Origin of the sequence: Kitasatospora sp. NPDC101176 (assembly GCF_044768035.1) — a bacterium.
Lineage (GTDB): Bacteria > Actinomycetota > Actinomycetes > Streptomycetales > Streptomycetaceae > Kitasatospora.
This window is the reverse complement of the sequence record NZ_JBIWPA010000006.1, coordinates 1-328,271: the sequence shown is the minus strand read 5'-3', so window position 1 is coordinate 328,271 and position 328,271 is coordinate 1. Positions and strand designations below refer to the sequence as shown.

Sequence of the window (328,271 nt, the reverse complement as noted above, 5' to 3'; positions counted from 1 at the left end):
TCCGCCGCGAACGGAGCGATCTTCGCCTCGGCCAGCGAACGCACCGCCTCACGGAGCATCCCGTGCTCCTCGGAGATACGGAAGAGATCGAAGTCAGCCGCGCCTGCGCCGCCCGCCATGTTGCCCGCCTCGCCAGTGATCGAAGTCAATTCGGGTTAACTACCGTTCAGTAGAGATCCTAGGGCTCCGACCTGCGGCTGCCTAGCGTTCCCCGTGACCGGGCGATCCCTGCCGACTCCGGCGGGCGGATAGCATCAGGTGCACCCGTACAGGTCGAGTCCGCACAAAGGGGAACCCGTGACCCTCCGCATCTCCGTGATCGGCACCGGCTACCTCGGCGCCACGCACGCCGCCGCGATGGCCGAGTTCGGCTTCGAGGTGCTGGGCCTGGACATCGACCCCGACAAGATCGCCACGCTGACCGCCGGCCGGGTGCCGATGTACGAGCCGGGCCTGTCCGAGCTGTTGCTCAAGCACGTGGCCGGGCACGAGGGCTCGACCGGCCGGCTGCGCTTCACCAGCTCCGTCCAGGAGGCCGCCGAGTTCGGCGACGTGCAGTTCATCTGCGTCAACACCCCCCAGCGCAAGGGCGAGTTCGCGGCCGACATGTCCTACGTGGACACCGCCATCGACGACCTCGCGCCGTACCTGACCCGCCCGGTCCTGGTGGTCGGCAAGTCCACCGTGCCGGTCGGCTCGGCGAGCCGGCTGGCCGAGCGGCTGGCCGCCCTGGCCCCGGTCGGCGCGGGCGCCGAACTCGCCTGGAACCCGGAGTTCCTGCGCGAGGGCTTCGCCGTCCGGGACACCCTGCGGCCGGACCGGATCGTCGTCGGCGCCCACAGCGAGAACGCCGAGCGGCTGCTGCGCGAGGTGTACGCCGAGCCGATCGCGGCCGGGGTGCCGTTCATGGTCACCGACTACGCGACCGCCGAACTGGTCAAGGCCGCCGCCAACTCCTTCCTGGCCACCAAGATCTCCTTCATCAACGCGATGGCCGAGGTCTGCGAGGCGGCCGGCGCGGACGTCACCCAGCTCAGCAAGGCCCTCGCCCACGACGAGCGGATCGGCGGCAAGTTCCTCAACTCCGGCCTCGGCTTCGGCGGCGGCTGCCTGCCCAAGGACATCCGCGCCTTCATGGCCCGGGCCGGCGAGCTCGGCGCCGACCAGGCGCTGACCTTCCTGCGCGAGGTCGACTCGATCAACATGCGCCGCCGCTCCCGGATGGTCGAACTGGCCCGCGAGCAGTGCGACGGCGGCTTCCTGGGCCGCCGGGTGGCCGTCCTGGGCGCCGCGTTCAAGCCCAACTCGGACGACATCCGGGACTCCCCCGCGCTCAACGTCGCCGCCCAGATCCAGCTCCAGGGCGCCCAGGTCACCGTCTACGACCCCAAGGCCGTGGACAACGCCCGCAAGATGTTCCCGTCGCTCGCCTACGCCTCCTCGGCCCTGGAGGCCGCCGAGGGCGCCCACGTCGTCCTGCACCTGACCGAGTGGAGCGAGTTCCGCGAGCTGGACCCGGCGGCGCTGGGCGCCGTCGTCGCCGAGCGGCGACTGCTCGACGGCCGCAACGTGCTGGACGCCGAGGCCTGGCGCGCCGCGGGCTGGACGTACCGCGCCCTCGGCCGCCCCAGCTGACGGCGGCCCCACCGCCGGACGGGCGCTAGCCGAACCGGCCGGCCAGGCCGAGGCGGGGGATCTCGATGGCGGGGCACTTGTCCATCACCATCGCGAGCCCCGCGGCCCGCGTCCGCTCGTACGCGGCCTCGTCGACCACGCCGAGCTGGAACCAGACGGCCGCGGCGCCGATCGCGGCCGCCTCGTCCGCGACCCCGCCGGCGAGGTCCGAGCGGACGAAGACGTCCACCACGTCGACCTCGAACGGGACGTCCGCCAGCGAGGCGTACCCCTGCTCGCCGTGCACCGTCTCCGCCTTCGGGTGCACCGGCACGATCCGCTTGCCGAAGCGCTGCAGCACCTCGGCGACGCCGTACGCCGCTCGCCGCCGGTTGGACGAGAGGCCCACGACGGCCCAGGTGTCACCCAGCTCGGTAAGGATCCTCCGGACCGTCTCCGGGTCGCCGTACATGTCCTGCCTCCTCGCAGCCGGGAACTCACCGGAGCCAGCGCCACCGCGGCCCCGGCCATTCCCGGCCGCCGTCAGCACGGGTCGGTGCGGGTCGGCACCGTCGAGCCGGACGGTCGGGTCAGACCTCCCCGTCCCCGGCGCCGTCCAGCTGCGCGATGGTGGCGATGGACGGGCGGCGGCGCGCCCGCAGCCCGGCGGCGGCCGACTCGGCGTCGCGCAGCACGCGGACGGCGTTGTGCCAGGTGAGCTTGGCGAGGTCGCCCTCGGACCAGCGGCGGCGCAGCAGCTCGGCGACCAGGTTGGGGTAGCCGGCCACCGAGTCCAGGCCCTCGGGCAGGAAGGCGGTGCCGTCGAAGTCCCCGCCGATGCCGATGTGGTCGATACCGGCGACCTCGCGCATGTGGTCGAGGTGGTCGGCGACGGTGGCCGGGGTGGCGGCCGGCCGCGGGTTGTCGGCCTCGAAGGCGCGCTGGCGGTCCATCGCGGCCGGCGTGGTGTCGAGCGGGTGGAAGCCGTGGGCACGCATGTTGGCGTCGGCGGCGAGGGTCCACTCGATGGCGGCGGGCAGGATGAACTTGGGCACGAAGGTGGCCATCGCCACGCCGCCGTTGGCGGGCAGCTGGGCGAGCACGTCGTCGGGGACGTTGCGCGGGTGGTCGCAGACCGCGCGGGCGGAGGAGTGCGAGAACACCACCGGCGCCTCGGTGACCCGCAGGGCGTCGCGCATGGTGTCGGCGGAGACGTGCGAGAGGTCGACGAGCATGCCGAGCCGGTTCATCTCCCGGACGACCTCCTCGCCGAAGCGGGTCAGGCCGCCGGCCGCCGGCTCGTCGGTCGCGGAGTCCGCCCACGGGGTGTTGTCGTTGTGGGTGAGCGTCAGGTAGCGCACGCCGAGCTCGTACAGGGCCCGCAGGGTGGCGAGCGAGCAGTCGATGGAGTGGCCGCCCTCGGCGCCCATCAGGGAGGCGATCCGGCCCTCGGCGCGGGCGGCCTCCATGTCGTCGGCGGTGCGGGCGAGCCGGAGCCGGTCGGGGTAGCGCTCGACCAGGGCGTGGACGAAGTCGATCTGCTCCAGGGTGGCGCTCACCGCGTGGTCGCCGGCCAGCCGGGTGGGCACGTAGACGGACCAGAACTGCGCGCCGACCCCGCCCTCCGCGAGGCGGGCGAGGTCGGTGTGCAGGCGGTCGCTCTGGTCGGCGGCGAGGTCGAGCGCGCCGAGGTCGTACCCGGCCTGTTCGCGCATGGCCCACGGGAGGTCGTTGTGGCCGTCCACCACGGGGGCGGTGCGCAGCAGGGCCCGGGCGCGGTCCAGCGGGGCGGGGGAGTCCGGCTCAGAAGTCATGTGAGCCGTTCTACCCCACCCGCCCCGGCGGTCGGCCTACTTGCCGAAGCCGAAGGAGGAGGATCCGGCCACCTTGGCCCGGAGCTTCTTGCCCTTCTCGGTGGCCTGGTTGTTCAGCTCGGCCTGGAACTCGGTCATCCGCTCGGTCAGCTCGGGGTCGAAGGCGGCGAGCATGCGCACGGCGAGCAGGCCGGCATTGCGCGCGCCGGCCACCGAGACGGTCGCGACCGGCACGCCGGCCGGCATCTGGACGATGGAGAGCAGGCTGTCCATGCCGTCGAGGTAGCGCAGCGGCACCGGCACGCCGATGACCGGCAGCGGGGTGACGGAGGCGAGCATGCCGGGCAGGTGGGCCGCGCCGCCGGCGCCCGCGATGATCGCCTTCAGGCCGCGTCGGTGGGCGTTCTCGCCGTAGGCGACCATCTCGCGCGGCATCCGGTGCGCCGAGACGACGTCGACCTCGTAGGGGATCTCGAACTCGTCGAGGGCCTGGGCGGCGGCCTCCATGACGGGCCAGTCGGAGTCCGAGCCCATGACGATGCCAACAACCGGGGATGTCATTCGGTGATCGTTCCTCGCAGGTAGGCGGCCGCGTGGCGGGCTCGCTCGCGGACGTCGTCGAGGTCGTCCCCGAAGACGTTGACGTGGCCGACCTTGCGGCCGGGCTTCACGTCCTTCCCGTACATGTGGATCTTCAGCCCGGGGTCGCGGGCCATGCAGTGCAGGAAGGCGTGGTACATGTCCGGGTAGTCGCCGCCCAGGACGTTGACCATGACGGTCCACCGGGCGCGCGGCCTCGGGTCGCCGAGCGGGAGGTCGAGGACGGCCCGCAGGTGGTTCTCGAACTGCGAGGTGACCGCGCCGTCCTGGGTCCAGTGCCCGGAGTTGTGCGGGCGCATGGCGAGCTCGTTGACCAGGATCCGGCCGTCCCGGGTCTGGAACAGCTCGACGGCGAGGTGGCCGACGATGCCGAGTTCGCCAGCGATCCGCAGGGCGAGCTGCTGGGCCTCGTCGGAGAGGGCGGGGTCGAGGTCGGGCGCGGGGGCGGTGACCTCGGCGCAGACGCCGTTCTCCTGGACGCTCTCCACCACCGGGTAGGCGACGGCCTGGCCGCTGGGCGAGCGCACGACGTTGGCGGCGAGCTCGCGGACGAAGTCGACCTTCTCCTCGGCCAGCACGGCGACGCCGGCGAGGAACGGCGCGGCCGCCTCCTCCTCGCCGTCGACGACCCAGACGCCCTTGCCGTCGTAGCCGCCGCGGACGGTCTTCAGCACGACGGGGTAGCCGTCGCCCTCCGCGGCGAACGCGGTGACGTCGGCCGGGTCGGCGACGATCCGGTGCCGGGGGCAGGGCACGCCGATGGAGTCGAGCCTGGCCCGCATGACGCCCTTGTCCTGGGCGTTGACGAGCGCGTCCGGGCCGGGGCGGACGGCGATGCCGTCGGCCTCCAGGGCCCGCAGGTGCTCGGTGGGGACGTGCTCGTGGTCGAAGGTCACCACGTCGCAGCCGGCCGCGAAGCGGCGCAGCGTGTCGAGGTCGCGGTAGTCACCGAGGACGACGTCGGAGACCACCTGCGCGGCGGAGTCCTGGGGCGTGTCGGCGAGGAGTTTGAACCTGACTCCGAGCGGGATGCCCGCCTGGTGTGCCATGCGGGCCAGTTGCCCGCCGCCGATCATGCCCACCACTGGAAAATTCACATTGCCCGGGGAAGTCACGCCGCCAGGATATCCGGGCCGGTCGGGGGTGGTGGAGCCGCTGGTGGGCGGCATGGAGCGGACGCGCGTAGATGTCAACCCGGCGCCCTCGCGGCTGAGCCGTTCGGCGGAAGCGGGTAGCCTGGACGGCTAGGTCCTGGTCTACGCGGTCCGATCATGTGCGTGCACGCAGGGCTCAAGGGACGACCGCGATGCCGCGGTCCGCCCTCTCGACCCGCACGCACATGGAGGCAGTCCGGTATGGCGACGACCGCAGCTTCGAGCACCTCGCTCGCGCAGAAACTGCGCGGGCTCTCGGGCGAAGTGGTGAAGTTCGGCCTGGTCGGCCTGAGTGGCGTGGTGGTCAACTTCGCCGTCTTCTGGATCTGCATCAACGGCCTGCACCTGGCCTCGCTGCGGTCCAACATCGCGGCCACCCTGGTCGCCATCGCCAGCAACTACCTCGGCTACCGCTACTGGCTGTACCGCGACCGCGACGCCGCCTCGCGCAAGCGCGAGATCACCCTCTTCCTGGTCTACAGCGGCATCGGCATGCTGATCGAGACCGGCGTGCTCGGCTTCTCGGTGTACGTGCTGGGCCTGGACTCGCACTACGAGCAGCTGGGCGCCAAGGTCGCCGGCCTCGCGGTGGCCACCGTCTTCCGCTTCGTCTCCTACCGGACCTGGGTGTTCAAGGAGCTGCCCGGGACGGGGCAGCCGGCGGACGCCGCCAGCGGGCAGGAGCTCGCCGAGCAGGCCGAGATGATGCTGGCCGCCGAGCAGATCCGGTACGCCAAGGCCGAGTAGGCCCCCCGCTTGCCGGACCGCCGCCCGCCGGAGGACAGTGGTGACCGAGGGCGAGCGCGGCAGGCGGACGATCGAGGCCGAGGGGGGTCCCCGGGAGGATCGCCATGGCGTTCGTCCAGATCATCGACTGCAGGACCGACAGGCTCGACGACCTCAACCGGCTGATGGACAGCTGGGCCGAGCAGACCAGGGGCCGGCGGACGGCCGGCCACGCGGTGGTCGCCACCGACCGCGCCGACAGCAAGCACGTCGTGGAGATCGTCGAGTTCGCCTCGTACGAGGAGGCGATGAGGAACTCGGGCCTGCCCGAGACCGACCGGATCTTCCGCGAGATGGTCGCGCTCTGCGACGCACCGCCGACCTTCACCGACCTCGACGTGGTCCGTGACGCGGCGTTCAACAAGGCCACCGCGGGCCGGGTGCTCGACGGGCTGGCCGCGGGCGACCTCGGCGTGATCGACGAGTGCATGACCGCCGGCTACCGCGACCACGACTACGCCAGCGAGGGCGACGCCGTCGGCCGGGCGGCCTTCAAGGAGCGCTGCAGCGGCTACCTCGCCGCCTTCGACTTCACCTTCGACGTGGAGAGCCAGATCGCCGAGGGCGACGAGGTCGCCACCCGGTGGACCTGGCGCGCCACCCAGAAGGCCGACTTCATGGGCACCGCGAACACCGGCCGGTCCGTCACCGGCCGCGGCACGACGACCTTCCGCTTCGAGCAGGGGATGATCTGCGAGGGCTGGTGGCAGTGGGACGTCATGGGCCTGATGCGCCAGCTCGGCATGATGCCCGGCTGACGGCCGCGGCTCCCGGCCCGGGGATCAGTCCGCCTGGCTGCGGCCGAGGAAGATCGCGAACACCGGCGGCCGCAGCGAGAGCAGTTCGAGCCGGCCGCCGTCCGCCTCCGCGAGGTCGCGGGCGACGGCGAGGCCGATGCCGGTCGAGTTGCGGCCGCTGACCGCGCGTTCGAACACCCGGTTGCCGAGGTCCGGCGGCACGCCGGCGCCCTGGTCCTGCACCTCGACCACCACCGAGGTGCCGGAGGGCCGCACCCGCAGGGTGATCGTCCCGGCGCCGTGCATCAGCGAGTTCTCGATCAGGGTGGCCAGCACCTGGGCGACAGTCCCCGGGGTGCCGACCGCGGTGACCCCGTGCAGGCCCTCCAGGGACAGCACCCGGCCGGTCTCGCGCAGCGACGGGCCCCACTCCTCCACCTGCTGCTTGATCACCTCGTCCAGGTCGAAGGCGACGGCGGTGGGGCTGCGCGGGTCGCGCTGGGTGGTGAGCAGCCGCTGGACGACGTCGGTGAGCCGCTCGACCTGCTGGAGGGCGATGGTCGCCTCCTCCTTGACGGTCTCCGGCTCCTCGGCGAGGGCGGTGATCTCCTCCAGCCGCATGGAGAGCGCGGTGAGCGGGGTGCGCAGCTGGTGCGAGGCGTCGGCGGCGAGCCGGCGTTCGGCGGTGAGCATCCGGGCGATCCGTTCGGCGCTGGTGTCCAGCACCTCGGCGACCCGGTCGAGCTCGGGCACCCCGTAGCGGCGGTCGCGCGGTCGTGGGTCCCCCGAGCCGAGCCGTTCCGCGGTCTCGGCGAGGTCGGTGAGCGGGCGGGCGAGCCGCTTGGCCTGCCAGACGGCGAGCGCCACCGCGGCCTGGACGGCCAGCAGGGCGACCACGCCGAGCAGCAGCAGCATGTTGGCGATCTGGTGGTCGACGTCCTCGCGGGACTGCTCGACGGTGACGACCTCGCCGCTGTTGCCGCGCTCGACGGCCTTCAGCAGGTGGTCCCCGGCCGGCCGCTCACCGGTGGAGACGACCTCCTGGCCGGGGATCTGCACCTCGACGTAGCTGCCCTCGGTGACCTGGTTGTCGAAGGCCCGGCCGGTGACCGGTTCGCCGGCGTTCAGCCGGTTCTCGACGAGCGCGAGCACCCGGACGGCGGCCGCGTCCACCCGGTCCTGGGCCGAGTTGACGATGGTGCGCTTCTCGACGAGGGCGAGCGGGACGCAGAACACCACGACCACCACCAGGACGACGCCCAGCAGCGAGTTGATCATCCGGCGTTTCACGCTGCCGCTCCCCGAGGTGTGCTGCTCCACCGGCCGGTACCCGGCCGCGATCTCCGTACGGGGCTAATTCTTCTCGAACCGGAAGCCCACCCCGCGCACGGTGGCGATGTAGCGCGGGTTCGCCGCGTCGTCGCCGAGCTTCTTGCGGAGCCAGGAGATGTGCATGTCGAGGGTCTTGGTGGAGGTCCACCAGGTGGTGTCCCAGACCTGCCGCATGATCTCCTCCCGGGTGACCACCCGGCCGGCGTCCCGGACGAGCACGCGCAGCAGCTCGAACTCCTTGGCGGAGAGGGTGAGCTCCTCCTCGCCGAGCCAGGCCCGGTGGGACTCGATGTCGATCTTGACGCCGTGCGCGCCGGTGGTGAGCTGGTCGACGTTGCCGCGCCGGAGCAGGGCCCGGACCCGGGCGAGCAGTTCGGCCAGCCGGAAGGGCTTGGTGACGTAGTCGTCGGCGCCGGCGTCCAGGCCGACCACGGTGTCGACCTCGTCCGCACGGGCGGTGAGCACCAGAACGGGGCAGCTCTTGCCGTCGGCGCGCAGGCGGCGGCAGACCTCCAGGCCGTCCATCTCGGGCAGCCCGAGGTCGAGGACGACGAGGTCGACCTCCTCGGTGAGGCCGGCGGCGAGTGCGGTCGGACCGTCCTCGCGGACGAGCACCTCGTAGCCCTCACGTCGCAGGGCCCGGGCGAGCGGTTCGGAGATCGCCGGATCGTCCTCGGCGAGCAGCACACAGGTCATGTGGTGATGGTAGTCCGCCGGGGTATGCCCGACCGCCTTGTGAGGTAGTTCACAGAGTGTGATCGTTATACAAGGACTTCCTAGCACTCAACAGACCGTTGCCAACCGCCCGTTCGGCGAAGAATTCACCTTTGGATCTTGAAACCGAAGGAAGAGGTGCCCGTCTACCATGGATAGACCGGGCAGATCTTCTGCAGGCTTTACCATTCCCATACCTAATTCGTGGCTTTTGTCATCCGATAACTCCAAATATGGCCACGTAGAGTGGTTCCGTCCACGTCCGCCGCCACCCCCCTTGGCGGACGCTGTCAGGCAAGGAACCCCTACACATGGCGTCTACGACCCTGGACGCCGACCTCGCGTCGGCCTCTCCCAGCGGCAAGACCTTCCTCGGCCACCCCCGAGGTCTCGCCACTCTCTTCATGAGCGAGATGTGGGAGCGCTTCAGCTACTACGGCATGCGCGCCCTGCTGGTGCTCTACATGACCGCCTCCATCGCGGACGGCGGCCTCGGCATGAAGATGGCCGTCGCCACCGCCATCTACAGCGTCTACACGGCGATGGTCTACCTGCTCGCCCTCCCCGGCGGCTGGATCGCGGACCGCTTCCTCGGCGCCCGCAAGACCGTGGCGGTCGGCGGCACGATCATCATGATCGGCCACTTCCTGCTGGCCGTGCCGTTCAGTGGCTCGTTCTTCGCCGGCCTCGCCCTGATCGCGATCGGCTCCGGCCTGCTCAAGGCCAACATCTCCACGATGGTCGGCCACCTGTACGACGGCCCGAACGACCCGCGCCGTGACGGTGGCTTCACCGTCTTCTACATGGGCATCAACCTCGGCGCCTTCGCGGCCCCGCTGGTCATCGGCACCATCGGCCAGAACGTCAGCTGGCACCTCGGCTTCGCCCTGGCCGGCGTCGGCATGGCCCTCGGCCTCGGCCAGTTCCTGCTCGGCACCCGCCACCTGAGCCCCAAGAGCGACGTCGTCGCCTCGCCGATCTCCGCGGCCGAGAAGCGCGCGATCTTCACGAAGGCCGGCATCTGGCTGGGCATCGCCGCGGTCATCTACGGCGCGCTCGTCGCGAGCGGCTCCTTCACCATCGACTGGGTGCTCTGGCCGCTGTCCATCGCGGGCATCGCGATCCCGGTCTTCGTCTTCGCCAAGGTGAAGCGCGACAAGGACCTCGACGCCACCGAGCAGTCCCGGATGAGCGGCTACATCTGGTTCTTCGTCGCCGCCGCCGTGTTCTGGATGATCTACGACCAGTCCGGCTCGACGCTGAGCATCTTCGCGGACGACCACACCGCGTCCACGCTGTTCGGGTTCGACTTCCCGTCCAGCTGGTTCCAGTCGCTCAACCCGCTGTACATCATGGCGCTGGCCCCGGTCTTCGCCTGGTTCTGGGTCGCCCTGGCCCGCCGGTCGAAGAACCCCAGCACCACCACGAAGTTCGCCTTCGGCCTGCTGATGATCGGCGCCTCCTTCATCGTCATGATGCTGGCGATGGCCGCCGCCACCGGCGGCACCAAGGTCACCCCGCTCTGGCTGGCCATGGTCTACCTGGTCCAGACCGTCGGTGAGCTCACGCTCTCCCCCGTCGGCCTGTCCGTCACCACCAAGCTGGCGCCCACCAAGTACGCCAGCCAGATGATGGGCGTCTGGTTCCTCGCCGTCACCGCGGGTGACTGCGTCGCCGCCATCTTCCAGCTCGTGCTGGGCGACGACGTGGTCGGCAGCACCTCGTACTTCGCGGTGCAGGGCGCCATGGCGATACTCGCCGGTGTCGCGCTGTGGCTGTACCGCAAGAGGGTCGTCAAGCTCATGGGCGACGTCCACTGACGTCCTGACGACCGGGCACACGCTCCGGGGCCGGTGCGGATTCCTGAGATCCGCGCCGGCCCCGGCCGTTTTCCCCCGCCTCCCGCGGCCCGCCCGCACGGCCCGACCGGCGGGTCCGGAAATCCACTCGACCGCGGCGGGCCCGGTCTGCCTATGGTGCCCGCCATGCCGACCGACTCCCTCCCCCGCCAGCTCGCCCGCACCCGGCGCCTCACCCTGGGCGCGCCCACCCAGCCCCTGATCACCGCCGACGGCACCACCGTCCTGTTCCTGCGAAGCCGGGCGGGCACCGACCCGGTCGCCCGGCTCTGGGCGCTCGACACCGCCACCGGCGCGGAACGCCTGGTCGCCGACCCGGCCGCGCTCGGCGAGGGCGGCGGCGGGCTCCCCGAGGCCGAACGGATCCGCCGCGAACGCGCCCGGGTCGCGGGCTCCGGCATCACCGCCTTCAGCACCGACGCCACCGGCCGGCTCGCCGCCTTCACCCTCGGCGGCTCCCTCTGGCTCGCCGACGCCGCCGCGGGCACCGTCCGCGCCGTGCCGACCGCCCCCGGGGTGTACGACCCGCGGATCGACCCGACCGGCCGCCGGATCGCCTACTCCTGCGACGGCGCCCTGCGGGTGGCCGACCTCGACGGCGGACCCGATCGGGCGCTCGCCGAACCGGAGGCCGAGGAGGTGACGTACGGCGTCGCCGAGCACGTCGCCGCCGAGTCGATGCACCGCGACCGCGGCCACTGGTGGTCCCCGGACGGCACCGCGCTGCTGGTCGCCCGCGTCGACCCGCGCCCGGTCGGCCGGCTCTTCCTCGCCGACCCGGCCGAGCCGCAGCGGCCGCCGCGCGCGATCCGCTACCCGCTGGCCGGCACCGCCAACGCGGAGGTCTCGCTCTGGCTGCTCGGCGTCGACGGCGGCCGCACCGAGGTCCGCTGGGACCGCGAGGCCCACGAGTACCTCACCGCCGCCGGCTGGGACGCGCACGGCCCGTACGCCGCCGTCCAGAGCCGTGACCAGCGCACCCTGCGCACCCTCGCCGTCGAACCGGACGGCACCACCCGGCTGCTCGCCGAACGGCGCGACGAGCACTGGGTCGAACTCGTCCCCGGCCTGCCGGTGCGCACCGCCTCCGGAGCACTCGTCGACGCCGCCGACCTCGACGGCACCCGGCACCTCACCGTCGACGGCGTGCCCGTCACCCCGCCCGGGCTGCAGCTGGCCCGGGTGCTCGGGACGGACGGCGAGCAGGTGCTCTTCACCGCCCAGGACGATCCCGTCGAGACCCACCTCTGGAGCCACCACCCGGCCGAGGGCGTCCGGCGGCTCAGCGAGGGCCCGGGGCTGCACACCGGCACCCGGCGCGCCGGCACCCTGGTGCTCACCACCCGCCGGGCGGGCCACCCCTCCGGCCTCGGCACCGTCCACCGCGACGGCCGGGCCTTCCCGCTCACCTCGTACGCGCAGCCGCCGGTGCTCACCGCCCGGCCCGAACTGCTCCGCCTCGGCCCGCGCGACCTGCGCGCCGCGCTGTACCTGCCCACCGGCCACCGGGCCGGCGCGGGGCCGCTGCCCGTCCTGCTCGCCCCGTACGGCGGGCCCGCCCAGCAGATCGTCGACACCGGCGGCCAGTGGTACGACCTGCTGGCGCAGTGGTACGCCGACCAGGGCTTCGCGGTGCTGGTCGTCGACGGCCGCGGCACCCCGGGGCGCGGCCCGCACTGGGAGAAGAGCGTCCGGGGCGACAAGGCCGGCCCCGCCCTGGAGGACCAGGTCGACGGCCTGCGGCAGACCGCCCGGCTGCGGCCCGGCCTGCTCGACCTCGACCGGGTCGGCATCCGCGGCTGGTCCTACGGCGGCTACCTCGCGGCGCTCGCCGTGCTGCGCCGCCCGGACGTCTTCCACGCGGCCGTCGCCGGCGCGCCGCCCACCGACCAGCGGCTGTACGACACCCACTGGCAGGAGCGCTTCCTCGGCCACCCCGCCGAGCACCCCGAGCACTACGACGCCTGCTCGCTGATCGCCGACGCGCCGCGGCTGGTCCGCCCGCTGCTGCTGGTGCAGGGCCTCGCCGACGACAACGTCCTGCCCGTCCACGCCCTGCGGCTGTCCGCGGCCCTGCTCGCCGCCGGCCGCCCGCACGAGGTCCTCCCGCTCTGCGCCACCACCCACACCCCGAGCGACGAGTCGGTGGCGGAGAACATCCACCACCACCAGGTGGAGTTCCTGAGGCGCTCGCTGGGGCTCGCCCGCGGCTGACCGGCCCCGGGCGTGACGGAGCCCCCGCGCCGGCCACCCCGGCGACGCGGGGACTCCCCCGTGCGGTGCTCAGACCTCCCGCACGCCCGACCGCCAGACCGCCGCCGTCAGCGGCACGCCCGGCCGGTAGGCCAGGTGGACGTGCGAGGGGGCGTCCAGCAGCAGCAGGTCGGCGCGCGCACCGACGGTGACCGACCCGACGTCGGTGCGCCGCAGCGCGTGCGCACCGCCGGCCGTGGCCGCCCAGACCGCCTCGTCCGGCGTCATGCCCATCTCGCGCACCGCGACCGCGATGCAGAACGCCATCGAACTCGTGAAGCTGGAGCCCGGGTTGCAGTCCGTGGAGAGCGCCACCACGGCGCCCGCGTCGAGCAGCCGCCGGCCGCTCGGGTACTCGGCGCGGGTGGAGAACTCGGCGCCCGGAAGCAGCGTCGCCACCGTCCCCGAGCCGGCCAGGGCCGCCACGTCCTCGTCCGTCAGGTGGGTGCAGTGGTCCGCCGAGGCGGCACCCAGCTCGACGGCGAGCTGCACGCCGGGGCCGTGGGAGAGCTGGTTGGCGTGCACCCGGGGGGTGAGGCCGCGCTCGATGCCCGCGGTCAGCACGGCCCGTGCCTGGTCGCCGTCGAAGGCGCCCTTCTCGCAGAACACGTCCACCCAGCGTGCGTGCGGCGCACAGGCGTCCAGCATCTCGCCGGTGACCAGGTCGACGTACCCGGCCGGGTCGTCGGCGTACTCGGGCGCGACCACGTGCGCGCCCAGGTAGGTGGTCTCCGGGGTGTACTGCGCGGCGATCCGCAGCGCCCGGGCCTCGTCCGCGACGGTCAGCCCGTAGCCGGACTTGCACTCGATGGTCGTGGTGCCCTGCCGCAGCGCCTCCCGGACGAACCGGGCCAGGTTGGCGTCGAGTTCGGCGTCGCTCGCGGCCCGGGTGGCCGCCACCGTGGTGCGGATGCCGCCCGCGCTGTACGACTGCCCGGACATCCGGGCGTTGAACTCGGCGGTGCGGTCGCCCGCGAACACCAGGTGCGCGTGCGAGTCGACGAAGCCGGGCAGCAGCGCCCGCCCGGCCGCGTCGAACCGCTCGTCGGCGGCCGGTGCCTGGGCCGCCGGGCCGACCCAGGCGACGGTGGCGCCGTCCAGCACCACGGCCGCGTCGGTGAGCAGGCCGAGCGGCCCGGTGCCGGACCCTGGGTCGTTGGTGACCAGGCTGCCGATGCCGGTGATCAAGGTGCTCAAGACAACGCCTTCCGAACGGGGTTGGGGATACGGATCAGCAGCTCAGCGCGCCGATGGCGGCGCCCAGGGCGCCCGGCACGTCCGCGACCAGCTGGTGCACGCCGTCCCGGACGACCTGCCGGCCGCCGACCACCACGTGCCGCACGTCGGCGGCGGAGGCCGCGAAGACGGCCGTCTCGGCGCCCAGCCGGGGCGGCGGCCCCGCGGTGCGCACCGAGTCCAGCGCGATCACGGTGAAGTCGGCCAGGGCGCCGGCCTCGACCCGGCCGGCCTCCGGCCAGCCGAGCGAGGCGTGCCCGTCCTCGGTGCCGGCCCGCAGCAGGGCGGCGGCCGTCCAGTGCCCGCGGGTGCGGGTGCGCAGCCGCTCGTCCAGCTCCAGGGCGCGGGCCTCCTCGAACGGGTCGATGACGGCGTGGCTGTCACTGCCCAGGGTGACCGGGCAGCCCGCGGAGGCCAGCCGGCGGGCCGGGCCGATGCCGTCCGCGAGGTCCCGCTCGGTGGTGGGGCACATGCAGATGGTGGTGGACGTGTCGGTGAGGAGCCGGACGTCCTCGTCGGTGAGGTGGGTGGCGTGCACCGCCGAGGTCCGCGGGCCGAGCGCGCCGTGGTCCGCCAGCAGCCGGGTCGGGGTGACGCCGTGCGCGGCGAGGCAGGCCTCGTTCTCGGCGGTCTGCTCGGACAGGTGGACGTGCAGCGGCGCCTTGCGCGCCGCCGCCCACTGCGCGACGGTGCCCAGCTGCTCGGCCGGCACGGCCCGCACCGAGTGGATGGCGGCGCCGATCCGGGCGTGCTCGCGGGGCTTGAGCGCGTCCGCCCGCTCGGCCCAGGCGTCGGCGTCGCCGTCGCTGAACCGCTGCTGGGGCTTGGTCGGCTCGGCGCCGAAGCCCGCGGACAGATAGCAGGTGTCGAGCAGGGTGATCCGGATGCCGGCCCGCGCGGCGGCCTCGATCAGCGCCTCGCCCATCGCGTTGGGGTCGTCGTACCGGGCGCCGCCGGGCGCGTGGTGCAGGTAGTGGAACTCGCCGACGGCGGTGATCCCGGCCAGCGCCATCTCGGCGTAGACGGCGGTGGCGAGCGCCAGGTAGCGGTCCGGGTCGAGCGCCCCGGCGAACCGGTACATGGTGTCGCGCCAGGTCCAGAACGTGCCGGAGCCGACCTGGACGTGGCCGCGCAGCGCCCGGTGGAAGGCGTGCGAGTGGGCGTTCGCCTGGCCGGGCAGCAGCAGCCCGTCGAGGCGGACGGCGCCGGGCGGGCAGGGCCCGCTCTCCGGCGTCACCGCGGTGGTCCGGCCGTCGGGGCCGACGGCGATCAGCACGTCCCGCTCGACCACCGGACCGTTCGGGTGGGGCAGCCAGGCGTACTGCGCCCAGTAGGTCACTGACACGCCAGGTCCTCCAGTACGTCGGCGAGGGCGGTGACGCCGGCCAGGCAGTCCGCCTCCTCGGCGTGCTCGGCCGGGGAGTGCGACACCCCGGTGGGGTTGCGCACGAACAGCATGGCGGTCGGGATCGCCGACGCCAGGATCCCGGCGTCGTGTCCCGCCCCGGTGGGCAGCACCGGGGCGTCCAGCAGCTTGGCGAGCCGGTCGCGCAGCGGGCCGTCGAAGTCCACCACCGGGGTGTAGGACTCCCGGGTCAGCTCGACCCGGACGCCGTCGCGCTCGCCGCGCTCGGCGGCGGCCTGCTCGATCTCGTCGACCAGCGCGGCCAGGGTGCGCTCGTCGGCGGCCCGGGAGTCCAGCCAGCCGCGCACCAGCGAGGCGATCGCGTTGGTGCCGTTGGGCTCGACCGCGACCTTGCCGAAGGTGGCCAGGGCACCCGCCAGCCGCGCCTTCTTGCGGGCGGAGAGCACGGTGTTGGCGTACGTCAGCATCGGGTCGCGGCGGTCCTCGATCCGGGTGGTGCCGGCGTGGTTGGCCTCGCCGTGGAAGTCGAACCGCCAGCGGCCGTGCGGCCAGATCGCGCTGGCCACGCCGACCGGCTGCTCCTCGGTGAGGAGGCGGCCCTGCTCGACGTGGAGTTCGACGAAGGCGCCGATCCGGGCCAGCCGGTCGTCGTCCGCGCCGAGCGCGGTCGGGTCGTAGCCGGCCCGCTCCATCGCGTCGGGCAGCCGGACGCCGTCGGCGTCGCGCAGCTCGTACGCCTGCTCACGGGAGAGCACGCCGGCGGAGAGCCGGGAGCCGATGCAGGCCACGCCGAACCGGGCGCCCTCCTCGTCACCGAAGTTGACGATCGCCAGCGGACGGTCGAGCTCCGCTCCCCGGCCGCGCAGCTCGTCCAGCGCGGCGAAGGAGGAGACCACGCCGAGCGGGCCGTCGAAGGCGCCGCCGTCCGGGACGGAGTCCAGGTGCGAGCCGGTGACGACCGCCCCGCCCGCGGCCGGATCGCCCAGCCAGGCCCACTGGTTGCCGTTGCGGTCCAGCTCGTAGGTCAGGCCGCGGTCACGGGCCTGCTGTTCGAACCAGGCGCGGCACTCGGCGTCGGCGAAGTTCCAGGCGAAGCGGCGGTAGCCGCCGGAGGCGGCGGAGCGGCCCACGGGGAGCAGCTCCGCCCACATCTCTTCGAAGGAGGACGTCACGCGACCGCCTCGCCGCGCCCGGCACCCGCGTCGCGCACCGCGCGGCCCTTCAGGCTCCGCTCGCTCACAGCTCGCCCATCGGGACGCGCACGCCGCGCTCGTCGGCGACCTCGACGGCCCGGTCGTAGCCGGCGTCGACGTGCCGGATGACGCCCATGCCCGGGTCGTTGGTGAGCACCCGGCGGATCTTCTCGCCGGCCAGCGCGGTGCCGTCGGCGACGGTGACCTGACCGGCGTGGATCGAGCGGCCGATGCCGACGCCGCCGCCGTGGTGGATGGAGACCCAGGACGCGCCGGAGGCCACGTTGACCATGGCGTTGAGCAGCGGCCAGTCGGCGATGGCGTCGGAGCCGTCCAGCATCGCCTCGGTCTCGCGGTACGGGGAGGCGACCGAGCCGCAGTCCAGGTGGTCGCGGCCGATCACGAGCGGTGCGGACAGCTCGCCGGAGGCGACCATGTCGTTGAAGCGCTCGCCGGCCTTGTCGCGCTCGCCGTAGCCGAGCCAGCAGATGCGCGCCGGCAGGCCCTGGAAGTGCACCTTCTCCTGGGCCATCTTGATCCAGCGGGCGAGCGACTCGTTCTCCGGGAAGAGGTCGAGGACGGCCTTGTCGGTCTTGTGGATGTCCTGCGGGTCACCGGACAGCGCCGCCCAGCGGAACGGGCCCTTGCCCTCGCAGAACAGCGGGCGGATGTACGCGGGGACGAAGCCGGGGAAGGCGAACGCCCGGTCGTAGCCGGCCAGCTGGGCCTCGCCGCGGATCGAGTTGCCGTAGTCGAAGACCTCGGCGCCGCGGTCCTGGAAGCCGACCATGGCCTCGACGTGCCTGGCCATCGACTCGCGCGAGCGGGTGGTGAACTCGGCGGGCTTCTCGGCCGCGTAGGTCGCCATGTCGTCGAAGTCGACGCCCACCGGCAGGTAGCTCAGCGGGTCGTGCGCGCTGGTCTGGTCGGTGACGATGTCGATCGGCGCGTCCATCGCGAGCAGCTGCGGGAACAGCTCGGCGGCGTTGCCCAGCAGGCCGATGGAAAGCGGCTGGCGCTTGTCGCGGGCGGCGGTGGCGAGCTCCAGCGCGTGGGAGAGGTTCTTGGCCTCGACGTCCAGGTAGCGGTGCTCGATCCGGCGGGAGATCCGGGACGGGTCGCAGTCGATGCAGATCGCCACGCCGCCGTTCATGGTGACGGCCAGCGGCTGGGCGCCGCCCATGCCGCCGAGGCCGGCGGTGAGGGTGATCGTGCCCTCGAGGGTGCCGTCGAAGCGCTTGTTGGCGACGGCCGCGAAGGTCTCGTAGGTGCCCTGCAGGATGCCCTGGGTGCCGATGTAGATCCAGGAGCCGGCGGTCATCTGGCCGTACATGGTGAGCCCGAGGCTCTCCAGGCGGCGGAACTCCTCCCAGTTGGCCCAGTCGCCGACCAGGTTGGAGTTGGCGATGAGCACCCGCGGCGCCCACTCGTGGGTCTGCATGACGCCGACCGGGCGGCCGGACTGGACCAGCATGGTCTCGTCCTGCTTGAGGGTCTCCAGGGTCCGGACCATGGCGTCGAAGGAGCGCCAGTCCCGGGCCGCCTTGCCGGTGCCGCCGTACACCACCAGCTTGGAGGGGTGCTCGGCGACCTCGGGGTCGAGGTTGTTCATCAGCATCCGCAGGGCAGCCTCCTGCTGCCACCCCTGCGCCGTCAGCCCCGTACCGCGTGCCGCACGCACCTCGCGCGGACCGCTCACCTGCTGCTGCACCATGTCCTGGCCTCCCTGCGGATGATTTCATTCAGACTTGGCTCGACTGAATATATCCAAACATTCAGTCCTCGACCAGACCCCTGGGCAATCCGATCAGCCCCGGCCCGCACCGGCCCCCAGGCACGCCGAAGCGCCCGTCCCGACACGTCGGAACGGGCCTGCCGGGCGGGCCTCAGGCGGCCGCGCCGCCGTCCCAGTCGATGCCGATCTCGGCGAGCCAGCGGCGGTCGTCGGCGTCGGGCGCGGGCGGGGACGGCGGGCGGGGGATGTTCTGCACCGGGCCCAGGCCGTACTTCTCGACCGCCTCCGCGGCGGCCCGGGCGTCCGGCTCGATGACGCCGACGTGGACGGCGGAGTCGTCTCCCGGATCGAGGACGGTCAGTTCGGGATCGGGCAGGCGCCGCAGGGTGACGCGGCGTCCGCAGGTGGGGCAGGACCATTCGTCGGCCCCCGAGGCCAGGCGGGCGACGAACTTCATCTCGTGGATCACGCGCATGGGCGGCACCCCCTGCAGTAGGGGATGCCCGGGTTCGTGACGACTACTCACGATCCGGCCCACTGCGGGCGCGCCCACCGGGCGGGGCCGGCGCCCGGGCAGGGCCCCCGCCCGGGCGGGGCCGCGCCTACTCCAGGAACAGGCCGCGCGCCGCCGCCGACTGCTCGATGGCCTCCAGCCTGGCCTCCGCGCCCGGGATCTCGTCGCACATGCTCTGCAGCAGCACCCGGCCGAGCATCATCGGCGCGCACGCCGTGTCGAAGACCAGCCCGGTGCCGACGGCGGCCGGCAGCATCAGGTCGGAGAGCTTGGCGACCGGCGCGAAGGCGCTGTCCGCGACGGTCAGCACCGTCAGACCGCACTCGCGGGCCACCGCCAGCGCGTCCATCAGCTCCCGCGGGTAGCGCGGCAGGGCGAAGCAGAGCAGCGCGGTGGCGCCGGCGGCGCTCGCCTGCTCCAGCCGGTCGGCGAGCATGCTGCCGCCCTCGTCGAGCAGCCGGATGTCGGGGTGCACCTTGGCGGCGAAGTAGGCGAAGCCGCGCGCCTGCGCGGAGGCCGCCCGCAGTCCGAGCACCGGCAGCGGCCGGGAGGCGGCGAGCAGCCGGGCGGCCCGGATGATCGGCTCGGGGTCGGCGAGCAGCTCGGCGAGGTGGCGCAGGTGGGCGATCTCGGCGAGCACCGCCTGCTGGTGCTCGTTGCGCACCGCGTCGTCCGGGGTCTCCGGGGCGACGGCCTCGCCCGCGCCGAGTTCGCGCAGCTGCCGGCGCAGCGCCGGGTAGCCGTCGTAGCCGAGGGCGACCGCGAAGCGGGTGACGGAGGGCTGGCTGACCCCGGCCAGCTCGGCGACCTCGACGCTGGAGAGGAACGGCGCCTCGGTGGCGTGCCGGACCAGGGAGTGCGCGATGCGCCGCTGGGTCGGGGTGAGCCGGTGGCCCTCGAACAGCTGGAGCAGCCGGGAGGAGGGGCCGACCGAGCCGGCCTCGTCGATGGCGGTCATCAGCGGTACCTCCGGGTGCGAGCGGTTCGGACGACGACTGTGCAGCAGCGCGTCGCGCCTGGCAAAGACGTCTCGTACGGCGGAACGCCGCGTGGGACGTCCCGAGGGGCGGACGGCGGCTCGGGGTAACCCTGATTTCCCCCTGAGCCCGCCCGGATTCCCCGGCGAACGGATGGACCCGGCTCCGCCGCGGATTGCAGGCTTGCCCGTATGAACACTCGCCAGGACGAACTGCGCCGCGACCTCGACGCCACCCTGCAGGCCCGCAAGGAACTCGGCAAGGAGTACGAGTCGGAGCTGGTCGACTCGTTCCTGAGCCGGATGGAGTCCCGGATGGACGCCCGTCTGGACCGCCGGGTGGACGAGCGGATGGACGAGTACGGGCCCGCCCACCGCCACCACCCCCGCCGGCAGGGCCGGGGGCCCGGCCGCCCGGGGACCAGGCTCGCGGTGATCTCGCTGGTCCTCGGCATCCCGCTGACCGGGATCGCGAGCAGCCCGTCGGGCGGCGGCTTCGTCGGGATCCTGGTCAGCTGGGCGGGCATCGTCGGGGTCAACTTCGCCGCCGCCTTCGCCGACCGCCGGGAGCACCGCGACGAGGCGCGGCGCTCCCCGCGGAGCGACTGGGACTGACGGGGCGGGGCCGGTCGGCCTGTTCAGCGCCCCGGCGGGTGGTCAGGCCAGCGGCCCGGTGACCCCCTCCACCGCCCGGACCAGCCCGCCGGAGGCGACCAGCGCGGCGGCGGCCTCCAGGTCCGGCGAGAGGAAGCGGTCGCGGCCGGCGCCGCCGACGCCCGCCTCCCGGGCGGCGGCCATGGCGGCCGCGGTGGCCGGGGCGACGCGGCCCGACTCGTCGGCCTGCTGACGGATCTCCAGCGCCCGGGCGGCCGCGGTGAGTTCCACGGCGAGGATCCGGCCGAGGTTGTCGACGGCCTGGCGCAGCTTGCGGGCGGCCGACCAGCCCATCGACACGTGGTCCTCCTGCATCGCGGAGGACGGGATCGAGTCGACCGAGGCCGGGACGGCGAGCCGCTTGTTCTCGCTGACCAGTGCCGCCTGGGTGTACTGCGCGATCATCAGGCCGGAGTCCACGCCCGGGTCGTCGGCCAGGAAGGCCGGCAGGCCGTGCGAGCGGGCCTTGTCGAGCAGTCGGTCGGTGCGGCGCTCGGAGATCGACCCGAGGTCGGCGGCGGCGATGGCCAGGAAGTCCAGCACGTACGCCACCGGGGCGCCGTGGAAGTTGCCGTTGGACTCGACCCGGCCGTCCGGCAGCACCACCGGGTTGTCGACCGAGGCGGCCAGTTCGCGGGAGGCGACGAGCTGGGCGTGCGCCAGGGTGTCGCGGCCGGCGCCGGCCACCTGCGGGGCGCAGCGGATCGAGTAGGCGTCCTGGACGCGCGGCGCGTCGTCCTGGTGGTGGCCGGTGAGGCCGGAGTCCTTGAGGACGGCCAGCATGTTGGCGGCGCTCAGCGCCTGGCCCGGGTGCGGGCGGATCGGCGCGTGCAGCTCGGGGGCGAGCACCTTGTCGGAGCCGAGCAGCGCCTCCAGGGTCATCGCGGCGGTGATGTCGGCGGTGGTGAACAGGCGCTGGAGGTCGGCGATCGCCATCACGAGCATGCCGAGCATGCCGTCGGTGCCGTTGATGAGGGCCAGGCCCTCCTTCTCCAGCAGCTCGACCGGCTCGATGCCGGCGGCGGCGAGCAGCTCGCCGGCGGGCTTCTCCACGCCGTCCGGGCCGGCGGCCACGCCCTCGCCCATCAGGGCCAGCGCGCAGTGCGACAGCGGCGCGAGGTCACCGGAGCAGCCGAGCGAGCCGAACTCCCGGACCACCGGGGTGATGCCCGCGTTGAGCAGGGCGGCCATGGTCTGCGCGACCAGCGGGCGGACCCCGGTGCGGCCGGAGGCCAGCGTCTTCATCCGCAGGAACATCAGCGCCCGGACGACCTCGCGCTCGACCGCGGGGCCCATGCCGGCGGCGTGCGAGCGCACCAGCGAGCGCTGCAGCTGCGCACGCAGCTCGGGGCTGATGTGCCGGACGGCGAGCGCGCCGAATCCGGTCGACACGCCGTAGACGGGGCGCGGCTCGGCCGCGAGGGCGTCGATCCGGGCCCGGGCGGTCGCCATCTCGGCCAGGGCATCGGGGCCGATCTCGACCCGGGCGTTGCCCCGGGCGACGGCCAGCACGTCCTCCGCGCTGACGTCGGCCTTGCCGACCTGGACCAGCGGAGCGTCGGGGGCCACAGCACTGTGCATATCCATATACACCATCACATCAGGTGAATGGGAATATGACAACAGCTGCTCGCCATTCGGATTTTCCGCCGCCCCGTCCCGCGCCGCACGCCGGGCCGGGACGGGGCGGTTGGCCGGCGGCCGCCGCCATGCCGCAGGCTGGTGGTCACGGGACACGTACGGAGGTGGCGGGGCGATGACGCGGGCGACGGCGAGGCGGCGCGTGGTGCGGCTGCGGGGGGACGGGCGCGGAGTGCGGCCGGACGCCCTGGCGGCGGAGGAACCGCTGGAGATCAGGCTCGGCGGCGAACCGCTGACCGTCACCATGCGCACCCCCGGGCAGGACTTCGACCTGGTGGCCGGGTTCCTGGTCGGCGAGGGGCTGGTGCACACCGCGGAGGAGCTCGCCGCGCTGCGCTACTGCGCCGGGACGGACGAGGCCGGCGCCAACACGTACAACGTCGTCGACGCCACCCTGCGCGGCGCGGCCCGCCCCCTGCCGCTCTCCGCGCACCGCAACCTGCTCACCACCAGCGCCTGCGGCCTCTGCGGCCGGGACACCGTGGACGCGGTGCGCACCCACGTCCGCCACCCCGTCGGCGAGGACCCGCTGACCGTCCCGCCGTCCCTGCTGTACGGCCTGCCGGACCGGCTGCGGGCCGCCCAGCGCACCTTCGAGTCCACCGGCGGCCTGCACGCGGCCGGTCTGTTCGACGCCGTCACCGGGGAGCTGCTCTGCGCCCGCGAGGACGTCGGACGGCACAACGCGGTGGACAAGGTGGTCGGCTGGGCCCTGCGCGAGGGCCGGCTGCCGCTGACCGGGCACGTCCTGCTGGTCAGCGGCCGGGCCTCGTTCGAACTGACCCAGAAGGCCGCGCTGGCGGGCGTGCCGCTGCTGGCGGCCGTCTCGGCCCCGTCCTCGCTCGCGGTGGACCTGGCCGAGGAGCTGGGCCTCACGCTGGTCGGCTTCCTGCGCGGGGAGAGCGCGAACGTGTACACCCGGCCGGACCGGATCAGCGAGCCCGCGGCCGCCCCGCCCGTCCCGGCCTGAGTCCGGACGGGGCCCCGGGGGGGGCGCCGGCCCGGGGAGGCCCTAGGACCGGCCGTCCCGGCGCCTGAGCCGCACCACCAGGACCACCAGCACGGCGACCAGCAGGAGCACCACGAGGAAGCCGATGACCTTGCCGATCACCCCGGCGAAGAAGCCCTTCTTCTTCTTGCTCTTCGACTTGGACTTGGAGCCGGCCAGGTCCGAGATCCGGTGCGCCCCGGCCACCACCCGCACCTGCCGGGCGCCCTCCGCCGGCGTACCCGCCGCGCTGCCCGCACCCGCACCCGCCGCCGGCGCGTCCGCCGTCCGCACCACCGGCACCGCCGAGGCGGGCGCGGCCAGCGCCACCCCGCCACCGAGCACCAGCGCCCCGGCCACCGCCACGCCCACCAGTCGTCTGCCCACGGCCCGCACCCCGTCCCCGGCGCGCCCGCCGCGCCGATCCAGCGGACACCGTCCCACCACCGGGCGGCCCCCACCACCCCCCGGGCGCGGACCGCGACCCACCCGCAACACGGCGGTCACCGAACCGGCACAGAACCGCCGGGGGCCGGCTCCCGCGGCCCGCCGTCAGCCCGCCGGCGGCGAGGTCGGCCCGGACAGCGCCACGGCCACGAGGGCCCGCATGGCGCAGGCGGCCTGACCGAGCGGAAGGGTGGCGTCGTCGGCGAAGAGCTCGACCAGCCAGCCGCCCGCCGGGTTCTGGCCGCCCGCCGCGACCATCCCGCGGTAGCCGGAGACGACGAGCATGGCCTCCTCGGCCGGGTCGTTGCCGGCCGCGCCCGCCCGCAGGGCGAAGGCGCCGCCGCGGACGGCCCGCCGGGTCATCGGGTAGTGACGCAGGTCGAAGACGGCGTCGGGGGCCTCGATCTGGGCGCGCTGGGTCTCGGCCCGGACGCTGCTGGGGCCGCTGGTCATCCGGTAGACGGCGTGCTGGGCGGTGCGCATGAGCTGGGAGCCGGGCGGGACGTAGGAGATCCACCAGCCGACCGCGTCGAGCAGCCGGGCGGAGGACTCGGCGACGACCACGAGCTTGGCGAGGGTGTCGGCGGGGTGGACGGCCCTGGCGCCGGCGGCCCGGTCCAGGCCGGCGAGGACGGCGGTGAGCAGCTGGCCGGGGTCGGCGCTGTGGGCGGCGCCGCGGAACCGCCGCCGGTCGCCCGCGCCCGCCCGGCCGCCGCCGCGGGGCCGCCCGTCGGCCCGGTGGTGCGGGTCGGCGGCGTCGGCCAGCAGCACGGTCGGGTCCGGGGCGAAGCCGGGGCCGTGGCTGCGCCCGGCGACGACGGGGTGGGCGGCGCGGGCGGCCTTGGCCCGGTACTGGGCGGCGTCGGCGAGCCGGAAGAGCCGGTCGGGGGTGGTGACGGGGCCGATGGAGTCGCCGGTGGAGGCGACGCCGCAGGCGACCCCCTCCCCTTCGGACAGGGCGAGGGCCCGGGCGCACAGCTCCTCGGCGACGACGACCACCTCGTCGGCCTTCTGCCCCTCCGCCAGCAGGCAGAACTCGTCGCCGCCGAGCCGGGCGGCGAGGCTGCCGGGCAGCTTGGCGGCGGCCAGCGACAGCTGGTGGGCGAACCGTTCCAGCAGCCGGTCGCCCATCTCGTGGCCGAGCTGGTCGTTGACCCGCTTGAGCCCGTTGACGTCGCAGACCACGAGCGAGACCACGGTGTTGTCGCGGTTGTGGGCGGCGAGGGCGCTCTCCAGCCGGGCGTCGACGGCGCGCCGGTTGGCGAGGCCGGTGAGCGGGTCGGAGAAGGCGAGCTTGCGCAGGTCGGCGAGGCGTTCGGTCTGGGCCAGACCGGCCGACACCTGGGCGGCCAGCAGGGTGGCGTAGTCGGCGTCGGCCTCGGTGAACTCGGGCATCCCGACGCTGCGGGCGAGGTAGAGCTCGCCCCAGGCCTGCCCGTGCAGGACGATCGGCGCGACCACGCAGCAGGCCCGGCCGCGCCGGCGCAGCGCCGCGGCGCGCTCCTGGCAGTACGCGCCGGCGGTGGGGTGCGCGTGCCCGGTGTGCGGTTCGGTGTTCTCGGCGGTCTGCAACCAGGCGCGCGGAAGGCGCCCGGTGGTCCAGCGCTCCTCCAGGTAGGTGACGATCTCGGGGAAGTCGGCGACCGGGTAGGACTCGTCCTCGGGCAGTTCCTCCTCGCCCGGCGCGAGCTCCCCGTGGTTGACGAGGACCCTCAGCCGGCCCGATTCGCGGTCCCAGACGGAGACCGCCGTCATGGTGGCGCCGAGCGCCTCGGTGGCCCGGACGGCGGCGGCCCGGACGGCCTCCAGCGGGGTGAGCGCTCCGGCCATGTCCTGGGCGAGCTCGACCACCGACTGCAGCCGCAGGTCGGGGAGCGGGTCGGGGTGCCGCGAGCCACCGCAGTCGCAGCCGCGGTCCGTCATGATCGCCTCGCCGCCCACCGGTTCGCCTCGCTCCCTGTGTCCGGTCCTGCCAGACCCCCGTCACGACCGCACCCGTCCGGCCGCTTGCAACCAAGACTATGGCGGTTTCGTTCGGTTATGCCCCGTTTGCGGGGACGAACCCGCACCAGGCCGTACGGGTTTCAACCATTCGGCACCGGGAGCACGGAACCCCGGGCCTACTCCGGCTTGAGCCGCCGCGACAGCAGCCACGGCTCGACCAGCCCGAGCCCGCGCACCGGCCGGCGCCACATCGGCTGGAGGTGGAAGCGGTGCCCGGCGTCCGGGCCCGGCACCGGCAGGCCGGAGGCGGGCATCCCGGCCGCCGCGGACAGCGCCTCCGCCAGGCCGGGCCCGTCCACGTCGGCCGGGGCGACGCTGCCGTTCTGCTCCAGCGCGGCGGCGAACTCGCCGTCGATCAGCACCGCGTCCTTGGGCGCGATCGAGGTGAGTCGGCTCGCCAGGTTGACGGTGGTGCCGAAGACGTCGCCCATCCGGGAGGTGACCGTGCCGAAGGCCATGCCGACCCGCAGCGCGGGGATGGTGTCGTCCTCGGCGAGCGCCTCGATCAGGCTGAGCGCGATCTCGGCGGCGGTCACCGGGTCCTCGGAGACGTAGAGGATCTCGTCGCCGAGCGTCTTGATGACCCGGCCGCCCTGACCGGCGATCAGGTCGGAGCAGGTGTTCTCGAAGGTCTCGACGAGCTCGCCGAGCTCCTCCTCCTCCAGCCGGCGCGACAGCCGGGTGAAGCCGACCAGGTCGGCGAAGCCGACCGCCAGCCGGCCGCTGGTGATCTCGTGGTCCTCGGCGGCCTGGACGACCCGGCCGGTGACGGCGGCGAGCTGCCGGCGCCAGACGTAGACCAGGAACTGCTCCAGCTCCGGCAGCAGCAGCTCGACCAGTGGGTACGCCACGTCGGCCCGGGTCAGCCCGGGTTCGACGGACTGGGTGAGGTTCTCCAGGAAGGTGTCCATCTGCCAGCCGGCCAGCCGCGCGGTGGTCTGCCCGGTGGACCGGGCCACCTGGATCGCCATCGACTCGCTGAGCAGACCGGACTCGACCAGGCCGGCCAGGCGGCGCAGCGCGATCACGTCGCCGTCGGTCAGCGCCCGGGACTGCCCGATGTCGGGGAAGCCCATCGCCCGCCAGAACCGGGTGGCCAGCTCCATCGGGACGTCGGCGGCGCGCGCGGCCTGGTACGGGGTGTAGCGGCGTGGCGCGTCCAGGATCAGACGTTCCAGTTCGAGCGCGACCGTGGGGTCGTGGGTGCCCGCCGTTCCGCCGCTGCTGCCGTCCTCTGCCACCGGTCCGTCCCCGTGCGGTCGCCGCACTCGCCTCGTGTCCTGCCTGTCCGGGCGCGCCCGCCACCCGGCGGGCAGTGGCGCGCCTCACACCGCTGCCAGGTGGAATGTTCGCACGGAATCACGTGATCCGGGGCATCAGCCCGGGTCAAGGGGAGGTGAAGAGTGCCGTTCAGCGGGGCTCGGGGCGCACGTGGACGACGTCCCCCGCGCCGACCGCCTGCCGTGCGCCGTCGGGGGTGCGGACCACCAGCCGTCCGTCGCCGTCGATCGCCACCGCCTCGCCGGTCAGCTCGCGGTCCCCCGGCAGGTGCACCCTCACCTGCCGGCCGAGCGTGGTGCAGCGGTCCGCGTAGGCCCGGAGCAGTTCGCTGGCGTGCGGGTCCCCGGCGGCCGCCGTCCAGTCGCGGTACAGCTCGGCGAACTCGCGCAGCAGCGCCCGCAGCAGGACGGACCGGTCGGTGACCGCGGCGCCGGCCAGCGCCAGCGAGGCCGCCGTGGGGACGGGCAGCTCCGCCTCGCGCAGCGAGACGTTGAGGCCGAGGCCGGCGACCACGGCGCCGCCGCCCAGCTCGGTGAGGATGCCGCCGAGCTTGCGCTCCCGGCCGTCGATCTCCGCCTGGAGGTCGTTGGGCCACTTCAGCCCGACCTCCACCCCGGCCACCCGGCTCAGCGTGCTGGCCGCGGCCACCCCGACCAGGATCGGCAGCCAGCCGTACCGCTCGACCGGCACCTCCTCGGGGCGCAGCAGCACCGACAGGAACAGCCCGGAGCGGGCCGGGGCGGTCCACTGCCGCTCCAGCCGGCCGCGCCCGGCGAGCTGCTCCTCGGCGACCAGCACCGCGCCCTGCGGGGCCCCGGCCCGGGCGCGGGCGGCGAGGTCGCTGTTGGTGGAGCCGGTCTCGGGGACGACGTCCAGCGAGGTCCAGAGCCCGCCCGGCAGCAGCAGGTCGCGGCGCAGCGCCGCCTCGTCCAGCGGCGGGCGGTCCAGGTCGGTCCAGGGCGACGGCCCGGTGCGGCCGAAACCGCGCAGTCCACTGCGGCGGGGGGTGTCGGGTGCGGTCATGGGGGCCACCCTAGGACCTGGCCGCGGGCCGGGGGCGTAGGCCGCCCCATCGTCCCTCAGAACGGCCGTTGACACACTGTGTCGATGGCCATAACGCCAGGACGTGCCCTACCGCCCCGCGTGCTGGCTACGCTACTCAACGGTAGTTCGCAGCGCCGCCCTGCCCTCATGCCCGGGACCCACTCCGGCCCGCGCGCACTCGAACAGGTCGCGGCCCATGGATCAGGGAGAGCCACCGGATGACCGAGGCGCCGTACGACCCCCACACCACCGCCGGCAAGCTCGCCGACCTGCGGCGCAGGCTCGACGAGGCGGTGCACTCCGGCTCCGCCAAGGCCGTGGAGAAGCAGCACGCCAAGGGCAAGCTGACGGCCCGCGAGCGGGTGGTCGAGCTGCTGGACGAGGACTCCTTCGTCGAGTTCGACGAGTTCGCCCGGCACCGCTCGACCAACTTCGGGCTGGACCGGACCCGCCCGTACGGCGACGGCGTGGTGACCGGCTACGGCACCGTGGACGGCCGCCAGGTCGCCGTGTTCGCGCAGGACTTCACCGTCTTCGGCGGCTCCCTCGGCGAGGTGTTCGGCGAGAAGATCGTCAAGGTGATGGACTTCGCGCTGAAGACCGGCTGCCCGGTCATCGGCATCAACGACTCGGGCGGCGCCCGGATCCAGGAGGGCGTGGTCTCGCTCGGCCTGTACGGCGAGATCTTCCGCCGCAACGTGCACGCCTCGGGCGTGATCCCGCAGATCTCGCTGATCATGGGCCCCTGCGCCGGCGGCGCGGTGTACTCCCCCGCGATCACCGACTTCGTGGTGATGGCCGACCAGACCTCGCACATGTTCATCACCGGCCCGGACGTCATCAAGACCGTCACCGGCGAGGACGTCGGCATGGAGGAGCTGGGCGGGGCGCGCACCCACAACACCAAGTCGGGCAACGCGCACTACCTCGCCACCGACGAGAAGGAGGCCGTCGAGTACGTCAAGAGCCTGCTCTCGTACCTGCCCTCCAACAACCTCTCGGACCCGCCGTCCTACCCGGAGCAGGCGGACCTCACGGTCACCGACGAGGACCTCGAACTCGACACCATCGTCCCGGACTCGGCGAACCAGCCGTACGACATGCGCAAGGTGATCGAGCACGTCGTCGACGACGGCGAGTTCCTGGAGACCCAGCCGCTGTACGCGGGCAACATCATCACCGGCTTCGGCCGGGTCGAGGGCCACCCCGTCGGCATCGTCGGCAACCAGCCCATGGACCTGGCCGGCTGCCTGGACATCGCCGCCAGCGAGAAGGCCGCCCGCTTCGTGCGGACCTGCGACAGCTTCAACATCCCGGTGCTGACCTTCGTCGACGTGCCCGGCTTCCTGCCCGGCACCGGCCAGGAGTGGGACGGCATCATCCGCCGCGGCGCCAAGCTCATCTACGCCTACGCCGAGGCGACCGTCCCGCTGATCACCGTGATCACCCGCAAGGCCTTCGGCGGCGCGTACGACGTCATGGGGTCCAAGCACCTGGGCGCCGACCTCAACCTGGCCTGGCCGACCGCGCAGATCGCGGTGATGGGCGCGCAGGGCGCGGTGAACATCCTGCACCGGCGCGAGATCGCCGAGGCCGAGGCCGCCGGGAACGCCGAGGAGCGCCGGGCCGAGCTGCTCGCCTCGTACGAGGACACCCTGCTCAACCCGTACCTGGCGGCCGAGCGCGGCTACGTGGACGCGGTGATCGCACCGAGCGAGACCCGCCGGCACATCGTCCGGGGCCTGCGGGCGCTGCGCGGCAAGCGCGAGGTGCTGCCGCCGAAGAAGCACGGCAACATCCCCCTCTAGGCCCCGTCGGGAGAGAATCTAGCCATGGCCCCGATCCACGTGCTGCACGGGCAGCCGACCCCCGAGGAGCTGGCCACCGTCCTGGCGGTGGTCCAGGCCCGGGCCGCCGCCGCGCAGGCCGCCGCGGAGGCGGCGCGCCTGGCCGGTGTCGGCCCGGCCTCCCCCTGGAACGACCGCTCCCGCCTGCTCCGACCCGCCGTCCACCCGGGCGTCAACGCTTGGCGGACGTCCGGGTGGGCGGGCTGATCCGAGCCGAGGTGTGCGGAGTGGGAAGTCGACCCGGTCGACTTCCCACTCCGTACGCGTTCCACCGCCGCCCTGACCGCCGGAAACTGAGTACGGATACTCAGGCGCCCGGGCCCCGGCGCGGCGCACTCTGGACGGGTGCTCTGGTCAGACCCTCGCGACGAGCCCTCCCCGGAGGCCCGCCGGATGCTGGAGCGGCTGCACCGGGCCGGCCGGGTGCTCGCCGCACTGTTGCTGGTGGGCGCCGTGCTGCTCATGATCTTCCCCTCGTTCACCTGACCGGCGGACACCCGCACCCCCTACCCTGGTGGGCATGACCGACCAGCGCCCCCTCGTCCTCGCCTCCGCCTCCCCCGCCCGCCTCGGGCTGCTGCGCCAGGCGGGCCTCGACCCGCGCGTGGTGGTCAGCGGCGTCGACGAGGACGCGATCAGCGCCGCCACCCCGGCCGAACTCGCGCTGGTCCTGGCCGAGGCCAAGGCCAAGGCGGTCGCCGCCGCACTGACCGGCGGCGAGCTGGTGATCGGCTGCGACTCCGTCCTGGAGCTGGACGGCCTGGCGCTCGGCAAGCCCGCCGACGCCACCGAGGCGCTGGCCCGCTGGCAGTCGATGCGCGGCCGGGCCGGGGTGCTGCGCACCGGCCACTGCGTGATCGACACCGCGACCGGCCGGCAGTCCTCGGCCACCGCCTCCACCACCGTCCGCTTCGGGACCCCGGACGACGCCGAGATCGCCGCCTACGTGGCCTCCGGCGAGCCGCTGCACGTCGCCGGGGCGTTCACCCTGGACGGGCGCTCCGCGCCCTTCGTCGAGGGCATCGACGGCGACCCGGGCAACGTCATCGGTCTCTCGCTGCCGCTGCTGCGCACCCTGCTCGCCGACCTCGGCGTCCGGATCACCGACCTCTGGAGCCGGTAGCCCGCCCGGCGGCCCGCCCGGGCCGGTGAGCCACCCGGGCCGGCAGCTCACCCGGCGGGGGCGTTCCTCGCCAGGAAGGCCAGCACGTCCGGCAGGGCGCCGTCCGCGAGCAGGTCGGCGCCGTGGTCGCCGCCCGGGTAGATCTTGAGCTCGTTCACGGGGGACCTCCCGAAGTCGTGCATCTGCCGGGCGTTCCCGGCGAACGGGGAGTCGTCCTCTTCGGCCGCGAAGAACTCCGGGGCCCGGAGGGCCTTCAGGGCCTCGTGCGCGTCCTCGCCGTCCCAGGACCACGGGCCGCTGAGCGAGACCACCGCCGCCACCGGCAGCGGGGTCGGCGCGCCCGCCGCGACCAGCGAGCCGGTGGCCCCCTTGGAGGCCCCCACCAGCACCACCGCGGTGACCCCCTTGGTGCCCAGCCAGCTCAGCGCGGCCGGGATGTCCCTGGACGGGCTGCCCCCGACGGTGGCGGCCAGCACCGCGTAGCCCGCCCGGGTGAACGCGGGCAGGTAGGGCAGCCAGTCACAGAGCGAGCCCTCCGCCTGGTGCGAGAACACCACGGCGACCTTCGCCGCCCCGCCGTCCGCCTGCTGGAAGTACGCCGGCCGGACGCCCGAGGCGCCCTGCAGGTCGATGCTGCCGGTCCTGGCCCGGTCCTCGCCGAGGCAGCCGTCCGTCCGGTCCGGCCGCGGGGTCGCCCCGCCCTGCACCGCCCCGGCCGCCGTCGTGCCGCCCCGGGCCGACGCGGTCGCCGCCGCGTCCCCTCCCGGCCCGGGACCGCCGCACCCCGCCAGGGCGAGCAGTGCCAGCAGTGCCACCGCCTTCGCCGACTTCCCCGTTGTGTAGGTCATGTGACGAACGCTAGGGAGACCGTCACGCACGGTCAATGGTCGTGCGGGGCGGGCGCCGCTAGGGTGATGGCCGTTCGAACGGGGAGGGGACGCGGCGATGACCGACGGCGTGCTCAACGTGCTGCTGGGGCTGGTGGCCAGTGCCATCAGTGCCGCGCTCGGCTGGCTGGGGCAGGCGCTGCGGCGCCGCCGCCGGGTCGAACGGGTCCGGGAGTTCCTCGGGCTGCCGGCGGGCGGCGAGTGCCTGATCGTGGTGCCGCGCAGTGTCGGGACGGGCTCGCACGCCAACACCGTGACCCGCCGGGACGCCTACGCGCTGATGTGGCTGGCCGGGCTGGTCGAGGAGTGCGGGGCGCGCCCGGAGCTGGTCGCGCACGACGCGGCGCACCGGGGGCTGGGCGTCAAGACCGAGCTGTGCCTGGGCGGCCCGGTCAGCAACGACCGGATGGCCGCGCACCTCGCCTGGGGCCTGCCGGGGGTGCTGGTGACCTCCGGTCCCGGGCCGGGGAGCAACGTCATCGTGGTGGGCGAGCGCGAGTTCGCCGCCGACCGCGACCAGGTGCACACCCTGCTGGCCCGGATCGCCACCCCGGAGGGCGGGCGCCCGGTGTTCCTGATCTCCGGCCAGACCGGCACCGCCAACCAGGCGGGCGTCCGGTACCTCGTCGCCCACCACCGCGAACTCGCCCGGAAGTACGGCCGCAACGGAAGCTTCGCGATCGTCCTGCGGGCGCTCAACCCGGAGGCGTACGGGCCGGACATGGTGGAGGTCGCCGCGGACGTCACGGCCGAGGCCCTGCAGCGCCCGGCCGCCCGCACGACCGCCGCTTGAGCCCGCCGGGCGAGAGTGTGTCCGATGCCACCGGGGCGCCACGCCGCCGCACCGTCACCCGCAGCGAACCGGGCCTCCCCGGCGGCACCGGCCGCGACCTGCGACGTCACTCGGAGGGCGGCCGCGGAGGCCGCGAAATCCATCACCGTCCGTGTGGGATAGTTCACAACCTGGGGCTACTCGCCGGTACCGCCCAGGAATCCATAAACTCGACCAGGTTCAAGAAGGGAGCCACAGTGCGCAAGGTGCTCATCGCCAACCGCGGGGAAATCGCCGTCCGCGTCGCCCGGGCCTGCTCGGACGCCGGTATCGCCAGCGTCGCCGTCTACGCCGAGCCGGACCGGGACGCGCTGCACGTCCGCGCGGCCGACGAGGCTTATGCGCTGGGAGGCGACACCCCCGCTACCAGTTACCTGGACATCAGCAAGGTCCTGAAGGCCGCCGAGGACTCCGGTGCCGACGCGGTCCACCCCGGCTACGGGTTCCTGTCGGAGAACGCCGAGTTCGCCCAGGCCGTGCTCGACGCCGGTCTCACCTGGATCGGCCCGCCCCCGCAGGCCATCCGCGACCTCGGCGACAAGGTGACGGCCCGGCACGTGGCGCAGCGCGCCGGCGCGCCGCTGGTCGCCGGCACGCCGGACCCGGTCTCGGGTGCCGACGAGGTCGTCGTGTTCGCCCGCGAGCACGGCCTCCCGGTCGCCATCAAGGCGGCCTTCGGCGGCGGCGGCCGCGGCCTCAAGGTCGCCCGCACGCTCGAGGAGATCCCGGAGCTGTACGAGTCCGCGGTGCGCGAGGCGGTCGCCGCCTTCGGTCGCGGCGAGTGCTTCGTCGAGCGCTACCTGGACAACCCGCGGCACGTGGAGACCCAGTGCCTCGCGGACAAGCACGGCAACGTGGTGGTCGTGTCCACCCGTGACTGCTCGCTGCAGCGCCGGCACCAGAAGCTCGTCGAGGAGGCGCCCGCGCCGTTCCTGACCGCCGAGCAGAACGCCGAGCTCTACCGGGCGTCCAAGGCCATCCTCAAGGAGGCCGGCTACGAGGGCGCCGGGACCTGCGAGTTCCTGGTGGCGCTGGACGGCACGATCTCCTTCCTGGAGGTCAACACCCGTCTGCAGGTCGAGCACCCGGTCACCGAGGAGGTCACCGGGATCGACCTGGTCCGCGAGATGTTCCGGATCGCCGACGGCGAGGAGCTCGGCTACGGCGACCCGGAGGTGCGGGGTCACTCCTTCGAGTTCCGCATCAACGGCGAGGACCCGGGCCGCAACTTCCTCCCCGCGCCCGGCACCGTGACGCTGTTCGCCCCGCCGTCCGGCCCGGGCGTCCGGCTGGACTCCGGCGTGGAGAGCGGCTCGGTCATCGGCCCGGCCTGGGACTCCCTGCTGGCCAAGCTGATCGTCTCCGGCCGCGACCGCAAGCAGGCCCTGGAGCGGGCCCGCCGCGCGCTGAACGAGTTCAAGGTCGAGGGCATGGCCACCGCCATCCCGTTCCACCAGGCGGTCGTCACCGACCCGGCGTTCGCGCCCGAGGTGCACGGCGACGAGGGCCCGTTCAAGGTCTTCACCCGGTGGATCGAGACCGAGTTCGACAACACCATCCCGCCGTTCGCGGGTGCGGCCGGCGACGGCGAGGAGGCCGAGGGCCGCGAGACCGTCGTGGTCGAGGTCGGCGGCAAGCGGATCGAGGTCTCGCTGCCGTCCTCGCTGGGCGTCGCGGCGGCGCCGGCGGCCGGTGCCACGGGTGCCGCGAAGGCCAAGCGCCGGGTGGGTGCCAAGAAGGCCGGTTCGGCGGTCAGCGGTGACACCCTGGCCTCGCCGATGCAGGGCACCATCGTCAAGGTCGCCGTGGAGGAGGGCCAGGTCGTCGCCGAGGGCGAGCTGATCGTGGTCCTGGAGGCGATGAAGATGGAGCAGCCACTGAACGCGCACAAGGCGGGCACGATCGTCGGCCTCAAGGCCGAGGTGGGTGCCAGCGTCAGCAGCGGTGCCGCGCTCTGCGAGATCAAGGACTGACGCCCGCGGGCTTCACCCGGCCGGTCCGTACGCCCCTCGGGGTGTGCGGACCGGCCGCGTTCCCGGGCCCGTCCGGCCGGGTCGCGGGCCCGTCCGAGCTATTTCCCGGGCCCGTCCGGCCGTGGCTCAGCGCCCGCGCGGCAGGCCCATCTCGGCCAGCCGGACGGGCATGCCGCCGCCCGGTCCGGCCGGGCCCCCGTGCGCTCCGGGCCGCCGCTGGCCGGGCAGCGGGGCCCCGCCGGGGGGCGGGCCGGCCCGCCGGGGCAGCGGCCCGGGCTGGGTCTGGTGGACGGGACCGCTGCCGGTGCCGTGCACCGGGGCGTCGCCGGTGGGGGCGGCGCCGAGCGGCGCCAGGTCGATCTGCACCCCGCAGTCGGCGAGCGCGTCCAGTTCGCGGGCGGTGGCGTCGTCCGCGGTGGCGTGCTCGTCGGTGACCAGCCGGGTGATGGTCTCGGTGGGCACGGTCTGGAACATGGTGTCCGCGCCGAGCTTGGTGTGGTCGGCGAGGACGATGACCTCGGAGGCCGACTGCACCAGTGCCCGGTCCACGCTCGCGGACAGCATGTTGGTGGTGGACAGGCCCCGCTCGGCGGTCAGCCCGCTGCCGGAGATGAAGGCCTTGGACACCCGCAGGCCGTGCAGGGACTGCTCGGCACCGCTGCCGACCAGTGCGTAGTTGGAGCCCCGCAGGGTGCCGCCGGTCATCACCACCTCCACCCGGTTGGCGTGCGCCAGCGCCTGGGCGACCAGCAGCGAGTTGGTGACGACGGTGAGGCCGGGCACCCGCGCGAGCCGGCGGGCCAGCTCCTGGGTGGTGGTGCCGGCGCCGACCACCACCGCGTCGCCCTCCTCCACCAGGCCGGCGGCGAGGTCCGCGATGGCGCTCTTCTCGGCGGCGGAGAGGTGGGTCTTCTGCGGGTAGCCGGGTTCGCGGCTGAAGCCGCCGGGGAGCACCGCGCCGCCGTGCCGGCGGTCGAGGAGCCCTTCTGCCTCCAGTGCCCGTACGTCGCGGCGCACGGTCACTTCGGACGTCTGGACGACGCGGGCCAACTCCCGGAGCGAGACCGCTCCGTTGGCGCGCACCATTTCGAGGATCAACTGGCGACGTTCTGCTGCAAACACAGAACCGACGGTAACCTGCGTGACCGTCTGCTTTCAGGCGTTTGCAGCTAGTAGCGGGAATTGCTCGCGTCCGAGCGGCGCGTGACCGTACAATACGCGCCGTCAGCAACCCGGCACTGCGCCCGCCGTCCGGGTGACGATCACTCCTGCGCGAAGGGCGGCCGCCGGTCGGCAGCCGCCCTCAACTGTGCGCCGGAGGCTCAGGATTCGCCGCCGGCCCGCTTGCGGATGTGCAGCTGCCGGGCGGCCTCGGCGGTCGAGCCGGAGACGGACGGGTAGACCGTGAAGGCGCTGGCCACCTGTTCGACCGTCAGATTGGCGTCCACCGCGAGCGAGATCGGGTGGATCAGTTCGCTGGCGCGCGGGGCGACGACCACGCCGCCGACCACGATGCCGGTGCCCGGGCGGCAGAACAGCTTCACGAAGCCGTCCCGGATGCCCTGCATCTTGGCCCGCGGGTTGCCGCGCAGCGGCAGCTTGACCACGACCGCGTCCATCTTGCCGCACTGCACGTCCGCCGCGGTGTAGCCGACGGTGGCGATCTCCGGGTCGGTGAAGACGTTGGAGGCGACGGTCTTCAGGTTCAGCGGCTGCACCGCGTCGCCCAGCGCGTGGTACATCGCGATCCGGCCCTGCATGGCCGCCACCGAGGCGAGCATGAAGACGCCGGTGCAGTCGCCGGCCGCGTACACGCCCGGGGCGCTGGTGCGGGAGACCCGGTCGACCTGGATCTGGCCCCAGTCGTTGAGCTTGACCCCGGCCTCCTCCAGGCCCATCTCGGCCGTGTTGGGGATCGAGCCGACCGCCATCAGGCAGTGCGTGCCCTCGATCACCGTGCCGTCGGAGAGGGTCACCTCGACCTTGTCGCCGATCCGCTTGGCGCTCTCGGCGCGGGAGCGGCTCATCACGTTCATGCCGCGGCGGCGGAAGACGTCCTCCAGCACCTCGGCGGCGTCCGGGTCCTCGCCGGGCAGCACCCGGTCGCGCGAGGAGACCAGGGTGACCTTCGAGCCGAGCGCCTGGTAGGCGCCGGCGAACTCGGCACCGGTGACACCGGAGCCGACGACGATCAGCTCGCGCGGCAGCTCCTCCAGGTCGTACACCTGGGTCCAGGTCAGGATCCGCTCGCCGTCCGGCTGGGCGTCCGGCAGCTCGCGCGGGTGGGCGCCGGTGGCGATCAGCACCGCGTCGGCGCGCAGCGACTGCACGGTGCCGTCGGGAGCGTCCACCAGCACCTCGCGGGAGCCGTCCACGGCCTGCCCGCCGGAGCCGAGCCGGCCGCGGCCGCGCAGCACGGTGACGCCCGCGCGGGTGACCGACTGGGTGATGTCGTGGGACTGCGCGATCGCCAGTCGCTTCACACGGCGGTTGACCTTGCCCAGGTCCACGCCGATGACCCGCGCCGCCTGCTCGGCCGGCGGGGTGTCGTCCGCGACGATGATGCCCAGCTCCTCGAACGAGCTGTCGAAGGTGGTCATCACCTCCGCGGTCGCGATCAGGGTCTTCGACGGCACGCAGTCGGTGAGCACCGCCGATCCGCCAAGACCGTCGCGGTCGACGACGGTCACCTCCGCGCCGAGCTGAGCGGCCACCAGGGCCGCCTCGTAGCCGCCGGGTCCGCCACCGATGATCACGATCCGAGTCACGCTCACCATTGTCCCGCACGCCGGGAGCGCCGCCACGCCGGGGTCGGGGCTCCGGTGCGATCGTCCAGGAGCCCCGGAGCGTCCGCCGACCGGGCTACTCTTCCCCCCATGCCCCTTTACGCCGCGTATGCCACCAACCTCGATGCCCGGCAGATGACCCGCCGCGCCCCGCACTCCCCGCTGCGCGGCACCGGGTGGCTGGACGGCTGGCGGCTCACCTTCGGCGGTGAACACCTCGGGTGGGAGGGCTCGCTGGCCACCGTCGTGGAGGACGAGAAGGAGCGGGTCTTCGTCTCGCTGTACGACGTCTCGCCGATGGACGAGGAGGGCCTGGACCGCTGGGAGGGCGTCCAGCTCGGCATCTACCGCAAGACCAAGCTGCGCGCCCAGACCCTGGACGGCGACATCCAGGTCTGGACGTACGTACTCAACGACTACGAGGGCGGCCTGCCCGCGGCCCGCTACCTCGGTCTGATCGCGGACGCCGCGGAGAGCGCCGGCGCCCCGCACGACTACGTCATGGACCTGCGCCGCCGCCCCTGCTAGCCGGCGCCACCGCGGCCCGCCCCGGCTAGGGCGCAGCCCAGCCGCGCGCCGTCCGCGCCAGCACCCCGGCCACCTCCGCGCGGCGGGCCGGCTCGGTGCGCAGCGCGTTGCCCAGCTCGACGTGCAGCCACGGCACCGCCAGCCCGGCGGCGAACCGGCCCTCCACGTTGGTGGTGCCCCCGAGCTGCCCGCACTTCTCCCGCCAGGCCCGGCAGACCGCGAAGCCCGCCCGGTCCAGCCCGGCCGCCGTCGTGTCGGCGGCCGGCCCCGGCTGCCCGGCGCCGCTGGAGACCACCGCGTCCTGCCCGGGCAGGCTGCCCTCGTCGAAGCCGTGCACCTGGATGCCGGGCAGCCCGCGCCCGGTGAGCGCCTCCACCACCGCCGCGAAGACGGTGTCGGCCCGGTGGGCGACGTCCGAGGCGCCGTCCGGCCCGGCCCTGCGGTGCGCCCCGGCCAGCACCAGCACCCCGCCGGGCGCGGCCCGGAAGAGGTCCACCCCGAGCGCCTCGGTGCGCGCGTCCGACACCGGGTGCGGCACCTGCACCGACCAGCCGGCCCGGACCGAGAGGTCCAGGTAGACCCGGCCCCAGCCACGGCCGTCCGCCGCGGTGGCGTCGGCGATCTCGGCCACCCGCCGGCCGGTCGCCGCCTCGGTGAACTCGGTCAGCCGGTAGCCCGCCCGCGCCAGCGCCCGGCCCGCCTGGTCGGGGTGGCCGTCCAGCGCGCCGAGCACGCCGTCGGCGATCGCCCGGCGCTGCCCGGCGTCCGGCACGGCGTACGGGCCGGACGGGCCGAAGCCCGCGGTGTACGCGTCCACCAGGGCCGCCAGGTCCACCGGGCCGGGCCCGGTCGGGCCGGTCGGGCCCGCGGGGGCGTCCCGCACCGCCGCGGGCGGGCCGGCCGGCCCGCGCGCGGCGAGGGTCAGCACGGCCGCGAGCGCCGCGAGCACCAGCAGCACCGCCACCGGCAGCAGTGGCGTGCGTCGCGAACCCCGAGTCTCCATGGCCGTCGAACCTACCCTGCCGGCCACCGCGTCCATGATCCACACCGGGTGGACGAAAAGAGATCCCGAAGCGACATCCGACCGCAACCGAGACGTGACAACTTTTGCGATTCCTCTTCGTACGCTGATTCGGCTTGACCCATTCTTGATCAGCGCTTGACCGAGGAGGCCGGCAGAGCTTCCCGCGGGGCGGGCCGCGCCGGGCCGCCGGAGGAGAACGAGGCCCCCGTGAGCACGGCACCCAACCCGCCGCGACAGCACCGCTATCGCCGCCGGGCCGACATGCCGCTGCTCGGAGGCATCCGGCCGCCCATCGTGCTGCTGCTGGTGCTGCTGCTCGCGGTCGCCGCGATCACCGCGCTCGCCGTCGGCGGACTGCGCGTCGACGACACCCCGCAGGCCGTCCGGGAGTCCCACCAGTACGCCGCCGAGGACACCGCGGCCTCGCTGCGCGCCGGACTCCACGAGAGCGCCACCGACCTGCGCCGCGCCGCGGCCCGGTACGACGCCGCGCCCGCCGAGCCCTCCGCCGTGCTGACCGCGCTCGGCCAGGCGTACCACAAGTGGCGCGGCACCGTCGTGGTCCGCCCCGACACCGGCCGGCTGCTCGCCGCCCGCGGCGAGACCGTGCCGCTGGCCGGCCTGGACCTCGGCAGGGTCACCGACACCGCGCCCGCACCCGTGCTGGTGCCCTCGACGGCCGGCACCCGGCTGCTCACCTTCGCGCTCGTCACCACCAAGGCCGACGGCCGGGCCCTGCTGGTCGCCTCCGACAACCTGCGGCTGCCCGGCCTCGCGACCCGCAAGGAGCAGACCATCCAGGTCCTGGACGCCGCCGGCGCCGTCCTGGACACCACCGGCGCCGAGCTCGGCGCCGAGGCCGACCGCAGGCTGGTATCCGGCGCCCGGGAGCGCGCCGCCCGCGAGCGCCCCCTCCCCGGCGGGACGGCCTCCGGCAGCCTGGCCGGCAACCCGGACGCCAAGGGCGTGCGCCGGGTGGCCGGCTACGCCGCCGTCGGCACCGCGGGCGGGCACGACCTCGCCACCCCGCTCGGCCTGACCGTGGTCTCCACCAGCACCGTCGACGGCAGGCCCGGCAGCCTGCGGCACCCCCTGCTCGGCCTGGCCGCCGCCGGCGCCCTGACCGCCCTGGCCCTGCTGCTCGCCTGGTACCTCGTCCGCAGCCTCCAGCGCCCGCTGCTGCGGCTGTTCCTGGAGTCCCGCCGGCTCACCCGCGGGGACCGCCTCGACCAGCCCGTCCACGGCCCCGCCCGCGGCGAGGCCGGCCGGATCACCCGCGCCCTGGAGGAGCTGCGCCTGCAGCTGCTCGACCCGGCCCGCCCGCCGGCCCCCGTCCGGCCCGCCCGCCGCCGACCGGGCACCGCGCTGCCGCTGGCGCTGTGCGCCGTCCTGGTGCTCGGCTGGTCCGGCCCGCTGCTGCTGCTCGGCGGCAACGACCCGACCGTCCGGGTCCCCACCCAGGTGGTGGCCGGCCAGCGCGACCGCACCGACACCGCCGCCGACCGGGTCCGCCAGGCGCTCAACGAGGGCTACGCGGACCTGCGCTCGCTCGCCCCGGAACTCGCCGGCGCCTCCGTCGGCCAGGCCGACGCCCTGCTGCGCGCGACCCTGGCCGAGCACGACCGCTACCGCGCGCTGTACGTCCTCGGCGCGGGCGGCGAGCTCCTGGCCCACGTCGGCGAGCCGCCGCACCGCACCGGCCCGGAGGCGCTCGGCGCGAGCGGCGTGCTGCTGCTCAACAGCTCCGGGAAGGAGCCGCGGATCGCCGCCCGCGCCGCACTCGCCGCGGCGCCCGCGGACGCCGAGGCGGAGGGCGCCGCCGAGCCGGCGGGGCCGGTGCTGGTCGGCGAGTTCAAGACGGACTTCCTCAGCGCGCTGCTGGTCCGCCCGGGACTGGGCCGGGTCTGGCTGGTCGACGACCGGCAGCGGGTGCTGGCCGCCAACGCGGGCTACAGCTCCTTCGGCGACCTGCCCGAGGGCCGCGCCAAGGCCCTGCTGGCGGGCGCAGGGAAGTCGGCCGCCGCCGACGTGCTGCGCGGCGGCGGCGACCCGGCCCTGCTCGCCGCCGCCCCGCTCGGCGGCAACGGCAGCGTGGCCAAGCTCGGCTGGTCGGTGGTCACCGCCCACCCGGTGGCCTGGCTGCACCTGGACCAGAACCGGGCCGACCGGCGGGCCGTACTGGCCGGCATGCTCGGCCTGGCCGCGGCCGCGCTCTGCCTCGGCTGGCTGTTCATCGCCGTCGGCCTGCCGCTGCGCCGGCTGGCGGCGAGCGCCGAGGCGCTGGCCGCCGGTGACCGACGGACGGTGCTCTACCCCGTCCACCACGACGAGGTGGGTGCCGTCGCCCGGAGCCTGGAGCTGATCCGCCAGGAGCTGGCCCGCCCCCGCCGTACCGCCACCGCTCCCGCCCCCGCGCCCGCGCCCGCCCGCTGAGCCCCGCCCGAAGGACCTCCCGTGCTCTTCCTCTACGTCGTGCTGCTGGTCTGCTGCGCCGTGCTGCTGGTGGCCGGCATCGTCGAGCAGCGCCGGCACTTCGCCGCGCTGGAGCAGATCCCCACCCGGGTGCTGGTCAACGGCATCCGCGGCAAGAGCTCGATCACCCGGCTCTGCGCGGGTGCGCTGCGCGGCGGCGGGCTGGTGACGGTCGCCAAGACCACCGGCACCGCCGCCCGGTTCATCCACCCGGACGCCACCGAGGAGCCGGTCTACCGCAAGTTCGGCATCGCCAACGTGGTGGAGCAGATCGGCATCGTCCGCCGCGCCGCCACCTACCGGCCGGACGCCCTGGTCATCGAGTGCATGGCCGTCATGCCGGCGCTCCAGGAGGTCAACCAGACCAAGCTGATCCGTTCCACCATCGGCGTGCTGTGCAACGTCCGCGAGGACCACCTCGCCGAGATGGGCCCGACCCTGGACGACGTCGCCCGCTCGTTGTCCCGCTCGATGCCGGTCGGCGGCGTCTGCGTCACCGCCGAGCAGGAGCGCGCGCACATCCTTCGCGAGGAGGCGGCCCGCCGGGACTGCCGGCTGATCGTGGTGGACCCGGAGTCGGTCACCGACGAGGAGCTGCGCGGCTTCAGCTGGTTCACCTTCAAGGAGAACGTCGCGATCGCCCTGGCCGTCGCCGAACTCCTCGGCGTGGAGCGGCGGACCGCGCTGCAGGGCATGTGGGCGGCCCCGCCGGACCCGGGCGTGCTCTCCGTCGAGCGCTACCGCACCGAGGACGGCAAGCGGCTGCGGTTCGCCAACGTCTTCGCCGCGAACGACCCCGAGTCGACGCTGATGAACGTCCGCCAGCTGGAGGACCTGGGCGCGATCCACCGCCCGCTGAACGTGGTGGTGAACTGCCGCCCGGACCGGGTCGAGCGCAACGGGCAGATGGGCCAGATCGTGCCCGACCTCGACCCGGACACGGTGTTCCTGATCGGCCACCCCACCAAGAGCGCCCGCGACGGCATCCCGGCCGGCTGGTCCGGCCGGGTGGTCGACCTCGGCGGCGACCGGCGCGACCCGGCGCAGCTCACCGCCGAGCTGCTGGCCGAACTCGGCCAGGACTCCTCGCTGGTGGCCGTCGGCAACATCCACGGCCAGGGCGAACTGTTCCTGGAGGAGCTGGCCCGGCTCGCCCCCGACGAGGACCCGGACGCCCCGGACGCACCCGAGTCCGCCTACCGGGAGCCCGAGCCGCTCTACCCCGAGCCGGACTACGGCGACCCGGGCTACCACCGGCCCTGGCCGTACGAGGCCGGCGCGTACGAGGCCGGCGCGTACGAGCCGGTCGCGTACGAGCCCCGGCCCTACGAGGCCCAGCCGTACGAGGCGGGCGCGTACCGGTCCGGGCCGCAGGCGTACCGCCCGCACCCGTACGAGCCCGGCCCCGCGGTGCCCGTCCACGTCCCCGAGCCGATCCCCGACTCCTGGTACGACCCCCTCCCCCGCACCACCGACCACGGAGACCAGCAGTGATCCCCACCGAGCTCACCCCCGAGATCGCCGCCATCGGCATCGCGCTCGGCCTGGTCTTCTCGCTCGTCTGCTACCTGACCACCAACCTGTCCCCCGGCGGCATGATCACCCCCGGCTGGCTGGCCCTCACCCTGGTCGAGGACCTCCAGCGGGTGGCCATCGTGATCGGCGTGACGGTGCTGACCTACCTCGCCACCCGGCTGGTCCAGAAGCTGGTGATCCTCTACGGCAAGCGGCTGTTCGCCGCCGTGGTGCTGATCGGCGTGCTGCTGCAGGCGACGGTGATGCTGGTGCTCCAGCGCGAGCTGCCGACCCTGTACGCCAACCAGACGCTCGGCTTCATCGTCCCCGGCCTGATCGCCTACCAGCTGGTCCGCCAGCCCCGGGCGGCCACCCTGATGGCCACCAGCACGGTGACCCTGGCCAACTACGTGGTGCTCACCGCCGGCGTCCTGCTCGGCGCCCTGCCCGGCACCTGATCCCGCACGCGCCGGACACGCCGGAACCACCCGGAAGCCCGGCCCCCGGACCACCAGGACCCCAGGACCCCAGGAAGGAAGCGAGCGAGCCCCCGATGCCCGTCACCCGCAAGTCCCTGCTCAGCGGCGGCCTCGCCGTCACCCTGCTCGCCGCCAGCGGCTACCTCACCGTCCAGCTGCGCGACCGCGACCGGCAGCCGGCCGCGGGCGGCACCGCGCCGCTGATCACCACCACCGCCACCCCGGGCCCGGTCGGGGACACCGCCGCGGCGGCCGCCGGGTACCGCTACGAGCGCCTGACGGGGCCCGACCGGACCGTCGTCCGGGACGCCCGCGGCGGCGTGGTCGCCACCCTGACCGACAACGCCCGCACCGCCGTCCTGGCCGGCCCCAGCCGGACCTTCGCCGAACCGGGCACCACCGCGGCCACCGTGCTCTCCGACAACTGGGTGCGGCTGATGCCGCAGCCGTGGCGGCCTGGCGCGGAGCAGGAGGCCTGGTTCCGCACCTGGTTCCGGCAGTCGCTCGGCTCCACGGCGGACGACGTGCTGGCGGTGGCCGTCCAGTACCTGGCCGGCGCGGCGCCCGAGAAGGACGGCAAGGGCGTGCGGTTCAAGGGCGACGCCTCCTTCGGCCCGCTCAACCCCAACGGTTCGGTCGGCAACGACCTGCGCCTGGAACAGACCGACTTCCTCGACTACCTGGGTGTTCCGTACACGTTCGCGGACAAGGTCGCCAAGCAGCCCGACCGAGCCCGTTACGGCGCCTTCGACTGCTCCGGGTACGTCCGGATGGTCTACGGCTACCGGTCGGGTTATCCGCTGCTCTCCAAGGACGCGGCCGGCCCCGGCCTGCCCCGCACCGCCAACGGCCTGGCCCGGCTCGGCCCCGGCGTCCCGGTGCTGCCGCTGACCACCGCGCCGGGCTCCGACACCACCGTGCGGCCGGCCTCGATCGACCCGCTCCAGCCCGGTGACCTGGTCTTCTTCGAGATCGACGCCCGCACCGGCGCCCGGCTCGACCACACCGGCATCTACCTGGGCCTGGACACCGACGGCCACCCCCGGTACGTCTCCAGCCGGGAGGAGGCGGACGGCCCGACCTTCGGCGACAAGGGCGGCACGGCGCGGCTGGACGACAACGGCCTGTACGCGAAGGGACTGCGCAGCGCGAAACGGCTCTGACGAGCGGCCCGGCCCCCTGGAGGTACCGACGAGTGACATCACCCGAAAGGCCTCATCCAGCTGTGCTTTCGGGTCAACCGGGTAACGATCCGGCACGCCGCGCCCGATTTTCTACGCGCGTAGCCGATTCCCGTCTATCCTCGGACCCGTGAACGCAACCCCTCAGTCGGTCGTCTCCGCCGACCCCTACGCCGCCGCCCAGGCCGCCGCCGAGCGCCTCCGCGAGCTGACCGGTGCCGAGCGGCACGACGTCGCCCTGGTGATGGGCTCCGGCTGGGTGCCGGCCGCCGACGCCCTGGGCGAGACCGTGGCCGAGTTCCCGGTCACCGAGCTCCCGGGCTTCCCCGCCCCCGCCGTCGCCGGCCACGCCGGCAAGATCCGCTCGGTGAAGATCGGCGACAAGCGCGCCCTGATCTTCCTCGGCCGCAACCACTACTACGAGGGCCACGGCGTGGCCACCGTCGTCCACGGCGTGCGCACCGCCGCCGCGGCCGGCTGCGGCATCATCGTGCTGACCAACGGCTGCGGCGGCCTGCGCCAGGGCTGGGTGCCCGGCCAGCCGGTCCTGATCAGCGACCACATCAACCTGACGGCGGACTCCCCGATCGTCGGCGCCAACTTCGTCGACCTCACCGACCTCTACTCCAAGCGCCTGCGCGAGCTGTGCCACGAGGTCGACCCGACCCTCGACGAGGCCGTCTACGTGCAGTTCCGCGGCCCGCACTACGAGACCCCGGCCGAGGTCAACATGGCCCGGGTGATCGGCGGCGAGCTCGTCGGCATGTCCACCACCCTGGAGGCCATCGCCGCCCGCGAGGCCGGCTCCGAGGTGCTCGGCATCTCCCTGGTCACCAACCTGGCCGCCGGCATCACCGGCGAGCCGCTCAACCACGAAGAGGTGCTCGAGGCCGGCAAGGCCTCCGCCGAGCGCATGGGTGAGCTGCTGGCGAAGGTCCTCGAGCGGATCTGACGCCCACCGGGCGCACGACGCACGAGCGACGGGGCCCGTGGGCGGGCGTGATCCGCCGATCACACCCGCCTGCGGGCCCCGTCCGCATGCGCACCCCCTGATTGCGGAACCCTCCGGCAGACAACCGACGAACTCCCCGATGGAGAACGCAGCGATGACGCAGGCACCCACCACCGACCTCCTCGCCCGGGCCCGGACCTGGCTGGCCGAGGACCCCGACCCGCAGACCCGCGAGGAACTGACCGCCCTGCTGGCCCGGGCCGAGGGCCCGGACGCGGAGTCGGACAGCAAGACCGCCTGGGCCGAGCTCGCCGAGCGCTTCTCCGACCGGCTCCAGTTCGGCACCGCCGGCCTGCGCGGTGAACTCGGCGCCGGCCCCATGCGGATGAACCGCGCCGTGGTGATCCGGGCCGCCGCCGGCCTGGTCGCCCACGTCCGCAAGCAGGAGCTCGGCGACCTCGTCGTCATCGGCTACGACGCCCGCCACAAGTCCTACGACTTCGCCCGCGACACCGCCGCCGTCGTGGTCGGCGCCGGCCTGCGCGCCGCCCTGCTGCCCCACCCGCTGCCCACCCCGGTGCTCGCCTTCGCCATCCGCCACCTGGGCGCGGCCGCCGGCGTCACCGTCACCGCCAGCCACAACCCGCCGCAGGACAACGGCTACAAGGTCTACCTGGGCGACGGCTCCCAGATCGTCCCGCCGGCCGACGCCGGGATCGCCGCCGAGATCGACGCCATCGGCTCGCTCGCCGAGGTCCCGCTGGCCGAGGACGGCTGGGAGGTGCTCGGCGACGAGATCGTCGACGCCTACCTGGACCGGGCCGTCACCATCGTCGACCGGCACAGCCCGCGCGACCTCGACGTCGTCTACACCCCGATGCACGGCGTCGGCCGCGACACCCTGGTGGCCGCCTTCCGCCGGGCCGGCTTCCCGGCGCCCACCGTGGTCGCCGAGCAGGCCGAGCCCGACCCGGACTTCCCGACCGTGGCCTTCCCCAACCCGGAGGAGCCGGGGGCGATGGACCTCGCCTTCCGCACCGCCGCCTCGGTCGGCCCCGACATCGTGATCGCCAACGACCCGGACGCCGACCGCTGCGCGGTGGCCGTCCCGGTCAACGCCAACGCGGCCGGCAGCGGCAACGGCACCTCCGGCTGGCGGATGCTGCGCGGCGACGAGGTCGGCGCCCTGCTCGGCGCGGCCCTGGTCGCCAAGAAGGCCGAGGGCACCTTCGCCACCACCATCGTCTCGGCCACCCTGCTCGGCCGGATCGCCGAGGCCGCGGGCCTGGGCTACGCGGAGACCCTCACCGGCTTCAAGTGGATCTCCCGCGCCGAAGGCCTGCGCTACGGCTACGAGGAGGCCCTCGGCTACTGCGTCGACCCGCAGGGCGTCCGGGACAAGGACGGCATCACCGCCGCCCTGCTCGTCGCCGAGCTCGCCGCCACCCTCAAGCAGTCCGGCCGCACCCTGAGCGACCTGCTGGACGACCTGGCGCTGGAGCACGGCCTGCACGCCACCGACCAGCTGTCCGTCCGCGTCCAGGACCTCTCCCTGATCGCCGACGCCATGGGCCGCCTGCGCGAGCAGCCCCCGACCGTCCTGGCCGGGCTGACCGTCACCCGCGCCGACGACCTCAGCGCGGGCTCCGCCGAACTGCCGCCCACCGACGGCCTGCGCTACTACCTGGCCGGCGAGGGCGTCCGCTCCGCCCGCATCGTGGTCCGCCCCTCGGGCACCGAGCCCAAGCTCAAGTGCTACCTGGAGGTCGTCCTCCCGGTCGCCACCGCGGCCGACCTCGCGACCGCCCGCGCCCGCGCCGCCGAGCTCCTCGACGCGATCAAGCGCGACCTGGCCGAGGCCGCCGGCATCACCGCCTGACGCCCGGCCCCGCCGCGCACGAGTGCCTCCCGCCCCACCCGGGCCGGGAGGCACTCCCGCACCCGGCCCTCCCGGGGCACCCGGCCCGGAACGCGCGAGGGGCCCGCCGAGCGATCGGCGGGCCCCTCGTGGCGCGTCGTCGTCAGGCGGCGATCACCGCGATCAGCGCGACCAGGCCGACCACGGTGGGGGCGATGATCCACCAGCACCAGCGGACGCTGATCCCGCCGGCGGCCTCCGGGCGGGCGGCGTTGCGCTCGGCCATCTCCTGGAGGACGTTGGTGACCTGGTCGGACCAGGCCCGGGTCGGGTCCGGGGCGCCCTGCACGCCGGGGCCGGTGGTGGCCGGGCGGCCGAAGGCCAGGCCCATCCGGGAGACGTGCTCGGCGCCGCCGTTCTCCCGGGCCCGGTTGGCGCGCTTGCGCTGGCGCAGCGACACCGGCACCGCCCAGATCTGGAACTTCCGGCCCTCGGCCAGCAGCTCGACCGAGTACCCGGCGCGCAGTGCGTCGACCGAGGCCCACGGCGCGGTGATCGTCCGCCACGGGTTGCGCACGACCAGTCGCCGGTCGTTGGCGAGCACGGCCGGGCGCAGCGTGTAGGCGGCCACCGGGAACGCGAAGACCAGCGCCGCGGCGAGCGAGACGTACGGCGTCTTCCCGGTCCCGTTCAGCGCCGCGTCGCCGATCAGCCAGGCGGCCACGCCCAGCAGCAGCACGCCGGAGATCACACCGGGGACTGAGCGGTACACGCGGTCCGCGTACACGGTCTCCCCGTCGGGGGCGGCCGAGCCCTGGTGGGGCTTGCCGTCGGAATCGGTCATGCCGTCGATTCTGCCCCATGCCCCCCACGGTGAGGTCTCGGTCCGGCCACGAAAGGTGTGCCCCCTAGCGGTCGGCTACGCGCGTAGATATGCTGGTCTGGTGACTATGTCCACTGTTGCAGCCAATGCCCCCGGCGTTGCGGGCAGCGGCCTTCAGGACGTTGCGGCGTCCGAGGCCTCGCTCCGCCGCTTCCTGCACGGCCTGCCCGGCGTCGACCAGGTCGGCCTGGAGGCGCGTGCCGCCACCCTCGGTACCCGCTCGATCAAGACCACGGCGAAGGCGTACGCCATCGACCTCGCGATCTCGATGATCGACCTGACCACGCTGGAAGGCGCGGACACGGTCGGCAAGGTGCGCGCTCTGTGCGCCAAGGGCAGGACCCCCGACCCGACCGACCCGACCACCCCCCGCGTGGCCGCCATCTGTGTCTACCCGGACATGGTCGCCACCGCCAAGGACGCCCTCCGGGGCACCGACATCCAGGTCGCCTCGGTGGCCACCGCCTTCCCCGCCGGCCGCGCCGCCCTCCCGGTGAAGCTCGCCGACACCGCCGACGCGGTCGCCGCGGGCGCCGACGAGATCGACATGGTGATCGACCGCGGCGCCTTCCTCTCCGGCCGCTACCTCGACGTCTTCAACGAGATCGTCGCCGTCAAGGAGGCGTGCAAGCGCGCCGACGGCAGCTACGCCCACCTCAAGGTGATCTTCGAGACCGGCGAGCTGCAGACCTACGACAACGTGCGGCGCGTCTCCTGGCTGGCGATGCTGGCCGGCGCCGACTTCATCAAGACCTCCACCGGCAAGGTCGCCGTCAACGCGACCCCGCCGGTCACCCTGCTGATGCTGGAGGCGGTCCGCGACTTCCGCGCGCAGACCGGCGTCCAGGTCGGTGTGAAGCCCGCCGGTGGGATCAAGACCACCAAGGACGCCATGAAGTACCTGGTGATGGTCAACGAGACCCTCGGCGACGACTGGCTCTCCCCGCACTGGTTCCGCTTCGGCGCCTCCAGCCTGCTCAACGACCTGCTGATGCAGCGCCAGAAGCTCACCACCGGACGCTACTCCGGCCCCGACTACGTGACGGTGGACTGATCACCATGGCCAAGAAGAAGATCATCGAGGAGCCCGCGGCCAAGCCCGCCGGCGGCCTCTTCGCCTACGCCCCGGCGCCCGAGTCCCCCGCCGCCGCGGGCGACATCGCCACCTCGTACGGCCACTTCATCGGCGGCGAGTTCGTCGACTCCTCCGGCAGCGAGGCCCTGAAGACGGTCAACCCGGCGACGGAGCAGGTGCTCGCCGAGTTCGCCCAGGGCACCGACGAGGACGTCGACCGCGCCGTCGCCGCCGCCCGCGCGGCCTTCGCCGACTGGTCGGCGCTGCCGGGCAGCGAGCGCGCCAAGTACCTGTTCCGGATCGCCCGGATCATCCAGGAGCGCAGCCGCGAGCTGGCCGTGCTCGAGTCCATCGACAACGGCAAGCCGATCCGCGAGACCCGCGACGTCGACCTGCCGCTGGTCGCCGCGCACTTCTTCTACTACGCGGGCTGGGCCGACAAGCTGGACTTCGCCGGCTTCGGCGCGGCCCCGAAGCCGCTCGGCGTGGCCGGCCAGGTCATCCCGTGGAACTTCCCGCTGCTGATGCTGGCGTGGAAGATCGCGCCCGCCCTGGCGACCGGCAACACCGTCGTCCTGAAGCCGGCCGAGACCACGCCGCTGACGGCCCTGCGCTTCGCCGAGATCTGCCGCCAGGCCGGTCTGCCGAAGGGCGTCGTCAACATCGTGACCGGCGACGGCCGCACCGGTGCCGCGCTCACCTCGCACCCGGACGTCAACAAGGTCGCGTTCACCGGCTCCACCCCGGTCGGCCGGGCGATCGCCAAGCAGCTGGCCGGCACCCGCAAGAAGCTGTCGCTGGAGCTGGGCGGCAAGGCCGCCAACATCGTCTTCGACGACGCGCCGCTCGACCAGGCGGTCGAGGGCATCGTCAACGGCATCTTCTTCAACCAGGGCCACGTCTGCTGCGCGGGCTCACGCCTGCTGGTCCAGGAGTCGGTCCAGGACGAGCTGCTGGACGCCCTGAAGCGCCGGATGGCGACCCTGCGGGTCGGCGACCCGCTGGACAAGAACACCGACATCGGCGCCATCAACTCGGCCGAGCAGCTGGCCCGGATCACCGCGCTGACCGACGCCGGCGAGGCCGAGGGCGCCGAGCGCTGGTCGCCGGCCTGCGAGCTGCCGGGCACCGGCTTCTGGTTCAAGCCGACCCTGTTCACCGGCGTCAGCCAGGCCCACCGGATCGCCCAGGAGGAGATCTTCGGCCCGGTCCTGTCGGTGCTGACCTTCCGCACCCCCGAGGAGGCGGTCGCGAAGGCCAACAACACCCCGTACGGCCTCTCCGCCGGCATCTGGACGGAGAAGGGCTCGCGCATCCTCTGGATGGCGAACAGGCTCAAGGCCGGCGTGGTCTGGGCCAACACCTTCAACAAGTTCGACCCGACCTCGCCGTTCGGCGGCTACAAGGAGTCGGGCTACGGCCGCGAGGGTGGCCGCCACGGTCTGGAGGCCTACCTCGATGTCTGATGTCGCGACGCGTCTTGACGTCTTCAAGACCTACAAGCTGTACGTCGGCGGGAAGTTCCCGCGCTCCGAGAGCGGGCGGGTGTACGAGGTGACGGACTCGAAGGGCGAGTGGCTCGCCAACGCCCCGCTGGGCACCCGCAAGGACACCCGGGACGCCGTCCTGGCCGCCCGCGCGGCGGTCAAGGGCTGGGCCGGCACCACCGCGTACAACCGCGGCCAGGTGCTGTACCGGGTCGCCGAGATGCTGCAGGGCCGGCGCGAGCAGTTCGCCGCCGAGGTGGCGCTCGCCGAGGGCGTCGGCCCGAAGAAGGCCGCCGCCCTGGTGGACGCCGCGATCGACCGCTGGGTCTGGTACGCGGGCTGGACGGACAAGGTCGCCCAGATCGCGGGCGGCGCCAACCCCGTCGCCGGGCCGTTCTTCAACCTGTCGACCCCGGAGCCGACCGGCGTGGTCGGGATCGTCGCCCCGCAGGCCGGCTACGGGCACTCGCTGCTCGGCCTGGTGTCGGTGATCGCCCCGGCGATCGCCACCGGCAACACGGTCGTGGTCGCGGCCGCCGCGGACGCCCCGCTGCCGGCTCTGTCGCTGGGCGAGGTGCTCGCCACCTCGGACGTCCCGGGCGGCGTGGTCAACATCATCTCGGGCCGGACGGCGGACATCGCGCCCACCCTGGCCTCGCACCAGGACGTCAACGCGGTGGACCTCACCGGCGCGATCGCCGCCGACGGGCCCGGCGCGGCGAAGGCCCTGGAGGAGGCCGCCGCGGATACCCTGAAGCGGGTGGTCCGTCCGGAGCTGGACCCGTTCGCCCAGGACTGGACCAATGTGCCCGGTACGGACCGGCTACTCTCCTTCCTGGAGACGAAGACGGTCTGGCACCCGATGGGGATCTGACCCTCCCCGTCTCCACCGGGTGAACAACTCCACAAGCTGGCCGTCCCCCGTGCCCTCTCCCCCCCAGGGCCCGGACGGTCATTGGACGGACCCGCGCCTCTCCCCCCCTGGCGCGGGTCCGTCGACTTTCGTCGCCGCGACGTCCGCCTTTCGGCGCTCCCCCGGGAGCCCGCCGCCGGGCGAGGATCGTGGCGGAGGAAGACGATCGAGGGGGGACGCCGTGGGAGAGTTCGTCGGCGAGCTGATGGCGCTGTTCGCGGACGGTTTCGTCCGCCGCCTGCACGTGGCCCGCACCCGGCGCCGGCTGGCCGCCGGCCGGACGGTACGGGTGCCCTGCTCGGCGCGGTCCGACCGCCCCGGCTGGCAGCCCGCCTACGTCAACGGCCGGCTGCGCATCACGCCCGGGGCCGCCACCGTGACCTTCGACACCCGCCCGGGCCGGATCGAGCTCCCCGCCGGCGGCACCTTCCACGACCCCGAGCCCGACGTGTGGCACGACCAGGACTGGGCCGCCACCGCCTACCGGCCGCCCGGCGACGGCGCCCCGGTCTTCCTCCAGGTCGACAGCCGCTACCTGCCGATGGTCCACGCCGCCCTCGCCGACCCGAACTCGCAGCAGCCGCAACAGAAGGTGTGACCCGACCGGTTTCGGCATCGGGCCCCGATGCGTCAGACTGGTGTCCCGTGAGTGACGCCCCGCTGAACCCTGTGCCGATGACCCGCGCCCGGGTCGTCCTGTTGTCCGGTCCCTCCGGTTCCGGGAAGTCCTCGCTCGCCGAGCGCAGCGGACTGCCGGTGCTCCAGCTGGACGACTTCTACAAGGACGGGGACGACCCCACCCTGCCGCTGCTGCCGGACGGCGCGGTCGACTGGGACTCCCCGCTCGCCTGGCACCGCGACCAGGCCGTCGCCGCGATCCGCAGCCTCCACGAGACCGGCCGGGTCGACGTCCCGGTGTACTCGATCCCGGACAACGGCCGGATCGGCACCCGCCCCCTGGACCTCGCCGGTGCCCCCGCGTTCATCGCCGAGGGCATCTTCGCCGCCGAGATCACCGCCGAGTGCGCCGCCGAGGGGCTCCTCGGGGACGCCCTGTGCCTGCGCAACGGCGCGCTCACCACGGCCTGGCGCCGGCTTCGCCGGGACGTCCGGGAGGGCCGCAAGTCGCTGCCGGTGCTGGTGCGCCGCGGCTGGCGGCTGATGCGCGCCGAGCGGTCCATCGTCGGACGGCAGGTCACCCTCGGCTCCTACCCGTGCGCGGGCCCGGAGGCCGAACGCCGGATCCGCGCGGCCGCGGGGCGGCGGGAGCTGTCCGCCGTCTGAACACCCGGGCGGGCCCGCCGCCCTGCGGCCCGGGCAGCGGAACGGCCCGGCGGCCCGGCAACGCGAACAGCAGAACGACGGGCCCGGTGCGTCTCCCCCGCACCGGGCCCGTCGCCTTCCCCGGACGGTCCGGGCCGCGTGGTCACCGCTCCCCCGAGCCGGCGTTCACGCACCTCGACCGTCCGCTACCCGTCCCCCGACGGGAGTCCCTCTCCTCGCGCGCCCCGCGTCAGGCGACCAGCTCGCCGAACGCCCGGACGGTGTCGCCCGACTTGTTCAGGTGCTCGTCCTCGCGCAGGCGGCGCAGCGCGCGCCAGATGCTGCTCTTGACGGTGCCGACGCTGATCGCCAGCACGTCGGCGATCTCCGGGTCGGTCTTGCCCTCGTAGTACCGCAGCACCAGCATGGTCCGCTGGTTCTCCGGCAGCTTCGCCAGCGCCTGCCAGAGCACGGTGCGCAGTTCGGTGCCGCCCATCGCGTCGGTGTCGCCGGCCGTCTCCGGCAGCTCCTCGGTCGGGTACTCGTTGACCTTGCGGCGCCGCCAGGCGGAGATGTGCAGGTTGGTCATGGTGCGGCGGAGGTAGCCCCCGACCGCGGCCTTGTCGGTGATCCGGCCCCAGGCCCGGTAGGTGCTGAAGAGCGCGCTCTGCAGCAGGTCCTCGGCCTCGTAGCGGTCACCGGTCAGGTGGTACGCCGTGGCGTACAGGGAGGCGCGGCGCTCGCGCACATACGCGGTGAACTCCGTGATGTGGTCCTCCGCGACGGCCGGGTGCTCCCCCTGCGCGTCTCCCTGTCCCGCCTCGTCGGCGCGGGCCGGTGCGGGGTTCAGCCGCAGCAGCGTCGCACCGGCGGCCGCGCGTCCGGCCGACTCCCCCGAGCCGACCGTCCGCAGGCCGTTCCCCCCGGTACCCCGGTTCCCCCCGGTACCCCCCAGGGCGTCCTTGCCCTCGACGCGGACGGGGAGGATCCCCCGCAGCGTGAGGGTGTTGGCGGAGTCGGCCGCGTTCCCCACCCGGCCGATCCCGTACAGCTCCCCCGTCCTGCCGCCGCCGCTCACCCGGCGGGCGACAGGGTTTCCACCGGTGCTGTGCGCGCACCCCCGTACGGTCACGGCACCGGAGTTCTCGTCGGTCCTGACCTCGTACCGGGTCCGGTGGGTGGCCACTGACGAACGCGCGGTGCGGACAGCCGGGTTGGTCCGGGTCTGAAGCATGGCGTTCATGGTGCGCCCCCTGGGTCGGTACGAGCGGTTCCTGTTGCCGCCTTCCAGCCGGCCGGGTTGGCCCGCTGTCCTGCGGCGACATGGAAAATCCTGCCCGGCGGTTGTGATGGCGCTGTCCGCCGACTGTCACAGGGGTGTCACAGGGGCGGGCCTTTCGTCCCGGTCCGCCTCCCTCCGTACCGGACGCCGGTGGCGGTCGTTCCGGTTCCCGCGTGCCCGGGGGCCCGTCCGGGGGGTGATTCGACGCTTCCGGTGGGCCAAAATGGGGCCGTGCCTTTCCTCCTACTGATCGAGGACGACGACGCCATCCGGACCGGCCTCGAACTCGCCCTCACCCGCCAGGGCCACCGCGTGGCCACCGCCGCCTCCGGCGAGGACGGTCTGAGGCTCTTCAAGGAGCAGCGGCCCGACCTGATCGTGCTGGACGTGATGCTGCCCGGGATCGACGGCTTCGAGGTCTGCCGCCGGATCCGGCGCAGCGACCAGCTGCCGATCATCCTGCTGACCGCACGCTCGGACGACATCGACGTGGTGGTCGGCCTGGAGTCCGGCGCAGACGACTACGTGGTCAAGCCGGTGCAGCCGCGGGTGCTGGACGCCCGGATCCGGGCGGTGCTGCGCCGCGGTGAGCGGGAGAGTTCCGACTCCTCCGCGTACGGCACCGTGGTGATCGACCGCGCGGCGATGACCGTCACCAAGGACGGCCAGGACCTCCAGCTCACTCCGACCGAACTGCGCCTGCTGCTGGAACTCAGCCGCCGGCCCGGCCAGGCGCTCTCCCGCCAGCAGCTGCTGCGGCTGGTCTGGGAGCACGACTACCTGGGCGACTCCCGGCTGGTGGACGCCTGCGTCCAGCGGCTCCGGGCGAAGGTCGAGGACGTGCCGTCCGCGCCGACGCTGATCCGCACCGTGCGCGGGGTGGGCTACCGGCTCGACCCGCCGGCCTGAGCGCCCGGTGCGGCCTCCCGCGCCCTCCCCGCACCACCCCGGCACCACCCGGCACCCCGGCATGAACTCCCGTACGACGACAGGCTCCCGTGACTGACCAACAGACGACGACCCGGCGCTTCGCCACCGGCCGGTGGCGCCGGCTGCGCTCCCTGCGGGTGCGGCTGATCGCGGTGTTCGCCGCGGTCGCGCTGCTCGCCGCCGTGTCGGCCTCCGGCATCGCCTACTGGCTGAACCGCGACGCGGTGCTCAAGCGCGCCCAGGACACCGCACTCAACGACTTCCGCGTCTCGCTCAGCCGCAACGTCTCCGAGCTGCCGCTGAACGCGAGCTGCCCGGACCTCGTCTCGCTCGCGACCAGCGTCGCCAGCTCCGGGCTGAGTTACGACGTCGTGGTGGTCGATCCGGCCCACCCGGAGTGCAGCGCCTCCTCCGACCCGGGGCGCTTCACGCTGGCCGACGTCCCGACCCCGCTGCAGTCCACCGTCGCCAAGCCCCGCGAGATCACCGACACCAACCCGTACCCGTACCACCTGTACTGGCAGCGGCAGAACCTGGACGGCCGGCCGTTCGTGATCGGCGGCACCAAGGTGGTGCCGACCGGCCCGACGGCGTACATGTTCAAGTCGTTGGAGAACGAGCGGGCCGACCTCAACACGCTGGGCTGGTCCCTGGCCATCGCCACCCTGCTGGCGCTGATCGGCTCGGCGCTGCTCGCCCAGGCCGCCTCGTCCACCGTGCTGCGGCCGGTCAAGCGGCTCGGGGACGCCGCCCGGCGGCTCGGCGAGGGCCACCTGGACACCCGGCTGGAGGTCGAGGGCTCCGACGAACTAGCCGACCTGGCGCGGACGTTCAACCGGGCCGCGGAGTCGCTGCACGAGCAGGTCGAGGAGCTGAGCGCGCGCGAGGCGCAGAGCCGGCGGTTCGTCGCCGACATGTCACACGAGCTGCGCACCCCGCTCACCGCGATGACCGCCGTCACCGACATCCTGGAGGACGAGGCCGAGTCGCTGGACCCGATGATCGAGCCGGCCGTCCGGCTCGTGGTGAGCGAGACCCGCCGGCTGTCCGACCTGGTCGAGAACCTGATGGAGGTGACCCGCTTCGACGCGGGCACCGCCAAGCTGGTCGCCGACGAGGTGGACATCGCCGACCTCATCATGTCCTGCATCGACGGCCGGGCCTGGTACGACGCCGTCGAACTGGACGCCCCGCGCGGCATCCTGGCCGTGGTCGACCCGCGACGGCTCGACGTGGTCTTCGCCAACCTGATCGGCAACGCCCTCAAGCACGGCGGCTCGCCGGTGCGGGTCAAGGTCCGCGAGAGCGGCGGCTCCGTCCGGGTCGAGGTCTCCGACAGCGGCCCGGGCATCCCGGAGGACGTGCTGCCGCACGTCTTCGACCGGTTCTACAAGGCGGACCGGGGACGGGCCCGCTCGGAGGGCAGTGGCCTGGGGCTGTCGATCGCGATGGCCAACGCGCAGATACACGGGGGGACGATCACCGCGGCGAACGGGGAGGTCGGGGCGGTGTTCACGCTGACGCTGCCGCTGGCTCCGCCGCCTCCGCCGTCCGCGGACGGCGCCGTCGACGGCCCCGTCGGCGACGCAGCCCAGAACAAGGACGCCTCGTGACCTCCCCCACCTCCCCGACCGGCACCACCCCGACCGGCAGCACCCTGCGCCGCGCCTGCGGCGCCCTCCTCCTGCTCGCGCTGGCCACCGGCTGCGGCATCCGGCCGACCGCCGTCCCGGTGGACGCGGGCGCCCCGGCCAGCCGGACGGCCTGCCCGACCGCCACCCCGCACGTGCCCACCGCCCTGGCCACGCCGTCCCCCGCCTCGCCCACCCCGACCGCGGCGCGCGGCGCGGCCAAGTCCGGTGCCTCCCCGAGCCCGTCGCCGGTGGTGGTGACCCCGGGCAGCCCTCCGCCGGACAACGTGTTCAGCGCCGTCCCGACGGCCGCGCCCTGCCGCTAGGGCGGGTCCGGGGACCGCGCCGGGCGCGGTCCGGGCTCGGTTCCGGGAGCGGTCCGGGCTCGGTTCCGGGCGCCGGGGGCGCGTCCTGGAATGTTCACGCCCGGGGTGGAACCACCGCGCCACCGGTCCACGTCCTTCCCCCCGTGCAGCGAGATGGCACCAGGACACGCGACCAGCGTTCCGGCGCGCGGACCGAGACCCGGCCGGCGGCGGCCGTCCACCGATCCCTCCGCTCGGCGGGTCTGGCGGGCCTGGCCTGCCACCTGGCGCTGGTGCTCTGGCTGGTGGTGCTGCGGCCGCTCCCGGTGGCCTGGGTGTACGACGCCAACCTGACGCCGCTGGCCTCGTTGCGCTCCTCCACCGCCTGGCAGGTGGCCGGCGAGTTCGTCCTGCTGGCCCCGCTCGGCGTGCTGCTGCCGCTGGCCGGCGGCCGGCTGCGGGCCCCCTGGCTGCCGTCCTTCCTGCGCACCACCGGTGTCTCCGCCCTGCTGGCGACCGGCCTGGAGTTCCTCTCCTCCTGGACGCCCGGGCACGTCCTCAACGTCGACCACATACTCTTCGCCGTGATCGGCGTGGCCGCCACCCACCTGACGCTCGTCCCCGGTCTGCGGCGGCTGCTGCGCGAGCGGCGGCCGCGGGTGCGCGCACCCCAGGTGACCACCCTGGTCGGCCCGCCGGTGCCCGCCGTCACCGCCCCCGTCGCCCCGGTGCGGGCCCGGCCCCGCGCCTACGCCGAGCCGACCCCGCCAGCCCGCTGAGCCCCGCCCGCCGCCACCCGGCAGACCCGACCGCCGACCTCGACCAGGCCGTCCGGACGCGGGCCGGTCAGCAGCTGCGAACCCCGGCCCTGGGTGACGGTCAGCGCCCGCCCGAGGCGCGCGGTGAGCAGCAGGGCCGCGGCACCGGTCGCCTCGTCCTCGTCGATCCCGTCGTCCCGCCCCGGGAAGGCCCTCGCACGGACGGTGCCGGCCGCCTCGTCCTGCCAGGCCCAGGCGTAGATCCACTCCCCCGGCGGCGGCACCTCCAGCGCCTCCACCTCGGCCGCCGAGCGGTACCGGCGCAGGGTCCGCGGCGGGGCCCACTCGGGGCGCGCCGCGATCCTGGTCAGCCCGCCGTCGTGCCGGGCCGCGACCTCCCCGGCCGGGGTGACCAGCCGGTCCGCGCCGAGCAGCCAGGCGGCGCCCACGCAGGGGTGGCCGGCGAACGGCAGGCGCAGGGTCGGGGTGTAGATGTCGACCTCCCCGCGCTCCGGGTCGTCGACGAACACCGTCTCGCTGAAGCCGAGCTGCCGCGCGAACGCCTGCCGCTCCGCCCGGCCCGGCAGCGCGGCGCCGTCCCGCACCACGCCGAGCTCGTTGCCGTGCCCGCCGTCGGGACCGCAAAAGACCCGCAGCACCTCATACGCAGTCATTTCCCACCTCGTCAATTGCCGTTCCGGAGCAGCGCAACTACTCCGTGACGAAAACACGGCGACGGATGTCGGCCGCCTCCAGTACTGTGCGCTGTCGTCCCCAACGGCTCCGCCGTTTTCTCCGCTTCCCCGGGAATCCTTCTTGAACAACCTCGACTTCAGCGCCGAGCCGCTTTTCTCCTGGTACGTCGTCGCGCTGGCCTTCAGCGGCGTCGCCATGCTCGTCCTCGGAGCGCTCAACCTCGGCGGCGGCCTGAAAATCGGCTGGCGGATCCTCAACGTCCTCGTCGGTCTCGGATTCCTGGGGTACGCCTACTACCTCGCGTTCGTCTTCGAGGGCGGCCGGTACGAGATCTTCTTCAAGGCGTTCATCCTGCCGATCGCCCTGATCGTCCACTCGGTGAAGGCCATCGTCGAGCGCGGCAACGCCAAGGCCCAGCAGCCCGTCCCGCCGGGCGCGCCGTACGGCCCGCCGGCCGGCTTCGACCCGAACGCGCCCGCGCAGGCCCCGTACAACCCGAACGCCCCGCAGCCGGCGTACGCCCCGCAGCCCGGCCAGGGCGTCCCGCCGCAGGCCGCAGCGCCGTACGCCCCGCAGCCGGGCGCACCGGCTCCGCAGGCCGCGGCGTACGCCCCGCCGGCCCAGCCGGTGGCGGACAACCCGTACGCGCAGCCCGCTCCCCCGGCGCAGCCGCCGCACCCGGCCGGCTGATCCGCCGTCCCGAACGGCCGAAGGCCCGTCGGTCACCGCTGATCAGCGGTGGCCGACGGGCCTTCGGCCGTTCCGGGTCACTTCCCCGCGCGGTGCGCACCCTTGCGGCGGTGCGCCACCAGGGTGCCCAGGCCGAGGACGATCGCGGTGGCACCGGTGATGGCCATCGGGGCGGAGGAGGGGCCGCCACCGGTGGAGGCCAGCCGGTCGTCCGTCGCCACGATCGGGGCGGGCGCGGCCGGGGCCGCGGCGACGACCCGCGGGGCGTCGTCGGCGACCGGGCTGGGCACCGCGGTGGTGGCCTGCACGACCGGGAGGACCGGCACGGCGGCCTGGGCGGCCGGGACGCTCGGCGGTACGGCCGGCAGGGTCGGGGCGGGCGCCGCGCCGGCGGGGCTGGTGGCGGGGGCCGGAGTCCCGGTGCCGCCCGCCGGAGCCTCGATCGCGAAGTCGATCCGGGGGCTGGTGGTCCCGTTCTGGGTCTCGCCGGGGCCGGGCAGGCTGCCGCCGTTGACCGTGACCGACTCGGCGCCGGCCGGGGTGTCCCGGGTGAAGGCCAGCCGGACGTTGACCGTCCGGGTCTCGCCCTTGGGGACGGTGACGGCGTCGGCGTCCTGGTTCCCGGTCCGCAGCCACACGGCCAGCTGGGTGCCGGGGATCTCCCACTCCTCGGGCGTGCCGGGCAGCCACCGGCCGTCCTGGGTCTGGAACTCCAGCCGGACCGAGGAGGCCCGGACGACGTTCTGCCCCTGCAGCACGATCCACGGGAGCACCCGCAGGTCCGTGCCGGTGCGGTTGGCGAGGACCAGCCGGAACGGCTTGGCCGGGCCGCCCGCGGTGAAGGTGGCCGGCACGCCCTCGACGGCGAGGTCGGCCAGCCCGGCCGGGGTCGGCCGCGTGGTCGGGTTGGCGTCCACCACGGTGAAGTTGGGGGTGCCGCCGTTGGCGAAGGTGGTGCGCTGGTCCACCGGCAGGGTCGGGTCGGTCACCTTCGCGCCGAGGCCGCCCGCGGCACGGCCCGGGTGGGCGTCGGCGCCGAGGGTGAGCCGCAGCCGGTAGTCGGCCGAGGCGCCGGCCGCCAGGTGCAGCGGCGCGGCGGTGCCGTCCAGCTCCCACGAGGCGCCGGGGGCCTGGCCGCCGGTCGGCCGGGCGTCCTGCCACGACGATCCGCCGGGGCGCTGGAACTCCAGCTTGAGCTGGGACTGCTGGAGGCCGCCGTCGACGCCGGAGAAGCTGACGGCGGTCTCGGCGTCGACCGCGTGGTCGGCGGTGTTCCTGAGAGTGGCGGTGAACTCGACGGCGGTCCCGGTCCGGACGGTCTCGGGGAAGCCGTTCACCGTGACCTGGACCGGGGAGGCCTTGCCGTGCGGGCCCGGGTCGGCCGTGGGGGTCGCGGTGGCGACGGGCGCCGCGGACGCGGCGGGTGCCGAGGCCAGCGCCAGACCGGAGACCAGGGTGGCAGCGGCGGCGGCGGCGAGGAGTCTGCGGGGCTGGTTGCGCAATGGAACCTCACGGAGGAATTCGGGCTGATCCCGACAAGCGTGTGAAATCACAGGAAGGGAGGGGCCGTTTCCACGCCGTGAAGGCGCCGCCGGTCCTGCCCCCCAACCACCAGCGTCGGCGGAATCATATCGGGGTGGTCCGACCACTCCGCCACAGGGTTTCGACCGGCCGGTGTCGGGTGGGGGAACAGTGTTTCCGCCCGCACTCGGCCCGGTGGGGGCACCGGTCGGGCCGGTGGCCCGACCGGTGCCGTCAGGGTGTCGGGGTGTCTGGGCGCGCGGCCGTCAGGGTGTCAGGCGGTGCACGTCGCGCGGGAAGAGCGCGGTGCGGCGGACGTTGTCCGCCCCGGTGAGCCGGGCCGTCCAGCGCTCCAGGCCGAGCGCGAACCCGCCGTGCGGCGGCATGCCGTGCGCGAAGGACCGCAGGTAGCCCGCGTACGGTCCGACCGGCTCGCCCCGCGCCGCCAGCGCCGCCAGGTAGTCCTCGTACCGGTGCAGCCGCTGCCCGCCGGTGACCAGTTCGAGCCCGCGGAAGAGCAGGTCGAAGCTGTTGGAGTACTCCGGGCGGCCCGGCTCCGGGTGGGTGTAGAACGGCCGCTTGCGCATCGGGTAGCCGACCACGAACAGGAACTCGCTGCCGTGCTCGCGCAGCGCCCACGCGCTCAGCCACCGCTCGTGCGCCGGGGAGAGGTCCGGCTCGTCGACGCCCAGCATCCGCATCGCCTCGGCGAAGTGCAGCTGCGGGATCTCCCTCGGGACCTCGGGCAGGCGTACCCCCAGCAGCTCGACGGAGGAGGCGGCCCGGGCGGCGACGGAGGCGACCATCCCGGCCAGCACCTCGCGCAGCACCGCCATCACCTCGCGGTGGTCGGCGATGAAGCCTAGTTCGGCGTCGAGGCTGGTGTACTGCGCCAAGTGGCGGGCCGTGTCGTGCGGTTCGGCCCGGAACACCGGCCCGGTCTCGTAGACCCGCTCGAACACCCCGACCATCGCCTGCTTGAAGAACTGCGGCGACTGCGCCAGGTAGGCGGAACGGCCGAACCAGTCGAGTGCGAAGACCTCCGCGCCGGACTCGGTGGCCGAGGACACCACCTTGGGCGTGTGGATCTCGGTGAAGCCCAGGCCGTCGAGGGTGGCGCGGAACCCGGCGACGGACGCCGCCGAGATCCGGTGCGGCGCGGACAGCCGGGGGTGGCGCAGGGTGACCGGGGCGCCGTCCAGGACGACCGGCAGCGCGGCCTCCACGGTGGGCCGGAAGAGGCTGAACGGCGGCGCCTCGGCGAGGCTGGAGAGCACCTCGACCACCGGGGAGGTCAGCTCGACGCCGTTCGGCGCCTGGGGGTTGGCCGTGACCGTGCCGCGGATCCGCAGCACGGTCTCCTCCGGCAGGTTCGCGGTGGGGCCCGCGGCGACCACCTGGGCCAGGCCGGAGCGGTCCCGGAGGACGAGGAAGGTGACGGACTTCAGGGCCCGGCGGCGGTGCAGCCAGCCGGAGAGTTCAACGGTCTCGCCGATGTGGCCGGGTAGTTCGGCGGCCAGGACACGGGCGGTCATCGGGTGGATCATCGCGGCCCTCCACGGGGCGTCGTGGTGATCCCTTGGGAGTGCGGGCGAGAAGGGGACTCGCGGTGCCACCGCACTTTCGCCGCCGCCGCGGGGGGCGGCGGCCTCGTCGTGGCCTGGTGACGGGGGCCGGCCGGCGGGGCATTTCCTCCCCGCGCTCAGGAGTGTCTTCCCTCCGGGGCGTGAGGCCGCCTTCACAGCGATCGGCGGCTCTCTCGGCTCACGGTTCCCGGAGGTACTCGGCTCCCTCGAAGCGTTGGAGAGGAGGCTAGGTCGGGGAGGCGGGCCCCGCAAGCGAGTTAGATCAGGTGGTCGAACTCGCCGGCCTTGACCCCGAGGACGAGGGCCCGGAGCTTGGCGGCATCGGTCGTGATCACGATGCCCGGGTCATCCGACTCACGGAGATGGCGCAGGCCTCCGGTGCCAGACGCGACTTCGAGGCAGTTGTCGGCACCGTCCGCGTCACTGAATGACGACTTCTGCCAAGAGAGGTGGGACATCGGATCCCTTTCAGGTCTGGAGCATGTAGAGAAGATGCTGGATGATTCCCCACGAGTCACGGGAGTGGAGCTTACGCAAGGACGCACCGCCATCCACGGCGGGGAGCGCAAGGTCGCGCAACTGCTGGAACTTCTCATGGTAGGCCGCGATGTCGGACGGATCACCAAAGTGTTCAGCGCGCTTGGGCCCAGAGATCACGATCGTGGCCAGATCCATGCAGCCCGGGTCACAGAACAGGAACGAGGATGAGAGCGGCGCATGCCTTGGGGCTGTGAACGGCAGCACCTGGATGGTGACGTTGGGGAGCTGCGCCATCTCGACCAGGTGCAGTAGCTGGGCCCTCAGAACGGCATCACCGGAGAACCGCATCCGCAGCGCGGCCTCGTGGATCACGAAGCGGAACGTTCGCCGCTTGCCGCCAGTAAGAATCTGCTGCCGTTCCATGCGGAACCGGACTGCGGTATCCACGTCCCAGCGGGCGTTTCGATAGGAATCCTGGTAGATGGCCTCCGTATAGGCCGGCAACTGGAGGAGCCCCGGAATGTACAGCGTGTCGTAGCTGTCCAGATGGACAGTCCGATCCTCCAGCTCCGCCAGATCGAGGGCAAGGTCCGGCACCTGCCCCTCGAACTGCGTCCACCAGCCCTTGCCAGTGCTGCGGCCCATCTCCGCAAGCGTCGCGCGATAGGCGGGATCAGTACATCCGTACGCATCGAGCCAGGTTTCCAGGCGCTCGGGATTGAGCGTGATCCGACCGGCTTCGGTGTGACTCACCGCCGGTCCCTTCATGCCGACCAGCGCGCCGGCCTCCGGCGCGGACAATCCCGCCGCCGCACGCAAACGTTGCAGCTCTTCACCAAAGCGGCGCTGTCGCTGGCTGATCGGGCCCTTGTACCCCACGGCTGTCCTTTCCTGTCCACCTGTGCGACGCCACACACCAACGAGTGACGGCAGTCTAGGAGGTCTCGCGGATCGGCTTGCAACATTGCCAACCGTCCCCCTACTCTCAGTGTTGCACCGATCACATGACGGAGCGTCAGTAATGCCGTTCCAGGCGCCGCAGAGCAGCCTCGCCCGGCCTGGCTCACGGTCACGCTTCGCCTGAACTCCCTCTCCTCTCCCGGAGGTTCTCCGTGCGTGCCTTCACCTCGCCCGAACCCCCCGACTGGTCCGCCGCCCGCGAGGAGCTGCGCGACCTGCTCTCCTCCTCCGGCTGGCCGCCGGACGTCATCTTCGACGCCGAACTCGCCCTCCACGAGCTCTTCGTGAACGCCTGGAAGCACGGCGGCAGCCCGGCTCCCCTGGTCGTCCTCGCCCTGCTCGACAAGCGTCTGCGCGTCTCGGTCTGCGACGGCAGCCCGGATCTCCCCGAGCAGCGCGACTCCGCCGATCCGTACGAACTCTCCGGCCGGGGGCTCCAGTTGGTCCGCTCCCTGACCCACCGCTTCGGCGCCGACGTCCGCACCCGGGGCAAGTCCATCTGGTTCGAGCTGGAGGCCGCCTGATGCCCGTCCACCGCCGCCCGATGAAGCCGACCGATCCGCGCGTCCGCTTCTACACCGAGGCCCACGCGAGGGCCCTCATCGCCGAACTCGACGAGCGCGGCCGCCGGTTCGGCCTGGTCTGGCCGTCCGCCACCACCGACCGCACCCTCGACGGCCGTGTGCTCGTCCGCTTCGGCACCGCGCCCGTGACCACGCTGCTCAACCTCCTGACCCTCCTGCTCGACGCCGAGCGCACCGGCGACGACCCGTGCGCTTCCTGATCGCCACGGCCTTCGCCGTCCTCCTCGCCCTCGCGATCGCCACGGTCGCCCTCGGCGTCGTCACGGCCCTCAACGTCGCCAGGCCAAGCGACGAGGACGAGTCCGCCTGACCGCCCCATCCCCCGCCTCTCCCCGGGCGGCCGCCGCCCCGGCCGCCTCTCCCCCTCTCCGAAGGGCCCCGTCATGCCCGAACCCCAGCCGTGCCCGCTCCGCAACGCCCTCGCCGCGACGCACTACGCGGTCGCCGCCGCCTTCCGCGACTACGCCCCGACCGCGGGCGTCCCCGCCGTGCCGGACGACTTCGACTGGCCGCGGCTCGAAGCCTTCCTGCACCGCCTCGGATTCGAGGCGGACCACTCCGTCGTCGCCCTCGACCTCTACCGCCTGCTCACGGCCGTCCAGCGGATCGCCTACCGCGAGGCCGCCGGCCGCAACACGGCCTGGCCCGCCACCCGCCTCAACCCCGCTCCCGGACCGGCCCCCGGACCGCCCACCCCGTGACCCCCGCAGGGCGGGTGCGAGCTCAGCGCGGAAAGTCGGCCCGTCCGACGTCCTGCTCCACCCGCTCTCCGATTGCACCCTTGTCACCCCACCCCGGTGGGCGGACCCCGCCCTCCCGACGCGCGGGAAGTCGGCCGGACCGACTTTCCACGCCACCCCCGCCCGACCCGGCCGCCCCACCTCCGGGTGGACCCTGAGGTAAACCCCGATGTCCGGCTACGCCTCCCCGGTGATCCGGCGGGGTACCGAATCGACTGCCAGGTGGACGCGATCGGGCCTGCGGGCAAGGAGAGTTGGAGTACGCCCGCCGGACCGCCCGGACCGGACGCCACCTCACGGAGCACACCATGAGCGCCCGCCTCGCCCGCCCCCGCCACAACCGCGTCATCGCCGGCGTCTGCGCCGGGATCGCCGAGCGCTTCGGCGTGACGCCGTGGACCGTCCGGCTGATCTTCCTGATCTCGATCATCCTGCCGGGGCTGCAGTGCCTGGTCTACCTGGCCCTCTGGATCCTGCTCCCCCAGGAGCCGTGACACCGGGGCCGCGACGCACGGAACCCGTGAAACCGGGGCCGTGACCCCCGGGAGCCGCGCCGGCGGCCCCGGACGGCGACGGGCCGCCCGCCCCGGGATCACCGGGGGGGCGGCCCGTCGCCGTACCGGCGGTTCGGTCAGCCGGTCAGGCCCGGCAGCGGCAGGGTGTTGGTCAGCCCGCCGATGGGGGTCTTGTCGACGCCCGGGATGGTCGGGACCGCGCCGCGGTTGGTCACGCCCGCGACGGGCGCCTCGGCGGCCGGGGCGGCCCGGCCCGCGGTCGGGGCGAGGGTGCCGAGCGTGCCGGTGACCTTGTCGCCGCCGGGCAGCTTGGACGCCGTGTCGGCGACCGCGCCGGTCACCGCGGGGTTCGTCAGGGTGCTGGTGGGCAGCCCGACACCGCCGGGCGCGGGTGCGTCGGCGGACGCGGTGCCGGCGCCCACCGCCGCGATCGCGATGCCGAGCGCCGCGGTGCCGGCGGCCTTCAGAGCCTGCTTCATGGTTCTACCCCTTGGGTCCTCGTCGGTGGCCGACGGCGCGCACGATCGCCGGAGGGCGACCGCCACCACGGCTCGTCAGCAATGACTGGCACACCGTAGTGAGCGGGTCGCGTCAGGACCAAAGGGCGTTCACTCAGCCGAGTGAGTCGTCGGATGAACACCAACTCCCGTTCGAAGCGCTGGTGTTCACCCGACGACCGGGTCCGTCCGGACCGTTCAGCCGGCGACGCCGGCGCTGAACAGCCACTCGGCCTTGAGCTCGGCGTACCCCGGCTTGATCACGTCGTTGATCATCGCCAGGCGCTCGTCGAACGGCAGGAACGCCGACTTCATCGCGTTCACCGTGAACCACTCCATGTCCCCCAGCGTGTAGCCGAAGGCCTCGACCAGGTGGCCGAACTCCCGGCTCATGCTGGTGCCGCTCATCAGGCGGTTGTCGGTGTTCACGGTGACCCGGAACTTCAGCCGGCTGAGCAGACCGATCGGGTGCTCGGCGTACGAGGTCGCGGCCGCGGTCTGCAGGTTGGAGGTGGGGCACATCTCCAGCGGGATGCGCTTGTCGCGCACGTACGCGGCCAGCCGACCGAGCTGGACGCTGCCGTCCTCGCCCACCGTGATGTCGTCGACGATCCGCACGCCGTGGCCGAGCCGGTCGGCGCCGCAGCACTGCAGGGCCTCCCAGATCGACGGCAGGCCGAAGGCCTCACCCGCGTGGATGGTGAAGTGGTTGTTCTCGCCCTTGAGGTAGTCGAAGGCGGCCTGGTGGCGGGTCGGCGGGTGGCCCGCCTCGGCGCCGGCGATGTCGAAGCCGACGACGCCCTGGTCGCGGTGGCGGTTGGCCAGCTCGGCGATCTCGGTGGAGCGGGCGGCGTGCCGCATCGCGGTCAGCAGGGTGCCGACGCGGATCCGGTGGCCGGCTGCGCGGGCGTTGGCCTCGCCGAGCCGGAAGCCCTCGTTGACGGCCTCGACGACCTCGTCCAGGGAGAGGCCGGCCTCCAGGTGCTGCTCGGGGGCGTAGCGGACCTCGGCGTAGACGACGCCGTCGGCGGCCAGGTCCTCGGCGCAGTCGGCGGCGACCTTGATCAGGGCCTCACGGGTCTGCATCACGGCGCAGGTGTGCGCGAAGGTCTCCAGGTAGCGGACCAGCGAGCCGGAGTCGGCCGCCTCGCGGAACCACTCGCCGAGCTCCTTGGGGTCGGTGGTGGGGAGTCCTTCGTAGCCGACCGCGGCGGCCAGCTCGACGACCGTCTCCGGGCGCAGCCCGCCGTCGAGGTGGTCGTGCAGCAGCACCTTCGGCGCGCGGCGGATCTGGTCGGGGGTGGGGATGCGCGGGCCGGTGCCCGCGGCGGTGACAGGGATCTGCTTCTCCATTGCGGAAATATAGCCCCTACGCGCGTAGACCCACCACCGCCAACACGGCCGGTTCGGCGAAAGTCCACCCGGAATTCCACCGCACGGGCCAGCCCGACACCTCCGGGCCAGCCCCCCCCTGACCTGAGACCCGGCCGGAGACCCGCCGGCGACCCGCCCCGGCCGCCGGTCAGTCGTGCTGCAGCAGGCGGCCCCGCCGTGACAGCACGAAGTCCCGGAACGCCGCCGCCGGCGGGGTCAGCGGCCGCCCCGTCGCCCAGGCCAGCCCGATCGCCCGCCGGGTGCGCGGCGCCGTCACCTCCAGCTCCACCACCCCCGGCCGCGGCACCAGCGCCGGCGGCAGCAGCGCCACCCCCAGCCCGGCCGCCACCAGCCCGCGCAGCGTCTCGGTCTCCTCGCCCTCGAAGGCCAGCCGCGGCACGAACCCGGCCTCGGCGCAGAACCCGTCCGTGATCGCGCGCATCCCGTAGCCCGGCTCCAGCCCGACGAAGGTCTCGTCGGCCACCTCGGCCAGCCGGATCCGGCGCCGCCCGGCCAGCCGGTGGTCCACCGAGACGACCAGGTACAGCCGCTGCTCGTCCAGCCCGCGGGCCGTGAAGGCCGGGTCCTCCGGGAGCGGCGCGACCAGGCAGAGGTCCAGCTCCCCGGCCCGCAGCCGTTCCAGCATCGCCGCGCCGTAGTCCTGCACCAGCTGGAACCGGACCTGCGGGTGCGCCGCCCGGAACCCGCCCAGCAGCGCCGGCACCGTGTCCGCCCCCATCGTGTGCAGGAACCCGAACGCGACCCGCCCGACCTCCGGATCCGCCTCCGCCCGCGCGGCCTCCGCCCCGCGCTCCACCTCCGCCAGAGCCCGCTCCACCGAGGCCAGCAGCAGCCGGCCGGCCCTGGTCAGCCGGACCGTCCGCCCCTGCCGGGCGAGCAGACCGACCCCCAGCTCCTCCTCCAACCGGGCCACCGCCCGCGACAGCGTCGGCTGCGGCACCCCGAGCAGCGCGGCGGCCTGCGTCACGTGCTCCAGCCGGGCCACCGCGGCGAACTGCGCCAGCCGGGGCGCCAGCAGCACCGCCGGCTCGTCAGGCCCCAACTCCGCCGCCCGGTACCGCGCCTCCGTGCCGTCCGGCAGCTCCGCCCCGGCCATCCCGCCACCACCTCGACTCATACGACAGTGCATCAATGATCCCCTGTTGATGCATTGGACGCATCAGCGCCGGCGCGCCTAACGTCGACGACATGCAGCCCGCCGATACCAAGGCGTCCGTGGCCGTCCCGGATGCCCCCACCGCCGCCCCCGACCCCACCGCCGCGCCGGACGCCCCCACCGCCGCCCCGGACTCCCCCGGCACCGCCCCCGCGCACGACGACCGCCACCGCCCCGGCCAGCGCTCCTTCCGCCGCGCCAACCTCGCCCTGTTCGCCGCCGGGATCGCGACCTTCGTCCTGCTCTACTCCACCCAGGGCCTGCTGCCGGTCCTCTCGGCCGACCTCGACCTCACCCCCGGCCAGGCCAGCTGGACGGCCTCCGCCGCCACCCTCGGACTCGCCCTCGCCCTGCTCCCCGCCAGCGCCCTGTCCGACCGGTACGGCCGCACCGCCGTGATGACGGCCTCCACCCTCGCCGCCGCCGCCCTCGCCCTCGCCCTCCCGTTCGCGCCCGACCTCACCACCCTCGTCGTGCTGCGCGTCCTCCAGGGCGCCGCCCTCGCCGGCCTGCCCGCCACCGCGATGGCCTACCTCGCCGAGGAGGTCCACCCCAGCGCCCTGGCCTCCGCGATGGGCCTGTACGTGGCCGGCAACAGCATCGGCGGCATGGGCGGCCGACTGCTCTCCGGCTGGACGGCCGCCGCCCTCGGCTGGCGCTGGGGCCTCGCCGCCTCCGCCGCACTGGCCCTGCTCGCCGTGCTCGCCTTCCGGCTGCTGATCCCCGCCGCCCGCCACTTCACCCCGGCCCCGGTGGACGCCCGCGCCCTCGCCCGCACCGTCGGCGGGCACCTGCGCAACCCGCTGCTGGTCCGGCTGTACCTGCTCGGACTGCTCTTCATGGCCGTGTTCGGCGCGGTCTACAACACCGTCGGCTACCGGCTGATCGGCGCGCCGTTCCACCTGCCGGAGTCCGTCGCCGCCTCGATCTTCGTCGTCTACCTGGTCGGCACCGGCACCTCCGCCGCCGCCGGCCGCCTCTGCGGCCGGCTCGGCCGCCGCGGCGCGCTCTACGTCTCGATCGGCGTGACGGCCGCCGGGCTGCTGCTCTCGCTCGCCGGGTCCCTGCTCTGCGCGCTGCTGGGCCTGGTGCTGATCACCGCCGGCTTCTTCGCCGGCCACGCCACCGCCTCCTCGGCGGTCGGCCGCACCGCCACCCGGGGCCGCGCCCAGGCCTCCGCGCTCTACCTGATCGCCTACTACCTGGGGAACAGCCTCGGCGGCACCGTCGGCGCCGACGCCTACCACGCCACCGGCTGGACCGGCGCCGCCGTCGTCGGCCTCGTCGCCATGACCCTCGCCACCGGCGTCACCCTCCACGGCACCCGGCAGGCCCACACCGCCCGCCGAGCGGTCGCGAACGCCTGACGGCCACCGCGGATACGCTCCGGACCATGAGCACCGACCCCGCCGGGTACGCCCGGCTGCGTGAGATCGCGCGTCAGCTGCCGCAGGTGCCGGGAACGGGGAAGGTCGAGATCGCCGGCGGCGGGATCGTCGTGACGACGTCACCGGTGAAGCGTCCCCCGCAAGGGCACCGGCGTCATCCACGACGAGCCCGGCTACACCCTCCGCAAGGAGTTCGCCTTCGGCGACACGATCACCGTCGGACCGTGGACCGTCGACACCAGCGTCCTGCGGACCTACCTGAAGCAGCCCGTCCGGCCTCCGGCGGAGTGAGAGCGGACGGCCGCCCCGATCTCGGTGGAGAAGCGGTCGACTCCCGTGTGCGGCAGCGTGGAGCACACCACCGCACACGGGGTGATCGCGCCGACTACGCGATGCGGTCCAGCACGATCGGGTTCGGGGTGAACGCGGTGCCGGCCGGGGAGACCTCGATGCCGCCCTCCAGGGCCTCGACGGCGTAGGCGAAGCGCTCCGGGGTGTCGGTGTGCAGGGTCAGCAGGGGCTGACCGGCCACCACGGTGTCACCGGGCTTGGCGTGCATCTCGACGCCGGCGCCGGCCTGCACCGGGTCCTCCTTGCGGGCGCGGCCGGCGCCGAGGCGCCAGGCGCAGACGCCGACGGCGTAGGCGTCGAGGGTGGTGAGCACGCCGGAGGCGGGCGCGGGGATGACGTGCTGCTCGCGGGCGACCGGGAGCGGGGCGTCGACGTCGCCGCCCTGGGCGGCGATCATGCGGCGCCAGTGGTCCATCGCGGAACCGTCGCGCAGCGCGTCGGCCGGGTCCTTGCCGTGCACGCCGGCCGCGGCGAGCATCTCGCGGGCGAGGGCGAGGGTGAGCTCGACGACGTCGGCCGGGCCGCCGCCGGCCAGCACCTCGACCGACTCGCGGACCTCCAGCGCGTTGCCGGCGGTGAGGCCGAGCGGGGTGGACATGTCGGTGAGCAGGGCGACGGTGTTGACGCCGGCGGTGGTGCCGAGGCCGACCATGGTGCGGGCCAGCTCGCGGGCGTCGTCCAGGTTCTTCATGAAGGCGCCGGAGCCGACCTTGACGTCCAGGACCAGCGCGCCGGTGCCCTCGGCGATCTTCTTGGACATGATGGAGGAGGCGATCAGCGGGATGGCCTCGACGGTGCCGGTGACGTCGCGCAGCGCGTAGAGCTTCTTGTCGGCGGGCGCCAGGCCGTCGCCGGCGGCGCAGATGACGGCGCCGGTGCCGCGCAGCACGTCGAGCATCTCCTCGTTGGAGAGCAGGGCGCGCCAGCCGGGGATGGACTCCAGCTTGTCGAGGGTGCCGCCGGTGTGGCCGAGGCCGCGGCCGGAGAGCTGCGGGACGGCGGCGCCGCAGGCGGCGACGAGCGGGGCCAGCGGGAGGGTGATCTTGTCGCCGACGCCGCCGGTGGAGTGCTTGTCGCTGGTGGGCTGCGCCAGCGAGGAGAAGTCCATCCGGACGCCGGAGCGGATCATGGCGTCGGTCCAGCGGCTGATCTCGCGCGACTTCATGCCGTTCAGCAGGATGGCCATGGCGAGCGCGGACATCTGCTCGTCGGCGACCTCGCCACGGGTGTAGGCGTCGATGACCCAGTCGATCTGAGCGTCGCTCAGCTCTCCGCGGTCGCGCTTGGTCCTGATGACGGAGATGGCGTCCATGCGTGCTCCAAGAGGGGGTTCAAAAGCGAAGAGTGTCGCGAGATGACCGGGTTACGGCCCACTCGCGACACTCTACGCGCGTAACAAATGCAGATGCTAGAGCCGCTCCGGCTTACAGGCGCTCCGGTCCGAACGCGTCGGGGAGGACCTCGCTCATCGGGCGCACGCCCGAGGGGAGCTCGATCAGCAGCTCCGGTCCGCCGTGCTCGTACAGCAGCTGGCGGCAGCGCCCGCACGGCATCAGCAGCTCGCCCGCGCCGTCGACGCAGGTGAAGGCCGTCAGCCGGCCGCCGCCCGAGGCGTGCAGCGCGGACACCAGCCCGCACTCGGCGCACAGCCCGAGCCCGTACGAGGCGTTCTCGACGTTGCAGCCGGTGACCAGCCGCCCGTCGTCCACCAGCGCGGCCGCGCCGACCGGGAACTTGCTGTACGGGGCGTACGCGTGGCCCATGGCCTCGCGCGCGGCCGCGCGCAGCCGCTCCCAGTCGACCGCGGGGCTCACCGGAGCCGCCGTCACTTGCCCTGGCCCTTGCGGTAGATCTGGCCGTCCGCCTTGGGCATCCGCAGGCGCTGCGAGGCCAGTGAGAGCACCACCAGGGTGATCACGTACGGCGTGGCGACGATCAGCGGGCGCTGGACCTCGTCGGTGAGCGCGTACCAGGCACCGAGGCCGCCCGCGATCACGATCGAGACCGCGGCCGAGGTGAACTTGCGCCGGTACAGCTGCCAGAGCGCGAGCAGGGCCATCGCGATGGAGACGGTCAGGATCAGGACGTGCACCGACTCCGGGTCGCGCAGCTGGAGGCTGTCGGTGAAGCCGAACAGGCCGGCGCCCATGGCGAGGCCGCCCGGCATCCAGTTGCCGAAGATCATCGCCGCGAGGCCGATGAAGCCGCGGCCGAGGGTCTGGCCGTCCTTGTAGAAGTGCGCCGCGACCAGCGAGAGGTACGCACCGCCGAGACCGGCGAAGGCACCGGAGGCGATGACCGCGAGGTACTTGTACTTGTAGACGTTGACGCCCAGCGACTCGGCGGCGGTCGGGTTCTCACCGCAGGAGCGCAGCCGAAGGCCGAACACCGTGCGCCAGAGCGCGAAGTAGCTGATCACGATCAGCGCGGCCGCCAGCACCACGACCACCGAGATGTTGGTGACCAGGCCGCCGAGCACCCCGGCGACGTCCGAGACGAAGAACCAGTGGTGGCTCTCGATGTCCTTCAGCCAGGAGGACAGGCCCGGGACGGTGATGTACGGCAGCGGATCCGCCGGCGGCGACTGGTTCGCACCGGCGCCGACCGAGATGTAGTCCTTGTAGTAGATCCGGTTGACGTACGCGCAGATGCCGGGGATCAGCAGGTTGATGCCGACGCCGGAGACGATGTGGTCGACGCCGAAGCTGACGGTGATCACCGCGTGCAGCAGACCGCCCAGCGCACCGCCGAGCATGCCGGCCAGCAGACCGACCCACGGGTTGTACAGGTAGCCCGCCCAGGCACCGCAGAAGGTGCCGGCGACCATCATGCCCTCGAGGCCGATGTTGACCACGCCGGCCCGCTCGGACCAGAGACCGCCCAGACCGGCCATGCCGATCGGCACGGCGGCGCTGAGCGCCGCGGTGACCTGCCCGGAGGAGGTCAGCGAGTGGTTGCCGGTGGCCATGCCCACGGCGGAGAACAGCACCAGGGCGCCCGCGATCAGCAGCAGCACGACCGGCCAGGAGAGCTTGCGCTTCTTGGCGGGGGCGCCGGGCGCCTTCGGACGAGCAGCGGTAGCCGTGCTCATGCGGACACCTCCTTCTTCTCAGTGGCCGCGAGCTGGGCGGCGAGCTGGGCGCCGACCTTCTGCTGCTGGCGCTTCAGGCTGTAGCGGCGCACCAGCTCGTACGCGACGACGACGCAGATGACGATGGTGCCCTGCATGACCTGGACGATCTCGAACGGGAAGGCCCCGTTCTTCGGCAGCGGCAGCTGGTTGCCGGTGGCGTCCAGGAAGGCGAACAGCAGGGCCGCGAAGGCCATGCCGATCGGGCTGTTCCGGCCGAGCAGGGCGACCGAGATGCCGAGGAAGCCGAGGCCCGGCTGGAAGGTCTGGCCGTAGAAGTACGAGTTCTGCAGCAGCTCGGGCATGCCGATCAGACCGGCCAGGCCGCCGGAGACCGCCATCGAGATGATGACCATGCGCTTGACGTTCACGCCGGACGCGGTGGCCGCCGACTCCGAGCGGCCGGTGGCGCGCAGGTCGAAGCCGAAGCGGGTGCGGGTCAGGGTGAACTGGAAGGCCACGCCGACCAGGACGGCGATGAAGAGGAAGCCCCAGAGCGGGCCGCCGGCCGTGTCGAACGAGAAGAAGTGGCTCGACTGCGAGATCGGCGCGGTCTGGATCGAGTTGCTGGTGCCGCTCTGCTCCGGGGCGAAGATGCCCGGGACGAGCAGCAGACCGACGATCGCGACGGCGATCGAGTTCAGCATGATGGTCGAGATGACCTCGCTGACGCCGCGGTAGACCTTCAGCAGACCGGCGATGCTGGCGTACAGACCGCCGACCAGCATGGCGGTGACCAGCAGCAGCGGGATCTGGATGATCGCCGGCAGGTCGACCTGGGCGCCGATGAAGGCCGCGAACAGCGCCGCGACCTTGTACTGGCCCTCGACACCGATGTTGAACAGGTTCATCCGGAACCCGAACGCGGCGGCCGCGGCGGCCAGGTAGTAGGTGGTGGACCGGTTGAGGATCGCCACCTGGCCGTCCGACTTGGTGGCGTACGTGAGCATCACGTTCCACGCCTCGAACGGGTTCTTGCCCGAGGTCGCCAGCAGGACGGAACAGATCACCACGGAGAGCACGACCGCGAGCACCGGCGCCGCCAGTGCGAGCACGATCCGCTCACCGCTGATCCGCTGCGTCAGGCTGCGCTTGGCGGCAGGGGGGTTGGGACTGGTCATGTGGCTACTCCCCCGCCTCGGCGTCGCCGGCGGTGTCGGTGTGCGAGTGCTCGGCCTCGGTGCCCTCCGCCGCGGCGGCGTGCGCCTCGGCGACGGCGTCCGCGTCGGACTCGATGTGGCCGCTGGCGGCACCGGTCATCGCGGTGCCGAGGTCCTCGGCGGTGACGGTGGCCGGGTCGGCGTCGGCGACCAGGCGCCCGCGGTAGATGACCCGGATGGTGTCGGAGAGGCCGATCAGCTCGTCCAGGTCGGCGGAGATCAGCAGGACCGCCAGGCCCGCGCGCTGCGCGACCCGGATGTGCTCCCAGATCTGCGCCTGGGCGCCGACGTCCACACCGCGGGTGGGGTGCGCCGCGATCAGCAGCTTGGGCTGGTGGCTCATCTCACGGCCGATGATCAGCTTCTGCTGGTTGCCGCCGGAGAGGGAGGCCGCGGTGACCTCGATGCCGGGGGTGCGGACGTCGTACTGCTCGACGATCCGCCAGGTGTCCTGCCGGGCGCCGGAGGGGTCGAGCAGGACGCCCTTGGAGTTGGGCTCCTCGGTGACGTGACCGAGGATCCGGTTCTCCCAGAGCGGGGCCTCCAGCAGCAGGCCGTGCCGGTGGCGGTCCTCGGGGATGTACCCGATGCCGGCCTCGCGGCGGGCGCGGGTGAGCGAACCCGAGAGGTCCTTGCCGTCCAGGGCGACGGTGCCGCCGTCCAGCGGCAGCATGCCCATGATGGCCTCGACCAGTTCGGCCTGGCCGTTGCCCTCGACACCGGCGATGCCGAGGATCTCGCCCTTGTGGATGCGCAGCGAGATGTCGTCGAGGACGACGCGCTCGATGCCCTCGGCGTCGGTCTTGGCGATCCGCAGGTCCTCGACGGCGAGCATCACGTCGGTGGTCACGGTCGACGCGCGGCTCTCCGGGGAGGGCAGCTCGGCGCCGACCATCAGCTCGGCGAGCTGGCGGGCGGTGACGGCCTTCGGGTCGGCGTCGCCGACGGTGGTGCCGCGCCGGATGACGCTGATCGCGTCGGCCACCGCCAGCACCTCGTGCAGCTTGTGCGAGATGAAGATGACGGTGACGCCCTCGGACTTCAGGTCACGCAGGTTGTCGAACAGCGCGTCGACCTCCTGCGGGACCAGCACGGCCGTGGGCTCGTCGAGGATCAGGATCTTGGCACCGCGGTACAGCACCTTGAGGATCTCGACGCGCTGGCGGTCCGCGACGCCGAGGTCCTCGACCAGGGCGTCCGGGCGCACGCCCAGGCCGTACTGGTCGGAGATCTCCCGGATCTTCGCCTTCGCCTTGGCGCCGATGCCGTGGATGTTCTCGCCGCCGAGGACGACGTTCTCCCACACGGTGAGGTTGTCGGCCAGCATGAAGTGCTGGTGCACCATGCCGATGCCGCGGGAGATGGCGTCGCCCGGGGTGTTGAACTCGCACTGCTCGCCGTTGATCGCGATGGTGCCCTCGTCCGGCTTCTGCATGCCGTAGAGGATCTTCATCAGCGTCGACTTGCCGGCGCCGTTCTCACCCATCAGGGCGTGCACGGTGCCGCTGCGGACGGTGAGGTTGATGTCGTGGTTGGCCACGACGCCGGGGAAGCGCTTGGTGATGCCGCGCAGTTCGACGGCCGGTGTCGCCGTCCCCGCGCTGGGGGTTCCGTCCTTGCGCAGGGGGACGGGGTCGGATGCGGTGATGGCGATCTCCTGGTGGTCTGGAGGCGCGTCGTTGCGCTGGGAGGGCCAAGGGTGAGGACGTGGGGACGGGACGGGGCCCGGGGGTACGCGTTCAGCGCACCCTGCCGGGCCCCTCCCGTTGTGCCGTGTCAATCATCGCGCTGCCGGGCAGGCGGCAGTCGCTACGTCGTCCGGGACGCGCGGGCCTTACTGGGCCGGGGCGGTCGGGACGGTGGTGGCGCCGGAGGTGATCGCCGTGGTGGCGGCCTTCAGCTTGTCCTGGATGTCGTCGATCTTGCCACCGGTGGTGGCCAGCGAGACACCGTTGGCCTTCAGGTCGAACAGCTTGACGCCGGTGAACGGCGCGCCCTTCTTGACCGACTCGATGTAGGAGAACACCGCGTTGTCGACGTTCTTGACCATCGAGGTCAGGATGCTGTTCTTGTACTTCGCCAGGGCCGGCTGGTTGGCCTGGTCGGAGTCGACACCGATGGCCAGGGCGCCCTGCTTGTTGGCGACGGCCTCGATGGCGCCGTTGCCGGAGGAGCCGGCGGCGGAGTAGATGACGTCCGCGCCCTTGTCGAGCTGGCCCTGCGCGGCCTCCTTGCCCTTGTCGGGCGAGTTGAAGCCGGAGAAGTCCGGGGGGGTGGTCAGGTAGGTGGTCTCGACCTGGATGTTCGGGTCGACGGACTTCACACCCGCCTTGTAACCGGCCTCGAACTTCTTGATCAGCTCGGACTGCACACCGCCGATGAAGCCGACGTGCTTGCTCTTCGTCTTGTTCGCGGCGGCGACGCCGGCGAGGTAGGAACCCTCCTGCTCGGCGAAGACCAGCGACGTGACGTTGGACGGCTGGTCCTTGTCGTTCGAGTCGATGATCGCGAACTTGACGTCCGGGTTGTCCTTGGCGACCTTGTCGACCGCCTGCTGGTAGACGAAGCCGACCGCGATGATGGTCTTGTAGCCACCGTCGATCAGGTTCTTGAGGCGGGTCTCCTTGTCGGCCTCGGCCTCGCCGGTCTTGGCGTCGGCCTCGGTGACGGAGACGCCGAGCTCGGACTTGGCCTTGTCGAGACCGCGGGCGGCGGAGTCGTTGAAGGACTGGTCGCCACGGCCGCCGATGTCGTAGGCCATACCGACCTTGAGCGAGCCGTCGGAGGAACCGGAGGAGGCGTTGTCAGTGCTCTTTGCGCCGCAAGCGGCGAGCGAGGCCATGCCCAGGGAACCCGAGAGCACAACCGCGGCGAGCTTCATTGAACGGCGCAAGGGAGTATCTCCTTCTCACACGCACCTGATTAGCGTGGTCGGACGCCACCGTAACGCGCGTAGAACACGGTTGTGTTACGGGCTGCCGGAGCATTCGGGTTGTTATCAAACCGTGGTCTCACGGTCGTCCCGAGGCCCTCTTCCCGTGCGCGGACGGTGATCCGGAACTGGTTTCAGACCAGTCTACGGAACTGTTCGAAAAGCCCGGATCAGCGCGGACCGGCCGGCGCCCTGCTGGGCACCGGCCGGTCCGGGGGGTCGTTCGCACACGTCACGGGGACCTGCCGCACGGGCGGCGGTCCGCCGGCTCAGAGCTGCGGCTCGTCCAGGGCCAGCGCCGCGAAGAGCTCCACGCCGATCCCGATCGCCCGCTCGTCGACGTCGAAGCGGCCCTGGTGCAGGTCCCGGACGGCGGTGTCGCCGGGGGCGCGGACGCCGAGCCGGGCCAGCGCGCCCGGGGCGTGCTCCAGGTACCAGGAGAAGTCCTCGCCGCCCAGGCTCTGCTCGGTGCCCTCCACCACCTGCACGCCGTCCGCCCCGCCGGCCGTGCCGAACCGGGCCGTCATCGCCGCGTCCAGCAGCGCGACCGAGACCGCCTCGTTCACCACCGGCGGCACCCCGCGGTGGTAGTCCAGCGTCCACTTCGCCCGGTAGGTCTCGGCGAGCTTGGCGATCAGCTCGTGCAGCAGGTCCGGCGCCTCGCGCCAGCCGTCCAGCTCCAGGCAGCGGACGGTGCCCTCCAGCTCGGCGTGCTGCGGGATGACGTTGGGCGCGGAGCCCGCGGCGATCCGGCCCCAGACCAGGCTGACGCCCCAGCGCGGGTCCATCCGGCGGGCCAGCGCACCCGGCAGGTCGGCGGCCATCCGGGCGATCGCGGTCACCAGGTCGGTGGTCAGGTGCGGGCGGGCGGTGTGGCCGCCGGGGCCGTCCAGGTGGAGCACCAGGCGGTCGCAGGCCGAGGTGATGGCGCCGGTGCGCAGCGCGATCCGGCCCACCTCCACCTTGGGGTCGCAGTGCACGGCGAAGATCCGGCCGACGCCGTCCATCCCGCCGGCCTTGATGACGTCCAGCGCGCCGCCCGGCATGACCTCCTCGGCCGGCTGGAAGACCAGCCGCACCGGGCGGCCCAGCTCGCCGGTGCGGGCGGCCTCCGCCAGCACCAGGGCGGTGCCGAGCACCACCGAGGTGTGCACGTCGTGCCCGCAGGCGTGGGCCCGCCCGGGGACGGTCGAGCGGTACGGCACGTCGCTCTTGGCGTCGTCGATGGGCAGCGCGTCGATGTCGGCGCGGAAGGCCAGGAACTCGGCGTCCGGGGCGGTGCCGGCCGGGACGACGTCGACGATCAGCCCGGTGCCGCCGGGCAGCACCCGCGGGCTCAGGCCCGCCGCCACCAGCCGGTCGCGGATCAGACCGGTGGTGCGGAACTCCTGTCGGCCGAGCTCCGGATGCCGGTGCAGATCACGGCGGAAGGCGATCAGCTCGGGCTCCAGCCTCCTGACCCTGGCGCGCAGATCGGCGGCGGGGCGTGCGGCGGCGAGAGTGGCGCCCGGCTGAGCGGGCTCAGGACGGTTCATCTCAACAAGAGTAGGCCTGTTGGGGGGATTTGGCCCGACTTCCGGAAAACTAGTCCCCGGATGGGCGCATACCGGCCGAACAGGTGGGTATGACATCTCGTTTCAGCCGCCTTCCCCGGGTTGCTTGCCCTGTGCAACGATCACCCGGGCCGGTGGACACGGGCGCGGTGCCTTGACGGCGGCTCAGAAGCGGTCCACCGGGGAGTACCCGCCCCACACCCCGCGCAGCGCGTCGCAGACCTCGCCGACGGTGGCCCGGGCGGCCAGCGCCTCCTTCATCGGGTACAGCACGTTGTCCGCCCCCTCCGCGGCGCGGCGCAGCGCGTCCAGGGCCCGGGTGACGGCCGCGGAGTCGCGGTCGGCGCGCAGCCGGGCCAGCCGTTCGGCCTGCCGCCGCTCGATCGCCGGATCCACCCGCAGCGGGTGGTAGGGCTCCTCGGTCTCCAGCCGGAAGCGGTTGACGCCCACCACCGTCCGCTCGCCCGAGTCGGTCTCCTGCTGGATCCGGTAGGCGGTGCGCTCGATCGCGGCCTTCTGGAAGCCCTGCTCGATCGCGGCCACCGCGCCGCCCAGCTCCTCGACCCGGGCCATCAGCGCCAGTGCGGCGGCCTCCACCTCGTCGGTCATCGACTCCACGGCGTAGGAGCCGGCGAACGGGTCCACGGTGGCGGTCACGTCCGTCTCGTGGGCGATCACCTGCTGCGTCCGCAGGGCGAGCCGGGCCGCCTTCTCGGTGGGCAGCGCGATCGCCTCGTCGAAGGCGTTGGTGTGCAGCGACTGGGTGCCGCCGAACACCGCGGCGAGCGCCTGCACCGAGACCCGGACCAGGTTCACCTCGGGCTGTTGGGCGGTCAGCTGCACCCCGGCGGTCTGGGTGTGGAAGCGCAGCATCCGCGAGCGGGGGTCCCGCGCGCCGAACTCCTCGCGCATCACCCGGGCCCAGATCCGCCGGGCGGCGCGGAACTTGGCGACCTCCTCCAGCAGCGTGGTGCGGGCCACGAAGAAGAAGGAGAGCCGCGGCGCGAAGTCGTCCACGGCCATCCCGGCGGCCAGCGCCGTGCGGACGTAGGCGATGCCGTTGGCCAGCGTGAAGGCGATCTCCTGCGCCGGGTCCGCCCCGGCCTCGGCCATGTGGTACCCGGAGATCGAGACGGTGTTCCAGCGCGGGATCTCGGCCCGGCAGTAGCGCATGAGGTCCGCGACCAGCCGGAGCGAGGGCTGCGGCGGGAAGATGTAGGTGCCCCGGGCGATGTACTCCTTCAGCACGTCGTTCTGGACGGTGCCGGTGAGCCGGGCCGGCGCCACCCCCCGGGCCTCGCCGACCAGCTGGTAGAGCAGCAGGAGCAGCGCGGCGGGCGCGTTGATGGTCATCGAGGTGGACACCGCGTCCAGCGGGATCCCGTCGAACAGCGTCGCCATGTCCTCGACCCCGTCGACGGCCACGCCCACCTTGCCGACCTCCCCGGCGGCCTGCGGCGCGTCCGAGTCGTAGCCCATCTGGGTGGGCAGGTCGAAGGCCACCGAGAGTCCGGTGCCGCCGCCCGCGATCAGCTGCCGGTAGCGGGCGTTGGACTCGGCGGCGGTGCCGAAGCCCGCGTACTGCCGCATCGTCCACGGCCGCCCGGTGTACATCGTCGGGTGGACGCCCCGGGTGTACGGGTACTCCCCCGGGCGTCCGAGCCGGCTCGCCGGGTCCCAGCCGGCCAGCGCCTCCGGGCCGTACAGCGGCTCGATCTCGAATCCTGACTCGGAGCGGCGCGGTTCCGCGGCCATGGGCCCTCCTGGGGGCGGGAGCGGTGGTCCTCGCAATGTAGGGCGCGTCCGGCGGTTCCCGGCGGCCCGGCGCGCGGCGTCCGGGTGCCGGCCGCGCAGGGGCGTGACCGGGCGGCGGGCGCGCGGACGGGGTTGAGATGATCGGGTGAACGACCGAATGTGCGTACCCCCCCCACACCGAGCCCCCAGGGAGTGGCAATGACCGAGCAGAAGGTGGCCGTGGTCACCGGTGCCAGTAGCGGAATCGGCGCGGCGACCGCCCGCCGGCTGGCGGCCGAGGGCTTCGACGTGGTGCTGACCGCCCGGCGGACCGAGCGGATCGAGGCGCTGGCCAAGGAGATCGGCGGCCGGGCCCACACCGTGGACGTCACCGACCGGGCCGCCGTGGACGCCTTCGCGGCCGAGGTCGGCCGGGTGGACGTGCTGGTGAACAACGCCGGCGGGGCGATCGGCGCCGAGAGCGTCGAGCACGGCGACCCGGCCGACTGGCGGGCGATGTACGAGGTGAACGTGCTCGGCGTGCTGCACATGACGCAGGCGCTGCTGCCGGCCCTGCGGGCCAGTGGCGACGGCACGGTGCTGGTGCTCTCCTCGACCGCCGCACTCACCGCGTACGAGGGCGGCGGCGGGTACGTCGCCGCCAAGCACGCCGCGCACACCATCGCGGCCACGCTGCGGCTGGAGCTGTGCGGGGAGCCGATCCGGGTGATCGAGATCGCCCCCGGCATGGTGCGCTCCGAGGGCTTCGCGGTCACCCGCTTCCGCGGCGACGAGGAGAAGGCCGCCGCCGTGTACGCCGGCGTGGCCGAGCCACTGACCTCCGAGGACGTCGCGGACACCGTGGCCTGGGCGGTCACCCGCCCCCCGCACGTCAACATCGACCTGCTGGTGGTCCGGCCGCGCGCCCAGGCGGCCAACCACAAGGTGCATCGCGCCTGATCAGCGCCGGTCCGGGCGGCCCGGGGCCCGGTGATCATGCGCACCGTGCCGAGTGATACACACGTGCGATGAGAACCTTCCGGGCCGCCCGCCCAAGGGTGCTGCTGACCGCCCTCGCGGCCGGCACCCTGCTGCTCGCCACCGCATGCGACGACACCGCCGGACCCGCCCGGGGCCAGGCCGCCGGCACCACCGCGCCCGCCGCCGCGAGTCCGACCGCCACGCCGACGCCCACCCCCAAGCCCACCGGGGAGGCCGACCCGGCCCTCAAGCCCTTCTACGGCCAGCAGATCACCTGGGCGGACTGCCCCGCGGACCCGAAGGCCGAGCAGGCCAAGGTCGACCTCTCCACGCTGAAGTGCGGCAAGCTGCACGTCCCGCTCGACTACGCGAACCCCGCCGGCGACGCCCTCGACCTCGCCCTGGTGAAGTACCCCGCCGCCAAGCCGGACCAGCGCCTGGGCTCGCTCATGGTCAACCCCGGCGGCCCGGGCGGCTCCGGCGTCGAGATGGTCACCTTCGGCACCAAGGACTTCGCCGGCAGCCTGCACAACCGCTACGACGTGATCGGCTTCGACCCGCGCGGCACCGGCGCCAGCTCGCCGATCCACTGCCTCGACGACAAGCAGCGCGACGCCGAGTCCCAGCAGGACGCCCCGCTCGACCCGGTGGCCCGCAAGGCCCAGTCGGACCGGCAGGACGCCGAGTTCACCGCCGCCTGCCAGGCGAAGTCCGGCAAGCTGCTGCCCTTCGTCGGCACCCGCAACACGGCGCGCGACCTGGACGTGCTGCGCGCCGCCGCCGGGGACCGCAAGCTCAACTACCTGGGCATCTCCTACGGCACCTACCTGGGCTCGCTCTACGCGGAGGAGTTCCCCGGCAACACCGGACGGCTCGTCCTGGACGGCGCCGTGGACCCGGCCGCCGACGACCTCGACGCCTCCGTGAAGCAGATCGTCGGCTTCGAGACGGCCTTCGACCGCTTCGCCGCCGACTGCGTCGAGAACCACGCGGACGAGTGCGCGCTCGGCAAGGACCCGGCCGGCGCCGCCAAGAAGGCCGCCGACTTCCTGGACGGCCTGCGCGACCACCCGCTGCCGACCAAGGACGGACGCAAGGTCGGCAGCGACCTGGCCTGGACCGCCGTCCGCTCGGCGCTCTACGGCGACGAGAACCAGACCTGGAACTACCTGCGGGTCGGCCTCACCGTGGCGATCAAGGCCGGCAAGGGCGACGTCCTGCTGGCCTTCTCCGACGACTACAACGAGCGCGACGAGAACGGCCACTACACGCCGCTCCACGAGGCGCACGCCGCGATCGGCTGCGCCGACGGTGCGGCCCCGGCACCGACGCCCGAGCGCGCCCAGCAGGCCGTGCAGCAGCTCCAGCAGCAGGCCCCGCTGATGACCAAGGGCGTGAGCGTCGAGGACTTCACCGAGGACTCCTGCCACGGATGGCCCTACAAGTCCCCCGAGAAGCCGCACGCCATACGGGCCGAGGGCGCCGCCCCGATCCTGGTGGTCGGCTCGACCGGCGACCCGGCCACCCCGTACGCCTCGGCCGAGGCGCTCGCCAAGGGCTTCGCCAAGGCCACCCTGCTCACCCGGGTCGGCGAGGGCCACGGCGCCTTCGGCAAGGGCAACGCCTGCATCGACCAGGCCCTGGAGACCTACCTGATCGACGGCACCATGCCGGCCGAGGGGACCCGCTGCTCCTGACCCCGACCGGGCCGGACCTAGCAGACGACGGCGGGGAGGGCGCTGACACGAAGGTGTCAACGTCACAACTTGATAGCTCGTCCGGATGAATTCCGCGCGCGCCCTCCCCAACTGATGACCGCTCAACTACCTTTGAGGAGTTGTCGACGGGCGCTCGAAGCCGCTCGCGGCCCCCCATACTTCAGCTGCTCCACCCCACCCCACTCCACCGGCACCTTCCCGCCCTCACGAGGAGGACCCGCTGGCCAGCGACATCCCGCCACAGCGGCCCGAACCCAGCTCGGAGCCGACCCTCCTCGGGCTGCACCGCTTCAACGAGGCCGACGCAGGCGCCGCCGAGGAGGCCCTCCTGGCCTGCTGCGGCAGCCGCCGGTGGGCCCTGCGGCTCACCGCCCACCGGCCCTACCCCGACATAGGGTCCCTGCTGGCCGCCGCCAGCGAGGCCTCCTACGACCTCCGCCCGGCCGACCTCGCCGAGGCGCTCGCCGACGAGAGCTGGATGCCGCAGCCGCTGCTCGGCATGCGGGCGCCGGGCAGCCAGGCCGCGCACACCGCACTGCGGGCCGCCCACGCGGCGTACGAGGCCAGGTTCGGCCACGTGTTCGTGGTCTGCCTGGAGGGCGTCGCCCCGGAGGAGATGCTCGACACCGTGCTCTCCTCGATCCGCACCCGACTCGCCAACGACCCGGACGAGGAGCGGCTGATCGCGGCGGACGAACTCCGCCGGATCGCCCTCACCCGGCTGGAGCACCTGGTCGCCACCCACTCGGAGGCCGGGGCGCGCTGAGCCGGCCGCCGCCCCGACCCACCCGCCCTACCCACCCGTCGGTCCGCCCGCCTGCGCGGCCCGGAGCTTGGCCACCTGTCGCCGGACGACCAGCTCGTCCGGCGCGGCGGCCGGCTCGGTGGCGACGCCGAAGGTGGTGAACACCGCGAGCACCGGCCCGACCCGGGCCAGCACCGCGCGCTGGGAGAGCACCGCGCTCCCCGATTCATTCGTGAGGGTGAATCCGAGGGCCGCGTCCGCTCCCCCGGGAGTGGGCGTGTCCACCCGGCTCAGCCGGTGCCCGGTCCGGATCGGCGCCTTCCTCCCCTGCTTCTCGGCGGGCGGGGCCGGCGCCGCCGAGGTGAACGCGGCGCACGGGCCGAACAGCTTCTCCAGCTCCGCCTGCAGCGCGGCGGCCCGCCCCGTCCGGTAGCCGAGCAGCCCGCCGTACAGCCCGCGCTCGGGGTCGGCCGCCCGCGTCACGCCGAGGTCCGTCTCCGCGTACGGGTAGCCCGGCCCCGGCGAGGCGGTGGCGGCGCCCGACGCGGCCGGGGTCACCGCGTCCAGCAGCGGCTGGCAGGCCGGCACGTCCGCCACCTCCCGCCCGGCCCCGGCCCCGGTGTCCCCGTGACCGGGCGTCATCACCGTCACCGCGTAGCCCGCCCCGAGGTCCGCGTCGGCCACCGCGGCGGCGCGCAGCTCGGCCGCGGACAGCTCCCGGGCGGGCGCCGCCCGGTCCGCGGAGGGGCCGCCGACGGTGGTGCAGCCCGCGGCGAGCAGCAGCAGACCTGCGAGGGCGGCGGCGGGCGGTCGGGCGGGGCGGAACGGCACGGGGGCCTCGGCAGGGTGTCGGCGGCGGATCCGGCGCGGTGGGTCCGGCGACGGGGCGGGCCGCCACCGTAGCGCAGCCGAACCGTCACCCAGAGCGACGGAACAGGCTCCGGTTCCCGTCCAACTAGGCCAGTCGTGCCTGATTGATCACACCTGAGGCCCCCGGAGGCGGTTCACCAGACGGCGTCGATAGGATGCTGGCGGCCGGTGGACCGTACCCGGCCGGGCTGACCGACACCGAAGCCGGCCGAGCCCCCAATCGCTTCCGGAGGGTTTTTCCGTGCCGGCTGGAACGCTGTACCGCGGCCGGGAAGGCATGTGGAGCTGGGTGGCTCATCGAGTCACCGGCGTCCTCATCTTCTTCTTCCTGTTCGCCCATGTCCTGGACACCGCGCTGGTGCGGGTGTCGCCCGAGGCCTACGACACCGTCATTCAGACGTACAAGACGCCTCTCGTGAACCTGATGGAGTACGGCCTGGTGGCCGCCATCCTGTTCCACGCCCTCAACGGCCTGCGGGTCGTCGCGGTCGACTTCTGGGCCAAGGGCCCGAAGTACCAGAAGCAGATGCTCTGGACCGTCGTCGGCGTCTGGGTCGTCCTGATGGCCGGCTCCTTCTACGGGATCCTGCAGCACACGCTGATCTCCTGGTTCGGGAAGTGAGCCGACACATGTCCACGGAAATCTCCGACGCGCTGGTGGTCCCCTCCGCCCAGGCGCACACCGGCAAGGGCCTCGGCACCGGGAACCCGGCCGACGAGTTCGTCATCGAGCCTCCGCGCAAGCGGACCGCGAAGACCCCGCGCCGCACCCGCACCAACTTCGAGATGCTGGCCTGGCTCTTCATGCGCCTGTCCGGTGTCGTCCTGGTCGTGCTGATCCTCGGCCACCTGCTGATCATGCTGGTGCTCGACGGCGGCGTCTCCAAGATCGGCTTCGCCTTCGTGGCCGGCCGCTGGGCCTCGCCGTTCTGGCAGGTCTGGGACCTCGCGATGCTGTGGCTCGCCATGCTGCACGGCGCCAACGGCATGCGTCAGGTCATCAACGACTACGCCGAGAAGGACTCGACCCGGCTCTGGCTCAAGGGGCTCATGGGTACCGCCACGGTCTTCACCGTGCTGCTCGGCACCCTGGTGATCTTCACCTTCGACCCCAACATCTGAGCCGCGAGCAACATCGGACATCGGCAGAGGCCAGAGGCGAGTTAACCCCCCATGCAGATTCACCAGTACGACACCGTCATCGTCGGCGCCGGCGGCGCCGGCATGCGCGCGGCCATCGAGTCGACGCAGCGCAGCCGCACCGCGGTCCTGACCAAGCTCTACCCCACCCGGTCCCACACCGGCGCGGCCCAGGGCGGCATGTGCGCCGCCCTCGCCAACGTCGAGGAGGACAACTGGGAGTGGCACACCTTCGACACGGTCAAGGGTGGTGACTACCTGGTCGACCAGGACGCCGCCGAGATCATGTGCAAGGAGGCCATCGACGCCGTCCTCGACCTGGAGAAGATGGGTCTGCCCTTCTCCCGCACCGAGCAGGGCCGCATCGACCAGCGCCGCTTCGGCGGGCACTCCCGCAACCACGGCGAGGCCCCGGTCCGCCGCTCGTGCTACGCGGCCGACCGCACCGGCCACATGATCCTCCAGACGCTGTTCCAGAACTGCGTCAAGCACGGCGTCGAGTTCTTCAACGAGTTCTACGTCCTCGACCTGCTGCTCAACGAGGGCAGGACGGCCGGCGTCGTCGCCTACGAGCTGGCCACCGGCGAGATCCACGTCTTCCAGGCCAAGTCGGTCGTGTTCGCCTCCGGCGGCACCGGCAAGTTCTTCAAGGTCTCCTCCAACGCCCACACCCTCACCGGTGACGGCCAGGCCCTGGTCTACCGCCGCGGCCTGCCGCTGGAGGACATGGAGTTCTTCCAGTTCCACCCGACGGGCATCTGGCGCATGGGCATCCTGCTCACCGAGGGCGCCCGCGGCGAGGGCGGCATCCTGCGCAACAAGGACGGCGAGCGCTTCATGGAGCGCTACGCCCCCGTCATGAAGGACCTCGCGTCCCGTGACGTCTGCTCCCGCGCGATCTACACCGAGATCCGCGAAGGCCGCGGCTGCGGTCCGGACGGCGACCACGTCTACCTGGACCTCACCCACCTGCCGCCGGAGCAGCTGGACGCCAAGCTCCCGGACATCACCGAGTTCGCCCGCACCTACCTCGGCATCGAGCCCTACACGGACCCGATCCCGATCCAGCCCACCGCGCACTACGCCATGGGCGGCATCCCGACCAACGTCGAGGGTGAGGTGCTGCGCAACAACACCGAGGTCGTCCCGGGCCTGTACGCGGCCGGCGAGGTCGCCTGCGTGTCCGTGCACGGCGCCAACCGCCTGGGCACCAACTCGCTGCTGGACATCAACGTGTTCGGCAAGCGCGCGGGCGTCGCCGCCGCCGACTACGCGCAGACGGTGGACTACACCGAGCTGCCCGAGAACCCGGCCGAGAAGGTCCAGGCCCTGGTCGACGGCCTGCGCGAGTCCACCGGCACCGAGTCCGTGGCGCAGATCCGCAAGGAGCTGCAGGAGACCATGGACGCCAACGCCATGGTCTACCGCACCGGCGCCACCCTGAAGCAGGCCGTCGAGGACATCGCCGCGCTGCGCGAGCGCTACAAGCACGTCTCCATCCAGGACAAGGGCTTCCGCTACAACACGGACCTGCTGGAGGCCGTCGAGCTGGGCAACCTGCTCGACCTGGCCGAGGTGCTGGCCGTGTCCGCGCTGGCCCGCGAGGAGTCCCGCGGCGGCCACTACCGCGAGGACTTCCCGACCCGTGACGACGTGAAGTTCATGCAGCACACCATGGCGTACCAGGAGGTTGCCGCCGACGGCACCACCTCCATCCGCCTCGACTACAAGCCGGTCGTCACGACCCGCTACCAGCCGATGGAGCGTAAGTACTGATGAGCACTCCGACCGTGGAGAAGCACTCGGCCGCTCTGGACGCGGCCGAGAGCGGTGCCACCCAGCTGATCACCGTCACCTTCCGGATCCGCCGGTTCAACCCGGAGGAGCACCCGGACCCGGTGTGGGTCGACTACCAGCTCGAGATGGACCCGAAGGAGCGCGTCCTGGACGCGCTCAACAAGATCAAGTGGGAGCAGGACGGCACCCTCACCTACCGCCGTTCCTGCGCGCACGGCATCTGCGGCTCCGACGCCATGCGGATCAACGGCCGCAACCGGCTGGCGTGCAAGACCCTGATCAAGGACGTCAACCCGGAGAAGCCGATCACGATCGAGGCCATCAAGGGCCTCACGGTCCTCAAGGACCTGGTCGTGGACATGGACCCGTTCTTCCAGGCGTACAAGGACGTCATGCCGTTCCTCATCACCAAGGGGAACGACCCGACGCGCGAGCGCCTGCAGTCCGCCGAGGACCGCGAGCGCTTCGACGACACCACCAAGTGCATCCTGTGCGCCGCGTGCACGTCGTCCTGCCCGGTGTTCTGGAACGACGGCCAGTACTTCGGCCCGGCCGCCATCGTCAACGCGCACCGCTTCATCTTCGACTCGCGTGACGAGGGCGCCGAGCAGCGCCTGGAGATCCTCAACGACCGTGAGGGCGTGTGGCGCTGCCGCACCACCTTCAACTGCTCCGAGGCCTGCCCCCGTGGCATCGAGGTCACCAAGGCGATCCAGGAAGTGAAGCGGGCCCTGGTCACCCGCCGCTTCTGAGCCACCCGGCCCCGCCCGACGAAGGCCCCCGTCCGCACCGCGGACGGGGGCCTTCGCGCGTACCGGCGGCGCGGTCGCCGGCCTCAGTCCGCGGCCGGGGCGGCGCGGCGGGCGGCGCGCAGGCCGCGGACCCCGACGGAGCCGACGGCGATGCCGAGGAGGAAGGAGGTGACGGCGAGGAGGAGGTGCACCCAGAAGAAGGCGGTCGGCTGGGAGTGGTCGCCGCCGGTGAAGGCCTGGCCGCCGGAGTCCTTCCACAGGTTCTTGACGAAGGTCGTCCAGATGATCATCGACCAGACGCCGAAGGCGGTCAGGAACCAGGAGGTGCGGCGGCTGAGCTTCATGGGATCCTCGGCGGGGGTGTGAAGGCGGTGTGCGTCCCCAGTATGCGCGGACGGCCGATCGGCGTACGGCGGGGCCCTCCTGCGGAGGACCGGCCCGGTGCGGCGGACGGCCGGCGCCCGGAGTGGGTACGGTCAGCTGGTGCCCACAGCCCGTCACACGTTCGCCCACCTGTGCGCCGCGGTCACCGCGGCCCTCCCCGTCCTGCTCGTCGCCCAGGCGGCGGCCGCCGCCCCGTACGAGCCGCCCCCGCCCACCGCGGTCGGCGGCGGCCGGCTCGGGCTCCCCGGGGTCCAGGTCGACCCGCTGGCCGGCGCCCCGGCGCTGCCCGGGGACCTCACCGGCCAGTCCTGGATAGTCTCCGACGCCACGTCGGGAGAGGTGCTGGCGGCGAACAACCCGCACCTGAAGCTGCCCCCGGCGAGCACCCTGAAGATCCTCTTCGCGGACACCGTGCTGCCCAAGTTCGACCGCAACCTGGTGCACCGGGTCGCGGACGAGGAGATCCTGGGGATCGGCGCCGGCAGCAGCCTGGTCGGCATCAAGGAGAACCTCGACTACCGGGTCGAGGACCTGTGGCGCGGGGTGTTCCTGAGCTCGGGCAACGACGCCGTGCACGTCCTCGCGCACATGAACGGCGGCGTGCAGCAGACCGTCGGCGAGATGCAGGCCCGCGCCGACGCCCTGCAGGCCCGGGACACCCGGGTGATCTCGCCGGACGGGTACGACATGGACGGCCAGGTCTCCTCGGCCTACGACCTCACCCTGTTCGCCCGGGCCGGCCTGCGCAATCCCGACTTCCGGATGTACTGCGCCACCCGGGACGCGATGTTCCCCGGCGCGGTGGACAAGAACACCGGCCAGCGCGGCAGCTTCGGGATCGCCAACACCGACCGGCTGCTGGGCAAGTACCCCGGCCTGATCGGGGTGAAGAACGGCACCACCACCAACGCGGGCTCCACCTTCGTCGGCGCCGCCGAGCGCAACGGCCGGACCCTGCTGGTGACGGTGATGCACCCGGCCAGCTACCAGAAGGTCTACGACGAGACGGCCGCGCTGCTGGACTGGGGCTTCGCGGCGGCCGACAAGGTGCGACCGGTCGGCCGGCTGGTCGACGAGCTGCCGCCCGGCGGCGAGCCGACCGGCCAGGCCGGCGGCGCCGCCGGCGTTCCGGCGCCCCCGCCGCACCCGTCCCCCACCGCCACGGCACCCGCCACCCCGGCGGCGGCCCCCGTCGCGGCCTCCCGGGGCACCGGCCCCGGCCTCGGCGGCTGGCTGGCCGTCGCGCTGGCCGTGGCCGCGGGCGGCTACGGGGCGCTGGTCGTGCACCGCCGCCGCAGGGCCGCGGGCTGATCCGCCGACGGGCCCGGGCTCAGGGCTCAGGGCTCAGGGGCCGGCTCCCAGGACGCTCAGGACTGGGCCGGGCCCTGGGCCCTGGCCGTCGGCTCCGCCGCGGCCCCCGCCTCGTCGGCCGCCTCGATGACGGCCCGGCCGTGGGCCCTGGCCCGCTCCCGGGCGGCCTCCGGGTCGGCGAGGGCCGTCCAGGCCACGCAGTACATCAGCAGCCGGCTGACGAAGTTGATCCAGAGCAGCAGCGCCACCGGTACGCCGAAGGCGCCGTAGAGGCTCTTCCCGGCGACCGAGCCGAGGTAGGAGGCGAGCAGGATCTTCAGCGCCTCGAAGCCGACCGCGCCGATCAGCGCCCCCTGCAGCACGTCCCGCCGGCGCTGGCCGCCGATGCCGGGGAAGGGCGCCAGCAGGTAGGCGAAGAGCAGGGTGTCGCACCCTATGGCGATGAGGATGCCGATCCCGGTGAGCAGGTAGCCGTTGTGCAGGCCGAGCTGGTCGGCGATCCGCCCGGCCAGCGTCGTCCCCGCGGCGGAGGCGCCCAGCGAGACCAGCGAGACCAGGCCGAGGCCGCCGAGCACCACGCAGTCCCACGCCTTGCGCAGCACCGGGTTGCCGTCCTCCTCGGGCAGCTGCCACACGTCCCGGATCGAGGTGCGCATGGTGTCCACCCAGCCCAGGCCGGAGATCAGCAGCAGTGCCCCGCTGACGAGTCCGACGGCGCCCGCGTTGGCCACCAGCGACGGCAGGTTGAGTGCGTCGGAGATGCCCGGCAGCTGGTCGGAGATGCGTTTCTGAATGTCCGCCACACGGCTGTCGCTGAACGTCGCCACGGCGATCGCCAGGGCGACGGTGAGCAGCGGGAACAGGGCGAGGAAGCCGAAGAAGGTGACCGCGCCGGCCAGTCTGTTCCCGCGGGCCGCGGTGAAGTGCTCGTACACCCGGTACGGGCGGCTGCGCAGCAGTCGCGTCACGAGCGGGCCGATGACCGGAAGGCGGGTCAGGAAGTCCACCCGACCGGTTATACCGGCCCGTCCCCCGAACGGCCGTCAGGCTCGACGCACGGCCGGGGCCGCGTCGTGGCCGCCGGGGCCCGCCGCGGCTAGCCGCGGACCAGCCGGCGGGCCCGGGCGAGCGCCCTGACGGCCTGGTAGGCGCCGTAGCGGCCGTGGCTCAGCAGTTCGGTGCGCACGCCGTCGACGCCCGCCGGGGGGCGGTAGCCGGCCGGGCGCAGCCGGGCGCAGTGGGCGGCCGCGCGGCGGAAGTACTCGCGGCGGTCGCCGGGCGGGACCCGGCCGGGCTTGGAGACGACCGTGTTGAGGTGGTGCAGCATCCGGCCGTAGACGACGGGGCGCCAGTGGTCCAGGTCGGGGCGGCCGTCCAGGAAGCCGAAGACCAGGTCGTACTGGTCGAAGACGTCGAAGTGCTTGCGGCTGGCGGTGGCCAGGATGTTGCCGCCCTCCTGGCGCTGGCGGTAGTGCACGCCGACCTCGTCGAGCAGGGTGATCCGGGCGGCGGCGAGCAGCGCCGGGTACGTCCAGGGGGTGTCCTCGTAGTAGCCGGCCGGGAAGACCAGCCGCTGCGCGGTGACGAAGTCGCGGCGGTAGGCCTTGTTCCAGACGACCTGCAGCAGGTCGAGCAGATCCGGGCGGGCGGCGAGGTCGAAGACCTCGGGGGAGGCGGCGCCGAAGACGTGGGCCGAGGCGGCGCGGGTGATCCGGCCGTCGACGTAGGTGCGGGCGTAGTCGTAGACCAGGACGTCCGGGTCGCCGGTGGCGGTGAGCCGGTCGTCGACGCTCTTGAGCAGGTTCGGGGTGAGCGTGTCGTCGCTGTCGAGGAAGACCACGTAGTCGCCGGTGGCGACCTCCAGGCCGGCGTTGCGGGCCCGGCCGAGTCCGACGTTCTCCGGCAGGTGCAGCACCCGGATCCGCGGGTCCGCGGCGGCGGCCTCGTCGAGCATCGCGCCGCAGCGGTCCGGGGAGCGGTCGTCGACCGCGATCAGTTCCAGGTCGGGGCCGCCCTGGCCGAGGACCGAGTCGAGGCACTCGGCGAGGTAGTCCTGGACCTTGAACACGGGGACGATCACGCTGAAGCGGGGCACGGGCCCCAGAGTAGTGGCCCGGAGGGGCCGCGGAGCCCGGAGGTAGGATCGGGGCGCACGTACGCACCGATCAAATGCGGTCACGCCCCCCACGGGCTGCCACGCTCCTTCCCGAGAAAGGCCTGCGTAGCCGATGGCTCCCCGCCTCTCCATCGTCGTTCCGATCTACAACGTCGAGCGTTACCTGGTCGAATGCCTCGACTCGATCGCCGCCCAGACCTTCACGGACTTCGAGTGCGTCATGGTCGACGACGGTTCGAAGGACGACAGCGCGGCCCTCGCCGAGGCTTACGCGGCCAAGGACTCCCGGTTCCGGCTGGTCCGCCAGGTGAACAAGGGCCTCGGCGCCGCCCGCAACACGGGCATCCGGCACATCGACCCGGACTCCGAGTTCCTGTGCTTCGTCGACAGCGACGACTCGATGCCGCCGAGCGCGTACGAGCTGATGATCAGCACGCTCGACGAGACCGGCTCGGACTTCGCCACCGGCAACGTGCTGCGCTTCCGCGCCGTGGGCTACTACCAGTCCGGCGGGCACTCCAGGCCGTTCCGGGAGACCAAGCTCAAGACGCACATCACCGAGATCCCGGCGCTGGTCACCGACCGCACCGCGTGGAACAAGGTGTACCGCCGCTCCTTCTTCGACGCGGCCGGCATCCTCTACCCCGAGGGCATCCTGTACGAGGACGCCCCGGTCAGCGTGCCGCACCACTACCTCGCCAAGAGCGTGGACGTCCTCTCCGAGCCGATCTACCACTGGCGCGAGCGCGAGGTCGGCGAGATGTCGATCACGCAGATGCGGACCAACCCCAAGGGCCTGATCGACCGCGTCACCTCGGTCGAGCTGGTCCGCGGCTGGCTGAAGAAGCAGACCGAGCCGCGCTTCGCCCAGTACCTGCGCTCCTACGACGAGAACACCCTCGTCGAGGAGATCCCGATGTTCTTCTGGTCCGTCGTGGACGGCGACAAGGAGTACCGGGACGCCTACCTCAAGAACGTCAGCCGGCTGCTCCGGGCGATCGGCCCCGAGCAGGTCCGCAAGCTGCGGGCGCCGCTGCGGCTGAAGTACCACCTGACCCTGCAGGGCCGCATCGACGAGTTCGTCGAGCAGATCAAGTACGAGGGCGAGAGCAACGGCGGCGTCCAGGCCCGCGGCCTGCTGCGGCCGTACGCCGACTACCCGTTCCTGCGCGGCGGGCGCAAGAGCGTGCCGTCCGGCGTGCTCAAGCTCGACAACTCGCTGGTCATGCGCAGCCGGCTGTACGAGACCGGCTGGGTCGGCGGGCGGCTGGAGCTGTCCGGCCACGCGTACCCGGAGCAGATGGGCGCGGCCGGAAAGCACGACATGGTCCGCACCCTGGTGCTGCGCGAGGCCAAGGGCCGCCGGGTGATCGCGGTGCCGATGAAGACCACGTACAGCCCCGAGGCCACCGCCAGCTGCCACCACGACCTGTACAACTGCGACTGGGCCGGCTTCAACGTCTCCATCGACCCGAAGAAGCTCCGGCACCGCGGCCAGTGGAAGGACGGCAACTGGCGCGTCCTGGTGGCCGGCGCCGGCAAGGGCGGCGTCTACAAGGGCCGGATCTGGGCCGGCTGGAGCGACACCGCCCAGTACATCCCGGCGCACTGGGTCGAGCCGGACGTGCGGATCGTGCCGTGGGTCCGGGACGGCAGCGTCTACCTGCGGGTGGAGACCGTCAAGGCCCGGGTGACCGGCCTGGCCGCGCACGGCGGCCGGGTGGAGGTCTCGGGTGCGGCCCGCTCCGGCGCGAGCTTCGCCGGGGCCAAGCTGCGGCTCCTGCACGTCGAGTCGGACCGCGAGCTGGCCTACCCGGTGGAGCTGGGCACGCCGGTCGGCAGCCTGCAGCCGTTCACGGTCTCCTTCCCGGTGGCCGAGCTGACCGCCCTGCGCGAGTCCTGGGCCGAGCTGGACCCGGTGGCGGCCGACCGCGCCCGCGACCGCTGGGACACCTCGCTGGTGCTCGCCGACGGCAGCACCGTCGCGATCGCCTGGGACGACCGCAACGCCCCCTCGCAGCTGCACCTGGCGCTGAACCCGGAGGCCCCCTCGGACCGGCGCCGGGCCCTCTACTCCAAGCCCTCCCCCAGCGGCTACCTGCAGTTCTCCGACCAGCTGCTGCAGCCGGTGGTGGACGAGGTCTCCTCCCGCGGCGCCGACGGCTTCCTGCTCAGCGGCTCGTTCCCGCTGCCCGGCACGCACCGCTGGGAGCTCGTCGTCCGGCACAACTGGCGCGAGGAGGAGCACGTCTACCCCGTGGAGATCGCGGACGGCCGGTTCCGGACCGCGATGCCGGCCGTGCCGACGGCCTCCTTCGCCGGCCGGGTCCCGCTCGCCCAGGGCACCTGGGGCGTCTTCTTCCGCCCGCTCGGCGCCCCCGTCGAGGAGATGCCGAGCTCGTACGCGCTGATCGCGCCGGAGTGCTTCGGCGCGCTGCCGCTGGAGGTGGAGTCGCGCGGCAAGCGCGTCGTGCTGGAGCGCCGCCACCACGACGGGATCTCGCTTGAGTCGCACTCGGCGCTGCTGCCCGAGGAGCGCAGCGGCTACCGCCAGCGCCAGCTGCGCAACGTCGACTACCCGGGCGCCCGCCGGCACCCGCTGCGCGACGCCGTGCTGTACAACGTCGGCCTCGGCGGCCTGTACGCCGACTCGCCGCGGGCGATCCACGAGGAGCTGGTCCGCCGCGGCCTGCCGCTGGAGCACCTCTGGGGCAGCGACGACCTGCAGGCCGAGCTGCCGCAGACCGCGGGCGCGCTGCGGCTCTGGAGCCCGGAGTGGTTCGAGGCGCTGGCGACGGCCAAGTACATCGTCACCAGCACCCACCTGCCCGACTTCTTCGTCCGCCGCCCCGGCCAGGTCGTCGTGCAGACCTGGCTCGGCAGCCCGCTGAAGCAGATCGGCCTCGATTTCGAAAAGGTCTGGTTCACCGATTCGAACTACCTGAAGGGCCTCGCCAAGGAGGTTCCGAACTGGAGCCTGCTGGTCGCCGGGAACAGCTGGTCGGCTCCGGTGCTGCGACGCGCGTTCGACTACAAGGGCGAGATCCTGGAGAGCGGTTCGCCCCGGAACGACCTCCTCTTCGCGGTCGACCGGGAGAAGACCGCCGAGCAGGTCCGGGAACGGCTCGGCCTGCCCGAGGGCAAGAAGGTCGTGCTCTACGCGCCGACCTGGCGCGAGGACCGGCGCCGGCCGGACGGCGGCTACCAGCTGGACCTGCGGATCGACCTGGAGGCGGCCAAGGCCGCGCTCGGCGACGACCAGGTGCTGCTGGTGCGCCGGCACAGCATGATGTGCGGCCAGATCCCGGACGCCGGCAACGGCTTCGTCTGGGACGTCGGCAGCTACCCCGACATGGCGGAGCTGCTGCTGATCGCGGACGTGCTGGTCACCGACTACTCGGCGAGCGTCTTCGACTTCGCCGCGACCGGCAAGCCGGTGCTGTTCTTCACCTACGACCTGGAGCACTACCGCGACAACCTGCGCGGTTTCAGCCTGAACTTCGAGGCGGAGGCGCCCGGCCCGCTGCTGGCCACCTCCGAGCAGCTGGTCGACGCGCTCGGCCGGGTGGACGAGGTCGCGGCCGAGCACGCGGACCGGGCCGCCGCGTTCCGCGAGAAGTACTGCGACCTGGACGACGGCAAGGCCGCCGCCCGGGTGGTCGACGCGATGCTCCGAAAGGAGTAACCGCCCCCCGCCCCGCCGAGGCGCCCGACGCGATCCGCGTCGGGCGCCTCGGCGCATTCTGGACGTTTCCTGGACACTTCCCCGTCCTTTACGTCCGCATTGCACTCGAACTCGTGTTTCGTTGACGAATTTCGCGGGAAATTCGCCGGACCGTACAGTTGACCCCGGGTGTCGTCCCGGTATGGGATGTCAATTCGGATCCGGCCCGGTGGATATCGGCCCGGAGCCCCGGTCCACCGCCATGGCCCGGCCGCCGTCCCGAAGGGCCCACCCCCGATGTCTGTGCTCACGCGGTTCGTCCTCCCCCACGCGGGCCCGCGGGTCGGCACCGACCGGCCCGCCGAGGACGAGGACGTCGTCTTCGGCCTGCTGCGCGCCCGCTGGACCGGCCGCGGGCTGGAGCTCACCGGCTTCGCCCGGCCGGACGACCTCGACACCGGCCGCCCCGGCTCCGCCTGGACCTGGCTGACCCTGCGCCACCCCGACCCGGACCTCCCGCCCGTCCACCTCCGCTCCCGGCCGCGCCGGCTGCCCGAGGTCACCGACGACAGCGCCCAGCCCGACCTCAACCACGACTGGTCCGGCTTCACCGCCCTGGTCGACCCGGCCCGGCTGCGCCGCGGCCCCGACTGGCCGCTCGGCGACTGGCAGGTCGAGGCCACCCTGTTCACCCGCCCGCGCCCGGCCCGGGTGCGGCGCCAGTACGGCTCCCTCGCCCCGCACTGGTGCGGCTCCGGCGAGTACCCGCCGGCCCGCTGGCTGGACCGGGACGTCCGCCTCCAGCCGGAGTTCTCCGACGGGCGGCTGCGGCTGCGGCTCGAACGCCCCGGCGTCCGGCTCACCCACGCCTCCCCCACCGCCGACGGCCTCGACCTGGGCGGCACCGCGCACGACCAGCCCGACGGCACCGTGCTGCGGCTGCGCCACCGGCAGAGCCCGGCCGTGATCGAACGTCCGGTCGCCCGCACCGGCGACCGCTTCGCCGTCCACGTCCCGTACCGGCCGTTCACCGCCGACGGCCGCGGCGCCGACGACCTCGAACACTGGGACGCCGAGTTGCAGCGCCCCGACGGCACCACCGAGCAGCTCTGCCTGGACGAGCGCCACGGCCGGGTGGCCGGCCAGCACCGGCTGCCCGGCGCCCCGGACCGCGCGCTCTACCTCAAGCACCTCGCCGACGGGCGGCTCCAGCTGTGCGTCCAGCCGGCGGCCGGCCTGGTCGAGCGGATCGCCGTCCGGGCCGGCGGCTTCGAGCTCACCGGCCACTGCCCGGGGGGCTCCGCCGACCGGCTGGAGCTCGTCCTGCGGCACACCGGCGTGGCCGGCGAGGTCCGCAGCCCCGTCGAGACCGGCCCCGGCGGCCGGTTCCTGGTCCGGGTGCCGGCGACCCGCACCGGCTCTGACGGCGCCGGCCTGCCGCTGCGCAAGGGCGTCTGGGAGGCGTCGCTGGAGCCCGTCGGGCACTCCGGCCCGAGCCGCCCGCTGCTCGCCGCGCCCGCCGCGCTCCCCGCCCTGCCCGCCGCCACCTCCGTCGGCGGCAAGCGGGTCCTGCTGCAGCGCCGCTGGCACGACACCCTGCTGGTGGACTCCACCCCGGTGCTCACCGCCACCGAGCGCAGTGCCTGGACGCAGGCCCGGCTGCGCACCCGCGCGTACCCCGCCGCCCGCCGCGAGCCGCTGCGCGAGGCCGTGCTGTACGACGTGTTCGGCGGCCGCGGCTACGCCGACTCGCCGCGCGCGGTGCACGCCGAACTCGACCGCCGCAGCGCGCCGTTGGAGCACCTCTGGGTGGTCGACGACGCCCAGGCCGAACTCCCGCCCGGAGTGCGCGCCGTCCGGATCTGGAGCCCCGAGTGGTACCGGGCCCTGGCCACCTGCCGCTACCTCGTCGGCAACACCCACTTCCCGGACTTCCTGGAACGCCGCCCCGGCCAGGTGGTGGTGCAGACCTGGCACGGCTCACTGCTGAAGCGGATCGCCCACGACGTCGACAACCCCTGGCTGGCCGACCACGGCTACCTGGACGCGCTCGACCGGGAGACCCCGCAGTGGAGCCTGCTGCTCTCCCCCAGCCCGTTCGCCACCCCGATCCTGCGCCGCGCCTTCCGCTACCACGGCGAGATCCTGGAGGCCGGCTACCCCCGCAACGACGTGCTCGCCAGACCCGACCGGCGCACCGCCGCGGCCGTCCGCCGCAGGCTCGGCGTCCCGGACGGCAAGCGGATCGTGCTGTACGCGCCGACCTGGCGGGAGGACCAGCAGCGCGGCGACGGCGACGGCTTCCGCTTCGACCTGCGCCTCGACCTCGACCACGCCCGGCGCCTGCTCGGCCCGGACCACGTGCTGCTGGTCCGCCCGCACGCGCACGTCCGCGAACCGCTGCCCGGCGCCGGGGACGGCTTCCTGTACGACTGCGGGGACTACCCGGACCCGCAGGAGCTGCTGCTGGTCGCGGACGTGCTGGTGACCGACTACTCGTCGATCATGTTCGACTTCGCCGTCACGGGCCGCCCGGTGCTCTTCTTCACCTACGACCTGGAGCACTACCGGGACACCCTGCGCGGCTTCTACTTCGACTTCGAGCCGCAGGCCCCCGGCCCGCTCGTCCCCACCTCCGCCGGACTGCTCCGCGCGCTGCGCGAACTCGCCGACGGCGGCCCCGGGCTGCCGCCCGGCTACGCCGAGCGCCACCGCCGCTTCCGGGCCGAGCACTGCGCCCTGGACGACGGCGGGGCGTCCCGCCGGGTGGTGGACCGGATGCTGGAGCTGGGGGCGGGTCAGGAGAACCGGTAGCCGCGCCAGGGCCGCCAGACCTCGTCCGCGTCGAAGCGGGAGAGGCTGAAGCCCGGCACGTCGAAGGCCGCCCGGAAACCGCGGGCCTGCGCGTACGCCTGGTCGAGCGCGTCCTCGGACAGGCCGTGCGCCACCGTCACGTGCGGGTGGTAGGGGAAGGCCAGCTCGCGGGCCAGCGGGCCGGAGCGGACGTCCGCCTCCAGCAGGCGGCACTCCTGCGCGCCCTCCTCGACCCGGACGAACACCACCGGGGAGACCGGGCGGAAGGTCCCGGCGCCGCTCAGCAGCATCCGGAACGGCCGGTGCGCGGCGGCCACCGCGGCCAGGTGCTCCTCGATCTTCGGCAGCGCCCCGGCCGGCACCTCGGTCGGCGGCAGCAGGGTCACGTGCGTCGGTATCGACCGGGCCTGCGGATCGCCGTGCCCGGCGCGGGCGTCCTGGATCTCCGTCCCGTACGGGTCCGGGACGCTCACGGACACGCCGATGGTGAGGACCTCCGGGAGGTCCTCACCATCGGGCAGTCGCGGCAGCGCAGTCACCGCTTGGCGGCCGGGAGGAAGCCGATCCGGTCGTACACCGTCGCCAGCGTCTGCGCGGCCACCTCGCGGGCCTTCTCGCCGCCGATCGCCAGCACCCGGTCCAGCTCGGCCGGGTCGTCCAGGTAGACGCGGGTGCGCTCCTGGAACGGGGTGACCCACTCGGTGAACAGCTCGGCCAGCTCGGTCTTCAGGGCGCCGTACATCTTGCCCTCGAAGTGCGCGACCAGCTGCTCGACCGACTGGCCGCTGAGCGCCGAGTGGATGCGCAGCAGGTTGGAGACGCCGGCCTTCTCCTCCTCGTCGTAGGAGACCACGGTGCCGGTGTCGGTGACGGCGCTCTTGAACTTCTTGGCGCTCGTCTTCGCGTCGTCCAGCAGGCTGACCAGGCCCTTGGCCGAGGAGGCCGACTTGCTCATCTTGATCGCCGGGTCCTGGAGGTCCTGGATCTTGGCCGTCTCCTTGAGGATGTACGGCTTCGGGACCGTGAAGGTCGGGCTGTAGCGGGTGTTGAAGCGCTCCGCGAGGTCGCGGGTGAGCTCCACGTGCTGGCGCTGGTCCTCGCCGACCGGGACGGCGTCCGCCTGGTAGAGCAGGATGTCGGCGACCTGGAGGATCGGATAGGTGAACAGGCCCACGGAGGTGCCGGCGGCGCCCTGCTTGGCCGACTTGTCCTTGAACTGGGTCATCCGGGAGGCCTCGCCGAAGCCGGTGAGGCAGTTCATCACCCAGCCGAGCTGCGCGTGCTCGGGCACGTGCGACTGGACGAACAGGGTGCAGTGCTCAGGGTCCAGGCCGGCCCCGAGCAGCTGTGCGGCGGAGATCCGGGTGTTCTGGCGCAGCGTCGCCGGGTCCTGCTCGACGGTGATCGCGTGCAGGTCGACGACCATGTAGAAGGCGTCGTTCTCCTTCTGCAGGTCGACCCACTGGCGCACCGCGCCCAGGTAGTTGCCGAGGTGGAACGAGCCGGAGGTGGGCTGGATGCCGGAGAGCACCCGGGGACGGTCCTTGACCGGACCGGTGACCGCTGCGTTGACCATGCGCGCCATTGTTCCAGTTCCACCGGTCGCTCAGGAAACGTCTGCCCCTGGAGGTTCCGCCAGTGTGACCGCACTCACCCTCACCCTGGCGATCCGCCGGCCCTCCATCTTGGCCACCGTCAGCAGCACGCCGCCCCCGCCGTCGACCGGGACGCGCACCTGGTCGCCGTCCCGGGGGAGCCGGCCGAGCGAGGCGACCAGGCAGCCCGCCACCGTCTCGTACGGGCCCTCGGGCAGGGTGGCGCCGGTCTCCTCGGTGAAGTCGCCGAGGTTGAGCAGGCCGTCGAGCTCCATGCCGCCGCCGACCAGCCGACGGGTGGCGGCGGTCTCCGGCCGGTCGTACTCGTCCCGGATCTCGCCGATCACCTCCTCGACCAGGTCCTCCAGGGTGACGATCCCGGCGGTGCCGCCGTACTCGTCCACCACGATCGCCAGGTGGTGGCCCTCCCGACGCATCTCGCCCATCGCCTCCAGCACCAGCTTGGTGCCGGGCAGCAGCTTGACCGGGCGGGCCAGGTCGCGGGCCTTGACGGCCTGCTCGCCGCGCGCGCCGTACAGGTCGCGGACGTGGACGAAGCCGACCACCGCGTCGGCGCTGCCCTCGACCACCGGGTAGCGCGAGTGCGGCGAGGTGTCCGCCTGGTGCCGGACGGCGGCCAGCGGGCGCTCGGCGTCCAGGAAGGTCACCTCCGTCCTCGGGACCATCACCTCGCGCAGCTGGCGCTCCCCGGCGGAGAACACGTCCGCGATCAACGCGCGCTCGTCGCTGCCGAGTTCGGTGTTGGCGGCGACCAGGCCGCGGAGCTCCTCGGAGCTCATCGACCCGCGGCCGGCGGCCGGGTCGCCGCCGAGCAGGCGGACCATCAGGTTGGTGGAGTGGCCGAGCAGCCAGATCACCGGGCGCAGCACCACCGACATCACGTCGACCACCGGCGCCGCGAGCACCGCGATGGACTCGGCGCGCTGCAGGCCGATGCGCTTGGGGGTGAGCTCCCCGAGCACCAGCGAGGCGTAGCTGATCACCAGGGTGAGGCCGACCAGGGCGATCGCGTCGGCGACGCCCTCGGTCAGCCCGGCCCGCACGAACAGCGGGGCGACCTTGCCGGACAGGGTGTCCGCGCCGAAGGCCGCGGACAGGAAGCCCATGCAGGTCACGCCGACCTGGACGGCGGCCAGGAAGCGGTTGGGGTCGGCGGCCAGGTGGGCGGCCCGGGCGGAGCGGCGGGTGCCGTGCGCCTCCAGGGTCCGGATCTGGCCCTCGCGCAGCGAGATCAGCGAGATCTCGGCGACGTTGAACAGTCCGCCCAGCAGGATGAAGACGAGGACGAGCGCGGCGTCCCCGAGGGTTTCGTTCACAGCGGGCCAGTGTAGGGCGACGGCCCGCCGCCCCTCGGGAGGGGCGGCGGGCCGTCGGGAGGCGTCGCGCGGGGCTCAGATGAGGCCGAGCTCCTGGACCGCGTCGCGCTCCTCGGTCAGCTCCTTGACCGAGGCGTCGATGCGGGCGCGCGAGAAGTCGGAGATCTCCAGGCCCTGGACGATCTCGAACTTGCCGGCCTTGGTGGTGACCGGGAAGGAGGAGATCAGACCGGCCGGGACGCCGTAGGAGCCGTCGGAGACGACGCCCATGGAGGTCCAGTCGCCCTCGGCGGTGCCGTTGACCCAGGTGTGCACGTGGTCGATGGCGGCGTTGGCGGCCGAGGCGGCCGAGGAGGCGCCGCGGGCGTCGATGATGGCCGCGCCGCGCTTGGCGACGGTCGGGATGAAGTCGTTCTCCAGCCAGGCCTGGTCGCTGCCGACGGCCTCGAAGGCCGGCTTGCCGGCGATCTCGGCCTGGAAGACGTCCGGGTACTGGGTGGCGGAGTGGTTGCCCCAGATGGTGACGCGCTTGATCTCGGAGACCGGCGCACCGGTCTTCAGGGACAGCTGGCCGACGGCCCGGTTGTGGTCCAGGCGGGTCATCGCGGTGAAGCGCTCGGCCGGGACGTCCGGGGCGTTGCGCTGGGCGATCAGGGCGTTGGTGTTGGCCGGGTTGCCGACCACCAGGACCTTGATGTCGTCCGCGGCGTGGTCGTTGATCGCCTTGCCCTGCGGGCCGAAGATGCCGCCGTTGGCCTGCAGCAGGTCGCCGCGCTCCATGCCCGCGGTGCGCGGACGGGCGCCGACCAGCAGCGCCACGTTGGCGCCGTCGAAGGCCTCGTTCGCGTTGTCGGTGATGGTGATGTCGCGCAGCAGCGGGAAGGCGCAGTCGACGAGCTCCATGGCGGTGCCCTCGGCGGCCTTGAGGCCCTGCGGGATCTCCAGGAGGCGCAGGTTCACCGGCACGTCGGCACCGAGCAGGTGGCCCGAGGCGATGCGGAACAGCAGCGCGTAGCCGATCTGGCCGGCCGCTCCGGTGATGGTGACGTTGACGGGGGTGCGGGTCATTTCTACCTTCTCCAGCAAATCGCCAGGTGCCCCAGGCACACCGGCGCACTGGAGCCGAGGATGGTCTCTCGACATCGAGAGACCGGCGTCAGGTTATCGCAAAGCGAAGCGTACGCCGCGGGTACCGGACTGGCTGATACGTCACAACGACGGCGGCCCCCGCCCGGAGGGTCCGGGCGGGGGCCGTCACGGGGGCCCGGCTCAGTGCTTGGGCCGGCCGATCAGCTGGCCGATGTTGTCGAGCAGCGGGATCTCCAGCCACGGGTTCGGCTGTGCCACCAGGGTCAGCAGCACGATCGACGCGCCCAGGAAGGTCAGCACGATCACGTCAGTGAAGCGGCTGCGCACCGCCAGCATCCCGACCTCGGGCATCACCAGCCGCAGCACGGCGCCGAGCAGCACCCCGCCGCCGAGGATCAGCAGCCCGTACTTGAAGCCGTCCTTGAAGTCGGCGAACCAGGTGACCGCGAGACCGGCGCCGACCACCAGCAGGACCAGGGTTATCGGCCACTGCCGGACGGGCAGCGCGTGGTCACGCCCGAGGGCCGCGGCCGAGCCCTCGGGCGGCAGGGTGCCGGTGGTCTTGACCGGCCTGCGCCGGGTCCGCGCCGGTCGCGGTTCCGTCATGCTCGCCGTCCCTCGTCGTGGTGTCGGTCGGGTGTCAGACGCCGGCGCGGCGCTCGGCCGCCACGACGATGTTGTTGAGCAGCATGGCCCGGGTCATCGGGCCCACGCCGCCGGGGTTGGGGGAGATCCACCCGGCCACCTCGGCCACGCCGGGGTGCACGTCGCCGACGATCTTGCCCTCGCTGCGGCTGACGCCCACGTCCAGCACCGCCGCGCCCGGCTTGACGTCCTCCGGCTTGACCAGGTGCGGCACACCGGCGGCGGCCACCACGATGTCGGCCTTGCGCAGGTGGTAGGCGAGGTCCCGGGTGCCGGTGTGGCACAGGGTCACGGTGGCGTTCTCGCTGCGGCGGGTGAGCAGCAGGCCGATCGAACGGCCGACGGTGACACCGCGGCCGATCACGACCACCTCGGCGCCGTCGATCCCGACGCCGTGGCGGCGCAGCAGCTCGACGATGCCCAGCGGGGTGCAGGGCAGCGGGCCCTCGATGCCCAGGGCGAGGCGGCCGAGCGAGGTCGGGTGCAGGCCGTCCGCGTCCTTGTCCGGGTCCATCAGCTCCAGGACCGGGTTCTGGTCCAGGCCCTTGGGCAGCGGCAGCTGGACGATGTAGCCGGTGCACGCGGGGTCGGCGTTGAGCTCGCGGACGACGTTCTCGACGTCCTCCTGCGTGGCGGTGGCGGGCAGCTCGCGCTGGATCGAGGCGATGCCGACCTCGGCGCAGTCGCGGTGCTTGCCGTTCACGTACCAGCGGCTGCCCGGGTCGTCGCCGACCAGGACGGTGCCGAGGCCGGGCGTGACGCCCTTCGCCTTGAGGGCCGCCACGCGGGCGGCGAGTTCGGACTTGATCGCGGCGGCGGTGGCCTTGCCATCGAGAATCTGGGCAGTCATGACCCCATTCTCCCGGATCGCGGCGCGCCGCCGTACCAGGGCCCGCCAGCCGACCGGACGGACACGGAACGTCCTGGCCACGTTGCGGTTGCGCCACAGTCCGGCCCGCGTGCGGGGAACCGGCTGGACACGGCCAGGCCGTCCGTTCGACGATATGCGGGCATTCCCTGCCGCGAACCGGCCCGGTGACGGGCCGACGGACTCCCGGCGGGGCGTACCCGGGGGAAAGAGCACGTGAGCCGACCACTTCAGATCGAGCAGCCCGACCAGCGAGGCGTCGTCCCGCCCGCGGCGTGCCCGTCGACGACTCCGCTCGCGCCGCCGCCACCGCGCTCACCACGCGGCTGAGCCGACCGCGCCGCCCGGCCCCGTGCCGGGCCTCCGCCCTGCCCGCGCCCCGTTCCGTCGACGACCCGACCCGCCGACCGGAACCGGGACCTCCGCACCGTCCCCACGTCCCCGTAACTGCCCGGAGGCATCGATGAGTTACCCGCCCGACCCGAACAACCCCTACGGCCAGCCGCCGCAGGCCCCCGGCTACGGCTACCCCCAGCAGGCCCCGCCGGCCGCCGCGTACGGCTACCCGCAGGCCGCTCCGGGCTACGGCGCCCCGGGCTACGGCTACCCGCCGGCCGTCCCGCAGAGCATGCCGGGCCTGGTCGTCACCACCCGGGTGCTGCTGTTCGTCATCGGCGCCGTGCAGATCATCGGCGCGGGTGCGTACCTGATCATCGCCGCGGCGGCCAAGGAGGTCACCAACCGGGCGCAGGAGATCGACGGCAACGACCCGTTCAACGGCTTCGGCAACGCGGCGGCCGGTGTGCTGGTGGTGATCGGCGTCGTGTGCGCGCTGTTCGCGGCGTTCTCGATCACGCTGGGCGCGAAGTTCGGCAAGGGCGGACCGGCCGTGCGCGTCACCACCCTGGTGTACGGCGCGCTCGGCGCGCTGCTGGGCCTGCTCGGGCTGCTCGGCACCTTCGCCAACAAGGCCAACCCGGTCGGCCTGGTCTTCGTGCTGATGTGGCTCGCGGTGTCGATCATCATGATCGTCTCGATGAGCGTGAAGGACGGCGTCGCCTGGTTCTCCCGGCCGCGCTACTGAGCACCGGGCCCGGCGGGCGGCGCCCGCACCGGGCCACCGGCCGCCGGGCCGGAACGACGAGCGGCCCGGCCCCCTCCCGCGGGAGGGGGCCGGGCCGCTCCGTCACACCGTCAGCCGGTGACGGTCGGGCGACCGGACGGGTCGGGCGACCGGGCGATCAGTGGAAGAAGTGCCGGGCGCCGGTGAAGTACATCGTCACGCCCGCCTCGGCGGCCGCCGCGACGACCTCCTCGTCCCGGATCGAACCACCCGGCTGCACGATGGCCCGCACACCGGCCGCGATCAGGATCGCCGCACCGTCCGCGAACGGGAAGAACGCGTCCGAGGCCGCGTAGGCGCCCTTGGCGCGCTCGCCGGCCCGCTCGACCGCGAGCTTGCACGAGTCGACCCGGTTGACCTGGCCCATGCCGACGCCCACCGAGGCACCGTCCTTGGCCAGCAGGATCGCGTTGGACTTGACGGCCCGGCAGGCCCGCCAGGCGAAGGCCAGCTCGGCCAGCTCCGCGCCGGACAGCGCCTCGCCGGTGGCCAGCGTCCAGTTCGCCGGGTCGTCGCCCTCGGCGTGCACCCGGTCGGTGTCCTGCAGCAGCACGCCGCCGGAGACCGGGCGCACCTCCTGCCGGCCGGTCGGCGCCTCGGGGGCCAGCAGCACCCGCAGGTTCTTCTTCCGGGCCAGCACCTCGACGGCGCCGTCCTCGTAACCCGGGGCCACCACGACCTCGGTGAAGATCGGGGCGATCTGCTCGGCCAGCTCGACGGTGACCGGGCGGTTGACCGCGATCACGCCGCCGTACGCCGACACCGGGTCGCACTCGTGCGCCTTGCGGTGCGCCTCGGCGACGTCCGCGCCGGTCGCGATGCCGCAGGGGTTGGCGTGCTTGATGATCGCGACGGCCGGCTCGGCGTGGTCGTACGCGGCACGGCGCGCGGCGTCGGTGTCGACGTAGTTGTTGTACGACATCTCCTTGCCGTGCAGCTGCTGCGCGCCGGCCAGGCCGCCCGTGCCGTCGCTGTACAGCGCGGCGCCCTGGTGCGGGTTCTCGCCGTAGCGCAGCACGTTCTGCCGCTCCCAGGTCGCGCCCAGGAACTCCGGGAAGCGCTCGTCGCTCGGCGCGTAGCCGGCCTCGAACCACGAGGCGACCGCGACGTCGTAGGCGGCGGTGTGCGCGAACGCGGCACCGGCCAGGCGCTTGCGGGTGGCCAGGTCGAAGCCGCCGCCGGCGACGGCCTCCAGCACGTCGCCGTAGCGGGCCGGGTCGACCACGACGGCCACCGACGGGTGGTTCTTGGCGGCGGCGCGGACCATGCTCGGGCCGCCGATGTCGATCTGCTCGACGCACTCGTCCGGGGTGGCGCCCGAGGCGACGGTGGCCTTGAACGGGTAGAGGTTCACCACGACCAGGTCGAAGGGCTCGACGCCCAGCTCGGCCAGCTGCGCGCGGTGCGACTCCAGCCGCAGGTCGGCGAGCACGCCGGCGTGCACGCGCGGGTGCAGGGTCTTCACGCGCCCGTCCAGGCACTCCGGGAAGCCGGTCAGCTCGGAGACCTCGGTCACCGGGACGCCGGCGGCGGCGATCCGGCCGGCGGTCGAGCCGGTGGAGACGATGGCGACCCCGGCGGCGTGCAGGCCCTGGGCCAGCTCCTCCAGACCGGTCTTGTCGTACACGCTGATCAGCGCGCGACGGATCGGACGGACGTCCTCGGAGACAGGAGGGGTGGTGGAGCTTGCGCTCATGCCGGAATCCATACCTTTCGGTCCTCGATGCGGTGACCTTCGCGGGCCAGCCGGCCCACGACGTCGACGAGCAGCTTGCGCTCGACAGTCTTGATGCGCTCGTGCAGCGCGTCGCCGCCATCGGCGTGGTCGGCGTCGACGACCTCGACGACGCCCTGCGCGATGATCGGCCCGGTGTCCACCCCGGCGTCGACCAGGTGGACGGTGCAGCCGGTGACCCGGACCCCGTAGGCGAGGGCGTCGGCCACGCCGTGGGCGCCGGGGAAGGACGGCAGCAGCGCGGGGTGGGTGTTCACGATCCGCCCGGCGAAGGCCGCGATGAACTCGGGGCCGAGGATCTTCATGAACCCGGCCGTGACCACCAGGTCCGGTTCGTGGGCGGCGACGGAGGCGGTCAGCGCGCGGTCCCAGTCGGCCCGGTCCGGGTGGTCCTTCACCCGGTGCACGAAGACCGGCAGTCCGGCCCTCCCGGCGCGCTCCAGACCGGCGATCCCGTCGCGGTCCGCGCCCACGGCGACGATCTCGGCCCCGAAGGCCGGATCGGCGGCGGCGTCGATCAGCGCCTGCAGATTGGTGCCGGAACCGGAGACCAGCACCACCAGTCGGGCCGGTCCGGGCGTACGGGGCGGGAAGAGCTGGGCGGGGGCGGCCACTGCGCGATTCTCCGTAGGTCGGGCGCCGCCCGCTGGTACGTCCACCGGCGGTGGGGCCACTACGAACGGCAGGTCGAGCGAGGGGGAACACCAGGAGAACCCGCCGTGACGCGGGCCCCCGGGAACCTATGTGAGCTGCTGACCGTCACCACGATAACGGCTGGTCGGACGCCCCTCGAACCCTCCTGTCGGCGCTACGCGCGTAGTTGAGACGGGGATCTCCTCCCGCCCCCCGCAGCGCAGTTGCCGCGGCGGGGCGCGTCCGGAACCCGGGCGGCCGTCCCGCGCCGGACGGCCACGGCGGGCCCCTCCCGGCCCGGGCAGCGGGCGGGCCGCCGGAGCCCCGGCGAACGACTGCGGGATCATAGGGGGCGCGGGAGACCGCCCCTCCGACCGAGAAGGAATGGCTGAACCATGAGCAGCGGTGACGACACCGGCGAGCGCAACCCCTTCGCGCCGCCGCCGGCGGATGCCCCGGACCAGCCGTGGCAGCCGCGCAACCCCTGGCCCGGCGAGCACCCCCGGGGCGACGGCGGCCAGGGGCCCGACGGCCAGGGCACCGGCGAGCGCCCGCAGTTCCCGCCGCCGCACCCCTGGGGCCCCGTCCAGCACGGTGACGGCCGGGGGCCGCGGCCCCCCGCCCCGCAGCCGCCGAAGCTCGACCCCACCGACCCGGCCCAGCGCCGCGCCCGCAACGCCGCCCTCGCCGGACCGGCCGCGCTGGTCTGCCTGTTCATCGGCCTCCAGTGGGCGGCCCTGTTCTTCGGCGTGCTCGGCATCGTCCTGGGCGTCAGCGCGATGCGCACCCCGCGGCGCGCGGCCGCGGGCCCCGGCGCCGCGCCCCGGCCCGCCGCCCCGAACCCGCTCACCCCGGCCGCGCTCGCGGGCATCCTCACCGGCGCGATGACCGTCGTGGTCGCCTCCTCGGTGATCGCCCTCGGGGTGTACTACGACGACTACGTCACCTGCGTCCGGGACTCGCTGACCTCCGTCGGCGCCGAGAACTGCAACCGCCTGGCGCCCAAGTGGTACGTGGACTTCACCGGGAACGCCGGGTAGGTCCCGGACCTCACCCCTCCCGAGGTCCGCTCAGGCGCACCACGGCGGCGTACGCGCGGGCGCGCACCAGCAGCGCACCCCGGTGCGCCTGCGCCGCGAGCCGGGCGCGGGCGGTGAGCGGAGCGCCCCCCACACCGCCGTCCCCGACACCGCCGTCCCCGGGGGCGGCGACCCCAGGGACGGCGACCGCGGGACGCAGCGCCCGGTGACGGGTCAGCAGCGCCCCCGGCACGGCCACCAGCACCAGCCAGCCCGCCGCCGCCAGGCCCGTCCACCACGGCACCGGGCCGATCCACGCCATCCGCCCGCCCGCGAGCGCGCCGCCCGACAGCCAGCCCAGGGCGGCCGCCCCGGCACCCGTCAGCAGCGCCGCCGCCAGCACCGCCGCCGCCGTGGCGACCGGCGACCAGGGCGCCGCACCGGGCTCCCCGGCGGGCTCCGCCGGGCGGCCGCGACCGGCCGCCGCCCGGCCCAGCAGCACCGCCGGCACCACGGCCGCGAGCACCGGCAGCAGCAGTGCCGCCCACCGCCAGCCGCCCGGCCCCTCGGCCGGGAGCAGCGCGAACAGCGGGAACTCCGGCACCGGGCCGAGCGCCGTACCGGCCGGGGCCACCGCCGTCCCGGCGCCCACCGCGAAGCCCGGCCCCAGCGCGTACGCGGCCCCCCAGAGCACGGCGTTCGGCAGCAGCGCGACCCCGAGCAGCAGCAAGCCGGCCAGGGCCGCCGGACCGCCCCCGAGCACCGCCGCCCCGCGGCCGCCCCCGACCACCGCGGCCAGCACCGCCGCGACCGCCACCAGCAGCCCGCCCGCCGCCGCCAGCCCCGCGCCGGCGGCCAGCGCGGCCCCGCGCACCGCCGCCTCGCCACCGGACGGGCGCAGCGACGGCGGCAGCCGGTCCAGCAGCGGCCGGACCGGACCGGAGGCCCGCGCCGAGCGGGCGCCCGCCGCCGTCGCCAGCCCGGTCACCAGGCCCACCACCAGCACGTCCGGCAGCACCCTGGTCCGGAAGAGCCCGTCGCCCGTGCAGTGCAGGACCACCGCGACCGCCACCGCGCAGTAGCCCGCCCACACCGCGACCGGGCCGCCCCACCGCGGCCGGGGCCCGCGCCGGGCGGCCACGCCGGCGGCGGCCCGGTAGAGCTGAACCACCGCCAGCACGCCCAGGAGCAGCGGAGTGACGGTCAGCGGGGCGCCCGCGGCCCCCCGCACCAGCGGCGCGCCGTGCCCGAGCAGCCACAGCGCACCCGCCAACCGGGTGGCACCGGCCGCGCCGTTGTCCGCGTACGGCGTGGCCACCCAGAGCCCCAGCACCGGCACCCCGACCGCCGCCAGGCCGACCAGCGCCGTCCGCACCCCCGCCAACAGGTCGGCCGGCAGCGGGCGTCCACCCAGCTCGCCCGGCACTTCGAGGATCGGACGGCCCATCAGCTGCGTCATGCGCCTCATGGTGCCAAGGCGACTCGCCATGCTCGGTGAAGCGGCAAACCGCCGCCGTGTCCCAGATTATTGGCTTATGCGCATTTTCAGACCCTGCCCCCAAGCCGCCGGCGCCCCGGCCCGGAGCGTCTGATGACCACGCCACCCACCGCCGAACACCCCGCCGGGGCCGACTCCCCCACCCCCGGCCGCCGACCCCGCAAACCCCGGGCCGCCCGCGCCGACCAGGACACCGCCCGCCTCCTGCGCAAGCTGACCCCCCGTGAGGCCCAGGCCCTCGGCCACCTCGCCACCGGCCGCGACCTCCCGCAGACCGCGGCCGCCCTCGGCGTCACCCCGGCCACCGCCCGCAGCTACGTCCAGCGGGCCATGCGCAAGCTCGGCGCCGCCACGGAGGCCGAGGCCGTCGCCCTCACCGCCGGCCTCCGCGCGCCCCAGACCTCGCCCCAGACCTCGCCCCCGGCCACGTCGGCGGCACCGGCTCCGGCTCCGGCCGGGTCCCCGGGCCCGGCCGTTCCCCCGGCCGATGGCGCCGGCCGGGCCCCGGTCCTCGGCACCGGCGGACGGCCGAAGGAGAACCGCGCACCCGCCCCGGACGGCCACCGCCCGCAGCCGTCCCCCGGCGAGCGGCCCGGCGGCGCACCCCCCGGCACCGGCCGCCGCCGCACGCCCCCACGCTCCGCGAGCTCCCCGGCCGCCCCGGCCCCCGCCGCCCCGTCAGCCGCCCCCGCCCCCGCGGAGCCCGGCAACCCGCCCACCAGCACCGGAAAGCCCGCGCCCGTGAAAACAGCGACCCCCACCGCGCCGACCACGGCACCGACCGAGGCACCGGCCACGGCCGGGCGGCAGACCACCGCCCCCACCGGCACCGCTCCCACCGGCACCGGGCCCGCTCGCGCCGGCCGGCGCCCCCGAGCGGTCGCGGGAGCGACCGGCCCCGGCGCACCGGCCCGGGCGGGTGAACCGGCCCCGGCGGGCCCGGCCGACCGGGGCGGCCGCGGCGAGCCCGCCCCCGGCCGGGCGGCGGAGCAGCCGGTCGACGCCCCCACGCCCGCCCCGGCCGGCTCCGCGACGGCCGCCGCCCCCCGGAACTTCGAGGAGCTGTACGAGGCGGCCCACACCCGTCTGGTGCAGCAGGTGTTCCTGCTGACCACCTGCAGGCACCGGGCGGTGCACTGCGTCCGGCTGGCGTTCGGACAGGCGCGGCGGGAGTGGGAGGCGGTGGCCGCTTCGGGGAATCCGGAGGGATGGGTACGGGTGCGGGCCTGCGAGCTGGGGCTGTCGCCGTGGCATCGCGGGGGCCCGCGGCGCTCGCACCTCTGGAGCCTGCCGCACCGCCGGATCACCGTCCGACCGGCCGACGAGGCGCAGGCCGTCCTGCCGGACCACGACCGGCTGACCGACCGGGACCGCGCGCTGCTGAAGGCCCTGCGCCGGCTGTCGCGGCCGCAGCGGCGGGCGCTGGTGCTGCACGACGGCCTGGGGCTGCCGGCCGCGGCGGTCTCGGTCGAGGTGGAGTCCACGCTGGCGGCCGCCGAGGGCCGGGTGTGGGCGGCCCGGGCGGCGCTGGCCCAGTCGGTGCCGGACCTGGTGGGCCCGGACCCGACGGCGCCCGGGTTCGCGGACCGGCTCAGCGGCCTGCTGCACCGGGCGGCGGTGCGGGGCTGCCCGGAGCCCCACCGGGCCCCGGTGCCGGTGCTGCGGGCGCGGCACCGCCTGTGGAGCGCGAGCCGGACCGGGGCGGCGGCGGCCCTGACGGTGGCGGTGGGCGGAGCGGTGCTGGCGACCCTGGTGGGGATCCGGCCGGCGGCGCTCTTCCGGGAGCCGGAGCCGCCGGAGCCGGCCGTGTGCGTGCCCGCCCCGGACGCCGACGAGCCGGGCGTGCCGGTGCTGCCGGGCGGCCCGCCGAACGGCGTGCGCAGCCTGTGGTGCAGTCCGACGCCGGGGATCGAGGCGGTGGTGGTGGAGCCGCGGACGGAGGCCCTCGCCCGGTGGGAGCTGCCCGCGGCGGCCCGGGGGGCCGGGGCGCCCCCGCCGCAGGGGCCGGCGGCCTGTCCGCTGTGGTCGCCGCTGCCCTGCACCACCGGGCCGGCACCGCGCTGAACGGCCCGGGAACGGGCGAGCGCCCCCGCCCGGGAGGGCGGGGGCGCTCGTCGCGCCGCTGACCGAGGTCAGCCGGCGATGATCTCGCGCGCCAGGCGGGCGGTCTCGGACGGCGTCTTGCCGACCTTGACACCGGCGGCCTCGAGGGCCTCCTTCTTCGCCTGGGCGGTGCCCGAGGAGCCGGAGACGATGGCGCCGGCGTGGCCCATGGTCTTGCCCTCGGGGGCGGTGAAGCCCGCGACGTAGCCGACGACCGGCTTGGTGACGTGCTCGGCGATGTAGGCCGCGGCACGCTCCTCGGCGTCGCCGCCGATCTCACCGATCATGACGATGAGCTCGGTCTCCGGGTCCTCCTGGAACGCCTTGAGGGCGTCGATGTGGGTGGTGCCGATGACCGGGTCACCGCCGATGCCCACGGCCGAGGAGAAGCCGATGTCGCGCAGCTCGTACATGAGCTGGTAGGTCAGGGTGCCCGACTTGGAGACCAGACCGATCTTGCCGGAGGTGGTGATGTCGGCCGGGATGATGCCGGCGTTCGACTGTCCGGGGCTGATCAGGCCGGGGCAGTTCGGGCCGATGATCCGGGTCTTGTTGCCCTTCGAGCCGGCGTAGGCCCAGAAGGCGGCGGTGTCGTGCACCGGGACGCCCTCGGTGATGACGACGGCCAGGCCGATCTCGGCGTCGATGGCCTCGATGACGGCGGCCTTGGTGAAGGCCGGCGGCACGAAGAGGACGGAGACGTCGGCGCCGGTCTTCTCCATGGCCTCGGCGACGGAGCCGAAGACCGGGATCTCGGTGCCGTCGACGTCGACCGTGGTCCCGGCCTTGCGCGGGTTGACGCCGCCGACGATCTGGGTGCCCGAGGCGAGCATGCGGCGGGTGTGCTTCATGCCCTCGGCGCCGGTCATGCCCTGGACGATGACCTTGCTGTCCTTGGTAAGGAAGATAGCCATGGTGTTAAGTCCCCTTCCTTACTTGTTGGCCAGCTCGGCGGCGCGGTCCGCGGCGCCGTCCATGGTGTCCACGCGCTGGACCAGCGGGTGGTTGGCGTCGTCGAGGATCTTGCGACCCAGCTCCGCGTTGTTGCCGTCCAGGCGGACGACCAGCGGCTTGGTGACGCTCTCGCCCTTGCTCACGAGGAGCTCCAGGGCCTGCACGATGCCGTTGGCGACCGCGTCACAGGCGGTGATGCCGCCGAAGACGTTGACGAACACCGACTTGACGTCGGGGTCGCCCAGGATGATCTCCAGGCCGTTGGCCATGACCTCGGCGGAGGCGCCGCCACCGATGTCGAGGAAGTTGGCGGGCTTGACGCCGCCGTGGTTCTCACCGGCGTAGGCGACCACGTCGAGGGTGCTCATGACGAGGCCCGCGCCGTTGCCGATGATGCCGACCTGGCCGTCGAGCTTGACGTAGTTGAGACCCTTGGCCTTGGCCGCCGCCTCGAGCGGGTTGGCCGCGGCCTTGTCCTCGAGCGCCTCGTGCTCGGGCTGGCGGAACTCGGCGTTCTCGTCCAGGGAGACCTTGCCGTCGAGCGCGATGATCTTGCCCTCACCGGACTTGATCAGCGGGTTGACCTCGACGAGGAGGGCGTCCTCCTTGATGAAGACGGTCCACAGCTTCTGCAGGACCTCGGCGACCTGGTCGGCGACCTCGGCCGGGAACTTCGCCGCGGCGACGATCTCGGCGGCCTTCTCCGGGGTGCAGCCCTCGTTGGCGTCGACCGGGATCTTGGCGAGCGCGTCGGGGTTCTGCTCGGCGACGACCTCGATCTCCACGCCGCCCTCGACGCTGGCCATGGCCAGGAAGGTGCGGTTGGTGCGGTCCAGCAGGAACGAGACGTAGTACTCGTCCTTGATGTCCGCGGTCTGGGCCAGCATCACCTTGTGAACGGTGTGGCCCTTGATGTCCATGCCGAGGATCTGCTCGGCCTTGGCGACGGCGTCCGCCGGGTCGGAGGCGAGCTTCACGCCACCGGCCTTGCCTCGGCCACCCACCTTCACCTGAGCCTTGACGACGGCGCGGCCGCCGAAGCGCTCCGCGATGGCGGCAGCGTCTGCGGCGGTCTCGATGACATCGCCGTCAAGCACGGGCACGCCGTGCTTGGCGAAGAGGTCCCTCGCCTGGTACTCGAACAGGTCCACGTGTTTGTCCTTGTTCGTGGTCGCGGATTGTGTCTCTACGAGCGTGCCACGGCAGGATCTTCGCTGCGGGTCGTCGGGGCGGTGCGGGTACGCAGAGGTACGGCCTTGCGGCCCACACAGCCACGGGCGCACACGTCAATCAACACGCGCGTCACGTCCGTCTGGCAGGTTATCCCCGTACGACGGGACTGTTTCGCCCGGGGCCTTCCCGTCTTGGGTGAGAACCGTCACAGACAGCCTAGAGCGGTGCGGCGCGGGCCCCGCCCACCGGCGGGCGGGTTTAGCGCGTCCGGGTGAATCCTCACACTCCCTGGTCAGGCACCGGGACGGGGCGCTTCTCGATCGCCGCGGCCATGATCTCCGGGAAGGCGTCGGGGGTGCAGGCGAAGGCCGGTGCGCCGAGCTCGGCCAGGGCGGCCGCATGGGCGTGGTCGTACGCGGGCGCACCTTCGTCGGAGAGCGCCAGCAGGGCGATGAACTGCACGCCGGCCGCCTTCATCGCGGCGACCCGCCGCAGCATGCCGTCCCGGACCCCGCCCTCGTAGAGGTCGCTGATCAGCACCACGACCGTCTCGGCGGGCCGGGTGATCCTCGACTGGCAGTAGGCGAGCGCGCGGTTGATGTCGGTGCCGCCGCCCAGCCGGGTGGCGAACAGGACGTCGACCGGATCGGTGAGCTGCTCGGTGAGGTCGACCACCGAGGTGTCGAAGACGACCAGGCGGGTGTCCAGGCTCCGCATCGAGGCGAGCACCGCGCCGAACACCGCCGAGTGCACCACGGACGGCGCCATCGAACCGGACTGGTCGATGCAGAGGATGACGTCCTTGCGCACCGCGTGCCGGGCGCGGGCGTGGCCGACCAGCCGCTCGGGGACGACGGTGCCGTGCTCGGGCAGGTAGTTGCCCAGGTTGGCCCGGACGGTGCGGTCCCAGTCGATGTCGCGGTGGCGGGGCCGGTTCACCCTGGCGCTGCGGTCGAGGGCGCCGCCCACGGTGGCCCTGGTGCGGTCGGCGAGCCGCCGCTCCAGGTCGGCGACCACCTTGCCGACCACAGCCCGGGCGGTCTCCCGGGTGGTCTCGGGCAGCGCGTGCCGGAGCGAGAGCAGGGTGCCGACCAGGTGCACGTCCGGTTCGACGGCCTCCAGCATCTCCGGCTCCAGCAGCAGCCGGTCGAGGCCGAGCCGGGAGATCGCGTCCTGCTGCATCAGCTGGACGACGGTCGACGGGAAGTACTCGCGGATGTCGCCCAGCCAGCGGGCCACCTGCGGGGCCGAGCCGCCGAGCCCGGCACCGCGCCGGCCGCCGCGGGCCGGACGGCCGCCCTCCTCGGGTGCGCCCCGGTAGAGCGCGGCGAGGGCGCCGTCCATCGCGGCGTCCCGGCCGCGCAGGGTGCAGCCGGTGCCGTCGGCCTCGCCGCCGAGCACCAGGCGCCAGCGGCGCAGCCGGTCGTCGGTCGTGGTCGCAGCCATCTCGTCCTCCTTCGACGGGGACAACGGGGGTAAGAGGGGTGACGGGGACACCGGGGGTGACCGGGGGCGGCCCGGGGAGGCCTCGTCAGGTGGTGCGCCCGGCAGCCTGCCGGGGGATCCGCGGCCGGACCCCGAGCAGCAGCGCCACCACCGGCACCGCCGCGTCGGCCCGGCCCCGGTCGAGCTCGCCCGGCTGGTCGGCACCGGCCGGGGCCTCGCCCAGCGGGCCGGCCGCCACCCGGCCGCCGATCGTGGTCCGCACGCCCGCCTCCAGCCCGGCGAAGGTGCGGCGCAGCAGCGGCAGGACGTCGGTGAACACCCCGGCGGGGACGCCGCTCACCCACGCGTCGAGCAGGGCGAGCAGCCGCGGGTCGTGCAGCAGCAGGGCCCCGCCGCCGGTGAGGAAGCCCTCGATCCAGCCGGCCGCGTCCAGCGGGGCGCTGGCGGCGGACAGCACCAGGCGCAGCCGCCGGCCGGCCTCGTCGGAGTCGAGCCGGCCGTCGTCCAGCAGCAGCCGGACGGCGCGGCCGCGGAGCAGCCCGGGAACGCCGGTGGCCGGTCCGGCGCTCGGCTCCCGGCGGGCCAGGCCCCGCAGGGTGGCGGCCCAGCGCCCGGCCAGGCCGTCCGGGCTCCGGCCGTCGGGGCCCGGGCCGCCGGGCCCGTCCGCGGCGTCCGGGTCGGCCGGTCCGCCCGGCCCGAGCAGGCCGATCGCACCGTGCACCTCGTCGATCCTGACGCGCATGGCCGCCGCGCTCTCGGCGTCCAGCCCCACGCAGGCGGGCGGCAGCCCGACGCAGATCCGGTCGGCGAGCCCTGCGGCCACCGCGCCGAGCGCACCGTGGTCGGTGCCGCGGACGTCGCCGTAGCGCAGCGCCCGCACCAGCGCGGGCAGCGCCCCGGCCAGGTGGGCGACGTCGGTGTCCAGGGCCGCGCAGTCCGCGAGCACCCGCATCACCGCGGGCAGCGCGCCGGGCAGCCCGGCCAGCAGGCAGGTCTCCACCAGGCCGGTCAGCTCGGCGAGTTCGGCCGCCGCGCGGGCGGTGCCGACGGCCTTGCCGGTGGCCGCCTCCTCCACCGTGGTGCCCCACTGGGCGGCCTCGGCGATCCGGACCGCGAACTCGGGCTGCCAGCAGAGCCGCCAGCTCTCCCGGAACGTCCCGGTGGAGTTCACGGCGGACCGGGCGGGCACGCCCCAGTCGACGCCCAGCAGCCGCAGCCGGTGCAGCAGCCGGGAACGGGCCGCGTCGGTGTCCTTGCGCAGGTCGAGGTCCAGGTCCTTGGGCTCGGCCGCGGGCTTGAGCCGTAGCGAGCGCTGCAGCCTGGTGAGGTCCCGCTGGAGCGGCACCGCCGGGGCGGTGTCCGGGACCTCGCCGAGCGCGTCGCCGACGACCAGGCGGTCCCGGACGAGCTCCAGGGCGACGTCCGAGCCCTCGCACAGCACGGCCCGGACGGCGTCCAGGGTCTCGGTCAGCCCGGCCAGCGGGCGGCCGCGCATCACCGCGAGGGCCTCGGCGAGCCGGACCGCCTCGATCACGTGGGCGGAGGAGACCGGGTGGTCCTCGGCGCGCAGCAGTTCGGCGGCCCGGGTCAGCCAGCGCGGCACCGGGTCACCCTCGGTGGTGAACAGGTGGTGGTACCAGCCGGGCGACCGCACACCCGCGCCGTAGCCGGCGGCCTGGGAGAGCCTGCGGTGCGTCCACGGCACCCAGGTGACCTCCGTCCGCACCTTCCGGGGCAGTCCGGCGAGCAGCGCCCGGTCGTGCGCGACGCTCGGCGCGGCCGCCAGCGCGGGCACGTGGAACGCCCCGCAGACCACGGCGATCCGGCCGTGCCCGGCCCGGCGGGCGGCGCGGACCTGCTGGCGCATGTACGCCTCGCGCAGGGCGTCCCGCCGGGACTCGCCGAGGCCCTCCGCCCGCAGCGCCGCCATCGCCTCGGCGACGGCCGCGAACGGGGCCAGCGCGTCCGCACCGGGCGCGCGGTGCTCGACCACGTCCTCCCACCAGCGCTCCGGGTCGTCGTGCCCGGCGGCCTCGGCGAGCAGCGCCAGCGGATCGGCCGCCGGCTCCTCCGGCTCGCCGTCCGCCTCCCCGTCGGCCGGACCGAAACCGTGGCCCGCGGGGAGGTCGATGAAGCGGACCGGCAGCTCCCGCTCGACGGCGTGACGGATCGCCACCCACTCCGGGGAGAACTCGGCGTACGGCCAGAAGGCGGCCTTCGCCGGGTCGTCCACGGCGTGGGCGAGCAGCGCGACCGGCGGCACCAGGCCCGTCCCGGCGGCGAGGTGGAGCAGGCCGTCGGCCTCGGGCGGGCCCTCGATCAGCACCGCGTCGGGCCGCCACTGCTCCAGGGCGGCGGCGACCGCCCGGGCCGAGCCCGGGCCGTGGTGCCGGATGCCGAGCAGCGCGACGTCGGCCGTCATCGCACCTCCTCGCGGGCGGCCCGGTAGAAGTCCTTCCAGCCGTCGCGCTCCCGCACCACGCCCTCCACGTACTCGCGCCAGACCGCGCGATCCGCGACCGGGTCGCGGACCACGGCGCCGAGGATGCCGGCCGTCACGTCCCCGGCGCGCAGCACGCCGTCACCGAAGTGGGTGGCCAGGGCGAGCCCGTTGGTCACCACCGAGATCGCCTCGGCGGTGGAGAGGGTGCCGCTCGGGGTCTTGACCTTCGTCCGGCCGTCCGCCGTGATCCCGGCCCGCAGCTCGCGGAAGACCGTCACCACCCGCCTGATCTCCGCGGCGCCGCCGGGCAGTTCGGGCAGCTCCAGGGAGCGGCCGAGCTGGTTCACCCGGCGGGTGACGATGTCGACCTCCTCCTCCAGCGAACCCGGCAGCGGCAGCACCACGGTGTTGAACCGGCGGCGCAGCGCGCTGGACAGCTCGTTGACGCCGCGGTCGCGGTCGTTGGCGGTGGCGATCAGGTTGAAGCCGCGCACGGCCTGCGTCTCGGAGCCCAACTCCGGCACCGGCAGCGTCTTCTCGGACAGCACGGTGATCAGGGCGTCCTGCACGTCGGCCGGGATCCGGGTCAGCTCCTCGACCCGGGCGATCTTCCCGTCGGCCATCGCCCGCATCAGCGGCGAGGGGACCAGGGCGTCCCGGCTCGGGCCGTGGGTGAGCAGCCGGGCGTAGTTCCAGCCGTACCGGACGGCCTCCTCCGGGGTGCCCGCGGTGCCCTGCACCAGCAGGGTGGAGTCGCCGCTGATCGCCGCGGCCAGGTGCTCGGAGACCCAGGTCTTGGCGGTGCCGGGCACACCGAGCAGCAGCAGCGCGCGGTCCGTCGCCAGGGTGGTGACGGCGACCTCCACCACCCGGCGCGGACCGATGTACTTGGGGGTGACCCGGGTGCCGTCGGGCAGCTCGCCGCCGAGCAGGTACGTCGCCACCGCCCACGGCGAGAGCTTCCAGCGCTCCGGGCGCGGACGGTCGTCCTGCGCGGCCAGGGCGGCCAGTTCGCCGGCGAAGGCGTCCTCGGCGTGCTGCCGCAGAACGTCGGTCATCGGGGGCTCCTTCGGGTCGGCCGCCGGGTGCACGGGTGCCCCGGCGGCGGGGTGATCGGGGGGAGCCAGGTCGGCGTCCCGGCCTGCGGAACCACCTTGCACCGGGCCACTGACATCACCTGACGGACCGGCGGGCGCCCTCGCGCGCGGGCCTGACGGGCACCCGGGCGATGTCAGTGCCGCCGCCTACCGTCGGTCGCATGGAGGAACGCTGGAGCACCGAACACGTCCTGTCCCTGGCACCTGACGCCGCGTCGCAGAAGGCGGCCGGCAAGCTCTCCTCGCCCGCGCCGTGGTCCCGGGCGGGCACCGACGGCACCGCGGTCTGGGGCGAGTGCCGGGGCAGCGGCAGCACGCCGTACCGCACCGTGGTCGAGCTCGCCACGCCCGCCTACCAGTGCAGCTGCCCCAGCCGGAAGTTCCCGTGCAAGCACGCGCTCGGGCTCCTCCTGCTCTGGACGGGCGCCCCGCAGGCCGTCCCGGCCGCCGAGCCGGCCGACTGGGCAGCCGACTGGCTCCGGGCCCGCGGGGAGCGCGCCGAGAAGCGCGCCGCCGCCCCGGCCGACCCTGCCGCCGCCCGCCGCCGGGCCGAGAAGCGGGGCGCCCGGGTGGCCGCCGGCGCCGCCGAGCTCCGGCTGCGGCTGGCCGACCGGGTCCGGCACGGCCTGGCCGACCAGTCCGCCGCCGGCCCCTGGGAGGCGGTCGCCGCCCGGATGGTCGACGCGCAGGCACCCGGCCTGGCCACCCGGGTCCGCACGCTCGACACCGTCCCCTCCGACCTCCTCCTGGAGGAGTACGCGATGCTCCACCTGCTCGCCACCGCCGCCACCCGCCTCGACGAACTGCCGGCCGACCTCGCCGCGACCGTCCGCACCCGGGTCGGCTACCCCGCCGACACCGCCGAGGTCCTGGCCGGGCCCACCGTCCGCGACCGCTGGCAGGTGCTCGGCAGCCGGACGGTGCAGATGGAAGGGGGCTCCGACGACCGGCTGACCACCCGCCGGGTCTGGCTGCGCGGCGCCAAGACCGGCCGGCCCGCCCTGCTGCTGGCCTTCGGCCGGCCTGGCCAGGCCCCCGACCTCGCCCTGCCCACCGGCCACCTGCTGGAGGCCGACCTCGCCTTCCACCCCGGTGCCCGCCCGCTGCGCGCCGCCCTCGGCACCCGCTACGGCGCCCCCGCCCCCGGCCCGGCCGACCCGCCCGACGGCCTCGCCGTCGCCGAGGCGGTGGCCGGCTACGGCACCGCCGTCGCCGACGACCCGTGGCTGGAGAGCTGGCCGACCGTCCTCGCCGGGGTCGTGCCGGTCCGCACCCCCGACGGCTGGCACCTGACGGACGGCCACCACACCGTGCCCGTGCACGGCCCGGCCGTCCCCGAGGCGGCGCTGTGGCGGCTGGCCGCGGTCTCCACCGGCCGCCCGCTGACCGTCTTCGGCGAGTACGGCCACCAGGGCTTCGCCCCGGTTACGGCCTGGTCCGGCCAGGACCGCCCGATCGGCCTCACCACTGCGTAGGAGCAACGGACATGACGACCACCCAGGACCCGTGGGAGACCCTGCACACCACCGCGCTGCTCGGCACCGACCGCCGCCCGCTCCCGGCCGCCGCGCTGCCGCTCGCGGACGAGGTCGACCGGTCCGACCCGGCCACCGCCCTGCTGGAGCTGGCCGCGCTCGCCACCGTCCGCCGCCGGGCCGGCGCCCTGCCCGTGCCGGCCGCTGGCCCGCCCGGCCCGCCCGCGCCGGAGGACCGGCGCCCGGTGCTGCCCGAGCCGGCCGCCCGCCGGCTCGCCGTGCTGCTGGCCGGCCGCTCCGGCGGCACCGGCGGCAGCACCCTGGCCAACCTGGCCGAACTGCTCCCGCAGTGGCTCGCCACCGCGCGCGCCCGGGGCCTGCGGCCGCCCGGCGCCCTGATACCCGGCCTGCTCGACGCCGCCCGGGCCCGCAGCGAACTGCGCCCCGACGCGGTCGCGTTGGCCGGCCCGCTGGGCCGCTGGCTGGCCGAGCAGAACCCTGACTGGCGGTTCGTGCTGCGCACCGCGGGCGATCCGGCCGGACGGCCCGGGCAGCCCGTCGACCACCACCTGTGGCACGAGGGCCTGTTCGCCGAACGGGTCACCCACCTCACCCTGCTGCGCCGCCGGGACCCGGCGGCCGGTCTGGAACTGCTGAGCGGCACCTGGCCCACCGAGCGCGCCGAGGACCGCCTGCTCTTCCTGGACGCCCTGCAGGACGGCCTCTCCGCCGCCGACGAACCGTTCCTGGAGGCCGCCCTCGGGGACCGCAGCAAGAACGTCCGCGCCACGGCCGCCGAGCTGCTCTCCACCCTGCCCGGCTCGGCCCTGGCCCACCGGATGGCCGAGCGCGCGCTGGCCGCCGTCCGCCTCGCCGACGCCGGCACGCACCTGCTGGTCACCCCGCCCGCCGAGTGCGACGCGGCCATGCAGCGCGACGGCATCGCGCCCGCCTCCCCCACCGGGCGCGGCGAGCGGGCCTGGTGGTTCGGCGAGGTGGTCGCCGCCGCGCCGCTCGCCACCTGGCCCCGCAGCACCGGCCTGACCCCGGAGCAGCTGCTGGCCCTGCGGGTCGGCGACAGCATCGACGAGACCAGCAGCAGCTGGGCCGACGACCTGCGGGAGGCCTGGGCGCGGGCCGCCGTCCGCCAGCACGACGCCGACTGGGCCCGGGCGCTGCTCGGCCCCGCCCCCGCCCCGCCCGTCCGCGGCTCCGGACGGCCCCGTGCGCCGCGCGCCACCGGCGCCCCGGCCAAGCTGCTGGCCGTCCTCCCGCCCGGGGAGCGGGCCGCCTGGACGGCCGCGTTCATCGAGGTGCACGGCCTCGGCGAGGCCTTCCAGTTGCTGGGCGCCTGCGCCACCCCGTGGACGCCGCCGCTGTCCACCGCCGTGGTGACGGCCCTGGCCCGGGCCGCCGGCTCGGGCGCGTACCCGTGGAGCCACAGCGGGGTGCTCGGGATGACGGAGCGGGCGCTCGCCCCGGAGACGGCGGCCGCCGTGGAGGAGCTGGCCGCCGGGGCCGCCCCGGACTCCGCGTGGTCGGAGACCTTCGCCCGGCTGGCCGGGACGCTGCGCTTCCGGGCGGCGATGCTCGCCGAACTCGGCGGCTGACGCGGCGGAGCGGGCCGCCCCCTCCGGAGGGGGCGGCCCGCTCCGCCGTGCGCGCTACCGCTTCGTGGGAGGGGCGGGCCTCAGCCGGCCGCCCGCAGGTTGGCCTCGACCCAGGCGACGACGTCTCGGGTGGGCGTGCCCGGGGTGAAGATGTCGGCGACGCCCATGGCCTTGAGCTCGGCGATGTCCTCGTCCGGGATGATGCCGCCGCAGAACACCTTGATGTCCTCGGCGTCGCGCTCCTTCAGCAGCTCCAGCACCCGCGCGCACAGCGTCATGTGGGCGCCGGACAGGATCGACAGCCCGATGCCGTCCGCGTCCTCCTGGATCGCGGTGTCGACGACCTGCTCGGGCGTCTGGTGCAGCCCGGTGTAGATGACCTCCATACCGGCGTCGCGCAGGGCGCGCGCAATGACCTTGGCGCCACGGTCGTGACCGTCGAGCCCCGGCTTGGCGACCACCACACGGATCGGCCCCGACACACTCATGACTGCCTCCTGGACCTCGTCGTCCACCGTCCGACCGGACCTCGTGGGCCGCGGGCTCGGTTAACGGTCAATAACCAACCTGAGGGGAGGTTAGCGCCACCCGGCCCCGTTGGTCGTGCCACCCCCCAAGAGGAGGGCAAAGTCACAAGCCACCGGCCTTGCTACCAGTGGGTATACCCGTCCACCGCCGTCCGCACGGACCCCCGGCCGACCCCTTGACAAGCGCTGGTTTTTCGGGGGCGTCGGCCTTGCGACTACAGTCTCGGCTGTTTTCCCCCGGTTTTCCCCCACGCCCGACGACGCGCCCGAGGCCCACCGAGGAGGCAGCCCCCGATGGCTCCCGAAGCAGCCCGCCCGACCCGTGCGGAGCTGCGCCTCGCGGCCCGCGAGCAGTCCCGCGCCCAGCGCCGCGGCGCCGCCCGGGCCGCCACCCGGACGGCGTTGCTGCGGGTCGCGCTGCCGTCGGTGGCCGCGCTCGGGGTCGCCGCCGCCGCGGCGGTCACCGTGCAGGGCGAGGCCGACCAGCGCGCGCAGGCGGCCGGCCGGGTCCCCCCGCAGTCGACGGCGGCCGACGCCCCGGACGGCACGGCCGCCACGGCCGCGAAGGCGTCCGCGCAGCAGGCGCTCGCCGTCGGCGACCAGGCCCAGGCCTCCCGCGGCGACGCCCGGCAGCCGCTGTCCGGCGCCCAGCCCGCCGACGCCACGGCCCCCGGCGCCGCCCCGACCGCCCAGCCGACCGCCGAACCCGCCCAGCCCAAGGTGGTCATGCCGGTCGCCCAGCACGGCCTCGGCGAGCTGTTCGGCGAGGCGGGCACCCACTGGGCGAACCGCCACACCGGCATCGACTTCCCGGTGGACGGCGGCACCCAGGTCGTGGCCGTCACGGACGGCACCATCCGCACGCAGTGGAACCCGTCGTACGGCTACATGTCGATACTGAAGATGCCCGACGGCACCGAGGCCTGGTACTGCCACCTGCGGGCGTACAAGGTCCGCAAGGGCCCGGTGAAGCAGGGCGACGTGATCGCCTTCGTCGGCAGCAGCGGCAACAGCACCGGGCCGCACCTGCACTTCGAGATCCGCCCGGCCGGCAGCGGGCCGGTCGACCCGCTGCCGTGGTTCCTCTCGAACGGACTGGACCCCCGCTAGGACCGGCCCCCCGCCAGGCCGGACTCCCGCTGGGACCGGCCCCCGCCAGGCCCTGCCCGGCACCCGGCCCGGGGGGTCAGAGCTTCTCCACCGGTGCGTACCGCAGCAGCAGCTGCTTGCGCCCCTCCGTGCCGAAGTCGACGGTGGCCTGGGCCCGGTCGCCGACACCGGTGACGCCCACCACCGTGCCCAGTCCGAAGGTGTCGTGGGTGACGCGGTCCCCGACCGCCAGCGAGACGACGTCCCGCTCGACGACCTTGCCGCCGCGCCGCGCCGACTGCCCCCAGCCCGCCTTCGGGGCGGCCGAGGCGGACGCGGAGGAGCGCTGCCCCCCGCCCCCGGACGAGGACCTGCCCCAGGACGAGCCCGAGGAGAAGCCGCGCGCCGCCGGTGCCTGCGCCGCGCCCGTCCGCTTCCACTCCACCAGGGTGTCCGGGATCTCCTCCAGGAACCGCGAGGCCGGGTTGTAGGCGGGCTGCCCCCAGGCGCTGCGCAGCACCGAGCGGGTCAGGTAGAGCCGCTCCCGCGCGCGGGTGAGCCCCACGTAGGCGAGCCGCCGCTCCTCCTCCAGCTCCTTGACCTGGTTGAGCGCCCGCATGTGCGGGAAGATGCCGTCCTCCATGCCGGTCAGGAAGACCACCGGGAACTCCAGGCCCTTGGCGGTGTGCAGGGTCATCATCGTGATGACGCCCCGGCCCTCCTCGTCCTCGTCCGGGATCTGGTCGGAGTCGGCGACCAGCGCGACCCGCTCCAGGAAGTCGGCGAGCGAGCCGACCGGCGGCGCGCCGTCCTCGCCGGCGTCCGGCCGCTCGCCCGGGTCCTGCTCGTACTCCAGCGCCACCGAGGCGAGCTCCTGGAGGTTCTCCACCCTGGTCTCGTCCTGCGGGTCGGTGGAGGCCTGGAGCTCGGCGAGGTAGCCGGTCTCCTCCAGGACGGCCTCCAGCACCGCGGCCGGGCCGGCGCCCGACTCGACGACCTGCCGCAGACCGGCCAGCAGCACGTTGAACTTCTTCACCGCGTTGGCCGAGCGCGCGGCCATCCCGTACGCCTCGTCGACCCGCAGCAGCGCCTGGGCGAAGGAGATCCGCTCCCGCGCGGCCAGCGCGTCGATCATCGCCTCGGCCCGCTCGCCGATGCCGCGCTTGGGCACGTTGAGGATCCGGCGCAGCGGCACGGTGTCCTCCGGGTTGGAGAGCACCCGCAGGTACGCCAGGACGTCCCGGACCTCCTTGCGCTCGTAGAAGCGCACCCCGCCGACCACCTTGTACGGCAGGCCGACCCGGATGAACACCTCCTCGAACACGCGGGACTGGGCGTTGGTCCGGTAGAAGATCGCGACGTCGCCGGGCTTGGCGTCGCCCGCGTCGGTGAGCCGGTCGATCTCGTCGGCGATGAACTGGGCCTCGCCGTGCTCGTCGTCCGCGACGTAGCCGACGACCTTCTCGCCGTGCTCGCCGGCCGTCCAGAGCTTCTTCTCGCGCCGGTTGGCGTTGCGCTCGATGACGGAGTTGGCGGCGCTCAGGATGGTCTGCGTGGAGCGGTAGTTCTGCTCCAGCAGGATCGTGGTCGCGTTCGGGTAGTCCTCCTCGAACTGGAGGATGTTGCGGATCGTCGCGCCGCGGAAGGCGTAGATCGACTGGTCCGCGTCACCGACCACGCACAGCTCGGCGGGCGGCACCTCGGCGAGGTGGGCGGCGGCCGGGTTCACGAAGTCCCCGTCGACGGTGCGCCTGGGCGCGGCGGCGACGGAGCCCCCGCTCAGCTCCCGGACCAGCATGTACTGGGCGTGGTTGGTGTCCTGGTACTCGTCGACGAGGATGTGCCGGAACCGCCGCCGGTAGTGCTCCGCGACGTCGGGGAAGGCCTGCAGCAGGTTCACCGTCGTCATGATGATGTCGTCGAAGTCCAGCGCGTTGGCCTCGCGCAGCCGCCGCTGGTAGAGGGCGTACGCCTCGGCGAGCTTCTTCTCCATCGGGTTGGCGGCCTGGTCGGCGAAGGTCTCCTCGTCGATCAGCTCGTTCTTGAGGTTGCTGACCTTCGCCGTGAAGGACTTCGGCGGGAACTGCTTCGGGTCCAGGTCGAGGTCGCGGCAGACCAGCGACATCAGGCGCTGCGAGTCGGCCGAGTCGTAGATCGAGAAGCTGGAGGTGAAGCCCAGCAGCTTGGACTCGCGGCGCAGGATCCGCACGCACGCGCTGTGGAAGGTGGAGACCCACATCGCCCGGGCCCGCGGGCCGACCAGGGCCTCGACGCGCTCGCGCATCTCGCCGGCGGCCTTGTTGGTGAAGGTGATGGCCAGGATCTCGCCGGGCTGCACGCCGCGGGCGCCGAGCAGGTGGGCGATCCGGTGGGTCAGCACCCGGGTCTTGCCGGAGCCGGCGCCGGCCACGATGAGCAGTGGCGAACCCGCGTGCAGCACCGCCTCGCGCTGCGGGTCGTTCATGCCCTCCAGCAGCTGGGCCGGGTCCACCACCGGGCGGGCGGCGCCGTTGCGGTACCAGGCGTCCCGCTCGGCCTCGGCGGCGTGGTCGGTGTGGAACAAGCCGTCCGGGATCGCCTCCTCGTAGGCGTCGTACGGGACGTCGCCCTCGTACGGCGGAGGCTCCTCGTCGATGGGTGCGGCGGGCTGCTTCGACCCGGCGGCGGGGGCCTCGAAACCGGGGAGCGGGAGGTCGTCAAAGAGGCTACTCATGGCACTCCGAGTCTATGGCCACCCACCGACAAGCCCGCCCGGCCCGTACGGAACGGGCCGGGCGGGCTCGACGGGGCCCGGGTGCGGGCTCAGACCAGGCGGCGGGCGGTGGCCCAGCGGGTCAGCTCGTGCCGGTTGCTGAGCTGCAGCTTCCGCAGCACGGCGGAGACGTGGCTCTCCACCGTCTTCACCGAGATGAACAGCTGCTTGGCGATCTCCTTGTAGGCGTACCCGCGCGCGATCAGGCGCAGGACCTCGCGCTCGCGCTGGGTGAGCCGGTCCAGGTCCTCGTCGACCGGCGGGGTGTCCGTCGCGGCGAAGGCGTCCAGCACGAAGCCGGCCAGCCGCGGCGAGAACACCGCGTCGCCGTCCGCGATCCGGAAGACCGCGTTGACCAGGTCGGTCCCGGTGATCGTCTTGGTGACGTAGCCGCGGGCACCGCCGCGGATGACGCCGATGACGTCCTCGGCGGCGTCCGACACCGACAGCGCCAGGAACTTGACCGCTCCCCCCGCCTCGCCCATCAGCCCGGCCGAGCGGCGCAGCACCTCGACGCCGCCGCCGCCGGGCAGGTGGACGTCGAGCAGCACCACGTCCGGCCTGGTCTCGGCGACGACCCGGACCGCCGACTCCACGTCGTCGGCCTCGCCGACCACGTCGATGCCGGTCACGTCGGTGCGGCCGATCTCGGCCCTGACCCCCGTCCGGAACATCCGGTGGTCGTCCACCAGGACGACCCTCGCCGTGCGCTCCGGAGCTGCCTCAGTCATTCGTTCTCTCCATCTCCAGCTCGACCTCGGTCCCGCCGTCCGGCGCGGGCCGCACCCGTGCGGTGCCGCCGTTGCGCTTCATCCGGCCGATGATCGACTCCCGTACGCCCATCCGGTCCTCCGGCACCGTGTCGGGGTCGAAGCCGGGGCCGTGGTCGCGGACGAACACCATCACGGTCCTCCCCTCGACCTCGGCGTAGACCTGGACCGGTCCCCCGCCACCGTACTTGGCCGCGTTGACGGTCGCCTCCCTCGCGGCCTGCATCTGTGCCGCGATCCGCTCGTCCATCGGGCAGTCGCCGACGATCACCAGCTCGACCGGGACGCCGTGCCGGTCCTCCACCTCCGCCACGACGGCCCGCAGGCTCTCCGCCATGGTGTCCGGGGCGGCCTCCGCGGCGGCCTCCGGGCGGTACAGCCAGAGCCGCAGCTCGCGCTCCTGGGCGCGGGCCAGCCGCAGCACCTCCTTGGGGTCCTCGGCCCGACGCTGGATCAGGGTCAGGGTGTGCAGCACCGAGTCGTGCACGTGCGCGGCGATCTCGGCCCGCTCCTGAGCCCGGATGCGGGCGGTGCGCTCGGCGCCGAGGTCCTGCCACAGGCGCAGCCCGTACGGGCCGAGCAGGACCAGCACCCCTGCGAGCACCGCGAGCGAGGCCTCGACGACCGACCCGAGGGTCGAGCCGCTGCCCTGCACGGCGAGGAAGGCGATGGTGCCGCCCACCACGAGCAGCACGCCGACGCCGACCCGGGTGTAGGCGCCGCGGCGCCGGTCGCCCTCCTCCAGGCCGAACCAGCGCTGCCAGCGCGAGTCGTCGGCCTGCCGCCAGACCAGCGCGACGCCGACGCCGATCGCGAGCAGCGGCCAGGTGTACGGCTTGGCGGTCTGCACGCCCAGCACGTTCAGCAGCGCGATCAGGCCGATCACCGTGATCACCAGGGCGGCGAGCTGGCCGAGCCCGCCCTGACCGGGGCGGCCGCCGGGCGCGGCGCCCTCCCCCTCCGCGGCCGGCGCGGCCGGTTCGCCCTGCAGCGCGTGCTGCAGCAGCTCGCGCAGCCGGCCGAGCCAGCCGCCGCGGCCGCCCTTGGTCAGCGCCCCGCCCTGCTGCTGCCCCTGGCCGGTCGGGACGAAGCCGCCGTTGACGTACACCCAGTGCGCGCCGCCGCGCTGCGCCGGCTCGCCGATGCCGATCGGCACCACGAACCAGAACGCCGCGTACAGCAGGGCGCCGATGCCCTGCGCGAAGAACAGCAGCACGAACGCCAGCCGGACCCACCGCACCGGCAGCCCGAGGTGCACCGCGAGGCCGTGCGCCACACCGCCGAGCATCCGTCCCTGCGGGCTGCGGTAGAGCCGTCGGTAGGGCGGCCGCCCGCCGTCGGGCACGCTCGGGTCGGTGCCCGCCGACGCGGTGTCGGGGGCGAGGGGTCGGGGATCGGTACCGGGTGCTGCCACGGCACCGATGGTTCCACGCTCGCGCACGCGGGCGCATCAGGGTGTGTCCCTAAGCCCTTCTCAGGGACGGGTCAGGGTACGGACAGGGCTCCCACCGGTTGGGCGGGCCGGGCCCAGCCGGGAGGATGGTGCCCATGACCGAGGACCACCGCATCGAGGAGGCCGGGCCCGCCGCCCCGCCGGAACCGGACCGCCCGCCGCTGACCAGGGCACGGCACCACCGCGTGGTGGCCGGTGTCTGCGGCGGTCTCGGACGGCACCTGGACATCGACCCGGTGGTCTTCCGGGTCGTCATCGTGGTGCTCTGCCTCTCCGGCGGCCTCGGGCTCTTCCTGTACGGCCTGGCCTGGCTGGTCGTCCCGACCGAGCCGGTGCCGGACGGCAGGGGCGAGGACCGGCAGGGGCGCACCGAACTCCAGCGGGTGCTCACCGGCCGGGTGGACGGCCAGTCGGTCGGCGCGGTGCTGCTGACCGTGATCGGCACCGGGGTGTTCTTCTCCTCGATGGGCGACGAAGGCCAGCTCTTCCCGCTGCTGCTGCTCGCCGGCCTGGTCTTCCTGGCGGTGCGCTACGACCCCGAGCGGCGCCGCGGCCGGGTGCGCGGACGCCGCCGTGGCGGCCCGTACGACCGGCACTTCCCCGAGGACGACCAGGGCGGCCACCCCTGGTCCCGGCCGGAGGAGGACGCGGCCGCCCGCGCCCGGCACGCCGCAGCGCAGGCCGCCGGCACGGTGCCCGCCGACTCCCCGGCCCCCGGCCCGAGCGGCTACCTGTGGGACCCGCGCCACCCCGACCGCAACCCCTACGGCGGCACCGGCACCCCGCCGTACGGCACCCCGGTGCCGCCCGCCGGCGGCCCGGCCCAGCCCTGGTGGCAGCGCGCCGACCTGCCCGAGGGCGATCCGCTGCGCAAGGACGGCCCGCCCCGCCAGCCGCGGCCCGCCGCCGTCCGGCACCCGCGGGAGCGCTCCGCGCTGGGGTTCTTCGGCCTGCTGCTGGCGATCGGCGCGGGCGCCGCGGTCTGGTCCGCCTCGGTCGGCCACACCGATCTCGGGGTGCTGAGCACGACGGTGCTGGCCACCGCGCTGCTGGTGGTCGGTCTGACCCTGCTGCTCGGCGCGAAGTTCGGCCGGGCCCGCAAGCTCGCGGCGATCGGCCTGCTGATCACCCTGGCGCTGACCTTCGTCGGCCACTCCCCGGACTCCGTGCGCGACGCGGTCGGGCGGCGCGACTTCACCGTCACCGCGACGACCGACCTGGCGCCCAAGTACACCCTCGGCGCCGGCGAGCTCCACCTCGACCTGAGCGCGCTGGACACCACCGGCGCGACCCTCACCAGCCGCGCCGAGCTGGGCGTCGGCGAACTGACCGTGGTACTGCCGCCGGACGCGACGGTGAACCTGGTGACCCGGACGGGCCTCGGCAACGTCTCCGTCCCGGGCGGCCGCGACGACGGCACCGGTCGCCACACCTACCTGCTGCAACCCGTCGGCGGTCAGACGTCCAAGGGCACGATCGACCTGGAACTCTCGGTCGGCCTCGGCAACATCAAGGTGGAGGTCCAGCAGTGAGGAAGCACCGGCTCGACCCGTTCTCGCTGATCGCGGGCGGACTGTTCACCACGATCGCCGTGCTCTACCTGGTCGCGGCGCTCAACGACCAGACCGTGAACGGCCGGATCGTCATCCCGGTCACCTTCATCGTGCTCGGCCTCGGCGGCCTGGTCGGCGCCGTCGCCGCGGTCGCCCGGCGCAACCGCGGCGACGGCGGCGAACGCGACGGCGGGTGACCGCGGCGACGTGCGGAGCGGTCAGCTCTGCAGCGGACCGAGCTTCAGCTGGTCGCCGTCCTTGGTCACGCCGTACCTCGGCAGCGGCTTCACCGCCGGGCCGTTGACCACCGCGCCGGTGGCGGCGTCGAACCGGGAGCCGTGGCAGGGGCAGTACAGCTGGCCGTTCTTCGGGGCGTCGACCGCGCAGCCGGAATGGGTGCACACCGAGGAGAGGCCGCAGTACTGGCCGGCCTTGGGCTGCACGATGTAGACGGCGTCACCGGTGGCCGGGTCCTTGACCTGGGCCGAGCCGCCGACCGGCACGCTCGCGGCGGGCACCGAGGGGGCCGGCCCGGCGGGGGCCGGGGCGGAGCTGACCGGGGCCGCGGACTGCTTGGCCGCGGACTTCCCGCCCCGGCCGAAGGTCCGGGTGAGCGAGCCGGTGAGCAGCCCGGCGCCGCCGATCGCGACGGCGGCGATCCCGCCGTCCACCAGGGCCCGGCGCTTGACCCGGTCCTCGGCGAGGCCGCGCGCCCGGTCCCGGCCGGCCCGGGCGGCCAGGTAGCCGTCCACCGACAGGTACGGGGTGCCGGCCAGCAGCAGCGGGGTCCAGGCCATCAGGTAGGCGAGGTCGTTGCCCAGGTAGTACGGCGAGACGCTCCAGCTGACGGTCAGCCAGAGGCTCAGGTTGATCAGCGCGCCGCCGAGCGCCGCCACCCGGCCCCAGAGGCCGAGCAGGGTGCCGAGGCCGACCGCCAGCTCGCCGAAGGCGATGGCGAGCGCGAACAGGGTCGGGGCGTCCAGGGCGGGGCCGAGCAGGAAGGAGATCGGGCTGCCGGCCCTGACGGCCTGGGTCTGCGAGACGAACGAGGCCGGGTCGCCGGCGCCGGCCAGGTAGTGCCCGTCGGAGAGCTTGTCGAGGGCGGCGTACACGAACGTGACGCCGAGGAAGAGGCGCAGCGGCAGCAGCGCGTACCGGGACGCGAACGCCCGCCGCTGCGCCGCCCGGTCGGCCCGACCGGCCGCTCCCCCGTCGACCGCCACGGAGTTGCTGGCCTCCGACATCCGTCACACCTTCCCTCGCGGCCTGCCACGTCCTGACAGGTCCGGTCCGCATTCTGCCCGGTCCCGATCGCTTTCGGTGGGAGGGCCCACCCGGTGGGCGGAAGCCCCACCGCGAACGGCCGCGCCGCCGCTCCCCTGTATACGGGAACGACGGCGCGGCCGTTCAGCACCGGCTCAGCGTCCGGCGGGAGTGGCTACTCCCACTCGATGGTGCCCGGCGGCTTGCTGGTGACGTCGACGACGACGCGGTTCACGTCGCGGACCTCGTTGGTGATCCGGGTGGAGATCCGGGCCAGCACGTCGTACGGCAGGCGCGACCAGTCGGCGGTCATGGCGTCCTCGGACGAGACCGGGCGCAGCACGATCGGGTGACCGTAGGTGCGGCCGTCGCCCTGCACGCCGACGCTGCGCACGTCGGCCAGCAGCACGACCGGGCACTGCCAGATCTCCCGGTCCAGACCGGCCGCGGTCAGCTCCTCGCGGGCGATCGCGTCGGCCTCGCGGAGCAGGTCGAGCCGCTCCTGGGTGACCTCGCCGACGATCCGGATGCCCAGACCCGGGCCCGGGAACGGCTGGCGCTGGACGATCTCCTCCGGCAGGCCCAGCTCCTGGCCGACCATCCGGACCTCGTCCTTGAACAGCTTGCGCAGCGGCTCGACCAGCTGGAACTGCAGGTCCTCGGGCAGGCCGCCGACGTTGTGGTGGGACTTGATGTTGGCGGTGCCGGTGCCGCCACCGGACTCCACCACGTCCGGGTACAGGGTGCCCTGGACCAGGAAGTCGACCGACTCACCCTGCTCGCCGGCCTCGGCGATGATCTCGGCCTGGGCCTGCTCGAAGACCCGGATGAACTCCCGGCCGATGATCTTGCGCTTCTCCTCGGGGTCGGTGACCCCCTTCAGCGCGGTCAGGAAGCGCTCGGCGGCGTCGACCACCTTCAGCTGCACGCCGGTGGCCGCCACGAAGTCCTTCTCGACCTGCTCGGTCTCGCCCTTGCGCATCAGACCGTGGTCGACGTACACGCAGGTCAGCTGGTCGCCGACGGCCTTGTTGACCAGGGCGGCCGCGACCGCGGAGTCCACGCCGCCGGAGAGGCCGCAGATCGCGCGCTTGGTGCCGACCTGGGCACGGATCAGCGCCACCTGCTCCTCGACCACGCTGCCGGTGGTCCAGGTCGGGGCGATGCCCGCGCCGCGGTAGAGGAAGTGCTCGAGGATCTGCTGGCCGTGGTCGGAGTGCAGCACCTCGGGGTGGTACTGGACGCCGTACAGGCGGGCCTCGTCGTTCTCGAAGGCCGCGACCGGGACCACCTCGGTGGAGGCGGTGACGGTGAAGCCCTCGGGGGCGGCGGAGCAGGCGTCGCCGTGCGACATCCACACCGAGTGCCGGGCCGGGACGCCCTCGAAGAGGGTGGAGCCGGTGCGGCTGACGACCAGCGGGGTGCGGCCGTACTCGCGGGCACCGGTGTTGTCGACGGTGCCGCCGAGGGTCTTGGCCATCAGCTGGAAGCCGTAGCACATGCCGAAGACCGGGACACCGGCCTCGAAGATCGCGCGGTCGATCTGCGGCGCGCCCTCTTCGTAGACCGACGACGGACCGCCGGAGAGGATGATCGCCTTGGGGTTCTTGGCGAGCATCTCGGCGACCGGCATGCTGCTCGGCACGATCTCGCTGTAGACCCGCGCCTCACGCACCCGACGGGCGATGAGCTGGGCGTACTGGGCACCGAAGTCGACCACCAGGACGGGGTCGTTGTCCGGCGCGGACTGGACGGGGATTGCAGAGGACACAGACGGCCTTCCGGCAGCGGTACGAGAGGTGTCACACCGAACCGCTTCCCCGGCGGGGGCCGCGGCGGCGACGGGTGGGGGTGTCTGGACACCGATTCTACCGGGCTGTCCGGTTTCACTCGTCTGCCCGTCCAAAGAACCGTGACCGGGCGGGGCCGCGCTTCGTTGCTTCTGACGACCGTACGACCGCGCCGCGCCCGCCAGGCGCGCCGCCTTCGCCCCGGCCAGGGGCGCCGCCGTACGGGCTGCAGGACCACGCGTGGAGCTTCATCCCAGTCCACCGGCGCGCGTGGCGCCACCGCCCCGGCCCCGCCGGGAGCGCGGCGCCGTGGGACCGTGCGCGGGTGCCGCGGCCGGACAGCAGGGGACAGCGACCCCGGCCGCGACTGGACCGAGAGGTGGGACGGCCGGGCCCGGGGACGCCCGGGGCCGGCCGTCGCACCCCCGGCACGAGCCGGACACACCCGGGCGCACAACCCCCGCCGTCCCGCGCCGCTACGCGCGTCCCCGTGCGCCGCAACGCCCACACCACTACACACCGTGATCATCGACGGCCTGGTGCCGTCACTCCGACCGGAGCCGCGGAACCGGTCGGAACGGCGTCCGCAGGTCGGTACCCGCACTTTGTGGATTGCACCCAACTGTGCCGAATCGGTTGCAGAGCAAGCCCTTCGTCCAGCACGATGCTGCGTGGAAGAGGTTCTCCCGGCCGCCGGAAGGCGCACCGCGGAGGGCCGACCGGGGTCGCCGCGCGCTGCGGCAACCCCGGAGGAGATCTCACGCTCCGTGAGCGAAGGTCCGGCGCAGACCTGCGCCGACCCGCCGCCCCGGGCACCCGTGCGCCCCGCACGACCGGTCACCCACGCCGGGCCGCGGCGGCGCACCCCCGAGCCGACCGACCGGATGGCGCTCCTCCCCCGGCGCCGTCCACCCAGCACCGGCGCAGCCCTGACGCCGCGTGCTGAACGACAAAGGGCCCCGTACCCCCGCGGGGCCCTTTGCCCTGTCCGGGCCGCCGGGCCCACCCCGACCGTCCGGGTGGGCCCGGCGGCAGGTCGCCCCGGCGGGGCTCAGTCCTGCTTGCGCCAGACGCTCGGGTCGACCGACTCGCCGGCCGCCGCCGGCGGGGCGTGGCCGGCCGGCGGGGCGTCGGACGAGCCGATCACCTCGCGCACCTCCGCCGCGGGGGCGGACGGCTGCGCGGCCTGGTGCGGCACCCCCGGCGAGGCCCCGGCGAACGGCGCGCCCTCGTGCGGAGCGCCCTCATGCGGAGCACCCTCGTGCGGTCCGGCCCCGTGCGGGGCGGCTCCGTACCGGGCCGCCGCGCCCCGGCCGCGGGCGGCCGCCAGCAGCGGCGGCACCAGCAGCGCGCCGACGGCCGCCCAGACCAGGCTCGCCAGCAGCACGCTCACGAACACCAGACCGACCGAGGTCTCCCGGGCCGTGTCCAGCTGCCGGCCGGCGGTGCCCCAGCCCCCGGTCGCGGAGGAGGAGGTGGTCGTCGTCAGCGCGCCGGCCGCCGCCGACAGCGCGACGAGCAGCACGGCGTACACGCCCGCCAGCCGGAGCCGGTCGGCCGCGTCCAGCTGCCGCCGGTACGCCGACCAGCCGAGGATCCCGGCGGCGGCGAGCGCCAGCAGGCCGGTCCAGCGCCAGTCGGCGCTCTGGGCGGGCAGGTCGAAGAAGGACAGCTCCGTCCGGTCCGGGCTGCCCCCGTAGTCGCCGTAGTCACCGCCGCCGGAGGCGACGCCGTCCACCCCGTTGAAGAACCGCAGCGTCGCCCCCGAGCCGAGGCCGAGCAGGCCCAGGCCCAGGTTCGGCAGGAAGGCCAGCGAGACGGCGGTCTGCCAGCCCTTGTCGCTGTTCGCGGCGACCAGCACGAATCCGGTCAGCGAGGCCAGTCCCAGGGTCAGGGCCAGCGCCTGGCCGGCGGTCAGCGCGGCCACCGCCCAGCCGCGCACCGCCCGGCTCCGCCAGGCGGCCCAGCGCAGCGCGTCGGTGCCGTGGACGGCGAAGGCCAGCAGGCCGGCCAGCAGCGCGGTCCAGCCGACCGCCTCCGGCCAGCCGGAGTCCATGGTGTACGTCGCCCCGAGAGCACGGCCGACGATGCCGCCGGGGTAGCCGGCACCACCGCGCTCCGGCTGCCAGCTCGTCCCGCCGAGGAGCCCGAGCAGCGCCGTCACGGCCGACAGGACCACGGCGGTGCGCAGCGCCTCGCCGGCCGCCTGGCCCTTGGTCAGCTGGATCCCGGCGGACCGGCGGCGCCGGGCCCCGGCCCGCAGGCCGAGCCAGAGCGCCACCGCCCACAGCACCGTGACCGTCATCGGGACGACCCGGAGCAGGACGTCCGTCCCTCCGGCGTCGCCGCGCGTGAACGTGGTGTGGTAGCCCACCTGGAACGGCGCGCCGAGCGCGTTCAGCGCCATCGCCAGGGCGGCGCCGTAGCGCTCGCCGAACTCGGGCGTCCGGAACAGGAAGGCGTACTGGTAGTCGCTCGGGACGGCCGCGACCAGCGCCGCCAGGAGCAGCACCAGGGTCGGCGCGACGGCCGCCACGAGTGCCGGGCGCCAGTCCGCGCCGAGCAGTCCGCGCAGCGCGGCCGACTGACCGGCCCTCGGGTCGTACGGCCGACCGGCGCCCCAACTGGCCAGCGTGGGCGGGCCGGTGGGCGGGCCGGTGGGCGGGCCGGCGGGCGGCGGGTAGCCCGGCTGCGGGCCGGGCGGCGGGGGCGGGTACCCCGGCCCGGCGGGCGGCGGTCCGTACACCTGCCGGGGCGGCGTCGCGGGCGGCACCCCCGGGGGCGCGGCCGGCGGCCCGGCGGGAGGCGTGGCCGCCGCCGGGGGCGCCGCGGGTGGCGGGGGCGGCGGTGCCGCCGGCCGCCCGCACAAGGCGCACGCGGGCGCCCCCTCCACCGATGCCGCGCCGCACGCTGCGCAGTTGGCCATGGGCCGGTTTCCCCCCGCTCGACGAGTTCCTGGTCGCCCAGAAAGCCCGTTTATCCCATCGGATCCGAACGGATGTCAACCGGGTACCCGGGCCTGCCGGTTGGCCCGTCCGGCGTGCTCAGACCTGCTTCTTCGGGACCTCCGGGACGGGCAGCAGCGGCAGCCGCAGCGCGCCGAACGCCCCCTCCGGGACGGCCGGCCGGGTCGGCGCCACCGGGGTGACCCGCAGGTAGGCCTCGCCCTGGGCGGGGCGGCGGTCCGTCTCGCCCTTGTTGGGCCACATCGACATGGCGCGCTCGGCCTGCGCGGTGATGGTCAGCGAGGGGTTCACCCCGAGGTTGGCGGAGACGGCCGAGCCGTCCACCACGCTGATCCCGGGGTAGCCGTACAGCCGGTGGTACGGGTCGACCACGCCGGTCTCGGGGGCGTCGCCGATCGGGCAGCCGCCGAGGAAGTGGGCGGTCATCGGGATGTCGAAGATCTCGCCCACGGTGCTGCCCGCGAAGCCGTTGATCTGTGCGGCCAGCGCCTGCGCGCCCTGCTCGGCGGCGGGGATCCAGGTCGGGTTGGGCGCGCCGTGGCCCTGGGTGGAGGTGAGCCGGCTCTTGCCGAGCAGGTCCTTCTTCAGCGAGACGGTGATCGAGTTGTCCAGCGACTGCATCACCAGCCCGATGATCGTCTTCTCGGACCAGCGGCGCTGGTTCATCGAGCGGGCGAAGGTCACCGGGTGCAGCGCCGAGTTCCCCAGGTAGCGCAGCCAGCGCGGGCCCCGACCGCCGCCCTTGACCTGGGCGATCGACAGCGCGCCCATCGCGTTCGAGCCCTTGCCGTACCGGACCGGCTCGATGTGGGTGTTGGCGTCCGGGTGGATCGACGAGGTGATCGCCACGCCCTTGGTGAAGTCCGCCCGGGCACCGTAGCGCCGGTCGGTGGTCTGCGCGCCCACCAGCGCCTCGGAATTGGTGCGGGTCAGCTCGCCGAGCCGGCTCGAGATCCGGGGCAGGTGCCCGGCGTCGCGCATCCGGTGCAGCAGCGACTGGGTGCCGTACGTGCCGGCCGCCACCACCACCCGGGCGGCGGTGATGGTCCGCGCACCCGCCTTCACCCGGTCGGTGCGGGAGCGCGAGTCCGTGCGGCGCACGTCCACCGCGTAGCCGCCGGACCCGTCCTCGCCGCCCAGCGCGCGGATCCGGGCCACCGTGGTCAGCGGGTGGATCTCGGCGCCGCCGCGCTCGGCCAGGTGGAGGTAGTTCTCGGTGAGCATGTTCTTGGCCCCGTGCCGGCAGCCGGTCATGCACTCGCCGCACTCGACGCAGGCCTTGCGGGCCGGCCCGGCACCGCCGAAGTACGGGTCGGCGACCTCGTCACCGGGCGCCGCCTTGGCCGCGCCCCCGGCGTCCTCGCCGTCACCGAAGAAGACGCCGACCGGTGCCATGTGGAAGGTGTCGCCGACGCCCATCTCCTCGGCGGCCGCCCTGAGGTGGACGTCCGAGGGGGTGACGGTCGGGTTGAGCCGGACCCCGAGCATCCGCTGCGCCTGGTCGTAGAACGGCGCCAGCTCCTGCTGCCAGTCGGTGATGTGGCTCCACTGGCGGTCCTCGAAGAAGGCCTTCGGCGGCACGTACAGGGTGTTCGCGTAGTTCAGCGAGCCGCCGCCGACCCCGGCGCCGGCCAGGATGAGCACGTTGGCCAGCAGGTGGATCCGCTGGATGCCGTAGAGGCCGAGCTGCGGCGCCCACAGGTAGTTCGACAGGTCCCAGGAGTTCCTGGGCAGCTCGTCCCGCTCGAAGCGCCGCCCCGCCTCCAGGACGGCGACCCGGTAGCCCTTCTCGGTCAGCCGCAACGCGGCGACCGAGCCGCCGAACCCGGACCCGACCACGACCACGTCGTAGTCGAACTCCGCCGCACCGCCGGACTCCACCATCTGCCACTGCTCCTTCGGGACACGAACCTGACCACGGGCGCGGACGAGCCGCACCCCCGAACCCATGACGGCGGGGCCGCCCGCCCGCACCGCGGCGCCCGCGGCCGGTCGGACCGCGGAGCCGGCGGCTACTTGAACCGCAGCGCCTTCAACGCCCGCAGCCCGCCGGTCATCACCGCGGCGAACTGCCGGTCGTCCAGGCCGAACGAGGGCGCGATCGGCATCAGCCGCTGGGTCGCGATGGTCTGCGCCTCGGTGAACCGCAGCAGGCCCTCGGCCCCGTGCCTGCGGCCGAGCCCGGAGTCCCCCATGCCGCCCATCGGCGAGGCGACCGAGCCGTACGCCGCCGCGTAGGCCTCGTTGACGTTGACCGTGCCGGTCCGCAACCGGGCCGCGACCGCCCGGCCGCGCCGCTGGTCCCCGCTCCAGACGCTGGAGTTCAGTCCGTACGGCGTGGAGTTGGCCGCGGCCACCGCCTCGTCGTCGGTGTCGAAGCGGTAGACGGAGACGACCGGGCCGAAGGTCTCCTCGCCGCAGACCGCCATCTCGGGGGTCACGCCGTCGAGGATGGTCGGCTCGAAGAAGAAGGGGCCGAGGTCGGGCCGGGCGCGGCCGCCGGCCAGCACGGTGGCGCCCGCCTTGACTGCTTCCTCGACGTGCCGGGTGGTGGTCTCCAACTGGCGGACCGAGACCAGCGAGCCCATGTCCGCGCCGTACGCGAGGCCGCCGCCCAGGCGCAGCGCCCGGGTGCGGGCGGCGAAGCGCTCCAGGAACCCGTCGGCCACCGACCGGTGCACCAGCAGCCGCTCGATCGAGATGCACAGCTGCCCGGCGGAGGAGAAGCAGGCCCGGACGGCGCCGGCGGCGGCCCGGTCGAGGTCGGCGTCGGCGAGCACCAGCATGGCGTTCTTGCCGCCGAGCTCGAGCGAGGCGCCGACCAGGCGGGCGGCGGCGCGCTGGGCGACGTCGCGGCCGGTGCGGGTGGAGCCGGTGAACGAGACGTAGTCGGCGTGCTCCACGACGGCGGGGCCGATCACCGGCCCGTCGCCGATCACGACCTGCCAGAGGTCGGCCGGCAGCCCGGCCTCGACGAGCAGCTCCCGGGCCCACAGCGCGGTGAGCGCGGTCTGCGTGTCCGGCTTGTTGACCACCGCGTTGCCGGCCACGAAGGCGGGCAGGGCGTCGCCGACGGACAGCTCCAGCGGGTAGTTCCAGGGCGAGATGTGGCCGATCACGCCCTTGGGGCGACGGGCCTCGACGGCGTGGGTGAGCACCGGCAGGGCACCACCCCGCCGCTTGTCCCGCAGGTGGGCGTGCGCCGTCCGCCCGTAGTACCGGGCGGCCATGGCGACGGCCAGCACCTCCTCGAAGGCGTGCAGCCGGGCCTTGCCGGTCTCCGCCTGGACGAGGTCCAGCACCTCCTCCTGCCGCCGCAGCAACAGGTCGTGGAAGCGCAGCAGGACGGCAGCGCGGCGGCGCACCGGCAGGGCGGCCCAGGCCGTCTGCGCGCGGCGGGCCAGCTGGAAGGCGACCTCGACGTCGGCCGGGGTGGACTGCGGCAGGCTGGCCAGCCGCTCACCGGTCAGCGGGGCGACGGTGTCCACCAGGCTGGGCTCGCCGGTGGCGGTGACCCCGGCGGCCAGCCGGGCGACCAGGGACGGCGGGACGGCCGCCGCGACGGTCCGGCCACCGCCGGGGGCGGGCGGGTTCCCGGTCGCGGAGTGTTCGGTGGCCACTGCGTCTGCTGTGAGGTCCGACATACGGCGCAGCCTAGGCGTTCGGGGGCCGGATCGGTACCCGTCGGTAACAAGAATCTGCCGCAGGCCGGCCCCGGCGGATCGCGGCGGGCCTCAGCCGGCCTCAGCGGGCTTCAGCGGGTCGGCGTGAAGTAGTGGAGCACCGCGTTGAACCGCTGTTCGGCCTCGTTCCACTCGTTGCCCCGCTCCGGGCTGGAGGAGTAGATCGCGTAGCTGGTGCCGTCGTCGTCGATGAACTCGGCCTCGACCGCCCGGCGCCGGCCGCCCTCCTTGGCGGCGTAGCTGAACTCCCACACGGCCGCCTCGTGGCCGTTCACCGCGACGCCGGTCATCTTGTGCTGCTTGTAGTCCTTCAGCGTCCTGGAGACGGAGGTCTCCATCTGCCGCATGTGGTCCAGCGGCTTGACCGACTGCCCGACGGTGACGGCGAACTGCAGGTAGTGCACCTTGTTGTCGGGGCTGTAGTAGATCTGGTTGTCGGTCGTGGCGGAGCGCTGCCACACCGGATTGCCCGAGGGCAGCGGGAAGCGGAAGCCGGCCGGGTCGTCGACCCAGTGGTAGCCGCTGGGCGCCGCCGGTTCGGGGCTGGCGTCGCCGGTCGGCGTGGGGCTGGTGGTCGCGGTGGGGTCGGCGGTCGGCGTGCCCGGCTCCTGCCGGGTGGCGAAGAAGGTCGCCCCGGCGGCCACCAGGCCGACGGCGAGGGCGACGGTGGCGACCCTCAGCAGGTTGCGGCGCCTGGCCGGGCCGCGCGCGGGCGCGACGGGGTGTGCCACCGGCGTGACGCCGGTGGTCTGCGCCGGCGTGCCGACGGCCGCGCTCCCCACCGCCTCCGGCAGGACGGCCGGCCCGCGCGGTTCGGTCGGCTCCTCGCCGTCCTTCCCCAGCGTGCCCTCCTCGGTGCCCGCCTCGGGGGCCGTCCGCTCGCTGCGGTCCACCACCGGCACCGACTGGGTAGGGGTGCGCACCGACGCCACCGACTTCAGGCCGATCGTGTGCCCGGCCTGCACCTCGGCGAGCATCCGGGCCGCCTCGTCCGCACTCGGGCGGTCCGCCGGGTCCTTGGCCATCAGTGCGGCCAGCACCGGCCCCAGCGGCCCGGCCCGGAGCGACTCCGGCAGCGGCTCGTCGACCACGGCCGCCAGGGTGGTGATCGGCGAGTCCCGGCGGAACGGCGACTGGCCCTCGACCGCCGCGTACAGCGTCGCCCCGAGGCCCCACAGGTCGGAGGCCGGGCCGGGCCGCTCGCCCTGGGCCCGCTCGGGCGCCAGGTAGTCCGGCGAGCCGACCAGGTCGCCCGGCCGGGTCAGCTCGGTCGAGCCCTCGTACTTGGCGATGCCGAAGTCCAGCAGCACCACCCGCCCGGTGCCCCGCTCCAGCAGCACGTTGGCCGGCTTGACGTCCCGGTGCAGCACGCCGAGCTGGTGGCCGCGGTGCAGCGCGGCGAGCACCTGGCTGCCGACCTCGGCGGCGGCGCGCGGCGGCAGGGTGCCGTCCTGGCTGATCACGTCGGCCAGCGAACGGCCGTCGACCAGCTCCATCACGATCCACGGCCGGCCGTCCTGCTCCAGCACGTCGTGCACGGTGATCACGCCCGGGTGCTTGATCCGGGCGGCCGCACTGGCCTCCCGCTTCATCCGGGCGTGCAGGATCTGCAGGTCCTCCTCGGGCAGGTGGTTGACGGTCAGCTCCTTGACCGCGACCTCGCGGTCCAGCATCCGGTCCCAGGCCCGCCAGACGGTGCCCATCCCGCCCCGGCCGAGCCGGTCGCCCAGCTCGTACCGCCCGGCCAGCAGCCGCTCCGCGTCGGCCGCATCCGGCCGGTCCTGCACGCCCATCGGCGACCGCTCCCCCTCACATCCGCCTGCCGTCACCGCGACGGAGGGCCTGGTGCAGACCACTGTTCGAACAAATCCCACGCACACCCTAGGCGTACCGTGCCGCCCCCGGTAATCACGCCCACCCGCCGGAACGACGCGGCCGGACGCTCCCGGGCCGTCAGCCTGCGAACAGCACCACCGCGGCGACCCCCAGCACCAGCACCAGGAAAACGCCCCCCACCAGCAACGGCCCCAGCAGGGCCGGGGGTATCCGCGGCGGCTTCGACCGCCCCGCCCGCGCGGTGCCCCCGTCGCCGCCCGCCGCCCCTGCGACGGGGGCGGCCGACGCGCCGGCCGTGCCCCGCCCGCGGCGGCGCGGCCGCAGCGGGACCAGCGGCCCCTCCGGCCGCAGCACCACCGCCCGCGCGGCCGACTCCTCGTCGACCGGCTCCGGCGCGCCCGCCAGCAGCACCGCCAGGTCCGACCGGACGCCCTCCGCGGTCGGTCTCAGCGCCGGATCGGGCTGCAGCAGCCGCTCGGCCACCGGCGCCAGCGGCCCGCAGACGTCCACCGGCGCGCGCCGCCCGTCCCGGACGGCCGTGACCAGCTCGGGGACGCTGCCGTCCGGGAACGGCGAGCGGCCGCCGACCATCCGCTGCACCAGCACGCCGAGCGCCCAGCAGTCGCCCGCCGGGCCGCCGTCCAGCGGCCAGCGCTCGGCCACCGGGCCGACCAGGGCGGCCCGCACCTCGTACCGGCGGCGGCCGCCGGGGCCGCCGAGGTCCTCGGCCAGCGCCTCCTCCGCCACCCCGGACAGCAGCCCGCCGAGCATCGCCGCGCCGTCCTCGCAGACCAGCACCGCGTCGGCGGTGAGGTTCCCGTGGACGAGCCCGGCCTCGTGCAGGGCCCGCAGCGCGCCGGCCAGGTCCGCGGCGAGTTCGGCCGCGCGGTACGGCGGCACGGGTCCGGCGGTGAGGAGCTCGGCCAGGGAGAGGCCGGCCGGGCGTTCCTCGACCGTCCACAGCAGGTCGCCCTCGACGAACGCGCCGACCCCTCGCAGCAGCCGCGGGTGCCGGGTCGGCGCGGCCGACCCGACCGCCGCCACCCGGCGCACCAGCCGGTCGGCCTGCTCGGGCACCTCGTCCTCGGGGTCCTGACCGGCGGTCAGCAGCGCGGGCAGTTCGAGGCCGCGCAGCAGCACCGACTCCCCGGTCCGCTCGTCCACCGCCACCGCACGCAGGGGTCGCGGACGGTCCGTCAGCCGGTACCGCCCGCCCAGCAACTGTCCGGGACCGCCTCGCATGCCAGTTCCTCTCGCTCACCGATCAGCCTACTGAGCGACACGCCCTAGGCTCGGAGCCATGGACTGGACCGATCTGATCGACACCGCCTTCACGGTGGCGGGCAACAGCGACCGAGCCGACCGGGCCGAGGCCGTACGGACGGTCGAGGCGGCGGTCATCGGCGGCGAGAACCCGGTCGCCTCCACGGCCGGGCGCCATCCCGACCACTTCCGCAAGGGCGTGCTCGTCCTCACCACGCACCGGCTGCTCTTCCTCAAGGACGGCAAACCGCCGGTCCCGGTTCCGCTTTCGGCGGTCACCGACGCGACCGTGGCCCGGACGAAGCTGAACGGCGACGTGCTCACGGTGGTCGCGCTGACCGGCTCGCACCGCTTCGAGGACGTGGTGAAGGCCGACGTCTTCGCCGAGCAGCTCCGGGCGGCCGCCGGGCGCGCCCGCACCGTACCGGCCGCGGCCTCCGCGCCGGCCCCGGCGGAGGCCGACGCCGGCGGGCCCGACGCCGGCGGGCAACTCGTCGACCAGCTGGAACGGTTGGCCGCCCTGCACCGCTCCGGGGCGCTCACCGACGAGGAGTTCACCCGGGCCAAGGCCCGCCTCATCGGCTAGCGCGTGTCGTCACACCCGCGGCTGCGGGGCTCCGAAGACGAAACCTAGGCCCTGCCGCCGGCCTGCCGGTGCCGACGCGGCGGGCGGCGGCGGCCGGATCCGACTACGGCGCCGGCTGGAAGGTGGCGAAGGCCGTGTCCCGGGCCTGGGCGTTGGCCGGCGCGGCCCAGTCCGCGTCCGGGGTGATCCAGTAGATGGCGTACCCGTACTTGGCCGGGTTCCCGGTCACGAAGCCGCGGTTGAGCGAGTGGGTCCGCGGCGAGCCGCTGATCCACTCCCAGTCCGCGGCGTTGGTCCACTGCCGGTAGGTGATCGCCGCCAGGTTGACCCGCTGGTAGTTGGTGACCTTGCCGCGCAGCCCCGGCTCGGATTCCTGCCAGTCCGCGACGGCGCTGGGGCCGGGGGTGGTGGTCCACTCGATGGTCAGGGTGCTGCCGTTGCCCTTGAAGATCCGGCGGACGCCGTCCGAGCCGGCCGGCTGCAGCCAGTCCGGCAGGACGACCGAGAAGCCGGTCGAGTCCTTGTACTCGTGGTAACCGGCCGGCACGGCGGCCCCGGACGGGGTCGGCGTGGGGGTCGGAGTAGGCGTCGACGCCGCGGTGGCGCCCGGCGGCGTGGTGGCCGGCGCGGCGCCCGTGGCGCCCGTGGCGGGCGGCGGCGTCTCCCCGGCCGGCGTGCCGGGCGCCGGAGTGCCGGGGGCGGGGCTGCCCGGGGCCTGGGTGCCGCCGGCCGGCGCGGGTTCGGCGGGCGCCGTCCCGGTGCCGGACGCGCCGGTGCCCGGCCCGTCCGACGTGGTGGCCACGACCGGCGAGGTGGCGCCCGCGCCGTGCGCGGACTCGCCCTTGCCGCCGCCGACGGCCTGGACCACCGCGATCACCCCGGCGATCAGCAGCAGCACCAGCACCACCGTGACGACGGCCAGCCGCCGCCGGCCGTTGCGCGGGTCGGCGCCTGCCGCCTGGGTCGCGCCCAGGGTCCACTCGCTGGTCACCGGCCGGATCGGGTCGGTCTCCGGCGTCGTGGCGGGCGGCGCGGCGGGCGTCGGCGCGGGTTCCGCGGCCGGCTCGGCGACGGGCGCCGGCAGGACCGCCGCGGGCTTCTCCTCCTTGGCCCGGCTGCCGACCCGGACGGTCCCCAGCAGCCCGCCGACGGGCCGCTTGCGGACCTCCTCGACCTTCACCGCGGGCTCCTCGGCCCGCTCGGGCTCCGCGGCCGCGGCGGCCGGCTCCTCCGCCGGCGCCTTGACGGGCACCGCGTGCTCGGTGGTCGACTCGGCCTTCGCGGTGGACTCGGCGACCACCCGCTTCAGCATCGACCGGGTCTGCGAGGCGTCCAGCCGCTCGGCCGGGTCCTTGGCCAGCAGGCCCTCGATCACCGGCCGCAGCGCCCCGGCGTTGACGGGGGCCGCCAGCTCCTCGGTCATCACCGCGGTCAGGGTGGCCAGGGCCGAACCCCGGTCGTACGGCGGGCGGCCCTCCAGCATCGCGTAGAGCGTTCCGCCCAGCGACCACAGGTCGGCCGGCGGGCCGGGCTTCTGCCCGCGGGCCCGCTCGGGGGATATGTAGGAGGGCGCGCCGACGAGCATGCCGGTGGAGGTCACGGAGGCGTCGCCCTCGACGCTGGCGATGCCGAAGTCGGTGAGCACGACCCGGCCGTCCTCACCGATCAGCACGTTGGACGGCTTGACGTCGCGGTGCAGGATGCCGAGCGCGTGGGCGGCGCTCAGCACGCCCAGCACGTCGAGCGCGATCTCGGCGGCGCGGGCGGGCTCGAGCGGCCCGTCCTCGCGGATGACGTCGGCCAGCGAGCGGGACTCGACCAGCTCCATGACGATCCACGGCCGGTCGTCCTCCTCCACCACGTCGAAGACGGTGACGGCGGAGTTGTGCCGGATCCGGGCGGTCGCCTTGGCCTCGCGCAGCGTCCGGACGATCAGCCGGTGCTTCTCCTCCTCGTCGACGCTGGCGTTCATCCGCAGTTCCTTGACCGCGACGGTCCTGCCCAGCATCTCGTCCTCGGCGCGCCAGACGGTGCCCATGCCACCGCGCCCGAGCACGCCGTTCAGCCGGTAGCGGCCGGCCAGGAGGCGGCCGGTGGAACCCTGCGCCTGGGTCATTCGGAACGTTCCCCCATGTGCTGCTGGCGGTCGTGGTGACGGCGTGTCGGCCCGCCTCAGGCCGAACGCCGAAGCCTCCATCATCCCCTGTCCCCGGGGCCCGCGACCACCCGGCCCCCGTCCCAAGCCGGGACATAGCGGAAGCGGTGCGGCGCTCCGTGCCCGATCTGTGATCGAAAACTCGCCAAGATCTGTTCGAGACACTGCTACCGTTCGGCAGCTCGTAGTCTTCCGGGGGGATCCGACGTCCATGACCGCACCCGCTCCGGGCGCTGACGGCCAGTCGGGACGGCCGCGCACCGCCCAGCACTACTCGGTCGCGCCGGCCATGGAGGCCCCGGAGGGCTACGTCGCGCCCGGGATGCCCGGTGCGCCGGTGGCCGGATACGACCCGGCCCCCCGGGTCCGGCACGCCCGCCCGCGCCGCCGCACCGCCCTGGCGGTCGCCCTGGCCGCGCTCGCCGGGCTGATCGGCGGTCTGGCCTACGGCTGCGCGCCGCTGCGGGCCGCGGACAGCCTCGGCTGGCTGGCCATCGCGCTCGCCGCCTTGGTCTCCCTGCCGCTGGGCCTGCTCGGCGGCCGCAGCCGGGTGCTTCCGCTGCTCGGGTCGCTGCTCTCGGCCGGTTCGCTGCTGATCGGCCAGCTGACGGTCCAGCTCCGCCGGGTGCACGCGGCCGGCCCGGGCCCGCGCGGGCTGCCGCACGAGGCGCTGGCGCACTGGCGCGCCGAACTGCGCACCCTCGACCTGGCCTTCTACGGCATCGCGGTGGTCGGCGGCTTCCTGCTCACCCGCCGCACCGCCAACCGGGGCTGACCGCGGGTCGGGCCCCGGACGCGCCGGAGCCCCCGCCGGCGTGCCGGCGGGGGCCCGGGAGCGGACCGGGGGCGGTGCTCAGCGGTGGTGGAGCGCCGGGTTGACGGTCACCTCGACCCGCTGGAACTCCTTGAGCTCGGTGTAGCCGGTGGTGGCCATCGCGCGGCGCAGCGCGCCGAACAGGTTCATGGTGCCGTCGGGGGTGTGCGAGGGGCCGGTCAGGATCTCCTCGGTGGTGCCGACCGTGCCGAGGTCGACGCGCTTGCCGCGCGGCAGCTCCTCGTGGACGGCCTCCATGCCCCAGTGGAAGCCCTTGCCGGGCGCGTCGGTGGCCCGGGCCAGCGCGGCACCGATCATCACCGCGTCGGCGCCGCAGGCGACGGCCTTCGGGATGTCCCCGCTGTAGCCGACGCCGCCGTCCGCGATCACGTGCACGTAGCGGCCGCCGGACTCGTCCATGTAGTCGCGGCGGGCCGCGGCCACGTCGGCGACGGCGGTGGCCATCGGCACCTGGATGCCGAGCACGTTGCGGGTGGTGTGGGCGGCGCCGCCGCCGAAGCCGACCAGCACGCCGGCCGCGCCGGTGCGCATCAGGTGCAGGGCCGCGGTGTAGGTGGCGCAGCCGCCGACGATCACCGGGACGTCCAGCTCGTAGATGAACTGCTTGAGGTTGAGCGGCTCGGCGCCGCTGGAGACGTGCTCGGCCGAGACGGTGGTGCCGCGGATGACGAAGACGTCGACGCCGGCGTCCACGACGGCCTTGGAGAACTCGGCGGTGCGCTGCGGCGAGAGGGCGGCGGCGGTGACCACGCCGGAGTCGCGGACCTCCTGGATCCGCTGCTTGATCAGCTCGGCGCGGATCGGCGCGGAGTAGATCTCCTGCAGGCGGCGGGTCGCGGCGGCCTCGTCGGTGATCGTGGCGATCTCGTCGAGCAGCGGCTGCGGGTCCTCGTAGCGGGTCCAGAGGCCTTCCAGGTTCAGCACGCCGAGACCACCGAGGCGGCCGATGGCGATGGCCTGCTGCGGCGAGACCACGCTGTCCATGGGGGCGGCCAGGAACGGCAGCTCGAAGCGGTAGGCGTCGATCTGCCAGGCGATCGAGACCTCCTTCGGGTCCCGGGTACGGCGGCTGGGGACGACGGCGATGTCGTCGAAGGAGTACGCCCGTCGGCCGCGCTTGCCTCGCCCGATCTCGATCTCAGTCACTTCGAGCCCTTCTGGTTTGTTGCTCATGCCCGCCGGGTCACCCCGGCCGCACCCAGTATCCCGCACCGGGGGTGCCCGCGCCCCGAGGGCCCGGACCCCGGACAGGCCGGAGGGCCCGCCGTACGGCGGGCCCTCCGGTTCTCAGCGGTCCAGCGACTCAGCGCGCCGAGTAGTTCGGCGCCTCGACGGTCATCTGGATGTCGTGCGGGTGGCTCTCCTTGAGGCCCGCCGAGGTGATCCGGACGAACCGGCCCTTGCTCTCCATCTCGGCGATGGTGGCGGCGCCGACGTAGCCCATGGTCTGGCGCAGGCCGCCGACCAGCTGGTGCAGCACGGCCGACAGCGGGCCGCGGTACTGCACCTGGCCCTCGATGCCCTCGGGGACGAGCTTGTCGTCCGAGGCCACCTCGGCCTGGAAGTAGCGGTCCTTGGAGTACGAGCGGCCCTGGCCGCGGGACTGCATGGCGCCCAGCGAGCCCATGCCGCGGTAGGACTTGAACTGCTTGCCGTTGATGAACAGCAGCTCGCCCGGGGACTCCTCGCAGCCGGCCAGCAGCGAGCCCAGCATCACGGTGTCGGCACCGGCGGCCAGGGCCTTGCCGATGTCGCCGGAGTACTGCAGGCCGCCGTCGCCGATGACCGGCACGCCGGCCGCCCGGCAGGCCACCGCGGCCTCGTAGATGGCGGTGATCTGCGGGACGCCGATGCCGGCGACCACGCGGGTGGTGCAGATGGAGCCGGGGCCGACGCCGACCTTGACGCCGTCCACGCCGGCGTCGATCAGCGCCTGGGCGCCGTCCCGGGTGGCGACGTTGCCGCCGACCACGTCGACGCCGACGGCCGACTTGATCTTCTCGATCCAGGCCAGCGCGTTGTGGCTGTGCCCGTGCGAGGTGTCCACCACGAGGAAGTCCACGCCCGCCTCGACCAGGGCCTGGGCCCGGTCGAACGCCTCGGCGCTGGCGCCCACCGCGGCACCGACCAGCAGACGGCCCTCGGCGTCCTTGGCGGCGTTCGGGTACTTCTCGGCCTTGACGAAGTCCTTGACGGTGATCAGGCCCTTGATCCGGCCCTCGTCGTCGACCAGCGGCAGCTTCTCGATCTTGTGGCGGCGCAGCAGCGCCATCGCGTCCTCGCCGGAGATGCCGACCTTGCCGGTGATCAGCGGCATCGGGGTCATGATCTCGCGGACCTGGCGGGTGCGGTCCGACTCGAAGGCCATGTCGCGGTTGGTGACGATGCCGAGCAGCTTGCCGGCCTCGTCGGCGATCGGCACGCCGGAGATGCGGAACTTGGCGCACAGCGCGTCGGCCTCGGCCAGCGTGGTGTCCGGGCCGACGGTGATCGGGTCGGTGACCATGCCGGACTCGGAGCGCTTCACCAGGTCGACCTGGTTGGCCTGGTCCTCGACGGACAGGTTGCGGTGCAGCACGCCGACACCGCCCTGGCGGGCCATCGCGATGGCCATCCGGGCCTCGGTGACCTTGTCCATCGCCGCGGAGAGCAGCGGGATGTTGACGCGGACGTTCCGGGAGATCCGCGAGGAGGTGTCCACCTCGTTCGGCAGCACCGCGGAGGCCCCGGGCAGCAGCAGGACGTCGTCGAACGTGAGCCCGAGCATGGCGAACTTCTCGGGTACGCCTGCGGCGTTGTAAGACATTTCGGGGGTACCTTCCGTGGCCGGCCTAATCCGCTCACGCCCTGAGGGTGGGGGCGCGTTCATCGCTCACTCGCGCAGACCGCCGAAAGCCGGGTGGTTTTGGAGGAACCTCCAGGAGAACCGCACACTCACCCGCGAAACTTTGGCAACCCGCCCAGGCGCCGATACCCCATGGTACTGGCACCGGGAATGTGTCCTCGTGTGCCCTTGACAACACCGGGCGCCGCCGTCCCATTCCGGCGGGCCCGACGGCTCAGGAGGACTCCTCCGCGAGCGCCCGCAGCCTGCTGAGCGCGCGGTGCTGCGCCACCCGGACGGCGCCGGGCGACATCCCCAGCACCTCGCCGGTCTCCTCCGCCGACAGCCCGGCGGCCACCCGCAGCAGCACCAGCTCGCGCTGACGGGCCGGCAGGTTGGAGAGCAGCTCCTTGGCCCAGGCCGCGTCGCTGCTCAGCAGCGCCTGCTCCTCCGGGCCGAGCGCCTCGTCCGGCACCTCCGGCAGGTCGTCCTGCGGCATCACGGTCGAGCCGGGCCCGCGCATCGCGGCCCGCTGCAGGTCGGCGATCTTGTGTGCGGCGATGCCGTAGACGAAGGCCTCGAACGGCCTCCCCTGGTCCTTGTAGCGGGGCAGCGCGCACAGGACCGCGACGCAGACCTCCTGCGCGACGTCGTCCACGTGGTGCCGGGCCCCGCCCGGCAGCCGGACGAGCCGGCCGCGGCAGTAGCGCAGCGCGAGCGGGTGGACGTAGGCGAGCAGGGCGTCGATGGCCGGGCCCTCACCGCGGACGGCGGCCGCGACGAGCTCGCCCACCAGCGGCGAACTCCCCGTGCCGAGCACCGGGGGCCGGTCGGGGCCCGGGTCCGAGCCCGGACCGCCGGGGTCGGCGTACGACGGACCGCCACCCGGGGCGGAAGGCTCGGCCTCCACCGGGTCCGCCTGGCCGGCCGCGCCGGCGACGTCGTCGCGCATCGGTCCATGGTGCCTGGTCGATCGGGAAAACGCGGCACCGCGTCCGGAGTTGTGCACCGGAACGTTATGCGCTGCGGCGCCGTACGGCGTGCCGCCGCGCACCACCGGCCCCTCCTGCACCGTGCCGCCTCCCGCCCCGCCGAGGTCGGCGGTCCCGTCCGTCGCGCCGTCCGCCGAGTGTCCTGCGGCTGCGTGGTTCGCCGCAGTGCCTGTCCGCTGGTCCCCGAGGTGCTCCACTCCTCCATGGTGCAACCTCGGGACCGTAACGTCACACGCCCGGACGGCGTCCGCCCCGGGAACCACCGGCGGCGCGCCGCACCCGGCGGCGCCGGCGGTGGTCAGCGGACCAGGCCCCAGCGGAAGCCCAGCGCCACCGCGTGCGCGCGGTCGGAGGCCCCGAGCTTCTTGAACAGCCGCCGGGCGTGGGTCTTGACGGTGTCCTCGGACAGGAAGAGCTCGCGGCCGATCTCGGCGTTGCTGCGCCCGTGGCTCATGCCCTCCAGCACCTGGATCTCACGCGCCGTCAGGGTGGGGGCGGCGCCCATGTCGGGGCTGCGCAGCCGGCGCGGCGCGAGGCGCCAGGTCGGGTCGGCGAGCGCCTGGGTGACGGTGGCCCGCAGCTCGGCGCGCGAGGCGTCCTTGTGCAGGTACCCGCGGGCGCCCGCGGCGACCGCGAGCGCGACGCCGTCGAGGTCCTCGGCGACGGTGAGCATGATGATCCGCGCGCCCGGATCGGCGGACAGCAGCCGCCGGACCGTCTCGACCCCGCCGAGGCCGGGCATCCGGACGTCCATCAGGACGAGATCGGAGCGGTCGGCCACCCAGCGGCGGAGGACCTCCTCCCCGTTCGTCGCGGTGGTGACCCGGTCCACCCCGGGTACGGTCGCGACGGCGCGGCGAAGCGCCTCGCGGGCGAGCGGGGAATCGTCGCAAACGAGAACGGAAGTCATGACCGTCGTCCTCCGCAGCTGATCCGCGTCACGTTGAGCCTCCTGGCTGGTACGAACCTCTCCGACACGGCCGATCGGCGACAGAGTCCGTGCTGATCGCCTCAACTTCCCCGCGATCGTTCCCGACGTCCGGCGCCCGCTAACCGCCTCCGCACTTCCAACGACCGTCACTCGAATGAGTTACGGCCTTCAGGGCCATCTCCACCACTGTACGTGGCCAACTCATTACCGATCAGCCGCATCGCGGTGCACACGCCGCACTTTTGCGCAGCTCGCGCGCGGTGGGCGTACGACCCGCACACCGGTGCGGAGCCTCGCGCGCCCGTCGGCCACCCGATTGCCACGTCCGCGCCCGTCGAAGTCATTGCCCACTTTGCCCGTTTTTATAGCTTTCGTATGGTCATTGACTGTTGTGCCACTCTGTGGGTGACTTGTCCATGGAGTTGCCGTAAGTCATATTTCCAGGTGTCCACACCAGTGCATCGACGCCCCGCCGCGCACCCGGCAGCAGCCGGCCGAGCGCCGGCCCACGGGGGGCGAGCCTCTGAAGGGAATGAGCCATGGCAGATTTCTCCCGCCTCCCCGGCCCCAACGCGGACCTGTGGGACTGGCAGCTCTCCGCAGCCTGCCGTGGCGTGGACAGCTCGCTCTTCTTCCACCCCGAGGGCGAACGCGGAGCCGCGCGGAGTTCGCGCGAGGCCAGCGCCAAGGAGGTCTGCATGCGCTGCCCGGTGATCACCGAGTGCGCGGCGCACGCGCTCGCCGTCCGCGAGCCGTACGGCGTCTGGGGCGGGATGACCGAGGACGAGCGCGAGGAGATGCTGGGCCGCTCCCGGCACCGGCTGGTCGAGGTCCCGCTGACCCCGCCGGCCATCGCGCAGCGCTAGGCCCGCCTCGACGGCCTGCCGTGAAGAAACGTTTCTTCGCGGCGCCTCAGGCTGCTCCACCCCGCTCCCGGGGCACCCGGGGCCGCCGCGGGGCCGCCGGGCCTCAGCGGCCGGCCGCCCCCGCCAGGCGCTCCAGCATCAACGCCACGGCCGGCACCTCGGCCAGGTCCGGCAGGGTCAGCGCGACCACCTGCCGCACCGCCGGCGCCCCCGCGGCCGTCCGCACCGGCACCGTCGACACCCCGTCGGGGCGCACCGACTCCAGCGCCAGCCGGGGCAGCACCGCCACCCCCAGCCCGGCCGCCACCAGGCCGACCACCGCCGGGTAGTCGTCGGTCGCGAAGTCGATCCGCGGCTCGAAGCCCGCCCCCGCGCACAGCTCCACCAGGTGCCCCCGGCACTGCGGGCAGCCCGCGATCCACTGCTCCTCCGCCAGCTCGGCCAGCCCCACCGGCCCGCCGCGGCCCGCCAGCGGGTGCGCGGCGGGCAGCAGCCCCACCAGCGGGTCGTCGAGCAGCGGGGTGACCACCAGATCGGACCAGTCGGAGCCGGCGCTCAGCTGCTGCGCCTCCAGGTTGGCCTCGGCCCGCGCCTCGCGCGGCGTCCCGTGGGCGGGCGCCGGCAGCGCCGCGGCACCGTTCGACTGCGGGTACCGGAAGGCCAGCGCGATCTCGCACTCACCGCCGCGCAGCATCGCCAGCGACTCCGGCGGCTCCGCCTCGACCAGCGACACGCGCACCCCCGGATGGCCGTCCCGCAGCCGGGCGACAGCGGGCGGCACCAGGGTGGAACTCGCGGTCGGGAACGAGACCAGCCGCACCCGCCCGGCCCGCAGCCCGGCGATCGCGGCCACCTCCTCCTCGGCCGCGGAGAGCCCGGCCAGGATCCCGGTGGCGTGCTTGAGCAGCACCCGCCCGGCCTCGCTGAGCTGCATGCCGCGGCCCGAACGGACCACCAGCGGAGTGTCCACCGACTTCTCCAGGGCCTTCATCTGCTGGCTGATGGCGGGCTGCGTGCACCCCAGCTCGCGGGCGGCGGCGGAGAAGGAGCCGGTGCGGGCGACGGCACGCAGGACGCGCAGGTGGCGGGCCTCGATCATGCCTCAGTTATAAGGCAATCTTTGCTGTGCGCAAAATTCTACTGATAGTTGAAGGATGGAACACAGCCGGAAGGCCAACGGCCGACGGCCCCGCCCCGAGCCCCTTCTCCCGCGAGCGGGCGAGAACACAGCCGGAAGGCCCGGCCGTGCCCCCGTGAGGGGTGCGGCCGGGCCTCCGGTCAGACGGTTCAGGCGTCAGTGCGAGTGGCCGTGGCCGCCGTGGGAGTGACCGTTGTCGGCCTCCTCCTCCTTCTTCTCCACCACGAGGGTCTCGGTGGTGAGCAGCAGGGAGGCGATCGAGGCGGCGTTCTCCAGGGCGGAGCGGGTGACCTTGACCGGGTCGATGACGCCGGCCTTCAGCAGGTCGCCGTACTCGCCGGTGGCCGCGTTGTAGCCGTGGCCGGTCTCCAGCTCGGCGACCTTGTGGGTGATGACGTAGCCCTCGAGGCCGGCGTTCTGGGCGATCCAGCGCAGCGGCTCGTGCAGCGCCTTGCGGACGACCGCGACACCGGTCGCCTCGTCGCCCGACAGGCCCAGGCCGTCCTCCAGCACCTTGGCGGCGTGGACGAGGGAGGCGCCACCACCGGCGACGATGCCCTCCTCGACCGCGGCGCGGGTCGCCGAGATGGCGTCCTCGAGGCGGTGCTTGCGCTCCTTCAGCTCCACCTCGGTGGCGGCGCCGACCTTGATGACGCAGACGCCGCCGGCCAGCTTGGCCAGGCGCTCCTGCAGCTTCTCGCGGTCCCAGTCGGAGTCGGTCGCGGCGATCTCGCCCTTGATCTGGGCGACGCGGCCGGCGACGGCCTCGGCGTCACCGGCGCCGTCGACGACGGTGGTCTCGTCCTTGGTGATGGTCACGCGGCGGGCGGTGCCCAGCACGTCCAGGCCGACCTGGTCGAGCTTGAGGCCGACCTCCTCGGAGATGACCGTGCCGCCGGTCAGGGTGGCCAGGTCGCCGAGGATCGCCTTGCGGCGGTCGCCGAAGCCCGGGGCCTTGACGGCGACGGCGTTGAAGGTGCCGCGGATCTTGTTCACCACGAGGGTGGACAGCGCCTCGCCGTCGACGTCCTCGGCGATGATCAGCAGCGGCTTGGAGGCCCCGCCCTGCAGGATCTTCTCCAGCAGCGGCAGCAGCTCCTGGATGGAGGAGATCTTGCCCTGGTTGATCAGGATGTACGGGTCCTCGAGGACCGCCTCCTGACGCTCCGCGTCGGTGACGAAGTACGGCGACAGGTAGCCCTTGTCGAACTGCATGCCCTCGGTGAAGTCCAGCTCCACGCCGAAGGTGTTCGACTCCTCGACGGTGATGACACCGTCCTTGCCGACCTTGTCGATCGCCTCGGCGATCAGCTCGCCGACCTGGGTGTCCTGCGCGGAGAGGGACGCGACGGCGGCGACGTCGTCCTTGCCCTCGATCTCGCGGGCGACGGACAGCAGGTGCTCGGAGACGGCGGCGACGGCCTTGTCGATGCCCTTCTTCAGGGCGGCCGGGCCGGCACCGGCGGCGACGTTGCGCAGGCCCTCGTTGACCAGGGCCTGGGCCAGCACGGTGGCGGTGGTGGTGCCGTCACCCGCGACGTCGTTCGTCTTGGTGGCGACCTCCTTGACGAGCTGCGCGCCGAGGTTCTCGTACGGGTCGTCCAGCTCGACCTCACGGGCGATGGTGACACCGTCGTTGGTGATGGTCGGGGCGCCGAACTTCTTGTCGATGACGACGTTGCGGCCCTTGGGGCCGATGGTCACCTTGACGGTGTCGGCCAGCTTGTTGACACCGCGCTCCAGCGAGCGGCGGGCGTCCTCGTCGAACTGCAGGATCTTCGCCATGTTCCCTATTCCTTCGGGGCTGCGACCGGCCCACCGGTCGCCGGATTACGTGAACCAACGACCACGCCCCGGGCCACTGTCACGAAGTGACGCGGATCCGGGGCGGGTCGGGACGACTTACTTCTCGATGATGGCGAGAACGTCGCGGGCGGAGAGGACGAGGTACTCCTCGCCCTGGTACTTCACCTCGGTGCCGCCGTACTTCGAGTACAGGACGATGTCACCGACGGCGACGTCGAGCGGCAGACGCTGGCCATCCTCGAAGCGGCCCGGGCCGACGGCCAGGACGACGCCCTCCTGGGGCTTCTCCTTGGCGGTGTCCGGGATAACCAGGCCGGAGGCCGTGGTGGTCTCGGCGTCGAGCGGCTGGACCACGATGCGGTCCTCAAGCGGCTTGATGGCAACCTTGCTGCTGGTGGTCACGTCCGAGCTCCCCTTCGGAGATTACGGGGTTTCTAACGGGTAGGAGCGAACCTGCGGGCCTGCCGTCGCGGGGGTCAGGCACGCGTCTTCGCGTTAGCACTCCCCCAGTGGGGAGTGCCAAGGACGACCATAGGCCCGTGTTAGCACTCAGTCAACCAGAGTGCCAACGGCGCGCCCGCGGATCCCGGCAACGGACGGGTGGTCGTACACATGTGCGGCCGGGGAGGCCGGGGAGGCGTCGCCCGGCCCGCTGCCCGGCGCCGTGCCGGTCACCGCCTTCCTGCTCCGCGGCGGCCGGTCCGAAACCGCCGGGCGCCGGCCGGGATCCGAGTCGGCGCCGGCGCCCGGGCTCCGCCCCGCCCTCCCGCTCCGCCGCGGCCGGCCGGGATCCGCGGGGTTCCTCCGGAACCGGTCAGAATGGGCCCGTGGACACCGAGAACCTCCAGCCCCTGCTGACCGCCGAAGGCCAGGCCCTGCTCGCCGAGCTGCGCGAGTTCGCGCCCGAGGAGGAGCTGGCGCTGGCCACCCGGCTGCGGCGGGGGCACCCGGCGGAGCTGGTGTCGGCGGCGTTCGGACAGGCCCGGCTGCGGCAGCGGGCGCGGGCGAAGTTCGGGGCGGACGCCGACCTCATGTACTTCACGCCCAACGGCGTCGAGCAGTCCACCCGGCGCAGCGTGGCCGAGTGGCGGGCGCGCCGCTTCGCCGACCTGGGCGTCCGGCGCCTGGCCGACCTGTGCTGCGGCATCGGCGGGGACGTCCTGGCGCTGGCCCGGGCCGGCATCGAGGTGCTGGCCGTCGACCGGGACCCGGCGGCCTGCGCGGCCACCGCCGCCAACGCGGCCGCGCTGGGCCTGTCCGACCTGGTCCGGGTGGAGTGCGCGGACGTCGCCGACGTGGACGTGACCGGCTACGACGCGGTGTTCACCGACCCCGCCCGGCGGACCGCCCGCGGCCGGGTCTTCGACCCCGAGGCGTACGCCCCGCCGCTGTCCTGGGCGATCGAGGCCGGGCGCCGGACCCCGATCGGCGCGCTGAAGGTCGCCCCGGGCATTCCGCACGAGGCCGTCCCGGCCGACGCCGAGGCGGAGTGGGTCTCCGACCACGGCGACGTCAAGGAGGCGGTGCTCTGGTTCGGCACCGGGGCCTCCCGACCGCACCGCGCCACCCTGCTGCCGCAGGCCGCCAGCCTGACCGGCGGAGACCTGCCCGACCCGCCGGCCGGCCCGGTCGGGCGCTACCTGTACGAGCCGGACGGCGCGGTGATCCGGGCCCACCTGGTGGCCGAGGTGGCCGAGCAGGTGGGCGGCCGGCTGATCGACCCGAAGATCGCCTACCTCACCTCGGACCGCCTGGTCCCCACCCCGTACGCGCACGCCTTCGAGCTCACCGACGTGCTGCCGTTCCACATCAAGAAGCTGAAGGCGCTGCTGCGCGAGCGCGGGGTCGGCACGGTGGTGATCAAGAAGCGCGGGATGGCGATCACCCCGGAGGAGCTGCGCCGCCAGCTCAAGCCCTCGGGCCCGAACTCCGTCACGGTGATCCTCAGCCGCACCGACCACGGCCCGCTGATGATGCTCGGCCACCCGGCCTGACGGGCCGCCGGGCGGCTCCCGGACGGCTCCTAGGAGGCCGGGGGCTGGATGTAGTCCTCCAGCCGGGCCACCGAGAAGCCCTGCTCCTGGATCCGGGCCAGCAGGTCGGCGAACATCTGGGTCATCGTGGCGCCCTTGAGCTCCTTGGGGCCGCGGAAGTGCGCCAGGATGATGTCACCGGACTTCAGCTTCTTGTCGGCCGCCTGGTACTGCATGTCGTGGATCTGCATCGACTCGCGCCACAGCACGATCGCGCGCGGGCCGCACTGCTGCACCGAGGTGTTCAGGGTCGGTGTGTTGGCGCCGTCGCCGAAGGGCGGGCGGAACAGCAGCGGGGCGGTGCCGTACTGCTGGGTGAGCGCGGCCTGGTCGTCGCAGATCTCGGACTTCTGCTTCTCCGGTGGGATCTTGCTCATCACCGGGTGGCTGACGGTGTGGTTCTGGATGTGGTTGCCCAGGGCCTGCAGCGGCTTGAAGTAGCCGTAGTCGTTCTTGACGATGTCCTTGGTCAGGAACATCGAGATCGGCACCTTCAGCTCGGTCAGCATCTCGACGAACTTCGGGTCCTTCTCGGCGCCGTCGTCGATGGTGATGAAGACGACCTTGTCGCTCGTCTTGATGTCGCTGAACACCGGTACGGTGCCCGTCCGTTCGAGCTTGACGGGCTTGTCGGCGGGCGGTGCGGGGGCCGGCGCCAGCGGCTTGAGGTTCCACTTCGCCCAGGCCGCCGCGTCACCGGCCGCCGGGGCGGGGGCGGGCGTGCCGGCCGGGCCGGTCGACGCGGCGCCGCCGGTGGGCTGCGCCACGCCCGCCGAGGTCCCGGCAGGGGCCGGGGCGGCGGTGCCGCCGCCGTTGTCCCCGCATCCGGTGGCCAGGGCCAGCAGGGCCAGCGCCCCCACCGCGTACGTCCTGGTCCTGCTCCGCCCGTCCCTGCTCACCGCACCGCGCTCCCCGGATCCGTCCAGCTTCTTATCAGCTATGCACGGTAACGGGCCGGGTCGCGGTTCCCGGTGAGGCCCTACTCGACGTGTTGACTGGTGAAGGACCAGCGGTGCACCGGGCGGCCGAGCAGTTCGGCCGGCGGCTCGGCGACCGGCACGGCCTCGCCGGCCCACCAGGTGATCAGCAGCACCCGCTCACCGGGCGCGCCGAACAGCTCGGTGCGCTCCAGCCCGGCCGAGCCGCGCAGCGCCGGCAGCGCCACCTCCCGCACCCAGGCGGTGAGTTCGGCCCCGCGGCCGTCGGCGGCCCGGGCCTCCCACATGGCGGCGACGGTCATGCCGCGCCACCGCCGAGGGCGTCGTAGGCCTGGCCGTGCAGGTCCGTGTGCGGGACGTGCACCTCGGTCACCGGCAGCGAGGAGTCGGCGGACAGGTCGAAGGCTGACGGCGTGCGACCGCGCCAGACCATCTCGGAGCCGAGCGCCGCCACCATCGCGCCGTTGTCGGTGCACAGGCCCGGCCGGGGCACCCGCAGCCGGATCCCGGCCCGGTCGCAGCGCTGCTGGGCCATCTCGCGCAGCCGCGAGTTGGCGGCCACCCCGCCGCCGATCATCAGGTGGTCGACGCCGTTCTCCTTGCACGCCTTGACGGCCTTGCGGGTGAGCACGTCGGTGACGGCCTCCTGGAAGGACGCCGCCACGTCGGCGATCGGCACCTCCTCGCCGGCCCGGCGCTTGGCCTCCACCCAGCGGGCGACGGCGGTCTTCAGGCCGGAGAAGGAGAAGTCGTACGCCGGGTCGTTCTTCCCGCTCAGACCCCGCGGGAAGGCGATCGCCTTGCGGTCGCCCTCGCGGGCGGTGCGGTCGACCACCGGGCCGCCCGGGAAGCCCAGGCCGAGCACCCGGGCCACCTTGTCGAAGGCCTCGCCGGCCGCGTCGTCGATGGTCGCGCCGAGCGGCCGGACGTCGGTGGTGATGTCCTCGCTGAGCAGCAGCGAGGAGTGCCCGCCGGAGACCAGCAGCGCCATCGTCGGCGAGGGCAGCCGGCCGTGCTCCAGCTGGTCGACGCAGATGTGCGAGGCGAGGTGGTTGACCCCGTACAGCGGCTTGTCGAGCGCCCAGGCGTACGCCTTGGCGGCGCTGACGCCGACCAGCAGCGCGCCGGCCAGGCCGGGGCCGGCGGTGACCGCGATGCCGTCCAGGTCGCTCGCCTTGACCCCGGCGGTGTCCAGGGCGCGCTGGATGGTGGGGACCATCGCCTCCAGGTGGGCGCGGCTGGCGATCTCCGGGACGACGCCGCCGAAGCGGGCGTGGTCGTTGACGCTGGACGCGACCGCGTCGGCGAGCAGCGTGGTGCCGCGCACGATGCCGACGCCGGTCTCGTCGCAGGAGGTCTCGATGCCGAGGACGAGCGGTTCGTCAGCCATGGCGGGTGTCCTCAATGTCCTTCGGGTCGGTGCTGTCAGTGCTCGGGAGGTCGAGGCGCATCACCAGCGCGTCGACGTTGGCGGGCTGGTAGTAGCCGCGCCGGATGCCCACCGGTTCGAAGCCGTGGCGCTCGTACAGCCGCTGGGCGCGCGGGTTGTCCACCCGCACCTCCAGCAGCAGTTCGGCGCAGCCGCGCCGGGCGGCCTCCCGGATCAGGTCGGTGAGCAGCGCCGTGCCGAGGCCGGCGCCTTGGTGGCGACCGTCGACGGCGATGGTCTGGACGTCGCCCTCGCCGGCGACGGCCATCAGTCCGGCGTAACCGACGATCCTGCCGTCCGCGGCGGTGGCGACGGTGTAGTGGCGGGTGCCGCCGGGGTGGGTCTCGGCCAGTTCGGACCAGTACATCCCGTGGGACCACGCGTCCTCGGGGAAGAGCTCCAGCTCCAGCTCCATCACCGGATCGATGTCCCACCAGCGCATCGGGCGCAGGGTGGTGCCGTGGTTCACGCCGGGAGCACCGCCTTGTAGCCGGCCGGGACCTGGGCGTCCGGGCGGCGCAGGTACAGCGGGACGTTCGGCAGCAGCTCGCGCCCGGCGGCCAGCTCGGCGGCGGCGAAGCCGGCCAGGGCGCCGGCCGACACGTGCTCGGGGCCGTGTGCGCCGGGGAAGGCGTCGGGATAGAGCAGCGCACCGGCCCCGACCGCGCGCGGGCCCGGGGTCAGCTCGGCCGGGCGGTCCACGGCGGGGCCCTCCGTGCGCCGGCCGTCGGCGTCGTACGAGGCCCAGTAGACCTCCTTGCGGCGCGCGTCGGTGGCGACGGTGAACGGCTCCCCGGCCAGGCCCTCGGCGCGCGCCTGGAAGGCGATCGCGTCCAGGGTGCAGACGCCGTGCACCGGCAGTCCGAGCGCGTGGCCGAGCGCGGCGGCGGTCACCAGGCCGACCCGCAGGCCGGTGTAGGGGCCGGGGCCGACGCCCACCGCGATGCCGGTGAGCTGCTGCTTGTCGACGCCGGCCGACCGGAGCACGCCGTCGATCGCGGGCAGGAGCAGTTCGCCGTGGCGCCGGGCGTCGACCTGTTGGGTCTCGGCGAGGACGGCCGTGCCGTCGTGGACGGCGGCGGTGACGGCGGGGGTGGCGGTGTCGAACGCGAGCAGCAGCACGGGTCAAGGTTAGACCGAGGCTGCTCCGACCGGACGATCGGCCGATCGTGAGGGCGTGCCACCGAGGAACACACATCCGATCCGCTGCGACCCGGCCGGGCGGACCTGGCACGATGGGGCCCGTACGTAAAGGGACGGCGGCGGGAGCGCGACGTGGCGAAGATGGGTCCTGGAGTGGTGGTCACGGGGCTGACCCTGGGGGCCCTGGCGGTGGTGAGCCTGCTGGCCTTCCAGGCCAACGGCGCACAGGACCGGGCGGGCGGCGCGAAGCCCGCCGCCAGCACCACGACGTCCAGCGGGCCGGCCGTCTCCGCGACGCCGACCGCGTCGGCGACCCCGACGGTCCCGGCGCTCCCGACGACCTCCGGCAGCGGCACCCGGGTGGTCTACTCGGTCGGCAGCCACTACGTCTGGCTGGTCGACCCGAAGAAGAACCCGCAGGTCGCGGCCGCCTTCCAGGTCACCCCGGGCTCGGTCGAGCCCGCCCCGGGCAGCTACGCGGTCTACAGCCGCACGCCCAACACCACCGGCACGGACGGCCGGCCGATCGAGCACGTGGTGCGCTTCGCGCAGCAGAACGGCGTGGTGTTCGGCTTCAGCGCCGCCATGGACGGCGCGACGGTGACCGCCGACCCGAAGGCCAAGACCGGCGGCATCCGCAGCGGCCGACCGGACGGTCAGCTGCTCTGGGACTTCGCACCGAACGGCACCAAGGTGGTCGTGGTCGCCTGACGGCGGGTCGCGGTGGCCCGGCGCCGGATCACGCGGCCCGGGGAGCTCCGCTCTCCGGCTCCACGGCCGGGCGGGGTTCCGGCTCGGGCGGGGTGGACACCGCCTCGGCGGCCGCGCAGGCGGCCAGCAGGGCCCGCATCGGCGCCCCCTGGGCGCGACGGGCGGACTCTCCGGCCCCGGTGCCGCGCACGGCGCGCTCCGGGGCGGGGGTGGTGCTCGACATGGCGCCTCCCTAGTTAGGCAGACCTAACCGCAGCAACCATCCCACCACGCCCGGCACCCCGCCCGCAACACTTCCCGACAGCCTGTCGGCAAAACGGCGCACGCCCGGGGTGGGCGCCCCGTCACGCGCCGATCGCCCCGGAGCCCCCGGAGCCCGGGCATCCCCCGGACGCCCGCACGCCCGGACGGCTCAGGCGAGCGCCTCCAGGGCGACACCCGTCCAACGCGGGCCGACGCCCGTCAGCAGCACCCGGCGGGGGTCCAGGTCGTCCCCGTCGGCGCCGTCGCCCAGGGCGCGCTCGATCCGCACCTCCAGACGGTCGTCGGACAGCCGCTCGACCTTGCCCTCGCCCCACTCGACCACGACCACGGACTCGGGCAGCGAGACGTCCAGGTCGAGGTCCTCCATCTCGTCCAGGTCCCCGCCGAGCCGGTACGCGTCCACGTGGACCAGCGCCGGGCCGCCGACCAGCGACGGGTGCACCCGGGCGATCACGAAGGTCGGCGAGGTCACCGCGCCGCGGACCTGCAGCCCCTCCCCCAGGCCGCGGGTCAGCGTGGTCTTCCCCGCCCCCAGCTCACCGGAGAGCAGCACCAGGTCGCCCGGCCGCAGCAGGGCGGCCAGCTCCCGGCCGAGCCGGCCCATCCGCTCCGGGGTGGGGACGGTCAGAGTGGCGTGCGTGCCCATGCGCGTGTCGTGCCCTTCGGTCCGTGCGGCGCGCCGACCACCGGCCGCCCCCGCTACCGTGCCACATCACCGGCCCGGCGTGCGCCGCGCGGGGGCCCGCGGCGGCGGGCCGGGGCTCAGGACGGATCGAGGACGGCACCGGGCGGCGGTGCGGCCCCCGGCGGCGGCGCGGCGCCGGCGAAGTCCGCGGCCCGGCGCAGCAGCGCCGTCAGCTCCTGGTCGACCAGCTCCGGGCACTCCAGCATCACCAGGTGTCCGGCCCCCTCCGCGAGGACGAGCTCGGCGCCCGGCAGCCGCTCGGCCATCGCCTCGCTGTGCGCCGAGGGCGTCAGCAGGTCCTTCGTGCCGGCCAGCACCAGCGCCGGCAGGCCGCGCAGGGCGGCCAGCGCCCCGTACTTCTCGTGCGCCCCGAAGACCGGGTAGAACTCGGCGACCACGTCGATCGGGGTGGCGTCCAGCAGCTGCTCGGCGAAGCGCACCACGCCGGGGTCGACGTCCCGGCCGCCGAAGGAGAACCGCCGGTAGAAGACGGCGGCGACGTCCGCGCCCAGCCGCCTGGTCGCCTCCACCAGCTCGACCTGGCGGCCGAGCGCCCGCATCACCCCGGGGGCGACCCGCTTGAACAGCTTCGCGCCGGCCGACGGCAGGCCGAGGCTGACCTCGTTCCAGTCCCCCGCCAGGGTGCCGATCAGGGCCACCCCGGCGACGCGCTCCCGGAACAGCTCCGGGAACTGGTCGGCCAGCGCCATCACCGTCATGCCGCCCATCGAGTGGCCGACCAGCACCAGCGGCCCGGTCGGGGCGACGGCGTCGATCACGGCCTTGAGGTCGCCGCCCAGCTGGTCGATGCTGGCCGGCTCACCGGCCAGGAAGGAGCGGGAGCGCTCGGAGCGGCCGTGGCTGCGCTGGTCCCAGAAGACCAGCCGGGCGCTCTCGCGCAGTGCGGCCCGCTGGAAGTGCCAGCTGTCCTGGTTGAGGCAGTAGCCGTGGCAGAACACCACCGTCAGCGGCTCGGCGCCGGTGCCGGCGGCTCCGGACGGCTCGGCGGCGAGGCCGTCCAGCTCGACGTACAGCTCGGTGCCGTCCGGTGCGGCCACCCGGCGCGGGCGCCCGCGCAGCGAACCGTAGGGAGCCTCGGCGTCCAGCTGGGCGCGGGCCCGGCGGCGGGTCGCCCGGGCGCCGGTCAGCCGCTCGATCGCCACGCCCGCGGCCGCACCGGCTGCCAGCACGCCGACCGAGATCCCGATCACGCCCGCCCGGCTCACCCCGGAGGCCGCACCGGCCGCCTTGGCCACCGCCGCGACCGGGCTGCTCCCGTCCGGTCCCTCCGTCATGCCGTCAGGCCCGCGAGGTGGCTGCCGCCCAGGTAGCGGCGCGGCACCCGGGCGCCGATCCGGGTGACGATCTCGTACGAGATGGTGCCGCAGGCCCGGCCCCAGTCCTCGGCGGTCGGCTCCCCGCGCTCGCCGCTGCCGAACAGCAGCACCTCGTCGCCGACCTCGGGGACGTCCCCGCCCAGGTCCACGACGAACTGGTCCATCGCCACCCGGCCGGCCACGGTGCGCCACTTGCCGCCGATCTGCACCGGTCCGGTGCCGCTGGCGTGCCGCGGGACGCCGTCTCCGTAGCCGACCGGGACCAGGCCCAGCGTGGTCGGGCCCGGCGTCACGTAGTGGTGGCCGTAGCTGACGCCGTGCCCGCCCGGGACGTGCTTGACCAGCGCCAGCCGCGCGGTCAGCGCCATCACCGGGCGCAGCCCGAAGTCCGCCGGCGAGCCCACCTCGGGCACCGGCGACAGCCCGTACGCGGCCAGGCCGGTGCGGACCATGTCGAAGTGCGAGCCCGGCAGCAGCAGGGTGGCCGGCGAGTTCGCCAGGTGCCGCACCTCGGGTCGCAGCCCGGCCGCCTCGGCCTGCTCCAGCGCAACCTGGAAGGAGTCCAGCTGGGCCTGGATCGACGGGTGCCCCGGTTCGTCGGCGGCGGCGAAGTGCGACCAGACGCCGACCACGGTCAGCAGCCCCTCGGCCTCGGCGTGGCGGGCCGCCGCCACCAGCCGCGGCCAGTCGTGCGGCTGGCAGCCGTTGCGGCCCAGGCCGGTGTCCGCCTTCAGGTGCACCCGGGCCGGGACGCCGGTCTCCCGGACGGCGGGCAGCAGCTCGTCCAGCGCCCACTGGCCGCTGACCGAGATGTCGAGGTCCGCACGCAGCGCCTCCCGCCACGGCCCGCCCGGCGTCCACAGCCAGCACAGGATCCGGGCCTGCTCCGGGCGGATGCCCGCGGCCCGCAGCGCCAGCGCCTCCTCGGGCGTGGCGCAACCGAGCCAGCCGACCCCGTTCGCGACCGCCTCGCGGGCGCACTCGACCGCGCCGTGGCCATAGGCGTCCGCCTTGACCGCGAGCATCACCGCCGCGCTGCCGACGCGTTCGCGCAGCGCGGCGAGGTTGCCGCGCAGGGCGGCCAGATCGATGGTCGCCTCGGCCCGTACGCCGTCGGTGAGGGTGGCCGTGCCGGTCGTGTTCGCAGTTGTCATCAGGGTCAGTCTCCCAGACGTCCCGGAGTCCTCGCCGAACGGCCCGTCGGCGCGGCGGCCGGCGCCCGGCCTCCCCGCACCGCGCCGACCTGCGCAGGACCGCTCGTCACCCTGTTCCGGACGCCCGGGACGGACGGGTCGGTTCCGCTCCCCCGCCGCCCGTTCAGCCCCGCCGGACGGACCGCCAGGCTCCGGGCAGCGCCTCCGCGACCCCGAGCGCCGTCACCGGCGCGCCCGGCTCGCCCGCCGCCTCCCGGCCCGCCAGGCCGTGCAGGTAGGCCGCCACCGAGGCGGCGTCCAGCGGAGCCAGACCGGCCGCCAGCAGGGAGCCCGCCAGGCCCGCCAGGACGTCCCCGCTGCCTGCGGTGGCCAGCCAGGAGCTGCCGGTCGGGTTGACCCGGACGGCGCCGCCCGGGTCGGCGACCACCGTGGTGGAGCCCTTCAGCAGGACCGTCGCCCGGTAGGCGGCCGCCAGCCGGCGGGCGGTGGCCAGTCGGGTGGCCGCCAGCGCGTCGGCGCTCGGCGGCGCGGCGCCGTCGGCGCCGGCGAGGAGGCGGGCGGCCTCGCCGGTGTGCGGGGTGAGCAGGGTCGGGGCCGTCCGACCGGCCAGCGCGTCCGGGCCGAGCCGGGCCAGTTCGGTCAGCCCGTCCGCGTCCACCAGCACCGGGACGTCGGCCGCCAGCGCCTCGGCCAGCGCCTGCCGCGCGCCGTCGCCGCCGCCCGGGCCGACCACCCACGCCTGAACCCGGCCCGCGCCGGCCGGTCCGCCCTCGGTGACCAGCGCCTCCGGGAACCGCCGCACCACCTCCTCGGCCGCCGTGCCGACGTACCGGACGGCGCCGGCGCCCCCGCGCAGCGCCCCGGCGACCGCCAGCACGGCCGCGCCCGGGTACGTCGCCGAGCCGGCCGCCACCCCCACGACGCCGCGCCGGTACTTGTCGCTCTCCGCGCCCGGCCGCGGCAGCAGCGCCGCCACGTCCGCGTGCTGCAGGGCCGTCACCTCGGGCTCGGGCGGCTCCAGTCCGATCCCGACCAGCTGGACGGCGCCCGCGTAGGAGGCCCCCGGGTCCACCAGCAGGCCGGGCTTGTAGGTTCCGAAGCAGACCGTGACGTCCGCCCGCAGCGCCACGCCGGGCACCTCGCCGGTGTCGGCGTCCACGCCGCTGGGCAGGTCGACGGCCACCACCGTCCCGCGCCGCCCGGCACGGGCGTAGGGCACGGCCCCGGGGCGCAGCCCGCCACGGCCCCCGATGCCGACGATGCCGTCCAGCACGAGGTCCGCGCACGAGAAGTCGGCCAGGCCGACTTCCTGATCCACCACCACCCGCCCGCCGGCGGCCCGCACCGCGGCCAGCCCGCCCGCGTGCACCCGCTCCGGCGCGAGCAGCACCGCCGTCACCCGCGCCCCGCGCCGGGCCAGTGCCGCCCCGGCGTACAGGGCGTCACCCCCGTTGCCCCCGCCGCCCGCCAGCACCACCACCCGGCTGCCGTACACCCGCCCGCGGACCCGGGTCAGCAGCCGGGCGCAGGTCGCGGCCAGCCCGGCCGCCGCGCGCTGCATCAGCGTCCCCTCCGGCAGCCGGGCGATCAGCTCGCCCTCGGCGGCCCGGACGACTTCGACGCGATGGGCGTGGCGCATGCGAGGGCTCCTTCAGCGGTCGGCTCCCACCGACGCTAGCCCGCGCCCCCGCCCCGCGGGAGCCCGCCCTGCGGCACACTTTCGAGTGACACCCACGTCGATCCCCCGCCCGCGCCGGTTCGTACCCCTGGTTTGTCGCCCGGCACGGACCCACAGGAGGGAGAAGGGCCATGGTCGCCATGCCGGCAATCGAGCACCCGATGGGCGAGGACAACCTCCTCCAGGCGTTCCTGGAGCTGGACACCCCGATGGGCAGCAAGGCCGAGTTCATCGAAGGGGAGATCATCGTGACGCCACCGCCGGACGGAGCCCACGAAACGGCGTTCTCACTGCTCGCCAGGCAGTTCTTCCGCAAGGCGGCGATCGATCTGGACCTCTCGGGGAACAAGGGTCTGATCGTGTCGCCCAAGAACCGTTTCATTCCCGACGGCACGGTGAGCCCGGTCGGCCACTTCGAGAACGCGGACTCCTGGGCCCCGGCCGGGGGTGTCCTGCTCGTCTTCGAGATCACCTCGACCAACCCGCACAAGGACCGCGAATCCAAGCGCAGGGGCTACGCCACCGCTGAGATCCCCTGCTACCTGCTGATCGACCGCGGCCAGGGCATGGTCACGCTGTTCACCCACCCTCAGGACGGCGACTATGTCACTCGCACCCAGGTCGAGTTCGGCAAGTCGATCGACCTGCCCGCCCCGTTCTCGTTCGCGCTCGACACGGCGCCCCTGCGGTAGGACGCAGCCACCGCAGGGGCGCCGTTGCCGACGAGCGCGTGCTACTCGACGGTGACCGACTTCGCCAGGTTGCGCGGCTGGTCGACCTCGTGGCCCTTGGCCGTGGCCAGCTCGCAGGCGAAGACCTGCAGCGGGACGGTGGAGACCAGCGGCTGCAGCAGCGTCGGGGTGGCCGGGATGCGGATCAGGTGGTCCGCGTACGGGACGACCGCCTCGTCGCCCTCCTCGGCGATGACGATGGTGCGGGCGCCGCGGGCCCGGATCTCCTGGATGTTGGAGACGATCTTGTCGTGCAGGATCGAGCGGCCGCGCGGCGAGGGCACGACCACGACGACCGGCAGGCCCTCCTCGATCAGCGCGATCGGACCGTGCTTGAGCTCGCCCGCCGCGAAGCCCTCGGCGTGCATGTACGCCAGCTCCTTGAGCTTGAGCGCGCCCTCCAGGGCCACCGGGAAGCCGACGTGGCGGCCGAGGAACAGCACCGAGCGGGCGTCGGCCAGGGAGCGGGCCAGCTCGCGCACCGGCTCCATGGTCTCCAGCACCTGCTCCACCTGCTTCGGCGCGTCGCCGAGCTCGCGGATGATGGTGAAGATCTCGTCGCCCCACTTGGTGCCGCGGACCTGGCCCAGGTACAGGGCGACCAGGTAGCAGGCCACCAGCTGGGTCAGGAACGCCTTGGTGGAGGCGACGGCGACCTCGGGGCCGGCGTGCGTGTAGAGCACGGCGTCCGACTCGCGCGGGATGGTGGAGCCGTTGGTGTTGCAGATCGCCAGCACCTTGGCGCCCTGCTCGCGGGCGTGCCGCAGCGCCATCAGCGTGTCCATGGTCTCGCCGGACTGCGAGATGGCGATGACCAGCGTGCCCGGGCCCATGATCGGGTCGCGGTAGCGGAACTCGGACGCGACCTCGACCTCGCAGGGGATGCGGGTCCAGTGCTCGATCGCGTACTTGGCGATCATGCCGGCGTGGAACGCGGTGCCGCAGGCGACGATGACGACCTTGTCGACCGAACGCAGGTCGGCGTCCGAGATGCGCAGCTCGTCGAGGGTGAGCCGGCCGTCGGTGCCGATCCGGCCGAGGAGGGTGTCGGCGACGGCCTTCGGCTGCTCGGCGATCTCCTTGAGCATGAAGTAGTCGTAGCCGCCCTTCTCGGCGGCCGAGGCGTCCCAGTCCACGTGGTACTCGCGCACGTCGGCCGGGGTGCCGTCGAAGTTGGTGACGGTCACGCCCTCCCGGCGCAGCTCGACGACCTGGTCCTGGCCCAGCTCGATCGCCTCGCGGGTGTGCGCGATGAACGCGGCGACGTCGGAGGCGAGGAAGTTCTCGCCCTCGCCGCGCCCGACCACCAGCGGCGAGTTGCGACGGGCGCCGACGACGACGTCCGGCGCGTCCGCGTGCACGGCCACCAGGGTGAACGCGCCGTCCAGGCGGCGGCAGACCACCCGCATGGCCTCGGCGAGGTCGCCCTGGTAGGCCTCGCCCAGCAGGTGGGCGACGACCTCGGTGTCGGTCTCGGAGCGGAGGGTGTGGCCGCGCTCGGCGATCTCGGCGCGCAGCTGCGCGAAGTTCTCGATGATGCCGTTGTGGACGACGGCGACCCGCAGGTCGTCGTCCAGGTGGGGGTGGGCGTTGGCGTCCGTCGGGCCGCCGTGGGTGGCCCAGCGGGTGTGGCCGATGCCGGTGGTGCCGCCGGGCAGAGGGGTCTCGGCGAGCGACTTCTCCAGGTTGGCGAGCTTGCCGGCCCGCTTGTCGGTGACCAGACTCCACTGCCCGTCGGAGTCCTGCGCCTGCACCGCGACACCGGCCGAGTCGTAGCCCCGGTACTCCAGTCGCTGCAGGCCTGCGATTACTACGTCGAGGGCGGACTGCGCGCCCACGTATCCAACAATTCCGCACATGCGTGCCAGCATAAGGGCGGTTCTGGGGCCCTTTTCCCGCCTTGGGGGAACAGTGCGTGACCGACACCACAACCACCGTGAACGCCGCTACGGCTCACAATGGAGCATGTGCTGACCGAACTCTGTACGCGGGGCGCCACCTCGGCCGGCCCGTCGCCGTCCCCCTACGTGGACCTCAGCCGGGCCGAGTGGAGCGCGCTGCGCGAGCGCACGCCGCTGCCGCTGACCGCCGAGGAGGTGGAGCGGCTGCGCGGACTCGGCACGGCCCTCGACCTGGACGAGGTGCGCGACGTCTACCTGCCGCTGTCCCGGCTGCTCAACCTGTACATCCACGCCACGCACGACCTGCGCGGCGCGCTGGGCACCTTCCTGGACACGCCGGACACCGAGCGCACCCGCACGCCGTTCATCATCGGCGTGGCCGGCTCGGTCGCGGTCGGCAAGTCGACCACCGCCCGTCTGCTGCAGGCCCTGCTCGCCCGCTGGCCCGAGCACCCGCGGGTCGAACTGGTCACCACCGACGGCTTCCTGCTCCCCAACGCCGAGCTGCGCCGCCGCGGCCTGATGGCCCGCAAGGGCTTCCCCGAGTCGTACGACCGCCGGGCGCTGATGCGCTTCGTCGCGGACGTGAAGGCGGGCAAGGACCGCGTCACCGCCCCGGTGTACTCGCACCTGGTGTACGACATCGTGCCGGACGAGCGGCTCACCGTGGAGCGCCCGGACATCCTGATCGTCGAGGGCCTGAACGTCCTGCAGCCGGCGCTGCCCGGCACCGACGGGCGGACCCGGCTGGCGGTGGCCGACTACTTCGACTTCTCGATCTACGTCGACGCCCGCACCGACGACATCGAGCACTGGTACCTGGACCGGTTCCGCAAGCTCCGTCAGACCGCCTTCCAGGACCCGAACTCCTACTTCCGCCGCTTCACCGAGGTGCCGGAGGAGGAGGCGATGGAGTACGGCCGGCAGGTCTGGCGCACCATCAACCGGCCCAACCTGCTGGAGAACGTGCTGCCCACCAGGGGCCGGGCCACCCTGATCCTGCAGAAGGGCTCGGACCACAAGGTCCGCCGGGCGCTGCTGCGCAAGCTCTGACGGCCCGCGCCGAGGAGCGCCCGCACCGCTACCCGCCCGAAGGGGCCCCCGCCGACTCGGCGGGGGCCCCTTCGACGCGGGGTGGGACGGGCTCAGCCCAGGTGGGTCCGCACGGCCTCGGCCAGTCGCTGGGCGACGGCCTCCGCCTGCACCGCGTCGGCGGCCTCGACCATGACCCGGACCAGCGGCTCGGTGCCGGACGGGCGCAGCAGCACCCGGCCGGTGGAGCCCAGCTCGGTCTCGGCCTCGGCGACGGCGGCGGCCAGCCCGGTGCTGGTCGCCACCCGGGCCTTGTCGACGCCCTTGACGTTGATCAGCTGCTGCGGCAGCCGGGTCATCACGGCGGCGAGGTCGGCCAGCGGCTGCTTGGTGGCGGCCAGTCGGGCGCCCAGCATGAGGCCGGTCAGGGTGCCGTCGCCGGTGGTGGCGTGGTCGAGCAGGATGACGTGGCCGGACTGCTCGCCGCCCAGCGCGAAGCCGTGCTCCTTCATGGCCTCCAGCACGTAGCGGTCGCCGACGGCGGTCTCCACCAGCTCGATGCCCTCGCGCTGCATCGCCAGCTTGAAGCCCAGGTTGGACATCACGGTGGCGACGGCGGTGTTGCCGCGCAGGGTGCCGGCCTCCTTCATGGCGACGGCCAGGATCGCGATGATCTGGTCGCCGTCCACCTCGTCGCCGTCCGCGTCGGCGGCCAGGCAGCGGTCGGCGTCGCCGTCCAGCGCGATGCCGAGGTCGGCGCGGTGCTCCTTCATGGCGGCGCGCAGCCGGTCCAGGTGGGTGGAGCCGACGCCGTCGTTGATGTTGAGGCCGGTGGGCTCGGCCCCCAGGGTGTGGACGACCTCGGCGCCGGCCCGGGCGAAGGCCTCGGGGGCGACGTAGGCGGCCGCGCCATGGGCGCCGTCGATGACGACCTTGATGCCGTCGAGGCGGTTGGGCAGCACGCCGATCAGGTGGGCGACGTACTTGTCGAAGCCCTCGGTGTACTCGCGGACCCGGCCGACGGCCGCGCCGGTCGGGCGCTGCCACTCGTCACTGCCGACGGAGTACGTCCGGTAGTGGTTCTCGATCGCGTCCTCGATGCGGTCGTCCAGCTTGTGGCCGCCGCGGGCGAGGAACTTGATGCCGTTGTCGGGCATCGCGTTGTGGCTGGCGGACAGCATCACGCCGAAGTCGGCGCCGAGCGCGCCGGTGAGGTACGCCACGGCCGGGGTGGGCAGGACGCCGACCCGGAGCACGTCGACGCCGGCGCTCGCCAGGCCGGCGATGACGGCGGCCTCCAGGAACTCGCCCGAGGCGCGCGGGTCACGGCCGACCACCGCGACCGGGCGGTGCCCCTCGAAGGCACCGGCCTCGCCCAGCACGTGTGCCGCCGCGACCGACAGCCCGAGCGCCAGCTCGGCCGTCAGGCCCTCGTTCGCCACCCCGCGTACGCCGTCCGTACCGAAGAGTCGTCCCACTGTCCCGTCCTCCATCACCACTGCTCGGAACCCAACCGACCGTCCCCGGCCACCGCACGCCGGCCGGGGAACACGTCGCCCCGGAGTACACGTGGTACTCCGGGGCGACGGTACGCGCAACCAGGGGGTGCGCCGCCAGGGCGGACCGCACCCCCTGGGACGCGATTAGCGCTTGCTGTACTGCGGCGCCTTGCGGGCCTTCTTGAGACCGGCCTTCTTGCGCTCGACGGCGCGGGCGTCACGGGTCAGGAAGCCGGCCTTCTTCAGCGCGCCGCGGTTGTTGTCCACGTCGGCCTCGTTCAGGGCACGGGCCACGCCGAGGCGCAGCGCGTAGGCCTGGCCGGAGACGCCGCCACCGGTGATGCGGGCGACGACGTCGTAACGGCCGTCAAGCTCGAGGAGCTTGAAGGGCTCGTTCACGGTCTGCTGGTGCACCTTGTTGGGGAAGTAGTTCTCCAGGGTGCGACCGTTGATCTTCCACTGGCCGGTGCCGGGGACGATGCGCACGCGGGCGATCGCCTCCTTGCGACGGCCGAGGCCGGCGCCCGGGGTGGCCTCGCCGAAGCGGCCGGCCAGCGACTCGGAGGTGTAGCTCTCCTCGGAGGTGTACTCGCCCTCGACGTTCTCGTCGAAGTCGACCTCAAGGGTTTCAGTGGTCTCGGCCACGGTGTTCCTCAGCTCTTTTCAGTGTTGGGGGGCTTGGTGGCCGAATTACTGCGCGACCTGGGTGATCTCGAACGGCACCGGCTGCTGGGCAGCGTGGGGGTGCTGGTCGCCCGAGTAGACCTTCAGCTTCGAGAGCATCTGACGGCCCAGGCTGTTCTTGGGGATCATGCCCTTGATGGCCTTCTCGACGGCCTTCTCCGGGTTGTTCGCCAGCAGGTCGTCGTAGCGCACCGAGCGCAGACCGCCCGGGAAGCCCGAGTGGCGGTAGGCCAGCTTCTGGGTCTTCTTGTTACCGGACAGGTGCACCTTGTCGGCGTTGATGATGATGACGAAGTCACCAGTGTCAACGTGCGGCGCGTAGATCGCCTTGTGCTTGCCCCGGAGGAGGTTGGCGGCCTGGGAGGCCAGGCGGCCCAGCACGACGTCGGTCGCGTCGATGACGTGCCACTGACGCTGGACGTCGCCGGGCTTGGGGCTGTACGTACGCACGGTCGTAGCCTTCGCTTTTCAGTGAGTGAGTCCTGACAGGAGCACCTGGTCGGAAGAGCAGCCTGATCACCCTTGGACGCAATTCAAGGGGGACCGCTGGTCGACGACCTGATGTCTCCGGCGTACCGACCTCTCACGTGAGATAGAGCGAGCCAATACGCACATCAAGCGTCCAGGTTACCGGGCGGGCGGGGAGGGGTCAAAAATCGCCGGACCGCGACCGCCCGGAGGCCCTGTCGTCACTCAGCGTTCGCGCTGCACCCGGTTGACGTCCCAGACCGGCTCGGCCGACTCGAAGACCCGGCCGTCCGCCCCGAACACCAGGAAGCGGTCGAAGGTCCTGGCGAACCAGCGGTCGTGGGTGACGCACAGCACGGTGCCCTCGAAGGCCTCCAGCCCGGCCTGCAGCGCCTCGGCGCTCTCCAGGTCCAGGTTGTCGGTCGGCTCGTCGAGCAACAGGGCCGTCACGCCGGAGAGTTCGAGCTTGAGGATCATCAGCCGGGCCTGCTGCCCGCCGGACAGCGACTCGAACTTCTGCTCCTCCTGGCGGTCCAGCTCGTAGCGGCGCAGCGCGCCCATCGCGGCGCCGCGGCTGAGCGCGTGCTCCTCCTCGACGATCGAGCGCACCGTCCGCCCGAACAGCTCGGGGTGGGCGTGGGTCTGCCGGAAGTGGCCGGGGACGACCCGGGCGCCCAGTTTCCAGTCCCCGGTGTGGGCGACCGTGGTGTCGCCGGCCAGCAGCCGCAGCAGGTGCGACTTGCCGGCGCCGTTGGCGCCCAGCACCCCGATCCGCTCGCCGTAGAAGACCTCCAGGTCGAAGGGCTGCATCAGGCCGGTGAGCTCCAGCCGCTCCATGGTGAAAGCGCGCACGCCGGTGCGCCCGCCCTTGAGCCGCATGGTGATGGACTGCTCGCGCGGCGGCGCCTCCGGCGGGCCGGCGTCCTCGAACTTCTTCAGCCGCGTCTGGGCCGCGGAGTAGCGGGAGGCCATCTCGTGGCTGACCGCGGCGGCCTGACGCAGGGTGACGACCAGCTTCTTGAGCTTGGCGTGCTCCTCGTCCCAGCGGCGGCGCAGCTCCTCGAAGCGCTCGAAGCGGGCCTTGCGGGCCTCGTGGAAGGTGTCGAAGCCGCCACCGTGCACCCAGACACTGCTTCCGGCGGCACCGGACTCGACACTGATGATCTTGTCGGCGGTGCGGGAGAGCAGCTCGCGGTCGTGTGAGATGTACAACACGGTCTTCGAGGTGGCCTTGATGGCCTCCTCCAGCCAGCGCTTGCCGGGGACGTCCAGGTAGTTGTCGGGCTCGTCGAGGAGCAGCACCTCCTCGGGCCCGCGCAGCAGCGTCTCCAGGACGAGCCGCTTCTGCTCACCGCCCGAGAGGGTGTTCAGGCCGCGCCACTGCGCCTTGTCGAAGGGCATGCCGAGGGCCGCCATGGTGCAGACGTCCCAGTCGGTCTCGTAGTCGTAGCCGCCGACGTCGGCCCAGTCGGAGAGCGCCTGGGCGTAGGCCATCTGGGTCTTCTCGTCGTCCTGGGCGATCATCGCCAGCTCGGCGGCGTCCACCGCGCGGGCGGCGACGGCGATCCGCTCGGGGGCGACGGACACCAGCAGGTCGCGGACGGAGGCGTCGGCGGGCAGCGCGCCCGGGGTGGCCTGCTGGTCCTCGCGGCCGGTGGTGCCGACGAACTGGCGCATCACGCCGAGCCCGCCGCTGATCGTCACCGAGCCGCCGTGCGGCTGGATGTCCCCCGCGATCATCCGCAGCAGGGTGGTCTTGCCGGCGCCGTTGGCGCCGACCAGCGCGACGGCCGCGCCCTCGCCGACCCGGAAGGACGCGTCGTCGAACAGCACTCGCCCGTCCGGCAGGTAGTACTCAAGGTGCGAAATCTCGACGTGTCCCATGCGGACGATTGTCCCAAGCCGACGCGCAGGGCCCAAACGGATTACCCGGCGGCGGGCTGTCCGGGCAGCGTGCGCATCCGCCGGGCCTGCCGGTTCCGCTCGGCGAGCAGGTCGTCCGGCGGGTAGCCGACCTCCTCGAGGGTGAGCCCGTACGGCCGGATCACGTTGACCGCGGAGTGGCGCACCCCGCCGGCCAGCACCTCGCCGGGGAACTCCACCGGCCGGTGTCCGTCGCCGACCAGCAGCATCGCGCCGACCAACGCCCGGACCATGTTGTGGCAGAACGCGTCGGCGCGGACGGTGGCGACCGCGAGGGAGCCCTCCTGGGCGGCGTAGGAGTCCACCGGGACGCGGTCCCAGTGCAGCTCCAGCAGGGTGCGGATGGTGGTGGCGCCCTCGCGCTTCTTGCAGTACGCGGCGAAGTCGTGCTCGCCGAGCAGCAGCTTCGCGGCCTCGTTCATCCGGTCCACGTCCAGCGGCCGGTCGTGCCAGAGCACGTGTCCGCGCAGCAGCGGGTCGACCCCGCCGGGGTGGTCGGCGACCCGGTAGGCGTAGCGGCGCCAGATCGCCGAGAAGCGGGCGTCGAACCCGGCCGGCGCCTCGCCGACCCGGTAGATCCGGACGTCCCCGGGCAGCCGGCCGGCGAGCCGGCGCAGCAGCTTCTCCCGGTGGGCCTCCCAGAGCTCGGCCGGGAGGTCCACGTGGGCGACCTGGCCGCGGGCGTGCACCCCGGCGTCGGTGCGGCCGGCCACGGTGAGCGGGAACAGCTCGGGGCTGCGGGTGACGATCTGCAGCGCGGTCTCGATCTCCTCCTGGACCGTCCGCCGGCCGCCCTTCTGGCGGGCCCAGCCGGAGAACTCGGCGCCCTGGTAGGCCAGGTCGAGCCGGACCCGGACGTACCCGTCGGCCGGACCGTCCTTCACCGGCGGCTGCTCGGCGCAATCGTTGACCACTGCTTCTCACGTCTCCCGGGGGATGAGGAACGGGCCCGCTCCCCCACTGCTGGGGAAACGGGCCCGCGGAACACCTGGAGGTGTCAGGCCTGCTCGGCGGCCTCGGCCTCGTCGGCCTTGGTCTCGACGGCGGCGGCCTCGTCGGCCTCCTTGACGGCACGCTTGGTGGCGGCCTCGGCCTCGCCGACCGCGTTCTGCGCGACGGTCAGCGCCTCGACCAGCTCGATCACGGCCATCGGGGCGTTGTCGCCACGACGGGGACCGATCTTGGTGATGCGGGTGTAGCCACCCGGGCGGTTCTCGTAGCGCGGCGCGATCTCGGTGAAGAGGGTGTGCAGCACCGAGATGTCGGTGATCGTCTTGCGCACCAGGCGACGGTTGTGGATGTCGCCCTTCTTCGCCTTGGTGATCAGCTTCTCCGCCAGCGGGCGCATCCGACGGGCCTTGGCCTCGGTCGTGGTGATGCGGCCGTACTGGAACAGCTCCCGGCACAGACCGGCGAGCAGCAGCGGCTCGTGGTGCGGGCCGCCGCCGAGGCGGGCACCCTTGGTGGGACGCGGCATGGAATTACTCCTCGAATCTCCGACTGCGGCCGTACCAGGTACCGCAGCGGGCGTACGGGCACGGTGCCCGCACGACTTTCACGACGACGGAGGCGGTTCCGGCAGGAACCGCCCCCGCGGTCAAGTCTTTCAGTACTGCTCGGTCTCCGCGTAACCCGCGTCGTCCAGGTCGTCGGCGCCGAAGGCGTCGGCGGCGGCGGTCGGGTCGAACCCGGGCGGGCTGTCCTTGAGGGCCAGGCCCATGCCGGCCAGCTTCGCCTTGACCTCGTCGATCGACTTCGCACCGAAGTTGCGGATGTCGAGCAGGTCGGCCTCGGAGCGGGCGACGAGCTCACCCACGGTGTGGATGCCCTCGCGCTTGAGGCAGTTGTAGGAGCGGACGGTGAGTTCCAGCTCCTCGATCGGCAGCGCCAGGTCGGCGGCCAGGGCGGCGTCCGTCGGGGACGGGCCCATGTCGATGCCCTCGGCGTCGATGTTCAGCTCGCGGGCGAGGCCGAACAGCTCCACCAGGGTCTTGCCGGCCGAGGCCATGGCGTCGCGCGGACGCATGGCGGGCTTGGTCTCGACGTCGACGATCAGCTTGTCGAAGTCGGTCCGCTGCTCGACACGGGTGGCCTCGACCTTGTAGGTGACCTTCAGCACGGGGCTGTAGATCGAGTCGACCGGGATGCGGCCGATCTCCTGGCCGGAGGCCTTGTTCTGGACGGCGGAGACGTAGCCGCGACCGCGCTCGACGGTCAGCTCCATCTCCAGCTTGCCCTTGCCGTTGAGGGTCGCGAGGACCAGCTCCGGGTTGTGCACCTCGACACCCGCCGGCGGGGCGATGTCGGCGGCGGTGACGACACCCGGGCCCTGCTTGCGCAGGTACATCACGACCGGCTCGTCGTGCTCCGAGGAGACGACCAGCTGCTTGATGTTGAGGATGAGGTCGGTCACGTCCTCCTTGACGCCCGGCACGGTGGTGAACTCGTGCAGGACGCCGTCGATGCGGATGCTGGTGACAGCGGCACCCGGGATCGACGACAGGAGCGTGCGGCGCAGGGAGTTGCCGAGGGTGTAGCCGAAGCCCGGCTCCAGCGGCTCGATCACGAACCGCGAGCGGAACTCGTCGACGACCTCTTCGGTCAGCGACGGACGCTGAGCGATAAGCATGGGGGATGTTCCTCCAGTTGTCTTCGGCACCCACTATTTGATGCCGACAGGACCAAGCGTACGGGCTCCCGCGGAGAACGGGAGCCCGTACGAGGTTTCAAAGCAAACCCAGCGTGCCCGAAGGCGCTGCGTCAGACGCGGCGGCGCTTCGGCGGACGGCAGCCGTTGTGCGGGGTGGGGGTGACGTCCTGGATCGAGCCGACCTCGAGGCCGGTGGCCTGGAGCGAACGGATCGCGGTCTCACGGCCGGAGCCCGGACCCTTGACGAAGACGTCGACCTTGCGCATGCCGTGCTCCTGCGCGCGACGGGCAGCGGCCTCGGCGGCCATCTGCGCGGCGAACGGGGTGGACTTGCGCGAGCCCTTGAAGCCGACGTGGCCGGCGGAGGCCCAGGAGATCACGTTGCCCGCGGGGTCGGTGATCGAAACGATGGTGTTGTTGAACGTGCTCTTGATGTGCGCGTGGCCGTGAGCGACGTTCTTCTTTTCCTTGCGGCGGATCTTCTTCGCGCCGGCAGCCTGACGACCCTTGGGGGGCATAAGTCTGTTCTCCTACTGAGGTGGTCGGTCCGCTGACCCGCGGGCCGGAGGGATGTCCGGTTACGGGACGGACTACTTCTTGCCCGGCTTCTTCTTACCGGCGATCGCGCGACGCGGGCCCTTGCGGGTACGCGCGTTGGTGTGGGTGCGCTGGCCGCGGACCGGCAGGCCACGGCGGTGACGCAGACCCTCGTAGCAGCCGATCTCGACCTTGCGGCGGATGTCGGCGGCCACCTCACGGCGGAGGTCACCCTCGACCGTGTAGTTGGCGTCGATGTACTGGCTCAGCTTGACCAGGTCTTCCTCGGAGATGTCGCGAACGCGGACATCCGGGTTGACGCCGGTCTCGGCGAGGGTCTGCTGGGCGCGGGTACGGCCGATGCCGTACACGTAGGTGAGGGCGATCTCGATCCGCTTCTCACGGGGGAGATCAACGCCGGCGAGGCGTGCCATTCAAGGCTCCTGTGGTTCTTCAGAGGTCTTGCGTGCTACCTACTCCTTCATCTCTCGATGAGGGAGCCCCGGCCTCTGACCGGGGGCGGCAGTCCGTCCTTTCCCAAGGTCGGATCGGGTAGCCCGCTTATGACGTTTTCGCGTCGCGCGAAGTACTACGAGAAATGCTGGGGAGAGATCAGCCCTGGCGCTGCTTGTGGCGCAGGTTGTCGCAGATCACCATGACCCGACCGTGACGGCGGATCACCTTGCACTTGTCGCAGATCTTCTTGACGCTCGGCTTGACCTTCATGTTTCAGGTTCTCCGGGTCTAGATCTGACGTTCTTACTTGTAGCGGTAGACGATCCGTCCGCGCGTGAGGTCGTAGGGGCTGAGCTCCACGACGACCCGGTCGTCCGGCAGGATGCGGATGTAGTGCATGCGCATCTTGCCACTGATGTGCGCGAGGACCTTGTGACCGTTCTGCAGCTCGACCTTGAACATCGCGTTCGGAAGAGACTCGATCACGGTGCCCTCGATCTCAATGGCGCCTTGCTTCTTAGCCATGAACTGCGAGATCCACCTTCCGGGACCGGCTACCGTATGCGGAACGCTCGTGCGAACCTGGGTTCACCCCGCCCCCGAGGGGAAGAGGGCGTGCTGAAGCACGCTACGAGTGAGCCGACGGTCCATCCTACGCCAGCGCGTCCGGTGGGCCAAAACGGAGGCCCCGGAAGGCGGTGACCGTCACACCCCGGTCGGAACGGCCAGCGGCTCGACGTGCGCGGTGCAGGCCGAGCAGCGGCGGGCGGCCTGCGGGATCTCGGTCAGGCACTCCGGGCACGGGCGCTTCGGAGCCTTCGGCTTCTTCGGCAGGTAGCGCGCGGTGGCCTTGGTGACCGGCAGGACGACGCAGAAGTAGAGCACCGCGGCGGTCATCACGAAGGCGATCAGCACGTTGAGGAACTGGCCGTAGGGGAAGGTCACCCCGGCCACGGTCGCCTTGTAGGAGCTGAAGTCGCCGGCCGCGCCGACCACGACGCCGACCAGCGGGGTGAGGAACGCGGAGACGAAGCCGGTCACCACCCCCGTGAACGCGGCGCCGATGACCACACCGACGGCCATGTCGACGACGTTGCCGCGCATCATGAAGTCGCGGAATCCCTTGAGCACTGCTGTCTCCTGCTCGATCGATGCTGCTGAAGCAACTGCCAGCCGATAAAAATAGGACAAAAGCCCTGGAGGTCCAAACCTCCAGGGCTCCGCTCCCCCGTCAGCGACGGGAACCGGCCGCCGGCCCGCGACCGGGCGGCCGGGACGCGCCTCAGCCGAGCGGGTCCGGCGCGGCGGTGACGCCCAGCTTCGCGAGCTCGGCCCGGCCGCCGTCGAAGGCGGTCAGGACCAGCGGGCCCTGCTCGGTGACGGCCACCGAGTGCTCCCAGTGCGAGGCCCAGGTGCCGTCGTTGGTGACGACCGTCCACTCGTCGTCCAGCACCGCGGTGTGCGGGGTGCCCAGCGAGACCATCGGCTCGATCGCCAGCACCGTGCCGGGGACGAGCTTCGGGCCCTTGCCGCGACCGCGCTCCACGTAGTTCAGCACGTGCGGCTCCATGTGCATCGCGGTGCCGATGCCGTGGCCGCCGTAGCCCTCGGTGATGCCCCACTTGCCCTTCGGCGGCAGCGGCTGGCGCCGGATGAAGCCCTCGATCGCCTTGGAGACGTCGACCAGGCGGTTGGTCTTCTTCATCTGCGCGATGCCGGCCCACATCGAGCCCTCGGTCACCCGGCTCAGCATCTCGACCTCGGGGCGGACCTCGCCGACCGCGACGGTGATCGCCGCGTCGCCGTGCCAGCCGTCCAGGATGGCCCCGCAGTCGATCGAGATGAGGTCGCCCTCCTGGAGCACCCGCTCACCGGGGATGCCGTGCACGACCTCGTTGTTCACCGAGGCGCAGATCACCCCGGGGAACCAGAGGCCGCCGTGGTGGGCGCGGAAGTTCGAGGTGGCGCCGTGGTCGGTGATGACCTTGTCCGCGACGTCGTTGAGCTCCTGGGTGGTCACCCCCGGAGCGACCGCCTCGCGGCAGGCCTTGAGGGCCTCGGCGACGACCAGCCCGGCCGCTCGCATCTTCGCGATCTGCTCGGGGGTCTTGATCTCCACCATCTGGTCACGCCTTCCAAGTCCGGATTACCACTGCTACCACCGTACGACGCCGAAAACGGCCGGGCCGCCCGCTCAAGGGGCGACCCGGCCGTACGTACGTCGCTGAGAGAACTCAGCCCTGCTGCTTCAGCGCCTCGATCGCGCGCTGGGTGACCTCGTCCACCTTGCCGAGGGCCGGGATCGTCGCGACCAGGCCCTGCTGGGCGTAGTAGTCGATGATCGGCTCGGTCTCCGTGTGGTAGACCTCCAGGCGGGTGCGCACCTTGTCCTCGGTGTCGTCCGAGCGCTGGTACAGCTCGCCGCCGCACTCGTCGCAGACGCCGTCGGCCTTCGGCGGGTTGTAGTCCACGTGGAAGACGTGGCCGCCGTCGTTGCGGCACAGCCGGCGACCGGCGATCCGGCGGACGACCTCGTCCTCGGGGACCTCCAGGTCCAGCACGCCGTCCAGGACGATGCCCTGCTCGGCGAGGAACTCGTCCAGCGCCTTGGCCTGGCCCAGGTTGCGGGGGAAGCCGTCGAGCAGGAAGCCGTTGGCGGCGTCCTCCTGGAGCATGCGGTCCTTGGCCATCCCGATGGTGACCTCGTCCGGAACCAGCCGGCCCGCGTCCATGTAGCTCTTGGCCTCGAGCCCCAGCGGGGTGCCCTGGCCGATGTTGGCGCGGAAGAGGTCGCCGGTGGAGATGTGGGGAATGGACAGGGTCTTGGCGAGCAGGTGCGCCTGAGTACCCTTCCCGGCCCCGGGAGGACCAACGAGGACGATACGCATCAGCGGAGGAACCCTTCGTAATTGCGCTGCTGGAGCTGGCTCTCGATCTGCTTCACAGTTTCGAGTCCGACGCCGACGACGATGAGCACGCTGGTGCCGCCGAACGGGAAGTTGGTCTGCTGTCCGAAGGCGACCAGGGCGATCATCGGGATCAACGCGATCAGGCCCAGGTAGAGCGAACCCGGCCACGTGATTCGGGTCAGCACGTAGTTCAGGTACTCGGCCGTCGGTCGGCCGGCCCGGATGCCCGGGATGAACCCACCATACTTCTTCATATTGTCGGCAACTTCTTCGGGGTTGAAGGAGATGGCGACGTAGAAGAAGGCGAAGAAGACGATCAGCAGGAAGTAGGTGGCCATGTAGATCGGGTGGTCACCCTTGACGAAGTTCGTCCGGATCCACGTGGCCCAGCCGGCCTGGCTGTTGGTCAGCTGGACGACCAGGGCGGGGATGTACAGCAGCGACGAGGCGAAGATGACCGGGATGACACCGGCCTGGTTCACCTTGAGCGGGATGTACGTCGAGGTGCCGCCGAACGCCCGGCGGCCGATCATCCGCTTCGCGTACTGCACCGGGATCCGGCGCTGGGCCTGCTCGACGAAGATGACCAGGCTCACAACGATGATGCCGACCGCGACCACGGACAGGAACTCGACCCAGCCGCCGCCGATGGTGCCGGACTGCTTGATCGCCCACATCGAGGACGGGAACTGCGCCGCGATCGAGGTGAAGATCAGCAGCGACATGCCGTTGCCGATGCCGCGGTCGGTGATCAGCTCGCCCAGCCACATGATGACCGTGGTGCCGGCCGTCATCGTGATCACCATGACCGCGATCCGGAACACGCTGGTGTCCGGGACGATCTGGTTGTTCACGGGGCAGCCGGAGAAGAGCGCGCCGCTGGAGGCCGTCGCCACGATGCCGGTGCCCTGGAGCACGGCGAGCGCGATGGTCAGGTAGCGGGTGTACTGGGTGATCTTCGCCTGGCCGGCCTGGCCCTCCTTCTTCAGCGCCTCGAGCCGCGGGATCACGACGGTGAGGAGCTGGAGGATGATGCTCGCGGTGATGTACGGCATGATGCCGAGCGCGAAGATCGTCAGCTGGAGGAGCGCGCCGCCGCTGAACAGGTTGACGAGTCCGAAGAGGCCGGTGTTCTTGGCTTCCTTCACACACTCGTTCACGGCCGTGAAGCTCACGCCGGGGATCGGGATGTGCGAGCCCAGCCGGAACAGCACCATGATGCCCAGCGTGAACAGCAGCTTCTTGCGCAGGTCGGGCGTCTGGAACGCCCGCGCGAACGCACTGAGCACGGTGCCTCCTGCGCCTCCCGCACGTCGTCGGCGGGAGGGTCGGTCCTGAATGGGGAGTTTGCGGGTCGGGCTCCCGTACAGACGGCACAGGCGAGCCTACGCGCAGCCTACAAGGGAACTCCACGGACTCTAACAGTGCGCAGCCACTCGAAAGAAGCGCGTACCGCCCCTCCCCCACTCACGGGGTACGGGATGCCCGGTTTTGCCACACAAAAGAACGAGGGCCCCGGAAGAAGGAATCCCCGGGAAAAAGAACGAGCCCCGCACCTCCCGAAGGAGATGCGGGGCTCGCATCAGGTCAGCGCGCTCAGACGAGCTCGGTGACGGTACCGCCGGCGGCGGTGATCTTCTCGGCGGCGGAGCCGGAGACGGCGTCGACCGTCACCTGCAGCGCGACCGAGATCTCGCCGGTGCCGAGCACCTTGACGAGGGAGTTCTTGCGAACCGCGCCCTTGGCGACCAGGTCCTCGACGGTGACCTCTCCACCCTGCGGGTAGAGCTCGGCCAGCTTGTCGAGGTTGACGACCTGGAACGTGATCTTGAACGGGTTCTTGAAGCCCTTCAGCTTCGGCAGGCGCATGTGGAGGGGCATCTGGCCACCCTCGAAGCGCTGCGGAACCTGGTAGCGGGCCTTGGTGCCCTTGGTGCCACGACCGGCGGTCTTACCCTTGGAGCCCTCACCACGACCCACGCGGATCTTCTCGGTCTTGGCACCCGGGGCGGGACGCAGGTTGTGGATCTTGATCGGGTTGTCGCCCATGATCAGTCCACCTCCTCAACCGTCACCAGGTGACGGACCGTCTGGGCCATCCCGCGGATCTCGGGACGGTCCTCCTTCACCACGACGTCGTGCATGCGCTTGAGACCAAGCGAACGCAGGGTGTCACGGTGATTCTGCTTGCTGCCGATGTACGACTTGGTCTGCGTGATCTTCAGGCGAGCCATCAGGCGCTCACCCCTGCAGCGCGAGCCCGCAGCAGCGCGGCCGGGGCCACGTCCTCCAGCGGGAGGCCACGACGGGCGGCGATCTCCTCGGGGCGCACGAGGCCCTTCAGAGCGGCCACCGTGGCGTGCACGATGTTGATCGCGTTGTCCGAGCCGAGCGACTTCGACAGGATGTCGTGGATGCCGGCGCACTCCAGGACGGCGCGCACCGGACCACCGGCGATAACACCGGTACCGGGGGCGGCGGGCTTCAGCAGCACGACGCCGGCGGCCTTCTCACCCTGGATGGGGTGCGGGATGGTGCCCTGGATACGGGGGACCTTGAAGAAGTTCTTCTTGGCCTCCTCAACACCCTTGGCGATGGCGGCCGGAACCTCCTTCGCCTTCCCGTAACCAACACCCACGGTGCCCTCGCCATCGCCCACCACGACCAGCGCGGTGAAGGAGAAGCGACGACCACCCTTGACAACCTTGGCGACACGGTTGATCGCGACGACGCGCTCGACGTAAGCGGTCTTCTCGACGGCGGGGGCGTTGCCCCGGTCGTCACGCTTACGGTCGCGCCGCTCGCCACCGGTGCCGCCGCCGGCGCCGCTACCGCGGCGCTGGGGTCCAGCCATTGGAATTACCTCTCTCGATTACGTCCGCCGACAGAGTCGACGAGCGGCTTAGAAGTCGAGCCCGGCCTCACGGGCCGCGTCCGCCAGGGCGGCGATGCGGCCGGCGTACCGGTTGCCCGCGCGGTCGAACACGACCGCCTCGATGCCGGCGGCCTTGGCGCGCTCGGCGACCAGGCTCCCGACCTTCTTGGCCAGCTCGGTCTTGTCGCCCTCGGCGCCCTTGATGGACACGTCGAGGGTGGACGCCGACGCCAGGGTGTGACCCTTGGCGTCGTCGATGACCTGGGCGACCATGTGACGGTTCGAGCGCGTCACAACGAGACGCGGACGCACCTCGGTGCCGACGACGCGCTTGCGAACGCGGATCGCGCGGCGCTTGCGAGCGGCGCTCTTGTAGGCGTTGCCCTTGCCGATCTTGACAGAGACGCTCATCGCTTACTTACCACTCTTTCCGACCTTGCGGCGGATGACCTCGCCCGCGTACTTGACGCCCTTGGCCTTGTACGGGTCGGGCTTGCGCAGCTTGCGGATCTTCGCGGCGACCTCGCCGACCTTCTGCTTGTCGATGCCGTCCACGTGGAACTTGGTGGGCGACTCGACGACGAAGGAGATGCCCTCCGGCGCGGGGACCAGGATGGGGTGGCTGTAGCCGAGCTGGAACTCCATGTCGGAGCCCTTCGCAGCGACTCGGTAGCCGACACCGCTGATCTCCAGCGACTTGCGGTAGCCCGCGGTCACGCCGGTGATCATGTTCGCCACCAGCGTGCGGGTCAGGCCGTGCAGGGCCTTCGAGCGACGCTCGTCGTTCGGGCGGGTGACGAGCACGATGCCGTCCTCGCCCTTGCCGATCTCGATCGGCTCGGCGACGACGTGGGTGAGGGTGCCCTTGGGGCCCTTCACCGAGACCGCCTGGCCATCGATGGTGACGTCCACGCCAGCGGGGACCTGGATGGGCAGCCGTCCAATGCGCGACATTGCTGTACCTCCGTTTCCCGAATTACCAGACGTAGGCGAGAACTTCTCCGCCTACGCCCTTCTTGGCGGCCTGCTTGTCGGTCAGGAGGCCGGACGACGTGGAGATGATGGCCACGCCCAGGCCGCCGAGAACCTTCGGCAGGTTGGTGGACTTTGCGTAAACGCGCAGACCCGGCTTGCTGATCCGCTTGATGCCGGCGATCGAGCGCTCACGGTTGGGGCCGAACTTGAGCTCGATGGTCAGCTTCTTGCCGACCTCGCCCTCGACGGGCTCCTCAACCTTGTAGGAGGAGATGTACCCCTCCTGCTGCAGGATCTGGGCGACGTGCGCCTTGATCTTGCTGGCCGGCATCGCCACGGAGTCGTGGTACGCCGAGTTCGCGTTACGCAGACGCGTGAGCATGTCTGCGATGGGGTCGGTCATGGTCATGATGGCCTCAGGCCTCTCTCGCCGTGGTTTCTCCGCACCAGGTCCCCCCGCCGCACTCTTCCGAGTGCGTCAGGGGCACAAGCGCAGGGGACCTACGACGTAGTAAGACTGGGTGCGAGCCCTCCCAGAAGAGGACCACGGACAACCATGGGGAAGCCGTGGCAGGGGGCCCGACCCCACAACCTTACGGGATTCCGCAAGGAGGCCCAAAACGAGCCGGTGTGGGATCGGGCACCTCTGCTTCGCTAGCGGTGCCTAGGGCTCTGGATTACCAGGAGCTCTTGGTCACGCCCGGCAGCTCGCCGCGGTGCGCCATCTCGCGGAGGCACACACGGCACAGGCCGAACTTGCGGTACACCGAGTGCGGACGGCCGCAGCGCTGGCACCGGGTGTAGGCCCGGACGCCGAACTTCGGCTTGCGCTCGGACTTCGCGATGAGGGACTTCTTCGCCATTGGCTCACGCCTCCTTGAACGGGAAGCCCAGAGCGCGCAGGAGCGCCCGGCCCTCGTCGTCGGTCTGAGCGGTGGTCACGACGGTGATGTCCATACCGCGCTGACGGTCGACCTTGTCCTGGTCGATCTCGTGGAACATAACCTGCTCGGTCAGACCGAAGGTGTAGTTGCCACGGCCGTCGAACTGCTTCGGGGAGAGGCCACGGAAGTCACGGATACGCGGCAGGGCCAGCGACACCAGACGGTCCAGGAACTCCCACATGCGGTCACCACGGAGGGTGACGTGCGTGCCGATCGGCTGGCCCTCGCGCAGCTTGAACTGCGCGATGGACTTGCGAGCCTTGGTCACGGCCGGCTTCTGACCGGTGATCGCGGTCAGGTCGCGGATCGCGCCCTCGATCAGCTTGCTGTCACGGGCGGCCTCGCCGACACCCATGTTGACCACGACCTTGACCAGGCCGGGGATCAGCATGACGTTCTCGTACGAGAACTGCTCCTGCAGCTGGCCCTTGATCTCGGAGTTGTAACGCTCCTTGAGGCGGGGGGCCACCTTCTCAACAGTCGTCTCAGACATCAGATGTCCTCACCGGTTCGCTTGGCAACGCGGATCTTGTTGCCCTCGTCGTCGAAGCGGTAGCCAACGCGGGTGACGACCTTCTTGCCGTCCTTCTCCACGACCAGCTGGACGTTGGAGACGTGAACCGGGGCCTCGACGGTGACGATGCCACCCTGGGTGCCCGGACCCGGCTTGGTGTGCTTCTTGACCCGGTTCACACCCTCGACCAGGACCTTGTTCTCAGCGGGGATGGCCTGGATGACCTTGCCCTGCTTGCCCTTGTCCTTGCCGGTGATGACCTGAACCAGGTCACCCTTCTTGATCTTCATGCTGTTCGCCATGGGTTAGAGCACCTCCGGCGCCAGCGAGATGATCTTCATGAACTTCTTGTCGCGCAGCTCGCGGCCGACCGGGCCGAAGATGCGGGTGCCACGGGGGTCACCCTCGGTGTTCTTCAGCACGACAGCGGCGTTCTCGTCGAAGCGGATGTACGAGCCATCCGGACGACGACGCTCCTTGACGGTGCGGACGACGACGCACTTGACGACGTCACCCTTCTTCACCGAACCACCGGGGATCGCGTCCTTGACGGTCGCGACGATGACGTCCCCGATTCCGGCGTAGCGACGACCGGAGCCACCGAGAACACGGATGCAAAGGATCTCCTTGGCACCAGTGTTGTCGGCAACACGCAGTCGCGACTCCTGCTGGATCACAGCTTTCTCCTGATCGTCAACGAGAGTCGACGGGCCGGCCGCTGCTCACACCGGCGTCCCGGGGGGACCCGCTGCACATACGGCCGTACCACATCGGCTTCGTTACTTGGCCTTCTCGAGGATCTCGACGACGCGCCAGCGCTTCGTCGCGGACAGCGGGCGGGTCTCCGCGAGGAGGACCCGGTCGCCGATGCCGCAGGCGTTGGCCTCGTCGTGCGCCTTCAGCTTGTTCGTACGGCGGATGACCTTGCCGTACAGAGCGTGCTTGACGCGGTCCTCGACGGCGACGACGACGGTCTTGTCCATCTTGTCGCTGACGACGAGACCCTCACGGGTCTTGCGGAAACCGCGCGTCTCGTTGGTGTTCTCAGTCATCAGGCGTTCTCCACCGTCTCGATGCCCAGCTCGCGCTCGCGCATCAGGGTGTAGATCCGCGCGATGTCCTTACGGACGAGCTTGAGCCGTCCGTGGTTGTCGAGCTGCCCGGTCGCCGCCTGGAAGCGGAGGTTGAACAGCTCCTCCTTGGCCTCGCGAAGCTTGGCAACGAGACCCTCGTTGTCCAGCGAGCGAAGCTCAGCAGCCTTGGTAGCGGCCGACATCAGCTCTCACCGTCCTCGCGCCGGACGATCCGGCACTTCATCGGCAGCTTGTGCGCGGCGCGGGTGAGCGCCTCGCGAGCAACCTTCTCGTTCGGGTACGACAGCTCGAACATGACCCGACCCGGGTGCACGTTCGCGATCCACCACTCCGGCGAACCCTTACCGGAACCCATGCGGGTCTCGGCCGGCTTCTTGGTCAGCGGACGGTCCGGGTAGATGTTGATCCAGACCTTGCCGCCACGGCGGATGTGACGGGTGATCGCGATACGAGCGGACTCGATCTGACGGTTCGTCACGTAGGCCGGGGTCACGGCCTGGATGCCGAACTGGCCGAACGCCAGCTCGGTGCCACCCTTGGAAGCGCCGCGACGCTTCGGGTGGTGCTGCTTGCGGTGCTTGACCCGACGGGGGATCAGCATTGCGGTCAGGCCTCCGTTCCGGTGTTCTCGGCAGCCGGAGCCTCGGCGACCGGGGCCGCGGGGGCCTCGGCAGCGGCGGGACGACGGCCGCGGCCACCGCGCTCGCCACCACGGCGCTCGCCACCGCGGGCGGGACGACCACCCTCGGGACGGGCCGGGCGGTTGCCCGAGCGGGCAGCGGCGTTCTCAGCGCGGACCTCGGCGATGTTCTTGACGTCGCCCTTGTAGATCCAGACCTTCACGCCGATGCGGCCGAAGGTGGTCTTGGCCTCGAAGAAGCCGTAGTCGACGTTCGCGCGCAGGGTGTGCAGCGGCACACGGCCCTCGCGGTAGAACTCCGAACGGCTCATCTCGGCGCCGCCGAGACGACCGGAGCACTGGACCTTGATGCCCTTGGCGCCGGACTTCATGGTGCCCTGCATCGACTTGCGCATGGCACGGCGGAACGACACGCGGGAGGACAGCTGCTCCGCGACGCCCTGAGCCACGAGCTGGGCGTCCAGCTCGGGGTTCTTGACCTCGAGGATGTTCAGCTGGACCTGCTTGCCGGTCAGCTTCTCGAGGTCGCCGCGGATGCGGTCGGCCTCGGTGCCACGGCGGCCGATGACGATGCCGGGGCGGGCGGTGTGGATGTCGACGCGGACGCGGTCGCGGGTGCGCTCGATCTCGACCTTGGAGATGCCGGCGCGCTCCATGCCCTTCGTCATCATGCGACGAATGGCGACGTCTTCCTTGACGTAGTCCTTGTACAGCTTGTCGGCGTACCAGCGGGACTTGAAGTCCGTGCTGATGCCGAGGCGGAACCCGTGCGGGTTAACCTTCTGGCCCATTACCGGGTCCCTTCCTTGCTGCTGACGACCACGGTGATGTGGCTGGTCCGCTTGCGGATCCGGTAGGCACGGCCCTGGGCGCGCGGACGGAACCGCTTCAGGGTCGGGCCCTCGTCAACGTACGCCTCAGAGATGTAGAGGTCGTCCACGTTGGAGTGGTTGTAGTTGTGCGCGGCGTTGGCAATGGCGCTGTCGAGCACCTTGCCGACCGGCACGGTGGCGGCCTGCGGAGCGAAACGCAGGACGGCCTGGGCCTCCGTGGCGTTCAGGCCACGGATGAGGTCCACCACGCGGCGGGCCTTCATGGGCGTGACGCGGATGTACCGCGCCTGGGCCCTGGCTTCCATGGTTGTCCCCTTAATGGAGTAAGTCATTGAGTCGTTCTGGCGCTGAAGCTCAGGCGACTTAGCGACGCTTCGACTTGCGGTCGTCCTTGACGTGACCGCGGAACGTGCGGGTCGGAGCGAACTCGCCGAGCTTGTGGCCGACCATCGACTCGGTGACGAACACCGGGACGTGCTTGCGGCCATCGTGGACCGCGATCGTGTGACCGAGCATGCTCGGGGAGATCACGGAACGACGGGACCAGGTCTTGATGACGTTCTGGGTACCCGCCTCGTTCTGAACGTCCACCTTCTTGATGAGGTGGCCGTCGATGAAGGGGCCCTTCTTGAGACTGCGCGGCATCTGACCTGCTCCTAGCGCTTCTTGTTGGTCTTGCGGCGGCGCACGATGAGCTTGTCCGACGCCTTGTTCGGGCGACGGGTACGGCCCTCGGGCTTACCCCATGGCGAGACCGGGTGGCGACCACCGGAGGTCTTACCCTCACCACCACCGTGCGGGTGGTCGATCGGGTTCATGGCGACACCACGCACGGTCGGGCGGACGCCCTTCCAGCGCATACGGCCGGCCTTGCCCCAGTTGATGTTCGACTGCTCGGCGTTGCCGACCTCGCCGATGGTGGCGCGGCAGCGGGCGTCGACCAGGCGGATCTCACCGGAGGGCATGCGCAGGTGCGCCATCTTGCCCTCACGCGCCAGCAGCTGGATGCCGGAGCCGGCGGAGCGGGCCAGCTTGGCACCGCCGCCGGGACGCAGCTCAACCGCGTGGATGGTGGTACCGACCGGGATGTTGCGCAGCGGCAGGTTGTTGCCCGGCTTGATGTCGGCGCCAGCGCCGTTCTCGATCCGGTCGCCCTGCGTGATGCCGCGCGGCGCGATGATGTAGCGCTTCTCGCCGTCCGCGTAGTGCAGGAGCGCGATGCGCGCGGTGCGGTTCGGGTCGTACTCGATGTGCGCGACCTTGGCCGGCACGCCGTCCTTGTCGTGACGACGGAAGTCGATCACGCGGTAGGCGCGCTTGTGACCGCCACCCTGGTGGCGAGCGGTGACACGACCGGCGTTGTTACGGCCGCCCTTGCTGTGCAGGGGGCGAACCAGCGACTTCTCCGGCGTGGACCGCGTGATTTCTACGAAGTCGGCCACGCTGGAGCCACGACGGCCCGGCGTAGTCGGCTTGTACTTGCGGATGCCCATTTGGCTCTCTCGTCCTCGTCCTAATCGACGATCACGATCTCCTTGTTCAGGAGACCGGACCACCGAAGATGTCGATGCGGTTGCCCTCGGCCAGCGTCACGATGGCGCGCTTGGTGTCCTTGCGCTTGCCAAAGCCCGTCTTGGACCGCTTGCGCTTGCCCTGACGGTTGATCGTGTTGACAGCCTCGACCTTGACCGAGAAGACCGCCTCGACGGCCTGCTTGATCTGGGTCTTGTTGGCGCCCGGCGACACGATGAACGTGTACTTGTTCTCGTCGAGAAGGCTGTAGCTCTTCTCGGAGATGACCGGCTTCACCAGGACGTCACGGGGGTCCGTGAACGTCTTGCTCGTAACGTCGCTCATCAGGCGGCGCTCCCTTCGAGCTCGCCCTCAGCGGCAACGGCCTTGGCGGACGCGGCCGGACCGGCCACGAAACGCTCGAAGGCGGCCTGGGTGAAGACCACATCGTCGGAGACGAGCACGTCGTAGGTGTTCAGCTGACCGGCGTCCAGGATGTGCACGTGCGGCAGGTTGCGAGCGGACTTGAGGCCCAGCTCGTCCGAACGCTCGACGACCAGGAGGACGTTCTTGCGCTCGGTGATCTTGCCGAACAGGCTCTTGGCGGCCTTGGTCGACGGCGCCTCGGTCGCGGTCACGTCGGTGATGACGTGGATGCGGTTGTGGCGGGCCCGGTCGGTGAGCGCACCGCGCAGGGCGGCGGCGATCATCTTCTTCGGGGTCCGCTGCGAGTAGTCGCGCGGCACGGGACCGTGCACGACGCCACCGCCGGCGAACTGCGGCGCACGGGTCGAGCCCTGACGGGCGCGGCCGGTGCCCTTCTGGCGGTACGGCTTCTTGCCGCCACCGCGGACCTCGCCACGAGTCTTGGTCTTGTGGGTGCCCTGACGGGCCGCAGCGAGCTGCGCCACGACGACCTGGTGCATCAGCGGAACGCTGACCTTCGCGTCGAAGATCTCGGCCGGCAGCTCGATGCTGCCGGTCTTGTCGCCAGCCGGCGACAGGATGTCAATGGTGCTCATTTCCTCACAGCCCCTTCGCCGCGGTGCGGACGAGGACGAGGCCGCCGTTCGGGCCCGGGACGGCGCCCTTGATGAGCAGCAGACCCTTCTCCGCGTCGACCGCGTGCACGGTCAGGTTCTGGGTGGTCACACGCTCGTGACCCATCCGACCAGCCATGCGCAGGCCCTTGAACACACGGCCCGGGGTGGCGCAGCCACCGATGGAACCGGGCGAACGGTGCTTGCGCTGGGTGCCGTGACCGGCGCCGAGACCACGGAAGTTGTGGCGCTTCATGACACCGGCGAAGCCCTTGCCCTTGGAGGTGCCGGTCACGTCGACCTTGACACCCGCCTCGAACAGCTCGGCGGTGATCTCCTGGCCCAGGGTGTACTCGGACGCGTCCGAGGTACGGAGCTCGACCAGGTGGCGGCGCGGGGTGACACCGGCCTTGGCGAAGTGACCCGCGAGGGGCTTGTTCACCTTGCGGGGGTCGATCTCGCCGAAGCCGATCTGGACGGCGTCGTAGCCGGCCGGGCTGTCGGCGGTGTGGACCTGGGTCACGACATTGGGCCCAGCCTTGACGACGGTCACCGGGACGACCCGGTTGTTCTCGTCCCAGACCTGGGTCATGCCGAGCTTCTCGCCCAGGATGCCCTTAATCTGCTTAGCCATCTTCGGTGCGCCTCTCAGAGCTTGATCTCGATGTCGACGCCGGCCGGCAGGTCGAGACGCATCAGCGAGTCAACCGTCTTCGGCGTGGGGTCGAGGATGTCGATCAGACGCTTGTGAGTACGCATCTCGAAGTGCTCGCGCGAGTCCTTGTACTTGTGCGGCGAGCGGATGACGCAGTACACGTTCTTCTCAGTGGGCAGCGGCACCGGGCCTGCGACCTGCGCACCAGTCCGGATCACCGTCTCGACGATCTTCTTCGCCGAGGAGTCGATGACCTCGTGGTCGTAGGCCTTGAGCCGGATGCGGATCTTCTGTCCCGCCATGGCTACTCAGTAGTCCTTTGTCTTAATTGCTACGCGACTTCCATCCGACCCCCGCGCTCGGGCGTGTCGCACTCGCGCTTGCAAAAAACCGGCGAAGAACTCGTCGGTTTCAAACTTTCCGGGGTGGAGGGTGCCGGATCGAGGCCCCGCGTACGCTTCCCGGAAGATTCCCGTACTTTCGCCCCGCAGCTGCCGTGGCGTCGACTTCACGCTTAACGGCCATCACGGGAACGACGAGTACGTGGGACTCGCTTCCGGTCCTCCCGGCGGGAGGCGCGCAGCATCGGCACTCAACCGAGCAACTTGGACATACTGCCACATGGAGCAGCCCGGATGCCAATCGGGGCCGGTGAGGTCTCCCTCACCGGCCCCGTTCGGGTGACCGTCCTCAGCGGCGCGCGGCGCCGGGCCCCGGCGTCACCAGGGCCGCTTGCTGCCGCAGGTGAGCGCCCACTCCTCGCCGGTCACGTTGGCGCACCACAGCCGGCCCTTGTCGGGCTCGTTGTTGTACTCCTTGAGCTGCTTGTTCACCGGCGCGCAGTCCGTCGGCCCGGCCGGGTCGTACTTCGGGCACTTGCCGTCGCGGTTCACCAGGATGTGGGCGCGCCAGGCGTCCGCACCCATGTCGATGCCCTTGGCGTCGGCCGTCGGCACGAACTCCGGCTTGGTGGTCGGCATGTAGCGGTCCGCCGACCAGGAGGCGGCCATGGTGGCGAACAGCGCCACCGCGCAGACCGCGCCGGCGACCAGCCGGCCGGTGACGGCCGGGCGCAGGGTCAGCGGCACGGGCCCGCCGTCGGTGCCGACGCGCTGCACCGTCCGCAGCCAGCCGGCACCCCGCTGGACGACGAACATCAGGCCGAGCACCGCGAGGATCATCAGCGCGTAGAGGATGATCCAGGTGGTGCGCGGGTACAGCATGACGGCCTTGTCCTTGGCCAGGTGCGAGGCGAAGTAGAAGCGCAGCAGCCAGGCGCTGATCAGGGTCGCCGCGGTGGTCCGGACGGTGATGCTGCGCAGTCCGAGGCCGAGCGCCAGTGCGACGCCGGCCAGCAGCATCAGCGTGTAGGCGCTCTGCCCGGCGAGCTCACCGTGCCAGGGGAAGTTGTGGTACGTCAGGTCGCCGTTGCGGTCCGAGGCCCAGCTCATGATGTACGCCGGGTCGATGTACACCGAGAGGTAGGCGTACCGGTCCGTGGCCTGGGCGCCGCCCTTGACCAGCTCGTACAGCAGCGGCGAGCCCACCACGCCGGCGCTGACCAGGGTCGCGGCCAGGAACAGCAGCGCGCGCTTGACCCGGGCGGCACCCCGGCGCCACGGCACCAGGAACAGCGTCAGGACGAAGACGCCCGGCGCGGCCCAGACGAACCAGCCCGAGTACCAGAGGAACATCACGCCGAAGGAGGCGCCGAAGCCGACCCCGCGCAGCACGGTGGAGCGCGTGCTCAGCTCGTGCGCCCGGCGCAGCTCGCGCAGGGCCCCGGCCAGCATCGGCACCATGACCAGCATGGTGACGTGGCTGTACGGCCGGATCGGGTCCAGGAAGAGGATCGCCGCCGGGACGGCGATCAGCAGCGCCCAGACCGGGCGCAGCAGCAGGCGCCAGGACAGGTAGGCCATCGGGCCGACCAGCGCGCTGCAGATCAGCTGGACGTCCTTCATGGCGTAGCCGACGCCGCCGACGCCGCCGTAGAACAGCTTCGACCAGACCGCCAGCACGGCCGGGAAGCCGGGCGGGTAGACGCCGGGCAGGCCCTGGCCGCGCAGCATGTCGTTGGCCATGCCCATGAGGTTGCCCGGGTCGCCCTCCTGGCCGCCGAGGCCCCAGTCGGTGCCGTTCAGCGCCACCGCGATGCCGCCGGCGACCACGCCGGTGGCCAGGCCTGCGACGGCCGCGCAGACCAGCCGCTGGAGCACCTGGTAGCGGGCCAGGCTGCCCCGGTAGGCGGCGTAGAGCAGCACCCCGAGGACGGGCAGGCCCACGACGGCCGCGTACTTCTGCACCATGGCCAGGCCGCTGACCTGACCGACCCGGTTGAGCGGGTTGACGTTGATGCGGGTGCAGAGCAGCGTGAAGACGAAGGCCGCCACGATCGAGACCAGGGCCTCGGCCGAGCGCACCGCCCAGGGCCGTGCCAGCAGGCCGTCCATGCGCCCGAGGCGGGCGGAGATCGCGCCCTCCGCTTGTCGGGACTCCGCCTGGGAGCCGCCGACCGGGCTGGTGGCCAGATCAGTCATGTCAGTCACTTCCGTGCGGTGGCCACGTCCGGTGAGTGGCATGGAGTGGCGTGGTGGTCGGCGATCGGAGAACAGCGGTCATCATAAAACCGCCGTCCGGAGCCCGGGCTCCGGACGTCGGCCCGCGACGGCCGCCCAGTGCCTGGTCAGCTGCTGCGGACGGCGCGGCCGACCATGGCGCCGGCGTGGGCGAAGTCACCCGCGCCGAGGCGCCCGGCGGCGACCATCAGGGCGTGCAGGCGGGAGGAGAGGTGCAGGTCCGCCGAGCGGGCCGCGGCCGTCCAGCCCTTGGCGCGCAGCTCCTTGGAGATCAGCGTGTAGTAGCGCAGCTCCTCGTCGAAGCGCTTGCCGTCCTTGACCCGGTTCGAGGAGTCGCTGGCCTGGTGACGGCGGTAGCGGAACACCTCGCGCTCGTCGACCAGCAGGTTGCCGCCCTCCATCAGCATGTCGACCATGAAGGCGAGGTCGTGGATGGCGTCGATGTCCGGGCGGTACGGGATCTTCGACAGCGCGGACTGGCGGTAGGTGAGCGACGGCGTGTAGAGCCAGTTGCCGGAGAGCAGGCTCTTCACCGCGGCCTCGCCGCCGATCACGCCGGCCTTGCGGGCCGGGGCGCTGATCCGGCGCTTGACCTTGTCGCCGATGCCGAGCGCGGGCACCAGGTTCCCGTCGCTGTCCATCACCCGCACGCCGGGCTGGACGGCGATCGCGGTCGGGTCGGCCCGCAGGCGCTCCAGGACGACGTCCAGGTAGTCGGGCTCCAGCAGGTCGTCGGCGCCCATCATCGAGACGAACTCGCGCTCGGCCAGGGTGGAGGCCTTGTAGGTGTTGCCGTTCGGGCCGAGCCGCTCCTCGTTGCGGACGTACCGGATCCGCTCGTCGTCCAGGCTCTCGATGTACTCGAGCGCCCGGGTGCCCGGGTACTGGTCATCCACGATGGTCAGCCGCCAGTCCTGCTGGTGCTGGGCCCGGATGCTGTCGATGGTGGCGAACAGGTACTCCGGGTCGCCGTAGTACGGGATGACGAAATCGACGCTCATAACGGCGCCGCACCTCCTGGTCCTGGATCATGCTTCGGTGCCGCCCGGCCGCGGCCGCAGGGCGAGCCAAGTCAACCAGCTTTGCCCGGCCGGTGCGTCGGCCGGTCCGCCCACCCGGGCCCGGAGCCCGGGCGAACCGCGGCGCAAGGGGCCCGAAAGGGAAATTCCGGCGCACGGAAATGCGTCCGGCGGGCGACCCGGAAATGAATCGTCCCGGCGATGTCCGGATTTCCCCCGTTTTCAAAACATCCACACCTTCGCAAAGGTGGTCTGGACCAATAGGATACCTTCGGAGCGACATGTCGGCCCCCGGCGATCCGGGTTCTGAAGGGCTCCACTCGATGACCATCAGCGTTCCGCAGCACGCCAATAGGCCTCGGCGGTCGCATGCGATACCGGTGACTCCCCCTCCCGTTCAACGGATGAACGGGCGTCAGAGTTCAGCCTGGTGGCTCCCGGTCGAGGGACTCGTCGGGGTGTCCGCCGCCCTGCTCATGACCTGGACGGCCCGGTTCGTCCACGTCGATCCCATGGTGCGGGTCGGTCAGGTCAGCGGACTCGCCGGTCTGCAACTCGTCCTGCTGCTCGCGATGGGCGGCACCGTCGGACTTCTGCTGCTCGTGATGCGCCGGTGGCCGGTGCTCCCGCTGCAATTCGGTGCCGCGATATTCGCCGGCCTCTCCAGCGGCGTCCTCGCCGCGGCCGTCTCGCTCGCACTCCGCGGCACCCCCTGGCCGCTCGGCGGTCAGGGCGGCGACGCCGGAGTCCTCCAGGGCTGGGCCTTCAACATCATCCACGGCCAGCCGATCGACGACACCTACCCGCCGCTTTTCCCCCACCTGCTCGGCTGGTACACCCGGCACTTCACCGACGGCGACCCGGGCCACGCGCTGAAGATCGTCAGCCTGGTGTTCATCGCGCTGCTCGGACCGACGGCCTACGTGGCCTGGCGGCTCATCCTCCCCCCGCTGTGGGCCCTCGGCATCGGCGTCACCGCCTCGCTCCCGCTGGCCGACCCGTACAAGCCGTACACCACGATCGTGCTGGTCGGGCTGCTGCCGGTGCTGGCCAAGCTGCTGCAGCTGATCCAGCGCTCCCAGCTCCTCGGCCGCCGCCGCGCGGCCGTCCTGGGCGCCGTCGTCGGGGCGGTGCTCGGGCTGCTGTTCCTGCTGTACTCGGGCTGGTTCGTCTGGTCCGCGGCCGGCCTGGTGCTGATGGGCGTCGTCCTGCTGGTCCGCCAGTGGCGCACCCACGGCACCCCCGCCCTGGTGACGGCCCTGCTGCTGGTCGGCTCGGCCGGCGCGGTCTTCGTCTCGGTGTCCGGCTTCTACCTCACCCGGTTCCTCTCCTCCGCGGGCGGCGCCGTCGACCGCTACTGCTACTTCGACGTCTACACGGAGCCCAGCTACTTCACGATGTGGGGCGGCGACATGCCCGGCGGCCTCGGGCTCGGCGCCTGGCCGCAGCCCGGCGAGATCGGCGGCGTCGGCCTGTTCGCCGTCGTGCTGCTGGTCGGGGCCGCCGCCGCGCTCGTGGTCGGCCCGCGCAACTCCGTGGTGCTGGCCACCGCGGCCGCCGCGGCGAGCGCCTTCCTGATGCGCTACTGGTACGCCTCCCACATGTGGAAGGACCAGGCGGTGATGCTCTACCCGCGCACCAACCAGCAGCTGCTCTACTGCTTCGTGGTGCTCACCGGCCTGGCCCTGTTCCTCGGCGTCGAGCGCCTCCTGGAACGGCGGCACCGGACCGTTCCCCGGGAGCACCCCGAGCGGCCCGGGCGCACGCCCCGCCGCTACGCGCTGGCCTCGCTGTGCGCGCTCGGCCTGCTGATCGGCATGGCCGGCTCCTCCACCGGCAGCCGGTACATGCCCGAGCCCGCCGCCCGGATCGACAGCACCGGCAACCTCGCCCACACCGCCCAGGTCCTGCGCGGGCTGAACGGCGTCTGCTCGCCCTACGCGGACGCCGCGCAGTGCGTCGACCCGGTGCCGCCGGCGGTCTTCGACCAGGCCGCGAAGATCAGGAAGGACCAGGAGAACCAGCAGAAGCCCGAGTACCGGGTGCTGAGCTGCCAGGAGGGCGGCAGCCCGTACCCGCACGCCCCCAAGCCCACCCCCACCACCACCAAGGGGGCCGGCCGGCCGGAGACCCTGCTGGAGGCCCTGGTCCGGGGTTGAGCGCCCCCGGACACGGCTGAGGGCCGGCACCCCGTTCGGGGTTGCCGGCCCTCGGCCGTCGGTGCCGGGCGCCCGGCCCTCGGCCCTCGCCGCGGGAGGCGGGTCAGCGGTCGGAGCCGACCGGGGCGTCGAGGCGGTCGTTGTTGTGGCGGACGCCCTCGGTGATGGCGACCGTACGGGCCAGGTCCGTGAGCTTCTTCTCCAGCGAGCGGAAGCGCAGGTAGGTGTTGAGCGTCAGGAAGCCCATGGCGATCACCATCAGGTAGAGCACCAGGTCGGTGCCGCGGCCCACGCCCAGCGCGGTGGCCAGCTTGGTGACGCCGGCCGGCCACAGGATCGCGATCACGTTGGCGATCACGAACAGCGCGAAGGCGATGCGCTTCCACGCCCGGGTGTTCGCGGCGTCCCAGCGCCGGACGAACAGGAGGGCCATGGCCACCGCGGCCAGGACGAGGATCAGCTGAATCCAGAGGTGATTCATCGGCGGTTACGCTCCCGCAGCGAGATGTCGAAGAGGATGTTCACGCCGTTGATCAGGGACTGGCCCTTGGCGCGCGAGTAGTCGGTGTAGAGGATGTCCACCGGGACCTCGGCGACCCGGAGGTCCGAGCCGGCGAGGAAGGAAACGATCTCCGAGGCGTGCGCCATGCCGTTCATGGTGATCCGGATCCGGCTGGCGGCCTCGCGGTTCATCACCCGCAGGCCGTTGTGCGCGTCGGTCAGCTTGAGCTTGCGGGCGGTCGGGCTGACGGCCGCGGCGGTGCGGAGCACGACCCGCTTGATCCACGGCACCTGGCCGGTCTGCTCGATGAAGCGGGAGCCGAGCACGATGTCGGCCTCGCCCCCGCGCAGCAGCGCGACCATCTTCTCGACGTCGGCCGTCTGGTGCTGGCCGTCCGCGTCGAAGGTGGCGAAGTACTCCGCGCCCTCCTGCTCCAGGGCGTACCGCAGGCCGGTCTGCAGGGCGGCGCCCTGGCCCAGGTTGACCGGGTGGCGCACCAGGTGCGCGCCGGTCGTCATGACGTGCTTGGCCGTGTCGTCGGTGCAGCCGTCGTCGATCACCACGATGTTGGGGAAGGTCTTGCGTGCCCCTTCCACGACGTCGGCGATCACCTGGCCTTCGTTGTAGGCCGGGATCACCAGCCAGACGTTGTCATACTCGGACACAGGGGGCTCCATGCTTGGCGAACGGCACGGCGGCGCGTGCCTGGGTCTGTCTGTCGTCGGTGGTGATCACGGGCGTCGTCGGCCAATCACGGTCACGTCCCCCGCCCTCACGAGGTCCGCAGCGGCTCGGCCGCACCGCGGTCGTCCAGCCCGGTGTGCCCGGGGGCGGGACGCGAGGGGAACGCCCGGTACAGCGACCAGAGCATCAGGACGGCGCTGACCAGCGCTCCGGCGAGGTACGCGAGCTCGGCGCGCACGCCGACGGCGCCGGGGGCGAGCGCGACAGCTACCAATGCTACGGAACCGGCGGACCAGCCCACCAGCTGCCGGCGGTGCTGCCCGCTCGACATCAGCGCCTGGCCGAAGACCGTCGCGAGGACGTAGCAGAGGGTGCCGAGGACGAGCCACGCGAAGTCCAGCGGGCCGAGCAGGTCCTTGGCGTTGAAGAGCAGCGGGTTGAGCCAGGCGCCGAGGGCGATCACCGGCAGGCCGCCGCCGATGCACATCGCGGCGACGATCGCGGTGGTGCGGGTCAGCACCTTGCGGAACTCGGCGTGGTCGCCGGCCGCGGCGGCGCCGGAGAGCGCGGAGACCATCGAGGCCTGCAGGGCGCTGTAGGCGAAGAGCGGGACGCGGGCCATCACCACGGCCTGGCCGAGGGCGAAGACCAGGGCGTCGGAGGCCTCGGAGTGCTTCGGCGCCAGCAGGCGCACGCAGACGACGGTCGCGTTGACCACCAGCTGGCTGAGCATCACGGAGGCGATCAGCAGGCCGAGGCCGCCGGTGAGCTGGCGCCAGGCGACCTCGGGCCCGGGCGCGCGGTCCGCGAGGATGCCGCGCAGGCCGATCAGTGAGGCGGCGACGGGGGCGACCACCAGGATCAGGCCGAAGGCCAGTGCCGAGTGCAGTCCGATCGCGGCGGTCAGCGCGGCCAGGCCGATGCGCAGGGCGCCGTCGACGGCCAGCTGGGTGCCGTAGGGCCCGAACAGGCCGAGGCCGGCCAGCGCGCCGCGGGAGACCGAGCTCACCGCGAGGCCCGCCATGCCGCCGGCGAGCGCCACCACGAGCGTGCGGTCGCCGCCGAACAGCTGGTCGGCGATCGGGCCGGCGGCGGCGGCCAGCAGGGCGCAGGCCGCCGCGAGGATGGCCAGGGCGAGCAGCAGCATCCGCCGGACCGCCGGCAGCGCGCCGTGCCCGGCCACCTTGCGGGCGGCGACCAGGCGCGTCAGTTCGAGCTCGACGGGCTGGAACAGGCCCCAGCCGATCGACATCACGATGGTCCAGAGCATCGTCACCCTGGCTGCGCCGGCCGTCCCGAGGCTGTAGCCCACGAGCGCCATGTAGACGTACGCCGAGGCGCCGAGCACGACCGTCCCACCGACCACGAGCCGCGCCCCCGGGGGTAGGACCCCAAGCAGCTTGGCGATCGGGTTCTTCATCACATGATCACCGAATTCATCGGCCGACCTTGCCACACGTCTCCGCACGAGGCCGGCCCGGCCGTGCGATTGCTGTGAATAGTAGCGGGTGGGCGTGAACATCCGATGACGGTGGGTCCCACCGTCAGCCACCGGGGAAGGTACGGCCCCACGGCTCCGTCCAGAGGTTCTGAGGATCGCTCAGCACCGTCACCGTGACACCGGCCGCGGCCAGGTCCCGCTTGATCCGTTCGCCCACCGACCGGTCCGCGGTCACGATGGTCGGCCGCACCGGCGCGGCCGGGAGCTTGGCGATGGCGCCCTTGAGGCGACCCATCGACTTCTGGTAGTCCTCCTCCTTCACCTGGGGGCCGCCGATCGACACCCAGTGGATGTCGTAGAGCGCCGCCATGTCGCCGCCGCGCCGGTTCATCAGCGAGGCGAGCCAGGTGGCCTTGAGGTTCTTGTAGTCGTCGTTGGCGAAGAGCACGATGACCGGGCCCGCGCTCGGGATGTCCAGCGCCGCCGCGCCCTTGGGGCCCATGTCCCCCTTGAACTCGCCGCGCCCCCAGACCACCAGCCGGTTGCCGGACCACGCCGACGGGTTGTCCTCGGTGGTCAGGAAGCCCCACTGCACGTTGGCGAAGAGGCTGAGCGCGGCGGCCACGGCCAGCCCGGAGGCCACCAGCTCGCCGGCCCGCCGCCGCAGCGTGCGGGCGCTCCCCCGGTACGCGGGCTGGAGGGCGATCCCGACGGCGCCGAGCGAGATCAGGCTGACCACGACGCCGACGGCCGTCATCTTGTGGATGTAGTAGGAGTACCGCCCGATGCTGTGCAGCTGGTACGCGGCGAAGGCGCTGAGCAGCGCGCCGGTGCCGAGCAGCACCGCGAGGTGGGCCTGGCCGGAGGCGGTCCTGCGGTAGCGCGGCATGGCCGCGGCGAGCAGGGCGAGCAGCCCGCCGCCGATCAGCACCGCGCGGTCGGCCTCGACGCTCGGGCCGCTCATGTTCGAGGCGCCGGCCACGTCCAGGTCGCCCATCAGCGAGAGGACGCTCGGCAGCGCCGCCACGCCCAGCGCGCACGCCAGCGCGCCGGCGGTCCACCACCAGCTCCACGGGAGCCTGCGCCGGTGCACCACCACCGCGCCCAGCAGGGCCACCCCCACGAAGGCGCCGTAGATGTTGTAGGTGTAGGTGACGGTGATCAGACCGGCCGAGGCGGCCAGCAGGAACTCGACGGGGCCCATCGCGGGGCGGATCAGCACGGCGAGCGCGAGCGCGATCAGCAGCAGGCCGATGAAGGTCGAGTCGAAGCCGTGGATCAGCAGGTCCGTGTAGTTGCTCGCGAACATGAGGGCGCCGACGCTCGCGCACACCGCGGCGCACCGCCACCCGTACAGCCGCGGCCCGGCGATCCACCGGGCGGCCCAGACCAGCGCGGCGCAGAACAGCGCGTAGGCCAGCAGCAGGTACAGGAAGTACCGGTTCATCGTGTAGAGCATGTCGCCGGGGTCGGCGCCGGAGTGGACCACCGCGTCGACCCAGGCCAGCAGGAAGTGCGAGCCCTGCGGGTACGTCACCTCGGACGGCGGGATCAGGAAGTTCCGGGCGGCCTCCTGGTGGAGGAAGTTGAAGCCGCCGACGCCCTGGATGCCGGAGAAGAAGGAGAAGTGCGCGAGGCGGTCCTCGGAGGTGGCGAACAGCGCGACCCGCTCGGCCGCCGACGTCCCCGCGACGGGGTGGAAGAGGTAGTGCCAGATGCCGTAGCCGGTGCCCAGGACCAGGAGGTCGGACCAGCGGAAGCGCACCGGCAGCCGCGGCGCGCGGCGGGCGGCCCAGGCCGCCACCGTCACCACGCTGAACATCAGACCGGTGGTGGGGATCGGCGACAGGCCCCACGGCCAGAGCGAGAAGAGCAGACCGAAGGTCAGCACCGAGCCGGCCAGCAGCAGCCCGGCCACGAACAGCCGGTCCAGCAGCACGCCGCCGACCCTGATCACGGCGGCTATCGCGAGCAGCAGCAGCGGCAGCAGCACCACGCCCAGGTGCAGCGTGACCAGCCCGGCCGGCACCAGCCAGGACAGTACGAGCCCCCCGGCCAGCACGAGCGGGCTGCGGCGGCCGGGCCGCCCCCCGCCGGTCGGGGCGGGTGGCGGCCCCGGCGGCGAGGTCGGTCGCGAGGCCTCGCGCTCGCGCTCGGGCGTGGAATGTACGGTCGACACGGTGCCGTGCCCCTTCGGTCGGAGTCCCTGCCGCCCGTCTCCCCCAGCCGGGTGCGGACTTCCTCTACCGTGAGCGGGCAGGCTACGAGCGCCCAGCATACCGAGTAGGCCCTTGCCGACAGCGGCTCAGGGCCCCGGGTGCACGGTCTGCGAACCGTCCGGAGCAACGCCGTTCAGCCGCGGAACACCCAGACCTTCAGCAGGACGAAGCGGGCCACCGTGGCGAGGCCGTTGGCGACGACCAGTCCGGCCACCTCGACCGGTCGGGAGGCGTCCGGCGCGACCTGGTCGAGCAGGGCGAGTACGCCCGCGCTGAGGCCGAGTCCGATCAGGAAGGCCACCGCGCCCTGCAGTTGGTGCCGGACCATCCCCTGCGCGCCGGTCACCCCGAAGGTGAACCGCCGGTTGGCCGCGGTGTTGGCCACCGCGCTGACGGCCAGCGCGATCAGGTTGGCCGCCTGCGGGTCGGTGAACCACCGCGCGGCGACGAAGAGCCCCAGGTAGAAGAGGGTGCTGAGGGCGCCGATGACCAGGAAGGACGGCAGCTGACGGCGGGTCGGCGGAGCGGGCTCGGACGTCCCCTCCTCGACGACGGTCACCGGCCCCGGCCCCGCTCGTCGTCCTCGGCCGAGTCGTAGCCGACGAAGTAGGTCGGCCGGGCCTGCACCGCCGAGTAGATCCTGCCGACGTACTCCCCCAGCAGTCCGACGCAGATCAGTTGCACGGCGCCGATGAACAGCATGCCGATGAACAGCGACGCCCAGCCCGGTACGGTCGCGCCGAGCACGTAGGAGACGGTGGTGTAGACCCCGAGGCCGATGCAGACCACGAAGCTCACCAGGCCCAGCCAGGTGGCGAGCCGCAGCGGGGCGGCGGAGAAGTTGGTGACGCTGTCCAGCGCCAGCCGGAGCATCTTGGACAGCGGGTAGTGGGTGCCGCCGGCCACCCGCTCCTCGCGGACGTACACCACCTCGCCGCTGGGGAAGCCGAGCCACGGCACCAGCAGCCGGTAGACCGGCTGGTGCTCGGGCAGCTGCTTGAGGGCCTCCACGGCCGCGCGGCTGAGCAGCCGGAAGTCGCCGGCCTGGTTGGGCATCCGCTTGCCGACCAGTCGGCGCATCAGCCAGTAGTAGGCGCCGGCCGTCCGGCGCTTGAAGGCGGTGTCGGTGCCGCGGTCCCCGCGGACGCCGTAGACCACGTCGAAGCCCTGCTCGCGAGCCAGGTCGAGCATCTCCGGGATCTTCTCCGGCGGGTCCTGCAGGTCGGCGTCGATGCTCACCACGTAGTCGCCGAGGGCCCGGTGGATGCCGGCGGTGAGCGCGGCCTGGTGCCCGGAGTTGCGGGCGAAGCGGACGATGCGGAACTCCGGCCAGTCCTGCCGGATCTTCTGCATCAGGACGGGCGTGGCGTCCGTGCTGCCGTCGTCGACGCCCACGACCTCGTAGTCGGTCCCGAGCCCGTCCAGGATCGGCCGCAGCCGCTCGACGGTGAACGGGAGCGCCTCCTGCTCGTTGTAGATCGGCATCACGACCGACAACAGTGGTGCCGTAGGCATGCGTTGGATCCCACTTTCCGCGACGGCGGGGCTGGACGGTGGCCCGACAATAACAGCCGGCCATGAGCGACCCGTGAGAGCGACCCGGGGGCGGGTGAGGGCCGGATGAAGGCCGAAGGGCTCCGCACACTCGCGTGTGCGGAGCCCTTCGGTTCGCCTGAGCGGTGCAGGCAGGTCAGAACACCGATTACTTGATGATCTTGGTGACCTGGCCGGCGCCGACGGTGCGGCCACCCTCACGGATGGCGAACTTCAGGCCCTCCTCCATGGCGATCGGCTGGATCAGCGCGACCGTCATGCCGGTGTTGTCGCCCGGCATGACCATCTCGGTGCCCTCGGGGAGGGTCACGACGCCGGTCACGTCCGTGGTACGGAAGTAGAACTGCGGGCGGTAGTTGTTGAAGAACGGGGTGTGGCGGCCACCCTCGTCCTTCGACAGGATGTAGGCCTGGGCCTCGAAGTCGGTGTGCGGGGTAACCGAACCCGGCTTGATGATGACCTGGCCGCGCTCGACGTCCTCGCGCTTGATGCCACGGAGCAGCAGACCGACGTTCTCACCGGCCTGGCCCTCGTCGAGCAGCTTGCGGAACATCTCGATGCCGGTGACCGTGGTGGTGGTCTTGGTCTCCTTGATGCCGATGATGTCGACAGTCTCGTTGACCTTGAGGATGCCACGCTCGATGCGGCCGGTGACGACGGTGCCACGACCGGTGATCGTGAAGACGTCCTCGATCGGCATCAGGAACGGCTGGTCCACGGCGCGGGCCGGGGTCGGGATGGCCTCGTCGACGGCGTGCATCAGGCCGAGGAGCTTCTCGCCCCACTCCTTGTCGCCCTCCAGCGCCTTCAGCGCGGAGACGCGGACGACCGGCAGGTCGTCGCCCGGGAACTCGTACTCGGAGAGGAGCTCACGGACCTCGAGCTCGACGAGCTCCAGGATCTCCTCGTCGTCCACCATGTCGGCCTTGTTCAGGGCGACGACGATGTAGGGGACGCCGACCTGGCGGGCCAGGAGGACGTGCTCCTTGGTCTGCGGCATCGGGCCGTCGGTGGCGGCGACGACGAGGATCGCACCGTCCATCTGGGCCGCACCGGTGATCATGTTCTTGATGTAGTCCGCGTGACCCGGGCAGTCGACGTGGGCGTAGTGACGCGCCTCGGTCTGGTACTCGACGTGCGCGATCGAGATGGTGATACCGCGCTGCCGCTCCTCCGGCGCCTTGTCGATCTGGTCGAACGGCGTGAAGGGGTTGATCTCCGGGTACGCGTCGTGCAGCACCTTGGTGATGGCCGCGGTAAGGGTCGTCTTACCGTGGTCAATGTGACCGATGGTGCCGATGTTGACGTGGGGCTTCGTCCGCTCGAACTTCGCCTTCGCCACTGCAGTCCTCCTGAGGACAGTTCTGTACGCCGTGCTGACGTCAGTTGGTCTTTGATCGGGATTGGGCCCGGGGTGCCTGAGCACTCCGCACCGTCCCGCGGGTGGGGGCCGGAGGCACCCGGGAGAATCCGACCGGATCCTCCCGGGACGCCTCCTAATAGCCTAAGGGTTCGCAATCGTCCCGAATGTCGGGACGTTCGCGGCCTCGGGTAGGGAACCGGCTGGTGCCGGTCCTTACTCGCCCTTGGCCTTGGCGATGATCTCCTCCGCCACGGCCTTCGGCACCTCGGCGTACGAGTCGAACTGCATCGAGTAGCTCGCGCGACCAGAGGTCTTGCTGCGCAGATCACCGACGTAGCCGAACATCTCGGAGAGCGGCACCAGCGCCGTGACGACGCGGGCACCGTGACGCTCGTCCATGGACCGGATCTGGCCACGGCGAGAGTTGATGTCGCCGATCACGTCGCCCATGTAGTCCTCGGGCGTGGTGACCTCGACGGCCATCATCGGCTCGAGGAGGACCGGCTTGGCCTTCCGCGCGCCTTCCTTGAACGCCATGGAACCGGCGATCTTGAACGCGAGCTCGGAGGAGTCCACGTCGTGGGCCTGGCCGTCGAGCAGCTTCACGCGGACACCCTGGAGCGGGTAGCCGGCGAGCACACCGAACTCCATGGCCTCCTGCGCACCGGCGTCGACCGACGGGATGTACTCGCGCGGAACGCGGCCACCGGTGACCAGGTTCTGGAACTCGTAGCCCTCGCCGGACTCGATCGGCTCGATCGCGATCTGCACCTTGGCGAACTGACCGGAACCACCGGTCTGCTTCTTGTGGGTGTAGTCGATGCGCTCGACGGCCTGACGGATCGTCTCGCGGTACGCGACCTGCGGCTTGCCGACGTTGGCCTCGACCTTGAACTCACGCTTCATACGGTCGACCAGCACCTCGAGGTGCAGCTCGCCCATACCCGCGATGATGGTCTGGCCGGTCTCCTCGTCCGTGTTGACCTGGAAGGACGGGTCCTCCTCGGCGAGGCGCTGGATGGCGATACCCAGACGCTCCTGGTCACCCTTGGACTTGGGCTCGATGGCGACGCGGATGACCGGGGCCGGGAAGTCCATGGACTCCAGGATGACCGGGTTCTTCTCGTCGGCCAGCGTCTCACCGGTGGTGGTCTGCTTCAGGCCCATGACGGCGACGATGTCGCCGGCGCCCACCGACTCGATCTCCTCACGCTTGTTCGCGTGCATGCGGTAGATCTTGCCGATGCGCTCCTTCTTGCCCTTCACGGCGTTCAGCACCGAGGTGCCGGACTCCAGGCGGCCGGAGTAGATCCGGACGAAGGTGAGCTTGCCCAGGTGCGGGTCGGACATGATCTTGAACGCCAGCGCGGCCAGCGGCTCGTCGTCCGAGGCCTTGCGGGAGATCGTGGTCTCCGGGTCGTTGGGCTTGGTGCCCTCGATCGACTCGATGTCCAGCGGCGACGGCAGGTACTTGACGACCGCGTCGAGCAGGGGCTGCACGCCCTTGTTCTTGAACGCGGTGCCGCAGAAGATCGGCGTGAAGGCCGACTCCAGGGTGCCCTTGCGGATCGCCGTGTAGAGCAGCTCCTCGGGGACCTCTTCGCCCTCCATGGCGAGCATCATCACGTCATCGCTGACGTTCGACACCTCGTCCAGGAGACGCTCGCGGTACTCGTTCGCCTGCTCCTGCAGCTCGGCCGGGATGTCGACGATGTCGTACATCTCGCCCTTGGCGGCCTCGGCGGACCAGACCAGGGCCTTCATGCGGACCAGGTCGACGACGCCCTTGAAGTCCGCCTCGGCACCGATCGGGAGCTGCATCACCAGCGGGGTCGCGCCGAGGCGCTCCACGATGGTGTCGACGCAGAAGAAGAAGTTCGCGCCCGTGCGGTCCAGCTTGTTGATGAAGCAGATGCGCGGGACGCTGTAGCGGTCAGCCTGCCGCCACACGGTCTCGGACTGGGGCTCGACACCGGCGACACCGTCGAACACCGTCACGGCACCGTCGAGGACGCGCAGCGAACGCTCCACCTCGACGGTGAAGTCGACGTGACCCGGGGTGTCGATGATGTTGATGGTGTTGTCGACGCCGTCGACCGTCCAGTGACAGGTCGTCGCGGCCGACGTGATCGTGATGCCGCGCTCCTGCTCCTGCTCCATCCAGTCCATGGTGGCAGCGCCATCGTGGACCTCACCGATCTTGTACGAGACACCGGTGTAGAACAGGATCCGCTCGGTGGTGGTGGTCTTGCCCGCGTCGATGTGCGCCATGATCCCGATGTTGCGGACCCTGGCGAGGTCAAGGGAGGTTGCAGCCATGGTGGCTCGTTCTCTCTCTGTCTAGTGACGGGGTACGGACTACCAGCGGTAGTGCGCGAAGGCCTTGTTGGACTCGGCCATCTTGTGGGTGTCCTCGCGACGCTTCACGGAAGCGCCCAGGCCGTTGCTGGCGTCGAGGATCTCGTTCATCAGGCGCTCGGTCATGGTCTTCTCGCGACGGGCGCGGGAGTAACCGACCATCCAGCGCAGCGCCAGGGTGCTGGCGCGGCCCGGACGGACCTCGACCGGAACCTGGTAGGTCGCGCCACCGACACGGCGGGACTTGACCTCGAGGGCCGGCTTGACGTTCTCCAGCGCGCGCTTCAGCGTCACGACCGGGTCCGAGCCGGTCTTCTCACGGACGCCCTCGAGGGCGCCGTAGACGATCCGCTCGGCGGTGGAGCGCTTGCCGTGCAGCAGGATCTTGTTGACCAGCTGGGTGACGACCGGGGAGCCGTAAACCGGGTCGATGATGACCGGGCGCTTCGGGGCGGGGCCCTTACGAGGCATTCTTACTTCTCCTTCTTGGCGCCGTAGCGGCTGCGAGCCTGCTTGCGGTTCTTGACACCCTGGGTGTCAAGCGAACCGCGGATGATCTTGTAGCGGACACCAGGAAGGTCCTTCACACGACCACCGCGCACCAGCACGATGGAGTGCTCCTGCAGGTTGTGGCCCTCGCCCGGGATGTAAGCGGTGACCTCGATCCCGCTGGTGAGGCGCACACGGGCGACCTTGCGGAGAGCCGAGTTCGGCTTCTTCGGGGTGGTCGTGTACACACGCGTGCAGACCCCACGGCGCTGCGGGGAGCCGTTCAGCGCGGGAGTCTTGTTCTTCTCGACCTTGTCCTGCCGGCCCTTTCGGACCAGCTGCTGGATCGTAGGCACCGTTTCTCCGTTTTCTGTGTGCCAAGGCTTGGTGGAACTAACCTGCGGTGATCCCTCACACACGGCCCCGTGGTCGACCCACGCGGTCGGGTGTGTTGGGCTTATTCCGACACGGAATCCCATGGCTGATGTACAGCGACGGCGCTCAACGCGCGGGGCGCTGGAAGGCGCTCCGGCTCGGCGCGGCGACCGGTGTGCATGCACGCACAAGGACCCGGGGACACCCCAGGCACAAGGTCAGAGCGTACCTAGCGCATCGGGCGCGGTCAAAACAAATGCAACGCCGCAGGTCGCGGCCATCGGCCGGATGTCGCGGGAGTGTCCCGCGCACGACCACCCGGTGTCCGGCCGCCCTCCAACCGCTCTACCACAGCCGGACGGCCGCCGCCACCCGGGCCGCTCCGCCCGCGGCCCCTCCCGGGCGGCGGCCCGCCGGGTGCCGGGGCGCCGCGGCGCACCCGCCGGAACCCGCCGCGGACACGGCGCGCCCCCTCGTTCGGCCCAGTCGCTCAGGGGATGCTCAAAGCGGGCGACAGCCCGTTCGGCCGGTGCCAGGCTGGGCCAGAAGACGACCGACCACGAACAGAGAAGGCCGCCATGCAGGCGTCAGCGCCGCCGTCCGACCGACCCGGATCCGTCCCTCCGCCCGCCGTCAGCATCCAGGGGTTGTGGAAGCACTTCGGCGGGCAGGCCGCCGTCGCCGGACTCAGCCTGGAGCTGCCCGCCGGTGCGTTCATCGGCCTGGTCGGCCCGAACGGCGCCGGCAAGACCACCACCCTGTCCATGGTCACCGGCCTGCTCCGGCCCGACCAGGGCACCGTCCTCGTCCACGGCGGCGACGTCTGGGCCGACCCCGTCGCGGTGAAGGCCCGGATCGGCATCCTCCCCGAGGGCCTGCGGATGTTCGAGCGGCTCAGCGGCCGCGAACTGCTCCAGTACAACGGGCGGCTGCGCGGCCTGCCCGGCCCCGAGGTGGACCGCCGGGCCGAGGAGCTGCTGGCCGTCCTGGACCTCGCCCGGGACGCCGACAAGCTGGTCGCCGACTACTCCACCGGCATGCGCAAGAAGATCGGCCTGGCCGCCGCCCTGCTGCACAACCCCGACGTGCTCTTCCTCGACGAGCCCTTCGAGGGCGTCGACCCGGTCTCCGCGCAGACCATCCGCGGCGTGCTCAAGCGGTACGCCGCGGCCGGCTCCACGGTGGTCTTCTCCAGCCACGTGATGGAGCTCGTCGAGCAGCTCTGCGACTGGGTCGCCGTGGTCAACGCCGGCCGGGTGATCGCCCAGGGCCCGCTGGACGCCGTCCGCGACGGGCGCAGCCTGCACGAGGCCTTCCTCGACCTGATCGGCGTGCGCGAGGACGACGGCCAGGCGCTCGGCTGGCTCGGCGGCGGCCGGACCGGCGGCGACCGGTGACCACCACCGCCACCGCCTCCGCCCGCACCGCCGGCGTGCCCGACGGCGGCACCGTCGTCCGCGCCCTGGTCGCGCTCAAGCTGCGGCTGCTGCGCAACGGCCTGCGCCGCAGCCCCGGCCGGACGGCCGTGTACGTCGTCGGCGGCGTCGTCGGCCTGGCCTTCGCCGCCGGCATCGCCCTCGCCCTGGCCCTGCTGAACGGGCGGTTCGCCGGCTCCGGGGACGCCGGGGTGATGCTGCTCGGCGTCCTCACCCTCGGCTGGGCCGCACTGCCGCTGTTCCTGTTCTCCAGCGACGAGAGCGCCGACCCGACCCGGCTCACCATGCTGCCGCTGCGGCCCGGCCCGCTGCTGCGCGGGTCGCTGCTGGCCGCGCTGATCGGGCCCGGCCCGGTGGTCAGCCTGGTGCTGGTGACCGGCGCGGCGCTGTCCGGCGCCGACGGCGCCGCCTCGGCGGCGGCCGCCGTGGTCGGCGTGCCGCTCGCCGTTTTCTGCCTGGTCACGCTCTCCCGCGCGGTGGCCGCGGGCAACGCCCGGATGCTCTCCAGCCGGCGCGGCAAGGACTTCGCGATCTTCGGCGGCCTGCTCTTCGCCCTGCTCGCCCAGGCCGCCAACGTCGGCTCGCAGAGCGTCTTCGGGCGCCCCGGCCAGCACCTCGACCTCAGCCCGCTGGCCCCGATCGCCTCGGTACTGCGGTGGATCCCGCCGATCGGCGCGGCCGACGCGGCCCGCACCGCCGGCGAGGGCCGGTACGGGCTGGCACTGCTCCAGCTCGCCTCGGCCGGGGCGCTGCTCGCCCTGCTGCTGCACTGGTGGCGCGCCAGCCTCCAGGAGCTGATGGTCACCGCCGACTCCTCGACCCTGGAGGTGGCCCGCGGGGTGCGCGGCACGGGCGGCTGGCGCCTGCTGCCCGACGGCCGCGTCGGCGCGGCGATGCAGCGCCACCTCCGGTACGCCTGGCGCGAGCCGCGCGCCAAGGCCGCGGTGTTCACCAGCATCGGCATGACGGTGGTGATCTGCCTGCTGTCGGTCGTCCAGGGCTGGCCGAGCGTCTACCTGCTGGCGATGACCGGGATGTTCCTCGGGCTGCAGATGCTCAACCTGTTCGGCATGGACGGCTCGGCGTTCTGGATGGTCGCGGCGACCCTGCTCACCCCGGCCGACGCCCGGGACGAGCTGCGCGGCCGGGCCTACGCGGTGCTCTCCTACGCCGTCCCGGTGACGCTGGTGCTCGGGCTCCTGCTGGCCTCCGTCACCGGCGACTGGGCCGGCCTGCCGTCCGCGGTCGGCCTGGCACTGGCGCTGCTCGGCTGCGGCGTCGCACTCGGCGCGACGCTCAGCGTGCTCGCGCCGTACACCATGCCGGCCGACGGCAACCCGATGCGCAACGCCGCCCCCGGGCAGGGCGGGCTGCTGCTGGTCAACCAGTTCGGCTCGATGGTCGGGGTGGCGGTGCTCGCCCTGCCGGTGGGCGGCTACCTGGCCTGGGCGCTGCTCTCCGACGGCCCGACCTGGCCGCTGCTGCCGCTCGGCCCGCTCTACGGGGCCCTCGTCGCCGTGCTCGGCGTCCGCTTCGCGGCCCGACGGCTGCTGGAGCGTGCGCCGGAGATCCTCGCCAAGGCCGTCGAACGCTAGGACCCGCCTTCAGGCCCGTGCGGAGCGCCCGGCCCCCTCGGGGAGGCCGGGCGCTCCGGCATCATGGGCGGGAGGGCCGGACCGTCGAGGGAAGCAGGGGCACACCGTGGGCAAGCGCGCGCAGCAGGGCGGGAACGGGGGCGCCGGGCCGCTGCTGGAGCAGGCCGTGCGGTCGGTCCTGACCGTCCCCGACGAGGCGCTGGACCTCGCACTGGACACCGGGGCCTCGCTGCTCGCCGCCTCGGCCGCGCAGTGGCCGGAGGTCAGCCGGGCCCTGCTCGGCCACGCGGACGCCGCCGTCGGCCGCTGCTGGTCCGCCGGGTGGCGCCCGGCCGACCTGGTCCGGGTGGTCCGGCGCGGGCTGAAGCCCGTCCACCTGGCCCTCGCCGTCGACCTGATCGCCGCGGAGGGCCGCCGGCACCCCGCGGCGGCCCTCGACCGGCGCTGGCAGGAGCAGCTGCGCGAGCTGGAGGCCGAGGTGTGGTGGCCGGGCGACGAGCAGTACCTCGGCGCCTTCGCCCACCGGCACCGGCTGGACCGCTTCGCACTCGCCACGGCGGCCCTGGAGCTGCTGCGGACCTGGGGCCGGCTGCCGCCGATCGCCCCGGTCGGCCCGGCGCCCGGCCGGCGGCCGCGGGCCGAGCGCGGCGACGGGCCGGTGCCCGGGGAGCCGCGGATGCTGGCCCGGATCCGGGCGCTGCTGGCGAAGGCCGAGTCCACCGAGTACCCGGAGGAGGCTGAGGCGCTCACCGCCAAGGCCCAGCAGCTGATGGCCCAGCACAGCATCGACGACGCGCTGCTGGCCGCCGCCGGCTCCGACCGGGACACCCCGGCGGCGCTGCGGATCGGCGTGGACAACCCGTACGAGGGCCCCAAGACGATGCTGCTGGACGCCGTCGCGGCGGCCAACCGCTGCCGGGTGGTGTGGGCCAAGGAGTTCGGCTTCTGCACCGTCGTCGGCTTCGACGGCGACCTGGACGGCGTCGAGCTGCTCTACACCTCGCTGCTGGTGCAGGCCACCCACGCGCTCAACAAGGCCGGCTCCGGCCGGGACTCCCGCAGCAAGGCGTTCCGGCAGTCCTTCCTGGTCGCGTACGCGGCGCGGATCCGCGAGCGGCTGACCGCCGCCACCGAGCGGACCACCAGTGCCGCCGCGGCCGGTCGGCACCTGCGCGAGGACGGCACCGAGGAGCAGCTGCTGCCGGACGCCCGGCTGCTGCCCGCGCTCGCCGCCCGTTCCGAGGCGGTGGACGACGAGGTCGGCCGGCTGTTCCCGAAGCTCGTCTCCCAGCGGGTCCGGGTGAGCGACGGCGAGGGCTGGGCGGCCGGGCGCGCCGCCGCCGACCGCGCCGCCCTGCACGGGCGTTCCGGGGAGATCCGCGGCCGGGCCTGAGCGCCCGGCCGGCGCCGGGCCGGCGCCGGGCCGGGGAGATCGCCGGAACTGATAGAACGGAGGCCGCCACGAACCAAGGGGGATCGACGTGACGGAGTCGGCGGCCGAGTCGGGGTACCGGGACCGGGTGCGCGGGGCGCTGCTCGGCGGGGCCGTCGGTGACGCACTGGGCTGGCCGGTGGAGTTCCAGCAGCTCCACCAGATCCAGGAGCGGTACGGCCCGGACGGGGTGACCGGGCTGCCGGGCGGGCCCCACCCGGCCGAGGTCACCGACGACACCCAGATGACCCTCTTCACCGCCGAGGGGCTGATCCGCGGCTTCGTCCGCGGCTGGTCCGGCGGCGGCGGATCGGTGCCGCAGGCCGTCCACGGCGCGTACCGGCGCTGGCTGCTGACGCAGTACCAGGGGAAGCCCGACGCCGCACCGCAGCCCCACCCGTACGACGGCTGGCTGCTGCAGCAGCCCTTCCTGTACGCGCGGCGGGCACCGGGCAACGCCTGCCTGAGCGGGGTGTCCGAGCACCCGGTGTTCGAGGCACCGTCGACGATCGGGCGGCCGGGTCCGATCAACCCGCACTCCAAGGGCTGCGGCACGGTGATGCGCTCGGCGCCGTTCGGGCTGGCCCGGCTGGGCGTCGAGCAGGCCTTCGGACTGGCCGTGCAGTGCGCCCAGCTCACCCACGGGCACCCGACCGGCTACCTCGCGGCGGGCGCCTTCGCGGCGCTCGTGGAGCGGCTGGCGACCGGGACGGAGCCGTGGGCCGCGGTCGGCGAGACCGTGGAGCAGATCCGGGAGCTGCCGGCCTCGAAGGAGACGGTGCAGGCGCTGGCCCGGGCCGTCCGGGTGGCCCAGGAGTCGCAGCCCTCGGCGGAGGCGGTGGAGCGGGTGGGGCTCGGCTGGATCGCCGAGGAGTGCCTGGGGATGGCCGTGTACGCGCTGCTCGCGGCCACCCTGGACGCCGACCCGGTGCGCACCGCGCTGCGGCTGTCGGTGAACCACTCCGGGGACAGCGACTCCGTGGGCGCGGTCTGCGGCAACCTGGTCGGCGCCGCGTACGGCGCGTCGGCGCTGCCCGCCGAGTGGACCGGGGCGATCGAAGGCCGGGCCGAACTGCTGCGGGTGGCCGACGACCTGCTGGTGCTGTTCGGCAGCCGGGACCCGGCCCACCCGGCGCTCGGCGGCCGCTACCCCGCCGGGTGAGCCCTGCCGGGAGGGCACTGGCGGGACGGCACTGGCGGGAGTGCACTGCCCGGTGAGCCCCGCCGCGGCCGCGGATGAGCGCTACCCCGCCTGCGGGTCGGTGACCTGGCCGAGGAAGAGCGGCCGCCCGTCGGCGGTGTCGCGGACCAGGAACAGGAACGGCCGGTCGACATGCAGCTCGACGGCCTCCGGCGCGGCCGGCGCCGCCATCACGCCCACCCCGGCGCCGCTGCCGGCGGCCGCGACCGTGCCGTCCTCGGTGACCTCGACGGTGGCCTTCTGCACCACCGTGCTCAGGCCGAGCTGTTCCTTGGCCAGGCCGCTGAAGTCCGGGGCGTCGAAGGCCGCCCGGACGCCGAGCGCGCGCAGCGCGGAGGTGAGGTCCGAGCTCGTGTCGAAGTGGAAGCGCGGCAGGGTCAGGTCGACGGACCGCTCCTCCAGCGCGCCGAGGATCCGGTCGAGCTGGGGCTGGTCCAGGCCCTTGGTGAAGGCCGTGAAGCCGCCCTGCGCCGGGACGATCAGATCCATCGCCAACCCGCCCTCTGCGTAGGGGAGTTCGACGGCCTGCCAGGGTTCGCCGACGATGCCTCCGGAGCCCTCGGCGTACCGCAGGGTGCCGGTCCGGGCCATCGTGGCGACCGCCGGCGCGGAGCCGTCGAGCGTGTGGAAGGGCCGGTCGGAGGTCTTCGCGGGGGTGAAGGCGGTGGCCCACTTCGCCTTCAGGTAGAGCGCGTCGGTGAGGACCAGCCGGGTGTCGGAGGTGATCTGCCGTTCGCCGAACAGGTCCTTGATCCGCCCTTCGGTGGCCTTCTCCACCGCCGTGTTGACGAGCCGGCGGCTGCCCGCCGGGTCCTTGGCGAAGTCGACGGGGTGCACTCCGGCGTCGAAGGCGGTGGCGAGGGTGTCCAGGTACGCCGGGTCGACGGTCAGGCCCTGCTGCGTCCACAGGTCGTCCGTCTGCCGCAGGGTGAGCTTGTCGGTGGCCGGGACCGGGCGGACCAGCGCCCCGGTCACCAGCGCGTACTGGCGCGCGTCGAGCCCGCTGTGCAGGGCCTTGCCGAGTTCGTCGGCGGTCGCGCCGCGGGCGCCCGGGAGCAGCATGGCGAGCACGGTCGCCAGCCCCGACGGGGAGAGCACCAGGTTGCGCCCCGCGCCGTCCGGTGGCGCCGAGAGCGCGTGCAGGAGGTCCACCCCGAAGGCGCTGGTCCCGGCCGCCACCGCGGCCGACCGGGCCGGGTCCGCGGTCGGCCGGACGGACGACGCCGTGACCCGGACGGTCGGGGTGTCCGACGCCGTGCTGCCGCACCCGGCCAGCGCCGGCCCGGCGGCCAGCACGGCGGCGAGGAGCAGCCCGGCCGGACGGCGGGAGCGGTGGTGCCCTGCGCTGCTGCGGTTCGTCATGGCCCTTCGACGCACCGCCCCGGCAGCCGGTTCCGCCCGCTCCGGGGGCCTCAGTCCCAGAGTGCCCCGAGGGCGAGCAGCTCGTCCCGGTGCTCGATCCGCCCGACCCAGTCGGCCGGCCAGACCGACCCGCCCTGGTGGGCTCCGGCGAAGGCGCCGGTGAGGCAGGCGAGGGAGTCGGAGTCCCCACTGGAGTAGGCGGCCCGCCGGACGGCGGCGACCGGGTCGTCCGGCAGCAGCAGGAAGCAGAGCAGCCCGGTCGCCAGGGCCTCCTCGGCGATCCAGCCCTCGCCGGTGGCCAGGCACGGGTCCGCCTCGACGTCGGGTGCGGCGAGCGCGGCGTCCAGCCGGTCGAGCACGCGGAGGCAGTCGTCCCAGCCGCGGGCGATCACGTCCTGCGGCGAGCCGCCGTGCCAGTGCTCGGCGAGGTCGCCGAGCCAGAAGCCGTCGTACCGCTCGCGGCTCGCGAGCGCGTGCGCCCGCAGCACCGCCGGCAGGTCGGCGGGCCGGACCCCTTCGGCGAGTCGGCGGACGGCGAGGGCGGTGAGGTCGCTGGCGGCGAGCGCGGTCGGGTGACCGTGGGTGAGGGCGGACTGCAGCTGTGCGGCGCCCGAGAGCGTGCGGGCGTCGAGTCCGGGGACCAGCCCGACCGGGGCGACCCGCATGTTGGCGCCGCAGCCCTTCGAGCCGACGTCGCTCGCCTGCTGCCAGCGGTACTCCTCGCGGCTGAGCCGCTCGCAGGAGCGCAGGCAGGTCATCCCGGGGGCGCGGTTGTTCTCCGGCGACCGCCACCAGTCGACGAACTCCTCGCGCACCGGCCGGGCCAGCCGCACGGGCGTCAGCGGCCCGCGGGCCAGGGCGGTGCGCAGGCCTCGGCCGAGGGCCAGCGTCATCTGGGTGTCGTCGGTGACCAGCGCCCTGGCGGGCAGCGGGAGCCGGCGCCAGTCGGGCCAGTCGTTCGCGATCATCTCGACCGTCCGGAACTCCGTCACCCGGCCGATCGCGTCCCCGATCGCCAGCCCCAGCAGCGCCCCCGTCGCCTTGCCCACGGCCCTCTCCCCGCTTCCCTACAGTTCGACCAGCAGTTCGCCGAGCCCCCGGATCACGTAGCCCGGGTTCCACTCGGGCTCGCGGCTCAGCCGCAGGCCCGGGGCCCGGCGCAGCAGCGTGCCGTAGGACTCGGTGAGCTCCAGTCTGGCGAGCGGGGCGCCGAGACAGAAGTGGATTCCGGCGCCGAAGGTGACGTGGGGGTTGTCGGCGCGGGCGAGGTCGAGGCGGTCGGGGTCGGTGAAGCGGGCCGGGTCGCGGTTGGCGGAGCCGAAGAGGAGGGCGATCTCGGAGCCGCGCGGGACGGTGACGCCGTGCAGCTCGACGTCCTCCAGGACCCATCGCTCGAACATCTGCAGCGGGGTGTCCCAGCGCATCAGCTCCTCGACGGCGGTGGGCAGCAGCTCGTCCACGGCTCCGCGCAGCCGGGCGAGTTCGCCGGGGTTGCGGAACAGCGCCCACCAGCCGTTGCCGGTGGTGTTGACGGTCGCCTCGTGGCCGGCGTTGAGCAGCAGCACGCAGGTGGAGACCATCTCCTGCTCGCTGAGCGCGTCCGAGCCCTCCTGGGCCTGGATGAGCGCGCTGATCAGGTCGGTGCCGGGGGCGGTGCGGCGCTCGCGGATGAGGGCGCGCAGGTAGTCGGAGAACTCGGTGCTCGCGGTGACGGCCCGGCGGGCCGCCTCCTCGGTCGGGTTGAGCTCGAACATGCCGGTGATGTCGGCGGACCAGGGCCGCAGCAGGTGCCGGTCCGCCTCCGGCACGCCGAGCATCTCGGCGATCACGGCGACCGGCAGCGGCTCGGCGACGGCGGAGATCAGGTCGCCGCCGCCGGCCGCGAGCAGGTCGTCGACGAGTTCTCCGGCGAGCCGCCGGACGGTCGGCCGCAGGCCCTCGACCATGCGCGGGGTGAAGGCCTTGGAGACCAGCCGGCGGATCCGGGTGTGGTCGGGGGCCTCCAGGTCGAGCAGCCCGTGGTCGTTGAGCGTGTGGAAGGGCTCGTGCGCCGGGTCGGGCTCGGGGCGGCCGAACTCCTGGTGGCTGAAGCGGTGCGTGTAGGTGCGGCCGAGCCTGCGGTCCCGCAGCAGCGCGCTGACGTCCGCGTGGCGGGAGACGAGCCACTGCCCGGTGGGTTCGAAGAACGTCACCGGTGCGTGCTCGCGCAGTTCGGCGTACGCGTCGTAGGGGTGGGCCACGAACGCCGCCGACCAGGGGTCGAACTTCGCCGTCGTCGTCATCGCTCGGTCGCTCCAGGCCGTGAGGGGAACCGGAAGGATCATCGTACGCACGCGGTCCGTCGCGTCCAGGGGTGATCCGGAGGGCGTCACCGGGGGCACCGCCGAGGACGCCGGGGCGTCAGAACGCCAGATGTCAGGACGTCAGGACGTCGGGCCCACGGCGTCAGGACGTCACCGGGGGCGTTCCGCCAGCAGCTTCGCCACCAGCGCGGGGAGCGCCGTGGAGATCGGCTCCCGGACCACCTCGTCGGCGACCTCGTCGAACGGCGTCGGTTCGCCGTTCACCACCACCAGCCGGGCACCGGACTCCCGCGCGATCTGCGGCAGTGCCGCGACCGGGTAGACCTGCAGACTGGTGCCCACCGCGATGAACAGGTCGCAGGCCCTGGCGACGGCGTCGGCCTGCTGCAGCACCACCGGGTCCAGCGACTCCCCGAACATCACCGTCCGCGGCCGGAGCACTCCCCCGCACTCCCGGCAGGCCGGGTCCGGCTCCCCCGCCGCGACCCGCTCCAGCGCCTGCTCCATCGCGCCGACCGCCCGGCAGCCCACGCACTGCACCTCCCGCGCGGTGCCGTGCAGTTCGAGCACCTTGCGGGCCGGCAGTCCGGAGCGCTGGTGCAGCCCGTCCACGTTCTGGGTGAGCACCCGCAGCGGCAGGCCGGAACGCTCCAGCTCGACCAGCGCCCGGTGCCCGGCGTTCGGCTCGGCCCCGAGCGCGCCCGCCTCGGCTCGCATCACCCACGCCCTGCGGCGCACCTCCGGATCCCCCAGGTAGGGGCCGATGGTGACCATCCGTTGGGCCGACGGGTCACGCTGCCAGAGCCCCTGCGGGCCGCGGTAGTCGGGGATGCCGGAGTCGGTCGAGATGCCCGCGCCGGTGAGGACGGCGATCAGGGGGCGCTTCGTGGTCATGCCCGGACGGTACGGCCGGGGCCGCCGGCACCGCCACCGAGTATCCGCACGCGGTGCCGGCTCCACCGCGGACCGGCCCCGGCACGGCCCGGACGGCCCGGAGGGGTGCCCGCTCCTCCCCTGCGGGAGCGGGCACCCGTCCGGACCGGCCCACCGCGGTCAGGCCAGGGCCGCGCGGCGCACCGTGCCGGGCCGGACCAGCGGGGCCAGGGCCACCAGGTAGCAGACGGCCGCCACCGGGATCAGCGCCAGGTCGACCCCCGAGGCGGCGGTGCCCACCAGCATCAGCACCGGGCTCCACCAGCGCAGCGCCCGGGCCGGGCCGACCGCCGCGGCGACCAGCAGCGCCAGCAGGCCGACGTAGAACAGCAGCGGACCGACCTGGTAGACGAGCGGCAGCACCCCCGGCACGCCCTGCACCCGGTCGAACAGCCGCGACTGATCGGCCTTGCCGGCCGCCACCACACCCACGTACAGGTCGATCCCGATCTGCACCAGCGAGCACGCCAGGCCCGCGAACGCCGTCCCCAGCGCCGCCCCGGCCGCGGCCCGCCCTGCGGCGGAGCGCGGGGCGAGCAGCCCGCGCAGGGCCACCAGCACCGGGGCGAACAGCAGCAGGCCGGCGAACATCGCGGTGTGGCCGGCCGTCCAGCCGAGCCCGGGGGCCCGGGAGCCGGGGACCAGCCGGATGCCGCCGTACAGCGCCATCAGCGCCGGGGCGGCGACGGCTGCGTACGGGGTGAGGCGGTGCGTGCGAAGGCGGTTCATCCTGGGCTCCTGCGGTGATCCGTGGTCCGTTCCGACCCCACCGATGCTGTCCGCCGACCCCCTCGTCACGGATCGCCCGCACCGGTGAACCCGCCGCCTCCCCCGCACGGGGGAGCACCGGCCGCGGCCCGCCCGGCCGCCGCCTCAGGACTCCCCGGCCACCACCGCGCCGGCCTCGTACGCGAACACCACCGCGTGCACCCGGTCCCGCAGCCCCAGCTTGCCGAGCACGTTGCTGACGTGGGTCTTCACGGTGTGCTCGCTGACCACCAGCTCGGCCGCGATCTCCGCGTTGGACAGTCCGCGCGCCAGCAGCCGCAGGGTCTCCTGCTCGCGCAGGGTCAGCTGCTCCAGCAGCCGGGACGGCGGCCGCACCGCCCGTTCGGGCGCGCCCGGGCGGCGGGCGGCGAACTCGCCGATCAGCCGCCGCGTCACCGAGGGGGCGAGCAGCGCCTCGCCGGAGGCCACCATCCGCACCCCGTGGGCCAGGTCGTCCCGCCGGACGTCCTTGAGCAGGAAGCCGCTCGCGCCGGCGTACAGCGCGTCGAAGACGTAGTCGTCCGCGTCGAAGGTGGTCAGCATGATCACCTTGGTGGCCGGGAACTCGGCGCAGACCCGGCGGGCCGCCTCCAGGCCGTCCATCACCGGCATCCGGACGTCCAGCAGCAGGACGTCCGGGCCGTGGGTGCGGACCGCCTCGACGGCCTCGGCGCCGTCCCGGGCCTCGGCCACCACCTCGATGTCGGGCTGCGCGTCCAGGATCATCCCGAACCCGGCCCGCACCAGCTCCTGGTCGTCCGCGACGACCACCCTGATCGGCTTCATCCGCCCGCCTCCTCCACCACCACGCCCGCCGCCCCCAACGGCAGCCGGGCACTCACCAGGAAACCGCCGCCACCCGGCCCGGGCCCGGCCTCGGCCCGCCCGCCGCAGGCCGCCGCCCGTTCCCGGATGCCGACCAGGCCCCGGCCGCCGGACCAGCCCGCCACGGTGCCGGCGGCGGCCACCGGCAGCCCCCGGCCGTTGTCGGACACCACCAGCTCCATCACCTCGCCGGCCCGCCGCACCCGCACGGCCACCCGGTCCGCACCGGAGTGCTTGACCGTGTTGGTGAGCGCCTCCTGCACGATCCGGTACGCCGTGGCCTGGACGTCGGCGGGCACCGCGGCCAGCCCTTCGGCCAGTTCGAGCTCCACCGTCAGCCCGGCCCGGCGCACCCGCTCGGCGACCGCGGCGAGCTCGGCCAGCCGGGGCTGCGGGGCCAGCTCCGGGCCGGCCCCCTGCTCCTTCAGCACCCCGAGCACGCGCCGCAGCTGGACCATCGCGTCGCGGCCCGTGTCGGCGATGGTGTCGAAGGCGCGGATCGCCCGCTCCGGATCCCCGTGCACCACCAGCGGCCCCGCCTCCGCCTGGATCACCATCAGCGAGACGGCGTGCGCCAGGATGTCGTGCATCTCGCGGGCGATCCTGGCACGCTCCTCCGCCACCGCGCGCCCGGCCTCGCTGGCCACCCGCTCCCCCGCCTCCCGGGCCCGCTCGGCCTCCAGCCGGGCCAGCCGCCGCTGGGCCCGCACCAGCGAGCCGAAGACGAACGAGCCGACCGAGGTGAGCAGGCTGAACAGCATGCCGTTCGGCGAGTGGGTGCCGACCACGTTGCCGACCACCACCGCCGCCAGCACCGCCCAGCGGGCCCGCTCCGAGCAGCGCTCGGCGACGGTGTAGAGGCCGATCACGCCGGCCAGCGGCACCTGCGGGTTCGCCGAGTGCGCCACCACGGACAGCGTCACGAAGGCCACGCTGCTCGCCGCGAGCGCCCCGAGCGGCGCCCGGCGCCGCCAGGGCAGTGGCAGCGCGGTCGACACGGCCACCAGGTAGACCCACCCCGGCCAGGCCGTGTCGTCGTTGTAGACCGCCCAGACCGAGATAGCGGCCGAGGCCGCCGCCAGCGCGGAGTCCAGCACGTACGGACTCAGCCCCGCGGACCAGTTCCGCCAGCGCGCCGCTCCCACCACCCTCGGCCCTCCCCCGTAGCCGGGGGCGCCGCCCCCGCGGAGAAGATCATGCCCTACCGGCAGCACCTCCGGAACGGCCCGGACGGGCCGGGCCGCGGCGGAGCGCACCGGCCGGGCCCGCTCCGACTCAGGCACCGTCGACCGTCACACCGCCGGCCCCGGTCCGCGCGGTGATGCTGCGCGCGGCCCCCGGTCGGGACGGGATCCCGACCTCCACCCCGCCGGCGCCCGCCCGGGCGTCCACCGCGTACTCCGCCCCGTTCGGCACCCGGACCCGCACCCCACCGGTCGAGGCCGTCGCCTCCACCGTGTCCGGCGCGGCCGCGAAGTCGGCCCGCACGCCGCCCGTCCCGGTGCTCAGCCGGACGTTCTTCGAGGTCAGCCCGGTGGCCTCGACCCCGCCGGTGCGCACCTGCGCCTGCACCTCGCCGGCCAGCCCGACCAGCCGCACCCCGCCGGTCTCCTGCTCGATCCGCACCTTCGTCCCGGCCGGCACCCGCACGGTGTACCCGACGCCGCAGCCGCTGCAGTCGTAGGTCAGCCGCAGCACGCCGTCCCTGACCTCGTGGGTGGTGGCGGGGGCGTCGCCCCGGTAGTTCTGCTCCTCGACCACCTGCACCGCGTCGCCACCGCCGGTCACCACGATCCCCCCGGTGTGCGCGTCGACCACCAGCTCCCGCACCGGCTCGGAGACCCGGTAGCGCACCGTCCGGTGCTCCTGGTCGTCCCCCGGCAGGCAGGCCGACATCCCCGCCAGCACGGCCCCCGTGATCGCCACCGCGCCCAGCACCCGCTTCATCTCCGGCCCCCTTCGAAAGCCCCGTCGTCCCGGCTCCGGAAGCCTCCCGCGGCGGCCCGCTCCGCCACCTCCCCCGGCGGAGCGGTTCCCGCGCCTCCCCCGCACGGGGGAGCGCCCCCGTCCCTCCCCTGGGAACGCCGAAGGGCCCGGAGGCGTGATGCCTCCGGGCCCTTCGAACGAGTAGCGGGGACAGGATTTGAACCTGCGACCTCTGGGTTATGAGCCCAGCGAGCTACCGAGCTGCTCCACCCCGCGTCGGTGAACACGACCTTACGCCACTGCGGCCGAATCACCTAACCGGTTGCTCCCGGGCCCCGCCCCGGCCCCTCCCCGGGCTCGCGCCGGGCTCGCGCCGGCCCCTCACGACCCTGCGGCGGCGCCCCGCAGAGCCGGGGAACGCCGCAGGGCGGCCACCCCCTGAGGGGTGACCGCCCCGCGGTCGGTGACACCTGGACCGGCCTCCCGCCCGTCACCGGGCGGAGAGGGGGACTCAGCCGGTGTACGGGCCGTAGTCGTAGTCGTCCAGCGGGACAGCCTGGCCGGAGCCGGCGCCGAAGGGCGACAGGTCGTAGTCGTCGTAGCCGACGGCCGAGTACATGGCGGCCTTGGCCTCCTCGGTCGGCTCGACCCGGATGTTGCGGTAGCGGGGCAGACCCGTACCGGCCGGGATGAGCTTACCGAGGATGACGTTCTCCTTGAGGCCCAGCAGCGGGTCCGACTTGGCGTGGATCGCCGCGTCGGTGAGGACCCGGGTCGTCTCCTGGAAGGAGGCGGCCGACAGCCAGGACTCGGTGGCCAGCGAGGCCTTGGTGATACCCATCAGCTGCGGACGGCCGGAGGCGGGGTGACCGCCCTCGGAGACCACGCGACGGTTCTCCTGCTCGAAGCGGCCGCGCTCGACGAGCTCGCCCGGGAGCAGCTCGGCGTCGCCCGACTCGATGATCGTCACGCGGCGGAGCATCTGCCGGATGATGATCTCGATGTGCTTGTCGTGGATCGACACACCCTGCGAGTTGTAGACCTTCTGGACCTCGGCGACCAGGTGGATCTGGACGGCGCGCTGGCCCATGATGCGCAGGACGTCGTGCGGGTTGGTGGCACCCATGGTCAGCTTCTGGCCGACCTCGACCGCCTCGCCCTCGCTGACCAGCAGCTTGACGCGCTTCGAGACCGGGTAGGCGATCTCGTCGGTGCCGTCGTCCGGCGTGACGACCAGCTTGCGGGTCTTCTCGGTGTCCTCGATGCGGACCCGGCCCTGCGCCTCCGAGATCGGGGCCACACCCTTGGGGGTACGGGCCTCGAAGAGCTCGACGACACGCGGCAGACCCTGGGTGATGTCGTCACCGGCCACACCACCGGTGTGGAAGGTACGCATCGTCAGCTGGGTGCCGGGCTCACCGATGGACTGGGCGGCGATGATGCCGACCGCCTCACCGATGTCGACCAGCTTGCCGGTGGCCAGCGAGCGCCCGTAGCACATGGCACAGGTGCCGACGGCCGACTCGCAGGTCAGGATCGAGCGGGTCTTGACCTCGGCGATGTTGTGCCGGATCAGCTCGTCGATCAGCACGTCACCGAGGTCGGTGTTGGCGGTGGCCAGCAGCTTGCCGTCGATGGTGATGTCTTCGGCGAGCATGCGGGCGTACACGCTGGTCTCGACGTCGTCGGCCTTGCGCAGCACGCCGTCCGCACCCACGGAGCCGATCGCCAGCTTCAGGCCGCGCTCGGTGCCGCAGTCCTCCTCGCGGATGATGACGTCCTGGGAGACGTCGACCAGACGACGGGTGAGGTAACCGGAGTCGGCGGTACGGAGGGCGGTGTCGGCCAGACCCTTACGGGCACCGTGGGTGGAGATGAAGTACTCCAGCACGGACAGACCCTCACGGAACGACGCCTTGATGGGTCGCGCGATGGTCTCGTTCTTGGCGTTCGACACCAGACCACGCATACCGGCGATCTGGCGCATCTGCATCATGTTTCCACGGGCGCCCGAGTCGACCATCATGAAGATGGGGTTCGTCTTCGGGAAGTTCGCGGCCATGGCGTCCGCGACCTCGTTGGTCGCCTGGGTCCAGATGCCGACGAGCTCCTGCTTGCGCTCGTTGTCGGTGATCAGACCGCGCTCGTACTGCTTCTGGACCTTCTCGGCCTTGGCCTCGTAGCCCTCCAGGATGGCGGGCTTGCTCGGCGGGACGATGACGTCCGAGATGGAGACGGTGACACCCGAACGGGTCGACCAGTGGAAGCCGGCCGCCTTCAGGTTGTCCAGGGTCGCCGCGACGACGACCTTGGGGTAGCGCTCCGCCAGGTCGTTGACGATCGCGGAGAGCTGCTTCTTGCCCACCTCGTAGTCGACGAACGGGTAGTCCTCGGGCAGCAGCTCGTTGAAGAGCGCGCGGCCCAGGGTGGTGGTCAGGCGGAACGGCTCGCCGTCGAACCAGGTGGACTGGCCCTCCTCGTCCACCGGCGGGGTCCAGCCGCGCGGCGGGACGGTGCCGGCCTGCAGGCGCAGCTCGATCGGGGCCTGGACGTCCAGGTCGCGGGCGTCGAAGGCCATGATCGCCTCGGCGGTCGACGAGAAGGTGCGGCCGGCGCCCTTCACGTTGTCGCGGTCCGAGGTGAGGAAGAACAGACCGAGCACCATGTCCTGGGTCGGCATGGTGACGGGGCGACCGTCGGCCGGCTTCAGGATGTTGTTCGAGGACAGCATCAGGATGCGGGCCTCGGCCTGCGCCTCCGCGGAGAGCGGCAGGTGGACGGCCATCTGGTCACCGTCGAAGTCCGCGTTGAACGCGGTGCAGACGAGCGGGTGGATCTGGATGGCCTTGCCCTCGACCAGCTGCGGCTCGAAGGCCTGGATGCCGAGGCGGTGCAGGGTGGGCGCACGGTTCAGCAGGACCGGGTGCTCGGCGATGACCTCTTCGAGGACGTCCCACACGACCGGACGGGCGCGCTCGACCATGCGCTTCGCCGACTTGATGTTCTGCGCGTGGTTCAGGTCCACCAGGCGCTTCATCACGAACGGCTTGAAGAGCTCCAGCGCCATGGCCTTGGGCAGACCGCACTGGTGCAGCTTGAGCTGCGGGCCGACGACGATGACCGAACGGGCCGAGTAGTCGACTCGCTTGCCGAGCAGGTTCTGGCGGAAACGACCCTGCTTGCCCTTCAGCATGTCGCTGAGGGACTTCAGCGGGCGGTTGCCCGGGCCGGTGACCGGACGGCCGCGGCGGCCGTTGTCGAACAGCGCGTCGACGGCCTCCTGGAGCATGCGCTTCTCGTTGTTCACGATGATCTCGGGCGCGCCGAGGTCGAGAAGCCGCTTCAGGCGGTTGTTGCGGTTGATGACGCGGCGGTACAGGTCGTTCAGGTCGGAGGTCGCGAAGCGGCCACCGTCCAGCTGCACCATCGGACGCAGGTCCGGCGGGATGACCGGGACGCAGTCCAGCACCATGCCGTTGGGCTTGTTGGTGGTCTGCAGGAACGCCGAGACGACCTTGAGGCGCTTGAGCGCACGGGTCTTCTTCTGGCCCTTGCCGGTGCGGATGATCTCGCGCAGGCGCTCGGACTCCTCGGCCAGGTCGAAGGTCTCGAGGCGGTCCTTGAGGGCCGCCGCGCCCATCGAGCCGGAGAAGTAGGTGCCGAAGCGGTCGCGCAGCTCGCGGTAGAGCAGCTCGTCGCCCTCGAGGTCCTGGACCTTGAGGTTCTTGAAGCGGGCCCACACCTCGTCGAGGCGGTCCAGCTCGCGCTGCGCGCGGTCGCGCAGCTGCTTCATCTCGCGCTCGGCGCCCTCGCGCACCTTGCGGCGCACGTCGGCCTTGGCGCCCTCGGCCTCCAGCTCGGCGAGGTCGGTCTCGGCCTTCTTGGCGCGGGCCTCGAGGTCGGAGTCGCGGCGGTTCTCGATCTGCTGGCGCTCGACCGAGACGTGCGCCTCCAGGGACGGCAGGTCGCGCTGGCGGCGCTCGTCGTCGACCCAGGTGATCATGTAGGCGGCGAAGTAGATGACCTTCTCGAGGTCCTTCGGCGCCAGGTCCAGCAGGTAGCCCAGGCGGGACGGGACACCCTTGAAGTACCAGATGTGGGTGACCGGGGCGGCCAGCTCGATGTGGCCCATCCGCTCGCGGCGCACCTTGGCGCGGGTCACCTCGACGCCGCAGCGCTCGCAGATGATGCCCTTGAAGCGGACGCGCTTGTACTTGCCGCAGTAGCACTCCCAGTCCCGGGTGGGGCCGAAGATCTTCTCGCAGAAGAGTCCGTCCTTTTCGGGCTTCAGGGTGCGGTAGTTGATGGTCTCCGGCTTCTTGACCTCGCCGTGCGACCACTGGCGGATGTCGTCGGCGGTGGCCAGGCCGATGCGGAGCTCGTCGAAGAAGTTGACGTCAAGCACTGGTCGTCAAGCCCTCTTTCGTAAGTCGAGAGTCGTTCATGTGGTCTGAGGGGGGCCTGGGGGTGGGCCGGCTGCGCGGGCAGCCGGCCCCACCTCCGTCAGACCTCTTCGACGCTGCTCGGCTCGCGCCGGGACAGGTCGATGCCGAGCTCCTCGGCGGCGCGGAACACGTCCTCGTCGGAGTCCCGCATCTCGATGGACTGGCCGTCCGAGGACAGCACCTCCACGTTGAGGCAGAGCGACTGCATTTCCTTGATGAGGACCTTGAAGGACTCGGGAATGCCGGGCTCGGGGATGTTCTCGCCCTTGACGATGGCCTCGTAGACCTTCACGCGGCCGAGCACGTCGTCGGACTTGATGGTGAGCAGCTCCTGCAGCGCGTAGGCCGCGCCGTACGCCTCGAGGGCCCACACCTCCATCTCACCGAAGCGCTGACCACCGAACTGCGCCTTACCACCGAGCGGCTGCTGGGTGATCATCGAGTACGGGCCGGTCGAGCGGGCGTGCAGCTTGTCGTCGACCAGGTGGTGCAGCTTGAGGATGTACATGTAGCCGACCGAGACCGGCATCGGGAACGGCTCGCCGGAGCGGCCGTCGAACAGGCGGGCCTTGCCGGTGGAGTTCACCAGGCGCTCACCGTCGCGGGTGAGGGTGGTGTTGTCCAGCAGACCGGTGATCTCGTCCTCGCGGGCGCCGTCGAAGACCGGGGTGGCGAGGTTGGTGCCGCCCTGGACGGTGTCGGCGCCGATCGCCTGCAGGCGCTGGGCCCACTCGTCGGCGAGGCCGGAGACGTCCCAACCCTGCTTGGCGAGCCACCCGAGGTGGATCTCCAGGACCTGTCCCGGGTTCATTCGGGACGGGACACCCAGCGGGTTGAGGATGATGTCGACCGGGGTGCCGTCCTCGAGGAACGGCATGTCCTCGACCGGGAGGATCTTGGAGATGACACCCTTGTTGCCGTGGCGGCCGGCGAGCTTGTCACCGTTGGTGATCTTGCGCTTCTGGGCCACGTAGACGCGGACCAGCTGGTTCACGCCGGGGGGCAGCTCGTCGCCCTCCTCGCGGTCGAAGACGCGGACGCCGATGACCTTGCCGGACTCACCGTGCGGCACCTTCAGCGAGGTGTCGCGGACCTCACGGGCCTTCTCACCGAAGATCGCGCGGAGCAGGCGCTCCTCCGGGGTCAGCTCGGTCTCACCCTTCGGGGTGACCTTGCCGACCAGGATGTCGCCGGTGACGACGTCGGCGCCGATGCGGATGATGCCGCGCTCGTCGAGGTCGGCGAGGACCTCCTCGGAGACGTTCGGGATGTCCCGGGTGATCTCCTCGGGGCCGAGCTTGGTGTCACGGGCGTCGACCTCGTGCTCCTCGATGTGGATCGAGGAGAGGACGTCGTCCTGCACGAGGCGCTGCGACAGGATGATCGCGTCCTCGTAGTTGTGACCCTCCCACGACATGAACGCCACGAGCAGGTTCTTGCCGAGGGCCATCTCGCCCTCGTCGGTGCACGGGCCGTCGGCCAGGACCTGGCCGGACTCGACCCGGGCGCCCTCGTCCACGAGCACCTTCTGGTTGAAGGCGGTGCCCTGGTTCGAGCGGGTGAACTTGGCGGCGCGGTACGTGGTGTACGTGCCGTCGTCGTTGGCCACGGTGACGTAGTCGGCCGAGACCTCCTGGACGACACCGGCCTTCTCGGCGGTGATGACGTCCGCGGCGTCGACGGCGCAGCGGTACTCCATGCCGGTGCCGACCAGCGGAGCCTCGCTCTTCAGCAGCGGCACCGCCTGGCGCATCATGTTCGAGCCCATGAGCGCGCGGTTGGCGTCGTCGTGCTCGAGGAACGGGATCATGGCGGTCGCGACCGACACCATCTGGCGCGGCGAGACGTCCATGTAGTCGATCTCGGTGCCGGGGATGTAGTCGATCTCGCCGCCACGGCGGCGGACCAGGACGCGCGGCTCGGCGAAGTGCAGGTCCGCGGTCAGCGGCGCGTTCGCCTGGGCGATGACGTAGCGGTCCTCCTCGTCGGCGGTGAGGTAGTCCACCTTCTCGGTGACGACACCGTCGACGACCTTGCGGTACGGGGTCTCGATGAAGCCGAAGGCGTTGACCCGGCCGTACGAGGCCAGCGACCCGATCAGACCGATGTTCGGGCCTTCCGGGGTCTCGATCGGACACATGCGGCCGTAGTGCGAGGGGTGCACGTCACGGACCTCGAAGCCGGCGCGCTCACGGGAGAGACCACCGGGGCCGAGGGCGGACAGACGACGCTTGTGGGTCAGGCCCGACAGCGGGTTCGTCTGGTCCATGAACTGCGACAGCTGGCTGGTGCCGAAGAACTCCTTGATGGAGGCGACGACCGGCCGGATGTTGATCAGGGTCTGCGGCGTGATCGCCTCGACGTCCTGGGTGGTCATGCGCTCGCGCACGACGCGCTCCATGCGGGCGAGACCCGTACGGACCTGGTTCTGGATGAGCTCGCCGACGTTGCGCAGGCGGCGGTTGCCGAAGTGGTCGATGTCGTCGACCTCGACCACGATGTCGCGGCCGGTCTCGTCGTTCCACTCGGTCTCACCGGCGTGCAGCTTCACCAGGTACTTGATCGCACCGATGATGTCGGGCTCGGTGAGCACGCCGGAGTCCAGCGACTCGGCGTTGCCCAGCTTCCGGTTCACCTTGTAGCGGCCGACCTTCGCGAGGTCGTAGCGCTTCGGGTTGAAGTACAGGTTCTCCAGAAGCGTCTGCGCCGCCTCGCGCGTCGGCGGCTCGCCGGGGCGCAGCTTGCGGTAGATGTCCAGCAGCGCGTCGTCCTGGCCCTGGGTGTGGTCCTTCTCCAGGGTGTTGCGCATGGACTCGTACTCGCCGAACTCCTCGAGAATCATCTCGTTGGTCCAGCCGAGCGCCTTGAGCAGCACGGTGACGGACTGCTTGCGCTTGCGGTCGATGCGGACGCCGACCATGTCGCGCTTGTCGATCTCCATCTCCAGCCAGGCACCACGCGAGGGGATGACCTTGCAGGAGTAGATGTCCTTGTCGGACACCTTGTCCAGGGTGGAGTCGAAGTACACACCCGGGGAGCGGACCAGCTGCGACACGACGACACGCTCGGTGCCGTTGATCACGAACGTGCCCTTGTGGGTCATGAGCGGGAAGTCGCCCATGAAGACCGTCTGAGACTTGATCTCACCGGTCTCGTTGTTGGTGAACTCGGCCGTGACGAAGAGCGGGGCCGCGAACGTGAAGTCGCGGTCCTTGCACTCGTCAATGGAGTTCTTCGGCGGCTCGAAACGGTGGTCGCGGAAGGTCAGCGACATCGACCCACTGAAGTCCTCGATCGGGGAGATCTCCTCGAAGATCTCCTCCAGACCGGACTTGGTGGGGACGTCCAGACCGTTCTCCAGCGCCTCCTCGACCCGGGACTTCCAGGCCGCGTTGCCGAGCAGCCAGTCAAAGCTCTCGGTCTGCAGGGCGAGGAGGTTGGGGACCTCGAGGGGCTCCTTGATCTTCGCGAACGAGACGCGGAGCGGGGCGGTGGATGCGGCGGAATTGTTCGAGGCGTTGCGCGGCGCGGCCAAGAGGGGGGTCCTTCCGAGGGCTCGGAGCTCACTACGCGCGTACCAGCCGGGCCTGCTTGGGCTTGGTCCCGCCTCCCTCGCCACTGGCCTCCGCCGGGGATCGAAACCCCAGGTCAGAGCCGCTTTGCGGAGGCGATGCCAGACCCCTTCAGGGCAACGCAAACTCCGGGCGACGAGTCACGGAGCAGCTAACAGGCAGCGCAAAGGGACAGTGTAGCCAAAGGGCACACTGCTGTCCAGCTCTGATTCGGAAACCGAATCGGAGACTCCTCCCGGTAGCCGGCGGCCGCGAACGACCACCGGGTACTGCACCGGCCCGGGCACTGCCCGGGCCCCATAACTCACGTGGAGTCATTTCCCGCCGGAGCCGCTGGTTATGCATCCAGCAGCGAACCAACCGGGCGGACTCGCGCCTTGAGAATCGCGCGCCGCGCCGGGTTCGTCAAGGGCCCGCCGGCGGGGCGGGCCTCGACCCCTTCATCGGTCGAACGCCCCCCGGCGTTACAGAAGCCGTGGTGGGGGCCACCGCCGATGACGGTGATCACCATACCCCCCGGCACCGACGGTGCCGAGTGGACTCTCGGCCGGACCGGTGGCCCGGCCGCGCGGGGCCCGGTGGGGCCGGGAACGCGAAAAGGCCGGGCCGACCACCCGCAAGGGTGATCGGCCCGGCCTCGGGCGCCCTCAGCCCGCAAGGGGCTCAGGGGGTACCCACCAGCCGACTACGGCTGGCGAGGAGTCACTTGACGGTGACCTTGGCGCCGGCACCCTCGAGGGCGGCCTTGGCCTTCTCGGCAACGTCCTTGGCAACCTTCTCCAGGACCTTGGCACCAGCGGTGTCAACGAGGTCCTTGGCCTCCTTCAGGCCGAGGGAGGTCAGGGTGCGCACCTCCTTGATGACCTGGATCTTCTTGTCGCCAGCGCCCTCGAGGATGACGTCGAACTCGTCCTGCTCCTCGACGGCCTCGGCCGGGGCACCGGCGGCGGCAACGCCGGCCACGGCGACCGGGGCAGCGGCGGTGACGTCGAACTTGTCCTCGAAGGCCTTCACGAAGGCGGCGAGCTCGATGAGGGTGAGCTCCTCGAACTGCGCGAGCAGCTCGTCCTGGGTCAGCTTCGCCATGATGGCGTCCTTCCACTAAATCGGCAGGTGGTGCCGTATGTACGGGTTGGGCGGGCACGGGCCCGCAGCGAGGCGTGAGCCTGCCGAACTACTCGGCGGCCTCGTCCTCGGCGGCGGGAGCCGGCGTACCGGCACCGCCCTGCTCGACCTTGTCGCGCAGCGCGTCCACAGTGCGGACGAGCTTCGACGGCAGGGCCTGGAAGAGCGCGGCAGCCTGGGACTGCTTGGCCTTCAGGGCACCCGCCAGCTTGGCGAGCAGCACCTCGCGGGACTCGAGGTCCGCGAGCTTCTTGATCTCATCGGCGGACAGCGCCTTACCGTCAAGGACACCGCCCTTGATGATGAGAGCGGGGTTCTCCTTGGCGAAGTCACGCAGAGCCTTCGCCGACTCCACCGGGTCACCGGTGACGAAGGCGACAGCCGTCGGACCGTTGAACAGGTCGTCGAGCTCGGAGATCCCGGCCTCATTGGCCGCGATCTTGGTCAGCGTGTTCTTCACCACGGCGTACTCGGCGTTCTCGCCGAGCGAGCGACGCAGGTTCTTGACCTGCTTCACCGAGAGACCGCGGTACTCGGTCAGCAGCGCCGCGGAGGAGCCACGGAACTTGTCCGTGATCTCGGCGACGGCAGCAGCCTTGTCGGGCCTTGCCATAGGCTTACGCCTCCTTCCGTGATGTCGAAGTCCGGCCGACCGCGAAAGTCGACCATTCACACCTCGAACCGGCCGGACGGAAGGAAAGCTCCTGCGGAAAAGCAGATGAGCCCCGGTGCGCAGGCGCACGGGGCTCGTGACGACCTCGACGGGCGATCGCGCGAACGCGGACCCGGAAGTCGAAGCTCCAGACACACCTGCGCGGGCTGCCTGCGCACGAGGCGCAGATCCTTCGGCCACCCGCTCCCCTGGGGGCGCATGGTGACAACCAGCGGTCTTTGGCTTCGGCAACATTAACCGGACGCGCCCGTCCGGGGCAAATCGCCCCCGACCGACCAGCCCGGGGCGGTGCCCGCGGGGCCCTCCGGGCTCAGCGGGCTCAGCGGGCTCAGCAGGCTCAGCGGGCCAGCGGTGAGACCGTCCGGGTCCCGGTGTCCACGGTGTCCGTCTCGGCCGGGGCCTGCACCGAGAGCAGCGGGCCGGCGAAGTCGGAGTAGACCACCGAGTCGTCCGCCCGGCCGCTGTCCCCGCTGCCGGTGCGCTGGAGCTTGACCAGCTGGTCCTTGTCGTTGAGCCAGAGGTCCAGGGTGAGCGAGAGCGAGCCGCCGGGGGCCAGCGCGGCCCGCAGGCCGTCGCGGCGGGCCTGGGTCAGCTGGGTCTGGGCGGCCGCGTAGCGCTCGGCGGTGGTGACGACCCGGTAGTGCTCGACCGTCGAGTCCTCGTACTTCTCCTCCGCGACGAACTGGGCGTCCGCGCCGTCGGCGGTGGCGGCGGCCAGTGCCTCGACCGGGTTCAGCAGGTCGATCAGGCCCGCGTAGGGGACCTCCTTGTGGCCGTCCTGGTCCACCGGGACGGCGAACCGCTCCCAGTGCCGGCCGCCCTGGCGGGCCGCGGTGGCGGCGTCGCCGCCCTGGTACGCGACGGTGTCCACGACGATCAGCTGCTCGGCCCCCGAGGGGGTGGAGCGCTTGATCTGGAGCGCCGTCTTGGGCTGCCAGAAGAGCGGCCCGGCCCCGGCGTCCGCGCCCAGCCGGTAGCTGACCTTGGCCCGGCGGGCGGTCTGCACGGCCAGCTGCGCGGAGAGCAGCACCCCGTGCGGCGAGCGGTCGGTGGGCTTGGCCGGCCCGGTCGGCGACGCGGAGGCGGTCGGACTCGGGCTGCCGGAGGGCGTGGGCGGTGCGTCCTCACCGCCGCCGCATCCGGTCAGCCCGGTCGCCAACAGGACGACGGCGGCGAGTGCCGCCAGCCGCTGTCGTCCCGCCATCGTCCGATCCCTCCTCGCCCGGGCGCCGTGTCGGCGGCCTTCGTCTCCGGCCACCTTGCCACCCGGGCCGGGGTCAGCTGGTGGCGCCCCCCTTGCCGAGCTTGGCGAGTTCGGCCTGGTCCACCGTGTCGGACGGGTCCGGCGCGGTCGTGGTGACCGGGGTGCCGTAGTCCGAGTAGGTGACGGTGGCCTTGAACGGGCCGGCCTTGGTGTCGGCCTGCTCGGTGCGCTTGACCACCAGCTGGTCGGCGTCGACCCAGACGTCGACCTGCTCGCTGGTGATGCCAGCGGTGTCCAGGTTCTGCTTGATCTGGTCCGCCTGCTCCTGGGTCAGCCCCTTGCCGGTGGCAGCGGCGATGTCGGTGGCGCTGAGCTCGCCGGTGTAGTGGGTGGCGGCCTTGCCGTTCACCGACTCCTGGCCGACCTCGGTCACCTTGCCGGAGGCGATCAGCGTGCGGACGCCCTGGACCGGGTCGGCGCTCTTGAGCTGGTCGCTCGCGCCGCCGGTGGTCTTGGCCTGGTCGGCCATGCTGTACCGCAGCCAGTGCCGGCCGCCGAGGGCGTCGACCACGTTGCCGCCGAGGCGCAGGTACATCGCGTCCTTGGTGAAGCGGTACGGCGCGGACTGGCTGCCGGTCAGCGGCGTGATGGCCTTGCCCAGCGGGGAGCCGGACATGTCCATCGTGATGTCGCCCCGGAGACCGTCGGCCCAGGAGACGGCGCCCTTGCCCTTCATGGTGACCTCGCCGAACACGATCGACTCGTCGATCTTGGCCGACTTGGCGGCGCTGGTCTTCTGGGTCACCTGCTCCAGGAAGACCACCGGGGTGACCTTCGCGGGCGGTGCGCTCGGGGTGCTCGGCGCGGCGGCCGACGGCGTCGCCGCGGCGGCGGTGGTCGGCTGCGCGGCCGCGGTGGTCGGCGCGGGCGCGGCGGTCTTGTCGTCGTTGTTGTTGCAGGCGGTCGCGGTCAGCGCCAGAGCGGCGAGGACGACGGCGACGGCGGCCTTGCGGGTTCCAGGCATGGTTCCCCCCTTGAGGATCCCAATGATCCAGAGAAGAGCAGATTTTCAGCTTCTTCTCATCCGGGACTCTAACGGATCGCCAGAGCCCCCATGCACCGGTTTGTCCCCCTCCCCTAGGTGCCCGCGGGAGGGGTCGCGTCCCCCGCCGCGAGAGCTGAGACATCCGTCGTGGTCACCGTGGTTCCCGCGCTGCCGCGGACCGTCTCACGGAGCTTCAGCAACTGCTCGCCGGGGCCGACCCAGACGTCGTAGCCGATCGCCTGGACACCCCGCCGGTGGTACCAGTCGACCACCGCGGCCAGCCGGCCGGGGGTCAGCTCCCCGTCCGCGGCGAAGTACTCGGCCACCGTCGCGGAGCCCCGGTAGTGCGCGACGGTCACCCCGGCCAGCTGCTCGCCGCCGAGCGAGCCGAGCTTGCCGGTCTGCGCCATCGCGTAGGCGCGGCTGCCCGGGTTGGTGATCAGCCCGGTCATCCAGCCGCCCGCGTAGCCGCCCGGCGCCGCGTCCGCCGCCCGCGGGTCCAGCGACTCCGCGGTGTCCCGGTCGGCGTGCCGGGGCGGGGCGCCCTGGTAGGCGAGGTCGAGCGCACCGTCGCGGACGGTCAGCTGCCCGGCGCCCCGCTCGTCGGTGACGGTCAGCGCGCCCTCGTCCCTGGCGCCCCAGGAGAGCGTGCCGGTGGCGGTGCGCCGGCCGTCGGGGCCCTCCTCGACGACGTCGATCCGGGCGCCGCCGACGTCGTCCAGCGCCTGGGCCGCGGTGAGCACCACCTGCCGGGGCGGCACGGGCGCGGCCGCGCCGCCGGGGGTCCGGGTGTCCTGGACGGCGAGCAGGCTGCAGCCCGTGGTGGCGCCGAGCAGCAGGAGGGCCGCCGCCAGGAGGGCGGGGCGGGGGGTGGGCGGCACGGCACGCTCCGACGGTCACACGTTCTGCACATGAGCTGACCGGCAGAGCGTACGACGACTCGGTCACGCGTTCCCATCCGGTGAGGTCACCATCCGGAAACGGCGGCGGGCCCGCACCCCCGTGAAGGGGTGCGGGCCCGCCGTGACGGACTGCTTCAGAGCCGGGAGGCTCAGACCGCGGCCGGGTCCTCCTCGACGAGGAGGTTGCGGGTGCGGTTCGGGTCGACCGGGACACCCGGGCCGATGGTGGTGCTGACCGCGGTCTTCTTGATGTAGCGGCCCTTGGCGGCGGACGGCTTGGCGCGGAGCACCTCGTCCAGCGCGGCGGCGTAGTTCTCGACCAGCTGCTCGTCGGTGAAGGAGACCTTACCGATGATGAAGTGCAGGTTCGAGTGCTTGTCGACGCGGAACTCGATCTTGCCGCCCTTGATGTCGTTGACAGCCTTGGCGACGTCCGGGGTCACGGTGCCGGTCTTCGGGTTCGGCATCAGACCACGGGGACCGAGCACGCGGCCCAGGCGGCCGACCTTGCCCATGAGGTCCGGGGTGGCGACGACGGCGTCGAAGTCGAGGCGGCCCTTGGCGACCTCGTCGATGAGCTCGTCGGAGCCGACGATGTCGGCGCCGGCAGCACGCGCGGCCTCGGCACGGTCGCCGGTCGCGAAGACCAGGACCCGGGCGGTCTTACCGGTGCCGTGCGGGAGGATCACGGTGCTGCGGACCATCTGGTCGGCCTTGCGCGGGTCGACGCCCAGACGCATGGCGACCTCGACGGTGCCGTCGAACTTGGTGGTGCTGGTCGCCTTGGCGAGGCGGATGGCCTCGAGGGGGGCGTAAAGGCGCTCGCGGTCCACCTGGGCGTCCGCGGCCTTCAGAGCCTTGCTGCGCTTCACTGCTGCTCCTGAATGGTGATGGGAGTCGTGGTGTCACGGGCCTGCGCAGGCCCTACCACAGGGACGAGAAGGGCTGATCAGCCCTCGACGGTGATGCCCATCGACCGGGCGGTGCCGGCGATGATCTTCTCCGCCGCGTCCAGGTCGTTGGCGTTCAGGTCGGGCATCTTGGTCGTGGCGATCTCGCGGACCTGGGCGCTGGTGAGCTTCGCGACCTTGGTCTTGTGCGGCTCGGCCGAGCCCTTGTCGATACCGGCGGCCTTCAGGATGAGGCGCGCGGCCGGCGGCGTCTTCGTGATGAAGGTGAAGGAACGGTCGTCGTAGACCGTGATCTCCACCGGCACGATCATGCCGCGCTGCGACTCGGTCGCGGCGTTGTAGGCCTTGCAGAACTCCATGATGTTGACGCCGTGCTGGCCCAGCGCGGGGCCGACCGGCGGCGCCGGGTTGGCCGCACCGGCGTTGATCTGGAGCTTGATAAGCCCCGTGACCTTCTTCTTCTTGGGAGGCATGTCTCTCCGGGTCCTTCCGAGAGGTGATTGCTGGTGCGTGCGGAACCGGGGCGACACCCGGCCGCCAGCACACACATCGGACCAGGCTAACGCGAATGCGCCGCTGGACCAAAACGGATCCGGGGCGGGGCGCTCGGCCCCGCCCCGGATCCGAAGAGCGTGGGGACTAGTTCTTCTGGATCTGGTCGAAGGAGAGCTCGACCGGGGTCTCCCGGCCGAAGATCTCGACGAGGCCCTTGACCTTCTTCGAGTCGGGGTTGATCTCGTTGATGGTCGCCTGCAGGGTCGCGAACGGCCCGTCGGTGACGGTGACCGAGTCGCCGACCTCGAAGTCCAGCACCTGGATCTCGCTCGGCTTGACCGGCGAGGGCTTGCCGGCCTCCTTGGCCGCCTGGCGCTCGACGTCCGGGGCGAGCATCTTGACGACCTCGTCCAGGGTCAGCGGGTACGGGTCGTAGGCGTTGCCGACGAAGCCGGTGACACCGGGGGTGTTGCGCACGACGCCCCAGGACTCCGGGGTGAGGTCCATGCGCACCAGGACGTAGCCGGGGAGCTTGTTCTGGCGGATGGTCTTGCGGTCGCCGTTCTTGATCTGGACGACCTCCTCCTGCGGCACCTCGGCCTGGAAGATGTACTCCTCGACGTTCAGCGAGACGGCGCGCTGCTCCAGGTTCTGCTTCACCCGGTTCTCGTAGCCGGCGTAGGTGTGGATCACGTACCACTCGCCCGGCATGAAGCGCAGGTCCTCGCGGAACTTGGCGACCGGGTCGACCTCCTCGGCCTCCTCGGCCTCCTCCTCGACGACCTCGACGGCCTCGTCGGCGGCGGGCTCCTCGTCGCCCTCCACGTGCAGCGCGACCTCCTCGGCGGGCTCGCCGGCCTCGGCCTCGTCGTACGCCTCGACCTCGTCCTCGTCGCCGTCCGCGGCGTCCACGATCTGCTCGGCGGCCTCGGCGTCGACAGCCAGCTCGGCCGCGTCCAGCTCGGCGGCGACATCCGCCTCGCGGACGGTCTCGTCGGCGTCGTACAGGGGGGACTCAGACACGGTGGCTGCTTCTTTCCTGGAGATGGTGAAGGTGGCGCGCTCCGGGGCCGCCGCCGGCGTGCTGCCGCTCACACGGGCGCCAGGCGAGGACTCGGAGACTTCAACAGTACCGAGTCAACGGTAGCGGCCGCGTACGTCCGGCGCAGACAGCACGACCCGGGCCGAGGATCGGCCCGGGTCGGGAAGCTGTTTCGAAGGTGCGGCGGCCAGGTCAGCCGAAGATCCAGAGGCTCAGCTTGGAGAAGCCGTAGTCCAGACCGGCCACGATCGCCATCATGACCACGACGAACGTGACCACGACGGCCGTGTAGCTGGTGAGCTCGTTGCGCGTCGGCCAGACGACCTTGCGCAGTTCGGCGATGATCTGGCGGTAGAACAGCCCGATCCGGGCGAACAGGCCCTTCTTGCCGCGCTTGCCCGACTTCTTGTCGGCGCGCTTGCGGTCGCGACGCGAGTCGCCGCCCTCGCCAGAGGTGGTCTCGGCAGCGCCGTCGGCACCCTCGGGGTTGCCGCTCTCAGGCGTTGCGGTGGAGCCCGTGGTCTCCGTCACTCGTCCTCACCTGAATCCGGGTCCTGCCGAGCGAGACGTACCCGATGGGGCACGAGCGTCCGGCTAAGCGGTGCTGATCGGTGCCCTCTCCGCATCAAGCCCGCTCGCTCTGTGGAGCGAACGGGCTGAAAGCGGATCAAGCAGCAGGGCAAGAGGGACTTGAACCCCCAACCGCCGGTTTTGGAGACCGGTGCTCTACCAATTGAGCTATTGCCCTACGGTGCCTCGTGGCTCCGTAGCGACCAACCTACCGCATCTCCCCCCACTGTCTGCACAGGTGGTGGAAGCTCCGGTCTTTTCGGCGGGCCGTCGAGCAGTGAGTGTACGTGGTCGAGGGGTGTTTGGTCGAACCTCTTCTTCCGGGTGCGCTGGTTGCCCGGCATATGTCCGGCATGCCCGCATGATCACCGGCGGATCGGCGTCCGCCGCCATGTGGACGGACGGGTACGGATGGTGAAACCGCGCCCCCCGGCCCGTGCCGGTTCTGCGACCATGCAGGCATGAGCGCTTCCACCCCGCAGCCCGACCGTTCCATCCGCCCCGCCGACCGCCGGGTCTCCGCCCGGATCGGCGCGATCGCCGAGTCCGCGACCCTCGCCGTGGACGCCAAGGCCAAGGCCCTCAAGGCGGCCGGCCGTCCGGTGATCGGCTTCGGCGCCGGCGAGCCCGACTTCCCGACCCCGGACTACATCGTCGAGGCGGCCGTCGAGGCCTGCCGCGACCCGAAGAACCACCGCTACACCCCGGCGGGCGGCCTGCCCGAGCTGAAGTCCGCGATCGCCGCCAAGACCCTGCGCGACTCCGGCTACGAGGTGGACGCCGCCCAGATCCTGGTCACCAACGGCGGCAAGCAGGCGATCTACGAGGCGTTCGCGGCGATCCTGGACCCGGGCGACGAGGTCATCGTCCCGGCCCCGTACTGGACCACCTACCCGGAGTCGGTCCAGCTGGCCGGCGGTGTCCCGGTGGAGGTCGTGACGGACGAGACCACCGGTTACAAGGTCTCGGTCGAGCAGCTGGAGGCCGCCCGGACCGAGAACACCAAGGTCGTGCTCTTCGTCTCGCCGTCCAACCCGACCGGCGCGGTGTACACCCGCGACGAGGCCGAGGCGATCGGCCGCTGGGCGCTGGAGCACGGCCTCTGGGTGCTCACCGACGAGATCTACGAGCACCTGGTCTACGGCGACGCGACCTTCACCTCGCTGCCGGCCCTGCTGCCCGAGCTGGCCGACAAGTGCATCGTGGTCAACGGCGTCGCCAAGACCTACGCGATGACCGGCTGGCGGGTGGGCTGGGTGATCGGCCCCAAGGACGTCATCAAGGCCGCGACCAACCTGCAGTCGCACGCCACCTCCAACGTCTCCAACGTCGCCCAGCGCGCCGCGATCGCCGCCGTCAGCGGCGACCTGTCCGCCGTGCACGAGATGCGCACCGCCTTCGACCGCCGCCGCCGCACCATCGTGCGGATGCTCAACGAGATCGAGGGCGTCTACTGCCCCGAGCCCGAGGGCGCGTTCTACGTCTACCCGTCCGTCAAGGGCCTGCTCGGCAAGGAGATCCGCGGCAAGCGCCCGGCGAGCTCCAGCGAGCTGGCCTCGCTGATCCTGGACGAGGCCGAGGTCGCGGCCGTCCCGGGCGAGGCCTTCGGCACCCCCGGCTACCTGCGGTTCTCCTACGCGCTCGGCGACGCCGACCTGGCCGAGGGCATCGGCCGGCTGCAGAAGCTGCTCGGCGAGGCCCGCGACTGACGTCGCCCCGGGTACGGGATCAACCCGCGACCGCCCTCCTTCACCCCTTCGGGGGACGGAAGGAGGGCGGTTCCCGTCGGGGGGCCCGATGCGGCAGTATCGGCGAATGGAACGCCTGTTGAACCCGCGAGACGTCAGGGGCCTCCCGAAGGCCCACCTGCACCTGCACTTCACCGGCTCGATGCGGCCCGCCACCCTGCTGGAGCTGGCCGACAAGCACGGCGTCCGGCTGCCGGAGGCGCTCAGCTCCGGCGAGCCGCCCAAACTGCGGGCCACCGACGAACGCGGCTGGTTCCGCTTCCAGCGCCTCTACGACACCGCCCGCTCGGTGCTGCGGGACGAGGAGGACATCCGCCGGCTGGTCCTGGAGACCGCCGAGGACGAGCGCCGCGACGGCTCCCGCTGGCTGGAGATCCAGGTCGACCCGACCTCCTACGCGCCCCGGCTGGGCGGGCTGATCCCCGCACTGGAACTGATCCTGGACGCCGTGGAGCAGGCCGCCGCGGCCACCGACACCGGCATCCGCGTCCTGGTCGCGGCGAACCGGATGAAGTCCCCGATGGACGCCCGGACCCTGGCCCGGCTCGCCGTCCGCTACGCCGACCGCGGCGTGGTCGGCTTCGGCCTCTCCAACGACGAGCGCCGCGGACTCGCCCGGGACTTCGACCGGGCCTTCGAGATCGCCCGCAAGGGCGGGCTGCTGGCCGCGCCGCACGGCGGCGAGCTGGCCGGGCCGGAGTCCGTCCGGGACTGCCTGGACGACCTGGGCGCCGGCCGGATCGGCCACGGCGTCCGCGCCGCCGAGGACCCGCGGCTGATGGCCCGGCTCGCCGACCGCCAGATCACCTGCGAGGTCTGCCCGTCCTCGAACGTCTCGCTCGGCGTCTACGAGCGCCCCGAGGACGTCCCGCTGCGCAGGCTCTTCGACGCCGGCGTGCCACTGGCCCTGGGCGCCGACGACCCGCTGCTGTTCGGCAGCCGGCTGGCCGACCAGTACCTCCTGGCCCGCGAGGTCCTGGGCTTCGACGACGCCGAACTGGCCGAGCTGGCCCGCCAGTCGGTGCGCGGTTCGTGCGCACCGGAGGCCGTCCGCAAGGAGCTGCTGGCGGACGTGGACGCCTGGCTGGCGGACGGCTCCGGCCCGCGCGGCGCTACAGGCTGACCCCGACCATCACCGGCTCGTTCACCAGCTCGACCCCGAAGGCCTCCCGCACCCCGTCCCGGATCTCCCGGGCCAGCGCCAGGAGGTCCTCGGCGGTGGCCGAGCCCCGGTTGGTGAGGGCCAGGGTGTGCTTGGTGGAGAGCGTGGCGGGGCCGCCGCCGTAGCCCTTGCCGAAGCCGGCCCGGTCGATCAGCCACGCGGCCGAGGTCTTGGTGCGGCCCTCCGGCGCCGGGTAGGCGGGGGCGTTCTCGGTGCCCGGGCGGGTCCGGAACGACTCGTACTGCGCCGCGGTGAGCACCGGATTGGTGAAGAAGGAGCCGGCCGACCAGGTGTCGTGGTCCGCCGCGTCCAGCACCATGCCCTTTCCGGCGCGCAGGCCCAGCACCGCCTCGTAGGCCTTCTCCAGCGGCACCCGCTCACCCTGCTCGACACCGAAGTGCCCGGCCACCTCGGCGTACTTGACCGGGGTGGAGAGGCCGCCGTGGTCGGCGAGGGCGAAGCGCACCCGCAGCACCACGTAGCGGTCCGGCTCGGCCTTGAAGCGGCTGTGCCGGTAGGAGAAGCCGCACTCGGCGCCGGTGAGCGTGACCACCCGGTCGGCGGTCCGGTCGTAGGCGACCACCTCGGTGATCGACTGGGCGACCTCCTGGCCGTAGGCGCCGACGTTCTGCACCGGGGTCGCGCCGGCCGAGCCGGGGATGCCGGCCAGGAACTCGATGCCCGCCAGGCCGTGCTCGCGCACCGCGCGGGTGACCGCCTCCGACCACACCTCGCCGGCGGCCAGCTCCAGCACCGTGCCGTCCAGGTCGAAGCCGGTGGTCGCGATCCGCAGCACGGTGCCGGGGAAGCCCGCGTCGCCGATCACCAGGTTGGACCCGCCGCCGAGGACGAGCAGCGGCTCGCCGGCCGCGTCGGCCGCGCGGACGGCGGCGATCACCTCGTCGTCGGTGTGGGCGGTCACCAGGCGGCGGGCCGGGCCGCCGAGCCGGAGCGTGGTCAGCGGGGCGAGGGGGGCGTCGTTTTCTACCAGCACGCCCACCAGCGTACGGGGGGAGGGGGCGCCGTCCGGCACCCCTTCCCCCCGGTGGACCCGGTGCTCAGCCGTGGGCGGCCTCGGCCGGGACGGGCCGGTCGGCGGCCCCGGCGTCCGCGGGCTCGCCGGCCTTCGCGGTCTTCGCGGTCCCGGTCTGCTCGGCCCGCTCGGGCTTCGCGTCCGCCTCGGCCTTCGTGTCCGCGGTGTTCTCCCCGGCGGGCACCGCGGAGGCGGCGGCCTTCACCTTGCCCGGGAGGAGCATCGCGCACAGCGCCCCGAGCACGACCACCCCCGCGCCGACGTACAGCGCGGGCACCAGGCCGTCGATGAAGGACTGCTCCGAGGTGTAGCCGCCCTGTGCGGAGAACACCGCCGAGAGGACGGCCACCCCGAGCGCGCCGCCGACCTCGCGCAGCGCGTTGTTGGCGCCGGAGGCGATGCCCTGCTCCTCCGGGGCGACGCTGTCCATGATCAGGGCGGCGGTCGGTGCGAAGTAGAGCGACATGCCGATGCCGCAGATCACCACGGCGGGGATCTCGGAGGCGTAGTCGTAGCCCGTCGAGGCCCCGTTGATCGCCGCGTACAGCGCCAGGCCGAGGCCCTGCAGGAGCAGCCCGGCGACCACGATCGGGCGACCGCCGAAGCGGTCGGCCAGGATGCCCGCGATCGGGGCGACGAACAGCGGCATGCCGGTCCACGGGAGCATCCGGATGCCGGCCTCCTGCGGGCTGTAGCCGCCGACGGTCTGCAGGTGCTGGCTGATCAGGAAGATCGAGCCGAACATCCCGAGGAACATCAGCAGGCCCGAGGCGTTGACCGCGGAGAAGGCCCGGCTGCGGAACAGCCGCATCGGCAGCATCGGGTGCTTCGCCCACCGCTGCTCGAACAGGACGAAGGCGGCCAGCAGCAGGGCGCCGGCGACCAGCGAGAGCAGCACCAGCGGGCTGGTCCAGCCGTCCGGGTTGCCGCGGATCAGGCCCAGGATGACGCCGAACAGGCCGAGGCTGACCAGGAGGGTGCCGGCCACGTCCAGCGCCGGGCTGGCGCCGCGGCTCTCCCGGAGCTTGACGGCGGAGAGCGGCACCAGGACGAGGCCGACCGGGACGTTCACCCAGAAGATCCACTGCCAGGAGAAGTGCTCGGTGAGCATGCCGCCGACCAGCGGCCCGGTGGCGATGGCGAGGCCGTTGACGCCCGCCCAGATGCCGAAGGCCAGGCCCCGCTTGGCCGCGGGCACCGCGTTGGTGAGCAGCGTGAGGGTGAGCGGCATCGAGACGGCGGCCCCGGCACCCTGGACGGCGCGGGCGGCGATGAGCGCGCCGATGCCCGGCGACAGCGCTGCCGCGGCGGAGCCGACCGTGAAGAGCGTGAGCCCGATCAGGAAGATCCGGCGCCGGCCGAACCGGTCGCCGAGCGCGGCACCGAACATCAGCAGGACCGCGAAGGCCAGGGTGTAGGCGCTGACCGTCCACTCCAGGTCGGACAGGCCGCCGCCGAGGTCCTCCCGGATGGAGGGCAGTGCGGTGGTGACGACCAGGTTGTCCAGGCTGGCCATGAAGCCCGCCACGCTGGTGATCACCAGGGTCCAGACACCGAGCCTGCCCAGGCCCGGCGCCTCCGTTTTCTCCGACATGACTCCCCCAGTTCACTCTGGATAGTTATTGATCAATAACTTCTGCGGGCCGAAAGAGGGCCGCACCGACTCCGCCGCACGGCCGACACCCGGCGTCCTACTCGGTCTGCTCCCCGGCCGGGTCCTCGACCCGCCCCTCGGGCCCCTCGTCCGACTTCTCGGCGTGTTCCTCGTCACCCCGCCCGAAGCCGTCCCAGATCCGGTGCTCCCGCGGGAACCCCAGCGCCACCAGGGTGTTGATCAGCATGCCGTAGGCCATGAAGGCGGTCGCCTCGTCGGTGTCGCCGCCCAGCCGGATCCTGATCCGGTCGAACAGGTCCAGCCAGCCCTTCCGGGCGGCCTCGCCGATCTCGTCCTCGTCCGCGGTGTCACCGGCGAACACCGAGACGTAGAGCTGCATCTGCATCATGAGCTGCTCGCGGTCCTCGACCAGCCCCAGGTACGCGCGGGACATCGCCTCGCCGGCCGCCTCGCCGGTCAACCCGGCCGACGCCTCGTCGAAGACCTGCCAGGTCTCCTCGATGCAGCGGTCGGCGGCGGCCTTGAAGATCGCCTGCTTGCCCGGGAACAGCCGGAACAGGTACGGCTGCGAGACGCCCACCCGGCGGGCGATCGTCTCGGTGGACGTCCCCCGGTAGCCGCTCCTGGCGAACTCGATCATCGCGGCACGGACGACGCTCTCGCGCCGCTCCTCCGCACTCATCCGCATGCTCGCCCTCGCCATGGGATCCAAGTTAGTGGCCAATCACTATCCAGGCAAGGCCCCCGGCCGCGGCGGGAACCCGTCGACCGGGCCCCGTCGCGGCGGACGGGACGGGGGCGGCCGTGCCGCGCCCCGGCCTCAGCCGAGCTGGACGACGGCCTTCGACATCCCGAGGACCTTCTGCCCGCCCGTGGTGGCCAGCAGGTCGACCTGCACCCGGCGGCCCTCCAGCAGCTTGGCGACCTTGGCCGACACCTCGACCACCGCGCCGACCCCGTCGTTCGGCACCGGGACCGGACGGACGAAGCGGACGCCGTACTCGACCACCGCGGCCGGGTCGCCGACCCAGTCGGTGACCACCCGGATCGCCTCGGCCATGGTGAACATGCCGTGCGCGATGACGTCCGGCAGGCCGACCTCCAGCGCGAACCTCTCGTTCCAGTGGATCGGGTTGAAGTCCCCGGAGGCGCCCGCGTAGCGCACCAGGGTGTCGCGGGTCACCGGGAAGGACTGCGCCGGCAGCTGGGTGCCGACCTCGACCTCGTCGTAGCTGATCGCCATCGTGCTCACTCCCCCGCCTCGTCGGCGGCCCGGGCCACCAGCGTCATGACCGACGTCACCACGTGCTCGCCGATCGCGTCCGACACCTCGCCACGCACGGTGAGCACGTCGTTGCCCGCCAGCGACTTGATGTTGTCGATGGTCACCGCGACCGTCAGCCGGTCGCCCGCCAGGATCGGGCGGGTGTAGGCGAACTTCTGGTCCCCGTGCACCACCCGGCTGTAGTCCAGGCCCAGCTCCGGGTCCTCGACCACCTGGGAGGCCGCCCGGTAGGTGATCACGAACGGGAAGGTCGGCGGGGCGATCACGTCCGAGTGGCCCAGCGCCTTCGCCGCCGCCGGATCGGTGAACGCCGGGTTGGCGTCACCGATCGCGATCGCGAACTCGCGGATCTTCTCCCGGCCCACCTCGTACGGCTCGGTGGGCGGGTAGGTCCGCCCGATGAAGGAGGGGTCGAGCGCCATGGCAGCTCCTCGAAAAGCGGGTGGATACGAAAAAGCTCCGGGCCGCACCCCCCTGGAGGGATGCGGCCCGGAGTTCAAGACCTGAATTCACACAGGCCCGATGATGCCCTGCGTGAGGGTCAGCGGGTCTCGCGGTGCGCGGTGTGCGAGTTGCAGCGGGGGCAGTGCTTCTTCATCTCAAGACGGTCCGGGTCGTTACGCCGGTTCTTCTTGGTGATGTAGTTCCGCTCCTTGCACTCCACGCAGGCCAGCGTGATCTTCGGGCGGACGTCGGTGGCAGCCACGGGAGTGCCTTCCTTGGACAACGAATAAGAACACAACAAGAGTAGCCGACCGGGAGTGCGATCTCCCGACCGACTACGCGGGGTAGCGGTGACCGGACTTGAACCGGTGACACAGCGATTATGAGCCGCTTGCTCTACCAACTGAGCTACACCGCCACGGTGATCCGCAGCACAGCCGAGGCTGACTGCTTCTCACCAGAGCCCCCATGCGGAATCGAACCGCAGACCTTCTCCTTACCATGGAGACGCTCTACCGACTGAGCTATAGGGGCGAACGAGGAAGAGATTACACGTTTCGCGCCCAGAGGTGAAATCCGTATCCCGACGCGAAGTCCGCAGGTCGGCGAGGTGCACGGACGAACGATCCAAGGCCCCGCGTTCGATCGGCCCCGGAGCCGCACGGCCCGACCCGATACGACTATTGCCCGCCTCCCGGCGCCCCGCGCCCTCGCGCCATAGGCTCGACCCTCATTGACCGGGACGGCCCGGGACCAGCACGGTCCGGCCGACCGGACGGGCCAGGGCGGGAAGGAGCCGGCGATGGACAGCTCAGCCGCCGACGGGCCGCACTCCGGCCCCGGCCCTGCGGCCAACCCGCTCGGGCACGGCCCCGTCCTCCTGCTCACGGGCGCCCGGCTCGCGGACGGCCGGGTGGTGGACGTCCGGATCAGCGGGGACCGGATCCAGGCCGTCGGCACGGTCGGCAGCCTCGGCCCGCTGCCCGCACTGCCAGGCGCCCCCACCGTGACCACCGGCGCCCGGATCGACCTCACCGGCTACCTGCTGCTGCCGGCCCCCGCCGAGGCGCACGCCCACTACGACACCGCCTTCTCCGCCGCCCTGCCCGCCCCGCCTCCGGACACCCCCGCCGACCTCACCCGCAGGGTCACCGAGGCCGCGCTCACCTCGCTCGGCTACGGCGCCACCGCCCAGCGCACCCACGTCCGGATCGGCGACGTGCACGGGCTGCGCCGGCTGGAGGCGGTGCTCACCGCGCGGCAGGCGCTGCGCGGCCTGGCCGAGCTCCAGGCGGTGGCGATGCCCCGGCTGCTCACCGGGCGGGCCGGCGCGGACGGCCGGGCGCAGCTGCGCGACGCGCTCAAACTCGGCGCCACCGCGGCCGGCGGCTGCCCCGAACTGGACCCGGACCCGGCCGGGTACGTCCAGGTGCTGCTGGACGCCGCCCGGGAGGCGGACTGCCCGGTGGACCTGCACACCACGGCCGCGGACCACGCACGACTCGCCAGGCTGGCGGGTGCGCTGGCCCCGCTGCGGCCCCGGGTGACGCTCGGACCGTGCGGGGCGCTGGCCCGGGGCGCCGCCGCGGCGCTGGCCACCAGCGGGGTGCGGGTGGTGTGCCTGCCGCAGAACGGCGGCTGCACCGGACTGGAGGGCCGCTCGTCGGGTCTGCGCCCCGGACTGCTGCGGGAGTTGGTGGAGGCCCGGGTGCCGCTGGCGGCGGGCAGCGGCGCGCTGCGGGACCCGTCCAACCCGGTCGGCCGGGCGGATCCGCTGGAGGCGGCCTACCTGCTGGCGGCGAGCGGGGAGCTGGACGCCGACGCGGCGTACGACGCGGTGGCCAACCAGGCCCGCAGCGCGCTGGGGCTGCCGCTGGTCCGGGTGGACGCCGGGTTCCCGGCGGAGCTGCTGGCGGTGCGCGGGGACAGTCTGGCGGGGGCGCTCGCGGGCGGCCACAGCCGGCTGGTGGTGCACAGCGGACGGGTGGTCAGCCGGACCAGCGCGGTACGGGAGTTCGCGGACACCGTGGCGCTGGCGCTGCCCCGGCAGTCGGGGAGCACCGGCGGGGGTTAGCGCCCGTCCCGCGGATCCCGTCGGCCGGATCCCGCCCGGCGGCGGCCCCGCGGCCGGGCAGCCGGGGAAGCCCAAGGGGCGCGCAGCCTTGGCTGCGCGCCCCTCCCCCACTACTGGCCGCCGTTCGACGGGCGGCTGGAGCGGTCCCGGGCCTCCCCCACATAGGAGCCGGTCCCGCTCGGTCGACACCGACACTACGCCCACGGAGCACCGCCCCCGACCGGCCTTGACGCCCCCCTGTCGCCCGCGGGAACGCTCTTGACGGGCCGTTGACGCGACGGGACCGGACCGGCCCGGGGCTCCCGGCTCAGCCCCGGCCCGGCTCAGGGCTCAGAGCTCGCGGCTCCCGGCTCAGGGCTCAGGGCTCGTACCGGTAGCCGATCCCCGGCTCGGTGATCAGGTGCCGCGGCCGGGCCGGATCGCGCTCCAGTTTGCGGCGCAGCCCGGCCAGGTAGACCCGCAGGTAGTTGCCGCGCCCCTCCTGGGCCGGCCCCCACACCTCGCGCAGGATCTGCCGCCCGGGCACCAGCCGGCCGGGGTTGGTCACCAGCAGGGCGAGGATCCGCCACTCGGTCGGGGTGAGCCGCACCGGGCCGCGCGGGCCGGTCACCGTGGTGGCGGTGAGGTCGACGGTGTGGTCGCCGATCACCGGCCGGCCCGTTGGGGCGCCGACCGGCGGCCGGCGCAGCACCGCCCGCAGCCGGGCCAGCAGCTCGTCCATCAGGAACGGCTTGGTCAGGTAGTCGTCGGCGCCCGCGTCCAGGGCGCCCACCTTGTCGGCGGCGCCGGACCGGCCGGAGAGCACGATGATCGGCGCCGCGCTGCGGGTGCGCAGGCCGCGCAGCACGTCCATGCCGTCGAGGTCCGGCAGGCCGAGGTCGAGCAGCACGGCGTCCGGGGCGCGGTGCGCGGCGCGGTCCAGCGCCTCGCCCCCGCTGGCCGCGGTGCGGACGGCGTACCGCCGGGCGCTGAGGTTGATCCGCAGGGTGCGCAGCAGCGCCGGCTCGTCGTCGACGACCAGGATCTCACTCATGGACGGGCTCCTCCGCGGTCGCGACGGGCAGGGTGAGCAGCATGGTGGTGCCGCCACCGGGGGTGTCCTCGACCTCCAGGCTGCCGCCCATGGCCTCGGCGAGGCCGCGGGAGAGGGCCAGGCCGAGGCCGACGCCGGTGGTGTTGTCGGTGTCGCCGAGGCGCTGGAAGGGCAGGAAGACCCGGTCGCGGTCCTCGGGCGCGATGCCGGGGCCGCGGTCGATCACCCGGATCTCCACCTGGTCGGCGTGGTGGCTGGCGGTCACCAGGACGGGTGCGCCGGGGGCGTTGTGGCGCAGCGCGTTGGTGATGACGTTGGCGAGGACGCGTTCCAGCAGGGGTGGGTCGGCGAGCACCGGCGGGGCGGTCTCCAGGTCGAGCGGCTGGACCGGCGCGTACGGGTCGGCGAGGCTGTCGAGCGCCCGGGGCAGGACCTCGTCGACGTGGATCCCGGTGAGGTGCAGGGTGAGGGCGCCGGCCTGGAGGCGGCTCATGTCGAGCAGGTTGTCCACCAGACGGGTGAGTTTGACCAGTGATTCGTCGGCGGTGGCGAGGAGTTCGGCCTGGTCCTCGGGCGAGAACTCGACGTCGGGGCTGCGCAGCGAGCCGACCGAGGCGAGGGCGGCGGCGAGCGGGGTGCGCAGGTCGTGGCTGACGGCGGCGAGCAGGGCGGTGCGCATCCGGTCGGCGGCCTTGATCGGCTCGACCTCGGCGGCGACCACGGCGAGCCGCTCGCGTTCCAGGGCGGCGGCGGCGTGGGCGGCGAAGGCGGTCAGCACCCGCTGGTCGGCGGCGGGCAGCCGGCGGCCGGTGAGGACCAGCAGGGCGTCCGTGGCCACCGGGACCTCGGTGGTCTCGGCGGGGGCGCCGTCCTCGTCCGGCTGCCCGGCCCCGGAGTGCGCGATCACCTCGCCGTCGGCCCGGGAGAGCAGGGCGACCGTCCGCATGCCGAAGGCCGTCCGGGACTTCTCCAGCAGGGCGGGCAGCGCGTCGGCGCCGCGCAGCACGCTGCCGGCCAGGGTGGAGAGGGTCTCGGCCTCGGCGGTGGCGCGGGCGGCCCTGCTGGTGAGCCGGCCGGCGTGGTCGACGACGGTGGAGACGGCGAGGGCGACGGCCGCGAAGACCACCAGGGCGACGATGTTGTTGGTCTCGCCGATGGTCAGGGTGTGGATGGGCGGGATGAAGTAGTAGTTGAGCAGCAGCGAGGCGGTGACCGCGGCCAGCAGGGCGGAGGTGGCACCGCCCAGCAGCGCGACGATGACCACGCCGAGCTGGAAGATCAGCGCGTCGGTGGTGAGGTTGATGCTCTCGTGCGCCTGGGAGAGCACGGCGGTCAGCAGCCAGGGCAGCGCGAACCCGGCGGCGTAGCCGGCGACGGTGCGGCGGCGGGAGTGGCGGCGGCCGAGCGAGGGCAGCCGGCCGCGGCCGGTGAACGCGTGGGTGACCATGTGGACGTCGATGTCCTCGGAGGCGTCCACGGTGGTCTCCCCGATGCCGGGGCCGGTGAGGAAGCGGTTGACCCGGCCGCGGCGGCTGGTGCCGAGCACCAGCTGGGTGGCGTCGTGGGCGCGGGCGAAGGCCAGCAGCGCGGTGGGGATGTCGTCGCCGACGACCACGTGGTAGCCGCCGCCGAGGGTCTCCACCAGTTGCCGCTGCTGGGCGAGCGCACCGGAGGAGGCGCCGGCCAGGCCGTCGCTCCTGGTGACGTGGACGGCGAGCAGCTCGCCCCCGGCGGTGCGGTCGGCGATCCGGGCGGCGCGGCGGATCAGGGTCTCGCCCTCGGGGCCGCCGGTGAGGGCGACCACGACGCGCTCCCGGGTCTCCCAGACCCGGTCGATGTTGTGGGTGGCACGGTAGTCGCGCAGGCCCTCGTCGACCCGCCCGGCGACCCAGAGCAGGGCGAGTTCGCGCAGGGCGGTGAGGTTGCCGACCCGGAAGTAGTTGGAGAGCGCGGCGTCCACCTTCTCGGCCTTGTAGACGTTGCCGTGGGCCATCCGCCGACGCAGGGCCTGCGGGGCCATGTCGACGAGTTCGATCTGGTCGGCCCGGCGGACCACCTCGTCCGGGACGGTCTCGCGCTGCGGGATGCCGGTGATCTTCTGGACGACGTCGTTCAGCGACTCCAGGTGCTGGACGTTGACGGTGGTGATGACGTCGATCCCGGCCGCCAGGATCTCCTCGACGTCCTGCCAGCGCTTGGCGTTCCGGCCGCCGGGGATGTTGGTGTGCGCCAGCTCGTCGACCAGCACGACGGCGGGGCGGCGGGCGAGCACGGCGTCGAGGTCCATCTCCTCGAACCCGGCCTCGCGGTAGGTGCGCCGGGCCCGGGGCAGCACCTCCAGACCGGCCAGCATGCCCTCGGTGTGGCACCGCCCGTGGCACTCGACGTACCCGACCACGACGTCGGCCCCGCGCTCGCGTCTGCGCCGGGCCTCGTCCAGCATCCGGTAGGTCTTGCCGACCCCCGGCGCGGATCCGAGGTACACCCTCAGCCGGCCACCGCGGATGCCGGTGCCGGGGGTGAGGTCGCGGGGCATGGGCGCTGCTTCTTTCCATCGGGAGGGAAGGCCGGGCGTGCCTTCCGTCGGGAGCGGAGGCCGGTCTGGTCCCGTCCGGGGAAGCGGACGGGGACGCGGACGGGGACGCGGGCGGGGACGCGTGCGACCGGCCCGGGCGCGGGAGCCGTTCTCCCGCGCCCGGGCCGGCCCGGTCACTCGATTCCGTGACGATGTGTCACTTCTGCTCGCTGAGAGCCTTGTTGAGCAGGACGACGTTGACGCCGTCCTGGCCGAGGAAGCCGAGCGAGCGGCTCTCGGTGTACGTGTCGACGAGCCGGTTCAGCCTGTCGACCGGCAGGTTGCGGGCCTTGGCGACCCGGTTGACCTGCTCCCTGGCGTAGGCCACCGAGATCTGCGGGTCGAGGCCGGAGCCGGAGGCGGTCAGCGCGTCGGCCGGCACGCTCGCCGGGTCCACGCCGTCGAAGGCGGCGACGGCGGCGCGGCGGTCCTGGACGGCCTTCAGCAGGTCCTCGCTGTTCGGGCCCTGGTTGGAGGCACCGGAAGCGGAGGCGTCGTAGCCCGCTCCGGCGGCGGAGGGCCGGGGCTGGAACCACTTCGGGTCCGGCTGGGCCTCCTCCTTCGGGTCGTCCGGGTTCTTCTTCGGCAGGTTGAAGTTCTGGCCGATCAGGCTGGACCCGATCTCCGTGCCGTCGGCCTTCACGATCGAGCCGTTCGCCTTCTCGCTGAAGGCGACCTGGGAGATGCCGGTGACCAGCAGCGGGTAGGCGACTCCGAGGATCACGGTGAGCACCAGGAGCACGCGCAGGGCGGTGAAGTGGGTCCGCACGGCGGCGGGCAGGGGCTTGGACATCGCGGTGGACTCCTCTCTCAGTTGAGGCCGGGGATGAACTGGACGATCAGGTCGATCAGCTTGATGCCGACGAACGGCACCACCAGACCGCCGAGCCCGTAGATCCCGATGTTGCGGCGCAGCAGCGAACTGGCGTCGGAGGGGCGGTACTTCACCCCGCGCAGGGCGAGCGGGATAAGGCCGACGATGACCAGGGCGTTGAAGACGATCGCCGAGGTGATCGCGGACTGGGGGCTGTGCAGGCCCATGATGTTGAGGTGGCTCAGGCCCGGGTAGACCCCGGCGAACATCGCGGGGATGATCGCGAAGTACTTGGCCACGTCGTTGGCGATGGAGAAGGTGGTCAGCGCACCGCGGGTGATCAGCAGCTGCTTGCCGATCTCGACGATCTCGATCAGCTTGGTCGGGTTGGAGTCGAGGTCGACCATGTTGCCGGCCTCCTTGGCCGCCATGGTCCCGGTGTTCATCGCGACGCCGACGTCGGCCTGGGCGAGCGCGGGGGCGTCGTTGGTGCCGTCGCCGGTCATCGCGACCAGCTTGCCGCCCTCCTGCTCCTTCTTGATCAGGGCCATCTTGTCCTCGGGGGTGGCCTCGGCGAGGAAGTCGTCCACGCCCGCCTCCTCCGCGATCGCCTTGGCGGTCAGCGGGTTGTCCCCGGTGATCATGACGGTCTTGATGCCCATCCGGCGCAGCTCGTCGAAGCGCTCCCGCATGCCCTCCTTGACCACGTCCTTGAGGTGGATGACCCCCAGCACGCGGGCGGGCTCGCCGCCAGCCTTCGTCGCGACGACCAGCGGGGTGCCACCGGCGGCGGAGATGCCGTCGACCAGGGTGGAGACCTCGTCGGTGACCCGGCCGCCGTTGTCGGCGACCCAGGCGGACACGGCTGCGGCCGCGCCCTTGCGGACCTGGTGGACACCGTCGGCCTCGTCCAGGTCGACGCCCGACATGCGGGTCTGGGCGGTGAACGGCACCCAGGTGGCGTGCGTCAGCTCGCCCTGGGCACGGGCCCGCAGACCGTACTCGGTCTTGGCGAGGACCACGATCGAGCGGCCCTCCGGCGTCTCGTCCGCCAGCGAGGACAGCTGCGCCGCGCTCGCCAGTTCGTCGGTGGAGACGCCGTTCACCGCGAGGAACTCGGCGGCCTGGCGGTTGCCCAGCGTGATGGTGCCGGTCTTGTCCAGCAGCAGGGTGTTGACGTCACCGGCGGCCTCGACGGCGCGCCCCGACATGGCCAGCACGTTGCGCTGCACCAGGCGGTCCATGCCGGCGATGCCGATCGCGGAGAGCAGCGCGCCGATGGTGGTCGGGATGAGCGCCACGATCAGGGCGACCAGGACGATCATCGACTGCGGAGCGCCCGCGTAGGTGGCCATCGGCTGGAGCGTGACGACCGCGACCAGGAAGACGACGGTCAGCGAGGCCAGCAGGATGTTCAGCGCGATCTCGTTGGGCGTCTTCTGCCGGGCGGCGCCCTCGACCAGGGCGATCATCCGGTCGATGAAGGACTTGCCGGGCTCCGCGGCGATCCGCACCACGATCCGGTCCGACAGCACCTTGGTGCCGCCGGTGACGGCGCTGCGGTCGCCGCCGGACTCGCGGATGACCGGCGCGGACTCACCGGTGATCGCCGACTCGTCGACGGACGCGACGCCCTCGACGACGTCGCCGTCACCGGGGATGACCTGCCCGGCCTCGACCACCACGTGATCGCCCAGCCGCAGGGCCGTCCCGGGGACCTCCTCCTCGGCCTGCGAGGCGGGCCAGTCGGTGAGCCGTCGGGCGACGCTCTCGGTCTTGGTCTTGCGCAGGGTGTCGGCCTGGGCCTTGCCGCGGCCCTCGGCGACGGCCTCCGCCAGGTTGGCGAACACGGTGGTCAGCCAGAGCCACAGGGTGATGACCCAGGCGAACACGGACGGGCTGGCGATCGCGGAGACGGTGGTGACCACCGAGCCGACCTCGACCACGAACATCACCGGGTTCTTGACCATCACCCGGGGGTCGAGCTTCTTCACCGCGTCCGGCAGCGAGGCGACGATCAGCTTCGGGTCGAGGAGGCCGCCGGACACTCTGTGCGGCGCGGCGGACTCGGCCCGGTCGGTCCGGTCGGCCGGTGCGGGGGTGAGCGTGGGAGTGGACATCAGGAGGAGAGACCTTCCGCGATCGGCCCGAGAGCCAGGGCCGGGAAGTAGGTGAGGCCGACGACGATCAGGACGACGCCCGACAGCAGGCCCACGAACAGCGGCTTGTGGGTGGGCAGGGTGCCCGGAGTGGCCGGAACCGGCTGCTGCCGGGCGAGCGAGCCCGCCAGCGCCAGCACGAACACCATCGGCAGGAACCGGCCGAACACCATGCACAGGCCGAGCGCGGTGTCGTACCAGTCGGTGTTGACGGTGATGCCCCCGAACGCCGAGCCGTTGTTGTTGCTCGCGGAGGTGAAGGCGTACAGCACCTCGGAGAAGCCGTGGGCGCCCGAGTTGAGCATCCCTCCCCGCTCACCCGGCAGCGCCATCGCCACACCCGTACCGACCAGCACGATCGTCGGCGTGGTGAGGATGTACAGCGAGGCGAACTTCATCTCCCGGCCGCCGAGCTTCTTGCCCAGGTACTCCGGGGTGCGCCCGACCATCAGACCCGCCACGAACACCGCGACGACCGCCAGGATCAGCATCCCGTACAGACCGGAACCCACACCGCCGGGCGCGATCTCGCCCAGCATCATGTTGAAGATCGTGATCCCGCCGCCGAACGGCGTGAACGAGTCGTGGAAGGAGTTCACCGCACCGGTCGAGGTCAGCGTCGTCGACGCCGCGAACAGGCCCGAGGCCGCGATGCCGAACCGCTGCTCCTTGCCCTCCATCGCGGCACCGGCCGCCTGCAGGGCGCTACCGGAGTGCTGCGACTCCGCGAAGGTGATCAGGGCCGCCGAAGCCACCCAGAAGATCCCCATCACCGCGGCGATCGCGTAGCCCTGGCGGTTGTCGCCCACCATCCGGCCGAACGTCCGGGGCAGCGCGAACGGAATCAGCAGGATCAGGAAGATCTCCAGCCAGTTCGTGAACCCGGTCGGGTTCTCGAACGGGTGCGCCGAGTTGGCGTTGAAGAAGCCGCCGCCGTTGGTACCCAGCTCCTTGATGACCTCCTGCGAGGCCACCGGACCGCCCGGGATCCTCTGCACGTCGCCCGCGAGGCTGGTCACCTCGTGGAAGCCGTGGAAGTTCTGGATCACACCGTTCGCGACCAGGACGAGCGCGAAGACGAACGCGACCGGCAGCAGCAGCCGCAGGTTGATCCGGACCAGGTCGACCCAGAAGTTGCCCAGCCGGTCGGTCCTGTTGCGGGTGAACCCGCGGATCAGCGCCGCCACGATGGCGATGCCCACGGCCGCGGAGACGAAGTTCTGCACCGCCAGGCCCGCCATCTGCACCAGGTGGCCCATCGCGGACTCGCCGCTGTAGGACTGCCAGTTGGTGTTGGTGACGAACGAGATCGCGGTGTTCCAGGCCTGGTGGCCCTCCATCTGCTGGACGCCCAGGTTCAGCAGCAGGTGGCCCTGCAGGCGGATCAGGCCGTACAGGAAGAGGACGGAGACGGCCGAGAAGGCCAGCACCGAGCGCAGGTACACCGGCCAGCGCTGATCGGCGTCCCCGTCGACGCCGATCACCTTGTAGATGCCGCGTTCGAATCTCAGGTGCTTGGAGGTGGTCAGGATGCGGGCGATGTAGTCGCCCAGGGGGCGGTAGCACAGGGCCAGCGCGCCGACGAGGGCGAGGGCCTGCAGCCAGCCCGCGAGAGTGGAGCTCATGTCAGAACTTCTCCGGGTAGATCAGCGCGACGACGAGATAGCCGACCAGCGCGACGGCCACGATCAGACCTGCGATGTTCTCGGCGCTCACAGCTTCTCCACCCCCCGCGCGATCAGGGCGATGACGGCGAACACGGCGACCGTGACACCGACGTAGATGAGATCGGACATGGCTCCACCAGCGTGGTTCGAGAGACTGCCGCGAACGGGCCGGGGCCCGGCGCGGCGCCGGCGGAAGGCCGGCAGATGCAGCCAAGCAGCCGCCGGGGGCGTGTCACGGAGGCCCTGACGCCCTCCATACGGGTGAGGGCGGGACGTTGACGGGACCTTGACGCGAACGGCCCCGGACGGCGAACGGCCCCGGAGGGCGAACACCCTCCGGGGCCTTTGAGCTGCGCGTCAGCCGGTCACGTCGGCACCCGCGGCCGTCCGCGGCCGGCGGACCACCGCACCGGTGCGCGGGCGCGGTGCGTGGTCGGTCACGGCTTCGTGCCCCTGACGCGGCGACGGGCGCTCCTGACACGCTCCTGACGGCCGTGCGGCGCCGGACGGGGGTGGGGGGCCGCTGTCCCGGCGGGCGCCGGTTGGGAAGACGACCAGCTCTTGCGAAGGACCCCCGGCGCGCACCCGCGCACCCGGGACACCGCACTCACGCTGAACGGCCCGGCCCACCCTCGGACCCCACTCTGCTGCCAGCTGCCAGTAATTGCAAGCAATGCGCAACAAGTGCACCCCCGGCGCCGCGACGCGAAAACGACAACGGCCCCCGATCCGCGTCTCCGCAGATCGGGGGCCGTTCTCCATCCGGTGGCTGGTGCAGGGTTCGAACCTGCGTAGCTTGCGCGACAGATTTACAGGCCGCTGACCAGGGGCGTTCTGACCTGCGAGACCTTGATCACAGACCGGATCTGGTCCGCCCCTGGTCCGGATCATGATGGAGCATCTACTGAGACGTCGCCCGCTCAGCGTGCCACTCAAGGCTCCGCCGTCCGTGCAGACCGACCGGCGCCTTGAGCTCGGCCACCAGGGCGTCGAGCTCCCGCAACGCTCGCGCCCGATGAGCGGCGGCCTCGGGAAGGGCCTTGTTCGGCGCACCGGCAAGGAGTAGCAGCGAGCCAGTGCGGAAGCCGAGCTGGGCCGGTATCAGGTTCCGCACCACCCAGCCGGCACGCGAACGGCTGGCAATGGCGTGTGGGTCTTCGTTGCGGAACTGGGCATGGGCCAGCCCAAGTTCCTCAGCCATCCGAACACCACCCTCACCCACAAGAGGAACGAGCAGGTCCCTCACCTTCTCTTGCTTCCCCTTTGAGAGACTGAGAGCAGCATTCACGACATCCTCAGCGAACTCGTGGATGCGATCGGCGGTCAGCTCTGGCGCTGGTCCGGAGAGCCCCACCGTCATGCCACTCACAGCGTCAACGTGAATGATCACGGACCGGATCGACCTCACAGCCGACCTGATGTCGACCTCCGCTGCTGCCCGGGCCTTCCCCAGCTCTTGGCGGCGCGCCACCAGCGCTGCAGTGAACGGGGTCACTACCAGGGTCACGATGGCCGCGATCGGAATCGCTGGCCAGATCTGAGCCCACAGCGACCTATCAGAGCCGCCGGAAGCCTGCACGAGATGTTGGATCACGCGCGCAGTCTCGCGACCGCTCCCCGATCCATCAACCCCTGGAGAGGCTAGCTCCTGGCTCGCCCCCATGGCCGAACTCAGCAAAAAACCTCAGACCACCAACCAGGACTGTTCTGACCAGGCGAATCTTGCCCTCACACCGGATCTGGCCCGCCCCTGATCCGGATCAGCTCACTGAAGCAGAGCCCAGCAGCCCGGGACCGCCGCATGCATATCCTCCCGCCCCGGCGGGTCTAGCTGCTTCACTGTCTACGTGACGGACAACTGGGGGGCAGTCATCTCAGCAGCATCCGCACTCGGTGGAGTGGGGTTCACAGGGCTGTTCGGAGTTCTGAAGGGCCGCCAAGAGCGTCTTGCTCAGCAGATGAGCGCCAGAGATGAGCGCCGCTCCGCACATCGCCTTGAACGTCGCGAGGCATACATCCGACTGATGGCTGCCATGAAAAGGGTGCAGGCGGCAGGGCACACCTGTCGGCTTGCCGTTCCGCCCTCATCCGAGCCCTGGCCAGAGATCTGGAAGAACTACTTCGAAACGCTTGAGGCCCTTGATCGCGAAGCGGAATATGTTCGACTCGAAGGCCCTCCCGAGGTGAGCGATGCAGCCCGAGACCTCAACACCGCTGCGGTGCGCTCCTACCGTGCGCTTGAGGCCGCGGCTGAAGCCCACCCGGGCGCGACGCAGTCGCTTGCGTCCCTCCTTGATGACGAGCAGCGGTCCCGACACGGGGAAGAGGTCACCGAGTTGCGTGACTTTATCGCTAAGGCTCGAAGGGCGCTCGGCGGCGAAGATCCAGGGTTCACGCAAGGTTAGTAGCGACCCCAACCAATCCACTCCCGCGCGCCACCTGGAAGGCCGGGCTGGTACTCACGCCCCGACGACCGGGTCACCGACCCCAAGGTCTAGCCGGGCCTGCGAGTGGTAGGCGTTGAGCAACTCGACCAGGACGGGCCCGTTCGACGCCCCGGTGTGCTCGCGGGCCGCGACCTCGGACTCCCACAGCGCGACGTTCACCGCCTTCGCCGCCTCCACCGCACCCGGACTCGCGAGCAGGACCAGCGTCTCGAAGAGCGCGGACCGCTGGATCTCCACCTGCTCCATCGTCGCCAGGAACTCCGCCCGCTCCGTCGACCCCGCCTCGGCCTGCCTGGCCCGCTTGGCGACCGAGTCGATCTCCTTCACGCAGGTCGCGTACTGCACGTAGGTGTCGAGCTTCCGCTCGTCCCACCGTGCGGCCATCACCCGCCGGTGCTTGGTTCGCTCCGCCCACCCCGTGGCGACGAACGAGGTGAGCGCGCCCAGCAGGACGCCCACCAGCGTGACGATCTGAGTAATCATCACCCAGAACCTACCGACGGCACCCACCCCGCAACAGTGCTCAGGGCGGCAATCCTGGGCTTAGGCTCTCCCATAAACAACTTTCGCTGGAGAAGTTGTCTTTGTTGGGCAGGAGCGCCAGACTGCATTCGACGGGAACCTTGTCGGACCGTCCGACACAGTGAGAGCTTCCGCGCACAGGCGGGCCCGGCCCTGGCTGCAACCAGAACCGGGCCCTCAACGCGGGTTAAGTAGGCCCGGCCGACTTCCCACCGGCCGGGCCTACTGCTACCCACGCCGCTGCCGTCCGTCCTCGGCTCATACCTAGCGGATGAACCTCCCCACATGCTCGGCAATCGTGACCATGACTCCGAGCCCACTGATGAAGACCAGCCACCATTCGGGACTGTTCATCCGCTTGCTCGGCCTTCGTGACCTACGTGCCATGCCAGGACCCCTCCTACTCGACCCCGCCGGGCGCTACCCCAACGGGGGTGCAATACGGGCCCGGTTGAGCCCGAAACGAGGGGAGCTTCGGGGACCTGACTGTGAGAAGCCTAGCGTCGCGCACTGCCGCTGGTGCGCGGGTTCATGGACGGGCGGAGCGACCACTGAATCTTTAAAAACAACTTCGATTAACCCGCCTAGTAAAAGTGCAGAGTGTGGTGATGTGATCTGCTTCCGAGGCTGCAGATCGCTCGCCCTATGGGCCTTACAGGGCTTCGGCGTGTCGTTCGAGGCATCTATGGCACACAAGAAAGTGATGTCAGTCACATCCGAATGTCCCGCAGCTCGCCGCCTAGCCCGTCACTACACCAGGAAGAGCATCTGCGACTCGCTCCATCGAGTCCACAATCACCACGGCGCCAGCGGCGGCCAGCTTGGCGCTTTTCCCCGGCTTGTTGGCGTAGCCGATCGTCGGCACGCCAGCAGCCTTCCCAGCCTCGACGTCGCGGGCCGCGTCGCCGATAAAGATGCAGTGCTCCGACCTGGTGCCCGCGGCCTCCATCGCTTCGAGCAGGAGGCGCGGGCTCGGCTTCATGGATGAGGGATCACCTGGGACGCGCCCGAAGACACCGGCCACGTAGTCACTGAGGCCGTGTTCGGCGAGGTAGGCCCCGATGGCCGCGCCCGCGTTGTTGCTGACCACGGAAACCAGGCGGCCGGAGCGGGCGCAGGCGCGAAGAACCGATTCTCCGCCGGGGGTCGGTTGGGCGACCCGGACGGCTTCGGTCTCCAGAACGGCGAGCGCGGCATCCGTGCTCGCCGTGAGGTCAGTTCGGGCGTCCGCGACCAGCCGGAGCAGGGCGAGCGGGTCGCTCTCCTCCTCCGCCCCGACTGGGGCCTGCTCGCCGGCGACGAGCAGGCCCTCAAGGAGTCGACGCGCGACCTCCGGAGCGGGCAGGCCAGCGAAGACCGAGCACACCGGGCCGTCGAAGTCGAGGAGGACGTGCTTCACCGGCCGCAGCACGTCGGCGAGTTGCTGAGGGGTGGCGATCATGGCTGCCGCTCGTAGGCGATCGTGCTCCACACGCTGTCGAACCACATCTGGGCCTGCTGGACGTACTGCGAGCCGAGCGAGGCGTCGTCCGGGCCGGCGGCGTGGTGGAACAGGGTGGTGTCCTTACCGGTGACGTCGTAGAAGGTGTGGGCGGTGTCGTCGATCGCCACGGTGCGCTCGCGGAGCGGGTAGAAGCCGAAGAACGCCTCCGACCGGTTCAGGATGTACAGCTTGAACAGGCTGGACGCCCGGTGCACCTTGACCTGGACGCTCGCCTTCTGGACCAGACCGAGCTCGGCCAGCATCTCCACCGAGTGCGCGATCCCGCCGGCGTTCGTCAGGGCGATGTTGCGGGCGCGCTGCCGAAGGGCGGCTTCGTCCTGGAGCCCGTCGACCAGAACGGGCACCGCCATGGGCGCCGTGGTGTCCGGCAGCAGCAGGCGGACCGTGATGGACTCCGGCGCCAGCCGCCCGGAGCGGACCTTGTCGAGCGGTTCCTGCAGCGCGTTGTGCAGCGTCTCGCTGGAGAAGCCGGCGAAGTCGAGAGTCACCTGCTGCTGCTCGAAGGCGGCCTCCAGATGTGGCCGCAGCCCGACCGGGCGCGAGGTGCGCTCCCGCACAAAGGAACCGCTCCCCTGCCGGGTCACGATCAGTCCCTCAGTCCGGAGCAGGTCGAGCGCCTTGTCCACCGTGCCGCGCGCCACGCCGAAGTGCTTCGCCAGCTCGGGGCCGGAGGGCAGCTTGTCGCCGGTCTCGAAGCCGGGCTTCTTCGTGAGGATCGAGGCCCGCAGAGAGCTGCTGACCTGCCGATACGGGGGGCGCGAGTCATCCGGGTCCAGGGCCATGGACCAATGCTAGGGGAGGTGCCCAACAGGCGCGAGAAACCCAACTCTCTTGACCTGCCTAAGCAGGTTGCCTATGTTGTGCGTGTCGCACCGAGTGAGACAGGGGTGACACGGAGGGGCCTTCTTTGGGCTGCTCTGACCTGCACGAATGCGCCCGCGAACGGCCGGCTTCCGCCGCGCCCAGGGCGAAGGGGCCCGGGACAGATCGGGCCGAGGTACCCGGCGCCTTGGCAGTCCGGAGGGCAAGCCGTCCACGCCTGAACGGGAGCGCGCTCCCCAAGAGGACGGCACCTCGGGCCCTGCTCCGCTTCGGCGGGTGGGGCCCGAGCTGTGAACGAGTGACTTTGGCCCGGCCCCTCCGCTCGCGGTTGGGCCGTGGCGATGGCTACTCGTGCACCACGAGTAGCTGGGCCCGCATGAGATGGGCCGCCGCGCCCCCGGCCAAGGAACGCGCGGCAGCCCTCAGGCCCACCCCCTACGAGAGAGGAGGTAGCCCCGTGAGGACGATTGTTGCAGGCCAGAAGGCCTTGAACGAGGACGAGTTCGCCGAGTTGGCGCTCGGCTTCACCGCGGACTCGGAGTCCACCCGGCTGTTCACCGGGGTGCCCAGTGAGGACGACGCCGAGCGGTTCGCCCGCATGGACGCCGCCGACGGCATCCTGGCGGACCTGCGCCGGGAGGACCCGGTGCTGGCCGCCTACGCCGCGCGGCTGCTGAGCAAGGCGCCGGTGCCGCTGCGGCGGCCCGCGATGATCCGCCGCACCGCCCACGCCGGACGGGTGGCCGCGTGATGACGGGCCGCGCGCTCACGGCGCTCACGGCCGCTCACTCGTCGCTCATCACGCGCCCGCTGGGCGCCGGGTGGTGGTCGCGGTGAGGGCGTCGACGAACCTGGAACAGATCCGCTCGGCCGAGAAGGCGTTGACCGTGGGCACCTGGACGATCACGCTGGGCGCCGTCCTCTACAGCATGCTCACGGTGACGCCGCTGATGTCCGGACACACCCCCGAGGGGTGGCGGTGGACGGCGCCGATCCTGCCGCTGGTCGTGGACGCGGCGGTGGTGATCGTGGTCCGGATGGACAGCACGCTCGCCCGACTCGACGGCGACGGCGGCCGGTGGCCGGTGGTGCTGCGCTGGATGACCGGCGCCATGACGGTGCTGCTCAACGTGGGTCAGTCCGCCCTGGAGCACGACGCGGTCGGGGTGGCGGTCCACGCGGTGGCGCCGCTGCTGCTGATCGTCACGGCGGAGACCTCCCTCGCGTACCGGCGGGCGATCGCTGCCGCACTGGCCGCGCGAGCGGCTCGTGAGCGCGATGAGCGGGCCGAGCGTGAACGCAGCCAGGAGGAGCGTCGGCAGCGCGAGCGTGCGGACCGGATCGCCGAGTACGAGCGGGCCGACAGGGCCGAGCGTGAACGCCGTGAGCACGACGAGCGGATGGCCGACAAGCAGCGTGAGCACGAGGAGCGGCTGGCCCGTGAGGAGCGGACCGAGCAGGCCCGCCGGGAGGCCGCCGACCGCGACGAACGGCAGCGCCGGCAGGACGCCGAGCGGGCCGACCGCGAGCGCCTTGAGCGCGAGGCGAGCGAGCGCGAGCGCCGTGAGCGCGAGCGTGAGCGGACCGTCGAGCAGGACATCGAGCGGCTCCGCCAAAAGCTCCTCTCCGCGCCGGCCGTGGACGAGCGCCTGCCCGAGGAGCAGGCCCGCCTCACGGTCCAGAACTGCGTCGTGGCCCGCATCCCGCAGCGCCGGGCGGCCGAGCTGACCGGCTGGTCCGCCGGCTGGATCGCCAACCGCTACCAGGAACTGCGCGCCGCCGAGCGCCCTGCCCTGCACGCCGTGCCCGCCCGCGGCGACGGGCCCACCACTCGACCCACCGAGGAGCAGGCATCGTGACCGCCGTCGAGACCCGCGCCACCGCCGCTGACCACGTCACCACCGTCGGCGCCGACCACCTGCCGACCGTCCAGGCTGGCAGGACGGGCGGTGCCCGGTGAAGCCGATCCGCAACGTGCCCGGTCTGGGCACCGCTCGCCTCGACCACGGGGGCGTCACCTACCGCCTGGCCGAGCCCCTGACGATCGATGAGGTCAGCGGCCTGCCCCGGGAGGACTGGTGCCACCGCCTGACGGTCACCGACGCCTCCGCCGACGGCCGATACGCCGCCGAGTTCCACGCGATCTGCGAGCTGGACGGCGAGCCGTTCGTGCTGGTCGGCCGGATCGGGGAGGCCACCTGATGCTCGGCTTCGGCAAGAAGCAGTCCCCCCAGCCCCAGTCCCGCCAGCAGCGCAGGGCGAAGGCCGTCCGCAAGGCAGACCGTGCCGGAAACGCCGCGATCGACGCGCTCCCCACCAGCCGCTCCATCACGAACTGGCACTTCACCGCCCCGCGCTCCACCTGACCCTCCCCTGGGCCCGGCCTCCCCTGGCCGGGCCCCTACCTGGAGAACTGACCATGGACTGGCTCCTGGGCCTGCTCTACCCGATCCTCGCGGTCGGTGCCGGCGTCACCGTGTGGCTCCTCCGCCGGGAGGAGAACCGGTGACCGTCCCCCCTCCCCCCACTGCCCCACCGACTGTCGGCGGCCCTCCCGGCGCCAAGTGGTGGAGCAAGGGCGGCCCGTGGAGCCAGCCGGCTCCCGCTCCGTCGCCCGAACCCATCGACCTCCGCAAGACCGAGCCGACCGGCCCCGCCGACGAGGTCGAGGACCAGGCCGTCGAGGACGGCGACCAGGACCACCCCGAGACCACCCCCAAGGCCGACCAGGAGCGGTACGACCTGCGGACCGTGGCCGAGAGCCTCCGCCTGCTGATCAGCCAGACGCCCGAGGAACAGGCCGAACGCGCCCGCAGGGACCGCGAGGAGCACTACCGGCAACAGGGGGAAACCCCCGACGAACGCGAGGACCGCCACCGTGCCGAGCAGCGCGTCCAGGAGCGCCGGGCCTCCGTGCTGTGGCGTCAGCCCCAGTCCGAGCGCGCCCGCCGGTTCCGCCGCTGGTGCATCCTCACCGCCACCTCCGCGGTGCTCGGCTACCAGATGGGCGCCGTCCAGCTGGCCGCCCACATGCCCCTAACCGTTGCCGCGATCGCCGCGGCCGGTGCCTGGCTCATCGACCTGCGCATGCGCGGCTGGGGCCACGTCCGGGTCTCCGAGGTCCGCGGCTTCCCCGGTCTCACCGTCTTGATCCTCGTGCGGGTGCCGTTCGCCTCCGCCCTGGTCGGCGCCCTCGGCCTGGCTCCCTTGATCACCCTCCTCTCCACCTCCCACCACTGACCACAGGAGATCACCATGGACTCCCAGCTGCTCGGCTCGTTCGGCTCGGGTGGCCTCTGCCTGGCCATCGCCGTGTGGATCATCCTCGGCAGCCGCAAGGCCGACAAGCAGGGCAAGCTCGCCAAGAAGCACAAGGACGAACACACCGCCTGGCTCATGATCGTCTTCGGGATCTTCGCCGCCGGGGCCGGTCAGGCCTTCTCCGCGCCGGGCACGGTCGGCGAGAGCCTGACCCACGCCTTCACCACGCAGAACGCCTTCGGCAACGTCGGTGCCGGCGCGGTCGCCGCGATCCTGACCCTGGTCCTGTTCGGCACCAAGCCGACTCCGGTCAAGGACTCGGTGCTCGGCGCGACCGTGCCGTCCGTCTACGCCGCCGCCGGCGGGATCTGGGCACTGCCGCTGACGGTGATCGGCTCCGTCATCAAGAGTCTGGTGGGGGCCTGATGAAGCCCCGCCAGTACCTCGCGGGTGTGTCGGTCACCGCGCTCGGCCTGGGCAACCGCCTGATCATCCGGACCCTACGGCCCCACATCTCAATCACCCGCCAGCAGGTTGGGGGAGCGCTCGGCCTGGGCCTGTTCTTCTCCCCCGTCCTGGCCCGCCCCGTCGCCCGGTACGCGCCGACCACGATCACCGTCCTGCTCGTCCTCTGGGTGGTCGTGGCCGTCGTGGTCGGCAACACCGAGGCCGCCGCCGAACTCGCGAAGGCCGACGCGGAGAGGCGCGCGAAGGCCGCCGCCGACAAGGCGAGGAAGGCGAAGGCCGGCGACCGGGCCGCATGCGGTGGAGAGCCCGATGCCGACCAGGCCGACGAGCTCCAGGACGCACCCGCCGACGCCGACCTGTACGCCCTGATCCGGTACGTCGCCCAGATGTCCGACCAGGGCACCGCCGCCCACCTCTCCCACGTCCTCGAAGAGGGACAGGCGAGGGGCCTCTTCGAGGGCTGGCAGGTGCCCGATCTGAGGGCCCATCTGGCGGGACTGGGAGTGGCCCTGGTGGACGGCAAGAAGCTCACCTTCAACGGCCGCCAGCGCAACCGCCTCGCGGTGGCCGTGGACGCCCTCCCTGAGGCAGCCCCCGGCACCGTCCCCGCGGTCGTCCAGGACGCCGCCTGACCCCGCTCCCCCGCACCCTCCCGCTGCCCTTCACGAGCGGCGGTAGGGCGGTAGGAACCGCAGGTCAGCGCAGCCCTACCGCCCTCCCTACCAACCCCTACCTACCTCCCTACCTCCTCCAGCCGGCACCCGCCGGGAGGGGAAGTCGATCACCAGAAGGAGAGCGCCATGGACCAGAACCTCGCCGCTGCCCTCGCCGCGGACGACGCCGCTGAGGACGCCGGCATGCACCCCGACGACCGCCGCACCTGCTGGACCCACCAGTGCTGGGCCGAGGACTGCATCGACCGCCCGATGCACACCAATCTCAGCGTCTTCAGCTGACCCTCTCCCGTCCCCAAGGCCCTGTCCCCCAACAGCCCGACGGACGCGGCCTCATGACGGCAGCCCCGTCGGGATTCCCAGCGAAAGGCACCACCGTGTACGACTCCCACGACGGCCACGACGTCGCCGACTGGACGCCGGGCGAGTGCGACCACTGCACCGGCGGCGAGCCCGTCGAAACGCCGCTCGGCTTCATCTACTGCGCGTGCCAGATCGGCCAGGGCGCCGCCCCCGAGAACTGCCTCTGCGGCCCCGAGGACGACTGACCGGCACAGCACGAAGCCCCGCAGCAACCGCCGACCTTGCCGGGTGACATGCGGTTGCTGCGGGGCCAATCCGATCCCCTCTCAGAGACCAGAGGACTCCAGCATGCCCGGAAACACCGCCTCGCCGCAGCCCCGTTGCGAGGCCGCCCACCTCGGCGACGCCAGCCCCTGCGAGGGCCCGCGCGACGCCGTGACCGTCGTCGACCGCCACGGCGACGCCGCCAAGGCCTGCGTGCACCACGGCATCCGGCTGTACGCCAGCCTGGTCGGCCCCCGGGTCTACCCCGGCAGCGTCCCCGCCGCGGCCACGGAGGTCTACAACCGCGCCCAGACCACCTCCGCGTTCGCCTGGCTCGACCACCACCAGCTCCCCACGGAGGACGAGCGGTGACCGAGTACGCCCCGAACGTGATCCCGTTCCGGCCCGAGCCCGCCGAGGTCAAGGCCGCCGAGCAGGCAGTGATCGGCGCCGCCCTGCTCGACCCCGCCCAGATTCCCGCGCTCGCCACCCAGCTCGGCGACCCGGGCGTGTTCTACCACCCGGCGCACGAGACGATCTGGCGCGCCATCGTCCGCATGGCCGACGGCGAGCGGCCGGTGGACCCGGTGCTGCTGGCCGGTGTTCTGCGGGCCCAGGGCGACCTGGTCCGTGTCGGTGGGCCCGGCTACCTGCACACCTGCATCGCGGCCACCCCGACCGCCGCGAACGGTGACTACTACGCCGAGGTCGTGCGCGGGGCCGCCGAGCGGCGCCGGATCAACACCGCCACCAGCCGCCTGGCCCACATGGCCGGCGACGACCAGGCCGACCTGGACGCCGTCCGCACCGCCGCACTCGCCGCCCTGGCGGACCTCGCCTCCGGCGAGACCTGGCTCGACCCCGTCCCGCTCGGCTCCCACGGCGCCCTGCCCACCTTCCCCGTCCGTGCCCTGCCCGGCTGGGTGGGCGCGTACGTGGAGGCGGTGGCGGAGTTCACCCAGACCCCGGCCGACATGGCCGCCACCATGTCCCTGGCCGCGCTGTCGACCGCCGCCGGCGGGCGGGTGAACGTGGAGATCCGGCCCGGCTGGCGCGAGCAGTCGAACCTCTACCTGGTCTGCGCGATGCCCCCGGCCAGCCGCAAGTCCGACGTCTTCGCCTTCATGACTGGCGCGGTCTACCGCGTCGAGGACGAGCTCCGTGCCGAGGCCAAGGGGCGGATCATCGAGGCGGAGACCGCCAAGGAGACCGCGCTGGCCGAGGTCGAGGCGCTGATGGCCAAGGCCCGCAAGAACCCTGACCTCGACCGCGCGCACCTGGTGGCCGAGATCTCCGGTGCCCGGATGCTGGCCGACGAGATCGTCGTGCCACCGAGCCCGCGGTTGACCCTGTCCGGGGACATCACCCCGGAGACCGTCACCCACCAGCTCGGCGTGCACCGCTGCCTGGCCGCGCTCTCGCCCGAGGGCGACCTGTTCGACAGCATCGTCGGCCGCTACAGCAGCAAGCCCAACCTCGGGGTATTCCTCCAGGCCCACAAGGGCGAGCGGCTCCAGGCCGACCGGATCACCCGCGAGCAGCCCACCGTGGACAAGCCCGCGCTCACCATCGGGGTCACCCCGCAGCCCGCCGTCCTCCAGGAGCTCGGCGCCGCCCCCGGCGCCCGGGACCGCGGCCTGCTCGCGCGCTTCCTGTACTCCCTCCCGCCCTCCAACCTGGGCTACCGGAAGATCCGCACGACCCCCATCCCCGACGCCGTCGCCACCACCTACGACGTCCGTCTGTCCGCGCTCCTGCGCGCCCTCACCGCGTTGGAAGAGCCGGTCACCGTGAGGATGACCGAGGCCGCCGACCTCGCCGTCGAGAAGCTGCAGGAGAAGTTCGAGGTCCAGCTCCGCCCGGACGAGCCGCTCGCCCACATCAAGGACTGGGCCGGCAAGCTCGTCGGCCACATCGCCCGCCTCGCGGTCCTCCTCCACCTCGCCGACCACGTCGGCGGCGACTGGCGCGTACCCGTCCAGGCCGGCACCGTCGACCGGGCCGCCGAGATCGCCGAGTACTACACCGCCCACACCCTCGCCGTCTTCGACCTGATCGCCGCCGACCCCGCCACCGAGGACGCCCACGCCCTCCTCCAGTGGCTCCAGCGGCCGAAGAAGGACGGCACCCACCGCAGCCACATCAAGGCCCACGACGCCGTCGCGTCGTCCCGCCGGTTCAAGAAGGTCGTCGACGTCGAACCCGCCCTCGCCCTCCTCGAACAGCACGGCTGGCTCCGCACCGACCAGCCCCCGGCGAGCGGCCAGCGCGGCCGGCCCCAGGCCGTCACCTACCGCGTCCACCCGCTCCTGAGCACCCCCGCGGACACGCACTCGATCACGTAACCGTCAGGAACGTCAGGACAAAGCCCTGACCTGGCGATACGCCGCCGGACGAGCAGTCAGGGCACGTCAGGCCTGTCAGGGATAGCCGAGATCTCCTGACAGGCCTGACAACCCCTGACGCCGGGCCAGGGACCGTATCGGCAGGTCAGAGGGTTCCCCTGACATCCCTGACGCCTTCCGCCCTCCGCCGCCGACCGCGCGAGGGCTCGTAACCCTCCGCACCCACAGCAGGAGATCCGCCATGCCCAAGCGCGAACTGCTCAAGCTCCCCGTCGTGCTCGCCGAACTCGGCATGTCCCGTGCCGCCTTCTACCGGATGCGCGCCCGAGGCAAGGCCCCGCGCCTCATCAAGCTCCCCAACGGCCAGGTCCGGGTCGACCGGGCCGACCTGAACGCGTGGCTCGAAGCCTGCGAGGTGGCCGCCTGATGGCGACCTCGTACAAGGTCAAGTTCTGGGACCACCGACACCGCCCGGACCGGCGGGCGCCCTGGATGGTCCGCTGGACCGTCGCCGGGCGGGAGTTCTCCGAGTCCTTCCTGACCAAGACCGCGGCCGACGGCCGGAAGTCCGAGCTGATCTCGGCCCTCCGCGAGGGACAGCCCTTCGACGTCGGCCGTGGTCTGCCGCTCTCCGAGCTCCGCAAGGAGAAGCAGATCACCTGGTACGAGCTCGGCCGGCGGTACGTCGAGGCCCGCTGGGAGGGGGCTCCGGCCAAGACCCGCACAACCTGGGCCGACGCCCTCGCCACGGTCACGTTCGAGCTGGTGAAGTCGAAGGCCGGCATGCCGGACAAGCGGGTCGTCCGCCGGGCGCTCTACAGCTGGGCCTTCAACGTGAACGCGTGGGGCGAGGAGCCGCCGGCGGACTGGGCCAAGGCCCTGGCGTGGGTGCAGAAGCAGTCGGTGCCGGTCTCCGCCTTCGAGGAGCCGCCGATGGTGCGCCGCCTGCTGAACGCCCTCGCAGTGAAGCTGGACGGCAAGAAGGCCGCCCCCTCGGTCATCCTGCGGAAGCGCCGCATCCTGGGTCACCTCTTCGGCTACGCCGTGGAGGAGGGTTACCTGGCCGCCAACCCCCTGCCGACCGTGCAGTGGCAGCCGCCGGAGTCCGAGGAGGAGGTCGACCCGGGCCTGGTGGTGAACGAGGACCAGGCCGCCGCGCTCATCGAGGCGGTGGGACGCCAGGGGAAGCGCGGCGCCCACCTCCGGGCCTTCTTCGCCTGCCTCTACTTCGGCTGGCTGCGGCCGGCCGAGGCCGTGTTCCTCACGCTCGCCCGCTGCCACCTGCCCGCCGAGGGCTGGGGCTACGTGGTCCTGGACGAGACACGGCCGCGGGTCGGCTCGTCCTGGACGGACGACGGGACGTCGCACGACAAGCGCGGTCTGAAGCACCGGGCCGAGAAGGCGACCCGCCGCGTCCCGATCCCGCCCGAGCTGGTGGAGATCCTGCGGGACCACGTCGCCGCCTTCGGCGCTGCACCCGATGGCCGGCTGTTCCGGACGTCCCGGGGCGGGATGGTGCAGGAGAGCGGGTACGGGGTCGTCTGGCAGCGGGCCCGCGCCGAGGTGCTGTCGCCGGCCGAGTGCGCCACGAGGCTCGGCAAGCGGCCGTACGACCTGCGGCACGCGGGGATCTCGCTCGGGCTGAACTCCGGGGTCGACCCGACGGAGGTCGCCCGGCGGGCGGGACACAGCGTGGCCGTCATGCTCCGGGTCTACGCGAAGTGCCTGCACGGCACCGTCGAGTACGCGAACGAGCTGATCTCGAAGCGGCTCAACCGGAACCGCCGGACGTTGCCGCCGGCACCGGATCCTGGTCCGTAGCTGGTCCGTACGCGCTGGTCAGCGCCGGGATCCAGGCGGAACCAGGTGAGACAAACCACGCAAAACGCCCACCCGGCGTGACCGGTGTTCGAGCACGACAAAACAGCCCCTGATCTGCGTTTCCGCAGATCAGGGGCTGTTTTCTATCCTGTGGCTGGTGCAGGGTTCGAACCTGCGTAGCTTGCGCGACAGATTTACAGTCTGCTCCCTTTGGCCGCTCGGGCAACCAGCCAGGATTTTTGTTTCCCGGGGCGCTTGCCCCGTTCGACTTCGTAAACGATACCCGATGCCGGGGGGTGCTCCGCCACTCGGTAGGTCACGCGATGATCAAGGCGTACGGCGTGGCTGTCGGGGGCGGCGGCGGGGTGGCGCTGGATAGGCTGGGACGGCGGGCGCCCGGTGGGGCGGGCCGTGCCAGTGAAGCCAGAGCATCAAGGAGACCAACACCCATGGCCGACTCCAGTTTCGACATCGTCTCGAAGGTCGAGTGGCAGGAGGTCGACAACGCGATCAACCAGACCTCCCGCGAGATCGCCACCCGTTTCGACTTCAAGGGCGTGGGCGGCGAGATCAGCCGCTCCGGCGAGAAGATCGAGATGAAGGCGAGCGGCGAGGAGCGCGTGAAGGCCATCCTCGACGTCCTGCAGGGCAAGTTCATCAAGCGCGGGCTCTCGCTGAAGGCCCTGGAGCCCGGTGAGCCGCAGCTGTCCGGCAAGGAGTACAAGATCTTCGCGGACGTGAAGGAGGGCATCTCCACGGAGGATGCCAAGAAGGTCGCGAAGATCATCCGCGACGAGGGCCCGAAGGGCGTCAAGGCGCAGGTCCAGGGTGACGAGCTGCGGGTCAGCTCGAAGAGCCGCGACGACCTGCAGACCGTGCAGGCCCTGCTCAAGGGCAAGGACCTGGACTTCGCGATCCAGTTCGTGAACTACCGCTGACCCGGCCGCCGGTCGCACGGCGCGGCCCCGGTCCCGCAGCAGGCCTGCTGCGGGACCGGGGCCTTCGTGTGCGCGGGCTCCGGCGGACCGGGCCCGGGGTCAGCGGACGGCCGGGTGCGGGCGCGCCGCCGCGGCCGCGTCGGCCAGGGCCTGGGTCTGCGCCCTGAGGTCGGCGAGCCGGTCGTCCAGGGACGCCGACGGACCGGTGCCCGCGGACTTCGACGGGACCGGCACGGGGGGCAGCGACGGCAGCGAGGGCGCCGGGAGCTGACCGAGCAACCCCTGCAGGGTGCTCTGCAGGCTCGCCAGGATCCCCTGCAGCGTGGAGCCGACGTCGGGGACGGCGGAGGTCAGGGACGACACCAGGCCGGTGAGCAGTTGGACGACGCCACCGACCGCGCCGAGGGCCGCGGACGGGTCCGGGGTCGACGGCAGGGAGGGCGTGGAGGGGAGGGAGGGCGTGGAGGGCAGGGCGGGCGCCGCGGGGAGGGCCGGCAGTGCGGGTGCCCCCGGCACGGTGACCGGCAGCGGCACGTCGGCCGCCGGGAGGTCGACCGCGGCGACGGTGGAGACGGTGGAGGTTCGGGGGGCCGCCGCGCCGTTGGCGGCGGGGGTGGCGGATGCCGTGGCGACCGGGGTCAGCACGAGGGCCGTCGTCAGCGCGGCGGTCATCCAGGTGGCACGCATGGGTACTGCTTCCTCTCAGTGCGAGTCAGGCGAGTTCGCCTGACTCACACCGTGGGGCAGTACTCCGGGTGCAGCCACCGCACGTACGCCGAACGGTGCGCGGCTCAGCCGGCGTCCGCCCAGCCCTCGGTGCTGCGGTGGGCGGCCAGGCCGACGGACTCGAACTCGTCCGCCCGGCCGGCCTCGGTGCGGGCGCCGATCCGGCGCAGCGCCCGGGAGATCGGAGTGCCCTCGGCCGGGGAGGGCGCGAACTCGCCGGTGCCGAGCGGGCCGAGGGCGATCCGGCCGTCCTCCCAGACGACGGCCCGCTGGCTGCCGGTACCGCCGAAGTAGTCGGCCTCGACGCAGGCCACCGGTCCGGCCTTGGACCAGGCGGCGAGCCGGAGCTGGAAGCCGTCCGGGTGCCGGCCCGGGCCGGGCCCGTGGACGGGCTTCGGCGTGCCGTCGTCGACCTGGAGCGCGGCGCGCACCTCGGGGGTGACCGGGATCAGGGCCAGGCCCTGGGCCAGCGGAACCACCCGGGCTGCCGGGACCTCCGCCGCCGCCACCGTCAGCAGTTCCAATGTTCCTATCAGCGCCTGGAGTTCATAGGACATGCCGGCCATCGTGTCCCACCCCACCGACAGTCGGCCCGGAGTTTATGATTCCGTGCCCGGCCGGAGCCCGTAGAGCAGCGTGAAGATCGTCACGTCCATGGCGTCCTCGGTGGTGCTGGGGCCCTCGGCGTTCAACTCCTCGATGATCTCGGCGAACCGGGCCCGCAGCCGCAGCAGCCGGTCCGGGCTGAGCCGCAGCACCGAGTGCGAGAACAGGCCGGGCGGGCCGACCGAGCCGTCCCGGGGGGAGCTGAAGTCCAGCCGGTCGCCAAGGACTTGGGCCTGGAAGTCGCCGCGGAGCCGGTCGATGGCGGCCAGGATGGCGTCGTACGCCTCCGAGCGGGCCGGGGAGTCGGCGGTGAACATCTCGGGGGCGAGCCGGATCGACTCCTGGGCGGCCGCGTAGCGGCTCTCGACGATGCCGGAGACCAGCCGGGTGCCGGCGACCAGGACCAGTCCGGCCTTCTCCAGCTGCTTGATGTGCCGGTAGAGCTTGGTCTGCGGTTCGCCGAGTTCGGCGGCGATCTCCTTGGCGGTCAGCGGACGGCCCCGGGCCGAGCTGAGGGCGCCGAGGATGGCGAGGCGCAGCGGGTCGGCCATCGCCTTGAGGACGGCCGGATCCGCCACCTGGCGTTCCTTGATCCAGGTGACGGGCTGGTCGTCGGTCTCGGCGGGTTCCGGTTCGTGCTCGGCCACGGGCTCACCTTCGCAGATCGTCGGCGCGGCGTGCAATCACGGTCCAGTGAGCACTCACCCTTGCGCAATCACTCATGACTCCGACATCATTCACGACATTGTGAACGATGTCGAAGGCGCGAACATGCGCGCCACGGAAGACACGGACGAGGACACGAACGGCGGGGCGGGCATGGCGGACGGGGTGGACATGGCGGGCACGGCGGGGACGACCGGCACCGCGAGAGCGACCGACGGGGCGGGGACCGACAGAGCGGGGACCGACAGGGCGGGCACGGCGAAGGCGACGACTCCGGCCGGGACCCCCGCCGTCCCGCCCGTCCCGCCCGTCCCGCTCCGGCGCAACCTGCGCTTCCAGGCCCTCTGGGCCGGTCAGGCCTGCGCCACCCTCGGCATGCGGATCGGCGACACCGCCTTCCCGCTGCTGGTCCTCGCGGTCACCGGATCCTCCACCGCCGCCGGGGCCTTCGGCGCCGTCCAGATGACGGCGACGCTGGTGCTGGGCGTCCACGGCGGCGCCGTCGCCGACCGCTTCGACCGCCGCCGGGTGCTGATCGCCGCCGACGGCGCCCGCCTCCTCGCCTCCGCGAGCGTCCCGGCGGCCCTGGCGCTGCACCGGCTGACCCTGGTCCACCTGCTGCTGGTCGCCGCCGTCGTCGGTGCCACCGTCTCGTACAGCGGCCCGATCCGGATGCTGGCCCTTCGGTCGGTGGTGGCTCCGGAGCAGCTGCGGCAGGCCCTCGCACAGGACGAGGCCCGGATGAGCGGGGCCTCGCTGGCCGGTCCGCCGCTGGCCGGCCTGCTGCTCGGGCTCGGCCGTGCGGTGCCGTTCCTCGCCACCACGCTCGCCTCGCTGCTGGCGGTGGCCGCCGCCGTCCTGGTGCGCTTCCCGGGCCGGCCGCAGCCGGCCGCCGCCGACGCCCACGGCCCGCAGCACGCCCCCGACACTCAGGACGGCCACGCACCCGCCGCGCCCCCGCAGCCCGGCGGCGCCCTGGCCGGCTTCCGCGTCCTCGCCGCCGCCCCGCTGCTGCGCCCCGCCCTGGCCGTCCTGCTGGTCATCAACCTCGCCGGAACGGCCCTGGTGCTGCCGGTGATGGTGCTCCTGCGCGAGCACGGCACCAGCAGCGGCGGGATCGGGCTGACACTGGCGGGCGAGGCCCTCGGGGCGCTGGCCGGCACGGTGCTGGTCTCCCGGCTGCACCGGCTGGCCGGGCCCGGCGTGCTGCTGTTGGCGACCGCCTGGACCGCCGTGCCGGTGACGCTGTCGCCGCTGCTGCCGGGCGGTGCGCCGACCGTCTTCGCGGCCTTGTTCGTGGTCGGGGCCGGCGTCCCCGCACTGCGGGTGATGATCGACCTGCTGGTGTTCCAGCAGGTGCCGGACGAGCTGCGCGGCCGGGTCATCGCCGCGACCATCACGCTGATCACCGCGGGCATGCCGGCCGGCACGCTGGCCAGCGGCCTGCTGCTGGACCACCTCTCCCCCGCCGCCGCGCTGACCGCGATCGCCGCCCTGCTCGCCGCGGCCCTGGTGCCCGCGACGGCGGGCCGGACGCTGCGCCGCGCCGCGTGGCCGGAGGCCCGGACGGCCCCCTCCGCCGGCTGACGGGCGCTCACCCGGGCGGGTGCACGCCGCATGCGGCACCCCGGGCAACCGGGTGAACTGGCCGGGTACGGCCCGCCCGGGGGCACTGCCCCCGGGCGCGCCCGCCGCCCGCACCGCCGACCGGGGCCGTACCGGAGGAGGACCATGAGTTCCACGGACGCGCCCTCACCCCGGCGGGAGGGCCCGAGGCGCCCGCAGCGGGCCGGGCCACCCGGGAGCGGACCGACGCGGTGGGCGCCCGGACGGCCGCCGCGCCCCGGGCGTCCTGGCTGCCGCGCGCCCTGATGACGACCGGTTCGGTCGGCGGCCCGCGCCCCGCGCCGACCACGGCGGTCTGCGGCCTGGCCTGCGTCTTCCTCTGCCCCGTGCAGGCCGAGGCGATCGTGCTCCCGGTGGACTGCCCGGACGAGCTCGCCGACGTCGAGGGCCGGATCGACGACCTCGACCTGCGCGACGCCGTCCGCCGCCGGGACCTCTTCGGCGGCCCACGCCCCTACGCCCTCACGCCCTCACGCCCCGACGCCCCGCCACCCACGCCACCCGCGCCGCCCGCACCTCACCCGCATCGCCCGCACCGACCGCTCAGGGAGCGCTGATGACCGACGAACTCGCCCTCCGGATCGCGGAGCTGATGCCCCGCGCCAAGGCCGACCTGGCCGAACTGGTGGCCATCCCGTCCGTCGCCGACCCCCGCCAGTACCCGCCGGAGAAGTGCCGGGAGGCAGCCGAGTGGGTCGCCGGTGCCTTCACCGAAGCCGGGCTCCGGGACGTCCACCTGGAGGAGACCCCGGACGGCAGCCACGCCGTGATCGGCCACCGCCCGCCCCCGCCCGGCGCCCCGACCGTCCTGCTCTACTGCCACTACGACGTGCAGCCACCGCTCGACGACGCCGCCTGGGAGTCCCCGCCGTTCCGGCTCACCGAGCGCGACGGCCGCTGGTACGGGCGCGGAGCCGCCGACTGCAAGGGCAACATCGTCATGCACCTCACCGCGCTGCGGGCGCTCGGCGAGGGCGTTCCGGTCGGCCTCAAGCTGGTCGTCGAGGGCTCCGAGGAGCAGGGCACCGGAGGCCTGGAGGCGTACGTGCCGCCGCACGCCGGGGAGCTGCACGCCGACGCGCTGCTGGTCTGCGACACCGGCAACGCCGCGGTCGGCGTGCCGACCGCCACCACCTCACTGCGCGGGGTGGTCACCGTGGTGGTGACCGTTCGGGCGCTCCGCGGCGACATGCACTCCGGCATGTTCGGCGGCCCGGCCCCGGACGCGCTCGCCGCGCTGATCCGGATGCTCGACTCGCTGCGCGACGTCGACGGCGGCACCCGGGTCGAGGGCCTGGACTGCGCGGGGAGCTGGAGCGGCGTCGGCTACGACGAGACGCAGTTCCGCACCGACGCCGGCGTGCTGGACGGCGTGCGGCTGACCGGCTCGGGCACCGTCGCCGACCGGCTCTGGGCCCGCCCCGCGGTGACCGTCCTCGGCATCGACTGCCCTCCCGTGGTCGGTTCCGCCGCCGCCGTCCCGGCCACCGCCCGGGCCCGGGTGAGCCTGCGGGTGCCGCCCGGCACCGGGGCGCGGGCCGCCCAGGACGCGCTGATCGCCCACCTGGAGTCCGCCGCGCCCTGGGGCGTGCTGGTGGACGTCGAGCGGGAGAGCGCCGGTGCGCCGTTCCGCGCGGAGACCGGTGGGCCCGCGTACTCCGCACTCGACGCGGCGATGCGGGAGGTCTACGGCCGGCCGATCTCCTTCCTCGGCCAGGGCGGCTCGATCCCGCTCTGCAACGTGTTCGCCACGACCTTCCCCGACGCGGAGATCGTGCTGATGGGCGTCGAGGAGCCGCGCTGCCTGATCCACGCGCCCAACGAGAGCGTCGACCCCGGGGAGATCGAGCACATGGCCCACGTCGAGGCGTTGTTCCTCCGGCACTTCGCCAACTCGGCCCGCACGTGATGGAGTTCAGTGAGTCCGCGCAGCACCCGGACCGTTCCGAGGAGGACCCGACCGTGCCCCGACCCTTCACCACCGAGGACTACTCCGCCCGGATGGCCCGGGCCACCGCCGAGGCGACCGCCGCCGGACTGGCCGGGCTGGTCGTCGCCCCCGGCCCCGACCTGGTCTACCTGTGCGGCTACCAGCCCACCGCGATCACCGAGCGGCTGACCGCCCTGGTGCTCACCCCCGGCCGCGAACCCGCCCTCGTGGTGCCCCGGTTGGAGCGCCCGGACGCCGAGAAGGCGCCCGGCGCCCCGGCCGTCCGGCTGCTCGACTGGTCGGACGGCGCGGACCCGTACGCCACCGCCGGCCCGTTGCTGGACCCGGCCGGCCGGTACGGCATCTCCGACAACGCCTGGGCGATGCACCTGCTGGGGCTCCAGTCGGCGCTGCCCGGCACCGGCTTCACGTCGCTCACCGAGACCCTGCCGATGCTGCGCGCCGTCAAGGACGCCGACGAGCTGGAGCGGCTGGCCGCGGCCGGCGGCGCGGCGGACGCCGCCTACCGCGGCATCCTGGAGGTCGCCTTCGCCGGCCGCCGGGAGACGGACGTCGCCGCCGACCTCGGCGCACTGCTCATCCGGTACGGGCACAGCCAGGTCGACTTCACCGTGGTCGGCTCCGGCCCGAACGGCGCCAACCCGCACCACGAGGCCGGCGACCGGGTGATCCGTCCCGGCGACACCGTGGTGCTGGACTTCGGCGGCCTCAAGGACGGCTACGGCTCCGACACCACCCGCACCGTGCACGTCGGCACCGACGTCCCGGCGGAGGTGCGGAAGGTGCACGACGTGGTCCGGCTCGCCCAGCAGACCGCCTTCGAGGCCGTCCGGCCCGGCGTCAGCTGCCAGGAGATCGACCGGACGGCCCGGCGGGTGATCACCGAGGCCGGCTACGGCGAGTACTTCATCCACCGCACCGGGCACGGCATCGGCATCACCACGCACGAGCCGCCCTACCTGGTCGAGGGCGAGGAGCGGCCGCTGGTGCCCGGCATGTGCTTCTCGATCGAGCCCGGGGTCTACCTGCCGGGCCGCTTCGGAGTGCGGATCGAGGACATCGTCGCCGTCACCCCGACCGGCGGGCGGCGGCTCAACAACACCCCGCACGAGTTGGGCACCGTCTCCTGAGCCCGCGGATGGACCGGCCGGCGGGGCCGCGGACCGGACAACCGACGGAACGGCCGATGGAACGGCGGACGGAACGGCCGGGGCCGGCGCCGGCCACCGCGGACGGCGTCCCCGCGGCCCGGCCGGGGCGGCGGGCCCTTGCGCCGGCCGGGGCAATTCTTAAGAAGCCGTCATCGTCCACCCAGAGTCCTTCAAGCTTGCCTTGCTAGTTTTCGTGCGCATGACCAAGCTGCTCCGGCCGGCCCCGCCACCGCCCGCGCGAGCCGGGCGACTGCGCCCCGTGACCGCGCCCCGCCCCCGCCGGACCGGGCTGGCCGGGCTCAGACTCCTGGCCTGGCCGCTGTACCTGACCGGCTTCGTCTGGTTCCTGCGCACCCAGGGCCTGCCCTCCGCCAACGACGTGGTGTTCCTCTGGCTGATCGGCGCACTGCTGACCGCCGCCGTGCACAGCGGGCACGGCACCCGGGGCTTCCTGCTGGTGCTGCGCGACTGGCTGCCGGTGATGGCCGCGGTCTGGACGTACTCGCTGCTGCGCGGCTACGGCGCGCACACCCCGTGGGCCCCGCACTGGCTGCCCCAGCTGCGCGCCGACGAGGTGCTCGGCTTCGGCGAGACCTGGACGGTCCGGCTCCAGCACGCGCTGTACACGCCCGGCTCGCCGGCCTGGTACGACTACCTGGCCGCCGCCGTCTACCTCTCGCACTTCTTCCTGGTCTTCACGCTGCTCGCGGTGCTCTGGCGCCGCCGCCACGACCGCTTCCGGCAACTGCTGGTCTGCTACCTGGCGCTGACCTTCGCCGGCTTCGCGACCTACCTGCTCTACCCGGCCGACCCGCCGTGGCTGGTCGCCCAGCAGGGCCACCTGCCCGGACTCAACCGGGTGGTGTGGGACGTGATCTCGGCGAGCGGGCTGCCGCAGGCCGACTCGCTGGTCGAGAACGGCAGCCAGTTCGCCAACGACGTCGCCGCGATGCCCTCGCTGCACTCCGCGTACCCCGCGATGCTGCTGTTCTTCTTCTGGCCGACGGCCCGCCCCTGGCTGCGGGCGCTGCTGGTCGCGTACCCGCTCGCGATGGCGTTCACCCTGGTGTACGGCGCCGAGCACTTCATCGTGGACATCTTCGCGGGCTGGGCGTACGCGGCCGTGGTGGTGTTCGGGGCGCGGTGGCTGCGGCGACGGCGGGCCGCCCGCGCGGCCGCTCCGGCGGCGGTGCGCGCGGCGGCCGGTGCGGCGGGCGGTGCGGCGGCCGGTGCGGCGGGCGGTGCGGCGGCGGGCAGTTCCCGGCCCGGTGCGGCGGCCGGTTCCGCAGGAGCCCCGGCCGAAGCCCCGGCCGGAGTCCCCGCCGACAGGGCAGACTTGGCCGCGTGCCGAACCCGACCCGACCCCCAGTGAAACCGACCGCCGAACAGCTGCTGGCCGCCCAGGACACCACCATCCCGGACGTCACCGGGCCCGGGCTGCGCGTGCTGTTCTGCGGCATCAACCCGGGCCTGTGGTCCGGTGCCACCGGCCACCACTTCGCCCGCCCCGGCAACCGCTTCTGGCCCGCCCTGCACCGCTCCGGGTTCACCGAGCGCCAGCTCCGCCCGGACGAGCAGGGCGGGCTGCCCGCCCTCGGCCTGGGCATCACCAACGTCGCCCCGCGCGCCACCGCCAAGGCCGACGAACTGACCGCGGAGGAGCTGCGCGAGGGCGGCGCCGCGCTCACCGAGCGGGTGCTCCGGCTGCGCCCGCGCGTCCTGGCCGTGCTGGGCATCGGCGCCTACCGGACGGCCTTCGGCCGGCGGAAGGCCGTGATCGGCCGCCAGCCCGACGGCATCGGCGACACGGAGGTGTGGGTGCTGCCCAACCCGAGCGGGCTCAACGCGCACTACACGCTGGACGCACTGGCGGCCGAGTTCCGCACGCTCCGGGAGTCGCTGGACGACTGAGTCGTAGACCCGCTGATTCGTAGGACCGCTGAGTCGCCGGACAGCTGACGCCCGCCCGGGCGGCCGGCCCGTCAGACCGCCGCCAGGCCGTCCGGCAGCGGGAGTTCGCGCAGCTCGCGGATCACCGCTCACGGCTCACGCCCCCACGGCGAGCTCCAGCGCGGCCAGCCGGGCCGGGTCGGCGACCACCTCGAAGCCGGCCACCCGGCCGCCCGTGACGGCCACCCGCAGCACCAGCCGCAGCCGTCCGCCCGGGGCGATCACGATGCCCGGGACGCCGTCCACCAGTGCCACCGCGCCGAACCGGGCCCGCCGGCCGAGCACCGCGGTCTCCCGGGCGACCTCCGCCGCGCCCCGGGCCACCGGGGCGCGGCCGGGCGGCAGCGCGGCCGGGTCGGCGCGGCGCACCACGTCCGGCGCCAGCACCGCCAGCAGCTCGGCGAGGTCACCGCCCCGGGAGGCGGCCAGGAACGCCTCCACCACCCTCCGGTGCCCGGCCAGCCGCTCCGGCGGCAGCGCGGGCGTGCCGCGCACCCGCCGCCGGGCCCGGGAGGCCAGCTTCTTGGCGGCCACCGGGGTCCGCCCGACGATCGGCGCGATCTGCTCGAACGGCACCGCGAACCCGTCGTGCAGCACGAAGGCGACCCGCTCGGCCGGCCCCAGGCGGTCCAGCACCACCAGCAGCGCCCGGCCGACCGACTCCACCAGCAGCGCCTCCCGCTCCGGGCCCGCGTCAGCGGACGCCACCTCCGGCAGGGCCTCCCCGACCGGCTCCTCGCGGCGTGCCGCGCGCGCCCGCAGCAGGTCCAGGCAGATCCTGGAGACCACCGTGGTCAGCCAGCCCGGCAGGTTCTCCACCGCGTCCGGTCCGGCCCGGTCCAGCCGCAACCAGGCCTCCTGGACCGCCTCCTCCGCCTCGCCCGTCGACCCGAGCATCCGCAGGGCGACCGCCCCCAGCCGACCGCGCTCGGCCTCGAACCGCTCCGCCAGCACCCCGTCCCGGTCCATCGGTCACCTTTCGTCGGCCCGGCCCGTCACCCCCCATGACGAACCGTCCAGCACCGAAGTGACCGGGAGAGACCTGTGACCACCCCCACCCTGCTGCACCTGGACTCCAGCACCGGCGCCGGCGACTCGGTCAGCCGCGCGCTGACCGCCCGCTTCGCCGCCGCCTGGCGGGCCCGGCACGGCACCGCCGGCCGCCACCGGCACCGTGACCTCGCCGCCGACCCCGTCCCCGCGGTGCGGGCCGCCTACGAGTCGCTCGGCCGCCGGGCCGGAGCGCGGGGCGCGCTCCCGCCGGACGCGGTCGCCGCGCTCGTCGAGGGGGCAGGGGAGGAACGCGAGTGGGCGCTCACCCGCCCGCTGGTCGAGGAGCTGCGGGCCGCCGACACCCTGCTGCTCGGCGCCCCGATGTACAATTTCACCGTCTCGGCCGGCCTCAAGGCCTGGATCGACCGGGTCACCTTCCCCGGTGTGCTGCACGACCCCGGCACCGGCGAGGCGCTGCTGCGCGACACCCGGGTCGTGGTCGTCGCCACCCGGGGCGGCGGCTACGGGCCGGGCACCCCGCGCGAGCACTGCGACTTCCAGGTCCCGTACCTGCGGGCCCACTTCGGCAACCTCGGGGTCGCGGCGGAGAACCTGCACGTCGTCGTCGCCGAGCTCACCCGCGCCGCGGACGACCCCGCCCTGGCCGGGCTGCGGCCGCTCGCCGCGCGGTCGCTGGCGGACGCCGGGGCCCGCCTGGACGCCCTGGCCGCGGCCGGCTGACGGCGGGCGCCCCGGCCGCACGGAACCCGCGCGCCGCCACCGCCCGACGGACCGGACCCACCGCCCGACGGACTGCCCCCTACAGCGGCGTGACGGCCTTCAGCACCAGCAGCAGGGCCACCGCGGCGTTGAGCGCGCAGAGCGCCGACGCCGCGGTGCCCACCGCGGCGACCATCGCGGCCAGGCCGGCCGGGGTCTTCGCCGGCGGCCAGTTGCGCGAGGTGGGCACCGGGCCGAGCAGCGCGGCCACCCGGCGCGGCACCGGGCCGGGCGCCGGGGCGGGGGCCACGAAGGCCGCGAAGCCCGGGGCGGGCGCCGCGTGCGACACCAGGGCGGCCCGGGCCACCGCCCGAGCGGTGATCCGGCGGTCGCCCACCGCCTGGGCCGACTCCTCGTCCGCCCAGCGCTCCGCGCTGTACGCCACCGCCTGCTGCAGCGGCCGCAGGAACGGGTTGACGCAGGCGGCGAGCTGGGTGGTCAGCAGGTAGCGGTGGTGGCGGTGCCGCAGGTGCGCCCGCTCGTGGGCGAGCAGCGCCTCGCGCTCGTCCTCGGCCAGTCCGGCCAGCATCCCGGTGGAGACCACCACCCGCCCGGGCGAGCCGGGCAGCGCGTACGCGTACGGGTTGGTGTCCGGCAGCACCGCGAGGTCGGCGGCGGACTCCGGCCCGTCGGGCAGCCCGGTCAGTGCCCGGCGGGCCCGGGACCGCACCCGCAGGTGGCGGCCGACCGTCCGGGCGCAGGCCGCGGCGACCAGCGCCAGCAGCCACATCGCGGCCGTCCCGACCGTCTCGTGGTACGGCAGGGCGGCCCGGACCTCCGGGTCGGACCAGCTGTCCGGGAGCGGGTTGCCGGGGATCTGCGCGGTGCCCACCACGCCGATCAGGCCGAGGCAGAGCACGCTGCACACCGCCATCACGGCGCTGATCACGGTCATCAGCCGGGCCGCGCCGCGCGGGTGCAGGTGCTGCTCGGTGAGGCGGGCGATCGGTACCGCGGTCAGCGGCAGGACGAGCGGGAGGAAGACGAAGAGGCCCACGGGTCAGCTCTCACGGTCGGCCGCTGCCGGGTCCGCGGACGCGGCGTCGAGCAACGCCCGCAGCAGGTCCTCGTCGTGCGGGAGCAGCGCGCTCACGAAGCTGGCCAGGACGGCGTCCCGGTCGGCCTCGCCGTCGAGCATCCGGCGCATCCGCAGCGCGGCCAGCCCGGCGGCGTCGGAGGAGGCCTGCCAGAGGTAGGAGCGGCCCGAACGGGTCCGCGAGACGGCGTTCTTGGCGTGCAGCCTGGACAGGATGGTCATCACCGTGGTGTACGCCAGGTCGCCCTCCAGGCGTTCCTGGACCCACCCCGCGGAGGCCGGGCCGGGTGCCTGCTGGAGCACCGCCAGCACCTGCGCCTCCAGCTCGCCCTGGCCGCGTCTGCGGGTCGGTGCCTCGCCCGCCGCGGGGGCGGGCCTCTCGTCTGCCATGGCGGCCCACTCCCTCCGGATGCCGTGCCCCTCGACCGGCGGAGCACGGGTTCATCCTAACGAGCGGTGCGCCGCTGCGAACCGCTCCGCGCACGGGTGCGGGGGCGCCCGCGGGGCCGGCGGCAGACGGGCGGCACGCGGGCGGCAGCCGGTCAGCCGGCAGGCTGCCGGGTGTCCTGCGGGGCGTTCTGCCGGCGGTCGAGCTCGGCGATGTCGGGGTGGTGCAGGTCGAACGCGGGGCACTCGGAGCGGATCCTCGGCAGGGTGACGAAGTTGTGCCGCGGCGGCGGGCAGGAGGTGGCCCACTCCAGCGAGCGCCCGTACCCCCACGGGTCGTCCTCCTCGACGCGCTCCCCGTGCACGGCGGTCGTCCAGACGTTGTAGAGGAACGGCAGGGTGGAGATGCCGAGCAGCAGCGCGCCGACGGTGGAGACGGTGTTGAGCGTGGTGAAGCCGTCCGAGGCGAGGTAGTCCGCGTACCGGCGGGGCATGCCCTCGGCGCCGAGCCAGTGCTGCACCAGGAAGGTCGCGTGGAAGCCGGTGAAGAGCGTCCAGAAGTGGATCCGCCCGAGCCGCTCGTCCAGCATCCGCCCGGTGAACTTGGGCCACCAGAAGTGGAAGCCGGCGAACATCGCGAAGACGACGGTGCCGAAGACCACGTAGTGGAAGTGGGCGACGACGAAGTACGAGTCGGAGACGTGGAAGTCGATCGGCGGGGCGGCGAGCAGCACCCCGGTCAGGCCGCCGAACAGGAAGGTGACCAGGAAGCCGACCGTCCACAGCATCGGCGTCTCGAAGCTCAGCGAGCCGTTCCACATGGTGCCGATCCAGTTGAAGAACTTCACCCCGGTGGGCACCGCGATCAGCATCGTCATGATCGAGAAGAACGGCAGCAGCACCTGCCCGGTGACGAACATGTGGTGCGCCCAGACGGTGATCGACAGACCGGTGATGGCGACGGTGGCGCCGACCAGACCGGAGTAGCCGAAGACCGGCTTGCGGCTGAAGACCGGGATGATCTCGGTGATGATGCCGAAGAACGGCAGCGCGATGATGTACACCTCCGGGTGGCCGAAGAACCAGAACAGGTGCTGCCACAGCAGCGCCCCGCCGTCGGCCGCGTCGAAGACCTGCGAGCCGAACCGGCGGTCCGACTCCAGGCAGAGCAGCGCGGCGGCCAGCACCGGGAAGGCGAACAGCACCAGCACCGCCGTGAGCAGGACGTTCCAGACGAAGATCGGCATCCGGAACAGCGTCATCCCGGGCGCCCGCAGGCAGACGATCGTGGTGATGAAGTTGACCGCGCCCATGATCGTGCCGAAGCCGGAGAGGGCCAGTCCCATGATCCACAGGTCGGCGCCGATCCCGGGGCTGTGCTCGGCGCCGTTCAGCGGCGCGTAGGCGAACCAGCCGAAGTCGGCGGCGCCGTCGGGCGTCAGGAAGCCGGACACGGCGATCAGCGAGCCGAACAGGTAGAGCCAGTAGGCGAGTGCGTTCAAGCGGGGGAAGGCGACGTCCGGGGCTCCGAGCTGGAGCGGCATGATCCAGTTCGCGAAGCCGGCGAACAGCGGGGTCGCGAACATCAGCAGCATGATCGTGCCGTGCATGGTGAACAGCTGGTTGAACTGCTCGTTGTCCATCAGCTGCAGCCCGGGCCGGGCCAGTTCGAGCCGCATCAGCAGCGCCATCACCCCGCCGGCCAGGAAGAAGACGAACGACGTGGTGATGTAGAGGGTGCCGATCCGCTTGTGGTCGGTGGTGGTGAGCCAGCCGACCAGGGCCCGGCCCCGCCGCCGCCGGGCGGCGCGCCGCAGGCGGTCCGCCCGGGGGGTGCGGGGCGGGCGCGGGCCCCGGTCCACGACGTCCTTCGGCAGCAGCGTCACGCGGCGCGCCTCCCGTGCTCGGGGCCGCACCGGGCCCGGCCAGTACCCGGTCCACCAGTACCAGCGGGCCGCGGCGGCGGCTCGGGGCGCGCGCGGCACGTCACCCGAACAGGCGCGGACCGGTTGCCCGCGGGCACGGCCCGGCGGACGGTCGTAGTCGGCACACCCGTTCGGCCGTGCGGGTCGACCGCCCCCGGGGCGACCGCCCCCAGTGGCTTCGGCACAGGAGGAACCCATGAGCAGCTCGAGCAGTAGGGCCAACTCCGGGTGGGTGACCGGCGGCGTGGTGTTCGCGGGCGTGATGATGATGCTCAACGGCGTGCTGGACGTGTTCCGGGGCATCATGGCGATCGCCAACGACGACGTCTTCGTCACCACCCCGAACTACGTCTTCAAGTTCAACCTCACCGGCTGGGGCTGGATCCATCTGATCATGGGTCTGCTGCTCGCGGCCGTCGGTTACTTCGTGATCACCGGCGCCGGATGGGCCCGGTACGTCGGCATCTTCCTCGCCTCGCTCAGCGCGGTCGAGAGCTTCCTGTCGCTGCCGTACTACCCGCTCTGGTCGATCATCGTGATCGCGCTGGACGCCTTCGTGATCTGGGCGCTCTGCGTCTACCGGCCCGAGACGGACTGACCGGGCGACCCGCCACGGGCCGCCCGGCCTCTCCGGACCTCCGGCCCATCCGGCCTCTCCGGCCTCGCCAGACCGTCCGGCCCCTCCGGACCGGCGGGCCCGCGCCGCACCCGGCCGCGGGCCCGCCGCACGCATCAGGCCCGGGCCCGCTGGGTGACGGCGATGCACACCAGCACCACCACCGCCGTCACCGGCGCGGCCGCCGGCAGGTCCTCGTCCAGCAGCAGCACCGACCAGAGCAGCGTCAGCAGCGGCTGCGCGAGCTGGAGCTGACTCGCCCTCGGCACCCCGATCGCGGCCATCCCCCGGTACCAGAGCACGAAGCCGCCGAACTGCGACACCCCCGCCGTGTACGCCAGCCCGGCCAGCGCCTTCGCACCGAGGTGCACCGGCTCGGCGGGCAGCGCGAGCACGGTGGTCAGCAGCGTCACCGGCAGCGCGGCCACCACCGCCCAGGCGATCACCTGGGCGCCCGGCAGAGCGCGGGAGAGCCGCCCGCCCTCCGCGTACCCGGCCGCGCACACCAGCAGGCCGGCCATCAGGTAGAGGTCCGCGACGCCCGGTCGGCCGTGGCTCTGCAGCAGGGTGAAGGCGAGCACCGCCACCGCACCGGCCAGCGCCGCCGCCCAGAACGCCCGGGACGGCCGCCGCCCGGTGCGCAGCGCCGCGAACACCGCCGTGGCCAGCGGCAGCATGCCGATGACCACCGCCGAGTGGGCCGTGGAGGAGGTCCGCAGGGCGAGCGTGGTCAGCAGCGGGAAGCCCAGCACGCAGCCGCCCGCCACCACCAGCAGCGCGGGCCAGTGCCGGCGTTCCGGCAGCGGGGCCCGGACGGCCGCCAGGTAGCCGGCGGCGAGCAGGCCGGCGACGGCGCCGCGCAGTCCGGTGGCGCTCCACGGGCCGAAGCCGGACAGGGCCCACGCGGTGGCGGGGAAGCTGAGGGAGAAGGAGGCCACCCCGAGGGCCGCCAGCGCGGTGCCGGAGGCGGGGGTCCGCGGTGCTATCGCGATCGAGTGGATAGCGCTATCTTGTGCCGTCATGAACGAGCGTAGCAGTGTCACCGAACTCGCCGATACCCTGCGGGCTGAGGTCGAGCGCTACCCGGAGGGCCGAAAGCTGCCCTCCAGCCGGGTCCTGATGGAACGCCACCAGGTCAGTCCGGTGACGGTCTCCCGGGCGATGGCGGTGCTCTCCGCCGAAGGCCTGGTCGTCTCCCGGCCCGGCGCCGGCGTGTTCCGGGCCGCGGCCTTCACCGGCGGCGCCCGCGCCGGCGTCCCGTCCACCGCCCGCCCCGGCGACCTCTCATGGCAGGAGGTCGCCCTGAGCGCCGACTCCGGCCCGCGCGACCTGCTCGCCGCACCGGTGTTCGCCACCCTCCGGGTGCCCCCGCCCGACGTCGTCGACCTGAACAGCGGCTACCCGCACGCCTCGCTGCTGCCCGAACGGCTGCTGGCCGCCGCGCTCGCCCGGGCCGGCCGCCGCCCGGGCGCCTGGGACCGCCCGCCCACCGACGGCCTCACCGAACTGCGCGGCTGGTTCGCCCGCGGCATCGGCGGCCAGGGCGGCCCGATCGGCACCGGGGACGTCCTGATCACCGCCGGCGGGCAGAGCGGCCTCACCGTGGCCATGCGCTCGCTCGCCGCGCCCGGCTCCCCCGTCCTGGTCGAATCGCCGACGTACTCGGGCATCCTCGCGGTCGTCCGGGCGGCCGGACTGCGGCCGGTCCCCGTCCCGGTCGACGCCGACGGCGTCCGCACCGACCTGCTCGCCGACGCCTTCGACGCCACCCGGGCGCGGGTCTTCGTCTGCCAGCCGCTGTTCCAGAACCCCACCGGTGCGGTGCTCTCGCCCGCCCGGCGCGCCGAGGTGCTGCGGATCGCCCGGACGGCCGGCGCGTTCGTCGTCGAGGACGACTTCGCCCGGCTGCTCGTCCACTCCGACGCCCCCGCATTGCCGCGCCCGCTCGCCGCCGACGACCCGGACGGCGTCGTGGTGCACCTGCGCTCGCTGACCAAGGCCGCTTCGCCCAACCTGCGGGTCGGCGCCCTCACCGCCCGCGGCCCGGCGCTGGCCCGGCTGCGCGCCACCCAGGTGGTGGACAGCTTCTTCGTGCCGCGGCCGCTCCAGGAGGCGACCCTGGAGCTGGTCGCCGACCCCGGCTGGGCCCGCCACCTGCGCACCCTCGGCACCGAGCTGAAGGACCGCCGGACCGCCACCGTCGCCGCCCTGAACCGCGAGCTGCCCGGGCTGGTCGGCGCCCACAACCGCGGCGGGTACCACCTGTGGCTGCGGCTCCCGGACGGCGTCGACGACGGCGCGCTCACCGCGGCCGCGCTGCGCGCCGGCGTCCAGATCACCCCCGGCCGCCCGTACCACGCCGCCGAACCCCCGGCCCCGCACCTGCGGCTCAGCTACGCCGCGGCGGAGAGCACCGCCCACGCCGTCGAGGGGGTCCGCCGCCTGCGCCGGGCCTACGAGGCCGCGGCCGGCTGAGCGGGCCCGCTACCGGTGGCCCGCCATCCGCTCCAGCCGGGCGATGCGCTCGGCCATCGGCGGGTGGGTCGAGAAGAGCCGGGCACCCGCCTCGCCGGGGCGGAACGGGCTGGCGATCATCATGTGGCTGGCCGTCTGGAGCTGCGGCTCGGGCGGCAGCGGCAGTCGGCGGGTGCCGGCGTCCAGCTTGCGCAGGGCGCTGGCCAGGGCGATCGGGTCCCCGGTGATCCGGGCGCCGTCGGCGTCGGCCTGGTACTCGCGGGAGCGGCTGACCGCCAGCTGGATGAGCCCGGCGGCGAGCGGGCCGAGGATCATGATGGCGAGCAGGCCGAACAGGCCCGGCCCGTCGTCGTCGTCGCTGCGGCCGAACGGGATCAGCCAGGCGAAGTTCACCAGGAACATCACCACCGAGGCGAGCGCCCCCGCGACCGAGGAGATCAGGATGTCCCGGTTGTAGACGTGGCTCAGCTCGTGCCCGAGCACGCCCCGCAGCTCCCGCTCGTCCAGCAGCTGCAGGATGCCGTCGGTGCAGCAGACCGCGGCGTTGCGCGGGTTGCGGCCGGTGGCGAAGGCGTTCGGGGCGGGCGTCGGCGACAGGTAGAGGCGGGGCATCGGCTGGCGGGCCGAGGTGGAGAGCTCGCGGACGATCCGGTACAGCCGGGGCGCCTCGATCTCGCTGACCGGGCGGGCCCGCATGGCCCGCAGCGCCAGCTTGTCGCTGTTCCAGTAGGCGTAGGCGTTGGTGCCGAGGGCGACCACCAGGGCGATCACGAAGCCGGTTCGGCCGAAGAAGCTGCCGATCACCAGGATCAGCGCCGAGAGGCCGCCGAGCAGGACGGCGGTCCTCAGTCCGTTGTGCCGGCGGTGCACGTCAGGCCCTCCAGTGGTGCGGTGGGGAAGCCCTTTCTGCCTCGTCCCTCTTGCCCGGTCAACGGGCGGGGACCAGGGCCTTGTTCCCCCTGACCGGCGTCGCACCGCCGCGGCGCCGGCACCCCGTGACGAGGGCCGCCCGGGCCCGCCCGCGCCGGAGCACCGGTGCGGGCGGGGCGGGGCCGACCGAGGTCGGCTAGAAGAGGGAGCCGCCCGCGACCTGGAGGACGAGCTGGGGGGCGAGCGAGAGGACCACGGCCACCGAGGCGGTCAGTCCCAGCGTCGCGGTCAGGCCGACCGGCAGGCGCCGCTCGTCGCCGGCCCCGCCCGCCGCCTCGTCCGCCGCCTCGTCCGCCGTCGCCGGGGCGAAGATCCGGGCGGTCCAGAGCAGGTAGTAGTACAGGGCGACGACCACGTTGGCGGCCATCACGACGGCCAGCCAGCCGAGCCCGGCGTCGACGGCCGCGCGGAACACCACGACCTTGCCGAACAGGCCGATCACACCGGGCGGCAGCCCGGCCAGGCAGAGCAGGAAGAAGGCGAGCGCCAGGGCCGTCCAGCGGCGGCGGGCGAACAGGCCGCGGAAGTCGTCCACGCTGGTCCCGGCCCGGCGGCCGACCGCCGCCACCACGCCGAACGCACCGAGGTTGACCACGCCGTAGATCAGCGCGTACGCGGCGGTGGCGCCGAGCGGGTCGGCGCCGGTGGGCGCGTAGCCCGCGGCGGCCAGCGGCACCAACAGGTACCCGGCCTGGCCGACGGAGGACCAGGCCAGCAGCCGCACCGCGCTGTAGCGGGTGTCGAAGCGCTGGCGCAGCGCGCCGACGTTGCCCACCGTCATGGTGACGGCGGCGAGCACCGCGAGCACCAGGCCCCAGGTGTGCGCGTACGGGCGGAAGGCGATGGTGGTGGCGAGCGCGAGGCCGGAGAGGCCGGCCGCCTTGCCGACCACCGAGAGGTAGCCGGCCACCGGCAGCGGGGCGCCGGTGTAGGTGTCCGGCACCCAGAAGTGGAACGGCACGGCGGCGACCTTGAAGGCGAAGCCGACCAGGGTCAGCACGGCGCCCGCCTCGGCGAGCGGCCTGAGCTGGGCGGGGGCGTGCTCCAGGCCCTGCGCGACGGCGGCCAGGTGGAGGCTGCCGCCGGCCGCGTAGACGAACCCGATGCCGAGCAGCATCACGGCGGTCGCGGTGACGGAGGAGACGAAGAACTTGAGCGCGGCCTCGGCCCCCCGGCCGTCCCGGCGCAGCGCGACCAGGGCGAAGGCCGGCAGCGAGGCGACCTCCAGCGCGATCACCATGGTGGCGAGGTCCCGGGAGGCCGGCAGCAGCGCGGCGCCGGTGGCGCTGGAGAGCAGCAGGAACCAGTACTCGCCGCCGGGCAGCCGCTCCTCCTCGACGGTGTGCGCCGAGAGCAGGGCGGCGATCAGCGCGCCGCCGAGCGCGAGCAGCTGGAACACCAGGGCGAAGTGGTCGGCGACGTACGAACAGCCGGCGCTGTCAGTGACGCCTGCTACGTTCTGCACACAGAAGGTCGCCCGGGGTGATCCCCCGGTCAGGGGGAGGAGCGCGATGAGGGCGAGGGCGAGTCCGGCGGCGGTGAGGCGGCCGAGCCACTTCCTGTGCCGCTCGGGCAGGAACAGGTCGGTGACCAGGACGGCGACGGCCGCCACGGCGGCGATCAGCGGGGGCGCGATCGCCACCCAGTCCACGGACTGGATCAGGCTGCCCGGGTTGGCTACGGCGAGGGAGGTCACAGTGTGCTGCCCCGTGGAGTGAGGTCCGAGTGCGGCGGTCTGGGCTCCGAGCACGGTCAGCCACCTCCGAGGAGGTGCTTGACGGCGGGGTCGGAGAGGCCGAGCAGGAGCGCGGGCCAGAGGCCGGCGAGCAGGGTGAGAGCGGCCAGCGGCGTCCAGCTGACGGCCTCGTACGGGCGCAGGTCGGCGACCTGCGCCACCGGCGCGGGCTGCTCGGGGTCACCCATGCAGACGCGCCTGACCACGATCAGCAGGTAGGCGGCGGTGAGGAGGGTGCCGAGGCCGGCCAGGACCATGTAGGTGACGAACGCGGGCCGCGACAGGCCCTCGGCCGGGTCGAACGCGCCGAACATGGCGAGCAGCTCGCCCCAGAACCCGGCCAGACCGGGCAGGCCCAGGCTGGCGACGGCGGCGAAGGCGAGCAGTGCGCCGATCCGCGGCGCCCGCCCGTACAGGGCGGCGCCGGTGGCTCCCGCGAGGGTGTCCAGGTCCGCCGTGCCGTAGCGGTCCTTGACCGCGCCGACCACGAAGAACAGCAGGCCGGTGATCAGCCCGTGCGCGATGTTGGCGAACAGCGCGCCGTTGACGCCCGCCGGGGTGAGGGAGGCGATGCCCAGCAGGACGAAGCCCATGTGGCCGACGGAGGAGTACGCGATCAGGCGCTTGAGGTCGCCCTTGGCGCCGGGGCGGGCGAGTGCCAGGCAGGCCAGCGAGCCGTAGACGATGCCGACGGCGGCGAACGCGCCCAGGTAGGGGGCGAGCGTGGCGGTGCCGTCCGGGACGACCGGGAGGAGGACGCGGACCAGGCCGTAGGTGCCCATCTTCAGCAGCACGCCGGCCAGCAGCACCGAGCCGACGGTCGGGGCGGCGGTGTGCGCGTCCGGGAGCCAACTGTGCAGCGGCCAGGCGGGGGCCTTGACCGCGAGCCCGACCATGATCGCCAGTGCGGCGACGACCTGGGTGGTGTGGCTCAGGCCTGCGCCGTGCGCGGCGGCCAGGGCCTGCATGTCGAAGGTTCCGGCCTTGCTGCCGACCAGCAGGAAGCCGAGCAGCATCACGGCCGAGCCGAGCAGCGTGTACAGGATGAACCGGTTGGCGGCCGGGGCCTTCGCACCGCTCCCCCAGCGCGCGATCAGGAAGTACATCGGGATCAGCACGATCTCGAAGGCCAGGAAGAAGAGCAGGAGGTCCAGCACGGCGAAGGTCGCGAGCATGCCGACCTCGAGCAGCAGGAACAGGCCGACGAAGGAGCGCGCCGAGGGGACGCCCTCCCCCGAGGGCAGGCGCTTCTCCGAGTACAGCGCGCAGAGGAAGGTGAGCAGCGCGGTCAGCACGATCAGCGGCAGCGAGACGCCGTCCACGCCGAGGTGCAGGCGCACGTCCAGGGCCGGGATCCAGGCCACGTCGGTGGTGGCCTGCATCCGGGCGGGCTCGTCCTGGTCGAAGCCCGCCGCCAGGGCGACGGCGAGCAGCAGCACCGCGCCGGTGAGGACGCTGTTCAGCCGCAGCGCCCGCCGGTCGGCGGCGGCCGGCTCCGGGCCGAACACCGGTGCCAGGGTGAGCGCGGCGCCGAGCAGCGGCAGCACCAGGAGGGCGATGAGGACTGCGTTCATCGGGGGCTCCTACGGGCGGCGGTCGGCATCGGGGGGAGGTGGTGGGGCATCCGGCTACACCGCCACCAGGACGGCCAGCAGGACGACGCCGGCGAGCAGGGCGCTGAGGTAGGTCTGCGCGTTGCCGGTCTGCGCGAGCCGGACGGCCCGGCCGAGCAGGTTGGCACCGACCCCGGTGCCGCGCACGTAGGTCTCGACGACCTCGCGGTCGAGGAAGCGGACCAGTCCGGCGGCGGCGGTCACCGGTCGGACGAACAGCACGTGGTACAGCCGGTCGACGCCGAAGCCGCGCCGGGCCGGGCCGAACAGCGGACCGAGCAGGGTGCGCCCGGGGTCGGCGACGACCACGTCGGCGACCGGGGCTCCCGCCTGCCCGGGCACCGTCGCCCGGCCGGTGCTCTGCCGGGCGGTCGCCGAGCGCCAGGCGCCGTACGCCGCGAGCAGACCGATCACGGCGAGCCCGGTGCCGATCACCGCGGTGACCGCGGAGGGCCGCAGCGAGCCGCCGTCCAGCAGCGCGGGCAGCCAGTCCGAGCGGACCCCGGCGATGCCGAAGCCCATGGTCGGCACCGCCAGCACCCAGAGCGGCCAACGCATCGCGGGCGGTTCGGGGCTGGCCGGGTCGGCCTCGTCGAGCTCGGGCGAGTACGGGGCGCCGGCCTCGTGGTCGGCCACCACCGAGGCGGCGTCCGGGGCGGGCACGACCTCCGGTGCCTTCGCGGCGGCACCGGCCGGGCTGTGGAACGCGACCAGGAACAGCCGTGCCGCGTACGCGGCGGTGAGCAGCGCGGTGAGCGCGGCCGAGACCAGCACGATCCAGCCGGCCGCCTCCGGGACGGCCGAGGACGGGCCGAGCCCGTTGGTGAGCGCCTCGCCGTCGGCGGCGTGCTCGGCGGCGGTCAGCACCGCCTCCTTGCTGAAGAAGCCGGAGAACGGCGGCAGCCCGACCAGGGCGACGAGCCCGATGCCCATCGTCCAGTAGGCGTCCGGGACGCGCTTGCGCAGCCCCGGGATCCGGGACATCGCGGAGATCGAGTTGGTGTGCGCGGAGTGGATCACCACACCGGCGGCCAGGAACAGCAGCGCCTTGAACGCGCCGTGGCTGACCAGGTGGAAGACGGCGGCCTCGCGGTCGCCGCTGGCCAGCGCCCCGGCCATGTAGCCGAGCTGGCCGACGGTGGAGTAGGCGAGCACCCGCTTGAGGTCGTCCTGGGCGAGCGCGCAGACAGCCGACCCGATCATCGTCACGGCGGCCATCACCGCGAGCACGACCAGCGCCGCGCCCGAGAGCAGGAACACCGGCAGCAGCCGGGCGACCAGGTAGATGCCGGCCGCGACCATGGTGGCGGCGTGGATCAGCGCGGAGACCGGCGTCGGGCCGGCCATCGCGTCCGGGAGCCAGGTGTGCAGCGGGAACTGCGCGCTCTTGCCGGCCACGCCGGCGAGCAGCAGCAGCGCGATCAGGGTCGGGTGGCCGAGCCGCCCGTCGGTGGCGGCGGCCAGCACGTCGGTGATCCGGAAGCTGCCGGCGTCCGCGCCGAGCAGGAAGATCCCGAACAGGAACGGCACGTCGCCGAGCTTGGTGACCAGGAAGGCCTTCAGCGAGGCCGAGCGGGCGTCCTCGGTCTCCCAGTGGTGGCCGATCAGGAAGTACGAGCAGATGCCCATGACCTCCCAGCCGACCAGCAGCACGATCAGGTCGCCGGAGTAGACGACCAGGAACATCGCCGCGGTGAACAGCGAGACCAGCGCCGCGTAGGACGGGTAGCGCGGGTCCTTCTTCAGGTACGCCGTCGAGTAGACCTGCACGCAGGTGGCGACGAGGCCGACCAGCACGGAGATCAGCGAGCTGTAGCCGTCCAGGTGGAGGGCGAGCCCGATGTCCGGGCCGCCGGTCGGGGTGAGCCGGGTGGCCGCGTCGAGGGACTGACCGGTGCCGAGCTGGAGCGCGACCACCAGGGCGAGCACGCCCGAGACGGCGACCGGCACGATCGCCAGCGGGCGGGCCAGCCCGGGGGCCTTGCGGCCGACGCTCAGCGTCGCGGCGGCACCGAGCGCGGGCAGCACGGGAACGAGGACGGGCAGGGCGAGGTTCATGCGGCGGCCTGGCCCTTCAGCGCCTCGGCTCCGGCCGGCGCCTCCTCGGCGAGCGGCTCGGCCGGGTCGCCGAGCGCGGTGGCCCGGTCGATGTCGGCGGTGCCCCGGGCCCGGAAGAGCAACAGGACGATGGCGAGCCCCAGGCCGATCTCGGCGGCGGCGAGGGTGATGGTGAACAGGGTGAGCGCCTGACCGGCGTGCAGCGAGTCGTGCAGCCAGGTGTCGAAGGCGACCAGGTCGAGGTTGACGGCGTTGAGCATCAGCTCGACGGACATCAGCACCAGGACGGCGTTGCGCCGGGCGAGCACGCCGTACACGCCGACGCCGAACAGCAGCGCGGCGAGGACGACGGGGTAGGCGAGGTGCATCAGCCCTCCTGCTCAGAGGTGGTCGCGGCGGGGGCCTCCGGGGCCGGCCGGGGCACCGTCGCGGCGACGGTCCCGTTCGACCCGACGGGCCGCCCGGCGCGCAGCCGGCCCGCCCGCGGCGCCGGCACCCGGCGCCCGGAGCCGCGCGACAGCACGATCGCGCCGACCAGCGCCGCGAGCAGCAGCACGGACAGCGCCTCGAAGGGCAGCACCCAGTGGCGGAACAGGCTCTCCCCGGTGACGGCGGCCGAGCCGCCGCCCGCGCCGAGGTCGATCCAGGAGGTCCGGAAGGCGTCGACGACCAGCGTCACCAGCGTCCCCGCCGTGGCCAGCGCCACGACCAGGGCCACCCAGCGGTTCTTGGAGTCGGCGTCCGGTGAGCGCCCGATCGGCGCCTTGGTGAGCATCAGCCCGAACAGCACCAGGACGACCACCGAGCCGAGGTAGATCAGCACCTGCACCCAGGCGATGAACTCGGCGGTGAGCAGCAGGAACTCCACCGCCAGCCCGCCGAGCGCGACGACCAGCCAGAGCGCGGCGTGGACCAGCTGCTTGGTGGTGACGGCGACCACGGCGGAGCCGAGCACGACGACGCCGACCAGCAGGAAGACGACCTCGACCCCGGTCGGGGACAGGAACGAACGGGCGGCCGGCTCCAGTGGACCGGTCGCCGCGAGCAGGGTGGCGGCGCTCATGCTCCCTCACCCTTCTCCTCGGCCGCGGCGGCTGCGGCCGCGAGCTTGTCCGCCGCCTTGCGCGCGGTGGCGATCTCCTTGGGCTCCTCGGCCGCCGGGTCCAGCGCCGGCGGCGCCGGGACGGTCCACATCCACTCGCGCAGCCGGTCCCGTTCGTGGGTCAGCTCCAGGATGTCGGTCTCGGCGTACTCGAACTCGGGCGACCAGAACAGCGCGTCGAAGGGGCACACCTCGATGCAGATCCCGCAGTACATGCAGAGCGAGAAGTCGATGGCGAAGCGGTCGAGCACGTTGCGGGTGCGGGCCCGGGCGTTCGGGTCGGCGGCGGGCAGCGTCTCCTTGTGGGAGTCGATGTAGATGCACCAGTCCGGGCACTCGCGCGCGCAGAGCATGCAGACGGTGCAGTTCTCCTCCAGCAGCGCGATGACGCCGCGCGAACGCGGCGGCAGCACCGGCTGCACGTCGGGGTACTGCGCGGTGACGCTCTTCTTCGTCATCGTCCGCAGCGTCACGGCCAGGCCCTTGGCGAGGCCGGCACCGGGGAAACTCATGAGATCGCCACCTTGATGACGCCGGTGAGGGCGAGCTGGACGAGGGCGAGCGGGATCAGCACGGTCCACGCGAAGCGCATCAGCTGGTCCTCGCGCAGACGCGGGTAGGTGACCCGCAGCCAGATGACCACGAAGGCCAGCGCGAAGGTCTTCAGGATCATCCAGAGCCAGCCGAGCTGGTCGGACATCGGGCCGTGCCAGCCGCCCAGGAACAGCACCGCGGTCAGCGCGGACACCACGAGGATGCCCACGTACTCGGACAGCAGGAAGAGCGCGAAGCGCAGGCCGGTGTACTCGGTGTACGCGCCGAAGATGATCTCGGAGTCGGCCACCGGCATGTCGAACGGCGGGCGCTGCAGCTCGGCCAGGCCGGCCGTGAAGAACACGAACGCGCCGATGAGCTGCCAGGGCAGCCAGTACCACTGCCAGGTGTCGAGGATCCCGGGCAGCGAGAGGGTGCCGGCGGCCATCGCCACCGAGGCCGCCGCCAGCACCATCGGCAGCTCGTAGGACATCAGCTGCGCGGCCGTGCGCAGACCGCCGAGCAGCGAGAACTTGTTGGCCGAGGCCCAGCCGGCCATCAGCTTGCCGATCACGCCGACGCCCATCACGGCCAGCACGAAGAACAGGCCGGCGTCGATCGCCTGGCCGACGAAGCCGTCCGGGCCGACCGGGATCGCCAGCAGCACGAACAGGTACGGCAGCAGCGAGACGGCGGGCGCCAGCTGGAAGATCCGGCGGTCCGCCCCGGCCGGGACGATGTCCTCCTTCTGCGCGAACTTCACGCCGTCGGCGACGAGCTGTGCCCAGCCGTGGAAGCCGCCCGCGTACATCGGGCCGAGCCGGCCCTGCATGTGCGCCATGACCTTGTGCTCGGTCTGGCCGATGACCAGCGGGAAGACCAGGAAGACGACCAGGGTGGCGACGCAGCGCAGCACCGTGTCGAGCAGGTTCACGCGCCGTCTCCGTCCTGGTCGGCCGGTCGGGCCGGGGTCTCGTCCTGCTCGTCCCGCTCGGCCTGCTCGCCCGCGGGCTCCGCCGCCGGGGTCGGCCGGGCGGGCTTCGCCGGCGCTGCGGGCCCGGAAGGCTCGGCGGGCCCGGAAGGCTCGGCGGGCTCGGCGGGCTCGGCGTGGGCGGGCACCGGGTTGTGCCAGGGCGCGTCGGAGGACTGGGTCCGCGCGGGCGCCGGCCGTCCGGCCTTGGGCTCGGCGGCCTCGGCGGCCTCGGCGGCCTCCGCGGGCACAGCCGGCCCGGCGGGCGCAGCGGCCTCGGCAGGGGCACCGGCGGCCGGTGCCGCGGTCGGCTCCTCCGCCGCCGTGGGCTCAGCGGCCTGGCTGACCGACCCGGCCGAGACCGACCTGGTCCGCCGCGGCCGATCGGCCCGCAGCGGCGCACCCTCGGCGCCGGCGGCAGCGCCCTCGGCACCGGCGGTCGGCTCCCCGGCCTGGCTCGCCGATCCCTCGGCCACCGACCTGGTCCGCCGCGGCCGGTCCGCCCGCACGGGCGCGCCCTCGGCGCCGGCGCCACCGGCAGCGGCCGCCCGGGGCGTCCGCGCCGCCGCGCCCGCCGCCCGCGCACCGCGCGCGGGCCGCTCGGCGACCGGCGGCAGGGTGCCCTTGAGCGGCCCCCACTCGTTCGGGTCCGGCACACCGGGCGGCTGCACCTTGCGCCGGACCGGCCCGTCGCCGTGGTCCGACTCGCCCGGCTCCTTGGCGCCCGGCCAGGCCTTGGCGACCCGGGCCGCGAGCACGAACTCCTTGCGCAGCGGGTACCCCTCGAAGCCGTCCGGCAGCAGCAGGGTGGCCAGGTAGGGGTGCCCGGGGAAGTCGATGCCGAACATCTCGTGGGTCTCGCGCTCGTGCCAGGCGGCGCCCGCGTAGACCGGGACGGCCGTCGGCAGCGAGGCCGCGTCCCGCGGCACCCTGGTGCGCAGCGCCAGGTGGCGGACGGCGCCCGCGGTGTCGGCGGAGGCGAGGTGCGCGACGACGGAGAAGCCGTCGGCGAGCTCGTCGACGGCGCTCAGCCAGTCGAAGTAGCGCAGGCCCAGCACGTCGCGGACGCTGGTGAGCGCCTCGGTCCAGTGCTCGGCCGGCACGTCGACGGTGATCAGCCCGTAAGCCTCGGCGCCGGTCGCCCACTCCCCGACCGACGCCGCGTACTGCTCGGCGGGATTCACGAGGCTCCCCCTTCGGGCGACGTCTCCGTCGGGACCGGCCGGTCCTGCGGCGCACCGGGCCCCGCGACGAGCGGGCGGCGCAGCGCGGCGGCGGGCGCGGTGTAGCGGCCGGGCAGCGACTCGGCCGCGATCTTCTCCTGCAGCTTGAGGATGCCCTGCAGCAGCGCCTCGGGCCGCGGCGGGCAGCCGGGCACGTAGACGTCGACCGGGATGATCTGGTCGACGCCCTTGGTCACCGAGTAGGAGTCCCAATAGGGGCCGCCGGAGTTGGAGCAGGCGCCGAAGGAGATGACGTACTTCGGCTCGGGCATCTGCTCGTAGAGGCGCTTGACGGCGGGGGCCATCTTGTCGGTCACCGTCCCCGAGACGATCATCAGATCGGCCTGTCGGGGGCCGGGCGCGAACGGGATGACTCCCATCCGGATGAAGTCGTGCTTGGCCATGGACGCGGCGATGAACTCGATCGCGCAGCAGGCCAGGCCGAAGTTGAAGCACCACAGGCTGTAGCGGCGCCCCCAGTTGAGCACCACCTTGACCGGGTCCGGCGCGAGCCGGGCCAGCGGGCCGATGGCGCGGCGCTCGACGGCACCGGGGCGCGACGGGTCCGGCAGGCCGAGCGGGACGGGCCCGCCCTGGGCGCCGTGCGAGTGGTTGTGCGTCACGTCCATTCCAGAACGCCCTTCTTCCAGGCGTAGAGCAGGCCGACCGCGAGGAAGCCGATGAAGAGGAACATCTCGACCAGCGTTCCGGCGCCGTACCCGGCGGAGGCGAAGACCGTCGCCCACGGGAACAGGTAGATCGCGTCCACCGCGAAGATCACGTAGAGGAAGGCGTACACGTAGTAGCGGATCTGGGTGTGCGCCCAGTCCTCGCCCACCGGGTCCACGCCGCACTCGTAGGCGAGGAGCTTCTCGGGCGAGTACACCACCGGCCGCAGCAGACGGTTGGCGGTGAACGCCACGATGACGAAGAGCACCCCGATGACGGCCAGCAGACCCATCGCGGCGTACGCGTCGAAGTAGCCGCCGCCGACCGCCGGGTCGGCCGCGACGGCAGCCGTGTGCCGCCCCTCCATGCCTTCGCCCTCCACCTCGGCCGTGAACAGCCCTCGCGGCAGTTCTCCGACGTTTCCTCGCACGGTCATAACCATGGCCAATGCGTGAGTCTAAGGGGACGGCTCCGCTCCGCCCGAACCCTGCCCGCTCCGCAAGACGTCCGGTGGACACCCCGGTGAACACCAGGGAGTGGCCCGACGACCAGGGGAGGGGTAGGGATAACCCCCGTCCCGGAAGATGTATCACCCCCATGGCCCCCACCGCCCCCGGTTCGGGAAGCTTGGTCCACCAGCTCGACCGAGAGGGACGGTAGATCCAGATGAAGCCTCCGCACCGACGCGCCGTCGACGCCATCAGGGAGCAGGACGCGCGCATGGAGCGCCCGCCGCTGTACGGCGCACGGATGTGGCGGCAGGCCGGGCACCTGATGCTCAACCTGCCGCTCGGCATCGCCGGCTTCACGTTCGCCGTCGTCATGGTCTCGACCGGCCTGGGGTTGGCGGTCACCGTGATCGGCCTGCCGCTGCTGGCCGCCGGGCTGGCCGGCTGCCGCGCCCTCGGCGGGCCGGCCCGCCGCCGGGCCCGGTCCGCGTACGGCTCCGACATCCACGAGCCGGAGCCGGTGCGGCGGCGCCGGCCGGGGATGGTCGGCTTCACCACCGCCCACCTGACCGACCTGCTGAGCTGGCGCTCCACCCTCTACAACGTGCTGATGCTGCCCTGGGGCATCCTGAGCTTCACGCTGACCCTGGTCTCGATCATCGCACTTTTCCCGGTGCTGCCCTGGGTGGTCCGGATGCTGGCCGCGACGGACCGGATCCTGGTCGAGGCGCTGCTCTTCCCGGGCGCGCTGGCCGAGCGGGTGCGCGAGCTGGAGGACGACCGCGGCACGGTGGTCGACACCGCCGCCGCCGACCTGCGCCGGATCGAGCGCGACCTGCACGACGGCGCCCAGGCCCGGCTGGTCGCGCTGGCCGTGGACCTCGGCATGGCCAAGGAGCGGCTGCGCGAGGTCGAGAGCGAGGACGACGTGCGTGCGGCCACCAGGATGGTCGACAACGCGCACGGCGAGGTGAAGCTCGCCCTGCAGGAGCTGCGCGACCTGGCCCGGGGCATCCACCCGGCGGTGCTCACCGACCGCGGCCTGGACGCCGCGTTGTCCGCGGTCGCCGCCCGCTGCACGGTGCCGGGCGGGGTGAAGGTGAACGTCGACCTGGGGGAGGCGGACGGCCCGGCCGGGCGCCCGGACTCGGCGGTCGAGGGCATCGCCTACTTCACCGTGAGCGAGCTGCTCACCAACGTCTCCAAGCACGCCGGCGCCACGACCGCCTCGGTCGACGTCTGGCGCTCGGACGACCAGCTGATGGTGCTGGTCCAGGACGACGGCAGGGGCGGCGCGGCCCCGTACCCGGGCAGCGGCCTGGCGGGGCTGGCCGAGCGGGTCCGCGCGGTGGACGGGGTCTTCCTGGTGGAGAGCCCCGAGGGCGGCCCGACCAGCGTGACCGTGGAGCTGCCCTGGCGCACCCGCACGGGCCGCCACTGAGCAACCGCCGCCGCCTGCCCGGAGCTCCCCCGCAGGCCCGGAGCCCCGCCCGGAGCCTCCGGACACGGCCGGGCGCCGGGACCCCGTCGAGGCAGTGACGGGGTCCCGGCGCCGTCCGGTGCGGCGGCCGGTCCGCGGAACCCTTGCGCGGCGTGCGGCCCGGCCGGGCCGTCCCGGGTCTAGGGGGTCTGCAGCGTGCCGAGGGTGACGTCGGCCGTCTGGCTCTTGCCGTCCCGGGTGTAGGTGACGGTGACCTTGCTGCCGGGGGTGAGCGAGGCGAGCGCGGTGGTGAGCGCGTTCAGCGAGTCGATCGGGGTGTCCCCGATCCTGGTGATGACGTCACCGGGCTGCAGCCCCGCCGCGGCGGCCGGGCCACCCGGGGTGACCGCCACGATGACCGCGCCGGCCGGCTGGAACTGCTGGTCGAAGCTGGTCCGGGCGGTGATGCCGAGCGCGGCCCGGCCGGAGTTGGTGACCTTGCCCTGCTTGATCAGCTGGTCGGCGATGCTGGTGACGGTCGAGGCCGGGATGGCGAAGCCGATGCCGGGCGCGGCCGCGCCGCTGGCCTCGGGCTCGGTGGCCGCGAGGGTGTTGATGCCGATCACCTGGCTGGCCAGGTTGACCAGCGCGCCGCCGCTGTTGCCCGGGTTGATGGCCGCCGAGGTCTGCACCATGTTGCCGATGGTGGCGCCGGGCGATCCCGAGCCCTGGGGCTCGGAGACGGTCCGCGCGGTGGCCGAGACGATGCCCTCGGTGACGCTGCTGGCGAGGCCGAGCGGGCTGCCCATGGCGAGGGTGATCTGGCCGAGCTGCACCTTGCGGGAGTCGCCGAAGACGGCCGGCTTGAGGCCCCCGGGCGAGCCGTTCAGCTTGATCACCGCGAGGTCGGACTCGGGGTAGCTGCCGACCAGGGTGGCGTCCAGCGACTTGGTGCTGTTGGCGAGGGTGACGGTGAAGGTGGTCGCGGTACCGACCACGTGGGCGTTGGTGACGATGTCGCCGGCGGTGTCGTAGACGATCCCGGAGCCGAGGCTGTCGCCGGTGGTGATCTGCACCACCGAGGGCAGCACGTCGGCGATCACCTTCTGGTAGGAGTCCTGCAGCTGGTCGCCAGCGCCGGGGAGCTGCCCGGACGACCCGGAGGCCGACCCGGCCGGGGACGGACCGGAGGGCGAGCCGGTCCCCGCGGAGGAGGGCGAGGACGAGGAGGAGCCGCTGCTGCACGCGGCCAGCGCCAGGGCGGTCAGCACGGCCACCGCACCCGGCGCCAGCGCCCGGCGGCGGCCGGCCCCGACGACGGCCGCCCGGACCGCGGTGCGAACGGCGGTGCGACGGGCCTTGGGCCCGGTCGGCCGCGGTCCGGCCGGCAGCGGGCGGGTGTGTTCCTTCTTTCGGCTCACCTGGCTGCCTCCGATCCGTCACGGCGCTGAGAGCACGGAAATCTTTGTCAGCATTTCACCGATTTGTCCGAATCCCTGGCCCGACGCGCCCGCCATTCGAAGGAATCCGAACGCCCTAGGATTCTGGGCATGACTTGGTTGATCACCGGCGGTGCCGGATACATCGGCGGGCACGTCGTCCGCCAGCTGCTCGACGCCGGTGAGCGCGTCGCGGTCCTCGACGACCTCAGCACCGGCGACGCCTCCCGCCTCCCGGAGGGCGTCGCCCTGGTGAAGGGCTCCACCCTGGACCGGGCCGCCCTGGACGCCGCCATCCGCGAGCACGCGGTCGAGGGCATCCTGCACTTCGCCGCCAAGAAGCAGGTCGGCGAGTCGGTCGAGCAGCCGTTCTTCTACTACCGCGAGAACGTCATCGGCCTGCAGACCGTCCTGGAGGCCGCCGCCGAGGGCGGGGTCAAGCGGTTCCTGTTCTCCTCGTCCGCCGCCGTCTACGGCATGCCGGACGTCGACCTGGTCACCGAGTCCACCCCCTGCGCGCCGATGAGCCCGTACGGCGAGACCAAGCTCGCCGGCGAGTGGCTGGTCGCCGCCGCCGGGAAGGCGTACGGCATGTCCACCGTGGCGCTGCGCTACTTCAACGTGGCCGGCGCGGCCTCCCCCGAGCTCTCCGACGCCGGGGTCTTCAACCTGATCCCGATGGTCTTCGAGCGGCTCACCGCCGGTCAGGCGCCGCGGATCTTCGGCGGCGACTACCCCACCCCGGACGGCACCTGCGTCCGCGACTTCATCCACGTCTCCGACATCGCCTCGGCGCACGTCGCGGCCGCCAAGCGGCTGGCCGCCGACCCGGCCGGCGAGACCGCGCTGGTGCTCAACATCGGCCGCGGCGAGGGCGTCAGCGTCAAGGAGATGCTGGAGGTGATCGGCGAGGTCACCGGCTACGACACCACCGCCGAGGTGACCCCGCGCCGCCCCGGCGACCCGGCCCGGGTGGTGGCCTCCGCCGACCTGATCCGGCGCGAGCTGGGCTGGAACGCCCGCCACGGCGTGACGGAGATGGTCTCCTCCGCGTGGGAGGGCTGGTGCAGCCGCCACCCCGAGGCCCGCAAGGCCTGACGCAGGGCCCCGGGACGGGCCCGACCTGACGTCCTCCACCGCGGCGGGGGGGGGCCGGCCCCCCCCCCCCGCCCCCCCCGGGGGGGGGGGGGCCCCCCCCCCCCCCCCCGCGCCCGTCTCAGCGGGCCGGGACGGCCGTCCCGTAGAAGGCGTCCAGCGCGTACACGCAGCGGTCCTTGGAGCCGACGAAGACCCGCCCGCCGACCGCCACCGGGGACCCGGTCAGCTCGCCCTTGGTCCCCAGCTCCCAGCGCAGCTGACCGCTCGCCAGGTCGAGGGTGTGCAGCGAGTGGTCCCGGCTGCCCAGGTGGACCAGGCCGTCCGCCACCGCCGGTGCCCCGACGATCTCCCCGCGCGCGGTGTAGCGCCAGCGTTCCCGGCCGGTGGCCGCCTCGAAGGCGTACAGCACCTCGCCGCTGCCGACCAGCACCATGCCGTCCCCGACCACCACCGGCTCGGCGCCCTGCCGGCTGCCGGTGACCCCGCGCCAGCGGTCCCGGCCGGTGGCCGCGTCCAGCGCGTAGACCGTGCCCAGGTAGTCGGCGACGTAGACCGCGTCGGCGTCCAGGGCGGGCGGGGTGAAGAGCACCACCGGGGCCTCGAAGCGCCAGCGCTCGACCCCGCTGGCCGCGTCCAGCGCGTACACCCGGGTACCGGCCGTCACGTAGAGCACGCCGCCGCGCTCGACCGGGTGCGAGGGCACGTCCTCGCCGACCGGGAAGGACCAGCGCAGGCCCGCGCCGCGCGGGTCGATGCAGCGCAGCCGCCCGGCGCCGTAGTAGTAGGCCGCGCCGGCCACCAGGACCGGGCCGGACTGCGGGTTCTCGTAGTCCTGCTGGGCGTCGTCGGCGCGCCACAGCTCGCCGCCGTTGGCCGCGGAGCGCAGCTGGACGCCGCCGCCCCGGATGCCGCAGCAGAGCACCCCGTCGGCGGCGGAGAGCGAGTAGACCCAGCCGTCCAGCGAGGTGCGCCAGCGCTCGGTGCCGTCCGCGACGTCCACCGTGTACAGGTGGGGGCCGTCGGCGGCGTGCACCCGGCCGGCGTGCACCGCGAGCGCCCAGGCGACGTCACGGGTCTTGTAGCGGCGCTCGCCGGAGCCGATGTCCAGCGCGTGCACCTCGAAGCTGGAGACGAAGAGCGTGCCGTCGGCGACCACCGGGGTGCCCCAGACGTCGTTGGACATCCGGAAGCGCCAGGGGCGCCAGCGGGCGGCCGGCGCGGGCGCCGGCGGCGGCGTCGGGGTGGCCCGGCGGACCCAGTCGGTCTCGGCCGGGGCCGTTCCCGGGCCGGTCTGCTCGTGCTCGGCCCGGGGGCCGGGGCCTATCCGCACCGAGGCGCCGGACAGCTGCACCTCGACGGCCCCGCCGCCGGGCGCCCGGTGCTTGTTCGGGGAGGCGATCTTCGCGGTCGGGATCTCGCCGTCGGCGGCCCGGCCGGGCTGCGGTCCGGCGTGCACCGGCCCGGCCGGCGGCAGGTGCCGCCCGCCCGGGTGGGTCCGCGGGTCGTCCAGGCCGGGGCGCTGCGGCGGCACCTGCCGGTGCGGCTGCGGCGGCTGGTGCGACGGCTGCTGGGGGCCGCCCCGCAGCGGCTCCGGGGGCTGCGGCGGGCCGACCGGCGGCTGCCCGCCGCGGGGCGGCGGGGCCGGCTGGCGGCGGCCGCGCTTGCGCTCGATCAGCTCCAGCGCGTTGGCCGGGAGCCAGTCGCCGGCCTCGCCGGAGGCGTCGTCGCGGGAGAACAGGTGCGGGGCCAGCTCCGTCTGGATCTGCGCCGGGGTGGGCCGGTGCTCGGGCGAGGGCCGCATGCAGGCGCGGACCAGGTCCATCAGCTCGGGCGGCATCCCGGACAGGTCGGGTTCCTCGCGCAGCAGCTGGAACACCGTCTCGACCGGGTTGGAGCCGCGGTACGGCGGGTGCCCGGTGGCGCAGAAGACCATCAGCGAGCCGAGCGAGAAGACGTCGCTCGCGCCCCGGACGTTCCGGCTGTCCCGGGCCTGCTCGGGGGACATGTAGGCGGGGGTGCCGACCGCGACGTTGGTCATGGTGAGCCGGGTGCTGGAGACGCCGGACGCGATGCCGAAGTCGATCACCTTCGGGCCGTCCTCGACCACCAGCACGTTGGACGGCTTGAGGTCGCGGTGGATCAGCCCGGCCGCGTGGATGGACTGCAGCGCCTCGGCGATGCCCGCGACCAGCCAGCGGGTGGCGTCCACCGGCAGCGGCCCGCACTCCTCGACCAGGTCCTCCAGGGAGGGGGCCGGGATGTACGCGGTGGCCAGCCAGGGCACCCGGGCGTCCGCGTCGGCGTCCACCACGGCCGCGGTGTAGAAGCCGCCGACCGTCTTGGCGGCCTCGATCTCCCGCGCGAAGCGGACGCGGAACAGCTCGTCCTCGGCCAGCTCCCCCCGGACGGTCTTGATGGCCACCCTTCGACCGGAGGCGGAGCGCGCCAGGTAGACCAGCCCCATCCCACCCGCGCCGAGCCGCCCCAGCACCTCGAAGGGCCCGATCCGCCTCGGATCGTGCGCCGTCAGCTGGTCCACTCCGCTGCCACCTCCCCGTTTTCCGCACCCGCCGCGTGGTGCCGGACCCGATTCTCCAACGCCGCCCGCTGCAACTCCAACCTCCCCCGCCCGGGGCGGCCGGCCGCCCCGTGGCGGCCGCCGTCCGGTCACCGGTGACGGAACGGCCGGATTCTGACGCCCGCTCCGGCCGCGGCTTGCGTCCGGCCCCGCGGACACCCCCTCCCGGTACGGATCTCCCGGGACCGGACGTCGTCACGCTCTGTCACTCGACCACCCCTCAGCGGACTCGCCGTCACGCTATGGGGTCAAAAGCACACGGGGGGGCTTCAAACAGCGCCCCGGGGGCCGGGTGAATATCCGTCCGAAGCGGTTCATGCCCCTATAGCAACCCCCCGTGCGGAGTAATAGTCGCATCACCGAATCGCGCCAAGATCGTGCCACGGTAAGCTGACGGCATGACAGGACAAGTTCGCACCGTCGACGGTCGCGTCGCCGGGCGACGCGGACAGGAGACGCGGCAGAAGCTGCTCGACTGCCTCCGCGAGATGCTCAGCACGTCGCCGTATCGGGACGTCAAGGTCATCGACGTCGCCCGTATGGCGGGTACCTCCCCCGCGACCTTCTACCAGTACTTCCCGGATGTCGAGGGCGCTGTCCTCGAAATCGCCGAGGAAATGGCCAAGGACGCCGACACCCTCAAAGAGCTGGTGGCCGGAAAGTCCTGGGCAGGGAAGTCCGGCCCGACCACTTCGGAAGAACTGGTCGACGGATTCCTCGCCTTCTGGCGCAAGAACGACGCCATTCTCCGAGTGGTCACGCTCGGTGCCGCCGAAGGGGACAAGCGGTTCTTCAAGATCCGCATGACCGTCCTCAACGCGGTCGCCAAGCCACTCGCGGAGGCCGTCAAGGAACTCCAGGCGAAGGGTCAGGCCGACAAGTCGCTCGACCCGAACGCCGTAGCCGGGGCCCTGGTCTCGCTGCTCGCCTCGGCGGCCGAGCACCAGAAGGCCTTCACCTCCTGGGGCGTCAAGGTCAAGGACCTCAAGCCCAACCTCGCTCCCCTGGTGTACCTGGGCGTCACCGGCAAGAAGCCGCCCAAGTAGACCGTCCGCCCGACAGATCATCCGCTCCGCGCGCAGTCCCGGCCTCCTGTCCGGGGACCGACGGACGGCGGCCGTGTCCTCGGGGGAGGTCCGCCGACGTACCGCAAGCGCGCCAGACATGCCGGTGGGCGGGCACCCCTCACACAGGGTGCCCGCCCACCGGCATGTCGCGCGGGGCCGGCCCGGGGTCGGAAGACAGCCCCTACGGGCAGCGCACGACCTGCCCCGCGTAGGCGAGGCCGCCGCCGAAGCCGAACAGCAGGACCGGGTCGCCCGGGCTCAGCTCGCCGCGCTCGACGAGCTTGGAGAAGGCCAGCGGGATGGAGGCCGCCGAGGTGTTGCCGGAGTCGACCACGTCCCGGGCCACCACGGCGTCGGCGAGGCCCAGCTTGCCCGCGATCGCGTCGATGATCCGCAGGTTGGCCTGGTGCGGCACGAAGCCCTTCAGCTCCGACGGGTCGATCCCGGCCCGCTCGCAGGCCTGGCGGGCCAGCGGGGCGAGCTGCGTGGTGGCCCAGCGGAACACCGACTGGCCCTGCTGGCTGATCACCGGGTCCCAGCCGGTGATGACGACGGCGTCGCCCTTCTCCGGCTCCGAGCCCCAGACCACCGGCCCGATGCCGGGCTCGGCGCCCTCCTCCTGGGCCTCGACCACCGCGGCGCCGGCGCCGTCGCCGAAGATCACGCAGGTGGTGCGGTCGGTCCAGTCGAGCGTGTCGGACATCCGCTCGGCGCCGATGACCAGGGCGCGCCGCGCCGCACCGGCCCGGATCGCGTGGTCGGCGGTGGCGAGGGCGTACGAGAAGCCGGAGCAGACGGTGTTGATGTCGTAGGCGGCGGGCGCCCGGACGCCGAGCCTGGCGGCGACCGCGGCCGCCGTGTTGGGGCTGCGCTCGATCGCGGTGCAGGTGGCGACCACGACCAGGTCGATCTCCTCGGCCGTGCGGCCGCTGTTGGCGAGCGCCTTCTGTGCCGCCTCGGTGGCGAGGTCGACCAGGGTCTCGCCCTCGGCGACGTGCCGGGTTCTGACGCCCACCCGGCTGCGGATCCACTCGTCGTTGGTGTCGACGAGCGCCTCCAGGTCGTCGTTGGTGAGGACCTTGGGGGGCTGGTAGTGGCCTAGTGCCACAATGCGCGAACCGCTCATACTGCCATGGAACCGGGTTACTCACTGGTCAGCGGGGCGCGACCGGCTACAAGGTCCGCCCCCGCGATCTGTAGGGGACTGACAAGGGGCGTTGCGGCGCCTGACCTCTGCTCCGGGCCGTCACCGGCACCGCGGCGGGGGGCGGGCGCCCGGAGGGCCCCCGGGCCGGCTCAGGCGGCCAGCGAGGTGGCGTCCCCCATCACGATCACCGGGTGGGCCGCCGGGTCCAGGGTGCGGATCAGCTCGGCCATCTTGTCCTCCGGGATGGAGACGCAGCCGTGGGTGGGGCCGTCGTGGTCGACGTGGATCCAGATGCCGCCGCCCTTCTTGGCGCCCATCGGGCGGCGCGGGTCGAGCGGGGAGTTGCCGGGGACGCGGTTGTAGTTGATCGCGACCACGTAGTCGAAGGAGCCGGCCAGCTGGTCCCCGAAGAAGCCGGTCCCGGAGACCACGAAGCTCGGGTCCTTGTCGTACGGGAGCTTGCTGCCGGGGTCGGCGTTGCGGCCGCCGGCGTCGGTGAGCGAGAAGACGCCGATCGGGCTGCGTAGGTCGCCCTCGCTGTGGTCGGTGGTCCAGCCGTTCTTGCCGTTGTGGCCCTGCCAGGTCTCGCCGGCCAGCCAGCGGCCCTCCGGGGTGCGGGTCCAGAGGGTGACGCTGTTCTTGTCGGTGCCCTTGTCCTGACCGGAGGCGACCACGACCTGGGTGGTCTCGGCGGGGATCTTCGCGGTGAACGAAGCGCCGAGGCCGGGTATCGCGGCGACCGAGGCGTCCGCGCGGGCCTGGCTGCGGGCGGCGGCGGGGTCGGTGTTCTGCCGGTCGGCGGCGGCCTGGGCGGCGGCCGGCTGGGCGGCGGCCACACCCGGTGACGGCTGGTCGGGCGTGCTGACGCCCTCCGGGCCGGGGCCGTCGGCGGCGGTGACGCCGGGCTTGGCGCCCTCCTGGCCGACGGTGTACCAGCCGGCGGCGGCCGCGACCAGCAGCGCCGTACCGGCCATCACGGCCTTGCCGTGTCGTTTCTGCTTGGCCTTGCGACGCCGGCCCCGGGCGGCCGCCCGGGAGCCCGCGGGGGCCTCGGCGGCGAGCGGAACGGACACCGGTCCGAGGGAGAGGTCCGCCGGCGGGGCCGACTCCGGTGCGGGGAAGGACTCCGCCGGGTGCACCGGCTCCGTCCCGGCGAAGGGCTCCGACAGGTACACCGGTTCCGGGTCGTAGCCCGCGCCGTACGGCGCCTCGTAACCGGCCTCGTACGCCGCCTCGTAGCCGCTCTGCTGGCCGTAGCCCGGCCCGGCGCCGTACGCGTACTGCTGGGCGGTGCCGGCCGGCGCCGCGTGGCCGGCCGGGTGGGGCCGGAACGGCTGGTCGTAGGCCTCGAAGTAGCCGTCCTGCGGGTTGGGCCGGTAGTCGCCGTGGCCCTGCTGAACCGGCTGCTGGTACGCCCCGTAGTCCTGGTGGGAGGGCTGTGGCGCCTCGTACACCGGCTCCGGCATCGGCTCGTACGACGGGTACGCGGTGGCGCGATGTGAACCGGACATACGGTCGATCCTGCCAAACGCCGTACCCGTTGGTAAACCCGGGGCGCGTGCGGAGGCGGTGAAGAAGCCGCCGCCCCGGCCGTGGAACGGCCGGGGCGGCGGGGGTGGGGCACGGTCAGAGACGCATCGCCTGCGGGGTCTCGCGGCGCGTCAGGTCCGGTCCGTCGTACTCGCGGATGACCTCGTAGCGGGTGTTCCGCTCCACCGGGCGGAAGCCGGCGTCGCGGATCAGGTCGAGCAGGTCGTCGCGGCCGAGCTTGTTCGGGGTGCCGAAGTTGTCCGCGTCGTGGGTGATCTTGTACTCGACCACCGAGCCGTCCATGTCGTCGGCGCCGTGGCTGAGCGCCAGCTGGGCGGTGGTCACGCCGTGCATCACCCAGAACACCTTGACGTGCGGGACGTTGTCGAAGAGCAGCCGGGAGACGGCGAAGGTCTTCAGGGCCTCGGCGCCGGTGGCCATCTCGGTACGGGCCATCAGCTTGTTGCGCACGACGCCGTCCTTGGAGTCGTGGAAGTCGTGCTGGTAGCGCAGCGGGATGAACACCTGGAAGCCGCCGGTCTCGTCCTGCAGCTCGCGCAGCCGCAGCACGTGGTCCACCCGGTGGCGGGGCTCCTCGATGTGCCCGTACAGCATGGTGCAGGGCGTCTTGAGTCCCTTGGCGTGCGCGAGGCGGTGGATCCGCGACCAGTCCTCCCAGTGGGTGTCGTGGTCGACGATGTGCTGGCGGACCTCCCAGTCGAAGATCTCCGCGCCGCCGCCGGTCAGCGACTCCAGACCGGCGTCGATCAGCTCGTCCAGGATCTCGTCCGCGGACAGACCGCTGATCTTCTCGAACCAGTGGATCTCGGTCGCGGTGAAGGCCTTCAGCGAGACGTTCGGCAGGGCCGCCTTGAGCTCCCGCAGCGAGCGCGGGTAGTAGCGCCAGGGCAGCGTCGGGTGCAGGCCGTTGACGATGTGCAGCTCGGTGAGGGAGTCGCTCTCCATCGCCTTGGCGAGCCGGACGGCCTCCTCGATGCGCATCGTGTACGCGTCCTTCTCGCCCGGCTTGCGCTGGAACGAGCAGTACGCGCAGGACGCGCTGCACACGTTGGTCATGTTGAGGTGGCGGTTGACGTTGAAGTGGACGACGTCGCCGTTCTTCCGCGTCCGCACGTGGTGGGCCAGGCCACCCAGCCAGGCCAGGTCGTCGCTCTCGTAGAGCGCGATCCCGTCCTCGCGGGTCAGCCGCTCACCCGCGTAGACCTTCGCCTCCAGCTCGCGCTTGAGCCCTGCGTCCATGCGGTGCCCCGCCTCCTCCGACTTCGGTTCCTTGCCGGAACGAGCGTACGTCACGTGACGGCCGCAGCTCCGGGCCGCTCCGACCGCGGGACGACGCGTCTCACCGCGGCGCTCCGCCGGCCCGGGGATCAGGTCGAGAGCAGCTCCGCGAGCAGGGCGGGCTCGATGTTGCCGCCGCTGACCACGGCGGCCACCGTCCGGCCCCCGGTCTCGTCGGCTCGGTGGAAGTAGGCCGCCGGGGCGACCGCGCCGGAGGGCTCGGCGACCAGCCGGCCGCGGCGGGCCAGCAGGGCGACGGTGGCCCGGATCTCGTCCTCGGTGACGGTGACGATGTCGTCCACGTACGCGGTCAGGTGCTCGAAGGGCAGCTCGCCGACCGACGGGGTGCGCAGCCCGTCCGCGATGGTGCGGTAGGTGTCGGCGACCGGCCAGGCGAGCCGGCGCCCGGCCCGCAGACTGGCCCGGGCGTCGGCGGCCAGCTCCGGCTCGACGCCGACCACCCGGACACCCGGACGGGTGAGCTTGAGCGCGGCCGCCGTCCCGGAGATCAGGCCGCCGCCGCTGACCGGCACCAGCACGGTGTCCAGGCCGGCCGGGGCGTCCTCGGCGATCTCCAGGCCGACCGTGCCCTGGCCCGCGATGATGTACGGGTCGTCGTACGGCGGCACCCAGACGTAGCCGTGCCGCTCGGCGAGCTCGCCGGGCACGGTGTCCCGCTCCTCCGGCGACACCAGGAGCACCTCGGCGCCGAACCCGCGGGTGTACTCCACCTTCACGGCCGGGGAGGTGTCCGGCATCACGATGACGGCCTTGATCCCGAGCAGTGCCGCCGCGTAGGCGACGGCCTGCGCGTGGTTGCCGCTGGACTGCGCGACCACGCCGCGGGCCCGCTCGTCCTCGGTGAGCGCGGCCAGCCGGTTGTAGGCGCCACGGGTCTTGAAGGCGCCGGTCGGCTGGAGGTTCTCGGGCTTGAGCCACAGGCTGCGCCCGCCGTCGGCCGCCCAGGGGGCGGGGACCAGCGGGGTGCGCACGGCCACCCCCGCGATCCGCTGCCGGGCCGCGCGCAGCTCCTCCAGTCCGACCAGTGCCATGACGTCACTCTCCTTCTGGGGGGAGGTCGCTCACCCGGTTCTCCCACTTGGTGGAGAGTACGACGGTGGTCCGGGTGCGGGCCACGCCCTTCGTGCCGGAGATCCGCTTCACCACGGACTCCAGGCCGGCCACGTCGGCCACCCGGACCTTGAGCATGTACGAGTCGTCACCCGCGATGAACCAGCAGTCCTCGACCTCGTTGAGGTCCTTCAGCCGGAACGCGACGTCCTCGTGGTCGGCCGCGTCGGTCAGCTGGAGGCCGATCAGGGCCGTCACCCCGAAGCCGAGCGAGGCCGGGTTGACCGTCGCGCGGTAGCCGGTGATCACGCCGGCCTGCTCGAGGCGGTTGATCCGGTCCGTGACGCTCGGGCCGGAGAGGCCGACCAGCCGGCCCAGCTCGGCGTAGGACGCCCGTCCGTTCTCCCGGAGCGCCTGGATGAGCTGTCTGTCCACCGTGTCCATATACCGTCCGCGTCCTTCCGAACCTCACCAGACCCACAGATCATTATCCGGATTCAAAGGCGCCATGCGCGGAACAACCCGGGTATCGCAGAGAAGATACTCTCCCGCCTTCGGTCTCCTCACTCCCCCTCAGCCGACGCGCTGCCGTTCCCGCCGGCCCGGCGGGCCGCCGCTCCCAACTCCCCTTCCCAGCGCAGGTACAGGGAATGCGGTACGCCGACCGCGTCCAGTACCCGGCCGGCCACGAAATCGACGAGTTCGCGCACGGTGGAGCCGCCGGCGTAGAAACCGGGCGAGGCGGGCAGGACCACGGCGCCCTGCGCGTCGAGTTCCACCAGGTGTTTCAACGTCACCCCGTTGAGTGGTGTCTCGCGCACGCAGACGACCAGCGGGCGGCGCTCCTTGAGGGTGACGCTCGCCACCCGCTGCAGCAGGTCCTTGCTCAGGCCGAGCGCGATCCCGGCCACCGCGCCGGTGGTCGCCGGTACCACCAGCATGCCCCTGGCCGGGTAGGAGCCGCTGGACGGGCCGGCCGCGAAGTCCCCGGCGGGCCAGTAGCGGACGTCGTCCAGGAGGCCCGCCCGGTCCTCGTCGAGGCCCAGCCAGGCGGCCAGGTCGGTGCGCCAGTGGGCGTCCCGGAAGGAGATGCCGGTCTCGTCGAGGATGGTGAGCCGGGCGGCCCGGCTGACGATCAGGTCCACCGGCTCCCCGGCGTCGAGCAGGGCCCGGATCACCGAGGCCGCGTACGGCGTCCCCGACGCGCCCGAGACCCCGACCACCCACGGCTGACGCTTCGCTGTTCCCATGGCCCCTTTCTATCCGGCCGCACCCGCCCCGGCCGCATCCGCGGGCGCCCCTGGGAGGATGGGCGCATGGCAGCGACCCTCGTCGACCTCACCCATCAGGTGACCACCGCGATGCCGGTCTACCCCGGCGACCCGACCGTCCTGCTGGAGCCGGCGCTCACCACCGCCACGGCCGGGGTGAACGTGCTGGCCCTGCACCTGGGCTCGCAGTCCGGGACGCACGTGGACGCGCCGTACCACGTGGACGTCACCTGGCCGACCCTGGACGGGCTCCCGCTGGAGCGGTTCACCGGCCCGGCGGTGCTCGCCGACCTGCGCGGGCTGGAGCCGCGGGCGGCCGTCACCCCCGACCTGCTGGCGCCCGCGCTGGAGCGGGTCGGCGAGGGGTCCGTCCTGCTGCTGGCCACCGGGTGGGCCCGGCACTGGGGCACCGACGCCTACCTGGCCCACCCCGCCCTGACGCCGGAGGCCGCCGGGGCGATCGTCGCCGCCGGGGTGCGGACCGTCGGGGTCGACGCGCTGAGCGTCGACCCCACCCCCGACCCGGGCCCGGGCGACCCGGCGGTGGCGGCGCTGCTCGCGGACCTCGCCGACGAGCACGACCGGCCCGCCGACGAGCCGACCCTCGCCGCGCACCGCGTGCTGCTGGGGGCGCCCGGCGGCGGGGTGATCGCGGAGAACCTGACAGACCTGCGGCCGCTGCTGGCCGCCCAGGAGGCCGGTCTGCCGGTGGAGGTGTCGCTGTTCCCGCTGCGCCTGGTGGCGGCGGACGGCGCGCCGGTCCGGGCGGTGGCCCGGCTGGGCTGAGACGCCGCCGGCCGCACCCCCCAACGGACTTGGTCTAGACCATCCCCCGGCGCCGCCGCTACGCTGTCCGGCCATGGCTGAGATCATCGGAGTGATCGAGCGACTCTGGCGCTACCCCGTGAAGTCCACCGGCGGCGAGCGGCTCGACTCCGTCGAGGTGGACGAGCGCGGCCTCGCCGGCGACCGCCTCTACGCCGTCCGCGACGGCGACGGCAGACTCGGTTCGGGCAAGAGCACCCGCCGGTTCCGCCGGATGGACGGCCTGCTCCGCCTCTCCGCCCGCCTCGGCCACCGGATCGACGGACCCGAGCTGTTCGACCCGCTCGGACGCCCGGTCACCGAGCCCGGCGCGTTCCTCCGGGCCTACCTCCAGCGCGAGGACGTCGAGCTGGCCCGCGAGGACGCCGTCTCGCACTTCGACCAGCTGCCGGTCAGCGTGCTCACCACCGCCACCCTGGACTGGGTCCGCGAGGCCGTCCCGTTCACCGCGGTCGACGAACGGCGGTTCCGCCCCAACATCGTGCTGCGGACCCCGCCCGGCACCCCGCCGTTCGTCGAGGACGGCTGGTTCGGCCGGGAGGGGCTCGGCGGCGCCGGGGTGCGGCTGGGCTTCGTCCGGTCCAGCGAGCGCTGCGCGATGACCGGCGCCCCGCAGCCCGGGCTGCCGCACGCACCCGAGATCCTCAAGGCCCTCGTGCACGCCCACGACGGCCGGCTCGACGCGCTGGCCGAGGTCGCCTCCCCGGGGCGGCTGAGCGTCGGCGACGAGCTGTCGCTGCACTGAGACCACCCCGAGCGGGCACGGAACCGCAGGTCAGGGCCCTCTCCAGGATTCCCGGAAAAATCTTCGATCTTCCCTGCAACCCCCGCGGGCCCCGCACGTCTATGGGAGTGAGCGGCGGGGAAGCCCGCCGGGCCGGACTGCGGGTGACGCCGGGGGCACCACCCCCGAACCTCGCGTCCGGCACCTACCGAGCTTGCCGGCCGGCGACGGAACGCCGACGGTGCAACACCCTGGGGGTATTCAGAATGTCCGTCGTGCGCGCACGCCGCTCCGGCTCCACCGTCCTCACCGCCGCCACCCTCGGCGTGCTGCTGGCCACCGGGACCGTGGTCGCCTCCCCGGCCGCCTACGCCGCCGACGCCCCGGCCGCGGTCACCGCCCCGGCCGAGCCGGCCGCCACCCCGGCCGCCGAGCCGGCCGCCGCGGCCGCCGCCGCCACGGAGAAGCCCGCCGACAAGCCCGCCGCCAAGACCGCCGAGGCCGGCAAGCCCGCGCTGACCGTCAACGCCCCCGTGTCCATCGGCCACGGCGGCGAGCCCGTCGAGTTCACCGAGACCGTCACCAACCCCGGCGACGCCGCGGCCTCGTACACCCTGAGGGTCGACGCGAGCAGCCCCGCCGCCCCCGCCAAGGGCATCACCGTCGACTACCGCGACGCCGACGGCACCTGGAAGCCCCTCGGCTCCGGCGGGGAGGTCCCCGGGCTGACCGTCGCCGCCGGCGCCACCCGGACGGTCCGGCTGCGCCTGGCCACCCCGCTCCACAACGCCTGGGGCAACCAGGACGCGCCCGTCACGCTCCGCTCCGCCGTCCTGGACCAGGCGAAGGCCGTCCTCGCCGAGAACACCGCGGAGGTCGTGGCCAAGGCCCTCACCCTGCAGGTCAAGGGCGCGCCGACGAGCGCCGTCGCCGGCGGTGCGCCGGTCGAGTTCGACGTCACCGTCACCAACCCCAGCGCGTCCGGCTACACCGGCGTCTCCAAGGTCGTGGAGGCCACCCGGAACAGCACCTTCCAGGTGCAGAAGGCCGACGGCGGCTGGGAGACCGTCACCGGCACCCCGCAGGACAACGGCCGGGTCCTCTACCACCTCACCGAGGACCGGACCCTCGCCGCCGGCGCCTCCTTCACCAAGCACGTCCGCATCGCCTTCACCGCCGACGCCGCGCCCGGCACCGAGTACATCCACCCGTGGGCCATGCTCGGCGAGGGCGGCGCGTTCATGCCCCTCGTCATCGGCCCCCAGTTCGTCGCGGTCGACGTCACCGCCGCCCCGGTCGCCGCCAAGCCCTCGCTGACCGTCCAGGAGCCGGCCTCGATCGGCAACGGCGGCCGTCCGGTGGAGTTCACCGAGACCGTCACCAACCCGGGCGGCACCGACGCCTCGTTCACGCTGAAGCTGAAGGCCAGCAACCAGTGGGCCCGCTCGAAGGACCGCATCACCCTCGAGTACCGCGACGCCGACGGCACCTGGAAGCCCGTGACGCTGAACTTCGCGCTGGGCGACAAGACCGTCGACTTCTCCGGGGAGATCCCGGGCGTGACGGTCGCCGCCGGCGCCAGCAGGACCCTCCAGCTGCGCCTCGCCGCCCCGCTCAACAACGACTGGGCCAGCCAGAGCAGCACCGTCAAGCTCTACTCCGCGATCGCGGACTCCGCGAACACCGTCGTCGCCGAGAGCACCAAGGACGTGGCGCTGAAGGCCCTCACCGTGCAGGTCAAGAACGCGCCGACCAGTGCCGTCATCGGCGGCGCCCCGGTCGAGTTCGACGTCACCGCGACCAACCCCAGTGCCTCCGCCTACGACGACGCCTCCCTGGTGGTGCAGGCCGACCAGCAGAGCACCCTCCAGGTGCAGAAGGCCGACGGCAGCTGGCAGGACGTCACCGGCACCCCGAGCCGCCAGTCGACCGGCCCGCTGACCTACCACCTCACCGACGGCAAGGACCTGGCGGCCGGAGCATCCGTCACCAAGCACGTCCGGCTGGCGTTCACCGCCGGTGCCGCGATCGGCGCGTCCTACGTCCACGGGGTGGTCATCCTCGGCGAGGGCGGCCCGTACATGCCCGCGTCCATCGGCCCGCAGGGATTCCGGGTCGACCTCTCCACCGCGCCCGGCACCGGCAGCGCCGTCAAGGCCGGCTTCACCGCCGCCTCCGCGGACGACGCCGCCACCACCGGTACCGACGCCACCACGGGCACCATCGCCGGCACCGCCCGGCTGGCGGGCGGCGAGCTCGCGCACACCGGGTCGGACGGCGTCCTCACGACCGCCGCGGGCGCCGCCGCCCTGCTCGTCAGCGGCCTCGGCGCGCTCTTCGCCGCGCGCCGCCGCCGCAGCGCCTGACCGCCTCCGCACAGCCCGCGGCCCCACCCGGGCCCCGGCTCCCCGGCCCCGGCGGGCCCCGCAGGCGCGCCGTAGACGATGACGCATGGACGGGAGACCCGTGCGCATTGGGCCTCTCATGCGGCTCGCCTACCGTCGAGGCATGACGGAGAAGCGAACTGACGATGTGACGTCCGTCCTGGTGATCGGCGCCACCGGGGCGGTCGGCCGCCACCTGGTGCTGCAGCTCGCGGCCGCCGGGGTGCGGGTCCGGGCCCTGACCCGGCGCGGCGACCGGGCGCGGCAGCGCGGACACGTCCAGGGGGACCTGCTCGATCCGGATTCGCTGCGGGCCGCCGCGCGCGGCATCGACGCGGCCTTCCTGGCCTGGCCCCTCCCGACCGCCGAGGGCGCGGCCGGGGCGGTGGCGGCCCTGGCCGGCGAGGTCGGGCGGGTGGTGCAGCTCTCCTCGGCCGCCGTCCGGGACGCGCCGGGGGCGGGCCCGCGGGGGCCGGCCGGGGAGGTCGAGGCGCTCCTCGCGGGCAGCGGGGTGCGGCACACCGCGCTGCGGCCGTACGGCTTCGCGGCGGACGCGCTGCGGTGGGCGGAGGAGATCAGGACCGGCGGTGCCGTGCAGGGCTACGGCGGTGCGGCCGGGCTCCACCCGGTCGACGAGCGGGACGTCGCGGCGGTCGCCGTCCGCGCCCTGCTCGACGACGGCCACGACGGCGCCCGCCACCTGCTCACCGGCCCCGGGGCGCCGACCCAGGCGGAGCAGGTGCGGATCATCGGGGAGGCCGCCGGCCGCCCGGCGCGGTGGGAGGAGGTCCCCCGCGGGACGGCCCGCCGGCGCATGCTCGCCGCCGGCCGGCCCCCGGCGGAGGCCGACGCCGCGCTGGACCTCGTCCAGGCCCGCCTCACCGACCCGGATCCGGTCACCACGACCGTCCGGGACGTCACCGGCCGGCCCGCCCGGAGCTTCCGCACCTGGGCCGCCGACCACGCCGCGCTGTTCCGGTGAGCCGCCCCGTCCCGGCGGCCGCCCGGCGGGGCGTCAGACGCCGAGTCCGCGGACGACCAGGTCCACCAGGGCGAAGAAGAACAGCGAGATGCCCACGAAGCCGTTGGTCTGGAAGAACGCCCGGTTGAGCCGCGACAGGTCGTTCGGCTTGACGATGGTGTGCTCGTACAGGAACGCGCCCACCACCACGACCAGACCGATCCAGAAGGCCGGTCCGGCGTGCGTCAGGACCCCGAACCAGCCCAGCAGGAGCGTGGTGACGAGGTGGCACGCCCGTGCGCCGCGGATCGCGGCCGGGACGCCGAAGCGGGCCGGGACCGACCGCACGTTGCCGTGGCGGTCGGACTCGACGTCCTGGCAGGCGTAGATCAGGTCGAAGCCGCCGATCCAGACGCCGACCGCCACGCCGAGGACCACCGCGTCCCAGGACCAGCGGCCCGTCACCGCGAGCCAGGCGCCGACCGGCCCCATCGCCTGGGCCAGACCGAGGATGGCCTGCGGGAAGTCGGTGAACCGCTTGCCGTACGGGTAGACGACCATCGGCACCACGGCCACCGGCGCGAGCGCCAGGCAGAGCGGGTTGAGCAGCGCCGCCGCCCCGAGGAACACCACCAGCGCCACGGCCGAGCCGATGTACGCGGTCCTCAGCGAGACGGCCCCGGTGACCAGTTCGCGGGAGGCCGTGCGCGGGTTCCGGGCGTCGATCTCGCGGTCGATGATCCGGTTGGCGGCCATCGCGAAGGTGCGCAGGCCGACCATGCAGACGGTGACGACGAACAGCTGGCCCCAGTGCACCCGCTTGTCGGCGAGGAACATGGCCGTCAGCGCGGCGATGTAGGCGAAGGGCAGGGCGAAGACCGAGTGCTCGATCATCACCAGGCGCAGGAAGGCCTTCGTGCGCCCGGGGGTCTCGACGGCGGCGGTGCTCACAGCCCGTACTCCTTCCAGCGACGCGACACCAGTGCGGCCGTGGCCGGGTCCGAGGAGACCATCTCCGGCCAGCCGCCGTCCCGGGTGTAGCCCTCCTCGGGAAGCTTGCGGGTCGCGTCGATGCCCGCCTTCCCGCCCCAGAACTGCTGGTACGAGGCGTGGTCGAGGTGGTCGACCGGGCCCTCGACCACGGTGAGGTCGCGGCTGTAGTCGACGTTGCCGAAGGCCCGCCAGGCGACCTCCTGGTAGTCGTGCACGTCGCAGTCGGAGTCCACCACGATGATCAGCTTGGTCAGCGACATCATGTGGGCGCCCCAGATGGCGTGCATCGTCTTCTGGGCGTGCTTGGGGTACTTCTTGTCGATCGAGACGATCACGCAGTTGTGGAAGCCGCCGGCCTCGGGCAGGTCGTAGTCGACGATGTCCGGGATGATGATCTTCAGCAGCGGCAGGAAGAAGCGCTCGGTGAACTTGCCCAGCGGGCCGTCCTCGGTCGGCGGGCGGCCGACCACGATGGACTGCAGGAGCGGCCGGCGGCGCATCGTCACGCAGTCGATCGTCAGGGCCGGGAACGGCTCCTGCGGGGTGTAGAAGCCGGTGTGGTCGCCGAACGGGCCCTCGGGGAGCATCTCGCCGGGCTCCAGCCAGCCCTCCAGGACCACCTCGGCGTCGGCCGGGACCTGCAGCGGGACCGTCTTGCAGTCGACCATCCGCACCCGCTCACCGGCGACGAACCCGGCGAACAGGTACTCGTCGATGTCCCCGGGCAGCGGCGCGGTGGCCGCGTAGGTGACGGCCGGCGGGCAGCCGAAGGCGATCGCGACGGGCAGCCGTTCGCCCCGCTTCGCGGCCTTCGCGGCGTGGTTGTGGCTGTCCTTGTGGATCTGCCAGTGCATGCCGATGGTGCGCCGGTCGTGCCGCTGGAGCCGGTAGAGGCCCAGGTTGCGGACGCCGCTGTCCGGGTCCTTGGTGTGGGTGAGCCCGAGGTTGAAGAAGGACCCGCCGTCCTGCGGCCAGGTGAAGAGGGCGGGCAGCGCGTCCAGGTCGACGTCGTCACCGGTGAGCACGACCTCCTGGACCGGGGCGTCCTTCACGTTGCGGGGCGGCACGTGCGCCATCGAGGCGAGCTTGCCGAAGGCGTCCCGGAAGCCGGTGAAGCCCTGCGGGAGCTCGGGCTTGAGCAGTCCGGCGATCTTCTCGGAGATGTCGTCGGGGCCCTTGAGGCCGAGGGCCTTGGCGAGGCGCCGCTCGGTGCCGAAGACGTTCATCGCGAGGGGCATCGAGGAGCCCTTGACGTTCTCGAAGAGCAGCGCGGGGCCCTTCGCCTTCTGGACCCGGTCGACGATCTCGCCGATCTCCAGGTGCGGGTCCACCTCTGCCTTGATGCGCTTGAGGTCCCCTTCGCGGTCGAGTGCCCGGAGGAAGGAGCGGAGATCGTCGTATGCCATGCCTGTCAGTATCCGCCACCGGATAGCCTGGCTCCGTCAAGGGCCCCGGGAAGGCGCCCGTCGCCACCGCCGCCGGGGGAGACAGCCACCGTGCTGAGGATTCTTCTGACCATCGTCCTTCCGCTCGCACTCTGGGTGTGGGCCTTCATCGACTGCCTGACCACGCCCGAGGACGGGGTGAAGCACCTCCCCAAGCCGGTCTGGGTACTGGTGGTGCTGCTGTTCCCGCCGGTCGGCCCGATCGCCTGGCTGGTGGCCGGGAAGCAGCGCCGTCCGCTGCTCGCGGGGCCGTACGACGGGGATGCGGGCGGCCCCGAGCGGTCGGCCCCGCGCGGCGGCCGGCCGCTCGCCCCGGACGACGACCCCGATTTCCTCGCCTCGTTGAAGAAGAGCGACAAGGAGCACGAGGAGATGCTGAAGCGCTGGGAGGCCGATCTCCGCCGCCGCGAGCAGGAGCTGCGCAACGACGACGAGCCCGGCGACGGCCGCAGGAGCTGATCGCGCAGGCCCGGCCGCTACCTCGGACAGCCCACCCGGAACGTTCCGGGTGGGCTGGAGTGTTTTTGGCGCTTCCCTACGACCGGGAGCCCCCTAGCACGGATCGGGGCCGCCTCCGCACCCGACTTGAGCGGAGCTTGAGCGAGGCCCAAGTCGGCCGCCCTACATTACTGAGCGACGGCCCTGACCTGCGCTTTTCTTCACGCTCAGATCATCGGACCATCATCTGCCCGACAACCCCCGGTATTCGAACGGACACCGAGCGCTCCGGCTTCGCCCCCGCCGCTTCTGTGCAGGCCTGACATCTAAACGGACCCGACCTTGTACGGAATCGACGCCGAAACCAACGCACGGCCCCTCGTACAGTCATAAGTGAAGAAAGTGATTCGCAGCCGGGGGCACAGCAGACGTTGGCTGTCGGACAGTTCCCTCACCCTTGGAGTGGTTCGAGATGACGGTTGTGCATGAGGCGCCGGTGGGCGGCGAGGTCCCCGAGGTCCCGGCCGACGCCCGCGGGCGCGTCGCCGAGCTGCACGAGCTCCGCGAGAAGGTGCGTCGCGGCCCCAGCGAGAAGGCCACCGAGGCCCAGCACGCGAAGGGCAAGCTGACCGCCCGCGAGCGCATCGAGCTGCTGCTGGACGAGGGCTCCTTCCGCGAGGTCGAGCCGCTGCGCCGGCACCGCGCCCAGGGCTTCGGCCTGGAGGCCAAGAAGCCGCACACCGACGGCGTCATCGTCGGCTGGGGCACCGTGCACGGCCGGACCGTCTTCACCTATGCGCACGACTTCCGGATCTTCGGCGGCGCGCTGGGCGAGGCCCACGCGCAGAAGATCCACAAGATCATGGACATGGCCATCGCGGCCGGTGCGCCGCTGGTCTCGCTCAACGACGGCGCCGGCGCCCGCATCCAGGAGGGCGTCACCGCCCTCGCCGGCTACGGCGGCATCTTCCAGCGCAACACCCGCGCCTCGGGCGTCATCCCGCAGATCTCGGTGATGCTCGGCCCGTGCGCCGGCGGCGCCGCGTACTCCCCCGCGCTGACCGACTTCGTGTTCATGGTCCGCGAGACCTCGCAGATGTTCATCACCGGCCCGGACGTCGTCCAGGCGGTGACCGGCGAGAAGATCAGCCAGAACGGCCTCGGCGGCGCCGACGTCCACGCGGGCGTCTCCGGCGTCTCGCACTTCGTCTACGACGACGAGCAGTCCTGCATCGAGGAGGTCCGCTACCTCCTGTCGCTGCTGCCGCAGAACAACCGCGAGATGCCGCCGACCGTCCTCAACGACGACCCGGTCGACCGCCGCAACGAGTCCCTGCTCGACCTGGTGCCGGCCGACGGCAACCGCCCGTACGACATGCGCAAGGTCATCGAGGAGATCGTCGACCACGGCGAGTACCTCGAGGTCCACGAGCGCTGGGCCACCAACGTGCTGTGCGTGCTGGCGCGGGTCGACGGCCACGTCACCGGCATCATCGCCAACCAGCCGCAGTCGCTGGCCGGCGTGCTCGACATCAACGCCAGCGAGAAGGCCGCGCGCTTCGTCCAGATGTGCGACGCCTTCAACATCCCACTGGTCACCATGCTCGACGTGCCGGGCTTCCTGCCCGGTGTCGACCAGGAGCACGACGGCATCATCCGGCACGGCGCCAAGCTGCTGTACGCGTACTGCAACGCCACCGTGCCGCGCATCCAGCTGATCCTGCGCAAGGCCTACGGCGGCGCGTACATCGTGATGGACTCCCGCTCCATCGGCGCCGACCTCTCCTACGCCTGGCCGACCAACGAGATCGCCGTCATGGGCGCCGAGGGCGCCGCCAACGTGATCTTCCGCCGCGACATCAACGGCGCCGAGGACCCGGACGCCATGCGGGCCCAGAAGATCAAGGAGTACAAGAGCGAGCTGATGCACCCGTACTACGCGGCCGAGCGCGGCCTCGTGGACGACGTCATCGACCCCGCCGAGACCCGCCAGGTGGTCGCCTCCGCCCTGGCGATGCTCCGCACGAAGCACGCCGACCTGCCGAGCCGCAAGCACGGCAACCCGCCGATGTAGCGTCCGCGCCGAGCGCGGTCCCGCAGCACGCACGTCCGAGCGACACCACACCACAGACACCGGGGGAGAAACCAGAAAATGACCGCTTCCGCCGAACCCCTCGTCCGCATCGTCCGCGGCTCCCTCTCCGACGAGGAGCTGGCCGCCCTCACCGCCGTGCTGATGGCGCGCGCCGCCGCCGCGCAGCAGGCCGGCGCGGCCGCCCTGGTCGAGCCGATCGCCACCTGGCAGCGGCTGGACCGCCGCCCGGCCTACTACTCGCCGGTCAGCTGGCAGCAGGCCGCCTGACGGCCCACGGCACCGCCGACGGCCGGTCACCCCACCCGGGTGGCCGGCCGTCGCCCCTTTCCGGCGGCCTCCGGGGCCGTGCCACCGGGGGTCGGTTCCGCCCCGAACGGGCTCGGTAGAATACCTACTGGACGGTATGCGGCCCGCCGCCCCGCCGGCCCCCATAGGATCGGCCGCTGCCGAGCTACCAGAACTATCCAGGGAGGCTGCGATGGCCAGGCAGGCCCGCGCGCTGGCGACCCGCCAGGCGGTACTCCTCGCGGCGGCCGAGGTCTTCGACGAGCGGGGCTACGCAGCCGCCACCATGTCCGAGATCCTGGATCGCGCCGGCGTCACCAAGGGTGCGCTGTACTTCCACTTCCGCTCCAAGGAGGAGCTGGCACTCGCCGTCATCGAGGGTCAGGGCGCCTGGCTCGCCACCTGGCAGCCGTCCTCGGACAGCCCGGTGCAGACCCTGATCGACCTCGGGTACGCCTTCGCCCACGCCCTCCAGGACGACCCGCTGGTGCGCGGCAGCATCCGGCTGACGATCGAGCACGGCAGCTTCACCCAGCCGCAGATCGCGGCCTACCAGGGCTGGTCGGACGTCGCCCGCGGGCTGCTGGAACGCGCCCGCGACGCCGGCGACCTGCACCCGGGCGTGGACCTCGCGGCGGCCGCCGGAGTGATCACCGGGGCCGTCACCGGGATCCAGCTGAGCTCCCAGGTGCTGACCGACCGCCGGGACCTGATCCAGCGGATGGCCGACCTGTGGACGCTGGTGCTGCCCGGCCTGGTGCAGCCGCACGCGCTGGCCCGGCTGAGCGTCGCCGAGCGCGTCCCCTCCTGACGGATCGACGGCCCGGTCCCGGGCCTCACGGCCCGGCCTCCCGCCCGCCCGACGGCGCGCCGGACGGCACGGCTGCCGGCGGCGGCTCAGAGCCGGTAGCCGCCGCAGTGCTCCGCCGCCACCAGGGCCGGCAGCGCCGCCGCCCAGAGCCGCCCCACGGCCTCCGAGCACGGCCGGTCAGACTCCTCTGCGGCGAGCAGTACCTGGCCGGCCGCGACCGCGGTGAGCAGTTCGGCGGCGGCCCGCCGGTCCAGACCGGGACGCAGCTCGCCGCCCTCGGCGGCGCGGTCCAGCAGGCGCCGGACGACGGCCGTGAGGCTGCGCCAGGTGGCGTCCGTACCGGGCAGGTCGTCCGGGGTGCCGGCCCGCGGCGGGCCCTGCCGGCCGAGCCGCACGCCGGCCCGGACCAGGACGTCCTCGCGCAGCAGCCGGGCGAGTTCGTGCGAGAAGTCGATCAGGCCCTGGAGCGCCGGGTCGCCGGTGCGCAGGGCGCGCAGCGCGGCCGACCCGATCTCGCGCCCGGCCGCGGCGCGGACGCCGTCGGCGAGGGCCTGCTTGGAGACGAAGTGGAAGTAGAGGGCGCCCTTGCTGACCCCGGCCCGCCGGCTGATGTCGACCAGGCTGGCGGCTTCGAACCCGACGCTCGCGAAACTGTCCGCCGCGGCGAGCAGCACCGCCTGCCTGGTCCGCCCCGCGCGTTCCTGCTTGACCACTGGGCCCCTCCGGACTCGGCCGGGCGCGTTCCCTCCCCGCCCGGCTGCTGTCAGCGCGCCGCCGGTGGGGGGCGACGCCTCGCATGCGGACGGCACTGACCGAAACCGCATGGTTGGTATCTAATCTAGCCCCTCGACCGACCCCGCCGTCCAGCGGGGAGGACCCCCGCCCAAGGTCTGCCGTCCCCCGGGCGGGCATTACCCCAGTCCAGGGGCCGGGTAGCGTGGTTGTGCCGGGCTGCGCGGCAGGAGCCACCCCAGACGCAGAAGAGAAACCGGGTGGTCTGTATGTTTTGCCTAGCGTCCGTACCGGCCGCTCGACCGACACCCTGGAGTAGGGCCCGTCATGCCATTGATCGTAGAGCCGGACTTCCACGGTCCGTACGCCCACCCCGGTCCCGGCTACGACTTCCACGAGCGGACCGTCTCCCGCCACCTGGTGCACCGCACCTCGGTGTCGGAGGTGTTCCTGACCGGCTGGCAGGCCACCGGCCCGTACGACTTCCTCCTCGGCGCCCAGTGGCCCCGGCTGCACGGCTTCTACCGGCTGCCCGGTGACCGCTACCACGACCCGCTGCTGCTGGCCGAAACGATTCGGCAGGCCGGCCTGCTGATCGGCCACGCCGGATTCGGGGTGCCGCGCGACCACCAGTTCGTCATGGAGGACCTCTCCTACGCCCTCGCCCCGGACGGGCTGCGCACCATCGCCGTCACCGACGAACCCGCCTCGCTGATGCTGGCGGTCCGCTGCGAGGACGTCCGGATGCGGCACGGGCGGCTCGTCTCGCTGCGGGTGCACACCGAGGTCACCCGCGCCGGCCGTCCGGTCGGCCACGGCACCGGGCAGCTGCGGGTCGTCTCCCCCGCCTCGTACGCACGGCTGCGCGGCCCGGGGCCGCGGGGCGCCGTGCCGCCCGCACCGCCCGCGCCCACCGCGCCCGAGCTGGTCGGCCGCGCGCACCCCGGGGACGTCGTGCTGAGCCCGACCCTGCGCCCCGACACCTGGCTGCTGCGCACCGACGCCCGGCACCCGGTGCTCTTCGACCACGCGCTGGACCACGTGCCCGGGATGCTGATGCTGGAGGCCGCCCGGCAGGCCGCCCAGCGGCTCCGCCACCCCGAACCGGTGGTGCCGGTCGAGTTCGTCAGCTCCTTCGACCACTACATCGAGCTGGACCGGCCCTGCCTCGTCCGGGCCGTCCACGAGCAGGCGCCGGACGGGCGCCGGCTGCCCGTCCGGGTGCTGCTGGTCCAGGACGGGCGCACGGCCGCGGACTGCCGGCTGCTCACCGAGCCGATCGACGGGCCCGCCGACGGCCCCACCGACGGGCCGGCCGACCGCCCGGCGGGGCGCCCGACGGTGCCCGCCCGGCGGGAGCCCTTCGAGGACCGCCCCGCCGAGCCCGTCCTGGGCGGCCCCCGACTGCCGCTGGCCAGCTGAGCCGTGTCCGGCCCCGGCCGGACACGGCTAGGGCCAATGCCGGTGACTTAATTCGTGTCTCGCTGGCTGATCGTGACTGTTGCTGGTTGTGGTGGTGGCCAGTTGCGGTGTTGGGCGCGTTTGAGGGGC

The 328,271-nt window shown here is 73.0% G+C and carries 304 protein-coding genes, 5 tRNA genes and 3 pseudogenes; 105 read left to right on the top strand and 207 right to left on the bottom strand.

Features of this window, described 5'->3' with window-relative positions:
• Positions 1-119 (bottom strand): annotated as a pseudogene (locus ACIRS1_RS13115) (acyl-CoA dehydrogenase); the annotation flags it as partial.
• A gap of 178 nt (positions 120-297) precedes the next feature.
• Between ACIRS1_RS13115 and ACIRS1_RS13110 the strand changes: the two are divergent.
• Positions 298-1,635, top strand: coding sequence for a UDP-glucose/GDP-mannose dehydrogenase family protein (locus tag ACIRS1_RS13110; protein ID WP_360216237.1), 1,338 nt, complete (start codon positions 298-300; stop codon positions 1,633-1,635).
• A 25-nt stretch (positions 1,636-1,660) separates the two neighbouring features.
• Here ACIRS1_RS13110 and ACIRS1_RS13105 read toward each other — a convergent pair whose 3' ends face one another.
• The 4 genes from ACIRS1_RS13105 to ACIRS1_RS13090 all read right to left on the bottom strand — a co-directional run bounded on the left by ACIRS1_RS13105 (position 1,661) and on the right by ACIRS1_RS13090 (position 5,125).
• Positions 1,661-2,086, bottom strand: coding sequence for a CoA-binding protein (locus ACIRS1_RS13105; protein ID WP_360216243.1), 426 nt, complete (start codon positions 2,084-2,086; stop codon positions 1,661-1,663).
• A 118-nt stretch (positions 2,087-2,204) separates the two neighbouring features.
• Positions 2,205-3,428, bottom strand: a complete 1,224-nt coding sequence (locus ACIRS1_RS13100; RefSeq protein WP_402838951.1) for a dipeptidase — start codon at positions 3,426-3,428, stop codon at positions 2,205-2,207.
• A gap of 36 nt (positions 3,429-3,464) precedes the next feature.
• Positions 3,465-3,989, bottom strand: coding sequence for a 5-(carboxyamino)imidazole ribonucleotide mutase (purE, locus tag ACIRS1_RS13095; RefSeq protein ID WP_360216248.1), 525 nt, complete (start codon positions 3,987-3,989; stop codon positions 3,465-3,467).
• Positions 3,986-5,125: a 5-(carboxyamino)imidazole ribonucleotide synthase gene (locus ACIRS1_RS13090; RefSeq protein ID WP_402838949.1), complete on the bottom strand. Its 1,140-nt coding sequence runs from the start codon at positions 5,123-5,125 to the stop codon at positions 3,986-3,988. Before ACIRS1_RS13090 ends, purE begins: the two co-directional genes overlap by 4 nt.
• 258 nt (positions 5,126-5,383) lie before the next feature.
• On the opposite strand from ACIRS1_RS13090, the gene ACIRS1_RS13085 reads away from it, so the two are divergent.
• A complete protein-coding gene (locus ACIRS1_RS13085) occupies positions 5,384-5,929 on the top strand; it encodes a GtrA family protein (RefSeq protein WP_360216252.1) in 546 nt (181 codons plus the stop codon).
• Positions 5,930-6,033: 104 nt separating this feature from the next.
• The gene (locus ACIRS1_RS13080) at positions 6,034-6,726 is read left to right on the top strand and encodes an ester cyclase (protein ID WP_402838946.1); all 693 of its coding nucleotides are present in this window, start codon (positions 6,034-6,036) and stop codon (positions 6,724-6,726) included.
• Between the two features lie 24 nt (positions 6,727-6,750).
• Here ACIRS1_RS13080 and ACIRS1_RS13075 read toward each other — a convergent pair whose 3' ends face one another.
• Positions 6,751-7,995 carry an ATP-binding protein gene (locus ACIRS1_RS13075; protein ID WP_402838944.1) on the bottom strand — a complete coding sequence of 415 codons (1,245 nt, stop codon included), beginning with the start codon at positions 7,993-7,995 and terminating at the stop codon, positions 6,751-6,753.
• Positions 7,996-8,058: 63 nt separating this feature from the next.
• Positions 8,059-8,733 (bottom strand): response regulator transcription factor, encoded by a 675-nt coding sequence (locus tag ACIRS1_RS13070; protein WP_030290974.1) that lies wholly within the window; start codon positions 8,731-8,733, stop codon positions 8,059-8,061.
• A 329-nt stretch (positions 8,734-9,062) separates the two neighbouring features.
• On the opposite strand from ACIRS1_RS13070, the gene ACIRS1_RS13065 reads away from it, so the two are divergent.
• Together ACIRS1_RS13065 and ACIRS1_RS13060 are read left to right on the top strand one after the other, a co-directional pair.
• Entirely contained in the window at positions 9,063-10,571 is a 1,509-nt protein-coding gene (locus ACIRS1_RS13065) for an oligopeptide:H+ symporter (protein ID WP_360216260.1), read from the top strand.
• Between the two features lie 165 nt (positions 10,572-10,736).
• Positions 10,737-12,824 carry a prolyl oligopeptidase family serine peptidase gene (locus tag ACIRS1_RS13060; RefSeq protein ID WP_402838942.1) on the top strand — a complete coding sequence of 696 codons (2,088 nt, stop codon included), beginning with the start codon at positions 10,737-10,739 and terminating at the stop codon, positions 12,822-12,824.
• Between the two features lie 69 nt (positions 12,825-12,893).
• On the opposite strand, the gene hutI is transcribed toward ACIRS1_RS13060, so the two are convergent.
• The 6 genes from hutI to ACIRS1_RS13030 form a co-directional block, all read right to left on the bottom strand.
• Positions 12,894-14,060: an imidazolonepropionase gene (gene hutI / locus ACIRS1_RS13055; RefSeq protein ID WP_402838941.1), complete on the bottom strand. Its 1,167-nt coding sequence runs from the start codon at positions 14,058-14,060 to the stop codon at positions 12,894-12,896.
• 34 nt (positions 14,061-14,094) lie between these two features.
• Positions 14,095-15,444, bottom strand: coding sequence for a formimidoylglutamate deiminase (locus tag ACIRS1_RS13050; protein WP_360216269.1), 1,350 nt, complete (start codon positions 15,442-15,444; stop codon positions 14,095-14,097).
• Positions 15,435-16,616, bottom strand: a complete 1,182-nt coding sequence (locus ACIRS1_RS13045; RefSeq protein WP_402838962.1) for an allantoate amidohydrolase — start codon at positions 16,614-16,616, stop codon at positions 15,435-15,437. Before ACIRS1_RS13045 ends, ACIRS1_RS13050 begins: the two co-directional genes overlap by 10 nt.
• Positions 16,617-16,701: 85 nt before the next feature.
• The gene (gene hutU, locus ACIRS1_RS13040) at positions 16,702-18,357 is read right to left on the bottom strand and encodes a urocanate hydratase (protein ID WP_360216384.1); all 1,656 of its coding nucleotides are present in this window, start codon (positions 18,355-18,357) and stop codon (positions 16,702-16,704) included.
• 187 nt (positions 18,358-18,544) lie between these two features.
• A complete protein-coding gene (locus tag ACIRS1_RS13035) occupies positions 18,545-18,868 on the bottom strand; it encodes a hypothetical protein (protein WP_360216272.1) in 324 nt (107 codons plus the stop codon).
• A gap of 127 nt (positions 18,869-18,995) precedes the next feature.
• Entirely contained in the window at positions 18,996-19,865 is an 870-nt protein-coding gene (locus ACIRS1_RS13030; protein ID WP_360216275.1) for a MurR/RpiR family transcriptional regulator, read from the bottom strand.
• Positions 19,866-20,075: 210 nt separating this feature from the next.
• Here ACIRS1_RS13030 and ACIRS1_RS13025 point away from each other — a divergent pair, with 210 nt between their 5' ends.
• The gene (locus ACIRS1_RS13025; RefSeq protein ID WP_402838939.1) at positions 20,076-20,498 is read left to right on the top strand and encodes a hypothetical protein; all 423 of its coding nucleotides are present in this window, start codon (positions 20,076-20,078) and stop codon (positions 20,496-20,498) included.
• A 42-nt stretch (positions 20,499-20,540) separates the two neighbouring features.
• Here ACIRS1_RS13025 and hutH read toward each other — a convergent pair whose 3' ends face one another.
• Positions 20,541-22,124: a histidine ammonia-lyase gene (hutH, locus tag ACIRS1_RS13020; RefSeq protein WP_402838937.1), complete on the bottom strand. Its 1,584-nt coding sequence runs from the start codon at positions 22,122-22,124 to the stop codon at positions 20,541-20,543.
• A 169-nt stretch (positions 22,125-22,293) separates the two neighbouring features.
• Here hutH and fdhD point away from each other — a divergent pair, with 169 nt between their 5' ends.
• Complete coding sequence (fdhD, locus tag ACIRS1_RS13015; RefSeq protein WP_402838935.1) at positions 22,294-23,148, top strand: formate dehydrogenase accessory sulfurtransferase FdhD; 855 nt, start codon at positions 22,294-22,296, stop codon at positions 23,146-23,148.
• 42 nt (positions 23,149-23,190) lie between these two features.
• Here the strand turns inward: fdhD and ACIRS1_RS13010 are convergent, their stop codons facing one another.
• The 4 genes and pseudogenes from ACIRS1_RS13010 to ACIRS1_RS12995 all read right to left on the bottom strand — a co-directional run bounded on the left by ACIRS1_RS13010 (position 23,191) and on the right by ACIRS1_RS12995 (position 27,921).
• Positions 23,191-23,553: a hypothetical protein gene (locus tag ACIRS1_RS13010; protein ID WP_402838933.1), complete on the bottom strand. Its 363-nt coding sequence runs from the start codon at positions 23,551-23,553 to the stop codon at positions 23,191-23,193.
• 732 nt (positions 23,554-24,285) lie between these two features.
• Positions 24,286-25,443 (bottom strand): annotated as a pseudogene (locus ACIRS1_RS13005) (diguanylate cyclase domain-containing protein); the annotation flags it as partial.
• A gap of 290 nt (positions 25,444-25,733) precedes the next feature.
• Positions 25,734-26,858 carry an adenylate/guanylate cyclase domain-containing protein gene (locus tag ACIRS1_RS13000; protein WP_360216290.1) on the bottom strand — a complete coding sequence of 375 codons (1,125 nt, stop codon included), beginning with the start codon at positions 26,856-26,858 and terminating at the stop codon, positions 25,734-25,736.
• A 169-nt stretch (positions 26,859-27,027) separates the two neighbouring features.
• Positions 27,028-27,921, bottom strand: a complete 894-nt coding sequence (locus tag ACIRS1_RS12995) for a biotin--[acetyl-CoA-carboxylase] ligase (RefSeq protein WP_402838931.1) — start codon at positions 27,919-27,921, stop codon at positions 27,028-27,030.
• A 239-nt stretch (positions 27,922-28,160) separates the two neighbouring features.
• Between ACIRS1_RS12995 and ACIRS1_RS12990 the strand changes: the two genes are divergently transcribed.
• The 4 genes from ACIRS1_RS12990 to ACIRS1_RS12975 all read left to right on the top strand — a co-directional run bounded on the left by ACIRS1_RS12990 (position 28,161) and on the right by ACIRS1_RS12975 (position 30,912).
• The gene (locus tag ACIRS1_RS12990) at positions 28,161-29,750 is read left to right on the top strand and encodes an acyl-CoA carboxylase subunit beta (protein WP_402838929.1); all 1,590 of its coding nucleotides are present in this window, start codon (positions 28,161-28,163) and stop codon (positions 29,748-29,750) included.
• Positions 29,751-29,774: 24 nt separating this feature from the next.
• Entirely contained in the window at positions 29,775-29,996 is a 222-nt protein-coding gene (locus ACIRS1_RS12985; protein WP_360216299.1) for an acyl-CoA carboxylase epsilon subunit, read from the top strand.
• 138 nt (positions 29,997-30,134) lie between these two features.
• Positions 30,135-30,275, top strand: a complete 141-nt coding sequence (gene mmpB, locus ACIRS1_RS12980; protein ID WP_360216302.1) for a morphogenic membrane protein MmpB — start codon at positions 30,135-30,137, stop codon at positions 30,273-30,275.
• Positions 30,276-30,309: 34 nt separating this feature from the next.
• Positions 30,310-30,912, top strand: coding sequence for a nucleoside triphosphate pyrophosphatase (locus tag ACIRS1_RS12975; RefSeq protein WP_402838927.1), 603 nt, complete (start codon positions 30,310-30,312; stop codon positions 30,910-30,912).
• Positions 30,913-30,959: 47 nt separating this feature from the next.
• On the opposite strand, the gene ACIRS1_RS12970 is transcribed toward ACIRS1_RS12975, so the two are convergent.
• A complete protein-coding gene (locus tag ACIRS1_RS12970; RefSeq protein WP_402838925.1) occupies positions 30,960-31,760 on the bottom strand; it encodes an alpha/beta hydrolase family protein in 801 nt (266 codons plus the stop codon).
• Between the two features lie 97 nt (positions 31,761-31,857).
• Between ACIRS1_RS12970 and ACIRS1_RS12965 the strand changes: the two genes are divergently transcribed.
• Both ACIRS1_RS12965 and ACIRS1_RS12960 read left to right on the top strand, forming a co-directional pair.
• Positions 31,858-32,592, top strand: coding sequence for a hypothetical protein (locus tag ACIRS1_RS12965; protein WP_360216311.1), 735 nt, complete (start codon positions 31,858-31,860; stop codon positions 32,590-32,592).
• Between the two features lie 236 nt (positions 32,593-32,828).
• The gene (locus tag ACIRS1_RS12960; protein ID WP_360216314.1) at positions 32,829-34,604 is read left to right on the top strand and encodes a biotin carboxylase N-terminal domain-containing protein; all 1,776 of its coding nucleotides are present in this window, start codon (positions 32,829-32,831) and stop codon (positions 34,602-34,604) included.
• Between the two features lie 126 nt (positions 34,605-34,730).
• Here ACIRS1_RS12960 and ACIRS1_RS12955 read toward each other — a convergent pair whose 3' ends face one another.
• On the bottom strand, positions 34,731-35,690 hold the full coding sequence (locus ACIRS1_RS12955) for a DeoR/GlpR family DNA-binding transcription regulator (RefSeq protein WP_387901321.1): 960 nt from the start codon (positions 35,688-35,690) through the stop codon (positions 34,731-34,733).
• 236 nt (positions 35,691-35,926) lie between these two features.
• Positions 35,927-37,381: an NAD(P)H-quinone dehydrogenase gene (locus tag ACIRS1_RS12950; protein WP_360216321.1), complete on the bottom strand. Its 1,455-nt coding sequence runs from the start codon at positions 37,379-37,381 to the stop codon at positions 35,927-35,929.
• A gap of 99 nt (positions 37,382-37,480) precedes the next feature.
• On the opposite strand from ACIRS1_RS12950, the gene ACIRS1_RS12945 reads away from it, so the two are divergent.
• The gene (locus ACIRS1_RS12945) at positions 37,481-37,918 is read left to right on the top strand and encodes a gamma-glutamylcyclotransferase (RefSeq protein ID WP_360216324.1); all 438 of its coding nucleotides are present in this window, start codon (positions 37,481-37,483) and stop codon (positions 37,916-37,918) included.
• Between the two features lie 25 nt (positions 37,919-37,943).
• On the opposite strand, the gene ACIRS1_RS12940 is transcribed toward ACIRS1_RS12945, so the two are convergent.
• Positions 37,944-38,921, bottom strand: a complete 978-nt coding sequence (locus tag ACIRS1_RS12940) for a hypothetical protein (RefSeq protein ID WP_402838922.1) — start codon at positions 38,919-38,921, stop codon at positions 37,944-37,946.
• Between the two features lie 228 nt (positions 38,922-39,149).
• On the opposite strand from ACIRS1_RS12940, the gene ACIRS1_RS12935 reads away from it, so the two are divergent.
• The 6 genes from ACIRS1_RS12935 (at position 39,150) to ACIRS1_RS12910 (ending at position 47,420) form a co-directional block, all read left to right on the top strand.
• Entirely contained in the window at positions 39,150-41,375 is a 2,226-nt protein-coding gene (locus ACIRS1_RS12935; protein WP_402838920.1) for a HAMP domain-containing protein, read from the top strand.
• Between the two features lie 21 nt (positions 41,376-41,396).
• The gene (gene pgsB, locus ACIRS1_RS12930) at positions 41,397-42,908 is read left to right on the top strand and encodes a poly-gamma-glutamate synthase PgsB (protein ID WP_396316913.1); all 1,512 of its coding nucleotides are present in this window, start codon (positions 41,397-41,399) and stop codon (positions 42,906-42,908) included.
• A complete protein-coding gene (locus tag ACIRS1_RS12925) occupies positions 42,905-43,387 on the top strand; it encodes a poly-gamma-glutamate biosynthesis protein PgsC/CapC (protein WP_360216336.1) in 483 nt (160 codons plus the stop codon). The genes pgsB and ACIRS1_RS12925 overlap by 4 nt, the downstream gene beginning before the upstream one ends.
• A 95-nt stretch (positions 43,388-43,482) precedes the next feature.
• Positions 43,483-44,571, top strand: coding sequence for an NlpC/P60 family protein (locus tag ACIRS1_RS12920; protein ID WP_360216339.1), 1,089 nt, complete (start codon positions 43,483-43,485; stop codon positions 44,569-44,571).
• Between the two features lie 148 nt (positions 44,572-44,719).
• Positions 44,720-45,541 (top strand): purine-nucleoside phosphorylase, encoded by an 822-nt coding sequence (locus ACIRS1_RS12915; RefSeq protein ID WP_360216342.1) that lies wholly within the window; start codon positions 44,720-44,722, stop codon positions 45,539-45,541.
• Between the two features lie 154 nt (positions 45,542-45,695).
• Positions 45,696-47,420 (top strand): phospho-sugar mutase, encoded by a 1,725-nt coding sequence (locus tag ACIRS1_RS12910; protein WP_402838917.1) that lies wholly within the window; start codon positions 45,696-45,698, stop codon positions 47,418-47,420.
• Positions 47,421-47,562: 142 nt separating this feature from the next.
• Here the strand turns inward: ACIRS1_RS12910 and ACIRS1_RS12905 are convergent, their stop codons facing one another.
• Positions 47,563-48,243, bottom strand: a complete 681-nt coding sequence (locus ACIRS1_RS12905) for a PH domain-containing protein (RefSeq protein ID WP_360216348.1) — start codon at positions 48,241-48,243, stop codon at positions 47,563-47,565.
• Positions 48,244-48,349: 106 nt separating this feature from the next.
• Between ACIRS1_RS12905 and deoC the strand changes: the two genes are divergently transcribed.
• From deoC to ACIRS1_RS12880, 5 genes are all read left to right on the top strand, one after another.
• Positions 48,350-49,336 carry a deoxyribose-phosphate aldolase gene (gene deoC, locus ACIRS1_RS12900; RefSeq protein ID WP_360216351.1) on the top strand — a complete coding sequence of 329 codons (987 nt, stop codon included), beginning with the start codon at positions 48,350-48,352 and terminating at the stop codon, positions 49,334-49,336.
• A gap of 5 nt (positions 49,337-49,341) precedes the next feature.
• Positions 49,342-50,823, top strand: coding sequence for an aldehyde dehydrogenase family protein (locus ACIRS1_RS12895; RefSeq protein ID WP_402838914.1), 1,482 nt, complete (start codon positions 49,342-49,344; stop codon positions 50,821-50,823).
• A complete protein-coding gene (locus tag ACIRS1_RS12890; protein WP_402838912.1) occupies positions 50,816-51,718 on the top strand; it encodes an aldehyde dehydrogenase family protein in 903 nt (300 codons plus the stop codon). Before ACIRS1_RS12895 ends, ACIRS1_RS12890 begins: the two co-directional genes overlap by 8 nt.
• A 220-nt stretch (positions 51,719-51,938) precedes the next feature.
• The gene (locus ACIRS1_RS12885; protein ID WP_402838910.1) at positions 51,939-52,355 is read left to right on the top strand and encodes a hypothetical protein; all 417 of its coding nucleotides are present in this window, start codon (positions 51,939-51,941) and stop codon (positions 52,353-52,355) included.
• A 77-nt stretch (positions 52,356-52,432) separates the two neighbouring features.
• A complete protein-coding gene (locus ACIRS1_RS12880) occupies positions 52,433-53,041 on the top strand; it encodes an ATP-binding protein (RefSeq protein WP_387901263.1) in 609 nt (202 codons plus the stop codon).
• A 229-nt stretch (positions 53,042-53,270) separates the two neighbouring features.
• Here the strand turns inward: ACIRS1_RS12880 and ACIRS1_RS12875 are convergent, their stop codons facing one another.
• On the bottom strand, positions 53,271-53,975 hold the full coding sequence (locus ACIRS1_RS12875) for a SigE family RNA polymerase sigma factor (protein ID WP_387901318.1): 705 nt from the start codon (positions 53,973-53,975) through the stop codon (positions 53,271-53,273).
• 558 nt (positions 53,976-54,533) lie between these two features.
• Here ACIRS1_RS12875 and ACIRS1_RS12870 point away from each other — a divergent pair.
• The 4 genes from ACIRS1_RS12870 (at position 54,534) to ACIRS1_RS12855 (ending at position 57,947) form a co-directional block, all read left to right on the top strand.
• Complete coding sequence (locus tag ACIRS1_RS12870) at positions 54,534-55,211, top strand: response regulator (protein WP_402838908.1); 678 nt, start codon at positions 54,534-54,536, stop codon at positions 55,209-55,211.
• Between the two features lie 89 nt (positions 55,212-55,300).
• Positions 55,301-56,845, top strand: coding sequence for an ATP-binding protein (locus tag ACIRS1_RS12865; RefSeq protein ID WP_402838906.1), 1,545 nt, complete (start codon positions 55,301-55,303; stop codon positions 56,843-56,845).
• A complete protein-coding gene (locus ACIRS1_RS12860) occupies positions 56,842-57,189 on the top strand; it encodes a hypothetical protein (RefSeq protein WP_402838904.1) in 348 nt (115 codons plus the stop codon). The genes ACIRS1_RS12865 and ACIRS1_RS12860 overlap by 4 nt, the downstream gene beginning before the upstream one ends.
• Before the next feature lie 143 nt (positions 57,190-57,332).
• Positions 57,333-57,947 carry a VanZ family protein gene (locus ACIRS1_RS12855; protein ID WP_402838902.1) on the top strand — a complete coding sequence of 205 codons (615 nt, stop codon included), beginning with the start codon at positions 57,333-57,335 and terminating at the stop codon, positions 57,945-57,947.
• Here the strand turns inward: ACIRS1_RS12855 and ACIRS1_RS12850 are convergent.
• Positions 57,917-58,600 (bottom strand): PhzF family phenazine biosynthesis protein, encoded by a 684-nt coding sequence (locus ACIRS1_RS12850; protein WP_402838900.1) that lies wholly within the window; start codon positions 58,598-58,600, stop codon positions 57,917-57,919. The genes ACIRS1_RS12855 and ACIRS1_RS12850 overlap by 31 nt on opposite strands.
• A 142-nt stretch (positions 58,601-58,742) precedes the next feature.
• Here ACIRS1_RS12850 and ACIRS1_RS12845 point away from each other — a divergent pair, with 142 nt between their 5' ends.
• Positions 58,743-59,312 (top strand): hypothetical protein, encoded by a 570-nt coding sequence (locus ACIRS1_RS12845; protein ID WP_402838898.1) that lies wholly within the window; start codon positions 58,743-58,745, stop codon positions 59,310-59,312.
• 77 nt (positions 59,313-59,389) lie between these two features.
• Here ACIRS1_RS12845 and ACIRS1_RS12840 read toward each other — a convergent pair whose 3' ends face one another.
• From ACIRS1_RS12840 to ACIRS1_RS12825, 4 genes are all read right to left on the bottom strand, one after another.
• Positions 59,390-60,814: a hypothetical protein gene (locus tag ACIRS1_RS12840; RefSeq protein WP_402838896.1), complete on the bottom strand. Its 1,425-nt coding sequence runs from the start codon at positions 60,812-60,814 to the stop codon at positions 59,390-59,392.
• A 285-nt stretch (positions 60,815-61,099) separates the two neighbouring features.
• Positions 61,100-62,368, bottom strand: coding sequence for an aspartate--tRNA(Asn) ligase (aspS, locus tag ACIRS1_RS12835; RefSeq protein ID WP_402838894.1), 1,269 nt, complete (start codon positions 62,366-62,368; stop codon positions 61,100-61,102).
• Between the two features lie 308 nt (positions 62,369-62,676).
• Complete coding sequence (locus ACIRS1_RS12830; RefSeq protein ID WP_402838891.1) at positions 62,677-62,877, bottom strand: DUF397 domain-containing protein; 201 nt, start codon at positions 62,875-62,877, stop codon at positions 62,677-62,679.
• Between the two features lie 10 nt (positions 62,878-62,887).
• Positions 62,888-63,778 carry a helix-turn-helix domain-containing protein gene (locus tag ACIRS1_RS12825; RefSeq protein ID WP_402838888.1) on the bottom strand — a complete coding sequence of 297 codons (891 nt, stop codon included), beginning with the start codon at positions 63,776-63,778 and terminating at the stop codon, positions 62,888-62,890.
• Between the two features lie 233 nt (positions 63,779-64,011).
• Between ACIRS1_RS12825 and ACIRS1_RS12820 the strand changes: the two genes are divergently transcribed.
• The 5 genes from ACIRS1_RS12820 (at position 64,012) to ACIRS1_RS12800 (ending at position 65,677) form a co-directional block, all read left to right on the top strand.
• Positions 64,012-64,383: an ATP-binding protein gene (locus ACIRS1_RS12820; RefSeq protein ID WP_360219601.1), complete on the top strand. Its 372-nt coding sequence runs from the start codon at positions 64,012-64,014 to the stop codon at positions 64,381-64,383.
• Positions 64,383-64,643, top strand: a complete 261-nt coding sequence (locus tag ACIRS1_RS12815; RefSeq protein ID WP_360219598.1) for a hypothetical protein — start codon at positions 64,383-64,385, stop codon at positions 64,641-64,643. Before ACIRS1_RS12820 ends, ACIRS1_RS12815 begins: the two co-directional genes overlap by 1 nt.
• On the top strand, positions 64,631-64,753 hold the full coding sequence (locus ACIRS1_RS12810) for a hypothetical protein (protein ID WP_402838884.1): 123 nt from the start codon (positions 64,631-64,633) through the stop codon (positions 64,751-64,753). The genes ACIRS1_RS12815 and ACIRS1_RS12810 overlap by 13 nt, the downstream gene beginning before the upstream one ends.
• Before the next feature lie 73 nt (positions 64,754-64,826).
• Entirely contained in the window at positions 64,827-65,144 is a 318-nt protein-coding gene (locus ACIRS1_RS12805; protein WP_402838882.1) for a hypothetical protein, read from the top strand.
• A 347-nt stretch (positions 65,145-65,491) separates the two neighbouring features.
• A complete protein-coding gene (locus ACIRS1_RS12800; protein WP_360219589.1) occupies positions 65,492-65,677 on the top strand; it encodes a PspC domain-containing protein in 186 nt (61 codons plus the stop codon).
• 137 nt (positions 65,678-65,814) lie between these two features.
• Here the strand turns inward: ACIRS1_RS12800 and ACIRS1_RS12795 are convergent, their stop codons facing one another.
• From ACIRS1_RS12795 to ACIRS1_RS12785, 3 genes are all read right to left on the bottom strand, one after another.
• Positions 65,815-66,177 (bottom strand): ATP-binding protein, encoded by a 363-nt coding sequence (locus ACIRS1_RS12795; protein ID WP_402838880.1) that lies wholly within the window; start codon positions 66,175-66,177, stop codon positions 65,815-65,817.
• A gap of 216 nt (positions 66,178-66,393) precedes the next feature.
• Complete coding sequence (locus ACIRS1_RS12790; protein ID WP_360219583.1) at positions 66,394-67,548, bottom strand: adenosine deaminase; 1,155 nt, start codon at positions 67,546-67,548, stop codon at positions 66,394-66,396.
• Positions 67,549-67,717: 169 nt separating this feature from the next.
• Entirely contained in the window at positions 67,718-68,686 is a 969-nt protein-coding gene (locus ACIRS1_RS12785) for a LysR family transcriptional regulator (protein ID WP_402838878.1), read from the bottom strand.
• A gap of 92 nt (positions 68,687-68,778) precedes the next feature.
• Here ACIRS1_RS12785 and ACIRS1_RS12780 point away from each other — a divergent pair, with 92 nt between their 5' ends.
• Positions 68,779-70,113, top strand: a complete 1,335-nt coding sequence (locus ACIRS1_RS12780) for an MFS transporter (RefSeq protein WP_402838876.1) — start codon at positions 68,779-68,781, stop codon at positions 70,111-70,113.
• 406 nt (positions 70,114-70,519) lie between these two features.
• On the opposite strand, the gene ACIRS1_RS12775 is transcribed toward ACIRS1_RS12780, so the two are convergent.
• The 8 genes from ACIRS1_RS12775 to ACIRS1_RS12740 all read right to left on the bottom strand — a co-directional run bounded on the left by ACIRS1_RS12775 (position 70,520) and on the right by ACIRS1_RS12740 (position 81,015).
• Positions 70,520-71,797: a thymidine phosphorylase gene (locus ACIRS1_RS12775; protein WP_360219567.1), complete on the bottom strand. Its 1,278-nt coding sequence runs from the start codon at positions 71,795-71,797 to the stop codon at positions 70,520-70,522.
• Positions 71,798-71,909: 112 nt separating this feature from the next.
• Positions 71,910-72,299, bottom strand: coding sequence for a cytidine deaminase (locus tag ACIRS1_RS12770; protein ID WP_360219564.1), 390 nt, complete (start codon positions 72,297-72,299; stop codon positions 71,910-71,912).
• Between the two features lie 11 nt (positions 72,300-72,310).
• Positions 72,311-73,576 carry an ABC transporter permease gene (locus tag ACIRS1_RS12765; RefSeq protein WP_402838873.1) on the bottom strand — a complete coding sequence of 422 codons (1,266 nt, stop codon included), beginning with the start codon at positions 73,574-73,576 and terminating at the stop codon, positions 72,311-72,313.
• The gene (locus ACIRS1_RS12760) at positions 73,573-74,736 is read right to left on the bottom strand and encodes an ABC transporter permease (protein WP_360219558.1); all 1,164 of its coding nucleotides are present in this window, start codon (positions 74,734-74,736) and stop codon (positions 73,573-73,575) included. Before ACIRS1_RS12760 ends, ACIRS1_RS12765 begins: the two co-directional genes overlap by 4 nt.
• Positions 74,737-74,740: 4 nt before the next feature.
• Positions 74,741-76,315, bottom strand: coding sequence for an ABC transporter ATP-binding protein (locus tag ACIRS1_RS12755; RefSeq protein ID WP_387901224.1), 1,575 nt, complete (start codon positions 76,313-76,315; stop codon positions 74,741-74,743).
• 294 nt (positions 76,316-76,609) lie between these two features.
• Positions 76,610-77,668: a BMP family protein gene (locus ACIRS1_RS12750; protein WP_402838871.1), complete on the bottom strand. Its 1,059-nt coding sequence runs from the start codon at positions 77,666-77,668 to the stop codon at positions 76,610-76,612.
• 308 nt (positions 77,669-77,976) lie between these two features.
• Positions 77,977-79,242 (bottom strand): amidohydrolase, encoded by a 1,266-nt coding sequence (locus ACIRS1_RS12745; protein ID WP_402838869.1) that lies wholly within the window; start codon positions 79,240-79,242, stop codon positions 77,977-77,979.
• 183 nt (positions 79,243-79,425) lie between these two features.
• Positions 79,426-81,015 carry a methylmalonyl-CoA mutase family protein gene (locus ACIRS1_RS12740; RefSeq protein WP_360219549.1) on the bottom strand — a complete coding sequence of 530 codons (1,590 nt, stop codon included), beginning with the start codon at positions 81,013-81,015 and terminating at the stop codon, positions 79,426-79,428.
• A gap of 198 nt (positions 81,016-81,213) precedes the next feature.
• Between ACIRS1_RS12740 and ACIRS1_RS12735 the strand changes: the two genes are divergently transcribed.
• The 3 genes from ACIRS1_RS12735 (at position 81,214) to ACIRS1_RS12725 (ending at position 84,459) form a co-directional block, all read left to right on the top strand.
• Positions 81,214-81,954 (top strand): SDR family oxidoreductase, encoded by a 741-nt coding sequence (locus ACIRS1_RS12735; RefSeq protein ID WP_360219546.1) that lies wholly within the window; start codon positions 81,214-81,216, stop codon positions 81,952-81,954.
• A 68-nt stretch (positions 81,955-82,022) separates the two neighbouring features.
• A complete protein-coding gene (locus ACIRS1_RS12730) occupies positions 82,023-83,672 on the top strand; it encodes an alpha/beta hydrolase (RefSeq protein ID WP_402838866.1) in 1,650 nt (549 codons plus the stop codon).
• Between the two features lie 241 nt (positions 83,673-83,913).
• Positions 83,914-84,459, top strand: coding sequence for a 2-oxo-4-hydroxy-4-carboxy-5-ureidoimidazoline decarboxylase (locus ACIRS1_RS12725; RefSeq protein ID WP_387901316.1), 546 nt, complete (start codon positions 83,914-83,916; stop codon positions 84,457-84,459).
• A 27-nt stretch (positions 84,460-84,486) separates the two neighbouring features.
• Here ACIRS1_RS12725 and ACIRS1_RS12720 read toward each other — a convergent pair whose 3' ends face one another.
• Entirely contained in the window at positions 84,487-85,269 is a 783-nt protein-coding gene (locus ACIRS1_RS12720) for a hypothetical protein (protein ID WP_402838864.1), read from the bottom strand.
• 280 nt (positions 85,270-85,549) lie between these two features.
• Here ACIRS1_RS12720 and sdhC point away from each other — a divergent pair, with 280 nt between their 5' ends.
• From sdhC to ACIRS1_RS12700, 4 genes are read left to right on the top strand one after another with little or no spacing between them, the layout of a single operon-like run.
• Positions 85,550-85,930, top strand: coding sequence for a succinate dehydrogenase, cytochrome b556 subunit (gene sdhC / locus ACIRS1_RS12715; protein ID WP_360219537.1), 381 nt, complete (start codon positions 85,550-85,552; stop codon positions 85,928-85,930).
• Between the two features lie 8 nt (positions 85,931-85,938).
• Complete coding sequence (gene sdhD / locus ACIRS1_RS12710) at positions 85,939-86,430, top strand: succinate dehydrogenase, hydrophobic membrane anchor protein (protein WP_360219534.1); 492 nt, start codon at positions 85,939-85,941, stop codon at positions 86,428-86,430.
• 51 nt (positions 86,431-86,481) lie between these two features.
• The gene (gene sdhA / locus ACIRS1_RS12705) at positions 86,482-88,224 is read left to right on the top strand and encodes a succinate dehydrogenase flavoprotein subunit (protein ID WP_387901210.1); all 1,743 of its coding nucleotides are present in this window, start codon (positions 86,482-86,484) and stop codon (positions 88,222-88,224) included.
• On the top strand, positions 88,224-88,997 hold the full coding sequence (locus ACIRS1_RS12700) for a succinate dehydrogenase iron-sulfur subunit (protein WP_360219528.1): 774 nt from the start codon (positions 88,224-88,226) through the stop codon (positions 88,995-88,997). The genes sdhA and ACIRS1_RS12700 overlap by 1 nt, the downstream gene beginning before the upstream one ends.
• 83 nt (positions 88,998-89,080) lie before the next feature.
• Here ACIRS1_RS12700 and ACIRS1_RS12695 read toward each other — a convergent pair whose 3' ends face one another.
• A complete protein-coding gene (locus ACIRS1_RS12695) occupies positions 89,081-89,341 on the bottom strand; it encodes an SCO4848 family membrane protein (RefSeq protein ID WP_360219525.1) in 261 nt (86 codons plus the stop codon).
• 139 nt (positions 89,342-89,480) lie between these two features.
• On the opposite strand from ACIRS1_RS12695, the gene ACIRS1_RS12690 reads away from it, so the two are divergent.
• Positions 89,481-90,692, top strand: coding sequence for a D-alanyl-D-alanine carboxypeptidase family protein (locus ACIRS1_RS12690; RefSeq protein ID WP_402838861.1), 1,212 nt, complete (start codon positions 89,481-89,483; stop codon positions 90,690-90,692).
• Positions 90,693-90,748: 56 nt separating this feature from the next.
• Here ACIRS1_RS12690 and ACIRS1_RS12685 read toward each other — a convergent pair whose 3' ends face one another.
• Together ACIRS1_RS12685 and ACIRS1_RS12680 are read right to left on the bottom strand one after the other, a co-directional pair.
• Positions 90,749-91,699: a YihY/virulence factor BrkB family protein gene (locus ACIRS1_RS12685; RefSeq protein WP_402838859.1), complete on the bottom strand. Its 951-nt coding sequence runs from the start codon at positions 91,697-91,699 to the stop codon at positions 90,749-90,751.
• An 89-nt stretch (positions 91,700-91,788) separates the two neighbouring features.
• Positions 91,789-92,787 carry a glycosyltransferase family 2 protein gene (locus ACIRS1_RS12680; protein WP_360219519.1) on the bottom strand — a complete coding sequence of 333 codons (999 nt, stop codon included), beginning with the start codon at positions 92,785-92,787 and terminating at the stop codon, positions 91,789-91,791.
• 133 nt (positions 92,788-92,920) lie between these two features.
• Here ACIRS1_RS12680 and ACIRS1_RS12675 point away from each other — a divergent pair, with 133 nt between their 5' ends.
• Together ACIRS1_RS12675 and ACIRS1_RS12670 are read left to right on the top strand one after the other, a co-directional pair.
• Entirely contained in the window at positions 92,921-96,493 is a 3,573-nt protein-coding gene (locus tag ACIRS1_RS12675; RefSeq protein ID WP_363364108.1) for a CDP-glycerol glycerophosphotransferase family protein, read from the top strand.
• 276 nt (positions 96,494-96,769) lie between these two features.
• Complete coding sequence (locus ACIRS1_RS12670) at positions 96,770-99,286, top strand: CDP-glycerol glycerophosphotransferase family protein (RefSeq protein WP_402838856.1); 2,517 nt, start codon at positions 96,770-96,772, stop codon at positions 99,284-99,286.
• Here ACIRS1_RS12670 and ACIRS1_RS12665 read toward each other — a convergent pair.
• From ACIRS1_RS12665 to ACIRS1_RS12640, 6 genes are all read right to left on the bottom strand, one after another.
• Positions 99,271-99,759: a 2'-5' RNA ligase family protein gene (locus tag ACIRS1_RS12665; RefSeq protein WP_360223072.1), complete on the bottom strand. Its 489-nt coding sequence runs from the start codon at positions 99,757-99,759 to the stop codon at positions 99,271-99,273. The genes ACIRS1_RS12670 and ACIRS1_RS12665 overlap by 16 nt on opposite strands.
• A 62-nt stretch (positions 99,760-99,821) precedes the next feature.
• On the bottom strand, positions 99,822-100,862 hold the full coding sequence (gene trpS / locus ACIRS1_RS12660) for a tryptophan--tRNA ligase (protein ID WP_360223075.1): 1,041 nt from the start codon (positions 100,860-100,862) through the stop codon (positions 99,822-99,824).
• A 30-nt stretch (positions 100,863-100,892) separates the two neighbouring features.
• Positions 100,893-102,218, bottom strand: a complete 1,326-nt coding sequence (locus ACIRS1_RS12655) for a hemolysin family protein (RefSeq protein WP_402838853.1) — start codon at positions 102,216-102,218, stop codon at positions 100,893-100,895.
• A gap of 75 nt (positions 102,219-102,293) precedes the next feature.
• Positions 102,294-103,286, bottom strand: a complete 993-nt coding sequence (locus ACIRS1_RS12650; RefSeq protein ID WP_360223081.1) for a malate dehydrogenase — start codon at positions 103,284-103,286, stop codon at positions 102,294-102,296.
• Between the two features lie 201 nt (positions 103,287-103,487).
• Complete coding sequence (locus ACIRS1_RS12645) at positions 103,488-103,913, bottom strand: DUF3017 domain-containing protein (RefSeq protein WP_360223084.1); 426 nt, start codon at positions 103,911-103,913, stop codon at positions 103,488-103,490.
• Positions 103,914-103,947: 34 nt separating this feature from the next.
• Entirely contained in the window at positions 103,948-104,802 is an 855-nt protein-coding gene (locus tag ACIRS1_RS12640; RefSeq protein ID WP_360223087.1) for a bifunctional methylenetetrahydrofolate dehydrogenase/methenyltetrahydrofolate cyclohydrolase, read from the bottom strand.
• Between the two features lie 481 nt (positions 104,803-105,283).
• Between ACIRS1_RS12640 and ACIRS1_RS12635 the strand changes: the two genes are divergently transcribed.
• Positions 105,284-105,904, top strand: coding sequence for a hypothetical protein (locus tag ACIRS1_RS12635; protein ID WP_387901197.1), 621 nt, complete (start codon positions 105,284-105,286; stop codon positions 105,902-105,904).
• A 157-nt stretch (positions 105,905-106,061) separates the two neighbouring features.
• Here ACIRS1_RS12635 and purH read toward each other — a convergent pair whose 3' ends face one another.
• Both purH and purN read right to left on the bottom strand, forming a co-directional pair.
• Complete coding sequence (gene purH / locus ACIRS1_RS12630) at positions 106,062-107,639, bottom strand: bifunctional phosphoribosylaminoimidazolecarboxamide formyltransferase/IMP cyclohydrolase (protein WP_402838850.1); 1,578 nt, start codon at positions 107,637-107,639, stop codon at positions 106,062-106,064.
• Positions 107,636-108,292, bottom strand: coding sequence for a phosphoribosylglycinamide formyltransferase (gene purN, locus ACIRS1_RS12625; RefSeq protein ID WP_360208955.1), 657 nt, complete (start codon positions 108,290-108,292; stop codon positions 107,636-107,638). The genes purH and purN overlap by 4 nt, the downstream gene beginning before the upstream one ends.
• Positions 108,293-108,706: 414 nt before the next feature.
• Here purN and ACIRS1_RS12620 point away from each other — a divergent pair, with 414 nt between their 5' ends.
• Complete coding sequence (locus ACIRS1_RS12620; RefSeq protein ID WP_360208957.1) at positions 108,707-109,351, top strand: hypothetical protein; 645 nt, start codon at positions 108,707-108,709, stop codon at positions 109,349-109,351.
• Between the two features lie 10 nt (positions 109,352-109,361).
• On the opposite strand, the gene ACIRS1_RS12615 is transcribed toward ACIRS1_RS12620, so the two are convergent.
• A complete protein-coding gene (locus ACIRS1_RS12615) occupies positions 109,362-110,789 on the bottom strand; it encodes a DUF6350 family protein (RefSeq protein ID WP_402838848.1) in 1,428 nt (475 codons plus the stop codon).
• Positions 110,790-110,921: 132 nt separating this feature from the next.
• Between ACIRS1_RS12615 and ACIRS1_RS12610 the strand changes: the two genes are divergently transcribed.
• Complete coding sequence (locus ACIRS1_RS12610; RefSeq protein WP_402838846.1) at positions 110,922-112,892, top strand: LuxR C-terminal-related transcriptional regulator; 1,971 nt, start codon at positions 110,922-110,924, stop codon at positions 112,890-112,892.
• Between the two features lie 68 nt (positions 112,893-112,960).
• Here the strand turns inward: ACIRS1_RS12610 and sucD are convergent, their stop codons facing one another.
• The 5 genes from sucD to ACIRS1_RS12585 all read right to left on the bottom strand — a co-directional run bounded on the left by sucD (position 112,961) and on the right by ACIRS1_RS12585 (position 120,005).
• Entirely contained in the window at positions 112,961-113,845 is an 885-nt protein-coding gene (gene sucD / locus ACIRS1_RS12605) for a succinate--CoA ligase subunit alpha (protein ID WP_350573897.1), read from the bottom strand.
• 18 nt (positions 113,846-113,863) lie between these two features.
• The gene (gene sucC, locus ACIRS1_RS12600) at positions 113,864-115,036 is read right to left on the bottom strand and encodes an ADP-forming succinate--CoA ligase subunit beta (RefSeq protein WP_387901186.1); all 1,173 of its coding nucleotides are present in this window, start codon (positions 115,034-115,036) and stop codon (positions 113,864-113,866) included.
• Positions 115,037-115,337: 301 nt separating this feature from the next.
• Complete coding sequence (locus ACIRS1_RS12595) at positions 115,338-116,504, bottom strand: VWA domain-containing protein (protein WP_402838844.1); 1,167 nt, start codon at positions 116,502-116,504, stop codon at positions 115,338-115,340.
• Between the two features lie 85 nt (positions 116,505-116,589).
• Positions 116,590-118,926, bottom strand: coding sequence for a DUF5682 family protein (locus tag ACIRS1_RS12590; RefSeq protein ID WP_402838842.1), 2,337 nt, complete (start codon positions 118,924-118,926; stop codon positions 116,590-116,592).
• Positions 118,923-120,005 (bottom strand): AAA family ATPase, encoded by a 1,083-nt coding sequence (locus ACIRS1_RS12585; RefSeq protein ID WP_360208973.1) that lies wholly within the window; start codon positions 120,003-120,005, stop codon positions 118,923-118,925. Before ACIRS1_RS12585 ends, ACIRS1_RS12590 begins: the two co-directional genes overlap by 4 nt.
• 200 nt (positions 120,006-120,205) lie before the next feature.
• Between ACIRS1_RS12585 and ACIRS1_RS12580 the strand changes: the two genes are divergently transcribed.
• On the top strand, positions 120,206-121,519 hold the full coding sequence (locus ACIRS1_RS12580; protein WP_402838839.1) for an SWIM zinc finger family protein: 1,314 nt from the start codon (positions 120,206-120,208) through the stop codon (positions 121,517-121,519).
• An 11-nt stretch (positions 121,520-121,530) separates the two neighbouring features.
• Positions 121,531-123,129 (top strand): DUF5691 domain-containing protein, encoded by a 1,599-nt coding sequence (locus ACIRS1_RS12575; RefSeq protein ID WP_402838837.1) that lies wholly within the window; start codon positions 121,531-121,533, stop codon positions 123,127-123,129.
• 80 nt (positions 123,130-123,209) lie between these two features.
• Here ACIRS1_RS12575 and ACIRS1_RS12570 read toward each other — a convergent pair whose 3' ends face one another.
• The gene (locus ACIRS1_RS12570) at positions 123,210-123,617 is read right to left on the bottom strand and encodes a cobalamin B12-binding domain-containing protein (RefSeq protein ID WP_350503520.1); all 408 of its coding nucleotides are present in this window, start codon (positions 123,615-123,617) and stop codon (positions 123,210-123,212) included.
• 333 nt (positions 123,618-123,950) lie between these two features.
• On the opposite strand from ACIRS1_RS12570, the gene ACIRS1_RS12565 reads away from it, so the two are divergent.
• Positions 123,951-124,766 (top strand): M23 family metallopeptidase, encoded by an 816-nt coding sequence (locus tag ACIRS1_RS12565; RefSeq protein ID WP_402838835.1) that lies wholly within the window; start codon positions 123,951-123,953, stop codon positions 124,764-124,766.
• Between the two features lie 76 nt (positions 124,767-124,842).
• Here ACIRS1_RS12565 and pcrA read toward each other — a convergent pair whose 3' ends face one another.
• The 3 genes from pcrA to ACIRS1_RS12550 all read right to left on the bottom strand — a co-directional run bounded on the left by pcrA (position 124,843) and on the right by ACIRS1_RS12550 (position 129,555).
• Complete coding sequence (gene pcrA / locus ACIRS1_RS12560; RefSeq protein ID WP_360208984.1) at positions 124,843-127,458, bottom strand: DNA helicase PcrA; 2,616 nt, start codon at positions 127,456-127,458, stop codon at positions 124,843-124,845.
• An 89-nt stretch (positions 127,459-127,547) separates the two neighbouring features.
• On the bottom strand, positions 127,548-128,228 hold the full coding sequence (locus ACIRS1_RS12555) for a response regulator transcription factor (protein ID WP_360208987.1): 681 nt from the start codon (positions 128,226-128,228) through the stop codon (positions 127,548-127,550).
• Positions 128,221-129,555: a PspC domain-containing protein gene (locus ACIRS1_RS12550; protein ID WP_387901313.1), complete on the bottom strand. Its 1,335-nt coding sequence runs from the start codon at positions 129,553-129,555 to the stop codon at positions 128,221-128,223. The genes ACIRS1_RS12555 and ACIRS1_RS12550 overlap by 8 nt, the downstream gene beginning before the upstream one ends.
• Positions 129,556-129,815: 260 nt before the next feature.
• Between ACIRS1_RS12550 and ACIRS1_RS12545 the strand changes: the two genes are divergently transcribed.
• On the top strand, positions 129,816-131,252 hold the full coding sequence (locus ACIRS1_RS12545; RefSeq protein WP_402838832.1) for a PspC domain-containing protein: 1,437 nt from the start codon (positions 129,816-129,818) through the stop codon (positions 131,250-131,252).
• Complete coding sequence (locus ACIRS1_RS12540) at positions 131,249-131,470, top strand: hypothetical protein (RefSeq protein ID WP_360208991.1); 222 nt, start codon at positions 131,249-131,251, stop codon at positions 131,468-131,470. Before ACIRS1_RS12545 ends, ACIRS1_RS12540 begins: the two co-directional genes overlap by 4 nt.
• Before the next feature lie 21 nt (positions 131,471-131,491).
• Here the strand turns inward: ACIRS1_RS12540 and ACIRS1_RS12535 are convergent, their stop codons facing one another.
• The 8 genes and pseudogenes from ACIRS1_RS12535 to ACIRS1_RS12500 all read right to left on the bottom strand — a co-directional run bounded on the left by ACIRS1_RS12535 (position 131,492) and on the right by ACIRS1_RS12500 (position 144,053).
• On the bottom strand, positions 131,492-131,776 hold the full coding sequence (locus ACIRS1_RS12535; RefSeq protein WP_363364127.1) for a Rieske (2Fe-2S) protein: 285 nt from the start codon (positions 131,774-131,776) through the stop codon (positions 131,492-131,494).
• Positions 131,777-131,986: 210 nt separating this feature from the next.
• Positions 131,987-132,517, bottom strand: a pseudogene (locus tag ACIRS1_RS12530) (DoxX family membrane protein); the annotation flags it as partial.
• A gap of 194 nt (positions 132,518-132,711) precedes the next feature.
• The gene (gene guaA / locus ACIRS1_RS12525; protein ID WP_360208994.1) at positions 132,712-134,307 is read right to left on the bottom strand and encodes a glutamine-hydrolyzing GMP synthase; all 1,596 of its coding nucleotides are present in this window, start codon (positions 134,305-134,307) and stop codon (positions 132,712-132,714) included.
• A 1,070-nt stretch (positions 134,308-135,377) separates the two neighbouring features.
• Positions 135,378-137,072, bottom strand: a complete 1,695-nt coding sequence (locus ACIRS1_RS12520) for a hypothetical protein (RefSeq protein ID WP_402838830.1) — start codon at positions 137,070-137,072, stop codon at positions 135,378-135,380.
• A 298-nt stretch (positions 137,073-137,370) separates the two neighbouring features.
• A complete protein-coding gene (locus tag ACIRS1_RS12515; protein WP_402838828.1) occupies positions 137,371-139,176 on the bottom strand; it encodes a GMC oxidoreductase in 1,806 nt (601 codons plus the stop codon).
• Between the two features lie 128 nt (positions 139,177-139,304).
• Positions 139,305-140,936 (bottom strand): succinic semialdehyde dehydrogenase, encoded by a 1,632-nt coding sequence (locus ACIRS1_RS12510; RefSeq protein WP_402838826.1) that lies wholly within the window; start codon positions 140,934-140,936, stop codon positions 139,305-139,307.
• 110 nt (positions 140,937-141,046) lie between these two features.
• Positions 141,047-142,768, bottom strand: coding sequence for a serine/threonine-protein kinase (locus tag ACIRS1_RS12505; protein ID WP_402838824.1), 1,722 nt, complete (start codon positions 142,766-142,768; stop codon positions 141,047-141,049).
• A gap of 160 nt (positions 142,769-142,928) precedes the next feature.
• Positions 142,929-144,053 (bottom strand): protein kinase, encoded by a 1,125-nt coding sequence (locus tag ACIRS1_RS12500; protein ID WP_402838822.1) that lies wholly within the window; start codon positions 144,051-144,053, stop codon positions 142,929-142,931.
• A 58-nt stretch (positions 144,054-144,111) separates the two neighbouring features.
• On the opposite strand from ACIRS1_RS12500, the gene ACIRS1_RS12495 reads away from it, so the two are divergent.
• Positions 144,112-144,660, top strand: a complete 549-nt coding sequence (locus ACIRS1_RS12495) for an SHOCT domain-containing protein (protein WP_402838821.1) — start codon at positions 144,112-144,114, stop codon at positions 144,658-144,660.
• Positions 144,661-144,763: 103 nt separating this feature from the next.
• Here ACIRS1_RS12495 and ACIRS1_RS12490 read toward each other — a convergent pair whose 3' ends face one another.
• On the bottom strand, positions 144,764-146,776 hold the full coding sequence (locus ACIRS1_RS12490; protein ID WP_402838819.1) for a serine/threonine-protein kinase: 2,013 nt from the start codon (positions 146,774-146,776) through the stop codon (positions 144,764-144,766).
• A gap of 250 nt (positions 146,777-147,026) precedes the next feature.
• On the opposite strand from ACIRS1_RS12490, the gene ACIRS1_RS12485 reads away from it, so the two are divergent.
• The gene (locus ACIRS1_RS12485) at positions 147,027-147,590 is read left to right on the top strand and encodes a hypothetical protein (protein ID WP_360209015.1); all 564 of its coding nucleotides are present in this window, start codon (positions 147,027-147,029) and stop codon (positions 147,588-147,590) included.
• A 78-nt stretch (positions 147,591-147,668) separates the two neighbouring features.
• Here the strand turns inward: ACIRS1_RS12485 and ACIRS1_RS12480 are convergent, their stop codons facing one another.
• The 4 genes from ACIRS1_RS12480 to ACIRS1_RS12465 all read right to left on the bottom strand — a co-directional run bounded on the left by ACIRS1_RS12480 (position 147,669) and on the right by ACIRS1_RS12465 (position 152,376).
• Positions 147,669-148,796 (bottom strand): GuaB3 family IMP dehydrogenase-related protein, encoded by a 1,128-nt coding sequence (locus ACIRS1_RS12480; protein WP_360209017.1) that lies wholly within the window; start codon positions 148,794-148,796, stop codon positions 147,669-147,671.
• Between the two features lie 157 nt (positions 148,797-148,953).
• Positions 148,954-150,456, bottom strand: coding sequence for an IMP dehydrogenase (guaB, locus tag ACIRS1_RS12475; protein ID WP_360209020.1), 1,503 nt, complete (start codon positions 150,454-150,456; stop codon positions 148,954-148,956).
• A gap of 253 nt (positions 150,457-150,709) precedes the next feature.
• A complete protein-coding gene (gene shbA / locus ACIRS1_RS12470) occupies positions 150,710-151,426 on the bottom strand; it encodes an RNA polymerase sigma factor ShbA (RefSeq protein WP_360209022.1) in 717 nt (238 codons plus the stop codon).
• A gap of 338 nt (positions 151,427-151,764) precedes the next feature.
• Positions 151,765-152,376 carry a response regulator transcription factor gene (locus tag ACIRS1_RS12465; protein WP_014136228.1) on the bottom strand — a complete coding sequence of 204 codons (612 nt, stop codon included), beginning with the start codon at positions 152,374-152,376 and terminating at the stop codon, positions 151,765-151,767.
• 560 nt (positions 152,377-152,936) lie between these two features.
• Between ACIRS1_RS12465 and ACIRS1_RS12460 the strand changes: the two genes are divergently transcribed.
• Positions 152,937-153,263, top strand: a complete 327-nt coding sequence (locus ACIRS1_RS12460; RefSeq protein ID WP_360209025.1) for a WhiB family transcriptional regulator — start codon at positions 152,937-152,939, stop codon at positions 153,261-153,263.
• A gap of 103 nt (positions 153,264-153,366) precedes the next feature.
• On the opposite strand, the gene ACIRS1_RS12455 is transcribed toward ACIRS1_RS12460, so the two are convergent.
• The 3 genes from ACIRS1_RS12455 to groES form a co-directional block, all read right to left on the bottom strand.
• On the bottom strand, positions 153,367-154,362 hold the full coding sequence (locus tag ACIRS1_RS12455) for a LysR family transcriptional regulator (protein ID WP_402838816.1): 996 nt from the start codon (positions 154,360-154,362) through the stop codon (positions 153,367-153,369).
• A gap of 195 nt (positions 154,363-154,557) precedes the next feature.
• A complete protein-coding gene (gene groL, locus ACIRS1_RS12450) occupies positions 154,558-156,186 on the bottom strand; it encodes a chaperonin GroEL (protein ID WP_360209031.1) in 1,629 nt (542 codons plus the stop codon).
• A gap of 117 nt (positions 156,187-156,303) precedes the next feature.
• The gene (groES, locus tag ACIRS1_RS12445; RefSeq protein ID WP_014136232.1) at positions 156,304-156,609 is read right to left on the bottom strand and encodes a co-chaperone GroES; all 306 of its coding nucleotides are present in this window, start codon (positions 156,607-156,609) and stop codon (positions 156,304-156,306) included.
• A 425-nt stretch (positions 156,610-157,034) separates the two neighbouring features.
• Here groES and ACIRS1_RS12440 point away from each other — a divergent pair, with 425 nt between their 5' ends.
• Entirely contained in the window at positions 157,035-158,201 is a 1,167-nt protein-coding gene (locus ACIRS1_RS12440) for a THUMP-like domain-containing protein (RefSeq protein ID WP_360209033.1), read from the top strand.
• A 29-nt stretch (positions 158,202-158,230) separates the two neighbouring features.
• Here ACIRS1_RS12440 and ACIRS1_RS12435 read toward each other — a convergent pair whose 3' ends face one another.
• From ACIRS1_RS12435 to tsaB, 5 genes are all read right to left on the bottom strand, one after another.
• On the bottom strand, positions 158,231-159,139 hold the full coding sequence (locus ACIRS1_RS12435) for a polysaccharide deacetylase family protein (RefSeq protein WP_402838813.1): 909 nt from the start codon (positions 159,137-159,139) through the stop codon (positions 158,231-158,233).
• Positions 159,140-159,219: 80 nt separating this feature from the next.
• Positions 159,220-159,480 carry a hypothetical protein gene (locus ACIRS1_RS12430; RefSeq protein WP_396316932.1) on the bottom strand — a complete coding sequence of 87 codons (261 nt, stop codon included), beginning with the start codon at positions 159,478-159,480 and terminating at the stop codon, positions 159,220-159,222.
• The gene (tsaD, locus tag ACIRS1_RS12425; protein ID WP_402838810.1) at positions 159,477-160,568 is read right to left on the bottom strand and encodes a tRNA (adenosine(37)-N6)-threonylcarbamoyltransferase complex transferase subunit TsaD; all 1,092 of its coding nucleotides are present in this window, start codon (positions 160,566-160,568) and stop codon (positions 159,477-159,479) included. Before tsaD ends, ACIRS1_RS12430 begins: the two co-directional genes overlap by 4 nt.
• Entirely contained in the window at positions 160,561-161,049 is a 489-nt protein-coding gene (gene rimI / locus ACIRS1_RS12420) for a ribosomal protein S18-alanine N-acetyltransferase (protein ID WP_387901310.1), read from the bottom strand. Before rimI ends, tsaD begins: the two co-directional genes overlap by 8 nt.
• A gap of 23 nt (positions 161,050-161,072) precedes the next feature.
• Positions 161,073-161,729 carry a tRNA (adenosine(37)-N6)-threonylcarbamoyltransferase complex dimerization subunit type 1 TsaB gene (gene tsaB / locus ACIRS1_RS12415; RefSeq protein ID WP_387901140.1) on the bottom strand — a complete coding sequence of 219 codons (657 nt, stop codon included), beginning with the start codon at positions 161,727-161,729 and terminating at the stop codon, positions 161,073-161,075.
• A gap of 162 nt (positions 161,730-161,891) precedes the next feature.
• Here tsaB and ACIRS1_RS12410 point away from each other — a divergent pair, with 162 nt between their 5' ends.
• Positions 161,892-162,461: a hypothetical protein gene (locus ACIRS1_RS12410; protein ID WP_360209228.1), complete on the top strand. Its 570-nt coding sequence runs from the start codon at positions 161,892-161,894 to the stop codon at positions 162,459-162,461.
• A gap of 28 nt (positions 162,462-162,489) precedes the next feature.
• On the opposite strand, the gene ACIRS1_RS12405 is transcribed toward ACIRS1_RS12410, so the two are convergent.
• The 5 genes from ACIRS1_RS12405 to ACIRS1_RS12385 form a co-directional block, all read right to left on the bottom strand.
• Complete coding sequence (locus ACIRS1_RS12405) at positions 162,490-162,684, bottom strand: hypothetical protein (RefSeq protein WP_360209046.1); 195 nt, start codon at positions 162,682-162,684, stop codon at positions 162,490-162,492.
• A 189-nt stretch (positions 162,685-162,873) separates the two neighbouring features.
• On the bottom strand, positions 162,874-163,371 hold the full coding sequence (tsaE, locus tag ACIRS1_RS12400) for a tRNA (adenosine(37)-N6)-threonylcarbamoyltransferase complex ATPase subunit type 1 TsaE (RefSeq protein ID WP_360209048.1): 498 nt from the start codon (positions 163,369-163,371) through the stop codon (positions 162,874-162,876).
• A 116-nt stretch (positions 163,372-163,487) separates the two neighbouring features.
• A complete protein-coding gene (locus tag ACIRS1_RS12395; protein WP_402838807.1) occupies positions 163,488-164,705 on the bottom strand; it encodes an alpha/beta fold hydrolase in 1,218 nt (405 codons plus the stop codon).
• On the bottom strand, positions 164,702-165,901 hold the full coding sequence (gene alr, locus ACIRS1_RS12390; protein WP_360209052.1) for an alanine racemase: 1,200 nt from the start codon (positions 165,899-165,901) through the stop codon (positions 164,702-164,704). Before alr ends, ACIRS1_RS12395 begins: the two co-directional genes overlap by 4 nt.
• 163 nt (positions 165,902-166,064) lie before the next feature.
• The gene (locus ACIRS1_RS12385; RefSeq protein ID WP_402838805.1) at positions 166,065-167,540 is read right to left on the bottom strand and encodes an NAD(P)H-hydrate dehydratase; all 1,476 of its coding nucleotides are present in this window, start codon (positions 167,538-167,540) and stop codon (positions 166,065-166,067) included.
• A 179-nt stretch (positions 167,541-167,719) separates the two neighbouring features.
• Here ACIRS1_RS12385 and ACIRS1_RS12380 point away from each other — a divergent pair, with 179 nt between their 5' ends.
• Entirely contained in the window at positions 167,720-168,271 is a 552-nt protein-coding gene (locus tag ACIRS1_RS12380) for a Uma2 family endonuclease (protein ID WP_402838804.1), read from the top strand.
• A 41-nt stretch (positions 168,272-168,312) separates the two neighbouring features.
• Here the strand turns inward: ACIRS1_RS12380 and glmS are convergent, their stop codons facing one another.
• Complete coding sequence (glmS, locus tag ACIRS1_RS12375) at positions 168,313-170,169, bottom strand: glutamine--fructose-6-phosphate transaminase (isomerizing) (protein ID WP_360209060.1); 1,857 nt, start codon at positions 170,167-170,169, stop codon at positions 168,313-168,315.
• 99 nt (positions 170,170-170,268) lie between these two features.
• Here glmS and coaA point away from each other — a divergent pair, with 99 nt between their 5' ends.
• Positions 170,269-171,264 carry a type I pantothenate kinase gene (coaA, locus tag ACIRS1_RS12370; RefSeq protein WP_360209062.1) on the top strand — a complete coding sequence of 332 codons (996 nt, stop codon included), beginning with the start codon at positions 170,269-170,271 and terminating at the stop codon, positions 171,262-171,264.
• A gap of 92 nt (positions 171,265-171,356) precedes the next feature.
• Here the strand turns inward: coaA and glmM are convergent, their stop codons facing one another.
• From glmM to ACIRS1_RS12180, 38 genes are all read right to left on the bottom strand, one after another.
• Positions 171,357-172,721 carry a phosphoglucosamine mutase gene (glmM, locus tag ACIRS1_RS12365; RefSeq protein ID WP_402838801.1) on the bottom strand — a complete coding sequence of 455 codons (1,365 nt, stop codon included), beginning with the start codon at positions 172,719-172,721 and terminating at the stop codon, positions 171,357-171,359.
• Positions 172,722-172,886: 165 nt separating this feature from the next.
• Positions 172,887-173,387, bottom strand: a complete 501-nt coding sequence (rpsI, locus tag ACIRS1_RS12360; protein ID WP_360209067.1) for a 30S ribosomal protein S9 — start codon at positions 173,385-173,387, stop codon at positions 172,887-172,889.
• A 45-nt stretch (positions 173,388-173,432) separates the two neighbouring features.
• Positions 173,433-173,876 (bottom strand): 50S ribosomal protein L13, encoded by a 444-nt coding sequence (rplM, locus tag ACIRS1_RS12355; protein WP_030055846.1) that lies wholly within the window; start codon positions 173,874-173,876, stop codon positions 173,433-173,435.
• Between the two features lie 243 nt (positions 173,877-174,119).
• On the bottom strand, positions 174,120-175,778 hold the full coding sequence (locus ACIRS1_RS12350; protein WP_402838798.1) for an ABC-F family ATP-binding cassette domain-containing protein: 1,659 nt from the start codon (positions 175,776-175,778) through the stop codon (positions 174,120-174,122).
• 41 nt (positions 175,779-175,819) lie between these two features.
• A complete protein-coding gene (gene truA / locus ACIRS1_RS12345; protein ID WP_402838796.1) occupies positions 175,820-176,701 on the bottom strand; it encodes a tRNA pseudouridine(38-40) synthase TruA in 882 nt (293 codons plus the stop codon).
• A 113-nt stretch (positions 176,702-176,814) separates the two neighbouring features.
• Positions 176,815-177,294: a 50S ribosomal protein L17 gene (gene rplQ / locus ACIRS1_RS12340; protein ID WP_360209075.1), complete on the bottom strand. Its 480-nt coding sequence runs from the start codon at positions 177,292-177,294 to the stop codon at positions 176,815-176,817.
• 129 nt (positions 177,295-177,423) lie between these two features.
• Positions 177,424-178,446, bottom strand: a complete 1,023-nt coding sequence (locus ACIRS1_RS12335; RefSeq protein WP_030055844.1) for a DNA-directed RNA polymerase subunit alpha — start codon at positions 178,444-178,446, stop codon at positions 177,424-177,426.
• A gap of 131 nt (positions 178,447-178,577) precedes the next feature.
• On the bottom strand, positions 178,578-178,985 hold the full coding sequence (gene rpsK, locus ACIRS1_RS12330; RefSeq protein WP_030232513.1) for a 30S ribosomal protein S11: 408 nt from the start codon (positions 178,983-178,985) through the stop codon (positions 178,578-178,580).
• Positions 178,986-179,057: 72 nt separating this feature from the next.
• Positions 179,058-179,438 (bottom strand): 30S ribosomal protein S13, encoded by a 381-nt coding sequence (rpsM, locus tag ACIRS1_RS12325; protein WP_097237495.1) that lies wholly within the window; start codon positions 179,436-179,438, stop codon positions 179,058-179,060.
• Between the two features lie 178 nt (positions 179,439-179,616).
• On the bottom strand, positions 179,617-179,730 hold the full coding sequence (gene rpmJ, locus ACIRS1_RS12320; protein WP_003956441.1) for a 50S ribosomal protein L36: 114 nt from the start codon (positions 179,728-179,730) through the stop codon (positions 179,617-179,619).
• Between the two features lie 33 nt (positions 179,731-179,763).
• The gene (gene infA, locus ACIRS1_RS12315; protein WP_003956442.1) at positions 179,764-179,985 is read right to left on the bottom strand and encodes a translation initiation factor IF-1; all 222 of its coding nucleotides are present in this window, start codon (positions 179,983-179,985) and stop codon (positions 179,764-179,766) included.
• A gap of 180 nt (positions 179,986-180,165) precedes the next feature.
• Positions 180,166-180,591 (bottom strand): large conductance mechanosensitive channel protein MscL, encoded by a 426-nt coding sequence (mscL, locus tag ACIRS1_RS12310; RefSeq protein WP_360209077.1) that lies wholly within the window; start codon positions 180,589-180,591, stop codon positions 180,166-180,168.
• A gap of 151 nt (positions 180,592-180,742) precedes the next feature.
• Positions 180,743-181,582 (bottom strand): type I methionyl aminopeptidase, encoded by an 840-nt coding sequence (gene map, locus ACIRS1_RS12305; protein WP_360209079.1) that lies wholly within the window; start codon positions 181,580-181,582, stop codon positions 180,743-180,745.
• Positions 181,583-181,694: 112 nt separating this feature from the next.
• Complete coding sequence (locus ACIRS1_RS12300; RefSeq protein ID WP_360209081.1) at positions 181,695-182,348, bottom strand: adenylate kinase; 654 nt, start codon at positions 182,346-182,348, stop codon at positions 181,695-181,697.
• The gene (gene secY / locus ACIRS1_RS12295) at positions 182,348-183,658 is read right to left on the bottom strand and encodes a preprotein translocase subunit SecY (protein WP_360209084.1); all 1,311 of its coding nucleotides are present in this window, start codon (positions 183,656-183,658) and stop codon (positions 182,348-182,350) included. Before secY ends, ACIRS1_RS12300 begins: the two co-directional genes overlap by 1 nt.
• Before the next feature lie 307 nt (positions 183,659-183,965).
• Positions 183,966-184,418, bottom strand: a complete 453-nt coding sequence (gene rplO, locus ACIRS1_RS12290; protein ID WP_380234346.1) for a 50S ribosomal protein L15 — start codon at positions 184,416-184,418, stop codon at positions 183,966-183,968.
• Positions 184,419-184,420: 2 nt separating this feature from the next.
• Positions 184,421-184,603 carry a 50S ribosomal protein L30 gene (gene rpmD / locus ACIRS1_RS12285; protein WP_030251557.1) on the bottom strand — a complete coding sequence of 61 codons (183 nt, stop codon included), beginning with the start codon at positions 184,601-184,603 and terminating at the stop codon, positions 184,421-184,423.
• The gene (gene rpsE / locus ACIRS1_RS12280) at positions 184,603-185,223 is read right to left on the bottom strand and encodes a 30S ribosomal protein S5 (RefSeq protein WP_350573992.1); all 621 of its coding nucleotides are present in this window, start codon (positions 185,221-185,223) and stop codon (positions 184,603-184,605) included. Before rpsE ends, rpmD begins: the two co-directional genes overlap by 1 nt.
• 48 nt (positions 185,224-185,271) lie before the next feature.
• Complete coding sequence (rplR, locus tag ACIRS1_RS12275) at positions 185,272-185,655, bottom strand: 50S ribosomal protein L18 (protein ID WP_030232494.1); 384 nt, start codon at positions 185,653-185,655, stop codon at positions 185,272-185,274.
• 3 nt (positions 185,656-185,658) lie between these two features.
• A complete protein-coding gene (gene rplF / locus ACIRS1_RS12270) occupies positions 185,659-186,198 on the bottom strand; it encodes a 50S ribosomal protein L6 (RefSeq protein WP_360209088.1) in 540 nt (179 codons plus the stop codon).
• Positions 186,199-186,220: 22 nt separating this feature from the next.
• Positions 186,221-186,628 (bottom strand): 30S ribosomal protein S8, encoded by a 408-nt coding sequence (gene rpsH / locus ACIRS1_RS12265; protein WP_031063036.1) that lies wholly within the window; start codon positions 186,626-186,628, stop codon positions 186,221-186,223.
• Between the two features lie 268 nt (positions 186,629-186,896).
• A complete protein-coding gene (locus ACIRS1_RS12260) occupies positions 186,897-187,082 on the bottom strand; it encodes a type Z 30S ribosomal protein S14 (protein WP_030055830.1) in 186 nt (61 codons plus the stop codon).
• Between the two features lie 4 nt (positions 187,083-187,086).
• Positions 187,087-187,656, bottom strand: coding sequence for a 50S ribosomal protein L5 (gene rplE / locus ACIRS1_RS12255; protein WP_030280779.1), 570 nt, complete (start codon positions 187,654-187,656; stop codon positions 187,087-187,089).
• Positions 187,656-187,967 carry a 50S ribosomal protein L24 gene (gene rplX / locus ACIRS1_RS12250; protein ID WP_345286354.1) on the bottom strand — a complete coding sequence of 104 codons (312 nt, stop codon included), beginning with the start codon at positions 187,965-187,967 and terminating at the stop codon, positions 187,656-187,658. Before rplX ends, rplE begins: the two co-directional genes overlap by 1 nt.
• Positions 187,968-187,982: 15 nt before the next feature.
• The gene (rplN, locus tag ACIRS1_RS12245) at positions 187,983-188,354 is read right to left on the bottom strand and encodes a 50S ribosomal protein L14 (RefSeq protein ID WP_030232481.1); all 372 of its coding nucleotides are present in this window, start codon (positions 188,352-188,354) and stop codon (positions 187,983-187,985) included.
• 102 nt (positions 188,355-188,456) lie between these two features.
• Positions 188,457-188,729, bottom strand: coding sequence for a 30S ribosomal protein S17 (gene rpsQ / locus ACIRS1_RS12240; RefSeq protein ID WP_030055826.1), 273 nt, complete (start codon positions 188,727-188,729; stop codon positions 188,457-188,459).
• The gene (rpmC, locus tag ACIRS1_RS12235; protein ID WP_030232478.1) at positions 188,729-188,953 is read right to left on the bottom strand and encodes a 50S ribosomal protein L29; all 225 of its coding nucleotides are present in this window, start codon (positions 188,951-188,953) and stop codon (positions 188,729-188,731) included. The genes rpsQ and rpmC overlap by 1 nt, the downstream gene beginning before the upstream one ends.
• Entirely contained in the window at positions 188,953-189,372 is a 420-nt protein-coding gene (rplP, locus tag ACIRS1_RS12230; RefSeq protein WP_030300385.1) for a 50S ribosomal protein L16, read from the bottom strand. Before rplP ends, rpmC begins: the two co-directional genes overlap by 1 nt.
• Positions 189,373-189,377: 5 nt before the next feature.
• On the bottom strand, positions 189,378-190,202 hold the full coding sequence (rpsC, locus tag ACIRS1_RS12225; protein ID WP_030055823.1) for a 30S ribosomal protein S3: 825 nt from the start codon (positions 190,200-190,202) through the stop codon (positions 189,378-189,380).
• Positions 190,202-190,549, bottom strand: a complete 348-nt coding sequence (gene rplV / locus ACIRS1_RS12220; RefSeq protein WP_030232471.1) for a 50S ribosomal protein L22 — start codon at positions 190,547-190,549, stop codon at positions 190,202-190,204. Before rplV ends, rpsC begins: the two co-directional genes overlap by 1 nt.
• 58 nt (positions 190,550-190,607) lie before the next feature.
• A complete protein-coding gene (rpsS, locus tag ACIRS1_RS12215) occupies positions 190,608-190,889 on the bottom strand; it encodes a 30S ribosomal protein S19 (protein WP_030232469.1) in 282 nt (93 codons plus the stop codon).
• 11 nt (positions 190,890-190,900) lie between these two features.
• On the bottom strand, positions 190,901-191,737 hold the full coding sequence (gene rplB / locus ACIRS1_RS12210; RefSeq protein ID WP_360209092.1) for a 50S ribosomal protein L2: 837 nt from the start codon (positions 191,735-191,737) through the stop codon (positions 190,901-190,903).
• Positions 191,738-191,783: 46 nt separating this feature from the next.
• Entirely contained in the window at positions 191,784-192,101 is a 318-nt protein-coding gene (gene rplW / locus ACIRS1_RS12205) for a 50S ribosomal protein L23 (RefSeq protein ID WP_030280768.1), read from the bottom strand.
• Entirely contained in the window at positions 192,101-192,778 is a 678-nt protein-coding gene (gene rplD / locus ACIRS1_RS12200; RefSeq protein ID WP_360209095.1) for a 50S ribosomal protein L4, read from the bottom strand. The genes rplW and rplD overlap by 1 nt, the downstream gene beginning before the upstream one ends.
• A 4-nt stretch (positions 192,779-192,782) precedes the next feature.
• Positions 192,783-193,430 carry a 50S ribosomal protein L3 gene (gene rplC / locus ACIRS1_RS12195; protein WP_153460994.1) on the bottom strand — a complete coding sequence of 216 codons (648 nt, stop codon included), beginning with the start codon at positions 193,428-193,430 and terminating at the stop codon, positions 192,783-192,785.
• Between the two features lie 14 nt (positions 193,431-193,444).
• Positions 193,445-193,753: a 30S ribosomal protein S10 gene (rpsJ, locus tag ACIRS1_RS12190; protein ID WP_012785157.1), complete on the bottom strand. Its 309-nt coding sequence runs from the start codon at positions 193,751-193,753 to the stop codon at positions 193,445-193,447.
• A 417-nt stretch (positions 193,754-194,170) separates the two neighbouring features.
• Entirely contained in the window at positions 194,171-195,991 is a 1,821-nt protein-coding gene (locus ACIRS1_RS12185; protein WP_402838789.1) for a hypothetical protein, read from the bottom strand.
• A 146-nt stretch (positions 195,992-196,137) separates the two neighbouring features.
• Positions 196,138-197,031 (bottom strand): glycosyltransferase, encoded by an 894-nt coding sequence (locus ACIRS1_RS12180; protein ID WP_360209101.1) that lies wholly within the window; start codon positions 197,029-197,031, stop codon positions 196,138-196,140.
• Between the two features lie 422 nt (positions 197,032-197,453).
• On the opposite strand from ACIRS1_RS12180, the gene ACIRS1_RS12175 reads away from it, so the two are divergent.
• Positions 197,454-199,208, top strand: coding sequence for a hypothetical protein (locus ACIRS1_RS12175; RefSeq protein ID WP_402838787.1), 1,755 nt, complete (start codon positions 197,454-197,456; stop codon positions 199,206-199,208).
• 103 nt (positions 199,209-199,311) lie between these two features.
• Here ACIRS1_RS12175 and ACIRS1_RS12170 read toward each other — a convergent pair whose 3' ends face one another.
• The 10 genes from ACIRS1_RS12170 to rpsL form a co-directional block, all read right to left on the bottom strand.
• The gene (locus tag ACIRS1_RS12170; protein ID WP_360209106.1) at positions 199,312-199,689 is read right to left on the bottom strand and encodes a DUF2304 domain-containing protein; all 378 of its coding nucleotides are present in this window, start codon (positions 199,687-199,689) and stop codon (positions 199,312-199,314) included.
• Complete coding sequence (locus ACIRS1_RS12165; protein WP_360209108.1) at positions 199,686-200,375, bottom strand: glycosyltransferase family 2 protein; 690 nt, start codon at positions 200,373-200,375, stop codon at positions 199,686-199,688. The genes ACIRS1_RS12170 and ACIRS1_RS12165 overlap by 4 nt, the downstream gene beginning before the upstream one ends.
• Before the next feature lie 107 nt (positions 200,376-200,482).
• The gene (locus ACIRS1_RS12160; protein ID WP_387901118.1) at positions 200,483-201,814 is read right to left on the bottom strand and encodes a hypothetical protein; all 1,332 of its coding nucleotides are present in this window, start codon (positions 201,812-201,814) and stop codon (positions 200,483-200,485) included.
• Between the two features lie 124 nt (positions 201,815-201,938).
• Complete coding sequence (locus tag ACIRS1_RS12155; RefSeq protein WP_402838784.1) at positions 201,939-204,014, bottom strand: hypothetical protein; 2,076 nt, start codon at positions 204,012-204,014, stop codon at positions 201,939-201,941.
• Between the two features lie 173 nt (positions 204,015-204,187).
• Entirely contained in the window at positions 204,188-204,613 is a 426-nt protein-coding gene (locus tag ACIRS1_RS12150) for a GtrA family protein (protein WP_402838781.1), read from the bottom strand.
• Positions 204,610-205,569, bottom strand: coding sequence for a glycosyltransferase family 2 protein (locus ACIRS1_RS12145; RefSeq protein ID WP_402838779.1), 960 nt, complete (start codon positions 205,567-205,569; stop codon positions 204,610-204,612). The genes ACIRS1_RS12150 and ACIRS1_RS12145 overlap by 4 nt, the downstream gene beginning before the upstream one ends.
• 187 nt (positions 205,570-205,756) lie before the next feature.
• Positions 205,757-206,950, bottom strand: a complete 1,194-nt coding sequence (gene tuf / locus ACIRS1_RS12140; RefSeq protein WP_326846505.1) for an elongation factor Tu — start codon at positions 206,948-206,950, stop codon at positions 205,757-205,759.
• Between the two features lie 234 nt (positions 206,951-207,184).
• Complete coding sequence (gene fusA, locus ACIRS1_RS12135) at positions 207,185-209,290, bottom strand: elongation factor G (protein ID WP_360209121.1); 2,106 nt, start codon at positions 209,288-209,290, stop codon at positions 207,185-207,187.
• Positions 209,291-209,329: 39 nt separating this feature from the next.
• Positions 209,330-209,800, bottom strand: coding sequence for a 30S ribosomal protein S7 (gene rpsG, locus ACIRS1_RS12130; protein ID WP_030055803.1), 471 nt, complete (start codon positions 209,798-209,800; stop codon positions 209,330-209,332).
• A 2-nt stretch (positions 209,801-209,802) separates the two neighbouring features.
• The gene (gene rpsL / locus ACIRS1_RS12125) at positions 209,803-210,174 is read right to left on the bottom strand and encodes a 30S ribosomal protein S12 (RefSeq protein WP_360209123.1); all 372 of its coding nucleotides are present in this window, start codon (positions 210,172-210,174) and stop codon (positions 209,803-209,805) included.
• Positions 210,175-210,771: 597 nt separating this feature from the next.
• Here rpsL and ACIRS1_RS12120 point away from each other — a divergent pair.
• From ACIRS1_RS12120 to ACIRS1_RS12105, 4 genes are all read left to right on the top strand, one after another.
• Complete coding sequence (locus ACIRS1_RS12120; RefSeq protein ID WP_402838776.1) at positions 210,772-211,590, top strand: ABC transporter ATP-binding protein; 819 nt, start codon at positions 210,772-210,774, stop codon at positions 211,588-211,590.
• Positions 211,587-213,224: a transporter gene (locus tag ACIRS1_RS12115; protein ID WP_402838774.1), complete on the top strand. Its 1,638-nt coding sequence runs from the start codon at positions 211,587-211,589 to the stop codon at positions 213,222-213,224. The genes ACIRS1_RS12120 and ACIRS1_RS12115 overlap by 4 nt, the downstream gene beginning before the upstream one ends.
• 106 nt (positions 213,225-213,330) lie before the next feature.
• Positions 213,331-214,617 carry a DUF2786 domain-containing protein gene (locus ACIRS1_RS12110; protein ID WP_360209132.1) on the top strand — a complete coding sequence of 429 codons (1,287 nt, stop codon included), beginning with the start codon at positions 213,331-213,333 and terminating at the stop codon, positions 214,615-214,617.
• Positions 214,618-214,705: 88 nt separating this feature from the next.
• Positions 214,706-215,818, top strand: a complete 1,113-nt coding sequence (locus tag ACIRS1_RS12105) for an ADP-ribosylglycohydrolase family protein (RefSeq protein WP_402838772.1) — start codon at positions 214,706-214,708, stop codon at positions 215,816-215,818.
• 81 nt (positions 215,819-215,899) lie between these two features.
• On the opposite strand, the gene ACIRS1_RS12100 is transcribed toward ACIRS1_RS12105, so the two are convergent.
• The 21 genes from ACIRS1_RS12100 to ACIRS1_RS12000 form a co-directional block, all read right to left on the bottom strand.
• Positions 215,900-217,219, bottom strand: a complete 1,320-nt coding sequence (locus ACIRS1_RS12100) for a serpin family protein (RefSeq protein ID WP_402838770.1) — start codon at positions 217,217-217,219, stop codon at positions 215,900-215,902.
• Between the two features lie 50 nt (positions 217,220-217,269).
• Entirely contained in the window at positions 217,270-218,268 is a 999-nt protein-coding gene (locus tag ACIRS1_RS12095) for an ADP-ribosylglycohydrolase family protein (RefSeq protein WP_402838768.1), read from the bottom strand.
• An 18-nt stretch (positions 218,269-218,286) separates the two neighbouring features.
• Positions 218,287-219,501 (bottom strand): cytochrome P450, encoded by a 1,215-nt coding sequence (locus ACIRS1_RS12090; protein WP_360209154.1) that lies wholly within the window; start codon positions 219,499-219,501, stop codon positions 218,287-218,289.
• Positions 219,502-219,672: 171 nt separating this feature from the next.
• Positions 219,673-220,416 carry a Sir2 family NAD-dependent protein deacetylase gene (locus ACIRS1_RS12085; RefSeq protein ID WP_360209157.1) on the bottom strand — a complete coding sequence of 248 codons (744 nt, stop codon included), beginning with the start codon at positions 220,414-220,416 and terminating at the stop codon, positions 219,673-219,675.
• Positions 220,417-220,575: 159 nt separating this feature from the next.
• Complete coding sequence (locus ACIRS1_RS12080) at positions 220,576-221,184, bottom strand: hypothetical protein (RefSeq protein ID WP_402838766.1); 609 nt, start codon at positions 221,182-221,184, stop codon at positions 220,576-220,578.
• 144 nt (positions 221,185-221,328) lie between these two features.
• Positions 221,329-222,009, bottom strand: a complete 681-nt coding sequence (locus tag ACIRS1_RS12075; protein ID WP_360209162.1) for a response regulator transcription factor — start codon at positions 222,007-222,009, stop codon at positions 221,329-221,331.
• Complete coding sequence (locus ACIRS1_RS12070) at positions 222,006-223,196, bottom strand: sensor histidine kinase (protein ID WP_402838764.1); 1,191 nt, start codon at positions 223,194-223,196, stop codon at positions 222,006-222,008. Before ACIRS1_RS12070 ends, ACIRS1_RS12075 begins: the two co-directional genes overlap by 4 nt.
• 127 nt (positions 223,197-223,323) lie before the next feature.
• The gene (locus tag ACIRS1_RS12065) at positions 223,324-223,995 is read right to left on the bottom strand and encodes a hypothetical protein (RefSeq protein ID WP_402838762.1); all 672 of its coding nucleotides are present in this window, start codon (positions 223,993-223,995) and stop codon (positions 223,324-223,326) included.
• A 181-nt stretch (positions 223,996-224,176) separates the two neighbouring features.
• Positions 224,177-224,250: transfer RNA gene (locus ACIRS1_RS12060), tRNA-Met, on the bottom strand.
• A gap of 235 nt (positions 224,251-224,485) precedes the next feature.
• Positions 224,486-228,379, bottom strand: a complete 3,894-nt coding sequence (locus tag ACIRS1_RS12055) for a DNA-directed RNA polymerase subunit beta' (protein WP_360209170.1) — start codon at positions 228,377-228,379, stop codon at positions 224,486-224,488.
• Positions 228,380-228,477: 98 nt separating this feature from the next.
• A complete protein-coding gene (rpoB, locus tag ACIRS1_RS12050; protein ID WP_360209173.1) occupies positions 228,478-231,954 on the bottom strand; it encodes a DNA-directed RNA polymerase subunit beta in 3,477 nt (1,158 codons plus the stop codon).
• A 739-nt stretch (positions 231,955-232,693) separates the two neighbouring features.
• The gene (gene rplL / locus ACIRS1_RS12045) at positions 232,694-233,077 is read right to left on the bottom strand and encodes a 50S ribosomal protein L7/L12 (protein WP_360209176.1); all 384 of its coding nucleotides are present in this window, start codon (positions 233,075-233,077) and stop codon (positions 232,694-232,696) included.
• Positions 233,078-233,165: 88 nt separating this feature from the next.
• Positions 233,166-233,729 carry a 50S ribosomal protein L10 gene (gene rplJ / locus ACIRS1_RS12040; RefSeq protein WP_402838759.1) on the bottom strand — a complete coding sequence of 188 codons (564 nt, stop codon included), beginning with the start codon at positions 233,727-233,729 and terminating at the stop codon, positions 233,166-233,168.
• Positions 233,730-234,126: 397 nt separating this feature from the next.
• Positions 234,127-234,993 carry a hypothetical protein gene (locus ACIRS1_RS12035; RefSeq protein WP_402838757.1) on the bottom strand — a complete coding sequence of 289 codons (867 nt, stop codon included), beginning with the start codon at positions 234,991-234,993 and terminating at the stop codon, positions 234,127-234,129.
• 73 nt (positions 234,994-235,066) lie between these two features.
• Positions 235,067-236,017, bottom strand: a complete 951-nt coding sequence (locus ACIRS1_RS12030) for a hypothetical protein (protein ID WP_402838756.1) — start codon at positions 236,015-236,017, stop codon at positions 235,067-235,069.
• A 113-nt stretch (positions 236,018-236,130) separates the two neighbouring features.
• Positions 236,131-236,919, bottom strand: a complete 789-nt coding sequence (locus ACIRS1_RS12025) for a hypothetical protein (protein ID WP_402838754.1) — start codon at positions 236,917-236,919, stop codon at positions 236,131-236,133.
• A gap of 170 nt (positions 236,920-237,089) precedes the next feature.
• A complete protein-coding gene (gene rplA / locus ACIRS1_RS12020; RefSeq protein ID WP_360209186.1) occupies positions 237,090-237,812 on the bottom strand; it encodes a 50S ribosomal protein L1 in 723 nt (240 codons plus the stop codon).
• Between the two features lie 77 nt (positions 237,813-237,889).
• Entirely contained in the window at positions 237,890-238,324 is a 435-nt protein-coding gene (gene rplK, locus ACIRS1_RS12015) for a 50S ribosomal protein L11 (protein ID WP_360209188.1), read from the bottom strand.
• Between the two features lie 166 nt (positions 238,325-238,490).
• Positions 238,491-239,369 (bottom strand): transcription termination/antitermination protein NusG, encoded by an 879-nt coding sequence (gene nusG / locus ACIRS1_RS12010; protein WP_402838752.1) that lies wholly within the window; start codon positions 239,367-239,369, stop codon positions 238,491-238,493.
• Positions 239,370-239,580: 211 nt separating this feature from the next.
• Entirely contained in the window at positions 239,581-239,919 is a 339-nt protein-coding gene (gene secE, locus ACIRS1_RS12005; RefSeq protein WP_360209190.1) for a preprotein translocase subunit SecE, read from the bottom strand.
• A 144-nt stretch (positions 239,920-240,063) separates the two neighbouring features.
• A tRNA-Trp gene (locus ACIRS1_RS12000) sits at positions 240,064-240,136 on the bottom strand.
• Between the two features lie 283 nt (positions 240,137-240,419).
• Between ACIRS1_RS12000 and ACIRS1_RS11995 the strand changes: the two genes are divergently transcribed.
• Positions 240,420-241,667: a pyridoxal phosphate-dependent aminotransferase gene (locus ACIRS1_RS11995; protein ID WP_387901078.1), complete on the top strand. Its 1,248-nt coding sequence runs from the start codon at positions 240,420-240,422 to the stop codon at positions 241,665-241,667.
• Positions 241,668-241,773: 106 nt separating this feature from the next.
• Positions 241,774-242,829: an adenosine deaminase gene (locus tag ACIRS1_RS11990; protein ID WP_402838749.1), complete on the top strand. Its 1,056-nt coding sequence runs from the start codon at positions 241,774-241,776 to the stop codon at positions 242,827-242,829.
• On the opposite strand, the gene ACIRS1_RS11985 is transcribed toward ACIRS1_RS11990, so the two are convergent.
• The 8 genes from ACIRS1_RS11985 to ACIRS1_RS11950 all read right to left on the bottom strand — a co-directional run bounded on the left by ACIRS1_RS11985 (position 242,819) and on the right by ACIRS1_RS11950 (position 247,779).
• Positions 242,819-243,862, bottom strand: coding sequence for a UDP-N-acetylmuramate dehydrogenase (locus ACIRS1_RS11985; RefSeq protein WP_402838747.1), 1,044 nt, complete (start codon positions 243,860-243,862; stop codon positions 242,819-242,821). The genes ACIRS1_RS11990 and ACIRS1_RS11985 overlap by 11 nt on opposite strands.
• A 64-nt stretch (positions 243,863-243,926) precedes the next feature.
• Positions 243,927-245,495, bottom strand: a complete 1,569-nt coding sequence (locus ACIRS1_RS11980; RefSeq protein WP_402838745.1) for an MFS transporter — start codon at positions 245,493-245,495, stop codon at positions 243,927-243,929.
• Between the two features lie 97 nt (positions 245,496-245,592).
• A complete protein-coding gene (locus ACIRS1_RS11975; RefSeq protein WP_402838743.1) occupies positions 245,593-246,219 on the bottom strand; it encodes a TetR/AcrR family transcriptional regulator in 627 nt (208 codons plus the stop codon).
• A 117-nt stretch (positions 246,220-246,336) separates the two neighbouring features.
• A complete protein-coding gene (locus ACIRS1_RS11970) occupies positions 246,337-246,759 on the bottom strand; it encodes a MaoC family dehydratase (RefSeq protein ID WP_360209206.1) in 423 nt (140 codons plus the stop codon).
• Between the two features lie 5 nt (positions 246,760-246,764).
• The gene (locus tag ACIRS1_RS11965) at positions 246,765-247,223 is read right to left on the bottom strand and encodes a MaoC family dehydratase N-terminal domain-containing protein (RefSeq protein WP_360209208.1); all 459 of its coding nucleotides are present in this window, start codon (positions 247,221-247,223) and stop codon (positions 246,765-246,767) included.
• A 119-nt stretch (positions 247,224-247,342) separates the two neighbouring features.
• Positions 247,343-247,507, bottom strand: coding sequence for a 50S ribosomal protein L33 (gene rpmG / locus ACIRS1_RS11960; protein WP_006604855.1), 165 nt, complete (start codon positions 247,505-247,507; stop codon positions 247,343-247,345).
• Positions 247,508-247,590: 83 nt separating this feature from the next.
• Positions 247,591-247,663, bottom strand: a tRNA-Met gene (locus tag ACIRS1_RS11955).
• A 43-nt stretch (positions 247,664-247,706) separates the two neighbouring features.
• Positions 247,707-247,779, bottom strand: a tRNA-Thr gene (locus ACIRS1_RS11950).
• A 268-nt stretch (positions 247,780-248,047) separates the two neighbouring features.
• Between ACIRS1_RS11950 and ACIRS1_RS11945 the strand changes: the two genes are divergently transcribed.
• Positions 248,048-249,319 (top strand): hydrolase, encoded by a 1,272-nt coding sequence (locus ACIRS1_RS11945; protein ID WP_402838740.1) that lies wholly within the window; start codon positions 248,048-248,050, stop codon positions 249,317-249,319.
• A gap of 358 nt (positions 249,320-249,677) precedes the next feature.
• Here ACIRS1_RS11945 and ACIRS1_RS11940 read toward each other — a convergent pair whose 3' ends face one another.
• The 7 genes from ACIRS1_RS11940 to ACIRS1_RS11910 form a co-directional block, all read right to left on the bottom strand.
• Positions 249,678-250,352 carry a response regulator gene (locus tag ACIRS1_RS11940; protein WP_402838738.1) on the bottom strand — a complete coding sequence of 225 codons (675 nt, stop codon included), beginning with the start codon at positions 250,350-250,352 and terminating at the stop codon, positions 249,678-249,680.
• On the bottom strand, positions 250,345-252,888 hold the full coding sequence (locus ACIRS1_RS11935) for an ATP-binding protein (RefSeq protein WP_402838736.1): 2,544 nt from the start codon (positions 252,886-252,888) through the stop codon (positions 250,345-250,347). Before ACIRS1_RS11935 ends, ACIRS1_RS11940 begins: the two co-directional genes overlap by 8 nt.
• 196 nt (positions 252,889-253,084) lie before the next feature.
• Positions 253,085-253,720: a potassium-transporting ATPase subunit KdpC gene (gene kdpC / locus ACIRS1_RS11930; RefSeq protein WP_402838734.1), complete on the bottom strand. Its 636-nt coding sequence runs from the start codon at positions 253,718-253,720 to the stop codon at positions 253,085-253,087.
• A gap of 17 nt (positions 253,721-253,737) precedes the next feature.
• Positions 253,738-255,861, bottom strand: a complete 2,124-nt coding sequence (gene kdpB / locus ACIRS1_RS11925) for a potassium-transporting ATPase subunit KdpB (protein WP_402838732.1) — start codon at positions 255,859-255,861, stop codon at positions 253,738-253,740.
• Positions 255,861-257,525 (bottom strand): potassium-transporting ATPase subunit KdpA, encoded by a 1,665-nt coding sequence (kdpA, locus tag ACIRS1_RS11920; protein WP_402838730.1) that lies wholly within the window; start codon positions 257,523-257,525, stop codon positions 255,861-255,863. The genes kdpB and kdpA overlap by 1 nt, the downstream gene beginning before the upstream one ends.
• Before the next feature lies 1 nt (position 257,526).
• Complete coding sequence (gene kdpF / locus ACIRS1_RS11915; RefSeq protein ID WP_097237446.1) at positions 257,527-257,616, bottom strand: K(+)-transporting ATPase subunit F; 90 nt, start codon at positions 257,614-257,616, stop codon at positions 257,527-257,529.
• Positions 257,617-258,468: 852 nt separating this feature from the next.
• The gene (locus ACIRS1_RS11910) at positions 258,469-259,161 is read right to left on the bottom strand and encodes a hypothetical protein (RefSeq protein WP_402838728.1); all 693 of its coding nucleotides are present in this window, start codon (positions 259,159-259,161) and stop codon (positions 258,469-258,471) included.
• 253 nt (positions 259,162-259,414) lie between these two features.
• Here ACIRS1_RS11910 and ACIRS1_RS11905 point away from each other — a divergent pair, with 253 nt between their 5' ends.
• Entirely contained in the window at positions 259,415-259,972 is a 558-nt protein-coding gene (locus tag ACIRS1_RS11905) for a hypothetical protein (protein WP_402838726.1), read from the top strand.
• A 54-nt stretch (positions 259,973-260,026) separates the two neighbouring features.
• Here the strand turns inward: ACIRS1_RS11905 and ACIRS1_RS11900 are convergent, their stop codons facing one another.
• From ACIRS1_RS11900 to ACIRS1_RS11890, 3 genes are all read right to left on the bottom strand, one after another.
• Positions 260,027-260,497, bottom strand: a complete 471-nt coding sequence (locus tag ACIRS1_RS11900; RefSeq protein WP_402838724.1) for a hypothetical protein — start codon at positions 260,495-260,497, stop codon at positions 260,027-260,029.
• A gap of 778 nt (positions 260,498-261,275) precedes the next feature.
• A complete protein-coding gene (locus tag ACIRS1_RS11895; protein WP_402838722.1) occupies positions 261,276-261,977 on the bottom strand; it encodes an HAD family hydrolase in 702 nt (233 codons plus the stop codon).
• On the bottom strand, positions 261,974-262,822 hold the full coding sequence (locus ACIRS1_RS11890) for a GntR family transcriptional regulator (protein WP_402838720.1): 849 nt from the start codon (positions 262,820-262,822) through the stop codon (positions 261,974-261,976). Before ACIRS1_RS11890 ends, ACIRS1_RS11895 begins: the two co-directional genes overlap by 4 nt.
• Before the next feature lie 497 nt (positions 262,823-263,319).
• On the opposite strand from ACIRS1_RS11890, the gene ACIRS1_RS11885 reads away from it, so the two are divergent.
• The 13 genes from ACIRS1_RS11885 to ACIRS1_RS11825 all read left to right on the top strand — a co-directional run bounded on the left by ACIRS1_RS11885 (position 263,320) and on the right by ACIRS1_RS11825 (position 271,998).
• Positions 263,320-263,613 (top strand): hypothetical protein, encoded by a 294-nt coding sequence (locus ACIRS1_RS11885; protein WP_402838719.1) that lies wholly within the window; start codon positions 263,320-263,322, stop codon positions 263,611-263,613.
• Between the two features lie 82 nt (positions 263,614-263,695).
• Positions 263,696-264,721, top strand: a complete 1,026-nt coding sequence (locus tag ACIRS1_RS11880) for a DUF2637 domain-containing protein (protein WP_402838717.1) — start codon at positions 263,696-263,698, stop codon at positions 264,719-264,721.
• Positions 264,722-264,818: 97 nt separating this feature from the next.
• A complete protein-coding gene (locus ACIRS1_RS11875) occupies positions 264,819-265,064 on the top strand; it encodes a hypothetical protein (RefSeq protein ID WP_402838715.1) in 246 nt (81 codons plus the stop codon).
• On the top strand, positions 265,064-265,228 hold the full coding sequence (locus ACIRS1_RS11870; RefSeq protein WP_402838713.1) for a hypothetical protein: 165 nt from the start codon (positions 265,064-265,066) through the stop codon (positions 265,226-265,228). The genes ACIRS1_RS11875 and ACIRS1_RS11870 overlap by 1 nt, the downstream gene beginning before the upstream one ends.
• Before the next feature lie 139 nt (positions 265,229-265,367).
• Positions 265,368-266,102 carry a hypothetical protein gene (locus ACIRS1_RS11865; protein ID WP_402838711.1) on the top strand — a complete coding sequence of 245 codons (735 nt, stop codon included), beginning with the start codon at positions 265,368-265,370 and terminating at the stop codon, positions 266,100-266,102.
• 15 nt (positions 266,103-266,117) lie between these two features.
• The gene (locus ACIRS1_RS11860) at positions 266,118-266,549 is read left to right on the top strand and encodes a hypothetical protein (protein ID WP_402838709.1); all 432 of its coding nucleotides are present in this window, start codon (positions 266,118-266,120) and stop codon (positions 266,547-266,549) included.
• Positions 266,549-267,223 (top strand): hypothetical protein, encoded by a 675-nt coding sequence (locus ACIRS1_RS11855; RefSeq protein WP_402838707.1) that lies wholly within the window; start codon positions 266,549-266,551, stop codon positions 267,221-267,223. Before ACIRS1_RS11860 ends, ACIRS1_RS11855 begins: the two co-directional genes overlap by 1 nt.
• A 168-nt stretch (positions 267,224-267,391) precedes the next feature.
• Positions 267,392-267,547, top strand: coding sequence for a hypothetical protein (locus ACIRS1_RS11850; RefSeq protein WP_402838705.1), 156 nt, complete (start codon positions 267,392-267,394; stop codon positions 267,545-267,547).
• Positions 267,548-267,642: 95 nt separating this feature from the next.
• Positions 267,643-267,813: a hypothetical protein gene (locus ACIRS1_RS11845; RefSeq protein ID WP_402838703.1), complete on the top strand. Its 171-nt coding sequence runs from the start codon at positions 267,643-267,645 to the stop codon at positions 267,811-267,813.
• A 103-nt stretch (positions 267,814-267,916) separates the two neighbouring features.
• On the top strand, positions 267,917-268,204 hold the full coding sequence (locus ACIRS1_RS11840) for a hypothetical protein (protein WP_402838701.1): 288 nt from the start codon (positions 267,917-267,919) through the stop codon (positions 268,202-268,204).
• On the top strand, positions 268,201-270,177 hold the full coding sequence (locus ACIRS1_RS11835) for a DUF3987 domain-containing protein (protein WP_402838699.1): 1,977 nt from the start codon (positions 268,201-268,203) through the stop codon (positions 270,175-270,177). Before ACIRS1_RS11840 ends, ACIRS1_RS11835 begins: the two co-directional genes overlap by 4 nt.
• A 241-nt stretch (positions 270,178-270,418) precedes the next feature.
• Positions 270,419-270,604, top strand: coding sequence for a helix-turn-helix transcriptional regulator (locus ACIRS1_RS11830; protein WP_380412776.1), 186 nt, complete (start codon positions 270,419-270,421; stop codon positions 270,602-270,604).
• The gene (locus ACIRS1_RS11825) at positions 270,604-271,998 is read left to right on the top strand and encodes a tyrosine-type recombinase/integrase (RefSeq protein WP_402838696.1); all 1,395 of its coding nucleotides are present in this window, start codon (positions 270,604-270,606) and stop codon (positions 271,996-271,998) included. Before ACIRS1_RS11830 ends, ACIRS1_RS11825 begins: the two co-directional genes overlap by 1 nt.
• 151 nt (positions 271,999-272,149) lie before the next feature.
• Here ACIRS1_RS11825 and ACIRS1_RS11820 read toward each other — a convergent pair.
• Positions 272,150-272,230: transfer RNA gene (locus tag ACIRS1_RS11820), tRNA-Tyr, on the bottom strand.
• A 217-nt stretch (positions 272,231-272,447) separates the two neighbouring features.
• On the opposite strand from ACIRS1_RS11820, the gene ACIRS1_RS11815 reads away from it, so the two are divergent.
• A complete protein-coding gene (locus tag ACIRS1_RS11815) occupies positions 272,448-272,936 on the top strand; it encodes a YajQ family cyclic di-GMP-binding protein (protein WP_360219788.1) in 489 nt (162 codons plus the stop codon).
• 99 nt (positions 272,937-273,035) lie between these two features.
• On the opposite strand, the gene ACIRS1_RS11810 is transcribed toward ACIRS1_RS11815, so the two are convergent.
• The 3 genes from ACIRS1_RS11810 to ACIRS1_RS11800 form a co-directional block, all read right to left on the bottom strand.
• Positions 273,036-273,623 carry a hypothetical protein gene (locus ACIRS1_RS11810; RefSeq protein ID WP_402838694.1) on the bottom strand — a complete coding sequence of 196 codons (588 nt, stop codon included), beginning with the start codon at positions 273,621-273,623 and terminating at the stop codon, positions 273,036-273,038.
• A 104-nt stretch (positions 273,624-273,727) separates the two neighbouring features.
• Entirely contained in the window at positions 273,728-274,219 is a 492-nt protein-coding gene (locus ACIRS1_RS11805; RefSeq protein ID WP_402838692.1) for a hypothetical protein, read from the bottom strand.
• A 42-nt stretch (positions 274,220-274,261) separates the two neighbouring features.
• Complete coding sequence (locus ACIRS1_RS11800; protein WP_360219780.1) at positions 274,262-274,915, bottom strand: helix-turn-helix domain-containing protein; 654 nt, start codon at positions 274,913-274,915, stop codon at positions 274,262-274,264.
• 124 nt (positions 274,916-275,039) lie between these two features.
• On the opposite strand from ACIRS1_RS11800, the gene ACIRS1_RS11795 reads away from it, so the two are divergent.
• From ACIRS1_RS11795 to mug, 6 genes are all read left to right on the top strand, one after another.
• Positions 275,040-276,521: an MFS transporter gene (locus ACIRS1_RS11795; protein ID WP_402838690.1), complete on the top strand. Its 1,482-nt coding sequence runs from the start codon at positions 275,040-275,042 to the stop codon at positions 276,519-276,521.
• Positions 276,522-276,751: 230 nt separating this feature from the next.
• Positions 276,752-277,117, top strand: coding sequence for a hypothetical protein (locus tag ACIRS1_RS11790; protein ID WP_402838688.1), 366 nt, complete (start codon positions 276,752-276,754; stop codon positions 277,115-277,117).
• Positions 277,117-278,469, top strand: a complete 1,353-nt coding sequence (locus ACIRS1_RS11785) for a dipeptidase (RefSeq protein WP_402838686.1) — start codon at positions 277,117-277,119, stop codon at positions 278,467-278,469. Before ACIRS1_RS11790 ends, ACIRS1_RS11785 begins: the two co-directional genes overlap by 1 nt.
• The gene (locus tag ACIRS1_RS11780; RefSeq protein WP_402838684.1) at positions 278,469-279,641 is read left to right on the top strand and encodes a M24 family metallopeptidase; all 1,173 of its coding nucleotides are present in this window, start codon (positions 278,469-278,471) and stop codon (positions 279,639-279,641) included. The genes ACIRS1_RS11785 and ACIRS1_RS11780 overlap by 1 nt, the downstream gene beginning before the upstream one ends.
• 220 nt (positions 279,642-279,861) lie before the next feature.
• Complete coding sequence (locus ACIRS1_RS11775) at positions 279,862-281,034, top strand: phosphatase PAP2 family protein (RefSeq protein ID WP_402838682.1); 1,173 nt, start codon at positions 279,862-279,864, stop codon at positions 281,032-281,034.
• Positions 281,031-281,573 (top strand): G/U mismatch-specific DNA glycosylase, encoded by a 543-nt coding sequence (mug, locus tag ACIRS1_RS11770; protein WP_402838680.1) that lies wholly within the window; start codon positions 281,031-281,033, stop codon positions 281,571-281,573. Before ACIRS1_RS11775 ends, mug begins: the two co-directional genes overlap by 4 nt.
• A 135-nt stretch (positions 281,574-281,708) precedes the next feature.
• On the opposite strand, the gene ACIRS1_RS11765 is transcribed toward mug, so the two are convergent.
• The gene (locus tag ACIRS1_RS11765) at positions 281,709-282,581 is read right to left on the bottom strand and encodes a sigma-70 family RNA polymerase sigma factor (protein WP_402838678.1); all 873 of its coding nucleotides are present in this window, start codon (positions 282,579-282,581) and stop codon (positions 281,709-281,711) included.
• Between the two features lie 75 nt (positions 282,582-282,656).
• On the opposite strand from ACIRS1_RS11765, the gene ACIRS1_RS11760 reads away from it, so the two are divergent.
• A complete protein-coding gene (locus ACIRS1_RS11760; protein WP_402838676.1) occupies positions 282,657-283,346 on the top strand; it encodes an FMN-dependent NADH-azoreductase in 690 nt (229 codons plus the stop codon).
• Between the two features lie 79 nt (positions 283,347-283,425).
• Here the strand turns inward: ACIRS1_RS11760 and ACIRS1_RS11755 are convergent, their stop codons facing one another.
• The 3 genes from ACIRS1_RS11755 to ctaD form a co-directional block, all read right to left on the bottom strand.
• Positions 283,426-284,382 carry a M48 family metalloprotease gene (locus ACIRS1_RS11755; protein WP_360219757.1) on the bottom strand — a complete coding sequence of 319 codons (957 nt, stop codon included), beginning with the start codon at positions 284,380-284,382 and terminating at the stop codon, positions 283,426-283,428.
• Positions 284,383-284,385: 3 nt separating this feature from the next.
• Positions 284,386-284,811 (bottom strand): BlaI/MecI/CopY family transcriptional regulator, encoded by a 426-nt coding sequence (locus ACIRS1_RS11750; RefSeq protein ID WP_402838675.1) that lies wholly within the window; start codon positions 284,809-284,811, stop codon positions 284,386-284,388.
• 152 nt (positions 284,812-284,963) lie between these two features.
• The gene (ctaD, locus tag ACIRS1_RS11745; protein WP_402838955.1) at positions 284,964-286,625 is read right to left on the bottom strand and encodes a cytochrome c oxidase subunit I; all 1,662 of its coding nucleotides are present in this window, start codon (positions 286,623-286,625) and stop codon (positions 284,964-284,966) included.
• Positions 286,626-286,929: 304 nt separating this feature from the next.
• On the opposite strand from ctaD, the gene ACIRS1_RS11740 reads away from it, so the two are divergent.
• A complete protein-coding gene (locus tag ACIRS1_RS11740; protein ID WP_360219751.1) occupies positions 286,930-287,331 on the top strand; it encodes a hypothetical protein in 402 nt (133 codons plus the stop codon).
• A gap of 134 nt (positions 287,332-287,465) precedes the next feature.
• Here the strand turns inward: ACIRS1_RS11740 and ACIRS1_RS11735 are convergent, their stop codons facing one another.
• Entirely contained in the window at positions 287,466-288,371 is a 906-nt protein-coding gene (locus ACIRS1_RS11735; RefSeq protein WP_402838673.1) for a DMT family transporter, read from the bottom strand.
• Between ACIRS1_RS11735 and ACIRS1_RS11730 the strand changes: the two genes are divergently transcribed.
• Positions 288,370-289,824 (top strand): PLP-dependent aminotransferase family protein, encoded by a 1,455-nt coding sequence (locus tag ACIRS1_RS11730; RefSeq protein WP_402838672.1) that lies wholly within the window; start codon positions 288,370-288,372, stop codon positions 289,822-289,824. The genes ACIRS1_RS11735 and ACIRS1_RS11730 overlap by 2 nt on opposite strands.
• A gap of 9 nt (positions 289,825-289,833) precedes the next feature.
• Here ACIRS1_RS11730 and htpX read toward each other — a convergent pair whose 3' ends face one another.
• The 11 genes from htpX to ndhC all read right to left on the bottom strand — a co-directional run bounded on the left by htpX (position 289,834) and on the right by ndhC (position 300,950).
• Positions 289,834-290,694, bottom strand: a complete 861-nt coding sequence (gene htpX / locus ACIRS1_RS11725; RefSeq protein ID WP_360219742.1) for a zinc metalloprotease HtpX — start codon at positions 290,692-290,694, stop codon at positions 289,834-289,836.
• 196 nt (positions 290,695-290,890) lie between these two features.
• Entirely contained in the window at positions 290,891-292,450 is a 1,560-nt protein-coding gene (locus ACIRS1_RS11720; protein ID WP_402838670.1) for an NADH-quinone oxidoreductase subunit N, read from the bottom strand.
• A gap of 56 nt (positions 292,451-292,506) precedes the next feature.
• Positions 292,507-294,063, bottom strand: a complete 1,557-nt coding sequence (locus tag ACIRS1_RS11715; protein ID WP_402838668.1) for a NuoM family protein — start codon at positions 294,061-294,063, stop codon at positions 292,507-292,509.
• A gap of 54 nt (positions 294,064-294,117) precedes the next feature.
• Positions 294,118-296,160, bottom strand: a complete 2,043-nt coding sequence (locus ACIRS1_RS11710) for an NADH-quinone oxidoreductase subunit L (protein WP_402838666.1) — start codon at positions 296,158-296,160, stop codon at positions 294,118-294,120.
• The gene (gene nuoK / locus ACIRS1_RS11705) at positions 296,157-296,528 is read right to left on the bottom strand and encodes an NADH-quinone oxidoreductase subunit NuoK (protein WP_360219730.1); all 372 of its coding nucleotides are present in this window, start codon (positions 296,526-296,528) and stop codon (positions 296,157-296,159) included. The genes ACIRS1_RS11710 and nuoK overlap by 4 nt, the downstream gene beginning before the upstream one ends.
• Positions 296,528-297,223 (bottom strand): NADH-quinone oxidoreductase subunit J, encoded by a 696-nt coding sequence (locus ACIRS1_RS11700; protein ID WP_360219727.1) that lies wholly within the window; start codon positions 297,221-297,223, stop codon positions 296,528-296,530. Before ACIRS1_RS11700 ends, nuoK begins: the two co-directional genes overlap by 1 nt.
• Positions 297,220-297,774: a NuoI/complex I 23 kDa subunit family protein gene (locus tag ACIRS1_RS11695; protein ID WP_387908030.1), complete on the bottom strand. Its 555-nt coding sequence runs from the start codon at positions 297,772-297,774 to the stop codon at positions 297,220-297,222. The genes ACIRS1_RS11700 and ACIRS1_RS11695 overlap by 4 nt, the downstream gene beginning before the upstream one ends.
• Positions 297,771-298,730 carry an NADH-quinone oxidoreductase subunit NuoH gene (gene nuoH / locus ACIRS1_RS11690; protein ID WP_402838663.1) on the bottom strand — a complete coding sequence of 320 codons (960 nt, stop codon included), beginning with the start codon at positions 298,728-298,730 and terminating at the stop codon, positions 297,771-297,773. Before nuoH ends, ACIRS1_RS11695 begins: the two co-directional genes overlap by 4 nt.
• Entirely contained in the window at positions 298,727-299,950 is a 1,224-nt protein-coding gene (locus tag ACIRS1_RS11685) for an NADH-quinone oxidoreductase subunit C (protein ID WP_402838661.1), read from the bottom strand. The genes nuoH and ACIRS1_RS11685 overlap by 4 nt, the downstream gene beginning before the upstream one ends.
• Positions 299,947-300,618 (bottom strand): NADH-quinone oxidoreductase subunit B family protein, encoded by a 672-nt coding sequence (locus tag ACIRS1_RS11680; RefSeq protein WP_360219718.1) that lies wholly within the window; start codon positions 300,616-300,618, stop codon positions 299,947-299,949. The genes ACIRS1_RS11685 and ACIRS1_RS11680 overlap by 4 nt, the downstream gene beginning before the upstream one ends.
• Positions 300,609-300,950 carry an NADH-quinone oxidoreductase subunit A gene (gene ndhC, locus ACIRS1_RS11675; protein ID WP_387908075.1) on the bottom strand — a complete coding sequence of 114 codons (342 nt, stop codon included), beginning with the start codon at positions 300,948-300,950 and terminating at the stop codon, positions 300,609-300,611. Before ndhC ends, ACIRS1_RS11680 begins: the two co-directional genes overlap by 10 nt.
• A 428-nt stretch (positions 300,951-301,378) precedes the next feature.
• Between ndhC and ACIRS1_RS11670 the strand changes: the two genes are divergently transcribed.
• Positions 301,379-302,548: a sensor histidine kinase gene (locus ACIRS1_RS11670; protein WP_387908072.1), complete on the top strand. Its 1,170-nt coding sequence runs from the start codon at positions 301,379-301,381 to the stop codon at positions 302,546-302,548.
• Between the two features lie 179 nt (positions 302,549-302,727).
• On the opposite strand, the gene ACIRS1_RS11665 is transcribed toward ACIRS1_RS11670, so the two are convergent.
• A complete protein-coding gene (locus ACIRS1_RS11665; protein ID WP_402838953.1) occupies positions 302,728-303,798 on the bottom strand; it encodes a S1C family serine protease in 1,071 nt (356 codons plus the stop codon).
• A gap of 279 nt (positions 303,799-304,077) precedes the next feature.
• On the opposite strand from ACIRS1_RS11665, the gene galE reads away from it, so the two are divergent.
• On the top strand, positions 304,078-305,064 hold the full coding sequence (gene galE / locus ACIRS1_RS11660; protein ID WP_360219715.1) for a UDP-glucose 4-epimerase GalE: 987 nt from the start codon (positions 304,078-304,080) through the stop codon (positions 305,062-305,064).
• A 118-nt stretch (positions 305,065-305,182) separates the two neighbouring features.
• On the opposite strand, the gene ACIRS1_RS11655 is transcribed toward galE, so the two are convergent.
• Positions 305,183-307,603, bottom strand: coding sequence for a PQQ-binding-like beta-propeller repeat protein (locus ACIRS1_RS11655; protein ID WP_402838658.1), 2,421 nt, complete (start codon positions 307,601-307,603; stop codon positions 305,183-305,185).
• A gap of 437 nt (positions 307,604-308,040) precedes the next feature.
• On the opposite strand from ACIRS1_RS11655, the gene ACIRS1_RS11650 reads away from it, so the two are divergent.
• Entirely contained in the window at positions 308,041-308,688 is a 648-nt protein-coding gene (locus ACIRS1_RS11650) for a TetR family transcriptional regulator (protein ID WP_030055725.1), read from the top strand.
• Positions 308,689-308,890: 202 nt separating this feature from the next.
• Here the strand turns inward: ACIRS1_RS11650 and ACIRS1_RS11645 are convergent, their stop codons facing one another.
• The 6 genes from ACIRS1_RS11645 to ACIRS1_RS11620 all read right to left on the bottom strand — a co-directional run bounded on the left by ACIRS1_RS11645 (position 308,891) and on the right by ACIRS1_RS11620 (position 315,006).
• Positions 308,891-309,835: a beta-ketoacyl-ACP synthase III gene (locus ACIRS1_RS11645; RefSeq protein WP_360219093.1), complete on the bottom strand. Its 945-nt coding sequence runs from the start codon at positions 309,833-309,835 to the stop codon at positions 308,891-308,893.
• Positions 309,836-310,005: 170 nt separating this feature from the next.
• Positions 310,006-311,367 carry a L,D-transpeptidase family protein gene (locus tag ACIRS1_RS11640; RefSeq protein ID WP_402838656.1) on the bottom strand — a complete coding sequence of 454 codons (1,362 nt, stop codon included), beginning with the start codon at positions 311,365-311,367 and terminating at the stop codon, positions 310,006-310,008.
• A gap of 115 nt (positions 311,368-311,482) precedes the next feature.
• Complete coding sequence (mqnE, locus tag ACIRS1_RS11635) at positions 311,483-312,646, bottom strand: aminofutalosine synthase MqnE (RefSeq protein WP_360219099.1); 1,164 nt, start codon at positions 312,644-312,646, stop codon at positions 311,483-311,485.
• Between the two features lie 128 nt (positions 312,647-312,774).
• Complete coding sequence (locus tag ACIRS1_RS11630) at positions 312,775-313,737, bottom strand: threonine/serine dehydratase (protein WP_360219102.1); 963 nt, start codon at positions 313,735-313,737, stop codon at positions 312,775-312,777.
• A 4-nt stretch (positions 313,738-313,741) separates the two neighbouring features.
• Positions 313,742-314,200: an Lrp/AsnC family transcriptional regulator gene (locus ACIRS1_RS11625; RefSeq protein WP_329930404.1), complete on the bottom strand. Its 459-nt coding sequence runs from the start codon at positions 314,198-314,200 to the stop codon at positions 313,742-313,744.
• Between the two features lie 119 nt (positions 314,201-314,319).
• Entirely contained in the window at positions 314,320-315,006 is a 687-nt protein-coding gene (locus ACIRS1_RS11620) for a UbiX family flavin prenyltransferase (RefSeq protein WP_360219105.1), read from the bottom strand.
• A 66-nt stretch (positions 315,007-315,072) separates the two neighbouring features.
• Here ACIRS1_RS11620 and ACIRS1_RS11615 point away from each other — a divergent pair, with 66 nt between their 5' ends.
• The 4 genes from ACIRS1_RS11615 to ACIRS1_RS11600 all read left to right on the top strand — a co-directional run bounded on the left by ACIRS1_RS11615 (position 315,073) and on the right by ACIRS1_RS11600 (position 319,942).
• The gene (locus ACIRS1_RS11615) at positions 315,073-315,813 is read left to right on the top strand and encodes a cyclase family protein (RefSeq protein ID WP_360219108.1); all 741 of its coding nucleotides are present in this window, start codon (positions 315,073-315,075) and stop codon (positions 315,811-315,813) included.
• 73 nt (positions 315,814-315,886) lie between these two features.
• A complete protein-coding gene (locus ACIRS1_RS11610; RefSeq protein WP_387902125.1) occupies positions 315,887-316,597 on the top strand; it encodes an MOSC domain-containing protein in 711 nt (236 codons plus the stop codon).
• Between the two features lie 254 nt (positions 316,598-316,851).
• A complete protein-coding gene (locus ACIRS1_RS11605) occupies positions 316,852-318,942 on the top strand; it encodes an LPXTG cell wall anchor domain-containing protein (protein ID WP_402838652.1) in 2,091 nt (696 codons plus the stop codon).
• Between the two features lie 142 nt (positions 318,943-319,084).
• Positions 319,085-319,942, top strand: coding sequence for an NAD(P)H-binding protein (locus ACIRS1_RS11600; protein WP_360219117.1), 858 nt, complete (start codon positions 319,085-319,087; stop codon positions 319,940-319,942).
• 33 nt (positions 319,943-319,975) lie between these two features.
• On the opposite strand, the gene mqnP is transcribed toward ACIRS1_RS11600, so the two are convergent.
• Together mqnP and ACIRS1_RS11590 are read right to left on the bottom strand one after the other, a co-directional pair.
• Complete coding sequence (gene mqnP / locus ACIRS1_RS11595; protein ID WP_360219120.1) at positions 319,976-320,872, bottom strand: menaquinone biosynthesis prenyltransferase MqnP; 897 nt, start codon at positions 320,870-320,872, stop codon at positions 319,976-319,978.
• On the bottom strand, positions 320,869-322,320 hold the full coding sequence (locus ACIRS1_RS11590) for a menaquinone biosynthesis decarboxylase (protein ID WP_360219123.1): 1,452 nt from the start codon (positions 322,318-322,320) through the stop codon (positions 320,869-320,871). The genes mqnP and ACIRS1_RS11590 overlap by 4 nt, the downstream gene beginning before the upstream one ends.
• 90 nt (positions 322,321-322,410) lie before the next feature.
• On the opposite strand from ACIRS1_RS11590, the gene ACIRS1_RS11585 reads away from it, so the two are divergent.
• From ACIRS1_RS11585 to ACIRS1_RS11570, 4 genes are all read left to right on the top strand, one after another.
• Entirely contained in the window at positions 322,411-322,818 is a 408-nt protein-coding gene (locus ACIRS1_RS11585; RefSeq protein WP_360219126.1) for a PLD nuclease N-terminal domain-containing protein, read from the top strand.
• Positions 322,819-323,269: 451 nt separating this feature from the next.
• Complete coding sequence (locus ACIRS1_RS11580) at positions 323,270-324,871, top strand: acyl-CoA carboxylase subunit beta (RefSeq protein WP_360219129.1); 1,602 nt, start codon at positions 323,270-323,272, stop codon at positions 324,869-324,871.
• A 78-nt stretch (positions 324,872-324,949) separates the two neighbouring features.
• A complete protein-coding gene (locus ACIRS1_RS11575; RefSeq protein WP_360219132.1) occupies positions 324,950-325,159 on the top strand; it encodes an acyl-CoA carboxylase subunit epsilon in 210 nt (69 codons plus the stop codon).
• A 211-nt stretch (positions 325,160-325,370) separates the two neighbouring features.
• Complete coding sequence (locus tag ACIRS1_RS11570; protein WP_360219135.1) at positions 325,371-325,988, top strand: ScbR family autoregulator-binding transcription factor; 618 nt, start codon at positions 325,371-325,373, stop codon at positions 325,986-325,988.
• A gap of 86 nt (positions 325,989-326,074) precedes the next feature.
• Here ACIRS1_RS11570 and ACIRS1_RS11565 read toward each other — a convergent pair whose 3' ends face one another.
• Positions 326,075-326,701: a ScbR family autoregulator-binding transcription factor gene (locus ACIRS1_RS11565; RefSeq protein ID WP_402838647.1), complete on the bottom strand. Its 627-nt coding sequence runs from the start codon at positions 326,699-326,701 to the stop codon at positions 326,075-326,077.
• Positions 326,702-327,047: 346 nt separating this feature from the next.
• Between ACIRS1_RS11565 and ACIRS1_RS11560 the strand changes: the two genes are divergently transcribed.
• Positions 327,048-328,142, top strand: a complete 1,095-nt coding sequence (locus tag ACIRS1_RS11560; protein WP_387902115.1) for a ScbA/BarX family gamma-butyrolactone biosynthesis protein — start codon at positions 327,048-327,050, stop codon at positions 328,140-328,142.
• Positions 328,143-328,271: the final 129 nt, after the last annotated feature.

Bases quoted from the DNA above. Each gene is read 5' to 3' on its own strand.
- ACIRS1_RS13105 (WP_360216243.1), bottom strand. From the start codon at position 2,086: ATGTACGGCGACCCGGAGACGGTCCGGAGGATCCTTACCGAGCTGGGT.
- ACIRS1_RS13100 (WP_402838951.1), bottom strand. From the start codon at position 3,428: ATGACTTCTGAGCCGGACTCCCCCGCCCCGCTGGACCGCGCCCGGGCC.
- purE (WP_360216248.1), bottom strand. From the start codon at position 3,989: ATGACATCCCCGGTTGTTGGCATCGTCATGGGCTCGGACTCCGACTGG.
- ACIRS1_RS13085 (WP_360216252.1), top strand. From the start codon at position 5,384: ATGGCGACGACCGCAGCTTCGAGCACCTCGCTCGCGCAGAAACTGCGC.
- ACIRS1_RS13080 (WP_402838946.1), top strand. From the start codon at position 6,034: ATGGCGTTCGTCCAGATCATCGACTGCAGGACCGACAGGCTCGACGAC.
- ACIRS1_RS13070 (WP_030290974.1), bottom strand. From the start codon at position 8,733: ATGACCTGTGTGCTGCTCGCCGAGGACGATCCGGCGATCTCCGAACCG.
- ACIRS1_RS13065 (WP_360216260.1), top strand. From the start codon at position 9,063: ATGGCGTCTACGACCCTGGACGCCGACCTCGCGTCGGCCTCTCCCAGC.
- ACIRS1_RS13060 (WP_402838942.1), top strand. From the start codon at position 10,737: ATGCCGACCGACTCCCTCCCCCGCCAGCTCGCCCGCACCCGGCGCCTC.
- ACIRS1_RS13045 (WP_402838962.1), bottom strand. From the start codon at position 16,616: ATGTGGGCGGAGCTGCTCCCCGTGGGCCGCTCCGCCGCCTCCGGCGGC.
- ACIRS1_RS13035 (WP_360216272.1), bottom strand. From the start codon at position 18,868: ATGCGCGTGATCCACGAGATGAAGTTCGTCGCCCGCCTGGCCTCGGGG.
- ACIRS1_RS13030 (WP_360216275.1), bottom strand. From the start codon at position 19,865: ATGACCGCCATCGACGAGGCCGGCTCGGTCGGCCCCTCCTCCCGGCTG.
- ACIRS1_RS13025 (WP_402838939.1), top strand. From the start codon at position 20,076: ATGAACACTCGCCAGGACGAACTGCGCCGCGACCTCGACGCCACCCTG.
- hutH (WP_402838937.1), bottom strand. From the start codon at position 22,124: ATGGATATGCACAGTGCTGTGGCCCCCGACGCTCCGCTGGTCCAGGTC.
- fdhD (WP_402838935.1), top strand. From the start codon at position 22,294: ATGACGCGGGCGACGGCGAGGCGGCGCGTGGTGCGGCTGCGGGGGGAC.
- ACIRS1_RS12995 (WP_402838931.1), bottom strand. From the start codon at position 27,921: ATGACCGCACCCGACACCCCCCGCCGCAGTGGACTGCGCGGTTTCGGC.
- ACIRS1_RS12990 (WP_402838929.1), top strand. From the start codon at position 28,161: ATGACCGAGGCGCCGTACGACCCCCACACCACCGCCGGCAAGCTCGCC.
- ACIRS1_RS12985 (WP_360216299.1), top strand. From the start codon at position 29,775: ATGGCCCCGATCCACGTGCTGCACGGGCAGCCGACCCCCGAGGAGCTG.
- ACIRS1_RS12975 (WP_402838927.1), top strand. From the start codon at position 30,310: ATGACCGACCAGCGCCCCCTCGTCCTCGCCTCCGCCTCCCCCGCCCGC.
- ACIRS1_RS12970 (WP_402838925.1), bottom strand. From the start codon at position 31,760: ATGACCTACACAACGGGGAAGTCGGCGAAGGCGGTGGCACTGCTGGCA.
- ACIRS1_RS12965 (WP_360216311.1), top strand. From the start codon at position 31,858: ATGACCGACGGCGTGCTCAACGTGCTGCTGGGGCTGGTGGCCAGTGCC.
- ACIRS1_RS12955 (WP_387901321.1), bottom strand. From the start codon at position 35,690: ATGGTGCGCGCCAACGGAGCGGTCTCGCTCCGGGAGTTGGCCCGCGTC.
- ACIRS1_RS12950 (WP_360216321.1), bottom strand. From the start codon at position 37,381: ATGGTGAGCGTGACTCGGATCGTGATCATCGGTGGCGGACCCGGCGGC.
- ACIRS1_RS12945 (WP_360216324.1), top strand. From the start codon at position 37,481: ATGCCCCTTTACGCCGCGTATGCCACCAACCTCGATGCCCGGCAGATG.
- ACIRS1_RS12940 (WP_402838922.1), bottom strand. From the start codon at position 38,921: ATGGAGACTCGGGGTTCGCGACGCACGCCACTGCTGCCGGTGGCGGTG.
- ACIRS1_RS12920 (WP_360216339.1), top strand. From the start codon at position 43,483: ATGCCCGTCACCCGCAAGTCCCTGCTCAGCGGCGGCCTCGCCGTCACC.
- ACIRS1_RS12910 (WP_402838917.1), top strand. From the start codon at position 45,696: ATGACGCAGGCACCCACCACCGACCTCCTCGCCCGGGCCCGGACCTGG.
- ACIRS1_RS12905 (WP_360216348.1), bottom strand. From the start codon at position 48,243: ATGACCGATTCCGACGGCAAGCCCCACCAGGGCTCGGCCGCCCCCGAC.
- deoC (WP_360216351.1), top strand. From the start codon at position 48,350: ATGTCCACTGTTGCAGCCAATGCCCCCGGCGTTGCGGGCAGCGGCCTT.
- ACIRS1_RS12895 (WP_402838914.1), top strand. From the start codon at position 49,342: ATGGCCAAGAAGAAGATCATCGAGGAGCCCGCGGCCAAGCCCGCCGGC.
- ACIRS1_RS12890 (WP_402838912.1), top strand. From the start codon at position 50,816: ATGTCTGATGTCGCGACGCGTCTTGACGTCTTCAAGACCTACAAGCTG.
- ACIRS1_RS12880 (WP_387901263.1), top strand. From the start codon at position 52,433: ATGACCCGCGCCCGGGTCGTCCTGTTGTCCGGTCCCTCCGGTTCCGGG.
- ACIRS1_RS12850 (WP_402838900.1), bottom strand. From the start codon at position 58,600: ATGACTGCGTATGAGGTGCTGCGGGTCTTTTGCGGTCCCGACGGCGGG.
- aspS (WP_402838894.1), bottom strand. From the start codon at position 62,368: ATGACCGCCCGTGTCCTGGCCGCCGAACTACCCGGCCACATCGGCGAG.
- ACIRS1_RS12830 (WP_402838891.1), bottom strand. From the start codon at position 62,877: ATGTCCCACCTCTCTTGGCAGAAGTCGTCATTCAGTGACGCGGACGGT.
- ACIRS1_RS12815 (WP_360219598.1), top strand. From the start codon at position 64,383: ATGCCCGTCCACCGCCGCCCGATGAAGCCGACCGATCCGCGCGTCCGC.
- ACIRS1_RS12805 (WP_402838882.1), top strand. From the start codon at position 64,827: ATGCCCGAACCCCAGCCGTGCCCGCTCCGCAACGCCCTCGCCGCGACG.
- ACIRS1_RS12800 (WP_360219589.1), top strand. From the start codon at position 65,492: ATGAGCGCCCGCCTCGCCCGCCCCCGCCACAACCGCGTCATCGCCGGC.
- ACIRS1_RS12795 (WP_402838880.1), bottom strand. From the start codon at position 66,177: ATGAAGCAGGCTCTGAAGGCCGCCGGCACCGCGGCGCTCGGCATCGCG.
- ACIRS1_RS12790 (WP_360219583.1), bottom strand. From the start codon at position 67,548: ATGGAGAAGCAGATCCCTGTCACCGCCGCGGGCACCGGCCCGCGCATC.
- ACIRS1_RS12785 (WP_402838878.1), bottom strand. From the start codon at position 68,686: ATGGCCGGGGCGGAGCTGCCGGACGGCACGGAGGCGCGGTACCGGGCG.
- ACIRS1_RS12780 (WP_402838876.1), top strand. From the start codon at position 68,779: ATGCAGCCCGCCGATACCAAGGCGTCCGTGGCCGTCCCGGATGCCCCC.
- ACIRS1_RS12775 (WP_360219567.1), bottom strand. From the start codon at position 71,797: ATGGACGCCATCTCCGTCATCAGGACCAAGCGCGACCGCGGAGAGCTG.
- ACIRS1_RS12765 (WP_402838873.1), bottom strand. From the start codon at position 73,576: ATGAGCACGGCTACCGCTGCTCGTCCGAAGGCGCCCGGCGCCCCCGCC.
- ACIRS1_RS12760 (WP_360219558.1), bottom strand. From the start codon at position 74,736: ATGACCAGTCCCAACCCCCCTGCCGCCAAGCGCAGCCTGACGCAGCGG.
- ACIRS1_RS12745 (WP_402838869.1), bottom strand. From the start codon at position 79,242: ATGAACCGTCCTGAGCCCGCTCAGCCGGGCGCCACTCTCGCCGCCGCA.
- ACIRS1_RS12740 (WP_360219549.1), bottom strand. From the start codon at position 81,015: ATGGCCGCGGAACCGCGCCGCTCCGAGTCAGGATTCGAGATCGAGCCG.
- ACIRS1_RS12735 (WP_360219546.1), top strand. From the start codon at position 81,214: ATGACCGAGCAGAAGGTGGCCGTGGTCACCGGTGCCAGTAGCGGAATC.
- ACIRS1_RS12730 (WP_402838866.1), top strand. From the start codon at position 82,023: ATGAGAACCTTCCGGGCCGCCCGCCCAAGGGTGCTGCTGACCGCCCTC.
- sdhD (WP_360219534.1), top strand. From the start codon at position 85,939: ATGTCCACGGAAATCTCCGACGCGCTGGTGGTCCCCTCCGCCCAGGCG.
- sdhA (WP_387901210.1), top strand. From the start codon at position 86,482: ATGCAGATTCACCAGTACGACACCGTCATCGTCGGCGCCGGCGGCGCC.
- ACIRS1_RS12700 (WP_360219528.1), top strand. From the start codon at position 88,224: ATGAGCACTCCGACCGTGGAGAAGCACTCGGCCGCTCTGGACGCGGCC.
- ACIRS1_RS12695 (WP_360219525.1), bottom strand. From the start codon at position 89,341: ATGAAGCTCAGCCGCCGCACCTCCTGGTTCCTGACCGCCTTCGGCGTC.
- ACIRS1_RS12675 (WP_363364108.1), top strand. From the start codon at position 92,921: ATGGCTCCCCGCCTCTCCATCGTCGTTCCGATCTACAACGTCGAGCGT.
- ACIRS1_RS12670 (WP_402838856.1), top strand. From the start codon at position 96,770: ATGTCTGTGCTCACGCGGTTCGTCCTCCCCCACGCGGGCCCGCGGGTC.
- trpS (WP_360223075.1), bottom strand. From the start codon at position 100,862: ATGGTCAACGCAGCGGTCACCGGTCCGGTCAAGGACCGTCCCCGGGTG.
- ACIRS1_RS12650 (WP_360223081.1), bottom strand. From the start codon at position 103,286: ATGACCCGCACCCCCGTCAACGTCACCATCACCGGAGCGGCCGGCCAG.
- ACIRS1_RS12645 (WP_360223084.1), bottom strand. From the start codon at position 103,913: ATGACGGAACCGCGACCGGCGCGGACCCGGCGCAGGCCGGTCAAGACC.
- ACIRS1_RS12640 (WP_360223087.1), bottom strand. From the start codon at position 104,802: ATGACTGCCCAGATTCTCGATGGCAAGGCCACCGCCGCCGCGATCAAG.
- ACIRS1_RS12635 (WP_387901197.1), top strand. From the start codon at position 105,284: ATGAGTTACCCGCCCGACCCGAACAACCCCTACGGCCAGCCGCCGCAG.
- purH (WP_402838850.1), bottom strand. From the start codon at position 107,639: ATGAGCGCAAGCTCCACCACCCCTCCTGTCTCCGAGGACGTCCGTCCG.
- ACIRS1_RS12620 (WP_360208957.1), top strand. From the start codon at position 108,707: ATGAGCAGCGGTGACGACACCGGCGAGCGCAACCCCTTCGCGCCGCCG.
- ACIRS1_RS12615 (WP_402838848.1), bottom strand. From the start codon at position 110,789: ATGACGCAGCTGATGGGCCGTCCGATCCTCGAAGTGCCGGGCGAGCTG.
- ACIRS1_RS12610 (WP_402838846.1), top strand. From the start codon at position 110,922: ATGACCACGCCACCCACCGCCGAACACCCCGCCGGGGCCGACTCCCCC.
- sucD (WP_350573897.1), bottom strand. From the start codon at position 113,845: ATGGCTATCTTCCTTACCAAGGACAGCAAGGTCATCGTCCAGGGCATG.
- ACIRS1_RS12595 (WP_402838844.1), bottom strand. From the start codon at position 116,504: ATGGCTGCGACCACGACCGACGACCGGCTGCGCCGCTGGCGCCTGGTG.
- ACIRS1_RS12590 (WP_402838842.1), bottom strand. From the start codon at position 118,926: ATGACGGCCGACGTCGCGCTGCTCGGCATCCGGCACCACGGCCCGGGC.
- ACIRS1_RS12585 (WP_360208973.1), bottom strand. From the start codon at position 120,005: ATGACCGACGTTCTGCGGCAGCACGCCGAGGACGCCTTCGCCGGCGAA.
- ACIRS1_RS12580 (WP_402838839.1), top strand. From the start codon at position 120,206: ATGGAGGAACGCTGGAGCACCGAACACGTCCTGTCCCTGGCACCTGAC.
- ACIRS1_RS12575 (WP_402838837.1), top strand. From the start codon at position 121,531: ATGACGACCACCCAGGACCCGTGGGAGACCCTGCACACCACCGCGCTG.
- ACIRS1_RS12570 (WP_350503520.1), bottom strand. From the start codon at position 123,617: ATGAGTGTGTCGGGGCCGATCCGTGTGGTGGTCGCCAAGCCGGGGCTC.
- ACIRS1_RS12565 (WP_402838835.1), top strand. From the start codon at position 123,951: ATGGCTCCCGAAGCAGCCCGCCCGACCCGTGCGGAGCTGCGCCTCGCG.
- pcrA (WP_360208984.1), bottom strand. From the start codon at position 127,458: ATGAGTAGCCTCTTTGACGACCTCCCGCTCCCCGGTTTCGAGGCCCCC.
- ACIRS1_RS12555 (WP_360208987.1), bottom strand. From the start codon at position 128,228: ATGACTGAGGCAGCTCCGGAGCGCACGGCGAGGGTCGTCCTGGTGGAC.
- ACIRS1_RS12550 (WP_387901313.1), bottom strand. From the start codon at position 129,555: ATGCTCGGCGGTGTGGCGCACGGCCTCGCGGTGCACCTCGGGCTGCCG.
- ACIRS1_RS12545 (WP_402838832.1), top strand. From the start codon at position 129,816: ATGACCGAGGACCACCGCATCGAGGAGGCCGGGCCCGCCGCCCCGCCG.
- ACIRS1_RS12515 (WP_402838828.1), bottom strand. From the start codon at position 139,176: ATGGTGGAGTCCGGCGGTGCGGCGGAGTTCGACTACGACGTGGTCGTG.
- ACIRS1_RS12510 (WP_402838826.1), bottom strand. From the start codon at position 140,936: ATGTCGGACCTCACAGCAGACGCAGTGGCCACCGAACACTCCGCGACC.
- ACIRS1_RS12505 (WP_402838824.1), bottom strand. From the start codon at position 142,768: ATGGGCGTGCAGGACCGGCCGGATGCGGCCGACGCGGAGCGGCTGCTG.
- ACIRS1_RS12500 (WP_402838822.1), bottom strand. From the start codon at position 144,053: ATGCGAGGCGGTCCCGGACAGTTGCTGGGCGGGCGGTACCGGCTGACG.
- ACIRS1_RS12495 (WP_402838821.1), top strand. From the start codon at position 144,112: ATGGACTGGACCGATCTGATCGACACCGCCTTCACGGTGGCGGGCAAC.
- ACIRS1_RS12490 (WP_402838819.1), bottom strand. From the start codon at position 146,776: ATGACCCAGGCGCAGGGTTCCACCGGCCGCCTCCTGGCCGGCCGCTAC.
- ACIRS1_RS12485 (WP_360209015.1), top strand. From the start codon at position 147,027: ATGACCGCACCCGCTCCGGGCGCTGACGGCCAGTCGGGACGGCCGCGC.
- guaB (WP_360209020.1), bottom strand. From the start codon at position 150,456: ATGTCTTACAACGCCGCAGGCGTACCCGAGAAGTTCGCCATGCTCGGG.
- shbA (WP_360209022.1), bottom strand. From the start codon at position 151,426: ATGCGCGACGACGTCGCCGGCGCGGCCGGCCAGGCGGACCCGGTGGAG.
- ACIRS1_RS12465 (WP_014136228.1), bottom strand. From the start codon at position 152,376: ATGACTTCCGTTCTCGTTTGCGACGATTCCCCGCTCGCCCGCGAGGCG.
- ACIRS1_RS12460 (WP_360209025.1), top strand. From the start codon at position 152,937: ATGGCAGATTTCTCCCGCCTCCCCGGCCCCAACGCGGACCTGTGGGAC.
- ACIRS1_RS12455 (WP_402838816.1), bottom strand. From the start codon at position 154,362: ATGATCGAGGCCCGCCACCTGCGCGTCCTGCGTGCCGTCGCCCGCACC.
- groL (WP_360209031.1), bottom strand. From the start codon at position 156,186: ATGGCGAAGATCCTGCAGTTCGACGAGGACGCCCGCCGCTCGCTGGAG.
- ACIRS1_RS12430 (WP_396316932.1), bottom strand. From the start codon at position 159,480: ATGACCGTCGCCGCCATGTGGGAGGCCCGGGCCGCCGACGGCCGCGGG.
- tsaD (WP_402838810.1), bottom strand. From the start codon at position 160,568: ATGGCTGACGAACCGCTCGTCCTCGGCATCGAGACCTCCTGCGACGAG.
- rimI (WP_387901310.1), bottom strand. From the start codon at position 161,049: ATGCGCTGGTGGGACATCGATCCGGTGATGGAGCTGGAGCTGGAGCTC.
- ACIRS1_RS12410 (WP_360209228.1), top strand. From the start codon at position 161,892: ATGGGTCCTGGAGTGGTGGTCACGGGGCTGACCCTGGGGGCCCTGGCG.
- ACIRS1_RS12405 (WP_360209046.1), bottom strand. From the start codon at position 162,684: ATGTCGAGCACCACCCCCGCCCCGGAGCGCGCCGTGCGCGGCACCGGG.
- tsaE (WP_360209048.1), bottom strand. From the start codon at position 163,371: ATGGGCACGCACGCCACTCTGACCGTCCCCACCCCGGAGCGGATGGGC.
- ACIRS1_RS12395 (WP_402838807.1), bottom strand. From the start codon at position 164,705: ATGACGGAGGGACCGGACGGGAGCAGCCCGGTCGCGGCGGTGGCCAAG.
- alr (WP_360209052.1), bottom strand. From the start codon at position 165,901: ATGACAACTGCGAACACGACCGGCACGGCCACCCTCACCGACGGCGTA.
- ACIRS1_RS12385 (WP_402838805.1), bottom strand. From the start codon at position 167,540: ATGCGCCACGCCCATCGCGTCGAAGTCGTCCGGGCCGCCGAGGGCGAG.
- ACIRS1_RS12380 (WP_402838804.1), top strand. From the start codon at position 167,720: ATGCCGGCAATCGAGCACCCGATGGGCGAGGACAACCTCCTCCAGGCG.
- glmS (WP_360209060.1), bottom strand. From the start codon at position 170,169: ATGTGCGGAATTGTTGGATACGTGGGCGCGCAGTCCGCCCTCGACGTA.
- coaA (WP_360209062.1), top strand. From the start codon at position 170,269: ATGGAGCATGTGCTGACCGAACTCTGTACGCGGGGCGCCACCTCGGCC.
- ACIRS1_RS12350 (WP_402838798.1), bottom strand. From the start codon at position 175,778: ATGGGACACGTCGAGATTTCGCACCTTGAGTACTACCTGCCGGACGGG.
- rplQ (WP_360209075.1), bottom strand. From the start codon at position 177,294: ATGCCGCGTCCCACCAAGGGTGCCCGCCTCGGCGGCGGCCCGCACCAC.
- ACIRS1_RS12335 (WP_030055844.1), bottom strand. From the start codon at position 178,446: ATGCTTATCGCTCAGCGTCCGTCGCTGACCGAAGAGGTCGTCGACGAG.
- rpsK (WP_030232513.1), bottom strand. From the start codon at position 178,985: ATGCCCCCCAAGGGTCGTCAGGCTGCCGGCGCGAAGAAGATCCGCCGC.
- rpsM (WP_097237495.1), bottom strand. From the start codon at position 179,438: ATGGCACGCCTCGCCGGCGTTGATCTCCCCCGTGAGAAGCGGATCGAG.
- rpmJ (WP_003956441.1), bottom strand. From the start codon at position 179,730: ATGAAGGTCAAGCCGAGCGTCAAGAAGATCTGCGACAAGTGCAAGGTG.
- infA (WP_003956442.1), bottom strand. From the start codon at position 179,985: ATGGCTAAGAAGCAAGGCGCCATTGAGATCGAGGGCACCGTGATCGAG.
- map (WP_360209079.1), bottom strand. From the start codon at position 181,582: ATGGTGGAGATCAAGACCCCCGAGCAGATCGCGAAGATGCGAGCGGCC.
- ACIRS1_RS12300 (WP_360209081.1), bottom strand. From the start codon at position 182,348: ATGCGTATCGTCCTCGTTGGTCCTCCCGGGGCCGGGAAGGGTACTCAG.
- rplO (WP_380234346.1), bottom strand. From the start codon at position 184,418: ATGGGCGACAACCCGATCAAGATCCACAACCTGCGTCCCGCCCCGGGT.
- rpmD (WP_030251557.1), bottom strand. From the start codon at position 184,603: ATGGCTCGCCTGAAGATCACGCAGACCAAGTCGTACATCGGCAGCAAG.
- rpsE (WP_350573992.1), bottom strand. From the start codon at position 185,223: ATGGCTGGACCCCAGCGCCGCGGTAGCGGCGCCGGCGGCGGCACCGGT.
- rplR (WP_030232494.1), bottom strand. From the start codon at position 185,655: ATGAGCGTCTCTGTCAAGATCGGCAAGGGCAACGCCTACAAGAGCGCC.
- rplF (WP_360209088.1), bottom strand. From the start codon at position 186,198: ATGTCGCGCATTGGACGGCTGCCCATCCAGGTCCCCGCTGGCGTGGAC.
- rpsH (WP_031063036.1), bottom strand. From the start codon at position 186,628: ATGACCATGACCGACCCCATCGCAGACATGCTCACGCGTCTGCGTAAC.
- ACIRS1_RS12260 (WP_030055830.1), bottom strand. From the start codon at position 187,082: ATGGCGAAGAAGTCCCTCATCGCGAAGTCCGAGCGCAAGCCGAAGTTC.
- rplE (WP_030280779.1), bottom strand. From the start codon at position 187,656: ATGTCTGAGACGACTGTTGAGAAGGTGGCCCCCCGCCTCAAGGAGCGT.
- rplX (WP_345286354.1), bottom strand. From the start codon at position 187,967: ATGAAGATCAAGAAGGGTGACCTGGTTCAGGTCATCACCGGCAAGGAC.
- rpsQ (WP_030055826.1), bottom strand. From the start codon at position 188,729: ATGACTGAGAACACCAACGAGACGCGCGGTTTCCGCAAGACCCGTGAG.
- rpmC (WP_030232478.1), bottom strand. From the start codon at position 188,953: ATGTCGGCCGCTACCAAGGCTGCTGAGCTTCGCTCGCTGGACAACGAG.
- rplP (WP_030300385.1), bottom strand. From the start codon at position 189,372: ATGCTGATCCCCCGTCGGGTCAAGCACCGCAAGCAGCACCACCCGAAG.
- rpsC (WP_030055823.1), bottom strand. From the start codon at position 190,202: ATGGGCCAGAAGGTTAACCCGCACGGGTTCCGCCTCGGCATCAGCACG.
- rplV (WP_030232471.1), bottom strand. From the start codon at position 190,549: ATGGAAGCCAGGGCCCAGGCGCGGTACATCCGCGTCACGCCCATGAAG.
- rpsS (WP_030232469.1), bottom strand. From the start codon at position 190,889: ATGCCGCGCAGTCTCAAGAAGGGCCCCTTCATCGACGGCCACCTCATC.
- rplB (WP_360209092.1), bottom strand. From the start codon at position 191,737: ATGGGCATCCGCAAGTACAAGCCGACTACGCCGGGCCGTCGTGGCTCC.
- rplW (WP_030280768.1), bottom strand. From the start codon at position 192,101: ATGAGCGACGTTACGAGCAAGACGTTCACGGACCCCCGTGACGTCCTG.
- rplD (WP_360209095.1), bottom strand. From the start codon at position 192,778: ATGAGCACCATTGACATCCTGTCGCCGGCTGGCGACAAGACCGGCAGC.
- rplC (WP_153460994.1), bottom strand. From the start codon at position 193,430: ATGGCTAAGCAGATTAAGGGCATCCTGGGCGAGAAGCTCGGCATGACC.
- rpsJ (WP_012785157.1), bottom strand. From the start codon at position 193,753: ATGGCGGGACAGAAGATCCGCATCCGGCTCAAGGCCTACGACCACGAG.
- ACIRS1_RS12185 (WP_402838789.1), bottom strand. From the start codon at position 195,991: ATGACTGATCTGGCCACCAGCCCGGTCGGCGGCTCCCAGGCGGAGTCC.
- ACIRS1_RS12180 (WP_360209101.1), bottom strand. From the start codon at position 197,031: ATGAGCGTCGATTTCGTCATCCCGTACTACGGCGACCCGGAGTACCTG.
- ACIRS1_RS12175 (WP_402838787.1), top strand. From the start codon at position 197,454: ATGAACGGGCGTCAGAGTTCAGCCTGGTGGCTCCCGGTCGAGGGACTC.
- ACIRS1_RS12170 (WP_360209106.1), bottom strand. From the start codon at position 199,689: ATGAATCACCTCTGGATTCAGCTGATCCTCGTCCTGGCCGCGGTGGCC.
- ACIRS1_RS12160 (WP_387901118.1), bottom strand. From the start codon at position 201,814: ATGAAGAACCCGATCGCCAAGCTGCTTGGGGTCCTACCCCCGGGGGCG.
- ACIRS1_RS12145 (WP_402838779.1), bottom strand. From the start codon at position 205,569: ATGCCTACGGCACCACTGTTGTCGGTCGTGATGCCGATCTACAACGAG.
- fusA (WP_360209121.1), bottom strand. From the start codon at position 209,290: ATGGCTGCAACCTCCCTTGACCTCGCCAGGGTCCGCAACATCGGGATC.
- rpsG (WP_030055803.1), bottom strand. From the start codon at position 209,800: ATGCCTCGTAAGGGCCCCGCCCCGAAGCGCCCGGTCATCATCGACCCG.
- ACIRS1_RS12120 (WP_402838776.1), top strand. From the start codon at position 210,772: ATGCAGGCGTCAGCGCCGCCGTCCGACCGACCCGGATCCGTCCCTCCG.
- ACIRS1_RS12100 (WP_402838770.1), bottom strand. From the start codon at position 217,219: ATGACGAACCGCAGCAGCGCAGGGCACCACCGCTCCCGCCGTCCGGCC.
- ACIRS1_RS12090 (WP_360209154.1), bottom strand. From the start codon at position 219,501: ATGACGACGACGGCGAAGTTCGACCCCTGGTCGGCGGCGTTCGTGGCC.
- ACIRS1_RS12085 (WP_360209157.1), bottom strand. From the start codon at position 220,416: ATGACCACGAAGCGCCCCCTGATCGCCGTCCTCACCGGCGCGGGCATC.
- ACIRS1_RS12080 (WP_402838766.1), bottom strand. From the start codon at position 221,184: ATGAACCGCCTTCGCACGCACCGCCTCACCCCGTACGCAGCCGTCGCC.
- ACIRS1_RS12075 (WP_360209162.1), bottom strand. From the start codon at position 222,009: ATGAAGCCGATCAGGGTGGTCGTCGCGGACGACCAGGAGCTGGTGCGG.
- ACIRS1_RS12065 (WP_402838762.1), bottom strand. From the start codon at position 223,995: ATGAAGCGGGTGCTGGGCGCGGTGGCGATCACGGGGGCCGTGCTGGCG.
- rplL (WP_360209176.1), bottom strand. From the start codon at position 233,077: ATGGCGAAGCTGACCCAGGACGAGCTGCTCGCGCAGTTCGAGGAGCTC.
- rplJ (WP_402838759.1), bottom strand. From the start codon at position 233,729: ATGGCAAGGCCCGACAAGGCTGCTGCCGTCGCCGAGATCACGGACAAG.
- ACIRS1_RS12035 (WP_402838757.1), bottom strand. From the start codon at position 234,993: ATGGCGGGACGACAGCGGCTGGCGGCACTCGCCGCCGTCGTCCTGTTG.
- ACIRS1_RS12030 (WP_402838756.1), bottom strand. From the start codon at position 236,017: ATGCCTGGAACCCGCAAGGCCGCCGTCGCCGTCGTCCTCGCCGCTCTG.
- rplK (WP_360209188.1), bottom strand. From the start codon at position 238,324: ATGCCTCCCAAGAAGAAGAAGGTCACGGGGCTTATCAAGCTCCAGATC.
- ACIRS1_RS11995 (WP_387901078.1), top strand. From the start codon at position 240,420: ATGAGCGCTTCCACCCCGCAGCCCGACCGTTCCATCCGCCCCGCCGAC.
- ACIRS1_RS11990 (WP_402838749.1), top strand. From the start codon at position 241,774: ATGGAACGCCTGTTGAACCCGCGAGACGTCAGGGGCCTCCCGAAGGCC.
- ACIRS1_RS11980 (WP_402838745.1), bottom strand. From the start codon at position 245,495: ATGTCGGAGAAAACGGAGGCGCCGGGCCTGGGCAGGCTCGGTGTCTGG.
- ACIRS1_RS11975 (WP_402838743.1), bottom strand. From the start codon at position 246,219: ATGGCGAGGGCGAGCATGCGGATGAGTGCGGAGGAGCGGCGCGAGAGC.
- ACIRS1_RS11970 (WP_360209206.1), bottom strand. From the start codon at position 246,759: ATGGCGATCAGCTACGACGAGGTCGAGGTCGGCACCCAGCTGCCGGCG.
- ACIRS1_RS11965 (WP_360209208.1), bottom strand. From the start codon at position 247,223: ATGGCGCTCGACCCCTCCTTCATCGGGCGGACCTACCCGCCCACCGAG.
- ACIRS1_RS11945 (WP_402838740.1), top strand. From the start codon at position 248,048: ATGGACAGCTCAGCCGCCGACGGGCCGCACTCCGGCCCCGGCCCTGCG.
- ACIRS1_RS11940 (WP_402838738.1), bottom strand. From the start codon at position 250,352: ATGAGTGAGATCCTGGTCGTCGACGACGAGCCGGCGCTGCTGCGCACC.
- ACIRS1_RS11935 (WP_402838736.1), bottom strand. From the start codon at position 252,888: ATGCCCCGCGACCTCACCCCCGGCACCGGCATCCGCGGTGGCCGGCTG.
- kdpC (WP_402838734.1), bottom strand. From the start codon at position 253,720: ATGTCCAAGCCCCTGCCCGCCGCCGTGCGGACCCACTTCACCGCCCTG.
- kdpB (WP_402838732.1), bottom strand. From the start codon at position 255,861: ATGTCCACTCCCACGCTCACCCCCGCACCGGCCGACCGGACCGACCGG.
- kdpA (WP_402838730.1), bottom strand. From the start codon at position 257,525: ATGAGCTCCACTCTCGCGGGCTGGCTGCAGGCCCTCGCCCTCGTCGGC.
- ACIRS1_RS11900 (WP_402838724.1), bottom strand. From the start codon at position 260,497: ATGATTACTCAGATCGTCACGCTGGTGGGCGTCCTGCTGGGCGCGCTC.
- ACIRS1_RS11895 (WP_402838722.1), bottom strand. From the start codon at position 261,977: ATGATCGCCACCCCTCAGCAACTCGCCGACGTGCTGCGGCCGGTGAAG.
- ACIRS1_RS11890 (WP_402838720.1), bottom strand. From the start codon at position 262,822: ATGGCCCTGGACCCGGATGACTCGCGCCCCCCGTATCGGCAGGTCAGC.
- ACIRS1_RS11870 (WP_402838713.1), top strand. From the start codon at position 265,064: ATGCTCGGCTTCGGCAAGAAGCAGTCCCCCCAGCCCCAGTCCCGCCAG.
- ACIRS1_RS11860 (WP_402838709.1), top strand. From the start codon at position 266,118: ATGGACTCCCAGCTGCTCGGCTCGTTCGGCTCGGGTGGCCTCTGCCTG.
- ACIRS1_RS11855 (WP_402838707.1), top strand. From the start codon at position 266,549: ATGAAGCCCCGCCAGTACCTCGCGGGTGTGTCGGTCACCGCGCTCGGC.
- ACIRS1_RS11850 (WP_402838705.1), top strand. From the start codon at position 267,392: ATGGACCAGAACCTCGCCGCTGCCCTCGCCGCGGACGACGCCGCTGAG.
- ACIRS1_RS11840 (WP_402838701.1), top strand. From the start codon at position 267,917: ATGCCCGGAAACACCGCCTCGCCGCAGCCCCGTTGCGAGGCCGCCCAC.
- ACIRS1_RS11830 (WP_380412776.1), top strand. From the start codon at position 270,419: ATGCCCAAGCGCGAACTGCTCAAGCTCCCCGTCGTGCTCGCCGAACTC.
- ACIRS1_RS11825 (WP_402838696.1), top strand. From the start codon at position 270,604: ATGGCGACCTCGTACAAGGTCAAGTTCTGGGACCACCGACACCGCCCG.
- ACIRS1_RS11815 (WP_360219788.1), top strand. From the start codon at position 272,448: ATGGCCGACTCCAGTTTCGACATCGTCTCGAAGGTCGAGTGGCAGGAG.
- ACIRS1_RS11810 (WP_402838694.1), bottom strand. From the start codon at position 273,623: ATGCGTGCCACCTGGATGACCGCCGCGCTGACGACGGCCCTCGTGCTG.
- ACIRS1_RS11805 (WP_402838692.1), bottom strand. From the start codon at position 274,219: ATGTCCTATGAACTCCAGGCGCTGATAGGAACATTGGAACTGCTGACG.
- ACIRS1_RS11795 (WP_402838690.1), top strand. From the start codon at position 275,040: ATGCGCGCCACGGAAGACACGGACGAGGACACGAACGGCGGGGCGGGC.
- ACIRS1_RS11785 (WP_402838686.1), top strand. From the start codon at position 277,117: ATGACCGACGAACTCGCCCTCCGGATCGCGGAGCTGATGCCCCGCGCC.
- ACIRS1_RS11780 (WP_402838684.1), top strand. From the start codon at position 278,469: ATGGAGTTCAGTGAGTCCGCGCAGCACCCGGACCGTTCCGAGGAGGAC.
- ACIRS1_RS11775 (WP_402838682.1), top strand. From the start codon at position 279,862: ATGACCAAGCTGCTCCGGCCGGCCCCGCCACCGCCCGCGCGAGCCGGG.
- ACIRS1_RS11765 (WP_402838678.1), bottom strand. From the start codon at position 282,581: ATGGACCGGGACGGGGTGCTGGCGGAGCGGTTCGAGGCCGAGCGCGGT.
- ACIRS1_RS11750 (WP_402838675.1), bottom strand. From the start codon at position 284,811: ATGGCAGACGAGAGGCCCGCCCCCGCGGCGGGCGAGGCACCGACCCGC.
- ACIRS1_RS11740 (WP_360219751.1), top strand. From the start codon at position 286,930: ATGAGCAGCTCGAGCAGTAGGGCCAACTCCGGGTGGGTGACCGGCGGC.
- ACIRS1_RS11730 (WP_402838672.1), top strand. From the start codon at position 288,370: ATGAACGAGCGTAGCAGTGTCACCGAACTCGCCGATACCCTGCGGGCT.
- ACIRS1_RS11735 (WP_402838673.1), bottom strand. From the start codon at position 288,371: ATGACGGCACAAGATAGCGCTATCCACTCGATCGCGATAGCACCGCGG.
- ACIRS1_RS11715 (WP_402838668.1), bottom strand. From the start codon at position 294,063: ATGAACGCAGTCCTCATCGCCCTCCTGGTGCTGCCGCTGCTCGGCGCC.
- ACIRS1_RS11710 (WP_402838666.1), bottom strand. From the start codon at position 296,160: ATGAACCTCGCCCTGCCCGTCCTCGTTCCCGTGCTGCCCGCGCTCGGT.
- nuoK (WP_360219730.1), bottom strand. From the start codon at position 296,528: ATGCACCTCGCCTACCCCGTCGTCCTCGCCGCGCTGCTGTTCGGCGTC.
- ACIRS1_RS11700 (WP_360219727.1), bottom strand. From the start codon at position 297,223: ATGAGCGCCGCCACCCTGCTCGCGGCGACCGGTCCACTGGAGCCGGCC.
- ACIRS1_RS11695 (WP_387908030.1), bottom strand. From the start codon at position 297,774: ATGAGTTTCCCCGGTGCCGGCCTCGCCAAGGGCCTGGCCGTGACGCTG.
- ACIRS1_RS11680 (WP_360219718.1), bottom strand. From the start codon at position 300,618: ATGGACGTGACGCACAACCACTCGCACGGCGCCCAGGGCGGGCCCGTC.
- ndhC (WP_387908075.1), bottom strand. From the start codon at position 300,950: ATGGGTCTGCTGGCCGTCATCGGGGTGCTCTTCGTCATCGTGGCGTTC.
- ACIRS1_RS11670 (WP_387908072.1), top strand. From the start codon at position 301,379: ATGGAGCGCCCGCCGCTGTACGGCGCACGGATGTGGCGGCAGGCCGGG.
- galE (WP_360219715.1), top strand. From the start codon at position 304,078: ATGACTTGGTTGATCACCGGCGGTGCCGGATACATCGGCGGGCACGTC.
- ACIRS1_RS11650 (WP_030055725.1), top strand. From the start codon at position 308,041: ATGACAGGACAAGTTCGCACCGTCGACGGTCGCGTCGCCGGGCGACGC.
- ACIRS1_RS11645 (WP_360219093.1), bottom strand. From the start codon at position 309,835: ATGAGCGGTTCGCGCATTGTGGCACTAGGCCACTACCAGCCCCCCAAG.
- ACIRS1_RS11640 (WP_402838656.1), bottom strand. From the start codon at position 311,367: ATGTCCGGTTCACATCGCGCCACCGCGTACCCGTCGTACGAGCCGATG.
- mqnE (WP_360219099.1), bottom strand. From the start codon at position 312,646: ATGGACGCAGGGCTCAAGCGCGAGCTGGAGGCGAAGGTCTACGCGGGT.
- ACIRS1_RS11630 (WP_360219102.1), bottom strand. From the start codon at position 313,737: ATGGCACTGGTCGGACTGGAGGAGCTGCGCGCGGCCCGGCAGCGGATC.
- ACIRS1_RS11625 (WP_329930404.1), bottom strand. From the start codon at position 314,200: ATGGACACGGTGGACAGACAGCTCATCCAGGCGCTCCGGGAGAACGGA.
- ACIRS1_RS11620 (WP_360219105.1), bottom strand. From the start codon at position 315,006: ATGGGAACAGCGAAGCGTCAGCCGTGGGTGGTCGGGGTCTCGGGCGCG.
- ACIRS1_RS11615 (WP_360219108.1), top strand. From the start codon at position 315,073: ATGGCAGCGACCCTCGTCGACCTCACCCATCAGGTGACCACCGCGATG.
- ACIRS1_RS11610 (WP_387902125.1), top strand. From the start codon at position 315,887: ATGGCTGAGATCATCGGAGTGATCGAGCGACTCTGGCGCTACCCCGTG.
- ACIRS1_RS11600 (WP_360219117.1), top strand. From the start codon at position 319,085: ATGACGGAGAAGCGAACTGACGATGTGACGTCCGTCCTGGTGATCGGC.
- ACIRS1_RS11590 (WP_360219123.1), bottom strand. From the start codon at position 322,320: ATGGCATACGACGATCTCCGCTCCTTCCTCCGGGCACTCGACCGCGAA.
- ACIRS1_RS11580 (WP_360219129.1), top strand. From the start codon at position 323,270: ATGACGGTTGTGCATGAGGCGCCGGTGGGCGGCGAGGTCCCCGAGGTC.
- ACIRS1_RS11575 (WP_360219132.1), top strand. From the start codon at position 324,950: ATGACCGCTTCCGCCGAACCCCTCGTCCGCATCGTCCGCGGCTCCCTC.
- ACIRS1_RS11570 (WP_360219135.1), top strand. From the start codon at position 325,371: ATGGCCAGGCAGGCCCGCGCGCTGGCGACCCGCCAGGCGGTACTCCTC.
- ACIRS1_RS11560 (WP_387902115.1), top strand. From the start codon at position 327,048: ATGCCATTGATCGTAGAGCCGGACTTCCACGGTCCGTACGCCCACCCC.